General features: G+C 36.6%; 299 protein-coding genes, 4 tRNA genes, 3 pseudogenes and 3 riboswitches. Of the genes and pseudogenes, 160 read left to right on the top strand and 146 right to left on the bottom strand.

Annotated features, from left to right (window positions below; all coding sequences use genetic code 11):
* The 3 genes and pseudogenes from D0817_RS25655 to D0817_RS08555 form a co-directional block, all read left to right on the top strand.
* Positions 1-1,123: pseudogene (locus tag D0817_RS25655) on the top strand (hypothetical protein); the annotation flags it as partial.
* 563 nt (positions 1,124-1,686) lie between these two features.
* Positions 1,687-3,132 (top strand): hypothetical protein, encoded by a 1,446-nt coding sequence (locus tag D0817_RS08560; protein WP_127337974.1) that lies wholly within the window; start codon positions 1,687-1,689, stop codon positions 3,130-3,132.
* A gap of 13 nt (positions 3,133-3,145) precedes the next feature.
* A complete protein-coding gene (locus tag D0817_RS08555) occupies positions 3,146-3,742 on the top strand; it encodes a DUF6705 family protein (protein WP_127337973.1) in 597 nt (198 codons plus the stop codon).
* A 283-nt stretch (positions 3,743-4,025) separates the two neighbouring features.
* Here D0817_RS08555 and D0817_RS08550 read toward each other — a convergent pair.
* A tRNA-Leu gene (locus tag D0817_RS08550) sits at positions 4,026-4,107 on the bottom strand.
* 108 nt (positions 4,108-4,215) lie between these two features.
* Between D0817_RS08550 and D0817_RS08545 the strand changes: the two genes are divergently transcribed.
* The 3 genes from D0817_RS08545 (at position 4,216) to D0817_RS08535 (ending at position 8,000) form a co-directional block, all read left to right on the top strand.
* A complete protein-coding gene (locus tag D0817_RS08545; RefSeq protein WP_127337972.1) occupies positions 4,216-5,604 on the top strand; it encodes a dipeptidase in 1,389 nt (462 codons plus the stop codon).
* Between the two features lie 552 nt (positions 5,605-6,156).
* A complete protein-coding gene (locus tag D0817_RS08540) occupies positions 6,157-6,528 on the top strand; it encodes a BlaI/MecI/CopY family transcriptional regulator (protein ID WP_127337971.1) in 372 nt (123 codons plus the stop codon).
* Positions 6,525-8,000: a M56 family metallopeptidase gene (locus D0817_RS08535; RefSeq protein ID WP_127337970.1), complete on the top strand. Its 1,476-nt coding sequence runs from the start codon at positions 6,525-6,527 to the stop codon at positions 7,998-8,000. The genes D0817_RS08540 and D0817_RS08535 overlap by 4 nt, the downstream gene beginning before the upstream one ends.
* Before the next feature lie 89 nt (positions 8,001-8,089).
* Here the strand turns inward: D0817_RS08535 and D0817_RS08530 are convergent, their stop codons facing one another.
* Entirely contained in the window at positions 8,090-9,454 is a 1,365-nt protein-coding gene (locus tag D0817_RS08530; protein WP_127337969.1) for a saccharopine dehydrogenase family protein, read from the bottom strand.
* A 194-nt stretch (positions 9,455-9,648) separates the two neighbouring features.
* Here D0817_RS08530 and D0817_RS08525 point away from each other — a divergent pair, with 194 nt between their 5' ends.
* Together D0817_RS08525 and pckA are read left to right on the top strand one after the other, a co-directional pair.
* Positions 9,649-10,035: a DUF423 domain-containing protein gene (locus D0817_RS08525; protein WP_127337968.1), complete on the top strand. Its 387-nt coding sequence runs from the start codon at positions 9,649-9,651 to the stop codon at positions 10,033-10,035.
* Positions 10,036-10,238: 203 nt separating this feature from the next.
* Positions 10,239-11,843, top strand: coding sequence for a phosphoenolpyruvate carboxykinase (ATP) (gene pckA / locus D0817_RS08520; protein ID WP_127337967.1), 1,605 nt, complete (start codon positions 10,239-10,241; stop codon positions 11,841-11,843).
* A gap of 264 nt (positions 11,844-12,107) precedes the next feature.
* Here the strand turns inward: pckA and D0817_RS08515 are convergent, their stop codons facing one another.
* Both D0817_RS08515 and D0817_RS08510 read right to left on the bottom strand, forming a co-directional pair.
* The gene (locus D0817_RS08515; RefSeq protein WP_127337966.1) at positions 12,108-13,160 is read right to left on the bottom strand and encodes a phytase; all 1,053 of its coding nucleotides are present in this window, start codon (positions 13,158-13,160) and stop codon (positions 12,108-12,110) included.
* Between the two features lie 74 nt (positions 13,161-13,234).
* Entirely contained in the window at positions 13,235-16,045 is a 2,811-nt protein-coding gene (locus tag D0817_RS08510) for a TonB-dependent receptor (RefSeq protein ID WP_127337965.1), read from the bottom strand.
* A gap of 266 nt (positions 16,046-16,311) precedes the next feature.
* Between D0817_RS08510 and D0817_RS08505 the strand changes: the two genes are divergently transcribed.
* Positions 16,312-17,412, top strand: a complete 1,101-nt coding sequence (locus tag D0817_RS08505; RefSeq protein WP_127337964.1) for a DUF4407 domain-containing protein — start codon at positions 16,312-16,314, stop codon at positions 17,410-17,412.
* 140 nt (positions 17,413-17,552) lie between these two features.
* Here D0817_RS08505 and D0817_RS08500 read toward each other — a convergent pair whose 3' ends face one another.
* The 8 genes from D0817_RS08500 to ruvC all read right to left on the bottom strand — a co-directional run bounded on the left by D0817_RS08500 (position 17,553) and on the right by ruvC (position 23,429).
* On the bottom strand, positions 17,553-18,257 hold the full coding sequence (locus D0817_RS08500; RefSeq protein ID WP_127337963.1) for a PH domain-containing protein: 705 nt from the start codon (positions 18,255-18,257) through the stop codon (positions 17,553-17,555).
* Between the two features lie 84 nt (positions 18,258-18,341).
* The gene (locus D0817_RS08495) at positions 18,342-18,713 is read right to left on the bottom strand and encodes an MmcQ/YjbR family DNA-binding protein (protein ID WP_127337962.1); all 372 of its coding nucleotides are present in this window, start codon (positions 18,711-18,713) and stop codon (positions 18,342-18,344) included.
* Positions 18,710-19,072 carry a DUF4260 domain-containing protein gene (locus D0817_RS08490; RefSeq protein WP_127337961.1) on the bottom strand — a complete coding sequence of 121 codons (363 nt, stop codon included), beginning with the start codon at positions 19,070-19,072 and terminating at the stop codon, positions 18,710-18,712. Before D0817_RS08490 ends, D0817_RS08495 begins: the two co-directional genes overlap by 4 nt.
* The gene (locus D0817_RS08485) at positions 19,069-19,476 is read right to left on the bottom strand and encodes a GNAT family N-acetyltransferase (RefSeq protein WP_127337960.1); all 408 of its coding nucleotides are present in this window, start codon (positions 19,474-19,476) and stop codon (positions 19,069-19,071) included. Before D0817_RS08485 ends, D0817_RS08490 begins: the two co-directional genes overlap by 4 nt.
* Before the next feature lie 51 nt (positions 19,477-19,527).
* Positions 19,528-20,583, bottom strand: coding sequence for a DUF4421 family protein (locus D0817_RS08480; RefSeq protein ID WP_127337959.1), 1,056 nt, complete (start codon positions 20,581-20,583; stop codon positions 19,528-19,530).
* A gap of 60 nt (positions 20,584-20,643) precedes the next feature.
* A complete protein-coding gene (locus tag D0817_RS08475; protein ID WP_127337958.1) occupies positions 20,644-21,429 on the bottom strand; it encodes a cyclase family protein in 786 nt (261 codons plus the stop codon).
* A 95-nt stretch (positions 21,430-21,524) separates the two neighbouring features.
* Entirely contained in the window at positions 21,525-22,682 is a 1,158-nt protein-coding gene (gene hemW, locus D0817_RS08470; RefSeq protein ID WP_127337957.1) for a radical SAM family heme chaperone HemW, read from the bottom strand.
* Positions 22,683-22,874: 192 nt separating this feature from the next.
* On the bottom strand, positions 22,875-23,429 hold the full coding sequence (gene ruvC, locus D0817_RS08465) for a crossover junction endodeoxyribonuclease RuvC (protein WP_029271706.1): 555 nt from the start codon (positions 23,427-23,429) through the stop codon (positions 22,875-22,877).
* Between the two features lie 144 nt (positions 23,430-23,573).
* On the opposite strand from ruvC, the gene D0817_RS08460 reads away from it, so the two are divergent.
* Entirely contained in the window at positions 23,574-24,518 is a 945-nt protein-coding gene (locus D0817_RS08460) for a lysylphosphatidylglycerol synthase domain-containing protein (RefSeq protein WP_127337956.1), read from the top strand.
* Positions 24,515-25,618 carry a glycosyltransferase family 2 protein gene (locus D0817_RS08455; RefSeq protein ID WP_127337955.1) on the top strand — a complete coding sequence of 368 codons (1,104 nt, stop codon included), beginning with the start codon at positions 24,515-24,517 and terminating at the stop codon, positions 25,616-25,618. Before D0817_RS08460 ends, D0817_RS08455 begins: the two co-directional genes overlap by 4 nt.
* Before the next feature lie 87 nt (positions 25,619-25,705).
* On the opposite strand, the gene D0817_RS08450 is transcribed toward D0817_RS08455, so the two are convergent.
* The gene (locus tag D0817_RS08450) at positions 25,706-26,191 is read right to left on the bottom strand and encodes a hypothetical protein (protein ID WP_127337954.1); all 486 of its coding nucleotides are present in this window, start codon (positions 26,189-26,191) and stop codon (positions 25,706-25,708) included.
* A gap of 159 nt (positions 26,192-26,350) precedes the next feature.
* Between D0817_RS08450 and D0817_RS08445 the strand changes: the two genes are divergently transcribed.
* Positions 26,351-26,851 (top strand): DUF456 domain-containing protein, encoded by a 501-nt coding sequence (locus D0817_RS08445; protein ID WP_127337953.1) that lies wholly within the window; start codon positions 26,351-26,353, stop codon positions 26,849-26,851.
* Positions 26,852-27,134: 283 nt separating this feature from the next.
* Positions 27,135-27,734, top strand: a complete 600-nt coding sequence (locus tag D0817_RS08440; protein ID WP_127337952.1) for a DUF937 domain-containing protein — start codon at positions 27,135-27,137, stop codon at positions 27,732-27,734.
* A gap of 81 nt (positions 27,735-27,815) precedes the next feature.
* Here D0817_RS08440 and D0817_RS08435 read toward each other — a convergent pair whose 3' ends face one another.
* The 6 genes from D0817_RS08435 to D0817_RS08410 form a co-directional block, all read right to left on the bottom strand.
* Positions 27,816-28,724, bottom strand: coding sequence for a pseudouridine synthase (locus D0817_RS08435; protein WP_127337951.1), 909 nt, complete (start codon positions 28,722-28,724; stop codon positions 27,816-27,818).
* A 172-nt stretch (positions 28,725-28,896) separates the two neighbouring features.
* A complete protein-coding gene (locus D0817_RS08430; protein WP_127337950.1) occupies positions 28,897-29,853 on the bottom strand; it encodes a geranylgeranylglycerol-phosphate geranylgeranyltransferase in 957 nt (318 codons plus the stop codon).
* 116 nt (positions 29,854-29,969) lie between these two features.
* Positions 29,970-30,908 carry a mevalonate kinase family protein gene (locus tag D0817_RS08425; RefSeq protein WP_127337949.1) on the bottom strand — a complete coding sequence of 313 codons (939 nt, stop codon included), beginning with the start codon at positions 30,906-30,908 and terminating at the stop codon, positions 29,970-29,972.
* Between the two features lie 2 nt (positions 30,909-30,910).
* Entirely contained in the window at positions 30,911-31,216 is a 306-nt protein-coding gene (locus D0817_RS08420; protein WP_127337948.1) for a type II toxin-antitoxin system RelE/ParE family toxin, read from the bottom strand.
* Positions 31,216-31,434 (bottom strand): hypothetical protein, encoded by a 219-nt coding sequence (locus D0817_RS08415; protein ID WP_127337947.1) that lies wholly within the window; start codon positions 31,432-31,434, stop codon positions 31,216-31,218. The genes D0817_RS08420 and D0817_RS08415 overlap by 1 nt, the downstream gene beginning before the upstream one ends.
* A 29-nt stretch (positions 31,435-31,463) precedes the next feature.
* A complete protein-coding gene (locus D0817_RS08410) occupies positions 31,464-32,567 on the bottom strand; it encodes a diphosphomevalonate decarboxylase (protein WP_127337946.1) in 1,104 nt (367 codons plus the stop codon).
* Between the two features lie 244 nt (positions 32,568-32,811).
* On the opposite strand from D0817_RS08410, the gene D0817_RS08405 reads away from it, so the two are divergent.
* Both D0817_RS08405 and D0817_RS08400 read left to right on the top strand, forming a co-directional pair.
* Complete coding sequence (locus D0817_RS08405) at positions 32,812-33,288, top strand: TspO/MBR family protein (protein ID WP_127337945.1); 477 nt, start codon at positions 32,812-32,814, stop codon at positions 33,286-33,288.
* Between the two features lie 55 nt (positions 33,289-33,343).
* Positions 33,344-34,318: a tetratricopeptide repeat protein gene (locus D0817_RS08400; protein WP_127337944.1), complete on the top strand. Its 975-nt coding sequence runs from the start codon at positions 33,344-33,346 to the stop codon at positions 34,316-34,318.
* Here the strand turns inward: D0817_RS08400 and D0817_RS08395 are convergent.
* From D0817_RS08395 to D0817_RS08350, 10 genes are all read right to left on the bottom strand, one after another.
* Complete coding sequence (locus D0817_RS08395) at positions 34,302-35,033, bottom strand: BamP family beta-assembly machinery protein (protein ID WP_127337943.1); 732 nt, start codon at positions 35,031-35,033, stop codon at positions 34,302-34,304. The two genes, D0817_RS08400 and D0817_RS08395, sit on opposite strands and share 17 nt — an antisense overlap.
* A 136-nt stretch (positions 35,034-35,169) precedes the next feature.
* Positions 35,170-36,378 (bottom strand): BaiN/RdsA family NAD(P)/FAD-dependent oxidoreductase, encoded by a 1,209-nt coding sequence (locus D0817_RS08390; RefSeq protein WP_127337942.1) that lies wholly within the window; start codon positions 36,376-36,378, stop codon positions 35,170-35,172.
* Positions 36,379-36,496: 118 nt separating this feature from the next.
* The gene (locus D0817_RS08385) at positions 36,497-37,174 is read right to left on the bottom strand and encodes a glycerophosphodiester phosphodiesterase (RefSeq protein WP_127337941.1); all 678 of its coding nucleotides are present in this window, start codon (positions 37,172-37,174) and stop codon (positions 36,497-36,499) included.
* Between the two features lie 140 nt (positions 37,175-37,314).
* Positions 37,315-38,904 (bottom strand): alpha-amylase family glycosyl hydrolase, encoded by a 1,590-nt coding sequence (locus tag D0817_RS08380; protein ID WP_127337940.1) that lies wholly within the window; start codon positions 38,902-38,904, stop codon positions 37,315-37,317.
* A 177-nt stretch (positions 38,905-39,081) separates the two neighbouring features.
* Complete coding sequence (locus tag D0817_RS08375) at positions 39,082-40,956, bottom strand: glycoside hydrolase family 13 protein (protein ID WP_127337939.1); 1,875 nt, start codon at positions 40,954-40,956, stop codon at positions 39,082-39,084.
* 141 nt (positions 40,957-41,097) lie between these two features.
* Positions 41,098-43,212 (bottom strand): glycoside hydrolase family 97 protein, encoded by a 2,115-nt coding sequence (locus D0817_RS08370; RefSeq protein ID WP_127337938.1) that lies wholly within the window; start codon positions 43,210-43,212, stop codon positions 41,098-41,100.
* A 28-nt stretch (positions 43,213-43,240) separates the two neighbouring features.
* Positions 43,241-45,547 (bottom strand): glycoside hydrolase family 65 protein, encoded by a 2,307-nt coding sequence (locus D0817_RS08365; RefSeq protein ID WP_127337937.1) that lies wholly within the window; start codon positions 45,545-45,547, stop codon positions 43,241-43,243.
* A gap of 228 nt (positions 45,548-45,775) precedes the next feature.
* A complete protein-coding gene (gene pgmB, locus D0817_RS08360; protein WP_127337936.1) occupies positions 45,776-46,429 on the bottom strand; it encodes a beta-phosphoglucomutase in 654 nt (217 codons plus the stop codon).
* Between the two features lie 18 nt (positions 46,430-46,447).
* Positions 46,448-47,803, bottom strand: a complete 1,356-nt coding sequence (locus tag D0817_RS08355; RefSeq protein WP_127337935.1) for an MFS transporter — start codon at positions 47,801-47,803, stop codon at positions 46,448-46,450.
* Positions 47,804-47,983: 180 nt separating this feature from the next.
* Positions 47,984-49,015 (bottom strand): LacI family DNA-binding transcriptional regulator, encoded by a 1,032-nt coding sequence (locus D0817_RS08350; RefSeq protein ID WP_127337934.1) that lies wholly within the window; start codon positions 49,013-49,015, stop codon positions 47,984-47,986.
* A gap of 235 nt (positions 49,016-49,250) precedes the next feature.
* Between D0817_RS08350 and D0817_RS08345 the strand changes: the two genes are divergently transcribed.
* The 4 genes from D0817_RS08345 to D0817_RS08330 all read left to right on the top strand — a co-directional run bounded on the left by D0817_RS08345 (position 49,251) and on the right by D0817_RS08330 (position 57,599).
* Complete coding sequence (locus tag D0817_RS08345; RefSeq protein ID WP_127337933.1) at positions 49,251-52,226, top strand: SusC/RagA family TonB-linked outer membrane protein; 2,976 nt, start codon at positions 49,251-49,253, stop codon at positions 52,224-52,226.
* 37 nt (positions 52,227-52,263) lie between these two features.
* Entirely contained in the window at positions 52,264-53,889 is a 1,626-nt protein-coding gene (locus tag D0817_RS08340) for a RagB/SusD family nutrient uptake outer membrane protein (protein ID WP_127337932.1), read from the top strand.
* Between the two features lie 20 nt (positions 53,890-53,909).
* Complete coding sequence (locus D0817_RS08335; RefSeq protein ID WP_127337931.1) at positions 53,910-54,659, top strand: SusE domain-containing protein; 750 nt, start codon at positions 53,910-53,912, stop codon at positions 54,657-54,659.
* A 72-nt stretch (positions 54,660-54,731) separates the two neighbouring features.
* A complete protein-coding gene (locus D0817_RS08330) occupies positions 54,732-57,599 on the top strand; it encodes an alpha-amylase family glycosyl hydrolase (RefSeq protein WP_127337930.1) in 2,868 nt (955 codons plus the stop codon).
* A 69-nt stretch (positions 57,600-57,668) separates the two neighbouring features.
* Here D0817_RS08330 and D0817_RS08325 read toward each other — a convergent pair whose 3' ends face one another.
* The 3 genes from D0817_RS08325 to D0817_RS08315 form a co-directional block, all read right to left on the bottom strand.
* Complete coding sequence (locus D0817_RS08325) at positions 57,669-57,893, bottom strand: DUF6814 family protein (RefSeq protein ID WP_127337929.1); 225 nt, start codon at positions 57,891-57,893, stop codon at positions 57,669-57,671.
* Between the two features lie 10 nt (positions 57,894-57,903).
* Positions 57,904-59,400 carry an MFS transporter gene (locus tag D0817_RS08320; RefSeq protein WP_127337928.1) on the bottom strand — a complete coding sequence of 499 codons (1,497 nt, stop codon included), beginning with the start codon at positions 59,398-59,400 and terminating at the stop codon, positions 57,904-57,906.
* A gap of 568 nt (positions 59,401-59,968) precedes the next feature.
* Positions 59,969-60,041, bottom strand: a tRNA-Phe gene (locus D0817_RS08315).
* Positions 60,042-60,140: 99 nt separating this feature from the next.
* On the opposite strand from D0817_RS08315, the gene D0817_RS08310 reads away from it, so the two are divergent.
* From D0817_RS08310 to D0817_RS08280, 7 genes are all read left to right on the top strand, one after another.
* Entirely contained in the window at positions 60,141-60,875 is a 735-nt protein-coding gene (locus D0817_RS08310) for a type III pantothenate kinase (protein ID WP_127337927.1), read from the top strand.
* Positions 60,868-62,097 carry a BamG family beta-barrel-assembly machinery protein gene (gene bamG / locus D0817_RS08305; protein ID WP_127337926.1) on the top strand — a complete coding sequence of 410 codons (1,230 nt, stop codon included), beginning with the start codon at positions 60,868-60,870 and terminating at the stop codon, positions 62,095-62,097. Before D0817_RS08310 ends, bamG begins: the two co-directional genes overlap by 8 nt.
* Before the next feature lie 49 nt (positions 62,098-62,146).
* Positions 62,147-62,698, top strand: a complete 552-nt coding sequence (gene lptC, locus D0817_RS08300; RefSeq protein WP_127337925.1) for an LPS export ABC transporter periplasmic protein LptC — start codon at positions 62,147-62,149, stop codon at positions 62,696-62,698.
* 10 nt (positions 62,699-62,708) lie between these two features.
* Entirely contained in the window at positions 62,709-62,903 is a 195-nt protein-coding gene (locus tag D0817_RS08295; RefSeq protein WP_127337924.1) for a hypothetical protein, read from the top strand.
* Positions 62,904-62,906: 3 nt separating this feature from the next.
* Positions 62,907-64,166, top strand: a complete 1,260-nt coding sequence (locus D0817_RS08290; protein WP_127337923.1) for a hemolysin family protein — start codon at positions 62,907-62,909, stop codon at positions 64,164-64,166.
* A 109-nt stretch (positions 64,167-64,275) separates the two neighbouring features.
* Positions 64,276-66,375 carry a peptidylprolyl isomerase gene (locus D0817_RS08285; RefSeq protein WP_127337922.1) on the top strand — a complete coding sequence of 700 codons (2,100 nt, stop codon included), beginning with the start codon at positions 64,276-64,278 and terminating at the stop codon, positions 66,373-66,375.
* A gap of 298 nt (positions 66,376-66,673) precedes the next feature.
* The gene (locus tag D0817_RS08280) at positions 66,674-67,126 is read left to right on the top strand and encodes a hypothetical protein (protein ID WP_238160845.1); all 453 of its coding nucleotides are present in this window, start codon (positions 66,674-66,676) and stop codon (positions 67,124-67,126) included.
* A 33-nt stretch (positions 67,127-67,159) separates the two neighbouring features.
* Here the strand turns inward: D0817_RS08280 and D0817_RS08275 are convergent, their stop codons facing one another.
* Positions 67,160-68,074, bottom strand: coding sequence for a GYDIA family GHMP kinase (locus tag D0817_RS08275; protein WP_127337920.1), 915 nt, complete (start codon positions 68,072-68,074; stop codon positions 67,160-67,162).
* Between the two features lie 114 nt (positions 68,075-68,188).
* Positions 68,189-69,502: a hydroxymethylglutaryl-CoA reductase, degradative gene (locus tag D0817_RS08270; protein WP_127337919.1), complete on the bottom strand. Its 1,314-nt coding sequence runs from the start codon at positions 69,500-69,502 to the stop codon at positions 68,189-68,191.
* Between the two features lie 182 nt (positions 69,503-69,684).
* Between D0817_RS08270 and D0817_RS08265 the strand changes: the two genes are divergently transcribed.
* The 6 genes from D0817_RS08265 to D0817_RS08240 all read left to right on the top strand — a co-directional run bounded on the left by D0817_RS08265 (position 69,685) and on the right by D0817_RS08240 (position 76,969).
* Positions 69,685-71,856 (top strand): S9 family peptidase, encoded by a 2,172-nt coding sequence (locus D0817_RS08265; RefSeq protein WP_127337918.1) that lies wholly within the window; start codon positions 69,685-69,687, stop codon positions 71,854-71,856.
* A gap of 36 nt (positions 71,857-71,892) precedes the next feature.
* Entirely contained in the window at positions 71,893-73,569 is a 1,677-nt protein-coding gene (locus D0817_RS08260; RefSeq protein ID WP_127337917.1) for a peptide MFS transporter, read from the top strand.
* A 1-nt stretch (position 73,570) separates the two neighbouring features.
* The gene (locus D0817_RS08255; protein ID WP_127337987.1) at positions 73,571-75,055 is read left to right on the top strand and encodes a peptide MFS transporter; all 1,485 of its coding nucleotides are present in this window, start codon (positions 73,571-73,573) and stop codon (positions 75,053-75,055) included.
* 53 nt (positions 75,056-75,108) lie between these two features.
* Entirely contained in the window at positions 75,109-75,576 is a 468-nt protein-coding gene (locus D0817_RS08250) for a thioredoxin family protein (RefSeq protein WP_127337916.1), read from the top strand.
* Positions 75,577-75,796: 220 nt separating this feature from the next.
* Positions 75,797-76,249 carry a thioredoxin domain-containing protein gene (locus tag D0817_RS08245; RefSeq protein ID WP_127337915.1) on the top strand — a complete coding sequence of 151 codons (453 nt, stop codon included), beginning with the start codon at positions 75,797-75,799 and terminating at the stop codon, positions 76,247-76,249.
* Between the two features lie 270 nt (positions 76,250-76,519).
* Complete coding sequence (locus tag D0817_RS08240) at positions 76,520-76,969, top strand: thioredoxin domain-containing protein (protein ID WP_127337914.1); 450 nt, start codon at positions 76,520-76,522, stop codon at positions 76,967-76,969.
* A gap of 17 nt (positions 76,970-76,986) precedes the next feature.
* Here the strand turns inward: D0817_RS08240 and D0817_RS08235 are convergent, their stop codons facing one another.
* From D0817_RS08235 to surE, 5 genes are all read right to left on the bottom strand, one after another.
* Positions 76,987-79,020 carry a ComEC/Rec2 family competence protein gene (locus D0817_RS08235; RefSeq protein ID WP_127337913.1) on the bottom strand — a complete coding sequence of 678 codons (2,034 nt, stop codon included), beginning with the start codon at positions 79,018-79,020 and terminating at the stop codon, positions 76,987-76,989.
* Between the two features lie 53 nt (positions 79,021-79,073).
* Positions 79,074-79,559 carry a C40 family peptidase gene (locus D0817_RS08230; protein ID WP_127337912.1) on the bottom strand — a complete coding sequence of 162 codons (486 nt, stop codon included), beginning with the start codon at positions 79,557-79,559 and terminating at the stop codon, positions 79,074-79,076.
* Positions 79,560-79,570: 11 nt separating this feature from the next.
* Positions 79,571-80,689 carry a lipid-A-disaccharide synthase gene (gene lpxB / locus D0817_RS08225; protein WP_127337911.1) on the bottom strand — a complete coding sequence of 373 codons (1,119 nt, stop codon included), beginning with the start codon at positions 80,687-80,689 and terminating at the stop codon, positions 79,571-79,573.
* Between the two features lie 65 nt (positions 80,690-80,754).
* A complete protein-coding gene (locus D0817_RS08220) occupies positions 80,755-81,027 on the bottom strand; it encodes a hypothetical protein (RefSeq protein ID WP_127337910.1) in 273 nt (90 codons plus the stop codon).
* The gene (gene surE / locus D0817_RS08215; RefSeq protein WP_127337909.1) at positions 81,020-81,799 is read right to left on the bottom strand and encodes a 5'/3'-nucleotidase SurE; all 780 of its coding nucleotides are present in this window, start codon (positions 81,797-81,799) and stop codon (positions 81,020-81,022) included. Before surE ends, D0817_RS08220 begins: the two co-directional genes overlap by 8 nt.
* Before the next feature lie 204 nt (positions 81,800-82,003).
* Here surE and D0817_RS08210 point away from each other — a divergent pair, with 204 nt between their 5' ends.
* Positions 82,004-84,187 (top strand): carboxy terminal-processing peptidase, encoded by a 2,184-nt coding sequence (locus D0817_RS08210; protein WP_127337908.1) that lies wholly within the window; start codon positions 82,004-82,006, stop codon positions 84,185-84,187.
* Positions 84,188-84,271: 84 nt separating this feature from the next.
* A complete protein-coding gene (locus D0817_RS08205) occupies positions 84,272-85,051 on the top strand; it encodes a DNA/RNA non-specific endonuclease (protein ID WP_127337907.1) in 780 nt (259 codons plus the stop codon).
* On the opposite strand, the gene rpe is transcribed toward D0817_RS08205, so the two are convergent.
* The 17 genes from rpe to D0817_RS08120 form a co-directional block, all read right to left on the bottom strand.
* Positions 85,028-85,690, bottom strand: a complete 663-nt coding sequence (gene rpe, locus D0817_RS08200) for a ribulose-phosphate 3-epimerase (protein WP_127337906.1) — start codon at positions 85,688-85,690, stop codon at positions 85,028-85,030. The genes D0817_RS08205 and rpe overlap by 24 nt on opposite strands.
* Positions 85,691-86,030: 340 nt before the next feature.
* Positions 86,031-86,894, bottom strand: coding sequence for a sigma-70 family RNA polymerase sigma factor (locus tag D0817_RS08195; RefSeq protein WP_007804760.1), 864 nt, complete (start codon positions 86,892-86,894; stop codon positions 86,031-86,033).
* Between the two features lie 85 nt (positions 86,895-86,979).
* Positions 86,980-87,627, bottom strand: a complete 648-nt coding sequence (locus D0817_RS08190) for a hypothetical protein (RefSeq protein WP_127337905.1) — start codon at positions 87,625-87,627, stop codon at positions 86,980-86,982.
* A 417-nt stretch (positions 87,628-88,044) separates the two neighbouring features.
* Entirely contained in the window at positions 88,045-88,455 is a 411-nt protein-coding gene (locus tag D0817_RS08185; RefSeq protein WP_127337904.1) for a hypothetical protein, read from the bottom strand.
* Complete coding sequence (locus D0817_RS08180; protein ID WP_127337903.1) at positions 88,445-88,996, bottom strand: RNA polymerase sigma factor; 552 nt, start codon at positions 88,994-88,996, stop codon at positions 88,445-88,447. Before D0817_RS08180 ends, D0817_RS08185 begins: the two co-directional genes overlap by 11 nt.
* A gap of 147 nt (positions 88,997-89,143) precedes the next feature.
* Positions 89,144-90,898 (bottom strand): hypothetical protein, encoded by a 1,755-nt coding sequence (locus tag D0817_RS08175; RefSeq protein WP_127337902.1) that lies wholly within the window; start codon positions 90,896-90,898, stop codon positions 89,144-89,146.
* A 20-nt stretch (positions 90,899-90,918) separates the two neighbouring features.
* Positions 90,919-92,145, bottom strand: a complete 1,227-nt coding sequence (locus D0817_RS08170; protein ID WP_127337901.1) for a DUF4249 domain-containing protein — start codon at positions 92,143-92,145, stop codon at positions 90,919-90,921.
* 90 nt (positions 92,146-92,235) lie between these two features.
* A complete protein-coding gene (locus D0817_RS08165) occupies positions 92,236-93,456 on the bottom strand; it encodes a DUF4249 domain-containing protein (protein WP_127337900.1) in 1,221 nt (406 codons plus the stop codon).
* A gap of 10 nt (positions 93,457-93,466) precedes the next feature.
* Positions 93,467-96,262, bottom strand: coding sequence for a TonB-dependent receptor domain-containing protein (locus tag D0817_RS08160; protein WP_238160844.1), 2,796 nt, complete (start codon positions 96,260-96,262; stop codon positions 93,467-93,469).
* Positions 96,249-97,019, bottom strand: a complete 771-nt coding sequence (locus D0817_RS08155) for a hypothetical protein (RefSeq protein ID WP_127337898.1) — start codon at positions 97,017-97,019, stop codon at positions 96,249-96,251. The genes D0817_RS08160 and D0817_RS08155 overlap by 14 nt, the downstream gene beginning before the upstream one ends.
* Positions 97,020-97,214: 195 nt before the next feature.
* The gene (locus D0817_RS08150; protein ID WP_127337897.1) at positions 97,215-98,957 is read right to left on the bottom strand and encodes a hypothetical protein; all 1,743 of its coding nucleotides are present in this window, start codon (positions 98,955-98,957) and stop codon (positions 97,215-97,217) included.
* Complete coding sequence (locus D0817_RS08145; protein WP_127337896.1) at positions 98,945-100,159, bottom strand: DUF4249 domain-containing protein; 1,215 nt, start codon at positions 100,157-100,159, stop codon at positions 98,945-98,947. Before D0817_RS08145 ends, D0817_RS08150 begins: the two co-directional genes overlap by 13 nt.
* Before the next feature lie 2 nt (positions 100,160-100,161).
* The gene (locus D0817_RS08140) at positions 100,162-102,912 is read right to left on the bottom strand and encodes a TonB-dependent receptor (RefSeq protein ID WP_127337895.1); all 2,751 of its coding nucleotides are present in this window, start codon (positions 102,910-102,912) and stop codon (positions 100,162-100,164) included.
* Between the two features lie 11 nt (positions 102,913-102,923).
* Positions 102,924-103,649 (bottom strand): hypothetical protein, encoded by a 726-nt coding sequence (locus D0817_RS08135; RefSeq protein ID WP_127337894.1) that lies wholly within the window; start codon positions 103,647-103,649, stop codon positions 102,924-102,926.
* A 158-nt stretch (positions 103,650-103,807) separates the two neighbouring features.
* Positions 103,808-105,943 (bottom strand): polyribonucleotide nucleotidyltransferase, encoded by a 2,136-nt coding sequence (locus D0817_RS08130; protein ID WP_127337893.1) that lies wholly within the window; start codon positions 105,941-105,943, stop codon positions 103,808-103,810.
* A 180-nt stretch (positions 105,944-106,123) separates the two neighbouring features.
* On the bottom strand, positions 106,124-106,390 hold the full coding sequence (rpsO, locus tag D0817_RS08125) for a 30S ribosomal protein S15 (protein WP_041516556.1): 267 nt from the start codon (positions 106,388-106,390) through the stop codon (positions 106,124-106,126).
* A 163-nt stretch (positions 106,391-106,553) separates the two neighbouring features.
* The gene (locus D0817_RS08120; protein WP_127337892.1) at positions 106,554-107,009 is read right to left on the bottom strand and encodes a GAF domain-containing protein; all 456 of its coding nucleotides are present in this window, start codon (positions 107,007-107,009) and stop codon (positions 106,554-106,556) included.
* A 70-nt stretch (positions 107,010-107,079) separates the two neighbouring features.
* On the opposite strand from D0817_RS08120, the gene xrtF reads away from it, so the two are divergent.
* The 6 genes from xrtF to D0817_RS08090 all read left to right on the top strand — a co-directional run bounded on the left by xrtF (position 107,080) and on the right by D0817_RS08090 (position 111,817).
* A complete protein-coding gene (gene xrtF, locus D0817_RS08115; RefSeq protein WP_127337891.1) occupies positions 107,080-107,616 on the top strand; it encodes an exosortase family protein XrtF in 537 nt (178 codons plus the stop codon).
* Positions 107,606-108,052: an exosortase F system-associated membrane protein gene (locus D0817_RS08110; RefSeq protein ID WP_127337890.1), complete on the top strand. Its 447-nt coding sequence runs from the start codon at positions 107,606-107,608 to the stop codon at positions 108,050-108,052. The genes xrtF and D0817_RS08110 overlap by 11 nt, the downstream gene beginning before the upstream one ends.
* A gap of 46 nt (positions 108,053-108,098) precedes the next feature.
* On the top strand, positions 108,099-108,497 hold the full coding sequence (locus D0817_RS08105) for an HYC_CC_PP family protein (protein ID WP_127337889.1): 399 nt from the start codon (positions 108,099-108,101) through the stop codon (positions 108,495-108,497).
* 102 nt (positions 108,498-108,599) lie between these two features.
* The gene (locus D0817_RS08100) at positions 108,600-110,606 is read left to right on the top strand and encodes a TonB-dependent receptor plug domain-containing protein (RefSeq protein ID WP_127337888.1); all 2,007 of its coding nucleotides are present in this window, start codon (positions 108,600-108,602) and stop codon (positions 110,604-110,606) included.
* Between the two features lie 59 nt (positions 110,607-110,665).
* Positions 110,666-111,007, top strand: coding sequence for a heavy-metal-associated domain-containing protein (locus tag D0817_RS08095; RefSeq protein WP_127337887.1), 342 nt, complete (start codon positions 110,666-110,668; stop codon positions 111,005-111,007).
* 129 nt (positions 111,008-111,136) lie between these two features.
* Positions 111,137-111,817, top strand: a complete 681-nt coding sequence (locus D0817_RS08090; protein ID WP_127337886.1) for a DedA family protein — start codon at positions 111,137-111,139, stop codon at positions 111,815-111,817.
* A 232-nt stretch (positions 111,818-112,049) separates the two neighbouring features.
* On the opposite strand, the gene rodA is transcribed toward D0817_RS08090, so the two are convergent.
* The 6 genes from rodA to purH all read right to left on the bottom strand — a co-directional run bounded on the left by rodA (position 112,050) and on the right by purH (position 119,323).
* The gene (gene rodA, locus D0817_RS08085) at positions 112,050-113,285 is read right to left on the bottom strand and encodes a rod shape-determining protein RodA (RefSeq protein WP_127337885.1); all 1,236 of its coding nucleotides are present in this window, start codon (positions 113,283-113,285) and stop codon (positions 112,050-112,052) included.
* Positions 113,286-113,300: 15 nt separating this feature from the next.
* Positions 113,301-115,283: a penicillin-binding protein 2 gene (gene mrdA / locus D0817_RS08080; protein WP_127337884.1), complete on the bottom strand. Its 1,983-nt coding sequence runs from the start codon at positions 115,281-115,283 to the stop codon at positions 113,301-113,303.
* Entirely contained in the window at positions 115,280-115,786 is a 507-nt protein-coding gene (locus D0817_RS08075) for a rod shape-determining protein MreD (protein ID WP_127337883.1), read from the bottom strand. The genes mrdA and D0817_RS08075 overlap by 4 nt, the downstream gene beginning before the upstream one ends.
* Positions 115,779-116,603 carry a rod shape-determining protein MreC gene (mreC, locus tag D0817_RS08070; RefSeq protein ID WP_127337882.1) on the bottom strand — a complete coding sequence of 275 codons (825 nt, stop codon included), beginning with the start codon at positions 116,601-116,603 and terminating at the stop codon, positions 115,779-115,781. Before mreC ends, D0817_RS08075 begins: the two co-directional genes overlap by 8 nt.
* 110 nt (positions 116,604-116,713) lie before the next feature.
* A complete protein-coding gene (locus tag D0817_RS08065; protein WP_007804822.1) occupies positions 116,714-117,742 on the bottom strand; it encodes a rod shape-determining protein in 1,029 nt (342 codons plus the stop codon).
* Positions 117,743-117,796: 54 nt separating this feature from the next.
* Positions 117,797-119,323 carry a bifunctional phosphoribosylaminoimidazolecarboxamide formyltransferase/IMP cyclohydrolase gene (gene purH / locus D0817_RS08060; protein WP_127337881.1) on the bottom strand — a complete coding sequence of 509 codons (1,527 nt, stop codon included), beginning with the start codon at positions 119,321-119,323 and terminating at the stop codon, positions 117,797-117,799.
* Positions 119,324-119,488: 165 nt separating this feature from the next.
* Between purH and D0817_RS08055 the strand changes: the two genes are divergently transcribed.
* The 3 genes from D0817_RS08055 to D0817_RS08045 all read left to right on the top strand — a co-directional run bounded on the left by D0817_RS08055 (position 119,489) and on the right by D0817_RS08045 (position 123,067).
* The gene (locus D0817_RS08055; RefSeq protein ID WP_127337880.1) at positions 119,489-120,736 is read left to right on the top strand and encodes an ABC transporter permease; all 1,248 of its coding nucleotides are present in this window, start codon (positions 119,489-119,491) and stop codon (positions 120,734-120,736) included.
* A gap of 99 nt (positions 120,737-120,835) precedes the next feature.
* Positions 120,836-121,882, top strand: coding sequence for an NAD(P)-dependent alcohol dehydrogenase (locus tag D0817_RS08050; RefSeq protein ID WP_127337879.1), 1,047 nt, complete (start codon positions 120,836-120,838; stop codon positions 121,880-121,882).
* Positions 121,883-122,182: 300 nt separating this feature from the next.
* On the top strand, positions 122,183-123,067 hold the full coding sequence (locus tag D0817_RS08045; RefSeq protein WP_127337878.1) for a cupin-like domain-containing protein: 885 nt from the start codon (positions 122,183-122,185) through the stop codon (positions 123,065-123,067).
* Positions 123,068-123,168: 101 nt separating this feature from the next.
* Here D0817_RS08045 and D0817_RS08040 read toward each other — a convergent pair whose 3' ends face one another.
* The 5 genes from D0817_RS08040 to tamL form a co-directional block, all read right to left on the bottom strand.
* The gene (locus D0817_RS08040) at positions 123,169-123,588 is read right to left on the bottom strand and encodes a helix-turn-helix domain-containing protein (protein ID WP_127337877.1); all 420 of its coding nucleotides are present in this window, start codon (positions 123,586-123,588) and stop codon (positions 123,169-123,171) included.
* Positions 123,589-123,781: 193 nt separating this feature from the next.
* The gene (locus tag D0817_RS08035; RefSeq protein WP_127337876.1) at positions 123,782-124,399 is read right to left on the bottom strand and encodes a hypothetical protein; all 618 of its coding nucleotides are present in this window, start codon (positions 124,397-124,399) and stop codon (positions 123,782-123,784) included.
* Between the two features lie 339 nt (positions 124,400-124,738).
* Positions 124,739-125,593, bottom strand: coding sequence for an acetyl-CoA carboxylase, carboxyltransferase subunit beta (gene accD / locus D0817_RS08030; protein WP_042566115.1), 855 nt, complete (start codon positions 125,591-125,593; stop codon positions 124,739-124,741).
* A gap of 74 nt (positions 125,594-125,667) precedes the next feature.
* Positions 125,668-126,735, bottom strand: a complete 1,068-nt coding sequence (fbaA, locus tag D0817_RS08025; RefSeq protein WP_127337875.1) for a class II fructose-bisphosphate aldolase — start codon at positions 126,733-126,735, stop codon at positions 125,668-125,670.
* Positions 126,736-126,795: 60 nt separating this feature from the next.
* Positions 126,796-129,351, bottom strand: a complete 2,556-nt coding sequence (tamL, locus tag D0817_RS08020; protein WP_127337874.1) for a translocation and assembly module lipoprotein TamL — start codon at positions 129,349-129,351, stop codon at positions 126,796-126,798.
* 37 nt (positions 129,352-129,388) lie between these two features.
* Here tamL and D0817_RS08015 point away from each other — a divergent pair, with 37 nt between their 5' ends.
* Complete coding sequence (locus D0817_RS08015) at positions 129,389-130,117, top strand: TrmH family RNA methyltransferase (protein ID WP_127337873.1); 729 nt, start codon at positions 129,389-129,391, stop codon at positions 130,115-130,117.
* Between the two features lie 9 nt (positions 130,118-130,126).
* Here the strand turns inward: D0817_RS08015 and porT are convergent, their stop codons facing one another.
* The 4 genes from porT to D0817_RS07995 all read right to left on the bottom strand — a co-directional run bounded on the left by porT (position 130,127) and on the right by D0817_RS07995 (position 133,009).
* Positions 130,127-130,837 carry a type IX secretion/gliding motility protein PorT/SprT gene (porT, locus tag D0817_RS08010; protein WP_127337872.1) on the bottom strand — a complete coding sequence of 237 codons (711 nt, stop codon included), beginning with the start codon at positions 130,835-130,837 and terminating at the stop codon, positions 130,127-130,129.
* Between the two features lies 1 nt (position 130,838).
* A complete protein-coding gene (gene ubiE, locus D0817_RS08005; protein WP_127337871.1) occupies positions 130,839-131,570 on the bottom strand; it encodes a bifunctional demethylmenaquinone methyltransferase/2-methoxy-6-polyprenyl-1,4-benzoquinol methylase UbiE in 732 nt (243 codons plus the stop codon).
* A gap of 570 nt (positions 131,571-132,140) precedes the next feature.
* Positions 132,141-132,623: a dihydrofolate reductase gene (locus D0817_RS08000; RefSeq protein WP_127337870.1), complete on the bottom strand. Its 483-nt coding sequence runs from the start codon at positions 132,621-132,623 to the stop codon at positions 132,141-132,143.
* Between the two features lie 11 nt (positions 132,624-132,634).
* Positions 132,635-133,009, bottom strand: a complete 375-nt coding sequence (locus tag D0817_RS07995; protein ID WP_127337869.1) for a 2TM domain-containing protein — start codon at positions 133,007-133,009, stop codon at positions 132,635-132,637.
* Between the two features lie 242 nt (positions 133,010-133,251).
* Here D0817_RS07995 and D0817_RS07990 point away from each other — a divergent pair, with 242 nt between their 5' ends.
* Complete coding sequence (locus D0817_RS07990) at positions 133,252-133,548, top strand: isoamylase early set domain-containing protein (RefSeq protein WP_127337868.1); 297 nt, start codon at positions 133,252-133,254, stop codon at positions 133,546-133,548.
* Positions 133,549-133,579: 31 nt separating this feature from the next.
* Here D0817_RS07990 and D0817_RS07985 read toward each other — a convergent pair whose 3' ends face one another.
* From D0817_RS07985 to D0817_RS07970, 4 genes are all read right to left on the bottom strand, one after another.
* A complete protein-coding gene (locus tag D0817_RS07985; protein WP_127337867.1) occupies positions 133,580-134,431 on the bottom strand; it encodes a thymidylate synthase in 852 nt (283 codons plus the stop codon).
* 73 nt (positions 134,432-134,504) lie between these two features.
* Positions 134,505-135,128 carry a bifunctional nuclease family protein gene (locus D0817_RS07980; RefSeq protein ID WP_127337866.1) on the bottom strand — a complete coding sequence of 208 codons (624 nt, stop codon included), beginning with the start codon at positions 135,126-135,128 and terminating at the stop codon, positions 134,505-134,507.
* Between the two features lie 165 nt (positions 135,129-135,293).
* Positions 135,294-136,262, bottom strand: a complete 969-nt coding sequence (locus D0817_RS07975; RefSeq protein WP_127337865.1) for an electron transfer flavoprotein subunit alpha/FixB family protein — start codon at positions 136,260-136,262, stop codon at positions 135,294-135,296.
* A 145-nt stretch (positions 136,263-136,407) separates the two neighbouring features.
* Complete coding sequence (locus D0817_RS07970; RefSeq protein ID WP_127337864.1) at positions 136,408-137,154, bottom strand: electron transfer flavoprotein subunit beta/FixA family protein; 747 nt, start codon at positions 137,152-137,154, stop codon at positions 136,408-136,410.
* A gap of 146 nt (positions 137,155-137,300) precedes the next feature.
* Here D0817_RS07970 and D0817_RS07965 point away from each other — a divergent pair, with 146 nt between their 5' ends.
* The 6 genes from D0817_RS07965 to D0817_RS07940 all read left to right on the top strand — a co-directional run bounded on the left by D0817_RS07965 (position 137,301) and on the right by D0817_RS07940 (position 145,979).
* Positions 137,301-137,531, top strand: a complete 231-nt coding sequence (locus D0817_RS07965) for a hypothetical protein (RefSeq protein WP_127337863.1) — start codon at positions 137,301-137,303, stop codon at positions 137,529-137,531.
* Between the two features lie 101 nt (positions 137,532-137,632).
* Positions 137,633-138,610 (top strand): pyruvate dehydrogenase complex E1 component subunit beta, encoded by a 978-nt coding sequence (locus tag D0817_RS07960; protein WP_127337862.1) that lies wholly within the window; start codon positions 137,633-137,635, stop codon positions 138,608-138,610.
* A 67-nt stretch (positions 138,611-138,677) separates the two neighbouring features.
* Positions 138,678-141,179, top strand: a complete 2,502-nt coding sequence (locus D0817_RS07955) for a DUF5686 family protein (RefSeq protein WP_127337861.1) — start codon at positions 138,678-138,680, stop codon at positions 141,177-141,179.
* Positions 141,180-142,076: 897 nt separating this feature from the next.
* Complete coding sequence (locus tag D0817_RS07950) at positions 142,077-142,676, top strand: DNA-3-methyladenine glycosylase family protein (RefSeq protein ID WP_127337860.1); 600 nt, start codon at positions 142,077-142,079, stop codon at positions 142,674-142,676.
* Between the two features lie 110 nt (positions 142,677-142,786).
* Positions 142,787-143,317 carry an inorganic diphosphatase gene (locus D0817_RS07945; RefSeq protein ID WP_127337859.1) on the top strand — a complete coding sequence of 177 codons (531 nt, stop codon included), beginning with the start codon at positions 142,787-142,789 and terminating at the stop codon, positions 143,315-143,317.
* Between the two features lie 112 nt (positions 143,318-143,429).
* Positions 143,430-145,979: a sodium-translocating pyrophosphatase gene (locus D0817_RS07940; protein WP_127337858.1), complete on the top strand. Its 2,550-nt coding sequence runs from the start codon at positions 143,430-143,432 to the stop codon at positions 145,977-145,979.
* Positions 145,980-146,032: 53 nt separating this feature from the next.
* Here D0817_RS07940 and D0817_RS07935 read toward each other — a convergent pair whose 3' ends face one another.
* From D0817_RS07935 to D0817_RS07925, 3 genes are all read right to left on the bottom strand, one after another.
* A complete protein-coding gene (locus D0817_RS07935; protein WP_127337857.1) occupies positions 146,033-146,212 on the bottom strand; it encodes a transcriptional regulator in 180 nt (59 codons plus the stop codon).
* Between the two features lie 169 nt (positions 146,213-146,381).
* Positions 146,382-146,996, bottom strand: a complete 615-nt coding sequence (locus tag D0817_RS07930; RefSeq protein WP_127337856.1) for a deoxynucleoside kinase — start codon at positions 146,994-146,996, stop codon at positions 146,382-146,384.
* On the bottom strand, positions 146,996-147,811 hold the full coding sequence (locus D0817_RS07925; RefSeq protein WP_127337855.1) for a hypothetical protein: 816 nt from the start codon (positions 147,809-147,811) through the stop codon (positions 146,996-146,998). Before D0817_RS07925 ends, D0817_RS07930 begins: the two co-directional genes overlap by 1 nt.
* Positions 147,812-148,032: 221 nt before the next feature.
* Between D0817_RS07925 and D0817_RS07920 the strand changes: the two genes are divergently transcribed.
* The 4 genes from D0817_RS07920 (at position 148,033) to D0817_RS07905 (ending at position 155,621) form a co-directional block, all read left to right on the top strand.
* The gene (locus D0817_RS07920) at positions 148,033-148,941 is read left to right on the top strand and encodes a GLPGLI family protein (RefSeq protein WP_127337854.1); all 909 of its coding nucleotides are present in this window, start codon (positions 148,033-148,035) and stop codon (positions 148,939-148,941) included.
* Positions 148,942-148,983: 42 nt separating this feature from the next.
* Complete coding sequence (locus D0817_RS07915; protein ID WP_127337853.1) at positions 148,984-151,677, top strand: carboxypeptidase-like regulatory domain-containing protein; 2,694 nt, start codon at positions 148,984-148,986, stop codon at positions 151,675-151,677.
* 94 nt (positions 151,678-151,771) lie between these two features.
* Positions 151,772-154,018, top strand: coding sequence for a hypothetical protein (locus D0817_RS07910; protein ID WP_127337852.1), 2,247 nt, complete (start codon positions 151,772-151,774; stop codon positions 154,016-154,018).
* 136 nt (positions 154,019-154,154) lie between these two features.
* Entirely contained in the window at positions 154,155-155,621 is a 1,467-nt protein-coding gene (locus D0817_RS07905) for a M28 family peptidase (protein WP_127337851.1), read from the top strand.
* 213 nt (positions 155,622-155,834) lie between these two features.
* Here the strand turns inward: D0817_RS07905 and D0817_RS07900 are convergent, their stop codons facing one another.
* Together D0817_RS07900 and metK are read right to left on the bottom strand one after the other, a co-directional pair.
* Entirely contained in the window at positions 155,835-158,171 is a 2,337-nt protein-coding gene (locus tag D0817_RS07900; RefSeq protein WP_127337850.1) for a tetratricopeptide repeat protein, read from the bottom strand.
* 293 nt (positions 158,172-158,464) lie between these two features.
* Entirely contained in the window at positions 158,465-159,715 is a 1,251-nt protein-coding gene (gene metK / locus D0817_RS07895) for a methionine adenosyltransferase (RefSeq protein WP_127337849.1), read from the bottom strand.
* A 540-nt stretch (positions 159,716-160,255) separates the two neighbouring features.
* On the opposite strand from metK, the gene D0817_RS07890 reads away from it, so the two are divergent.
* From D0817_RS07890 to D0817_RS07845, 10 genes are all read left to right on the top strand, one after another.
* The gene (locus D0817_RS07890) at positions 160,256-163,102 is read left to right on the top strand and encodes a TonB-dependent receptor plug domain-containing protein (RefSeq protein ID WP_127337848.1); all 2,847 of its coding nucleotides are present in this window, start codon (positions 160,256-160,258) and stop codon (positions 163,100-163,102) included.
* A gap of 617 nt (positions 163,103-163,719) precedes the next feature.
* Positions 163,720-165,021, top strand: coding sequence for an O-acetylhomoserine aminocarboxypropyltransferase/cysteine synthase family protein (locus D0817_RS07885; protein ID WP_127337847.1), 1,302 nt, complete (start codon positions 163,720-163,722; stop codon positions 165,019-165,021).
* A 217-nt stretch (positions 165,022-165,238) separates the two neighbouring features.
* Positions 165,239-166,327, top strand: a complete 1,089-nt coding sequence (locus D0817_RS07880) for a homoserine dehydrogenase family protein (protein WP_127337846.1) — start codon at positions 165,239-165,241, stop codon at positions 166,325-166,327.
* 634 nt (positions 166,328-166,961) lie between these two features.
* Positions 166,962-167,165, top strand: a complete 204-nt coding sequence (locus D0817_RS07875; protein WP_127337845.1) for a hypothetical protein — start codon at positions 166,962-166,964, stop codon at positions 167,163-167,165.
* Positions 167,166-167,352: 187 nt separating this feature from the next.
* Positions 167,353-167,461: riboswitch (SAM riboswitch) on the top strand.
* A gap of 77 nt (positions 167,462-167,538) precedes the next feature.
* Positions 167,539-168,522 carry an alpha/beta fold hydrolase gene (locus tag D0817_RS07870; protein ID WP_238160843.1) on the top strand — a complete coding sequence of 328 codons (984 nt, stop codon included), beginning with the start codon at positions 167,539-167,541 and terminating at the stop codon, positions 168,520-168,522.
* Between the two features lies 1 nt (position 168,523).
* Complete coding sequence (gene thrA / locus D0817_RS07865) at positions 168,524-170,938, top strand: bifunctional aspartate kinase/homoserine dehydrogenase I (RefSeq protein ID WP_127337843.1); 2,415 nt, start codon at positions 168,524-168,526, stop codon at positions 170,936-170,938.
* Positions 170,939-171,007: 69 nt separating this feature from the next.
* Complete coding sequence (locus D0817_RS07860) at positions 171,008-171,439, top strand: OsmC family protein (RefSeq protein ID WP_127337842.1); 432 nt, start codon at positions 171,008-171,010, stop codon at positions 171,437-171,439.
* A gap of 148 nt (positions 171,440-171,587) precedes the next feature.
* Entirely contained in the window at positions 171,588-172,760 is a 1,173-nt protein-coding gene (locus tag D0817_RS07855; protein ID WP_127337841.1) for a trans-sulfuration enzyme family protein, read from the top strand.
* Between the two features lie 261 nt (positions 172,761-173,021).
* Positions 173,022-173,561 (top strand): RDD family protein, encoded by a 540-nt coding sequence (locus D0817_RS07850; RefSeq protein ID WP_127337840.1) that lies wholly within the window; start codon positions 173,022-173,024, stop codon positions 173,559-173,561.
* 136 nt (positions 173,562-173,697) lie between these two features.
* Complete coding sequence (locus D0817_RS07845; protein ID WP_008466594.1) at positions 173,698-174,108, top strand: RrF2 family transcriptional regulator; 411 nt, start codon at positions 173,698-173,700, stop codon at positions 174,106-174,108.
* 35 nt (positions 174,109-174,143) lie between these two features.
* Here the strand turns inward: D0817_RS07845 and D0817_RS07840 are convergent, their stop codons facing one another.
* Positions 174,144-174,926, bottom strand: a complete 783-nt coding sequence (locus tag D0817_RS07840; RefSeq protein WP_127337839.1) for a sulfite exporter TauE/SafE family protein — start codon at positions 174,924-174,926, stop codon at positions 174,144-174,146.
* 280 nt (positions 174,927-175,206) lie between these two features.
* On the opposite strand from D0817_RS07840, the gene D0817_RS07835 reads away from it, so the two are divergent.
* The 18 genes from D0817_RS07835 (at position 175,207) to D0817_RS07750 (ending at position 196,794) form a co-directional block, all read left to right on the top strand.
* Entirely contained in the window at positions 175,207-176,139 is a 933-nt protein-coding gene (locus D0817_RS07835; protein ID WP_238160842.1) for a sulfite exporter TauE/SafE family protein, read from the top strand.
* Between the two features lie 26 nt (positions 176,140-176,165).
* The gene (locus D0817_RS07830; protein WP_127337838.1) at positions 176,166-176,876 is read left to right on the top strand and encodes a phosphoadenylyl-sulfate reductase; all 711 of its coding nucleotides are present in this window, start codon (positions 176,166-176,168) and stop codon (positions 176,874-176,876) included.
* A gap of 208 nt (positions 176,877-177,084) precedes the next feature.
* Positions 177,085-177,984: a sulfate adenylyltransferase subunit CysD gene (cysD, locus tag D0817_RS07825; protein ID WP_127337837.1), complete on the top strand. Its 900-nt coding sequence runs from the start codon at positions 177,085-177,087 to the stop codon at positions 177,982-177,984.
* Positions 177,985-178,140: 156 nt separating this feature from the next.
* On the top strand, positions 178,141-179,385 hold the full coding sequence (locus D0817_RS07820) for a sulfate adenylyltransferase subunit 1 (protein WP_127337836.1): 1,245 nt from the start codon (positions 178,141-178,143) through the stop codon (positions 179,383-179,385).
* A gap of 114 nt (positions 179,386-179,499) precedes the next feature.
* A complete protein-coding gene (locus tag D0817_RS07815; protein ID WP_127337835.1) occupies positions 179,500-181,590 on the top strand; it encodes a ferredoxin-like domain-containing protein in 2,091 nt (696 codons plus the stop codon).
* Complete coding sequence (cobA, locus tag D0817_RS07810; RefSeq protein WP_127337834.1) at positions 181,583-182,359, top strand: uroporphyrinogen-III C-methyltransferase; 777 nt, start codon at positions 181,583-181,585, stop codon at positions 182,357-182,359. Before D0817_RS07815 ends, cobA begins: the two co-directional genes overlap by 8 nt.
* Positions 182,360-182,401: 42 nt before the next feature.
* Positions 182,402-182,983 carry a precorrin-2 dehydrogenase/sirohydrochlorin ferrochelatase family protein gene (locus D0817_RS07805; RefSeq protein ID WP_127337833.1) on the top strand — a complete coding sequence of 194 codons (582 nt, stop codon included), beginning with the start codon at positions 182,402-182,404 and terminating at the stop codon, positions 182,981-182,983.
* A gap of 97 nt (positions 182,984-183,080) precedes the next feature.
* Positions 183,081-184,133, top strand: coding sequence for an NAD(P)/FAD-dependent oxidoreductase (locus D0817_RS07800; protein ID WP_127337832.1), 1,053 nt, complete (start codon positions 183,081-183,083; stop codon positions 184,131-184,133).
* Between the two features lie 604 nt (positions 184,134-184,737).
* Positions 184,738-184,852, top strand: a riboswitch (SAM riboswitch).
* A 227-nt stretch (positions 184,853-185,079) separates the two neighbouring features.
* Positions 185,080-186,084: a homocysteine S-methyltransferase family protein gene (locus D0817_RS07795; protein ID WP_127337831.1), complete on the top strand. Its 1,005-nt coding sequence runs from the start codon at positions 185,080-185,082 to the stop codon at positions 186,082-186,084.
* A 4-nt stretch (positions 186,085-186,088) separates the two neighbouring features.
* Entirely contained in the window at positions 186,089-186,520 is a 432-nt protein-coding gene (locus D0817_RS07790; protein ID WP_127337830.1) for a hypothetical protein, read from the top strand.
* Between the two features lie 45 nt (positions 186,521-186,565).
* Positions 186,566-187,075: a hypothetical protein gene (locus D0817_RS07785; protein ID WP_127337829.1), complete on the top strand. Its 510-nt coding sequence runs from the start codon at positions 186,566-186,568 to the stop codon at positions 187,073-187,075.
* Between the two features lie 257 nt (positions 187,076-187,332).
* Entirely contained in the window at positions 187,333-190,008 is a 2,676-nt protein-coding gene (gene metH / locus D0817_RS07780) for a methionine synthase (RefSeq protein ID WP_127337828.1), read from the top strand.
* A gap of 160 nt (positions 190,009-190,168) precedes the next feature.
* Positions 190,169-191,125 carry a methylenetetrahydrofolate reductase [NAD(P)H] gene (metF, locus tag D0817_RS07775; RefSeq protein ID WP_127337827.1) on the top strand — a complete coding sequence of 319 codons (957 nt, stop codon included), beginning with the start codon at positions 190,169-190,171 and terminating at the stop codon, positions 191,123-191,125.
* A 159-nt stretch (positions 191,126-191,284) separates the two neighbouring features.
* A complete protein-coding gene (locus tag D0817_RS07770; protein ID WP_127337826.1) occupies positions 191,285-191,938 on the top strand; it encodes a class I SAM-dependent methyltransferase in 654 nt (217 codons plus the stop codon).
* A gap of 101 nt (positions 191,939-192,039) precedes the next feature.
* Complete coding sequence (locus D0817_RS07765; protein WP_127337825.1) at positions 192,040-193,263, top strand: dicarboxylate/amino acid:cation symporter; 1,224 nt, start codon at positions 192,040-192,042, stop codon at positions 193,261-193,263.
* A 91-nt stretch (positions 193,264-193,354) separates the two neighbouring features.
* On the top strand, positions 193,355-194,761 hold the full coding sequence (locus D0817_RS07760; protein ID WP_127337824.1) for a pyridoxal phosphate-dependent decarboxylase family protein: 1,407 nt from the start codon (positions 193,355-193,357) through the stop codon (positions 194,759-194,761).
* 59 nt (positions 194,762-194,820) lie between these two features.
* Positions 194,821-195,948, top strand: a complete 1,128-nt coding sequence (locus D0817_RS07755) for a helix-turn-helix domain-containing protein (protein ID WP_127337823.1) — start codon at positions 194,821-194,823, stop codon at positions 195,946-195,948.
* Between the two features lie 81 nt (positions 195,949-196,029).
* Entirely contained in the window at positions 196,030-196,794 is a 765-nt protein-coding gene (locus D0817_RS07750; RefSeq protein ID WP_127337822.1) for a hypothetical protein, read from the top strand.
* A 69-nt stretch (positions 196,795-196,863) separates the two neighbouring features.
* Here D0817_RS07750 and gldA read toward each other — a convergent pair whose 3' ends face one another.
* Positions 196,864-197,760: a gliding motility-associated ABC transporter ATP-binding subunit GldA gene (gldA, locus tag D0817_RS07745; protein ID WP_127337821.1), complete on the bottom strand. Its 897-nt coding sequence runs from the start codon at positions 197,758-197,760 to the stop codon at positions 196,864-196,866.
* Positions 197,761-197,904: 144 nt separating this feature from the next.
* Here gldA and D0817_RS07740 point away from each other — a divergent pair, with 144 nt between their 5' ends.
* Entirely contained in the window at positions 197,905-198,486 is a 582-nt protein-coding gene (locus D0817_RS07740; RefSeq protein WP_127337820.1) for an outer membrane beta-barrel protein, read from the top strand.
* Between the two features lie 125 nt (positions 198,487-198,611).
* Here D0817_RS07740 and D0817_RS07735 read toward each other — a convergent pair whose 3' ends face one another.
* From D0817_RS07735 to metE, 3 genes are all read right to left on the bottom strand, one after another.
* Entirely contained in the window at positions 198,612-198,887 is a 276-nt protein-coding gene (locus tag D0817_RS07735) for a Txe/YoeB family addiction module toxin (RefSeq protein ID WP_127337819.1), read from the bottom strand.
* Positions 198,888-198,897: 10 nt separating this feature from the next.
* Positions 198,898-199,155 (bottom strand): type II toxin-antitoxin system Phd/YefM family antitoxin, encoded by a 258-nt coding sequence (locus D0817_RS07730; RefSeq protein ID WP_127337818.1) that lies wholly within the window; start codon positions 199,153-199,155, stop codon positions 198,898-198,900.
* A 277-nt stretch (positions 199,156-199,432) separates the two neighbouring features.
* Positions 199,433-201,751 (bottom strand): 5-methyltetrahydropteroyltriglutamate--homocysteine S-methyltransferase, encoded by a 2,319-nt coding sequence (gene metE, locus D0817_RS07725; protein WP_127337817.1) that lies wholly within the window; start codon positions 201,749-201,751, stop codon positions 199,433-199,435.
* A gap of 156 nt (positions 201,752-201,907) precedes the next feature.
* Between metE and D0817_RS07720 the strand changes: the two genes are divergently transcribed.
* Together D0817_RS07720 and D0817_RS07715 are read left to right on the top strand one after the other, a co-directional pair.
* Positions 201,908-202,369 carry an Lrp/AsnC family transcriptional regulator gene (locus D0817_RS07720; protein ID WP_127337816.1) on the top strand — a complete coding sequence of 154 codons (462 nt, stop codon included), beginning with the start codon at positions 201,908-201,910 and terminating at the stop codon, positions 202,367-202,369.
* A gap of 258 nt (positions 202,370-202,627) precedes the next feature.
* On the top strand, positions 202,628-203,974 hold the full coding sequence (locus tag D0817_RS07715; RefSeq protein ID WP_127337815.1) for a deoxyguanosinetriphosphate triphosphohydrolase: 1,347 nt from the start codon (positions 202,628-202,630) through the stop codon (positions 203,972-203,974).
* Position 203,975: 1 nt separating this feature from the next.
* Here the strand turns inward: D0817_RS07715 and D0817_RS07710 are convergent, their stop codons facing one another.
* The 4 genes from D0817_RS07710 to D0817_RS07695 form a co-directional block, all read right to left on the bottom strand.
* Positions 203,976-204,980: a DUF3078 domain-containing protein gene (locus D0817_RS07710; RefSeq protein ID WP_127337814.1), complete on the bottom strand. Its 1,005-nt coding sequence runs from the start codon at positions 204,978-204,980 to the stop codon at positions 203,976-203,978.
* 46 nt (positions 204,981-205,026) lie between these two features.
* Positions 205,027-206,808 carry a 1-deoxy-D-xylulose-5-phosphate synthase gene (locus D0817_RS07705; protein WP_127337813.1) on the bottom strand — a complete coding sequence of 594 codons (1,782 nt, stop codon included), beginning with the start codon at positions 206,806-206,808 and terminating at the stop codon, positions 205,027-205,029.
* A gap of 66 nt (positions 206,809-206,874) precedes the next feature.
* On the bottom strand, positions 206,875-207,738 hold the full coding sequence (locus D0817_RS07700; RefSeq protein WP_127337812.1) for a hypothetical protein: 864 nt from the start codon (positions 207,736-207,738) through the stop codon (positions 206,875-206,877).
* Positions 207,739-207,745: 7 nt separating this feature from the next.
* Positions 207,746-208,561, bottom strand: coding sequence for an energy transducer TonB (locus D0817_RS07695; protein WP_127337811.1), 816 nt, complete (start codon positions 208,559-208,561; stop codon positions 207,746-207,748).
* A gap of 277 nt (positions 208,562-208,838) precedes the next feature.
* Here D0817_RS07695 and D0817_RS07690 point away from each other — a divergent pair, with 277 nt between their 5' ends.
* The 4 genes from D0817_RS07690 to pbpC all read left to right on the top strand — a co-directional run bounded on the left by D0817_RS07690 (position 208,839) and on the right by pbpC (position 218,348).
* Positions 208,839-209,282: a nucleoside deaminase gene (locus D0817_RS07690; protein ID WP_127337810.1), complete on the top strand. Its 444-nt coding sequence runs from the start codon at positions 208,839-208,841 to the stop codon at positions 209,280-209,282.
* Between the two features lie 15 nt (positions 209,283-209,297).
* On the top strand, positions 209,298-209,930 hold the full coding sequence (locus tag D0817_RS07685; protein WP_127337809.1) for a hypothetical protein: 633 nt from the start codon (positions 209,298-209,300) through the stop codon (positions 209,928-209,930).
* Positions 209,931-210,164: 234 nt separating this feature from the next.
* Complete coding sequence (locus tag D0817_RS07680) at positions 210,165-215,852, top strand: alpha-2-macroglobulin family protein (RefSeq protein ID WP_127337808.1); 5,688 nt, start codon at positions 210,165-210,167, stop codon at positions 215,850-215,852.
* Between the two features lie 120 nt (positions 215,853-215,972).
* The gene (gene pbpC, locus D0817_RS07675) at positions 215,973-218,348 is read left to right on the top strand and encodes a penicillin-binding protein 1C (RefSeq protein WP_127337807.1); all 2,376 of its coding nucleotides are present in this window, start codon (positions 215,973-215,975) and stop codon (positions 218,346-218,348) included.
* A 218-nt stretch (positions 218,349-218,566) separates the two neighbouring features.
* On the opposite strand, the gene D0817_RS07670 is transcribed toward pbpC, so the two are convergent.
* On the bottom strand, positions 218,567-220,111 hold the full coding sequence (locus D0817_RS07670) for an Rne/Rng family ribonuclease (RefSeq protein ID WP_127337806.1): 1,545 nt from the start codon (positions 220,109-220,111) through the stop codon (positions 218,567-218,569).
* Between the two features lie 392 nt (positions 220,112-220,503).
* Entirely contained in the window at positions 220,504-220,794 is a 291-nt protein-coding gene (locus tag D0817_RS07665; RefSeq protein WP_007805026.1) for an HU family DNA-binding protein, read from the bottom strand.
* Positions 220,795-220,934: 140 nt separating this feature from the next.
* Here D0817_RS07665 and mutY point away from each other — a divergent pair, with 140 nt between their 5' ends.
* From mutY to gldD, 4 genes are read left to right on the top strand one after another with little or no spacing between them, the layout of a single operon-like run.
* Entirely contained in the window at positions 220,935-221,981 is a 1,047-nt protein-coding gene (mutY, locus tag D0817_RS07660; RefSeq protein ID WP_127337805.1) for an A/G-specific adenine glycosylase, read from the top strand.
* Positions 221,982-222,018: 37 nt separating this feature from the next.
* The gene (locus tag D0817_RS07655) at positions 222,019-222,459 is read left to right on the top strand and encodes a single-stranded DNA-binding protein (RefSeq protein WP_127337985.1); all 441 of its coding nucleotides are present in this window, start codon (positions 222,019-222,021) and stop codon (positions 222,457-222,459) included.
* Between the two features lie 23 nt (positions 222,460-222,482).
* Positions 222,483-223,778 (top strand): gliding motility-associated protein GldE, encoded by a 1,296-nt coding sequence (locus D0817_RS07650; RefSeq protein ID WP_127337804.1) that lies wholly within the window; start codon positions 222,483-222,485, stop codon positions 223,776-223,778.
* Between the two features lies 1 nt (position 223,779).
* Positions 223,780-224,340, top strand: a complete 561-nt coding sequence (gene gldD / locus D0817_RS07645) for a gliding motility lipoprotein GldD (protein ID WP_127337803.1) — start codon at positions 223,780-223,782, stop codon at positions 224,338-224,340.
* A 55-nt stretch (positions 224,341-224,395) separates the two neighbouring features.
* Here the strand turns inward: gldD and D0817_RS07640 are convergent, their stop codons facing one another.
* Complete coding sequence (locus D0817_RS07640) at positions 224,396-224,773, bottom strand: heavy-metal-associated domain-containing protein (RefSeq protein WP_127337802.1); 378 nt, start codon at positions 224,771-224,773, stop codon at positions 224,396-224,398.
* 102 nt (positions 224,774-224,875) lie between these two features.
* Between D0817_RS07640 and D0817_RS07635 the strand changes: the two genes are divergently transcribed.
* Complete coding sequence (locus D0817_RS07635; RefSeq protein WP_127337801.1) at positions 224,876-225,742, top strand: DMT family transporter; 867 nt, start codon at positions 224,876-224,878, stop codon at positions 225,740-225,742.
* Positions 225,743-225,876: 134 nt separating this feature from the next.
* Here D0817_RS07635 and D0817_RS07630 read toward each other — a convergent pair whose 3' ends face one another.
* Together D0817_RS07630 and D0817_RS07625 are read right to left on the bottom strand one after the other, a co-directional pair.
* Positions 225,877-227,925, bottom strand: coding sequence for an insulinase family protein (locus D0817_RS07630; protein ID WP_193555356.1), 2,049 nt, complete (start codon positions 227,923-227,925; stop codon positions 225,877-225,879).
* A gap of 12 nt (positions 227,926-227,937) precedes the next feature.
* Positions 227,938-229,260: a M16 family metallopeptidase gene (locus D0817_RS07625; RefSeq protein ID WP_127337800.1), complete on the bottom strand. Its 1,323-nt coding sequence runs from the start codon at positions 229,258-229,260 to the stop codon at positions 227,938-227,940.
* A gap of 264 nt (positions 229,261-229,524) precedes the next feature.
* On the opposite strand from D0817_RS07625, the gene rplU reads away from it, so the two are divergent.
* The 3 genes from rplU (at position 229,525) to D0817_RS07610 (ending at position 231,922) form a co-directional block, all read left to right on the top strand.
* Positions 229,525-229,968 (top strand): 50S ribosomal protein L21, encoded by a 444-nt coding sequence (rplU, locus tag D0817_RS07620; RefSeq protein WP_127337799.1) that lies wholly within the window; start codon positions 229,525-229,527, stop codon positions 229,966-229,968.
* Positions 229,969-229,992: 24 nt separating this feature from the next.
* Positions 229,993-230,253, top strand: coding sequence for a 50S ribosomal protein L27 (rpmA, locus tag D0817_RS07615; protein ID WP_035685981.1), 261 nt, complete (start codon positions 229,993-229,995; stop codon positions 230,251-230,253).
* Positions 230,254-230,638: 385 nt separating this feature from the next.
* Positions 230,639-231,922, top strand: coding sequence for a hypothetical protein (locus D0817_RS07610; protein ID WP_238160841.1), 1,284 nt, complete (start codon positions 230,639-230,641; stop codon positions 231,920-231,922).
* Between the two features lie 357 nt (positions 231,923-232,279).
* On the opposite strand, the gene D0817_RS07605 is transcribed toward D0817_RS07610, so the two are convergent.
* The 3 genes from D0817_RS07605 to D0817_RS07595 all read right to left on the bottom strand — a co-directional run bounded on the left by D0817_RS07605 (position 232,280) and on the right by D0817_RS07595 (position 236,208).
* A complete protein-coding gene (locus D0817_RS07605; RefSeq protein WP_127337798.1) occupies positions 232,280-232,735 on the bottom strand; it encodes a hypothetical protein in 456 nt (151 codons plus the stop codon).
* Positions 232,736-232,816: 81 nt separating this feature from the next.
* Positions 232,817-235,573, bottom strand: a complete 2,757-nt coding sequence (locus D0817_RS07600; RefSeq protein WP_127337797.1) for an AsmA family protein — start codon at positions 235,571-235,573, stop codon at positions 232,817-232,819.
* 53 nt (positions 235,574-235,626) lie between these two features.
* Positions 235,627-236,208, bottom strand: coding sequence for a MiaE family protein (locus tag D0817_RS07595; protein ID WP_127337796.1), 582 nt, complete (start codon positions 236,206-236,208; stop codon positions 235,627-235,629).
* A gap of 114 nt (positions 236,209-236,322) precedes the next feature.
* On the opposite strand from D0817_RS07595, the gene D0817_RS07590 reads away from it, so the two are divergent.
* Positions 236,323-237,567 carry a glycosyltransferase family 4 protein gene (locus D0817_RS07590; RefSeq protein WP_127337795.1) on the top strand — a complete coding sequence of 415 codons (1,245 nt, stop codon included), beginning with the start codon at positions 236,323-236,325 and terminating at the stop codon, positions 237,565-237,567.
* Here D0817_RS07590 and D0817_RS07585 read toward each other — a convergent pair.
* From D0817_RS07585 to porU, 9 genes are all read right to left on the bottom strand, one after another.
* Positions 237,564-238,439: a helix-turn-helix domain-containing protein gene (locus D0817_RS07585; RefSeq protein ID WP_127337794.1), complete on the bottom strand. Its 876-nt coding sequence runs from the start codon at positions 238,437-238,439 to the stop codon at positions 237,564-237,566. The two genes, D0817_RS07590 and D0817_RS07585, sit on opposite strands and share 4 nt — an antisense overlap.
* An 11-nt stretch (positions 238,440-238,450) precedes the next feature.
* Complete coding sequence (locus D0817_RS07580) at positions 238,451-238,864, bottom strand: nuclear transport factor 2 family protein (protein ID WP_127337793.1); 414 nt, start codon at positions 238,862-238,864, stop codon at positions 238,451-238,453.
* A gap of 72 nt (positions 238,865-238,936) precedes the next feature.
* Positions 238,937-239,488 carry a carboxymuconolactone decarboxylase family protein gene (locus D0817_RS07575; protein WP_127337792.1) on the bottom strand — a complete coding sequence of 184 codons (552 nt, stop codon included), beginning with the start codon at positions 239,486-239,488 and terminating at the stop codon, positions 238,937-238,939.
* Positions 239,489-239,740: 252 nt separating this feature from the next.
* Complete coding sequence (locus D0817_RS07570) at positions 239,741-241,603, bottom strand: hydrolase/aminopeptidase (RefSeq protein WP_127337791.1); 1,863 nt, start codon at positions 241,601-241,603, stop codon at positions 239,741-239,743.
* 115 nt (positions 241,604-241,718) lie between these two features.
* Positions 241,719-243,389 (bottom strand): dihydrolipoamide acetyltransferase family protein, encoded by a 1,671-nt coding sequence (locus tag D0817_RS07565; RefSeq protein WP_127337790.1) that lies wholly within the window; start codon positions 243,387-243,389, stop codon positions 241,719-241,721.
* Positions 243,390-243,395: 6 nt separating this feature from the next.
* Positions 243,396-244,394, bottom strand: coding sequence for a pyruvate dehydrogenase (acetyl-transferring) E1 component subunit alpha (gene pdhA, locus D0817_RS07560; protein ID WP_127337789.1), 999 nt, complete (start codon positions 244,392-244,394; stop codon positions 243,396-243,398).
* Positions 244,395-244,551: 157 nt separating this feature from the next.
* On the bottom strand, positions 244,552-245,034 hold the full coding sequence (gene cdd, locus D0817_RS07555) for a cytidine deaminase (RefSeq protein ID WP_127337788.1): 483 nt from the start codon (positions 245,032-245,034) through the stop codon (positions 244,552-244,554).
* 75 nt (positions 245,035-245,109) lie between these two features.
* On the bottom strand, positions 245,110-246,309 hold the full coding sequence (gene porV / locus D0817_RS07550; RefSeq protein ID WP_127337787.1) for a type IX secretion system outer membrane channel protein PorV: 1,200 nt from the start codon (positions 246,307-246,309) through the stop codon (positions 245,110-245,112).
* Between the two features lie 41 nt (positions 246,310-246,350).
* Entirely contained in the window at positions 246,351-250,187 is a 3,837-nt protein-coding gene (gene porU / locus D0817_RS07545; protein ID WP_127337786.1) for a type IX secretion system sortase PorU, read from the bottom strand.
* A 213-nt stretch (positions 250,188-250,400) separates the two neighbouring features.
* Between porU and gldJ the strand changes: the two genes are divergently transcribed.
* Together gldJ and D0817_RS07535 are read left to right on the top strand one after the other, a co-directional pair.
* Positions 250,401-252,086: a gliding motility lipoprotein GldJ gene (gene gldJ, locus D0817_RS07540; RefSeq protein WP_127337982.1), complete on the top strand. Its 1,686-nt coding sequence runs from the start codon at positions 250,401-250,403 to the stop codon at positions 252,084-252,086.
* Positions 252,087-252,203: 117 nt separating this feature from the next.
* A complete protein-coding gene (locus tag D0817_RS07535) occupies positions 252,204-253,487 on the top strand; it encodes a UDP-N-acetylmuramoyl-tripeptide--D-alanyl-D-alanine ligase (RefSeq protein WP_127337785.1) in 1,284 nt (427 codons plus the stop codon).
* Positions 253,488-253,535: 48 nt separating this feature from the next.
* Here the strand turns inward: D0817_RS07535 and D0817_RS07530 are convergent, their stop codons facing one another.
* Positions 253,536-256,412, bottom strand: a complete 2,877-nt coding sequence (locus D0817_RS07530) for a helix-turn-helix and ligand-binding sensor domain-containing protein (RefSeq protein WP_127337784.1) — start codon at positions 256,410-256,412, stop codon at positions 253,536-253,538.
* Between the two features lie 344 nt (positions 256,413-256,756).
* On the opposite strand from D0817_RS07530, the gene D0817_RS07525 reads away from it, so the two are divergent.
* The 11 genes from D0817_RS07525 (at position 256,757) to D0817_RS07475 (ending at position 278,170) form a co-directional block, all read left to right on the top strand.
* Positions 256,757-259,879, top strand: coding sequence for a SusC/RagA family TonB-linked outer membrane protein (locus D0817_RS07525; protein ID WP_127337783.1), 3,123 nt, complete (start codon positions 256,757-256,759; stop codon positions 259,877-259,879).
* A gap of 17 nt (positions 259,880-259,896) precedes the next feature.
* A complete protein-coding gene (locus D0817_RS07520) occupies positions 259,897-261,423 on the top strand; it encodes a RagB/SusD family nutrient uptake outer membrane protein (RefSeq protein ID WP_127337782.1) in 1,527 nt (508 codons plus the stop codon).
* Positions 261,424-261,610: 187 nt separating this feature from the next.
* Positions 261,611-263,071 (top strand): glycoside hydrolase family 30 protein, encoded by a 1,461-nt coding sequence (locus D0817_RS07515; protein WP_127337781.1) that lies wholly within the window; start codon positions 261,611-261,613, stop codon positions 263,069-263,071.
* A gap of 88 nt (positions 263,072-263,159) precedes the next feature.
* Positions 263,160-264,629, top strand: coding sequence for a glycoside hydrolase family 30 protein (locus tag D0817_RS07510; protein ID WP_127337780.1), 1,470 nt, complete (start codon positions 263,160-263,162; stop codon positions 264,627-264,629).
* Positions 264,630-264,663: 34 nt separating this feature from the next.
* Positions 264,664-266,928, top strand: a complete 2,265-nt coding sequence (locus D0817_RS07505; RefSeq protein WP_127337779.1) for a glycoside hydrolase family 3 N-terminal domain-containing protein — start codon at positions 264,664-264,666, stop codon at positions 266,926-266,928.
* 99 nt (positions 266,929-267,027) lie between these two features.
* Positions 267,028-268,770 carry a cellulase family glycosylhydrolase gene (locus tag D0817_RS07500; RefSeq protein WP_127337778.1) on the top strand — a complete coding sequence of 581 codons (1,743 nt, stop codon included), beginning with the start codon at positions 267,028-267,030 and terminating at the stop codon, positions 268,768-268,770.
* Between the two features lie 210 nt (positions 268,771-268,980).
* Complete coding sequence (locus D0817_RS07495; protein ID WP_127337777.1) at positions 268,981-271,974, top strand: SusC/RagA family TonB-linked outer membrane protein; 2,994 nt, start codon at positions 268,981-268,983, stop codon at positions 271,972-271,974.
* 29 nt (positions 271,975-272,003) lie between these two features.
* Positions 272,004-273,455 (top strand): RagB/SusD family nutrient uptake outer membrane protein, encoded by a 1,452-nt coding sequence (locus tag D0817_RS07490; RefSeq protein ID WP_238160840.1) that lies wholly within the window; start codon positions 272,004-272,006, stop codon positions 273,453-273,455.
* Positions 273,456-273,664: 209 nt separating this feature from the next.
* A complete protein-coding gene (locus D0817_RS07485) occupies positions 273,665-274,504 on the top strand; it encodes an endonuclease/exonuclease/phosphatase family protein (RefSeq protein WP_127337776.1) in 840 nt (279 codons plus the stop codon).
* A gap of 1 nt (position 274,505) precedes the next feature.
* Positions 274,506-275,930, top strand: a complete 1,425-nt coding sequence (locus tag D0817_RS07480) for a glycoside hydrolase family 30 protein (protein WP_127337775.1) — start codon at positions 274,506-274,508, stop codon at positions 275,928-275,930.
* Between the two features lie 14 nt (positions 275,931-275,944).
* Entirely contained in the window at positions 275,945-278,170 is a 2,226-nt protein-coding gene (locus D0817_RS07475) for a glycoside hydrolase family 3 N-terminal domain-containing protein (protein WP_127337774.1), read from the top strand.
* A gap of 86 nt (positions 278,171-278,256) precedes the next feature.
* Here D0817_RS07475 and D0817_RS07470 read toward each other — a convergent pair whose 3' ends face one another.
* Positions 278,257-280,278, bottom strand: a complete 2,022-nt coding sequence (locus tag D0817_RS07470) for a DUF3857 domain-containing protein (RefSeq protein ID WP_127337773.1) — start codon at positions 280,276-280,278, stop codon at positions 278,257-278,259.
* A gap of 291 nt (positions 280,279-280,569) precedes the next feature.
* The gene (locus D0817_RS07465; RefSeq protein ID WP_127337772.1) at positions 280,570-280,827 is read right to left on the bottom strand and encodes a hypothetical protein; all 258 of its coding nucleotides are present in this window, start codon (positions 280,825-280,827) and stop codon (positions 280,570-280,572) included.
* Between the two features lie 308 nt (positions 280,828-281,135).
* Here D0817_RS07465 and D0817_RS07460 point away from each other — a divergent pair, with 308 nt between their 5' ends.
* On the top strand, positions 281,136-281,891 hold the full coding sequence (locus D0817_RS07460) for an NUDIX hydrolase (protein ID WP_127337771.1): 756 nt from the start codon (positions 281,136-281,138) through the stop codon (positions 281,889-281,891).
* A gap of 216 nt (positions 281,892-282,107) precedes the next feature.
* Positions 282,108-282,242, top strand: coding sequence for a hypothetical protein (locus D0817_RS26420; protein ID WP_262708217.1), 135 nt, complete (start codon positions 282,108-282,110; stop codon positions 282,240-282,242).
* A gap of 36 nt (positions 282,243-282,278) precedes the next feature.
* Here D0817_RS26420 and D0817_RS07450 read toward each other — a convergent pair whose 3' ends face one another.
* From D0817_RS07450 to ahcY, 8 genes are all read right to left on the bottom strand, one after another.
* Positions 282,279-282,887, bottom strand: a complete 609-nt coding sequence (locus D0817_RS07450) for an alpha-ketoglutarate-dependent dioxygenase AlkB family protein (RefSeq protein ID WP_127337770.1) — start codon at positions 282,885-282,887, stop codon at positions 282,279-282,281.
* Complete coding sequence (locus D0817_RS07445) at positions 282,874-283,119, bottom strand: Ada metal-binding domain-containing protein (protein ID WP_127337769.1); 246 nt, start codon at positions 283,117-283,119, stop codon at positions 282,874-282,876. Before D0817_RS07445 ends, D0817_RS07450 begins: the two co-directional genes overlap by 14 nt.
* 511 nt (positions 283,120-283,630) lie before the next feature.
* Positions 283,631-284,344, bottom strand: a complete 714-nt coding sequence (locus D0817_RS07440; protein WP_127337768.1) for a 2OG-Fe(II) oxygenase — start codon at positions 284,342-284,344, stop codon at positions 283,631-283,633.
* Positions 284,345-284,413: 69 nt separating this feature from the next.
* A complete protein-coding gene (locus D0817_RS07435; RefSeq protein ID WP_127337767.1) occupies positions 284,414-285,265 on the bottom strand; it encodes a methylated-DNA--[protein]-cysteine S-methyltransferase in 852 nt (283 codons plus the stop codon).
* A gap of 98 nt (positions 285,266-285,363) precedes the next feature.
* Positions 285,364-286,452, bottom strand: coding sequence for a WG repeat-containing protein (locus D0817_RS07430; protein ID WP_127337766.1), 1,089 nt, complete (start codon positions 286,450-286,452; stop codon positions 285,364-285,366).
* 10 nt (positions 286,453-286,462) lie between these two features.
* Positions 286,463-286,747, bottom strand: a complete 285-nt coding sequence (locus D0817_RS07425; protein WP_127337765.1) for a hypothetical protein — start codon at positions 286,745-286,747, stop codon at positions 286,463-286,465.
* A 39-nt stretch (positions 286,748-286,786) separates the two neighbouring features.
* Positions 286,787-287,326 (bottom strand): hypothetical protein, encoded by a 540-nt coding sequence (locus D0817_RS07420; RefSeq protein WP_127337764.1) that lies wholly within the window; start codon positions 287,324-287,326, stop codon positions 286,787-286,789.
* A 207-nt stretch (positions 287,327-287,533) separates the two neighbouring features.
* A complete protein-coding gene (gene ahcY / locus D0817_RS07415; protein WP_127337763.1) occupies positions 287,534-288,850 on the bottom strand; it encodes an adenosylhomocysteinase in 1,317 nt (438 codons plus the stop codon).
* Positions 288,851-289,146: 296 nt separating this feature from the next.
* On the opposite strand from ahcY, the gene D0817_RS07410 reads away from it, so the two are divergent.
* Complete coding sequence (locus tag D0817_RS07410; protein WP_127337762.1) at positions 289,147-289,803, top strand: 4'-phosphopantetheinyl transferase family protein; 657 nt, start codon at positions 289,147-289,149, stop codon at positions 289,801-289,803.
* 103 nt (positions 289,804-289,906) lie between these two features.
* Here the strand turns inward: D0817_RS07410 and D0817_RS07405 are convergent, their stop codons facing one another.
* The 3 genes and pseudogenes from D0817_RS07405 to D0817_RS07395 form a co-directional block, all read right to left on the bottom strand.
* On the bottom strand, positions 289,907-290,305 hold the full coding sequence (locus D0817_RS07405; protein ID WP_127337761.1) for a group III truncated hemoglobin: 399 nt from the start codon (positions 290,303-290,305) through the stop codon (positions 289,907-289,909).
* Positions 290,302-290,589 carry a hypothetical protein gene (locus D0817_RS07400; protein ID WP_127337760.1) on the bottom strand — a complete coding sequence of 96 codons (288 nt, stop codon included), beginning with the start codon at positions 290,587-290,589 and terminating at the stop codon, positions 290,302-290,304. The genes D0817_RS07405 and D0817_RS07400 overlap by 4 nt, the downstream gene beginning before the upstream one ends.
* Positions 290,590-290,670: 81 nt before the next feature.
* Positions 290,671-291,266 (bottom strand): annotated as a pseudogene (locus D0817_RS07395) (Crp/Fnr family transcriptional regulator).
* A 94-nt stretch (positions 291,267-291,360) separates the two neighbouring features.
* Between D0817_RS07395 and D0817_RS07390 the strand changes: the two are divergent.
* The 7 genes from D0817_RS07390 (at position 291,361) to D0817_RS07360 (ending at position 298,376) form a co-directional block, all read left to right on the top strand.
* Entirely contained in the window at positions 291,361-292,089 is a 729-nt protein-coding gene (locus D0817_RS07390) for a phosphoglycerol geranylgeranyltransferase (protein ID WP_127337759.1), read from the top strand.
* Positions 292,090-292,119: 30 nt separating this feature from the next.
* The gene (gene pnuC, locus D0817_RS07385; protein WP_127337758.1) at positions 292,120-292,743 is read left to right on the top strand and encodes a nicotinamide riboside transporter PnuC; all 624 of its coding nucleotides are present in this window, start codon (positions 292,120-292,122) and stop codon (positions 292,741-292,743) included.
* Positions 292,704-294,818 (top strand): DUF4301 family protein, encoded by a 2,115-nt coding sequence (locus D0817_RS07380; RefSeq protein ID WP_127337757.1) that lies wholly within the window; start codon positions 292,704-292,706, stop codon positions 294,816-294,818. The genes pnuC and D0817_RS07380 overlap by 40 nt, the downstream gene beginning before the upstream one ends.
* Positions 294,818-295,222 carry an alternative ribosome rescue aminoacyl-tRNA hydrolase ArfB gene (gene arfB, locus D0817_RS07375; RefSeq protein ID WP_127337756.1) on the top strand — a complete coding sequence of 135 codons (405 nt, stop codon included), beginning with the start codon at positions 294,818-294,820 and terminating at the stop codon, positions 295,220-295,222. Before D0817_RS07380 ends, arfB begins: the two co-directional genes overlap by 1 nt.
* 126 nt (positions 295,223-295,348) lie before the next feature.
* Positions 295,349-295,591: a type II toxin-antitoxin system ParD family antitoxin gene (locus D0817_RS07370; RefSeq protein ID WP_127337755.1), complete on the top strand. Its 243-nt coding sequence runs from the start codon at positions 295,349-295,351 to the stop codon at positions 295,589-295,591.
* Positions 295,591-295,884: a type II toxin-antitoxin system RelE/ParE family toxin gene (locus D0817_RS07365; protein ID WP_127337754.1), complete on the top strand. Its 294-nt coding sequence runs from the start codon at positions 295,591-295,593 to the stop codon at positions 295,882-295,884. The genes D0817_RS07370 and D0817_RS07365 overlap by 1 nt, the downstream gene beginning before the upstream one ends.
* Positions 295,885-296,186: 302 nt before the next feature.
* Positions 296,187-298,376 (top strand): TonB-dependent receptor, encoded by a 2,190-nt coding sequence (locus tag D0817_RS07360; protein WP_127337753.1) that lies wholly within the window; start codon positions 296,187-296,189, stop codon positions 298,374-298,376.
* 52 nt (positions 298,377-298,428) lie between these two features.
* On the opposite strand, the gene D0817_RS07355 is transcribed toward D0817_RS07360, so the two are convergent.
* Entirely contained in the window at positions 298,429-298,842 is a 414-nt protein-coding gene (locus D0817_RS07355) for a Rieske (2Fe-2S) protein (protein ID WP_127337752.1), read from the bottom strand.
* 155 nt (positions 298,843-298,997) lie between these two features.
* On the opposite strand from D0817_RS07355, the gene greA reads away from it, so the two are divergent.
* Together greA and D0817_RS07345 are read left to right on the top strand one after the other, a co-directional pair.
* Entirely contained in the window at positions 298,998-299,474 is a 477-nt protein-coding gene (gene greA / locus D0817_RS07350; protein WP_127337751.1) for a transcription elongation factor GreA, read from the top strand.
* Positions 299,475-299,553: 79 nt separating this feature from the next.
* Positions 299,554-299,943 carry an HIT family protein gene (locus tag D0817_RS07345; protein ID WP_127337980.1) on the top strand — a complete coding sequence of 130 codons (390 nt, stop codon included), beginning with the start codon at positions 299,554-299,556 and terminating at the stop codon, positions 299,941-299,943.
* Between the two features lie 64 nt (positions 299,944-300,007).
* Here the strand turns inward: D0817_RS07345 and D0817_RS07340 are convergent, their stop codons facing one another.
* Entirely contained in the window at positions 300,008-301,165 is a 1,158-nt protein-coding gene (locus D0817_RS07340; RefSeq protein ID WP_127337750.1) for a sensor histidine kinase, read from the bottom strand.
* 159 nt (positions 301,166-301,324) lie between these two features.
* Here D0817_RS07340 and D0817_RS07335 point away from each other — a divergent pair, with 159 nt between their 5' ends.
* The 4 genes from D0817_RS07335 (at position 301,325) to D0817_RS07320 (ending at position 304,220) form a co-directional block, all read left to right on the top strand.
* Positions 301,325-302,200, top strand: coding sequence for a flavin reductase family protein (locus tag D0817_RS07335; protein ID WP_127337749.1), 876 nt, complete (start codon positions 301,325-301,327; stop codon positions 302,198-302,200).
* Positions 302,201-302,230: 30 nt separating this feature from the next.
* On the top strand, positions 302,231-302,602 hold the full coding sequence (locus D0817_RS07330; RefSeq protein WP_127337748.1) for a DUF3127 domain-containing protein: 372 nt from the start codon (positions 302,231-302,233) through the stop codon (positions 302,600-302,602).
* Positions 302,603-302,785: 183 nt separating this feature from the next.
* Positions 302,786-303,424 carry a leucyl/phenylalanyl-tRNA--protein transferase gene (aat, locus tag D0817_RS07325; RefSeq protein ID WP_127337747.1) on the top strand — a complete coding sequence of 213 codons (639 nt, stop codon included), beginning with the start codon at positions 302,786-302,788 and terminating at the stop codon, positions 303,422-303,424.
* Position 303,425: 1 nt separating this feature from the next.
* Positions 303,426-304,220 carry an MOSC domain-containing protein gene (locus D0817_RS07320; RefSeq protein ID WP_127337746.1) on the top strand — a complete coding sequence of 265 codons (795 nt, stop codon included), beginning with the start codon at positions 303,426-303,428 and terminating at the stop codon, positions 304,218-304,220.
* On the opposite strand, the gene D0817_RS07315 is transcribed toward D0817_RS07320, so the two are convergent.
* The 11 genes from D0817_RS07315 to D0817_RS07265 all read right to left on the bottom strand — a co-directional run bounded on the left by D0817_RS07315 (position 304,217) and on the right by D0817_RS07265 (position 313,522).
* Complete coding sequence (locus D0817_RS07315; protein ID WP_127337745.1) at positions 304,217-304,927, bottom strand: HesA/MoeB/ThiF family protein; 711 nt, start codon at positions 304,925-304,927, stop codon at positions 304,217-304,219. The two genes, D0817_RS07320 and D0817_RS07315, sit on opposite strands and share 4 nt — an antisense overlap.
* A 75-nt stretch (positions 304,928-305,002) precedes the next feature.
* Entirely contained in the window at positions 305,003-306,115 is a 1,113-nt protein-coding gene (gene thiH / locus D0817_RS07310) for a 2-iminoacetate synthase ThiH (protein ID WP_127337744.1), read from the bottom strand.
* Between the two features lie 139 nt (positions 306,116-306,254).
* Positions 306,255-307,031 carry a thiazole synthase gene (locus D0817_RS07305; RefSeq protein ID WP_127337743.1) on the bottom strand — a complete coding sequence of 259 codons (777 nt, stop codon included), beginning with the start codon at positions 307,029-307,031 and terminating at the stop codon, positions 306,255-306,257.
* The gene (locus D0817_RS07300) at positions 307,012-307,650 is read right to left on the bottom strand and encodes a thiamine phosphate synthase (protein ID WP_127337742.1); all 639 of its coding nucleotides are present in this window, start codon (positions 307,648-307,650) and stop codon (positions 307,012-307,014) included. Before D0817_RS07300 ends, D0817_RS07305 begins: the two co-directional genes overlap by 20 nt.
* Positions 307,640-308,395, bottom strand: a complete 756-nt coding sequence (locus tag D0817_RS07295) for a hydroxymethylpyrimidine/phosphomethylpyrimidine kinase (RefSeq protein ID WP_127337741.1) — start codon at positions 308,393-308,395, stop codon at positions 307,640-307,642. Before D0817_RS07295 ends, D0817_RS07300 begins: the two co-directional genes overlap by 11 nt.
* Complete coding sequence (locus tag D0817_RS07290; protein ID WP_127337740.1) at positions 308,362-308,952, bottom strand: thiamine phosphate synthase; 591 nt, start codon at positions 308,950-308,952, stop codon at positions 308,362-308,364. Before D0817_RS07290 ends, D0817_RS07295 begins: the two co-directional genes overlap by 34 nt.
* Before the next feature lie 96 nt (positions 308,953-309,048).
* Entirely contained in the window at positions 309,049-310,872 is a 1,824-nt protein-coding gene (thiC, locus tag D0817_RS07285) for a phosphomethylpyrimidine synthase ThiC (RefSeq protein WP_127337739.1), read from the bottom strand.
* A 140-nt stretch (positions 310,873-311,012) separates the two neighbouring features.
* Positions 311,013-311,219 (bottom strand): sulfur carrier protein ThiS, encoded by a 207-nt coding sequence (gene thiS / locus D0817_RS07280; protein WP_127337738.1) that lies wholly within the window; start codon positions 311,217-311,219, stop codon positions 311,013-311,015.
* A 65-nt stretch (positions 311,220-311,284) separates the two neighbouring features.
* Positions 311,285-311,382, bottom strand: a riboswitch (TPP riboswitch).
* A 143-nt stretch (positions 311,383-311,525) separates the two neighbouring features.
* Complete coding sequence (locus tag D0817_RS07275) at positions 311,526-312,086, bottom strand: DNA-3-methyladenine glycosylase I (protein ID WP_127337737.1); 561 nt, start codon at positions 312,084-312,086, stop codon at positions 311,526-311,528.
* Positions 312,087-312,163: 77 nt separating this feature from the next.
* Entirely contained in the window at positions 312,164-312,844 is a 681-nt protein-coding gene (locus tag D0817_RS07270) for a hypothetical protein (RefSeq protein ID WP_127337736.1), read from the bottom strand.
* A 15-nt stretch (positions 312,845-312,859) separates the two neighbouring features.
* Positions 312,860-313,522, bottom strand: a complete 663-nt coding sequence (locus D0817_RS07265) for a queuosine precursor transporter (protein WP_127337735.1) — start codon at positions 313,520-313,522, stop codon at positions 312,860-312,862.
* Positions 313,523-313,701: 179 nt separating this feature from the next.
* Between D0817_RS07265 and D0817_RS07260 the strand changes: the two genes are divergently transcribed.
* A complete protein-coding gene (locus D0817_RS07260; protein WP_127337734.1) occupies positions 313,702-315,819 on the top strand; it encodes a M3 family metallopeptidase in 2,118 nt (705 codons plus the stop codon).
* 72 nt (positions 315,820-315,891) lie between these two features.
* On the opposite strand, the gene tsf is transcribed toward D0817_RS07260, so the two are convergent.
* The 6 genes from tsf to D0817_RS07230 all read right to left on the bottom strand — a co-directional run bounded on the left by tsf (position 315,892) and on the right by D0817_RS07230 (position 320,595).
* Positions 315,892-316,854 (bottom strand): translation elongation factor Ts, encoded by a 963-nt coding sequence (tsf, locus tag D0817_RS07255; protein WP_127337733.1) that lies wholly within the window; start codon positions 316,852-316,854, stop codon positions 315,892-315,894.
* A 137-nt stretch (positions 316,855-316,991) separates the two neighbouring features.
* Positions 316,992-317,792, bottom strand: a complete 801-nt coding sequence (gene rpsB, locus D0817_RS07250) for a 30S ribosomal protein S2 (protein ID WP_127337732.1) — start codon at positions 317,790-317,792, stop codon at positions 316,992-316,994.
* Between the two features lie 176 nt (positions 317,793-317,968).
* Complete coding sequence (gene rpsI, locus D0817_RS07245; RefSeq protein ID WP_007808909.1) at positions 317,969-318,355, bottom strand: 30S ribosomal protein S9; 387 nt, start codon at positions 318,353-318,355, stop codon at positions 317,969-317,971.
* The gene (gene rplM / locus D0817_RS07240) at positions 318,355-318,810 is read right to left on the bottom strand and encodes a 50S ribosomal protein L13 (protein ID WP_026983738.1); all 456 of its coding nucleotides are present in this window, start codon (positions 318,808-318,810) and stop codon (positions 318,355-318,357) included. Before rplM ends, rpsI begins: the two co-directional genes overlap by 1 nt.
* Before the next feature lie 197 nt (positions 318,811-319,007).
* Positions 319,008-319,820, bottom strand: a complete 813-nt coding sequence (locus D0817_RS07235; protein WP_127337731.1) for a ferritin-like domain-containing protein — start codon at positions 319,818-319,820, stop codon at positions 319,008-319,010.
* A gap of 28 nt (positions 319,821-319,848) precedes the next feature.
* Entirely contained in the window at positions 319,849-320,595 is a 747-nt protein-coding gene (locus tag D0817_RS07230; RefSeq protein WP_127337730.1) for a ferritin-like domain-containing protein, read from the bottom strand.
* A gap of 228 nt (positions 320,596-320,823) precedes the next feature.
* Here D0817_RS07230 and D0817_RS07225 point away from each other — a divergent pair, with 228 nt between their 5' ends.
* Positions 320,824-321,849, top strand: a complete 1,026-nt coding sequence (locus D0817_RS07225) for a LacI family DNA-binding transcriptional regulator (RefSeq protein WP_127337729.1) — start codon at positions 320,824-320,826, stop codon at positions 321,847-321,849.
* A gap of 204 nt (positions 321,850-322,053) precedes the next feature.
* On the opposite strand, the gene polA is transcribed toward D0817_RS07225, so the two are convergent.
* Positions 322,054-324,891 (bottom strand): DNA polymerase I, encoded by a 2,838-nt coding sequence (polA, locus tag D0817_RS07220; RefSeq protein WP_127337728.1) that lies wholly within the window; start codon positions 324,889-324,891, stop codon positions 322,054-322,056.
* Between the two features lie 313 nt (positions 324,892-325,204).
* Between polA and D0817_RS07215 the strand changes: the two genes are divergently transcribed.
* The 6 genes from D0817_RS07215 (at position 325,205) to D0817_RS07190 (ending at position 329,710) form a co-directional block, all read left to right on the top strand.
* The gene (locus tag D0817_RS07215) at positions 325,205-325,420 is read left to right on the top strand and encodes a hypothetical protein (RefSeq protein WP_127337727.1); all 216 of its coding nucleotides are present in this window, start codon (positions 325,205-325,207) and stop codon (positions 325,418-325,420) included.
* A 176-nt stretch (positions 325,421-325,596) separates the two neighbouring features.
* Positions 325,597-326,271, top strand: a complete 675-nt coding sequence (locus tag D0817_RS07210; protein WP_127337726.1) for a response regulator transcription factor — start codon at positions 325,597-325,599, stop codon at positions 326,269-326,271.
* Positions 326,272-326,281: 10 nt separating this feature from the next.
* Positions 326,282-327,616, top strand: coding sequence for a sensor histidine kinase (locus D0817_RS07205; protein ID WP_238160839.1), 1,335 nt, complete (start codon positions 326,282-326,284; stop codon positions 327,614-327,616).
* Between the two features lie 108 nt (positions 327,617-327,724).
* Positions 327,725-327,913, top strand: a complete 189-nt coding sequence (locus tag D0817_RS07200; protein WP_127337725.1) for a hypothetical protein — start codon at positions 327,725-327,727, stop codon at positions 327,911-327,913.
* Between the two features lie 186 nt (positions 327,914-328,099).
* Complete coding sequence (locus D0817_RS07195; RefSeq protein WP_127337724.1) at positions 328,100-329,335, top strand: metallophosphoesterase; 1,236 nt, start codon at positions 328,100-328,102, stop codon at positions 329,333-329,335.
* A gap of 72 nt (positions 329,336-329,407) precedes the next feature.
* Positions 329,408-329,710 carry a thioredoxin family protein gene (locus tag D0817_RS07190; protein WP_115843618.1) on the top strand — a complete coding sequence of 101 codons (303 nt, stop codon included), beginning with the start codon at positions 329,408-329,410 and terminating at the stop codon, positions 329,708-329,710.
* Positions 329,711-329,734: 24 nt separating this feature from the next.
* Here D0817_RS07190 and D0817_RS07185 read toward each other — a convergent pair whose 3' ends face one another.
* Positions 329,735-330,373 (bottom strand): polysaccharide deacetylase family protein, encoded by a 639-nt coding sequence (locus tag D0817_RS07185; RefSeq protein WP_127337723.1) that lies wholly within the window; start codon positions 330,371-330,373, stop codon positions 329,735-329,737.
* A 94-nt stretch (positions 330,374-330,467) separates the two neighbouring features.
* On the bottom strand, positions 330,468-333,749 hold the full coding sequence (locus tag D0817_RS07180; protein ID WP_127337722.1) for a glycosyltransferase family 117 protein: 3,282 nt from the start codon (positions 333,747-333,749) through the stop codon (positions 330,468-330,470).
* 245 nt (positions 333,750-333,994) lie between these two features.
* On the opposite strand from D0817_RS07180, the gene D0817_RS07175 reads away from it, so the two are divergent.
* Positions 333,995-334,065, top strand: a tRNA-Gln gene (locus D0817_RS07175).
* Positions 334,066-334,161: 96 nt separating this feature from the next.
* Positions 334,162-334,232 (top strand) — tRNA-Gln (locus D0817_RS07170).
* Between the two features lie 170 nt (positions 334,233-334,402).
* Here the strand turns inward: D0817_RS07170 and D0817_RS07165 are convergent.
* The 3 genes and pseudogenes from D0817_RS07165 to D0817_RS07155 all read right to left on the bottom strand — a co-directional run bounded on the left by D0817_RS07165 (position 334,403) and on the right by D0817_RS07155 (position 337,681).
* The gene (locus D0817_RS07165) at positions 334,403-335,215 is read right to left on the bottom strand and encodes a helix-turn-helix domain-containing protein (RefSeq protein ID WP_127337721.1); all 813 of its coding nucleotides are present in this window, start codon (positions 335,213-335,215) and stop codon (positions 334,403-334,405) included.
* Positions 335,216-335,276: 61 nt separating this feature from the next.
* Positions 335,277-336,691, bottom strand: a pseudogene (locus D0817_RS07160) (aldehyde dehydrogenase family protein).
* A 165-nt stretch (positions 336,692-336,856) separates the two neighbouring features.
* Positions 336,857-337,681, bottom strand: coding sequence for a universal stress protein (locus D0817_RS07155; RefSeq protein ID WP_127337720.1), 825 nt, complete (start codon positions 337,679-337,681; stop codon positions 336,857-336,859).
* A 175-nt stretch (positions 337,682-337,856) separates the two neighbouring features.
* On the opposite strand from D0817_RS07155, the gene rimP reads away from it, so the two are divergent.
* The 10 genes from rimP (at position 337,857) to D0817_RS07105 (ending at position 347,694) form a co-directional block, all read left to right on the top strand.
* Positions 337,857-338,321: a ribosome assembly cofactor RimP gene (gene rimP, locus D0817_RS07150; RefSeq protein ID WP_167470930.1), complete on the top strand. Its 465-nt coding sequence runs from the start codon at positions 337,857-337,859 to the stop codon at positions 338,319-338,321.
* Between the two features lie 13 nt (positions 338,322-338,334).
* Positions 338,335-339,588, top strand: coding sequence for a transcription termination factor NusA (gene nusA, locus D0817_RS07145; protein WP_127337718.1), 1,254 nt, complete (start codon positions 338,335-338,337; stop codon positions 339,586-339,588).
* 48 nt (positions 339,589-339,636) lie between these two features.
* Entirely contained in the window at positions 339,637-342,534 is a 2,898-nt protein-coding gene (infB, locus tag D0817_RS07140) for a translation initiation factor IF-2 (RefSeq protein WP_127337717.1), read from the top strand.
* A 148-nt stretch (positions 342,535-342,682) separates the two neighbouring features.
* Positions 342,683-343,192, top strand: coding sequence for a DUF4920 domain-containing protein (locus tag D0817_RS07135; RefSeq protein WP_127337716.1), 510 nt, complete (start codon positions 342,683-342,685; stop codon positions 343,190-343,192).
* A gap of 213 nt (positions 343,193-343,405) precedes the next feature.
* Positions 343,406-344,773, top strand: coding sequence for a hypothetical protein (locus tag D0817_RS07130; protein WP_127337715.1), 1,368 nt, complete (start codon positions 343,406-343,408; stop codon positions 344,771-344,773).
* Positions 344,774-344,785: 12 nt separating this feature from the next.
* Entirely contained in the window at positions 344,786-345,256 is a 471-nt protein-coding gene (locus D0817_RS07125) for a hypothetical protein (RefSeq protein ID WP_127337714.1), read from the top strand.
* A 7-nt stretch (positions 345,257-345,263) separates the two neighbouring features.
* Positions 345,264-345,788 carry a hypothetical protein gene (locus D0817_RS07120; protein ID WP_127337713.1) on the top strand — a complete coding sequence of 175 codons (525 nt, stop codon included), beginning with the start codon at positions 345,264-345,266 and terminating at the stop codon, positions 345,786-345,788.
* 56 nt (positions 345,789-345,844) lie between these two features.
* The gene (locus D0817_RS07115) at positions 345,845-346,318 is read left to right on the top strand and encodes a hypothetical protein (protein WP_127337712.1); all 474 of its coding nucleotides are present in this window, start codon (positions 345,845-345,847) and stop codon (positions 346,316-346,318) included.
* A 113-nt stretch (positions 346,319-346,431) separates the two neighbouring features.
* Entirely contained in the window at positions 346,432-346,566 is a 135-nt protein-coding gene (locus tag D0817_RS07110) for a DUF4920 domain-containing protein (protein ID WP_238160838.1), read from the top strand.
* A 354-nt stretch (positions 346,567-346,920) separates the two neighbouring features.
* The gene (locus D0817_RS07105; protein ID WP_127337711.1) at positions 346,921-347,694 is read left to right on the top strand and encodes an acid phosphatase; all 774 of its coding nucleotides are present in this window, start codon (positions 346,921-346,923) and stop codon (positions 347,692-347,694) included.
* Between the two features lie 118 nt (positions 347,695-347,812).
* Here D0817_RS07105 and D0817_RS07100 read toward each other — a convergent pair whose 3' ends face one another.
* A complete protein-coding gene (locus D0817_RS07100) occupies positions 347,813-348,202 on the bottom strand; it encodes an SPOR domain-containing protein (RefSeq protein ID WP_127337710.1) in 390 nt (129 codons plus the stop codon).
* A gap of 218 nt (positions 348,203-348,420) precedes the next feature.
* Between D0817_RS07100 and D0817_RS07095 the strand changes: the two genes are divergently transcribed.
* The 12 genes from D0817_RS07095 to D0817_RS07040 form a co-directional block, all read left to right on the top strand.
* A complete protein-coding gene (locus D0817_RS07095; protein WP_127337709.1) occupies positions 348,421-349,749 on the top strand; it encodes a c-type cytochrome in 1,329 nt (442 codons plus the stop codon).
* Positions 349,750-349,781: 32 nt separating this feature from the next.
* Positions 349,782-352,835: a TAT-variant-translocated molybdopterin oxidoreductase gene (locus D0817_RS07090; protein WP_127337708.1), complete on the top strand. Its 3,054-nt coding sequence runs from the start codon at positions 349,782-349,784 to the stop codon at positions 352,833-352,835.
* A gap of 34 nt (positions 352,836-352,869) precedes the next feature.
* Positions 352,870-354,270 carry an NrfD/PsrC family molybdoenzyme membrane anchor subunit gene (nrfD, locus tag D0817_RS07085; protein WP_127337707.1) on the top strand — a complete coding sequence of 467 codons (1,401 nt, stop codon included), beginning with the start codon at positions 352,870-352,872 and terminating at the stop codon, positions 354,268-354,270.
* Positions 354,263-354,787 (top strand): DUF3341 domain-containing protein, encoded by a 525-nt coding sequence (locus tag D0817_RS07080; protein ID WP_127337706.1) that lies wholly within the window; start codon positions 354,263-354,265, stop codon positions 354,785-354,787. Before nrfD ends, D0817_RS07080 begins: the two co-directional genes overlap by 8 nt.
* Positions 354,788-354,795: 8 nt before the next feature.
* Positions 354,796-355,341, top strand: a complete 546-nt coding sequence (locus D0817_RS07075) for a c-type cytochrome (protein ID WP_042566281.1) — start codon at positions 354,796-354,798, stop codon at positions 355,339-355,341.
* A gap of 27 nt (positions 355,342-355,368) precedes the next feature.
* Positions 355,369-356,763: a quinol:cytochrome C oxidoreductase gene (locus D0817_RS07070; protein WP_127337705.1), complete on the top strand. Its 1,395-nt coding sequence runs from the start codon at positions 355,369-355,371 to the stop codon at positions 356,761-356,763.
* Positions 356,764-356,782: 19 nt separating this feature from the next.
* The gene (locus tag D0817_RS07065; RefSeq protein ID WP_127337704.1) at positions 356,783-357,970 is read left to right on the top strand and encodes a cytochrome c oxidase subunit II; all 1,188 of its coding nucleotides are present in this window, start codon (positions 356,783-356,785) and stop codon (positions 357,968-357,970) included.
* Positions 357,971-358,001: 31 nt separating this feature from the next.
* On the top strand, positions 358,002-359,804 hold the full coding sequence (locus D0817_RS07060; protein WP_127337703.1) for a cytochrome c oxidase subunit I: 1,803 nt from the start codon (positions 358,002-358,004) through the stop codon (positions 359,802-359,804).
* A 191-nt stretch (positions 359,805-359,995) separates the two neighbouring features.
* A complete protein-coding gene (gene ruvB / locus D0817_RS07055; protein ID WP_055096839.1) occupies positions 359,996-361,018 on the top strand; it encodes a Holliday junction branch migration DNA helicase RuvB in 1,023 nt (340 codons plus the stop codon).
* Positions 361,019-361,029: 11 nt separating this feature from the next.
* Complete coding sequence (locus D0817_RS07050) at positions 361,030-362,379, top strand: cytochrome P450 (RefSeq protein WP_127337702.1); 1,350 nt, start codon at positions 361,030-361,032, stop codon at positions 362,377-362,379.
* Positions 362,376-363,305, top strand: a complete 930-nt coding sequence (gene queG / locus D0817_RS07045) for a tRNA epoxyqueuosine(34) reductase QueG (RefSeq protein WP_127337701.1) — start codon at positions 362,376-362,378, stop codon at positions 363,303-363,305. The genes D0817_RS07050 and queG overlap by 4 nt, the downstream gene beginning before the upstream one ends.
* 603 nt (positions 363,306-363,908) lie before the next feature.
* A partial coding sequence (locus tag D0817_RS07040) for an HYR domain-containing protein (RefSeq protein ID WP_127337700.1) occupies positions 363,909-369,433 on the top strand: 5,525 nt, incomplete at its 3' end.

The following is a 369,433-nucleotide window of genomic DNA, read 5'->3' as shown; positions in this document are numbered from 1 at the left end:
AAAAAATATAGTTTTTAATCAAAACGGAGGTGCTCACTTTGCACCGGAATTAGGTGGTCATTTTGAACTGGAATCAGGTGCTCACTTTAAAACGGAATGGGGTGATCAATATAACCGGAATTTGCATCAAAGCTTCTTTGGGAAACCACAATCCGCAATAAATGTCGAGGGGGGTGTGTCAACTGCAAAGGCTCACATTAGGGAACTGGCTCAATTTTCAAATATAATTTCCCAATTTTCTGAATACAAAAACGGAGATAAGCAATTAGATGGAATGCTTAAAGGTATTTGGGATAGAAACGGATATAAAAGAGGTACTTTAGAAAGCAATTCAAGTACTGAAACAATTCCTATCCTATCATCTTTGATTTTAACAGGAAACCATTCGCCCGATGACAAGGCATTGATTAGTCGTTTGCTTTGGATAGATATGAGTAAAAACGTTTTTACAGACGAGGAAAGAAAAAAATACAACGAACTTCACGATATGACTGAAAAGGGAATTAGTTCTTTTACTAACGAGTTATTGCAGTATCGTAGTTTATTTAAAGATGGTTTTAAAACTAAATTTAGGTTATACAAAACAAGTATAGAGGCTAAAATGCCCCCAAGTTCTCCCAGTCGAATATCCACAAATTTTGGGGTTTTGGGCGCGACTTACGAAATTTTTAAAGATTTTATAATATTCCCTTTTACCTATTCTGATTTGATACTTCATTTTGTAAAAATAAGTGAGGTTCAAATGAATAAATTTAATTCTGCAAGTGTCACAAACAAATGGTGGGATTCCTTTTTAGCGTGTATAAAAAGTAATGGTGATAATAAACTGGAATTTGATAGAGATATAAAAGTGGAGGGCGATAATTTGTATTTTAATTTTTCAAATACTTACACAAAAATACAAAGACAATGGCACAATCAATACAAAGAATCAATACCAAGTAAAATGACAATTCAAGAATCTTTAAAAAAGGAAAGTTTCTTTGTTGAAGTAAAAAGTAGTTACCGATTTAGAACTGGAAAGGACGGTTCTAATACTTCTGCCTATGTTGTGAATTTTAAAAAATTAAGCATTTATGACGAGGTAAACGAGCAAATTGTTTTTACAAATACACTACCATAGAGCAGTAAAAATAAAAAAGCGCTGTTTTTATTCCTTTTTACCTTATTTTTTTTGAAAAATGCTTTTTTGGTTTCCAACAGTTCCAACAGGATTTTTATGTATACATAACTTATTAATATATAATCTTTTATATTAAAAAAAACAATTAAATAAAGTGTTGGAAAAGGTGTTGGAAACTGTTGGAAGGCGTTGGAGTATATTTTGACTTTCCAACACGTTCTAACGTATTTAAAACATAATCGACTGATTTACAGTGGTTGTGGAAGTGTTGGAACGTTGGAAAGCGAAAATCACGATTTAAGTTTTTTTTGATTTTATTTTTACTGTTAAAAATGTAGATTTTTTTCAATCAGATCCGCAGCTGCAGTTTGTCCAGGAATCAAAATAAATCTACATTTAAAAATTATTGTAAAAAAATACTTAGATTATTGGTCAGAACGATCAAAAAGTATACTTTTGATTTTCGAAAGAAAAAACTGTAATAAGTGACGATTTATTACGTAACCAAAATCATTAAGATCAAATGATAGTACCATTATTAGTTTAACTAATTAACCCTAAAAATGAAAAAAAAATTAAAACAGATTACAAAAGTAGTTTTATGCAGTTTCATTCTCGTTGCCTTTGGTTGTGCCAGTGAAAACGAATTTACCCAGCAGGAAGCAAAAATGAATCAGGCCAAGAACTGGTTTGATAAGTATGACGCCAACGGGGCGAATTATGCTTTATTTCAGAAGATGCAATATAACTGGAACGAAGCAAGCGTTACAAGATCAGAGGACGGTACAGAGACCATTATTGTACCGTTAACGGAACTTAAAAAAGATGAGCGCGAATTTTGGGAACAGAAATTGTATATCTATAAATCAGATGAAGGCAGATATTCAGCCCTATTGTTTGAAGCCTATTCCAATAAGTATATTAAACCGGAAAGCCAGTCTGTAGACGGTGGAGATTTTACGGGGTACATGACGGTTTGGGATTTGAAAAAAGGTTTTGTAAGAGGTGCGAAGTTTTTAAATAATCAGGTAGTTGAAGAGGGTGTCGCCGAATTTTCGATTGATAGAAACAAAACAAACAAAGCTCCGGAAACTGGTGATTGTATTTACGCTGATTTTGGTGAGGGATGCCATAATGATGGCGGAACCGGTGATGGTACTAGTGGTAATCCAATTCCATTAAGACCAGTTATTGTAACGGGACCAAGTACAGGCACTCCGGTAGTATATACCCCACGTGGCCCTGTAGTTGGAGGGACAACCCCGGGCGGTTATACTTCACCCGGTGGCGGTGGCGGTGGCAGTACATCTTCGGCGCCTGTTAAGCCTGCTGTAAATCCATGTGATAAAATGAAAGCCCTTACTGATGTTACAAAGGCGGGTAATATGAAACCTAGTATTGATTGGTTAAAAGGTAAGGTTATGGCTCCTAAAAATGTAGTTGAGCATGGAGTAGAAGTAAAAAAAGTGATGAATTATGATGGGACATACAGATACGAATACACTCAAGTATCTTCAATGAACGAATTTTCAGTTCCATTATCAACAGATGGATCAAACATAGGTGGGGCACATTCACATCCGGCACGAGGAGTAGCAATGTTTTCTTTTGCAGATGTAAGATTTTTAAGAAATGCTTATAATGGCGCATTCGAGAGCAAACGAGAGGATGTTTTTGCAATGGTAATTGTCAAAGATAATGCAGGACGTATAAATACTTACGCTATAAGAGTGGATGATATTACCGTATTAGATACTAAAGTAAATGAAATCTGGAATGATCCAAAGTATAATAGAAATAATCCAACCGATGATAAAAAATTTAAATCAATTCACGATGACGAAGCAATTGTCTATGATGCAAGCAACGGAGCATTGGAGGAGACTTTCTTAGCACAATATGCCTCTTTTGGGATAACGCTTTACAAAGCAGATGACACCCTTACCAAATGGGATAAATTAGTGATCGATAAAACAACAAAAAAAGCAATAGCAGTACCATGTACTTAAACAACAAATAACGATGAAAAACTATATTAACTTCGCACTATTTTTTATTCTTTTAAACAGCTGTATGGCGCAAAGTCCGGTGCTTGATATTAAGGATATATCAGTGTCTAATACGATTAAAGGTGCTTATTACAAAGACACAAAAAACGTGTTAACCGGATATGATGGTACCTATTTATTCACCAATGCTACTATTTCATTTAAATTAAAACTACAAAAAAACATTATGACTTCCAGAAATGGGGTCTTTTATGAAGATTTGATTGCGGGCGAATATCAATGGATCGAAAATGGAGTTGAAAAGGTGAATACATTAAACCAATTAACTCCAACAAGTAATGATAATACTATAGTGGGAAAAAGAATTCTAACCGGAACAGTATCAGGTTGTGATGATTGCAGACCTGATGAAAAACGATTAAGGCTTGGTTTTTCTGATCCATTATCTCCAAATTACGGAGAAATCGAAATTAGAAAAACAACTGTGAATGGTAAAGACGCAATTATAGCATACATTTGGTATACAGGTCCCATTGCTGTTAAGGAAGGTGATCCAAAGCCAAAGCCGGGAACTATTAAAGGTGGTGATTATGTTATGATAAAACAATAAATTATTCCAATTTAAAGTGAAAGCAGCATTCTAAGTTTTAGATGCTGCTTTTTCATTTTAAAGGTTATTTTGATTGAAAATCGATTTTAAGACTATTTCTTATCAGGAAAGTACATTTAGGTAGCTTTTATTAGAATTTGTCATAAACAGCAATCCTAATAAGTTTTGATCTACAACACTAGATAATGAAATAAAAGGCTAAATATTTAGGCAAAATTTCGGCAAAATCCAAAACAAAAAACCCTTAAAATGTTGATTTTAAGGGTTTTATAATTTTATAAAGTGCGGATAATAGGACTCGAACCTACACGCCTTGCGGCACCAGATCCTAAGTCTGGCATGTCTACCAATTTCACCATATCCGCTCAATTGTGGGTGCAAAGATAAACATAACTTCTAAATTTCAAAGCATTTTTGCAAAAAAATATTAATTCTATTTTTTGTATTTTTGAATTTCTGTAAAAATTAAATAAATGGAAAATATAAAATCTTACGTTCAACAACATAAAGATCGCTTTATCAATGAGTTGATCGAATTATTAAAAATTCCGTCGGTAAGTGCCGACACCGCATATTCGCAAGATGTTATTGACACGGCCGAAGCTGTAAAGGAAAGTTTATCGAAAGCAGGCTGCGATTTTGTCGAAATTTGCGATACTCCGGGTTATCCAATCATCTACGGAGAGAAAATAATCGACCCTAATCTACCTACCGTTCTCGTATACGGACATTATGATGTACAACCACCAGATCCAATCGAATTATGGACATCGCCACCCTTTGCACCCGTGATCAAAAACACGGAAATTCATCCGGAAGGCGCTATTTTTGCGCGTGGAGCCTGCGACGACAAAGGTCAGATGTACATGCACGTAAAAGCCTTAGAGCTAATGGTGCAAACGAATACGCTGCCTTGTAACGTAAAATTCATGATCGAAGGCGAAGAAGAAGTAGGTTCGGCAAGTTTGGCCTGGTTCGTAGAACGCAATCAGGAAAAACTGAAAAACGACGTAATCCTAATTTCAGATACCGGAATGATTTCAAACCAACAACCGTCGATCACGACAGGTTTACGTGGTTTGAGTTATGTTGAGGTAGAAGTTACAGGCCCGAATCGTGATTTGCATTCCGGTTTATACGGTGGGGCAGTAGCAAACCCGATTAACGTTCTGGCAAAAATGATCGCTTCGCTTCATGACGAAGACAATCATATTACGATTCCGGGTTTCTACGATAACGTTCAGGAATTATCTACTGAAGAAAGAGCTGAAATGGCAAAAGCGCCTTTCAGTTTAGAAAAATATAAAAATGCCTTGGCGCTAAATGATGTTTATGGTGAAAAAGGATATGTAACCAACGAACGCAACTCGATTCGTCCAACTTTAGACGTAAACGGAATCTGGGGCGGATATCAGGGTGAAGGTGCCAAAACGGTTATTGCGAGCAAAGCTTTCGCTAAAATCTCGATGCGTTTGGTTCCAAATCAGGACTGGCATGAAATCACAGAACTTTTCACGAAACATTTTACAAGCATTGCACCGTCGGGAGTTACTGTAAAAGTAACGCCGCACCACGGAGGACAGGGTTATGTAACGCCAATTGACAGTATTGGATATCAGGCGGCAAACAAAGCGTATACCGAAACTTTTGGAGTTCCGGCAATTCCGGTTCGTTCCGGTGGAAGTATTCCGATTGTAGCTTTGTTCGAAAAAGAACTGAAAAGCAAAACGATCCTCATGGGCTTCGGATTGGACAGTGACGCGATTCACTCCCCAAACGAGCATTTCGGAATCTTTAATTACTTGAAAGGAATTGAAACGATTCCGTTGTTTTACAAGTATTTTGTAGAGCTTTCGAAGTAGGTTTTTGGAAAAAGGTTCAAAGGAACATAGGTGCAAAGGCGCAAAGGTTTTAACACCGTATGTGTTTTAGATTATATAGACTCCGGCTTTTAGCCGGAGTTTTTTTTTTGCTTTAATCGAAATTTTTAATCTTCGGGGTTAATTATTTGACTAAAGCCATTTTCTTCTGCACTATTGTAAACCCCCAGCTAAAGCTGGGGGCTATTGAAAAAGCCTTTGTACCTCGCATCTATGCACCTTTGCCTGTCAAAAAAGCCTTTGTTCCTTTGAGCCTCTGCCTCTTTGCACCTGCCTATTGAACCTCAAAAGAAAACCTCAGAGCCTTAGCGACTTAGGTCCTTAGTAACTTTTTTAAAATTTCTCTTGCACATTAAAAATTAATCTCTACATTTGTAGAGCAACAACTATAAGTGTAGAGTAAAAAAATAAAATATACATTAAATCATTGAAATCAATTAATCTGTGGCAAAATAAAAATTCGCGAAAATTCGTGTAATTAGTGCCAAAAAAAACTCAAAAACTTAGTAACTCAGAACCTTAGAACCTCAAAAAATGCAATTATCAAACTCAGAAGAACAATTAATGGAGCATCTGTGGAAGCTTGAAAAGGCTTTTATGAAAGATTTGCTTGAAGCGTATCCCGATCCAAAACCGGCAACAACGACAGTCGCGACTTTGCTGAAACGAATGATCGACAAGAAATTTGTTGCGTATAATGAATTCGGGAATTCGAGGGAATATTATCCTTTGGTCGAAAAGACGGTTTATTTTTCCAAACACGTCAACGGACTGATTAGTAATTTCTTTAATAATTCGGCCTCGCAGTTTGCTTCGTTTTTTACGACTGAAACCAATCTTAGCACTTCTGAATTGGAAGAACTTAGAAAAATAATCGATTCTCAAATTCAAAAAAAGAAAAAATGACAGACTTTCTTATCAAATCGACGATTGCATTGTGTGTGCTTCTGGGTACTTACTATTTGCTTTTAGAAAAGGAAAAATTTCATCAATTCAATAGGTTTTTCCTGCTTGGAAGTCTTGTAATTTCGTTTGTACTTCCCTTTGTTACGATCGAAATTATAAAAGAAGTGGCGGATGTCGCAAATACAAATGTTGTGCTTCCGGGAAAAATTACCGCCAATATAGTAGCGGAGAAAACTTCAATTTATGTTATTCTTGGCTGGTTTTTATACGGAATAGTAACGACAGTTTTATTTTTCAGATTTGTAAACAATTTATATAAACTGATTAAAAAAACAAAATCCGGTGTTACACTAAAGCACCAAAAGGCAACCTTGGTTTTACTGAAGGAACAAACGCTGCCGTATACATTTCTCAATACTATTTTCATAAATGAAGAAGAGTTTCAAAACAATAAAATTGAAACCGAATTATTTACGCATGAGCTCATTCACGTTAATCAGAAGCATTCTCTTGATGTCTTATTAATAGAAATAATTAAAACTGTTTTTTGGTTCCATCCAATTTTTATTTTTTATAAAAAAGCAATACAACTCAATCACGAATTCCTTGCAGATGAAAAAGTTGTAAAATCACATAACAATGTTTCGTTTTACCAGAATTTATTATTGGCAAAAGCGAATCATAATCCGATCTATTACCTGGCCAGTAATTTGAACTATTCTGTAACTAAAAAAAGATTAATTATGATGACAACCACAACCTCTGCGTCAAGGGGATTTTTTAAAAAGACAATTCTTTTACCATTATTAACCGGACTGGTTTATTTCTTATGTACTAAAACGGTAGCGCAGGAAACAAAAATAAAATCAAATGCTACTACTAAAGAAACTGCTAAAAAGGCAAGTATTATGGATGCGTACTACGATAGAACCACTTTTAAAATAAAAGATGACAAAGGAATTGTAGTGACCGAGAAAAAATATAAAGACCTTAGCCCGGCTGAAAAGAAAGTAGTGCCAAATTTATTGGAGGGAGTAAAATTTCCGGCAACGAAAGAAGAAATTGATACCAAACTTGAAAAAGGAGGTCCCGAATCTGTAGAAATTGATTTGTATGACCCGAAAAATCAAAAAGTAAAAAAAGAGGAAGGTAGTATTTATAAAACAACTGATTTAACTGAAAATCCTAGTTATCCGGGGGGAATTGAACTGTTTTATAAGTTCATTGGTCAGAATTATAAAATGCCTGTGACACCGGCAGATGTCAAGTTAAAGGGAAGAGTGTATGTCACTTTTATTGTAGAAAAAGACGGAGCGTTGTCTGATTTCAAATTATTAAGAGATATTGGCTACGGAACAGGTGACGAAGCTATCAGAGTGCTTAAGTTATGTCCGAACTGGCTGCCGGGGAAAGTTAACGGAGAGCCGGTGGCTACGATGTACAGTTTGCCTATCACAATTCAGGCTCAGTAGGAATAATAAAAAAATCCGCTTCTAAAATTTTAGAAGCGGATAAAATTAAAAACTAAAAAAAATTCTCAAAAAAAATAAATAAATCAGGACTAAAACAAGTCCGGATTATAGCCAAAGTAAGGCATGGTCTGTTCGTTGAAAACAACACCATACTCTTCTAATTCTTTTAAAATAGGCAGATACACTTCTTTGTTTATCGGAAGCTGAACGCCAGGGGTTGTGATTTTTCCATTCAAAATCAATAAAGTAGCCATGGCAACCGGTAATCCGACTGTTTTTGCCATCGCGGTATAGGTCTGATCGTCTCCGATGCAAACCATTTTAGAATCGATTTGCTTTTTCTCGTCGTTTATTTCGTATCCGAATTTGTGGTACATGACAATCATATCTTTATCGTCTGGCTCTAATGTCCAGCTGTCGGAAAGTATTTTTTCTAAGATTTGGGCCGGAGTGGCATTTGATAAATTCACTTTTTTATGCGGATTGAACAAATCCAGTTCCAGAAGTTTGTCCCACATAATATCGTCCTGATCAATTTTTAAGATTAATCGGGTCTTGATTTCAACAGAATCAGTTGGATGATACGGTAAAAAAGAATTCACAAACTGGCGATAGCTCATGTTTTCGGAATCTTCCATAATATAACTGTCATCCGTCATTCCAAGCTGCACAAACATATTCCAGGCTTTCGAATAACCCACTCTTCTGATGGTTCCCCTGTACAACGTCAGGATATCGTCTAATCCGTAAATAGAGCGGTATTTTAACGAATCCCGATTAGAGTACGCTTCAAATTTTCCGTAACCTTCCACCTCAAGGAATTCAGTTCTTCGGAATAAATTGCAATACGGAATGTATTTATAAGTACCTTCCTGAACAAACTTTGCGGCACCGCCTTGTCCTGCTAAAACTACGTTTCGGGGTGCCCAGGTAAATTTATAATTCCATAAATTATTGTCGCATTCAGGAGCGACTAGTCCGCCGCAAAAAGATTCAAAAAGCAGCATTTTTCCGCCTTTTGCCCTGATTTCATCAATGACTTTCATGGCGCTCATATGGTCTATTCCGGGGTCAAGACCAATTTCGTTCATGAAGATCAGGTTGTTTTCTTTTGCTTCCTCATTTAATGCCTGCATCGCATCACTTATATAAGAAGCGGTGACAAGGTGTTTCCCGAATTGAATACAGTCTTTGGCAATCTCAATATGCAAATGTGCGGGAAGCATCGATATTACAATAGACGCTTTTTCTATGGCTTCTTTTCTTTCGGTAATATTAAATATGTCTAAAGCTATTGGAGTGGCATTCGGATGTTGCTGCGTTTTTTTTTCTGCGAGGGCTAACGATAAGTCGGCTACAACAAGATGTAGATTTTCACTCTCTGACTTGGAAAGTAAATAACGGATCAGCGAAGAGGCAGAACGACCGGCTCCAATAATTAAAATGCTTCTCATGTTTTATATTTATAACACAAATATATTAAAATGTTATAAATATAACAATCGGATTGTTCAAAAAAAATCATTTATTTTTAATTTTAAGAATAAAACGAACAAATTCCCTTTACTGCAAAAGATTTTCGAAAAGAGAAAAGTTTTTTAAATGGTTTGAAGTATTTTTGTTTGAAATATTGAAAAACATAGAAAACATGAAAAGAAAAATTGTTTTGACAGGTGCATTTATCGGGATGTTGGCGATTATTTTGGGAGCTTTCGGAGCCCATCTTCTTAAAAAATGGCTATCGGTGGAACAATTAAATACTTTTGAAGTTGGCGTTCGTTATCAGATGTACCACGCTTTTTTTCTGTTTTTTCTATCGACCCGAAAAGATATTGCTGAAAAAACCTTAAAGACCATCTATAATCTGGCAGTGGCGGGTGTGGTGCTGTTTAGCGGATCTATCTATTTATTAGTGACAAAAGAGTATACCGTTTTCGACTCAAAAATTATCGTATTCGCAACACCTTTAGGAGGATTTTTATTAATTCTTGCATGGTTGGTGTTATTTGCTACTATTTTGAGGAAAAAATCATAAAATCCCGAATAAAAAATTCTATCTAAAAATTAATCTTTAATTTTGTCTCATAAATAACATATAAGATTGCTTATGTGAGTTTTTATTGGTTTTTATCGGTATTGATAAAAAATATAACAATTCATGTTTTGAGTATAAAAGCTTAGAATCAAAGTAATTATGTTTGTTCACTAAAAAAAGAAACACACACAACAACAAAATTTATGGACACTAACACACTTTTCACGCAATCGATTTCGTTAAAAGAACTGGGAATTGAAAATGCAACAGTTCGCTATCAATTATCAGCAGATGAATTGCATGCGATTACTTTGCAGGCAGGCCAGGGTGTGGAGAACTCTACGGGGGCATTGGCAATTAATACGGGCGAATTTACAGGACGTTCTCCACAGGATCGTTTTATTGTAAAGGACAGCATTACAGAAGATAAAGTTTGGTGGGGAAATGTAAACATCCCGTTTTCACCGGAAGCTTTTGAAAAGTTATACAATAAAGTAACTCAGTTTTTATCTCATAAAGAAGTATTTGTCAGAGACTCTTACGTTTGTTCTGATGCCAATTACAGATTAAATGTTCGTGTAGTAACTGAAACGGCATGGTCTAATTTGTTTTGTTACAATATGTTTTTAAGACCTGAAGACTCAGAATTAGCTAACTTTACTCCGGAATGGACGGTAATTTGTGCACCAAGTTTTATGGCAGATCCTGCTGTAGACGGAACACGTCAGTCTAATTTTGCGATTCTGGATTTTACCAAAAAAATTGCCCTTATCGGTGGAACAGGATATACAGGAGAAATGAAAAAAGGAATTTTTTCTGCCTTGAATTTTATTTTACCGGTTTTCAAAAATACATTACCAATGCACTGCAGCGCCAATGTGGGTGAAGCAGGAGATACTGCCATTTTCTTCGGATTATCAGGTACAGGAAAAACAACTTTATCAGCAGATCCTGCCCGTAAATTAATTGGTGATGATGAACACGGATGGACTGCTGAAAATACCGTTTTCAATTTTGAAGGTGGCTGTTATGCTAAAGTGATTAATTTAACGGAAGAAAACGAGCCGGACATTTTCAGAGCGATCAAAAAAGGAGCACTTTTAGAAAATGTGGTTTTCAAAGCAGGAACAAACGAAGTGGATTACGATGATGTTTCGATCACTCAAAATACACGTGTTAGTTACCCAATCACACATATCGACAATATTCAGCCGGGGTCTATAGGACATAACCCTAAAAATATATTTTTCCTAACGGCAGATTCTTTCGGAATTTTGCCTCCAATCTCAAAACTGACTCCTGGTCAGGCCGCTTACCATTTTATTTCAGGATATACGGCTAAAGTTGCAGGGACTGAAGCAGGAGTTACAGAACCACAACCTAATTTCTCCGCTTGTTTTGGAGCACCATTCATGCCTTTGCACCCAACGCGTTATGCAGAAATGCTGACTAAAAAGATGAAAGATGCAGATGTAAAAGTATGGTTGATTAATACGGGCTGGACTGGTGGTGCTTACGGAACCGGAACACGTATGAAGCTGAAATATACCCGTGCGATGATTACTGCAGCCCTAAACGGTGAACTGGACAATGTAGAATTTAAAAACCACAAGGTTTTTGGAATCGCAAAACCACAAAGTTGCCCGAATGTTCCAAGCGAGATTTTAAACCCTAGAAACACCTGGGAAGACAAAGATTTATACGACAAAAAAGCAATTGAACTGGCTCAGAAATTCAAAGCTAATTTTGCCAAATTTGAAGAGTTTGCCAATGCCGAAATTTTGGCCGGCGCACCGATTACAGAATAAGGAAATTACTAATTCAAACTTGAAAAAGCTGTTCGTTATGAACAGCTTTTTTTTTGTCTCGGTCTCAGTCTAAGTCTTCAGTCGCAGTCGCAGTCTCAGTTTTCGGTTTTCGGTGTCAACGTGAGCGAAGTCGAAGGGCTTTCGTTGCGGGGCTTCGACTTCGCTCAGCCTGACAGATTTTGGGTTTTCAGTCTCAGTTTTCAGTCCCCGGTAAGAAACTGAAAACTGAATACCGCGACTGCGACTGAACTCTGCGACTAAAAACTACTCCTTATCGATACGTGCCTGAATTAAATCCCAGGCGTAATACTGAAAAACCATTCCGTTGCTCATGGCTACGAAAAGGCCGTTTTTATATTTCCCGCCTAAATTAAGGCTGGTAACATCCGCTCCGTCACATTCGATTGTGGATGTTGGGATTTCTGCCAGTAACGGATAATTGTCCGGATTCCCTTTTGCCCCTTCTCTCGGATACACCATAAAAGTATTGGCTTGTTGGTTCGATACTAAAATATAACCTGTAGAATCGGTCTTTTTGTAAATCGCGATTCCTTCATTATCGGCTTTGAAACCTGTTTTTCCAAAAAGTGCCAGTTCTTTATTATCGTTTAAAGCCGGATCAGCTTTGTATTTTCTGATTCCGAATTGTTCGTCACAATATAAAACGGTTCCCAATTCGTTATCAACCGCAATGGCTTCGATTTCTTTTTTTCCGCTATAGGCTCCAAATTTCCGAACCACTTTTGCAGTTGCTGCTTTTCCGGTACCGGAAAGTTCGTATTGCCATAAATAACTTCCTGAAGGCCCTGATTTTCTGCCTACAATAGCAAAAATCTTTTTATCATTTGGTCGTGTATATAGTGCAATTCCCATTGGGTCGCGTAATGCTTCACCTTCAAAAACAGGAATTCCGCCATTGTCAATGGGTTCTAAATCCGGCAGGCTGAAAATTCTGATTTTGTTGCTTTCACGTTCTGTAGTAACGGCAATATCTGTTTTTTTTCCGTCAATTACTAAGCCGTAAGCAATATCAACATTGTTAGGTCTTTTTAACGCAATTGATTTTTTTAGAATTTTCCCGTTCAGGTCAAAAGCGTACAAACCACCATCAGTGTCTTTGTCAGTCCCTATAATTATACTTTTTGAAGGATCTGTCGGGTGAATCCAGATAGAGGGATCATCTGTGTCGTGAGGTAAAACTGCTGTAACGGCTGTTGGTTTTACGGCATTTTTAGCAATTGGAGCTAATTTGTCTTCTTTACAGGAAACGAATAAAACACCTAAAAGTAAAAATGACAGTATTGATTTATTTTTCATTTGGTTCATTATTTTAATGCAATTAGACAGAGCGGTTAAGCCCTGTCTAATGTAAGAATTATATAAATTGATTATTACAAGTCGAATTTCAATCCAAAATTATATCTGGCCTGATAGTATTCTGCTTGTTTGGTATGCGCCTCTACACCCTGATAGTAGCGCAACGGTTGGTTGGTTAAATTATTGGCTTCTGCAAAAAGACGCAATTTCGGTGTGATTTTGAAAGAAGCATTGGCATCAACAAAAAGCTGTTTGTCATAATAGCTGTCTTTGTAAGATTCGGAGCCTAATTCATCTAAATAATCAGAAGTAAAATTGGTTGAAACTCTGGCAGAAAATCTTTTGTTTTCCCATGATAACGATCCGTTGAACATGTGAGGAGTGGTACCCGGAAGGCTGATGTTGTTTCTTTCGTTTCCGTCTTCATCGGCGATTCCTTTCGCTTTAGATTTGGTATAAGTATAGTTCAGGTAGATTCCAAAACCTTTCAGGAATTTTCCCGGAAGGAAATCTAACTGACGCTGAAATGCGACTTCAAAACCATACACGTCAACAGTATCCCCGTTTCTGGATTGTACAAATGACCAGTTTTCTCCCACCGGAATTGGATTGGCCTGATTTGGAAAATCATTGGCAAATTTTGCATCCGTATATTGGTTGTCGCTGTAGTTGTAGATGAAATCGTTTAATTTTTTGTAGAAAACACCTCCTGAAATTAATCCGACAGATTTGAAATAATTTTCTGCCATGAAATCATAGTTATAGGAATAGGTTACATCAAGGTCCGGATTTCCGGCTGTAATTTCTTTATCGGCAGCAATATTGTTAACATAAGGAGCCAAAGCGTAATAGTTTGGTCTTGCCAAAGCGGTTGTAGCAGCCGCTCTTAAAACTAAATCTTTCGTAGCATTATATTGGAACGAGATGCTTGGTAATACATTGGTATACGAATTGGTCGTATTGATTTTACTTTCTAATTCTTCTTCGTCTAAGACACGATTTCCGGTGTAGTCGATATGCGTGTTTTCCACACGGAAACCCAGTACCATTGATAGTTTGTCATTAAAATCCTGATCCCATCTTACATACGCCGCATAAATGTTTTCTTTGGCAGTATAGTTTACCGCCAAATATTCGGCAGCATCAGCTTCTTTATCAAATAAAGTTGCGTTATTCAAATCAAGACTTCCTAAGAAACTGGCAGAAGCAAAGGTTCCCGGAACATATTTGCTGCCCGGATTAAAGTTTTTACCATCAAAATAACTTGTTGGAATTTCTGACAACAATTCCATTCCATCACCTGTTGGTTCATATGAAAAGAAAATATTATCTCTTTTTTTTTCTTTTAAACGAAGTCTAAGCCCTGTTCTAAGCCTTCCTTTCTGAGCCGGAATAATAGTAAACGGAAAACGGATGTTTACTTTGGCTCCAAATTCACTTTCGCTCGTATCATCTGTATTTTCTGTTACGGAATCGAATTCGAAATCCTCGACAGATTCTCCGGTTGTAGTTAATAACGGAAATCTTAAATCAGATAAGTTTTCGTTGATTTCCAAACCTTTCTGACGGTATTCGATATAACGTTCACCCGGACGGTATTCTCTCGCTTTGGCATAATTTGCCGACCAGTCCAGATCTAATTTCGAGTTGATTAAATGCTCTCCGCGAATAGAGTAATTCTGTACACGCTGATCTTCTAATCTTCTGTTTTTGTTTCTGCTGTTGTCAACTCCGCCTTTTGTCTGGCGTTTTACACGACCTTCAAAGCCGGTAATGGTTTCGCCATTGTAAATCGGTTCGATATCATCGTAAGTTGTTCTGAAACGATTTTCCCGGTCATCTCTCCAGTTATAAATAGCATTGGCAAAAATGGTGTTATTTTCGTCAAATTTATAATCTAAAGCAACAGATCCGCTGCGGCGAATACGCTGTACATCGTATTTTCTAACTTCTGAAGCTTGTAAATATTCATTTCCAAATTCATCTTTTACCCATTCGTTTTCGATATTGTCTGAACCGTAATCAACATTATTATAAGATCCGCTGAAAACAGCCCCTAATTTGTTGTCAAAAAAACGGTTTCCATAGACCAAACCTGCGGTGTAGCTTGCATTTTCGCGTATTGGTAAATAACCTCCGGCAAGAGTTGCAGAAATTCTTTCGCCGTTCGGAGTGGCTCTGGTAATTAAATTTACAGAACCCCCGATAGCATCTGCATCCATATCTGAAGTCAGTGTTTTGTTCACCTCAATAGTTGAAATCATATCAGACGGAATTAAATCCATTTGTACATTTCTGTTGTCTCCTTCAGCAGATGGAATTCTGTCGCCATTTAAGGTAACGGAGTTCAGAGAAGGCGCTAAACCTCTTATGATGATATTACGCGCTTCACCCTGATCATTTTGCATCGTGATTCCCGGAACACGTTTTAAGGCGTCTCCCACATTGACATCAGGAAAACGGCCTACCTGATCAGAAGAAATTACGTTTCCGATATTTTTATTGTTTTTTTGCTGGTTTAAGGCTTTAGCCTGACCTTTTAAGATGTCTCCGACAATCACTTCATTCAATTCAGTTCCTGACGCTTTAAGGACAAAGTCAAGTACATTATTTTTTCCTTGTTCAACTGTTATTTCATGTGTTATTGAAGTATAACCAATATATTTTACTAAAACCTTATACGTACCGACATTTATATTAAGCAATTCAAAACGACCATTGTAATCGGAAACCGTGTATTTGTTTTCGCCTACAATCTGAATCATTGCTCCGGGCAAAGGAAGTTTGTCATCAGCATCTAATACCTTTCCTGATATTATCGCTTTTTGAGCATAACCTGCAAAGGCCAAAAGCATGAAGGTTGCTACTAAATAAATTTTTTTCATTGTGTGTTTCGTTTGTTTTTTGCGAAACTAGAACCTTAATGTTACTAAAGTCATTAAAAAAAATTAACATAGTGTTATGATTCCTGGCCAACATTAGAAATAGATTAATGTTATAATAACATTTAATAAAAAATGAATTTTGCGCTCCCAAGTGAAAACAAATCAAGTATTTACCTCAGAATTAAATTTTTGGCGCTAAATTTGCCCTGTCACACAAGTCCGAAGGGCGAACTGACGAAATAATCATCAATCAAAAATCATCAATCATGTTAAAACAATTTTTTATCCTTTGTTCAGGAGTCGACCGAGACCTGCTGGACGGCTGTTCAGAAGGGGAACAAACCAAATATGTAGGTATTGGCGCCACTGTTTTTTTTACTGCGGTTATGGCTTTCTTAGCCAGTGCTTATGCGCTTTTTACTGTTTTTGACTCTATTTATCCGGCATTGATTTTCGGCTTTGTATGGAGTTTATTGATCTTCAATTTAGATCGTTTTATCGTTTCGACGATTAAAAAAAGAGATCGTTTTTTTGATGAATTTCTTCAGGCTACGCCGCGAATTATGCTGGCGGTTATCATTGCCATCGTTATTTCGAAGCCATTAGAGATTAAAATTTTCGAAAAAGAAATCAATACCGTTTTACTAAAAGAAAAAAATGAAATGGAACTGGCCAACAAAAAGCAGGTTGGGAATTATTTCAAATCAGACTTAGACAAGAATAAAGCGGAGATCGCAGCTTTGAAAAGTGATATCCTGAAAAAAGAGAAGGAAGTAAATGCTTTATACTCCACTTACATCACGGAAGCCGAAGGGACTGCAGGAACTAAAAAATTAGGCAAAGGTCCCGTCTATAAAGAAAAACGCGAAAAACACGACGCTTCCCTAAAAGAATTTGCAACGCTAAAGGCGGCTAACGAAGCAAAAATAGCCGAGAAGGAAAAAACAGGAAAACAGCTTCAGGCCGACTTAGATAAAAAAGTATCGCAGACACAGCCCATCATAGAAGGTTTCGATGGTTTAATGGCAAGAATTAATGCGTTGGACAAATTGCCATGGCTGCCATCCTTCTTTATTATGTTATTGTTTCTGGCGATTGAGACTTCTCCGATTATTGCAAAGCTATTAGCTCCAAAAGGCGAATTTGATTTCAAACAGGAAGAAGCCGAAACAGCAGTAAAAGCTACTTTAGCGCAGAATAAATACCAACGTGATTTATTGGTTAAAACCAGCGCCGAAATGCACGACAGGGTTTACGCAGATATCGCAGAAGATAAGAACCTGTATGATTTGCAGCGTAAAAACGCAACAGATTTATTAGAACTACAGTCCAATAGTTTTGTAGAAAAACAGAAGGCTACTTTGTAATTTAACCGCAAGGAGCGCAAAGTTTTACGCAAAGCACACAAAGAAAAAAACATAAAAAAACCATCCTATTATTTAGGATGGTTTTTTTTATAATCTTTTGCGAACACTGCGTAAAACTTTGCGCTCCTTGCGGTTAAAAACTACATATAGCTTAAAATTTCTTTTTTGAATGTATCGTATTCGCCCTGCATAATCAAACCGTTATCCAGTAACTTTTTGTAATTCTGTAATTTATCAAAAAGTTCTTCCTTGGATAATTCACTTAATTTACGGTCTCCGGTTGAAGCCTGAGGCTGAATTGGCTCAAAAGTTTCCGTATAAGACGGAGTAGTAGCCGGCATAATTTCTGCAAAACTGGTTACTTCTTCTGTTTCCACTTCTTCGATTTCGTATTCTGTTTCTACTTCTTCTGTCTGGGCAGCTTCCACAACGGGAGTTGCAACAGTTGGGTTTTTTAAGATATCCAGTTGTTCTTTAGCGTACGTAAAAATTTTACGGGCCTGAATCTTAGGGATATAATCTATAGAAGCCTGAATATCTGTTTTCGTAGAAAAAGAGAACTCTGAACCTAAAATGTTTTCTTTTACAAAAGTACCTACGATTTCATCCCAGGTATAATCGGTAAAATCCATTGAAAGACCTAAATTTTTAGGTTTACAAATAATAATTCTTTTGTTTGTTAATACAATACTATCAGGAAAAACAGTTATTGCCGGTTTTTTCTGAACCGCGATGTATCCAACTTCTTCACCTTTCATCAATAAATCATTGAGTTTTGAAGTGATTTTTTCAATCGCTTTTGGATCTTGTTCTTCGTTTAAAAACTTTTTAAATTGTTCTTTCATGGGGTATAATTTGCTAAGTTACAATCGCGACAGCTATCGGGACTGAGTGGCTAAGTTTTTTTTCTAACGATGCAAATGTAATGCCTAATTTTCTAATTCAATAATTTCATTTTGAATTTTCTTCGTCAAACTTTTGAAAACCAGTTCGTAGGAATGGTCTATTAATTCTTTTACAAATTTCGCCGGCAGATTTCCGTTTAGCGCTATTGTATTCCAGTGCACCTTACTCATATGAAAGCCTGGTTTTATCTCTTCGTATTCGGCTCTTAGTTCCTGTGCGCGTTCCGGATCGCATTTTAAATTTACAGAAGGTTCATTCTTTTCCCATTGCGATAAGGAGGATAAAGCAAACATTTTTCCGCCCACTTTAAAAACCAGCGTGTCTTCATCAAACGGGAAATGTTCGGTCGTTCCTTTTTTCGAAAGACAATATTCGTAAAACGTTTCTAAATTCATACCGTATTGTTTTTACCAATTTTGCCTAAATGTGTATCCTGAAATCCGGTTACTAATTTTAATCCATAACCAAACATACGATCCATGGCAGAGTGTGAAAATAAAATAATTCCGGCCAATTTCAAAATTTCAATTTGAAAATAAATTCCGGACAAATAAACTAAAACAGCAATTCCCCTATGGTGAAAAAAGTTATAGAAAAACGCACCGCTTTTATTTCCAAAGAGATAGCCCAGCATTAACAAATCGGGCGCTAAGATGAGGGTCAAAAACCACCACCATTCGTAATTCAGGAGACTGAATAAATAAATTCCGAGAATAAATAAACCTAATTCTTCCAGTTTGATTATTGTTTTCATAGTGATTTTTTTTCCATCATTTTTTCAGGGTTTTCCAATGCAGTAAAGCCAAATTTCTCGTATAAAAAATGCGCATCTGTGGTGGCTAATCTCCAGATTTTAATGTTTTTTAGAATGGGTTCATTCATCATGTTTTCGATTAAGACAGATGAATATCCTTTACCACGATGTTCCTCAGTGATAAAAACATCCATCACATATCCGAACACCACATAATCGGTAATCACACGCGCAAAGCCAATCTGTTTATCGTTCAGGTAAATTCCAAAACAAACCGAAGCATTAATTGCAGTCTGAACTTCTTCGATCGTTCTTGGCGCTGCCCAGTAAATATCTTTTAAAAATTTTTGTATAAACGGAACATCAAGTTTGTTTTTATCGGTCGAAACGGTAATCTGATTCATGATTTTTTGCATTACAATAGCTAAACAAACTTTAAGGCTTTTTAGTATTTATTACATTTTAATTTTCCCGTCAATTTTTTCAATTGGTTTTCTGACAAAATCGGGCGCATCAAAACGATAGCCAAAATACAATAATCCGTAGACTTTGTCATTAGAAATACGGGTAGATTTATCTTCGTTATACGAACTGCTGCTAAAGTTTAAACTTGCTCCGCAAAGTATACGGTTACTATTATAGCCTATTTTGATGCCACCATCAAGATTTCTGGTGAAGTACGTATTTTTCTCAATAGTTGTAACACCGGCAGTTGTACTCTTGTCCCTGGAGAATTTCACACCAAGCGATGGGGATAAATTGGGTGCAATATAAAATCGATCCCAGATGATGAAGTTATAATAATAGCCCGCAGCCAGTCGAAGGTCAAATTCCTTTTGTTTACCGTCAAGATCATCTGTTTTTGATTTGATGGTATTGTAATTGTAAATTAAGGACGGAACGAAACTTCCCGCACTCTTCTTTTGCCATTCGGTAAGCGAGGTAATACTTTTAAGCGAAAATTTAGGATTAAAAATATAAGATGTTGACATTCCGAACTGTATCGTTTTAAAATCCGGAAACTTTAGATAGGGATCTCTTCCTTCGACCCAGTCAGGAGAAAAATCAGACATATTGGAGATATAATAGCCCCTTGTTTTACTGTACTGAACCGTCTGGAGCCATCTTCCTAAAAAGAAACGGAAGTTGTAATCTGAAAATGAAGATTTCCCTTTTAAATTTTCATCTTTGTTCCCTCCAAAAAACTTCGGGTAAAATCCGTAGCTGAATCCTATAAATTTATAATCAATATTTAAAAATAGTTTGTAACTATTGTTGGTTTCCAAATTAAGATTTGGTCCATTTTTATCGTTTAGCAAATAACTGTCACTTTGTGTGCTTAAGTTGGCACGCACCATTATTTTGTCAGGATAATAAATAAAATTTACAGTATCTTTTTGGAGTTCATTCTGGCTGTAGGATTTTGTGAAATTAAGACAAAAAAATAGCAGGAGAACACTGGTCTTAATGGTCTTTTGGTAAATCTGTTCAAAGTTTTGCCTCTTTTTCATTTTCAAAATATTTTATTGGTAAGTGTAAATAATACAAATTAAATAAAATAATTTATAATGTCAAAAAAATACTACAGAATATAAAATCGGCTTGCTCGGACTTGCATCATTTTCAAACGAAGCAATTTGTAAATTTAAGATATAATTCCCATCCTGAATTTCATCGGGAACATAAATCATTTCGGTAATCGTTGCATTAAAACTTGCATCAGCATTTAGATGTAAGGTGTCTTTTACGTTCCAGAATGCTTTATGGGCTAACAGTTTTCCTTCATCATGCTCTTTGTCAACACTTGGCAGATCGATTAATAAATGCTGAATTCCATTTTCGCGAATGAAAATCGCAGCCTCTTCCGATAAATAAGGCGGATTGGTATTCGAATATTTTCTGGATTTTTTCTCTTTTTGATTCGGAAGTGTGCGGATTATTAAAGCTTCGGTTTTTTCATTAAGCGGAGCTGAGTTTTTTGTCGCATTAAGCGAAGTCGAAATCTGTTCCTTGGTAATCACGAAATCGTCCCCGATTTTTTCAGGTGCAATCGTGATCAGCTGTGCAAAAAAGAAAAACTGTTTCAGGGATTTATTAATGCTGTAAAAATCATTGGTAATATGTCCCAGGCATTCCGTGTGCGTTCCGTGTCCGTGCGGATTGAAAAAGATATTATTAAAGTTCGTCGAAGATTTTCCTTCCGATACTTTTCCGATCCATTCGCCAAAAACGACAGGTTCAATAGCCGGTTTTTCAATATACCAGGCAATCGGATTCTCGTCTGTATTCGTCAGCGGAATTGAGATATCAATTGGTTTTGACAAGTCTATTTCGAAGTTGTTTATTTTTGCTATCATATGGGCACACGGATTTTACGGATATTCTAACACAGATTTTTACGGATTTTTTCAATCAATGCTGTCTGAATGCATTTTATCAGTGTTCTGAAATTTTATTCTTCCAAATTTAGATAAAATAAATCTGAAGCAATTCCATCCGTTAAGAATTTTCCTTTTGCGGTTGGTTTAAGGATGCTATTTTCAATAAAAAGTAAATCATCATCAAGAAATTTCCGGGTTTGTTTATTGAGATACTCCAGATAGTCAGGTCCGAATTCAGTTTCAATTCTTTCGAGAGAAACGCCCCAGATGGTTCGTAGTCCTGTCATGATATATTCGTTATAGCGATCTGATTTTGATAGCGTTTCGGTTTCAATTGGCAATATGTTTTCGTGAATCGATTTTAGATAAAGTGAATTATTGGCGATATTCCAGCCTCTTTTCACGCCATCATAACTATGTGCGGAAGGTCCGATTCCGATATATTTTTTTCCCAGCCAATAAGCGGAATTGTTTTTGGAGAAGTAATTTTCTTTTCCGAAATTCGATAATTCGTAATGAATAAAACCATTTTTCTCAAGCGTTTCCACCAAAATCATAAAATGATTAGAAGCCACTTCATCTTGTGGTTCGGCAATCTTTCCGATATCAATAAGTTTTCTTAAAGCCGTTTTTGGTTCCACCGTTAAGGCATAACTCGAAATATGCGGAATGCCGAAACTCAATGCCGTTTCGATATTCTGTTTCCACATTTCATCGCTCATTCCCGGAATTCCATAAATTAAGTCCAGTGAAATATTGTCGAAATATTTTGTCGCTTCTGTCAGGCAGTTTATCGCTTCTGTGGCATCATGAGCACGATTCATCATCTTTAAATCTTCTTCATAAAAAGACTGAATTCCAATACTTAGACGATTTATGGGACTTTTCGATAATTCAAAAATTCGTTCTGCCGACAAATCATCGGGATTGGCTTCAAGCGTAATCTCCGGATTTTCGGAGACGTTATAATTTTTATAAACTTCTGAAATTAAAAAGTTGATTTCTTCATTGGTCAGTACAGAAGGTGTTCCACCGCCGAAATAAATGGTTTCAATGGTGTTGTCACTTTGGGCGGAGTCGGGAAGCTTAAACTCGCTTTTACGCATCCCGATTTCTTTGGCGAGAGCCAAAACCATTTCCTCTTTCTTCTTCATGGAAGTCGAAAAATGAAAATCGCAATAATGGCAAGCCTGTTTGCAAAAGGGTATGTGGATGTAGATTCCGGACATTTTTTAAATTAGATAATTTATCAATTAGAAAATTAGATAATGATATAGAGGGGCAGTATAAAGAATGCAAAAAAAATAATAATAATCAGATCGTTAGCTAAATAAGAATTAAAAAATTAGAAAATCAAAATATGGGCATTACAGTAATTATCTAATTTTCTAATTGACACATTTCCTAATTTACAGATTTTCTCATTTACGGATTTTGTCTTCATTCTGTTTCACAAAAGCATCCCAGCCCGTGTAACTTTTTCCCGCAACGATTTTTCCGGAGTTAAAGAAATGACAGACTGCTGCTGCCAGACCGTCGGTTGAATCGAGATTCTTCGGTAGCTCCTTTAATCCTAAAAGCTGTTGCAGCATTTTGGCAACCTGTTCTTTGCTGGCATTCCCATTTCCGGTAATGGCCATTTTGATTTTTTTTGGTTCGTATTCGGTAATCGGAATGTCTCTCGAAAGACCGGCCGCCATGGCGACACCTTGCGCACGGCCTAACTTTAGCATTGATTGCACGTTTTTACCAAAGAAAGGGGCTTCGATGGCAATCTCGTCGGGATGATGCGTTTCGATTAATTCTATGGTACGTTCAAAAATAATTTTAAGCTTCTGGTAATGATTGTCATATTTAGAAAGCTGCAATTCGTTCAGCTGCAGGAATTCCATTTTTTTATTGATGACTTTAATCAGTCCGAAACCCATAATTGTTGTTCCGGGGTCAATGCCTAATATGATGCGTTCTTTTGTCATTTTTTATGAGAGGGTTACACAAAGTTTCACCAAATAGTCACAGAGATTCACTAAGTTTGTTTTAATCTTTCTGTGTAACTTTGAGGTTACTTTGTGAATCTTTGTGAAATAGCTTTTTCGCAATAGTTTCCTTTACTTTGCAGCATGATTTCAATTCCCCACAAAGCTAAACAATTCCTTGTTCTTCTGGTCAAACTTTTGATTGTTGGTGGTGCATTTTATTTTATTTACAATCAGCTGGCGCACAACGATAAACTCGACTGGCAGAAATTTATCACTTTATTTCGTAAAAACCAGTCTGTTTCAGGAATTGCCTTTATCCTGCTTTTGAGTGTTTTAAACCGGTATTTTGAAATTTTGAAATGGCAGAATCTGGCCAGGGTAATTCAAGAAATTTCAATAGGAGAAGCTACCAGACAGGTTCTGGCAGCCTTAACCGCCGGAATTTTTACACCAAACGGAGTAGGAGAGTATGCCGGAAAAGCATTGTTTTATCCCAAAGCTGAAGCAAAGAAAGTCGTTTTTCTGAATTTAATCTGTAACGGAATCCAGATGATCCTGACGGTTATTTTTGGTGTTTTCGGATTGTTGTATTTTAATGCAAATTATAATGTAATTACACCCCGGACTGTTGCCATTTTATTTGCGTTTTTCTTTTTATTCTTCGGCATTTTGTTCTCTTTGAAAAAGATTAAAATCAAGGGATATTCGATAGAAAAACTGCTTCATAAAATTAATGAAATCCCAAAGTCCGTTCATCAGAGAAATATAGTTTTGGGCGTTTGCCGTTATGTAGTTTTTTCACATCAATATTACTTTTTGTTTTTGGCTTTTGATGTTGAACTACCATATTTTACGCTGATCGCAACGATTGCAGTAGTATATTTTTTGGCTTCATCACTGCCCACTTTTCAGTTTCTGGATTTTGCAGTTAAAGGAAGTGTTGCGGTTTATTTCTTCGGAATTTTAGGCGTTAATGAATGGATTGTTGTTTTTATTTCGACTTTGATGTGGTTTTTGAATGTCGTTTTACCAGTGGTTTTAGGCAGTTATTATGTGCTGAATTTTAAAGCGAATACTGTAAAATGAATCTGGCCTTATTTCTCATATTAACCGTTTACATCATTACGATTGGCGTACTGATTTATGGTTTTTTCAAAGTAAAAAAATATTCAAATACGAATCTGGAGCCTCAAACAAGTTTTACCATTATTGTTCCTTTTAGAAATGAAGCGGAGAATTTGCCTCACCTTTTAAAAAGCTTTTCAAAACTGAATTATCCGGCTGATTTATTTGAGGTCATTTTGGTGGATGATGAATCTGATGAAAAATTCCAAATTCCAAATTCTAAATTCCAAGTTAGGATTATTGATACTATCAGGGTTTCGAAATCTCCGAAAAAAGATGCCATCTCCACGGCAATGAAACACGTAAAAACAGATTGGGTGATTACCACCGACGCAGATTGTACCGTTCATTCAAATTGGTTGTTAACTTTTGATAATTACATTCAGGAAAACGAAGTTTCTATGCTTGCCGGTGCTGTTACTTATGAGGCCAACAATTCGTTTTTGCATCATTTTCAGCAATTAGATTTAACGAGTCTTCAGGGCGCAACCATTGGGAGCTTTGGAATAAAAAAAGCTTTTATGTGCAATGGGGCAAATTTTGCTTATACCAAATCATTATTTGAAAAAATGAATGGTTTTGAAGGAAACAATGCTATTGCAAGCGGAGATGACGTTTTTTTACTCCAAAAAGTTGCAAATTTAAACCAAAACCTGATGCATTATTTAAAATCAGAAGAAACGATTGTAAAAACAAAACCAACCCAGGACTGGGAATCACTATTTTACCAAAGGGTACGGTGGGCGGCGAAAACAAGTTCCTATCAAAGCATCTTTGGAAAAGTGTTGGGACTGATAGTTTTCTTCGCAAATTTGAGTTTTATAACCGCAACTTTATTTTTGGTTTTTGGAATCTGGTCGTGGCAACTTTTAACTTTGTTTGTTGTTTTAAAGTTTATAACTGACTTTGTACTGTTGTATAGCACCAATCAGTTTTTAACCGGTCAACGAATTGAGAGCTTGGTTTTAAGTAGTTTGTTTTACCCTTTTTTTAGTTCGGCTGTCGCTTTGTACAGTTTGTTTGGTTCTTATAAATGGAAGGGGCGAAATTTTAGAGTATAGTTTTTTAACTAAGAAAAAATGCTTCAAAGGTTGCGTAAAGAAAACCGAATACTCTTAAAAACTTCAAACTTAAAAGGTTTCAGAAATTTACTTCGTACTTTTTTCTTTAATAATTACCGGAAGAATAAACTGGGTTTTTACCGGAACCCCGCGTTTGATAGCAGGATTTACTTTTGGAAAATCAACCAGTCGTGCATGCAGGATGCTGTCTATTTTAATAGTGTCGTAAGCTACAGAATCCTTTGGGAATTGTGGTTCGAATTTCATCGTAGCATTAGGAAAGACGGTTACTTTTACCTCAATAGTATCCAGTTCAGGATAAAGAATGGACAGGGAATCTACATCCAGTTTTTCCTGAATAAGCTGCGCCATTTTTTCAAAAAAGCAGTGCTGACGCAGTTTTTTGTCTGCAATTTTTTCGCAATCTGCAACAGAGGGAAATTCATCTACTTCTTTCCAGTTAATTGATTTCAGTTCTTTTTGTAGTAGTTCTTTTTCAGACGGAACCTGCTTCTCAAAATATTGACAAGAATTTAAAAGTAATACGACTAAAAAAAGAGGGAACTGCTTCAAGATTATGATGTTGGATTGAACGAAATTAATTATGGTATAAAAATACAATTATTTTTTTTGAGAAGCTTTGTATTACAGATATTCTTCGTAGCTTTCTGAAAGACATTACTGTTTTAAACAGCAATTTAGTTTTGTCTTATAAAAAAATATTTTTTTCGTATGGATTCAGTATTGCTGTTACTTGGTTTTGTTTGCATGATTGTTGGTGTATTTGGCAGTTTTATGCCGGTTTTACCGGGATTATCCAGTTGTTGGGTAGGTTTATTACTATTGTATTTAACAAAAGCAGTTGAAAATAATTACTGGATTTTAGGGATAACACTTTTAATAACAGTTATTATTACTGTTCTCGATTACGTGATTCCGGCCAAAGGAACTAAGAAGTTTGGCGGGAGTTCTTACGGAGTCTGGGGCACCAATATTGGTTTGATCGTCGGAATTCTTTCTCCGATTCCTTTTGGTGTAATTATCGGTCCATTTGTCGGGGCTTTTATAGGAGAACTTATCTATGATTCTAAGAATCATCGTCGGGCACTGAAAGCTGCAACAGGATCCTTGCTCGGATTTTTGGCGTCCAGTTTTATTAATTTCCTTTTTTGTATCATTTTTGTCGGTATTTTTATCAGTATTGTGTGGCAAAACCGCAGTGTATTGTTTTAAACTTTTACTTAGGGTTTAAGCTTTTTCTTATTTTTTCGTTTTTTTTGAAAAAAAAATAATTTTCTTTTGATTTTTTTTATTTGTTTTTTGATTACGAAAGGGTTATGTTCATTGAGACTTTTAGAATTTGGTGTTAAATATGTTGTAAAAGACTACGGAAATTTTTAACTTATCTTTTGGAAATGTTAAAATATTTTATATTTTTATCCTGATAAACGATTAAAAGCCCCACTTTGTCGATTATTTTGAATGGATTTAAATAAATTTCTAAAAATTAAATATTATGACTCCAAACCTACAAATTGAACTAAGACGTTTTATATCTTCAAATGTTGTTTCAAAGCTGAATAAATTTTATTTTGAAAATGATGCCCTGTTAATAAAGGGAATTGATGTTTCAATAGGAACAGTTCTTATGGGATTGTATAATAAATCAGAGGAGTCGGGTTTTTATAAAGAGATTATTTCACTTATTGATGATAATTCAAGATTCTATGGCGAAGTCGATTTTGCTTCCGGCAGGATTCTTTCAGTAGATGATTGTTATCGTGTAGAGGGAAATGATTTGCTAAAAGAAATTTTCACCAGCAAAAAAGGAAGAATTTCCGAAATGATTTCAAATGAAGTCGGAATCAAAAGCGAAACAGCAAGGGAAATTTTAAATTTTTCAGCACTATTAGTCGTTTCGTATCTTAAAAATAATATCCAGCTTTTAGACAGTTTAAAACTGCTACTGGAAGAACAAAAGAGAGATATCTTAAATAGTATTCATCCCGGAATTAAAATTATTCTTGGTTTTTCGTGTTACGAATCAGTAGATGATAAAAACCAGGCGAACTTAGGAAGATCAATCTTTACACTTTTCGGACACAACTTCTTTTAGTATTTTTAAAATATTCCTAAAATAAAAAATCCCGTTTTACAGTAGTAAAACAGGATTTGTATGATTGATTTGAGTTGTTTATTAAACGTTTTTCAAATTAATAACTTCTTGGTCCGTCAGAAAACGCCAGTTACCACGTGGTAAATTCTTTTTGGTAAGACCGGCAAAAGAAACACGATCTATACGTAAAACATCATAGTCAAAGTTTTCGAAAATTGCACGAACTACTTTTACATTCGATGAACGTAATTTAAGGCCCACTTCACTTTTCGCTTCTTTCTCAATATAACTGATTTCTTCAACAAAAACGCGGTGTCCGTCAAGAACAAGACCTTTGCTGATTTTTTCCAAATCTTCAAATTTTAGATTTTTATCTAAAGAAACCTGATAGATTTTAGATGATTTCTGATTCGGTAATGTAAATTTACGAATCATATCCGTATCATTGGTAAACAACAGCAAACCAGTTGTATTTTTATCCATTCTGCCAATAGGAGCAATTTTAGCGGTCGTAGAACCACGAACTAATTCCAGCACATTACGGTATTCCTGACCTTCATCGAGGGCAGTTGTAAAGTTTTTAGGTTTGTTCAATAAGATGTATTCTTTCTTTTCAGGAGTCAGAACAACACCGTCAAAGTTTACAACATCATTTAATTTTACTAAATATCCCATTTCAGTAACCGGAACACCATTTACTTTGACGTTACCCGACTGAATGTATATATCGGCATCACGACGCGAGCATACACCAGAATTTGAGATGTATTTGTTCAGACGAATTTCGTCTGCAGCTTTTTGTCTTTTTGGCGCCTGATTTTGTTTCTTAATTTTTTGTGCCGCTTCTTCTTCAGCTGCTTTCACAGCAGGTTTCATTTTTTTCGGCCCTTGAGCACGCTTTTGCATGGCAGGTTTTGGCTTGTTAGAGTTTGATCTGGAGCTATTTGGTCTCGATCCGCCTCTGTTATTATTGCCTTCCTTATTGTTCATATAATTCTGTAATTTGTGCAAAGATAGTTTATTCTTGCTAAATAATCCTAAGTTCATTGTTCTTAGATTAATAGCTATTGTTTTTTGGGTATAGTTACACAGAGATTCATGAAGATATGTAGCGAACCTTTATGCAGTTTTGTGTGAATTTGAAAATCTCTGTCGATACTAATTAAGATCTCAACAGCAGACTCTTCCCGTGCCACAAAACACTCGGATTGATTAAAACAATGCAGAAAACCCCGGAAACGATCAGGAATTTCAATACATTGTGAAGTAGTAAATACTGTTCTTTTGAGTTTGATTTCCAGAGATATAAGAGAAAAAAAAGCATTACGACAAAACAGATATAAAAATAGATATCCATAAAACCGACATCGTAAATATTAATCAGGATATAAACCGGAAAAATCGTCAAAAAGGTTAAAATTGTAATGATTTGTTTTGAAGTTGTTTCATTGTATAATATCGGAATCGTTTTGTAATTGTTTGCAAGGTCGCCTTTCAGGTTTTCAAGATCTTTTATCATTTCGCGAATCAAAAGCAATAAAAACAAGAACATCGCATGTGCCGAAATTACTGCAAAATGGCTCATGTGATCTTCAATTTCTTCAAAGGATATTTTGTTGTAAAAATAGAGTAAGATGGCAAAAAACGGAATTACAGCCAGTAAAGCGGCAGTTAAATTACCAATAATCGGGTATTTTTTTATTTTATGTGAGTAAAACCAAATTAAGAAAATGTAAACGGAAAAGAATAAAAAAGCACGCCAGGAAACAATCAGTGCCATTAATACAGCCATAAAATTCAAAGTGAAGTACACCGATAATTTAGTTTTCTGACTCACCAGCCTGTCCAGCATAGATTTGTTTGGCCTGTTGATCAGGTCTTTCTGACTGTCATAAAAATTGTTGATAATGTAACCTGAAGCAATTGTAATCGCCGAGGCAAAGACAATTAGAAATAAGTTAAAGTCGAGTAAAATATCTAAAGCTCTTTTGTCCGGGGCAAGAATAAAAATAGCCGATAAATACTGCGCTAAAACGATAATAGGAATGTTATAACCTCTCACCACAGAGAATAAACTAATAACTTTCATCGCTAAAATTTTATTCTTTCTGCTTAACATTTTGGGTTAACGGGTTATTTTTTAATAAAAAAAATTAGACAAAGCGACAAATTAAAAGGGAAAATCAGTATTGATACTATGTTACAGTAACGGCTAACTGGAAGAAAAATTACAATTTAAAACTGATAAACGACTTCAAGTTTGTAATCTTTAAGGGAAACTTTAGCGCGTTCCAGGTCTTCTGTAAACCCAAGAATATAACCGCCGCCTCCTGAACCGCAAAGTTTTAAGTAATAGTCATTAGTGTCAATACCATGCTGCCAGATTCCGTGAAATTGTTCCGGAATCATTGGTTTAAAATTGTTTAAAACAACTTTGGAAAGTTTTTTGGTATTGGTAAACAACGACTTCATGTCACCATGTAGAAAGTTTTCTACGCAGGCATCTGTATATTTTACAAATTGATTTTTAAGCATGGTACGGAAACCTTTGTCTTTCAGGTTTTCCATAAAAATGTTTACCATCGGAGCCGTTTCACCAACAATTCCTGAATCTAATAAAAACACAGCACCTTTTCCGTCAAAACTCTGAGTTGGAATTCCTGTTGCTTCAATATTATCTTTAGAGTTGATTAAAATCGGAATACTCAAATAACTGTTTAAAGGATCTAAACCAGAACTTTTTCCGTGGAAAAAACTCTCCATCTGAGAAAATATATTTTTTAACTGCAATAGTTTTTCGCGGGTTAAATTCTCTAAAACCGTAATTTTATTAGCCGCATATTTATCATAAATTGCAGCAACAAGTGCACCGCTGCTTCCAACTCCATATCCTTGTGGGATACTTGAATCGAAATACATGCCTGTTTCAACATCATTTTTCAGTGTAGCCAAATCAAAAGTAACCAGTTCGGGCTGTTCTGTTTGTAACGTTTCAAGATAAATTACAAAACGTTGTAAACTTGCGTTTGATGCGATTGCTTCAGCCGAAGGATTTTCGGTTTTCTTCAATGCACCATTGTAAAAATTATAAGGGATAGAAAGTCCTTTAGAGTCGCGGATAATTCCGTATTCTCCAAAGAGTAATATTTTTGAGTAAAATAAGGGTCCTTTCATGTTTATTGTATGTCTTTCTTTATTTTATTTGGGTGTTGTCGTGTGTCAAAAATGGTATGAATTCTAATTTCATTTGAACCAAAACTATACAAGAGGCTTGATTGTTTTGTTATAACACATTTTCGATATTTTTTATTTACTGATGATTTTGGGAAAATTTCAGGATTCATACTTATTATTGAAATTGCTTTATGAAATTTCACTAAATATATTTCTTTCGATTTTTTCGACCAGTTGGCTTCAATAAAATTTAAAACAGCATCTAAATTCTTTTCAGCTGTTTTTGAAAAATTTACTTTAAGATTCACTATCTGTATTTTTTCATCACATCTTCATAACTGGTAAATTCTCCTCTTTCAAATTCTAATTCACTTTGAGCTATATCTGCTTTTTGTTCATCAGTCAAATCATCCCACCAATCTTTTTTCATCTCAGCCAACATTTTTTTGACTGCTTTAATGATTAAAGGATCATTTGTTTCTTCCAGTATTTTTATCACTTTAAGCTTTTCTAATTGAATGTCCATAACCAAATTTTAACTAAAGATACGTAAAATTATAATGCAATTGCACCGTGTCCAATTTCATCGCAAATGTACTGACCATTCTGGCAAAATACAACTAATTCGTCCTGAATAAATTGAAGTACTTTTTCGCTAACGTTTTCGGGATATAAAACGTGAACATTGGCACCGGCATCCAGCGTAAAGCAAACCGGAATCTGCGTTTCGCTTCTGAATTTCCAAATGGCATTTATAATCTGCAACGTGTTTGGTTTCATTAAAATATAATACGGCATCGAAGTCATCATCATAGCGTGTAAAGTCAAAGATTCGCTTTCGACCACTTTTATGAATTCGTCAATATTGCCACTTTCAAAAATCGAAATTAAACGGTCCAGGTTTTCGTGCGCCTGGGCAAAACGTCTTTCGGCATACGGATGGTTGTGCATCAAATCGTGTCCAACGGTACTGGAAACCTGTTTTTCGCCTTTATCTACCAATAAAATAGTATCCTGGTAATTCCTGAAATTGTCATGAATGGTATACGGAAATTCAACACCAAATAAATCTGAACTTCCTTCAATATTAGCCTGATTTCCCCAAACCACTACATTTCCTTTTACGCTTCTGCAGGCACTTCCCGAGCCCAAACGAGCCAAAAATGACGCTTTTTGGTAAAAATATTCCGCTGTCATTTCAGGGTTCAGGGCTCTTTCCAGACTCATAAAATTCATGGCTAAAGCAGCCATTCCTGATGCCGAAGAAGCAATTCCGGAACTGTGAGGAAACGTATTTTGGGTGTCAATCGTAAAATGATAGTCTTTCAAAAACGGCAAATAAATTTCAATTCGTTCTAAAAACTTCTGAATTTTAGGTTTGAAATCTTCTTTTGGTTTTCCTTCAAAAAGTAAATCAAACGAAAAAACGGCTGTTGTCCCACTCAGCGGAGCCGAAGTGTATCGCTTTGTAAAACCTAATTTCGTAATGGTCTTGCAATTGCTTAAAGTAAAACTCACCGATGGGTTGGCCGGAATCTGGTTGTCTTTTTTCCCCCAGTATTTCACTAAGGCAATATTGCTGGGAGCACTCCATTCAAAGTTTCCGTTTTCGATAGTTGAAGTATATTTTTTTGGAATAAAATCAGTTGCTGTTAACATGAAGTATAAAATTTTGGCAAAGATAGTTTTTAAAATATTTCACCATAGAAGTTATATAAGAAAATGTAAGTCAGACTAAATCTAAATTTGGCTAACTTTTGTCTACCAGTAATTTTTAATAAATAGCGTTTTTGAATTAAAAATAAAAATGCGCGTCAAACTAACACTCAGCGTTAAAATGAACTTACACAACTTATATGGTTTACCCTTTCTTTTGATTATTTTTGACTAAAAATTAAATAAAATGAACAAGATAGCCAAAATCGCAATAGCGCTGGTAATTTGTCTAATGGTGGGATATTCAGCAAGCATAGTGACAAGACCAAGCGTTGAAAGCTGGTACCCAACCATTTTAAAACCATCGTTTAATCCTCCGAACTGGATTTTCATGCCGGTCTGGACGTTGCTGTATGTACTAATGGCAGTTGCTGCAGGATTGGTCTGGGACAAAATAAAAGAACAGAATCAGGAAGTTAAAAAAGCATTAGGCTTCTTTTTGGTTCAGTTGATATTGAATGCCATCTGGTCGTATCTTTTCTTTGGATTAAAAAATCCGATGTTGGCTTTAATCGAAATTGCACTGCTATGGCTTATGATTTACGAAACCTATTTAAAGTTCGTTAAAATCAATAAAACTGCCGGGTATTTACTGATTCCGTATATGGCGTGGGTAAGTTTCGCCGGAATTTTGAATGCCAGTATCTGGTGGCTGAACAGGTAAATTTGTTTGAGGTTTCAGGTTTTTTTATTTTCACATTAATCGATACATTTTTTTTATGAATAAATTCAAGGTTTTTGTTGTTTTGGTTTTAGTTTCATTTAAAACTTTTGCTTGTTTAAATGGTGAAACAAAAGTTCTTGCGAATGGAGTCGAGGCTTATATTGATCATGACGGACTGGTTCCTCAAGGGCATAATTTTTTCAGAGGTGAATATCCTAAATTGATAATACAGCTAGATAGTTTGTATAAAGAGACAAATGATCTGGATTATATATCTGATAAAGGTTATCTGTTAATTGTCTTGGGGAAATATCATGAAGCACTAAAATTATATTTGAATATTGAAAAAATTGAATCTAATCGATATTCTACCGCATCAAATCTTGGAACTCTTTATGAGTTAATGGGCGAAAATCAAAAAGCATATGACTGGATTAAAAAGTCTGTTGCAATAAACCCGGAATCTCATAATAGTTCAGAATGGTTGCATTTGAAAATATTAGAAGCAAAAATCAGGAATTTATCTAATATTTCGGGTCAGTTTTTAACTAATGCCAGTTTCGGAACTACAGGAATTCCAGAAACAAAATTATCCAAAAAAGAGATTGATAAGTTGGCAAAAGCAGTTTATTTTCAGGTAAATGAGCGAATATCATTTATAGAGCCAAAAGATAATATTATTTCGATTTTACTTTTCGAACTGGGAAATCTTGTTGAACTAAAGGGAGAACATGAAAATGCGCTTCAAATTTATAGAAAAGCAAGAGAATATGGTTACGATAATGACTTAATTGTTGCGAGAATGATTAATAGTGCTCAGGGAGAAAGTGAATTTTATCGTGAAAGAGCCTGGAGGTTTGGTATTCAGCTTCAGAATTTGAGAGAAAGCAGAAAAGTCGATTCCGGTTATTTATTCCAAATTGAAATGAGCTTAATTATTTTATCTGTGATTACAATACTTCTATTAATTGTGGGGATTTTTTTCTTCTTAAAATGGAAGAAGTTAAATAAAGCTATTCCAGCTTCTTAAATGTTTCATGTTTAGCATATAAGAAATCCATTGTGGTTAGTATATTATTGTTTTCTAAAAGTTTTGCAGATCTTGGGTCGGCATCACAGAATTCAATAAATAAATCTACTTCTTCGGGTTTCAATTTTAAATCTTTTGTAAAAAAATCATGAGGTATTGACGCGGCTATGAGTTTTTTGAAATTAGTCTGCGAAGTTTTCTTTTTGGGCTCTTCCTTATCTTTTTTTAATAAATTTAAAAGTCCTGTTCCGATTCTGATAAAGTCCATACCATTTGTAATTGTTCCGTCGTAAACTCCGGTATATTTTTGCAAAGATCCGGTAGCTTTGGCGAGTTGTATTTTATCGATGTCTTGTTGGGAACTTTTAACTGGATCAAATTTGATAGTATTGACGACCACCTCTTTTAATTCCTCAGGTTTTATAATCATATTGACAAGAATATTATTGTAATCAATATTTTGCTGAGTTATTTTTAGCCTTGTAAAAAAATAATCTTTGGAGAAAAATAAGATACTGTCCTTTACTTTTACCGGAATTGAAAATTGTCCCAGTTCATTTGTTCTGGTACTTGTTTTGGCCGTTTTATTTATAACCTCTACTTTGTTAAGCGGATTATTATTGGAAAGTACTTTTCCGTGAAGTACTTTTTCGGTTTGGGAAACAGAGAGCTGATAAGAGAATAGGGAAATTGTGGTAAGTAATTTTACTTTCATGTAGTGGTATTTAGCTGAAAGTAAAATTATTAGAATAGTCTTAATGAAAACTTATTGAATCTGTAAAGTCTTGTTAATTTAGTCTCAGTTCCAGTATTCAGTCACAATCTGGACAACTGTAAACTGAGACTGTAACCTAAATACCGTTCGCCAGAATAAACCCGCTTGTCCACGCATTCTGGAAATTAAATCCTCCCGTAATGGCGTCGATATTGACGATTTCGCCTGCGAAATAAAGGTTTTGATGCAGTTTGCTTTCCATGGTTTTAAAGTTGATTTCCTTTAAGTCGATACCGCCGGCAGTGACAAATTCTTCCTTGAAGGTACTTTTTCCGTTGACCTGAAATGTTGCTTTTGTCAATTGTGAAGCTAAATGCTGCAATTGAATTTTAGATAAATCGGCCCATTTTGTTTCTGCTTCAATTTCAGAAGCCAGAACTAAACTTTCCCACAAACGATTCGGAAAGTCAAAAGGGGATTTTTTGGAAACGGCCTTTTTGGCGTGTTCCTGTTTTAGTTCTTTCAGGATTTTTTCCGCATCTTCGGTATCAACATCATTCAGCCAGTTGACAAAGATGATAAATTGGTAATTTTTGTCGTGTAAAATACGTGCTCCCCAAGCTGAAAGTTTTAAAATTGCGGGACCACTCATTCCCCAGTGCGTAATTAACAAAGGTCCGGTTGACTCGAGTTTGGTATCTTTTACGTTTACGGTCACCTGTGCCGCAACGCCCGGTAATTCCTTAATGCGGGAATCTTTGATGTTGAATGTAAACAAGGAAGGAACAGGGCTGACAATCGCATGGCCCTGTGTCTGTAACATTTCCCATATTTTGGGGTTGCTTCCTGTGGCCAGCACTAATTTTTCAGTGGCATAATTTTCATCCTGGGTGTCAATTTTCCAGTGATTTTCGGCTTTAAAAATCGATTGCACGCTTTGTCCGGTCAGGACTTTAATGCCTAGTTTTCCGGTTGCTTCCAGAAAACAGTCAATGATGGTTTGCGAAGAATTAGAAACCGGAAACATTCGTCCATCGTCTTCGATTTTTAATTCCACACCGTGTTTTTCGAACCATTCAATTGTATCTCCCGAACAAAACTGATGAAAAGGCCCGCGAAGTTCTTTTTCGCCACGCGGATAAAATTTAACCAGTTCATTGGGTTCAAAACAAGCATGTGTTACGTTGCACCTTCCGCCGCCGGAAACACGAACTTTAGAAAGTACTTCTTTTCCTCTTTCCAGAATGGCAATTTTGAGTTTCGGATTTTTCTCTGCAATATTAATGGCTGAAAAAAAGCCTGCAGCGCCTCCGCCAACGATGATTATGTCGAAATTTTTGATCATATTTTTTTGGTTGCCACTGATTACACGAATTGGCACTAATTTTTTATTTGCCACAGATTAAAATGATTTCCACAGATTTTAAAATCCCTTTAATCTGTGAAATCGGTGGCTGTTTTTTCTATACTTTATCCGGATAATCAGTTATGATTCCGTCGACGTTGAAATTTTTTATTTTTTGAATGTCTTCCCCGATATTTACTGTCCAGGGCAAAACTAAAAAGCCTTGTTCCTGCATTTTCGTTGTGTTTTCCTGATTCAATAAATGATAATAAGGATGAATCGCTTTTGCTTTTATAAATTCGGCGAAAGCCAGCGCCAGATCAAGATCGGTTTCTGTTAAAACGCCAATCGGAATTTTTGAATCTAAATTATGGACTTCCTGTAAAGCATTCCAGTCAAAACTTGAAACAATAAAGTGTTCATATTTCCATTTTTTCCCGGAAACATATTCATCAATTAAAGCGACAACTTTTGTTAAAGTATCCGCATTTTTCAATTCGATATTGATCAGGCATTTTTTGTTTACCAGATCAAAAACTTCTTTTAAAGTCGGAATTTCATACTGACCCTCAATTAAAAACGATTTCAATTCGGGCAAAGATAGCGTATTTACAAACCCTTTTCCGTTGGTCATTTTGTCGATGGTTTCGTCGTGAATCACGATGACATGTCCGTCGGAGCTTAGGTGAACGTCGAGTTCTATTCCATCAGCATTTAGATCTAACGCTTTTTGAAAGGCTTTTAAGGTGTTCTCGGGTTCGTAGGCTTTGGCACCTCTATGAGCAATCTTGAGCATCTGTTGTGAATTTAACGCAAAGGTCGCAAAGTTTTACGCAAGGTTCGCAAGGATTTTGTAAAAAAGTTTGCCACGAATTTCACGAATTTTCACGAATTAGATTTGTGAAAATTCGTGAAATTCGTGGCAAGACTTTTCGGTTAAGCAAGTTCCAACAATACAAGTCCAAATTCAGAATCGATGATTGCTTTTCCGTTTTGAACTGTTGTTTCTTTTCCTGAAAAAGCATCTTTTAGTGGGGTTCCGTCTTTGAAAATGGAGTCAACATCAAGTTCCTTAGCACCAGTTCCTAAATCTAAACCAATTATAACCTGATCTGTATAGGTTGCATTCGTATAAGTTCTGGAGAAAATATAGGGTTTTGCCGAAATCAGTTGGTGTATTCCTGCGCCCACTGCCGGATGATTTTTGCGGAATTGCCCCAGTTTCTGCCAGTGCCAGAGTATTCTTTGTGTTTCGGAATTATTTTGAATATCATCCCAGTTCATAAAAGACCGCAGGGTTGCATCGCCTTCCGTGCCATCAATTACAAGGGATCGTCCTGATTCATCACCATAGTAGACCTGAGACATTCCGGGAGAAAGCAGTAATTTGGTTCCGGATTCGAAGGTTCTGTTACGATCCGCGTCAAAAGGATCAGGGTCATCGTGCGAGGAAACATAATTAAGGACACTATATCCTTTTAAGTCCTTCTGAAGCTTCTCTGAATATTTTGAAAATATAAATTCATAATCGTTTTGGGCATCCAGTTTAAACTCAAAATTAATCAGGCTGTTAAAACCATGCTCAAAATAATTTACTTTCCGGTCTCCAAAATCATAATCCTGCCCACCACTGATTTCATAACCGTAGACTTCGGCAATGGTATAAAATGGATTTTGGTCTAAAACCTCTAAAGGATGGTGTTTTTTCCAGGTTTCAAAAGCGTATTCGCATTCTTTTTTAAAATCGACCCAGACAATTTCTTCGGTATGTTTTACAGTGTCGGCCCTGTAACCGTCAATTCCGAATTCCAGGATATAATCCGTCAGCCATTTTATGATGTAATATTTTGGTGTTCTCGGATAGCCGGTTCTTTTGAAAAAGGCATTCAATGAATCCATTTCTTTCTCGTAACGGCCTTCGTTTTTCCATTTTTCGATTAAAAAAGAGGGGAGTGCAACTTCCTGATTGCTTTCGGTTCTGACGTCCGGAAGATTATCGACCAACGTACACATGGTGGTATTTTCGAATGATTTGTAGTCGCAGACAATTCCCGTTCTGACCCAGTCTTCCGGCCAGATCGGATCTTCTGGAGTTACGGGGCCGGTATGATTGATCACACCGTCAAGGACAATTCGGATGCCTTTTGCGTGGGCTTTCTTAACCAGATTAGCCAAATCTTCTTTGGTTCCGAAATTCGGATCTAAAGCCGTCCAGTCTCTCGCCCAGTAACCGTGAAATCCGTAACTCAGGCCGGTGCCTTCGTCAACGCCATCGTGAATTTGCTCTACAATCGGCGTAAGCCAGATGGCATTTATTCCTAACAGATCAAAATAACCTTCGTCGATCTTTTTAATGATCCCGACAATATCCCCGCCTTCAAAACCCCGCAATTTTCCGGGAGTTTTGGTTCGGTTGAAATTTAAATCGTTAGCAGGATTTCCGTTACAAAAACGATCGGTAAGTAAAAAGTAAACATTTGCCCCTTCCCATACGAAAGGTATTTTTGAAGTATTTTCTTTATTCATTTAAACTGATTTTGAGGCAGAATATTAAAGATACAGAAAGGAAAGTATAAAATTTAAAAAAATGCCACAGATTACAGGATTAAAATGATTTTTTCAAATCTGTGTTAATCCTGTAATCTGTGGCAGAAAATATTGCGAACCTTGCCATTGCCCTTGCGGACTTTGCGGTTAAGTTTTTTATTCTAATTCTAAAACAACAGCCGATTTGGGTTCTAAAGTGATTTCAGGAGCTAAATCGAATGTTTTTCCGGTAAGGATATCTTTTCCGGATTTAAAGTTTTTGATGTTTTCCTTAAAGCGATTTGTTTTAACGGTTTGCTCTTTTGCATTGTTATTGAAGACGACCATTACGGTTTTAGTATCCGTGTATCTGAAGTAAACATACATATTGTTTTCCGGAATATAATGTGTCATTTTCCCGAAATGAACGGCCTCATTCGTTTTTCTCCAAGTGAATAATTTGGACGTAAAATCGAAAAATTTAGCCTGTTCAGCGGTTCTTCCTGCTGCGGTTAAAGCATTGTTTTTATCGCCTGCCCATCCGCCCGGAAAATCCTGACGTATGTCTGCGTCGCCACTTTTGCCTTTATCGCCGCCCATTCCAATTTCTGAACCGTAATACAATTGCGGAATTCCACGAACAGTAGCCAGTAAAGTCATGACCAGTTTGTATTTTGTAAAATCATATTTATACGTATGATTGATGCGGTCTGTGTCGTGATTTTCGGCAAAAACCAAAATGTTATTGGTATTTGGATACAAATAATCTAAAGCGAAATTATTGTAGAATTTAATCATACCGTTATCCCAGTTTGCATTGTCGTCACTAAAAGCCGAACCAATCTGATCCTGCAGGGTAAAGTCCATTACACTTGGCAAATTCGAATTGTAGTTTTCAATGGCTCCAATTTTACTGTCTTTTTGCCAATACGCTAAATTCGCCTGATTGTGCATCCAGATTTCACCTACGATGTTAAAGTTTGGGTATTCAGTTGTAATTGCTTTAGCCCAATTGGCCATTGCAGTGGCATCCGAATAGTTATAAGTATCTACTCTGAATCCGTCAAGATTGGCAAATTCGATCCACCAAATGGCATTTTGCGTCAGGTATTTTGCCACCAGCGGATTTCTTAGGTTTAAATCCGGCATTGAAGGCACAAACCATCCGTCAACACAAACTTCCTGATCTGATTTTGAGGCGTGAATATCGGTAAGCACTTCACGTCTGTGGTGCGTTTGCGTGTAATTTTCGAATTGATTGATCCAGGATTTTGTTGGCAGATCCTTGATCATCCAATGCGTAATTCCCCAGTGATTGGTAACATAATCCATTACCAGTTTCATGTCTTTTTTATGCATTTCTGCTGACAGGCGGGCATAATCGTCATTGGTTCCGTAACGCGGATCAATTTTGTAAACATCAGATTGTCCGTACGTATGATACGAATGCTGTTTGTCATTATCTTCACACAAAGGGGTGCTCCAGATTGTTGTCGCTCCTAAAGACGAAATATAATCTAAGTTTTTGATAATTCCTTCGATATCGCCTCCGTGACGTCCGCCCGGCTCTGCGCGGTTTGCTTTTTCGGTCAATACAGCATCGCTGTCATTTTTAGGATTTCCATTGGCGAAACGATCCGGCATGATCAGGTAAATCATATCTGAAGCGTCATAGCTTTTTCGGTCTGCAGAATTGGCTCTTCTTTCCTTAAGGGAATATTTTTGTGTGAAAGCGACTTTGTTTTTCAATTTAAAGGAAAAAACCAATTCAGAAGCTTTTAGGTTTTGTGTATCGATGGTAACGAAAAGGTAATTCGGGTTTTCTGTTTTCTCTACGTTTTTTATGGTCACATTGTTCGAAACCGAGGTTTCATATTGTGCGATATTTTTTCCGTAGAACATAATTTGTACTGCCGGATTTTTCATTCCGGCGTACCAAAAGGGTGGGTCGACTTTTTGGATTTGTGCTTTCGTGGAAAAAGAAAGCAATAAAACAAAAAAGATAATTTTGTACAAGAAACGGTTTCGTTGCGTTGTTTTTTGGATATTCATAGTTTTAATGTAATTATTCTAATGGTCAGTTCGAGCGAAGTCGAGAACCTTTGCGGCATTTCGACTCCGCTCGACTGACAAAAAGATAGAGTTAAAAAAAAGACAAGTAATCTTGGGGAGGATTACTTGCCTTTGAAAAAATTACTTAGTTTCGATTACACTGATTGCGTAACCGCCGCCCGGGGCAGATAACTGAGATAATTTTGATTTACTGTTTACAGCAATTTTTTTGATGGTGTAAGCCTGCGGATTCGTTTTGTAATGCGCATCTTTTGCATCAGCGTAAATTGTTGCGGTGTATTTTTTACCTTTTTCAAGGAAGCTGAAATCGATGTTTGAAGTACGTGGAGTTTCTCCGTTTACGTTTCCAACGAACCAGTTGTTGGTTCCTTTAGCTTTACGCGCAACCGTGATAAAATCGCCTGGTTCAGCTTCAATATATTTACTTTCAGACCAGTCTACCGCGACATCTTTAATGAACTGGAAAGCATCGGGAAAACGGTTGTAATTGTCCGGTGTATCAGCTGCCATTTGCAACGGGCTGTACATGGTAACATATAAGGCCAATTGGTTTGCAATGGTACTGTTTACGTGCGATTTGTTGTCAGGATTCATTTTGCTGATATCCATTTCGAAGATTCCCGGCGTATAATCCATTGGACCTCCAATCAAACGGGTAAAAGGTAAAACCGTTACGTGATTTGGTTTAGAACCTCCAAAAGCCTGGTATTCTGTTCCTCTTGCAGCTTCATTTCCAATTAAATTCGGGTATGTTCTGCAGATTCCGGTTGGACGAACTGCTTCGTGAGCGTTCACCATAATTTTATAATCAGCTGCTTTTTCGATGGCATATTGGTAATGATTTACAATCCACTGGTCGTAATGGTTTTCGCCACGAGGTAAAATGTCACCCACGTAACCGCTTTTTACAGCATCATATCCGTTGTCTTTCATGAATTGGTACGCTTTGTCCATATGGCGCTCGTAGTTACGAACAGAACCTGAAGTTTCGTGGTGCATGATAATCTTGATTCCTTTCGATTTTGCGTATTCGTGCAAACCTTTCACATCAAAATCCGGGTAAGGCGTTACGAAATCAAAAACATAATCTTTGGAGTGACCAAACCAGTCTTCCCAGCCTTCGTTCCAGCCTTCTACCAAAACGGCATCGAAACCATTTGCAGCAGCAAAATCAATATATTTTTTTACGTTGGTATTGTTTGCTCCGTGTGTTCCGCTTGGTTTTGCTTTTGAGAAATCAGAAACGCCCAATTGTACGGTTGGAAAATCGTTAGTATACGACCACGAGCTTTTTCCTGTAATCATTTCCCACCATACACCCACATATTTTACGGGTTTAATCCAGGAAGTATCGTCAATTTTAGACGGATCGTTCAGGTTTAAAGTCATTTTTGAAGAAAGGATTTCTGTAGCATTATCGCTTACCATAATCGTTCTCCAGGGGGAGTGGCTTGGTGCTTGCATATAGCCTTTGTCACCTTTTGCATCCGGCGTTAACCAGGATTCGAAAATCATGTTTTTATCATCTAAATTCAGGTGCATACAAGAATAGTTGATCAAAGCGGCTTCGTGCAGGTTGATGTAGATTCCGTCATTGGTTTTGAGCATCAAAGAAGTCTGAACTCCGGTTGGCGAAAAGTTTTTTTGCGAAACATTTGCCGTGTATGCTTTTTCAGATAATCCTCTGATTTCAGATAATTTAGATTTGGTGTAATCGTATTCCTGAGTGTCATAATCTCCCGGAATCCAAAAAGCCGTGTGGTCGCCAGCCATGGCAAATTGAGTTCTTTCTTCTTTGATGACGAAATAAGTCAGGTTCTTTTGTGCCGGAAATTCATATCGAAATCCTAAACCGTCATCAAACAAACGGAAACGGATTACGATTTGTCTGTCGGTTCCTTTTTGGTTTAAAGTAACGGCCAATTCGTTGTAATGATTTCTGATATTGTCCACTTCTCCCCAAACCGGTTTCCAGGTTTCATCAAAAGTCGAAGTTTTAGTATCAACAATTGTAAAATCATTCAGTAAAGATTTTTTGTCGTCTTTAAGCTCAAGACCCAATTTACTTGTTTTTACAACTTCTTTATTTTTGTATTTTAAATTATAAGTGGGAGTTCCGTCATTCTGAAGCGAAAATTCCATTACGAACTTGCCTTCGGGTGATTTTAATTGCTGTGCATTTGCAATCGAGCTAAATGCAAACAAGATTAAACTTGCGAAAAATAAGTTTTTCATGTTTTTTAGTTTTTTAAAGTATTGTAATTTAATTAATCTGAACAAGTTGTTTATGGGCCACTATTGATTTTCCATTTACTACAATTGTTAAATCCTGATCTCCGTCTACTGTAAAAGTCGTTTCATTATGATTGACAGCCACTTTCAGAATTTGATTTCTGAAGTTAATTTTAAAGGAATATCCTTTCCATTCTTTTGGGATTTTCGGAGAAAAATGAAGCTGATCGTTTGCCACACGCATTCCTCCAAAACCTTCCACAATACTCATCCAGGTTCCGGCCATTGACGTGATGTGACAGCCTTCTTCTACTTCTTTGTTATAATCGTCCAAATCCAGACGTGAAGTTCTTAAATAAAACGTATACGCCATATCCATTTTGTCTAAAGCGGCAGCCTGGATCGAGTGCACGCAAGGCGAAAGTGAACTTTCATGAACGGTAAACGATTCGTAAAACTCAAAGTTACGTTTTAATTCTTCTCTAGAGAAATGGCTTTCGAAGAAATAAAAACACTGTAAAACGTCTGCCTGTTTGATATATGGTGAACGTAAAACGCGGTCCCAGGACCATTTCTGATTGATTGGACGTTGTTCTTTATCCAGATCTTTTACAGGAACCAAATCTTTGTCTAAGAAACCGTCCTGCTGCAAATAAATCCCTAATTCCTCAGAAGTTGGGAAATACATATCGTCGGCTACTTTTTTCCACTCCTGGATTTCGGCAGCGGAAAGATTTACTTTTTCTATAATGCGTTTGTGGTCGGACGGATATTCTGAAGCCACTTTTTTAATTTGTTCAGCAGCATAATCAATACACCATTTTGCGATATAATTGGTGTAGAAATTATTGTTGATGTTATTCTCGTATTCGTTTGGCCCTGTCACTCCAAGAATTACATATTGGTTTTTGTCTTTCGAAAAAGAAGCTCTCTGGTGCCAGAAACGGGCAATTCCGATTAAGACTTCTAATCCTTTTTCAGGAATATAGGAGTAATCTCCGGTGTAACGGTAATAATTGAAAATCGCAAAAGCAATCGCACCGTTTCTGTGGATTTCTTCGTGTGTGATTTCCCATTCGTTATGGCATTCTTCCCCATTCATGGTTACCATCGGGTAAAGTGCAGCGCCGTTTTTGAAACCTAAATTATCTTTGGCATTTTCAATAGCCTTATCTAATTGGTTGAAACGGTACGTCAATAAATTACGGGCTACCTGCTGATCTTTGGTTGCCATGTAAAACGGAATGCAATACGCTTCCGTGTCCCAGTAAGTAGATCCTCCGTATTTTTCTCCGGTGAACCCTTTTGGTCCAATGTTCAATCGGCTGTCTTTTCCCAGATAGGTCTGGTTTAACTGGAAGATATTAAAACGGATTCCCTGTTGCGCTTTTACATCGCCCTCGATCGTAATGTCTGACATTTCCCAAATTTTACCCCAGGCTTCAATTTGGTTCTGAAGTAACGTATCGTATCCTAAATGCAAGGCTGCTTTAATGGTTTTTTCGGCAGCGTTTAAAGTGTTTTCATGATTTAAAGAAACCGTATACCCACCAATTTTCTGAATGGATGAGGTTTGTCCTTTGGCAATAATGGTCCCGTAGGTGTACTGAACCCTGTCTGCTATTGAATCGATTGTTGAAGGGGAAATATTTACATTTTCTCCGTTTGCAAAAATCGTATTGTGCATGAAAGTGGTTACTTTGAAATGCGTTTTAAAAGTCTGTGCGGTTACAAAAGCTTCATTGGTTCCTTTTTTTACTTCTAAAGGTTCCCAGAATTTTTCTTCCCAGTTGGCATCTTCATTGGTAACGCCGGCATCCACATACGGTTTGTAAACAATTTTGGCATCTTTATTTAAAGGCGTAATATCATATTTAATAACACCTGCTTCATCTAAATCCAATGAAAGAAAACGACGCACGTTTACGGCGATTTCAGTTCCGTTTTTCAGGACAGCTTCGAAAGAACGATTGTACCATCCTTCTTTCATATTCAGTTCCCTGCGGAAATTTCTAACTTCTTTACACGTATTTAAATCCAGGTTTTCTTCGTTGATTTCAACGTCAATCCCAATCCAGTTCGGAGCGTTTAATACTTTGGCAAAATATTTCGGATAACCGTTTTTCCACCAGCCCACTTTGGTTTTGTCCGGATAATAAATTCCGGCGATGTAACTTCCCTGAAAAGTTTCACCGGAATATGTTTCTTCAAAATTGGCGCGTTGTCCCATAGCACCGTTTCCGATACTAAAAAGACTCTCCGACGATTTTACTCTTTCATGGTCAAATCCTTCTTCGATGATGGACCAGTTGTCTGGTTTTATATAATCCTGATTCATTTTTTCTTTAATTAGATAATTGGGCAATTAGGTAATTAGATAATTTAATTAGAAAATGTGTCAATTAGATAATTTGATAATTACCTCTTTGGCTTTTTTTGATTTATCTGATTAATTGCTCGTTGTTGTAATTTTACTTTTTTATTTTGATGATTTATATTTTCAAACTTCAGTTGATGTTTCAATTAGATATTTCCCGGTTGAAAAATTATCTAATTGACACATTATCTAATTGATAAGTTTCTCGATAAACGCTGTGTTTATTTCGGTAAAATCTTTAAAAATATAATCAGCTTCATGTAAAATTGTTTCCTCACCAATTCCTACACTCACCATTTCTCCTATGTTTGCTGCCTGAATTCCGGCAACTGAATCTTCGAATACTATTGCATTTTTGGGTTCAATGTTTAATAATTGAGCCGCTTTTAAGAAAACTTCCGGATCCGGTTTGGCATTGGTGACGTCATTTCCGTCTACAATAACATCGAAATACGAAAGAATTCCGGTTTTTTCAAGAATTGGCCGGGCATTTTTACTCGCAGAGCCTAACGCAATTCCCTGATTTTTTTCTTTCAATAGTTGCAGAATTTTAAAAACTCCGGGAAGAATCTCGCTTTCGTCCATGTCAACTAAATAAGATAAGTAATCTTCATTTTTCTGAATCAGCCATTTGTCTTTGTCTTCCTGTGAAGCCTGAACATTTCCTAACTCGAGAATTATATCTAACGAACGAACGCGGCTAACGCCTTTTAGCAATTCGTTATTTTCGTGTGTAAAATTTATGTTTAAGGCCTGAGCGATTTTCTGCCAGGCTAAAAAATGATATTTGGCAGTATCAACGATTACGCCGTCAAGATCGAATATGAATGCTTTTTTATTCATTATAAGGGGGATTCTTATTTATGATTTTTGTACAGTATCGTCTACATCTTTTACTTTATAGACTAAAAGAGCGGCAATTAGAAAACTTACGCCACTTGTGATTAAGGCATAGATTGCATCGCCATTATAAAGGTATTTTACAATTGGACCTCCGATAAGTGCATTTACAATTTGTGGAATTACAACGAAGAAGTTGAAGATTCCCATGTAAACGCCCATCTTTTTTGGAGCAATTGATCCTGCAAGAATAGCGTAAGGCATAGCCAGAATACTGGCCCAGGCCACACCAATTAAAATCATTGGAAGTACAACCCAGTCTTCATTCGGCATAAAATAAATGGAAATTAACCCGATTCCTCCAATAATAAGTGATACCGCGTGAGTTGATTTTCGTCCGATTTTTTTAGCGATATACGGTAAGAAAAATAAAGCGATAATAGCTGAAACTAAATTGTAAACTCCAAATAAAATTCCGACCCAGTCACCGGCATCCTGATATTGCTGACTTGAAGTGTCATCTAAAGGTAAGCCGTAAATGTGATGTGCAATAGCGGGAGTCGTAAAAACCCACATTCCGAATAATCCAAACCAGGAGAAAAACTGAACCCAGCTCAACTGACGCATAGTCGTTGGCATTTTTGCAAAATCAGAAAAAATGTCTGTTAATTTTGATTTTTCTTCAGAAGGAATATCAATCTCGCTTTGCGGATCTACAAAATTGGCCAATTCTTCCGGAGTGTATTCTTTGGTTGTAAAGAGTGTTACCAGAATGGAACCAATTAAAACTGCGGCACCAATGATAAATGATAATTTCAGATTTAAAGGAATACTTCCGGGAACGGCATTGTTTGAAATGTCAAACCATTTTGTTAAAACATAAGGCAATGCAGAACCAATTACAGCTCCGAAACCAATTAATGAAGTCTGGATACTAAAACCTGCAGTGCGCTGGTCTGTTCTTAAGCTATCACCAACAAGTGCTCGAAACGGCTCCATAGCAATATTGAAAGAAGCATCCATAATCATTAACATTCCGGCTCCAACCCATAAAGCAGGCAGGACAGAAATGAAGATGTTAGCCTGAGGCATTAAAATTAATCCAACCGAAGCTAAAATTGCACCGACAAGAAAAAAGGGCTTTCGTCTTCCGAAACGTCCCCAGGTTTTATCGCTGTAATGACCGATAACGGGCTGCACTATTAATCCCATAAGAGGAGCAATAATCCAGAACCACGAAAGTTCATGTACGTCGGCACCAAAAATTTGAAGAATTCTGCTGGCATTTGCATTCTGAAGTGCAAATCCCATTTGTATTCCCAGGAATCCGAAACTCATGTTCCAAATTTCCCAGAAACTTAATTTACGCTTTTCCATTATCGTAATTAAGAAATTAATTAGACGATAAGCGCTTTGCTTATCAAAACTTACTTATTTTTTCGAAGTAAAAGTAAAAGCTTTGATCAGGCGTAAAAGTATTAATTATTTTTTAAAACAGCCTAACAAAAAAGCCACAAATATTATTTATGGCTTTAGAAAAGGTTGATTTTAAGATTTTTAGTCAGTAGATTCTCTTTTTATCAAATGGGTTTCGATCACTTCGGTGGTGTAATTTTCGTTTTCTTCTTCGTCGTCATCATGTTCGGCTTCGAGTCTTTCGATCAGCATTTTAGCGGCTTTGTTTCCCATTTTTTCACCGCTCTGGCTTACAGTGGTAATGCTTGGTGTAGAGTATTTAGAGATAATTCCGTCCGTAAAAGCAATTACGGCCAGGTCTTCGGGAACTTTAAGGCCCATTTTACTGGCTGTTTTAATAATAGTAACGGCAAAAAGCTCATTTACAGCAAAAACGGCATCAAATGCTCTGTCGTGTAAAAGCTGGCTGATGGTGATTTCGCAGGTATCGACATCTTCAATTTTTATGATTAAATCTTCGTTAAAAGGCAATCCGTTGTCTAATAAAGCTTTTTCGTAACCGTCAGTACGTAATTTCCCGACACTTACATAATCAACAGTGGTGACAAGAGCGATTTTTTTTCGGCCATTGTCAATGAGACTCTGAACAGCTTCATAGGCCGCAGCTTTATCGTCGATGATCACCTTGTCGCATAAAATATCGTTGGTCACACGATCGAACATGACCACCGGCATTCCCTGATTGATGACTTCGGTAATGTGGTGAAAATCACCTTTATACTGCGTTTCTTTAGAAAGGGACATGATAAAACCATCGATACTTCCGTTGGCCAGCATTTCCATATTTAAGACTTCTTTGTCGAAAGAATCATCCGATAAACAAATCACAACACTATATCCGTTTTCGTTGGCCACCTGCTCGATTCCGTTGATTACAGTCGAGAAAAAATAATGTACAATTTCCGGAATGATAATACCAATACTTTTGGTTTTTCGATTTTTTAAACTAAGGGCGATGTTGTTCGGCTTGTAGTTGTAAAACTTTGCAAAAGCCTGCACTTTTTCGCGCGTTTCTTCGCCGATTTCAAGACTGTTTCTCAATGATTTTGAGACAGTTGAAATCGATACGTCAAGTTCCTTTGCAATCTGTTTTAAAGTTATTTTACGTTTCATATACTAATTTGAAAAAAATCTAATTGTTAATAAAGGTATCCAATATTTTTATAATTGATAATTTTTGACTTAAAAGATTACAAAAAATAGAAAGTTTTCAACACTATCACGTTTTCGTAACCCTATTAAAATTGTAAGTCGTTGAGCATGTTAATAAATTCCTAATTTTGAAATTCGAAGTAAAATTAAAAACTAAACTAACAATCAAAAACTCAAACTAATTTAAACAAAAAGTATGAAAACAATTTACAAAAAGTTGTTATTTTTATTCTTACTGTTACCGTTTACAGTACTGGCTCAAAGTACTTTAAAAGGAACAGTTGCCGATCTGGCAACGGGACAACCAATTCCGGGAGTAAATGTAAATGTACAAGGTGCTCCGGGCGGAACATCAACAGATTTTGACGGTAAATTTCAGTTATCTAATGTAAAAAACGGAGACAAAATTATTGTTTCGTTTATTGGGTATAAAACGTCAACTGTAACATATAATGGCCAGCAAACCTTAAGTGTTTCCTTAGAAGAAGATACCAATCAGCTTAAAGAAGTTGTGGTACAAGTAGGTTATGGTACTGTTAAGAAAAAAGACGCGACAGGATCGGTATCACAAATTTCTGCTAAAGAATTTAATAAAGGAATTAACGTAACTCCGGAAAGTTTGATTAGCGGGCGTATTTCAGGTGTAAACGTTGTTGGAGGAGGTGCTCCGGGAGCCAAAGCGGATATTAGAATTCGTGGAGGATCTTCCTTAAATGCTTCCAATGAGCCTTTAATCGTTTTAGACGGACTTCCTTTAAGCAACGCGGTTCCAAGTGGAGCTACAAGTATTTTGTCTACAATTGATCCGAATGATATTGAATCCTTTACGGTTCTTAAAGATGCTTCTGCTGCTGCCATCTACGGATCAAGAGCTGCAAATGGTGTAATTGTTATTACCACTAAAAAAGGATCAAAAGGTGCTGTAAAAGTAAATTTCAGTTCTCAGATTGGGGTAAATACAGTAGCCAATACAGTTGATGTAATGAGTGCTGACCAATACCGTGAACTGGTAAAGACAAAAGGTACTCCGGCTCAGCAAGCTTTACTGGGTACTGCCAATACAAACTGGCAGGACGAAATTTTCCATACTGCCTTAACAACAAACAACAATATCTCTGTAAGTGGTTCTTTATTCAATAAATTACCGGTACGTTTATCTGTTGGAAATGTTGATAATCCAGGAATCCTGAGAAACACTTCTTTTGAAAGAACTACGACATCGTTATCGTTAAATCCGGTTTTATTTGACAATCACTTAAAAATCGACATTAGCGGAAATTTATCTTTTGGTAAAAATCAATTTCAGGACGAAGGTGCTGTTATCGGAAGTGCTATCGGATTTGATCCAACGCAGTCCGTTTACCAGGCAGGTTCCCGTTACGGAGGTTATTTCGAATGGTTAGAGCCTACAGGAAATTTACCATTATTGCCGGCAAGAAATCCTGTGGCAAGATTAAACCAGGATAACAGAAGAGCAACTTCAACAAGAAAATGGGGTAATGTAAGATTAGATTACAAACTACATTTCTTTGAAGATTTAAGAGCTGTTGTTGAAGCAGGTATTGACAGATTTGACAGTAGCGGATTTACTGAAGTAAGTACTCAAAGTGCTTTAGGATATCAGCCAAAAGCGTTTAGTGATCCTGCTTACGTAAATTTAGGAAACTATTCAAGCTATACGGATGCACTTCAAAACAAAAACTTAAATGCTTATTTTAATTATACTAAAGATTTAGGAAAAATTAAAATTGATGCGACTGCAGGTTATAACTACCAGTTGTTCCAAAAAGAAAAGTATTCTTCTGGTGAGACAAGACAGCCAAATCCAAATGAGGATGTTGCTACGGATCCGGATGTTAACTTACAATCTTTCTTCGGACGTTTGAATTTAGGGTATGACAGCAGATATTTGCTTACTTTAAATTACAGAAGAGACGGAACTTCCCGTTTTTCGGAAGATAACAGATGGGGTAACTTCGCAGGGGGTGCTTTTGCATGGAACCTGTCTGAGGAAGCTTTCTTAAAAGATAATGCTACTTTTTCAACTGTAAAATTAAGAGTTGGTTACGGTACAACAGGTCAGCAGGATATTTCTGCTCAGTACGATTATTTACGAAGAGTAACTTTAGGAACCATAAATTCCCAGTATGTTTTTGGTAATACCGTTTATTCTACGGCAAGACCTGAAGGATATAACGAAAATATCAAATGGGAAGAATTGGCTGAGATGAACGTAGGTATTGATTACGGGCTTTTCAACGACAGAATTACAGGATCTATTAACTATTTCGATAAAAAATCAACCGATTTATTAGCAGATATTGCTGTTCCTGATGGTGCCAACCTAAGAAATCAAGGTTTCTTTAATATTGGTAGCGTAAGAACAAAAGGGGTTGAGTTTAGTATTGCTTCTGATATTGTTAAAACCGATGATCTGACCTGGAATGTCGCATTCAATACAACTTACATTGACCAGAATATTTCTGAATTAGGAATTACAGTTCCGGGTTTTCAGGGGTATTTAACCGGAGATAATATTGCTGGTGGAAATGGAAATAAAATCCTGATTAACTCAGTAGGATATGCGCCAAATTCATTCTTTGTATACGAGCAGTTATATGATGCCAATAAGAGACCAATTGCAGGAGCTTATGTGGATAGAAACGCGGATGGCAAAATTGATGCGGGTGACCGTTACAGAGCTGGTAAAACAGCACCTGATTATACTTTTGGTTTGTTCTCTACTTTAAACTACAAAAAGTTTGATTTTACAATGAACTGGAGAGCAAGTGTAGGAAACAAAATTTTTGATAACGTAAGTTCTAACTTAGGATATTCCGATGCAGGATTAAGAAGACAAACCGATTTATCTAACGTAAGCTCCGATTACTACAATACCGGATTTACTTTTGAAGATAACGGAACATCACGTTACTTGTCTGACTATTTTGTAAAAGACGCTTCTTTTATCAAATTAGATAACGTTACACTTGGCTATACTTTTGATAAAACAATCATCAAAAGTGCTTCATTAAGATTTACAGCAGGTGTTCAGAATGTTTTCATTCTAACGAAATATGACGGTTTAGATCCTGAAAAATTCAACGGAATTGATAATAATGTTTACCCAAGAGCGAGAACTTTCCTTTTTGGAGTAAATGCCAATTTCTAATAGTAGCGTGAAAATCAAAAATTTAAAAACAAACAAAATGAAAATATCATTTAAATATATATCTTATTTTTTCCTATTCGTTTTAGGATTAAGTATGACGCTTACTTCGTGTACGGACGATTTAAACGTGACGCCAAAGGATGATGACGAATTTTTATCTGAGACCTTTTTTCAGGATCCGGCATCTTACAAACAAGTACTGGCAAAATTGTACGCAGGTTTGTATGTAGGGGGTAATGATGGTGATGGTGATGCTTCTCAGCCAGGAAAAAACCCTGATATTGCAGGACTTGGAGGTGATTTTAGCAGTTACTTAAGATTACTTTTCGTAACACAGGAATTTTCTACAGATGAAGCAATTATTGCCTGGGCTGATGGTACTTTGCCAACGCTGAATTCTCAGACATGGGCTCCGGCAAATGAATTTCTGGAAGGAACTTTCTCCAGAGCATTTTATCACATTAGTGTTGCCAATGAGTTTTTAAGACAAACCACTGATGATAAATTAGCAGCAAGAGGCGTTGATGCCAACCTGAAAACGGATATTGCAAAATTTAGAGCTGAAGCACGTTTTTTAAGAGCTTTCTCTTATTATAATTTAATGGATTTGTTCGGAAACGTGCCAATTACTACAGAAAATGATCCTGTTGGATTCTTTTATCCGGTGCAAAAATCAAGAGCGGAAGTTTTTGCTTTTATTGAATCTGAATTGAAAGACCTGGACAATAGTTTAGTAGCTTCAAAACAAAATGAATATGGTAGAGTAGATAAAACGGCAGCTAAATTTTTATTGGCACAGATTTATTTAAATTCTAAAGTGTATACAGGGGTAGAAAGAAATAATGAGGCTGCAACATTATGCAGTGAAGTTATTAATTCAGGATACACTTTTGCAGATGTTCCTTACCGTTTCTTATTCTCTGCGGATAATAACAGAAATGGTGCTCAAAACGAATTTATATTTCCAATTGTTGGAGATGGTAACGCCATCAGAGCAACTGGTGGAGGAATGAGTTTTATCATGCACGCTTCTATCGGAGGTAGCATGGATGCTGCTTCAAGAGGTATGGATGGTGGATGGCAGGGGATCAGAACTCGCAGAGAGTTTGTAAATCTTTTCCCTGACGAAACCGGAACCGGAGATAAGAGAGGTACATTTTATACAGCTGGACAATCAAAAGACATTAATAATGTTGGAACTTTTACAGACGGTTATGCTGTAACAAAGTACATAAACAAAAATTCTGATGGTACTGCTGCCCAAAGAAATGATATCCCGGATATTGATTTCCCAATGTTCAGACTAACAGATGCGTATTTAATGTATGCTGAGGCGACTGTAAGAGGAGCATCAACAGGAAACATTAATACTGCTTTAGGGTATGTAAACCAAATTAGAACAAGAGCTGGTGCACAAACTATTACAATTCCTCAGTTAACCCTTGATTTCCTTTTGGATGAAAGAGGAAGAGAGTTGTTTTGGGAATGTCACAGAAGAACGGATTTGATTCGTTTTGGAAAATTCACAGGCGGATCTAAAATCTGGCAATGGAAAGGTGGTTCTGTAAATGGTAATGCTACTGAGTCTTACAGAGATTTAATGCCAATTCCTGCAAGAAACATTCAGGCAAATCCAACGTTGAAGCAAAATCCGCAATACTAACATCTTATTAAAATATTAAAATGAAAAATAGTTATAAAATTTTAATCGCATTTATTGGTGTATTGCTGGTTTCATGTAATGCTGATGATGTAGAAAACAGACCTGTTGTTGATGCAGGAACAGCTCCTGTATTATTAACACCGTTAACTGGTTTTAGTATCGTGCTCTCAAAAGAAACCGCGAAAGATATTGCTACAACAGTAACCTGGAACAAAGCAACCTACACGGGACAGCAAACCGTTGTAAATTATACTATTCAAATTGCAAAAGCGGGAACTAATTTTGCAAATCCAAGTACCGTAAGTAATACTACAGCGAATTCAAAAGAATTGACTGTTGAAGAATTAAATTCTGCAGTACTTAATGGAGGTTTTACACCATATCAGTCGAATGATGTTGATGTTCGTATTAAATCTGTTGTAGGAGCCACAGGTCTTCCTCAGTATTCTAATGCATTTACAATTAAAGTAACACCTTATGCTGCCTGGGCTAACTGGGGTCTAATTGGTTCTGCAACTCCTAACGGATGGAATGATCCGGACACGGATTTAAATTATGATTTGGCTACTAAAAAATATTCTTATGTGGGACCATTAACAGTAGGAGAAATTAAGTTTAGATTAGATGATGGCTGGGCTGTTAATTACGGAGATGATGGTAATGACAAGAAATTAGATGCCGGAGGTGCTAATATTCCAATCACATCAGCTGGTAATTATACCGTTATCGTTGATATCGCTAATAAAGAATACACTATTCAGAAAAACTAATAATTTTTGAAATAGTAAAAGGGCTGTCTCAGGATAGCCCTTTTTTAATATAACTAACCAATCAACCACATTATGAAAAAAACTATACTCTTATTTTTTCTTTTGCTGTCGACGGCTATTTTTGCACAACAGCAAACAGTGACGTACGCCATAAATCCGTCACCTTTTGAGGATACCACTTCTATTACCATAACAATTAACGGTTCCAGTATTAATGAAAGTACCTGGGGTGTTAGCGGCAATGCCTTATACCTTTGGTCATGGTCCTATAATGTAAGCGATGCCGCTCAAATGGACTCTCCTTCGAACGGTTCCTGGACCGCTTCTAATGAAGCCAGTAAATTCACGTATAATGCCGGAACAGATACATACACAAAAACGTTTGTCCCGTCGGTATATTTTAATCGAAGCGGAATCGGCAGGATGGGATTTCTGGTGAAAGCAAAAGACGGATCGGGAGGAAAACAATCTCAGGATATTCTGGTTGAAGTAGGTTCTTTTCAGGCCACTTTAACTGCTCCGGCCGAAAATAGCGCCAGTATTATTGCTTCAGGTTCCAATTTTACTGTTTCAGCAACCAATACAAATGGTGCTGCAAGTTATACCCTGAAAGCAAACGGAACGACAATCAATACCAATGCAGCTGCTTCCGCTTATTCTTTTTCTCATACGAATATCACGAGCAATCAAAGCTATGAGTTAAGTATCGTTCAGGGAGCAACAACTATTCTTAAAAAGTTCTCTGTAATTGTAAATCCCAATACGGTTTCAGCAGCAATGCCAGCCGGTTTAGTGGATGGAATTAACTATAATGCTGCCGATGCTACCAAAGCGACTTTGGTTCTGGATGCGCCATTAAAAGACTTTGTTTACGTTGCAGGAAGTTTTAACAACTGGCAGCCTTCATCGGCATACGCCATGAAAAAAGATCCCGCTTCAGGAAAATTCTGGCTGGAAATTACAGGTTTGGTTTCCGGAGTAAACAATACCTATCAATACTGGGTGGTTGATGCAACACCGCTTGCTAATTCACCTTCCCTGGTAAAAACGGCTGATCCTTATTCTACTTTGGTGTTGTCACCCTATGATGATGCCGGAATTCCATCGGCTTCTTATCCGAATATGCCGCTTTATCCGACAGGACAAAATTTTGAAGTTACGGTACTTAAAACGGGTCAGACGCCTTACAATTGGCAGGTGACTAATTTTACAAAACCGGAGAAAGATAAATTGGTCGTGTATGAAGTTTTGGTTCGCGATTTCGATGCTGCCAGAAGTTATCAGAGCTTGATTGACAAAATAGATTATTTTAAAAATCTTAAAATAAATGCGATTGAATTAATGCCGGTAATGGAATTTGAAGGCAATGAAAGCTGGGGGTACAATACTTCTTTTCACATGGCGCCGGATAAATTTTACGGAACCTCAGAGAAACTAAAAGAGCTCATCGATTTGTGTCACCAAAACGGAATTGCTGTTATTCTGGATGTTGCCTTAAATCATGCCTTCGGAAGAAACCCGATGGTGAGAATGTGGATGAATGATCCTGACGGGGATGGTTTTGGTTCGCCAACAGCCGAAAATCCATATTTTAATATGGTTGCCAAACACAGTTATAGTGTTGGGGAAGATTTTAACCACCAATCGCTAAAAACACAAAATTATGTAGACCGCGTAATCAAACAATGGATTCAGGAATATAAAATTGACGGATTCCGTTGGGATTTGACCAAAGGATTTACACAAGCCTGTACAGCGGGTGATGAGTCCTGTACCAATAAATATCAGCAGGACAGAATTGATGTTTTAAGAAAGTATGCCGATTATTCCTGGAGTCTGGATCCTACGCATTATACGATTTTCGAACATTTAGGTTCAGATTCGGAAGAGCAGCAGTGGGCCAATTACAGAATTGCCGAAACGCCAAGTAAAGGAATCATGATGTGGGGAAAAATGACAGATCCTTATAATGAATTATCAATGGGATATGTAAGTAATATTTCAAGAATGACCAGCGGCAGTCGTGGTTTTACAGCTAATCGATTAATGGGTTATGCAGAAAGCCATGATGAAGAACGCCTGATGTATAAAAATATACAATACGGAGCTTCAAACGGAACGTATAATGTGAAGACATTAAATACAGCCCTATCCAGAATGTCTGCAATTGGAGCAGTCTCTTTACTGATTCCGGGTCCGAAAATGATCTGGCATTTTGGAGAATTAGGATGGGATGATTCTATTTTTACCTGTAATGACGGTTCGGTAAATGATTCCTCAGGAACAATCTCCGGAGATTGTAAATTAGATACAAAACCACAGCCGCAATGGGTGGAGAACTGGTTAGGAAATTCAGACAGAAATAAAATCTACAACGACTGGGCTAAAATGATTACGCTAAAAAGGACTGAGCCGGTATTTTTAGGAACACCGACAATAGCGAATGCAAGTTCATTAAGTGTCAACATAAAAATCACCAATGCAAATTTAGCTTCAACGCAACTGAAAGATGTACTGATTCTGGCCAACTTTGGACTGACGGCTCAAAATGTCGCAACAGGTTTTCAGTACACCGGAACCTGGTATAATCTAATGGATAATACCACTATTAATGTTACAGATGCCGCAGCTCCAATAAATATTCCGGCGGGAGAATACCGAATTTATGGTAACAAGCAGGCAAGTCTGGCGATAGCTGATTTTGAAAAAGGAAATACGGTAAATCTGTATCCAAATCCGGTTTCAGAGTATTTTACCTTAAATGTAAGTACGGCAAAAGTTCAGATTTACTCCGTTTCGGGTCAGTTGGTAAAAAGTTTTGTAACGTATGGAAACGCAGATTTTCAGTTTTCGGTAACTGACCTCACAACAGGATTGTATCTCGTTAAAGCTGTTGATGAAAACAATAAAACACAAGTGATGAAATTCATCAAGAAATAATGGTTTGTTAGTTAGGTAAAAGGGCTGTCTTTAAAGAGACAGCCTTTTTATTTTGATGTTTTTTCTAATTTATTTCTTTTCGTTATATTCACCAATAACGGCAAAATAACCAAAAGTTCCGAGCCCCAGAACAATCAGGGGAGTGAGAATAAAAAGTATGATAATCCCAAAGACAAGATCGTCCTGTTTGTCTGACAGCAGTTTTGGTAAGCCAAATTCAAAAACGCAAAAATAGGCAGCCGCAATTGCCAGTATCACCCATAAAACACCTAAAGCCTGTTTGATTGTATTCATTTTTATAAATTTAAAGGTGATTAATTTTGTTTTTATTATCGATATAAATCATTCCAATTACAAAACATACCGAAGCAATAATAATAGGGTACCATAATCCGTCCAGATAAAAATCAGCCTTTCCTGCTTCTTTGGCATGGGTTACGAAATAGGTGGATATCGCGGGAAGCAATCCTCCGAAAATTCCGTTTCCAACATGATAAGGCAAAGACATCGACGTATATCTGATTTTGGCTGGAAACATTTCCACCAAAAAAGCAGCAATCGGACCGTATACCATCGTGACAAATAAAACCTGGATGAACACCAGTAATATAAGCGTCCATTCATCATTAGAATTAATAAGGATGGAGACGCTGGTCTGGGGTTCTTTCTTCGTATTAAATGCCGTTCGTTTTTCTACATACGAAGTTCCGTCGGTATAGGTTTTTGAAATTGTGGTGATTACATCATTATTTTTTGTTGTTTCCGTATTTTGACTTCTTCTTTCTACAATTTCAGTTTTGGTGCTTATATCTGTCGTGTTGTACATCATTTTGTAAATAGGCCTGTACAACAAAATGGCGAGCAGCATTCCGCCCATCATAATGTATTTTCGTCCTATTTTGTCGCTTAACCATCCGAAAACAATAAAAAACGGAGTTCCTAATAATAATGCAATTCCCAGTAATCCGTCAACTTGCGAGGAGTCAATATTCATTACCGTTTTCATAAAGCTCATGGCGTAGAATTGTCCGGTGTACCAAACTACGCCCTGTCCCATTGTTGCGCCAAATAAGGCCAGTAAAACAAATTTTAAGTTATATCGGTTGCCGAAGCTTTCCTTTAAGGGATTTGTACTGGTAGTGCCTTCTTTTTTAGCTTTAGCAAAAACAGGAGATTCGTCCATGTTTTTTCGAATTAAATAGGAAACCCCAACCATAACAACAGACACCCAAAACGGTACGCGCCATCCCCAGGAATCAAAGTCTTCTGCTGACAGCACATTTTTTGTAGCTAATATGACCATTAAGGAAATAAACAACCCTACCGTAGCAGTAGTCTGAATCCAGGAAGTCCAATATCCTTTTTGTCCCTGGGGAGCATGTTCAGCAACATAAGTGGCTGCTCCGCCATATTCTCCACCTAAAGCAAGTCCTTGCAGTAAACGCAGGATTAATACCAGTAAAGGCGCTAAAAAACCGATTGTCTCATAGCTGGGAATACAGCCAATTAAGAAGGTTGAACCCCCCATTAATAATAAAGTAGCCATAAAAGTATATTTACGGCCAATGATATCCCCCAGTCTTCCAAAAAATAAAGCACCAAAAGGACGCACTACAAATCCGGCGGCAAAAGTGGCTAAAGTGGATAAAAAAGCTGCAGTTGGATTATCAGTCGGAAAGAATTTGGTTGAGATTACGACAGCCAGACTTCCGAAAATATAGAAGTCATACCATTCGATCATCGTTCCCATTGAGGAGGCTGAAATTACTTTCCAAATGCCTTTTGTAGAATTTTTACTCATAAACTGTCTTGTGGTTTTAATAACAAATGAAATCATAAGGTATCATTTCACGAATATATGAGATATTTTTTTATTTAGTTGATACTTTTTTAACAAAAATACATTAATTTAAAACAAGTGTGTTTTTAACAGTAATAAACCTTGTTAAAATGTATAGACAGGAAGTGAAATATGATTTTAAACGCAAAGACACAAAGAAAAAAACGCAGGGCACGCAAAGTTTATTTAAGTTTTTTTTTTTGCGACTCTGCGCCTTTGCGTGAAAAAATGATGTTCGAAAGAAGGAAGTGAAATTAATTTGAACGCAAAGACACAAGGAAAAAAACGCAGGGCACGCAAAGTTTATTCAAGTTTTTTTTTGCGACTCTGCGCCTTTGCGTGAAAAAATGATGTTCGAAAGAAGGAAGTGAATTTATTTAAACGCAAATACACAAAGAAAAAACGCAAAGGTTCGCAAAGCTTAAACTAAACTTTGCGAATGCGTAAACCTTAGCGCACCTTGCGGTTAAATTCTTAAGGAAAGTATTAAAAACAAAAAACCCGAATATTTCTATTCGGGTTTTAACGGTGGTGCCTCCAGGGATCGAACCAGGGACACATGGATTTTCAGTCCATTGCTCTACCATCTGAGCTAAGGCACCGTGCTGATTGCGGGTGCAAAGATAGAATCATTTTTCGTTTATCCAAAACATTTTTTAAAAAAAATCAATTCGTATCTTTGCATTTATAAAAAAGCAAACATGATTTTAACTGTTGATGTTGGGAATACCAGAATTAAAGCTGCTGTCTTTGAGGGAAGTACTGCTGTTGAAAATTTTGTTTTTGAGAAAAATGAGCTTGAAAAAAAAATTAAAAAAATTTTAAAAAAATTTCAAAATTGCTCCGATTTGGTCGTTGCTTCGGTCGGAAATATCGAAAAACACTCTTTTTTGGCTTTCGAAAAGGAAATCAATATTCATTTTCTAACACATGAGGATGTTTTTCCTTTTACCAATCAATATGCCACCCCAAAAACTTTAGGAATTGACAGAATGGTTTTGGCAGCGGGAGCCACTTTGAAGTTTCCCAAACAAAACAGATTAGTAATCGATGCAGGAACTTGTATTACCTACGATTTTATCGACGAAAACGACAATTATTTGGGCGGCGCCATTTCTCCTGGCTTAAGATTGCGTTATGAGGCTTTACATAACTTCACGGCCAGACTGCCTTTACTAACTCTGGAAGTTCCGGAACACTATATAGGAAATTCTACAAAAGAGGCGATTCACTCTGGTGTTGTGAATGGGTTCGTCTATGAGATTGATGGTTTTATCGATGAATATCGGGCAAACTTTTCAAATTTTATAATAATTTTAACGGGTGGCGATGCAGATTTTTTGGCTAAACGATTAAAAAATACCATATTTGCCAATTCAAATTTCCTTTTGGAAAGTTTGAACCAAACATTTCAATATAAAATCGACAATGATTAAAAAAATTATAATAAGTACCTGTTTACTTATATCGTTCGTTTCATTCGCGCAACAAGGTACTGCTTCCCCATATTCTTTCTACGGAATTGGAGATGTAAAGTTCAAAGGAACTCTTGAATTCAGGTCTATGGCAGGTGTTGCAGTAGAACAGGATAGTATACATTTGAATATTGAAAATCCGGCAAGTTATGCCAGTTTGGGACAAACCACTTTTTCTGTGGGAGGAACTTTTGGTACTTCTAAAATCAAAACAGAAGGAGAAACTTCAAAAGCACAAAGAACAACTTTTGATTATCTGGCAGTAGGGATTCCTATGGGGAAATTTGGTGCAGCATTTGGTCTGGTTCCTTTGTCGGCGGTAGGATACAGAATTGCAAATGATAATACTGATGTTCCCGGAGGTGTAAGCAGTCAGCTGGAAGGAAAAGGCGGCGTTAATAAAGTGTTCTTTGGTTTAGGATATAAAATTACGCCTAAATGGAACATCGGAGCTGATGTACAATATAATTTTGGTAAAATTACGACCAGTAGTATAGAACTTGTAACAGATGTTCAAAACGCAACGAGAGAAGAGAATATTTCTAAAATATCGGGTGCTACTTTTAACATTGGTACCATGTATCAAACCCAGATTTATAAGAAAACGAATTTATATACCAGTTTAAGTTATAACTTTTCAGGTAATTTAAATTCTGATAATACCAGAACCGCTCAGGTGGACGGTGATCCGGATTCCTATGCGTACCCTGTTGTTGCAACCGAGCTGAAATTGCCGGGTAAATTTACAATTGGCGCTGGTATCGGAGAAGCAAGAAAATGGCTGATTGGTACTACGCTGGCTTTTCAGGGAGATGGAAAACTTAACAATCACTACAATACCGTAAGTAACGTGCGTTACGAAAATTATGCAAAATATGCTGTTGGAGGTTATTATATTCCGAACTATACTTCTTTCTCAAGTTACTTTAGCAGAATCACATACAGGGCAGGTCTTAAATATGAGAAAATTGGTTTAGTAATAAATAACGAATCCGTTAATGATGTAGGGATGAGTTTAGGTGCCGGCTTCCCAATTACCGGGTCTTTTTCAAATGTAAATTTTGGAATTGAGTTTGGTAAAAGAGGAACCACTAATTCAGGTTTAGTTCAGGAAAATTATCTGAACTTTAGTGTAGGTTTTTCTTTCAACGACAAATGGTTCGTGAAAAGTAAATACAACTAAGCAGACTTAATGTTTTTTTAAGCTCATTACAATTTACTACATTTGGCAAATGAATTTACCAAAGAAATATATAATAAACATTGTCACAGTGCTAGCTGTGACAATGTTTTTTGGATGCGAAAGTAATTTTAAAGAAGTTCAGAAAATCAACTTTTCAGAGTTTGTTCCCGGAAGTGACGCCGATACTGTTAATATAAAATATACAGATTCAGGACGTATAACCGGAGTGCTGGTCAGTTCAAAAATGCTGGATTATTCCAATCTTGAATTTCCGTTTACAGAATTTCCGAAAGGCATTGATGTTACTTTATACGATAAAAAACAAAAGCGTACTTTTATACGGTCCAATTATGCGGTTTCATACAAACAAACCGGAATTATTGATTTGCAGGGAAAAGTAAAAATTACTTCTGAAACAGGTCAGATGCTTGAAACAGAGCAATTATATTTTGATCAGAAAAACGAATGGTTTTATACCGAAAGAAAATTCAAGCTTACCGATGCAAAGGGAGTTTCTTACGGGCAGGGAATAGATTTTAGTAAAGACTTTAAAGTCATCAATTCACAACGAATAACAGGCGAATTAGAAGCCGAAGAATAAATACAGATTTATGGGCATATTAAAATATACACAATACGTTTACATATTGTTTGCGGTTTTCTTTATTTACGATGGAATTATAAAAGTGAATGAAGGAAATGACACTTCTACATTAAGCTTTATAATCGCCGGCTTAGCGGTTTTTATGTTTTTCTTCAGAAGGAAATATGCTAGGAAATTTGACGATCGTAACAAAAAACAATAAAAAATGGAGATTAGTATTATAATACTATGTTTAATACTATCAGCCTTTTTTTCAGGAATGGAAATAGCTTTTATTTCCTCAAACAAAATTTATCTTGAAATAGAAAAAAAACAAGACAATTTTGTTTCCCAGATCCTGACCAGACTAACCGAAAATCCCTCCAAGTTTATTGCCGCAATGCTTATTGGTAACAACGTGGCACTTGTGGTTTATGGTTTTTATATGGGAGATCTTATTCTGGCTCAAATTGATGTATTTGGGTTTCATTTTTCGAGTCTTACCAGTTTGCTGGTTCAGACCGCCCTTTCTACTTTTATCGTTTTAATAACGGCAGAGTTTTTTCCAAAAGTCTTTTTTCAGATTTATGCCAATTCACTCATTCGGATTTTTGCCATTCCGGCCTATCTGTTTTACCGTTTGTTTTACTATATCTCCACTTTCTTCATCTGGATTTCAGACTTTATTCTGAGAAAATTTTTCAAAACAGAAGGAGATCAGGTGCAGTTGTATTTCAGTAAAATAGAACTGGGTAATTACATCACCGAGCAAATGAGTTCTGTTGAGGATAATGAAGAAGTAGATTCCGAAATCCAGATTTTTCAGAATGCGTTAGAATTTTCGGGTGTAAAAGCGCGTGATATTATGACACCCCGTACGGAAATTGTCGATATAGATTTATTTGACAGCGTTGGGGAACTTAAGGATTTGTTTGTAGAAACCGGCTATTCTAAAATCGTGGTGAGCCAAAACTCAGTCGACGACATTGTGGGTTATGTGCATTCCTTTGACTTGTTTAAAAAACCCAAAACCATTAAATCTGTTTTGATGACCGTTGAGTTTGTCCCGGAAACCATTTCGATAAAAGACGCCCTGAACCTGCTGATCAAAAAAAGAAGAAATGTAGCCGTTGTACTGGATGAACACGGAGGAACTTCAGGTATCATAACCATCGAGGATATCGTAGAAGAGCTTTTTGGAGAAATAGAAGACGAGCACGATTTAGACGAAGAATTGATAGAGCAGGAGTTAGCAGAGGGTAAATATTTATTTTCAACACGACTGGATGTGGAGTACCTGAACGAAGTTTATAAACTGGCTATTCCTGAAGAAGATTCTTACGGGACTTTAGGAGGTTTTATTGTGAATTCGACTAAGGAGATTCCGCAAAAAGGAGAAGAAATCGTTATTGGGCGCTATTATTTTGTGATAGAGGAAGCGTCAAACAAGAAAATTGAATTAGTAAAAATGACTATAAAGGAGTAATTTTTTTAGTAATTAAAAAAAAATGTGCAAAATAAAACACTAGTTGTATTGTTATTAACTAGATAATTGTATTTTCGCAAACTGAATATAAAAATTAACGATAATAAAAATGGCAGTTTTAGCAAAAATTAGACAGCGTTCCGCTTTATTGATAGGAGTTATTGCACTTGCATTATTTGCATTTATAATACAAGATCTGTTCACAAGAGGGACTTTCGGTCAAAGTTCAAAAGATGTGGGAAGCATCGATGGAAAAGATATTTCATTTGAAGACTTTAGAGTTAAAGTTAGTAATGTTGAAAAAAGTGGGCAAGGGATTTCTTCCACTGAAGCTGCAAACAGAGTTTGGGATCAAGAGGTTTCAATCGCTTTATTGTCATCTCAGTTTGATAAATTAGGATTAAGAGTAGGTGAAAAACACCTTTTGGAAGTTTTAAAAGCAGATCCGAATATTGGTAAAAACCCAATGTTCTTAAATGCAGCCGGTATGTTTGATATTGCTAAATTCAAAGAATACTTTAAGGCAAACCCTGAAGCGGCACAATATATTTCTGAGAAAGAAAAAGATGCTACCTTAAATGCAAAATTTCAAATCTACAATACATTAGTAAAATCAGGACTTTACACAACTGCCAGCGAAGGAAAACTGAAATATGAAATGGAAGCCAACAAAGTAAACTTTGCTTATGCTGCCGGATTATATTCTTCTATTAAAGACAGCGAAGTGAAAATTTCAGATTCGGATATTGTTGATTATATGAAGAAAAACGAGAAAAAATTCAAAGCAGATGAAACTCGTGAGATTCAATACGTTCTAATTGAAGATAAAGCTTCAAAAGAAGATGAAGCTGAAATCAAATCTAAAATAACAGCATTATTATCAGGAAGCGTTGTTTACAATGCAAAAACAGCTAAGAATGATACTTTGCCAGGTTTCAGAAACGCAACGAATATTTCTGAATTTGTAAATGCAAACTCTGATATTCCTTACGATTCTACTTATGTGGCTAAAAACAATTTGCCTGCAGTTGATGCTGATAAATTATTCAGTCTTGCTCCGGGTGAAATCTACGGACCTTATGTTTACGGTAAATACTACTGTATTTCTAAATCTCTTGGATTTAAAGCAGGGGTTAATGCAAAAGCAAGTCATATCTTAATAGGTTATACAGGATCTCAGACTCCAAACACAAAAGAGAAAAGAACAAAAGAAGAAGCTAAAGCCAAAGCAGAAGAAATTCTGGCTCAGGTTCAGGCAAATCCGGATAGTTTCATGATGCTGGCTTTTACAAGCTCTGATGACTCGTCTGCACAACAAGGTGGTGATTTAGGATATTTTGGTCCAAACCAAATGGTAAAACCATTTAATGAATTTGTGTTCAGTAACGGAATTGGTAAAGTTGGTTTAGTTGAAACTCCTTTCGGATTTCACATTATCAAAATTACAGACAAACAAGACGGAATTCGTTTAGCTACAATTGCTCAGAAAATTGAACCTTCTGAAGCTACTTCTGATAAAGTATTTACTTTAGCTACCAAATTTGAAATGGAAGCTGCCGATAAAGATTTTAATGCTACAGCAAAGGAATTAGGTTTAAAAGTTGCTCCTCCTGTAACTGCAAAAGCAATGGATGAAGCATTTGGAGCTTTAGGAAACCAACGTAACATTGTAAGATGGGCATTTGACAAAGAAACCAATACAGGTGATGTAAAAAGATTTGAATTAGCTAATATCGGGCACGTAATTGCACAATACAAAAGCGAAAACAAATCAGGTTTAGTATCTGTAAGTTTAGCAAGACCTTATGTTGAGCCAATCTTAAAAAACAAGAAAAAAGCAGAAATGCTTAAAGCTAAAATGACAGGTTCAAGCCTTGAAGCAATTGCTAAAAGTGCTGGTGTTGCTGTTCAGCAGGCTACGAATGTAACTATGGACAACCCGGTTCTTCCCGGAGGAGTTGGACAAGAGCCAAAAGTGGTAGGGAATGCATTCGCTTTAACAGCTAATAAAATTTCTGCTCCAATTGAAGGAAATACGGGTGTTTATGTTGTTAAAAACATTAGTGTAGTAAAAGCTCCGGCTATTACTAACCACGCTGAATATGTAGCAAAAGTAAAAGCACAAAGTGCATCTGATGCAAGCAGAATTTTACCAGCGTTAAAAAATAATGCAAAAATTGAAGATAACAGATTGCAATTTAACTACTAGTTTTTAGTGTAGTATTTAAATAAAAAACAAATAGCCCGAAATGTTCTTTTGAATGTTTCGGGCTTTTTTATTTCAATTTAGAAGACAGGTTTCGTTTGTAATAATTATCCCTCAAAATTTACTTAATTATATAGAAATAGTATAAATACGATCTAAAAAATTTGGGTTATTGAAAATATTAATGTTAATTTGTCTGAGTTTTTGTTTTAGCAAATGAGCTAATCATTAAACAGGTTCACTAAAATAAAAGAGACTATGACAAACAAATGCTTTAAAAATCAAGGGTTTAATGATTTTTATGTTTAAGTTTTTTAGAAAGAAACCCAGAGTGTATTCCAAAATTGAAAATCATATTTTCGGAATAATCACGGAACTTTTAAAAGTGGGTAGTACAGACATTAATTGTGATGAGTTGGGAGGTAAGTATTATTTAAGCAATGAAGAACAACACTTTAAAGTGACTATCTTAGGAAACGATAATGTGATCAGACTGACTAATACTCGTGATTCTGTTGCTGAAAAATACGACAAGATTTTTGTTGAGGATGTTTTAAGAGCTGTTAAAGAAGAAAAACACCGCAGGATGGAAGTCGTCTACGATTCTATTACCAACAGTATAGAAAAGATGGCAGAGCGGTTACATAACACCCTTATCGAGTCCAATTCAACTGTTAATCAACAGGAACAGGAAGACCAGATTGTCCGGCTACTCGAGACGAAACATGTGAAAAATAAAAAAGTAAATTATTAAAAAGGCTTTTTGTTTAAAATACAAATGATTTACCTACAAGATCATTTCATTATACGAAAGAATGGTTTCATAGCCCCTTGAAACGAAATAGTCCCTCGGATTTTCTTTCGAAATTGCCATTACAAAATCGCCTCCCCAGGCTCCAAGACTCTTAACGGCACCATTAAAATCACGAAAAGCAATCTCTTTTATAGTTTGTGTTTCTAAGATGTTACTTAAATGAATTTCATGTTTTTCGAGAGCGGAAGCAAATTCTTTTAAAGTTTTAGCATTGATAACAGCGTTCGTAATTTTATTATTGTAAGCAATATTTTGTGCTAAGTTTTCATTCTTGTTCCTGTAATACGCGCTGATGGCCGTTTTACTGCTTTGTTTTTTATTAAGGTAAACAAAGTAAATGTTTTCCCTAAATTCAGGATTAAAATTAACCACATCTACGACAGGGGAGTTCTGCTCTAAACGGTAGATAATCGGAGTATTGTTTTGCGCGCAGGCAATATCGTAGCCACTGCCGCCAAAACTGTTTTTAAGCAATGTAAAAGCATCAATTTTAGCCCACTGTGCAATGTTATTCAATAAAGTAGAAGAAGTACCGAGACCCCAGTTTTTCGGAAATGTAAGCTGCGTACTTACTTTATAACCTTCCGCAGAATCAATAAAATCAGGGTTAAGAAGATAGGCCTCGTGTAAAATATTGATTAATGTCGTTTTTACATTTTCCATTTTAGATCCGGTGTTGTTTCTGATTTCAGAAAAAGGAATCGTTTCTTCAAACCAGATGCGCTCATCAAAATCAAAGCTTTTCCATTTGATTTCGGGATAAGCATCATTTTCAACGATTAAATTCTGACCAAATTTGGTTGGTAACGCAAGTGCTTCTGCACCATCTAAAACTAAATATTCGCCTGTAATCAGGAGTTTTCCGTTACTATAATAAGTTGTTTTCATGCTTCAATTTTAAGATAAATTGCAATTCCGAAGCCTTAAGATAAATTCCAAATTTCCAACAATTGGGATTTGGAATTTATGCAGAAGCTATGATACTTGGAATTTTTATGTATTTTATTTTCTTAGACTTTCAATAAATTCCACTACGGCACTGTGCGAAATCGTATTTTTCTTAAAATGAGTTTTAATTAAATGACGCTCCTCTTCGCTGGCTTCAAATTGGTTGATGATATTGTTCAGGTGCATTTTCATATGTCCTTCCTGAATTCCGGTGGTGGTGAGTGAACGCAAAGCGGCAAAGTTCTGAGCCAGTCCGGCAACCGCAACAATTTGCATTAATTCTTCCGCTGAAGGTTTTTCAAGGATCTCTAAACATAATTTTACCAAAGGATGTAAGGAAGTTAATCCGCCGACAGTACCTAAAGCCAGTGGAATTTCAAGCCAGAAGGTAAAAATTCCGTTTTCGATTTTAGCATGCGACAAACTTGCATACTGACCATTTTTTGCTGCGTAAGCATGTACGCCGGCCTCTACCGCCCTGAAGTCATTTCCGGTTGCCAGAACGACTGCATCAACGCCATTCATGATACCCTTGTTGTGCGTAACTGCCCTGAAAGGTTCCACTTCGGCAATCTGAACGGCTTGTACAAATCGTTCTGCAAAATCCTGCGGATTTGCAATATGTTTTTCGGTTAGATCTTCAACAGGACAGGAAACTTCAGCCCTAACGATGCAGTTGGGTACATAATTAGACAGAATACTCATAATGACGTTAATGTTTTCATTTTCATCAAACGCATCAGAATTCTGAAATTCCTCTTTTAAGGTTGAAGCAAATTGCTCCAGGCAGGAGTTGATAAAGTTAGCCCCCATGCTATCCTTGGTTTCAAAAGTAGCATGAAGCTGAAAATAATGTTCCAGCAGGTTTCGTTTGTCTTTGAGCTGAATATCGAGAATTCCTCCGCCACGTTGCTGCATGTTTTTAGTGATGCTTTGGGTATTCGAAAAAAACAGCGGTTTTATCTGATCGAAGAAGGATTGTAATTTTTGTACATCACCATTAAAAGTAAAATGAACCTGCCCAATTTTTTGCGTGTCAATAACAGTCGCCTTAAATCCGTCGCGGGTTGCCCAGTATTTTGCCGATTTTGAAGCCGCTGCAACCACGGAACTTTCTTCAATTGCCATTGGAATTGTTTTGTACTTTCCGTTAATTAAAAAATTAGGGGCAACTCCAAGTGGTATATATAAATTGGTAATGGTATTTTCGATGAATTCATCGTGCAGTTGCTGGAGCTTGTCGTCTGAATTCCAGTAATTTCCTATTATTTTAAGCGCCTCATCAGGAGTTGAAAAATAGGTTTCTGCAATCCAGTTTACTTTTTCTTTTTTGGATAATTTCGAAAATCCGGCAACGGCGTTGTTCATTCTCAGTATATTAAATAGTAATGTTGCCGCAAATATACCAATTCTGGGGTTTTGTTTGCAATCTATTTGAAAATTGGAAAGTACGCAATCGTTATTTTTTTTAACATTTAACACTTGAAATGTGTATTATGTTTATTTTTTTTACTAAAATTGGGCTCTTTTTTATATTTAAAATAATTCTAATGAATGCAAGTAAAATTACTGTAATATTTTTGTTATTAGTTGGTACCGTTTTCGGGCAACAAAAAATCACTGTTGAGAATATTTATAGCGGGACTTTCCGGGCCAAGGGAATGGATGAGCTGCAGTCCCTGAAAAATACAGATCAGTATACGGTATTAAATGTTGATCAGGCCAGCCGGAGTATGCAAATTGACTTATACGATTTTGCTACGCTGAAAAAAGTATCCAATTTAATTGATACCAAAAATCATAAAGAACTTGCAGATGGCATTGACAGTTATACCTTCGATGCTTCAGAAAAAAAGATTTTAATTGCCTGTAACTCCAATAAAATTTTCCGCCACTCTTTTACCGCAGATTATTTTTTATACGATATCACTTCGAAGTCACTAACCAGACTGTTTGACTTTCAAATCCAGGAGCCGACTTTTTCTCCTGATGGAACCAAAATTGCTTACGCCAGAGAAAATAACTTATACATTTATGACGTCGCTGCAAAAAAAGCAACCGCTGTTACAACCGATGGTAAGAAAAATGCAGTCATCAATGGTATTACGGACTGGGTTTACGAAGAAGAGTTTGCTTTTGTAAGAGCATTTGACTGGAGTAAAGACAGTAAAAAATTAGCTTATATTCGTTTTGACGAAAGCGCCGTTCCGGAATTCTCCATGTCAAAGTTTCATAAAGATTTATACCCGACCATTGAGACTTTTAAATATCCGAAAGCAGGAGAAAAAAATTCAGTAGTTTCATTGCATATTTATGATGCTGCAGCAAATACGGCTAAAAAAGTGGATTTAGGAAACTACAGTGATTTTTATATTGCCAGATTACAGTGGACAAACGATGCGAATGTTTTATCGGCTCAGGTTCTGAACCGCCACCAGGATAATTTAGATTTGTTGTTTGTCGATGGGACAACGGCTGCTGCAAAAGTAGTTTTGAATGAAAAAGACAAAGCGTATGTAGACGTAACGGATAATTTGACTTTCCTGAAAGATAACAGTTTTATCTGGACAAGCGAAAAAGACGGTTTTAATCATATCTATGTGTATGATAAAACAGGAAAATTAAAAAATCAGGTTACAAAAGGAAACTGGGAAGTGACTTCGTACTATGGTTTCGACGAAAAAACAAAAACTATTTTCTATCAGTCTACTGAAAATGCTTCAATAAACAGAGACATTTATCGTATCGCCTTAGACGGAAAAAACAAAGTTCGTTTAACTTCAAAAGTAGGAACAAGTGCTGCTACTTTTAGTCCAAATTTCCAATATTTCATTACTACCTTTTCCAGTAATTTAGTGCCAACGACTTATACTTTAAATGAGTCAAAAACAGGAAAAGAAATTCAGGTTATCGAAAACAATCAGGCACTTGCTGATAAATTGAAAGGGTATAATCTTCCTGCTAAAGAATTCTTTGTTCTGAAAACGGCTAAAGGAAACGAACTTAATGCATGGATTTTAAAACCAAAAGATTTTGACGCTTCAAAAAAATATCCTGTTTTCATGTACCAGTACTCTGGTCCGGGATCTCAACAGGTAAATAACGACTGGAACAATACAGACGATTACTGGTTTTTATCGCTTACACAACAAGGGTATATCGTAGTTTGTGTGGATGGAAGAGGAACTGGTTTTAAAGGTGCTGATTTCAAAAAAGTGACACAATTACAATTAGGAAAGTACGAAGTGGAAGATCAGATCGATGCTGCCAAAGTACTTGGTACTTATCCGTATGTTGATGCTTCAAGAATTGGAATCTTCGGATGGAGTTACGGTGGTTTTATGGCTTCAAACTGTATTTTTCAGGGGAATGATGTTTTCAAAATGGCGATCGCGGTTGCTCCGGTAACCAACTGGCGTTTTTACGACAGTGTTTACACAGAAAGATACATGCAGACGCCTCAGGAAAATGCAAGCGGTTATGACCAAAATTCTCCAATAAATCATGTTGATAAGTTAAAAGGTAAGTTTTTATTGATTCACGGATCCGGTGATGACAACGTTCATGTGCAAAACTCGATGCAGATGATGGAAGCTTTAATTCAGGCTAATAAACAGTTTGATTCTCAGATATATCCGGATAAAGACCACGGAATTTATGGTGGAAAAACCAGAATTCAGCTTTATAATAAAATGACTAACTTTATCAAAGAAAATTTATAATCTAAATCTTATTAACCTTTAAAAATAATGAATAATATGGGAGAAACTCAAGTAAAAACTGGGCATCCAAAAGGACTTTGGGTATTGTTTGGAACGGAGATGTGGGAGCGATTCAACTTTTATGGAATGCGAGCTTTATTAACTTTATTTCTTGTGAATTCATTATTGATGAAGGAAGAAGAAGCGTCTTTAATTTATGGAGGTTTCCTTGGACTTTGTTACCTGACGCCAATGTTGGGTGGTTTTGTGGCCGATCGTTTTTTAGGGAACAGAAATTGTATCCTTTTAGGCGGACTATTGATGGCAACAGGACAAATGTTATTGTTTACCAGCGGTAGTGTATTCGAAAATAATTTGCCTTTGGCTAAAATTATCATGTACTGTGGTCTGGGGGTTATCGTTTTTGGTAACGGATTCTTTAAGCCGAACATTTCAAGTATGGTGGGAAGTTTGTATCCTAAACAGGAAAAAACAAAACTGGATACTGCCTTTACTATTTTCTACATGGGAATCAATATCGGAGCTTTCTTAGGGCAGTCTATTTGTCCATTATTGGGAGATGTCAAAGATTCAGGCGGAATTAGAGATATTCACGCTTTCAGATGGGGATTTATGGCGGCTTCCGGAGCTATGCTTGTCGGAACAGTTCTTTTCTATTTCCTTAAAAATAAATATGTGGTTTCTCCTGAAGGAAGACCATTAGGAGGTTTGCCTTCTAAAAATGTGGCGGAAGATTTTGAAGAAGGAGAAGCTCAAAAAGCTAATTTCTCTGGTAAAGCACTCACTATTGCCGGAATTGCATTTATAGCATTAGGATTCTTTTTTCATTATGTGGTAGGTCAGAATTTGATTTATACATTGATTTACTCCAGTGGATTGTCATTGGCAGGATTAATTATATCGGATACTTCGTTGACAAAAATCGAAAGAGACAGGATTATTGTAATTTATATTGTTTCGTTCTTTATTATTTTCTTTTGGGCTGCTTTTGAGCAGGCTGGTTCTTCATTGACTTTTATTGCAGATAATCAGACAGACAGACACTTCTTTGGCTGGCAAATGCCTCCGTCCATGGTTCAGATTTTCAATGGATTGTTCGTGGTGGTAATGGCTGTGCCGTTTAGTATTTTATGGGATTCCCTTAGAGCCAATAACAGAGAGCCAATTTCACCGGTTAAGCTGGCGGTTGGTCTGGTTATAATTTCTGTGAGTTTCTTTATGATTGCGACACAGGTATCCTACATCGGAACTTCCGGTTTGTTATTGGTAAAATGGCTTATCTTATTATATTTTCTAAATACATGTGCTGAGTTATGCTTGTCTCCGATTGGTTTATCGTTGGTAGGTAAATTATCTCCAAAGCGTTTCGCGTCATTATTATACGGGGTTTTCTTCCTGTCTAATGCGTCAGGGTATGCCTTAGGAGGAACCTTAGGATCTATTTTGCCTGCAACAGGTGATAAATTTGAAAAAGCAAAAGAATTAGGAATTGACCTTCAGGCAGTTTTAGACAATAAAATAACGCCAACCGCAGAGCAACTCGCGCTGTTGGACCAACATCAGATTAGTGCACACAACCACTTTTTTGCAGGATTTGAAATTCATAACCTATATGAGTTCTTTATGGTATTTGTGGTTCTTACAGGTATTGCTGCAATTGTATTGTTTGCTTTGACTCCGTTTTTGAAAAAAATGATGCATGGAGTCAGATAAAATGGAGAAAACAATTACGTTAGAAGAAATTCAGAATTTTAAGGGCAATTACCCAAAGCAATTATGGTATTTGTTTTTTGTTGAAATGTGGGAACGTTTCTGTTTTTACGGAATGCGCGGAGTGCTTACATTTTTTATGGTAGATCAGCTTTTACTGAAAGATGAACATGCTAATTTACAATATGGCGCTATTCAGGCATTTGTGTATGCTTTTACTTTTATCGGAGGTATTTTTGCCGATAAAGTATTAGGGTTCAAAAAATCATTATTCTTCGGTGGAATCGTCATGATTCTTGGAAATCTTTTGATTGCCTTTTCGCCACAGGTGCTGTTTTACTACGGTATTGCATTTTCTATTATTGGAACTGGTTTTTTTAAGCCGAATGTTTCTTCAATGGTGGGGGAATTATATCACGAAGATGATAACAGACGAGACGCAGGTTACGGAATGTTTTATGCCGGGATCAATGTAGGAGGTCTTTTAGGAGGTGCCTTATGTATTTATTTAGGAAAATATTACTCCTGGCAATTATGTTTTTTGTCTGCAGCAATAGTCATGTTTTTAGGTTTGGTTACGTTTTTGTTTACCAAAAAATATTTAGGTCCGATTGGAGATTCTCCATTATTAAATCTAGAGCCCGGTAAGAGAAGGATTCGAGAAATAGCGGTTTATGCAATATCAATTTTAAGTTTGCCGTTTATTTTTATAATGGTGAAAAATACAGATTATACAGATTATTTCATGTATACAATCGGTATCGTTGCTGTTCTTTATTTTACATATGAACTAATTAAGTTAGGGGATGTAAAACTGCAGAAAAAATTATTTGCAGCCTTTTTATTTGTATTCTTCTATTTGCTGTTTAACGCAATCTATGAGCAGAGTGGTGGTTCATTATCTCTTTTTGCTAAAGATAACTTAAGCAATAAGCTGTTGTTTTTTACCATTGATCCGAATGTTGTAAATAATAGTTCGAACACTTTCTTTGTAGTCGTGTTAAGTCCGCTTATCGGTCTGTTGTGGATCTGGCTTGGAAAGAAAAAAATTGAACCTAATACTTTGATTAAATTCGGAATAGGATTCTTGTTTTTGGGAGCTTCTTTTTACATTTTTTATCTCACGAAGTTCTTCGCAAATTCTGAAGGCATTGCCTCCTTAAATGTATTTACTTTTGCTTATTTGGTAACAACTATTGGGGAACTTTGTTTAGGACCAATCGGAATGTCGATTATTACTAAATTGTCTCCAAAAAGATTATTTGGTATGATGATGGGATTGTGGTTTCTGGCCAGTGCGTTTGGACAACTATTCGCAGGAAAACTAGGGGCAGAAATATCCAGGTCAAACACAGGTGTTACTTTGCTTTCAAAACTCCAGTCTTATACAGAAGGATATTATCAGCTGGCTATTTATTCGGTTGTTGCCGGAGTTATTCTAATTGCAATTTCGCCTATTATTAGAAAATTAATGCAAGAAGTAAAATAGACGACATTTTGCAATTCAAATTTTGTTTAGATTTGTAAAAAATTAAAATGATCATGAAAAAAATATTTTTGGTTGCCTTGTTTATAGTGGGTGCTTTTACTTCACAGGCGCAGGAATTAAAATGGTATACTGACGTTAAAGAAGCCATCACAGTCAGCAATAAAGAAAACAAGCCAATGTTGCTGTTTTTTACAGGAAGCGACTGGTGTGGGTGGTGTATCCGATTGCAAAATGAAGTTTTAAAAACACCTGAATTTACAAAATGGGCCAGTCAGAATGTTGTTTTGGTTGAATTGGATTATCCAAGAAGAACGCCTCAGACTCCGGAGTTGAAAAGTCAGAATAATGAATTGCAGCAAGCTTTTGGAATACAAGGTTTTCCAACAATTTATTTTACCAGTGCTGAAGCCAAAGACGGTAAAGTTAATTTTAAAGGTCTTGGTCAGACAGGATATGTTGCCGGAGGGCCATCTGCATGGTTGGCAGTTGCTGAAGGAATTGTCCATCCAAATAAATCTTAAAGATTAAACACTTATAAATTTTTAAAAAACTCCTTACAGCAATGTAAGGAGTTTTTTTGTTTAGTAAGAAAAAGTATCCACTTGCGTTTTGTGTAATTATTAGTTTAATATTTAATTATAGTAAAAAAAACAAATAGTGTATTTTTTGTATTAATAAAAGTTGGAAAATTAAAATATTATGTTAATTTCGTTACGCTAATCTAACCAAAAACCTAACGATATGACCAAAAAATTACTTACCCTGTTGTTTTTTTTAGGTTCATTTTTAATGCAGTCCCAAAATTTAGTCTGGCGAACTAATATGACCGATGCTATTGCAATAAGTAATGAACAAAGAAAACCAATGCTAATTTTATTCACCGCCGCAGGCGTGCCGGATAATCTTCAAAATGAAATATTTAAAACTCCGGATTTTGCTGTCTGGTCCAGAGATAATGTTGTTCTGGTAAAATTGGATTTGTCAGACATTAATGCTTCTGATAGTGATAAGGAGCAAAACCTAAGATTAAAAAATGCCTTTGGTGTTGTAGATTTGCCGGAGGTATGTTTTGCAAGTGCTTCCATCAGGAAAAATAAAACGACTTTCAGTGCATTAGGAAAAATTGCTTACAAGCCTGGAGGTGCACGATCCTGGATTTCAGAATCAGATGCTATTTTGCATCCAAGCGAATGAATAAAATTTAAATTAAGTTTCTTAGTTTAATTTGTAGAATCCCTTTTTGCTGTACGGTAAAAAGGGATATTTTTTTTACATTTTAAAAATAGTGTCTGAATTATTGCTATTTAAAACCCTTATTTTTTTAATTATATAAAATATTTAACGTTTTAATAATAAATATCATTTTACTTCATGTTTACTTGGTTTTTAGTGATAATATTTATTGTTTTTTAGGCTCATTATGTTAATTTAGTTTTTATTTGTTAACTTAATTGACTGAATTCTATGAATAGAAAATTACTTATCCTACTATTTTTTTTAGTTACTTTTTTGACAAAGGCGCAGAATGTAGTCTGGACCACAAACGTGACTGATGCCATTGCATTGAGCAAAGAACAAAGAAAACCATTGTTGATTTTGTTTACCGGAACAGGTGCATCTGAAAATCTCCAGAGAGAGGTTTTTAATACGATTGAATTTCAGAACTGGTCCCGTAAGAAAGTAATATTAGTGAAGCTGGATTTATCTGCTGAGACTTCAAGCGAGATAAGGGAGCAAAGTATTAAATTAAAAAATGCTTTTAATATTGTCGAATTACCGGAAGTTTGTTTCGCCTTTGCTAACACCAGGAATGGAAAAACAATGTTTCAGGCACTTGGAAAATTATCCTATAAAAATGAGGGCGCAAAAAGCTGGATCTCAGAATCTGAAACGATTTTAAATCCGTCTGAATAGACCGCTATATTAATTTTCTATTTTAATTTGTAGAATCCCATTTCGCCGGTTGAGTGATACGGGATTCTTTTTTTTAGACATGTCAGCTTCCAGTATTTTTGAATAGAATAAGAGTTTGATGCATCAGCAACTATTATTTTTGGTTTTAACTCAAGTAACATGCGATCTAAATTAATCTTTGGCGACTGCGTAAGAATCAAAATGTCAGGACAGCTGTTTTTTTTGTAAATACCGCTACTGTCGATCAACAGGATTTTTTGGTTGTTAAAAAAGAAGGTGTTTTTAATTTTGCTTACTGACTTTATGGAACCGGAATTTCCAATTACAGGATCTATGGAATACTTTTCAGCACCTTTCTTTTCAAAATTTTCAGTGGTGAAAAAAAGGATGTTCGTTCCGGTTCTCTCTGTGATAACAGTTTTTTTATTCGTGTGATACACAATGAATTCGTGTTTTTCTTCAACATCTTTTCGGGTCATAATAAACGAGAGCTGGACAAAAATCACAGAAATAAAGATGGCAATCAATTTAGGGTAACCGGGCTTTTTTAACCAAATGACGGTTGTAATTATAAGTCCATAAAAAGTAAGGAAATAATAAAAATTGAAGCCAATATCCCGAATTACGAAGGATTCCAGTGAAGCTACACCATGTGTAATACGATTTAAAATATAAATACTTTTTTCGAAAATTTTAATTAATAAAACGGGACAACTGAAAAACACGGAAATGAGCATTACTACAATTCCTGTAATCATAATAAAAGATAAAATGGGAAGAATGAGAATGTTAGTCACAAAAAACAGACAGGGAAACTGATGAAAATAATACAAGCAAATGGGGAAAGTTCCAATCTGGGCAGCAAATGAAACAACTAAAGCTTCCCAGATGTAATTGCAAATTTTGTTTTTGGGCTTCCAGATCTCTTTCAGTAAGGGCTGTATCCAGACAATAGAAAATAAGGCAATATAACTCAACTGAAAACCAACATCAAACAAAAAGTAAGGCTCGAATAATAAGATCAACAAAACGGAAACCAGCAAAGTATGGTAAATATTGCTGCCTCTTCTCAGATGATTTCCTATTGCAAGAAAGGAGAACATAATAACCGAACGTAAAACCGGCGGAGAAAGTCCGGAAATAATGCCGAAAAGACTTAAGGAAATCAAAATGGCGACTAATTTGAGAAACGAACCTTTTCTTGTATTGGGTATTGGCTTTAAAATAAATAAAACAAAAAGCATTATAAAACCAACATGAAGCCCCGAAACAGACAAAATATGCGTTGCTCCGGAATATTGATAGTCTTTGATAATGTCGGATGATATTTCCTGGCGCTGCCCTAAAATCAATGCCAGTGCTACATTCATTTCAATTTTGCTGAAATGTGCTTTTTCGAGATTACGGACTATTCGTGAGTTTAGCCTGGCAGCATAAAACCAAATATCTTTTCTGATCTTTTTGCTGACCTTTATTTCGGATCTGGAAACGTAGAGCTGAGCATAAATGTTCTTATTAGAAAGATATTTAGCATAATCAAATTGATTGGGATTCTTAGGTCCGGTGGTATGCTGCAAAATGGCTTTCGTCTGAATGGTATTTCCAATGAGGAGTGTATTGCGGGTGTTTTCTTTTTTAATATTTACAATGATCTTTCCCGTATAAGTACTGCCATTGATATGGTTTAAAGAAGCAACATATCTGTCATTATACCTATTGCTTTTTAATTGTTCCGTTAAAGTAAAAGAAATAGGTTGTTCATCTTCGAAAGCTTTTTTATAGTGGATATAATTGGATGGCTTTAAAGAATCTGTATGCAGTAATAAGGTAATAATGCCAAACCAAAATGAAATAAGGCAGCTGCTTATCCCGAAAAAAAGGTGTAGTGTTTTGTTTTTCCCTGATAAGAAATAGAGAATAGAAAAAAAAAGTCCTGTAATTATCAGAATACAGCCGGTAATATAAATTGTGGGTTGCCAATAATAACAAACCAATATGCCTAATATAAAACTGATGGTAATTTTAGCCAAAGGGAAATCTAATACTTTCATGGCCTAAAAGTATTAAAATTTTGTAAGAAAAATAATATTATATTGAAAAATAATTACTCGATAACCCTGTTGATCTGAACAAAGGAATTTTGATAATACGGTTCTTTGGTTGATGAAATTATTACGCCTTTCGAGGTTGAAGAATGTATAAATTTTATTTCGGCACCTGTCCTTTCCGTAATGAGTCCAACGTGATTGATTTGTTTGCTTTTGTTGGTCCTGAAGAAAATTAAATCTCCTTTTTCAGCATCATCAAAAGATATTATTTTTCCAATTTTTGATTGCTCGTAGGAACTTCTGGGCATTGTAATTTTTTTCGCCTGAAAAGTAGTAAAAACTAAGCCCGAGCAATCATAACCACTTTTAGTGGTACCACCGGCTTTGTATTTTACACCAAGATTAGCTGTAGCAGTATCAATTAAATGTTTCACCGTATTTTTGTTTGCCCGCTTCGGTTCATTTCTGTCTACGGCCGCCGAACCTGATTTGCAGGAAGCGAATATGATAGACAATAAGGCTAAAACGAGTAATTTTTTCAAAACAAAAAAATTTAAAGTTGTTTTAAATCAGCAACAATAAGTTTTGCAGTCTTTTTACTGGCACCGATTCCACCTAATTTCTGCTCTAGAATGTCATAATTTTTGAGCAGTTTTTCGCGATAAGCAGGTTTCAGTAATTTTTGTAATTCTTCTTTAAGACGTTTGGTATTGCACTCACTCTGAATTAATTCCGTTACCACTTCCTGATCCATGATTAAGTTGACAAGAGAAATGTATTTTAAGGTAATAATACGTTTTGCAATCTGATAGGAAATGTTGCTTCCTTTGTAACAAACCACTTCCGGAACTTTAAACAAAGCTGTTTCCAACGTTGCCGTACCTGATGTCACTAGGGCCGCTGTTGAAGAACGGAGTAAATCGTAGGTCTTATTGGAAATAAATTTAATGTTTTTATTCGTGATAAATTGCTGGTAAAATTCAAAATCCTGACTTGGGGCACCTGCAATTACAAATTCATACTCGTGAAAATCATCCACAACACTCAGCATAACACTCAGCATTTTAGTGATTTCCTGCTGGCGGCTTCCGGGTAAAACGGCTATAATTGGTTTTTTGCTGAGATCATTTTCTTTTCTAAAAACAGCTTCATCAAAAGGAGGCTGGTTCTGAATAGCATCAATTAAAGGATGTCCCACAAAGTCAACGGGAAAATGATGTTTATCTTCATAGAAACTTTTCTCAAAAGGTAAGATGACAAACATTTTGTCGACATCTTGTTTAATAGCCTTGATCCTGTTTTCTTTCCAGGCCCATATTTGCGGGGAAATATAATAATGTGTTTTGTAATTAAGCGCTTTGGCCCATTTTGCGATACGCATATTAAAACCCGGATAATCAATAAAAATAAGCACATCGGGCTTAAACGCCGTAATGTCTTTTTTGCAAAAAGTAATGTTCGATAAAATGGTCTTTAAATTGAAAACAACTTCAATAAAACCCATAAAAGCCAATTCCCGATAGTGTTTCACTAAAGTTCCGCCCGCTTTCTGCATTAAATCGCCGCCCCAGAATCTAATTTCAGCCTGAGGATCTTCCTCATAAAGTGCTTTCATTAAATTAGAACCATGTAAGTCTCCGGAGGCTTCGCCGGCTATTATATAGTATTTCATATTCGTATTTTTGAGAATGTCTTCCTTTTTTTAACACATCTACTTTTGCAGGGCAAAGATAAGATTTAAATAAACATTGTAGAAATTGCCAGAACAATGACCGCTAAGATAACGCCGCGAGCCATAAATTCCTTATCTTTTTTTAAAAGAATGGCAAAAACGGCAAGGTCCAAAATAGTTCCCAAAGTGATGATTTTTCCTAAATAACCATGATCTCTAATGGTCTGAATTCCGGTTGAAATGTCAAATTGAGTGAAAAATGTAATAAATAAATAGCTTCCTAAAAGAGAAGTGAAAATTCCAACAATAAAACCGATGAGCATTTCTTTTTTATTCATTTAAATTCCAGGTGTTAAGTTGTTGTATAGCATGGTGAGCGGTTAAGTCAAATTGAACAGGAACTACCGAAATGTATCCGTTTTCCAGAGCCCATTCATCAGTATCTTCGCCTTTGTCTTCGTTTACAAATTTTCCTGTCAGCCAGTAATAGTCTTTGCCGAAAGGTGTTTGTCTTTTATCGAATTTTTGGGCGTAATAGGCTTTTGCCTGACGGCATATTTTTATTCCTTTGATTTCGTTTTCCTTTAATTTCGGAAAATTGACATTTAAAACAATTCCTTTTGGAAGTTTATTCTCAAGAGTTTCCAGGGTGATTCTTTTTATAAAAGATTTTATAGGTTCAAAATCAGCATTCCAGTCATAATCCAGTAAAGAAAATCCAATGGCCGGGATTCCTTCGATTCCCGCTTCAACCGCGGCACTCATTGTTCCGGAATAAATTACATTGATAGAGGAGTTGGAACCGTGATTGACTCCGGAGACACAAAGGTCCGGTTTTCTTTTCAGGATTTCATTAACGGCCAGTTTTACGCAGTCGACTGGCGTTCCGGAACAGCTATATTCTGCAATAGGGTCATTTTCTCCGGAGATTTTATCGAGATAGAGCGTACTGTTAATGGTAATGGCATGCCCCATGGCGCTTTGCGGTTTGTCCGGTGCAACAACAAGTACTTCTCCAATGGTTTCCATAACACTTATCAAAGCTCTGATTCCCGGGGCGAGAATACCATCATCGTTGGTAACTAATATAAGTGGTTTTTCTTGTTTCATATTGCAGGTATTTTGGCAGTTAAAAGGATAAGAAAAGCAAATGTAGTGACAGATTTTCTTAGAATAATAACAAATAAAATAAAATTTGTCAACTAAATAAAAGTTAACTTTGGGAAGCGAAACGTTTTTATATCTTTAACAAAAAATTATAGTGAACTTGGCTTAACTGGCATAGTTTTTACCGTAACTTAGATTAAAAAATTGATGAATGCTATTATTAAATTTATGAAAAGAAATTATAAAATACTTATAGCCGTATTATGCTTGTCGTTAACCTTATTTGCTTTTAAAATAAATGCCGATAAGACAGTTGATCCGGATCCAAACAGAGACAAAACACTGTTAGAATTACTAGCATTTGTTATTGAAAAAGGACATTATAGTCCTGCGGAAATTAACGATGACTTTTCTAAGGGAATTTTTAAAGACTATATAGATGCGCTGGATCCTTCAAAAAGATTCTTCCTGCAGTCTGATATTGATGAATTCAAGCAATATGAGTTAATGCTGGATGATCAGTTTTTGAATAAAGACTTAACTTTTTTCAATCTTACCTACACTAGGTTGATGAAGCGTATGGAAGAAAGCAAAAAACGTTATAAGACTATTTTAGCCCAGCCCTTCAACTACAATGTTGATGAGACTTTTAATGCCGATTACGAGCATTTGCCTTATGCTAAAAATGCTGTTGAAATCAACGAAAGATGGAGAAAGCAAATTAAACTTTCAACGCTTTCTTCTCTTGTGACAAAGCAAAAATTAGAAGAGGATAAAAAGAAAACAGATCCTGCTTATAAAGCAAAATCTTTTGAAACTTTAGAAAAAGAAACGCGTGAAAGTTCTTTAAAATCCCTCGACGATAATTTCAGCCTGATCAAGGATTTGAATAAGGAAGACTGGTTTTCTGTGTACGTAAATTCTATTATGACACGTTTTGATCCGCATACAAGTTATTTTGCACCGGAAGAAAAAGATCGTTTTGATGTGAATATCAGTGGAAAACTGGAAGGTATCGGAGCGAGACTGACAAAGAAAAATGACTTTACACAAATCGATGAATTGATTTCAGGCGGACCTGCCTGGAAAGGAAAACAACTGGAAGCCGGTGATCTAATTTTGAAAGTAGCGCAAGGAAACGAAGAGCCTGTAGATGTTGTAGGCATGCGTCTGGATGATGTTGTGAAGAAAATTAAAGGACATAAAGGTACTGAGGTTAAACTTACCGTTAAAAAAGTAGACGGAAGTATCAAAGTTATTTCAATTATAAGAGACGTAGTCGAAATAGAAGAGACCTACGCTAAATCCAGTATTGTTGAGAGAAACGGATTAAAATACGGCGTGATTTATTTGCCTAAATTCTATATCGATTTTGAAAATAAAGACGGCCGTGATGCCGGAAAAGACATTGCTCTTGAAGTAGAAAGACTTAAAAAAGAAGATATCAACGGAATCGTACTTGACGTTCGTGACGATGGAGGAGGATCTTTATCAACAGTAGTTGACATTGCCGGTTTATTTATCGAAGAAGGACCAATTGTTCAGGTAAAATCTGCCGGTAAAAAGAAAGAAGTCCTTTACGATAAAGATAAAAAAATCGAATGGGACGGACCGTTAGTAATTATGGTAAACAGTTTCTCTGCTTCTGCATCGGAAATTTTAGCTGCCGCAATTCAGGATTACAAACGTGGTGTTATTATCGGAAGTAAACAAACATACGGAAAAGGAACGGTTCAAAATGTACTTGACCTGAACCAGTTTGTTCGTAATGCAAGTTATGGCGATTTAGGAGCTTTGAAAATTACAGGACAAAAGTTTTACAGGATTAATGGAGGTTCAACTCAATTAGAAGGTGTTCATAGTGACGTGGTTATGCCGGATCGTTATGCTTACCTGAAAATGGGAGAACGCGATATAGATAATGCAATGCCGTGGGATAAAATTGATCCGGCTGATTACAGCACCTGGACTTCAAATGAAAAATTCAATCAGGCCATAGCTAAAAGTACCAGCAGAATTGCACAAAATTCTCAATTTAAATTAATCGAAGATAATGCAAAATGGATTGATATTAAAAGCAAAGAGAATACCTATAGCTTAAATATTACAAGTTTTAAGGCAACTCAGGAACAGGTTGAAAATGAAGGTAAAAAATACAAACCAATTTCAGAGTATAAAAATAATTTAGTATTTAAATCTTTGCCTTACGAAGAGCTTGAAATTAAAAACGATGCTACTTTAAAAGAGAAAAGAGAAGCATGGCACCAGGCATTGTCAAAAGATGTTTACGTAGAAGAAGCCCTAAACGTTTTAGATGATTTACAGACTAAATCTTCAGTGGTTAAAAATAATTCTTCAAAATTAAAAAAAGATAAATTGGTAAAATCTTAATTTTACAGAAGATTAATTTGTTATTAAAACGCTCCGAAAGTTTATATTTACGGAGCGTTTTTTTATGGATTTAAGTATAAGAATATGAGAAAATTTCTTGTTTTGGTTTTGATGCATTTTGTGTTTTTTTCCTGTAAAAATGAAGTAGAAATCAAGGAGGGAGTGGTAGAAAATCACCCTCATTTTACTTCAAATCAAAGCAGTTCTGATTCCTTGTACACAGTGGATTATCTGCCAACATCTACAACGAAACAGATTGTGAATCATAAGTATTACACACTTTCTTATAACGAAAAGTTCGAGCAGGCCGAATGGGTGGCTTATGAGTTGAAAAAAGAATACTTGAAAAACAACGATTTTAAAAGACCATATTTTATTGCAGATCCAAAAGTAACAACAGGATCTGCCGATTGGAGAAATTATAAAAAGTCAGGATATGACAAAGGCCATCTTTGTCCGGCAGGCGATATGGAGTTTGATATAAATGCGTATAACGACACTTTTTACACCTCAAACATTTCTCCCCAAAAGCATGATTTTAATAGCGGAATATGGAATAGAATAGAGCAGAAAACGCGTTATTGGGCTGAAAAGTACCATGATGTTTATGTGGTCACAGGAGGTGTTTTGAAAGATTCAGATAAAAAAATAGGAACAGAAAAAGTTTCTGTTCCCAAATATTTTTATAAAATCATTCTGGCTAAATCAGGAAATGAACATAAAGCCATTGCATTTTTAGTCCCAAATGAAGATAGCGATAAGTCACTTTACGATTATGTAGTTCCCATTGAAACTATCGAAAACACAACAGGAATTGATTTTTTCCCGAATTTAAAAAACTTAAAAAGCAGTCATGACTTTTAAGTCTGCAATAGTTGCTGTGGGATTTTCGGCTTTAAAAACAAAGCTTCCGGCAACCAAAACATCAGCTCCGGCTTCTACCAGTTGTTTTGCGTTTTTATTGGTTACACCGCCATCAATTTCAATAATTGTTGAGGCATTTTTGCGTGTGATCAAAGCTTTTAGTTTTTTTACTTTACCGTAGGTATTTTCAATAAAAGACTGCCCGCCAAATCCCGGATTCACGCTCATAATACAAACAACGTCAATATCGTTTATAACGTCTTCTAACAGATCAATATTTGTATGCGGGTTCATTGCTACTCCGGCTTTCATTCCTTCGGCTTTGATAGCCTGTAATGTTCTGTGCAGGTGTGGGCAGGCTTCGTAATGAACTGTTAGTCCATTTGCTCCTAAATCAGCAAAAGTTTTGATGTAACGATCCGGATCGATAATCATTAAATGTACATCAATATATTTTTTGGCATGTTTTGAAATGGCTTCTAAAACAGGCATTCCGAAAGAGATGTTCGGAACAAAAACCCCATCCATAATATCAATATGAAACCAATCAGCCTGGCTGTTGTTGATCATTTCGATATCGCGCTGTAAATTAGCAAAATCTGCTGCAAGAACGGAAGGAGCAATAAATGTATTTTTCATTGTGTAGTGTGTGTTGTTTTTTACAAAGATAAATTTTTTATGATTTGCAGTAAAATTTAACCGCAAAGTCCGCAAAGTATTTATTTAAAAAATATTAAGGATACAAATTCAGCAAAGCTTTGCGAACTTTGCGGTTACAACATTTCACTGAGATAAAATCCTTGCGATCCTGGGGGTTAAAAAACAAAAAATAAAAAACTCCGGTAATCAGCCGGAGTTTCAATCATCAATCAAAAAACGAACAGTCAATCAAACTGTTGTTTGCGTTAAAATTGTTTCAAGTTTAAGGTTTCAAGTTGTTTTGATCAACTTGAAACTTTAAACCTGAAACAAATATATGTTATCCTAAATAAGTTTTAAGGATTTTACTTCTTGAAGTATGTTTTAATCTGCGGATTGCTTTTTCCTTAATCTGACGTACACGTTCACGGGTTAAGTCGAAAGTTTCTCCGATTTCTTCTAATGTCATTGGATGCTGATCGCCAAGACCAAAATACAAACGAACAACATCTGCCTCTCTTGGAGTTAATGTTTCTAAGGAACGCTCGATTTCAGTACGAAGTGATTCGTGAATTAATTCTCTGTCAGGATTTGGAGATTCTCCGGAACGTAAAACGTCATAAAGGTTAGAATCCTCACCTTCAACAAGAGGTGCATCCATAGATAAGTGACGGCCAGAGTTTTTCATGGACTCTTTTACATCATTTACGGTCATGTCAAGTTCTTTTGCAATTTCCTCAGCAGAAGGCGGACGCTCGTTAGATTGCTCTAATAAAGCGTACATTTTGTTGATTTTATTGATAGAACCAATTTTGTTTAATGGTAAACGAACGATACGTGATTGTTCTGCCAAAGCCTGAAGGATCGATTGACGAATCCACCAAACTGCGTAAGAGATAAACTTGAAACCACGTGTTTCATCAAAACGCTGAGCGGCTTTAATTAAACCTAAGTTTCCTTCGTTAATTAAATCAGGAAGCGTTAATCCTTGATTTTGATATTGTTTTGCCACAGACACTACGAAACGTAGGTTGGCTTTTGTTAATTTTTCTAAAGCTCTTTGATCACCGGCCTTTATTCTTTGTGCTAATTCTACCTCTTCATCAGCGGTAATCAGGTCAACTTTTCCGATTTCTTGTAGATATTTATCTAACGATGCAGTTTCACGATTGGTTACCTGCTTGGTGATTTTAAGTTGTCTCATGTTGTTGTCTCCCTATTTTTTTAAAGTGTACAAATAGTTATACGTAGGAAGTGTTGAAAAAGTTACAACAGATTGAAAAATATTTTTAAAATTTATAGGTAAGTCCGGATTGAAGTGAGAAACTATACGGTTTAGCGTCGCCGCTTTCTTTGAAAGTACTTAAGTAATATTTGAAGAGAGGATTGATATCCAGGTTAAATCCGGAATTTAGTTTATAGCTGATTCCTATTCCTAAATTGTATGAAAAATTGATACCTGAAATATTTTTTGCTTCCCCGATATTTTGCATAGCAACTTTTTCAGATTTTAAGGACAGCCGGTTTTGATCTGAAATTAAGAAGCTGCATCCCGTAAAAACTTCCATTCCGATTTTACTTTCATCTTTTTTGAAAGCATATACAAATTCTATTGGAAGTTCATAATAGGATAGCTTTTGTACTAAGTCCACTTCATTTGAACCGGCAAAGGTTTGTTTTATATTGATTTCAGACTTTAATGCGATATTATTATAATTTAAGATTAATTCGTCTTTATCTAATCGGGTGGAATTCTTTAAGCTTATTTTAGAAAATCCGGCCCTAAAACCGATTCTGTCGTACATTGTTTTTACATAGACGCCATAATGCGAAGTGATTGGGTGTTTTTTAGCCAAGTTGTCCATAGACGGATCGATCATCGAGGCACTGTTTAAGGATCCTGAAATGGCCGGACCGTAAAAAATGGATACGCTCACTTCCGTATCTGATTCTTTGCTTTCAGTAGTATAAACGGTTTTTTTATAGGCTCTTTTCGGAGGCGTGTCTTTTTTTACCTTGAGACTGTCAATTTTTGCAATGGTATCGGTTTTTGCTTCAATTATTCGTGGAGTGCTTTCCGTTTCTGTTTGTGTTGCAGCGTCTTTTTCGTTGGCTGTCTTTTCAGGAATTTCGTTGGCTATTGGCTTATAAACAGTTTTGTTGGCTTTTGTATTATGACGTTTGGTCTTTTTTTTAGACTTTGGTTCTGTAGTTTTGTTTTTTTTTACCGGTAGTTTTTTTTCCTGAGCTTTTGGCCGGATCGCTTTTTTTACGGTTCCCGACTTTAATAGTTTTGTGGTTACCTGTTCTTTTTTAAGAATGACTTTGTATTTTTTTACGACTTCGTATTCTTCTTACTCATTTGTAGAAGTTACGAGTTTGCTCGATTCCTTAACTAGTTTTACACTTTTAGTTTTTTTAATTCTGGTAACGACATCCGATCCTGATTTTTGCAGTTTTGGATTTGATCCCTGATTTTGTTTTTGATCCGATACAGCATTTGATTTTGCTGTGGAAGGTTTAGTTTCTTGTTTTGCCTGATTCTCTGTTTTTTGAGTTTTGTCCTGAAAGTCTGAATAAAAATAGAGTAGTGTCGCAATAAGTGCAATAGCAATTGCGCCCGGAAATATCCAGGATAATATTCTTTTGTTCCTTTTTTTGTTAAGATCGGTTTCAATCTTTGACCAGACCAGTTCACTTGGAGTTTTATCCAAATCAGCTAACTTGTCTTTGATTTTCTTTCCTATTTCAGTTCTATTTTCCATTTTTCCGCTTAGAATAATAAAATGTGCTTTTTGATTTGATTTTTTCTTTCAGAATATGTTTTGCTCTGTGTAAGTTTGATTTTGAAGTACTTTCAGATATTGACAACATCGTTGCGATCTCCTGATGGGAGTAATCGTCCAGTTCGTAAAGATTGAAAACCAGACGATATTGGTGGGGCAGTTCCTGAACAAAAGATAAGATAGTTTCCAGAGGCAAATCAATTTCAGTTTCATTGATAGTATGGTCCTCAGGATAATCGTCTTTGATAGCAGTGAGAGTATACGATTGCTTGTACCGGGTGATTGCCTTGTTGATGGTGATTCTTTTAATCCAGCCCTCAAAACTTCCATCTCCCTTATATTTTTTTATATTGGTAAAAATTTCAATAAAAGAGTCGTGAAGATTGTCTTCTGCCTCTGCAGCATTGGGGCAATACTTTAGGCTTAACACAAAAAGAGTCTTCTTATACATGTCGTATAACGCTTCTTGTGCTTTTCGGTTTTGGCGGCTGCAGTCTTTTATGAGTTGGTCTAAATTCAAATTTTATTTTTATTCTAACTTATGTTTTATAATCAATAGTATTAAAATAACAAAAAGGTTGCGTGGTGAAATCGAAATAAATAAAAACCCTTGTTTCCAAATTTAGAAACAAGGGTTTTTATTGGGAGAAAAACATTGCTTTATTTTTTAATTTACTGTTGAATCTTTTACTTCAAAAGTTTCTTTTAAGGAAACAGGAGTTCCTTCATTTGTAAATCCTTCGAGGTTTACTTCGTATTTACCTGAAACATCAGAGGTAAAAAAGGAGATTGTATTTTCTTTGTTTTCTAAAGTTAATTCCGGCTGCCAAAGCAATTGGTATCTGAAATCCGGAATTCTTTCGTATTTGCTTTTATCGGTGTAATCTTCTTTGAAAGCGATGATTTTATTCTGAGGTCTTTGAATTTCAGTTTTTAAGATATAACTGCCATTTGCCGACGTTACGTAATCAGTGTTTTTAGTAGTGAAATTGATTACGCCATTAAAAGCTTTTGGCCCGTAAAAATAGACGCCCGGAACAATGCTGACTTTATAGATGTTTTCTGTTTTGTAAGTAAATAATTCATTTACGTTTTGAATTAAAAGCCCGTCTACCAATACCAGAGCCGGTTCCGAAAAATATTCCAGGTCGTAATTGATATCTCTCAGATTTAAGGAATAATTATTGTCTTTTTCACGATAATACATCTCTTTTACAACTTCTGTAATGGTTTCCTTTAGGGTAGGGAATTTTGTATAGTCAGCCAGTACATATTCTTTTTCCAGCGGATGATAAAACGGAAAAGTACTCTGATTAGCCGCTATACTGTCTTTTTTTAGCGGGTAATACGAATTCTCTATCTGGTTGGCAACGGATCTTTGTTCGATAGCTTCTTTATAATCAGCAGTCAGGGATAGCTCGTCGGTGGTTTTTAAGTCAGACAAATTGTATCCTGTGTTTTTATCGATTTCTATTTTATAGTCGTTCTTATCATTTTCCACTACCTGAACAACAACACTGGAATAGTTTGGATCTTTATCCAGAATAAAGTTAAATCTTCCCACTGAATTGGTCTGAACAATTTTAAAGGCAAATTCTTTACCGGGAATAGACAAGGCTACGTTTTTATGGCTTACTTGCTTAGGGTCTTTGCTATTTGTAATGACGCCTGAAATAATCTCACCTCTAAGCTCAGGAATAAATTGGATTGAATCATTTACTCTGTTTGTTACTTCATTAGTAGAGTTGAATTTTACAAACTCTGAAGCGTTCAATTGTTTTTTAGCAGGCAAATTATCAATTTTCTTTACAGAAAGAGAAAAACTACCTTTTCTGATTGCAGGAGTTAACGATTTTATTTTTAACTGAACCAGTTCTCTTTCCTGAAATATATTTTTATCTAATGCTATTGCGAAATTTTTATCCTTAATGTCATTCTCTGCAGCAGATCCACCCGCTAATACATTTGTTTCTTTGTTCTGGGAACTAGAATTCGTACCGGAGTTAGATTTTTTACCGGCTAAATAGGGATTTATTACTAAAAGATCCGTTTTGGAAGTTTTAAAATCATTTTTATTTAACATCCATTTGGTGTAGGCAATAAGTTTGTAGCTGCCTGTTTCAATTGTGGTCGGTATGAAAAAGTCACCCTGCCCTTTTCCGTTATCCAGATAAATTTTGTTGGTAAAAACAATCTGATTGTCACTATTGATAAGATCAACATATGCAATTTTACTGATTTTACTCAAAGCATTATTGACCGGATTGGTACAATACAATTTGCAATGCAGCGTCTCTCCGGTAATTAATGTTGTGTTGCTTAAGTGAACAAATATATTTTCAGTCGTAGCTGTACTAATAGCTTCATTTTTGTTTAATGAACTATTTTGGGCAATAGCAAAAGTATTTATTGCTATTACCATTATTGTGCTGGTTATTCGTTTTAATCTATCCAAAATAAAGGTTTAATGTTAGATGAAATTTTAGTACAGTCACCACAAGGTGCAGGAGTAAAAACATAGGTGTTGTTATTATTAAGAGCGGCAAAAAACACATACTCTCTTCCGGCCCCTGTAACTATCGAATATATTTGCGGCCCTCTGCAGAACTTGTCCGTAAAGCAGTTGGCTAAGGATAGTGTCTGACTGCAATCTGCAATAAATGGCGGGTAGGGATCGTCTTTAAAGATATCCCTGAAATTAAAAAATATTCTTTTTGATGAAACGGATGAGACTTCAAAATAGCCAATAATTTTCTCGTCTGAATTATCATTTGATTTTAAATTACCATAATTAAATCCGGGCTGAACTTGTGATAAAAGACTGGAGGAAGTAGAAAGGTTTTTTAAGGTTTTGTAATAGGTATAAGAGGCTAAATTCTGCACATATTCCCGCACCATAATACTGTATCGTTCGTAAAGTATCGGACTTTTTATATCTATAAAACGTATGGGCAGATTGATTCGGTCTTCACTAAGGCCCACATTGCTGATTAACAGTAAGTCATCTGATTTTTTAGTGGTAAAACAAACTCTTGATTCGCCGTTGTCTCTGGGCACAGTCAGATATGTAAAATCAGGGCCAGGATTGCTGGGATCTAAGATCAGTTTATTAGGTTTCCAGTCCGGAGATACTATTTTATAAGTTTCGTCGTATTCGAATCTGTAAAATTGTGATTTTGAAGTCGGGTCATAGCTGGTTACTACTATTTGTACCCCTTTTTGCCCCTCGATTGTTTCGATTTTTGGTTCGACCTGAATTTCGGTAACAGGAGTTAACGTTTCTGGTACAGACGAGTATGATTTTCCGTCCGGGGTTGTTATATTCAGCTGATAAGATTTTCCGGGAACCGCCTGAAAAGGAGTGTTTGACACATAGAGACCGGAGAATTCTTCAAATTCAAATTCATAGGTATTATTATCGCTATCGGTGATGAAGACAGTTGCTCCTTTTTCAGGAGTTGGGCCATTTTCCTCCAGACGATAGGATCGCGTAATTTTTACTTCCTGCTTTTTTAATTCATTTGTAAGGATTGCCTGAACAACCGGTATACTTTCAAAGGTGTTGGTTTGAAAAGCATATTGCTCCGTACAACTGCCCATAAAAAGGCAAAAAAGTACTAAAGCAATAGTCTTCCCTAAAAAGTTGATATGTTGAATTATAAATTTCATAATTAGGTAATTTGTATTCTCTTTTTTTCTTAACGACCTGTTTGGTATAATAACTAAAGGTCAGGTGTTACTATTATTGTGTTTGTATTTTTAATCTATCCAGAATAAAGGTCTGATGTTAGATGAAATTTGCGTACAATCACCACAAGGTGCCGGAACAAATATGATTCTTTCCATATAGTTCTGAGATCCGTAAAATATAAACTCTCGTCCTAATCCCGTAACTATGGAATATATTTTTGGGCCGCCGCAACCCACATCCCAGCAATTCAATAATTCAAGTGGTGCACAACTGAAAAAAAATGAAGGATGTTGTTCCGTTATAAAAATATCCCTGAAATTGAAAAATATTCTTTTTGATGAAATTGATGATACCTCAAACAGACCAATTATTTTCTCATTCGGATCATCATTTGATTTTAAATTACCATAATTAAACCCTGGCTGTACCTGTGAAAGCAGACTCGCAGAAGTAGAAAGGTTTTTTAATGTTTTGTAATACGTATAAGAGGCTAAATTCTGAACATATTGGCGGACTATAATGCTGTAACGCTGCATTATAACCGGATCTTTGATATTTATGAAACGGATCGGCAGATTGATACGGTCTTCACTAAGGCCTACATTGCTTATTAACATTAAATCATCTGATTTTTTTGTGGTGTAGCATATTCTTGATTCGCCATTGTTTCTGGGAACAGTCAGGAAAGTGTACTCCGGACCCGGGTTGCTGGGGTCTACAATAAGTTTATTAGGTTTCCAGTCGGGCGCTACTACTTTGTATGTTTCGTCATATTCGAATCTGTAAAATTGTGATTTTGAACTGGGATCAAAACTGGTTACCCTTATTTGTACCCCTTTTTCTCCGTCAACGGTTTCGATTTTTGGCTCTACCTGAATTTCACTAACAGGAGTCAGCGTTTCCATTTCAGACGAATATGATTTTCCATCTTTGGTGGAGAAATTCAATTGATAGGATCTCCCGGGCACTGCCTGAAAAGGATTACTGGAAACGTAAAGACCGGAGAAGTCTTCAAATTCAAATTCGTAGCTGTTTTTTTCACTGTCGGTTACGTAAACGATAGCTCCTTTTTCGGGAGTTGGTAAGTTTTCCTCCAGACGATAGGATCTCGTAATCTTAATTTCCTGTTTTTTTAACTCATTTGTAATGTTAGCCTGTACCACAAGTATGTTTTCAAATGTATTGGTCTGAAAAGCATATTGCTCCGTACAACTGCCCATAGAAAGGCAAAAAATGACTAAAGCAATTGCTTTACACAGAAAACGAATATGTCGCATGATGAACTTCATTTAATGAATATTAAAATTTGACATTATAAGTTATGGTTGGAATAGGCACCGAAAATATAGACGTTTTGTATGCTTTTATCTCACCATTTGTCGTTACAAAAAAGATAGAATACGGATTGTTTCTGCCTAAAACATTATAAATCGATATGTTCCAGAAACTATGCGACAGCTTTTTGATTTTATGATTTCCTTCGATATTAAAACCAACATCTAATCTATAGTAATCAGGGATTCTAAATTTATTCCTATCGCTATATAAGGTATATTCCAAACCATTATAGACATAGCTGCCTATCGGATAGGTAATTGGTCTTCCGGATTGGTATACGAAATTACTGGAAAGACTATATCTTTTTGTGAATTTATAATTTAATACCGCACTTACTTCGTGTGGCTTGTCGAAATTTGTCGGGAAATAATGGCCATTGTTTACCTTTTCTTCCAGAAACTGACTGTCTGACTTGATAAAAGTACGTGCATAAGTGTAGCCTAGCCAGCCATTAAGTTTGCCTGTATTCTTTTTGATCAGGAACTCAATTCCGTAAGCCTTTCCTTCTCCCTGAAGCAATTGTGTTTCAGGATTTTTATTCAATAGCAATTCAGCACCTACCTTATAGTCTAATAAATTGTCTGATTTTTTATAATAGCCTTCTAAACTAAGTTCTAAATTGTCATCGTCCAGGTTTTTATACAGACCCAATGAAAATTGCTGTGCTTTTTGAGGCGCTATGTTTAGATCAGATAACTTCCAGGCATCAGTAGGGGATTGTGTCGTATTGCTGGTCAATAAGTGAATGTACTGATACGTCTTGTCATAACTGGCTTTTACAGAGAAGTCATCCGTAAATAGATAACGGGCTGCAATTCGGGGTTCAAATCCGCCATACGTTTTAATAGCTTCGTTTTTCTTGTAATATTGGGAACCTATTACCGTATCGTCATTAATGGGAGCATTGCTTTGGTAAATTCTTTCCGTGGCTTCCCCCAGTGCTGAATAACTCGAATAGCGTAAACCCAGAGTAATCAGTAATTTTTCGGTAATATTATAATTGTCCGAAAAATAAACCGCTGATTCTAATGCTTTCTCGCCGTCTATATTTACAGGAATTAAAGTAGCATCTTCCGGTTTTTTAGGATGCAGATATCCCGGATCAACATTGTAAAGTTTGCTTGAAACGCCGTAATTAAAAGCATGCTTTTTATTTAAGGTATAATTTCCATTTAGAATACCCTGTGTTTCATTTAGTTTATATCCGTAATCAAACGAATTGATGCCTCCGTTGTCATAGTCAATATTAAATTTGTATTCACTATTCGTAAATATCAGATCAGCTTTACTTTTGGCATTGAAAGAGTGATTCCATTTTAAGGAAACCAATGCGTTACTGTATTTATAAACAGAATCCGAAGAAATACTAAAACGATCTTTACTGTAATATAAAGTGGTCTCAATATTGTTATTGGTGCTTATTTTGTGATTGTATTTTAGGATTCCGTCAAAAAAGGAAGCTTCACTGTTTTTTAACGATTCATCTTTTAATCGTTTTAGGATCCATTCAGAATAGGTTCCTCTGATACCGACTAATAAGCTTGATTTATTTTTGATTATTGGCGTACTTATCGAAAGGTTACTGGTTACAGATCCGATTCCTCCTTCACCTGAGAATTTTTCAGGATTGCCATTTTTTGTGGTAATATCAAAAACAGAAGATAATCTTCCGCCAAACCTTGCCGGTATACTTCCTTTGTAAATGTCTACTTTGCTGGTTGTGTATGGATTAACAGCAGAGAAAAAACCAAGGAAATGCGACGTATTGTATAAAACAGCATTGTCTAAAAGTATCAGGTTCTGATCGTCTTTTCCTCCACGGACGTTAAATCCTGCAGAGCCTTCACCGGTAGTTTTAATTCCGGGTAAGGTGGTGGCAACCCTGAAAATATCACGTTCCCCCAGGACCAGTGGAATGTTTTTTATTCCTTCCACATCTATACTCGAAACCCCGGCTACGGCAGTTTTTACATTTCTATTGGCGTTCTTATTGATCACTACTTCGTCCAGCTCATTGATGCTTTCGTAAAGCGTTACATCGAGTTTGCCATTATCATAGACCATAATAGGCTGAGTGTCTTTTCTATGATTGATAGACTCTATCTCTATATAATTGAGGCCAGAAGGAACATCAATTTTATAATTACCCTGCTCGTCAGTTGTGGTGCTGATGTTTTTATCACGCACTTTAATGGTTACATTAGAAAGAGGTTTTTTAGTTTTTTCATTCTTTATGGTGCCGGATAAGGTGTATGATTTTAATTCTTCTCCTTTTTTTTCTTTCCCAATATAGGTTATGCCGTTAGTGGTAGTATTTTGTTTTTTCGTATCGAGTTGCTGATGAAACAAAGGTTTTGTTTTGTCCTTATTTTCGGCAATTGTCTGCGAAGCGGTTGCTGGTTCAAAATAATTATCAGGCAGTGAACTGTGGATGATAGTATTTTTTGTCAGTATTATTTTTTTATTGGTAATGAAGTAATTGAGGTTTGTTTTTTCGAAAACAGCACTAAGGATTTCGTCAAGGGAAGTATCTGTATAAATTCCGTTTATTAAAACAGTTTCAGATTTGAGCCAGTTTTCATCAAAATAAAATTTGTAGCCAGCCGCTTTTTCGAGACTTTCTATAGCTGTTTTTAAGTCGGCATTTTTAAATTCAATTGATATGTTGTTCTTTTTTTCCTGACTAAACGATAACGTATGAAAAGCTAATAAAAACAGGACTAATATAATTTTTCTCATTTCTTTAATTGACTTCATTAGGGATAAGACTGTTGATTTCTTTTATTAAATTTTCAATAAAAACCTTCTTATCGAATTCTTCTAATTGAGTGTTAGAGTTATAGTATCTTTTTATTTCGCTTTTTTGCTCCGGAAAAATTTCAATAACGTCACTTTTTGAACTTATCTTATAGTACGCATCTTTGTATTTTAAGACATACTCATTTTTTTCTTTGAATTCATCAGAGCTGTTCTGATTGGTTCCATCAGAAATGACCTTGGTGTCAATAACTTTTGTTCTGTTTTTATGATGTTTGATGTAAAGTGTAATGTTTTTTGAAAAAAGGATTTCCTGATAATAACCGGTCATGTAAGCCGGGCTTGCAGGGTTATTGAAATTGATATTGATGAATTTTTTGTTATTAAGCGTAAACCAGGCCGTTTTCTCTTTAATCAGGCTCATGCCCAAATAATCGTATTCTCCATTAACCCTCAATACAATGATGTCATTATTGATATCATATTTTAGATCCAGATTATAGTAATTCTGCCCCTGATAATTAAGATCTCCAATGCTGTAGTTGTTGGAAAAATAATAACTATGACTTTTATCCAGCGTCCTGTAAAGATTAACATGACGCGGGCCATTGTAGAGCTCTAAGTTTTGTTTACCAACACTCTTGTCAAACCATTTGTATAAAGAAGCACTATTGCTTGTCTGGCTATGTATGGCATAAATGTTTAAGAATAATCCAAATAAGATAAGGAAAATAGATTTATTTTGATAATTTTTCAAAATATTGTGTGGTTTTGATGATTTGTTTTGATGATTTCAAAAGTATTAAAAAATGTGATAAAAATCACACAATCATTGTTAAAACATACTATTTATTTATATTTTTTAACGGAATGGTTCATTTTCTTCAAGAAAATGTTTCTAAAAGGCCGATTTACGAATTAGAACAGTTCATTATGCGAATTATTCCAAAGATTAATTAGAATTGGATTTTTTTACTTCGATAATTTCCCTGATATAAACAGGCTTTCCACTTGCTGAAAATCCTTCTAAGAGGACCTCAAATTTCCCCGATATATCGGATGTGTAAAATTTAATACTGGCACCACTTAAATCGGTATTGGGTACCCATAAAAGCTGATGCCTGTAATCTGGGATTCTGGTATTTTTATTGTCTGAATAATCCGGTTGAAAGTATTCTTTTTTACCCTGAGGCCTCAAAAGGTCCGGTCTTATTATAAAATTACCTTTTAGTTTAGTTTTATAATCTCCATTTTTTGTAGTAAACGCTACCACTCCGTTAAATGATTTTGAACCATAATAATAAAGTCCTTTTACAACATTGACTTTATAAATATTCTTAGGGTTGTAGGTGAAAAATTCGTTTAAATCGTCAAGAATAAGCCCGTCAACAACAACTAATGGTTGCGACGAGGACTCGTAATTTTCATCATAATCATATACATGCAAAGAATAGTTTTGATTGTTTTTTCTGAAAACTACTCCGCTTACCACTTCTGTAATGGTTTCTTCCATGGTTGGAAATCTTGTAAAATCATCAAGTTTATATTCTTTAGACAGAGAACCATAAAACGGAGCAAAATTAGCAGGAGAAAGCAAACTGTCTTTTTTGATGTTGTAATAGGCGTTTTCTACCTGACTTGAAACCAGTCTTTCGGTTATATTTTTGTCCGAGTCCGGATTGAATTTCAAATCAGAAAATTTTAGGTTAGAAAGATCCGCTTCCTTCTGTTTGTCCATTTCGATGGTATAACTTTCTTTGTTATATTCCAGTACCTGAATGATAATATTAGGGTTTGGATTTGCTTTTTCTATATTAAAAGTAAATCTCCCCTGCTCGTCTGTTTTGCCAATTTTCGCATCATAATTTTTACCTGCAACCGAAAGGCCAATTTGTTTATTTTTAATTTCTTCCGTTGCAGATGTTATTCTTCCGGAGATTATCTCTCCTCTTACTTCAGGCCATGCAAAATTTGAGTTATTAAGGATATTGCTGTAAGAAGAACTCTGATGTGTTGCCTGATAATCGCTAAAAATTATTTTATTTTGCGCTAAAAAACCATCTGTTTTCCTAACCGAAATCATATAATTTCCTTTTAAAAAATCATCAGAAACGGCATTGACTTTTAGCTCTACCTGCTCGCGATTATTAAATATTTTGTTCTTTAAATCAAACGAAATATTATCAGTAGTTGTACTTGAAAACACGATCTCTTTGGGATCGGTAACAGGATCAGGAGTATCAACTGCTTTTTCCCTATAAGGGTTTACAATATAAATATCAGTATTGAAAAATTCTTCAGCGCCATTATTTGACAACATCCAGTTTGTATATCCAATAATTTTATAAGTTCCGGTTTCTAATGTAGTTGGAATAAAAAAATCGCCATTCCCGCTTCCGTTTTCCAGAAATAGTTTATGGGTGACAACGGGCCTTTTATTATTGTCAATGAGTTCAAAATAAGCGACTTTGGTGTATTTTGTGGGTGCATTTGTGGTTTTGTCAACACAAAATATTTTATAGTACAACGTCTCACCTGTTAAGAAAGAGTTCGTATTAGTGCTGATGAAAACCGACTCGTTTAAATTTTTGTCGATAGTTTTAAGTTCCGCTAAAGCATTATTTTTCTGAGCAAATACAATTTGCTGATAACTTAGTAGTAAAGTTAGGCCCAATAAATATCTTAGTCTATCCAAAATGATGGTTTTATGTTTGAGGAAAAGGAGGTACAATCTCCGCATTGTATAGTATATAATATAATTTTTTGAGAGTCGTCGGTTGGGAAAAACACTCTTGCCCGTGTTTTGATTAATTCTACTATAGTTGGGCCCTGACAAGTTGAATTTGGACTTGTATTGTAGCAATTATTAAAATAAAAATTGGCAGCTTCGCCTTCAGGAATTACTATTGGGCAGTAATATTGGTATTCCGGAGATGGTGTTTTGGGAAAAAGATCATTAAAATTAAAAAATATTCTTTTTTCGGAATAAGACGACACTTCAAAAAAACCAATTACTTTTTCACGCGAATCATCAACAGATTTGATATTTCCACGAAAGAAACCGGGTTGGGTCTGCGACAAAATGCTTCCGTTATCTGATATTTCTTTTAGCGTTTCATAATAGGTATGGGCAGCAAGAGTTTGCACATATTGTTTTACCAGAATACTATATCTGTTTCTAATGATGTGGTCTTTGCTGCTGATGAACTTGACAGGGAAATTACTCACCCGGTCTTCAGATAAGTCGTTGGTGCTTGTTAGTATTATTTCATTCGATTTTTGATCTGAATAGCAAGTTCGTGCTTCTGTGGTTCTTGGACTAGGGGTGACCACATTGCCAGCAGGAACAGCTTCCTGGGAAAACCAAATAGGCGCTACAACTTTATAGGTTTCATCATATTTATACCTGTAATATCTGGATGTACTCGTGGGGTCCGAGCTGTTTACTTCAATTTGTACACCGCGTATTCCATTTTTGGTTGTTACATTTGGCACTACACTTCCAATCTGCGTCTGAGTGGTCAGTTTTTCTGTACCCGAAACATATGTTCTTCCGTTTTTGGTTACAATATGTAATTGGTATTGCCGCTCCGGAACTGCCTGAAATTTATCGACAGATATGTAGGAAGAGCCGGTCTCGGCAAAATCGTATTTATTTCCTAAATCATCGGTTACATTGACAATAGCCTGAGATTCAAATTGCGGAAAGCTTTCTTCCAGAGAATACGTTCTGGAAATTTTTACTTCGTGGTTTTTATATTCGTTTGTTAAGGTAGCTTCTACTATTATAACATCTTCAAAGTCATTGTTTTGATAATTATAGGGCGTAGTGCAGCCGAAAATTGATGCTAAGAGTGCAATTCCGGGAAAGCTATACAGAAAGATCTTTTTCATCATCTTTAAAATTTAAAATTATAAGTAATAGTAGGTATCGGCATTCCAAAAATAGAAGTTTGGTACGCCTTTACCTGGCCTTCTTTCGTTACAAAAAAGATAGAGTAGGGATTGTTTCTTCCCAATACATTGTATACTGAAATGTTCCAAAAACTATGTGCCAGTTTCTTTATCTTATGATTTCCCTCAATATTTAACCCAATATCGAGTCTGTAATAATCAGGAATTCTAAATTTATTTCGGTCACTGTAAAGGGTATATTCTGCTCCTTCATAGGTGTATTTTCCAATAGGATAGGTAACTGGCCTGCCGGTTTGATAAACAAAATTAGAAGAAAAGCTGTAACGATGTGTAAATTTGTAATTCATCACAATACTTACATCATGAGGTTTGTCAAAATTGGCACGGAAATAATTTCCGCCATTCACCTTTTCATCATTAAACTGACTGTCTAGTTTTATAAAAGCTCTAGAGTAGGTATAGCCAATCCATCCGTTAAGTCTTCCGTACGGCTTTTTTAATAAAAATTCTACCCCGTAGGCTTTTCCTTCCCCCTGCAGTAATTCGGTTTCCAGATTTTGATTTAAAAGTATGTTGGCTCCAACTTTGTAGTCTAAAATATTCTTGGAAGTCTTATAATATCCTTCCAGGCTTAGTTCTAAATGTTCGTAATCTAATGTTTTAAAAAGACCTAATGAATATTGTAATCCGCTTTGCGGTTTAACATTCAGATCCGATAATTTCCAGGTATCTGTTGGCGATTGTGTGGTGTTGTTTGATAGTAAATGAATGTATTGAAAATTTTTGTCGAAGCCGGCTTTTATAAAGAAACTGTCGTCAACAATATAGCGTAATCCAATTCTGGGTTCAAAACCTCCGGAGGAATTAATAACCTCATTGGTGCCATATTTTTTTTCCTCTATAACTGTTGATGGTGTTTTTGGGACTCCATCCTGATAAATCTTTTGGGTTGCTGCTCCCAACGCGGCATAAAACGAATATCTTGCGCCAATATCGAGCAATAATTGATCTGTAATTTCAAACTTATCCGAAAAAAATAATGCCGATTCCCAGCCTTTTTCGTCATCAATCCGTATTGGAGCTATCAATGAAGATTCGTCATTTGGGTTTAATTGTCCGGGATTAATTTTATAAATTTTGCTCGAAAGTCCGTAAGTAAATTTATGTTTATCAGTATACAGCGTATTAAATTTTACGTTGAATTGGGTCTCGTCAATTTTATATTTAAATAAAAATGATTCAGGAGTAGGGGATTCGTAATCAATACTGAATTTATATTCGCTGTTGGTTACGTTAAATTCGCTGCTTGTTTTTTCATTAAAAGTATGTTTCCATTTTAGAGAAACCAGCCTGTTACTGTACTTGTATAAAGAGTCAGGCGTTATCGTGTAAGCGTCTTTACTGTAATATACAGTTCCTTCAACAGCGTTGTTTTTGTTTATTTTATGATTGTATTTCGCAATTAAATCATAAAAAGAGGCATGGCTGTTTTTTAGGTTTTCATCGTCAAGCGTTTTTAAAATCCAGTCAGAATAGGTGGCTCTTCCTCCAACCAATAAGCTTGCTTTTCCTTTTACAACAGGAATTGAAGCAGTAAGATTGCTTGTTACGGGACCTATACCTCCTTCACCGGAAAATTTTTCTGTGTTTCCATTTTTAGAAACAATATCAAAAACAGAGGATAATCTGCCGCCATATTCGGAAGGAATTCCTCCTTTATAAATGTCTACTTTGTTAATGGTATAAGGGTTGAGAGAAGAGAAGAACCCGAATAGGTGAGTGGGGTTGTATAGCGTTGCATTGTCTAATAATACAAGATTCTGATCTTCTTTTCCTCCACGAACATTAAAACCGGACGAACCTTCACCTGCCGTTTTTACTCCGGGAATAGTCAGCGCAACTTTAAGAATGTCCCTTTCTCCAAGAACCAAAGGAATCGTTTTTACTCCTTCTGCTTCAATAGTGGTAACGCCTGTTATAGCAGTCCTGACATTCTGATTGCCTTTTCCTTTTACGACCACTTCATCCAGTTGGTTTATCTTTTCAGTGGTCGAAAAGTCAAGATTACCATTGCTGTAAATCATTATTTTTCGGGAGGCAGATCTGTAAAAAACAGATTCAATTTCGATAGTACTTATTCCGGTTGGAAGCTTTAAGCTGTAAAATCCCTCTGCATTCGTAATGGTACTGATAGAGGTGTTTTTGGCTTTAACCGTAATATCTGCCAGAGGTTTGTTGTCTTTTAGGTCCGTAATATGTCCTGAAAGCGTATAGAAATCAATTTCAGAAGCTGCGGCTTCTTTTCCAATTAAGGCAATTGGAGCGGTGGTATCTGTCTTGTTTTTTTTAACCGAATCATATTGTTGGAAAAAGATTGGAGTTTTGGATTTTTCAGTGCCTTTTGCGGTTTTTCCTTTGTATTTGTCGTAAATAATACTGTTTTTCGTTAGTATGATTTTAGTATCATCAATAAAAAAATTAAGCTCTGTATCTTCAAAAACTTTTGCTAATATTTCCTGAATGGTTTCATTGGAATAATTTCCTGATATCAGAACGGTTTTATCAAACCAGTCTTCCTGAAAATAAAATGTAAAATGGGTTGAAGCTTCTATTTTTTTTAAAACCTCGACCCTGTTAACATTACTGTAACTGATGCTGATTTTTGTTTGTTGACCCTGCGCATACATGAATTGATTTAAACCAAAAAATAATAAAATAATAGTAAATATTCTCATTGGGATAATTTCTACAGATTTAAATTGTTAATGTATCTCATTAGATTTTTGATAAATAATGAGGGGTCTTCCTTTTTTAAGTTTCGGTTCTTAAAATAGAAATCATTTATTTTTCTTTTGTCTTCAGGATATAATTTTATGATTTCTTTCTTATCATTTATTAAATGGAAATCGTTGTCCTTAAAAAGAATATAATCATATTTAAGAAGATACCCGATGTAAAAAGCGTTCTCTCCCACGACATTGTTTCTCTCCTTGTAATATTTGATGTAAAGAATGGTGTTGTTAGCAAGAATCACTTCTTCGTAATAGCCTTTTTTGAGATTCGGCGCACTTAGTTCTTTTAGGTTGGTAAATTTTTGATTGCCAATCTTAAAAGAACTGACATAATCCTTAATGATATTTATTTTTGTAGTGTTGGATTCGGCATACGGCCTTAATACTAATTCATCGGCATAGATATCATACTTTAAGTACAAATCGAAATAGTGCTGGCCATTGTACATAATACTGCCGTTTTTAAAATCATCAATATAATAGCGATTCTGATTATTGGCTGTTTTATCAAAGTTTAAATGGGCGGGTCCGTTTTTGAAGTCTAAAGATTCTATTCCAAGATTTTTATCAAACCAGTTATAAGTAGAAACTTCATTGTTGGTTTGGCTGTGAATATTATAAATGTTTAGGAATAATCCAAATAAAATTAAAAAATACAGATTTTTTTGAAGCTTTTTCAAAGGATTTTTGGTTTTTTGTGTTTTTGGTTTGGTATTTCCAAAAGTATCAAAAAAATATTATAAAACCATTTTTATTTGGTCTTTCAAACGAAAAACCCCAATTCAAATAAATGAATTGGGGTTTTCTATGAATAAACCTTTAGTAAACTAAGATCTGATTACTCTTTTTTGTCCTCGCGTGGAGGTCTTTGTAAAAGCGCTTTTCTGGACACTTTTTCTTTTCTTGTTTTAGGATCAAGACCTAAGTATTTCACTTCAAAAACATCTCCCATGTTTACAACATCGGTAACATTTTCAGTACGTTCCCAGGCTAGCTCAGATACGTGAAGCAATACTTCGTTTCCTGGTGCAGCAGTATATTCTACTACAGCTCCAAAGTCAAGCATTTTAATTACTTTTACTTCGTAAGCTTCTCCCATTTGTGGTTTGAAAGTGATTGACTTAATTTTAGCCAATACTGCTTCAATTCCTGCAGGATCTGTCCCTAAGATTTCGATCACACCTTCTTCGTTTACTTCGTTGATCACGATAGTCGTTCCGGTAGCTTTTTGTAATTCCTGAATTACTTTTCCACCAGGTCCGATCAACGCTCCGATAAAACTTCCAGGAATAGTTCTGGTGATGATTTTAGGAGAGTGTGCTTTAACATCTGCATTTGGTTTTGCAAGAGTTTCAAGTAATTTTCCTAAAATATGCAAACGTCCTTCACGGGCCTGAGCCAAAGCCTGCTCCATGATTTCGTATTTCAATCCGTCAATTTTGATGTCCATCTGACAAGCTGTAATACCTTCAGAAGTTCCGGTTACTTTGAAATCCATATCTCCTAAGTGATCTTCATCACCTAAAATATCAGATAAAACTGCAAAACGTTCTCCGTCTGTAATCAATCCCATTGCAATTCCTGAAACCGGACGAATCATTTGAATACCGGCATCCATTAAAGCTAATGTTCCCGCACAAACGGTAGCCATAGAAGAGGAACCATTTGATTCCAGTACTTCAGAAACAACTCTGATCGTATATGGATTTTCAGCAGGAATCATGTTTTTCAACGCTCTTTGTGCCAGGTTTCCGTGTCCGACTTCTCTTCTTGAAGTTCCTCTTAACGGACGGGCTTCTCCAGTAGAAAATGGTGGGAAGTTATAATGTAAATAGAATTTTTCTTCTCCTTGTTCAGATGGGGAATCAATTTGGTTTGCTTCTCTGGATGTTCCTAAAGTTGCTGTTGCCAAAGCCTGGGTTTCTCCACGTGTAAACAATGCAGAACCGTGAACAGATGGTAAGTAATCTACTTCACACCAGATTGGTCTGATTTCTGTAGTTTTTCTTCCGTCAAGACGCGTTCCTAAATCTAAAGTTACATTACGAACCGCTTCTTTATTGGTTTTGTAGAAATATTTAGCAACTAAATCTCCATTTTCCGCCAATTCTTCTTCAGTAAATAAGGCTTTCACTTCTTCTTTTACAGCATCAAATGCAGCAGAACGTTCGTGTTTCGCTGAACCTTTGCTTGCAATAGCGTAAATTTTATCGTAAGCCGCTGCTTTTACTTTTGCGTAAATAGCATCGTCTGTTTTTTCAGTTTCATAAGTACGAACTTCTTTTTTTCCAAAAGCAGCTGCCAGTCTTTCCTGAGCTGCAATTTGTACTTTAATATGCTCGTGCGCAAATTTAATCGCTTCTAACATTTCAGCTTCTGAGATTTCTTTCATTTCTCCTTCTACCATTGCGATAGAATCAGTCGAAGCTCCAATCATCATATCAATATCAGATAATTCTAATTGTGCACGGGATGGATTGATGATAAATTTACCGTCAATTCTTCCCACTCTGGCTTCAGAAATTAAAGTTTCAAAAGGAATATCAGACAAAGCAAGTGCTGCCGAAGCGGCTAATCCTGCTAATGCATCCGGCATAACTTCATCGTCATGAGACATAAGCTGAATCATAACCTGAACTTCTGCGTGATAATCACTTGGGAAAAGCGGACGTAAAACACGGTCAACTAATCTCATTGTTAATACTTCGCTATCACTAGGACGGGCTTCTCTTTTGAAGAAACCTCCAGGAAAACGACCTGCTGCTGCAAATTTTTCACGGTAATCTACCGTTAATGGTAAAAAGTCAATACCGGGACTTGCTTTTCTTGATGATACAACTGTTCCTAAAATAACAGTTTTACCAATTCTTACTACTACAGAACCATCCGCTTGTTTTGCTAAACGGCCTGTCTCGATTGTGATGCTTCTGCCATCACCTAAATCGATACTTTCTACAAATAATTGTGGAATCATAAATTTTTTCCTTATTGGTTATACAATGGGTTTTAGTTGTGTTGTAGTTGTTGTGTGTGTAGTTGTTGTTTATTCTAAAACCCAATGAAAAACCAAACTTTTTTTCTTATAAAATGCTTGTAATAAATATATTCCGTAAAAAACAAAAAGAGGCACTTTCGCACCTCTTTTCTATATTGATTATTTTCTGATATTCAATACTTTGATAATCTCACGATATCTGTTGATCTCTTTCTTTTTCAAGTAATCCAACAAAGATCTTCTTTTACCTACTAACAGTACAAGAGAACGCTCAGTGTTGTAATCGTGACGATTTTTTTTCAAGTGCTCAGTTAAGTGTGAAATTCTGTAAGTGAACAATGCAATTTGAGCTTCTGCTTTTCCAGTGTTTGTTGCTTCACCGTGTTGTGCAAAAATCTCTTCTTTTTTTTCTTTAGTTAAATACATTCCAATATTATTTAATGATTTTTATGTAGTCGTACATCTTTTGTAAGACGGTGCAAAATTACATTTTTTTTTCGAAAAAATAAATTTAAAGACTGAAAAATTTAAAGTTCCAATAATTTAGGCGAAAAAACAGCATTATGATAATACGTTAGGTGCTTCATTTTTAAAATAATTTGGCAACTTGCTGATTTACAAATTCTAAAAACCTTTCGTCTGCTTCTGTAAACGGATCGATAACGTGACTGTCAATATCAATCTGACCGATATTTTGTCCGTTAACAAATAAAGGAACAACGATTTCAGACTTTACCGTAAAACTGCAGGCAATGTAATTGTCCTGTGCAGCGACATCCGGCACCACAAAGTTAGCATTGCTTTCCGCCACCTGGCCACAGATTCCTTTTCCAAAAGGAATTACGGTATGATCGGTTTCAGCCCCTACATAAGGACCTAAATGAAGGGTTTTGTTTTCATGATTCGCAAAATAAAATCCAACCCAATTGTAATATTCAACGTTTTCGTTTAATAATTGGCAGACAGATAATAATTTTTCGTCTCTAACCGTATTTGTATCAGCTATAATAGCGCTTATTTTTGGTTGTAATTCCTGAAATGTCATAATGCAAAATTTTATGCAAAAGTATTTAATACTGAAATTAAAAAATACATAAATTTGTTAAAAATTTCACTTGAAAAAATATTTACAGCAATTTAAACCCTTTCTGATTTTTATAGGCACTTTTTTCGCTGCTTATATCGGATTGACGGTGATTTATAAATTTTACTTAAACAGCTTTGAAGCAAATGATATTGATGGGATAACCACAATGATTGGCCATAATGTAGAGCAGCTGATGCATTTGTTTAATGAAAATACTAAAATTGCCAAAAGTCTTTCAGGTCCTTACTTAGAAGTTCGGTACCATAATAAGTTTACCGTTATTATTGTAGAAGGATGTAATGCCGTCAGCGTTATGATTCTGTTTGTTTCTTTTGTACTGGCATTTTCCGGAAAGTTTAAGACGACTTTACTATTTATTCTGTTTGGTATTGCGCTGATTTATATTTTTAATGTGATCCGGATTGGACTATTGACAGTGTTATTGTTTCATTTTCGACAACAGGAACATCTTCTCCACGGAGTCCTTTTCCCATTAATAATCTACGGATTGGTTTTTGGTTTATGGGTTTTCTGGGTCAACAAATTTTCAAAATATGCTAAGTAAAATAAAGGAGCACAAGGGAAAAATCATCATTGCGGTCCTTATAGTACTATGCTTTGGACTGATAAGAACTTTTGAAGAGGCATTGTTCTATGATCCTTTTTTGGTTTACTTTGATTCCGATTTCAAGGGACTGCCTTTTCCTGAAGTTGATGTTTTTAAGCTTTTTTGCGGGCTTTTACTTCGCTATTTTCTAAACTCCGGTTTATCGCTTCTGCTTATTTATGTGCTGTTTCAGGACGTGGAAATTGTTAAGTTCAGTGCCATTTTGTACGGCTGTTTCCTGGCGATCCTTTTCGCGGCATTTTTTGTAATTCTCCACTATTTTCCTGACGGGAGCTGGTTGCTTTTTTACGTCAGAAGGTTTATTATTCAGCCCATTTTTGTTTTGCTTTTTATTCCTGCCTTTTATTATCAGATGCAGGGTTTGAAAAAATAACATTTTATTAGTTTTTTTCTAAGGTCTTTTGAATATTTTTGCACTTATGAATGTAAAGAAGTGCACAGGATTATTTTTAGCGTTCCTATTGTTGGTATCCAACATGGGGTTTGCTTTTGATGTGCATTATTGCGGAGGTAAAATCGCTTCCGTTTCTTTAAATACTACAGTTTCTGCTGCTCCTGAAAAGAAATGTTGTGGATCTTCTGAGAAAAAATCGTCCTGTTGTAAAGATAAAGTAGTTCATTTCGAGAAAAAATCGGATAACGCAACTTTTAAAATATTCTTTTTTCAGGTTGCTTTTCCTGCTGTAATTCAGGATTTCGTGCCGATTTCTTTTTTAGCTGTACCAAATTTCAAAAACCATCAGATCACTTCTTATTATTCTGATGCGAATGCACCTCCTTTATATCAGTTATACAGACAATATATTTTTTACGCCTGATTTTAATATTTAGAATCAAGTCTTTCACGGCTTGTATTGAACTGTTTTTGTGTTTCCCAAAACTTAAGAAACAGCATTTTCTAAATAATTAAAATCATTTTTATGCAAAAAAATATCATGCTTTTTGTGATGTTTTTGCTTTCCGTTTCTGTGTTTTCGCAAGAAGATCTGGAAGAAGTAAAAATTACAAAAAAGCAAAAAGGGATTAAAAAATCCTATACTGTTACCGCAAACACAACGCTTGTCACAAGCAAAGAATTGCTAAAAGCCGCTTGTTGTAACCTTGCCGAAAGTTTCGAGACAAATCCGTCGATTGATGTCAATTTTTCGGATGCTCTGACTGGAACCAAACAAATTAAAATGCTGGGTTTAACAAGCCCGTATTTAATGATTACGGAAGAAAATATTCCCTCTGTCCGTGGCGCTTCCCAGGCCTATGGCTTATCCCTTACTCCCGGAACCTGGATCGAAAGTGTGCAGATTACGAAAGGAGCCGGAAGTGTTATAAATGGATACGAGAGTATTTCGGGACAAATTAATACCGAGCTTTTAAAACCGTTAAGTGACATTCCGTTTTTTCTCAATGCTTACGGATCCACTGATTCACGTTTTGAACTGAATACGCATTTCAATAAAAAATTATCCGATAAATGGGCAACCAGCCTGTTTCTTCACGGCAATACGCGTGTGGCAAAAAACGACATGAATAATGATGGTTTTCTAGATAATCCGCTGGGAAAACAAATCAATATTCTGAACCGGTATCAGTATTACGATGCCGAAAGCGGTTTGGTGAGTTTTATCAATTTCAGGTATATGAATGATAAAAAACAGACGGGTGAAGTTGATTTCAATAAAGACCGTGATAGGGGAACAACGAACTATTGGGGCTCTGAAATCAACACAGAACGTTTTGAGGTTTCTACAAAAATCGGCTATGTTTTTAAGGATATGCCGTATCAGAGTATTGGTTTTCAGAATGCTTTCAACAGCCACAACCAGGAATCTTATTTTGGTCTAAACCAGTATAACATCAAACAAAACAGTTATTATTCGAATTTGATTTTCAATTCGATTATCAATAATACGATGCACAAATTTGCAACGGGCCTGAATTTTTCGTACGATCAGTATCAGGAGTTTGTAAATGTAAATGATTACAGCAGAATCGATAATTCGGTTGGGGCATTTTTTGAATATACCTATGATAATACCGATAACTTCAGTGTGATTTTAGGCGGAAGAGTCGACAATCATAACCGCTTAGGTGTTTTTGTAACGCCGCGTTTGCACCTGAGATACAATCCGTGGAAAGATGCCGTGCTTCGTTTTTCAGCAGGGAGGGGCAAGCGTTCGGCTAATATCTTTGCCGAAAACCAGCAGCTTTTTGCAAGTTCCAGAACGTTCTCAATTTTAGATAATAATGGAAAAATTTATGGACTGAATCCTGAAATAGCCTGGAATTACGGTGTGAGTTTTTCCCAGAAGTTCAAATTGTTTGGTAAAAATGCAGATGCCGGATTTGATTTGTATCGTACGGATTTTCAGAATCAGGCCGTTATCGATTTAATGCAGAGCCCTCAGGAAGTTTTGTTTTATAATCTTAAGGGGAATTCATTTGCAAACAGCCTGCAGGTGGAATTCAATTATGAGTTGATTCATAATCTTAATCTGAGAACAGCTTATAAATATTACGATATCCAGACCGATTATCTAAGAGGAACTTTTCAAAGACCGTTGCAGGCAAAACACCGTTTTCTGGGAAATCTTGAATATGAAACCAGCCTGAATGACGACAGGCAATGGAAGTTTGACTATACCTTCAACTGGTCGGGAAAACAGCAATTGCCGTATACGGCATCAAATCCTGCTGCCGATCAGTTTCCTGATTTTTCACCTTCTTATGCAGTTATGAATATGCAGGTTACCAGAGTTTTTTCTTCGGTATTTGAAGTTTATATCGGTGGCGAAAACATAGGGAATTACAAACAGGAAAAAGCAATTTTAGGCGCCAGTGATCCTTTTGGACCCAATTTTGATGCTTCGGTAGCGTACGCACCAATTTTTGGGCAAATGTATTACGCAGGATTACGATTTAAAATAAAATAAAAAACAAAAACAAAAATCAATATCAAAAATCAATATTAATAATAATAAATACTACTAAAATGAAACATATAATTTTAATTGCCCTGATTGCTGTTTTTGGATTTTCAGCCCAGGCACAGACTAAAAAGAATAAGAATTTAAAATATGCTACAGAAGTAAACGGTAATTGCGAGCAATGCAAGAAACGTATCGAAAAAGCTGCATTTGGCGTGCCGGGTGTAAAGACAGCCAACTGGGATATTAGTTCGCACCAGCTTACCGTCATTCTGAATGAAGAAAAGTCTTCTCCGGCTGACCTAAATAAAGCAATTGCAAAGGTGGGACATGATACCAGGGAGGTAAAAGCAGAGCAGGCCGATTATGATAATCTGCACAGCTGCTGCAAGTATGAAAGACAATAATTTAAAGAGCCCGGGTTCAAATCCGGGCTTTTTTGAATCGTTAATTAATCTTTAAAATACCGCATTTTATTGTGGTTGAATTAAATTATTGTTACTTTCACGAACTTATAAATATAACCAAACGCATTTATGAATAATTTCGACTGGACCCAATTAATTAACCCTGAATTTTATATTACGTTAAGTGTCGGAGGATTTCAGATTGGATTATATATTGTTTTGTTTATAGTATTTGCTGAGACAGGACTTTTTGCAGGTTTTTTTCTGCCGGGAGACAGCTTACTTTTTCTAGCGGGTATTTACAGTCGCGATTTGATTCAGAATGTGGTATCTATTCCAAGCGATTTTATTAACGTGTTTTTGCTTTCAACGCTGGTAGCGGTGATGGGAGTTTTGGGTAATATGACGGGATATTGGTTTGGAGCCAAAAGCGGATATTACCTCTTTAAAAAAGAAGACTCCTTCTGGTTTAAAAAGAAATACCTGTTGCAGTCAAAAGATTTCTTTGAGAAATATGGAGGTAAGGCTATTATTTATGCCCGTTTTCTTCCCATCTTCAGGACTTTCGCTCCAATCATTGCAGGGATAGTTTCTATGGATAAAAAGAAATTCATGTTTTATAATATTCTGAGTTCATTTCTCTGGTCATTCTTATTGATCTTTTCAGGACATTATTTATATGGCGTTTTTCTAAAAGAAGGAATAGATTTAAAGGAACATATCGAATACATTATTATTATCATTGTAATCATTTCTACATTCCCGGTTTTACTTAAATTATTAAAGAAAAGACCAAGCGAAAAAATATAAACAAAAAAAAATATACATAAAAAAAGTCCGAAGTTTTAAGCTTCGGACTTTTTTATGTGATACAGTCGGTGATAAAAATAAGAATCAGCTATTATATTATTTTGATACTATTTAAGTGCTAATTGGGATTTGGAATTTCAGTATCGGAATTTAACTTTTACATCCAAGTTTCAGTATTGGAATCTGGAATTAATCCCCATGCTGCGGAATTGGAATTTAACTTTTTAAAGGTTTACCATTCATTAACCTTATTGGCATCCATCTTTAAGAAAATAAACAACAAAATAGTGAATCCCCAGAGTCCGGAACCTCCATAGGAGAAGAAAGGAAGCGGCACTCCAATAGTTGGAAAAATCCCTGCAACCATGGCAATATTTACAAAAAAGTGAGTGAATAAAATTCCGGCCACACAATACCCATATACCCGGCTGAATTTTGTCTTTTGTCTTTCAGCCAAATAAATAACTCTCAGTAATAATCCGGCAAAAAGGGAAATAACCACTAGGGATCCCAGAAAGCCCCATTCTTCACCAACAGTTGTAAAGATATAATCGGTATGCTGTTCGGGCACAAAACCACCTTTGGTCTGCGTTCCTTCCAGAAAACCTTTTCCCATCCAGCCACCGGATCCAATGGCGATTTCAGATTGATTGGTGTTGTATCCGATACCTTTCATATCGACACTTTTTCCTAAAAGAATATTAAAACGGTCTCTATGGTGTTGTTTGAAAACATTGTCAAAAACATAATCAACCGAAAGGACGAAACCTGAAATGATAGCCAGTAAAATAGCACTAAAAAGAAGGTTTCGATCGACGACTCTTCCTTTAAAATAGATGATGGTCAATACCGCCAGAGAGATTAAAATTACAACGTAGGGTTCCAGAACAAGTGTTAATACAAATAGTAATATGGCTAAAAAACCAGTCCATACGTACCATGATGGTAATCCTTCCCTAAACAAAACCACGATAAAAATACTATAGATCAGGGCACTTCCCGGGTCGGGCTGTGGTAATATCAGAAGAACGGGTAAAAACACAATGGCTAAAGCCTGAATCTGTCTGTTCGTCTCTTTTAAGTTAATCTGACTGTCACTGAGGTATTTTGCCAATGCCAGTGAAGTTGCAGCTTTTGCAAACTCCGAAGGCTGTATCGTAAAACTTCCGATAGCATACCAACATCTCTGACCGGCAATTGTTTTTCCAAAAAGGAACAGACCGGCCAACGATAATAAGGACACGCCAAAAATAATACTGGCATACTTTTCATAAAATTTACCATCCACAAAAAGAACAATAAAAATTAAGGGAATGGTACAGGCAATAAAAATCAACTGCTTTTCATAAGTACCATCAGTAGATAATAATGAAGAAGAATAGATGTTTAACCACCCCAATATTACAAGTGCAATGTAGATAATAACACTTATCCAGTCAATATTATTTTTTACACTTTGATTTTTCATTTGAAATAATCTTTATTAGTTTTCTTTTGTTGTGTCTACGGTGGTTCTTTTAATTTCTGTTTTCGGGGTTACCGTTTTTGGAGTTCCTGCAGTTTTCGGAACAATAATCTTAGCTTTTAAAACGGAATCTTTCGGTGTAGATTCAATTAAGCTTGCCGGATTTATTCCTCCAACTTTGGCGTATTCGCTAAGTAAACTCTTATTTAAAACCCGGATTTCCAGATCGGTTCTTGAGATTTTTTTTCTCAGATATTTTTCAACCATCAAACTGGCGATTGGCCCTGCAACCGTTGCTCCAAAACCTCCGTTTTCAATCATAATGGCGATTGCAATTTTAGGATTGTCTTTTGGGGCAAAAGCGACGAAAATGGAGTGATCCTTTAGTTTTGTTCTGACACCATCGATTTTTGCGTAGTTTTCGGCGGTTCCTGTTTTTCCGCAAATATCAATGCCTTCGACTCTTAAGGCGTAAGCTGTTCCTTTATTGTAAACATCAAACAGACCACTGATAACCGGAGGAAAATACTTTTTGTCAATTGTAGTTTCGTGTCTGGTTGTAAATTTCGGGTCTATTTTTTTACCCTCAATTTTTTTAATGATATGAGGCGTGTAATAATAGCCCTGATTGGCAACAGTAGCCATCATGTTGGCTAATTGAATAGGTGTCATTAAAACTTCTCCCTGTCCAATTGCGTTTGATACAATAGTAGTACTTCTCCAGCCGCCGTTAGGATATATTTTTTTATATGTTTTTGAAGTTGGAATATTTCCTTTTTTACCCGTTGGTAAATCGTATCCCATAAATTGGCCTAAACCAAAACTTTTTACGTGATTGCTCCAAATGTCTACCGCTTTCGCAGGGTCACCATATTTGTTAATCGTTAACATATAAGACTGTGCAAAATAAGTATTACACGAATTGTAAATACCATTATGCAACTGGTGCGGGCCAAAACCGTGACATTTCATAAAACGACCCCTGCCATAACTGAAACCGTGATGGCACATGAACGTAGTTTGTTCGTTGATTACGCCTTCCTGCAAAGCGACTAAACCAGTTAGTATTTTAAATGGAGAACCCGGAGGATATTCCGCCAGAAGCCCCCTGTCGTACAATGGTTTTGCAATAGAATCATGATACAAAAGCGTGTAGTTTTTAGATCGTTGTCTTCCAACCAAAATGCCGGGATCATAAGATGGGGCAGTAACTAATGCCAGAATTTCGCCCGTTTTAGGTTCAATGGCAACAATTCCGCCTCGTTTATTGATCATTAATTCTTCACCGTATTTTTGAAGTTCAGCATCAATAGTTAAATTAATATCTTCTCCGGCAACGGCAATAGTATCGTATTTTCCTTCTTTATAGGAACCAATTTCCCGGTTATATTTATCTTTCTGAATGTATTTAACCCCTTTTATACCGCGTAAAACTTCTTCATAGCTTTGTTCAACTCCTTGCATTCCTATTAAATCTCCACTGTTATAATAGGGATTTTTTGCAATTAATCGTTCGTTTACCTGAGTGATAAAACCAAAAATATTGGCGCCATAATCTACTTCGTAATCCCGAAGTGATCTTTTTTGGAAATAAAAACCCTCATATTTTCTGATTTTCTCCTGAAAAGCGGCAAATTCAGCCTTGTTTAATTGCGATAGAAAAACCGAAGGCAGCCTCGGGCTGTAGACCCTGGCCTTAGCAATTCTTTTCTGGTATTCTTCTTTTGTGATATTCAGTAAGGTGCAGAATTCATCGACGTTAAGATTTTCTTTGATTTCGCGTGGGATAACCATGATATCATAAGAAGCCTGGTTGGCTAACAATAATTTACCGTTTCGATCATAGATGTATCCTCTTTCCGGATAATCATATGCTTTCTTAATTGCGTTATTTTCTGATTTTAATTTGAAAGAATCATCAATAATCTGCAAATAAAATATCCTGATCACTAGCAAAGATGCTGCAATAATAATTAAAGAGGGCAGCAGAACTTTTCTCATCTTTTATTGGGCTTAATAAGATATATTATTATGATTGAAACGATTATGGTAAAAATGGAACTGAATAAAGTTCGAAGTAAAATGTCCCCGATAAATTTAAACTGGAAAGCTTCAAGCGTGAAAAGTATAATGTGATGCAGGATCACGGATACTAAAATAAAGGAGAATCTTTCGGGTGTCAGTGATTCGTTCAGTTTTATCGTTTGATATTCATAACTCAATCCAAAGGAAAATTTGAAAATATAAGGCCTGTAATACGCTAAAATAACACAGGCTGTCGCATGAATTCCGCCTGAATTACAAAACATGTCCATCGTTAATCCAAGTAAAAAACTGGAGATAATTAAACCGGATCTATTACTGTTTACAGGATAAAGAATAATATACAACAGGTACGGAAAAGGACTTATGTATCCAAGGAAATTCATATTATTGAAAATAACAACCTGAATTGCCAATAACACAATAAATCGAAAAATATTGACTAACAAGGCGCTATTCATCTTTCTCCTTTTTTTCTAAATTAATAAGTTCTTCTCTGTCTTTACTTTTAATAATATAAACATGCCCAAGGTTGGTCATGTCATTAAACAGTTTTACGTTGATCACATAAAAACTCGTTTTGTCCTTAATGTATATTTTGTCAACTGTTCCGATGTTAATTCCTTCAGGGAAAATTACAGACTGGCCACCGGTCACAATCGTATCTCCTTTTCGGATTGAAGCTAATCTTGGAACATCTTCCAGCTGTACAAATCCAGTGCTCTTACCATTCCAGGTTAAAGAACCAAAGTGATTTGATTTCTTGATTTTGGCATTGATCTGCGATTTCATATTCAGGATACTGACTACAGTAGAATAGTTTTTTGATGTATTGTCTACAACTCCAATAATTCCTAAACTATTGATAACTCCCATATCCTGTTTCACTCCTTCTTTTGCACCGGAGTTTAAAGTGATATAGTTTTCGTGTGTATTGTAGGAGTTGTGAATCACCTTTGAAACAATAATATCCGCAGGTTTAACACCTTTAATGCTATCTGCCAAAGGTACTTTTGTGGTGTCTTCCTTATTGAATAAAAGGCTTTTTAATCTTGCGTTTTCAAGTACCAGTTCGTCGTTTTGTGTTCTTAGATTCAAATATTCGTTTACGCGATTAATTCTTTCATAAACACCTCCGCTTAAAAAATTGGCTGAACTGATTACTCTGCTTCTATGGAACGAATGAGATTGAATTGTGAGAGCCAACGAAATTCCTAAAAGCAGCAAAAACAGCAATCGATTACTGTTTCTTATAATGAAATTAAAAATTTGCTGCATTTCTTGTTCGGTTATTTTGTTTCAGGATATGCTATTGGGTTCAAATTTTATCAGCGTCAGATGATTCAATCTGACTCTGATAAAATACATGGATTTTTTATTTTTGAATCTTATTTTATTAAGATGCTTTTGAATTTTGCAATGTTTTTAAGTGCCATTCCGGTTCCGCGAACAACAGCTCTTAACGGGTCTTCGGCAATGTAAACAGGTAAATCTGTTTTTTGTGAAATACGTTTATCAAGGCCTCTTAACATCGATCCGCCACCGGCTAAATAAATACCAGTGTTGTAAATATCGGCGGCTAATTCCGGAGGAGTTTGTGATAAAGTCTCCATTACGGCATCTTCTATACGCTGAATCGATTTGTCTAATGCTTTGGCGATTTCACGGTAAGAAACGTCAACTTGTTTAGGTTTACCGGTAAGTAAATCTCTACCCTGAACTGACATATCTTCCGGTGGGCCGTCTAAATCTTCGATAGCAGCTCCAATCTGGATTTTTATTTTCTCGGCAGTACTTTCCCCAACAAAAAGGTTGTGTTGCGTACGCATGTAATAAACAATATCGTTTGTAAAAACGTCACCTGCAATTTTTACAGATTTGTCACATACAATTCCGCCTAATGCAATAACCGCAATTTCAGTTGTTCCGCCACCAATGTCAACAATCATGTTTCCTTTTGGCTGCATGATATCGATACCGATACCAATTGCTGCTGCCATTGGCTCATGAATCAGATACACTTCTTTTCCGTTTACCCGTTCACAAGATTCTTTTACGGCACGCATTTCAACCTCAGTAATTCCGGAAGGAATACATACTACCATTCTTAAAGCGGGAGTAAACATTCTCTTTTTCAATGCCGGAATACTTTTAATGAACATATTGATCATTTTTTCCGAAGCATCAAAATCGGCAATTACACCGTCCTTCAAAGGCCTTATGGTCTTGATGTTTTCATGCGTTTTACCCTGCATCATGTTGGCTTCCTTACCAACTGCAATGATTTTGCCTGATATTCTGTCACGTGCAACGATTGACGGACTATCAATAACAACTTTATCATTATGTATGATTAAAGTGTTTGCGGTACCAAGGTCTATCGCAATATCCTCGGTCATGAAATCAAAAAATCCCATAAGTTTTTTAGGGGTTTAAAATGTTATAAATTATTTTGAACAAAGTTAAACAAATTAATGTTTAAAATGACGTGTTCCTGTAAATACCATTGCAAGATTATTTTCGTTGCAATAATTTATGCTTAATTCGTCTTTTATTGATCCTCCCGGCTGAATAACAGCGGTTATTCCTGCTTTTTTGGCTAATTCCACACAATCCGGAAAAGGGAAAAATGCATCGCTTGCCATTGAAGCTCCTGTCAGGTCAAAACCGAAAGCTTTAGCCTTATCGATAGCCTGCATTAAAGCATCAACTCTTGAGGTCTGACCCGTTCCTGACGAGATTAATGTTCCGTTTTTGGCAAAAACAATCGTATTCGATTTGGTGTTCTTGCAGATTTTCGAAGCAAATATTAAATCTTCAACTTCCTGAGCGGTCGGCGCTGTAGTAGTAACGGTTTTTAAATGCTCTTTAGTATCCGTAATATTGTTTCTGTCCTGAATTAACAAACCGTTAAGACATGTTCTCACTTGTCTTGAAGGTAATTCCACTTCATTCTGAACTAATATAATTCTGTTTTTCTTTTCCTGTAAAACTGCAATGGCTTCGTCATCATAACTTGGAGCGATTACCACTTCACAAAATAATTTATTGATTTCCTGAGCAGTAGCCAGATCAATTTTAGTGTTTGCAATCAAAACTCCGCCAAAAGCAGAAGTAGGGTCGCAAGCCAAAGCGGCTAAATAAGCCTCGCTGATCGTTTTTCGCGAAGCTAAACCACAAGCATTGTTATGTTTTAAAATAGCGAAAGTAGGCCCGTCAGTTTTAAACTCATTAATTAAGTTTACCGCAGCATCTACATCCAGCAGGTTGTTGTATGATAATTCTTTTCCGTGCACTTTTTTGAACATCGCGTCAAAATCGCCAAAGAAAAATCCTTTTTGGTGCGGGTTTTCTCCGTAACGTAAAATCTGGCCGTTGTCAATGCTTTCTTTATAGATGGTTTCATCTGTATTGAAATAATTAAAAATAGCACCGTCATAATGAGAGGAAACGTGGAACGCTTTTGTAGCAAACAATCTTCTGTTTTCAAGCGTTGTTGCTCCGTTTTGTTCTGTAATCAAATCCAAAAGCAGACTGTATTCATTTACCGAAGCTACAATTACAGTGTCTTTGAAATTTTTGGCACCGGCACGGATTAATGAAATTCCGCCAATATCAATTTTTTCAATAATATCCTGTTCGCTGGCACCTGAAGCAACTGTTTTTTCAAACGGATACAAATCAACAATCACTAAGTCAATCTGAGGAATATCAAATTCCTTCATTTGCTCAACGTCACTTTCGTTATCCTGACGGTTTAAAATCCCGCCAAAAATTTTCGGATGTAACGTTTTTACTCTTCCGCCAAGAATTTCAGGAAAGGAAGTGATGTCCTCAACCGGAACTACAGGAATACCTAAATTTTTGATAAAATCTTCAGTTCCTCCGGTTGAATAAAGTGTTACGTTTTGTTCGTGTAATTTTCTAACGATTGGCTCCAGTCCATCTTTCGAAAAAACAGAAATTAACGCCGATTGTATTGTTTTAGTTGTGCTCATTGTGTAGTTATGATTTTCAGACTGCAAAAGTAGTTTTTTTAAATATTATTTTAAAGAAAATTAATGTAACATTATGGTAAAAAAATCTACTGATGAGTAACTTAACTTTTGTTAGGTTTTTGTTTTTAAATTATTGAATTTTACTTTATTGAAAAATACGAAAATATGATTGTTTATCTAAGGTTATTAAAAGAAAGTTTAAGCTTTGCCATAAATGCTTTACGGAATAATAAATTGCGTACTTTATTGTCATTACTTGGAGTAACAATCGGGATTTTTTCAATTATTGCCGTGCTCGCTGCAGTAGATTCTTTAGATCGTAAAATTTCTAAAGACCTGAGCAGTTTAGATAAAAATACGATTTATTTGATGAAATATTGTTTTGGGCCTTCCGAAATTCCGCAATGGAAAAGAGAACAGTTCCCAAACGTAAAATATGACGAGTACATTGCCTTAAAAAATTCGCTTAACAATACACAACAGGTCGGTTATCAGCTTTTTGTAAATCATGAAAGTTTAAAATACGATTCCAAAACCGTTGCTGATGTCAATATTGTGCCTTCTTCCTTTGAAATGGTTGATATTGACGGACTAAGTTTTGATAAAGGAAGGTTTTACAACGAATCAGAATCAAATTCAGGAACCGCGGTTATTGTTTTGGGATATGAAATTGCACAGGGTCTTTTTGGGACAATGGATCCCATCGGGAAAAACATCAGGCTTTACGGGCAGCGTTTTACCGTAATCGGGGTGATAACCAAACAAGGGGCAGGTTTTTTTGGCGACAGTAATGATACTTCCGTTTATTTACCGGCCAATTTTTTACGCCGAATGTACGGCGACAGCGATTCAATGACACCGGTAATTGTTCTGAAACCCGTAAAAGGGGTTGATATGGATGCCTACAAAGCCGAAGTAGCCCAAAAAATAAGAGGAATCCGTGGGATGAAAGCGGGTGAAATGGATAACTTTTTCGTTAATGTACTTTCAGGTTTTACCGATTTTATTGACGGAATCTTAGGCCAGATGAATGTGGTGGGCTGGATTATCAGTGGCTTTTCGCTCTTGGTTGGCGGTTTCGGTATTGCCAATATCATGTTTGTTTCGGTAAAAGAACGTACCAATCTTATCGGAATCCAGAAGTCGTTAGGGGCTAAAAACAGGTTTATTTTATTCCAGTTTTTGTTCGAAGCCATTATCTTATCGGTCATCGGAGGAATCATCGGATTGCTGATGGTTTGGGGGATTTCGGTGATATTGACCAAAGTATTGGATTTTGAATTTGTCTTAAGTTTCGGAAATATAATTTTAGGAACCAGCCTGGCCGCACTTATCGGATTGATTTCGGGAATTCTGCCGGCCATTTCGGCTGCAAATTTAGATCCGGTGGAGGCCATCAGGACTGGAATGTAAATTCAGACCCTAAAAAAAATCATCTTTTTTTACCACTTCAAATTTTATTTTGATGGAGAATTTATTGTAATTTTAATAGTTTAATTAAAATACGATAACATGATACCAGTAAAAGCTTATGCAGCATACGATGCAGAAAATCCGTTAAAACCTTATACGTTTGAAAGAAAGGAAGTTGGTACGCATCAGGTTCAGATCGAAATCCTGTACAGCGGTGTTTGCCATTCTGATATTCACACCGCAAAAGGAGAATGGGGACCGGTGAATTATCCGTTAGTTCCCGGACACGAAATTGTAGGCCGCATTGTTGCTGTTGGAAGTGAGGTTTCAAAATTTAAAGTGGGAGAACTAGCCGGAATAGGCTGTTTTGTGGATTCGTGCAGAACTTGTCCGAGCTGCCAGGCAGGTGAGGAGCAGTTTTGTGATGAAGGAATGACGCAAACTTATAATAGTGTAGAAAGAGGAACCGATATTCCGACAAGAGGCGGTTATTCGACCAGTATTATCGTTGATGAAAACTACACCCTTCACGTTTCTGAAAAATTAGATTTAAAAGGCGTGGCACCTTTATTATGTGCCGGAATCACTACGTATTCTCCATTGCGCTACTTAAAAGTAGGAAAGGGGCACAAAGTAGGCGTTTTAGGTTTAGGCGGTTTAGGTCATATGGCCGTAAAATTTGCGGTTTCTTTTGGTGCCGAAGTGACCATGTTAAGCCATTCCCCGTCGAAAGAAGCAGATGCCAAAAAATTAGGGGCACATCATTTCGCCCTGACCTCAAATCCGCAAACAATGGAATCATTAGCGAACAGCTTCGATTTTATTTTAAATACCGTTTCGGCCAAACACGATCACAATGCGTATCTGAATTTACTAAAAACAAACGGAACAATGATCGTCGTTGGAGCACCTCCTGCACCGGCAGAAATTCCTGTTTTTACGTTAATCATGAAGCGAAGAAGTATTATCGGAAGTTTGATTGGCGGAATCAAAGAGACGCAGGAAATGCTTGATTACTGCGCCGAACACAATATTACGTCAGATGTAGAAATCATCGATATGTCGTACATTAATGAAGCTTACGAGCGTATGAACAAAAGCGATGTAAAATATCGTTTTGTGATTGATATGGCTTCGCTTAAATAAAAGGTTCTAAGGTGCTGAGTGGCTAAGGTTCTAAGGTTTTTTGCCTCTTTGTGCGATTTAATTTCAGGACTATATCGCAAGAACCGGAGAATATTTCTTCGGTTTTTTTGATTTAAATGGTCTGGTTCTGAAATATAAGGACTGGAAAACTTTATGCTTTTTAAAGTAAGAGTTGACCCTCTTGAAGCTATTTGGCAGGAAGAGCGTCTGTTTTTCTTTTGTGCTATTTTAATGTGAATGTTATGGATAGGAAATAATTAGATAATTTTGAGAAACGGACAATTTAAATTGGGAAAAAAAATGAGCTTTATACTAAAACCTGTCGATGTTGTTGAGTCTATTTCCAGACAAGATTTTAAGAAGAACTATTTAGATAAAAAAAAGCCTTTAATCCTAAAAGGGTTAACAAAAGACTGGCCGGCAAGAGAGAAATGGACAACCGATTATTTTAAGGAAATTGCAGGCGATATTGAGGTAAAACTCGTTGACAACTCCAAAGCAGATCCCAAAAAAGTAATTAATGCTTCCATTGCCACGATGAAATTTGGGGATTATCTTGATTTGATAAAGAGGGAGCCCACACAGCTGCGTATTTTTTTCTTCAATCTTTTCAAACACAAACCCGAATTGGTTCAGGATGTGAAAGTACCAAAAGAATTAATGGGAGGGTTTATAGAAAGTATGCCTGCCATGTTTTTCGGAGGCTCTCAGGCCATCACATTTCTACATTATGATATCGATTTGCCACATCTTTTCCACACCCATTTTGGAGGGAGAAAACAGGTTATATTGTTTGACTATAAATGGAAAAAAAGGCTCTATTGTGTTCCCAATACGACGTATGCTTTAGAGGAATATGATGTTTCCAATCCTGATTTTGAAAAATTCCCAGCCCTGAAAGGCGTCGAAGGTTATGAAGTTTTCCTGGAACACGGAGACACCTTATTCATGCCGACCGGTATGTGGCACTGGATGCGTTATATTGACGGCTCTTTTTCACTGAGTCTTCGGGCATGGGACAGTTCCATAACCCGGAAAATGGCCAGCGTCTGGAGTTTATTCCTGCATGGCGCGCTGGATAGCGCTGTAAAAATAGTTTTCAGGGAACGTTATGCGATATGGCGTGAGAAATTAGCTTTCAAAATAGCCGAAAAAGAATTAAAAAGGGGTAGGCCTAAAAAATAAGTACAGCTTTGCGATATCATTTTTGGACAGGCCAAAGTAAAAAATACCGGGGAAAAATTTCCTCGGGATTTTTTATTAAAATGCATGGGTTTCGAAAAATCTTATTTTCCTTTTAGCAGTTTTTCCAGATATTCGTTCTTTTCTTTTTCTGACTGTATCAAACGTTCGTACAATTTTCTGTTTTCATCTGCCATTTCCATTATTTTATCTAATGCGTTAAATGTGCAGTGACTTGGGTTAGCGATAAAGCTATTGACAGCACTACTGTTGTCATAAAAATTATTGAAATAACTGATCATATTTTCTTCTGTAAAGTTTTTTACCGCCTCAACACTTACACCAAGCGCTTTTGCTACTTCTTTAAGTTTTTCCTCGTCTATAGTTTCGCTGTTCTCGATAATCGAAATGGCCTTTTGGTCGGTTCCTAAAGCTTTTGCAAGGGCTTCCTGTTTAATTTCTTTCCGTTCACGAATACGGCTGATTTTTCGCCCGATATGATTTGGTTTTGTTGCTCTGTTCATAATAATCCAAAGATATTTATATTGCTTTTAAAAAAAAGGCCTTTGGTAAAAAACAGCTTTGCTTTTGTAAGTTACTTTTTTTGGTTCTTTTCGGGTGAAATGACTGCTTACGGTGTATAAAGCAAAAATGTAATTTTTCGCACAATTACTGATTAACGAAAGAAATTTTAAGATATTCCAGAATCTTAAGAATTTAATTTGAAAAACTCACTTTTGGTTTTATGAATGGAAAGGCAATTCTATTCTTGTCCCATTTAATATCCTCCGAATGATAATATTCGTTATTACGCTTATATTTCAAAACAGTATCTTCTTCTTGTGTTGTTCTTCGTATAAATAAACGATCCCGAAATTTCGTGAAAGAATTCAAAGATTTGCGTAAGTCAAAAAAAACTTTAGAATTTACTGTGTCGGAGCTTGAGGCAATAAAAGTTATATTGCGGAAATTATCATTATAATTCAATTTGATAAAATCGTAAATATTTTTATTTGAAAGTAAAATTAAGCCTCTGGGTTGTAGATTAATAAAGTAAGGAATTGTATCCGCTGTTGGAGTTCCGCAGATCATGCCTATTTCATTCCTTTGAAAATAGTATATTTTGGTGTCTGAATCTATAATAAAAGTATCTGTTCCATAAACAAGCCAGCCGGGAATGGGAGGCATAGGTGGAATAGTGTCTTTACCAATGATTTTTTCGCGATTCTCCTGAGAAATTATATAGGGAATATTTTTTTCAACAATCTTTTCTTCTTTTTTAGCACAGTTCAAAAGAGCTAAACAAAATAATAAAGCAACAAATACTCTTTTCATAAACACTAAGATTTAAAAATAAAGATATAAAAAAAGGTCAATTATTCAATTGTGTGCCTACGTTATCAGGAGTTAACCATCTCTACGGCATATCGTAAGTATTTGAGCATTTTAGTTACTACATTGTTGTTGAAAGTTTAATTGTCATTTTAATTTTTCAACAACACTGTTGTAAACTACTTGTTGTATTTTTTTCACAACAGAAATTTTACAACATAAAGTGTTTCAAACTTAATTTTCTTTTTATTTTGACACAATTATATTTTTTGATGTTTTTTATAAAAATAAACCCGACAGTTTTAAGGCTGTCGGGTTTGGTATTTTAGAAGTTTATAGAAACTATCTGATGTTATTATTCTGAATTAAATCAATATATAAGTTGATCTTATCCTTTAAATCTTTTCTTGGCGTAATAAAGTCAAGGAAACCGTGTTCTAAAAGAAATTCGGCGGTTTGAAAACCTTCCGGTAAATCTTTTCCTGTTGTATCACGAACCACACGCGGACCTGCGAAACCAATTAACGCACCCGGCTCAGAAATATTAATATCTCCCAACATGGCGTAAGAGGCAGTAGTTCCTCCGGTGGTAGGATCTGTACATAAAGAAATGTACGGTAAACCTGCTTCTGCAAGCTGTGCCAGTTTTACAGAGGTTTTAGCCAACTGCATTAATGAATAAGCCGCTTCCATCATACGAGCTCCTCCTGATTTTGAAATCATTACAAAAGGCATGTTGTTTTTGATCGCATGATCAATTCCTCTTGCAATTTTTTCCCCTACAACAGCCCCCATAGAGCCGCCAATAAAGGCAAAATCCATACAGCAGATCACAAGTTCTTTTCCTTTTGATTTTCCCACTCCGGTACGCACAGCGTCTTTAAGGTGGGTTTTCTCCATAACATCTTTCAGTCTTTCCGCATATTTTTTTGTATCCACAAAATGCAGGGGATCTTTAGAAGTCATGTTTTTATCTAATTCAACAAATTCATTATTGTCAAATAAAATCTCAAAATAGGTTGCGCTTCCAATTCTAACGTGAAAATCATCTTCAGGGCTCACAAATAGGTTTCTGGCCAATTCGTCAGCATCAATAATTTTTCCCGTTGGAGATTTGTACCACAATCCTTTCGGAACGTCCATCTTATCTTCTGTAGCGGTCGTAATCCCTTTTTCCTGTCTTTTAAACCAAGCCATATTTATTGTTTTTGTTGTTTCAGGTTTAAAGTTTAAAGTTGCGAAACTTGAAACCTGAAACTTTAAACTTTTACTTATAGTGTATTCACATTGTTTAAGTCTGCAAAAGCCTGCTCCAGTCTTGTATTGAATGTTACTTCGCTTTCACGTACCCATCTTCTTGGGTCATAATATTTTTTGTTAGGAGCTTCAGCACCTTCCGGGTTACCGATTTGTGTTTTTAAATAGTCAATGTTTTTAACCATATAATCACGAATTCCTTCAGTATAGGCAAATTGTAAATCGGTATCGATATTCATTTTGATTACTCCGTAGCTAATTCCTTCTCTGATTTCTTCAAGTGTAGAACCTGAACCTCCGTGGAAAACGAAATCTACCGGATTATGACCCGTGTTGAATTTGTTCTGAACGAAATCCTGAGAATTTTTTAAGATTTTCGGAGTTAATTTTACGTTTCCTGGTTTGTAAACACCGTGAACGTTTCCAAAAGCGGCTGCAATAGTAAATTTAGGACTTACTTTAGATAATTCTTCGTAAGCATAAGCTACTTCTTCCGGTTGTGTATATAATTTTGAGCTGTCTACATCAGAGTTGTCAACACCATCTTCTTCACCACCTGTAATTCCAAGCTCGATTTCCAGTGTCATTCCCATTTTGCTCATTCTTGCCAAATATTCTTTACAGATCTCAATGTTTTCTTCGATTGGCTCCTCAGACAAATCGATCATATGAGAACTGAATAATGGTTTTCCTGTTTCTGCAAAATGTTTTTCAGAAGCATCCAATAAACCATCAATCCATGGTAATAATTTTTTTGCACAGTGGTCAGTGTGTAAAATTACAGTTGCACCGTAAGCTTCTGCTAAAGTATGAATGTGTTTTGCTCCTGCGATTCCACCAGCGATAGCTGCTTTTTCTCCTGCATTAGATAACCCTTTACCAGCGTTAAACTGAGCTCCACCGTTTGAAAACTGAATGATAACCGGAGCGTTTAGTTTAGCTGCAGTTTCAAGAACTCCATTGATTGTACTTGAACCCGTAACATTTACTGCCGGAAGTGCAAATCCTTTTTCTTTCGCATAATTAAAAATCTCCTGAACCTGATCTCCTGTAGCTACTCCTGGTTTGATATTGTGTGCCATTGTAATTTTTTTTATAGTTGTTTTTAGTTTTTAGGTTGCAAAAATAAGAATTAATTAGCATTAGAACGGATAATTTATTCCAAAATTTAAAACCGAGTGACCAAAATTGTATTCTTTGAACCAGCGATTTCCTTCGTCATGCGCCGGATTATAGGTCTTGAAGCCTAAATCTAAACGAATAACAAAGAAGCTTAAATCGTAACGTAATCCAAATCCGGAACCTAAAGCAATTTCAGCTAAATCGTTTACGCCAGAGAATTTTGCTTTCTCATCGATGACATTATCGAGCACATTCCAGATATTTCCGGCGTCTGCAAAGATAGCTCCTTTCACGTCTCCAAAAACCTTAAAGCGGAATTCGGCACTAAGGGCAATTTTCATATTTGCCTCATTAAAGTCATTGGAAGCATTTGTAGTTCCCGGTCCTAATGAGTACGGCTGCCAGGCACGATTGTCATTTGATCCTCCGGAATAATAACTTCGGGAGAACGGAATGTAATTTGAATTTCCAAACGGAATCGCGATTCCAAAGAAACTTCTTACGGCCAATACTTTTTCTTTCCCAAAATCCCAGTGCTTGATATAATCAAATTCAGTCTTTACATATTCTGAATATTCCAGGTTGAATATGTCGTAATTGCCACTGGTGTTTTTCGGTAAATTGGCAATGTTTGAAATGGCGGTCAGTAAAGTACCGGCAGATTCCAGTTTTGTTTTAAACTGATAAAAAGTATTGTCTGCCAGATCTTTTTTGGTTGTTTTGGTGAACGTATAGCTGGTGGCCAGAATAAAATCATTCTCCGTCAGACGAACTCTTCGTTCTTCAATGCTTTCGACCTGTTTGTAGTCTGAATTCCCCGGTGTTAAAGCGGTTCTTCCGTTTATGACATCATCGGTAAAACCGGCGGTTCCTTTTGTTATGATCAGATTATTATCGTCATTCAGATTGTCAGGGTTTGTGTTATAGGTGCTGGCAATATTATTCAGTTCATTATACGAGGAAGTATAAACGTTAAAATAATTGCCCGGATTTAAGTTGCGGACAAACTGAACGTTCAGCAATTCCAGTTTTGCAGTATTGTTTCGCTTTGGGGACCAGTTATAAGCAAGTCCTCCCGTGAAATTTTCTTTGTCGAGACCAATGTTCCTTTGTTTGGAAAAACCACTCGAGATACTTGTGGAAGGAATCATTCTCTTCGGAATAATTTTTTCGGTTCCGAAAGGCAATAGAATCCTCGGAAAATTTAATTTCATATCAAGACCATATTCCGAAACATTAAAGAAATTATTATTCGGATTGGCCATGTCTTTTGAAGATCCCACATTTACACGCGCCGAAATTTCTAAGGTTTCCGCCCTGTTAAAAACGTTTCGGATGGTTTCTGAAATACTGGCACCGATTCCAAAATCCTGAATATTGGAATGCGTTAAATCTAAACTGGCCCCGAAACTGTATTTTTTTCTCGGGGTTAAAAACACATTCGCAATCAGCGATTCTCCCAGTGGGTCCCGTTTGTCTACTTCATATTGTATCGAAGGATAATTGAAAATCTTCAGATTGTTTAAATAGCGCGAAGAAAGCGTTGTTCTGGTGTCGGAGAAAGTACTTCCTTTCGAAATAAAAACGGCATCTGTAATAGCACGCGGCTTGTATTTTAATTTTTTATAACTGTACAGATTAAAGTTGTTGTAAGTCGTACTGTCTTTGATCGGAGTTTTTGAATTGGCCGGAGAATAGTCAGTGTAGATATTTACATCGCTTATTTTGTAAAGTTTAAAGGGTTCTGTTCTGCTGGAATCCCTTTCCTGAATAGTGTTGTTGTTGATGATTAAATTGACATCGGCTTTGTTTTTTTTGCCAATGGTGTCAATGTCGTAAGTCACATAAGTAGGCTGGAAGAAATACGCACCGTGATTTCTGAAATACGTGGTGATACGGTTTTTCTCGTCTTCAAAATCGGTGGTTTTGTATTGGTTTCCGGATTTTAATAAGGAAGGTTCTTTATTGGTTTTGTATAAGGAATCCAAGGCCGGAGTCATAATACTCGTTCTTATGGAATCCAGAAGAAAAGCCGGTCCTGTAGTAATATTGTAATTGATTTTGGCTTTTTTATGTCCTGTGCTGTCGATATCATAATCGGTTTTTACATTAAAATAACCATTGTTGAAATAGTAAAATTTCAAACGCAATAAAGATTTCTTTGTTTTTGTGGTATCAATGATAACAGGCGGCTCTCCGGTGTTTTTTAAAAATTCGTGAATTCCTTTGTATAAAAAAGACTGTCCAAGACGATCTACCTGCTTGGCAGATAATATTTTTGCCTGACGCTCATATAAACCCGGATTATTTTTGAATTTTGCCTGATACGTAGAATCCGGATTTAAGTTGGCTAAGTTGTATAAATTCAGACGTAATTTATATCCCAGCAAAGTACCATTTGGTTTTTGGTACATTTGATTGGATGCCGTTTCATCATTTGTAGACTTTCCATTTACAAGAATAGTGTTTTTCGTAAGAAGGCTTTTTCCGTCCGGAACTCTTTTTACAGCATTACATGCGCAAATAAGTATTGCTATTAGAATAAATGCTAGTATTTTTGTGGAATTCTTTTTCAAGTGATATTAAATATTTAATTCAAAAGTACATTATTTTATGGTTAGTAAAAACCAAATAAAGCTTATATCAGGTTTACATCAAAAAAAGCAACGCTTTGCAAATCAATTATTTTTTGCAGAAGGCGTAAAAGTAATTCAGGAACTTTTACAATCCAACTTTGAATTAGAACATTTATACACGACCCAAAATGATTTTGAGGCTGTTCCGTCTTCAAAACGTACGCTTATTAATGAGCAGGAACTTAAAAAAATAAGTGCGTTATCAACTCCGAATTCGTGTTTAGCGGTTTTCAAAATGCCTTCCGAAAATAAAATTACCGATACCGGTTTAATCCTGGCGCTGGACGATATTCGCGATCCCGGAAATTTAGGAACCATCTTACGTCTTTGCGACTGGTTTGGTATTAAGCAGATTATCTGCTCTAAAGAAACCGTTGATATTTACAATCCAAAAGTAGTACAGGCCACGATGGGCTCTATTACCAGGGTAAATGTAAATTATGTCGATCTGAAAACGTTTATGGCACAAACAAAGTTGCCTGTTTTTGGAACGTTTATGGACGGAGAAAACATTTATCAATCTAATCTGCCACAAGACGGAATCATTATAATGGGTAATGAAGCCAATGGTATTTCTGAAGAGATTGAAAAAACGGTGACAAGCCGGCTTACAATTCCAAGGTTCGGCGAACTACAAAAAACCGAAAGTTTAAACGTAGCGACCGCAACAGCAATTATTCTTAGTGAATTTAAACGAAATAGTTAGGCTTTTGTTTTAATGAAAAGTAAAATTTATTAAAATTGCCCTTGATTTCATGGAATCGATGTTATCCGTCCATGGGCTTGGGCCATTAGCCGGATTATCCCTGATTAATTCGTCCGTGATACCAAACATTCCTCTGATAGAAGGGGAGAAAATAAAGTATTCCGAGAAAATATCAATTCCAAAACCAAGTTCATAAGCCGCAGTCCATGGTTTTACCCTGAACTTCTGATCATGATTATCATCTACAGATTTTGAATTACTCGAAAGATTCAGTGTAGTAGACATCCCTCCAACTATGTAAGGCCGGATATTTCCGGTACGCAAAGAAGAAAATTTCAGCAGTAAAGGAAAGTGGATGTAGGTACTGTTTACCTCTCTTAAATAATCAGCCTGCTTTTCAAGAGGATAATATAAGTCACGTTTTGTATAATACAAACCAGGTTCAAAACGCAGGTTGATGTATTCCTGCAATCTTAAATCGGCCACGACCCCTACATTAAAACCGGTAGTTTTTTTTACCTGAATGTCGTTTTCTACCTTGTTTTTGTAATCAAATTTAAAGTCGAAACTATTAAGACCTAAATAATAACCGAAGTACAGGCGTTGTTTTTGCCAGTTTTCGAGATTAATAATAGGGTCTTTGCTAAACATGTTTTTAGCAAATTGCGAATATCCTTTTGTCGTTAAGACTAATAAAATTAAGATTACTGTTTTTTTCATACTATTTTTTAGAAGCAGAATAAATGGTTGCAACTCCAAAAGTTTGAGGCATAGCCACAACATCTATAAACCCAATTTTTCGTAAAATATTGTTCAGGGCTTCTCCATAAGGAAAAGCTGCAGCAGATTCGGACAAATATCCATAAGCCGAATTGTCTTTTGAAAACAGTTTTCCTATTAACGGAAGTATGTTTTTGGTGTAAAAATTATAACCTTGTTTGTAAGGAGTTTTGTCCGGAACAGAAGTTTCAAGAATTACAAATACGCCATCCGGTTTCAAAACTCTTAAAATTTCGGCAAAGCCTTTTTCAAGGGTTTCAAAATTACGAACGCCAAAGCTCACTGTTATGGCATCAAAATAATTGTCCCCGAAAGGCATGTTTTCCGAATCCCCTAAAACTAATTCAATAACATTCGATAATTTTTTTTCTTCAACTTTCTTTTTCCCAACTTCAAGCATCCCTGCCGAAATATCAAGACCTATAATTTTTTCGGCATTCGTCTGTGCCAGCAAAATAGCTAAGTCACCGGTTCCTGTGGCAATATCAAGTATGATTTTCGGTTTTTTGTCAGAAACTATTTTCAATACCTTTTTTCGCCACTTAATATCAATACCAAATGAAATTACGCGGTTTAAATTATCATAGTTTCCGGAGATCGTATCAAACATTTGGGCAACTTGTTCTTTTTTGCCTAATGAAGAGTTTTTATACGGGGTTATTTTTTCAGACATTTTTTTTATTTACGCAAATATAATACAAATCTTCTTTAACTGTAATTCAGTTTTTTAATTTGTAAATCAAATGTTTTGGAAAAAGATATTTTTAACGGAAGTTTTATTTTTTTAGCTATACCGGAAATCCGGTATTTTAAAAAAATCACGGTAAGTGGGTATTGCGGATGTAAGATTTTATGGTCAATTTTGTAATGTAATAATAGTTTAATGATTATAAGATTGCCGGTTATTGAAGGACTTAAACCAAATGAATGCTGCTGCACTGGTTGTAAATTTGTTCTTGAGTAGTTTTTAAATATTGTTGTGGTTAATAATATTTTGTTTTAAAGTGCAAACACGTTCTTAGGATTAAATTTGTTTTTGGAAATTTTAATTTTCTTGTCTTTACGCCTTCGTGGTATTTGGTAGTAAAGGCCTTTTTTGAGATCTGATCTCAAAAGAATTAGTATATTATGTTGTAACAATCACGTCAGTTGATTTTTATTTTTTATCCAATTCTGCTCTTGAAAAGTCCAAACCGGAAATCACTTTAACTAAAAACATCCTCAGCTGAGGATGTTTTTTTATTTATTTCTTAATGTAAGTTTCGTAAGTATAATCATATTGATGTTTTTCATCTTTGAGATTCGTTTCGGCTTCAACCAGTTGCCATTCGTTTTTATTGATTTTTGGAAAAAAAGTATCAGCCTCAAAAGTGTGATGCACTTTCGTTATTTCAATAATATCTGCATACGGCAGGGCCAGGTTATAGATCTCACCTCCGCCAATTATATACGAATCCTCGTTTTCAGGGCATACTGCAAGGGCTCTTTCAATACTATCCACAACGATGCAGCCTTCGGGATTATAGTCTTTTTGGCGTGTTATAATCACATGGGTCCTGTTCGGTAATGGCTTTGGAAAACTTTCAAAAGTCTTTCTTCCCATTACAATATAATGGTTGGTGGTTAATGCTTTGAATCTTTTAAAGTCATTGGGCAGGTGCCAGACCAACTCATTATTTTTCCCAAGGGCATTGTTTTCGGCAACAGCCGCTATCATTATAATCATGGTATGCTGAACTAAATTTTGTTTTCGGTATTCTCTTCTATTCTTGATTCTAATTGGCTTATCCTTTTTTGCTGCAAGGCAACAAGTCGGTCAATTTGCTCTCTTTCCCAGTTTTTATTCATAAATCTGTCTGTAATATAAACTTTTATGAAATGCAGGATAAAAATGAAAAACCATATAGTTATCGCCCAGATACACCAATTTTGAGTAGTACCGGCAGTAGTGGTAGCAGTAGCAGCCGTGTTGGTGCCAAATCCAAAAAACCGATTCGCAATAAATAAAAACAGGCTGCCTAAAAGAAATAAAACAAAATGGAAATAGAGTATTTTCTTTTGCCTCATTCTTCTTCTGGCATATTCATATTGCTCGTGCACTTCTTTTTCCATAAGATTTAAAATAATAAGATTATAAAGTTAGAATTTATTTTTAAAACACAATATTTTGACCGCAGAATATTTGCTTTAAATCGAGCTAAGAATCTGAAATCCAAAATTTAAGCAGGGATAAATTATGAATGCGACTAAAAATACATATCCTTTTTAATATTATCATAAATCTGTTCCATGCGTATCGAATCTTCCTGTTAATTTATGTAATTTAGTTGTATCAATCTAAAAATTAAATAGTTATGGCTTTAAGAAAACAATTTGTAAAAACGAAACCAGTTTGTAAAGTTACATTTTCAATCGACGCTAAAGATGCCAGTGCGGCAGCTGTAGTCGGAGATTTTAACAACTGGAATGCCCAGGAGGGAACTTTAAGTAAATTGAAAAACGGAACTTTTAAAGCAACCTATGATCTGGTTAAAGATGCCATTTACGAGTTCAAATACGTAATCGACGGGACTTACGTTAATGAACCGGAAGCTGATTCTTATAAATGGAATGATTTTGCAGGAAGTGAAAACAGTGTGTTAGTCGTATAAAAAAATCCGCTTAGAAAGCGGATTTTATATTTTATACAGCAACACTTCCTTTTATGCCGGCGTGTGGCTCGTAATCTAAAAGAGTAAAATCATTATAGTCAAAATCAAAAATGTTTTTAATCTCCGGATTTAAAATCATTTTTGGTAATGGTTTCGGTTCACGGGTCAATTGCAATTCTAATTGTTCAAAATGATTGTTATAGATATGGGCGTCTCCAAAAGTGTGAATGAATTCACCATACTCTAAGTCGCAAACTTGTGCAATCATCATGGTTAAAAGTGCATAAGAAGCAATATTGAACGGAACTCCCAAAAATATATCAGCGCTTCGCTGGTACAGCTGGCACGATAATTTTCCTTTTGTTTCTCCTTTTTCAATATCGGGACTCGTCACATAGAACTGAAAAAAAGCATGGCATGGAGGCAATGCGGCTTTGTTGTTGGCTACATTTTCTTCAAATGATTTTTTTGTATCCGGCAGAACCGATGGATTCCATGCAGAAACAAGCATTCTCCTGCTGTTCGGATTTGTTTTTAATTCCGTAATCAATTCCGAAATCTGATCAATTTCTTCACTGTTCCAGTTACGCCACTGATGTCCGTAAACAGGTCCAAGATCTCCGTTTGAATTGGCCCAGGCATCCCAGATTTTTACTCCGTTTTCCTGAAGATATTTAATATTGGTATCGCCTTTTAAAAACCAGAGCAATTCGTAAATGATCGATTTTAAGTGTAATTTTTTGGTCGTAACCATTGGGAAACCTTCACTTAAATCAAAACGCATCTGGTATCCAAAAACACTTTTTGTTCCGGTTCCTGTACGGTCCCCTTTTTGGTTACCGTTTTCTAAAACATGTTTTACTAAATCTAAGTATTGTTTCATAGTTGTATTCGGTTATTCGTTTAATTGTTTAATCGATTTAACGAATAAACGGTTTAACGATTAAGCATTGAATTTATCTTTTCGAGATTTCATCTCTGATTTTAGCTGCTTTTTCATAATCTTCCTGAGAAACAGCCTGATCTAAAAGATCGTTTAGTTCCTGCAGGCTGTGCTTTGCATACACATCACCGGACTGGTTGCTTTCTTCCTCACGTCCAAAGGTCTCCGGGTTTGATAAGACATCATCTATTTCCTGAGCGCCCTGATCTGTCTCTGCAGAATTTGATTTCAGATAAATTCCTGCTTTATCCAGAATGTTTTTATACGTAAAAATAGGAGCATTAAAACGCAATGCCAAAGCTATGGCATCAGATGTTCTGGCATCGATTATTTCTTCGATTTTATCCCTTTCACAGATTAAACTGGAGTAAAACACACCGTCGACAAGTTTATGGATAATGACCTGTTTCACTACAATATCAAATCTTTCAGCGAAGTTTTTGAATAAATCGTGTGTCAGCGGGCGTGGAGGTTTTATTTCTTTTTCTAAGGCAATAGCGATCGACTGTGCTTCAAAAGCGCCAATAACGATCGGAAGTTTTCTTTCGCCATCAACTTCATTCAAAATAAGGGCATAAGCGCCATTTTGAGTTTGACTGTACGAGATTCCTTTTATGGATAGTTTTACTAGACTCATATATGTGGGTAAAAAAGGGCAGTTAATGCCTCATTTTAATACTTTTTTTGATTGAAAAATAAAGGTGCAATTTTAATCAAAAAATATGGAACAAAAAAGCTACCTAAAACAAAGATACGATTATCTTGTTTTTAGGCAGCTATATTTTTATAGAGAATTTTATTTCTAAGAATGTTGTGCTTTAAAGGCTTTTAATTTCTCAATTAATTTTGGCACAATTTCAAAAGCATCCCCCACAACACCATAATCCGCTACTTTAAAGAAAGGAGCCTCCGCATCATTATTGATTACTACTTTTACTTTTGAGGAGTTAATACCGGCAATATGCTGGATTGCTCCGGAGATTCCGATGGCAATGTAAAGATTGGTTGCAACAGGTTTTCCTGTTTGTCCAACGTGTTCGCTGTGAGGTCTCCATCCTAAATCAGAAACGGGTTTAGAACAGGCAGTTGCAGCGCCTAAAACAGCCGCTAAATCTTCTACTAATCCCCAGTTCTCAGGACCTTTTAATCCACGGCCTCCTGAAACTACAACATCAGCATCAGCGATAGAAACTTTTCCGGTTACTTTTTCTACAGATTCTACTTTTACGCCAAAGTCGTTATCGCCGATTGAAGGGCTAAAATCTTCTTCCGTTGCAGCTCCTGCACTTTCGAAAATTCCGTAAGAGTTTTTAGCCAGACCAAGAACTTTTACATCCGTGTCGATTTGTGTAATATTGAAAGCTTTGTTCGAGAACGCATTTCTTTTCACCTGAAATGGTGAAGTGCTTACTGGTAAACCAACTACATTGGAAGCAAAACCAGCTTCTAAAGACACAGCCACAAGTGAAGAAAGATAGATACTGTCTGTTGTAGAAGATAGTAAAACTACTTTTGTTCCTTCTTTCTGAGCCGCTTGTTTGATTACATCAGCGTAAGCTTTAGCCGTAAAACCAGCTAATTTGTCGTTGTTTACTTTTAAAACTTTATCTACTCCGTATTTTGATAATTCGCTTACATCACTAGTGTTTATAGTTAAAGCGGTTACGGTTGTTCCTAAAGATTCAGCTACCTTTTTAGCATAAGAAGCTAATTCAAAAGCAACTTTTTTAAATTTTCCTTCTGCAGATTCTGCATATATTAATATTGACATAATAATTTTAGATTTTAGATTTTAGATTTCAGATTTTAAAAATTGAAATCTAAAATGATTATTGATTTTAGATTTGAAGTGAATCAAATGTTGAGTTTTAGATTTTGCATTGCTATCAGCAATCTAAAATCTATATTCTACAATCTTAAATCACCTTAGCCTCGTTGTGTAATAAATTAACTAACTCATCCAGATTATCAGGAGAAATTAATTTCACTGCTGATTTAGGAGCTGGTTTTTCAAATTTCACTGCTTTTGTATTTACGGGAGCATCAACCGGCTCAAGAATTGTAAGTGCTTTTGTTCTTGCTGTCATAATTCCTCTCATGTTCGGAATACGTAAATCTTTTTCTTCAACAAGACCTTTCTGACCTCCGATAATCAAAGGCAAAGTAGTGCTTACGGTTTCTTTTCCACCATCAATTTCACGAACCGCTTTCACGTTGTTTCCGTCAACAGTTACACTTGTACAGGAGTTTAGGAAGTTAGAGCCTAAAATTCCTGCAATCATTCCCGGAACCATTCCGCCATTATAATCTAAAGATTCTTTTCCTGCGATTACTAAATCGTAACCACCGGTTTTAATTACTTCAGCCAATTGTTTTGCAACAAAAAAACCATCAGTTGGGTTTGCATTTACGCGAATAGCTTCATTTGCACCAATAGCAAGCGCTTTACGTAAAGTTGGCTCAGTATCAGGACCTCCAACATTTACTACAGTTACAGTAGCACCTTGTTGCTCCTGAAACCAGATCGCACGTGTTAAACCAAACTCGTCATTAGGATTAATCACATATTGTACACCATTGGTATCGAATTCTGAGTCACCATTTGAGAAGTTAATTTTTGAAGTAGTATCAGGCACATGGCTGATGCAAACTAATATTTTCATAAGTATATAATTTATATTTATAATATTCTTTTACAAATTTAGAAATTAAAATCGGAATAATATACTATGCATGCATAATATTTTTTAAAAACTATTACGTTTTCGAAGATTCCGGATTTTTGACAGCCTTTCATCGGAAAATGAAAATGAAAATAGATTCATTTGAACTGATTCTTAGGAATTTTGCAAAGCAGAGCAGGTTTGCAGTAGCTGAATTACCGCAATTATTCCTGTTTAATTTAGAAGAATCAATGCGGGTACCATTTAAAAAGAAACAAATACACCAAAGTTTGTGTAAAAAGGACAGCGGAATAAAAAAAGGGGAATTACATCGATTTCGTAAACAGCATAATATATTTTTAAAAGTTAAAAGCTAAAGGGATAGGGAAGTTAGTGTGATTTTAAATTCAATTTATGCTTTTAAGTTATTTAAAATATTTATTTTTGCTCTTCAGAAAATTCAACATACAATATAAATATGAGAACAATACAATTTAGAGAGGCCATTTGTGAAGCGATGAGCGAAGAAATGCGTCACGATGAATCCATATATTTAATGGGCGAAGAAGTTGCAGAATACAACGGAGCTTACAAAGCTTCAAAAGGAATGCTTGCTGAGTTTGGCGAAAAAAGAGTAATCGATACTCCGATTGCAGAGCTTGGTTTTACAGGAATCGCAGTAGGATCAGCAATGAATGGCTGTCGTCCGATCGTAGAATATATGACTTTCAACTTCTGTTTAGTTGGTATTGATCAGATTATAAATAACGCTGCTAAAATGCGTCAGATGACTGGAGGGCAATTTAATGTGCCTATCGTTTTCAGGGGACCAACTGCTTCTGCAGGACAGTTAGGGGCGACTCACTCTCAGGCTTTAGAAAACTGGTTTGCCAATACTCCGGGTCTTAAAGTGGTTGTGCCTTCTACTCCTTATGATGCAAAAGGGCTTTTAAAATCAGCTATTCGCGATAATGATCCTGTGATTTTTATGGAATCTGAGCAAATGTATGGTGACAAAGGTGAAGTGCCGGACGGAGAATACACAATTCCATTGGGAGTTGCTGATGTGAAACGTGAAGGAAAAGATGTTACTATTGTTTCTTTCGGAAAAATCATCAAAGAAGCTTTTATTGCTGCAGATGAATTGGCAAAAGAAGGAATTTCATGTGAGATCATCGATTTAAGAACAGTTCGTCCAATGGATAAAGATGCTATTCTTACTTCTGTTAAAAAGACAAACCGATTGGTAATATTAGAAGAAGCATGGCCTTTTGCCAGTATTTCTTCTGAAATAACTTATATCGTTCAGGAACAGGCTTTCGACTTCCTTGATGCGCCAATTCAGCGTATTACGACAGCGGATACTCCTGCACCTTACTCTCCTGTTTTACTAAAAGACTGGTTGCCAAACGCAGCTGATGTAGTAAAAGCAGTAAAAAAAGTAATGTACAAATAGTTCAATCAACAATACTTATAAAACTTCATCAGTCATATTAATTGATGAAGTTTTTTTTTGCCGGATTATGAAAAGATTAATTTTACTTAGCCTCTTTTTGGTATTTGCATTTGCAAATATGGCTACTGCACAAACTAAAGTGAGTGGAATTGTTTTGGATAAATCCAATCAGCCGATTCCATTTGCTAATGTGATTTTTAAAGGCTCCAATACAGGAATTGTTTCAAATGAGGACGGTCGTTTTTATCTGGAATCGCCTATTACTTATACGGCCTTACTGGTTACCTCTGCAGGATTTTCAGACAAGGAAGTTCCTTTGGAAAAAGCGGTGAATTATGATTTTAAAATTGTTTTGGGTGAAGCCGAGGCACTTAATGAAGTTGTAATTTTTACCGGAAAAACATCAAAGAAAAACAATCCGGCCTTAGATATCCTGAGAAAAATCTGGGAACGAAAGCGTAAAAACGGATTGTACCAGTTCAATCAGTATCAAATGCAGAAGTACGAAAAAGTCGAATTCGATATGAATACGATTGACAGTGCTTTCATGAAAAATAAACTCTTCAAAGGAATGGAGTTTGTGTTTGATCATGTGGATACTTCTGATGTTACCGGAAAAACGTACCTCCCGATTTTCATCAACGAATCGGTATATGATGTTTACGGCGACAATAAACTTAAAAAAACAAAAGAGAATATTACGGGGAGTAAAACATCAGGATTTAATGGAAATCAGCAAATTCTGGCTTTCGTAAAAGACCTTTATTCGGATTATAATATTTACGACAATCACCTTACATTTTTTGATAAGAGTTTTACGAGCCCGCTCTCAAGAACAGGAATTGATGTTTACAATTATGTGTTGAAAGACAGTGCGTTTATTGATAAAAAATGGTGTTACAACATTGTTTTTTATCCGAGACGTAAAAACGAACTGACGTTTAAAGGAGATTTCTGGGTCAACGATACGACTTTTGCCATCAAGAAAATAAATATGGGCGTTACTAAAAGCGCCAATATCAACTGGGTAAAGGATATTTATATCGAGCAGGAATTTGAGGTACAGAATGATTCTGTTTTTCTATTGACACGTGATTATATGATGTCTGATTTTGCCCTGAATAAAAAGGAAAAATCAAAAGGAGTTTACGGTAAGCGAACCACCCTGTTCCGAAATCATAAATTTAATATCCCGAAACCGGAGAAGTTTTATAAAGAAGAGGTCAATTTTATTGATAATGCGGTCTATGACCGGCCTCCTGAATTTTGGGAGGAGAATCGTTTCGAAAAACTGAACAAGGACGAAGCAGGCATTTATAAAATGCTGGATACCCTTCAAACCGTTAAAAGGTTCAAGCAGTTGTATAGTTTGGTTTCTATTTTAGGAAGCGGTTATGTTGAATTTAAAAACTTTGATTACGGACCAATTTTTTCCACATTTGGTTACAATGAAGTTGAAGGTCTGCGTTTACGCGTAGGCGGACGAACCTATTTCGGACCAAATGATCCGTGGCGTGTACAGGCGTATACCGCTTATGGCTTTGATGATCATAAATTTAAATACGGAGCATCCGGAAAATGGATGGTCGATAAGCAAAAACGCGTTATTATTTCCGGAGGAAACAGGCGTGACATCGAACAGATCGGTGCCAGTTTAACGACAACAAATGATATTTTAGGACGAAGTTTTGCTTCTTCTGCCTTGTTTACAACGGGAAGTAACGGAAAACTGACCAATATTAATCTGAGCAATGTTTCTGTGGAAATGGAGCCGATTAAAAACTTTGTAGTTCAGGCCGGTATTTCATACAGGACCTTAGCATCAGCATCGCCAACGTTTAGTTTAGATTATTATACCACACTGCCCACTGCCGCAAATCCTGCAGGAGTTGTTGCAAGCGAAGTAAAACAGTTTGAGGCCAATGTTCAGTTTGAACTTATGCCGAAACGAAAAACAATTGGTTTTGGAGTAGAACGTGATTTGGTAGACAGTCCTTTCAGCCACTTCTTTATTAATTTCAGCTATGGACTTAAAGGGGTGATGCAGAGCGATTTCGCTTACGAAAAAATACAGTTGTTTTATAAACAGCCTATCATTATCGGGCCGTTAGGAAGATCGAATATTATTCTGGAAACAGGAAAAACTTTCGGGACTATTCCGTTGGGGTTAATGAGCGTAATTCCGGGAAATCAGACTTATTTTACGATAGAAAATACCTTTAGTAATTTAAATTTCTACGAATTCATTACAGATCAGTATACAACACTACAATGGAATCATGATTTCGGCGGAAGATTATTCGCCCGAATTCCGTTTATGAGAAAACTAAACTGGAGAGAGTTTGTAGGAGTAAAAGGAGTTTATGGAACCATTTCTAATGCCAACAGAGCCATAAATGCTTCCGACCAGCCTTACGTGGCACCGGAAAATGTATACTGGGAATATAATGCAGGAATCGGAAATATCTTCAAAGTATTCCGTATTGATTTCTCCTGGAGAGGCAGTTATTTAAATAATCCTGATGCGAATAAATTTGCAGTAAAGGGATCTTTCGGGTTCTATTTTTAATATTTAGAGTAAAAAAATCTCATAAAAAAACGCCAGGTTGCCAGGTTTTATTTCTTGCATCCTGGCGTTTTTTGTTTATATCTGATTAACGATAGGAGTTTAGATTATTTTACATGGATTTGGCGGATTACACGGATTAACGCAGGTTATGTATTTTAAGATAGAATCCTTTAAATCTGCATAAAAAAACTTGGCGACTCTGCCTCCTTACGCGATTAATTTATAAAAGCTTAATTTCTCGCAGATTCGGCAGATTGGGCAGATTTTTTTTTATTGATGTTTCTATATTTTTCTTATATCTGTATTTTAAGCATTAAACATTAAAAATCTGCGTCATCTGCCAAATCTGCGTGCAAAAAAAACTTTGCGCCTTTGCGTCTTTGCGTGATTAATTTAAACACAGATTAATTTCTCGCAGATTTTCCTGATTAAGCAGATTTTTTATTACTTTTTTTTATTTGTATTTTAAGCATTAAACAATTAAAAATCTGCGTCATCTGCCAAATCTGCGAGCAAAAAAAAACTTTGCGTCTTTGCGTGATTAATTTAAACACAGATTAATTTCTCGCAGATTTTCCTGATTAAACAGATTTTTTATTACTGTTTTTACTTTTTTTTATTTGTATTTTAAGCATTAAACAATTAAAAATCTGCGTCATCTGCCAAATCTGCGAGCAAAAAAAAACTCTGCGCCCTTGCGTGATTAATTTAAAGTAGCTTAATTTTCCCGCAGATTCGGAAGATTAAGCAGATTTTTTATATTGCTGTTTCTAATTTTCTTATATCTGCATTTTAAGCATTTAAAATCCGCTTAATCTGCCAAATTTGCGAGCAAAAAAACTTTTCCCCTTTTGCAGGATTTTTTATTTAATTTTGGTAGACACCTGAATCTAAGTTATGCAAGAAGCAATCGATCATTTAGCTGCTAAAAGCCCAATTTTTCTTCAAATAATAGAAAAATACGGATTACCACAAATCCCAAAACGTCCACAGGGTTTTGAAACTTTGGTACTGCTAATACTCGAGCAGCAGGTTTCGATTGATTCTGCGAAAGCCACATTCTTAAAAATAAAAGCATACACAACTTGTAATCCCGAAACAATGTCGGTTTTGCCGGACGAAGAATTTAGAAGTCTTGGCGTAAGCCGTCAGAAGACAAAATATATTAAAATTTTAGCAGATGCTGTTTTAAGTAACGAGCTCGATATTGAAAGCTTGGCCACAAAGTCAGCAAAACAGGTCAGGGAAGAACTCATTAAACTAAAAGGAATAGGCAATTGGACGATTGATATCTACCTGATGTTTTGTCTGCAGGAACCCGATTTGATTCCCCTTGGGGATATTGCAGTCATCAATACTATCAAAGAATTGCTGGATATTCATGACAAACAGGAAATGGAAATTCATGCACAGCAATGGAGTCCGTATCGCTCTTATGCAACCTATTTGCTATGGCATTATTACTTAAATAAGCGAAATCGGAAAATTACCTATTAAATGATTGTTTTTTAAAACGTAAAGCAGACATTTAACCGGTTTTTTTATTGTAAAAAAGGATTCTTTAGTTACTTTTGCAACCGAAATTAAAGATATAATAAAAAAGAAAAATGACCGCAGACAAACTAACAACTTTCGATGTATTAATCGAAATACCAAGAGGAAGCAGAAATAAATACGAGTACGATTTTGAAATTAAAAGAATGCGTTTTGACAGAATGTTATTCTCTTCAATGATGTACCCGGCTGATTACGGATTTATTCCTGAAACTTTAGCTCTTGACGGTGATCCTCTTGATGTATTGGTTTTAATAAACGAACCAACTTTTCCAGGATGTGTTATAGAAGTAAAACCAATTGGTGTTTTCCATATGGCAGATGACAAAGGACCAGACGAAAAAATTATCTGTGTACCGGTTTCAGATCCAATCTGGAATTCATTAAATGATCTTTCAGATATAAACGCCCACTTATTGAAAGAAATCGAGCATTTCTTCCAGGTTTACAAAGATCTTGAAAACAAACAAGTAGATGTTGAAGGCTGGGGAGATGTAAACGAAGCATTTGCAATTATTGCCGAGTGTACGAAGCGTTTTAACGATATCGAAAACAAACCAGAGGGATTATTTAGTATTAAATAATTTTAAGCCTCTTATTTTATAAAAAAAGCAATACTCCGTCAGGAGTATTGCTTTTTTGTTTAAATTCGTTTTGTTAGTTTGTTGACTATTAACCAAAAACCATTAATATATTATGAATGCATTTATGATTTATTTGCCAATCGTTATGGCAATTTTAGGATTACTCTTCATGGGAATAAAAAGGAGTTGGGTTTTAAAACAAGATGCCGGCGATGGCAAAATGAAAGAGATTTCAGATCACATTTACGAAGGTGCACTTGCCTTTTTAAAAGCAGAATACCGATTGCTGACTTTTTTCGTAATCGTGGCCAGTTTAGTTTTGGCAGGAATTTCATTTATTGTTCCCACCACACATATATTAATAGTAGTAGCGTTTATTTTTGGCGCTTTTTTTTCGGCTTTAGCAGGAAATATGGGAATGAAAATTGCCACAAAAACAAACGTCAGAACAACACAGGCAGCCCGTACCAGTTTACCGCAGGCCCTAAAAGTTTCTTTTGGAGGCGGTACCGTAATGGGACTTGGCGTTGCTGGTTTAGCAGTTTTAGGACTGACAGGTTTCTTTATTGTTTTCTTTCAGATATTCATGAATGGCGTCTGGACTTCCTCTGAAGATATGACAAAAGTGTTAGAGACATTGGCAGGATTTTCACTTGGCGCTGAATCTATAGCGCTGTTTGCCAGAGTTGGTGGTGGAATTTATACAAAGGCTGCCGATGTAGGTGCCGATTTAGTAGGTAAGGTCGAAGCCGGAATTCCCGAAGACGATCCCCGTAACCCGGCAACAATCGCAGATAACGTAGGAGATAATGTAGGAGATGTCGCAGGTATGGGAGCCGATTTGTTTGGTTCGTATGTCGCAACAGTTTTAGCGGCTATGGTTTTAGGAAACTATGTCATCAAAGATATGGGCGGAAATATCCAGGATGCTTTTGGAGGAATTGGTCCAATTTTATTGCCAATGGCGATTGCCGGTTTCGGAATTTTATTTTCAATTATCGGAACTACATTGGTAAAAATATCAGATGACAATGCCAAAGAAGCACAAGTACAAAAAGCGTTAAATATAGGAAACTGGGTTTCGATTGTCTTAACGGCAATTGCCTGTTTCTTTTTGGTCAGCTATATGTTACCTGAAGTAATGACAATGGAATTCTTCGGAGAAGGAGCACAGCAGATTTCTTCCATGCGTGTTTTCTATGCCACTTTAGTTGGTCTGGTAGTGGGTGGAGCCATTTCATCCGTTACGGAATATTATACAGGTTTGGGTACAAAACCGGTAATGGCTATTGTTCAGAAATCATCAACAGGAGCAGGTACGAATGTTATTGCAGGTTTAGCGACGGGAATGATTTCAACTTTTCCAACCGTATTGTTATTCGCAGCAGCCATCTGGATTTCTTACGCTTTAGCAGGTTTCTATGGCGTGGCTTTGGCAGCTTCGGCCATGATGGCAACTACGGCCATGCAATTGGCAATTGATGCTTTCGGGCCAATTTCAGATAATGCCGGAGGAATCGCAGAAATGAGCGAATTGCCAAAAGAAGTTCGTACCAGAACCGATATTCTGGATTCTGTAGGAAATACAACAGCAGCGACCGGAAAAGGTTTTGCGATTGCTTCTGCAGCCTTAACTTCGCTGGCTTTATTTGCCGCGTATGTAACCTTTACGGGAATTGACGGGATCAATATCTTTAAAGCACCTGTTTTAGCGATGTTATTTGTCGGTGGAATGATTCCTGTAGTGTTCTCTGCTTTGGCTATGAATTCTGTTGGAAAAGCAGCTATGGACATGGTGTACGAAGTTCGTCGTCAGTTTAAGGAAATCCCCGGAATTATGGAAGGAACCGGAAAACCGGAATATGGAAAATGTGTTGAAATTTCGACAAAAGCAGCTTTACGCGAAATGATGCTGCCGGGAATTTTGACTATTGGTTTCCCAATTGCCATTGTGCTGTTAGGAAAATTGGTTTACGCAGACAATAATCAGCTAATCGCTGAAATGTTAGGTGGATATATGGCTGGTGTTACCGTTTCGGGTGTACTTTGGGCTGTTTTCCAAAACAATGCCGGAGGAGCCTGGGACAATGCTAAAAAATCTTTTGAAGCAGGAGTTCTGATCAATGGCGAAATGACCTACAAAGGTTCCGATGCGCATAAAGCAGCTGTAACGGGTGATACGGTTGGAGATCCGTTTAAAGATACTTCGGGTCCGTCTATGAATATCCTGATTAAATTAACTTGTTTGATTGGTTTGGTAATCGCACCTATTTTAGGGGAAGGTCATTCTGCTCTGGCTATGACTGACAAAGCTTCTTGTTGTGCCAAAACTGAAATGCATGCCGGTGGTGTTTCCAAATGTGGAGATTTGTCCGGAATGACCAAAGAAGAATGCATTAAAATGTGCAAAGAAAAAGGCTGTACCGCTGAAGAAACAGCAAAATGCCTGGCGCATTACGATGCAAACGGTAAATATGTACACCAAAAAACAGATTGTTTTGATACAACAAAATATGAAAAAAACCGTCTGGAAGTAAATCTCTCTACCGTTAACGGCGTTACTGTGGGAACTGTGACCAAAACGGAGAACGGTAAAACAACAACGGAGGTTTATGAAGGTACTGAAGCTGAAGTAAAAGCAAAAATTGAAGCAGCGAAATAAAATTGCTGCTAATTATCCATAAAAAAATGCCTCTAAGTTTTTAGAGGCATTTTTTATTGATTTTGATTGGGTTCCGGAATCGGATAATTAATTTCCTCATATTTTTCGATTAGAGTTATTAATTCTTCTAATTCCCTGAATTCATTAGTCTCAGGTTTAGCCTCGAAAAGAGCATTCACTCTTTCTAATGCCAGATCATAATCTTTTTCTGTTTTAATGGCGTTGATCTTCATTTTATCAATTTTTAAAATTAGGAAACTATTTTGCCTGTGTAAAAATAGGAAATTAATTACATTTTAAAAACATTTGTCAAATTAAAACAGGTTAGCAAATGTTCTTAAAATAAAAATGCCTCTAATTATCTTTAGAGGCATTCTTTATATCGTATAAAAATCCGTGTTTCTAAAACAATCCGTTTAGTTCAGCATCAATTCTGTTGATGATGTTCCCTAAGTCTTCCGGATTGTCCACAAAATTGATATTGTCTACGTCAATTATCAATAATTTTCCTTTGGTATACGTCTGAATCCAGGCTTCGTATCTTTCGTTCAGGCGGCTCAGGTACTCGATTGAAATAGAGTTTTCATACTCACGACCGCGTTTGTGAATCTGACCTACAAGATTTGGAATAGAACTTCTTAAGTAAATTAATAAGTCCGGAGCTTTTACCAAAGATTCCATTAATTCGAACAAAGAAGTGTAATTTTCGAAATCACGGCTTGTCATTAATCCCATCGAATATAAGTTGGGCGCAAAAATATGGGCGTCCTCGTAAATGGTTCTGTCCTGAACAATTTTTTTTCCGCTTTCACGAATCTGCAGTACCTGACGGAAACGGCTGTTCAGGAAATAAATCTGTAAATTAAAGGACCAGCGTTCCATCTGATGATAGAAATCATCAAGATAGGGGTTGTCAACCACATCTTCATAATGAGGCTCCCACCTAAAATGCTTGGCTAATAATTTAGTTAAAGTTGTTTTTCCTGCCCCTATATTTCCTGCTATTGCTATGTGCATTACGGTGTTACGATTTTATAATTTGTGATTTCTTTAGCTGTAAAAATAGATAAAATTTGGTCTTTGTAACAGAATTTATCAAAGGTTTTTTCTAAAATTTCTATTTCAGAAATTGTGTTCGAATTTGTATCAGAAATGTCTTTAAAAAACAAAAAACCACCCTTGCTGAAAATGTACTGGTGCGTATTCATAATTTCTATTTTATCAAAATCCGGTACTTTTCCTAACGCAGTTGTTTTTCCAAAAATGTCGCACGAGAACCAGTTGTTTTTCTTGTCGATCCAGTAAAAAGTATTAAAATCGGTTTGGTAATACTTAATGGTTTCCGTTAGGGGAGTGGATACTGTTTTATATTCATTTTTGAGATAATCGAAAAGCCCAATCTGCTGGTTTAGGGAATTGTAAACCCAAAGCTGATTTTGTGTCGACATACCAATAAACGTAACTACGATTGGGATATTGTTTTGGGAAAAATTAATCTCCGTAATTTTATTCAATTGATTGTCGAGTAGGACAACGCTGTTGAAATCCTCATAAAACAATACAATTTTAAGCGGGTTTTGCAAATCGACTTTCGTGATGTTTCCAAGTGAAACACTTTTATATTCAAAAGTTTCATTTCCTTTTACTTTTCGAAAAACATTATTTTTGATGAGGTAGCAATATCCAAAGGAGTCATACCCTGAAAATTCATCTGCATCTGTGTTAAAACGGGAAATAGCATCAGGTTTTGATTTTTGATTTTGTGCCAAAATAACCGGGGAGCAACAGCCAATAAAAAGAATAAATAAAAAATGGCGCAACGTTCTGCTCATGATGGTTGGGTTTGTGAACAGCCAAATTACAAAAACTATCACAGAAACCGGTAAAGCAGACCGTATTTTGACTTTAAACCTTTATGATTTCCAATAGTCTGATTAATAGTTCATTCTGTCGATAGCCTTAAGGTGTTTATATATTTAATTTTCACCTTTTTAAAATTAATGATACATTTGAATGTAACTTTATAAGATTGCCTAACTTTATAAAAAAACCAATGAAAAATATATACTACTGTTTGTTTTTGATGTTCGCTTTTACCCAATTGCACGCACAGAAGGATTTTCAGGGAATGGCTGTTTACGAGTCAAAAACCCAGGCTCCTAAAATTGAAGGAATGAGAGGAGGCAACCGGGATATTACACCTGAGATGCAGAAAAGCATCGAAGAGCGAATGAAAAAAATGCTCGAGAAAACCTTTATCCTGAACTTTGACAAATCGGCTTCTGTTTATAAAGAAGAAGAAAAACTGGAAACTCCGGGACAACAGGGTGGCGGAATGCGTGTCATGTTCAACTCTTTCATGGGTGGCGGCGGAACTTTCTATAAAGATGTAAAAACAAAATCCTATACAGTTGATAAAGAATTTATGGGAAAGGAATTTCTCGTAACAGATTCTTTGCCAAAACTAAACTGGAAACTGGAACCTGAAACCAAACAAATTGGCGGGTATACCTGTTATAGAGCAACGGCTGTAAAAGAAGCCAGCAAAACGGATTTTAGAAATTTCAGGCCTAAAAATAAAGACGACAAAAAACCTGAAGAAAAAAAGGATGATCCGAAAAAGACTTCCGGAGAAACGAAAACCAATTTTGAAGATAATTTCGAAATGCCAAAAGAAATTATAGTGACAGCCTGGTATTCGCCGGAAATCCCGGTAAATCAGGGCCCTGAAAATTATTGGGGATTGCCTGGTTTAATTCTGGAAGTAAACGATGGAAGAACCACCATTTTATGTTCTAAAATTGTTTTGAACGCTAAAGAGAAAGCAACCATAAAAGCATCTACAAAAGGGAAAGTGGTTTCACAAAAGGAATACGATGAAACGGTAATGAAAAAAATGGAGGAATTCAGAGAGATGAACCGCGGAGGCTCGTCCGGACCTGCAATCATGAGAGGAAGATAAAAAATATCTTTCCCGTAAATTACTTATTCTAATTTTATCTTCATGAACAAAATACTTTGTTTCTGCGCCTTTTTATTTAGCTGTATTTCATTTTCTCAAAGCGTCCGTTTTGAAGGTTTTATTCAGGACGAACAGAAAAATCCGTTGGAAATGGCCAATATTATGGCTGTAAATTCCGCCACAAAAGCAATGGATTCCTATGGGATTACCAATGATAAAGGTAAGTTTCAGTTAACCCTGAAACCTAATAGTTCTTATGTCATTAAGGTGAGTTACCTCGGAATGAAATCAAAGGAAATTACAATTGCTACACAAACCGCAAACATAGCGCAGAATATCGTAATGGATGGCTCCGGAATTGAACTGGATGATGTTGAAATTGTACGCGAAATGCCTGTTTCGATAAAAGGCGATACCATTGTGTATAATGCCGATTCGTTTAAATCCGGAACCGAAAAGAAACTCGAAGATATTCTTAAAAAACTGCCCGGTGTTGAGGTAAATGCCGACGGAGAAATAGAAGTAGAGGGCAAAAAAGTCTCGAAATTAATGGTGGAAGGCAAAGATTTTTTTGACGGAGACACCAAATTGGGCGTCAAAAATATTCCGGCAGATGCCATCGACAAAGTTCAGGTTTTGCGAAATTATAACGAAGTCGGCGCTTTGAAAGGGCTCGAAAACGATCAGGATAATGTCGCTATGAACATTAAACTGAAAGAAGGGAAAAAGAACTTCTGGTTTGGAGACATGACAGCCGGAACCGGAGTCGGCGAACTGGACAGCCGGTATATTATAAATCCCAAGTTATTTTATTACAGTCCGAAATACAGCATTAACCTAATCACCAATTTTAATAATATCGGGGAACTGCCACTTACAGCCCAGGATTATTTTAAGTTCAGCGGAGGGTTTAAGAACATGATGAAAAAAGGCGGCAGTAATTTTAATGTATCATCAAACGATTTGGGGATTTCGATTTTACGAAACAATCGCGCGAAGGAAATTGAAACAAAATTTGGTGCAACTAATTTCTCCTATTCGCCAACGAAAGAATGGAATTTAAGCGGTTTCGGAATTCTTTCTACTTCAAAAACAGATTTGGAAACCAAATCACAGACTACGATTTTAGATTCCGGAGATCAGCAGAGACGTGACGAAATTACAAGTCAAAAGAATAATTTAGGTCTTTTTAAATTAAGCTCGACTTATAAACCAAGCGATAAATTTCAGTTTGATTATGATATTTTAACCAAATTGACAAAACAGGAAGAATACTCAGATTTGTTTAGAGAGCAGATTGTGCAGGATGTTGCGACTTCAGAAAATATTTTTACAACAAAAAAACAAAATCCGACCTCTGTCAATCAGAACTTGAGTTTGTATTATACACAAAGCGATAAAAATATTTTTGCTTTTGAAATGCAGCATTTGTATCAGGACGAAAATCCGTTTTATAATGCCAATTTGCAAACCCTTCCTTTTGCTTTGTCAGGGTATGTTACAGATCCAGCACAATCCAGAAATGATTATAACCAAAATCGCTTTGTAAAAACCAATAAACTCGATGCAAAATTGGATTACTATTATATGGTAACACCCAAAAGCAACTTCAATATTACTTTAGGAAATACATATTCGTATCAAAATTTCAATTCTCATATCTTTCAAATGCTGGATGATGGCACCAGAAATGATTTGAATAATCCTGAAAATAATAATGGTGTAGATTACAGTTTTAAAGATGCTTTTATGGGATTCCACTATAAAATTTTGACTGGGAAATTTACTTTAACACCAGGATTTAGTGTACATTCTTATTCGATGAAAAATGTGCAGTCAGGAACAGATTATTCGCAGAATTTCACCAAAATATTACCGGATTTCTTTGCTCTGTATCAAATCAAAAAATCAGAAACACTGACTTATAATTTCTCTTTGAATAATGATTTTACAGATATTAATCAGTTAGCTGCTGGTTACGTTTTGTCAGATTACAGCAGTTTGTTTCGAGGAAATCGTTATTTAGAAAATGCAACCTCACAAGTACATTCGCTTCGCTATTTTAAATACAATATGTTCAATTTTGAGAACATTTTTGCCAACGCAACTTATACAAGAAAGGTAGATGCTATTAAGACAGAGGCTAAGTTTGATGGGATTAACCAGTCTTCAGTTCCATACAATTCTAACTTAGCAGATGAAACTTTTTCAGGTATGGGGGCGTACGGTCGATCATTTTTAAAAAATTATAAGGCATCAGCAAGTGCAAGTCTTAACTGGTCAAAATTTAATAACATTCAAAATGATGAATTAAGAACAACAGAAAGTTTTGTACAAAGTTATACGGTTCAGGCATCAACAAACTATAAAAAACTGCCGAATATTGAATTGGGTTACAATCTTTTGATTAACAAATACAGCGGTGCGACTTTTTATACCGATAAGCCTTTTGCGCGATTGGATTATTACTTTTTAGAAAGTTTTGCATTTGTTTCCGAGTACGAATTTTATCATTACTACAATTCAGGCAAAACAGTGGACAATGAATACGATTTTTTAAGTGCCAGTTTAATTTACCAGAAAAAAGACAGCAAGTGGGAATATAAAATTGCGGCGACAAATCTGCTAAATACAAGGTATCTTAACGATGACAACTTTTCCCAGTTTTCTACAAGAGTGTCACAATACACCGTTCAGCCACGCTACATCATCTTTTCGATGAAATACAACTTATAGTATTTTGATTACTAAAAATTAAATATTTGTTGGTCTATTTGTAATAAGAATAAAATATCTTTGTGTTTAGTATTAACAACCAAAAAAGCTAAGCATGCGCAATTTTATATGGAGTTTCTCCGCGTTTTTTTGTTTACTATCGGTTTCTTTTTCTCAGACAAAAAGTATTGAAAAAGGAACTTATATCTCAACAAACAAAGGGCAAAAAATCAAATTAAATTTACTGGATGACGGGAAATACGAATTGGTATTTTATTCCGGCGATTACAATATTAAAGGAGATTCATTATTGTTTTCTCAAAATAGAAAAACAGATGACACTTTCAGTTTAACTTTCGCAAGTGATAAAAAAGCGAAAAAAATTAAAATTAAATTCTTAGATCCTTCTTATAATCCATTTTACATCGGAACCCAAAAAGGATCTGAAGCAGTTCAGTATCAAAAACTGTCAGATATAAAAACCAAGGAAGATCCCGATTGGAAAAATATAGATGTAGCATTCGAAATTGACAAAGCTGATTACCTGTATTTGGTTTTGGAAGGATATGAAACGGAAAAAACAAAACTGTATAAATACGCTTTGCCAAAAGATGTTTCGGAAATAACTATTAAATACGAGCTGGATGTTTTAGGGGATTTAAAGATTTCAGGCCTATACGATCAGAAAACAAAAAACCTCAAAATTTTTGGTCCCGGAGGAAAAGATCCGATTCTTTTTTTGAACGATAAAGAAACCCAGCCCGAAACGACTCCCGGCGTTATTGCGATTGAAAAGCAAAACATTACAAACTGGACTTATCCGGGGAAAGATGTTGCGGGTACTGACGATTACGACGTAGCGGTGGATAGCACGGTAGTTACTGTTGACAGTGCTTATGCTTCTCCTAAAATTAATTTTAAATTTAAAATTGAAAACAGCTTAAAAGAAGCCATTGCTGCAACTAAAAAGACAAACACAAAATTTCTGGTAGTGTATACAGACAGTAAAAATCCAGCTGCAAAAGCTGATTTTGATGCTTTTGTAAAAGAGCAGGAAGAACAGGTGGGCTACAATATGTATGACGTTTATGATCCGCAGTACGATATCTTTAATTATTATCTGGCGACTGCAGACGATAAAAAATGGCTGAAGGCCAACAAAATTAATGACAACCCGGGTGTCATTATTTTAAATGGGGACGGAGATGTTCTGACGAGTGCGAAATCGACTTTAAATGATCAAAAATCCAAATTCAATTACTATGATGATTTTTGTAAAAAAGTACAGCGTGTCAATGCTTTCAGTGCTTTTAATAAAATAGTAAAAAATAAAAAAACTACAGATACAGAGCTAATTGCCACTTTTAACAGGGCGGCGGTACTCGAATTGCCGTACGATTATGAAGCGGATTATGATGTAGCTGTTGTTGCAGAAAACAATGCAGCCGATTTTAAACTTCCAAAAGTGGCCTTAGATAAAAAAGAGGTGATGCAGACCTGGAAAAAATTAATAGAAGCCCATCAAAAAGATACCAAACCCAATATGCTTTTGGTAGAAACCATTTTGAGAGAAATTAAAAATCAGGGTTTTTCTAAACAGTTTTTCAAAGAAGACCGGGTTTTGAATGATACGGACTTTCTTTCTATAGATTATTTAATCAAACATTACGATGCTATCGAAAAAGCGAAAACAGAAGCTGTTGATCCGGCTGTACCGGCTATGACCGTTACGAACTTAAGCGCTGATATTTCATCTGCTTTACAAATAAACAGTTATGTTTCGCAGGAAGGTGTTGAAGGAACTGCCAATCAGAATAAGATAATTTCGACCTACAAAAAATTAATTGCAATCGGAAAAGGCGGGTTTGAATGTTATAAAAATTATTTTGCCTACCTGAGCCAGGACACTGAGGAAAGTGCCGATAATACGACTTTCTTAAAAGAATTCAGTACATACTTTAATACTTATTTAGCTCCTGAGAAAGGAAATGTAATCGAGACCTTAGATCAGTTGTTTGCGACAATCGATGCCAATTCCGAGTATTCCTATAACGGATGGAGTTCATTTAAAGACTATCATTCTAATCTGGCAAATACGGCAGCCTGGTCTGTGGTAGAGAAACCTGCAAATGCAGCTTTTATTAAATCAGCAATTGTATGGTCGGAATACAGCCTGGCTGTGACGAAAAACAATCCGTATTATTTAGATACGCTGGCGCAGCTGTATTACAAAGACGGACAAAAAGAGAAAGCAATCGAATTACAGAAAAAAGCATTGCAATATTCCGCTACCGTTTATGAACCGGATACATTAAACGACATGAAAGAAGTACTGGAAAAAATGCAAAACGGAACGTACTAAAAACAAAACCGATTAAAAATTAGAAAGCCTTTGAACTATTCAAAGGCTTTTTTTAGGTCCTATATTTTGCGGTTTGTGTATACGGAGTTATTTTTTGGCTTTAAATTAGTAAGTTTGAAAGAGTAAATGAAAACGTATGAAAAACAAAATGATCTTAGGTTTGATGATCTGTGGAGGAATTGCTTTCTCCCAAACCATCAAAAAACCTTTAATTACGGCAATTACTGAAAAAGACCTTAGGACCGATATGTACCAGATGGCTGGTGACCACTTCAATGGCCGTGAAGCCGGAACACTCGATGAATTAAAAGTATCGATGTGGCTGGCCAATAAAGCCAAAGAGGCCGGAATGGCTCCGGCAGGTGATGACGGGACCTATTTTCAGTTTTTTGACATGTACAGGCATCAGGTCACGCCAAACACGAAATTTAAAATTGGGCAAAAAGAATTTAAATTGTGGAAAGAAGTCCTGGTAGCAGAAACCACAAATACCAAAGTTGAGGCACCATTAGTATATTTAGGAGCAGCAACAAAAGAAGATATTGAAAAAGCAGACCTTAAAGGAAAAGCCGTTATTCTGTTAGCTTCGAAAGAAGGAATTGCAGATGATATTTCGCTTTTTGACAGGCGTTATCCGGGCCTTGTACGAACTAAATATTATGATGTATTGGTTAAAAAAGGAGCCGCAGCCGTCGTTTTTGTAGCCGATGAATTAGCAGAACAAAGTTGGTCACAGGTAGAACCGCAAATGACAAGAGGCGTTTACGGAATTGAAGGTTTCCGTGATAAAATTGGCGCTGCCATGCCTGTTTTCTGGGTACATGGCGATCAGCTGGAATACCTGAAAAGTACCAAAGACCTTTTATCAGCAGAAGTAATTTCGGAAACGTATAAATATCCTTCGGTAAATGTTGTAGGGAAAATAGAAGGGACAGATCCTAAACTGAAAAACGAATACGTTCTTTTTAGTGGACATCAGGATCACGACGGGATACGACAAAAATACGGTCAGGATTCCATTTACAACGGAGCCGACGATAATGCCAGTACTTGTGTGGCGATGCTTGCGATTGCAAGAGCGTATAAAAAACAACCGGGAAAAAGAACCGCCTTATTTGTATTTCACGGTTCTGAAGAGCGTGGTTTGTTAGGATCCAGATGGTACGCCGCACATGCAACCGTTCCCGAGAAAGACATTGTTGCGGTATTAAACGGAGATATGATTGGAAGAAACAACGTCAATCAGGCCGCTTTATTAGGATCCAGTTCGCCACATGAAAATTCCTCAGACTTAGTGGCGATTGCCAAAAAAGCCAACGACGAAGGCCCAAAATTTGATCTCGATAAACTTTGGGACAGACCGGAGCATCCGGAATATTTTTACTTCCGTTCCGACCATTTGCCCTATGCGCGCAGGGGAATTCCGTCTGTGTTTTTTACAAGTGTGCTGCACAGCCAGTACCACACCCCAATGGATGAATCGGAGAATATCGATTACGTAAAACTGCATAAAATGACCGAGTGGATGTACCGCACAGGCTGGATTTTATCGAACGATGCTGCTCGTCCTAAAACATTGCCGAATGTGAAACTGGAAAGATAAAGTCGCTTTCAATTCATAAAATAAAAGCCCGATTTCTAAATTTTAGAAATCGGGCTTTTTTATATTTAAGAGTAAAGATTGTAAAAAAATCCAACAATCTAAAAATCTAAGACATTCTAAAAATCTAAGACAGTCTAAGAATCTATGACAGCCTTATTTATTCTGACTTATTAGCCCTTTTACTCCTTTAGAGTTGTTATTTTTAATTTCGCTTTATTCATTTAAATCAGAGTAACTTCGAATAACTTCCTGGACACTTTTAGAAAAGAAATCAATAGTTGGAAAGTTTGCTGAAGGATTGCGTTTCCTTAAGACTTGTGCTGCCATTTCTGCCGAAATAAATTTTCTGGGAATGTATTTCAAATCATAAGGATTATTTTTAAAAACAGCATCTGCAATGGCCTGAGTGTATTTTTTTTCAGGAATATCGTCACCAGAAATTTCGCTAAATTTTTTCGAAAGTTCGTTTAGTATTAATTTTTCATCCCAGAATATTTCCCAACAATCCTCTTTTAATGTTGGGCGATCGAAATGTTCCCTAAAATTCACACCATGTTTATGGGCTAATGGAGCAAATATATCAGGATCAATCTTTTGTTTAGCATGATTAAATACAAGTTCATCAATGTAGTTACCAGGAAGAGTATCGATAGCCATAGGATTAATATCGATAGCTTTGCATATCATTTCGGGACGGTAATATTTAGATGGAATATCATAGTTTCTATCATGAGAGTAGGCCACTGCTGTAAGGTACATTTGTTCGTTACGATAGCAGTCCGGAACATAACGTATAGCATATTGATGAAATTGAACCGCTTTAAGACATAAATCATAATTTAATAAACGTTGTGGTAATTCGTTCAAATTGCCGGTAGCAGAGACCGCCCAATTACACAATTCATGATCCCATAATTTTTCCGGAATGTTTTGAGGGTTGCAAAACGTGCCTTTTGATTTTAATAAAAGTTCTTTGGTGATGCAATTTTTGGGGATATAACGAAGGTTATGAATACCCTGTTCCAACAAAGCTTCGATAAGCTCGGTAGTTGTAAGTAGATCTTTTGGGAAATATTTGGCATTTGCAACATAGTTTTGAGAGGGAGTGCCTTTTATTATCTTAAGACAAATATCCAGAGTTCTAAACTCTTCAGGCACTTCTTTAAGTTGGCCATAACCTCCTTCTTCTAAAAAATGTGCCCAATAGTCGGCATCTTTAATAATCTCTCCTATTTCAATCTCCTCATCCAGCCAGTCTACCTTAATAGCTGTCTGGTAAAAAAAATCGGTGTTACGGTGTGTTTGATAATTTGCTTCTAAAGTTTTGTCTGCTTTTTTAGCCAATTCATGGTATTTGTGTTCATTTTGTGCATCTCCAAAATGATGGTATACCAGGCCCATGAGCCAATTAGAAGAGCCTTCTTGGTCATATTCTAATTTCAATGCAATATCCAGATCAGCTTTTGCTTTATCCCAATCTTCGTTCAGGATATAAGCTTCTGCACGTACACGATAAGATAAGTCCAGCGTAGCATATTCATTTTTGTCTATAGAAAAATCAGCCCATTTTAGGGCTTCGTCTAATTGGCCGAGACGTACTCTTGCAAAAGCACTAAAAACGGGAGCATTATTATCGAAAATTTTAAATTCTTCCGGAAAGAGATTGGCTGCTTTGTCAAAATAAGGGATGGCTTGCTCATAAGCTCCAAGATTATAAAGTAGCATTCCTGCGTTATACCACGCAGTATAGTAGGCTGGCGATAATTTTAATTGTTGTTTGCGTATCGCAAAAGCTTCTTTGTAGCGATCTAAGCGTTCATATTCTTCGGCTTGTTTTTCAAGAAGTAAGGAATTAGGATCAAGGCCCTCTATGAATATGCTTTCGCCTTTTTGCAGGGTTTTATATAGGATCTTAAAATCCCATATAATAGCATCATGGCCTGGGTTATCAATTGTATATAATAATTCAGGTTTTAGGGCAAAAATTTCATCATGCCAGTAAAAGCAAAAGTTTTTTAAAGCCATCTCTTCATAATCGTCTTCGTCACACAAGATAAAAACAATGGCGTCACGATTTAATGTAATATTAGATAAATCATAAAACCACGAAAAGATATAGGGGGTTTCAATTTTTAATTTAGAAGTGCTCCTTAATGCTTCATCATCATCGGATAAAAAAAAAACATAATAACGGGCGATGATTTTTCCTTTCACTCTTAAAGATTCAGCATTAGTCAGGGAGTCGCAATAAAAGTTACCACTCACCCATAAATTATTGCAACCGGTATAAAAATGTCCTTCAAGGGTAAAATTGCCTTTTACTGCAATGTTAAAATGATAGTTCTCTTTTTCTAAGGCTTTAAGCTGACTTTCAGAAAGAGTGATATCCCCTTCAAAATACAGCATATCAGGATATTCTGTATCATCTTCATCTTCTTCATCTTCATCGCCATAAAGATAATATCGGGATTCTGGCGGAAGTTTGCCTATTTTTTTTTCTATCTCACTTGCAGAGAGAATTTGGTGCGGAGGTAACTCTATTTCGCTCATTTTACATCAGTTACTTTGATTATTTCTTCTGCGAATATAATTCTATAGTACAGGAGAATTTGTAACGTTGAAATAAGCGGCACAACGCTGAAATAATTGGTGTAGTGGTGAGATAATTGGTCGTTGGCAGTGAGGCTAAAAGGATATTGTTTATAAGATTCTAACCTTCTTTCTAGGCAAAATAAAAGCCCGATTTCTAAATTTTAGAAATCGGGCTTTTTTATATTTAAGAGTAAAGATTGTCAAAAAATCTAAGTCAGTCTAAGAATCTAAGACAGTCTAAAAATCTAAATTTACAATCCAAATTCAGCTTTTACTTTATCTACGAAATCAAGTTTTTCCCAGGTAAACAACTCAACAGTAACTGTTTTTACATGTCCTCCCGGAGCAGAAAAAGTTTTCGTTACCACTTCCGGCGTACGTCCCATGTGTCCGTAAGCAGCCGTTTCGCTGTAAATAGGGTTTCTTAATTTCAAACGCTGTTCGATGAAGTAAGGACGCATATCAAAGATAGCTTCTACTTTTTTAGCGATTTCACCGTTGGTTAAGTTTACTTTAGAAGTTCCGTAAGTATCAATAAAGATACCCATTGGCTCAGCAACACCAATAGCGTAAGAAACCTGTACTAAGATTTCGTCAGCAACACCGGCAGCTACTAAGTTTTTAGCGATATGACGTGTAGCATAAGCCGCACTTCTGTCTACTTTACTCGGATCTTTTCCGGAGAAAGCACCACCACCGTGAGCACCTTTTCCACCGTAAGTATCCACGATAATTTTTCTTCCTGTCAAACCAGTATCTCCGTGAGGTCCTCCGATTACGAATTTTCCTGTTGGGTTAATGTGATATTGAATTTTATCATTGAATAAATGAGCGTGAGCCGGGTTTTTAGCAATGATTCTTGGAATCAAAATCTCGATAATGTCTTTTTTGATTTTAGCCAGCATAGTAGCTTCTTCCTCGAAATCGTCGTGTTGAGTCGAAATTACGATCGCATCAATACGGGTTGGCTTATTGTCATCACTATATTCTAAAGTAACCTGCGATTTTGCATCAGGACGCAAATACGTGATTTCTTTGTTTTCGCGTCTTAAGATCGCTAATTCCTGTAATAGTTTATGAGATAAATCAAGTGCCAGTGGCATGTAGTTTTCGGTTTCGTTAGTGGCGTAACCAAACATCATTCCCTGATCTCCTGCACCCTGCTCTTCTGGTTTGGCTCTGTCAACACCCTGATTAATATCGGCAGACTGTTCGTGAATAGCCGAAAGAATTCCACAAGAATTCGCTTCAAACATGTATTCACTTTTAGTGTAACCGATTTTACGGATTACCTCACGAGCAATTTGCTGAACATCCAGATAGGTATTTGATTTTACTTCACCGGCCAAAATTACCTGACCCGTTGTAACTAAAGTTTCGCATGCTACTTTTGAGTTAGCATCAAATGCCAGAAAGTTGTCGATTAATGCATCCGAAATTTGATCTGCAACTTTGTCTGGATGCCCTTCACTAACAGATTCTGACGTAAATAAATAAGCCATAATAATTTATTAAATTAAAATTAAGCGAGGTAAAAAAATTGCTAAAAAAGGCTAAAGGAGAATGTCTGCTTTAGCATTTTTTACTACCGAAACAAAAACGTTTCAGTATTCATAACGAACCATTTCATTATGAAGAGGTTGCAATCAGTTCAAATTTTTCCTCTGTATTCGCGTGCAAAGGTATAAAACCATTTTGATTTGCAAATTAAACTGATGTTTTTTTTATTTTAATACAGATAAATTTAACATAACATACTACTTTGATAGGGTAATAGAAATATTTTTAGAATTTTCTTTGGCAGTTCCAAAAAAAGTTCTCAAATTTGCCGGAAGAAAATGTAAGAAAAAATGAAATCAATCTCTAAGAATATGTCTTGTATGATGCCGGAAACTTCCGCAGAGAGACTATTGTAGATTATTTTTAAACTATATATAAAGAACCTCTGCCAAGCTGCAGAGGTTTTTTTTTTGCCCGAAATTGTAAGAAAGAAATAAGTAAAACTAATTATAAACCAGAATAATAACATCCAGTTAAATAAAATGAAAAATAAATTAATAGTGCTTTTTGGCTTAGCGACATTATCCGGATTGTATGCGCAGGACAATAAAACAGAAAAGGATACTTTACAAAACAACGAATTGTCTGAAGTGACCATCGTAGGTTCCAGAAGTAAAAACAGGGTAAAAACAGATGTGCCTGTTCCTGTTGATGTCTTTAATATTTCAGAAATAACCAAAGGCGCTCCGCAAACCAGTGTCACACAAATCTTAAATTATGTAGCACCGTCTTTTACCAGTAATCCGACGTCTACTGCAGACGGGACAGACCACGTAGATCCGGCACAACTAAGAGGTTTGGGACCCGATCAGGTTTTAATTCTGGTCAACGGAAAAAGAAGACACACCAGTGCTCTCGTAAACATAAACGGATCTCCGGGAAGAGGTTCTGTAGGTACCGATTTAAACGCGATCCCGTCTTATGCGATTGAGCGAATTGAAGTTTTAAGAGACGGAGCTGCCGCGCAATATGGTTCTGATGCTATTGCCGGAGTCATTAACATTGTACTGAAAAAGAATGCCAAATATGTTTCAGGCGATATCCAGTACGGAGCGAATTTATCCTCCGGTTCGAATAATTTTGAAGGCGGAAGTGACGGGCAATCGCTGCAGTTAGATTTAAACTACGGCACCTCTTTGGGCAAAGCAGGAAGTTACCTGAATTTTACGGGAAGCGCTGTTACCAGACAGTCCACAAGCCGCGCCGGAATCAGGAATAATGCTATTTTTAATGCCTACAATGCGGTAGAAAACAGGGCGGCTCAAAATGGAGTGCAGGTCAATTCTTTGTTCACCAATATTAACACAACACCCAATTCAGCTCAGATTATAAGCACTTTACAGCAATACGCGCCACAGGTGAGTTACTTTACACCTGCACAGCAGACCGCTATTGCTTCCGCATCTACAATTGCCCAGATTCAGACTGCCTTGAACTTTGATGTTACGAATAACGAACTCAATTACAGAGGTCAGCAGAGAAGCGATTATAATATGAGCGTTGGTCAGTCAGAACTGGCTACGGGACAATTGTATTATAATGCGAAATATCCTTTAACAGCGCTGACATCACTGTATTCTTTTGGGGGCGTTTCATACAGAAACGGAAAATCGTATGCTTTCAACAGGCTTCCAAATGGTTCGGGAACTTTCACGCAAGTGTATTCCAATGGATTTTTACCGGAAATAGAATCAGACATTTTAGATGCTTCCGCCGCAGTAGGAGTGACCACGCAGTTGTTCGGATTTGATACCGATATTAGTTCAAATCTTGGAACCAACTCTTTTAAATATGGTGTCAACAACACGATCAATGCCACTTTGGGAACCGCATCACCCACTAGTTTTGATGCCGGTAAGGTTTCGTTTTTACAGAGTACCACCAACCTGGATTTCACAAAGAAATTAGATGTTTTAGAAGGTCTGAACGTTGCCTTTGGCGGGGAATTCAGATATGAAAATTACCAGATCAAAACCGGAGAACAAGCTTCTTACGGATTGTATGATGTAAACGGGAATTTTGTTCCCGGTACATTACCAACAACTTCACCGTTAATTGTGACCGATTTTTTCGGAAACAAACGTGGAGCGGGAGCGCAGGGATTTTCAGGTTTTCAGCCTGCAGATGCTAAAGAAAAAGACAGAAAAAGCGTCGCAGCTTATGTCGATTTAGAACTCAACCCCACAGAAAACTGGCTTTTAAACGGAGCAGCTCGCTTTGAGAACTATTCGGATTTTGGAAATACGGTGATTTTTAAACTGGCTTCCCTTTTAAAATTAAATGACTTTATCAATTGGAGAGTTTCCGGACAGACCGGATTCAGGGCACCGTCGTTGCAGCAAAAATATTTCGAAGCCAGTTCTACTCAGTTTATTAACGGATCGCCTTATCAGGTCGGGTATTTTACAAATGACTCCGATGCGGCAAAAAGTATTGGCGTAGAAAATTTGAAACCCGAAAAATCTAAAAGTATAAGTACAGGATTTACATTCAAAATTCCGGATGCCAATATTACGATTGCTACAGATGCCTATTTTACAAGAATCGATGACAGGATTGTTTTAACGGGACAATATTCAAGACCGACAGATGCGCAAATTGGCGGGGCAACATCACCGGAACAGGCAGAAGCTTTAACCTTATTCCAGGAAGCATTTGATTTGAAAGGAGTAGAAAGAGCCTCTTTCTGGACCAACGGAATCAACTCGGAGACAAAAGGAGTAGATGTGGTGATTTCCCAGAAATACGATGTGATTCAGGATTTCACCATCAGAAATGATTTTGCCATCAGTTATAATGAAACGAAAAGAGTAGGGAATTTAAATGTGCCGCAATCTATTCTTGAGGCTGGCGGAGAACCGTTTAAATATTCCTTTTTTCCGGAATCGAGCAGGGTTTATTTAGAAGAAGCCATTCCGAAACTGAAAGCTAATTTGACAACGACTTTCAATATCAAAAAACTGGATATTTATTTACGAAACAGTTATTTTGGAAAAGTAACCGATCCCGGAGCAACAGATGTAAACCTAGACGGGTTTTCGTCCGTGTATGAACATCCGAAATACAGTGCCAAAATTGTAACCGATTTATCTTTCGGATATCAGATCAGTGAAAAATTCAGGGTAACGCTTGGGGTTAATAATATAGGTGATGTTTATCCGGACCGAAATAATCCGTCTACTCCGGCCTTTACAAACACCACTCCGACATTGTCACCCGCTCCAAGCACAGATTTAACAAATGCCAATCAGTTTGCGTACTCCAGAGCGGTTTCCCAATTCGGATTAAACGGAAGATTTGGTTTTGCACGTCTGAGTTTTAAATTTTAAGCAAAAAAAAACTCTTTCCCGTCAAAATGGTACAAAGCCTGATCTGAAAGGGGTTTACAAAGGATTTCAGAAGAATTTTCAATGCTGAATTCTTTTTTAAATGTTAAATTATACATTTCTGTTTGGTGGTTAGGAAATAGTTATTATATTTACTCTATCAAATTAATAGAATTAAAAATAACTGTTTTTAAATTAATACCATTTATAAAATGAAAACAATTGCAGACAAAAGAATGATATGTTGTATGATGCGTAAATGCGCCCCGATCTGCTGTTGCCAAAAGTGAAAGATAAATCTTTGTTATAGTTAAAACTATAAACCCTTTTGGTCAGCCAGCCAAAAGGGTTTTTTTATTTCAACATTTAAAAAAAATATATACTCATGAAAACAACCAATAGAAATTCAGCAACAATACAGTGATTATCGGATACCGATTCACAAAATATCAATTCAGTAAAAGATACACAAACAGTAAAAACGCCACGCCGTGAAGAGTCTTTAAGAAACCAGAAGGCAGTACTGTTTCAAATTTATGAACTGGGAGGAAAATCTTCGAATTAAAATAAACCAATCACAAGTCAACATACGATTTAACAATATAAAAAAATACGAAATCATGAGCACACAAAAATTTGCAACAAACGCACTGCACGCAGGACATGATGTTACTAAAAATGGCGGAACCAGAGCAGTTCCTATCTATCAGACATCCTCTTATGTATTTAATAATTCGGACCATGCAGCCAATTTATTTGGTCTAGCCGAAGCCGGATTTATCTACACCCGGTTAAACAATCCGACAAATGATATTTTAGAACAACGACTGGCAGCGCTTGAAGGCGGAATTGCAGCGGTTGTGACTGCTTCCGGAGCCTCAGCAATTGCAACCACTTTCCTGACTTTGCTAAAAGCAGGCGATCATATTGTAGCGTCAAATAGCTTGTATGGCGGAACCTATAACTTATTAAAAGTGACTTTGCCGAGATTGGGAATCACAACAACATTTGTTGATCCGTCCGATGCCAAAAACTTCACCAAAGCGGCAAAAGAAAATACCAGGGCTTTCTTTGTAGAATCCTTAGGGAATCCAAAATTGGATGTATTGGATCTGAAAGCGATTTCGGCAGAAGCCAAAGCCTTCAAAGTGCCCTTTATTGTAGACAATACCGTGGCGACTCCTTATTTGCTGAAACCAATCGAATACGGGGCAAATATCGTCATTCACTCGCTGACCAAATATATTTCAGGAAACGGAACCTCATTAGGCGGTGTTATTATTGATGCCGGAACTTTTGACTGGTCTAACGGAAAATTCCCTGAATTCACAGAGCCTTCTGCGGGATATCACGGGCTGGTGTACCATGAAGCGTTAGGAAATGCGGCTTTCATTGCAAAAGCAAGAATAGAAGGTTTACGTGATTTTGGTTCGGCTTTGAGCCCGTTTAATGCCTTTCAGATCATTCAGGGATTAGAAACATTGCCCATCCGCATTAAGAAACACAGCGAAAACGCCCTGGCTCTGGCCGAATGGCTGGAGCAACAGGACGAAGTGGTCTGGGTAAACTATCCGGGTCTGAAATCCGGTAAATATTTTGATCTGGCCCAGGAATATCTTCCCGAAGGACAAAGCGGAATTATTACATTCGGATTAAAAGGAGGTTTCGATGCTGCTAAAAAAGTAGTGGACGAAACAAAATTATTCTCTCTTTTGGCGAACATCGGTGATACCAAATCACTGATTATTCATCCGGCAAGCACTACACATCAGCAATTGACAGATGCGGAACAATTAGAGACGGGAGTTTCTAAAGATTTGGTTCGTCTTTCTGTCGGAATCGAAGATATCGAGGATTTAATTGCCGATCTGCAAACTGTTTTTGCAAGCGTTACGCAATCGCAATACAGTGTTAAAAATTAGGTTTTTTTGTTTTTTGTTTGAAAAATTGCCTTTAGCAATGTGAGTTTTGCTAGAGGTGATTTTTTATAAAAAACGTTCATCATAAAGGTTTGGAAAATAAAATTTGAACCATAAAAAGTATGATAAGTTCATTTAAAATGGGGCTTGCTTTACTTCACGGAACGTATCATTTGTATGTGGTTACTTAACCTGAAAATGGTTTTTAAAAATTAAAATTATGTCAAAGCTTAGAATAAATATCATCCTCTTCGGAATCGGTAATATCGGAAGCACTTTAATTAATCAGATTATCGAAAGTCAGGAGTTTTTTCTTGAGAACAAAAACATTGATTTTCATTTTCCGATCATCACGAATTCAACCGTTGCTTTTTTCGAGAAAGAAGGCGTGGGATATGCCTGGGAAACCAATTTTGTTCAACTGGCAGTGCCGTTCAGGGTAGAAGATATTGTTGAATTTGCCAAAGAAAATGAATTCGAAAATTTAATTGCAGTTGATGCTACGGCGAGTGATGAACTGATCAGTCATTACAATACCTTAATTCAGAACGGGTTTAATATCGTTGCGGTAAATAAAAAAGCCAATACCTTACCCATTGGACTTTATAAGGAAATAAGGGAGAATCTTAAAAAGTACGATAAGGAGTTTTTATATGAAACTTCGGTCGATACCGGATTTCCGGTTTTACAGACTTTGAGGGATTTGTATAATTCAGGGGAAAAAATCACTAAAATAAGAGGCGTTTTCTCAGATAATCTCAGTTATGTTTTCAATCGCTTTTCATCGGATGAAACTGCGTTTTCTGCGGTCTTGAAAGACGCGAGTCTTTTAGGTTTCATGCGTTCTACTTTCAGGGAAGATCTATCAGGAAATGATACGGCGCGAAAATTACTGATCCTGACAAGGGAAATTGGGAAAGATTTTGAGCTTTCGGACATAAAAATCACTTCATTACTAAAAGAAGAGCACCTGGAGAAAAACGGCACACTCAATAGGGATGCCATTGACAGGTCGTTCAAGATTGCCAAAATCACCCAGGCCGATAATCATGTGCTCCGATATGTAGGTGAATTTGATGTTCAGAAAAACACACTGGAAGTAAAGTTAGTTTCAGAACCTGCAACATCGGCAATTGGACAATTGAAAGGATCGGATACGATTTTTGAAATTTTTACGCAGTCGTACGCAGATGTCCCGATTGTAATCAAAAGTGCGTCAGCTTGTAAGCAGGCAATCTCCCGCGGAATTATCACGGATATTTTGAAAGTAGCCGAGAAAATTAAAAATAAAGAAGCTGTCTGGCTGTAAGATGCTACTGATCAGTAAATAAAGTTGAAAAATGTTCTTTGATAAACTGATTTGAGAAGAAAAATTAGAAAGAGAAAAAGGATTTAATTGTAAGTTTTAACTTGTTTATAGTGAAAATTGTTTTTGTAAGATGATTTTTAACGTTAAAAGAATGTTTTTTAACGATTTTTGTAATTAAATTCTTCATTATTATTTGTGTATTTAAAATAATATTTGCATATTTGTTAAACCCAAAAGCTACTAAATCAAATGAATTTAAATGTCTACAAAATGTTTTGTGCCATTTCGGTTAAAACCGTTGGGATGCTTATTGCTTAAGATTGTAAAAACAATAAAAATATAGCAAAGCCTCCCAAAATTTTTGAGAGGCTTTTTAAATTTATACAAATGCAGAAATTTTTTAAAATAAATAATTCACAGATGAATAAGTCCCTACAGATGAACAAGATGTTTAACGTCGCACGTATTTGTGCATGCGTCTGTTGATACTAAAAGAATATATGAGTTGTAAAAAACTTTTAACCCTTTTGGTATTTTGATCCAAAAGGGTTTTTTTATTCCTTTTGGTCCGGGTAACAATTAAATAAACAAATAATAAAAATAAAATACGATAACTTACTTAAACTTAAATATTATGAGCACATTCAACTTCCTTACAAAGAAATTTTCTGCATTGAAAAGCCTTAGAGCAAAAAGAAACAATCCGCCACCGCCGGTAAATGAATTGGCTCATCCAAGCTTTGGAATTACGGAAACAGATAAAAACGCAGAAAAAAAAGCACCAAATTCATTATTGTTTTTGATGTATTCTAAAGAAAATGAAACACTCTTCATTTAAATCGAAAAGTAGCAGCAGATAGGGGAAATCCCGCTTAATTTTACTGGGCGCAATGTTCGGTGATTTTTCGCGTACAGTAGTTTTGAATTGAATTATATTCAGGAAATTGAAGAATCAATTCAGATAAATTTGCTTGTTTAAGAAAATAGTAGTTAATTTGCACCTTTAAGTTCAGAAACGTATTGAAATGTTATAAAGAAAGGACGAGGGATTAGACCCGATGAATCCTTAGCAACCCTTCGTTAATTCGAAGAAGGTGCTGCATTCTACCACGCCCAACCGTGGAAAGATAACAACAAGAATTTGTCTGGTTCCGTCCGGACTTTCTTTCTAATATTTCCTCATACAAATCAATAATACAACAGATTTGAAATTGGAAAATATACCAAACCCTATAAACATTCAGAATTTCACCACAGAAAATGGTGCGGTTTACCCGTCGTTACCCTTAAGTTTTACGATTGCCGGTCTGCCATTACACACTGCACCTGTCGTTCTGGTCAATCATGCCCTGACAGGAAATGCTGAGGTTACCGGTGAAAACGGATGGTGGAATGACTTAATCGGACCCGATAAAACCATAGATACCACTATTTATACCGTAGTGGCCTTTAACGTTCCGGGTAACGGAACGGATTCTTTCATCATTGAAAACTATCAGGATTTTACCACCAGGGATATTGCCCGAATTTTTATAAAAGGACTTGAACTACTAAAAACAGAACAGGTTCATACGATTATCGGTGGTTCTGTAGGAGGCGGAATTGCCTGGGAGATGCTGGCACTGCAGCCAAATATTACACAAAATTTAATACCGATTGCAACAGACTGGAAATCGACAGACTGGATGATCGCGAACTGCTATTTACAGGAACAAATCCTGAACAATTCATCACGCCCCATAGAAGATGCCCGAATCCATGCGATGTTGTGTTACAGGTCTCCGGAATCATTCAAAGAAAAATTTCAGCGTACAATCAACACTAACCTTTCAATATTTAACATAGAAAGCTGGCTGGCACATCACGGGGAAAAATTACAAAAGAGATATCAGTTAGCATCGTACAAACTGATGAATCAATTGCTTAAAACCATAGATATTACCAGAAATACTGCCGATTTTGAAACATTGCTCTCGGGAACAACTGCTGCGATTCATATTATCGGAATCAATTCAGACTTGTTTTTTACGGCAAAAGAGAATAGGGAAACCTATCAGGAATTAAAAAAAATTAAAGACAATGTGTATTACAGCGAAATAGATTCCGTACACGGACATGACGCTTTTTTAATCGAGTACAAACAATTAGACCATTTACTTGCCGATATTTTTAAGGCAGAAACAATAAAAAGATAAAATGAAAGTATTAAAATTTGGAGGCAGATCGTTATCAAACGGAGAAGGACTTAACAAAGTTGTTTCGATTATCACAGAAAAAATAAATCAGGGCGAGAAAATTGCCGTTGTCGTTTCTGCCCGCGGAAATGCTACTGATGAATTGGAAGATATTTTAAAAATTGCCTCTAAAAACGGAAATTACAAACCCTTATTGGAAAGTTTTAAAACCTATCAGATTTCAGATTATCCACAGGTTGATTTATCGGAAGAGTTTAATATTCTGGACAAGCTTTTTGAAGGTGTCAGCTTAATAGGGGATTACAGCAACAAAATCAAAGATCAGATTTTATCCAAAGGCGAATTGCTATCAGCTAAATTACTGACTGCAATTTTGCTTGAAAAAGGGATTCCTGCCAATTTCGTAGACACCAGGGAATTGCTGAAAACCGATTCCAAATTTGGTGATGCACAGCCTTTAGAACAGCTTTCGAAGAAAAATGTGGTCAATTATTTTAAGGAGCATAACGGGGAAACTGTAAATATTGTTACTGGTTTCATCGGTTCCAACAACAATAACGATACGACCACTTTAGGAAGAAACGGAAGTAATTATACCGCTTCGCTAATTGCCAATTATTTAAATGCAGAAGAACTTCAGAATTTCACGCACGTTGACGGAATTTACACGGCAAATCCGGATTTGGTGGCCGACGCAAAAAAAATCGAATATTTGTCTTTTAACGAAGCGAATGAACTGGCGAATTTCGGAGCGACAATTCTGCATGCAAAAACGATAATTCCGTTACTGGAAAAAAATATCCCGTTGCGTATTCTAAATACGTTTAATCACGAAAACAGAGGGACATTAATTACTTCAGATGCAACAAAAGAAGGAATTAAAACACTTTCTGTACTTGAAAATGTTTCGCTGGTAAATCTGGAAGGCCGCGGATTATTAGGAAAAGCAGGTGTTGATGCCCGAATTTTTAAAGTAATGGGGGATCATAATATCAGTGTAAGTATCATTTCGCAGGGTTCTTCAGAAAGAGGAATCGGGCTGGTGGTGGCCACTGACAAAGCGACCACTGCTATGGTGGAATTAGAAAAAGAGTTCGAAAACGACTTTTATTCCAAAGATGTAAATCAGATTACGGTAACAGACAATGTTTCGGTGATTTCGATTATCGGACAGGATCTAAGTACGTTTCATAAACCTTACACCGCATTAATCAAAAATAAAATTGTTCCGATACTCTTCAATAACACCGTTACCGGTAAAAACGTGAGTTTGGTAGTTAAGAAATCAGAACTTAACAGAGCACTAAGTGTAATTCACGGAGAAATCTTCGGAGTTTCCAAAAAAATAAACATTGCAATTTTTGGTCATGGATTAGTTGGGGGAACTTTAATCAATCAGATATTAGAATCCACTACAGCCATTGAAAAACGTAAAGGAATTAAACTGAATGTTTTTGCTATTGCGAATTCCAAAAAAGTAATTTTAAACAAAAAAGGCGTAACTTCAGATTGGAAAAATGAGATTCAGAATAACGGAATTGCCTATACTATAGACGATGTGATTGCCTACGCGAACGAGCACCACCTTGAAAACTTAATTGCAATTGATAATACGGCAAGTGCCACTTTTGTAGAAAATTATATTTCACTGATTGAAAGTAGTTTTGACCTGATTTCATCCAATAAAGTAGCCAATACCTTAAGCTATGGTTTTTATAAGGAACTGAGAAAATCATTGGCGGAAAACCAGAAGAATTACCTGTACGAAACCAATGTTGGTGCGGGATTGCCTTTAATTGATACCATAAAACTATTACACCTTTCCGGTGAAAATATCACCAAAATAAAAGGCGTTTTCTCCGGTACCCTGAGTTATTTGTTCAATAATTTCTCTGCCAAAGACGTTCCGTTTAGCCAGATTTTACAGGAAGCAATTGATAATGGCTATACAGAACCGGACCCGCGCGAAGATTTATGCGGAAATGACGTAGGAAGAAAATTATTGATTCTGGCAAGGGAGCTGGATTTACAAAATGAGTTTGAAGAAATCTCCATCCAGAACCTGATTCCGGAACATTTAAGAGACGGAAATGTTTCTGATTTCCTGACTAAATTAAAAGAATTTGATCCGATTTACGAGAAAATAAAAGCCGAACAAAAGCCAAATCACGTATTGCGATATATAGGCGAATTGTCCGGAGATCTTCAAAACGACAAAGGGATTCTGGAAGTTAAATTAGTTTCCGTTCCTTCAGACACTGCTTTAGGCGGCTTGAAAGGTTCTGATTCTTTCTTTGAAATTTACACAGAATCGTACGGAGACCGACCAATCGTAATTCAGGGAGCCGGTGCCGGTTCTGCGGTTACGGCAAGAGGCGTTTTCGGGGATATTTTGAGATTGTCAGATAAAGAATAGTAATTTTAGAGGGCAGATTTTAGATTTTAGAATTCAAAAAGCAAACAACACAACAAAAAAAACAAAAAAATGAAAGTAACCTTAAACAGAGTAAATGACGCATTTCATTTTAAATTAAAAAATGAACGGGGTCATGTAGTCGATGTGGACAGCAGGGCTGAATTTGGAGGAAGCGATTTAGGCGCAAGTCCAATGGAGCTTGTTTTAATGGGCGTTGCAGGATGCAGTGCTATCGATATGATTTCGATTTTAAAAAAACAACGCCAGGAAATAACCTCTTTTAATGCTGAGGTGGAGGGACTTCGTGTTCAGATTGACGAAGCAAAACCTTTTAAGGAAATCAATGTGGTTTTCTATTTAGAAGGAGATATCAATCCGGAAAAGGCACATCGTGCTGCACAGCTTTCTTTCGAGAAATATTGTTCAGTAGCCAAAACGGTTGAACCGACAGCTACAATAAAATACAAGGTTGTGCTGAATAATATCGAATTAGAAAATTAGTCAATTAGAGAATTAGTTAATTAGATAATTCTTAGAGTGATTCTTAAATAATGAAAATTTGCATCAAATTCCTTAGTGAATCTTTTGCGAAATTTAAAAAAGTGATGATTTGTGCTACTTGGCGCAATTCGTGTTAAAGAAAAAAAAAATGAACGAACAAGAATTTGGTTTTGAAACACAGGCCATAAGAACACAATTAGAAAGATCTCAGTATTTAGAGCATTCGGTGCCGTTATACTTATCGTCAAGCTTTGTATTTGAAGATGCAGAAGACATGAGAGCTTCTTTTACAGAAGAGAAAGAAAGAAATATTTACAGCCGTTTCAGCAACCCGAATACGACTGAATTCGTAGATAAAATATGCAAAATGGAAGGTGCTGAAGCCGGATATGCATTTGCTACCGGAATGGCAGCCGTTTATTCTACTTTTGCAGCCTTGTTAAATGCAGGTGATCATATCGTATCAGCGAGCAGCGTTTTCGGTTCGACTCATGCGTTGTTTATGACGTATTTTCCAAAATGGAATATTGAAACTTCGTATTTTGAGATTAACAAACCGGAAACCATTGAGAGTTTTATTAAGCCTAATACTAAAATATTATACGCAGAGTCGCCTACAAATCCCGGTGTTGACATAATTGACCTGCAATTGTTGGGAGATCTTGCCAAAAAACACAATCTGATTTTAATTATCGATAACTGTTTTGCAACCCCTTATTTGCAGCAGCCAATTAAGTTTGGGGCGCATCTGGTAGTGCATTCAGCAACCAAATTAATTGACGGTCAGGGGCGCGTTTTAGGCGGAGTGACTGTGGGAAGTGAAGATTTGATCCGACAGATCTATTTATTTTCAAGAAATACAGGCCCGGCTTTATCTCCGTTTAATGCCTGGATTTTATCAAAAAGTTTGGAAACGCTTGCCATTCGCGTAGAAAAACACTGCGAAAATGCATTAAAAGTAGCTGAATTTTTAGAAGCACATCCGAATGTGAACAGCGTAAAATATCCGTTTTTGAAATCGCATCCCCAATACGAAATCGCCAAAAAACAAATGCTTTTAGGTGGAAATATTATTGCGTTTGAAATCAAAGGCGGCATAGAAGCCGGAAGGAAATTTTTAGATAAAATAAAACTCTGCTCGCTTTCTGCTAATATTGGAGATACCCGATCTATTGTTACACATCCTGCTTCAACAACACACAGTAAACTGTCTGAAGAAGATCAGCTGGCAGTGGGTATTACACAAGGTTTGGTTCGTGTATCCGTAGGTTTAGAAACCGTCAAAGATGTAATTGCCGATTTAGAGCAGGCGCTTTCTTAAATTTAGACTTTAAATTTCTGATTTTAGATTGTTAGAAATCTATAGTGCAAATTATAAATAACGATTTTTGACTGTAATTTTATTATGGTTAAAAATCGTTATTCTTTTTTATTGTGCCTTGGCTAAAAAGCATATTTTTGTTTGGACTAAAATTTAAGTGCGGCTAATAAGGAAAAACTTAAACCAAACTAAACATGAGCAGCTCTAATTACATTCTTGATGACAAATTATTAGTTTCAGGGGACAGAATCATAAAGAAAAATGAAAACGATTAGATTAAAAAATAAAGATCAAAACGGTAGTCCTTTTATAGATATTCCTGAAAAGAAACTACTAACTTCTGATCGTGATCGCTTCTTTAACTGTATTATTGATTTTGCCTTTATTCTTATTACTATATTCATTGTTTCGATATTTGTTGTGCTTACGGGAAATATTTTACAATTGGATATCTATAGAATGTGGGAAGAAATTTTGATTGATCTTGGATTTATAGGAACGTATCTTTCTTTTGCGATAATTTACTATTTTATTTTTGAGAGCCTTTCCGGCAGAACTTTAGGGAAGATCATGACAGGTAGCATTATAATTAATGAATATGGATTAAAACCTGGTGTTGGTGTTATTTTCAAAAGAACATTATGTCGTTTTATTCCTTTTGAGGCTTTATCTTTTTTAGGAGAATCAGGAATGATGTGGCATGATTCTCTTTCTAATACCTATGTAGTTGAAAAAAATGTTTTAGAGGATGAAATGAAACTGCAAGAATTGAATTTAATTGGATCTAAAGAAGTAATTTGATAGGTGAAGTAGAATTTAAATTTCATCTTGTTAGTATTCTCATATAAAAAGCATATTTTTGTTATTTAAAAATATATCGGGTGATTGATTTAGATAAAATCTAATATCAAAACTCTAAAATCTAAAATATTCAAAAGTGCTTTCAAAGAAAACAAAATACGGAATCAAAGCTTTAACTTATTTAGCAAGACGCGAGAATAACGAACCTGTGCAAATTGCTGAAATTGCAAAGAGCGAACATATTTCAATTAAATTCCTGGAAAGTATTTTGTTGCTGCTAAGAAACTCCGGTTTCCTTGGTGCTAAAAAAGGAAAAGGTGGCGGGTATTACTTAATTAAAGATCCGAAGGACATCAGTATGGCCAAAGTCTACCGTATTCTGGAAGGCCCGATTGCATTGCTGCCTTGTGCAAGTCATAATTTTTATGAGCGATGCGATGATTGTGATGACGAGTCAACCTGCGCCGCAAGACGTTTAATGACGGAAGTACGGGACAATACACTTAAAATACTGGAAAGTAATTCGTTGGCAGATATTGCATTTTAAACATACAACGATGCTACTTTTGGGCTGATTCTAAATTAAAAAATCAATTTATAGCCTACCATAAACAACATTACGGCAATAGCATTTCTAAGGAATAAATCAGGAACCTTTCCGCTTAGCATGCTTCCAATGTAAATTCCGGGCAGCGATCCCAATAGCAATTGTCCGAGTAAAACTAAATCCAGATTTCCCATTGAAGCATGTCCAATTCCTGCTACAAGAGTTAAGGGTACAGCATGTGCAATTTCAGTCCCGACTAATTTCGGAGTGGGCAGTAACGGATACAGGAAAAATAAAGTCACCGTTCCCAATGCACCCGCACCAATGGAAGTCAGCGTTACCGTAGCGCCCAATAATACACCAATGGCAACAGTCAGTATATTTTGAGTAGTACTCTCTTTGTGAAAGCGGTCGCCGGCATGTTTTTTAGAAAACTTCATAATTTTATTCTTAAACAAAATTGCCACAGAAGTAAAAAGCAATGCCCAGCCCAAACTGTATTTAATTAGCGCATTCAGGGTCGTAATATCGGTTTTGATGCTTTCTAATATCCATAAAGTGATTAAGGCAGCCGGTACACTTCCGAGCGAAAGCCAGCCCGTAACCTTCCAGTTGATATTACTTTTTTTATTATGCACATAGACACCGCCCATTTTGGTAAATGCGGCGTACAGTAAATCGGTGCCGACAGCCGTAGTAGGAGGAATGTTGAACCACAATAAAATCGGAGTCATCAGAGAACCGCCGCCAACTCCGGTCATTCCTACTATAAAACCAACGAATAAACCCGCAATTACTATTCCTATATGAAAATCCATAAATAAAAAATTTCGCCAAAAATAATAACTAATTTACTACAATCCTATCGATTTTATAGACATTATGTTTAGTGCATTGTAATTATTGCTAAGTTATTGTTTTTTAGTTTGTTATTATTGTGAGTAATTCGCTCAGGGATATCGATTTACAAAGAAAACGTAAGTTTTATTTTAAATGTTTGGCGTTCAGTTGTTTTTTCAATTAAAAAATCCGGATATTGTTTTGTTATTTACAAATAAATACTAATTTTGCATAGTAATCTACTAAGCCGATAGGATAATGGATTTAAATAAAGATGGTTTAAAAAATATGGAGAAAGGATTGGAAATAAACGAAGTTGAAGTTAAGACTGAAGTTTCTTTAAAAGAGAGATTATGGATTATCATACCAGTTGTATTGTTAATTGGTTTATTAACAACATTAATTTATAACCATCATTCTGAATTTTCCTGGGATGGATTGATAGGCGGTTTAAATTACGAGCTTTTGATTTTCTTCTTAATTGGAGTTTTCGCCCAGTTGGTAGACGGAACTTTAGGAATGGGTTACGGAGCAACGTCCACTTCATTTTTACTGGCTTACGGAGTTCCGCCGGTAGTGAGCAGCACTGCCGTTCACGTGTCTGAGATGTTTACCACGGGAGCATCGGCACTTTCACATCACCGCTTTGGAAATATCAATAAAAAGCTGGTAAAGCATTTGTTGATTCCGGGAGTTTTAGGTTCCATAACAGGCGCTTATTTATTGTCGGATGTTATTAATGGAGATGTTATTAAGCCCTTTATTGCCGTTTACATGATTGTTTTGGCGGCTATAATTATCAAAAAAGCCCTGAAAAAGAATATTGTAAAAAAGAAAACTAAAAAATTAAGTGTTTTAGCTGTTTTTGGAGGTTTTATGGATTCTGTTGGAGGTGGCGGCTGGGGTCCGATTGTGACTTCAACATTATTAGGAAGAGGTAGAAATCCGAGATATACAATCGGTTCCGTAAATGCAGCTGAGTTTGCGATTTCATTTGCAAGTGGTATCACCTTCATGCTTTTTGGAGGAATACACGGATGGCAGGTGATTATCGGTTTGATTTTAGGAGGCGTAATTTCGGCACCCTTAGCAGCATTTTTAGTAAATAAAATTAAAAGAAAACCAATGATGATTGCGGTTGGAATACTAATCATCTTATTGAGTTTAAAAACATTATCTAAATTATTATAAGATAAATTTAGAAGGAGAAAGAGAATATGAGCGCGACAGTTACAGAATTATTATTAGATAAAACAAAAGACTTTACACTGGTAGAAACCCTGGCTTTTTTGGCTGAGGAATATCCGGGGAAAGTAATTTTTTCAACTTCATTTGGACAGGAAGATCAGGTAATTACTGATTTTATCTTTAAAAATGATTTAGCCATCACAGTGTTTACGTTAGATACCGGAAGATTATTTCAGGAAACGTATGATGTTTTTCACCGAACATTAAAAAAGTATAAAAAACAAATTGAGGTGTATTTTCCGGAAGCAGCAGCGGTAGAAAACTTGCTTCAGACCAAAGGCCCGAACAGCTTTTATGATTCGGTTGAAAACAGAAAAGAATGCTGTTTTATCCGAAAAGTAGTTCCGCTACGAAAAGCTTTATCCGGAAATGCAGTCTGGATTACAGGCTTAAGAGCTGAGCAATCCGAAAACAGGCATGATTTAAACCTGTTTGAATATGACGGGGGCTTTGAAATCATAAAATTCAATCCGCTGTTAAAATGGAGTTTAGAAGAAGTAGAAAATCACCTGAAAGAATTTAATGTTCCGCAGAATGCCCTGCACAAAGAAGGTTTCGTAAGTATTGGCTGTGCGCCTTGTACCAGAGCCATTTTTCCCGGAGAAGATATCAGAGCCGGAAGATGGTGGTGGGAATCGAGTCATAAGGAATGTGGTTTGCATGGGGCTAAGAAGGACTAGGTGGAAGCTAGAAGATAGAGGAAAGAAAATAGAGGAAAGAATATAGAGAATAGAATAAAGATTACAGAATCAGGAATTAAGATTGGAGCAACGGATTTTTAACCTGTTGAACAAAAGAAACAAAAAAACAGAATAACGATAGTTTAAGATTTTAGAGAAGGTAAAACAACCTAAAACTGAAACCAAAAACTTGAAACAAAAAAACACAATGAGTTCAGTATTAAAAACAAACGCTTTAGAGAGTGAAGCCATATACATTTTCAGAGAAGTAATTTCACAGTTTGACAAACCGGTTTTACTTTTTTCGGGAGGAAAAGATTCTATAACATTAGTGCGTCTGGCCCAGAAAGCCTTTTTTCCTGCAAAGATTCCGTTTCCTCTTTTACACGTTGATACGGGACATAATTTTCCTGAAACGATTGCTTTCAGGGATAAACTGGTGGAGGAATTAGGTTTAGAGCTGATCGTTCGTAATGTTCAGGATGCCATTGATGAAGGAAAAGTAGTGGAAGAAACCGGAAAATATTCCAGTAGAAACAGCTTACAGACCATCACGCTTTTAGATGCCATCGAAGAATTTAAGTTTGATGCCTGTATTGGTGGTGCACGTCGTGATGAGGAAAAAGCAAGAGCAAAAGAGCGTATTTTTTCAGTTCGTGATGATTTCGGTCAGTGGGACGAAAAAAATCAACGCCCGGAGTTATTTGATATTTTGAATGGAAAAATAGAAAATGGTCAGAACGTTCGTGTTTTCCCAATTTCAAACTGGACAGAGCTAGATGTCTGGAGTTATATTGAGAAAGAACATATCGAAATTCCGTCGATCTATTTTTCACATAAAAGAAAGGTTTTTTTGAGAGACGGTTTAATCTGGTCACATTCTCCTTTTGTGTATCAGGAAGAAGACGAACAAATCGAAGAACGAATTGTTCGCTTCAGAACCGTTGGCGATATGACTTGTACAGCCGCAGTTGATTCTTATGCTGCAACTATTCAGGAAGTAGTAGGGGAAATCAGGACTTCAACTATTTCTGAAAGAGGTGCCAGAATTGATGACAAACGTTCTGAAGCCGCAATGGAAAAGAGAAAACAACAGGGATACTTTTAATAATTATGAGTTATGAATTGTGAATTATTAATGCAATTCGGAACGTAATTAAAAACGAAATCAGAAAAACAAAAACATACAGTTTTAAATTTTAGTTCAAAGGGAATCAACTTTAAACGTGAAACTAAAATTTTAAACCTGAAACAAAATACAAGAATGGAAGTTTTAAAAATAGCAACAGCAGGAAGTGTAGATGACGGAAAAAGTACTTTGATCGGAAGATTATTGTACGATACAAAATCATTGACGACAGATAAAATCGAAGCAATCGAAAAAAGCAGCAAACAAAAAGGATACGATTATCTTGATTTTTCACTGGCAACTGATGGTTTGGTAGCCGAAAGAGAGCAGGGAATCACGATTGATGTGGCGCATATTTATTTTTCGACTGCAAAGAAAAGTTACATTATTGCTGATACTCCGGGTCACGTAGAATATACCAGAAATATGGTTACAGGAGCTTCGACTTCTCAGGTTTCTATCATTTTGATTGATGCCAGAAAAGGAGTTATTGAGCAAACCTACCGTCACTTTTTTATCAATAATTTATTGCGTGTAAAAGAGGTGATTGTAGCGATCAACAAAATGGATCTGGTCGATTATTCCGAAGAAGTTTATAATAAAATCAAAGCCGATTTTCAGGCATTGAATGCTAAAAGTACTTTCAAAGAACAAAACGTAAGCTACATTCCGTTAAGCGCCATCAACGGCGGAAATGTGGTGGATCAGTCTAAAGATATGCCGTGGTATACAGGTCAGACTGTTCTTGAACATTTAGAAGGATTGCATTCTTCGGATGTTTTTGAAGCCGGAAAAGCGCGTTTTCCTGTTCAGACCGTAATTCGTCCAAAAACAGAAGAATACCACGATTTTAGAGGTTACGCCGGAAAATTATACGGAAACTCAATTAAAGTTGGAGATGCCGTAACGGTTCTTCCTTCATTAACAGAATCAAAAGTATCTAAAATTCACTTTTTCGATAAACAATTTGATGAAGCAGTTGCCGGATCTTCGATTACAATCGAATTAGAAAATGACATCAATGTAACAAGAGGCGATATGATCGTAAAATCATCAGAGCTTCCAAAAATTGAAAAAGAAATCAGTACAACGGTCTGTTGGATGGACAGTAAAAAACTGGTTGCCGGTACCAAATATATTGTACAGCACAATACCAACTCCGTTTTGGCCAAAGTAGAAAGTATCAAAAATACGATCTCAACGGACTATTCCGGAACCAAAGAAGCCACACAATTAGCAATCAACGAAATTGGAGAAGTAACGATCAAATTAAGCAAGCCTTTATATTTTGATGCCTACAACGACAATAAATCAAACGGAGCATTTATCCTGATTGATACAGCGACAAACACAACAGCAGGAGTAGGATTCATTAGATAGTTTCACTGCTGTAAGCAATAAGCTTTAGGCGGTAAGCTTTTAGCAAAAAATGTATAACACGGTACGCAAGAAAGCCTACAGCTTATTGCTTAAAGCCTAAAGCATTAAAAAGAAATGGAAAGTTTTAGAACAGAAATAGAAAATCCGATAGTTCAGAAAGAGATTATCGATCTTGAAAAAAAGATTCACTTATTCCGTGGCGGAAAAATTGATGATGAGCGTTTTCGTAGTCTTCGTTTAGCACGTGGAATCTACGGACAACGTCAGGAAGGCGTACAAATGATTCGTATTAAATTGCCTTACGGTAAAGTAACGAGCGAACAATTAGTGCGAATTACCAAAGTTTCTGATGAATATTCTACAGGGCGTTTGCATATTACAACGCGTCAGGATATTCAGATTCACTACGTAAGTTTAGACAGGACTCCGGAACTTTGGGCGAACCTTGCGAAAGACGATATCACCTTACGTGAAGCCTGTGGTAATACGGTAAGAAATATTACAGGAAGCGAACTCGCCGGTGTAGACGTAAACGAACCATTTGATGTTTCGCCTTACGCACATGGTTTATTTCAATATTTATTAAGAAATCCAATTTGTCAGGAAATGGGACGTAAATTTAAAATTTCGTTCTCATCCTCTGAAGAAGATACCGCTTTGAGTTATTTACACGATTTAGGATTTATCCCTAAAATTGTAAATGGGGAAAAAGGATTTAAAATCATGTTCGGAGGAGGTTTGGGTTCCCAGCCTGCACATGCCGAATTGCTGTCAGAGTTTGTTCCCGTAAACCAGATTATTCCAACAGCAGAAGGAATCATCCGTATTTTCGACCGATACGGCGAGCGTGCCAAAAGAATGAAAGCACGTATGAAGTTCCTGATCAAAGAAATGGGAAGAGATGTTTTCCTTGATCTGGTAGAAAAAGAAAAAAAAGCAATCGCTTTTGAAACTTACGAAATTGATACCACAGCATTTGATGGTCCGATTCCGGAACCATTATTAGAAGTGCCACAAGTTATAATCGAAGATACAGCCGCTTATGAAGCGTGGAAAGAATCGAATGTAATCGCTCAGAAACAAACAGGCTATTACGCTATCGGAATCAAAGTTTTATTAGGCGATTTTTATACCGATAAAGCGAGATTGTTAGCCGATTTAATTAAAAATTACGCTGCCAATGAATTGCGTTTTTCATTGCGTCAAAATATTGTAATCCGTCACGTAAAAGAAGAGAATCTTCCTTTCTTTTATCAGGAATTGGCCAGGCTGGACTTTGTTCATTTAGGCTATAATTCAACGGCGGATATTACAGCTTGTCCGGGTACTGATACTTGTAATTTGGGGATTGCAAGTAGTACCGGTATAGCTGAAGAATTAGAAAAGGTCATCAATGCCGAATACCCGCAGTACCGAAACAACCGTGAAATTGAAATCAAAATCAGTGGCTGTATGAATGCCTGCGGACAGCACAACATGTCGGCAATTGGTTTTCAGGGAATGTCTATCAACTCCGGAAAATTGGTAGCGCCGGCCTTACAGGTTTTACTGGGCGGAGGTAGATTAGGAAACGGAGCAGGACGTTTTGCAGACAAAGTGATTAAAATTCCAAGCAGAAGAGGACCAGATGCATTGCGTACTATCCTGAATGATTTTGATGCTAATGCCAACGGAGAAAAATTCCTGAATTATTACGATCTGAAAGGAGAGAAATATTTCTATGAAATTTTAAAACCATTTGCAGATGTAACCAATCTGACGGAAGCTGATTTCATCGATTGGGGGAATGCAGACAACTACGTAAAAGCAGTTGGAGTAGGAGAATGTGCCGGAGTTGTTATAGATTTGGTTGCGACTTTATTATTAGAAGCCAAAGATAAACTGACTTTCGCCCAGGAATCATTCGACGAAGGAAAATGGTCTGATGCTATTTACCACGCTTACGCAGGATTTGTAAATGGTGCTAAAGCGTTGTTGCTTTCAGAAAACGAAAAAACAAACAATCACGCAGGAATTGTAGATTTGTTTGATACCGTTTTTATAGCAACAGGAAAAATAGGATTGCCAGCAACTTTCAGGGAATTGGGATATCAAATCAATCAAAATGAACCTTCAGAAGCATTTGCAAAACAATATATTCAGGAAGGAATTGCATTTTTTGCAATTATAGAAAAATACAGAGCTCAAGAATTAGCAAATGCTTAAGACCATAAAACCCAAAGTAACTTTAGTCGGTGCAGGTCCCGGCGATCCGGATTTACTTACGCTAAAAGCTGTAAAAGCGTTGGCTGAAGCGAATGTGGTTTTGTACGATGCATTGGCCAATGATGAAATATTAGCACATGCTCCCAAAAATGCGATCCGGATTTTTGTGGGAAAAAAAATAGGAAATCATGCTTATACACAGGATGAGATCAATCAATTGACTGTTGATAATGCTTTAACGTACGGAAATGTAGTGCGTTTAAAAGGCGGAGACCCTTTTATTTTCGGGCGTGGAAGCGAAGAAATAGAATTTGTTGAAAGCTTCGGGATCCCGACGTTTGTAGTGCCCGGAATTTCTTCAGTAGTTGCCGTTCCGGCGAGTCAGGGAATTTCGATTACAAAAAGAGGGGTTTCAGAAAGTTTCTGGGCTATTACAGGCACCACTTCCGACAGAAAATTATCTTCAGATGTAGCCTTGGCAGCACAATCCTCTGCGACAGTAGTAATTCTGATGGGAATGCACAAATTGCCTCAGATTATCAATCTATTTCAAAAAGAAAACAAAGGAAATTTACCTGTAGCCATTATTCAAAACGGAACAACAGCCGAAGAAAAAGTTGGAGTTGGAACTGTAGATTCGATTTTAGATATAGTAAAAGAACAACGATTAAGTTCACCGGCCATTATTGTTTTGGGAGAAGTAGTTCGCGAAAGCAATAAACTGAAAGGGTTTTACGAAGAATTTCTATCAAAAGAAATTGTTCGGTAAAATATAAATCATCTAATTTTGGTAAGATGAAAATAAATTAAAATGGAACAGAACGAATTATATCCCATATTCTTAAAACTTCATAATCTGAATGTGTTAATTGTGGGCGGGGGAAACGTTGGATTAGAAAAACTTTCTTTTTTGCTGAAGTCGAGTCCAAATGCCAATGTTGAGGTTGTAGCGCCTGACTTTCATTTAGAGATTAAAGTCTTAGCCGAAAAGCATCCTTCCATTAAATTGACGGAAGCAAAGTTCAAAAAGAGAATGCTCAAAAAGCGTCACATGGTAATCGCCTGTACAGATGACCTGAAAGTCAATAAAAGAGTATATGATTTGTCCCGAAAGCGTTATTTAATTTGCAATATCGCCGATACGCCTGATTTATGTGATTATTATCTAGGCGGAATAGTCACCAAAGGAAATGTAAAAATTGCTATTTCGACCAACGGAAAATCGCCAACAACTGCCAAAAGACTGCGGGAGTTTTTCGAAGAGGTAATTCCGGAAGATATCAATCAGATGGTTGAAAACCTCAATGAATACAGGAAAACACTCAAAGGCAATTTCGAAGACAAGGTAAAAAAGATGAACGAAATCACCGCTTCATTAAAAAATAAAGAGTAAAAAATTCCGCAAAGAAATCAATGACAAAAATCATTGGCAGAAGAATAAATTATTCGTTTCTTTGCATTATTAAGAATGATTATAAACAACAAGCATAATGATTAAAACAGATATACTTATAATTGGAGCAGGACCAACAGGATTATTTGCCGTTTTTGAGGCAGGATTATTAAAATTAAAATGTCATATTTTGGATGCTTTGCCACAAGCAGGCGGACAACTTTCAGAATTGTATCCAAAAAAGCCTATTTATGATATTCCAGGATTTCCGGAAGTTTTGGCAGGAGATTTAATTGATAACCTGCAAGAGCAAATCAAACAGTTTGAGCCGGGTTATACTTTAGGAGAGCGGGCTGAAACGATCGAAAAACAAGAAGACGGAAGTTTTATCGTAACCTCAAATAAAGGAACTAAATTTCATGCACCGGTTATTGCTATCGCCGGAGGTTTAGGAAGTTTCGAGCCCCGCAAGCCACTTATAGAAGATATCGAGTTTTATGAAGACAAAGGGGTAAAATACTTCATCAAAAATCCGGAGAAATTCAGGGACAAAAGAGTAGTGATTGCCGGAGGAGGAGATTCAGCTTTAGACTGGAGTATTTTCCTTTCTAACGTAGCTTCAGAGGTCACTTTAATTCACAGAAGAAACGAATTTAGAGGGGCTTTAGATTCTGTTGAAAAAGTACAGGAACTAAAAACAGCCGGAAAAATTAAACTAATCACCCCTGCAGAAGTAATCGGAATCAATGGTGCTGAACATGTGGAGTCACTGGATATCGAAGAAAACGGAGCACACCGTAAAATCGAAACGGATTTCTTTATTCCGCTTTTCGGATTAACGCCAAAATTAGGACCAATCGGAGACTGGGGACTGGACATCGAGAAAAACGCGATTAAAGTAAACAATGCCTTAGATTACCAAACCAATATTCCTGGAATCTTCGCGATTGGAGACGTTAACACCTATCCAGGAAAATTAAAACTAATCCTTTGTGGTTTCCACGAAGCCACTTTAATGTGTCAGGCTGCGTACCAGATCATCAATCCGGGTAAAAAATATGTTTTAAAATATACCACAGTTTCCGGTGTAGACGGTTTCGACGGAACTCGTAAAGAAGCGCCGAAAGCGGTTGTGAAAGCGATTGTTTAAGTTGCTAAGACGCTAAGATATTAAGGTTCCAAGATTTTTATATAGAAAGCTCAAACTTATGGTTTGGGCTTTTTCGTTTTTTGGGAAGAGCATAAACACATCGAGTGGTTTCAACCACTGGAGCTTATGGTTTGGGCTTTTCAATTTTTTAAAAAATCGATGCTTTTAGGAAAACGATAAACAGCCAGTGGTTTCAACCACTGGAGCTTATGGTTTGAGCTTTTCGTTTTTTAAAAATCGATGCTTTTAGGAAAAAGCATAAACACAGCCAGTGGTTTTAACCACTTGAGCTTATGGTTTGAGCTTTTGATTTTTTAAAAAATCGATGCTTTTAGAAAAAAGCATAAACATAGCCAGTGTTTTAACCACCGGAGCTTATGGTTTGGGCTTTTTGTTTTTTTAAACATCGATGCATATCAAATGCATTGTCACATTGCATAATCACGATCCGTCTTCCACGGTTGAAACCGTGCGCTCTATTTAAAAAAACATACCCAAATTTAAACCTTAGACGCTTAGTACCCCAGCCCCTGAGAGGCTGAAAAAAAAAACTTGCAAGTAGCAATGCTATTTCATACCTTTGCACTGTTCTTAAAATTATTGAAAGTTATCACGAAAGGCGGAGGGAAAGACCCAATGAAACCTTAGCAACCCTTTATCATAAAGAAGGTGCTACATTCTACTTTATACTAATTCTTAGTATTAAAGATAGATAACACAAATACATAAACGTATTTCCAAAACTCTTCCTGACAACCATACAATATTATTTTACTGAATTCAGTATCATGATCGAATCATTGACACATTTTTGTTGTCAATTATTCCCGCTTTTTTAAACCCGACAGGTTTTAAAAACCTCGGGTTTAAATTCGAAATTATAATTTTTAAAAAAAAACTTGGCTTCTTAGAACCTTAGAGTCTTAGCAGCTAAAAGACAAAAGAAATGGCAATAACAATTCAGGAAGCAATTAAGAAAAATATCCTAATCCTAGACGGGGCAATGGGAACGATGCTGCAGCGCTACAATTTCTCAGAAGAAGATTTTCGTGGAGAACGTTTCAAAGATTTCCCGCATCCGTTAAAAGGAAACAACGATTTACTATCCATAACACAACCACAGGCGATTCGCGATGTTCACGCTGCGTATTTTGACGCCGGCGCAGATATTGTAGAAACCAATACTTTTTCAGGAACCACAATCGGTATGGCCGACTATTTCCTGGAAGATTTGGTTTACGAGTTAAACTACGAATCGGCTAAAATTGCGCGTCAGGTAGCAGATGAATTCACGGCTAAAAATCCGGACAAACCTCGTTTCGTTGCCGGATCCATCGGACCGACCAACAGAACGGCAAGTATGTCGCCAGACGTAAACGATCCGGGTTACAGAGCCGTAACGTTTGATGATTTGCGAATTGCCTACAAACAACAAGTAGAAGCCTTAATGGATGGCGGCTGTGATTTACTTTTGGTAGAAACCATTTTCGATACGTTAAATGCTAAAGCAGCACTTTTCGCAATCGAAGAAGTAAAAGATGAACGTAATCTTGATATTCCAATCATGGTTTCAGGAACGATTACCGATGCTTCAGGAAGAACACTTTCCGGACAAACGGTTGAAGCTTTCCTTATTTCAGTATCACATATTCCGTTATTAAGCGTAGGTTTTAATTGCGCTCTTGGAGCCGATTTATTGAAACCGTATTTAAAAACATTATCACAGCATACACAATTCAACGTTTCAGCACACCCAAATGCAGGTTTACCAAATGCGTTCGGACAATATGATGAAACTCCAGAACAAACTCAGGCTTTAATTAAAGAATATTTAGACGATAATTTAATCAACATTATTGGTGGTTGTTGCGGAACAACTCCGGATCATATTAGATTAATTGCTGAGGTGGCGAAGGATTATAAGCCGAGAGTGGCACCGGTATTAGTTTAGGAAAATGTTTGAAGAAAATAATAAAGAACCTAAGTGGTTAGGAACAGTTGTCATTTGTGTAATAGTGATTTTATTTATCCTTATTGTCCGTTATAATAATAATGAACAAGATGAATATGAAAAAACGTTTAAAGGAGAAACAATAGGATATACAACCAGAATCAAGCACAGTAATAAAACGAGTTCTTTGAGATATTATTTTTATACAGATAAAAAAGTTTTATCTCACGTTTCTAGCAGAGATTACAATCTTGTAGATAAATTTTACAAAGTAAAATACGATTTAAATAACCCAGAGAATAACTATATAGTTTTAGAAGAAGAATTAAAGCCTGATTCCATTTCATTAGTTAAAGCGGGATTTAATAAAATAAAATATTACATATATGATGCAGGTGTAACTTGTAAATATATAGAGAAGTCAAAATGGAAGTAAAAGTTCCGGAGGAACGAAATGTTTGTGCTTATTTAAGTTTTTAGAATGAAAATATTAAAAATAATATCAGTTATATTTTTCTCTTTCTGCTTATTTGGTTTCAATAATAAAAAGAAAACAGTTGGAATTAAGCAAGAGATACCTGTTGATTTTTATTTTGCAATTCGTGATGGAGCAAATGATGTTTATAATTCTCAATATAATAGTTTTTACAGGAATTATATTGAAGAAGAAAAGACGATTAAAGTTGAATTGACAAAAGAGGAAAAAGAAAAAATATACTTATATATTAAAAAAGTCAATTTTTTTGAGATGCCAATGGAGTTTAAGCCTACAGGTATAATTAATATTAATAATGCATGGTTTAAGCAAAAAGTAATAGTTGTTTACGCTAATAATAAGAAAAGTTTTGTTAGTTATAATTATGGTTACACAAATGATGCAAATGATAAAAAAGCAAAGCCGTTTTTGGATTTATACAATATGATTTGGGATATTTTGTATAAGAAGAAAGAAATAAGCGAGTTGCCAAAATCAGATTACAAATATCATTAATCGCGGTAATAAAAAGATGAAACATATTATGAAAATGATATCGCGTGAGGGATAGAAGTGAAAAGCCCGCAGACCAATGCAGTGATAACGAAATTGGTCGAGGACTTGTAACGGATAGCCCGACCCTTGGGGCACGCCCAAAATAATATTATTAAAAAACGAAATATACCTACAAGGTTTCAAAAACCTTGCAGGAAAACAAAGAATAAAAAAACTCAGAACCTAAGAACCTTAGGCCCTTAGTAACTTAAAAAGAAATGGCAGAAAAAAGAAGAGACCTTGTATTAGCAGGATTAGAACCATTGATTATTATGCCCGAAAGTGTTTTTGTAAACATTGGCGAGCGTACGAATGTAACGGGTTCTCGAAAATTCCTTCGCTTAATCAAGGAAGAGAAATATGACGAGGCGCTTGATATTGCAAGACAACAAGTAGAAGGTGGAGCACAGATCATCGATATTAATATGGATGAAGGAATGCTTGATGGTGTTCAGGCAATGACAAAATTCCTGAATTTAATTGCATCAGAACCGGATATTTCGAGAGTACCGATTATGATCGACAGTTCGAAATGGGAAATCATCGAAGCAGGTCTAAAAGTAGTACAGGGAAAAAGCGTTGTCAACTCGATTTCATTGAAAGAAGGTGAAGAAGCCTTTATACACCACGCCAAATTAATCAAACGTTATGGAGCGGCGGCGATCATCATGGCTTTTGATGAAGTGGGCCAGGCCGATAATTTCGAACGAAGAGTTGAGATTTGTCAGCGTTCGTATGATATTCTGGTTAATAAAGTTGGTTTTCCTCCACAGGATATTATTTTCGATTTAAATATTTTCCCCGTTGCAACCGGAATGGAAGAACATCGCTTAAACGCTTTGGACTTTTTCAGAGGTACAAAATGGGTTCGCGAAAACCTGCCACATGCGCATATTAGTGGTGGAGTAAGTAACGTTTCGTTTTCTTTCAGAGGAAATGATACCGTTCGTGAAGCCATGCACTCGGTGTTTCTATACCACGCCATTCAGAACGGAATGACAATGGGAATCGTAAATCCGGAAATGCTTTCGATTTACGATGATATTCCAAAAGACTTACTGGAGCATGTTGAAGACGTAATTCTGAACAGACGCGACGATGCGACGGAAAGACTTCTGGATTTTGCTGAAAACGTAAAAGGTGAAGTAAAATCAGATGAAAAAGCTATTCAGGAATGGCGTTTAGGAACGGTTCAGGAACGTATCACGCATTCCCTGGTAAAAGGAGTTGATGCTTTTATAGAAATTGATGTGGAAGAAGCGCGTTTGGCCGCGACAAAACCAATTGAAGTGATCGAAATCAATTTGATGACGGGAATGAATGTGGTTGGAGATTTATTCGGAAGCGGAAAAATGTTCCTGCCTCAGGTAGTAAAATCGGCGCGTGTAATGAAAAAAGCCGTGGCGTATTTATTGCCGTATATTGAAGCCAGCAAACAAGCCGGCGACAAACAAGGAAACGGAAAAATCCTAATGGCTACCGTAAAAGGAGACGTTCACGATATTGGTAAAAACATCGTTTCGGTGGTTTTGGCCTGTAACAATTACGAGATTGTAGATCTTGGTGTTATGGTGCCTCCGGAAAAAATTATTGCTGCGGCGATTGAACACAATGTAGATATTATTGGCTTAAGCGGACTGATTACGCCTTCGCTTGACGAAATGGTGTATCTGGCCAAAGAACTAGACAAACAAGGAATTAAAATCCCGATTATGATTGGCGGGGCAACCACTTCGCGCGCGCATACTGCCGTGAAAATCGCTCCGCAATACAGAGAAACTGTAATCCACGTCAACGATGCTTCACGTGCCGTTACTGTTGCAGGAAATCTGTTAGATCATAACCGTAAAATATATGCAAGCGATATTCGCGCTGAATACGATGCTTTCAGGGAAACATTTTTAAATCGTTCGAGAGATAAAAATTTCCTGACAATCGAACAGGCACGTAAAAACAAACTCCAACTGGATTGGGATGAGTATACTCCAGTCAAACCAAAAGTAATTGGCAAACAAATTATTGAAGTCGAACTGGATGTTTTGGTTCCGTATATCGACTGGACCCCATTTTTCAGAACCTGGGAATTGTTCGGAAAATATCCGGCGATTTTAACCGATGAGGTGGTAGGAACAGAAGCGACTTCTCTTTTTGCAGATGCTCAGGCCATGTTAAAAGTGATTCTGGCAGAGAAAAAACTATCCGCAAAAGGAATTTACGGTATTTTCCCCGCAAACCAGATTGATGACGATGATATCGAATTGCGTGATGAAAACGGAAAAGTACTGGAGAAATTCCTGACCCTTCGCCAGCAATCACAAAAAACGAAAGGAGCACCAAACATTGCTTTGTCTGATTTTATTCTGCCAAAAGATTCGGGAATTACAGATTATATCGGGGCATTTTGTGTTACGACCGGTTTTGGTGTAGACGAATGGGCAGCCGAATTTGAAAAAGATCTGGACGATTACAATTCGATCATGGTAAAAGCATTAGCCGATCGTTTTGCTGAAGCTTTCGCTGAATATTTACACGAAAAGGTACGTCAGGATTTCTGGGGTTATGATGCTGAAGAATCACTTTCGACAGAAGATCTAATCGAGGAAAATTATAAGGGAATCCGTCCCGCACCAGGATATCCCGCATGTCCCGATCACCTGGAGAAACCAACGATCTGGAAACTTCTGAACGTAGCCGAAGAAATTGGAGTAACCTTAACGGAAAGCATGGCCATGTGGCCGGCCTCATCCGTATCGGGTTATTATTTCGGAAATCCAAAAAGCAAGTACTTCGGACTCGGAAAAATAAAAGAAGATCAGGTAGTCGATTACGCAAAGCGACGCAATGTTCCCACAGATTACGCTATGAAGTGGTTGAACCCTAATATAGCAGATTAAAAATAGTTTCAGGTTTATTTTGTTTCAGGTTTCAGGTTATCCAAAGTAACCTGAAACCTGAAACCTGAAACAAAAAAGATATTTGATTTACGTTTTTTGATTCAGATTTTTTACACAATTCAAACTCAAAACTCATAATTCATAACTCATAACTCTAATAATGAAAGTAACAGAACATATAGAAAACGCCAAAGGAAATACATTATTTTCATTTGAAATTATTCCGCCTCAGAAGGGGAAAAGCATTCAGGAATTATACGATAATATCGATCCGTTAATGGAGTTTAAACCACCGTTTATTGATGTAACCACTTCACGCGAAGAATACATCTACATCGACAAAGGCAATGGACTATTAGATAAAAAACTGACCCGTATGCGACCTGGAACGCTTGGAATCTGCGCTTCTATAAAACATAAATACAACGTAGATACCGTACCTCACGTACTTTGCGGAGGTTTTACCAAAGAAGAAACAGAATATCTTCTGGTGGATTGTAATTACTTAGGAATTGATAACATCATGGCTTTGCGCGGCGATGCTATGAAAGACGAACAATATTTTATACCAAAAGCAGGAGGGAATGATTACGCGATCGATCTGGTAAAACAAATCAGTTTGCTGAATCAGGGAAAATACCTGCATGAAGTAATGGATATCGATAACAAAGCTGACTTTTGTATTGGGGTTGCGGGTTATCCGGAGAAACATTTAGAATCGCCTTCACTTCAGTCAGATTTAAAAAGGCTGAAAGAAAAAGTAGATGCCGGAGCTGATTATGTAGTAACGCAAATGTTTTTCGACAACACTAAATATTTCGAATTTGTAGCAAAAGCCAGAGAAATGGGAATTACGGTACCGATCATTCCGGGAATCAAACCGATCGCTGTGAAAAGACATTTACAAATTTTACCACAGATTTTCCGAATAGATTTACCGGAAGATTTGATTCATGAAGTTGATAAATGCAAAGATAATGCAGAGATAAAACAAGTCGGAATTGAGTGGGCGATTCAGCAGTCGCTAGAATTAAAAGCGGCCGGGGTTCCGGTACTGCATTATTATTCAATGGGGAAATCAGAGAATATCCGCCAGATTGCGAGCCGTATTTTTTAATATCCTTGCCAGAAACGAAGCAATCTCATAAAGCAACTCTATAGTGCCTATTTTAGTGCGGTTGCTTCGTTCTTCGGAATGACTTCAAGATTGGAATTTGAACACGAGCGATAGCGAATTGGCGAAGCAATTTTTTATTTGGAATTTAAAATTAAGTTTATGAAAAAAGAAGAATTACAAGCAATCGCGGCACAACTAAAACATCCAACAGGAGAAAAAGGCATTGAGATGGCGAAAATGATGCATGAAACCAACATCAACATGACGCGCCATTCTATTCAAAATTTAAATATAAAAGCTGGCGATTCTGTTTTAGAATTAGGCCATGGAAATGCCGGACATTTAGAGCTTATATTCGAACAAGCAGAAAAACTGAAATATTACGGACTCGAAATGTCTGAATTAATGTTTCAGGAGGCGAGACAGATCAATAGAAATTTTGTCTCTCAAAAACAGGCTTTCTTTTCGCTTTATGATGGAAATGCAATTCCGTTTCAAGATTCGTTTTTTGATAAAATTTTCACTGTAAACACCATTTATTTCTGGCAGGAACCTGAAAATTTTCTTATGGAAATCTACAGGATTTTAAAGGCAGACGGAAATTTCTGCTTAACATTTGCCGATGAAAGTTTCATGAAGCAGCTACCGTTTACAGCATACGAATTTACACTTTACACCACGGAAAAACTGAAGCAGTTAATCGAAAAAACAGCGTTTAAAATTGTTTACACCGAAACCCTGACCGAAAAAGTAAAAAGCAAAACCGGAGAGTTGGCAGACAGGGCTTTTACAACTATCGTTCTCGAAAAATAACAAAAAATAAGCAGCAAAAATTTTAGTACTCTTTTTTTTGACTAATTTAATTGATTTTTTTATTCAAGTTCATTTGTAAATCCTATCTAATCTATTTAATTATGGAAGTTAAAAAAATCAATTTTCTCAAAAATTACAGTAGTATTCTTTTACTACTTGGAGGAATCATTGTCGGAAGTATTCTCGGATTGATTTTTGGAAAAGATGTTGAGGTGATAAAACCAATTGGAGATATATTTCTGAACTTACTTTTTACGGCTATTATTCCGCTTATTTTTTTCACTATTACATCTTCTGTTGCCAATTTGGAGCAAACTGAAAAGCTGGGAAAACTTTTTATCATCATGCTGGCTGTTTTTTTAGGAACCGTGCTGATATCAGCTTTAGTAATGATTGCTGCTGTATATATTTTTCCAATTCACCAAAGTATTGTTATTTCTAAAATTCCGCTTGAAAGCATTGAATCCGGAAGTATTGGAGATCAGATCGCAAAATTGGTTACGGCAAATGATTTCTTCGAATTATTGTCCAGAAAAAGTATGCTGGCACTTATTATTTTCTCTTTTTTAGTAGGTTTTGCAAGTTTGCAATCCGGGGAAAAAGGAAGTGCTTTTAGGAGTTTCTTAGATTCAGGAAATGAAGTTATGAAACAACTTTTGGGCATTATTATGAAATTAGCGCCAGTAGGATTAGGAGCTTATTTCGCTTATCAGGTTGGGGTTTTCGGTCCACAATTATTTGGAGCTTATGCCAAACCATTAGGCGTTTATTACGGAGCTTGTGTTTTTTACTTCTTTGTGTTTTTTAGTATATATGCTTTTATAGCAGGGGGAAAGCGAGCTTTTGTAAAATTCTGGAGCAACAACATTACGCCTTCGTTAACGGCGGTAGGAACTTGCAGTAGCATCGCCACTATTCCGGCAAATCTGGATGCGGCTGAAAAAATGGGGATTCCAAAACACGTAAGAAACCTGGTTATTCCGCTTGGAGGGCCATTGCATAAAGACGGTTCGAGCATGTCATCGATATTAAAAATAACAGTGCTTTTTGCCATGTTCGGAAAAGACTTTACAGATCCATTAACGATACTGTTAGCATTAGGAATTACCGTAATCGTATCGATTGTAGAAGGTGGAATACCAAATGGAGGCTATATAGGGGAAATTCTAGCCATAACGGTGTACGGTTTGCCAATGGAACAAGCTTTGCCGGTTGCCATGATTTTAGGGACTTTAGTAGATCCGATTGCGACTTTATTAAATGCCAATGGCGATGTAATTTCTTCTATGATGGTGGCGCGGTTTTCTGAAAAAACGAAATGGTAGCAAAAAAATATTCTTATCCAGTTAAATAAAAAATCCGCTTTGTCGGCAAATCTGCATAAAACAAAATAAAAATCCAGCTAACAAAATAAAAATGAATGCCATACTTCAACAGGATCTAAACGACTTCGAAAATATATTAGAAAAAACAAAAGAGCAGGGAATTGGTTTTTTGAATAATTTGGAAAACATTCCGACATCAAATAAAAATACAGTTGATCCAACACGCGATTTAAACGAGTTGGGCCTTGGTTCAATAGAAGCCTTAAGAGAATTTAATGAGCGAATGGCACCCTTAATGGTTGCTTCTTCAGGGCCAAGATACCTGGGATTTGTAACCGGCGGATCAACACCGGCATCAATTGTAGGGGATTGGCTCGCTGCTGTTTATGACCAGAATACGCAGGCGATAAAAGCACAAGGCGGAGTTTCAGCACTGATTGAATTTGAAACGATTCATCTATTGTTGCAATTGTTTGATCTGCCCAAAACATTTTTAGGCGGATTTGTAACAGGAGCCACGATGTCTAATTTCACCTGTCTGGGAATCGCAAGACAATGGTTCGGAGCTCAGTCTGGAAAAGATTTTGCTAAGAACGGAATTTCCGAAACCCTGAATATTTTTACGGCAACGCCGCACTCTTCCTCGATAAAATCATTAGCGATGTTAGGAATCGGAAGCCAGAATTACAGCATCATTAAGACCATCGAAGGAAATCGGGAGGCTATTGACATGGTTGATTTAGAAGAAAAAATAAAAGCCTTAAATGGAAAGCCGTTTATTTTAATTTCAAGTGCAGGAACAGTAAATACAGCCGATTTCGATGATTTTAAAGCGATTTCAACGCTAAAGGAAAAGTATAATTTCTGGTGGCATATTGATGCTGCTTTTGGAGGATTTGCGGCTGTTTCTGATAAATTTAAACATTTGACAGAAGGCTGGGAAAATGCAGACAGTATCACAATTGATTGTCATAAATGGCTGAACGTACCATATGAAAGTGCTTTTTATCTGGTAAAAAAGGATCATGTGAATTTGCAAATCGAAACGTTCCAGAACTCAAATGCACCTTATTTAGGGAATCCGCTGGAGAATTTCAATTATTTAAACGTATTGCCGGAAAATTCAAGACGCCTTAGAGCTTTGCCGGTCTGGTTTTCTTTACTGGCTTATGGGAAAGAAGGTTTTTGTGATATTGTAGAAAACAGTGTTCACATGGCATTGCATTTTGGAAATGCGCTTATTGAAGCAGATCACTTTGAGCTTCTGGCACCAATTCGCCTTAACAACGTTTGCTTTACTCTGAAAGGTGATCACAATCAGGAGAAAGTTGCTACGTTTCTAACGCTGCTAAATGATACCGGAAAAGTATTTATGACGCCAACAGTTTATCAGAACAGAAAAGGGATAAGAGCTTCTTTTGTCAATTGGAGAACTTCAGAGAAAGATATTAAAATTATAATTGAAGAAATGAAACAAGTTATTTTGACTATTAATTAACGCATAAAGGTGAGGTACCTGAGTAGTTTTTTGCAATAATACAATATGATGATTTTTATATGATGAATTTTCCAATTATAATGGGTATCACTTCAGGAGCTGCATTTTTGCTGGGCTTTTTGCTAATTGCTCATTCCGGAAAAGTAAATGTAACCGCAAACAGATATCTTGGCTTATTTGTCATAACCCTTGGATTGGCGATGATTGAAGTGCCATTATTTTATCAAAAAATTCATTTAAAATATCCCGCGCTTTTTGAAATGATAGGCCTGGTACGATTCCTTACTGCTCCGTTTCTGTACATCAGTATTCTGTGTTTTACATCATTCGAAAAAAAAATAAAAAAGAAATATGTATGGCATTTTTTACCGTTTCTGATCTTTTGCGTTTTTAGATTTCCTTTTTTTATAACGGGTAAAAATTTTGAATTTAGTGATGAGACAGCAAAAGTGGTATTTTTTATTCTGAAAATTGCATTGCCGCTTCAGACCATAATTTATTGGTGTTTGTCGTTCACAAGACTGCAGCATCATTTAAAAAATATACATAGATTCACATCTTCAACAGAAGGGATTAATCTATCTTGGCTAAAGTCTTTTTTATTGGTTTTATTGTTTATCCTGATAGCCTGGTTTAATCTTGTGTTTTTCAATTTAGATGACCTAATTCAGTTTACACCTTTCATTGATCTTTTTAGCGTTTTTTTCCTGGCTTATTTTTCATTGCAGCAAAAGGAAGTCTTCGATTTTAGTAAAAGTGAATTAAATGACTTGTCTGGTATCAAAACAGATAAAAAAGAGCCTTCCAAAAGAGTTTCCGAAGAGAGATTGAATGAACTGAACCAAAAGCTGCAACTACTTATAGAGGAAGAAAAATTATATTTAGACAATGATTTAAGTCTGCCAAAACTTGCAGGAAATTTGAATGCCAGTTGTAATGAAACCTCTTTTGTTATTAACGAATTGTATGGCGACAATTTTTATAATTTTATAAATAAATACCGGATTGAGAAAGCTAAAAGTCTGCTGCTTTCTGAAAAATACAATCAGTTAAATATTTTAGGCATTGCTTACGAATCGGGGTTTAACTCGAAAACTACCTTTAATACCACATTTAAAAAAAACACCGGATTTTCTCCAACTGAATTTGTGAAGCTCCATTCCGGAGCAGCAGGAAAAGAACTTTAATACGTTCGTCTGCATACACCGGAACGCTTGCTGTTTAATTAATATTCAAATTTGCTCCATATTAACTTAAACAGAAACACAATGTCAGAACAATCACTTTTAGAGATTTCAAATTCATTTGGAAAAAAAATCATTACGTCTTTAATTTTAGCCCTGGAGTTTTCCGCTTTGTTATTATTACTTGGTAACGGAGGAAATATTCCATGGCTGCCACCGGTCTTAGTTTTTTCAATGATTGGTATTTCCTTAGTAAGCGCTTTGCTTCTTCCGCTTTTATGGCATTTTTCAGAGCGAAAGAAAACATACAGCTCCATAAAAATTTACGGATTTATGTACGCTGCAATTCGGTATTGCATTGCTTTTAGTATTATCGCCTTTGGCTGGAAAAAGTTTTACGGACTTCAGTTTATCGTCCCTGCAGAAATTTCGAATAGGCCAATGAATCAGCAAAGTGGAGAATGGCTGACCTGGTTTTATTTTGGATATTCACACGCGTATGGAATCCTAATAGCCAGTATTCAGATCCTTGGCGGTTGTTTGCTGCTATTCAAAAGAACAGTGTTACCAGGAGCTGTCATTTTATTTTCAGTGCTTTTTAATTTGACTTTAATTAATGTTTTTTATCAAATGAATGCCGGAGCGTTGTTAGAATCGCTATTATTAACAATTGGTGTTTTGTATTTAATTCTGCTGGACTATAAAAAAATAATTATTTTTTTTCTTAAAACAAATTCTGAATTACCTTCAGTAAATCTCAAGAGTGTTGTTGTTAAAAATATAATCAGATTTTCAGTAATGGTCTTGTCGTTATTGTACACGATATATCTTAAAAGTTTGATTAAATAAAAGAAGCCCGTTTAAAAATTTTAAACGGGCTTCTTTTTTATTTGTAAAACGGGACTGAGACTTGTAAACTTATTTAGTAATCTCCCTGAACACCGCTTCCAGGTTTTTATTTTTCTGATTCAGTTGTAGTGTCTTTAATCCGTTGGCGTTCGCAAAATCAAAAATCATCGGTCGCATGTCTTTTTCAGTAACAAAAGTAAGTTCCCAGGTCATGTCATGAATATTTTTATAAGAACTGATGTTTTCCAGTCGGGCAAGCAATTGTTCTTCGATCTGGTAATCGAATTCTACTTCAATAACTTGTTCTTTGTTTTCAGAAATTAACTTATCTAATTTTTTATCGGCCACAATTTGTCCTTTGTCAATAATTATGACACGGTCGCAGATGGCTTCTACTTCCTGCATGATGTGAGTTGACAGGAAAACGGTCTTATCTTTCCCCACATTTTTAATTACATTTCGAATTTCCATTAACTGATTCGGATCCAGACCGGTAGTCGGTTCGTCCAGAATCAAAACGTCTGGATTGTGCAGCAGGGCATTGGCCAGTCCAACACGCTGACGGTATCCTTTAGACAGTTGTCCGATCTTTTTATGACTTTCAGCTGACAGTCCTGTCAGTTGAATTACTTCTTCAATTCTTGATTTTTCAACATGGTAAACATCGGCATTAAATGCCAAATATTCACGAACATACAAATCCAGATATAGCGGATTATGCTCTGGTAAATACCCTATAGAAAGTTGTACCGCTTTAGTGTCTGTCATGACATCATGACCATTTACAAGGGCTGAGCCGCTATCAGCAAGCAAATAAGTAGTCAAAATTTTCATCAAAGTTGATTTTCCGGCACCATTCGGACCCAGAAATCCGACGATTTCACCTTTCTCAATTTTAAATGAAATTTCATTAAGGGCTTTTTGTGCTCCGTAACTTTTTGATATACTGTTTACTTCTATCGACATAACTTTTTATTTACTGCAAAAGTAAACAGAAATAGCTTTGTTTGCTAGAAATTGTCTTTCAAAGAACTCTTAAATAAAATATAAATTCTCCCGTAGCACGGCATTGTTATTGTTAAAGCATTGCTAAAATTAAAATAAAACAAAATGAAAAAAATTTTAGTGATGGCTGCATTGGCTATCTGCAGTTTTGCAAATGCTCAGAAAGGAACAATCTTAGTAGGTGGTAATATCGGATACACTTCTGAGAAAGCAGAGTACCAATTTAACGAAGATAAAACAAGTACTTTTAGTTTTTCTCCAAAAGTAGGTTACCAATTCCATGATAACTGGACTGTTGGGGGTGAATTCACAGTTTCTTCTTCTAATGATGACAACGGTGCAAGAGAAATTAAAGATAATGGTTTCAAAGCAGGTGCATTTGTTCGTTACTCAGTGCCATTAAGCCAGACCTTCTCTATTTTTGCAGATATGGGTGCGGGTTTCCAAAACATTAAAACTAAAGTTTACGGACCTGGAAATGATTTCGCAAAATCGAAAGCAGATGGTATGTATGTTGGTGTAACTCCGGCTCTTTTCATTAACATGAAAAAAGGTTTTGGTTTAAACTTCAGTATTGGTGGTTTAGGATACGAAACATTAAGCTACGATAATAACGGTCCTGATGTTAGCAGTTTTTACTTCAACTTTGGACAAACATTTAACATTGGGGTTTCTAAAAACTTCTAATCTTAAATCAATTGTTATTCAGAATAAAAGCACTCCATTGGGGTGCTTTTTTTGTTTTCGGTTAAGGTGTTTTGAAAATAAGTTGCTGTTTGATTATTTTATGCTCTTTCCTCCTTTGCTGTTTATTAATCATCATAATGAAATCTGCATTGAATAATGATGCATTTTTGATCGGCTCCTTTTGTACCGGACACTTTATAGACCAGTCTGTCTTCACCAGTAATCCTTCTTGACCAATAGCCCTTTAAATCATATCGTAATGGTTCAGGTTTCCCAATTCCTTTAAATGGATCTTGCCTGATCGATTTAAGCAATGCCCGAATTCTAACTGCTATATCCGGATCAGTATCCATCCAGTATTCAAAATCTTCCCAGCCTTCTGTTGTAAAACTAAAATCCATTGTATGAAGGTTACAGTTCGTCCAAATTGAAAGATTTCAACTCTCCTTTTTCCACTTGTCTAATTGATTTGGCCAGCCTGTTCCTGTTTTCTTTAGTAGATAATAAATGTTGCGTTTCAATCATTGAATTGTATTCTTTAATCGAAATTATGACCACTGCATCATCCTCATCATTTCTGGGTACAATAATAGTCTCTGATGAATCTGAAACTTCATCGAAATAATTTTTTATATTTTTTCTTAATGTTGAAATGGTCACTGCCTTCATAATACGTATTAATAAGAGTACGTTTATTTGTACATTCAAAGGTACTTAAAATTTATATGAAAAGACATTTTCGATGAACTTTAACACTTATTATGAAGATTAATTTCCGGCGTGCAAAGTAAAAACACAAAACGTTTAAAAGTGTAACGCTTTTGTGCGGAGAAATTTAAAAAAATAATGCCAACCTCGTGAAGTCGTAACAAATCATAACTACAAGATTTTCGACTCCACTGTTGACACTAAAAAAACAAAAATTATATAAATAATAAGGTATTGATTAAACAGCGCTTTCTACGGCAGCTCTCATTTCCTGAGCAGCAGCTACCATTTCGATAAGCGCTTTTTTCGTTTCATCCCAGTGACGTGTTTTTAAACCACAGTCAGGGTTTACCCAAAGCTGGTCTGCGGGAATAACATCGGCCGCTTTTTCAAGCAATTTTACCATTTCTTCACTTGACGGAACACGCGGAGAGTGAATGTCATAAACTCCCGGTCCGATCTCATTTGGATATTTAAAATCGGCAAAGGCGTCTAAAAGTTCCATTTGCGAACGCGAACATTCGATAGTAATCACGTCGGCATCCATGTCGGCAATATTCTGAATGATATCGTTGAATTCGCTGTAGCACATATGAGTGTGAATCTGCGTGTCATCCTTTACGCCGCTGGCAGAGATTCGGAAAGCTTTTACCGCCCAGTCCAGATAAGCAGCCCATTCTTCTTTTCGTAAAGGCAGGCCTTCGCGAATGGCAGGTTCGTCAATCTGAATAATTTTGATTCCGGCTTTTTCTAAATCTACCACCTCATCACGAATCGCCAGAGCAATCTGCGTACAGGTTTCAGAACGCGGCTGATCGTTACGGACAAAGGACCATTGTAAGATGGTTACAGGTCCGGTAAGCATTCCTTTCACCCATTTTGGCGTCAGGGATTGTGCATATTTAGACCATTTTACCGTCATTGGGTTGGGTCTCGATACATCACCATAAATAACCGGAGGTTTTACGCAACGGCTGCCGTAACTTTGTACCCATCCGTTTTTTGTAAAAGTAAAACCGGCCAGTTGTTCTCCGAAGTATTCCACCATGTCATTGCGTTCAAACTCACCATGAACGAGGACATCAATTCCGGTTTCTTCCTGGAAACGAATGGTTGCTTCGGTTTCTTTTTCGATTAAATCGTTGTATTGTTCCGCTGTTAATTCTCCTTTTTTAAATTTCGCCCTCCAGCTTCGTACTTCTGCAGTCTGTGGAAAAGAACCAATTGTTGTCGTTGGGAACAAAGGAAGGTTTAAAGCCTCAATTTGGCTTTTTCTTCTCGTCTCAAAAGTGCTTTTACGTTTGTCGTCTGAAGCTGAAATACCGGCAACGCGATTTTTTACGTTGTCATTATGAATTAATTTTGAAGTCTTGCGATTTTCATTGGCAATTGTATTTTCTTCAAATGCAGCCGAAGTCTTGGTGTCAGTTTCATTAGAAGCAAATTGTTTCAACAGTACAATTTCCTGAATTTTTTGTTTGGCGAAAGCCAGCCATTGTTTGATTTCGGGAGTCAGGGTTGCATCGTTCGTTTCCAGATCCAAATCACACGGACTGTGGATTAAAGAACAAGACGGCCCGATCAATACTCTTTTTTCACCCAATGCATCCGTTGCTTTTTGGATAAGGCTTAAAGAATTTTTGAAATCATTTTTCCAGATATTTCTTCCGTCCACAACTCCCAGGGAAAGATTTACCTTCGGATCCAGCTGGCCTGATTCTAAAATATCATCTAATTGCGATGGACAGCGTACTAAATCCAAATGGAAAGTATCAACCGGCAGCGCTAAAGCCGTTGCCAGATTTTCTCCGAAACAATCAAAGTAATTTGCCAGGATGATTTTAATTTTTGGAAAACGGATATTAATTTCATGATACACTTCCATGAACGTTTTACGCTCTTTATCCGTTAAATTCAAAGCCAGAAAAGGTTCGTCTAACTGAATGTATTCGACATTTTCGGCTTGTAACTTTTCGAAAATTTCAAAATAAACAGGAAGCAAGGCATCGATCAGATCAATCCGGTGAAAACCTTCCTCTTTTTCTTTTCCTAAAAGCAAATAAGAAACAGGTCCGATTAAAACCGGTTTTGTGGCAATTCCCAAAGCATTGGCTTCTTTGAATTCGGTAATTATTTTTTCTGAAAACAGCGTAAACTTTTGGTTCTTTGTAAATTCAGGAACAATATAATGATAGTTGGTGTCAAACCATTTGGTCATTTCCATCGCTACCACATCCTGTCCGTTTTTTTGTGCACCTCGCGCCATGGCGAAATACAAATCTATAGCCGAATTTGATTTGGCGAAATCAGTATAACGTTCCGGAATTGCTCCCAGGGTCAACGTTAAATCAAGCACCTGATCATAAAAGGAGAAGTCGTTAGACGGAATTAAATCTACGCCCGCTTCAGCTTGTAATTGCCAGTTGGTGCGGCGAATGTCTTTTCCGGTCCGGATCAGTTCGTCAACCGAAATTTTTCCTCCCCAGTACAATTCACTGGCTTTTTTTAATTCTCTGTTACTGCCAATTCTTGGATAACCTAAGTTGTTTGTTTTCATTTTGATTCAGTATTTTTTACTGAACAAATGTACTGTGTTAGATTATAATACTTAAATTTGGGCTTTATTTCAGTAAATTGTATTTTTAAGAAGTAATTTTAAAGATTATATTACTGATAAAATGTTTAAAAGGAACCTTTAGCCGTAAAAATTACTATGGAAAACCTGGACAAAACCGATTTGCAAATCCTGAAGCACCTTCAGGAGAACTCCAATATCAACACAAAAGACCTTGCTGCCAAATTATTCCTGACTGTTACGCCGGTTTATGAACGTATCAAAAGACTGGAACGTGACGGCTATATTACCAAATACGTGGCGCTTTTAGACAAGAAAAAAATGAATCGCGGCATGACCGTTTTTTGTAATGTCCGTTTAAAAGAACATGCGAAAAATGTCGGAAGCAATTTTGTAAAAGATATTGTGGCCCTTCCCGAAATTATTGAATGTTACAATATTGCCGGGGATTATGATTTTATGCTGAAGATTTTAGTGCAGGATATGTCTAGTTATCAGGATTTTGTAATGAATAAATTATCGACCATCGAAAATATTGGAAACACCAACAGTATTTTTGTAATGGGCGAAATCAAACATAGTACGGCATTAGAGTTTTAATATTTTTTGCCACAGATTACGCAGATTATAATGATTTTTTTAATTGGTGTTTCGGTTTTTTCGCTACGAATTTCGCTAATTGCCGCAAGTTATTGTGTTTAAATTAATTCGTGAAATTCGCGGCGAAAAAAGCGTTTAATTTTTTAAATCAAATTAATCGGTGGCCTATTTTTATTCAGCATTGTCCTAAAATAAAACGTATTTTTGGTGTTTAGATCAAAAAATCTAAAATCAATAATCTGAAATCTAAAATTGAAAATGAACTGGGAACAACTTTTATCTCTTAAAAAGCAAGGCGACACCGGCAAAAGATTACGTATAGAACAAGACGATACCCGATTGGGTTTTGAGGTAGATTATGACCGTATTATCTTTTCGTCCGCCTTTAGATCATTACAGGATAAAACGCAGGTCATTCCGCTTTCCAAAACAGATTTTGTACATACAAGACTTACCCACAGTTTAGAAGTTTCGGTGGTCGGGCGTTCCCTGGGACGTCTGGTTGGAAAAAAAATCATCGAAAAATATCCGTACCTCAAAGAAGTTCATGGGTACCACATGAATGATTTTGGAGCCATCGTAGCCGCTGCATCCCTGGCGCATGATATCGGAAACCCGCCTTTCGGACATTCAGGCGAGAAAGCGATCGGAGAATATTTTTCGATAGGAAACGGAAAGCAGTATAAAAAAGAACTGACCGACAAACAGTGGCAGGATTTAATCGATTTTGAAGGAAACGCAAACGGATTCTCAGTCCTTACAGCGAGCCGTCCCGGAATTGAAGGCGGTTTAAGAATTTCCTATGCAACTCTGGGCGCTTTTATGAAATATCCGAAAGAAAGTTTACCTAAAAAGCCCACTCAGAATATTGCCGATAAAAAATATGGTTTCTTCCAGACGGATAAAGCCTTTTTTGAAGAAGTAGCCAAAGATATGGGAATGATCGCCAATAAATCAGGAGATGATATCGGTTTTGAAAGACATCCTTTGGCCTATTTAGTAGAAGCGGCAGACGATATCTGCTACACCATCATAGATTTTGAAGACGGAATCAATCTGGGTCTGGTATCTGAAGATTACGCTTTGGAATATTTAATAAAACTCGTAAAAGACAATATTGGCGTAGCGAAATATAAATTACTGGAAACAAAGGAAGACCGAATCAGCTATTTGCGTGCCTTGGCAATTGGTGCCTTAATCAGTGACGCAGTGGATGTTTTTATCGAAAACGAAGAAGCAATCCTGGCTGGAAAATTTCCTTTCGCTTTGACAGATAAAAGCAAATACAAAGCCCAAATGGATGATATTATCAAATTAAGTGTTGAAAAAATCTACCAGAGCCGTGAAGTGATCGAGAAAGAAATTGTCGGTTATCAGATCATCCAGACTTTACTGGATAAATTCATTGTTGCTTTCAATAACAAATATGAAGGAAAAGCATCCAATTATGATAAATTGCTCCTGAAAATGCTGCCGGAAAAGCACCATTTGGAGAAAACAAATTTATACGAGCGTTTGCTTCATATCTGTCATTATGTTTCCCTTCTGACAGATGGAAATGCGTTGGAATTATTCGAAATGATTAACGGCAGAAAACCGAATTAATTTATTGAAAAGCATACACAAGACCCACACCTAAAACCTGTCTCAGCTGCGCTCTTGGCCCGTCATTTACCTGGCTTGTTGTTCCGGTTGTCGGGTCAACGACATCTTTTTTGGTTTTGATGTCATCGTCGTACACCAAATGAATTCCAATATTTGCTTTGACATACGCATTGACAACAAGATCCAGACGTGTGTCGTAATCCACATCAACGTTTCCAAATCTGTTCAGGTAATCGGTATATAAACTCAGTCTGTTTTCGTAGAAAATGTTTTTGAAAATTTCATTTTTCATATAAGCCGTAAGTAAGATACCAAACTCAGCTTTTACTTTTTGTCCCTGCTCGATTAAAATATTGTTGGCAGGATCAAGAGGATCCGGAGCGTAAACGGCTTTTTTAACACCAAATGCTCCCTGGTCTGCTAAATACTGGTCTAAAACCAAAGTAGTCTTTAAAGTGATTGGAGAGAAATAGAAAGTCCTGTTTTTGGCTTTATTTGAATTCTCAGCTCCGGCTCCTAAAAAGATATATGCCGGTGCAAATGGTCTCGATATGGCAATATCCCTGTTCGGATAATTGTAACCGTCCGTAAACTGCGTGCTGAAATTATATTTGGCAGAATAATACCAGTTGGATGTCGTGTCTTTTCTGAAACCGTAAGTGGAGTTGAAAATAAGGGCGTCGTCTGTTTTTCGAAGCTCGGTTCCGTCTTGCTTATTCAAGCCGTACTTCACAATTAATTCGTTAAACCATTTGTGATTTCCTTTTACATACGTCCTTGCGAATTCTCCTTTAAATAAACCTGAAATAGAACTTGTTCCCCCCGCACTCCAGTTGACAAAAGCAATTTCGGAGATGTCAAAACCAAGCTGATTTTTTTTGGTCCAGTTCGAAGGCGCCTCAGGCTCCTGATTGGGTTCTAAAGTAGTTTTAATAATACCTTGAGCAGAAATAGTGGTGGCAAAAGTAAAAAGGAATAGTAAAAGGGTAAATCGAAATAATTTCATTAGGCTTGAATTTTTATTTTTTTTTGGCTTTGCAAAATAATTCTTTTCAATGGTTTGAAAAAAGTTTTGATAAATTTTTAACGTCAATTTTGCACAATTGTTGTAACTGCAGGACAGTTCCATGCTCAATAAACGTGTCAGGAATACCTAAAATTTTCACCGGATTGCTGAAGTTATTTGAAGCTGCAAATTCTAAAATGGAGCTTCCAAAACCGCCGTTTATCGTTCCGTCTTCGATAGTAAAAATGGTGTCGAACGTGGTAAATATTTCTTTTAATAAATTGATATCCAATGGTTTGATAAACGGAAAATCGTAATGGGCAATGGCATCGGCATTCGAGCATTCATTTAAGGCATCGATCACATTATTTCCAATAGTTCCGGTAGATAAAACAGCTGTTTTTGTTCCTTTTTTCAGGCAATTTGCCTGTCCAATTTTAACATTTTCATAATGTCCGAAATTTTCTACTTCCCACCTTGGAAGCACCCCTCTTCCTCTCGGATATCGGATCGCAATCGGATGATCTAAGCCTGATTGTGCGGTGTAAAGTATATTTTGCAATGCAATTTCATTGATCGGAGCGTAAATAATGAGGTTCGGGATGCATCGCAAATACGCAATGTCATAAACACCGTGATGGGTTGCCCCGTCTTCGCCCACCAGACCAGCGCGGTCGAGGCAGAAAATTACGGGTAAGTTCTGCAATGCCACATCATGAATCACCTGGTCATAGGCACGCTGTAAAAATGTCGAATAAATGTTGCAATAAACGATCATGCCCTGAGTCGCCATTCCGGCCGCAAGCGTAACCGCATGCTGTTCCGCAATTCCAACGTCGAAAGCGCGTTCCGGAATTTCGTCCATCATAAACTTCAGGGAACTTCCTGATGGCATGGCGGGCGTAATTCCGATGATTTTTTTATTTTTTCGGGCCAAATCTAAAATCGTTAAACCAAAAACATCCTGATATTTAGGCGGTAAATTTTCTTCAGATTTCAAATGGATTTCTCCTGTCGAAGCATCAAATTTTCCGGGTGCATGATATTTTACCTGATTTTCTTCAGCCTGTTGCAGTCCCTTTCCTTTTGTGGTGACGATATGGAGAAATTTGGGGCCTTTTATATTTTTTAAACGATTCAGTTCTTTAATTAAAGTTGGAAGATCATGACCGTCAATAGGACCTGAATAATCAAAATTCAAAGATTTGATCATGTTGTTCTTCTTCGGATTCTTTCCTTCTTTTACAGCGGTAAGGTATTTTTTAAGAGCACCTACGCTCGGATCAATACCAATGGCATTGTCGTTAAGGATGACCAGCAAATTGGCATCCGTAACTCCGGCATGATTCAGGCCTTCAAAAGCCATTCCTGATGCGATGGAAGCATCACCGATCACGGCAATATGTTGTTTGTTGGTTTCACCTTTTAGCTGAGAGGCAATCGCCATTCCCAAAGCGGCAGAAATAGAAGTAGAGGAGTGCCCGACACCAAAAGTGTCATAAATGCTTTCGCTTCTTTTAGGGAAACCCGAAATACCGCCCAGTTGCCGGTTTGTATCGAAGTTCTCTCGCCTTTCAGTCAGGATTTTGTGGCCGTAAGCCTGATGGCCAACATCCCAAACCAGTAAATCATCGGGTGTATTAAAAACATAATGCAAAGCAATTGTGAGTTCTACAACGCCTAAACTCGCGCCCAAATGTCCTTCTTTTACCGAAACAATATCAATGATAAAATCACGTAATTCTTTTGCCAATTGTGGTAATTGCGTTTCGTCAAGTAAACGTAAATCGGCCGGATTGCTTATGTTGGAGAGTAAATTGCTTTTCATTTTTTTATAAAAAACAAATTTACGGTTTTAAATTTAATTTTAGTGTTCAGCTATTTATCAGAATGTTTATTGCAGCGTTATTGGCAAAGAATATTGCATTTTTATTTTTTTTCCATTTGATTCTCCCGGCTGCCATTTTGGACATAATTTTAAAACCCGGATCACTTCCTTTTCTATAGTTTGGTCAATAGCGGGTGTGGATTCAAGATAACTTAAAGAACCGTCTTTTTCAACGGCAAAAGAAATCCTGAATTTGTTGTTGGCAGCATTTACGTTTTCGGGATTTTTAAATTCTTTTCCGAAAAAGTTATAAAATTGTTCGATACCTCCAGGGAATTCCGCGTTGGTTTGCATTACCGCACCAGTAACAAATAGAGAATCATCTTCAGTACCTTCATTCGAGGGTTTTACTTTATTTTTAGTCGGTTTTGTACAATTTTTAGTGACCGGTTTTACAAATTTTACCAGATCTGCTTTTGGCGGGGGAGGCGGTGGAACATGGGAATGAACAGTATCGGTTGGATCAATTGGAACTTTTCCAACAAGAGTTACTAATTCAGTTGCTGTATCTTTCACCACTTCCACATTGTCAATTTTTTGTTTCTTTCCGTCTTTATTTTGACAACTAAATAAAGTTGTTCCCATAGTTATAAATAAAGCCAGTATGAACATTTTATTATACTGTGTCTGCATATATAAGGCACGATTCGGAATTTGAATTGTAATTGAATCTAATTGCGATTTTTTAAATCTCCCGCAAATATTTTTATTCTGAATGAAAAAATGCTGAATTTCATCCGGAAGCATTGTAGTGAAATCCACAACGGTTTTTGCGCAGCTTAAACAAAATCTCCCATTGTCTTTTGGAGTCATTTTATCCCAGTTTTCGTTGCAGGGTTCCGGAATAGTTATTTTTGGTTTTCTTTCCATTATTTAATTATATTGGTAAAATGTAAGATGATCGGACAATACGATTGTTTAATTTTCCGGGAATCCATTTTGGAGACGTTTGTAAAACCCTTATGGCTTCTTCTCCGTTTTTTTGCGATGTATTTTTAATGATATTAAAATTGCTTAAGCTGCCATCTTTTTCTATAATAAACAATATTTTCCCTTGCGGTTTTTCAGTTTTGTCTGAAGGAGTATAGTTTTTAGAAAAGAAGGCAAGAAATTTTTTCATTCCAGTTTCCGGAACGGGCAAAACATCCAAATCCTTTGAACTATATATAACATTATACTTAAAAGTTCCTTCCTGAATAGTATTACGAGGAACTACAATACCGAGTGTAAATGCTTCGGGAGTTTTTGTTTTTTTTACTTTTTTAGATTCGATTTCATGTCCATAACAGGAGGAAAACGTTTCTTCATCCTGATTTTGTTCTGTATTGTCAACAATCTCGATTTTATCAATTTTATTTTTGTTCCCCTCTTTATCGGCACAGCTAAACAAAGTCGTTCCCATCGAAATAAATAAAGCAAGCAAAAACATTTTATGATATTGTGTCTGAGTATATAAAAGGCGGCTTGGAATCTGAATCGAGATTGGATCTAATTGTGATTCCTTAAATCTGCCGCAAACGCTGTTGTTTTGATTCTGGATAAAAAAATGCTGAATTTCATTAGGAAGCATTGAAGTAAAATCAACAACGGTTTTTGTGCAGCTTAAACAAAATTTTCCAGTGTCTTTTGGAGTCATTTTGTCCCAGTTTTCATGACAAGGTTCCGGAATGGTGATTGTACGTTTTGTATTCATTATTTGAAATATCAGTGTTTAAATGTAATAAAAAAATATAAAGTAAAAATGAACTTTTCAACTATGATAGATCCTTTCGTAGGTTCATAAATAGCAGTTTGCGTAAAATGAGGCGATTATTTCGGTTAATCGCCTCAAAAAAGCTCAATATTTGAGGCGATTAAATTTAAAAAATGCCTCACGAAGTACAATTGGCAGCTGTGAGTTTAGAAACAATTCGTGTGTTCTCGTATGTATAGCTAATGAAAATTATTTCAAAAACCTTATTTTTGCAACTATGATAAATCCTTTCACCGACGAATACTTTATGAAAAAAGCTTTGCAGGAAGCTGAAATGGCTTTTGATAAAGGTGAAATTCCTGTTGGAGCCATAATCGTTGTTGCCGATAAAGTAATTGCCAGAAGTCACAATCTCACCGAGTTATTAAATGATGTTACGGCTCATGCCGAAATGCAGGCAATTACTGCCGCAGCAAATTTCTTAGGCGGAAAATACCTTAAGGATTGTAAGTTGTATGTCACACTCGAACCTTGCCAGATGTGTGCAGGTGCTTTGTACTGGAGCCAGATTTCGAAAATTGTATTTGGTGCCCGCGATGAACAACGTGGTTTCATGACTATGGGAACCAAATTACATCCTAAAACGACTGTAGTGTCCGGAATTATGGCCAACGAAGCGGCTGATTTGATGAAACGTTTTTTTGTGGAGCGACGTAAATAAATCACATTGAATAGTATGGCAGATTTTTCAATAATAAAAAAACTATTTCATATTACAGAAACTAATGGTTTTAGTAATGATGAAATTCAAACGGTTAAAAACATCTTTGGGAAACTTCCCGGGATATTAGTTGATTACTATGCTGAATTAGGAAAAGTTCAAAATTTAAATCATACGCAAGATTTATTAATTATACCGGAACGTCTTCAATATTATAAGCATACGGATTACTTAATATTCTATTCTGAAAATCAAAAAGCTTGTGTTTGGGGAATCCACAAAGATGATTTGCTAAAAGACAATCCGCCAGTTTACATGAGCTATGATGAAAAACAATGGTATCTGGAAACAGAATCTTTAACTGATTTTTTTACTGCAATGGCTTTTCTTCAGGCAGGTTTCGGATTGGAATTTCCAAAAAATACATTTTATGAATTAGAAAAGCATGAATTAAAATTTATTAGTGAAAACTTCAAAAATAAAGGATATTCCTTTAAGAAGTGGCTTGAAGGAATATGCTTTTATGGTAATTATGACGATGATGTGATTGTATTGCAGGCTACTAATCAATTATTTTATGCAGCAAATACAAAAGAACATTTTGTCGAATTGGATAGCGTATTATCAAGCCTTGGGACAGAATTATAAAAAAATTGTATTTTCTAAAAGCCCCTTTAAGACTAAATTTATTTTTTAGATTAAGAAAATATTCATGAAAATTAAATAATTCTATCCACTGAATTTTCCTCTTAAAATATTTCAAAAAATATTCTACATTTACTACAATATATTAAACATTACGATAGTTATGCTCTGTAACTGCCAAATGTTAAAACGTTCTGTCATTTTCTATAATTTGTAACCTTATAACTCTAAATAAAAGTGAAAGCAAAAGGATTAGTTCTCGTGTTTTGTGTGTTTTTTATTTTTCAATCTTGTGGCAGAAAATCAGCTGCCGATTTCAATTCCGATTTTTCATTATTCAAAGAGTACATAAGTAGTTTTACAGGCGGAATCGTTCCTTCACAGTCAGACATACGCGTAGTTTTGGCTTTCGAAAAAAAAGAATGGAAAATCAATGAGGTTTTAGATGACGATCTGTTTGATATTTCGCCAAGTGTCAATGGAAAAGTAGTGGCACTATCGGGTAATACCCTTGCTTTTATTCCGGAGAAAAAATTAAAAGCGGGAACGGAATATCAGGTGACGCTGCACTTAGACAAACTGATTACGCTTCCGAAAGAAAAAGAAAAGGAACTTTCTGAATTTAATTTTACCGTTAAAACCATAAAACAGGATTTTACTATCAATACGCTCGATATTCAGTCCCACAGCAAAGAATATCAGTACCTGAACTGCGTATTGAAAACAGCAGACGATATTGATTCCGAAACGGCTCAAAAGTTAATTTTAGCCAGCCAAAAAGGAAATAAGCTTAAAATTAAATTTGATAAAAACGTAAAATCAGGAAAAGAATTCAAATTTACCATTGACAGTATCCAGCGTTTTTCCGAGCCAAGTGAACTTGAAATCGCTTATGACGGAACTGATTTTGATATTGACCAAAAAGGAAAAATTGACTTTCCGATTACTTCCATAAATGAATTTAAAGTTATAAGAGTCGATGTTCCCGACGAAAACAATCAGTCGGTTTCAATCAATTTCTCGGAACCTTTAGAGAAAGGCCAGGATTTTAAAGGTCTCGTAGCCATTCAAAATACCAATAATTTAAAATTTTCAACTCAGGGAAATGTACTGAAAGTCTATTTCAGTAATGAAAAACCGGCACCCGAAGTAGTTCACGAAGTTGTAGTCGAAGAACCGGTTGCCACCGTGACGGTAGATTCGGCAAGCGTTGCTGTTGATAGTGCAGCGACGGCGACAACGGAAGAAACCGTAGAAGCGGAACCGGAAGTTGTAGAGGAGGAGGAAGCCGCACCGGAACAAAATATAACCGGCGAATTGCTGCTTGAAGTTTTTCAGGGGATCGAAAGCCAGTATGGCAAGAAAATGATAGCGAGTTATTCTCAGAAAATTTCTTTTGACCAGATAAAACCAAATGTACGATTTGTAAAAAATGGGACGATTCTGCCAAGTTCCAATAACCTGAAACTGAATTTTGAAGCTGCAAATCTGAGTGCCGTAGACGTAAAAGTGTACAAGATATATAAAAATAACATCCTGCAGTTTCTTCAGAATAATGAATTAAAAGGGTCGCAAAACCTAAAACGTGTTTCTCAGCCCGTGGCCAAAACAACCATTAACCTTAAAGAAAATACTTTGGTTAATTTAAGCAAATGGAACACTTTTGCCCTGGATTTATCCAAAATTATTAAGCCGGAACCGGGCGCGATCTACAGGGTAGAGTTCTCGTATAAAAAGAAGTATTCTTTATACAAATGCGAAACATCAGAAGACGATTCCGATCAGAATGAAGAGGAAGAAGAGGTTGATGAAAACGATGTGAATTACAGTGAGAATCCGTATGACGATTACTATTACGACGATTATCAGTGGAGAGAAAGCCAGGATCCGTGTACAGGTTCTTACTATTACAATGCACGAATTGCGACGAATATTTTAGCGTCGGACTTAGGGGTAATTGCGAAAAGAGGAGAAAATAAATCGTATTTGTTTGCTGTCAATAATATCCTTACTACCGAGCCGGTTTCGAATGCGCGTGTTGATTTATACACCTATCAGCAGCAAAAAATTGCTACTGCATCGACCAGCAGCGAAGGTATTGCTACCTTCCAGATCAATAAATTCGCGTATTTTGCCATCGTTACCTTAGGAGATCAGTCAACGTATGTAAAGCTGGATGACGGAAATTCATTATCTGTCAGTAATTTTGATGTAGCCGGAGAAACACTTCAGAAAGGGCTCAAAGGATTTATCTATGGAGAACGTGGCGTCTGGCGTCCGGGAGATAATTTGTATTTGTCTTTTATTCTGAATGACGTTTCGAATAAATTACCAAAAGCACACCCGATAAAATTCAGGCTAACTGATCCAAACGGAAAAGTATCGTATCAGACCGTTCAGAAATCGAATGAATTAAATCATTACGCTTTTACAGTACCGACAGATCCCGATGCACCTACAGGAAGCTGGGAAGCCATGGTGAGCGTTGGAGGAGCCAAATTTTATAAAAACATAAAAATTGAAACGATAAAACCCAATCGTCTGAAAATCAAGAATAGTTTTCAGAGAGCGATTTTGTCTTCTTCCTATCCGAACACCAGCAACCTTGAAGTGACCTGGCTACATGGTGCGATTGCTAAAAACCTGAATGTAGAAATGCAGGCTAAATTCTCCGAACAGAAAACCACTTTCAAAGGATATGACAAATATACTTTTGATGACTTAGTTCGCAGGTTCAGTACCGAGGAAGTAAATGTTTTCTCCGGAAAATTAGACGCAAACGGAAGGGCAGCGGCTAATATTAATCCAAAGTTACAAGGACAGGCGCCCGGAATGCTGAGAGCATCTTTCATTACAAAAGTATACGAAGAAGGCGGGGATTTCAGTATGGATGCCATGGCCACGACCTATTCGCCATACAAAACCTATGTAGGTGTAAAAGCACCGGAAGTCAATAAATACGGCATGCTAGAAACCAGAACCAACAATCGTTTTGATATTGTGACCGTTGATGAAAACGGAAGACCAAAATCGGTAAGGGATCTGGAAGTGAAAGTATATAAAGTAGAATGGCGCTGGTGGTGGGATGCTTCCAGTGATAATTTATCCAATTACAATTCATCTGAAGCCACAACTTCTTATAAAACCTTTAAAGTTAACACCGATTCAAGCGGAAAAGGAAGTATTCAGTTTGCCTTAACCGATGAAGAATGGGGACGTTATATGATTCGCGTTTCAGATGAAACCGGCGGACATGCAACTGCCTTAACCGTAAATATCGACTGGCCGATCTGGTCCGGAAAAACCAGAAATACAGATGCCTCAACCGCGAATATGCTTGTTTTTTCTACGGATAAAAAAGATTATGCAGTAGGCGAGAAAGCACAGATTTCTTTCCCTTCAAGTGAAGGCGGACGCGCTTTGGTTTCTATCGAAAACGGATCAAAAGTAGTGCAGACGCTGTGGGTAGAAACGAAAAAAGGAGAAACAAAAGTCGAAATTCCGATTACGGCTGCAATGGCACCGAATGTCTATTTTAATATCACGCTTTTACAACCGCACGCTTCGACTAAAAATGATTCCCCGATTCGTATGTACGGAATTGTTCCGATTGGAGTCGTAGATAAAAATACAAAACTGGAACCAATGATTACGATGTCGGATGTTTTAAGGCCTGAAAAATCTTTCCCTGTAAAAGTGAGCGAGAAATCAGGTAAAGAAATGACGTACACGATTGCTATAGTTGACGAAGGATTGTTGGATTTAACCCGATTTAAAACACCAAATGCCTGGGATAGTTTCTACGTTCGGGAAGCCCTGGGGGTAAAAACCTGGGATGTATACGACGACGTAATTGGCGCTTACGGCGGAAAAGTAAACCAGATTTTCAGTATTGGTGGAGATCAGGATTTAGGCGGAGGAAAGGCCAAGAAAGCCAATCGTTTTAAACCGGTGGTCATTTATCTGGGACCCTTCAAACTCGAAAAAGGACAAACCAAAACACATCAGGTTACTTTGCCAAAATATATCGGGTCAGTACGAACTATGGTAGTGGCGGGTGATGCGGCGACGAGTGCTTACGGAAGCGTGGAGAAAGCAACTCCGGTACGCAGTCCGTTAATGGTACTGGCTTCCTTGCCAAGAAAAATTTCACCATCCGAAAAAGTGACTATTCCGGTTACTGTTTTCGCAACGGAGAAAAATATTAAAAATGTAAAACTTCAGATAAAAACCAGCAAAGGGCTACAGGTAATCGGAAGTACAACTCAGAATGTAAACTTTACACAGCCGGATGAGAAAATGGCCTATTTTAATCTTGCAGTTGGAAACCAGACCGGAATTGCAAAAGTGCAGATTATTGCCACCTCCGGAAAGGAAAAATCATCCTATGATGTCGAAATTGATATGACCAATCCGAATCCGGTTACGAATACGTATACAGATGTGATTTTATCTCCCGGCAGCACTAAAACCATTTCCTGGAAAACCTTCGGCGTTTCGGGAAGTAATAAAGCGAAGCTGGAGGTTTCTTCCATGCCGACCATTAATCTGAATGGAAGACTGCAATACCTGATTCAGTATCCACATGGTTGTGTAGAGCAGAGCACTTCATCTGTTTTTCCGCAATTGTTTTTAAGTGATTTGGCCGATATTGATGCTACACGCCAACAGCTTATCCAAAAGAATGTGACGGCAGGAATCGCCAGATTAGGAGGCTTCCAGTTGCCCAACGGAGGACTTTCGTACTGGCAGGGGAATACGATTGCAGACGATTGGGGAACTTCTTATGCCGGGCATTTTATAATTGAAGCAGAGAAAAAAGGCTATGTGTTGCCGATTAACTTCAAGTCAAAATGGATTTCCTATCAGCAAAAAGAAGCGAAAAAATGGCGTTTCGAACCACGTTATGGAAATGACATGGCGCAGGCCTACCGTTTGTATACACTGGCTTTGGCAGGTTCTCCCGATTTGTCATCCATGAACAGATTACGCGAAACAACCGGAATTTCAAACGAAACTAAATTACGACTCGCAGCGGCTTATGTGCTGGCAGGACAAAAAAGCGCCGGATTAACGTTGCTATTGCACAGTAAAATCGATGATATTTCAAGTGATTATAATTATTATTACTATGGTTCAGGTGACAGGAACAGAGCCATGGCTTTGGAAACCTTATTATTGTTAAACCAAAAAGAGAATTCATTCCTGATGGCTAAAAAACTCGCCAAAAACATGGCAAGTGATCAATGGATGAGCACGCAGACCACTGCTTATTGTTTGCACGCCATGTCGAAATTCTCACTAAATAACGGTCCGAAAGGAATTGATCTTCAGTTCAGCAAAGACGGAAAAGCACAGACTATAAAAACCGCTAAAACCGTTGCAGACCGAAACCTGGTGGTGAAATCGGGAGCCAATAGTATCACTTTAAAAAACAATAAAAAGAATACGATTTATGTTCGTGTGTTAAATACCGGAATCCTTCCTATTGGTCAGGAAAATGCGGTAGAAAATAATCTTTCGGCCGGAATTGTTTTCCGAAACAGAAAAGGCAGTGTAATTGAGGTGTCGAAAATTGCTCAGGGAACGGAGTTTGTTGCTGAGGTAACCATTAAAAACCTGAAGAACGAATATGTACAAAATGTAGCTTTGTCGCAGATTTTACCATCCGGTTTCGAAATTGTAAACACCCGTTTTACCGATTACGGTGAAGCGACGAATAATACAGCCGATTACATTGATATCCGCGATGACAGGACGAATTTCTATTTTGGACTAAAAGCTGGGGAAACCAAAACATTCAAAATTTTACTGAATGCCTCCTATCTGGGAACTTATTATTTACCGGGACTGCAATGTGAAGCGATGTACGATCATACTTTCCTGGCCAGAACCAAAGGATTTTGGGTTCAGGTGGTGAAATAAAGTTTCACGCAGATTTTGGAGATCTGGCAGATAAAAAAAATCTGCAAAATCTGCGTGAAAAAAACTTTATAAACTTTGCAAATAACCTCGCGTTCCTTGCAGTTAAATTACGATCAAACTTTGAAAAATAAATTAATAGCGTTCTCACAACGCCTTATAAACTGGATAAAAAAGAATAAAATAAAATCAGCAATTGCATTTCTGCTCTTGCTGATTTATTATTTCTCGCTATCCCGAACCTTATTTCAGGAACCCTATTCCACAGTAATTGAAAGTAAAGAAGGGGAATTATTAGGAGCAAAAATTGCCGGGGACGGGCAATGGCGTTTTCCCGCGCAGGACAGCGTTCCGGATAAGTTCAAAAAATGTATTGTTTATTTTGAAGACGAATATTTCTATAAACATCCGGGTTTTAATCCGGTTGCAATGGTCAATGCGATCCGACAAAACAGAAAAGCCGGAAAAGTAGTTCGCGGAGGAAGTACATTGACACAACAAGTTATTCGTTTATCCAGAAAAGGGAAGGGAAGAACTTATTTTGAAAAGATCATAGAACTTATTCTCGCAACAAGATTGGAATTAGGCTATTCTAAAAACGAAATTTTGGAATTATATGCCGCTCACGCTCCTTTCGGAGGAAATGTTGTCGGACTCGAAATGGCTGCCTGGCGGTATTTTGGCGTGCAATCCAATCAGCTGTCATGGGCGGAGAGTGCGACTTTGGCCGTTTTGCCCAATGCACCGAGTTTAATTTATCCGGGAAAAAATCAAATAAGGTTATTACAAAAAAGGAATCGTCTTTTATTAAAACTAAATCACGAAGGGATTATTGACAAACAGACCTATGAACTTTCTATAGACGAGCCATTGCCCCAAAAGCCTTATAATTTACCCCAGATTGCGCCCCATTTATTAGAACGTGTGGCAAAAAATGAAGAAGGAACCCGGGTAAAAACAACATTGGATTTTACACTGCAAAACAGGGTCAATCAGATTGCAAAATATTATTACAATCAATACCGGCAAAATGAAGTCAGCAATCTGGCGATTCTGGTCATAGATGTTCAGAATAGAAATGTCATCAGTTATGTTGGAAATGCTCCGACAGATGGTGATCACCAGAAAGATGTTGACATTATTGACGCGCCAAGAAGTACAGGAAGTATTCTTAAACCGCTGTTGTATGCAGCGATGCTGGATGACGGCGAATTGCTGCCCAACACCTTAGTCGCCGATGTCCCTACGCAGATTGCGGGTTATACCCCCCAGAATTTTAATCTGACTTTTGATGGCGCTGTTCCGGCACATCGGGCCCTGTCACGTTCCTTAAATATTCCGGCCGTTTTGATGCTGCAGGATTTTGGAGTGAATAAGTTTTATGAAGAACTGCAGAAATTTCAGTTGAGTGACATTGACAAATCACCGGACCACTACGGATTATCGCTTATTTTGGGAGGTGCCGAAAGTAATTTATGGGATTTGTGCAGAACGTATTCCAATTTATCTTCTACGGTCAATTATTTTAATAAAAGCCACGGAAAGTACCGGACAAAAGAATTTACAGAACTTAATTATAAGAATGACTTTCAGCCTGATTTTGGATCAGAAAGCGAACAGAAGAACATTTTAGGTGCCGGATCAATCTGGCTTACGTATAACGCAATGGAAGAAGTAAACCGTCCGGAAGGAGATGAAGCCTGGAAATTTTACGACAGTTCGCTTAAAATTGCCTGGAAAACAGGAACCAGTTTCGGGAATCGTGATGCCTGGGCCATTGGAACCAATTCGAGATATGTAGTCGGAATCTGGGTGGGAAATGCAACCGGTGAGGGAAGGCCGACACTGACAGGAGTCACAAGCGCAGCACCGATTTTATTTGACGTGTTTAATTTGTTGCCAAGACAAAGATGGTTCGGGATTCCGTATGAAGATTTAAATGAAGTTGAGGTTTGCAGCCAAAGCGGACATCTGGCAAAAGAAGGCTGCCCCAAAATTAAACAATGGGTGACCAAAAAAGGAAAAACAACAACAGTCTGCCCGTATCATAAAACCGTTCATCTGGATCAGACCGGACAATTTCAGGTAAACAGCAGTTGTGAAAGTGTCGAAAATATAGTAACCAAAAACTGGTTTATATTGCCTCCGGTCATGGCCTGGTACTACAAAAGCAAGCATATCGAATATCTGCCTTTACCTCCTTTTAAAGAAGACTGTATCGGAACGCAGACCGTTGCAATGGACTTTATTTATCCGAAAACGAACAGTAAAATTTATCTAACGAAGGATTTTAATAGTGAAGTGCAGCCGGTAATTTTTAAAATTGCTTATGCACAAAGAGAAAAACAATTGTTCTGGTATGTAGATCATGTGTACAAAGGTGTGACCAAAGTGTTTCATGAAAAGTCAATCATCATGAGTGCAGGCTTTCATTATGTAACTGTTGTGGATGAATCAGGTAATGAAATCAGCAGGAAAGTAGAAATTGTAAGGGAATAATATACTCGTGTCAGGCTGAGCGGAGTCGAAGCCCTTCTTAGGTAGTAAGCCTTCGACTCCGCTCAGGGTGACAATAATGAATAATTACATAAATTAATTCGTGTTCATTCGTGAATTGCTTCGCCTGTTCGCTATCGCTCGGGTTGTGGCAAAAAAACAAAAAAAAATAAAAAAAAGGCAAAAAAAAACCGCTACTCGAAAGAGAAGCGGTTTTTTATTTATTCTGAAATAACATTTCCTTTTTTATCATAGAAATGGTATTCTAAGTACGTGTAAGCGTCACGAGGTATGATTTTCACCCATTTCTTATGTTCAAAAAACCATTTTGAACGTAATGATGGAAAACCTTTACTGAGGTATGCAGCCACAAACGGATGTACATTAAGCACAACACTTTTGTGGATTTTTAAAATTCTTTCCAGATCGGAGTTGATTCTGTCAATGATTAAAATTGGCGCTTCAATTTCGCCATGTTCATTGTTGGGATCTTCTTCTCTGGTTTTTATATTAACTTCTGGTCTCACGCGTTGTCTTGTAATCTGGACTAAACCAAATTTACTCGGCGGTAAGATTTTATGCTTTGCTTTATCGTCGCTCATTTCTTCTCGCAAGAAGTCGAACAGGACTTTCCTGTTTTCAGGATTAGACATATCGATAAAATCAACTACGATTATCCCGCCCATATCACGCAGACGAAGTTGTCTGGCAATTTCAGCGGCAGCAATCATATTCACTTCCATGGCAGTATCTTCCTGATTCGTGGCCTTATTCGAACGGTTTCCGCTGTTTACGTCTATAACGTGTAAAGCTTCGGTATGTTCGATTATAAGATAAGCGCCTTTGCTCATCGAAACTGTTCTTCCAAATGAAGTTTTGATTTGTCTCTCTATATTGTATTTCTCGAAAATCGGAGTATCATTTGATTGATAAAACTTCACAATCGATTGTTTTGAAGGTGCAATTTCCTGCAGGTATTCCTTCGTTTGATGGAACAACTCTTCATCATCTATCTGAATACCGCTAAAGGTATCATTAAATACATCTCTTAGTATTGAAGAAGCTCTGTTAAGCTCTCCTAATACTTTTGACGGATGATGAGCAGTTGGTAATTTTTTACACATTGCAGTCCATCTGCTAAGCAGGTTCTGCAAATCTTTTTCTAATTCGGCTACGTTTTTGCCTTCGGCTACTGTGCGAACAATAACACCAAATCCTTTAGGTTTGATCGATAGAACAAGTTTTTTTAGACGATCCTTTTCCTTTTTGTCTTCTATTTTTTGAGAAATAGAAACGCGGTCAGAAAACGGAACGAGAACAATAAATCTTCCTGCCAGTGAAAGCTCAGCGCTTATCCTTGGACCTTTGGTCGATATAGGTTCTTTTACAACTTGAACTAAAACAGATTGATTGGCACTTAAAATATCAGTAATGATGCCATCTTTGTCAATCTCTTTTTCAAACTGAAAGGTTTTTAGGGAGAAATCTTTTATTTTACCTGCGCTTACAAGTTTTATGAATTTCAGTTGGGAAGCTAAGTTAGGTCCTAAATCGTGATAATGTAAAAAGGCATCTTTTTCGAAGCCTACATTTACAAAAGCAGCATTAAGTCCGGCAACTGGTTTTCTTATTTTGGCGATAAAAATATCACCAACCTGAAAGTTGCTTTTCTCTTCTTCCTTGTGTAATTCAATTAGTTTTCCATCTTTTAATAAGGCAAAATCTACGGCTTCAGAACTAGATCTAATGATTAATTCTTTATTCACACTGTAAATTTTTATCTGTTTTTTCAGAAAATAGAATATAGAAAAAAGAAGATAGATTATAAAAATCTAAAATCTAAAATCCAAAATCTAAAATCTTATCTACAGATGGATTAAACAATATTTTTAACAGGTATTGAACCCGGGGAAAAGAAGACTAATAGAGAATGGAACAAAGAGGATAGAGTTTTACGTCTATATTCTATTTTCTTTACTCTTTCATCCTTTTTCAATTTCAATGAACGTTTAAAAAGAAAAAAGTAGTTTAAAACTACTTTTTCTTTTTGTGACGGTTAGCTCTCGCTCTTTTCTTTCTTTTGTGAGTAGCTACCTTATGTCTCTTTCTTTTTTTACCACTTGGCATATCGTGTCGATTTTATGATTAATTAATAGTATTATTTTGCTTCGTTGTTTGTTTTAACTCCCTCTACAAATACTTTTGCAGGTTTAAAAGCAGGAATGTTGTGTGCTGGAATTTTGATAGTGGTGTTTTTAGAAATGTTTCTACCTGTTTTTTCAGCTCTTGTTTTTACGATGAAACTTCCAAAACCTCTTAGGTAAACATTGTCTCCAGTTTCTAATGAAGTTTTAACTTCTTCCATAAAAGTTTCTACTGTTGCTTGAACATCTCCTTTTTCAAGACCTAGTTTCTCTGAAATTTTCGCTACGATATCTGCTTTCGTCATTTTCTTTCCTATTTAATTTTATAAATGGTGTACTATTTTTTTGAGTTTGCAAATATAGGAATTAAAAAAATAATTAATCAAGCTAATTCGTTAAATTTTAATTACATAAACATTTACTTTTGTATTCTAAGTATTTTGCGATGAATTTTCATAACATATTGATAAATTGGTATTTACAAAACGAACGTGATTTGCCATGGCGAAAAACGACTAATCCTTACCTAATTTGGCTCTCAGAAATTATGCTGCAGCAGACAAGAGTTGCGCAGGGAATGCCTTATTTTTTTTCATTTACCAAGGAATTTCCTACCGTCTTCGATTTGGCAAATGCTGACGAAGAGCAGGTTTTGAAACTTTGGCAGGGATTAGGGTACTATTCGAGGGCCAGAAATTTGCATAAAACGGCTCAATATGTAGCAAATGAGCTGAATGGTGTTTTTCCACCTTCTTATAAGGAGTTATTAAAATTAAAAGGTGTTGGTGAATACACTGCAGCTGCAATTGCTTCTTTCTCCTATAATGAAGCCGTTCCTGTTGTGGATGGAAATGTATTTCGGTTGCTTTCCCGTTATTTTGATATAGAATCGGATATCACATCTCCTGCCGCTAAAAAAGAGTTTACGGAACTTGCCAGGGAGTTAATGCCGAAAGATAACCCGGCAATTTTTAATCAGGCTATAATGGAGTTTGGTGCATTGCAATGTGTGCCTAAAAGTCCCAACTGTACTATTTGTGTTTTTAATGACAGCTGCCTGGCGCTGCAAAAGAAGAAAGTAGATGTACTGCCGGTAAAATCCAAAAAGACAAAAGTCACCAATCGTTTTTTCAATTATTTGATCCTTGAAGATATTTTAGGGAATACCTTAATTCAAAAAAGAACAGCAAAAGGAATCTGGCATAATTTATATGAATTCCCTCTTCTGGAGACTCAGGAGATTGCGGACTTTGATTTTGTTTCTAAAGCGGTTCAAAATGAGGTATTTTCCGCCTATACCATTATAGGTATCGAAGAATGCAGCCATGCGACGATTATTCATAAACTTTCACATCAGCATTTGCATATTCAGTTCTGGAAAATTAAAATTGAAGAAATAATTGAAAAGGGTGTAGATGCTAACAATTTGAAAACGTTTCCTTTTCCAATTGTGATATATAATTTTATTGAAAAGCAGGAAATAAATTGCTAAAAAAATGTATCTTTGGGATAAATACCACAAAAAAACCATGAACGGAACATTAAATAAAGTGATGCTCATTGGCCATTTGGGCGATGATGTTAAGATGCATTATTTTGATGGAGGAAACTGCATCGGACGTTTTCAGCTGGCTACAAATGAGGTTTATATCAATAAAACTACAAACGAAAAGATAACTTCAACAGAATGGCATAACCTTGTTGTACGTAATAAAGCAGCTGAAATTTGCGAAAAATACCTTTCTAAAGGGGATAAGATTTTTATTGAAGGACGTATAAAATCCCGTCAGTGGCAAGCCGAAGACGGAACGACAAAATATACTACAGAAATTCAGGTTACAGAATTTACTTTCCTGACAACCAAAAAAGAAACTACATTACATAAACCAAATACCGATTCAGAATCCGTAAAAAACACTAACTTTGACACGACTAACGAGGACTTGCCTATAAATGACCTGCCTTTTTGATTGTTTAACTAATTTTTTTCAGTTTGGACCCGGAGCCCAGTTTACTTTTTAGTACAAATTTAGACGCCAATTTAATAATTGGTTTTGTCGGAATATTTATTTTGCTGTTTTTATCGGCAATTGTCTCAGGTGCCGAAGTGGCACTTTTCTCTTTATCCCAAAAAGATATTGACGACACTCTTCAGGAAGACCTTTCAAAAGGTAAAATCATTTCCAGTCTTTTAGATAAACCCAAAAAACTTTTAGCAACACTTTTAGTAGCCAATAACTTTCTGAATATCGGAGTCGTTATTTTGTTCTCCTTTATAGGACAGAATATTTTCTCGGGTATAGCTTCGCCTGCTTTTAAATTTATGTTAGAAGTAATTCTGGTGACTTTTTTAATTTTACTGTTCGGAGAAGTTTTGCCGAAAGTATATGCCAGCCGAAACAATATAAAATTTGCGAAGTGGTCGGCCTATCCGGTTGCGGTTCTTGATAAATTACTTTCACCAGTCAGCTTGCCTATGCGAAGCCTTACCTTATATTTGCAAAATAAATTAGGGAAGCAAAAAAACAATTTTTCGATCAATCAGTTATCGCAGGCGCTGGAGCTTACGGATTCTGAAGGCACGTCAAGTGAAGAACAAAAAATACTGGAAGGAATCGTTTCTTTTGGAAATACAGATACCAAGCAGGTGATGAGTCCGAGGATTGATATTTTTGCTTTGGAAATTTCAGAAGTATTTGAAGCGATTTGCCCGAAGATCATTGAAAAAGGATTTTCGAGGATTCCGGTTTACAAAGACAATATCGATCAGATTGAAGGTGTGCTGTTTGTGAAGGATTTATTGCCTCATATCGATAAAAAAGAATTTGACTGGACCTCCTTAATACGAGATGCTTTTTTTGTTCCGGAGAATAAAAAACTAGATAATCTGCTAAAAGATTTTCAGAGCCTCAAAAGCCATTTGGCAATTGTAGTAGATGAGTACGGAGGTACATCCGGACTGGTTTCTTTAGAGGATGTTATTGAAGAAATTGTCGGGGATATCAGTGATGAGTTTGACGATGAAAATTTAAATTTTTCGCAAATTGATGAAAAGAACTTTCTGTTTGAAGGAAAGATTAATATGAAAGATTTTTACAGGATTGTGGAAGTCGATGAAGATGTTTTTGAATCCCAAAAAGGCGAAGCGGAAACCTTAGCAGGCTTTATTTTGGAAATCCTGGGCAACTTCCCTAAAAAAGATCAGAAAGTAACGTTTGAAAACTGTGTCTTTACAATTGAAGCAGTTGACAAAAAACGCGTAAAACAAATAAAAGTAACATTAGATTAAAATGCTTAAAAAAATAATTTCAACACTGGCAATTTTGCTGATTTTTACAATTTTAAGTTGTAAAAATGACGTTTTACCTAAACCATCAGGCTATTTACGTCTGGATTATCCGGAAGCCAGGTATGTAAATTTTGAAAATAATTGCCCGTTTACTTTCGAAATGAATGAAGGTGCTGTAATCAAAGGAGAAAAAAATTGCGGTTTTGCCATTACGTATCCCAAAATGAAAGCGACCATTTACCTGACATATAAACCGGTAAATAACAATATTGAAAAATTATTGAAAGATGCACAGAAGTTAACTTACGAACACGTTATAAAAGCAGATGATATTTTAGAGCAGCCGTATTTAAACCCTGCAAAAAAAGTATACGGCATGTTTTACCAGGTAGATGGAAACGCGGCAACAAACTCACAATTTTATGTGACAGACAGTACAAAGCACTTCATAACCGGATCGGTTTATTTTTATGCCAAACCCAACTTTGATTCCATTATGCCGGCCGCCAGTTATATCAAAAATGACATGCGACAGCTTATGGAAACGCTGAAGTGGAAATAAGATATATAAAAAAAGCGTCCTGATCGGGACGCTTTTTTTATATAAAATATTTTGCTTATGATTTCATATTCGAAACTTTGTAGGTCTTTCCGTCTCCGGTCTCCTGAACAATTTTTGTAAGGTTTTCAGGGTTTTGAATCGTCTTGTCAAAAGTGACAGTGGCTGTTTTTTTGTCGAAATCAACAGCAGCTTTTTCAACTCCTTCCAGGCTGGATAATTCTTCCTCTATAGTTTTTGCACATCCCACTGCACAGGTCATTCCGTCGATAGTGAAACTTGCTGTCTGCACATTTTCAGGCGCGATTACTACGGGTTCTTTCGTTTTTTTTACTTCAGCTGTATGTGGAATTATTTTTTCGCTTTCTGTTTTTTTGCATCCCACTAACACTAAACCTGCAATTGCCGCAGCAGCTATGATTCTTGTAAATTTCATTATATATGATTTTTAAATTACTACTAACCTTTCGTGCAAAATTAATAAAAAACAGAAGGTCAGTTCATAAAAATAGTACAAATTTGCAGTAAAATACAATTTATGGATGCAAAACAGTTAAAGTGGATTTACTTATTTGTGCTTTCGCTAATTTGGGGAAGTTCTTTTATTTTAATCAAAAGAGGATTGGTAGGCTTAACCGCAATTCAGGTGGGTTCCTTCCGGATTATTTTTGCCGCGCTGTTTTTGCTTATTGTTGGATTTAACAGTCTAAAGAAGATTTCGCGCCATCAGTGGAAGTTTATCGCTTTAACTTCTCTTTTCGGAACCTTTATGCCTGCCTATCTTTTTTCTATTGCAGAAACGGAAGTAGATAGTTCCATCGTGGCGATTTTAAATTCGCTTACACCTTTAAATACATTAGTATTGGGAACAATTGCTTTTGGAATCCAATTTCAGAAGAGGCAGATTTGGGGAGTTTTTATTGGATTGATTGGTTGTTTGCTTTTGGTGTTGAGCGGAGCTTCAACACATCCCGGTCAAAACTATTATTATGTAATTTTAGTCGTAATCGCAACGATTTGTTATGCCCTGAATGTCAATTTAATTAAAAGATACTTGTCCGATCTAAATTCATTAAGCATTACAACAGGAAATTTTGCTGTTTTACTTGTACCGGCTTTACTTATTTTAAGCACAACAGATATTACGCACAGCATAAATCTGGAAGTCACGCAAAATTCTATTTTGTTTGTGATGATCCTCGGGGTTTTAGGAACCGGAATCGCAAATGTTATTTTCTTCAGATTAATACAAATGTCATCACCTGTATTTGCAACATCAGTAACCTATCTGATTCCGATAGTAGCTTTCTTCTGGGGATTGTTGGACAATGAAATGCTGACACCCATACAGTTTTTCGGAGCCTTTATTATCTTAATCGGAGTCTATTTGTCAGCAAAAAAATAACGATTTTGTGACAAAAAAAGTATATAAAAAAGCCCTGTAAAAGTTTTAAACTTTTACAGGGCTTTTTTAAAAATCTCAGCACCTTAGAAACTCAGTACCTCAGAACCTTTTCTGAAGAAACTCAGTACCTTTTTCTAAAGAAAATCCGCTTCCGAAACGCCTTCGTTGATTTTGATATCAGACATTTTGATGTCTAATTCAAATCCTGCATTCTGAATGATATTGAAAGGGACTTTTACTCCTTTTACCTCTTTATAATCATTAAAATAAGTCGTTTGCGTGGTCGATTGTCCGCTTTGCTCTTTTACTTTAAGTTTGGCAACTTTCAGACCTGATTTTACATCATAGTAGTAAACGGTTTTGCCGTCTTTTATGGAATAAGCATCATGGCCGTTTATTGGTTCTACGGCGTCAACTTTCAGGTCTGTTCTTTTGCTTAAGCGTAATTCTTCAAAAGGAGTAGCACTTGCTTTCATTTCGGCTAAATCATCACCTTCTAAGTTTTTACGTTGTCCCTGTTGTTCTACATAAGCGCCTTTTTCGTTTACAACCTGTTTCATTAAAGGCATACTTCCCATATTAAGCGAAACCATCATTTTTCCACTAGAATTTAATTTTGAAGTAAAACTCAACGGAGAAGGAGCTTGCGGGATTGTTGTTGTACCAGTCATAGCCAGTGTTTTAACTGCAGAAACTGCTTTTTCGCCACCAATTGCCTTGATATAATTGTCGAAAACAGTTTTTGCTGTAATTCCTGCAGGAGCTTCTTTTTTGGTAACTGGTTTTTCCACCGGATTTCCGTATTTATCAAAATAGAAAATCGGAATCTGAAGTTTTTCTAAACCTGAAATTACTTCAGAACCTTTACCAACAATTACAATACGCATGTTGTCTGCCAGAAAATATTTGTTGGCTACACGGTAGATATCGTCGGCAGTAACACTATTTATCGTCTGGATGTATTTTTCATAAAAATCAGCCGGAAGTTTTTCTGTTTCAATGTTCAAAGCATATCGGGCAACGGTTTGAGGCTTTTCAACCTGCATTACAAATCTTCCGATATAACCTGCTTTTACATTTTTTAAAACATCTTCAGAAACTTTTTCGGTTCTTATTCTTTTTATTTCTTTTACAAACTCAGCTACGGCACTGTCTGTAACGGCATTTCTTACCGCAGACGAAGCTTTAAATTTAGTGGTGTATTTTCCGCTTCCAATGCTTGAGCTTGCTCCGTAGGTCCAGGCGTGTTGCTCACGTAAATTCATGTTCAGGTAACTGTTAAAATCACCTCCAAGAATTTGATTGGCAATTACGGCAGCAAAAAAATCAGGATCGCTCATTTTTAAGTTCACGGTATTCACCAATGAAATCTCTGACTGAACGGCATTCGGAACATCAACAAAATCAATCTGAAGTTTCGAAACGTCTGTCGGATTGGGATACGTAGTTTTTGGGGCAGCTTGTTTTTTCCATCCGCCAAAAAGTTTTTCGACAGCTGCTTTTGTTTCTTTGAATTTAACATCGCCAATTATAACCAGATAAGCATTCTCAGGAACAAAATAAGTAGCGTAATTTGCCTGAACATCGGCAAGGGTTACATTTTTTAAAGTCTCCTCCGAAATATATTCTCCGGCAGGATGATTTTTTCCAAACACTAAAACATCTACCACACGATTTGCGATGGCAGGAACACTTTTTTCATCTGCTTTAAGTCCTTCCGATAATTTTGCTTTCTCCTTCTCAAATTCTGTTTGTGTAAAATTAGGCTGTAAGGCACCCTCGGCCAAAAGTTCTAAAACACGTCCTGAATATTTTGAAAGGGAGCTGGCATAAGCACCACTGGAAGTAAAGTTGATGTTAGCGCCATAAAAATCAATCTCTTCATTGAAGGCTTGTTTGGTGGTTTTTTTAGTGCCATTTCCAATTAAGCTGCTGGTCAGTTCATCAACACCTTTTTTGTTCCCTTCGGTGAAAGGAGCATTGTCCAGGCTAAGGTTGAAACTGACTCTTGGTAACTTATGGTTTTCAACGACCAAAACTTTCATACCGTTGGCCAGAACAAAAGTTTGCGGCTTTTTGATATTGACTACTGGTGAGGTTCCGGGTTTTGGCTGTGGACGATCTTGTGCTTGCATAATTCCAGTCAGGAATAAAAGGATTAAAACGGTATGTATTTTTTTCATGATTCGATTTTCTTAGTTTTGAACTTTTTTTGAAGGAACATAATCTAAAATTAAACGCTGATTCGGGTTTAAATACTTTTTGGCAACTTCTCTGATTTCTTCTCTGGTAATAGAGTGGTAGAGGTCGATTTCGGTATTAATAAGATTTACGTCTCCATAAAGTAAATAAAAGGAAGCTAAATTTTCAGCAATTCCTTCAACGCTGGCATTCGCATTGACAAAATTATTATCGAATTTGTTTTGCAGTTTTTCATAATCTTTTTCAGAAATCAGGTCAGTCTGTATTTTTACGATCTCTTCATCCATTTCTTTTAAGATGTCAGCAGTTGTATGAGTTCCCATTGGTAAACCATACAAAATGTACATTCCGTAATCTTCCTGGCTAAAGCCTACAGCGCCAATCTGCAGTGCCATTTTTTTATCATCAACGATTTTTTTGTACAATTTGGAACTTTTTCCGTCACTTAAATATGAAGAAATTAAGTCTAAGACTCTGGCGTCCCTTGTTTTCATTGAAGGCGTTCTGTAAGCGGCAACCACCATAGGAATCTGGATATTCGGATCTTCGTAAGTTGCTTTTATGGTTTCGGTAATGGGTGCTTCTGTAAAAGTTTGTTTTTTTACTTCTTCTCCTTTTGGAATCGGACCGAAATATTTCTGAATCCATTCTTTGGTTTTGTTTTTGTCAAAATCTCCTGCAACTACCAGAACGGCATTGTTCGGCGTGTAGAATTTTTTATTGAATGCCTGAAACTCTTCAAGGGTTGCGGCATCCAAGTCTTTCATGGATCCTATCGTGGTCCAGCGGTACGGATGGTTTTTAAACATGTTTTTCTTAACCTCCGGAAGAATATTTCCGTAAGGCTGATTGTCGTAACGCATTCTTTTTTCTTCTTTCACAACTTCATTTTGCGTGTCAACACCAATTTTGTTTATGATAGGGTGCATCAATCGTTCTGATTCAAGCCATAACCCTAATTCCAGGCTGTTGGAAGGAAAAACTTCATAATAATAAGTTCTGTCATCAGAAGTATTGGCATTGTTGACTCCGCCATTCGCGGTAACGATTTTCATCCATTCGCCACGTTTTATATTTTCAGTTCCTTCGAATAATAAATGTTCAAAGAAATGCGCAAAACCCGTTCGGTCAGGACGTTCGTCTTTTGATCCTACATGATACATAACAGAAGTGATAACTACCGGAGCAGAAGGGTCATTGTGCAGAATAACGTGCATGCCGTTATCTAAATTGTATTCTTCAAAAGCTACTTTTTGAGCATGAGCTACTCCGCCGAGCATTAGTGCAGCGCTTAACATCATTATGGAATTTTTCATAAAGATTAATAATTTTAGTTACCTAATAAGTAAATAGGTAGCTAAGAGTTAATATTAGTTACATCAAAAATAACTTTTTTTTAATTACTAAATAACAATTGTTTTTAATTTAATACTATTTAACTTATAAAAATATTTCATTGAGTATTAAAATGGCCTGAAAGACAGCCTTTAAATAGATTAAAATATTTTTGAAATAAGAGATTGCACAGTAAATTATTAATTGTATATTTGCAACCTTAAAAATCAATAAATCAATTTGGTATGTATGCAATCGTAGAGATAGCAGGGCAACAATTTAAAGTAAGCAAAGACTTAAAGGTTTATGTTAACCGTTTGGCTAACGAAGAAGGTTCAAGTATTTCATTTGACAAAGTTCTTTTATTAGACGATAGTGGTAATGTAACTTTAGGCGCCCCAGCTATAGAAGGTGCTTCAGTAGAAGCTAAAGTGTTACAACACTTAAAAGGAGATAAAGTAATCGTTTTCAAAAAGAAAAGAAGAAAAGGTTACAAAAAGAGAAATGGTCACAGACAATATCTTACTCAAATTGTAATTGAAGGTATTACTGCAGCAGGAGGAACTAAAAAAGCAGCAGCTAAAAAAGCGGTTGTAGCAGAAGATGCTCCGGCAACTGAAGTTGAAGCAGCTCCAAAAGCAAAAAAAGCAGCAGCTCCAAAAGCAAAAAAAGAAGCTACTAAAGAATAATAACAATATTTAAACTCATACGTCATGGCTCACAAGAAAGGTGTCGGTAGTTCGAAGAATGGTAGAGAATCAGAATCAAAACGTCTAGGCGTTAAGATTTTTGGTGGACAAGCTGCTATTGCTGGGAACATCATCGTTAGACAAAGAGGTTCAAAACATAATCCAGGTGAAAACGTTTACATCAGTAAAGATCACACACTACACGCAAGAGTAGCTGGAGTTGTTAAGTTCCAAAAGAAAAGAGATAACAAATCTTATGTATCTATCCTTCCATTCGAAGCATAATCATTAGACTACTTATTACAAAACCCGTTCGCATTGCGAGCGGGTTTTTTGTTTATAATTAATTCAAGAGTTGTAAATATTAGTTGAATAAACCTGTAATGGTAGATTTAGTATGAATTAATATCAAAAGCCGTTGGAGCGAGAAAAGATATTACCGCAAAGAATGCTCAGATTTTATCTGAAAATGCATTAGAAAGTAAAAAGTTCGCAAAGCTAAGTCAATACACAGCTTTGCGAACTTTGCCTTTAATAAATCAGGAATAAAAAATCTTAGCGTTCTTTGCTGTAAAAATAACTAGTGTCTATGTTTTTTTATCTTTTTCCATAACATGTAGTGTTGATCTTTTATTATCAGTATTTTTGGCTGGATTAATCTATTCCAATTTTGAAAAAAATACTTATCCTTTTATTTCTTTTCTGCTCAGGCGTATTTGCAAAAGAAATCAACCCCACGGAACAAATCGTATCACTAAACGATAGTCAGAAAAAGATTTTATATGAATTTGCCGTTTTACAGAAAGGCGGTGCAAATGCTAACGCGTATTGGCAACAGCATAAAAATCAGTTTTCAGTACTTAATGATACTGTGAGAAATCAACTGGCGAACGAAATCTATACCAATTCGCATGTTGTTTATATTCCTGCAAAAGATTCCGCGGTTCAATTATGGATACAAACGCAATCCCTGACCAAATGGATGTTGTATCTGGCGGCATTTATCGCAATATGTGCCATAATAGGTTTATTGCGTAATTATTGGGGTATGCTTCTAAATATACTTATAAAACAATTCGCACCCTTATTCAGGTTTTTATTTTCAGCAGTAATTTTGACTTATGAATTACTATTAATAGGTATTGCCTGTGTTGTTGGGGGCTGTTTTATAGACGAAATGACATTACGTACTGTTGTAATCCATACAGGTTTCTTTTTATTGTGGAGTCAGTCCACGGCACTTTTTACCCGGAAATATTTAGTGAGTAAGTATCTTTTTGAAATAAAAAATAATTTCTGGGCAACTGATAAGTGGGAAACGGTAAAAACGATTTGTCTTCCTGCCCTAATTGTTACCGGTGCTCTTTTATTTGTATTGTATAAAGTTCCGGCTGATGTTTTGTATAACTATGAGATTGTTGTCTCTGTTATGGTTGCCATCTGTGCTTTGCCGTTTTGGCGTACCCTGGAAAAATACATTTCTCCAATTCTGATCCCTTTTAAGGATGCGTATGTGGAAAGAAGTGTTTACTCACTAGCTGCTTGTGTTCTTATAGCTTTGTTTATTGATGTTTTTCTGATCGGTCAGCAGAATCCGGTTTTTTCCTATGTGATAACTGCCCTGACCATTTTGCTGATTATTTCATTTTTGATTTTGTCGCTTAAACATAATTTAAAATACAATTATAAAAATTACTATTATTTGCAATTGATTACATTTCTTTTTCTTTCGGCTTCTTTGTTTTATAGCTTTTATACGCATTCAACCGAAATGATCTGGGCCTCTTTACTTGGAATGAGCGTCTATATTGTGATTAAATATTGGGAGATCCCCACCTTTTTTATGAGCTGGAAAAGAAGTAAAACAGTGACCTGGGGATTTTTAGGAATGGCGGTCTTGCTGTGGATATTGGCAAAAGGAATTTTGTATGTTTCTGGAATGTTGTATGTGTAGTTTAAGATATTTTCTATTTATGATAAAGTTTTTTTAGTTGTAAACTTATCAGACATAGCCCGTGGTTTCAACCACGGGGTGCAATGTTATCACGCCTCGTATTGTGTTCCCGTGGTTGAAACCACGGGCTAGGTTTTAAGATAGGAATTAAATTAGGTTGCAACGTTGTTATTTATGAAATGACAAAAATCCACATACCAAGCTTAAAATTAGGCTTTCATAAAAGTTCCTTGTGCTCTTGGTTTTAAACTTTGACAAAGGCAGATATCAATAAATTAGAATTTTACTATTCAATATCCTTAGTTTCCTCAAGATCCTCTGTTTTTCTTCCCACTTTTACTTTTGGAGCATTCTGAGTTAATTTTTTGAAATGTGTTTTTGGATGTATTTTTCTAAATCTTTTCCCTCGAAAGCTTTATGGTCAATTTCAAAATATACTTCATTTTCATAACTTTGCTTTAAAGTAATTGTAATGCTATTGCCATTTGCTTCTTCAACATAAATGTCAAGCCATTTTTTAGGTCTGATATTTTCAATATATTTTGCGTTTGCAGAATTTACAATTTTGCAAAAATCATTAATTCCATTTTTGTCAAGTGAAATGGAATATTTTTTATAGAAGTCATATTCGTTTTTATTCCATATCCAGCTTCCATCCCCATTATGTATATTGTTTATCATATTTACATTTAGGTTTGCCCTTTCAGAAGTGTCAAAAGAATCTTTTTTATAGTAGAACAGATTAAAAACTGCCCATATAAAACCTAGGTTTGCAATTACAATTATTAAAATAAGTCTTTTTCTTTTATCCATTTTTTGTTGGTGAGAATGTATTTGTAATCTCACAAGAAAGTTTTTAAATTGGAATTTGGATTTTTTTAAATTGGAATTTTACTATTCAATATCCTTAGTTTCCTCAAGATCCTCTGTTTTTCTTCCCACTTTTACTTTTGGAGCATTGTGAGTTCCCGTAACGGTTAACGGAATTCCGAAGATCCCAAGTGGAGGAAGTCCTAAGCGCATTTTTAAGTTCAGTTTTCCGTCTAAACTTGTTGTGCCTTCAATTCTGGGTCTGAAGCCGGCAAACTTAAATTTAAAGCGTTCTACCTTCATGATATTATTTTTGATGGTCGTTTTAATATCAACTTTCGATACATCCGGATTTTTCATTGCTTCAGAACTGGTCTGTTTGCTTACGGCATTGAACATTTTCAGGCCTCTTACCTTAACGTCTTTTACAGAAAGTGTTCCGCCGCCCACAAGCGAAGGGTAAACAGGTTCCATATTCCCGGTTAATCTTCCTTTAAGCTGATAATCCAACGAAACAATTCCCTGTGCTTTTTCTGCGGCACTGGCCATTTTTCGGAACACTTCAATTTCATTATAGGCTCTCTTAATGTCGAAATCGGTTGCTTTAATTCCGTAGTCGAAGTTGGCTTTTTGAGGAGTTACAGCCTGATAATTGGCATTCATGGTCACCTTACAGCCGATTAAGTTAAAACCGGTATTTTGCATACTCAGTTTCCCTTTTTTCATCTTTAAATGCCCGGTTGCATTTTGAAGATTCAGTTTATCAAAATTTACTTTTTGTGCATTCGCTAATAATTGCAGATCCAGATTAGCCGGAATTATAATAACACCTGTTTCTTTTGCCCCGGTTTTTGGCGCTTCGGTTTTTGTTGGTGCTGCTGTTACGGTTGTATTGCCGCCAGTATTGGACATAAATTCATCCACATTGATATAGCGTGCGGAAACTTTAAAAGAACCTCTTAAAACACCCGTGTTGGTGGTTACGAAGTTAAAAACGTTCTGCATATACCCGTTCATCGTAAAATCAGATTGTCCGTAAGCGGCCAAAAAATTAGTGAACGACATTTTATCCTGGTTGATTTTAAAGATACCTTCTTTGATCACAAACTTTTTAGGCAAATATTCGGAAGCAATCCCGATATTTCTGAGTTCAAGCGTTCCCTTGTTGTATAGTTTGCTGTAATTGCCTTTTTCAGCATCACTTTGTTTGCCTTTCAAAACCAGATCAGCTTTTACAAAACCATCCAGATCAAGTCCTTTCTGCGAAAAGACTTTGTATATTTTATTGACATCCAGTTCTCCGTTTGCTTTGATATCATAATTCAAATCATCAAAATCACTCAGGTCCGCCTGTACAAAAACAGATTTTCCTTCAAAAGTAAACTGTGCAGGTTTTAGATTGACTTTTAAATCCCGGAAAGTTCCTTTTTGATTTTCAATTTTCGATTTTACAACAATATTGGTAATCGGATTTGGGTAATATTTTGTTTTTAAATAACCGTTTGTCAAATCAATTACTCCTTTGGTGACAGGGAAAAGTTTGTTCTTCTGATCAAATTTACCGTTGGCTTTAATGTCGCTCGCTAAAATTCCCTTCAGTTCTAAATCAGGAATTCCCAATGCTTTGTTTAATTTTTCAAGATTAATCCGGGCTTTAAATTCTGCATTGATTTCCGGCGCAGTAATGCCTTTCATGTAGAACTTCGACTTTAGGTAATCTTTATTGATGTTTAGGGAAAAGTTTTTAGCCTCAACAATCAAAAGATCCGGATTTAGGGATGGAACTTTTGTTTTGATGTCTAAATTCAGGTTCGAAACAGGGAAAGCGCTCTTGTTATAATTCACAAATCCGTTGTCTAATTTTAAATCTAAATTCAAATCAGGGGCAATATTTTGTGAAGCAATGTAATTTCCTTTTACCGTTAAAAGTAAATTGGTATTTCCTTTTAATTCCGTTTTGGAAAGCCAGGTGATGTATTTTGGAGGGAAAGCAGTAAAAACATCATACAGTTTACTATTGTCGGATTTCAGGACAAGATCCATATTGTAGCCGTCTTTCAGGAAATCGAATTTTCCCTTAAAATCGACCAGAAGCTGATTGATTTTCAGGTTGTTTTGCTCGAAGACAAACGATAAGGAGTTTACGTTTACTTTGGTAATCAGATCTGCATCGATCTGTTTGTTCATCAGATAAGGCTCGTTGTCATAAACGATATTTAACTTTTCAATCTTTGCTTTCGAATACAAATCAAAAACAGCCTTGTCCAGATTTCCTTTTCCCAAGTAATTAAAGTTTAAAGCATCAAAATGAACTTTGGTCGACTGATCGTCATAAATAATTTTACTGTTCAGAATCTCAATTCGTTCCAGTTTGAGTGCCGTGTCCGTACTGTCTTTTGAGGCAGAAGCCTGTGCTGTGGATTTGTAGATGTTGTAATTCGCTTCCCCGTTCGGATTTACTTTTACATTAATAAACGAATCAGATAAATAAATCTGGTCTATTTTTACCGATTTGCTAAAAATCAGACTTGCTACATCTATTCCGAAAGAAACTTCTTTGGCCGTGATAAATTTTTCGTTTTTGTACGGTGCCGATCCGTTTAGCTTTAAGTCGTTTAAAGTTAAGGTCAGGGAAGGGAAATGGCGAAAAAAGGATACCGAAACATCCGAATAATTCAATTCGGCGCTCAGTCGCTCATTGGCCGTTTTTTTGATCTGTTCTTTGATCTGATCGGCAAAAAGTATTGGGGTTAAAAACAATAATCCTAAAATAACAACAAACGTTATTCCGACGTATTTCAATATTTTGAATACGATCGATCTGGACTTATTTTTTTGCATAACAAAAAATGTTAGGATTAAATTTTATAAAAAGAATAGTAAAAACGAATGAATTATCCGTGAACGGTCTCACTCTTGCCGTAATTGGTAATAATGGAACCTTCGAACTCAATCCATTCTTTCCAGCGCTTGTCAATATCTATATTGTCTTTATATTTTCGTGCGAATCCTAAAAAAGTAGTGTAGTGGCCCGCTTCGGAAATCATCAGGTCACGATAAAAAGTAGCCAGTTCTTCGTCTTTTATGTTTTCAGAAAGAACTTTAAAACGCTCACAGCTTCTGGCTTCGATCATGGCTGAAAACAAGAGGCGGTCACAAAGGGCATCTTTGCGGCTTCCGTCTTTTTTCATGAATTTAAAAAGTTCATTTACATAATGATCTTTTCTTTCGCGCCCCAGCGTCAGTCCTCTTTTTTTGATTAGGTCGTGTACCATTTGCAAATGCTCTAATTCTTCTCTGGCAATAACCAGCATTTCAGTTACTAATTCCTCTAATTCAGAGTTGTACGTAACTAAACTTATGGCATTCGAAGCTGCTTTTTGCTCGCACCAGGCATGATCGGTCAGAATTTCTTCGATATTCGACTCGACTATATTTACCCAGCGTGGGTCTGTGGCTAATTTTAATCCTAACATAATTGTATTGAAAAATTGAATACTGCAAAATTAGTCTTTTTTACAACCGAAAATCAGGAAATATCGTGTTATTGCGCTCAAAAAAGCATTATTTTGCAGGTTCAAAGAATTAAAATGAGTCAGATAAAAAAACTTTTAATTATAGGTTTTGTATGGCCGGAACCCAATTCTTCTGCGGCGGGTGGCAGAATGATGCAGCTGATTTCTATTTTTCAACAAAATGGATTTGAAATTACATTTGCAAGCGCGGCATTGGACAGCGATTTTATGGTGGATCTGGCATCTTTTGGAATTGAAAAAAAATCCATTGCACTCAATAATTCCAGTTTTGATGATTTTGTTATCGAATTAAATCCGGACGTGGTTTTATTTGATCGTTTTATGATTGAAGAACAATTTGGGTGGAGGGTTGCTGAAAATTGCCCGAACGCCATTCGATTACTGGATACTGAAGATTTGCATTGCCTGAGAGCAGCAAGACAAAAGGCTTTTAAGGAAAACAGGACTTTTGAGCTGAATGATCTTTTGTCCGAAGAGGTGGCAAAACGTGAAATTGCCAGTATTCTGAGATGTGATTTATCGTTTATCATTTCTGAATTCGAAATGAAAATTTTGAACGAGGTATTTAAAATTGATCCGAAGGTATTGTTTTATCTTCCTTTTCTGGTGGATGAAATGACTCAAAATGAACTGATGAATCTTCCTCTATTCGAAGATCGGGAGCATTTTGTTTTTATTGGAAATTTTCTCCACGAGCCCAACTGGAATACGGTTCAGTATCTTAAAGAAACGATTTGGCCTCTCCTAAAAAAAGATTTTCCCGAAGCCCTTTTGCACGTGTACGGTGCTTATCCGTCGCAAAAAGTGTTGCAGCTGCATCAGCCTAAAAATGGTTTTTTTATCATGGGAAGGGCTGCAGACGCTAATGAAGTAGTGAAAAAGGCCAGAGTAGTGCTGGCGCCAATTCGTTTTGGAGCTGGTTTAAAAGGAAAGTTACTGGAAGCCATGCAATGCGGAACGCCAAGTGTAACAACAGAAGCAGGAGCAGAGGCCATGCATGCAGATTTGCCTTGGAATGGATTTATTAACAATGATACAGTACTTTTTGCAAAACAGGCAATCGAATTATACAACGATGAAATGCTTTGGAAACAGGCACAGCAAAACGGTGTCACCATTATAAATCAATGCTATCAGAATCATCAGTTTGAGACTGCATTAATTACTGAAATCAATGCCCTGATGACTGATTCAGCAAATCACCGCCTTCATAATTTTATGGGAAGCCTGCTGCAGCATCATACTTTAAAAAGTACCAAATACATGGCCAAGTGGATTGAAGCAAAGAATAAAAACTAAACCATTTTTCCAAATCCTACTGTTTCCCGATACAATTGAGGCGAAACATCGGCATTGGTTTTAAAGAACCTACTGAAATAGTGTTCGTCATCATAGCCTAATTGGTACGCAATCTCCTTTATGGTTTTGTTGGTCATATACAATTCTCTTTTGGCTTCAATGATGATTCTTTCGGCAATAAGATCTGTAAGTGTTTTGTTGAAATAATTTTTGGATAATTTGGCCAAAGCTTTGGGTGAAATGTTAAGCATTTCAGCATAATGCCCGGCTGAATGTTTGGTTTTGAAATGGTCTTCAATTGCATCTTTAAGATTCTGAAGGATAAAAGGTTCCTTTGAATCCGGTGTTGATTTTAATTCTTCCAGTTGTTCTCTTTTCAGGCGTGAAGCGGTAATAAGAAATATTTTCAGATAAGAAATCAGTAATTCGTATTGCGCTAATTCTTCATTTTGAATTTCTGTTTTCATCTGATCAATAACCATTTGGAAAGTTATCTTTGCCTGATCGGTTATACGCGTAAAAGGAGGCTGATACACATTATTAAACAGGACGCCGTTGCAGGAAACTTCTTTTTGATGCATGTGAATGCAATAAAAATCAGGATGAAAATGAATAGCAATTCCCTGAATGTCTTCCTTCGTGCAAATCATAAATGGCTGATAAGGCGAAAAAGCCAGCAGTGAATCTTCTTCAAAATGATGTTCGGCAAAGTCAGCTTTTACTTTGCCGTTACCTTTGGTAATCCAGATTAAAGAAAAATAATTATTGCGCTGTAAATGATCAAAATGACTGTTGTCATCAAACGAAAGCAGCTTGAATGCCAGGTTGCCATTTTGAGGATTTATTAAAGTAAAAACATTCTGATGGATCATGAAATCAATGTTTATAGTGTACGGTCGGATTCTTCTATAGCCAGATCGTTAATACTGGCATATCGTTTTTGCATGTAGCCATTTTGGTCAAACTCCCAAAGTTCATTTCCATAACTTCTAAACCATTGTCCGGAATAATCCTGCCATTCATATTCAAATCGGACAGCCATGCGGTTTTCCTTAAAGCCCCACAGTTCTTTTTTGAGTTTGTAGTTTAATTCCTTTTGCCATTTTTTGGTTAAAAATTCTTTTACTTCCTCACGGCCATTGATGAAGTCGGTTCTGTTTCGCCATTCCGTATCGATTGTATACGCTAAGGCTACTTTTTCAGGATCTTTTGTGTTCCATGCATCTTCTGCAATTTGTACTTTTTGCAGTGCGGTTTCCATCGTAAATGGAGGTAAGGGGTGTCTTGGTGTTTCCATGCTTTTTTTTATACTAAGATAGTCATGAAATGAATCATGACTATCTTTCGGGATTATTATTACTATTTGAAATTAGTTTTGCAATTCTAAACTTTGAACTGCCGGGAAATCAATTTCTGTATTGGCCGTATTGTTGAAATAGTTGGTCAGGATATTCAGAGCTACGTGCCCTACAGTTTCAGCTAATTCAGCATCAGAAACACCTGCATTTTTTACTTTGTTTACATCTTCATCATTTACCAAACCATTTTTGCTGACCAAAGTTTTGGCAAATTGTAAAATCGCTTCCGTTTTTGCATCTGTTGAATTTCCTGTTCTTGCAGCGTGTAAAACGGCCGGATCAGCTTTTACCAATTTTTCTCCTATAAAAGTGTGAGCTGCCAGACAGTAATCACAAGCGTTTTCTTCTGAAATGGCTAAAGCTAAAAGTTCGCCGGTTTTTGCACTTAATTTACCGTGGCTCAAAGCGCCGCTTAAATTTAAATAACCTTCCAGTACTGCCGGAGAATTTCCCATTGTACGCATCATGTTGGGTACAACTCCTAGTTTAGCCTGTACGGCATTGAATAAATCTTTTGTTTTACCTGTTACTTCTTCCGGGTTTAATGCTGTTAATCGTGTCATCTTTATTTTATTTTTAATGTTATTATGAGTTGTTGTCTTTTGACATTACAAAGATGCGACGATTGCAGTTTTCAGAACATGGAGAATGTACGCTATATGATGGACAATTTTCCCCTGAGTTATTTTTTATAAAAAAATCCCCGATTACGAGGTGTAACCGGGGATTTTAGTGTTCAGTCTGAGTCTCAGTATTCAGTGAAACTGCAAACTGAGACCGCGACTGCAAGCTGTGACTGAGACTGCGACTGAAAACTATTTCAACACGCCTTCAACTGCCTGGACAGTGGTGGCGTGATAACCTGATTTTGCTTTTTCGAAAATCTTTTTCGCCCAGTCTTTTCCCGGAGAGGTTTTTACTAATTCTTTATACAATGTCATTAAAGATCCTGTTCGGCTCGTTCTAATCATAAATTGTTCGATTGCAGGATAAGCAACGGTATAATGACTGCGGATGGACGGTACAAACCACTGACGTCTGATGACGAAGTTGCCGCCTTTCGTGAAGTTGAATTCGGCATCAATTTCCGCCATTTCTTTCGGAGTGACATCTTCTGGCAGGTAATCTATAAAATGTTGTTTTTCAGTTGTCGATTTTATTTTCTGGCTTAAACCTTTCACTCCGGTTGTTCTCCAGCTTTTCTGGATAGCGTCGATTGCTGCGAAGTCGTCAGAAACAGATGGGGTAATGTTAGAAGGAACTCCCGGTTTGTAAATCCATTCGTCTGCTTTTATTTTATCAGCAAGAGCTTTGTCGCCTTTGATAAGGTTTTCATTCAGGTACTTGATAAAATCTTCTGTTGTGATGGATTTGAACGCATGTGCATTAAAATAATTTTTAATAAACGGATCAAATTTTTCACGCCCAACGGCAGCTTCTATTACTTTTAAGAAGTTGTAACCTTTCACATAAGGGATCTGGCTGATTCCATCGTCCGGATTTCTGTTGGTAAGGCTGACTTTTAGACGGGTATCCGGATTTGTAGCGCCGTACTCTTCTATGTTGTCATCCAGGTCTTTACGGGTCAGTACATCCTGCATTTTAGCCTCTTTTACGCCAAAAATCTCTTCTCCGATTCGGTGTTCCACATAGGTTGTAAAACCTTCGTTTAGCCAAATATCATCCCAGGTGGCATTAGTCACTAAGTTACCACTCCAGCTGTGTCCTAATTCGTGTGCCAGTAAACTGGTCAGCGAGCGATCGCCTGCAATGACTCCCGGTGTTAAGAATGTCAGGTTTGGATTTTCCATTCCGCCATAAGGAAAACTTGGAGGTAAAACCAGTACATCATAACGTCCCCAGCGATAAGGTCCGTATAGCTTTTCAGCAGCGCCAACCATTTTTCCCAGTTCAGCAAATTCCCATGCCGCTTTCTTCAGTAAAGAAGGTTCTGCATACACTCCGGTTCTGTTGTCAATAGATTGAAATTCGATGTCACCAACTGCAATTGCCATTAAATAAGAAGGAATTACTTTGTCCTGTTTGAACGTGTAAACGCCTGTGTCATTCTTTTTCTGCGGATTCACGGAAGCACTCATGACAGCCAGTAAATCTTTTGGAACCGTAACTTTTGCGTTATACGTAAAACGAACGCCCGGAGAATCCTGACACGGGATCCACGTCCGGGACCATATGCTTTCTCCTTGGGAAAAAAGAAACGGTTTCTTTTTGTCTGCGGTTTGCTGCGGGTTTAGCCATTGTAATGCTACCGCATCTTTGGTAGTGCTATAGTAAATGTTTACTTTGGTCGTATTCGGTTCGATTGTGATATGAAGTGGTTTTCCGTGGAATTCAACTTCAGATCCAAGTTCGAATTTGGTTTCTTTCTCGTCATCACCCAAAGTAACTTTTGTAATGTTAAGTGTATTTTCGTCAAAAATGATTTCATTTCCCTTGCTGATATTGTCAATCTGCCACGAAGCTTTTCCGGAAATGGTCTGCGTGCCAAAATCAACTTTGATGTCAAGATCTAAATGTTTTACAACCGCTAAATCCGGTTTAGAGAAAGTATGTTCGTCTGTAACGATTGCTGTTTCTTTATTTGTTTCTTTGGTAGTTTCTTTTTTCTGACAGGCCAGTGCCGCCATAAATAAAGTGAGGAGAAATATTTTTTTCATAGGTTAAAAGTTGAATGATGAATCTAAATTAAATAAAAAATCCCGTTTTGAAAGTTCAAAACGGGATTTTAATATAAATAACCTTCGGCTTCGCTAAGGCTGACATCGTAAATGATTATGCCAGCATGGTTACCGGGCTTTCGATGTATTGTTTTAGTGTCTGTAAAAATTGAGCTCCGGTTGCGCCGTCAATTGTTCTGTGGTCACAAGCTAATGATAACATCATCGTGTTTCCTACTACAATCTGACCGTTTTTAACCACTGGTTTTTCTACAATTGCACCTACAGAAAGGATAGCAGAATTCGGTTGGTTGATAATTGAATTGAATTCAGTAATACCAAACATTCCAAGGTTAGAAACTGTAAAAGTGCTTCCTTCCATTTCCTGTGGTCCTAATTTTTTGTTTTTAGCTCTTCCGGCCAAATCTCTTACTGAAGCGCCAATCTGAGATAAACTCATAGCGTCTGTAAATTTCAGTACAGGCACTACCAATCCGTCTTCAACAGCAACAGCAACTCCAATATTAAAGTGGTGATTGATGATAATAGCATCTTCTTTCCACTGAGAGTTGATTTTTGGATGTTTTTTCAAGGCTAAAGCACAAGCTTTAATAACCATATCGTTGAAAGATACTTTTGTATCCGGAACCGTATTGATTGTCGCTCTTGCCGCCATTGCGTCATCCATACTTACTTCGATCACTAAGTTGTAGTGAGGTGCCGTAAATAAAGATTCTGCCAGACGTTTTGCGATGATTTTACGCATCTGAGAATTTTTGATCTCTTCGGTGAAAACTTCTCCGGCAGGAACAAAAACTTTTGGAGCAGCAGGAGCAGCAGTTTCAGCTTTTGGTGCAGCAGCAGTTGCGTTTGCAGCAGGTTGTCCCTGAGCAGCAGGAGTGAAGTTTTCGATATCGCTTTTTACGATACGTCCGTTTTCTCCCGAACCTTTCACCTGAGTTAACTGGATTCCTTTATCAGAAGCAATTTTTTTAGCTAATGGTGAAGCTAAAATTCTTCCTCCATTTGATGAAGTATCAGCTACAGCTTCAGTTGCTTTTTCAGCAGCAGGAGCTGCTTTTTCTTCAGCTGCCGGGGCACTTGCAGTTGCAGTTCCTCCCGCAGTATAATTGTCTGCAATTCCTGAAATGTCAGTTCCTGCAGGTCCGATGATCGCTAATAGGCTGTCAACAGGAGCTGTGTTTCCTTCCTGAATTCCGATGTATAATAATGTTCCGGCATTGAAAGACTCAAACTCCATAGTGGCTTTGTCTGTTTCAATTTCAGCCAGGATATCACCTTCAGCTACGGCATCACCTTCTTTTTTCAGCCAGGTTGCTACAGTTCCTTCCGTCATTGTATCACTCAAACGTGGCATAGTTACTACTACAACACCTTTAGGTAATTCCGTTGCCGCTTTTGCAGCCGGAGCAGGAGCTTCAGTTTTAGCTTCTTCTGATTTTGCTTCAGCAGCCGGAGCAGCATCCGTTTTTGGAGCTTCTGCGGCAGGAGCATCACCACCGGCTAAAAGACCAGAAATATCTTCTCCTTCGTTACCAATGATTGCTAATAAGGAATCAACCGGAGCAGTTTCTCCAGCCTGAATTCCAATATGTAAAAGAGTTCCTTCGTTAAAAGATTCGAACTCCATTGTAGCTTTATCTGTTTCAATTTCAGCAAGGATATCACCTTCACTGATTTTGTCGCCTACTTTTTTTAACCAGGTCGCTACCGTTCCTTCCGTCATAGTATCGCTCAAACGAGGCATTGTTACTTTTATCGCCATAATATGTTATAGTTTATGAGGTGTGAATGGATAGTCTTCTTGTGCGTATACTACATCGTATAATTGTTGCAATTCAGGATATGGAGATTCTTCAGCGAATTTCACACATTCTTCAACCAGGTCTTTAACTCTTTGGTCAATAACTTCAATTTCTTCTTCTGTAGCATATTTTTGATCCATAATTACATCTAAAACCTGAGTAATCGGGTCAATTTTTTTGTATTCTTCCACCTCTTCTTTCGAACGGTATAATTGTGCATCAGACATAGAGTGTCCTCTGTAACGGTACGTTTTCATTTCAAGGAAAGTTGGTCCGTCACCACGACGGGCTCTGTCAATAGCTTCAGTCATTGCTTCAGCTACTTTTACAGGGTTCATTCCGTCAACTGGTCCGCAAGGCATTTCGTATCCTAAACCAAGTTTCCAGATGTCAGTGTGATTGGCTGTTCTTTCTACAGAAGTTCCCATCGCATAACCGTTGTTTTCAACGATAAATACAACTGGTAATTTCCATAGCATAGCCATGTTGAAAGCTTCATGTAAAGATCCCTGTCTTGCTGCTCCATCACCAAAATAAGTCATGGTAACACCACCGGTTTCAAAATATTTATCAGCAAAAGCCAAACCGGCTCCTACCGGAATTTGTCCACCTACGATTCCGTGTCCTCCGTAAAAACGGTGTTCTTTAGAGAAAATGTGCATAGAACCTCCCATACCTTTAGAAGTTCCTGTTGCTTTTCCTAAAAGCTCAGCCATTACTCGTTTTGGATCAACTCCCATACCAATTGGCTGAACGTGGTTTCTGTAAGCAGTAATCATTTTATCTTTAGTCAGGTCCATAGCGTGCAAAGCACCCGCTAATACAGCTTCCTGTCCATTATATAAGTGTAGAAAACCTCTAACTTTTTGTTGAATGTATAATGCTGCAAGTTTGTCTTCAAACTTTCTCCAAAGCAGCATGTCTTCGTACCACTTTAAATATACTTCTTTTGTAACTTCTTTCATCTGAATTCTTTCTTTTGCTAAAGTTGTTTGTGTTATCAATTGTTGCCTATAACGCAAAATAGTTTCCTCCCACAAATTTGCGCCCGAAAGGTCGGGATGCAAAAATAAGACATTCCGTTTAAGAACTAAAATTTAAAAGCTACTTTTTGGTCTTTTTTTACAAGAACTTTTTATCGAACATAAAAGGCAGCAGGTTTTTTAGGGACGCAGATTTATAAATGTCACCAATTTCACCCATAAAATAAATTTCTATAGGGGTGTCCTGTTTAATTTCATATTCTGCAATTGACTGCCTGCAAGACCCGCACGGCGGAATTGGCGCTGTGGTCTGGTTGGTATCGGAAGCTGCAGTAATGGCCATTTTTAGAATTTTGGCTTCAGGGTACTTGCTTCCTGCGTAAAAAATAGCTGTTCTTTCTGCGCACAATCCTGACGGGTAAGCGGCATTTTCCTGATTTGAACCTGAAATTATTTCCCCGTTATCTAAAAGTAAAGCTGCTCCAACCTTAAATTGTGAATAGGGAGCATAAGCTTTTTTGCGAATTTCGACTGCTTCATTCATTAAATCCTGAACATCTTTCGGTAGTTCGTTCAGGGAATCGTATGCCGTAAATGATGATGTAACACTAATTTCTTTCATTCTGTTTAAGGGAAAAAAAATCCAAATTCCTAAAAAGTAGAAATTTGGATTGTAATTATTCTTTATTTATTTTGTTTAGTAAACTTCGTATTTGTCGCCAAAGTTAAAGGTTAAAGAAAAACGAAGTGTATTTTCTAGTGGATTTTTAACTTTTGATGATGAAAATAAGTAAGAAACGTCAACTTTTACTACATTGTATTTGAATCCGGCTCCCAGAGAGAAAAACTGACGGGCTCCTTTTTCAGGGCTTTCGTGGAAATAACCTGCTCTTACCGCAAAGGAATCCTGATACATATATTCTGCTCCTAAACTATAGGTAATTTCTTTTAGCTCTTCACTAAAACCGCCCGGTGCGTCTCCAAAAGATTTAAAGATTCCGGAAGCCCAGCCTGTTTCATTGTATTTGTTGTAGCTTATAGAGTTTGATTCTTCCTGAGTAATATCGTCAGGATCCGTAAAGTCGCCGTCGCCATTGGTGTCAACAGGAGTCCCCGGTCCCGGAGGAGTCGGTACTAAAAGTTTTGTAAATTCAAGACTCACTCCGACTTTGTTGTAATCGTCAAGAATAAAATCAAATCCACCACCCACTCTCAAGTTGGCCGGTAAAAAGTTGGCACTTAAATCGTCATTGTCATAACTGATTTTAGGACCGATGTTCTGTATGTTAAAACCGCCTCTCCATCTTCCGTTGAAGCTGTTGTAGGCAATTTCTTCTGACTGGTAAAATCCGGCAACGTCTACGGCAAAAGAACCGGCTGCAGAGGCATCAGTGTCTTCGGAAGCTACTTTTAGATTGGAACGGATGTATCTCGCAGCAACTGCCATCGAGAATTCATCGCTCAGCTTCAAAGAGTATGAACCGTCTAAGGCAAATTCATTTGGGGATACGACATTTGGAATATCGTTCGGATCTCTCCTTAATTCAATATCACCAAAACCAAAATAACGAATGCTACCCGCAAAGGCGCTTCGTTCGTTGATCTTATTGTAATAGGTTACTTGTCCTAGCGAGATATCGTTGGCCAGGTCTGTTAAATAAGGAGTATAACTTACCGAGAAACCTTGCTTATCTACCGAAAAGGCATACTTAGCAGGATTCCATTGTTGGGAGTAGGCATCAGCTGCTGTGGCAACGCCCTGATCAGCTAAACCAGCTGCTCTGGCATCTGCTGCTACTAATAAAAAAGGAACTCCGGTAGTAATTGGTACAATGTCCTGGGCCTTTGCGTATGAAATAACGAGGAAACAAATTAAGAAGAGTGATATTTTTTTCATTTATGGGACTAAATATGTTTATGGTACAAATATATATATTTTTATAAGATGACAAGCTTTTCGTACTTTTCTGCCTTTTTATTAGTTAAATTAGACCTTACCGTAAGTTTATAGATATAAACTCCCTTACCGATACGGTCTCCAAAATCATCTTTTCCGTCCCAGGTTATTTCTCTTGATAAGAATCCTTCTGTTGTAATGACCTGGTTTTTAGTCCATACGACTTTTCCTGTAATGGTCATTACCTGAACCTGGACATCCAGCGGTTCATAGGGCCTGTTGTGCGAAAACCAAAATTGGGTATAGGTTGAAAACGGGTTTGGATAATTAAGAACGTGTGAAAGGGTCAGAGATTCATCTCCTACGACTATAAATTGTATTTCGCTTGTCACAGGGTTGTTGTAAACATCCCAGGCGGTAAAACTTATAGTGTGTATTCCTGCTGTTAAATTTCTTAAAGGGAAACGCAAATTTCCGTTTGTGTAATCGTCTAATTTGGTTTGATAGTAATCATTTAAAACATAAGGATTACTGACATCTCCATCTAAAATCGCTACAATATCATGACCAATTCCACTAGCGGTATTTATACCATTTTCATCTTCTAAAAAAGCCAGTAAGAAGGGGGAACTATTTGTAATTCCTCCCGATACAAATGTTTCGTCGTTCATATATAACTTCACTTTCGGATTTATATTGTCCAGAGGTGCATTTTCATTTATTCCGCCAATTTTAATTGTGGTATTGTAACCGGATTGATTTTCCAGAGGGGTGTCTTTCTTTGCGTAAAAACTAATACGGCCATTATCAAGCGGAATTCGTATGTCTCTTGGTACGATAAAGCTGAACTCGAATTGTCCGTTTTTTACAGAAGCATTTCCTCTAAAAATCGTTTCTCCCAAAGTTTTAAAGGACATCGCAGGGCTAAGGCCATCATTGTTTAATGTGGTAGAAGTAATGGATTTGTCGAAAATAGCGGTGAATAATTCGCCATTATAATTGCTTAATAATGAGTTGTTTTCGTCGGTTATTTCACCCGTTATTTTAATTTTTGACAACGATTTAAAGTCGGAAATTGGTTGTGAAATAACAACATCATTTACTTTTGTTAAATTAATCCGGGGTTTTGGAATGGCTAACATTAAGGCAGGATCTCCGAGATAAAAGATAACATTACTGGATGAACTTGGTTTTTCATTTTTAGAAATCCGAAGCGTTTCAGCAATCGTCGTGTATTGGCTTGAGCCATAGGATAGTAAGTTTTTGCTTAGGCTGTCATTAAAGTTTTCCGCATTATATTGACCGATCGAACGAATTGTGGTCAGCATTGAGATCGCGCCGCCTTTCGGGTTCCAGAACGTATACTCGCCCGCGGTTGGCCTGGTGGGATCGTCAAATCGGGAAAATTCACAGGTAATGGTGATGAACAGGGGATATTTATATTGATTGTTCAGGTTTTGCCCGTCGGTTTTTTCCCAAATGCGTTCACTTGCTAATCCATCTTCTCCTCCGTGGCCTAAATAATTAAATACTAATGCCCCTTTTTCAAAAGCATTAAAAAAATCGGTTCTCGCTTTCGGGTATCGGGAGCCACCGGACGAGGCTTCCTGTGTATAAGAGTCAAGGATAATTTTATCGATATTGAAGAATGGTTTTTCTGTGGCTATCACATCTGCCAAAGTGTTTTGCCTGGACTGTAAAGTGGCATCTGAATCTTTGTCGGAATCATCACTGATCAGAACAAAGTTGTTCCTCCAGTTTCCATAAGACTTCACATTGTGATATTCTAAAACTTTATTGACCATTTCCTGTGCCTGAGTATTGCCTGAAACCAGCATTCTTCCCACGGCTATATCAATTCCCTTAGCGAAAGAAGTTAAGTTTCCTTCGTCGGAATCCATTAGTCCGAAAAAATCATCTGAAGCAAATGATGCTTCTCCAATCGTATTGCTTACTAAGGATTGATATATAGGTACAATGTTGTTGTTGTTTTGGGTTCGGTTTTTATAGTCAAATGAGGCATCGCCAAATAAATTCAGGTATTTTATTTTTTTATCTGTAGCAGAAGCATTGTCGTAAATGTATTTAATGCAGTTTCTAATGGCCGCAACATCCTGCTTTCCGGAAGAGAATTCCTGATAGATGTTTTCTAATGCAAGTACTTTTACATTCAAATTCGAATAGGTACGATGAAAGTTCGCCAGATTTTCAGCCTGGGAAACTAAAAATTTTGGTGTAACGATGACGTAATCAATATCCTTAAATGTATTTTGTGCATTTTTGAAAAGGGTCCCTTTTAAATTCTGGTTGGCAATTTTGGACTGATTTTCTTTTAAAGGGCTGTAGTAATCTGCCGGATCAATTGCGATGTATTTTCGGATTTCTCCTAAAGAAGCTTTGAAGCTGAAGCTGGCCTGGGCGGTATTTTCGATTTTGGATACATTATATAGGTCCGTTATATCCCAGATCTGAGTAATGCCTGCTGCATTGCCAATAGTGTAATTTACGATTCCCGGCGTTGAAGCGGCCAGGTCATATTGAAATTTAAATTGTTTGCCAGTACCTAATAGTTTTCTTTTGGCAATTAAATTGATATAATCCAGATAGCCTTTTGATCCCGGAACACTATTATTATTGTATACCAATTTAATTTTTACATTTTCAGCACCTTGAAATGTGGTATTAGAAGGAAGTTTGTTATCGCTAAATTTAACTTCCGAGTTATTTTCTAAGGGGGCAAAATTAAGAGTACTGATATTCTGTCCGTTTGCAGAGACTGTAAAAGACGTGGTGGTGTAAGCAGCTGAAACTGCGTTTATTTGTATTTTAACAGGTGTTGCAGTATCAAGATTGGGAAAACTAAAATCAAATTCCTGCTCCGTATCAATATCAAAAGCTTCTCCAAACCACTGGCGTCCGGTGTGGGCAATGTTTATTTTGTCGATTTCATGATATTGATAGTCGTCGTAGGTGTTTAGCTCCAGCGTGCTGTTGTTTGTGGGTTGGTTCAGGGCTGCAATCCTTTTTCCGTCTCCTCCTGAGGTGGTTATATAGTAATAGGATTTTGAATCGAAAATGTTAATGTTGGTCTGGCTTTCAGTGTTCCAGTTGTCAACACCTTCACCATAAAAAAGAATGTAATCTTCGTTGTTAAAAACGCCGTCGTTTTCTCCGCTAACCTGAATGGCATTTTCAGTTAAATCATCCGGGTAATAAATATTGTTGGCAAGGGGAAGCATTCTGCCGCCATTTCCGTAAATTTTAATTCTTTTGGGGTCAAGTTTATCGGCATCAAGTCCTAAACTTTGTAAAAAAGACTTTGAAATTTTATAAACACCTGATTTTTCAACATAAAACCGATACCAGTCTCCTGATGATAAAACCGAATTGTGAATTTCTTTTGATTTTTGAAAAGAAGAAGAGCTGCTGCTTTTTGAGGCTGAATTGTTTATGGAATAGGAGAATGATCTTACACGTTTGAATCCGTTTCCATCCCGAATAATTGGATTAAGAGAGATAAAAGCTTGCGTTTTATCTCTTGCTGAAGCGATTTCCAGCGTTTCATCTAATTTGGAGGGTATGTTTTTTAGTGTTAAATCTCCCAGTTCGGCAATTGAAATTGTTTCGTATGTGATGTTGGTAATTTGAAGAGAACTGCCGTTTGAGTAGCCCGATTCGGCGAGATTAAGCAGCAATGTTATGCTTTTTTTAGTAGTATCGAGTCGAAAAGCGTCTCCGGAAAAGTATGGGATAACAATTCTGTTGTCACCGAAACCTGTCCCTTTTTTACTTTGCCAATCTAGCGTAAAGCTCCCGTTTATCTGGGAAAAGGAGGCAAATGAAATAAAAAACAGATATAGAAAAAAGGCTTGTTTCATAGACTTAAAAATCGAAATTATTTTTAAAATATTTTAGTAAGTAAAAATATAGTATTTCATGTTATAGTAAATAATAAAAAGTATATTTTTGCGTTCGTAACTATAGGTTATTTTCTGGTAAAAAACAGCTAAATAAAATTATGAGAACAGATGTTGCTAATTAAATGTTAATTATTATATTGCAGCACCTAAATTTATCACCTAAGAATGAGTATGAAAGTAAACAAAATTGTAGTCCTGCAATTAATGATGTCAATGGTATTGATGTTGGGCACGGCTAGTTGTAGCAAAAAATCGAGTTCCAGTCACGCTTCCAGAGCAACTGGTTGGGATGTAGACAGTCAGAATGGAACTTCTGCCAGAAATGCAGGAAAAAAACAACAGGCTGGTCCTGGTTTGGTTTTTGTTGAAGGAGGTACGTTTACTATGGGTAAAGTACAGGATGATGTTATGCACGATTGGAATAACACACCAACTCAACAACACGTTCAATCATTCTACATGGACGAAACTGAAGTTACTAACGGTATGTATTTAGAATACCTGGAGTGGCTTAAAAAAGTTTTCCCTCCAACAGAAGAAAATTACAAAAATATTTATGAAGGAGCATCTCCTGATACTTTAGTATGGAGAAATCGTTTAGGATACAACGAAACGATGACAAACAACTATTTAAGACACCCTTCTTATGCTAACTACCCTGTGGTTGGTGTGAACTGGATTCAGGCAGTTGAATTTAGTAAATGGAGAACAGACCGTGTAAACGAAGCTGTTTTAGAGAAAAACGGATATCTTAAAAAAGGTGCTAAAACTACAGATGTTAGTGCAGAAAGTTTGTTTAATACTGAAGCTTATGTTGCATCTCCATCTACTACTTATGGTGGTAATGAAGAATTAGTATTAAAGAAAAATCCTAACGGAAGAAGACCAATGGCTGGTAAAGACGGTGTGGTTCCAGATGAGAAAAATGTGTACGCACAACGTTCTTCAGGAGTTATCTTACCGGAGTACAGACTTCCTACTGAAGCAGAATGGGAGTACGCTGCTGCTGCTGATGTCGGACAAAGAGAATACAATATATATAAAGGACAAAAGAAATATCCTTGGTCCGGAGATTATACACGTTCTGCTAAACGTAAAAACAAAGGAGATCAATTGGCTAACTTTAAGCAAGGTAACGGTGATTACGGTGGAATTGCTGGTTGGTCAGATGATGGTGCCGATATTACAAATCAGGTGAAAAGCTATGCTGCAAATGATTTCGGTCTATATGACATGGCAGGTAACGTTGCAGAATGGGTAGCTGACGTTTACAGACCTATTATTGATAATGAAGCGAATGATTTTAACTACTACAGAGGAAATCAATACGCTAAAAACAAAATTGGTAAAGACGGTAAACTTGAAATTATCACTAAAGAAAATATCAAATACGATACTTTGAGTAATGGTAAAGTTGTAGCAAGAAACCTTCCTGGAGAAATTGCTCAGGTTCCGGTTGACGAAAATGAAACTTACTTGAGAACTAACTTTAGTACAAGCGACAATGTCAATTATAGAGATGGTGACAAACAATCATCTAAATATTTTGACTTTGGAGATTCTGAAGCGGGAGCGAAAGCAGATCAAAACATGTACAATTCTCCTAAACATAATATCACTACAGATAGTTTAGGTAAAATGGTAAGAAAATATGACAACTCCAGTAAACGTACTACTTTAATCGATGATAAAGTGAGAGTTTATAAAGGTGGATCATGGAGAGACAGAGCTTACTGGTTAGATCCGGCTCAAAGAAGATATTTCCCTCAGGATATGGCAACAGATTACATCGGATTCAGATGTGCGATGTCAAGAGTGGGTTCAAAAGCTGAAAGAAGAAAATCACCTAGAAACTAGGTTTTAGAAAATTTCAATAATAAAAATTCCAAATTCCAAAAGCTGAATCTTCAGTATGGAATTTGGAATTTTTTTATTCTTTTTTTTCTATTTTTATCCTAATAAAAAATTTTATAGATGAATATTCAGGACATTCATAATTTATTTTTGCAATGTAAATCGGTTTCAACAGATACCAGAAATATTGAAGCAAATTCTATGTTTTTTGCCATCAGAGGAGAAAACTTTGATGCAAACACTTTTGCAAAACAAGCGCTTGATTTAGGTGCTTTATTTGTTGTAATTGACAACGCTTCGTATTTTATTGATGAGCGGACCATACTGGTTCAGGATAGTCTGGAAACATTACAGGAACTGGCAAAATTTCACCGTGCCTATTTAAAACTGCCCGTTATTGCACTAACAGGAAGTAATGGTAAGACTACATCCAAAGAACTTATTAATGTAGTGTTGTCAAAAAAATTTAAGACAAAAGCTACCGTTGGTAATTTAAATAATCATATTGGCGTTCCGTTGACTTTGTTGTCTTTTACCAAAGATACGCAGATTGGAATTGTTGAAATGGGCGCTAATCATAAGAAAGAGATTGAGTTTTTGTGTAAAATAGCCCAGCCGGACTACGGTTATATTACCAACTTTGGTAAGGCGCACTTAGAAGGTTTTGGTGGCGTTGAAGGAGTTATACAAGGTAAAAGCGAAATGTATAAGTACCTTGCTAAAAATAATAAAACCGCTTTTATCAATCTTGAAGACCCGATTCAGGTAGAGAAGGCTAAAGGTATTAACCCTTTTACTTTTGGGTTAAATAAGGCTGAAGCCGATGTCAGAATCAATGCTATAGAAGCGAATCCCTTTGTTGTTATTAATTATGATGCGTTTAGTGTAAGTTCTAATTTAATTGGGCTTTATAATGCAAATAATATAAATGCTGCAGTTGCTATTGGAAGTTATTTTAAAGTTGAAAATAACGATATTAAAGCAGCGATTGAAAGTTATACGCCCGACAATAACAGGTCTCAATTACTAAAAAAGGGAACGAACCAGATTATTTTAGATGCTTATAACGCGAATCCGAGCAGTATGGCTGTTGCAATTGCAAATTTCATACAACTGGACAATCCGAATAAGATAATGATACTGGGTGATATGTTTGAGCTTGGAAGTGAAAGCAGTAAGGAGCATAAAATTATTGTGGACGCCGTAGTCAGTCAGAATCAATCTTTTAGTTATTTGATTGGAAAAGATTTCTACGCACACCGGATTGCTAATGAGAATGTTTCTTTCTTTGAGACTTTCGATGCTTTTGCAGACCATTTAAAAACGATTACATTAACTGATAATACCATTCTGATAAAAGGTTCGCGGGGAATGGCCTTAGAGCGTACATTAGAGTACATTTAAGTGAAACAATAAAGAACGCCATCAATTGATATTGATGGCGTTTTTTATTTATATGCTCATTAAAAAGCCAATCAGGTTTTCCTTTTTATTCAGGCCAAGCTTTTTTCTTAGGCGATATCTGGCTAATTCTACACCTCCTGTTGAAATGTTCATAATTTCAGCAATTTCCTTTGTCGACATATTCATCAGCAGATAAGTAGATAAATCCAGTTCCCGGGGCGAGATGGTTGGATATTTTTCTTTCAGTCTTTTCAGGAACTCAAAGTGCACGTTTTTAATGTGTTTTTCCAGATCTTTCCAGCTTTTATCTGTATTGACTTCTTTTACGATGCTTTTGTGCAGCTTGTTAAATTCGAATTTTGTCGTATCGTCTAAAGTATTGGTGTCAATGTCTTTAATCTTTTGAATAATACCGTTCAGTACTTTGTTTTTCTTTACTACCTGAAGTGAATTACTTACCAGTTCCTTGTCTTTGGCCAGGATTTTTATCTGAAGTTTGTCACTTTTCAGCCTTTCAATTTCTTTTTCCAGCTCATGTTGGTCAGATCTGATTTTGGATTCTTTTTCCAGATAAAGCCTTCTTTGCTCTATAGTTTCGTAATATTTGTTTTTTCTGATTTTGAGCTTTATCCTGTTAGAAGTAATATAAACTCCGGCAATGATTAATAGAAAATAAGCGAGGTACGCTAATAAATGTCGATACCAGGGCGGCGAAATAGTAAAATTAATTTCTGATACTTCAGACTCTACGCCATAGCTGTTTTTTGCCTTGATTTGCATTTGATAATTTCCTTCCCTTAAGTTTGTGTACTCTTTTATGGAAATAGTCGACCAGTTACGCCAATTTTCTTCGAATGGCTCGAGCTTATAGGAATACGTTACGTTTTCCTGATTTTCGTACGTTGGAGACGAAAACGTAAATTTTACGTGGTTCGAGTTGTAAGGAATTGTGAGGTCGGTTAATGGTTTTTCAAGGTTTCCGGCTGTAATAGTATCAGTTGACGACGAAAAGCTTTCAAAAAACACTTTTGGTTTGGTTATGAAATTATTCGAGATTTTGGAATCATAATGCGCCAGTCCATCTGTCAGTCCAATGAAAATATTGTTGGCATCAATTGTATTGACAGAAATATAATTGTTTACCAAATTGCCTGTGAGGTTAGAAAACGGTGCTTCCTGGCGATCATAAGTTCCGTTTTTTGTCTTCATTAAAACGCCAATAGATTCATTATACGAATACCACAAATTATGAGCGCTGTCTTCTATTAGTGTGTTTATCGGGGGTATTTTCTGGAACAAAGCGCTTAATTTTTTGTCTTCAAAAAAGTTTTCCTGTTCATTGCTGTACCTGTAAAAATGGTTTTTAGTTTGAAAGTAGACTTTCTCATTTACATATTGCAGGCTTCCGATTCCTTTGTAGGAAGGTGAAATTTGCACATGTTTTTTTATATAGTCAAATCTTTTAAGATCGCCTGATAATTTCATTTGATATAGGTAAGGGTCTTTTTTTAACCAGAGATAATTGTGGTCCAGCTCGATTTCAAAAGTATTTGTGGTTTCGTCAAAACCATTTACCTGATTGACAAAACTGATTTCATTGGAGGAATTCTTAAAAATTGAAAATCCATTATAACTTTCCCCAATAATATAACCGGGATGGCTGGGAATTGTTTTGAAGCCAAAATATCCCCTGCTGTCTAAAATTTTCGAAACCTTATTTTGATTTATTACCAATGCTCCGCTATTACTGGCGCAAAGGAGCGTGTTGTTTATAACCTGAATGTTCCAGGCTTGTGCAATTGTTCCCTCAACCCGATTAAAAGGCTCATCTTTAAAGGGAATAGTCCAGGAATGGTAAAATAAACCCTGATTGGTGGCTACATATAGATTTTTGTTAAAAATGACAGAAGCATAAACGGTACCGATATTATAGCTATAGTCGAAAAAGGTAAAAGGTGAATTTTGATTAATAAATGTAATTCCGTTATCAAGTCCCAGCCATAAATTGTTTTTGTTGTCAACAAATGAGGTTAGGATGGTATTGTTCTGCAATCCTTTTTGACGGTTTAGGTGCTGGATTATTTTTCCGTTTAAGTCACAAATAATGACGCCATTCAGAACAGAGTTTAGAACAATGAATTTGTTTTTTATAATCGATCCGCCAAGCGAAGTGTTCTTTTTGATAAAGATATTTGCCTCGGTTTCCCAGGGCGTAACGCTATTGTAATCGTAAACGAAAAGTCCTTTTTCTAAGGTTGCAAAAAGTATCTTATTATTAGGGAGTGGAAACATAGCCCATATTTCCTTATCATTTAAAGAAGTAGTGCCTTTGAGGGCAACCAGCTTATGGTCTTTGTATTCTAGAATGCCCAGTACCTTATCCTGAAAATATAAATGTTTATTTATAATGAAAGAAAATTGAAATTTTCTGGGTGCATTTATGACACGCAGCTTTTCATTTTTGTAAAAGAAGACTTTTGTGAAAGACTGAAAAATTACTTCACCTTTATATATATGTATTCTCCAGATCAGGTTGATATTTCTGCTGTCTTTTGGGCTGACTAGTTTAGATAGGGAATGATAGATTAGCTTTCCTTTTTCATCACTTTTAAAAAAGCCAAATTCATTATTTCCGCCAACATAAATTTTGCCTGCATCGATTTTCAGACTTCGAATGGCCGTATTGTTTGGAAGGGAATATTTCTTCCATGTTGAACCGTCATACTGGATCAATCCACTATTGTTTGCAAAATAAACATTACCATTTTTATCCTGATCAATATTCCAGTTTTGTGTACCTCCTTTGTAATCGGAGCGTTTATAGTTCTTAATTCCCGGCAGTCCGATGTTTTTTACCTGTGAACAAACCCCAAAAGGCACGATAAATAAGAGAAAAATTGAAATATGTGTATTTATGAATTTCATAATTTTAAATCAGTATTTTTATTAGTAATGTTTTATAATCTGCTTTTTTTATGATTATTGCAGTTGCTTTATTGTATTTTATTTGAAAATTTTCTCATAATAGCGAAAATAATTCATTTTCATTAAATGTAGTGTTTATTTTATTTAGTTAACAATTCTATAACAATATAAAATTATTATTAATTTGCTAAAAATCAGTTAATTGAAAATATATTGATGTGTTTTTGTAATGTGTAATTTTATCTTTTGATGTGTTTTTGTAATGAGTTTTAATTACAAATAGTAAAAATTTAACTTTATTATTGCATCAAATTACTAATTAATTAACCAAAATTTTTAGAAAAATGAAATTAACAAAATTACTTATTTTTTGTTTTTCATCTCTATTGTTTTCAGTTATCGCGATGGCACAAGATGTTACGGTAAATGGAATTATAAATGATGAAAGTGGATTACCCGTCCCAGGGGCAACAATCTTAATTAAAGGCACAAACAAGGCAACTGCCTCTGATTTTGATGGAAAGTTTCAAATCAATGTTCCGTCAAATGGTACTTTAACAGTAAGTTTTGTAGGTTATAATACAGTACAGGAAGCTGTAAACGGAAGAACAAAAATTGAAATCAGGCTGAAAGCTGAATCTCAAAGTTTAAATGAAGTAGTGGTAGTAGGATACGGTACACAAAAGAAAAGTGTCGTAACGGGTTCTATTTCCAGTGTTAAAGCAAAAGCTTTGGAGAATCTTCCGGTAACCAGAATCGAGCAGTCTTTGCAAGGTAGGGTTTCGGGAGTTTCGATTGCAGCAAATGCAGGACAGCCGGGATCTGCTTCTACGATCCGTATTCGTGGATTTACTACCTTAAACAATAACGATCCTTTATGGGTAGTGGATGGTGTTATCGTTGATAACGGAGGTATAGGATACCTGAACCAGTCTGATATCGAATCTATCGAGGTACTTAAAGATGGTGCTTCAGGTGCTATTTATGGTTCTCGTGCAGCTGCAGGGGTTATCTTAGTAACTACTAAGAAAGGTAAATCTGGTGGAATCTCAGTAAATTATAGCGGTTATGCAGGGACATCTCAGGCATCTAATAAAGTTGATTTACTTAATGCATCTCAGTATGTAACTATCATGAATGAGGCATATACAAATGGAGGTAAACCAGCACCTTATTCAACTGCAACAAATTACGGAAAAGGGACAAACTGGCAAGATGCAATCTTTAATAATAGTGCACAACGTTATTCTCACGAATTAAGTTTTAGTGGAGGAAATGATACTTCTACTTTCTACATGTCATTTGGTTTGTTGGACCAGGAAGGAATTGTAACAACTGAAATTTCTAACTACACCAGAAAAAATATCCGTTTAAACTCGAATCATAAATTAGGGAAGTATATTAAAATTGGTCAGACTTTAGGATATTCTAACGAAAAAACAATTGGTATTGGTAATACTAATGACGAATTTGGAGGTCCTTTGGCATCTGCGATCAATTTAGATCCATTGACTCCGATTATTGAGACCAATCCAAATCAGCCAATTTATCAAAATAATCCAAATGCACTTAGAGATGCTAATGGAAACTATTATGGTATTTCAACTATCGTAACTCAGGAAAATACAAACCCATTGGCTTACACGCAAACCAGATTGGGCAATAATGATTTCTCTGACAATTTTGTGGGTAACATATTTGTTGAAGCAGAAATTTTACCTGGATTGAAATTTAAATCTACGGCTGGTGGTAAATTAGCCTACTACGGATCAGATAATTTTACTCCGGTGTTTTTCCTTAACGGAGCTACAAAAAGAGATAAAAACGAATTATTCAGATCATACAAAAAGTCATTCAGCTGGAACTGGGAGAATACTTTAAACTATAGCAAAAAATTTGGTGATCATAATTTTAGTGTGCTAGTAGGAAAAGGGACTTATGTTGATAACATTACGTCTGGTAATGATGTTACGTATCAGGGAGTTCCTGCAACAACTCATGCGGAAGCTTCTTTTAATGTTGAAGTTCCTATTACAGATAAAATTGCCAATGCATATGATTCTCAGGCATACGAGCACAGAGTAGAGTCTTTATTCGGAAGATTAAACTATGATTACAAAGAAAAATACATTTTTACAGGTATTATTCGTCGTGATGGTTCTACAAGATTTGGACCAAATCATAAATACGGAACTTTCCCTTCAGTATCTTTAGGATGGGTACCATCAAAAGAAGGTTTCTGGAAAGAAAATAACGTTATAAGCAACTTAAAAATCAGAGGAGGTTACGGGGTAACAGGTAATGACTCTTCTCCTGAATTCTTGTTTATCTCAACAGTAGGTATTAAAAGAAATTATACAATTGGAGGAATACCTACACCAGGGCAAAGTCCAAATGCTATTCCTAACCCTGATTTGAAATGGGAAGAAACAAAACAAGCCAACGTTGGTTTTGAAACAACATTATTTCAGGATTTTAATTTAAGTGTAGATTTATTCAACAAAAAGACTGAAGGTATTATCATGGCAGTTCCTAACCCTGGTTATGTGGGAGCAACGGGAGATACGTATGCCAATTTAGCGAGTATGGAGAATAAAGGATTTGATATTGAGTTAGGTTACAGAAAAAAAATAGGTGGATTAAACCTTTCTGTAAATGGTAATTTCTCTTATATCAAAAATGAAATCACTTATATCGCTGAAGGAACCGGATTTATTGCAGGAGATGAGACAGTGCAATCAAGTTCTTATGAAATTAACAGAACTCAGATTGGACAGGCATACAATTCATTTTACGGATTCAGAACAAATGGTATTTTTCAGTCTCAGGCAGAAGTTAATGCTTACACAAGTTCAGGAGGTACTGTAATACAACCTAATGCTAAACCAGGAGATTTCCGTTGGAAAGACTTAAATGATGATGGTGTTATTGATGGAAATGATAGAGATTTCTTAGGAACTTCTTTACCTAAATTCACTTACGGATTTACTTTAAACTTAGACTACAAAGGATTTGACTTATTAGTTTTCGGTCAGGGTGCTGGTGGAAACAAGATCTATCAAGGTCTAAGAAGATTAGATATCATAAATGCAAATTACTCAACAGATGTTTTAGGACGCTGGACAGGACCGGGATCTACAAATACTTATCCTAGAGTTACTACAGACGATACCAACAAAAACTTTAGTAATCCATCTGATTTTAATTTGGAAAAAGGAGATTTCTTCAGATTTAAAACAATTCAACTTGGATATTCATTGCCAAAAGAATGGATACAAAGTATTGCATTGCAAAGAGTTAGATTGTACCTGACAGGAGAAAATCTGTTCACTATCACTAAATATAGTGGTTTTGATCCGGAAATTGGAGGCCCAACTGCGGCTGGTATGGACAATGTACAAGGTGTTGACAGAGGATATTACCCTCAGGCAAAATCGTACATGTTAGGAGTTAATTTGCAATTTTAATTAAAAAATAAAATATTATGAAACTTATAAGTTTTAAACAGTCGTTCATCGCGTTAGGAGTGTTAGTGACACTTGGATCGTGTGATACCGATGAAAAATTAGATGTAAAAGGAAATGGAGTTGTATTTGAACAGGATTTTTACAGAAATGAAACAGAAGCCTATTCAGGTTTAGTTGCTGCTTATGATAAAGTAGGAAAGTTTGCAGGATCCATGGAAACTGCACCATTGTTGTTTTTAAATTCAGCTTCAGATGATTTTTATGCCGGAGGTGGAAATTCAGGTGACCAGCCAGGTCTTCAGGTGGCATCAAATTACACTATAACTCCAAGTAATATTCCGCCTGCAATCTGGGCAAATTATTATCAGGGTGTTTTCAGATGTAATGTTATGATTCAAAAACTTCCTGCAGTTCCTATGGATGCTGCGAAAAAAGCAAGATTTATGAGTGAAGTAAAAGCATTACGTGCTTATTACTATTTTGATCTTGTGAGAATGTTTAAAAATGTTCCTTTAATCCTGACTCCACTTACTAAAGAGGAAGTTCCAAATGTTTTGCAGGCAAAACCTCAGGATGTGTATTTACAAATCGAAAAGGATTTAAACGATGCTATCGCAGATTTACCTGTTACGGTGCCGGCAAATGAGTCAGGACGTTTAACAAAAGGTGCAGCAACTGCACTTTTAGGAAAAGTGTACTTATATGACAACAAAAAAGCTGAAGCCGCTGTTCAATTAGAAAAAGTAAATGGTACTCCCGGAGGGACAAGTAGTTTTGGTTATAAATTGATGCCAACTTTCGCTTCACTATGGGATCACAGTAATAAATTTAACACAGAATCTATTTTTGAAATTGCTTACTCTGACAAATCAAATGCAGACTGGGGTAATTTTGAAACAGGAAATGACGAAGGAAACGTAGCTGCACAGTTAATGGGAATGAGAGATTATTCCAGAACTGATGCCGGAAAAGCGGCAGGGTTGCCTGATTACATTAATGGCTGGGGTTTCATGGTGGTTACAACAGATTTGGCAAATGCATTAAAAACAGATCCTCGTTTTGCCTCTACTATATTTGATGCTAATGCAGAAAAAGCTGCTGGTCGTATCACTTTTACAGATAGTTACAATGAGACAGGATACCATTTTATAAAGTATGCAGCCGTAAACAAAGATATTACAGCAACAAATCCTTTCTTAAATTTTGCGATCAATACTTATGTGATTCGTTTGGCTGATACTTATTTGTTAGAAGCAGAAGCTTTAGGAGGAACCGGACTAAGAGCTCAGGCACTTCTTGATGCTGTCAGAGCAAGAGTTGGATTAGGATCTGTTCCTGTTTCTTTAGATGCTATTTATGCAGAAAGAAGACTGGAACTTGCAGGAGAAGGACACCGTTGGTATGATTTGGTAAGAACAGGTCAGGCAGCTGCCAAACTTGCTTTTAAAGGATTTATACCTAATAAAAATGAAGCTTTCCCAATTCCATATACTGAATTCAACAACACTAAGATGGATCAGAATGATGGATATATTCAAAATTAATACAGAGGTGAAAAACAAAAAACAGCTGTTTCGCGCCGTTTTTTAAAACCATCTCAGAAATAAGTTAAGTTTAAGTTTGGTTGTAAATAGCCCATAATCATTATGAGTATGGGCTATTTTTTAATCAGGACGGCTATAGATTTGACTAAGAAATTCAAAAGCTATTAAATTATTTAAAACATATTCAATGAAAAAAATTGGCTTTATTATTACTTGTTTATGTTTTTCATTATCTGTTTTTCCACAGCAGAAAAACCAAAAACAACAGCAAAAATTTACCACTACCAATAAAAAAATTACTGTTTACACCACAGCAGCTAATACAAAATTAAGGTTAACCCCTACAGATAATTTAGATTTTACCGCATCAAAACAGCCCATCGAGACAGAGATATCTGTTTTTGTTGAACCGTCAAAACGTTTTCAGAGCTTTCTGGGAATTGGAGGTGCCATTACAGATGCAAGTGCCGAGATTTTCGCCAAATTGTCAAAAGAAAAACAAACAGAATTTTTAAACGCCTACTACGATACACAAAAGGGAATCGGATATTCATTGCTAAGAACAACTATTCAAAGTTCTGATTTTAGCAGCGGAAGTTATTCCTATATCGAAGAAGGAGATAAAGACCTAAAAACGTTTTCGATTGATCATGATCGCAAATACCGCATTCCAATGATCAAAGAAGCCATTAAAACGGCCGGTGGGAAATTAGTCACCTATGCCACACCGTGGTCACCAAATGCCTTCATGAAAAGCAATAAAAATGTATTAAAAGGAGGGAAATTGCTACCGGAATATTTTCAGTCGTGGGCTAATTTCTATTCCAAATTTATAAAAGCATATAATAAAGAGGGAATTCCAATTTGGGCCACATCAGTTCAGAATGAACCAATGGCAACCCAAACCTGGGAATCTTGTTTATATACTGCTGATGAAGAGAGAGACTTCCTGAAGAATTTTCTGGGACCAACCTTAAAAAAAGACGGACTTGGGAATGTAAAAATAATTGCCTGGGATCATAACCGTGACTTAATGGTGCAGAGAGCCAATGTTATTTTCTCTGACCCTGAAGCTTCCAAATATGTTTGGGGAATTGGTTTTCACTGGTACGAAACCTGGACAGGTGCCCAGCCTATGTTTGACAACGTGGCAAGGGTACACGAAGCCTACCCGGACAAAAAACTATTATTTACAGAAGGCTGCGTCGAAAAATTTGACGCGGCAAAATACCAGTTCTGGCCAAATGCGGAAAGATACGGGACTTCTATGATTAATGATTTTAATAACGGAACTGTTGGCTGGACAGACTGGAACATACTTTTAGACCAGTTTGGAGGGCCAAACCACGTAGGCAATTTTTGCTTTGCGCCTATACACGCAGACACCACTACGGGCGAGTTAATCTATACTCCATCGTACTATTACATTGGTCACTTTTCGAAATTTATCCGTCCCGATGCAGTTAGGGTGAGTACCTCTGTAAGCCGCAGTTATTTGTCCAGTACGTCTTTTTTAAATAAAGATGGAAAAATGGCAACCGTGATAATGAATAATACAGACAATGACATTACCTACAATTTTATAATTGCCACTGAGCAGGCCATTGTAAAAATTCCTGCACATGCGATACAAACGCTTGTGTATTAGTATTTTTTGAGTTAGTTAGAGGGTTAATATGATCATCCATTTTAACCCTCATTTTTTTAATAAAAATAAATCGTTTTCTGAAAGTATAATGAAACCTATAAACAGAATTTTAATAGCACCAATACTCCTTCTGCAATTAAGCTGTTCTTCATCAAAAAATGTGGACACTTCTGCTGTTTCTGCGTCAAAATCAAACAAAAAGATAGAAGTTTATACGACAGCCGAAAACACCAGTTTAAGATTGTCATCAACGGGTAATTTCATATTAAATCCAACCGCACAACAAACAAAAACATCAGGTTCAATTACAGTTGACAGTAAAAAAACCGATCAGGTTTTTCTCGGAATAGGCGGGGCAATTACAGACGCCAGTGCCGAAGTTTTCGCTAAATTATCACCGAAAAAACAACAGGAATTTCTAACCGCTTACTATGATAAAAATAAAGGAATTGGGTATTCTTTAGCCAGAACCAACATTCATAGTTGCGATTTTAGCAGCGAAAGTTATACGTATATTGAAGAAGGCGACAAAGACCTGAAAACCTTCAATATAGATCACGATAAGAAATACCGGATTCCATTACTGAAAAGAGCAATTAAAACTGCCGGCGGGAACTTAACTTTATTTGTTAGTCCGTGGAGTCCCCCAGCTTTCATGAAAGACAATAATGATATTTTGCACGGCGGCGTTTTATTGCCTGAATTTGCACAATCGTGGGCAAATTATTATTCGAAATTTATAAAAGCCTACGAAAAAGAAGGCATCCCGGTTTGGGGACTGACCATTCAGAATGAACCCATGGCGAGCCAGAGATGGGAATCCTGCATTTATACGCCGGAAGCCGAAAGAGACTTCCTGAAAAACTTTCTCGGACCAACCTTACAAAAGGACGGGCTGAGTTCTAAAAATGTTATTATCTGGGATCACAACCGTGGAGACATGCTGGAAAAAAGAGCCAATCTTGTTTTCTCAGATCCCGAAGTTTCAAAATATGCCTGGGGAATCGGATTTCACTGGTACGAAACATGGAACGGCGGAACTCCGAAATTTGAATCAGTAGGAAAGGTTCACGAAGCTTTTCCAAACAAAAATTTACTTTTTACGGAAGGCTGTATCGAAAAATTTGATGCCTCAAAGTTTCAGTTTTGGGGAAATGCCGAACGTTACGGAATCAATATGATTAATGATTTTAATAACGGAACCACAGGCTGGACAGACTGGAACATTCTTCTGGACCAGAACGGAGGCCCAAATCATGTTGGCAATTTTTGTTTTGCACCCATTCATGCAGACATCACAAAAGACGAACTGATCTACACGCCGATGTATTATTATATGGGTCACTTATCAAAATTTATTCAGCCCGGAGCCAAAAGAGTAAGTAATACTACAAGTGATAAAACTTTATTAAGCACTTCTTTCCTGAATACAAATGGAAAAATTGCAACCATTGTTATGAATCAATCGGACAAGGAAGTAGTATATGAAATCAGCATTGATTCTTCTAAAAATACAATTACAATACCAGCACATGCGATGCAGACCTTAGTGTATTAAGGTTTTTAAGATGATATTAATATAAAAAGATAAAATGAAAAACACAAAATTTCTAGTAATTGCCTTGCTGTTTTGCGGAGCAGCATGGAGCCAGGAAGTCAAAAAGACAAAAGCAGAAATAGACGCAAAAGTTTCGGAGTTATTGGCGAAAATGACACTTGAAGAAAAAGTGGGTCAAATGACTCAGATTACGGTCACTATTTTCGAAGATACTAAAAGACCGGGTTATTTTGATGCCGCTAAATTAAAACAGGGAATTCAGGAGTATCATATTGGTTCTATTCTGAATGTGCCTAATCCGGGAGCACCGACTTTACAAAGATGGCAGGAAACCATGACGGCTATTACCAATGAAGCGAATAAATCAAGACTTAAAATTCCAATCTTGTATGGTATTGATGCCATACATGGCGCAAGTTATACAGCTGGAGCGACATTATTTCCACAGCAAATTGGTTTAGCAGCAACTTTTAATACCGATTTAGTAAAACGCGGCGCCGAAATTTCGGCTTACGAAACCAGAGCGTCCTCCATTCCATGGGTTTTTTCGCCTGATCTGGATTTTCCAAGAAACCCAGCCTGGTCCAGAATGTGGGAATCCTTTGGTGAAGATGCCTATTTATCTTCCAGAATGGCTGTTGCCTTAGTAGATGGTTTTGAAGGAAGCAATGTAGGTTCCAAATATAGCGTAGCTTCCTGTATGAAACACTATATAGGTTACGGAAGCACCACCACCGGAAAAGACAGAACACCCAGCATCATCCCGGAACGCACTTTAAGACAATATGATTTAACCATTTATCAGGCTGCCATAAAAGCAGGAGCCAAAAGTGTAATGGTAAGTTCCGGTGAAATCAACGGAACTCCGGTACACGCCAGTAAACATTTAATTACAGATATTCTTAAAAACGAATTAGGTTTTGAAGGAGTGGTCGTAACAGACTGGAAAGATATTATCTACCTGAATACCCGACATAAAGTTGCCGAAACAAAAAGAGATGCTGTCCGTATCGCTGTTATGGCCGGAATCGACATGAGTATGGTACCGGAAGAATTTACTTTCTATACCGATCTGGTAGATTTGGTTAAAAAAGGAGAAGTTCCAATGTCACGTATTGATGATGCCGTAACCAGAATCCTGAGAATGAAATTCGAGCTGAATTTATTCCAGAATACGGTAGCAAATTTAAAAGATTATCCAAAGTTTGGTTCAGCAGAACATATTCAGGAAGCCTATAAAACAGCTGCCGAATCGATTACTTTACTGAAAAATAAAGAGGCAGTTTTACCTTTAAACAAAAGCGAAAAAATCCTTGTAACGGGAGCAACGGCCAACAGTATGAAAAACCTCAACGGAGGCTGGTCTTATACCTGGCAGGGTGAAAATTCAGACACGTATGCCGCTGAAAAATTAACAATTTTAGAAGCTTTCCAGGCGAAACTGGGCAAAGAAAATGTATTGTATACTCCCGGAGCCGATATTGAAAAAGAAGATGATGCCGAAATACAAAAAGCAGTAGAACTTGCCAAAGGTGCTTCCAAAATTGTACTGTGCCTGGGGGAAAAAAATTATACCGAAACTCCGGGAGACATCAGCAATATTTTTATGAGTAAATCACAGGTGAAATTAGCTTTGGCGCTAGCTCAGCTAAATAAGCCGGTTATTTTGGTTCTAAATGAAGGAAGACCAAGACTGATCAGTGATTTTGAAGATAAAATGAGTGCTGTAGTGCAATGTTATTTGCCGGGTAATGAAGGCGCAAGAGCATTAGTTGATATTTTATACGGGGATGTAAATCCTAGCGGAAGACTGCCTTACAACTACCCAAGATATCCTAATTCATTAGAAAAATACAACAGAAAATACACAGAGAGTCTGGCCGACGAAGAGCAGAATAATGATGCGAAATACGAAAAAAGTTATTCCCCTCAGTTTGAATTCGGAAGCGGATTGTCTTACACGACTTTCAACTATTCCAATTTAAAAATAGACAAAACAGAAATTAACAATTCCGATGAAGTAAATGTTACTGTCGATGTAACTAACGCAGGAAAAAGAGCCGGAAAAGAAGCTGTTTTGTTGTACCTGTCTGATAATTTCGCTTCCATAACACCGGAAGTAAAGGCCTTAAAAAGATTTGATAAAATTAGTTTAGAGCCAAACGAAACCAAAACAGTGAAGTTTACCTTAAATCAAAAAGACCTGCAGTTTGTAAATGAGGACCTAAAGTGGATTTCTGAAAAAGGAACTTTCACCGTTCAGATAGCCAACCTTAAAAAGGATTTTTTACTGAAATAAAAACATAAAAATAGAATCACTACATAAAACATCTTTCTGAAAGGGAAGATGTTTTTATACGAAAATCAAAAACGAAATAAGCTTTCATATTAAGCAATAATGAAAAAAACAATTGTAATAGTACAGCTCTTATGGGCGATGGCAACTTTCGGGCAGGGTTTCCTGCACAGGGAAGGACAGAAAATTGTAGACGGAACCGGAAAGAATATAATCCTGAGAGGTTTAGGAACAGGAGGCTGGATGGTACAGGAAGGCTATATGCTGCAGACACAGCCTTTTGCAAGTCCGCAATACATGATCAGGCAAAAAATCCAGGACGTTATTGGAGAGGAGGGCACAAAAGAATTTTATGCAGCCTACAAGGCAAACGGAATTACGAAAAGAGATGTCGATTCGTTGGCGGCCTGGGGATTTAATTCGATTCGTTTGCCCATGCACTACAATTTATACACGCCTGCCATCGAAGCGGAAAAAAACGGAGAAATAACCTGGATCGAAGAAGGTTTTACCATGACAGATAATTTGCTGAAATGGTGTGCAGAAAACAAAATGTACCTGATTTTAGATTTACACGCAGCTCCCGGCGGACAGGGAAATGATGCTGCCATTTCGGATTTTGATACGACAAAACCATCTCTTTGGGAAAGCGAAGCGAATCAGAAAAAGATGATTGCCCTATGGAAAAAACTGGCTTCGCGTTACAGGGATAATCCATGGATTGGCGCTTATGATATCATCAATGAACCCAACTGGAATTTTACAGGAACCAATAAAAACGGCTGCGATGAAAACTCCAACGGGCCGTTAAGAGATTTAATGGTAGCTGTTACCAAAGCAATTCGGGAAGTCGATACCAATCACTTAATTTTTATTGAAGGAAATTGCTGGGGGAATAATTACAACGGAATTTTTCCTTTATGGGATGAAAACATGGCATTGAGTTTTCATAAATACTGGAATTACAACACGACCGCATCGATTCAGAAAATGCTGGATTACAGGACACAATACAACGTTCCGATCTGGCTCGGAGAAAGCGGGGAAAATTCGAATGTCTGGTTTAAAGATGCTCTTTCACTGGTGGAAAGCAATAATATTGGCTGGGCGTTCTGGCCCATGAAAAAGATCGAAAATATTGCAGGAGTCACTTCGGTTACCAAAATTCCGCAGTACGATATTTTATTGAAATACTGGAAAGACGGCGGAGAAAAACCTTCATCAGATTTTGCCAAAAAAACGCTCCTGAAAATAGCGGACAATTACAAAATAGAAAACGTGACCGTTAAACCCGATGTAATTGATGCAATGTTCAGACAAGTGCAGACGAATGATACCAAACCTTATAAGAAAAACTCAGTTCCCGGAAAAATCGCGGCAACACATTATGATTTAGGTACCAATGAACACGCTTATTCAGACAAAGATTTCGTGAATTACAGAGTAGAAACCGGAAAGTTTGAGGAATGGAACAAAGGCAATACAATGCGAAATGACGGGGTTGATATTTTGCCCTGCAAAGATGCCGGCTCGAATGGCTATCAGGTATCTTTTATCGAAGATGGGGAATGGCTGCAGTATACAGTAGCAGTTGCCAAACAAGACAGATACGATCTGGCGATTCGGTATTCAGCTGAAAAAACAGAGGGAAAGCTTCATTTAGAAATAGCGAACGGAAATAAGTCCAATGCTATTTTGTTCCCGTCAACCGGAGGAAAGGACAACTGGAAAACCATTGTTTTGTCCGGAGTAGAATTAAAAGCGGGAACACAAAAAATTAAGGTTGTGTTTGATAAAGGCGGTTTTAATTTGAACTACCTTGATTTTTCGAAGCGTAAAAAATAATTTTTAGTAAAGAAAACTGTGATCCTGTTGCAGTATGATTTATTGGCTAAAAAGTTGTTTTGTAATGGTTTACAAATAATAGAATTGATTTTTAGTTACATTTAACATTGCATTTATTATAATTTGTAAGATTTTATCTGTAATTATAACTTCTAAATTAGTAATATTGTAGTATTATTACACTAAAATGTTAATTAATAAATTATTAAAATGAAATTTACAAAATCACTTATTTTTTGTATTTCGTCTTTGTTGTTTACTCTTGTAGCTATGGCTCAGGATGTTACCGTAAACGGAATAATAAGAGACGAAAAAGGGATGCCGGTTCCACATGCCACTGTGCTATTAAAAGGCACCGCTAAAGCAGCAGTATCAGACATCGATGGGAATTTTCAATTAAAAACACCTTCAAACGGAGTTCTGATTGTTAGTTATGTAGGATATGTTACCGTTACGGAAATGGTAAACGGACGAACGAAAATAGACGTTCAGCTCGAACCTGAATTGCAATCCTTAAAAGAGGTCGTAATCAATGTAGGATATGGTTCCCAAAAGAAAAGCAAACTTACCACAGCTGTTTCTACAGTGAGGGCAGAAGTGTTTGCAGACCGGCCTATATATTCTGTGGCACAGGCCTTACAGGGAAATGCTGCGGGGATTGCGGTAACTCAGCCTTCGGGTAAACCCGGATCGGGATTAGATGTAAGAATCAGAGGTTTAAATTCTATTAATTCAGGAAATAACCCACTGTATGTTATTGACGGAATACAAACGACAAATATTGACGGAATAAACACCGACGATATTGTAGATATGCAAATACTCAAAGATGCCTCAGCAACGGCCATTTATGGTGTAAACGGAGCTTCGGGTGTAATAATTATTACCACCAAAAGAGGAAAAGCAAATAAAAACATATTTGAGTTTAACTCTTTTGTCGGTATTTCAAATGTAGTCAAGAATATTGACGTATTAAATTTAGGACAATACAAGACAATGTTAGCAGAGATCAATCCATCTTATTTATCCAATGCAAATAATCCCCGATATGAAGGGATCAATACCAATTGGGCAGATAAGGTTCTGGATACCGGAGTAGATCAGAATTATAATTTTTCGTATGCAGGAGGAACAGAGAACCTGAGAGTATATGGAGCTTTGGGATACCAGAATACAAAAGGCGTTATTAGTCCGTCAGAATACAAAAGGCTTTCAGGAAAATTAAATGTAGATGCTAACCTTACTAATTGGCTGAAACTTAATGCCAGTCTTAATGTTATCAATTCCGATTTAAGCAATATTGGAGATAATAATAGCGTAGGTCAGGGCGGAGCCGTAATGGGCCTTTTTGTTACCCCGTGTTTCATGCCGGCTTATGGCTCGGAGTTGAAAGTAAGGGACAAAGACGCCTTAGGGAATTATACAGATGGTTACAAGGAGGGGCAATTTGCTAAAAATCCTTATCAGTCCGCGTGGGAAAATCCCGTTTCACTACTAGCCAGACAAAACATTTCTAATGTCAACAGGGTTTTAAGCAATTTAGGATTCGAAGCTACACTTGTAAAAGATCTGGTATGGAAAACCAATTTATCAACCGACATCAAAGTGCAGGAAGATAAATATTTTGTAGATGCCTATCGCTCTTCAGCAGGTCGTGTAAACGATAACGATCCTACGGTCGACAAAGGATATGGAAACGTAACGAATAGTCAAAACGTTAATATCAATTTTGAAAACACACTTGGATTTAAAATCTCACACGATAAAAACGATATAAACCTGCTTTTCGGAAACTCGTTACAAAAAAATAAAGAAGACTGGGCCAGAATATCAGGAAGGGGATTTGCAACTGATGTAAGAAGTTTTGAAACCCGGGAAGCAAAAATAATAACGGAAAATCAGGTCAGGGAAAAAGAAATAACAAATGCTTCTTTTTTCGGACGTGCGATTTACACTTTTGATAATAAATATATTCTATCCGGGGTTTTTAGGGCCAGCGGGGTTTCGCAATTGAGTAAAGACAACAAATGGGGTTATTTTCCCGGTGTGTCCGGAGCATGGATTATTTCTAACGAAAATTTCCTGAAAGAAAATAAGGTTGTAAATCAGTTAAAAATCCGTGGAGGATGGGGACAGACGGGAAATGTATCCGGAATTCCGGCCTACTCCTCGTACGATTTAAATTATACAGACCCTATTAATGGCGGGACTTCATTAGATCAGATTGGAAACAGCGATTTAAGATGGGAGACAAATACCGATATCAATATTGGACTTGATTTAGCCGTTTTAAATAACCGAATTAAATTTACGACAGACGTCTACAAAAAAAACACCAAAAATTTACTTCAGGTAATTTACTTTCCGGGATTCAGCCAGCCCTATTATTATAATGTTGGTGAAATCGAAAACAAAGGAGTAGAGTTTTCTATTGATACACAAAATCTTAAAGGAGATTTTAAATGGAATACCAATTTTAATATTTCTTTTAACAGCAATGTAATAAACAAATTAGGACTTCAGAAAACACTTGATTTACAAACGCTGACTTCAGTAGGAGAAAAAGTGGTACGCCTTGAGGAAGGGAAATCTCTGGGAACTTTTTACGGTTACAAAGTAGATAAGGTAGATCCTGCTACAGGCTCATTATTATACAAAGATACCAATGGCGACGGTCAGGTAACACCGGACGACCGAACAGAAATAGGCAGTGCAATGCCACAGTATGTTTTCGGCTTTGCCAACAATTTTTCTTATAAAGGAGCTTATTTAGATGTACTAGTTACAGGTTCGCAGGGAAATGATGTTTACAACGCCTCCCGAATGGACTTAACCCTGATGAGTGATTTTAAAAATCAATCCACAGAAGTACTCAACAGATGGACGACTCCGGGACAGGTAACCAATACGCCCAGAGCAAATGATCCCAACGCGCTTCATGTATCCGACAGATTTGTAGAAGATGGCTCCTATGTGCGTATCAAAGCCGTGACGATAGGATATAAATTTACGAAACCAATTTTAGGACTTAATAGTCTTAGTATATATGCGACGGCACAAAACCTGTACACTTTTACAAAATACAAAGGTTTTGATCCCGAAGTAGGTGCTTTCAATGACAACAAAGGAGTTACGCCGGGTATCGATTTAGGAACATATCCCCAGGTAAAAACTTTTGTTTTTGGTATAAAAGCAAGCTTCTAGCCGATTGTTAATTATAAAAAGAAATTAAGATGAAAACTACAATAAAAAATATAATGCTTATGATTAGTGCTTCTACAGTGCTAAGTGTAAGTTCATGCTCTAATTATCTGGATACAGAGCCCATTAAAGAAACAACGGTGGAGAGTACAGGAAAAGTAATTGCTACTGCAGCCGAAGGGGAAAGCAGGATGACCTCTATTTATGCAAGTTTTGGTGGCGAATACTGGCAGCTGGATTATTTTTTCAACGGAGATGCCCAGACCGATAATTCCTATGCGGGATCAGATAACACACAAAATTTTCAACAGGATGAGTATCGTATTTTATCAACAAATACCAATGTCAGCAGAGATTGGGGATATATTTATGACAACATCAATAAGTGTAATTTTATTTTGAATTATATCGATGAAGCAAAAGATTTGCCTGCAGCCAGAAAAGAAGAAATGATCGGAGAAGCGTCATTGGTAAGGGCTCTTAACCTATTTCATGCCGTTCAGTTGTGGGGAGATGTACCAATCGCGACAAAAGCAGTTGTGAATGTAAATCAGGATAATTTTGATGAGGTATATCCACAATTGTATCCTACCCGCAAGCCAAAGGCCGAAGTTTACGCAGCCATCATTGCAGATTGCGAAACAGCCATACAAAAGGCACCTGCTTCAACGTATAAATTCAGGGCAAATAAAGGCGCTGCAAATGCGCTTTTAGCCAAAGTCTATGCAACGAAGGACAATCCGGACTGGGGAAAAGTAAAACAATATTGTGACGCTGTACTAGCAGGAGGATACACGCTTCTGGCGAATTACGATAATCTTTTCGATACAGCACACGAGGGAAATTCTGAATCGATTTGGGAAGCCAACGGAGAAGGCTGGGGATCTCCTATCGGAGCATGGGGAACCTCTATGTTTTATGGAACCGACTGGAAAAAATTTATGACACCATCGAATGATTTAATCCAAACCTTTGCAAATGAAGGAGATGTTGTTAGAGAAAAATCATCAATAATCCGAAAAGAGGTAAGCTGGACCGATAACTATTGGGCCTCTGCAAATTATCCGTTTGCATACAAGATGCGAATTACCGACGGAAAACAAAATTTTTACCTTTTAAGATTAGCAGATATTATGCTTATCAAGGCTGAAGCACTGGCACAAACGGAAGATATCGAAGGAGCAATGGCATTAGTCAATCAGGTGAGAGCAAGGGTTGAATTGCCAAAAATTAGTGCAGCCAATAAAGCAAATGCTTTAGATTTAATTCTTAAAGAAAGAAAAATGGAGCTTGCTTTCGAAGGACATCGCTGGTTTGATTTAAAAAGAACAGGTAAGGCTATTGAAATTCTTTCGAAACAAAAAGACGGGAACGGTGTCATTTTACCTTATGCAGGAAACCTGAATCAGAACCGATTGTTGTGGCCAGTTCCACAAACGAAAAAAGATGCAAATCCTAATCTAACCCAAAATCCGGGCTATTAATAAAGAATAAAAAAACAGCTTACCATCATTTAGAGGGTAAGCTGTTTGTAGGTCTCAGAAAGAATAAGGAAGATTTAAAATAAATAAAAGAAGGGTGACAACCTTTTGAAACAGATGATACAAGAAGAGTTAATTAACATAAATTTTAAACATTGTTTTTTTATTAAGGTTAATGAAATGGTAGTTTTACAGGACTAAAAATTTTTAACATGAAAAAGATAAACAAAGTTTTTGTAGTACTGGTATTGCTTTTGGCAAGTGGTTCATTTTATGGTCAGAACTTAAAAATTATGACCTATAATATTCGTTTGGATGTTGCTTCAGACGGAGAAAATGCATGGCCCAACCGAAAGGATTTTTTTACCTCTCAAATACAATTTTACAGTCCTGATATTTTTGGAGTCCAGGAGGCAATGCCCAATCAGGTAGCGGAGATCGCTTCAGCATTGCCGGATTATAACAAATTTGGTATCGGAAGAGAAAGTGAAGGAAAAGGAGAAGCCTGTGCTATTTATTATAAAAAAGACCGCTTTCAGCTGCAGGAATCGAATACATTCTGGTTGTCAGAAACGCCGGCTGTAGTTTCAAGAGGCTGGGACGCAGCATGCAACAGGGTTTGTACATATGGCCTTTTTAAAGACAAAAACAGCAAAACAACATTTTGGGTTTTTAATGTGCACCTCGATCACATGGGTAATGAAGCAAGGGTCAAAGGCGTACAGCTCATCCTGTCCAAAATGAAAGAAATTAACACCAGGAAATATCCTGTTTTTTTAATGGGAGATTTTAATTCAGAGCCCGATACGCCACAGATTGCTGAAATAAAAAAAGAAATGAATGATACCAGGGAGGTGTCAAAAGAAAAGCCGTTCGGGCCTTCAGGCACGTTCAATGGATTTAAGCACGACCAACCGGTAAAATTATTAATAGATTACATCTTTGTTTCTAAAAACAGTAACCTTAAAATAAAAAAACACGCAGTTTTAAGTGATTCTAAAGATTTAAAATATCCGTCAGATCATTTACCTGTTTTAATAGAAGTAGATTAAAATGAAAAACATCAACAAAAAACTACAGATTTTACTTTTACTGCCGCTTATGGCAATTCAGGTAAAATGTGGAATTTCAAAACCATCAGTTGCCAGTGTAGGTAAAGCCGAATCATGGATTACAGCTCCTGATGAATCCTCTAAATTGCAAAAGCAAAATGATTTGGTTTTTAATTCTGAAAGCAATTCAAACCAAACGATTGAAGTCAATCCTTCTCAAAAATTTCAGACTGTTGAAGGTTTTGGGTTTTCCTTAACTGGCGGAAGCGCGCAGGCCATTTTAAAGCTGGACAAAGCCAAAAAAGAATCCTTGCTTCAGGAATTGTTTTCCGGAAAAAAGGAGGCAATCGGATTGAGTTATTTACGTATTAGTATTGGAGCTTCTGATTTGAATGAAAAAGTTTTTTCGTATGATGATATGCCGGAAGGCCAGACCGATTTAAAACTGGAACATTTTAATCTTGGTCCTGATCTACAAGATGTGGTTCCACTTTTAAAAGAAATTTTAGCCATAAATCCAAAGATAAAAATTATGGGCTCCCCGTGGTCGCCGCCCGTCTGGATGAAAGACAACGGAAGCTCAAAAGGCGGAAGTTTACAGCCACACTATTATCAGGTGTATGCGGAATATTTTGTAAAATACATTCAGGCAATGAAATCGCACGGAATAGTGATTGATGCCATTACGCCTCAAAACGAACCGTTGCATCCCGGAAATAATCCTAGTATGTACATGACGGCTTTGCAGCAGGCAGAATTCATTAAATCGAATTTAGGTCCCGCTTTTGCGAAAGCAAAAATCAAAACCAAAATTGTCGTTTACGATCACAATTGTAACAAACCCGAATATCCTTTAACGATTTTAGGTGACCCGAAAGCACTTCCTTTCGTTGCCGGTTCTGCTTTTCATTTGTATGAAGGCGATATCAGTGCGCTCTCAAAAGTTCATGATGCTTTTCCGGATAAAGACATCTATTTTACAGAACAATATACAGGATCGGGAAGCAGTTTCGAATCGGATTTAAAATGGAGTGTCAAAAATGTGGTAATCGGTTCTATGCGAAACTGGAGTGTCAATGCACTTTCATGGGGACTGGCTAATGACGAATATTATAAACCTTTTACGCCGGGAGGCTGTTCTACCTGTAAAGGGGCTTTAATGATCGATCAAAACCAGAACATTAAAAGAGAAGTCGGCTATTATATTATTGCCCATGCATCCAAATTTGTTCCGGAAGGATCGGTTAGAATCGCGAGTAATAATACCGGTAATTTATATAATGTCGCTTTCAAAACACCATCGGGACAAATCGTTCTGCTGGTAGAGAATGATGGAAATGCAGCTGAAACATTCAATATCAAATATAACCAAAAACAAATTTCCACTACTTTAAACGCTGGGGCAGTCGCCACTTACGTTTGGTAACTAAAATTAAATTCATGAAAAAAAATGCCACACTCCTCTTGCTGATGGTTTCGCTCTTTGCGACAGCCCAACAGGAAACAATAGACCAGAAAGTAAATGTGTTATTGAAAAAAATGACCATTGAGGAAAAAATTGGACAGCTTAATCAGTATACAGGGGATAACTCTGCAACGGGTCCAATTACCATCAATCCCAATAAACAAGCTGAGATAAAAGCTGGTTTGGTGGGTTCAATGCTCAATATCATCGGAACAAAATATACACGGCAATATCAGGAATTGGCCATGCAGTCGCGTCTTAAAATTCCGTTGTTATTTGGTCAGGACGTAATTCACGGATACAAAACCACTTTCCCGATTCCGTTAGCCGAAGCGGCAAGCTGGGATTTGGCGGCAATAGAATTAGCGGCCAGGGTTGCAGCCTCAGAAGCTGCTGCCAGTGGGATTCAGTGGACATTTGCGCCAATGGTTGATATTGGTCGTGATCCGCGTTGGGGAAGAGTGATGGAAGGGGCAGGAGAAGATACCTACTTAGGTTCTAAAATTGCTTATGCAAGGGTAAAAGGTTTTCAGGGAAATAAACTGGGCGATTTAAATTCGGTTATGGCCTGTGTAAAACACTTTGCAGCGTATGGTGCCGCTACCGGAGGAAGGGATTACAATTCTGTTGACATGAGTGAAAGAATGTTGTTTGAAACCTATTTACCTCCTTTTAAAGCGGCTTTAGATGCAGGAGCGGCAACATTTATGAATTCGTTTAATGATGTAAACGGAATTCCGGCAACAGGGAATGCCCATCTGCAACGTGACATTTTAAAAGGAAAATGGAACTTTCAGGGATTTGTAGTATCAGATTGGGGCTCGATCGGAGAAATGGTAGCGCATGGTTATTCAAAAGACCTGAAAGCGGCAGCTCTATCTGCCATCACAGCAGGAAGTGATATGGATATGGAAAGTAATGCCTACCGTTACAATTTAGCTGAACTGGTAAAAGAAGGAAAAGTTTCTGTTGATCTGATTGATGATGCCGTTAAGCGTATTCTTCGTAAAAAATTCGAATTGGGCTTATTTGAAGATCCATATCGATATTCAGATGAAAAGAGAGCTGAAAAAGTGCTGAATAATCCTGAAAACAGAAAAGCAGCCCGAGAAGTAGCGGAAAAAAGTATTGTTTTATTAAAGAATGATAACGAAACATTACCACTTTCTAAAAACCTTAAAACAATTGCATTTATCGGACCGATGGTGAAAGAATACAAAGCCAATATGGGATTTTGGTCTGTTGAATTACCGGATCTGGATTATGAAAAGTGGGTCGTTTCGCAATGGGATGGCTTGCAGAATAAAGTAGGTAAAAACACCAAATTGCTTTACGCCAAAGGCTGTGAGGTTGAAGGAGACAATAAAGAGGGTTTTGCAGAAGCAGTTGCCACAGCAAAACAGGCAGATGTGGTTATCCTGAGTATTGGTGAAAAACGCGATATGAGCGGAGAAGCCAAAAGCAGAAGCGATCTTCATATACCGGGTGTCCAGGAAGATTTAGTAAAAGCAATTCAGGCCACAGGAAAACCGGTTATCGTTCTGGTAAACGCGGGAAGACCACTTATTTTTAACTGGACAGCCGATAATGTACCGGCAATTGTATACACCTGGTGGCTGGGAACAGAAGCGGGGAATGCTATCGCCGATGTTTTATTCGGGGATTACAACCCTTCCGGAAAATTGCCGATGACTTTTCCAAGAGAAGTAGGGCAGATTCCAATTTATTACAATCATTTTAGTACCGGCAGACCACCTGCGGATGAAAATTCTAAAGGCTATGTTTCTTCTTATATTGATTTGAAAAATTCACCTAAATTTCCTTTTGGATATGGGTTGAGTTATACAAAATTCAATTATTCTGATTTGAAATTATCTTCGACTAAAATAAAAAGCAATGAAACAATAAAAGTTTCTTTTCAGTTGTCGAATACCGGAAAAATGGCAGGTGAAGAAGTGGTTCAGTTGTATTTAAAAGATAAATTCGGATCGGTAGTGAGGCCGGTTTTGGAACTGAAAGATTTTCAAAAAGTAAAATTGAACGCAGGAGAATCAAAAACAATTGAATTTACAATTGACAAAGAGAAGCTTTCTTTCTACAACGATAAACTGGAATGGATTGCTGAACCCGGAGATTTTGAGGTGATGATTGGAGCTTCATCTGCAGATATTAAACTTAAATCTGGCTTTGAATTAAATTAAGAAGCGAAAATTTATAAAAGATGATATAATTTAAAAAAGCGGAGTGTTTGCTACTCCGCTTTTTGTATTTTAAAAGGACTTGACCCTTAGTTAAAATGCTTTTTGAAATTGAATTTCAATTTATTTAGAAAACCGTCTTCTATGATATCAACTCCGATTCCAAAATTACTGTCTGCCACTTCGTGATGTGCAGTTCTGAAATCTTCAAAGTCTTTTTCCGGAATTTCTAAATTAACCAACGGTTTATAGTCAACAGAGATGATTCCTCCGTTTTTACTGATTTTTTTACGGCTTACAAAATCAAAATACGGATTTTTGATTGTACTTTCCTGAATTGTAAATTTTTCAGTTACATCTATTTTCTGATCTGTAAAAAGAGATATTTCATATCTTTCATTGTCGAAATTATGCCAGAAAGTAATGTCTTTGTGTATAAAATCCCGGGCAGTGTTTTTCACAATATTACGATCGAAATACATTAAAAAACGGTTGTTTTTAGCATCTGTAAAGTAAGGATTTTCGATTGTTGATTTGTACTCAATCTTAAATTCATTGCTTTTTTTGTCGTCACTAACAATTTCAATTACGGCATCTTTGAATATATTTCTTAGATCTGTTCCGTTACGGTCATTATTGTAGTTCAGTGTGTAAAAGAAAAAATTATTCCAGCTGTCTATGATTTCTCTCTTGTTCGTATTTTTAAAGTACTTGCGCATATTATTGGCCCGGTTTCCTTTGTAGATGGTCGTTAATTTTAATTTACCAATATTATTTTCAACAAAAAGCGCTGATTTTTCATCAACGGCATAATAAGAAAAAAGATGAGGTGGTTTAATCTGTAATTCCAGATTTGGTGTGACCTCCAGATAATGCATAAAATAGATAAAGCCGCGGTTTTCGATCAATCCAAATTCATCGCGCGTCGTTGCATCAATAAAATAACTCTCGCCTTTATAATTGATTTTTACAATTACGTGGTTAAAAGTCAGTAAAGAAGGCAAATAATATTTCATGTAGAAGTCAGTATTAAAATTGACCAGAACAATAGAAGAATCAATGCCAAGATAATCTAAAACAACTTTCAGTAAAACAGATTTTGCTTTACAATCTCCTTGTTTGTTTTCGTAAGTAACTGCTGGTTCCTGCGGTTTGTGACCGTTCATTTCATCTGCATTATAGATGTAATTAATATGGTTTTGCACATATTCTATGGCAAATTGCAGCTGTTCGTCTTTATCGCTGATGGCATCCAGTTTTTCAATCAGTTTGGGAGCAAATTCAGTTAAGGAAGATTTGGTAAAAATGTCCTCATAGATAGGGGAAATATAATTCGAGAATTCTTTCCAGTTGCCTTCTGTGGCAAAATCTATGAATGGGGAAACTTCGCGATTTGAATCAACAAAATTGATATAATTGTTTTCTTCGATTACAAATTGCTCTCCCTTTTTTAAGTAATTAATTTCCGGTTCAAGAACATTCCCGTCCTGATCTCTGAAAAAGGTTTTTTTGTAAGCAATTGTTTTTTCACGATCATTCTTAAAAGTGAATTTATACTTTCCGTAAGCCCAGTAACTATCCGGACCAACCCACACGTATTTAGAGAATTCTTTGCGTAAAAAATCACGCTCCGTAAAAATTTTAATTCTCGAATCTTCCATAATCAAAATGTCATACAAACGAAGATCTTTTATGGTAAGATTGATTTTTTTGTTGCTGCTCAAAACGCCTCCGCCACTTTGATTTTCGCTGTCGAGTATTTTAATTTTGGTATCCGCAATTTTATCTACTAAAACACCGTCCCGCAAAACACTGATTCGGTGTATCACATACGTTTCGTTTTCCTCCAGTACCACATCGACCACAGAAGCTCTTTCTAAATTGGAAGGTTCGTTTAAGGTATAGGCTAAACAGGCGTATTCGCTGTTTTCGTTGTCAGTGGTGTAATAAATTTTATCTAAAAAATAGCAGTAATCACGCCCTTCATCTGCTTGTTTCTGGGAGAATTCAGATTCTTTGATATAATCAATAAGCTGAGCATCATCGATATCACTTGCCCATTGTTCCGGCTTTTGAATTTTGTAAATTTCTGTTTGAATGGCTTGTTCCATATTGTAAGGCTTTTATTAAATACATAAATCTTTCGTGCCTAACAAAAATATAGAATTTTGATAATATCTGACAGAGCTCAATTAATTATTGAGATAAGTTTTATTTTCTTACAATAAATAAGCTGTAATTTGAATTTCAGGAAATTTAAGCCCTGATAATTTAAAAAAAATCAGAAAGAATTGAGAAAATTGCAAAAGGAATACTGCTAAAAACAGGATAGTTAATCGTTAGGCAGCGATTTTGCAGGCAACATGGAATTGTTTTTAGAAACAGTAAATTGAATCTGAAAATTATTTCAGGACAGTATGTACAAAATCCATGACTCCGATTCCTTTATAAGAAGCATAAAGGGCCTTATCAAAAGCTTCACGTTTTGCTTTCTTATCTTTGGCCTCAGTTTCAGTAATCATTTCATTGAAAATTCTTTCCTGCTCTTCGCTATATTTCAGAGAAGCCTCTAAAAGATAGGTTTTTGAAACAAATCCGAATGAGGTCCAGATTTTAGTGATAATTTTTTTATTTAAATTTTTTAGCGCATTGGTAATCATATCTCTTGCATTAACTTTTTATAGGCTTCAATTTTTATAAGAAAATACAAATATAATAACATTTGTAATATTATTCCTTCTTTTAGTGAAAAATAATACAATCTTGGGTATGTGTGTTATTTTGACGCAATGTAATTCTTTTTTCAATTCGATTTTAATTTTAAGTAAAAATTGTGATTTACACACTTTCTGTTTTAAGAAAATAGGTACTGAAAGAGAGTGATTTGTAAAAAAATATTTTCTTTTACAAAAATGACTTAAATTGCAGGTTTGTTTGAAGCATCGAACATTGAATTAATACAAAGTGAATGTTGAAGGGAATAATATTAAATAACGAAAATTATCAGGCAGGGATTTCTATTGACTGTGTTATTTTTGGGTTTCATGACAATCAGCTTAAAGTGCTGTTGATAAAAACTCCATATGAAAACAAATGGTCTCTGCCCGGCGGATTTGTTCCAATCCATGAGGATATTGACACTGCTGCCGTTACTGTTTTGAATGAACGAACAGGAATGCAGGGGATTTTTTTAAGACAATTTGCCACCTTTGGAAGGGTAAAACGAAACGACCGGCATTTTGGGAAAGCAGTATTAGACCACTTTAAAATTCCCGAAGAAGCAGGAAAATGGTTTACACAGCGATTCGTGACCATTGGATATTATGCGTTAGTAGATTTTCTAAAAGCAGTACCGCATAAAGGTAATACACAGGAAATCATAGAGTGGATTGATCATAAGGAAGTACCCGAATTGATCTTAGACCATAAAGAAATTCTCGATAAAGCTTTGCATACCCTTCGTATTGAACTAAACCTGATGCCGGTCGGATATAATTTACTGCCCGAAAAATTTACGATTCCGGAATTGCAGAAATTGTATGAAACCATTTTAGATAAAAAACTCGACAGAAGAAATTTTCTTCGAAAAATCACCAACATCGGAATTCTCAATAAACTGGACGAAAAGAAAAGTAACGTAGCACACAAAGCACCGAATCTGTATACTTTTGATAAAGAAAAGTACGAAGAAGTCCTGAAAAATGGATTGAATCAGGGCTGGTGAGGCTAAAAGTTTTATTTACACGAAGCGATTATGGTAACCATTGAAACATTCAGAACATTAGCTTTATCTCTTCTGTAAGTAACTGAAGAACAGCACTTTGAAAAAACGTCCTTCAGGATAAAGAAAAAAATATTTGCCACAATTGACGGGAAAAACAACAGAGGTGTTTTTAAATTTAACGAAATTGATCAGTCTGTATTTTGTGCATCCGCCGAAATGATTTTTTATCCAGTTCCAAACAAATGGGGAAAGCAAGGCTGGACATTTACAGATTTAGCCAAAGTTCCGGCCGAAATGTTTCACGACGCTATGTTGCTTTCCTACAGTACAGTAGCATTTGGTAAAAAATAGATTCCTGACTATTAGCAATTGAAATTTACTGCATTTTTATACGACAATCGTTCTGAACGTAAGGTTCACTCGTGGTTTTGCAGTTGTTTTTGTAGGAGGTAAACGATGCAGCCAATGCGTTTGTGTGGTGTCTTTCATCACCAGTAAACTGCCGTGTTCGAGAATTAAAGATATGACTTCCTTAGTTTCTTTATGTTTGAAAGCAAATTTACGTTCAGCGCCAAAACTCACTGAAGCGATAGCGCCATTTTTCTTTAAATCCTTTTCGGCATCACTGTGCCATGCCATTCCTTCTTCGCCGGTATGATATAAGTTGAGCAAACACGAATTGAAAGTTTCGCCTGTTTTTTCTTCAATTGCAGCTTTAAGTTCCAGTAATTCCTTCGTCCAGGGCAGGGCTTTTTTAGTAGTTTTAGAATATGTGTATTCAAATTCCTGATCCCCGTACCAGGCTACCTTTCTCTTGGTTAAGATTAATTTTCCAAAGATAATCGCTTCATCATTTTTCCATTCGATTGTATTTAATAAAGAATCCCGATAGGAATTGGCTTTTTCTCGCGCAAACAGTTTTCCATAATAATTTACGGTCCCGTCTTTGGGTAACAAATTGGTATTTTCGTTTATTTCAGGATTAAATAAGTCCATTCTTCCATTTTTGATATTCGATTTTCATGCAATGTCCGCAAGGCCTGAAACCATTATTTTTGGCTTCTTCTTCGGAACAAAAGAAAACCCGGTTTTCGCGTTTCATTCTTTTGCCGGAAGCACATTTCAGTGTTCCGTAAATTTTTAGTTTTTGATTTCCACCAAGACAAATCTCGGCATTTTTGATTTTAATTCGTAATTCAAAATCAATAATTTTAGAATGTTCAATCATTTTTTTAAGGTGTAAAGGTTCTAAGTAACAAAGGTTCAGAGGTTTTGGAATGTTGAAAGTTTTAGACTTGTGAACCTGTGGTGTTATTACATTTTTTATCGTAGAGGCGCACAGCAGTGCGTCTTTTCGCAAAGATTGTCGACAATGGGAAACCTCTTCACCTTTGTAACTCTGCCTCTCTGCACCTCTGTTATAACGTTTTTTATCGTAGAGGCGCACAGCAGTGCGCCTTTCGCAAAGATTGTGGACAATGGGAAACCTCTGCACCTTTGTAACTCTGCCTCTCTGCACCTCTGTTATAACATTTTTTATCGTAGAGGCGCACAGCAGTGCGCTTTTCGCAAAGATTGTCGCCAATAGAAAACCTCTGCACCTTTGTAACTCTGCCTCTCTGCACCTCTGTTATAACATTTTTTATCGTAGAGGCGCATAGCAGTGCGTCTTTTCGCAAAGATTGTCGACAATGGGAAACCTCTGCACCTTTGCACCTCTGCCTCTCTGCACCTTAAAATCAAGACAACGCATCATGAAAAATAATTCCCAACGTATGTCGTTCGCCGCTATGGATTTCGCTCACACCGTGTTTCATATTCACACGATAGTAGCCTTTTGTGCCTTTTACAGGGCGAAAATTGGTTGTAAAAATGAGCATATCGCCTTTTTTAGGTTTCAGAACAATCGCTTTAGATTGTGCCCGAGGCGTTTGCTGTGTCAGGACAAATTCACCACCGGTAAAATCTTTATCGGGTTCATTCAGAAAAAGTACCGTTTGAATAGGAAAATAAATAGCACCGTATAAATCCTGATGCAAAGTGTTAAAGCCACCTGGGCCATATTTTAAAATTAAAACCGTCGCTTTAAGTTGGTTATTATCGTGACATTGTTCTACTAGTTTTTCATGTGTTGGAGGAAAGACCGTGTTTATATTTAACGCTTTCATCCAGGCATTTCCAATGGGAGCCAATTTAGGATAAATCGATGATCGTATATCCTGAATCAAATCAGGCAGCGGGTAATTGAAATATTTGTATTCGCCCAAACCGAAACGATAACGCTCCATGACAACCGTTTTTCGGTATAAATTCGGATTTGAATAATCGTCTTTTAAAGCTTCACATTGTTCGTTATCAAGTACATTCGGAATAATAGCGAACCCATTTTCGTGCATAGATTCGGTGATGCTGTCCCAATTAAGAGAAGCAATTTTAGAGTATATATTTTGCATTGAAATTATTTTAAATAGAGAAGTTTTTGCGCAGAGGCGCACAGTAGTAAGTCTTGTTTATAGGTTTCTTTAATTTCCGGAGTCAGATTGCGCGCCTTCCCAACCAATTATAGCCGTTTTTCGGGTATTTCCCCACATATAACCGCCAAAGGTCCCAGAAGATTGAATAACGCGATGACAGGGGATTAAAAAGGCAACCGGATTGCTGCCAATAGCCGTTCCGACCGCTCTTGAAGCATTCGGTTTTTCAATTTGCTGTGCAATCGCTCCGTAAGTAGAAAGTTGCCCCATTGGAATTTTAAGCAGGGTTTCCCAAACTTTCAACTGAAAATCTGTTCCTTTTAAATGCAGTTTTATTTCAGACAATTTACTCCAGTCATTTTGGAAAATAAATAAGGCATTTTGCTGTGCTAAATCCATTTTTCTGGTAAATGTGGCGTTTGGAAATTTATGTTTTAAATCCTCCAACCCGATTGGCTCATTTTCGGCAAAAGCCATAAAACAAACTCCCTTTTCAGTTGAAGCTACAATGATATTCCCAAACGGACTTTCGGCAAAACTATAACTGATAAAAAGATTTTTGCCGCCGTTTTTATATTCAGCCGGTGTCATTCCTTCGATGTTTACAAATAAATCGTGAAGACGGCTGGTGCCTGACAAACCTGTTTCGTAAGCAGTATCAGACAAAGTGGCCTGACTGTTTTCTTTCAGGATTTTCTTGGCATGTTCGACACTGATGTATTGCAGAAATTTCTTCGGACTTGTTCCTGCCCATTCCGTAAACAAACGCTGAAAGTGAAACGGACTTAAGTGTACTTTTTCGGCAACGGCATCAAGATTAGGCTGTTCCCTGAAATTGGCCTTGATATAATCGATAGCATCTGCAATACGATTATAATTGATATTTTCCTGTATGTTCATTTTCGTTCCATTTTATAATACAAATATCGACTGGTTTTTGCAGGGATAAAATCCGAAACTTGCGGTGTTCTGTTTTAATTTTTTAGTACGATAAAAAATTATCTGAGGTTGTTTTTCGCAGCTGAAACACTGATCAGTTTATACCCATTTTCGGTTCTTAAAAACTCAAAATGATCCTGACCTGAATCTGATTTGTTCTTTGGCGAGATCACGATATTTTTAACCGGGTACCTCCAGTCCTTGGGTTCATTGCAATTGTTGAAATAAGTTTCGAATTCGTTTGTTTCGAAAATAAACCTGTTCAGGCCATCAGTTGAAACAAAGTAATCACAATCTGTGGAGGTAAGTTCCTGAAGTTTAAGTTTTATAAAGGTGTAATTCTGATTGATAAATTTAGTGTTCGATTCCCTGATCCAGCCGTTCGGCTCTTTCCAGTAGGTTATGGTAGCAAAAGAATGTTTTAGTAAATTGTCTTTGGATAAATCAGAAAGCAAATTGTTTTTCAACCACGATTTGAATTCCTTGTCAAAATTGACAAATGAATAATATTCGCCATCAACACCTTGAAAATATTCCCTGATTTCATCTTTATCCGGTTCTTTTGATTTTTGCAGAGAATAAAAGTTCAACTCGTTAGTATATCCGAAATTCTCAATCAGGATTTTATTGTTTGTATCGATGAGGTATCCTTTTCCTCCAGCCCAGCTAAAATGACCGTCCCCGCCTGGCTCTTTTACCTTTTCAGCACCTTTCAGCGCGATAATCATTCCGTTTCGGACTTTTGTCAAATCACTGTATTCTGCCGGAATGATGATCTTTCCTTCACCATTAAACAAACCCATTTTGTCTGTTATAGGATCTTTAAAGCGTATAAAACCTTCGTTTTCACAATCAAAACCATTGTCGTAAACATACATACTGTCGCGCCCGACTATTCTTCCGGTTTTTGTAATATAATAACTTTTCCAGGTATCGTCTACATCCTCAGCTACCGCAATTATAGCATCAAATTTATGAGCCATAGTTAAACTCATAAATCTAGGCGCTATTTTGATGTTGCCGTTTTTGTCTTTAAAACCGATATGTGTGGTGTCTTTATCCCAAAATGAAATCCAGCTGTCTTTATTTTGCGCCAACAGGCCGCAGTTTAAAGAAAGAAATATATAAACCAAAATAGTTTGTTTCATGAAGAATTATTTAAGTTTTATCAGTTCCAAGCTGATTTTCTTTTGCTTCTTCGAAGCAATCAGAACATAATATTTTAAAATCGGCTAAGGTTTCAAAAGCATCATTCCATTCTTCTCCATTCTCTAATAGCCATTTTTCACAATCTCCGCACCATGCAATTTGCGGGAGATCATCTTCTGCCTCTGAAAAGAAAAAGCTAACTTTTTCTTTTTGGTCTAAAGCAATTGCAATATGAATACAGGAGAAAGACATTTCTTTTGTTCCATGTTGCTCACATATAACTTTTTCGATCATATTATTGATATTCAATTATCAAAAAGACAATTTAAGAATTTAGTTTTTCTCTTTCTCTTTTCTTTCTTTTTCTTCTTTTTTAAGTCTTTTCTCCTCTTCGTGTTTTTGGGCTAGTTCTTCTTTTTTTGCTTTAGAAGTTTCGATTTTCTTTTGAAAATTCTGGATTTTTTTTGAACTCGACTCTATTTTGCCATTTGTTTTGCTTAATTTTTCTTCAGACTTTGCAATTTGCTTTTGAGACTTTTCGATGTCTTTTTGAAGATCACTATTATTATCTTTTGAATTGTTTTCAAGATTGGCTAATTCTTGTTTTTTCGATTTTAAATCGGTTTCTATTTCTAGTAACCTGGTTTGTGATTTTTTTAGTTTTCTTTCTTCATTTGCCAGTTTATCTTCAGTAGTTTGAATGTTATTAAGCATGCGGGACATATCGCGCTGTTGTTGTTGCTGTTGCAGAAACATTTGGTTTTGCTGTCTAAACATTGCGTTATTAACCTGCATCTGTCTTTGCATATTAGATTGAGCATTAGCAAAAAATGGCAAGAGCATTAGTAATATTAAAGTCAGGCGTGTTCTCATAATTTGGTTTTATAACTTGGGATTTGTGTTTCAAATGTAAAACTTAAATTCTAACAACTATATAGAATATCTTGTTAAATTCGCGGTTTTTGAAATGAGAGTACTTAAAAAAACAAAACCCGACAGGTTTTAAAAGCTGTCGGGTTTGATATAGGATAATCAAAGAAATCTAAAATCTAAAATCAGAAATCTTCAATCTAAAATGTACTAGTATCTGTAGTACTCTGGTTTGAATGGACCTTCAACCGGAACACCAATGTAAGCAGCCTGATCGTCACGTAACGTTTCCAGTTCAACGCCTAATTTAGCTAAGTGCAAAGCAGCCACTTTTTCATCTAAATGTTTAGGTAACATATAAACGTCATTGTTGTAAGCAGCACTGTTTTTCCATAATTCGATTTGAGCCAAAGTTTGGTTAGTAAAGGAGTTACTCATTACAAAACTTGGGTGACCTGTAGCACAACCAAGGTTTACCAAACGGCCTTCAGCCAAAATGATAATATCTTTTCCGGCGATAGTATATTTGTCAACCTGAGGTTTGATTTCGATTTTAGAGGCACCGTGGTTTTTGTTCAACCAGGCCATATCAATTTCGTTATCAAAGTGTCCAATGTTACAAACAACAGTTTTGTCTTTCATTTGCTCGAAGTGCTCTCCAAGAACGATATCTTTATTTCCTGTAGTGGTAATGATGATATCAGCATTAGCAATTACAGTGTTTAATTTTTTAACTTCATAACCGTCCATTGCAGCCTGTAAAGCACAAATTGGATCGATTTCAGTAACCGTTACAATAGATCCTGCACCTCTGAAAGAAGCAGCAGTTCCTTTTCCAACATCACCGTATCCGCAAACAATTACTCTTTTTCCGGCTAACATTAAGTCAGTAGCACGACGAACAGCATCAACTGCAGATTCTTTACAACCGTATTTGTTATCAAATTTAGATTTAGTAACAGAGTCATTAATGTTGATTGCAGGCATTGGTAAAGTTCCGGCTTTTACTCTTTCGTAAAGTCTGTGAACTCCAGTTGTAGTCTCTTCAGAAAGACCTTTGATTCCAGGAACCAATTCAGGGAAACGGTCAATAACCATGTTAGTTAAATCTCCACCGTCATCCAAAATCATGTTCAGTGGTTTTCTGTCTTCACCAAAGAATAAAGTTTGCTCAATACACCAGTCAAATGATTCTTCGTCAAGACCTTTCCAGGCATACACCTGAATTCCTGCAGCAGCAATAGCAGCAGCAGCCTGATCCTGAGTAGAGAAAATGTTACAGGAAGACCATGTAACTTCAGCACCAAGAGCAATTAAAGTTTCGATCAAAACTGCAGTCTGAATCGTCATGTGCAAACATCCGGCGATACGGGCACCTGCAAGAGGTTGTTCGTCTTTATATTCAGCACGAAGCGCCATTAAACCTGGCATTTCAGCTTCAGCCAGTTCAATTTCTTTTCTTCCCCAAGCCGCTAGAGAAATGTCTTTTACTTTGAAAGCCACAAAAGGCGTAGTTGTAGTACTCATTTATAGTATATTTGTATATTGTAAAATTTTTGCAAATTTACGGAATACCTTTTGAATTTTTACTATTTCTGTAAGATTTGTGAAATGTTTAATTTCTTAATCTTTAGAACATTAGTTTGTAAATTGTTTTTTACCATATAAGTAATATAAGTTCATTTAAAAAAGATTCTTTATAATGTACTTTCTTTACTATTTGCTTAAATTTACTAAACTCATTTTTTAGACCCTAAAATTATATGTACTTGTATGACTTATATGGTTTAGAAAATTAAACCGCATAAAACATAAGAGAACGAATGCCATTATATAAAACAATACAATTCAACGAAACAACTAAAATCTTAATTTGGGAAATAACCGAATCTTTTGACGAGTTATTGGGCAAAGTAGTATTGAAAGAGAAGACGCAGCTGCGATTGAACGGAATGAAATCCCAAATGCACCAGCGTGCTTTTCTGAGCGTTCGGATGCTGATTCAGGAAATGGGTTTTACAGATCATGATTTGCATTATGACGAGTTTGGAAAACCTTATTTTGATTGCCACAATTATATCTCGATAACACATTCGTATCATTTTGCAGCAATTATCGTCAGCCATGAAACGGTTGGAATTGATATGGAATTACAACGTGAAAAAATTATTCGCATTGCCGATAAATTTACCGATTTCGAATGTGATTATTTAAAACCGGACCCTATTGAGGAATATGTAAAAAAACTCACTGTAATCTGGGGAGCCAAGGAAGCTATTTTTAAAATCAGAAACGAAAAAGGCATTAGCTTTAAAGACCATATTAAAGTTGAAGATTTTTCTCTAAACAAAAACCAGGCAGAAGCGAGCCTTCATTTTGATGATCTGGTCAAAGATTTTGAGGTACATTATAATGAAATCAAGTCAGATAATTTTGAAGGACAGTTTACTTTGGTCTATGCTTTTGAGAAACAGGATTGAATGAAATTCCAATTTTGAAATTCTAAATTCAAAATTTTTGGCTTCAGGAATAAGCACAATCTTGTCATTATGGGGAACGCGGAATCTCCGCAAAGGAGAGTGACTAAATTTTAGTTTCTTTCTTACGATGCTCAAACATGCTTACAAACAAGAAAGTTCCCATTTTTCGGGCGCGTCTCTTTAGTGTTTCTGCATTTTCGCCTTCAAAGTGTTCTTCTAAAGTCTGAAACCAATAGTTCAGCCAAATGCCAAATTCGTTTGAAGTAATTTTTCCGTCAAAGCGGGCATCGACTTCATTGTGTACGGCATTAGGATTGCCTTTGTATTTTTTAACCGCAAATAAGTTGGTCTCCCAAAAATCGGTTAGTTTTTCCAGATGTGCATCCCAGTCTTTAATCATCGTAATAAAATAAAAGCCGATTTCCTGATCGGCTCTTATTTTAGCATAGAACTGATGGACTAGAAAAGAAATATCAGTTCTGTTTTCGATTGGTTTTTTCACAGTATAAAATTGTTCAGGATGATCAATGATACGCTTAAAAATGCACTTAGAATCAAAAGATTAAAAACGACTTTGTGTTTCATTTGTGCCAATATTGAAGTGTTTACAAAGATACAGGCTAATACAATAATGGCCAGCTGAATCATTTGAGGAATAGAAGTTCCGTTTGCTAAAACGTACATGGCAGCAGCACCGCCTAAACAGCTTTGACCAATTACCGCCATTGCAGCAGAACCCATGTAACTTTTATTGAAATTTTCGAATGTTGTTTGATATAGTGTCATGATATTGAGATTTTTATACCGCAAAGATACGCTCACAATACCGCTGCGTTTTATGACTTAAATCATAAAACAAGAACTTTTTTATCGGTATACTTTTCTGTTTATGATCTTCAAAACACCTTTTTTTTCCAATGTTTTAATAGTCCGGATAACGGTTTCTACACGCAATCCCGTTAAATCTCCAATCTGCTGTCTTGTAAAATTGATGAGGTAGCCGTTTTCGTCCTTTTTAAAATTAAAATACGCAATTCCATGGTCAATAAGTTTCAAAACACGATGTTCGGGTTCCTGAGTAGACATTTCGGCCGCCATAACCGATTTATAATACAAACGCTGGGCTAAATTTTCGATTATTCGAATGCTTACTGCAGGATTTTCATCCAGTAACTTCATAAAATCAGACTTGGGAAGACAAAGAACGAGGGCTTCTTCCACAGCAACCGCGCTTGCGGGATATTTTTGATTTAAGAATAAGGGCGGTTCTCCAAAGGACTGGTCTTTGTAGAAAATCCCCTGAATAAACTCGCGTCCGTCATCATTGTAATTGTTTATTTTTATTTCACCTGACACAATCTGATAGTAGTGGTGGGGAATTTTCCTTCTTCAAATACAGTTGAGGTTTTTTCGTAAAATTTCTTTGAGGCACCATATTTTTCTAAAAGATCGGCAGCAATCATAATTTGTTTCTTAGGTTGTCAAAAGCGTTACACAAATATAATTCATTCAAAATAGTTCTTGTCCATTAAAAAACTTTTACTTTTACGCCCGATTATGAGACAAAAAATACCCAATATTTACCAGCAAATTATTCAGGCCAAGATAGACGGGCGAAAACTGCTTGCTATTCTTCTGGATCCGGATAAAATTGTCTGGGAAAATTTAGAGGACCTTTTGTTTAAAATAAACCAGTCACCTGCCACTCATATTTTTGTTGGAGGAAGTATTGTTCAGACTACTATTTTAGAAGAACTAATGACGGAGTTAAAACAAAAAACAAACCTGCCCGTTGTTATATTTCCGGGAGATCCGTCACAGATTTCACCGCAGGCCGATGCTATTTTGTTTTTGTCATTATTGTCCGGCCGAAATGCGGACTACTTAATAGAATATCAGGTACAGGCAGCACCAATCCTGAAAAAAACAAATCTGGAAGTCCTTTCGACAGGATACATTTTAATAGAAAGCGGCAACGAAACAGCCGTAGCCAGAGTGAGTAAAACACAACCGCTGGATCGTAAGGATCTTGATCTGGTGCTGGCAACAGCTCAGGCTGGCGAAATGTTGGGGAATAAACTAGTGTACCTGGAAGCCGGAAGCGGAGCCAAGAAAGCTGTTCCGCTGGAAATGATAACGTTAATTGCTCAAAATATTGAAATTCCGATAATTGTTGGAGGAGGAATTGTAGATTTGCAGGGAATTCAGGAAGCCTACAATGCAGGTGCAGATTTAGTAGTGATTGGAACTGCTTTTGAAAATAACAGCCGCTTTTTTGAAGCATAAAATAGAACAACAACCAAACAACCTGCTATAATGATTGATTTTTTTCTCGACAGTTATAAAAATGCTCCTGTTTGGCATATCGCTTTAGAGTTTCTGGTTTTTGTCTGCGGAATTTTAAGTGTCTGGTTTGCGAAGAAAGAAAATATCTGGGTATATCCAACGGGTTTAGTTGCCACGCTGATTTCAGTGTACCTTTTATATATTGCCGGTTATATTGGAGATATGATCATAAATGGATATTTTTCTATTATGAGCATTTACGGATGGTATGTTTGGGCAAAAGGCGGAACGGTAGAGGAAAATCTACCCATTACACGAACGAATTATAATGAAAAAATAATCGGGATTTTACTTTTCATTGTGACTGTTTGTGTGGTCTTTGGTATTTATAAATATTTTGATTACGAAATCAAACAAGACAATTATGTCGATATGATTTCGTCAGGAATATTTTTCGCAGGAATGTGGTACATGGCCAGAAAAAAGATCGAAAACTGGACACTTTGGATTATTGGTGATATAATTGTAGTGCCTCTTTACGCTTATCGTGGCCTGGGGATGCTGTCACTTCAATATTTAATTTTTACAATTTTGGCTATTTCAGCTTATTTAGAATGGAGAAAAATCTTAGACAGCAAAAAACAGCTATCCTGAAAATTGCTTTGTTTGGTCCTGAAAGTACAGGTAAAACCACATTGGCAAAACAACTTGCGGAATATTACGAAACCGAATGGGTTCCGGAATTTGCGCGTGATTATTTGCAGGAAAAATGGGAAGAGAATCAGCATACATGCGTAGCTGATGATATGATGCCGATTGCTTACGGGCAGGTTGCATTAGAAAATCAAAAGCTTTCTTCGGCAAAAAAATATCTGTTCTGCGATACCAATCTCATGGTGACTAAGGTTTTTTCCGAAATGTATTACGGGTCCTGCGATCCGCTCCTGAACGATGCTGCACTTGAGCATGATTACGATTTGTTTTTTCTTACGGATATAGATGTTCCCTGGGAAAAAGATGATATCAGGGATACTCCTGATGGCAGGGAGACCGTTTTTTCTGTTTTTAAACAAACCTTAATCAATACCAAAAAGCCTTTTATTACCCTGTCAGGAAATAAAGAAAATCGTTTGGCAAAAGCTACCGCAATTATCAATGCGCTTACGATTGCCAAAGAAAAAGGTTTCTCTTCCGCTGATTTTGTTGGGATTTATGAACATGGAATTCCTTTTGAAAAAATAATAAAACAACTGGAGATTTTTAAAAACGGAATTGCAAAAAGCAATTTAATAAGTCCGGCAACCATAAATAACGGGATTTTAAGCCTGACAGAAAGTGATTTTGAAGAAAAAGCCGCTTTTTTTGATCTTCAGAACGAGAATTTAAAACTGAAGAAATTTGTTCCCGCCTCCGGAGCCGCAAGCAGGATGTTTAAATTTTTAACTGCTTTTCTCAACGATTTTGATATTCAGACTGAAACTATAAATGCCTATATCAATAGAAAAAAAGACAGCAATCTGTCTATTTTTATTGTGGCAATGGATAAGTTTCCGTTCTTTGATGCCCTAGATAAAAAACTAAGGGAAGTATATCCTGATTTTGAAACCCTGGATAGGGATTATAAAAATTATTATTTTATAAAATTGCTTTTATCACCTGATTATTTTGACTTTGCAAACAAACCAAAAGCAGTTTTGCCTTTTCATCAGTATAAAACGCATATCGCAATTCCGATCGAGGAGCATTTAAATGAATGTGTGCATTACGCTACGGCAAATCAGATTTCCAATTTACATTTTACAGTATCAGAAGCGCATCAGACGCTGTTTGAAAAAGCTGTCGAAATTGTTAAGGGAAAAGTAGAAAAGGATTCAGGAACTCAGATAAATATTGGTTATTCCTACCAAAACAAGAGCACAGACTCCATCACTGTTGATGCTAAAAATAAAATTGTAAGAGATAAAAACGAATCATTGATTTTCAGACCAGGCGGACATGGCGCATTAATTGAAAATTTAAATGAACTGGATGCAGATATTATATTTATCAAAAATATTGACAATGTAATTCAGAACCATATTGATAAAATTACGCTGTATAAAAAAGCTTTAGCCGGGATTTTAATTGAAATTCAGAAAAAAGTTTTTGGTTATCTGAATGCCATTGAAAGGCAGGAAATCCAGGAAGATCATATCGACGAAATTGTTCGTTTTCTGACTAAAAAACTTAATATACAGATGACAAAAGATTTTAATAAATTTACTTTCGAAAATAAAATTATTAAAATTAAAGGCCTTCTTAACAGACCTGTCAGAGTTTGCGGGATGGTTAAAAATGAGGGAGAACCAGGTGGAGGACCATTTTGGGTCATGAATGAGAAGGGGAAAATCTCTCTTCAGATTGTAGAGACATCACAGGTAGATTTAACCAATATAAAGCAACTCGAAATCTTATCGGCAGCCACACATTTTAATCCGGTAGATTTAGTTTGTGGAATAAAGAATTATAAAAATGAAAAATTCGATCTCAATGAATTTGTAGATTCGAAAGCAGGTTTTATCGTAGAAAAAAGTGTTGACGGAAAAACAGTAAAGAGTTACGAATTACCCGGCTTGTGGAATGGTGCAATGGCCAATTGGCTAACGATTTTTGTTGCAGTTCCGCTGATCACCTTTAATCCTGTAAAGACAGTAAACGATTTGCTAAAACCAGCACACCAGCCACAATAATGGATACGGAAAAAATCATATCAGAATTAAGTTTTAAAGCTGTCAGAAGCAGTGGCGCAGGAGGACAAAATGTAAACAAAGTATCTTCAAAAGTTGTCCTGACTTTTGACGTTAATTCTTCCCAGGCCTTATCTGAGGAAGAGAAATTGCTTTTAACAACCAATATCGCGTCACGCTTAACTTCTGAAAATATTTTAATCTTAAATTGCGATGAAGACAGGAGCCAGATTAAAAACAAAGATATTGTTGTAAAACGCTTTTTGGAAATTATCAAAAAAGGATTATTCGTTCCTAAAATCCGCAAGGCCACTAAGATTCCAAAGTCTGTAATTAAGAAGAGAATTAAGGACAAAAAGAATATTTCTGAGATAAAACAATCCCGCAGAAAGCCGAATTTGGATTAATTTTTATATTTTTTAGTATCACAGTAAGAGCAGTCTTTTGCTTATTAAATGTTAAGTTTGATTAAACCGTCGTTAAAAAAATTGCAGAGTTACCAAAAAATGGTAATTTTATGAAAAATCAATTTTATGGGAAAGAATACATCCATATCTCTGGGCAATCATTTCGAAAGTTTTATTGAATCAAGTGTCTCCGAAGGCAGATTCAACAATGCAAGTGAAGTAGTGAGAGCCGGACTCCGGCTCTTAGAAGAAGAGGAAAATCGCGTCATCGCTTTAAGAAATGCAATAAACGAAGGAATTGAAAGCGGACGTGCAGTAAATTTTGATCCAAAAAAACATTTGACAAATTTAAAAGCCAGAAATAAATAATGGCTGAATTTTTTCTAACCAATAAAGCCGTTGAAGATTTAACCGATATCTGGGATTATACTGTAGAAAACTGGTCTGAAAACCAAGCCGAACATTACTATCTTTTACTTATGGATTCCTGCAAAGAGTTAGCTGAAAAACCGGCAAGAGGAAAGTCCTACGATACAGTTGGGAAAAATGTTTTCGGATATAAAACAGGTCAGCATATTATTTTCTACAGAATACTTTCAGAGCATGAGATAGAAATTTCAAGGATTCTTCACGGTATGATGGATTTAAAAAGTAAAATCTGAGAAACCACACGAAACAAAGGGTAACATATGCTGAATAGTTGTTTCAGGCGGCTCATTTGATTTTTGGAATTTGGAATTTGGAATTTTTCATTTTGGGAGTTTAACTTTTTAGCCCTACATTTGCACTGTCTCAAAGGGGTGCTCTAAATAACGAGCTGAGATCATACCCAAAGAACCTGAGCGAGTAATGTCGCTAAGGGAAAAAACGACAAATTTTAGCGTGTAACTTTACTTTGTCGTGAAACAATTTTATTAATTTAACAAAAAGAATAATTCCCCCTTTTATTCGTAATTTTTTACGGATGAAAACTATTATTAAAAGTACTCAGGTACTAAGTTACAAAGGTTCTAAGGTTCAAAATGTAGCCGGAACCCAATCTATTTTCTTTCTTTTATTTTCTATTTTCTCAACACTTTATTCTTTTGCTCAGGAGCAGGATTCAACAAAAGTGAATCAGCTTGACGATGTATTGGTTTCGGCGGTTCGTGTTACTGCGAAAACGCCGGTTTCCTTCAGCAATATGGATAAGAAGGACATCAAATTCAGAAATCTGGGTCAGGATATTCCAATTCTTATGAACTATTTACCATCAGTAGTGACAACTTCTGATGCCGGAAACGGAATGGGATATACCGGAATACGCGTACGTGGAAGCGATGCGACAAGGGTCAATGTTACGATTAACGGAATTCCGTATAACGATGCAGAAAGCCAGGGAACGTTTTGGGTAAATATGCCTGATTTTGCTTCTTCGGTAGAGAGCCTGCAATTACAGCGTGGTGTGGGGACTTCCACTAACGGATCTGGAGCTTTTGGGGCGAGCTTAAATATGCTGACCGATAATTATGCTTCTAAACCTGCGGGTGAAATTTCGAATTCTTTCGGTAGTTTCAATTCCCGTAAACATACGGTGAAGTTTAGTACAGGCTTATTAAACGATCATTTTGAAATTGCCGGACGTTTGTCAGCTTTAAAATCTGATGGATATGTTGACAGAGCGAGTTCTGATTTAAAGTCTTATTTCCTTCAGGCGACCTACGTAGGCAAAACTACTTTGATCAAAGCCCTGGTTTTTGGAGGAACAGAGAAAACCTATCAGTCCTGGAACGGAATTGATGGCGAAACTTTAAACACGAACCGCACCTACAATTCCGCGGGAAAATTTACAGATGAGGCCGGTAATATTCGATTTTATGACAATGAAACGGATAATTACAAACAAGACCATTATCAATTGCACTGGAGCGAGTCGTTTTCGGATAAATGGAGCACCAATTTAGCCCTTCATTATACCAAAGGGCTCGGCTATTACGAAAATTATAAGTTTAATGAACCGGTTGAAGGTTATGGAGGAATCCTGCCGACTAAAATGGTGGAAAACGATAATGGCGATTTAGTTCCGGGAACGGATTTAATTCGCCAGAAATGGCTGGACAATGATTTTTACGGAACGACTTTTTCTGTAAAATATAAAGATGAAAAACTCGATGTTATTTTTGGCGGTGGCTGGAATAAATATGAAGGGGATCATTTCGGAAAAGTAATCTGGGCAAGAAATGCTTCAATAACAGAATTAGGGGATCATTACTATGACGATTTTTCAGCCAAAACCGATGGTAATATTTTTGCAAAGGCCAACTATCAGTTCACCGAAAAATTAAGTTTCTACGGAGATTTACAATACAGAAGGGTAACCTATAAAGCAAATAGTTACGAAACAGGTTTAGTAGATGATGAGTTTAATTTCTTTAATCCAAAAGCAGGATTAAATTATGAAATCAATCCAAAAAACACCTTGTACTTCTCTTATGCACGAGCCAATCGGGAACCAAACAGAACAGATTACGAAGGAGGAAATGTAAAGCCGGAGAAACTAAACGATTTTGAATTAGGCTGGCGATTTAATGCCGAGAAATTTCAATTGAATTCAAACTTCTATTACATGGCGTACAAAGATCAGTTGATCCTAACAGGAAGACTGGACGATGTAGGATCTCCGATTCGTTCTAATAGCGAAAAAAGCTATCGCTTAGGCCTTGAAGTTGATGCTACGATTGTACTTTCGGAGAAATTCATCCTACGCCCTAACTTTACTTTAAGCAATAATAAAAATGTAGATCTGGCTGTTGAGGGACAAAATTACGGAACAAAAGATATTGCGTATTCCCCGTCGGTTATTGCCGGAAATATTATTGTTTACAGCCCGATGGAGAGTTTACACCTTTCCTTATTGCAGAAATTTGTCGGAGAACAATACATGAATAACATCGAATTACCGGAAGCCAAACTGGCTGATTATTTTGTAAATGATCTGAACGTTTCTTATGAAATAAAACCAAAAACAGTTTTCAAATCCATTATGATAACAGGTTTGGTCAATAACTTTTTAGACAAACAATATGTTTCAAACGGAGCGATGTATGACATTTATCCGTACTATTATCCTCAGGCAGGAATCAATTTCCTCCTTGGACTGACGTTGAAATTCTAGTAGACTCAAAGAATAAAAAAAGCCTGAAAATTTAAAACAGGCTTTTTTATTTTTAGTTATAAACGTGAAGTACCATTCCGGCAACGTCTACTTTATATTGTTTTAACGGATATTCCTTTCCTCCAAGCCCTGTAAAAAGACTGTATTCTGTTTTATCACAGGAACAGACAGCATTTACGCCTTTAATCGTCATTGCGACGCAGGAAGACAATTCCTGGTTTGGACATGCTGCATCGAAAGCGGTGTAACCACTTCCGGTATTAAAAATAATAATCCCCTTTGCTCCAAAACCCGATACAATAACACCGTTGCTTGGAAATTGAAGATCCGAATAAGCGGGTAAACTCATATTTACAGATAAATTAACAGAGTAATTTGGGATGTAAGGATTTTTGTTACTGCGTTCATTATCGCTACAAGATAAAAACAGCGACGTTAATACGATGAATAGCCAGATTTTTTTCATTATTTTAATATCAGTTAGTGAAACAAAATTAAATTATTTAGATTTGAATTCTATATGATTAACATATAATTATGTACTATAAAAAATAATAGTATATTTGTAATAAGAAATCCCGTCCTGATGGGATTTTTTGTATTTATATAAACGATGAAGTTATGAGTAAAGTATCTTATTATACAGCAGAAGGATTAAAAAAATTAAAAGATGAATTGGAGCATTTAAAAAGTGTAATGCGTCCAAAGGCATCTCAGGATATAGCGGAAGCAAGAGACAAGGGTGATTTATCTGAAAATGCGGAATACGATGCAGCTAAGGAAGCCCAGGGATTATTAGAAATGAGAATTGCTAAGCTGGAAGAAGTATATTCAAACGCGAGATTAATAGACGAATCACAATTAGATGTTTCTAAAGCATTGGTGCTTTCGAATGTAACAATCAAGAACCAAAGCAACGGAATGGAAATGAAATATACATTGGTTGCAGAGAGCGAAGCAGATCTTAAAACCGGCAAAATCTCGGTAACATCTCCTATCGGGAAAGGCTTACTTGGGAAATCGGTTGGGGAAGTAGCTGAAATCACAGTTCCAAACGGAGTTTTGAAATTCGAAATCCTTGAAATCTCAAGAGACTAAAATATAATGGTTAATTGGTTAATCGTTTATTTGTTTAACCGATTTAACGATGCAACAAATAAACGATTTAACGAATAAAATAATGAGCATATTTACCAAAATAGTCAACGGGGAAATCCCGGCTTATAAAATCGCTGAAGACGACAATTATCTTGCTTTTTTAGATGTAAATCCAAATGCAAAGGGACACACGCTTTGTATTCCGAAACAGGAAATCAATAAGATTTTTGAAATGGAGGACGAACTGTATTTAGGGCTGATGAAGTTTTCTAAGAAAATAGCAATTGCTTTAGAAAAAACAGTTCCCTGCAAAAGAGTCGGAATGGCAGTTGTAGGTTTGGAAGTACCTCATGCACACGTACATTTGATTCCGTTGAACGAAATGGATGAAATGCGTTTTCAAAACAAAGTATCACTTTCCAAAGAAGAATTTGAGGCTCTGGCCAAAAGCATTCAGGCGAATTTGTAAAACATAGAGAGGCTTCGGCTTCGCTCAGCCTGATATTCGGACATAAATAAAAAGTGCAGTAAAATTATTTTTGCTGCACTTTTTTATTGAACTGAATCTGAAAAGTAGTTCCTTTCCCTATTTCAGATTGTAAAACTTTTATCTTTCCGTTATGGTATTCCTCTACAATTCTCTTTGTTAGGGAAAGCCCCAGTCCCCAACCGCGTTTTTTGGTGGTAAAACCAGGCTCAAATATGGTTTTGAACTGATTTTTTGGAATTCCTGTACCGGAATCTTTTACCGTTATTTTTACATGATGAGTATCCTGCTCAATCTTCAGGTCTAAAGTGCCTTTTCCTTTCATGGCATCAATGGCATTTTTAACCAGATTTTCGATTGTCCAGCTATGTAGTATTGGATTGATCAGGACAAAAATGGGTTCTTTCGGAATGTGATGCGAAAAAGCAACCTGCTTAGAAAAACGGGATTGTAAATACTCATAACTATTTAAAGTCTCGGTAACGATATCATGAAGCTCCAGTACCGGAACAGATCCGATTTTTGAAAAACGATCTGTAATCGTCTGGAGGCGGTCCACGTCTTTTTCGATTTCTACCGTAATCGACTGATCTATTTCTTCCGTTTTTAAAATTTCAACCCATCCAATCAGGGAAGACAACGGTGTCCCGATCTGATGGGCCGTTTCCTTTGCCATTCCCGCCCATAGCTTATTTTGAATGGCCATTTTGGTGCTTTTATAAAAATTATAGATCAGGGCACCAAACAAGAAGATAATCAGCAATAAGGCAATCGGATAATATTTGAGTTTATTAAGCAAAGCCGAATTGCCATAATAGAGTTTCTGATATTTTCCGGGAGCATATTCGAAAACGATCGGTTCATTTTCGTTTTTTAAAGTGTTTAAAAAAGACATTGATTTTTTTTCGTCCTGTAAAACTTCGTCAGGGACATTTCTGGTCGTCAGAATCTTGTCGTACATCGTCAGGATGACGGGAATAGAAGTGTTATTGCTGGAAATCTGTAGTGGAAGTTCCAGATCGGTATTCTCATCAGCGTTGATTAATGCAATCTGTGCGTTCGCCAGGAGTTTCATTTTTATCCTTTCCTCATTTTTGAAAATTTGAAAAAAGGTATATGTATTCCAGAGAATCAGGGAAATGATTAAAAAGGAGATACTGATGATAACCCAACGGGTAGTATTTCTTCTGTCCGAAAAAAACATATCTTAAATTTTGAGGTATAAATATAACGAAATAAACACATTTAATATTTTGTGGGCTAGGAAAGATTTTTGTTTTTTAAGTCAAAAACTATTTCTTAGTCAGTAACGATTTCTATACTTTTGTAGTGCCGGAAAGAGATTCGGTTAAAAAGGAAAAATATGATCAGTATTAACCCAAAAGAAATTCCGACTGCAAAATTGCACGGCTATCTGCAGAGCGCCATTGGACCGAGACCTATTGCTTTCGCAAGTACAATTAGTGAAAAAGGAATTCCGAATTTGTCACCGTTCAGTTTCTTTAATGTGTTTAGTGCCAATCCGCCGATCCTGATTTTTTCACCTGCACGACGCGTTCGTGACAATACGGTCAAGCATACCTTAATCAATGCCGAAGCAACCCGTGAAGTAGTGATCAATGTAGTCAATTATGATTTGGTGCAACAAACCTCTTTAGCCAGTACCGAGTATGGAGAAGGCGTAAATGAATTCATCAAGGCAGGTTTAACGCAAATTCCTTCAGATCTGGTAAAACCGTATCGCGTAAAGGAATCTCCGGTGCAATTTGAGTGTAAAATCACGCAGATTATTCCGTTGGGAGCCGAGGGCGGAGCCGGAAACCTGATTCTGTGTGAAGTCGTGAAAATTCATATTCACGAAGCTGTTCTTGATGAAAATGGAACTATCGACCAGCACAAAATTGATTTGGTTTCAAGATTGGGAAGTAATTGGTACTCAAGGTCAAACCAGGGACTTTTTGAAGTACCCAAACCACTTACAACTTTAGGGGTCGGAGTAGACGTGATTCCGAATTTTATCAGGGAAAGCGCGGTTTTTGACGGAAATGACCTTGGAAAATTAGGAAATATTGAAGCCTTGCCTACAAAGGAAGAAGTTAGTATATTTGTGAAAGAAAACTTTTCCGTGAAAGGAGTCCTAAGCTCCGATGATCAGGAAAAAATACATTTAGAGGCCAAAAAATACCTCAATAATGATGATGTCGTGTCGGCCTGGAAAGTGCTTTTAGCAAAAAAATAAGAAAAGAATCAATAATTAATATAAACGAAGATGGAAGTTACAGGAAAAGTAAAAGTGGTTAACCCGGAGCAACAAGTTAGTGCCTCATTCAAAAAAAGAGAATTAGTTGTTACTACTGATGAGCAATATCCACAACATATTTTAATCGAATTTACACAAGATAAATGCGATTTGTTAAGTAGCTATAAGCAAGGAGAGGCAGTAAAAGTTTCTATCAATTTAAGAGGAAGAGAATGGGTTAATCCACAAGGAGAAACCAGATATTTCAATAGTATTCAGGGTTGGAGAATCGAAAGAGCAGGTGCTGAGTCTCCTTCACAAGCTCCGCCAATGCCTGCTGCAGAAGCTTTTGCTCCGGCTACAAATGTAAATAACGACGAACCGGACGATTTGCCGTTCTAAAAGTTTAAGTTATAAAATTATAAATTCCAAATTCCAAAATCATTAACGTGCATTTGGAATTTGGAATTTTGTTTTTGCATATGGCTTGTGTCATTTCGACCGAAGGGAGAAATCACATAAAAGTTTGAATTTGGAATTTCAATATTGGAATTTCCCTTTTAATTTTATTGGAATTTTTTAAAAATGTATTATTTATCCAAAGAGTTGTTTTTCCCTCCAGTTTCAGAAGCCGACGAAGAAGGAATTCTTGCCATTGGCGGTGATCTGGGTACGGAACGTTTGCAATTAGCCTATAAAAGCGGTGTTTTTCCTTGGTTTAACGAAGGGGAGCCCATCCTGTGGTGGTCGCCGGATCCCAGAATGGTTTTGTTTTTAGATGAATTAATAGTGTCTAAAAGCATGCGGAATATTTTGAATAGAAATATATTTAAAGTTACTTTTAATCAAAATTTTAAAGACGTGATTTCAAATTGCCAGAAAATAAAAAGGGACGGTCAAAACGGGACCTGGATTTCTAATGAAATGATTGATGCCTACTGTAATCTTCATGAAATGGGCGTAGCAAAGTCTGTTGAGGTCTGGCAGGACGAAGTTTTAGTTGGAGGTTTGTACGGAATCGATCTTGGACATGTTTTTTGTGGAGAAAGCATGTTCTCAAAAGTATCCAATGCATCAAAAGTTGCTTTTATTGCGTTGGTTGAATATTTAAGAAACAATAATTATAAACTTTTGGACTGTCAGGTTTATAATCCGCATTTAGAAAGTTTAGGCTGTTGCGAAATTGACCGCGCAGCATTTATGTCTATTTTAAAAAATGAGTAAGATGAGTACAATTCATGTAGTAGAAGAAATTTATATCTATCCTGTAAAAAGTCTTGCGGGAATTAGCTGCAGGCAGGCGCTGGCAGAAGAAATGGGTTTCGAAAACGATCGAAGGTGGATGTTAGTTGATGCTGAAAATCAAATGATAACGCAGCGGGAACACCGGATCATGAGTCAGTTTTATCCGCAGATTTCAAAGGGAAAAATCAGTATTACTTTTCAGGATCAGAAGCATGAATTTTCTATTGATGAACATTTGGAAAACCCGCTGGAAGTGAATGTCTGGGAGGATAAAAGCGAAGTTGTTGAAGTAAATAAAGCAACTTCAAAATGGTTCAGTGAACATTTGGGTTTTGAATGTAAACTGGTCAAAATCATCAAAATTGGAAATCGCAAACATGAAAGTTCAAAACTAAAAGAAACATACAACGTAAGTCTTGCGGATGGCTATCCTTATTTATTAGTAGGAACGGAAAGCATGGATTTTTTAAATGAAAAACTAAAAGATAAAATCACTGTTTTAAGATTCCGCCCGAACATTGTCATTAGTTCAAAAAAGGCTCATGAAGAAGATGACTTTGATCATTTCAGCATTGGCGAAGTACAATTTAAAAATGTAAAACCCTGCGGGAGATGCATTATGGTCAATAACGATCCACAGAATGGAACCCTTAAAAAAGAGCCTCTAAAAACTTTAAGTACCTACAGAAAAGCTGACAATTTAGTTTTTTTCGGGACTAATATTGTGAGTTTAAATACTGGAATTATTCGTGTTGGAGATGAAGTGGTCTTCTAAAAGTTAAGTTTTGTAAAATTCCAGTCCAGCGTGTTAAAAAGGACTAATTCATTTCTTAAAGAGGGCAGCCCTAAAATCAATTTGAGGGCTTCATGCGCCATCATAGTGCCTATAATTCCTGGTAAAGTGCCCAGAACGCCGTTTAGATTACAGTTCGGAACATCTTTCGGATCTGGCATTTCAGGAAATAAATCGCGCAAGTTTTTACTTCCGTTATGATTGAAAACTGCAATTTGTCCTTCAAATTTTAAAATGCTTCCGTAAACCAGAGGTTTCTGAAATTGTACACAAGTATCGTTTACCAAATAACGTGTTGAAAAATTATCAGAACCATCAACAATAACATCATATTGCTGAATGATTGCTGCTGCGTTTTCAGCTGTCAACTTCAAATTAATAGATTCAGCTTCAATTAACGGATTTAATTTAGAGACCACTTCTTTCGCAACAACTGCTTTCTCTCTTCCGATTTCATTTTCATTGTATAAAATTTGTCGGTGAAGGTTGTGAATCTCAATCGTATCAAAATCCATAATTCCAATAAAACCGACTCCGGCTGTTGCAATATATTGTAAAACAGGACAGCCTAAACCTCCTGCTCCAATAACCAGAACTTTGGCTTTTTTGAGTTTTTCCTGACCTTCATCACCAATTTCAGGTAAAATGGTTTGTCGGTTATATCGAAGAAATTCTTGTATAATGCTCATTTTAGATTGTAGAAGTTAGAATTTAGATTTTGGAATTTGGAATTTGAAATTTGAAATTTGAGATTTTAAATATTTCTAATGATAACTTTTATCCCAATCTTTCCAGACAGGTTCATAGCCCGAGTTTTTTATGACCTGAGCGATTTCTTTGGCGGAACGCTCATCGCTGATTTCAAATTGTTCCAGGGATTGCGGGTCCACAACATAACCACCCGGATTCGTTTTGGAACCGGCACTCATGCTGGTTGTCCCGATCGGAATAATATTATTTCTGAATTTTTCGTTTTCACGGGTTGAAATGGAAATCTCCAAATCCTCATTCCACAAACGATAAGCACAGATGAGCTGTGTCAGGTCTTTATCATCCATAATAAAATTAGGTTCAATAATGCCTTCGGCAGGACGTAATCTCGGAAACGAAACGGAATACTTGGTTTGCCAGTACTTCTTCTGGAGATAGTCGATATGCAAGGCATTAAAAAAACTATCCGTCCGCCAGTCTTCCAATCCCAGCAAAACACCCAGACCCATTTTGTGAATCCCTGCAGTTCCTATTCTGTCGGGAGTTTCAAGGCGAAAATCGAAGTTTGATTTTTTGCCTTTGGTATGGTATTTTTTATATACTTCCTGATGATACGTTTCCTGATAAACCAGAATCGAATAGACACCAGCCTGATGTAAACGCTCATATTCTTCTGTCGAAAGCGGCTGAACTTCTGCCGAAATAATCGAAAATTGCTCTTTTATCTGCGCAATTGCATTCAGGAAATAATTAATATTTACGGTATAATTGGCCTCACCCGTAACCAGTAAAACATGGTCGAACCCTGCTTCTTTTAACGCTTGGGTTTCCAGTTTAATTTCAGCATCTGAAAGTGTTTTTCGCTTGATTTTATTATCGAGGCTAAAACCGCAATAAGTACAGATATTTTGGCATTCATTGCTTAAATACAAAGGCGCATACATATGAATTGTTTTGCCAAAGCGTTTTTTGGTCAGCTCATGGCATTCCAGGGCCATTTGCTCCAGATAAGGTTGCGCGGCGGGTGAGATTAAGGCTAAAAAATCATCCAGATTTCGTTTGGTTTTTGCCAAAGAACGTTCTACCTCTTTTGAGGAGGTTTGATATATTTTAGATTGAATGGAATCCCAGTCATACTGACCAAAAACCGATTTAAATGTTTTCATTGGATTGTTTTTTTTACCTCAAAGGGCACTAAGATTTACGCGAAGTTCGCTAAGCTTTGTGTTGTTTAGGTCTGATTAAAAGTTCGCTAAGCGTTGCGGACTTTGCGAAATAACCTTGCGAACTTTGCGGTTAAGCAAACTAGTCATATAAAAAAGAGGTCAAAGGACTGGAAGCAACTGCATGGTTTTGTTGAATGGCAATTTTGGCTTCGAACGCTTTTCGGCCGGCAATTACAGCTTCTTTAAAAGCTTCAGCCATTAATCTCGGGTTTCCGGCCACTGCAATTGCAGTATTGACCAAAACAGCATCGGCACCAATTTCCATTGCTTTTGCAGCATCAGACGGAGCGCCGATTCCCGCATCAATAATCACAGGAACATTACTTTGCTCTATGATGATTTCCAGGAAATCAATAGTTTTCAGTCCTTTGTTGCTGCCAATCGGAGACCCTAAAGGCATTACCGCCGCAGTTCCGGCATTCTCTAAATGTTTACACAAAACGGGATCGGCATGAATGTACGGAAGAACAATAAAACCCAGTTTAGCTAATTCTTCTGTTGCTTTTAGAGTTTCAATAGCATCCGGCATAAGGTATTTGGGATCCGGATGTATTTCGAGCTTCAGCCAGTTCGTTTCCAGGGCCTCGCGGACTAACTGTGCAGCAAAAATGGCTTCTTTGGCATTTCTTGCGCCCGATGTATTGGGCAATAAATGAATTCCGGGATGTTTCAAATGCGTTAGAATAGCATCCGTTTCAGTCTCTAAATCAATCCGCTTCAGGGCAACGGTTACCAATTCGCTTTGGGATGCAAGAATAGCTTCTTCCATTTCGAAATTAGAACCAAACTTTCCGGTTCCCAGAAACAGGCGCGAGGTTAAGGTTTTATCGCCAATTTTAAACAAAGATGTTTGCATATAATTTTTCGTTTAATTGTTGAATCAGTTCTTCTTTCTGATTACTATTTGTAATGAGTCCGGAAACGGCAATACCATGAACTCCGGTTTCCATCAGTGTCTCGATATCGTCAGCGATAATTCCGCCAATAGCATAAACCGGAATCTGAAGATTATTTTCTTTTAATTTTCGCATAATTTCATGATACCCTTCAAAACCTAAAATCGGACTAAGTTTTTCCTTTGTTGTTGTAAAACGAAGCGGCCCCAAACCGATATAATCACAGCCATTTTTGATATGATTCTGAATATCGCCGAATGTATTGGCAGTTGCCCCAATGATTTTGGTGTTACCAAGAATGGCGCGGGCTTCTTCAATTTTGGTATCAAGGAGACCTAAATGCACACCGTCTGCGGCAATTTGCTGTGCGAGATATACATGGTCATTTATAATGAAATTGGCCAGATATTCTTCGCATAAAAACTTTACCGCTTCTGCCAAAACAAAACAGTCTTTTGCACTTTGATTCTTGAAACGCAGCTGAACCCAGTCACAGCCGTTATCGAGTGCATTATGAATATTGTACAATTGCTTTTCGATTGTAGTTCCCTGCGAGATGTATTGTAGTTTATGATACATAATGATAGCCTATTAAAGTTGATGTTGAACTCAGGTATTTTTCTATGTAGGTTTTAGCATTTTTACAAGCCTCTTTGTGGGTCTGATTCGATGCGAGATTTGAGGCAATAGCTGCCGATAAGACACAGCCGGAACCGTGTTTTTCGAAACATTTTTTTTCAGAAGGCAGTAGTGTCGTCATTTTATTTTTTAGAAACAAATAATCAGTTCCCGGTTTAGCTGCGTTATGTCCTCCTTTTACTAAAACAGCGGTTGGTATTTCATTTTTTTTCCAAAGTTCACGGGATAAAAAACCGGGAAATAAAAGTTCTGTTTCATTATAATTAGGCGTAATCAGATCAATTTGTGATAAAACATGGTGGAGATCCAAATCAGCTGTGATTTTTAGGAACTCAAATTGTGTTGTTGATTTTAAAACCGGGTCCCATACAATTTTTGTGGCTGGCGAGGCGAGTTTTATAGTCGAGAGAATTCGGTTTAAATAATGCAAATCCGGCGTAATTCCGATTTTTACAGCTTTGATGTCATAGTTTTGAAATAAAGTTTCGACAGACCGAATAACAAAACTTAAATCAGTCCATTGAATGTCATAGAACTGATTTTCGGTCTGCATTGTATTTGCAGTCGAAATGGAAAAACCACGAACCTTATGCTGCTCGAAAGTTTTAATATCCGCTAAAACTCCGGCGCCGCCAGTCGGGTCAAAACCAGCTATAGAAAGTATGTATGGGCGATTTTCTGACATAATTTAAATTGGTTTACAGGATTTTGGTGATTCCATACCGCTCCTAAAAGGGCAATATCATCAAAGCCGTTTTCAAGTGCTTTTTGAATGTTTTCAGAAGCCATTCCGCCCAAGGCAATTAGTTTTGTTTTGAAATTTATCCTCGACTTTAAAGCTTCGAAAAAATCAGTTTCGGATTCATAATTTTCTTTGGAAATACTTTTAAAAACAGGACTTAAGAAAGCATATTCAAAATTCGGGTGCAGGGCATTAAAAGTTTCGATTGAATGCACAGAAGTTGAAATTATTTTGTTCTCTCTTGCAATTTCAAACACTTCCTTTCTTTGTTTCTCTGGAAAATGGATTCTGTTAATTCCAAAATCCTGTGCTAATTCATGATGACTGTGCAAAACCAGATTTGCTCTGAATCTCAGTTTTATCTGATGAATAAACAGCGCCATTTCAAGCTCAGAAAAATCAGGTTTCCGAATGTGGAGCAAAGACAATCCTTCTTCAAATAGAGAATCGATAATGCTGATTTCATTTGCAATAGAAGAAGGATTTGTAATCACAATCATAGCCTGCTTTATTTCTTTACTCTTTATTCTTTACTCTTTATTCTTTACTCTTTATTCTTTACTCTATTTTCTATTCTCCATTCTCTATTCTCTTCCTCAGATATAAATCTCTTTCCCCTGCTCTATAAACTCCTCTGATTTTTCCTGCATGCCTTTTTCAGCCGCCGCAACGTCACGGATTTCCTGAGAGATTTTCATCGAGCAGAATTTCGGACCGCACATCGAGCAGAAGTGTGCAATTTTAGCACCTTCCGCCGGAAGGGTTTCATCGTGAAATTCTCTTGCCGTGTCCGGATCCAGTGATAAGTTGAACTGATCTTCCCAACGGAATTCAAAACGGGCCTTGCTTAAAGCATTGTCACGATACTGAGCACCCGGATGTCCTTTGGCAAGATCCGCAGCATGTGCCGAAATTTTATAAGTGATAACACCGTCTTTTACATCTTTTTTATTGGGCAGGCCTAAATGCTCTTTTGGAGTCACGTAACAAAGCATCGCACAGCCGTACCATCCGATCATAGCAGCTCCAATTGCAGAAGTGATATGATCATAGCCCGGCGCAATATCTGTTGTTAAGGGGCCAAGGGTGTAAAACGGAGCCTCATTGCAATGTTCCAGTTGTTTGTCCATGTTTTCTTTGATCATATGCATGGGTACGTGACCGGGACCTTCAATAAATACCTGCACATCATGTTTCCAGGCAATCTTCGCTAACTCTCCGAGTGTTTCCAGTTCGGCGAATTGTGCGGCATCATTGGCATCGGCAATAGAACCCGGACGCAAGCCGTCACCCAGCGAAAAAGCAACATCATACTGTTTCATGATTTCGCAGATTTCTTCAAAATGGGTGTACAAAAAGTTTTCTTTATGATGAAACAGACACCACTTTGCCATAATCGATCCGCCACGCGAAACAATTCCGGTAACACGGTCAGCAGTCAGGTGAATGTAACGCAATAAAACGCCGGCGTGAATCGTGAAATAAGAGACGCCTTGTTCTGCCTGTTCGATTAGGGTATCGCGGAAAACTTCCCAGGTTAAATCTTCGGCGATGCCTTTTACTTTTTCCAAAGCCTGATAAATCGGCACCGTTCCGATGGGAACAGGGGAGTTGCGAATAATCCATTCTCTCGTTTCGTGAATGTTTTTTCCGGTCGATAAATCCATGATAGTGTCTGCTCCCCAGCGGCAGGCCCAAACGGCTTTTTCAACTTCTTCTTCGATGCTGGAAGTAACGGCGCTGTTACCGATGTTCGCATTTATTTTCACAAGGAAATTCCGGCCCACAATCATAGGCTCGCTTTCAGGGTGGTTGATATTATTCGGAATAATAGCGCGTCCTATAGCCACTTCACTGCGGACAAATTCAGGCGTAATTTTGCTTTTTGGTGTATTTGCTCCAAAACTATGACCGGCATGCTGGCATTGCATGGCCTTGGTTTGTTCATTTAAAAGTTCAATTCGCTGATTTTCACGAATCGCGATATATTCCATTTCAGGAGTTATGATGCCTTGTTTTGCGTAGTACAATTGCGTAACATTTGCACCTTTTTTGGCACGTTTCGGCTGATGCAAATATTCAAAACGAAGATGATTTAAACTTTCGTCTTTTAGGCGGGTTTGTCCGTAATCAGAAGTGATTTCATTTAGGATTTCGACATCATTTCGATTTAAAATCCACTCTTCTCTCAATCGGGGCAGGCCTTTTCGAATGTCGATTGTGATATCCGGATCGGTGTAAGCGCCAGATGTGTCGTAAATGGTTACAGGAGGATTTTTTTCTGTTCCGCCATTTGAAAGCCTGGTATCGCTTAAAATGACTTCGCGCATGGCGACTTTGATCGGATGTATTTCTCCGCTGACGTATATCTTTTTAGAATTGGGAAAGGGTGTTCTGGATATTTTCTCTTCGGTAGTCATATTTTTTTGTTTTTTTGTTTCAGGTTTCAAGTTTCAGGTTGACCGTGATAATAGATTTTACATAGAGGCGCACAGCAGTGCGTCTAAGCGCTGTATGAAATTGGAATTTGGATTTCTTTCTATTGAAATTTTAAAAACAATTATCCACCCTGCGTGGCAGAAATAATTAGAATTTCGTCTGTTTCCAGAATAAGGTGTGAATTCCAGTGTAGTTTTGGAATTATGGTGCTGTTGACAGCCACGGCAATTCCGTTTTGTTTGTTTGGAATTTCGAGATCGAGTAATGACTGAACGCTAAGGGTTTCAGCATTGAATGTTTTGATTTTTTGGTTGATTTTTAGTTCCATTCCTTTTGGGTTTAGTATATAGTAATACTTTAGGAATGGCTGCAATTGCGCACAAAAATGCGCGAAGAAGTCATCTTACTTTTCCCTACGCTAGTATGAACTAGATCAGGTTCAGAGGGTAAAATCTCAGCCTGCGATATTGCAGACACCCCTAAAGTGTGAAGCAAATGTAAGGAAAAAAAGTTTTCAGTGGCAGTTTTTAGTGATAGTTTTCAGATTTGTATAAAACTGAAAGCTGCAAACCCGCAAAAAGACACAAAACTGCGACTGAGACAAAGACTAGCAAAAGAGACTGAAAACTGAAAACTACTTCAATCTTGTCCAGCAATCCTCGACATGATCGTTAACCATCCCGGTAGCCTGCATGTGAGCGTAAATAACGGTTGATCCGACAAATTTGAACCCTCTCTTTTTTAAATCTTTACTAATTTCGTCTGAAAGTGGGGTAGTAGCCGGAACGTCTTTTGATGTCTTCGGATTGTTTATGATGGGTTTTCCATTGGTGAATTTCCAGATGTACTCAGAGAAACTTCCAAATTCTTCCTGGATGTTCAGAAAAGCCTGTGCGTTCGTAACTGCCGAACGAATTTTTAGTTTATTGCGGATGATCCCGGTATCGTCAAGAAGGGATTCGATTTTATCTTCGGAATAATTGGCTATTTTTTTATAATCAAAATGATCGAAAGCATTTCTGAAATTTTCCCGTTTATTTAAAATGGTTATCCAGCTCAAACCTGCCTGAAAAGTTTCCAGCATTAAAAATTCAAATAACGAGGCGTCGTCATACACGGGAACGCCCCATTCTTCATCATGATATTTTTTGTATAAATCGCTGGCGGAACACCATCTGCATCGTATTGGATCCATTTTTATTTCAAATATATAAACTTCAATTTTTTACAGGCCTGACTAAATAACTGTTTATCTGACCAGATTTAGTCTCATCATTTTCCAATTTGCCATTTGTATCCTTTTACGCCCGGAATATAAGCAGAACGGCCAATAATGACCAGCTCATTGTAGATCTTCTTATCGTATTTGATGCCGATAGCAGTTCCTGAAGTGTATAATTTATTGGCTTTAAAGGTAATTTTCATAAGGCCGTCTTTGAATTTAGCATCGGAAATCTTTTCTACAAGCCACGTAGAACGCCATTTTACCGCAATTTCGTCATCGTCAGTTTTGGTAATGCTTTTAACAAGTTTAACCGCTTCTTCCGGGATTTCAAATCTTTCAGTAAGCTGTTCCTGAGTCAGAGTCTGACCAATTTTGCTTCCGTAAAGTATTTTTCGTAAGTTAACAAATGTCAGTAAGGTTTTATTTGCCTCAGGACGCATGTCTAATTTAGGATTGTTCGTTACGGTCTCCTGATTTTGAATTTGAGAGCCTGGTTCATTTCCTTCTTTTACGGAAAAAACATTCTTTTTTTGAGGAATAGATCTTTTTTTGGAATTTAAAATAACGGTAGCCCGCGGCACTGTTTTTCTAAATATTTTTGTCGTGGCGGACTTTAATTTATTAACGGGATAGACTTTCTCCTGTTTTGACGGTTTTTTTGCATCGTTGCCGCAGCCTGTAAAAAAATAGGCTATTGAAAGCAGCAGGATGGCAATTGTCTTTTTCATAACTACAAGGTACGCTTAATCTTTAACAGAAGAATCCTCTTCCAGGTATTTCTTAATTAAATGATGTCCAAGATAAATTAACGGCGTTAATAAAACAGCAACAGAAAGTTTAAAAATATAACCTGTTAAGGCCGAGGATATAAAAGTATCAAAGTTGATTTTTCCGGGCAGCCAAAAAGCAATTCCGAGTACAATAAAGGAATCAAATAATTGTGAAATTATAGTAGATCCCGTTGTTCTCAGCCATATTTTCTTTTCTCCTGTTCGTCTTTTAAAAAACCAGAAAATCCAAACATCTATGAGTTGAGACGCCATAAAAGCGATAAGACTGCCGACGATGATCCACATACTTTGTCCGAAAACGGCGAGAAATTGCTCGTCATTTACCGGGCTGATTCCCTTTGCCGCCGGAATTACGATGGCCATAAATAAGACCAGAAAAGCATAAGCAATTAAACAGGCGGTGATAAAAGAAAGTTTTTTAACTCCCTTTTCCCCAAAATATTCATTGATTAAATCTGTGGTAAGAAAAACGATTGGCCACGGCAGAATTCCGATACTCATTACGAACGGCCCGATTTGAATTAATTTTCCTCCGATTAACTCCGCGACTACGGCATTGGTGATAAAAATTCCTGCAAGAATAACAAAGACAATTTCTTTTTTGGTTTTGAACATATCTTTTTATGATTGAAATCCCAAATTTAAGATATTTCTTTATAAACATAACACACTTTGAATCTAAATTAAATAGGGTTGTAAAGCATACTGAAAGTTAAATTTTCTTTTCAATGGTGTTTTTTTCGCTATTTTTGAAACACTAACAAAATTCATTTATATCAAGTAAATTAATGATAATGAAAAAAATAATAGGAATTTTTCTTATGGGTACAACTTTCTTTGCGTCTAACGCACAAACCAATTCTGAGAATCCTCTCCTTAAAAAATGGACCGGCCCTTATGGTGGTGTACCTGCTTTTAATGAGTACAAAGTATCAGATTTTAAACCGGCTATTCAGTTTGCAATTCAGGAAAAACTTAATGAAGTAGAGGCTATTGCGAATAATCCGAAAGCGCCGACTTTTGACAATACAATAGCTGCTCTGGAACTGTCCGGAAAAACAATTACAAGAATTGCTACAGTGTACGGAATTTACAGATCAAATCTTAGCAGTCCGGAGTTTAATGCCGTCGATACGGAAATGTCTCCGAAATTTTCTGAATTCAGCGATAAGATCAATCAGAATAAAAAGCTTTTCGAAAGGATCGAAACCTTATACAATTCAAAAGAAAGTAAAAAACTAACAAGTGAGCAACAACGCTTAATTTGGCTTTATTATACGGAATTTGTCCGTGAAGGAGCGAAATTAAATAATGCAGATAAAGAAAAGGTAGCTGAAATCAATAAGCAGCTGGCGACACTTTTTACAAAATTCAGTCAAAATTTGCTGGCAGAAGAACACGATCAGTTTGTGGCATTAAAAACGGAAGCAGATTTCGACGGCCTTCCTGGTGAAGTGAAAAATGCAGCTATGGCAGAAGCGAAGGATCGAAAATTGGACGTGATGGGATGTATTGCCAATACACGTTCTTCAATTGAACCCTTTTTAACTTTTTCCAATCGCAGGGATTTACGCGAAAAAGCTTTTAATATTTTCGTGAAACGTGGTGATAACGGGAATGCGAATGATAATAATGCGACTTTAGTTTCTATTTTGCAATTGCGTACAGAGAAAGCTAAAATATTGGGTTTCCCTTCTTTTGCGCATTGGAGTTTGTCTAATAAAATGGCCAAAGATCCACAGAAAACACTTGCACTGATGGAATCTGTATGGGAACCAGCCGTTGAAAAAGTACATCAGGATGTTGCCGAAATGCAAAAAATTGCAGATGCTGAGGGAGGCACATTTAAAATCCAGCCCTGGGATTACCGCTACTATGCTGAAAAAGTAAGGAAAGCAAAATATGACCTGGACCAAAATGAAGTTAAGCCTTATTTGCAATTAGAAAACCTTCGTGAAGGTATGTTTTGGGTTGCAGGTGAATTATTCAACTTAAGTTTTAAACAAATTACAACTGTTCCGGTTTATCATCCGGATGTACGTGTCTGGGAGGTAAGCAGTAAGGTAACCGGTAAAGTGGTCGGATTGTGGTATTTTGATCCTTACGCACGTACAGGAAAGCGTTCAGGAGCCTGGATGAATTCTTATAGAGATCAGCAAAAACTGGAAGGAGATGTGCAGACTATTGTCTCTAATAATTGCAATTTTATTAAGGGTGATACAAATGAGCCTATTTTAATTTCATGGGAGGATGCTTCGACACTATTTCACGAATTCGGACATGCCCTTCATGGTTTGTGTTCTAATGTAACGTATCCAAGTTTGTCGGGTACATCAGTAGCCAGGGATTATGTGGAGTTTCCGTCTCAATTGCTGGAGCACTGGTTGTCTACTCCCGAAGTGTTGAATAAATTTGCCCTGCATTATAAAACCAATCAGCCTTTACCGCACGCATTGGTAGAAAGAATTGAAAAAGCAGCCAACTTTGGAGAAGGATTCGCTACTGTTGAAACGATTTCAAGTTCTTTAATAGATATGAAACTTCATTTAACTACAACAGCTATTAATCCTCATGAATTTGAAAAAGTGACATTAGACGCGCTTCATATGCCTTCTGAAATTGTAATGCGTCACAGGATTCCGCAATTTGGACATATTTTTTCAAGTGACGGCTATGCAGCCGGATATTACAGTTATCTATGGGCTGATGTTATAAATGCAGATGCCTATGAGGCTTTCCTTGAAGGAAAAGGCCCTTATGACAAAGAAGTGGCCAAACGACTTTATGAGACTGTATTTAGTGTAGGAAACACGATTGATCAGGAAAAAGCATACGAGAATTTTAGAGGAAGAGCCCCAAAATCTGACGCCTTAATGAGAGCCAGAAATTTCCCGGTTACCGCTAAAAAGTAATTAAGTAAAATGCTAAAACAAAAAAGCCCGAATAAATTAATATTCGGGCTTTTTATATTGAAAAATAATATATTAACCTAAAGTAACTCTTTTGAAACCTGTGATTACAACATTGAATCCTTTAACATAATCACCAACTTTTTTACTATCATCTTTGATAAAGTTTTGATCTAATAAAGCTTTCTCCTGATCTAAAGTAGTATTGTCAGAGATGAAACGCTGCACTTTTCCAGGAATAATTTTATCCCAGATTTGTTCTGGTTTACCTTCAGCTTTTAATTCAGCTTTAGCGTCTTCTTCAGCTTGTTTTAAAACTTCTTCAGTTAATTGAGAGTAAGAAATATATTTAGGAACATTTTTTAAAGTTTTTCCTAAACGTTTAGCTTCTTCATTATCCTTTTCGATTACAGCAATACGGGCAGCAAGTTCAGATTCAACGAAAGCAGGATCAAAATCTTTGTAAGATAATGTATCAGCTCCCATAGAAGCAACTTGCATAGAGATGTCTTTAGTTAACACTTCACCATTAGCAATTGGTTCAGAAATTGCAGTTAATGCAGCAATTTTGTTAACGTGAACATAAGATCCAACGAAAGCACCTTCTAAAATTTCGAAACCACCGATTTCGATTTTTTCACCGATAACACCAGTTTGCTCAATTAATTTTTCAGCAACAGTAATTCCGTTGAAATCTGAAGCCAGGAATTCTTCTTTAGAAGAGAAGTTAATAGCTCTTTCAACCAATTCTTTAGCTAAAGTTACGAAAGCCTCATTTTTACCTACGAAATCTGTTTCGCAGTTTAAAGTGATGATCGCTCCTTTAGTTTTGTCAGCATTAACAAAAGAAACAGCAGCTCCTTCAGAAGACTCACGGTCAGAACGGTTAGCAGCAACTTTTTGTCCTTTTTCTCTAAGGTTTTGTATCGCTTTATCGAAATCTCCATCAGCTTCAACTAAAGCTTTTTTACAGTCCATCATTCCGGCACCTGTAGTTTGTCTTAATTTATTTACGTCTGCAGCAGTAATTGTTGCCATAATATTTTGAATTTTAATGTTAAAAGTAAAAATTCCATCTTTTAAATCCCAAACTCCAGTTTTAATAAATTATCAACATTATGTTTTTAATTATTCTTGGAATTTGGAATTTAAAATTTGGAATTTAAATTATTTATTTATTCTTCAGTTGCAGGAGCAGCAGCTTCAACAGCCGGTGCAGCCTCTACAGCAGGAGCAGCTTCAACAGCCGGAGCTTCTTCTGTAAAAACGTCAGCTTCTTTGTCAGAACCTCTGTCAGAAAGACCTTCGATTACGGCAGCAGTTACTAAAGATAAAATTTTGTCAATTGATTTAGAAGCATCATCATTTGCAGGAATAACGTAATCAACCTCTCTTGGGTCAGAATTCGTATCAACCATTGCGAAAACTGGAATGTTTAATTTTTGTGCTTCTTTTATTGCGATATGTTCCGCTTTGATATCTACTACGAACAATGCTGCAGGTAGTCTTGACATATCAGCGATTGAACCTAAGTTTTTCTCTAATTTAGCACGTAGACGATCCACTTGCAAACGCTCTTTTTTAGAAAGGGTCATGAAAGTACCATCTTTCTTCATTTTATCAATAGAAGACATTTTTTTAACTGCCTTTCTGATAGTTACGAAGTTAGTTAGCATTCCACCAGGCCATCTTTCAGTGATGTAAGGCATGTTGGCAGCTTTTGCTTTTTCAGCAACGATGTCTTTTGCTTGTTTTTTGGTAGCTACGAATAAAATTTTTCTACCTGATGCAGCGATTTTTTTCAAAGCTTCATTAGCTTCTTCAATTTTAGCTGCAGTTTTATATAGATTGATAATGTGAATACCATTACGCTCCATATAAATGTAAGGGGCCATGTTTGGATCCCATTTTCTAGTCATGTGTCCGAAGTGAACACCTGCTTCTAGTAAGTCTTTTACTTCTATTTTGTTTGCCATTTTTGTACTAGTTTACGTTCTGTTGATTAGCAATGCATAAATGGCGGTTTCCCAGGCTTTATACATTTAGATGCTAAACTATTTCCTGCCTCGACAGGAGAGCAACAACAACTGTGTTTTTTAATTTCAATAAATAATTGATCATGTCTTGTCCCAAATGAACAAGACAGGTAATATTAACGTTTAGAGAATTGGAATCTCTTACGAGCTTTCTTCTGACCGAATTTCTTACGTTCAACCATTCTTGGATCTCTTGTTAATAAACCTTCTGGTTTTAGGATAGCTCTGTTTTCAGCATTTACTTCACACATAACACGTGCTAATGCCATTCTTACAGCTTCTGCCTGACCAGTTGAACCACCTCCGTAAACGTTTACTTTTACATCAAAGTTGTTTACATTTTCTGTCATAGACATTGGTTGTAAAACTTTGTATTGTAAAGTTGCAGTTGGAAAGTAAGTTGCGAATTCTTTTTTGTTTACAGTGATTTTTCCTGTTCCTTCAGAAACATATACACGTGCAACAGCGGTTTTTCTTCTACCGATTTTGTGAATAACTCCCATTACTTAAGATCGTTTAGGTTAACAGTTCTAGGTTTTTGAGCTCCGTGAGTATGCTCAGCACCTACAACAACATTTAGATTTCTAAAAAGTTCAGCACCTAGTTTGTTTTTAGGTAACATTCCTTTTACAGCTTTCTCTACTAGTAATGCAGGGTTTTTAGATTGCAATACTTTAGCAGTTAAAGTTCTTTGTCCTCCTGGGTAACCTGTATGACGCATGTAAATTTTGTCATTCATTTTTGTACCTGTAAGGTTAATTTTTTCTGAGTTGATAACAATTACGTTATCTCCACAGTCAACGTGCGGTGTGTAACTTGGCTTGTACTTACCTCTTAAGATCATTGCAACCTTTGAAGCAAGACGACCTAAGTTATGACCTTCAGCGTCAACAACAATCCACTCTTTCGTTACAGTGGCTTTGCTAGCTGAAATTGTCTTGTAGCTTAATGCGTCCATAATATTATTTTAATTAAACATTCCATCCCCAATAGAGGGGATGCAAAAGTACAATTAATTATTTTAAAACCAAATACCTTAAATGATTATTTTAACTGCTGATTTTCAGGAGTTATTTTTTCTTTGAAAACAACAAAAAAACCATCTTTACAAAATGAAGCAAAGATGGTTTGTAACCAGGCTGAAAAAAAAATTAATTATACTATAAATATATTGGCTATGTCTACAACTTGTTGTGTAGTAAGTGGTTCGTCATAAGCTTCAGATCCGGCCGCGGCCCCGAATAAAGTTGCAGTGTTATATCCTGCCTGCATTGTAACACCTTCACCGTTATAGACAGCCTGAGTTGCTTCCGGCATTCCTGCACCTCTTTCTGCATTTGAAATCCATCCTTTCAAACCGCGAAGTCGTCGTACTTCAGAGGCATGACGTGCTTCAACAGAATGTATTTGTAATGCGGCGGTGAGTAATTCCGGAGTTGAAATCAGGTTTGCGGCCTGGCCTTTGTAAGCTCTTACGCCTGTATCTTCAAATGCCTGGGCCAATGCTAAAAATGTCGGATAATCTCCAAAAGGATCAAAAGCACCGCCAACCGTGAAGTCAAAAGTGGGTTTCGGAACAAAATTAGCACTCGCGCTGCCTCCTAATCCGGCAATCAGGAATTTTACGTGATCTGCTTCATGATCTGCTATTTGCTGAAAAACCTTTAAATCACGTCCCCCGTTTTCAGATGCCGGAATAACGCCTGAATCTAACGCCATGGCATAAAATTCATTTTCCAGATATTCCAGGGTCAATGCAAATTGCAAAGCTCCGATTGGTGTTGCCGGAGTCGCGGTTATATCTTTTGCCATTGCTTTATTGGCTAATGCCGATAGACCGAATGGAATGGATGCAAATGCTAAATTTTTTCCAAGATTTCCAAATTGTGTAAAACTGTCTCTTCTTGAACCTGTGCTGGCCATAATACCTTCATTAGTAAATGACTCTATAAATTTTAATATATTCATAATTTCTAGTTTTTAAAGTGCATTAATATTAAGGTAAAAATTTAGCTGTAAATTGTGTGGTGATAAATCCACCTGCAATGGCCAGTATTTTAGACGGATCTTTGGCATCATCCAGTCCGGTAGTCATATTTACGATATCATCTCCTGCAAAGTCTTTGGAATTAGGATTGATTAAACTTCTGATGGCAGAGGCATGTCGGGCTTCTACCGAAACAATTTTACCGGCTAACAATAAATAATCGGGATTTTTGATCAGTTTACCTGCGCCATTATAGGCCGCTACACCAGTGTCTTCCAAAGCTTTGGCAGTTGCAAGTACATCAGTACGGCTGTTAAAGTTTAAGGCACCATAATTAAAGGCCAGTGTTGGCAGTAACTGAGAACTCGGATCCGGTAGTCCGCCACTCAAAGCAGCTTTGAAAAAATCTCTGTGAACTACTTCGTGATGATATAAGTCTGTAAGAACTTGTTTTTCAATCTCGTTAAAAGTCGCATTGAAATTTGAAGCGTTTACGACTTTAGTATAAAAATCAGCTTCTAATTGCTCTAAAGCATATGCGTATGTTAAAACGCCAAAATCTCCGGCGCCTAAGTCAAATTTGCCGTTTCTGATTCCCGGTAACATATTATCTACAACAGGGTCGTCATTATCATTATCACTACACCCGGCCATAAGTAACCCGGCACTAACAACTGTCAGTCCGCTAAGTTTGAGAAAATTCCTTCTGTTGTTCAGGGACTTGTCAACCTCCTGAATCCTTACTTCGTTTTTCATAATTAATACTTTTAAATGGTTATTAATAGCAATTACATTTTCATGTATTAAGTTAGTTACGGAGTTTTGTAGGAAGCGGTTTTAAAAATTGGCTTTATTTTATATTTATTTTACAATTCCCTTAAGACACAGCACAAAGACGGTAAAATTTTAATGTAGTCTGATGTGTTTTTGTTGTAATTTCACTAATTCTACTATATTTGTACTAATTCCATAAATTATGATAGAATGAAAGCTAAAGCAACTTTAAAACAAATCGCGAAAGAACTTAATGTTTCTGTATCAACAGTTTCTAAAGCGCTTAATGATAGCCCCGAAATTAGTGAGCAAACCAAAATCAAAATTAAAGAGTATGCTAAACTAAAAAATTATAAACCAAACGTTATTGGTCTGAATTTGAAGAATCGTAAAACAAAAACAATTGGAGTTATTATACCGAATATACTGAACTCCTTTTTTGCGAAGGTTTTTAGCGGTATCGAAAAAGTAGCAGACAAAAAAGGATATAACGTAATTACCTGTATTTCGAATGAATCTCTGGAGAAAGAAATTCACACCCTTGAAATGCTCAGCAACGGAACTATCGACGGTTTCATCCTGTCAGTTTCTGAAGAAGCGCAAAAATTACAGGAATACAATCATTTTTCAGCGATTATAAATGACGGAACTCCTATCGTAATGTTTGACAGGATTGCCGATGAAGTAGAATGTGATAAAGTAGTGGTTGATGACTTTGATTCGGCTTTGAATTCTACTCAGCATTTAATTAATTTAGGATGCAAAAATATCGCCCTGATTTCTTCTGTAGATAATTTAAGTGTTGGAAAACTGAGAGCCGATGGCTATCTGAAAGCTTTAAAAGACAACAACATTCCGGTAAACGAAAAAATTATTCTTCGTACCGATTCTGAAGACGATATGAAAGCTAAAATTGATGCCATTTTTGATAATAAAATTGACGCTATTTTTGCTTTGGATGAAAATGACTCAGTAGCTGCTTTACGAGTGAGCCTGAAAAAGGGTTTCAGAGTTCCGGAAGATATCTCCATTATAGGTTTTGCAGATGGAATTCTGGCTTCAAGACGTCTGTCACCAAGTTTAACCACAGTAAGTCAGCACGGAATAGAGATTGGAGAAGTTGCAGCCAAAAGGTTAATCAAGAGACTGGAAGAAACCGAAGAAGAAACTTCAGATTACGAAACAATCGTTATTAAGACAGTACTAAAAGAGCGGGAATCAACTCGTAAAGTCTAGTTCAAAAAAAAAATACATAAAAAAAGACTGTCCCGCAAAGGACAGTCTTTTTTTATTTGTGTCATTTCGACGAAGGAGAAATCACATAAAGTGAAGACATAAAGTGTGTCGCCCTTGGATGTGATTTCTCCTTCGTCAAAATGACAAGATTGTGTTTCTCTCGATCCGAAAATCTAAAATCTACAATCTGCACTCTAAAATAAATTAATGCGCTTCCAGCCAGTCTTTACCCAAACCTAATTCCACTTCTAACGGAACGGCCATGGTAAAAGCATTTTCCATTTCGTGTTTGATCATAGGCTGGATTTTTTCGAGTTCATCGTTGTGAACATCGAACACAAGCTCATCATGTACCTGAAGCAGCATTTTAGATTTCCAGTTTTCTTCTTTTAATTTTTTATGAATGTTGATCATGGCAATTTTAATCACATCGGCAGCACTTCCCTGAATAGGGGCATTTACGGCATTTCGTTCAGCGGCACTTCTCACGACTGCATTAGCCGAATTGATATCTTTCAGATAACGACGACGTCCCAAAATAGTTTGAACATATCCTTTTTCTCGGGCAAACTCAATTTGATCCGAAATATAAGATTTCAGTCTCGGGTAGGTTTTATAATACGCTTCTATCAACGCGGCACTTTCGCTGCGTGATAGTGAAGTCTGGTTGCTCAGTCCAAAAGCAGACACACCGTAGATAATTCCGAAGTTTACTGTTTTGGCATTGCTTCTTTGCTCTCGGGAAACTTCTTCTAACGGAACATCGAATACTTTTGCGGCAGTTGCTTTGTGAATGTCTTCTCCGTTTTGGAAAGCAGCAATCATATTTTCTTCTCCGCTTAAAGCAGCAATAATTCGCAGTTCAATTTGAGAGTAATCGGCAGAAATCAGCGTATGATTTTCATCTCGTGCGACAAACGCCTTACGAATCTGACGGCCTCTTTCGGTACGGATCGGAATATTCTGCAGGTTCGGATTATTAGAACTCAAACGTCCCGTTGCCGCAACGGTCTGCATATAATCCGTATGAACGCGTAATGTCTTTTTGTCGACCTGTTCGGGCAAGGCCATAATATAAGTGCTTTGCAATTTTACCATTTGTCGCCAGTCCAGAATTTCCTTTATAATCGGATTGTCATTGGCTAAATAGGTTAAAACATCTTCACCAGTCGCATATTGGCCCGTTTTGGTTTTCTTTTGTTTTACGCCGCCAATTTTCATTTTGTCAAATAAAATATCACCCAATTGTTTCGGAGAAGCAAGGTTGAATTTCTCACCGGCAGTTTCATATATTTTTTGCTCCAGGGATTTGATTTCAATATCCATTTCTTTAGACATGGCGCTTAAAAAATCCACGTCCAGACGGATTCCTTCGGTTTCCATGGCAGCCAGAACACTTACTAATGGAATTTCGATTTCATCAAATAACTTTTTAGTTTCTGTTTTGTCTAATTCTGTTGTGAAAATTTCTTTTAACTGCAAAGTTACGTCAGCATCTTCAGCAGCGTATTCTTTGATTTCTTCCAACGCAACATCGCGCATGGAAATTTGATTTTTACCTTTTTTGCCAATTAAGGTTTCAATTGATTTTGGTGAATATTTCAAATACGTTTCCGCTAAAATATCCATATTATGACGCATATCCGGGTTAATCAGATAATGTGCAATCATGGTATCAAAAAGTTTTCCTTTTACAGTAACACCGTAGTTAGAAAGTATTTTCAGGTCATATTTTAAATTCTGGCCAATTTTTTCGATGTTTTCGTTTTCAAAAAAGGGTCTGAATTTATCAATCAACACCTGAGCTTCTTCCTGACTTTCCGGAAACGGAACATAATATCCTTTTCCTTTTTCATACGAAAAAGAAATTCCAACCAGCTCCGCATGCAAAGCATCTAAACCAGTAGTTTCGGTGTCGAAACAAACGGAAGGCTGTTTCTGCAGATTTTGTAAAAGCAATTTAATTCCCAAATCGCCTTCGACAGCCTGATAGGAATGCTCTGTATTTTCTAAAGTATTGTAAAATGAAGTTCTTTCTTCTGTTTCATCAATAGTTGCACCACCTCCGAATAAATCAAACTGCTCTTCGTTTTTCGGTTGTGGTTTTTTGTATAATTTGGCTTCGTCGCCTTTATTTGCTAATTCGTTTCCGCCGCCAATTTTAAACAAATTGTCAAATTGTTCTGCCATTCTTCTAAATTCCAGTTCCTGAAAAATAGCGTCGGTTTTTTCGATATCAGGGCGTGAAAGTTCATAATCGTTTTCATTAAAAACAACATCACAATCGCAAATAATAGTCGCCAGTTTTTTAGATAAAATTCCTTTGTCTTTATTCGCTTCGATATTTTCTTTCATTTTACCTTTCAGTAAATGCGTGTTCTCCAGCAGATTTTCCATCGAACCATATTCTTTCAGGAATTTTTTGGCTGTAACTTCACCAACTCCGGGTAATCCCGGAATGTTATCGACAGCATCGCCCATCATTCCAAGAAAATCAATCACCTGTTCGGGTCTTTCAATTTCAAATTTTGCCAAAACTTCAGGCACACCCCAGATTTCAATTCCATTCCCCATACGGGCCGGTTTGTACATAAAGATATTTTCAGAAACCAATTGCGCAAAATCCTTATCGGGCGTAACCATGTAGACTTTGTAGTTTTCTTTTTCAGCTTGCTTGGCAATGGTTCCAATTAAATCATCGGCTTCGCAACCTGCCATTTCTATAATAGGAATGTGCATCGCTCGTAGTAAATCCTGAATATACGGAATCGCAATTTTAATCGCTTCAGGCGTAGCATCACGATTGGCTTTGTAATCAGAATACATTTCTGTTCTTACCTGGCTTCCTTCTTTATCGAAAGCAACGGCCAAATGATCCGGTTTTTCTCTTTTGATGACATCCAGCAGCGAATTCATGAAACCCATAATGGCGGAGGTATCCATTCCTTTGGAGTTAATCCTTGGATTTTTTATGAAGGCATAATAACCACGGAATATGAGTGCATAAGCATCAAGAAGAAAAAGACGTTTTTGAGTTGACATAAAAAAAATATTAGTCTGTAAAAATAATCAATTGGGTCCTCAAAAATAAGCCTGACAGGATTTTTTTTTAACCATGTAAGTTATATAAGTTCATTTAAGTAAATGAGTAATGCAGCGCATCTAAAACATCATCCTATTCATAAGGTTAAATGAACTTATATAACTCATATGGTAGAAAACAGTACCAATAATCCCTGCTAAGTTAATCTGAAGTTAAAATTTCTAAACTGGCCGGTTTCTTCATTTTGTCTTCATTTTACAGAGGTAAATTTGATCTGTAATTAAAAGGTTATTAATTTAAATTGTAGAAATCATGAGAAATTTTTTAATGTTACTCGTAGCAGTTTTAGGAACCACAGCAATGGTACATGCCTTTCCAGCTGTAAAAGTTAGCCCTGTTAAAGAAGTTAAAGCAACTCCGACAAAAGAGGTTAAAGCTACAAAACATCCCAGAAAAAAATCTGATAAAAAAGCGAATTCTGATAAAAAAGAAGCCGCGAAATCAGAAACACCTGCCATGAAAAAATAAGAGTTGTTTTTGTTTTGCTTTTGAAGAATTGTAAGGGGAGCAAAACAGAAATGATAATTATGGAGAAAGCTGATAAAGAAATTTATCGGCTTTTTTTTGATTCGTTAATTTTGTAATAATAAGCAACATGGCTTTTTAGAATTGCTTAATTTTAGTTGCACTTAGAATCTGTAAATATGAATATTTTAATTGTTGAAGATAATAAAGAACTTGCTGCAGAAGTGTTTGATTTTTTGTCGAACACAGGTTATGTGTGCAAGATTGTGCATAATTGCAGTGATGCTTTAGAAGACGTAAACAGTAATGATTACGATGCCATGCTGCTCGATCTTGGATTGCCTGATGGCGATGGTTTTGAGGTTTTGAAAGCCGTTCGGAAAACCAAATCAAAAATGGCTGTCATTGTCATTACGGCCCGTGGCGAATTAGACGACAGGATTAATGGTTTGCATCTTGGTGCCGATGATTATCTGACAAAACCTTTTGCCTTAACGGAACTGAGCGCCCGATTGTTCGCTGTTATTCGGAGAATGCACGGTTTTACCTTAAATGACTTACTGGTTCATGGTTTCTCGTTACAATTGCAGGATTATAAAGTAAGTTACAGCGATATCCCCATTAATCTGACCAAAAAAGAGTTTGATATTTTTCAATATTTAGTATTGAACAAAAATCGGGTCATTACCAGATTGCAATTAACGGAACATATCTGGGGGGATATTCTTGAAGTTAATTCAGATTCAAATTTTATCGATGTTCATGTCCGGAATCTTCGGAAAAAGTTAGACAAACATACTGATATCGGCTGGTTTGAAACCGTCCGAAATGTCGGCTACCGAATTAACGAGTAAATAAGATACTGTGAAGATAAAACACCAATTGGCAATTTTTAATGCACTGACACGATTGTTGGTGATTTTGGTTTTATGGTTAATGTTGCCCATTTTGGTTGAAAATGTAGTGTACAGCCATATCAATAATGGATTGCTGGAAAAAAAGAAAAAATTCATTGACCACTTAAATCAGGAAGAGATTAATGATTTTATCGAAAATTCCGGTGATTCGACGGAAACATATTCGCAATTTTCTACGCTGCACAGTGAATTTCTGGTACTTTCGAAAGTTCCGGTAAAACCCCGTCAGAAAGAAACCACTTTTAGCAATGATTATCGCGTTATTGAAGGAGAAGAGAACGAATACCGAATTCTCCAATATCATTTTACCTATGAAAAAGAAGGATATCAGCTGGAAATTGGCAGTGACCTTAGCGAAGTAAATGACCTTACATTTATCATCCGTTTGTTTATTATTATTGTCCTGGTGATTATTCTTCTCGTTACATTTCTGGCAGATACCGTTTATATTGAATATCTGCTGAAACCTTTTTACAACATTATTGATACCAAAATTCGACGCGTCAATGAACCCGAAACTTTCGATCACACGCCAATAAAGGCAAAATCAAGTGATTTCATGGAGCTGGATCTGGTTTTGAATCAGATGATGGATCGTATCGGAGAACTTTTTAAAAAAGAAAAACAATTTATCTCGAATGTTTCCCACGAACTTCTGACCCCCATTGCCCTGCTCAAAAATAAACTGGAAAATTTATTGCAGAATGATTCTTTAGATGATAATGCGGTGGATAAAATCGCAAGTTCTTTAAAGACATTGGACATGCTGAAAAAAATCATCAATAATCTGCTGTTGATTTCCAGAATCGAAAACAACCAGTATACAACCGAAGAAGAGATTCATTTCTACGAAATCATAACAGACATGCAGGAAGATCTTCAGGACAGAATTGAAGATAAACAAATTGAATTTTTGAATATAATGAAGCATGATTTTAGTTTTAAAGGAAATAAAACACTGATTCATATTCTCATTTACAATCTGATCACAAATGCAATTAAATACAATACCCCAAAAGGAAAAATTACAATTACTGACGGATTCTCAGATAAACACTATTTTATTTCTATTGCCGATTCAGGAATTGGGATGGATCCTTCCCAAATCGGAAAGATATTCAGCAGGTTTACGCGGATCAACTCAGATCAGGACGGACAAGGCCTGGGGCTGACGATTGCAGATAGTATTGCCAATTTTCATCATATAGAAATTAAAGTGACTTCTGTAATTAGCGAAGGAACGACATTCACTCTTTTGTTTCCGGAAACGGCAAAAAACTAATTGTAAGTTATTTTTTTAATACATCAAATCTTCATTTTGTCTTCATTTACTGATGCTATCTTTGGCTTATAAATAATCAAATAATAATAATTTATAAAATTCAAAGTCATGAAAAAATTAGTAATGTTAGCAGTAGCAATTTTAGGAACAACAGCAATGGTAAACGCTCAGACCGCTCCGGCACAAACCACTCCGGTAAAAGAAGCTAAAGCGCCTAAAAAAGAGAAAAGAGCAGAGAAAAAAGCTAAAAAAGCAGAGGTTAAAGCAGAAGCGGCTAAAGCAGAAGCAAAAAAATAAAGCAGAATTTTTATTTGGTTTCATAGCATTTGATTAGGCCTGAATACTAATAAAGATAATTTTAAACAGAGGGAAAGGCTGGTAAAGAAATTTATCAGCCTTTTGATTTATATTTGAGTTAAATTTTTGATAATAAAAAGCAATAAAAAATTCATTCTTTGTTACTTTGCTTAAAACTATACCTAAATGATCATTCGTTTTATAATTCTATGTGCTCTATTTTTATTTATTGAGTTTTATTCTTACCAGGCCTTTCGTACTTTAATCAAACTAAGATGGGTTTTGGTCAGTTATCAAATTATAAGTGTACTGCTTTTAATTTTTATCATCTATTCTTTTTCGCAGGTAGATCGCTCCGTTGGACAAACGAGACAGTTTATGTTTACTACTGGTCTGATGCTGATGGTTTATGTGCCAAAAATTGTCCTTACGCTTATTATGTTCGGCGAAGATATTTTTAGGGTAGGAGCAGGAATAGTAAATTATTTTGTTTACAATTCAAGCGGATCAGCCGCTATTCCGTCAAGGCGAAAATTCATCAGTCAAATTGGTTTAGGATTGGCTGCGGTTCCTTTTTTATCTTTAATCTATGGGATTTTTGAGGGGAAGTATAATTACAAAGTAATTAAACAGACCATATTTTTCCCGGATCTTCCGGATGCTTTCGATGGTTTTAAAATCACTCAGATTTCGGATGTTCACAGCGGAAGTTTTGATAATCCGGAAAAGATCAGTTATGCGATTGACCTGATCAACGAGCAGGAAGCAGACATGATTTTGTTTACGGGAGATATCGTCAATACACATGCAAAAGAAATGCATCCGTGGTTAGAAACTTTCAGCAGGATAAAAGACTATAAATACGGCAAGTTTTCCGTTTTAGGAAACCATGATTACGGTGAATATGTTACATGGCCTTCAGAAGTAGAAAAAACGGAAAATTTTGAAGCCATTAAAAAATTATACGGTCAGATCGGTTTTAAATTGCTGTTAAATGAACACTCTTATATCCAAAAAGGTGATGATAAAATTGCACTGATCGGAGTAGAAAACTGGGGGCAGAATTTCAAGAAAGCCGGTGATTTGAACAAGGCGTCACAAAATGTAACTCAGGATGATTTTAAAGTCTTAATGAGTCACGATCCAAGCCATTGGGAATATGAAATCAAGAACCATCCTAAAAACTTCCATCTGACATTGTCAGGACATACTCACGGAATGCAGTTTGGTATCGAAATACCGGGTTATTTTAAATGGAGTATTGCGCAATATATTTACAAACAGTGGGCGGGATTGTATGAAGAGCTGGGGCGATATGTGTATGTGAACCGCGGTTTTGGTTTTCATGCGTACCCGGGACGAGTGGGTATTATGCCTGAAATAACGGTCATTGAACTAAAAAAAGGCAAGAATGTGGCTTAATTCGTTAAAAATGCTACATTTGTATTAAACTATCTCTTTTTAATAGATTAAAAGAATTAAATTTTTGGTTTTATGTCAAAATTTGGAGAACTTATAAATGCTCAGGTTCCGGTGTTAATTGATTTTTACACGGATTGGAACGAATCATCTGTATCAATGCATCCTGTTATTAAGGATGTGGCTGCTGCACTTGGCGATAAGGCCAAAGTCATTAAAATTGATGTAGATAAAAACCAGGAACTTGCTGAGGCATTACGTATAAAAGGACTTCCTACCTTAATGATTTACAAAGAAGGACAAATGATCTGGAGACAGTCAGGGGAGCTTGATGCCAATACGATAATCGGAATTGTTCAGGATCAGTTCAACGTATAATGCCAAGGATTGCAGGATATTATTTTAATGGATAATATCAAAAGAAAATCCGTTTTCTTTTAGGAAATGCAGTGTTTTAGGTAAGGCAAATTTTAAATTTTGTGAAGCTTTTACACTGTCATGAAAAACAATAACACTTCCTGACTTTACATTTTTTGTAACGTTTTCAAGGCATTTTTCAGGTGTAATGCTCTGGTCGAAGTCAGCGCTTAAAACATCCCACATTACTATTTTATAGCCCAGGTTTCTTAAAATCTTAGATTGCTCTTTTTTTATCTTCCCGTAAGGAGGACGAAATATCAACGGGTTTAGATTTTTTTCTTCTGAAAGAACCTTAGCACAATTTTTTACATTTTCAATATAATCATTCGTTTTACTTTTCCATCCGTTAATATGGTTCATGGTATGATTTCCTATGGAATGACCTTCGGTAATCAGCTTTTCAAATAAGGAGGAATTTGCTTTTATGTTTTTTCCGATACAAAAAAAGGTAGCTTTTGCATCAAATTTTTTCAATTCAGATAAAACCCAGTCCGTAACTTCAGGAGTTGGGCCATCATCAAACGTGAGGTATATTTTCTTTTCATTGTTCGGAATATCCCAACAATATTTAGAAAACACCTTTTTGATGAATGTATTTGTTTTTACCCAATAGAAGCTCATTTTGTAAAATGATTTAGTGATATGTAAAAATAAAAAATGTAGCGCTATTTTTCTAACAGCGCTACATTTTTTTAATTGCTAATATTTCCGTATATTATTCTTTTTCTCTTCCAAAACGTTCGAAAACATTTACATAAGTATTAAAAGTCACTTTGTGTTTTTCGTAGAACGCTTTGTCGTTATTGTCTCTCATTACTTCCAGTAAGCTTCTGTAACGCTCAATTTCGGTAATAATGTCAATTGCCAAGTCAGTTTGGTCGGAAGCGCTTAATGTCGCGTAATAATTAAGTTCTTCTTTGTATTTCTGAACCAGTTTAGTTAGCAGATCCTGTGCTTTTGCTTTTTCTCCAACTTTATAATATCCTCCGGCAAAAGGTTCAACTAACGAATAGTATCCAAATTTGTCCAAAGGCATTTTTGTCATGGCTAAATTGATAACTTTTTTAGCTTTGTCAATTTTTCCCTCTTCAATAAGCTGATTCATTAAACGGGACAGATTGGTACGGTACGTGATACTGTTTCTTCTTGTTTCAGGATCGTGATAAATTGTAGTGCTCTCACTGTTGCCCCAATCCCATTTCATTACAATATCGTACATTTTATCGGCATCAATTTGACCCATATCCATTGGCCCGCCTTCTTTGGAAGGGGTGTTTTTGACAGGAACCAATTTGTAAACCATTCCGTCCAGTTGCAAATAGTCTTTCAGCCACAAATAATCTTCATCATCAAAAGCACCTCCGCTAAAGTAAATTGGTCTTTTCCAGTTGTTGTTGGCTAAAATATCCAGCATCATTAAGCGGTTTTTGTATAATGCGCTTCCTTTGATGTTAATGTCCATATAAGGAACAATAGAGTCATTGTATTTAGGATTGACAATTTTATTTTTAATGATTAAATCTTTGTCAACAGGGACCCTGATTTTATTAGTTGGGTAAAAATGAATCGTTTGTCCGTTTTGTAACCCTACAGTTGATTTTGGGTTTTTAATAAAACTTATAAAGTCATTGATGTTCCAACGTGTTTCTATTTTTTGAATGTAAGCCACATAATCCAGTTTGTCACCCACATATTCATCATGTTTAAATGATATTGGCAGCGGGTTGGATTCATACGATTTGGCTTTCATCTGATCTATGTACCAATCGGTCATGAAAAGACTCGTATTTACGATTTTCACGTCTGTTCGTATACCTTCGATTTCCTGGGCATACCATAACGGGAAAGTATCATTGTCTCCAATGGTAAACAAAATAGCATCTTTATCACAGGAAGTTAAATACGCTTTTGCCATTGCCACAGCCGTATATTTGCCTGATCTGTCATGGTCATCCCAGTTTTGAGAAGCCATTAAAACCGGGGCTGCCAGTAAACTTCCGGCAATAATGATTGGGCCTGCAAGTTTTGGTGCAATGTATTTCTGGATACTTTCGTATAGAGAATAGACTCCAAATCCTATCCAGATGGCAAAGACATAAAAGGATCCTACAAGTGCATAATCTCTTTCACGAGGTTCAAAAGGCCTTTCATTCAGGTAAATTTTCAGGGCAATTCCGGTGAACAGGAATAGAGCCAAAAGCACATAAAAACTTTTAAGGTCTTTATTGGCATGATACATAAGTCCGATCAGTCCTAAAATAAAAGGTAAGAAGAAATAAACGTTTCTTCCTTTATTGTTTAGCACATCAGAAGGTAAATTGTCCTGAGAGCCAAGATGTAAGGAATCCAGTGCTTTAATTCCGCTAATCCAGTTTCCGTCTAAGTTATCGTATTTTCCCTGAATGTCGTTTTGACGACCGACAAAGTTCCACATCAGGTATCTCCAGTACATATATCCGAATTGGTACTCGAACATAAAACTAAAGTTGTCTACAGTTGTCGGTTTTTCGATAATTAAGTAATCTCCGTAACTTTTCAGGAATTTGATATAACCTTCGTTGTCAATTTGTTTTTGAGCATACGCTTTTCTGAATTCAGAAACTGTTTTCTCTACTTCATTGCGCAATTGGGCGGTAGCTTTATTGTATTCCTCTTCGCTTAGCTGACTGGCGTCAATTCCGTATTTTGCCAAATCATCTTCGTAAGGATAATTTGGATTTATTTTGAAACCTGGGGGAGCGGTAAAACTTATATAGTTCTGAATATGTCCTGTTTCAGTACTCCACATTCTTGGCAGAATCGTCTTTTGATTGTCGTCTGTATTCTGTTCCGCGTTTTTATAATTATTGGTAATAATGTATTTACCGGTTTTATAATCTCTTTCGTAGTTTGGATTTTTGTCTAAATAAGGTGTTTCGGCATCCAGACCTGCAAAAACCTCTGTATATTGAGGTCCGTAAAACAATGGGTTTACACCATATTGCTCACGATTGTAATACGCTAAAACTTCTATGGCATCAGATGGTTTGTTTTCGTTAATTACGGTATTGGCGTTAGCACGAACCGGCAGCATCATCCAGGTGGAGAAACCTATTAAGATAAATAATACGCAAAGAATGATAGTGTTATAGAAAACAAGCCCTTTTTGTTTGGTAAACTTTAATCCAAAATAAAAGAAAGCAACAAAAAGCAACGCAACAAAAATGGTCCCTGAGTTAAAAGGCAATCCCATGCTGTTTACCATGAAAATTTCCGTTTTTCCAAAGAAAGCCATTGTTAACGGTAAAAGTAATTTGAAGATAAACAGCAAAATACCGATCACCACAACGTTGGCAATTAGAAAGTTCTTGATCGTAACTTTTTCGTAATGTTTAAAATAATATAAAAATCCTATTGAAGGAATGGTAAGCAACGCCATGAAGTGAACTCCAAACGAAAGACCGATAACAAGCGAAATAACCAATAACCATTTATTCCCTTTTGGTTGATCCATATCCTGTTCCCAGCGAAGTCCGAGCCAGAAAAGCAATGCAATTAATAAAGAAGCCATTGCATACACTTCAGCCTCAACGGCATTAAACCAGAAACTGTCTGAAAAAGTATAAGCCAGAGCGCCCACAAAAGAACTTCCTAAAATAACAATTGAATTATTCTGATTGATTTCGGCAAAACGGGCTATAATTTTTTTCAAAATCATAGAAGAGGACCAAAATAAAAACAGAATAGTAAAGGCACTTGAGAAAACAGACATCATATTTACCATTACGGCCACATGCTGATTGTCTATAGCAAACATGGCAAAGAAAGCGCCCATCATTTGAAATAAAGGAGCTCCGGGTGGGTGCCCCACTTCTAATTTGGCTGCTGTAGCAATATATTCGCCACAATCCCAAAAGCTCATTGTAGGTTCAACAGTTAGTGTATAAGTAATTAAAGCGATTGCAAATGCAAACCAACCAATAATTGTATTCCATTTATTGAAATTGAATTGTGCCATATTTAGGTGTTAAAATTTTGTTTGTTTTCTATCCTACAAAGAAAATGTTTTTTTGCGTAAAGAATAGGGCATTAACAAAAAATTCTACAAAAGTATTTCGTAGGAGTAATATATTGTTTGTGAAATACTTGCATGAATATTGTAGATTTTGAAGGAAGAAAAATGAAAAAAAATGATTTTTTTTCATCAAAAAGTTTGTGCAAACTAAAAAAAGCTTTAAATTTGCACTCGCTTAACAGCATTGCTGGTCTATGGTGTAATGGTAACACAACTGTTTTTGGTGCAGTCTTTCAAGGTTCGAGTCCTTGTAGACCAACATAAAAGCCTCTCATTCGAGAGGCTTTTTTTATGCGTAAAAAATTTGCGCAAACTAAAAAAAAGATTTAAGTTTGCACTCGCTTAACAGCACTGCTGGTCTATGGTGTAATGGTAACACAACTGTTTTTGGTGCAGTCTTTCAAGGTTCGAGTCCTTGTAGACCAACATAAAAGCCTCTCAATCGGGAGGCTTTTTTTATGTATTAAATTTAGCGGTTTTGCAACCGCAAATGGCACAAAGATTTACGCAAGGTTCGCAGAGTTTTGGATATAGCTTTGCGAACCTTGCGTTTTTTTCACTGCGCCCATTGCGGTTGAATCTACACTTACAGAATATTATTTATGAAGCAGAGAAGAAGGAACTTCTCCGAATTTCTTTTTGAATGAAAAGGAGAAATGAGACAAATCTTCAAAACCAACATTCAAATACACATCAGTTGGTGCTTTCCCTTTTTCCTTAATAAGATAATAAGCTTCCTGAAGTCTTTTGTTCAGCAGCCACTTTCCCGGTGTTTCCTGAAAAACTTTCTGAAAATCTCTTTTAAAGGTCGCTAAACTTCTTCCGGTCAGATAAGCAAAGCGGGTAAGGTGTACGTTAAAATGAAAATTCTTATTCATGAAAGCTTCCAGGTCAATTTTGCCGGGTTCGTTAAAGTCAAATAAGATGTCTTTTAGTTCAGGGTTTACTTTGAGTAAAAGATGAACGGCTTCTTTGATTTTTAAATTAAATAAAACTTCATTGTTTTTCTGTTCAACTTCCAGATAAGGCAGGAGTGAAGTCATAAAAGACTGGTAGAGCGGATGGGGATTTAAGGGAATTATTGCGGCTTCGTCAGGTTTCTTCTCAATTTTAAATTGATACTCGTGGTAGATTTCACGCAGGATTTCCTGATCCAAAAACAATGATATTACCTTAAATTCGCCTCCTTCCGGCGGGATTTTTACAAACTTGGCCAGATGATTTCTTTTGCTGATCCGAAAATCGCCCGCTTTGGAATGGTAGGTCTTTTTGCTGTCAGAAGCAATCATTTCGCCTGAAATTTGGTAGCTAAAAACATGCTCGGGTATAAAATGTTCTCCTTCACGACTGCGTGCATAATAACACGAGTACAATATCCTGGGTTTTGTATTTACTTTGATCGGTGACATACTGTAAAGTTACTAAAAAGACACAGAAAATCCGTTTTGTAAAATTTTCTGCGCCTGAAAGTTATTGTTTTCTAATCAATGTTCTCGGTTCCAAATAAGCCTCTAAGCCCAGAATCCCGAATTCTCTCCCGATACCCGATTGTTTGAATCCGCCAAAAGGCGCCATCGGGTCATGTCCGAGTACATTAACCTGAACACGTCCTGCGTTTATTTGGGAGGCAACATTGTAGGCTCTCTCTTCGTTTTCGGAACTTACATAAGCTTGTAATCCGTACGTGGTATCATTGGCGATTTCGATAGCTTCTTCTTCTGTTTTATAAGTGATAATAGATAAAACCGGTCCGAAGATTTCTTCTCTTGCAATCCTCATTTGGTTATTTACGTTTACAAAAACGGTTGGTTTTACAAAGTTTCCGTTTTCCAGTCCTTCCGGTTTTCCTAGACCGCCGATTAGTATTTCAGCGCCTTCATCAATCCCGATCTTGATGTAATTTTGTACACGTTCGTATTGTTTTTGACTCACCATTGGTCCGACTGACGTGGTTTCGTTTTTAGGATCACCAACAATAGTTTTAGATACTACAGCTGTCACCAGATTTTTTACTTCTTCTAATTTGTTTTCCGGTACTAATAAACGTGTTCCGGCAATACAGGCCTGTCCGCTATTCATAAACGCGGCGGCGATTGCCATCGGAATTGCTTTTGACAAATCGGCATCGTCAAGAATAATATTCGGTGATTTTCCGCCCAATTCCAGAGTAACGCGTTTCATGGTATTCACGGCTTCTTTGGCGATCATTTTTCCAACAACAGTGGAGCCGGTAAACGAAATTTTTGCGATATCGGGATTGCGGCTAATTTCCGCGCCAACAACTTCGCCCAGGCCATTCACAATATTAAACACACCTTTTGGTAATCCGGCTTCGTGAAAACATTCCAGTATCAGCTGGGTTTGCTGAGCGCTCATTTCACTTGGTTTGATTACAGCTGTACAGCCCGCAGCGATGGCAGTGGCTAATTTTCCGCAAATAAAACCGAGTTCCACGGAATAATAATTCCCACGACGCCAACAGGTGTCATTTGAACTTCAGATTCACCCATTGTTTTGTTGAAAGTATAAGTGGTTAGAAGTTTGATCGCTGAGGTGAAACTATTTAGCATGTAACTATAGCTGATCGTGGCAAACTGAAAAGTTCCTCCGTATTCTTCAACTGTAATATCAATAAAATCCTGTTTTCTTTTTTCGATGGAGGCCTGCAGATTTTGTAAATACGTAATTCTTTCCGCTATTGTAGTTTTAGAGAAAGTCTTAAAAGCTTTTTTTGCTGCGTCGATTGCGTTAAGAGTGTCTTCAGTATTTCCTAAAACGACTTCCCCTAATTTTTTATTGGTAGTAGGGCTGATAAGGTTAAAACGATCTTTCCCTATAGGGGGTACAAACGCTCCGTTGATGTAAATTTTGTCAATTGTTCTCATGTTTTTTTATTTATGATTTTATTTGACAAAGGTCGGTAGAAATGTAAGGTTCGGCTTTGTTGAAAAGCTCAAAGTGACTTTGTTTAAAAGCTCATTTTTTGATGGGTTGAAAATAAAAAAAAGCCTCTCAGACGAGAAGCTTTATGATTTGCAAACCGAACTTTTTTAAATTTTAAAAGTAACGACTGGTCGTATAGCGTGATTAACTAAGCCTTCGCTGATGCTTCCGTTAAAAAAATGAGCAAATCCCGTTCTTCTGTGTGTGCACATTCCGATAATATCAGCATTTATGGAATTGGAGAAGTTAATAATGCCTTTTTCAATATTGGTGTCATTATAAATATGAGTAGAATAGTTGGTCAGGTTGAATTCAGCGACAAACTCATTCATGGCTTTTTCGATGGTATGTGTTGGTTTAAAACTATTGGGTGTACAAATCGTAACCAGGTGTATTTTTGAATCGAAGAATTGGATGAAGTTTAAAAATTTTTCGAAGGGTTTTTTGCTTTCGTCCGAAAAATCTGATGCGAAAATAATATTTCCCGGATTAAAGTTGGGGATGTCTTTTTTGATCACTAAAACCGGAATTTCTGAATTGCGCACTACTTTCTCAGTGGTCGATCCTATTAATAATTCTTCTACACCCGAATTGCCGTGTGATCCCATTACGATTAAGTCTATTTCGTAATCTTTGCTCACTTGTGCGATGCCGTGGACAGGTTTATCCATTTTTACAATTTCAGTCACAGGAATTCCATCCAGATAAGGCCTTGCGGAAACTTCATCAAGCATTTCGTTGGCTTTTTTCATGAAAAGCATGGTTTCCGGAATGCTTGCACCCCCGGTAATAGCGTCACTCATTTGATGAGGCAGTTCGAGCATGTGTAAAATCACGATTTCAGAACCATTTTTTTTGGCAATTTGAGAAGCAACTTTTAAGGCGTCTTCTGCGTGTTCTGAAAAGTCAGTAGGTAGTAGAATTCGTTTCATAATTTTCGGGATTAATTAGTGTGAATTTCCTTTATTTTAATGCTTACATAAAGATAAGAAATATTTTCTTCGCTATCTATTTATTTTGATTTATAAAAAAAACACTATATTTGCACCGTTATTTATTAAAATCTAAATAATGAGGGGACTAAGTGTCCCCTCTTTTTATAAAATTATGACATTTAAAGAAAAAGTAAACGCATTAATTACAGAAGCTCTTCTGGAAAAGCCATCAGTCTTTCTGATTGATTTATCTATTTCGGATTCTTTTAAAATCAGTGTGGGTTTAGACGGTGATAACGGAGTGGCATTGCAGGATTGTATCGATATTAGTCGTGCAATCGAGAATAATCTGGATCGTGAAGAGCAGGATTTTTCGCTGGAAGTAGCATCAGTTGGAGTAGGATCTCCTTTGAAAATGACAAGGCAATACAAGAAAAATATTGGTAGAACGTTGATTGTTACTACAAATACTGAAAAAATTGAGGCAGAATTAGTGGAAGCTAACGATGTTTTTATAATTTTGTCTTGGGAAGCAAGAGAACCGAAAAAAGTAGGAAAAGGAAAAGAAACAGTTCAAAAAGAGCAACAAATACCTTATACAGAAATTAAAGAGGCAATTGTTACAGTAACATTTTAATTAAAGAATTCGCATGGAAAATTTAGCATTAATCGATTCATTCTCAGAGTTTAAAGATAATAAACTTATTGATCGTGTAACGCTTATGGCAATTTTAGAGGATGTGTTCAGAAATGCATTGAAGAAAAAATACGGTTCTGATGATAACTTCGATATTATCATAAATCCCGACAAAGGAGATATGGAGATCTGGAGAAGAAGAGTAATCGTTGCTGATGAAGATCTGGATTTTGAAAACGAAGAAATTACCCTGACTGAAGCCAGAATGATCGAAGCGGATTTTGAGATTGGTGAAGAAGTTTCCGAAGAAGTTAAATTGATTGATTTAGGAAGAAGAGCTATTTTGGCCTTGCGTCAAAACCTGATTTCTAAAATTCATGAACACGATAATACGAATCTTTATAAGCAATTTAAAGATATTATTGGCGATATTTACACCGCAGAAGTACATCACGTACGTCCAAGAGTTGTAATTCTTGTTGATGATGAAGGAAATGAGATTGTACTTCCAAAGGAAAAACAAATCCCATCCGACTTTTTCCGTAAAGGAGATAACGTTCGCGGAATCATTGAAAGCGTTGAATTAAAAGGAAACAAACCTCAGATTATTATGTCAAGAACTTCTGAGAAGTTTTTGGAGAAATTATTTGAACAGGAAATTCCGGAAGTATTTGATGGTTTGATTACCGTTAAAAATGTAGTTCGTATTCCGGGTGAAAAAGCAAAAGTAGCGGTAGATTCTTATGATGACAGAATTGATCCTGTTGGAGCTTGTGTGGGTATGAAAGGATCCCGTATTCACGGAATTGTTCGTGAGTTAGGAAATGAGAATATCGATGTAATCAACTATACAAGTAATATTCAATTGTTTATTACAAGAGCATTAAGCCCTGCAAAAGTTTCTTCTATCAAAATTGATGAGGAAAATAAAAGAGCCGAAGTGTTCTTAAAACTGGAAGAAGTTTCTAAAGCCATTGGTAGAGGCGGTCATAATATAAAATTAGCGGGTCAGCTGACAGGTTACGAATTAGACGTTATTCGTGAAGGAGACGTTGCGGGTGCAACTGCAGATGAAGACGATGTTGAATTGACAGAGTTTTCAGATGAAATCGAAGACTGGGTAATAGAAGAATTTGCTAAAATAGGATTAGATACTGCAAAAAGTATTTTAAAACAAGAAGTAGAAGATTTAGTAAGAAGAACAGATTTAGAAGAGGAAACTATTCTTGATGTTATGAAAATACTAAAAGAAGAGTTTGATAGCTAGTTATCTGCTCTAACAACACAACGAAAAAGGTAATAATAAAAAGGTTATATGTCTGAAGAGAGAGTAATAAGAATAAACAAGGTTTTAAGGGAATTAAATATTTCGTTAGAAAGAGCTGTTGATTATCTAAAAGATAAGGGAATTGCTATTGACGCAAATCCGAATGCAAAAATTTCTGATAGCGAATTTAATATCCTACAAAGCCAATTTGCGGGCGATAAGGGGAATAAGGAAGCTTCTAAAGAAGTAGGAGAAGAGAAAAGAAAAGAGAAAGAAGCATTACGTGTAGAGCGTGAGAAAGAAATTGAGGACAAACGCAGACAAGACGAAGAGCGCCAGAAACAACAAGAGGTTATAAAAGCCAAAGCTGTTGTGACGGGACCTGTTCAGGTTGGTAAGATAGATTTGAACCCAAAGAAACCAGAGAAGCCTGCGGCTGTTGCTACTCCTGCAGAGGAGCCGGTAAAAGCGGAAGAGCCTAAAGTTGTTGTTGCTGCTCCATCTCAAGAGGAAAAACCTGTTCAAAAAGAAATAGTACAGCCTGAGCCCACAGCTCCTGTAGTTGCTGAGAATAAAGTTGAAAAACCTATTATTACAGAGAAAAAAGAAGTAAAAGTGAATGCCGAAACTCCGACGCCAAAAGTAGCTCAGGAGCCGGTTGTATCAACTGATCCTGCAACTGCAGAGGAGACGATCACTACTCAATATCAAAAGTTATCAGGAACGACACTTACAGGTCAGACAATTGATTTATCTCAATTTAACAAGCCTAAGAAAAAGAAAGAAGATCCTAAGATAACCCCAAATAAACCGGGTGCACCGGGTGCAGGAAATAACGCTAACAAAAATAAGCGTAAAAGAATTGCTCCTAAACCAGGAACACCGGGCGCGCCAAAACCTGCAACAGGTAATGCGCCGGGAACACCAAACCCTAATAAGATTACACCAAATACAGGTGGAGGAGGCTTTAACGCTAACAGAAGTGCAAGACCTGGTTTTGTAAAAGGAAACCGTCCTGCAATTGTTGCTAAAGTTGAGCCTACGGAAGAGGAAGTAAAAAACCAAATTAGAGAGACTCTTGAAAAACTTCAGGGGAAAGGTGGAAAATCAAAAGCAGCCAAATACAGAAGAGATAAAAGAGATACGCACCGTCAGAAATCTGATGAAGAGCAAAGAGCAATTGACGAAGGAAGTAAAACAATTAAAGTTACCGAGTTCGTTACTGTTGGTGAAATTGCAATCATGATGGATGTGCCGATTACTAAAGTAATTGGAACTTGTATGTCACTTGGAATCATGGTTACCATGAACCAGCGTTTAGATGCTGAAACATTAACTATTGTAGCTGACGAGTTTGGTTACGAAGTTGAGTTTATTACAGTTGATATCGAAGACGCCATTGAGGTAATTGAAGATAAAGAAGAAGATTTAGTAGTAAGAGCGCCGATTGTAACTGTAATGGGTCACGTCGATCACGGTAAAACATCTTTACTGGATTATATCCGTAAAGAAAATGTTATCGCTGGTGAGTCAGGAGGTATTACACAACACATTGGAGCGTATGGAGTAACTTTAGATAATGGTCAGAAGATCGCATTCTTAGATACACCGGGTCACGAGGCGTTTACCGCGATGCGTGCACGTGGAGCTCAGGTGACCGATATTGCTATTATCGTAGTAGCGGCGGATGATGATATCATGCCACAAACAAAAGAAGCAATTTCTCACGCACAGGCTGCGGGAGTGCCAATTATATTTGCAATCAATAAAATTGATAAACCAAACGCGAATGTTGAGAAAATCAAAGAGCGTCTGGCCGGTATGAATTTACTTGTTGAAGATTGGGGTGGAAAAATTCAGTCACATGATATTTCTGCAAAAGTTGGAACAGGAGTAAAAGAATTACTGGAAAAAGTTTTATTGGAAGCTGAAATTTTAGATTTAAAATCAAATCCAAATAAAGCAGCACAGGGAACTGTTGTTGAGGCTTTCTTAGATAAAGGAAAAGGATATGTGTCAACAATTTTAGTACAACACGGAACTTTAAAAGTTGGGGATTATATGTTGGCTGGTAAGCATCATGGTAAAATTAAAGCCATGCATGACGAACGTGGACATATCGTTAAAGAAGCAGGCCCGTCGACTCCGGTATCAGTATTAGGTTTAGATGGTGCAGCTACTGCAGGTGATAAATTCAATGTCTTTGAAGACGAAAAAGAAGCAAAACAAATCGCCTCTAAACGTTCTCAATTGATGCGTGAACAATCTGTACGTACACAACGTCATATTACCCTTGATGAAATTGGTCGTCGTATTGCACTTGGTCAGTTTAAAGAATTGAACGTGATTCTTAAAGGAGACGTTGATGGATCTGTTGAAGCATTATCAGATTCGTTCTCTAAACTTTCTACAGAAGAAGTTCAGATTAATATTATCCATAAAGGTGTTGGAGCAATTACCGAAACTGACGTTATGTTGGCTTCTGCTTCTGACGCAATTATCATTGGATTTAACGTTCGTCCTGCCGGAAATGCGAGACAACTTGCAGATAAAGAAGAAATCGATATCCGTTACTACTCTATTATCTACGCAGCTATCGATGACTTGAAAGATGCAATGGAAGGAATGTTAGCTCCTGAGATGAAAGAAGAAATTTTAGGAACTGCTGAAATCCGTGAGATCTTCAAAATTTCTAAAGTAGGTTCTATTGCAGGATGTATGGTAATGGATGGTAAAATTATGAGAACTTCTAAAATTAGAGTGATCAGAGAAGGAGTAGTGGTGCATACAGGTGAGCTTGTGGCATTGAAACGTTTCAAAGATGATGTAAGAGAAGTTTCAAAAGGTTACGATTGTGGTATTCAGATTAAAGGTTACAATGATATCGAAGAAAGAGATGTTATTGAAGCGTACCATGAAGTTGCTATCAAAAAGAAATTGAAATAAAATTCAATAATTATATTTTAAAGTCCCAGCTTTTGTTGGGACTTTTTTTTTGTTCTTCTATTTTTGTGCCGTATCATTATTTTCAAATGCAGGAATATTTTTATTTATTTCAAATTTTAATATTATTTTTGATTAAAATTATTTGACTATGAAACGATTTATATATTCAGGACTTCTTTTTTTAAGTATTTCTACTTTATCTTTTTCACAAGAAGCTGTAGAGAAGAAATCTCCACCGGCAGGAAATGCATTAGTAGGGGATTATTACGGTTCCGATGTTTCTAAAGCATCTGAAAACAAAGCAATATCGGTTGAAAAACTGGAAAGTGGATTGAAGAATTCGAAAAAAGTAGAAAATGTTGCCGTAAAAGGATTAGTAACTGATGTTTGCGAAAAAAGAGGATGCTGGCTGACTATTAAAACAGAAGACGGCTCTCCTTTCTTTGTTAAGATGAAAGATTATGCCTTTTTTGTACCAACCGCTTTGAAAGGAAAGAATGTTGTTTTAGAAGGTACTGCTGAGAAAAAGATCACTTCTGTTGAAGAGCTGAAGCATTACGCGAAAGATGGTAAAAAACCGCAATCAGAAATTGATGCTATTATAACACCAAAAGAAGAAATTCGATTTGTAGCTGATGGAATTAAGGTGGTGAACTAAACACTTCTTTAATTTCAAATGAATAACTACTTATGAAGTCTCAACGAAAGTTGAGGCTTTTTTTATTTAATAGTACCCTAATTTTGTTTTTGGGCTTAAAAATATTTAAATTAATTTTATAAGTTTTTTCTTTTAATTTAAAAATTAACATATGAAAAATCTTATTTTTTGCAAATATATTTATATTTACAAAAAATATAATTTTAGATGAAGATGAAGAAGCCAGTCAGAACATTTTTAAAAATTAGTTTTATCTTAGTGATAACATTTTTAATGCTTAATTGTAGTGATGAATCTCATGACAGTAGCGTTGCAAGAGCCGAATTAGACTTTCAGTCAGCCCAACTGGAAACAGTTCCTCTGGAAAAATCGTTTGATTTTTTTAATGAATTAAATAATGAGCAAATTAACAAAAAAGCTGTAGATGCTAATATTGATCTAAAAATTGATTTATCCTCTTTAGAACAAGTGGCCATCACAGATACAGATGCTAAATTAAATATTGCGACTGCTACGACCGGATTGGAAGGAGTAGAGACGGAAATTTTGCAAATTAAAATAAATGGAGAAGTGCAGACAGTTTTGTTTCATCTTATCCGTGAAAACAGAAAAGCTTCTGTGACTGCCAGAGCGCCCGATGACAATACAGAATTTACGGGCCGTATCTATTCTACTAATCTAAAAGGTGAAGTACTTAGTGGTTTTAAATTCGAAAAGGGAATTGTTACGAATGTGAATATTCCTTCGGCTTATATTAAAGATCCTGTTCCATTAAAAGAAGTTGTTGTTAAAAACACCTACATAGAACCCGTAACAAATGATGCCTATACAAGGATGAATTATCAGTTTGTGCGAACGCAAAACAATGGTTCTGCAATGGGTATCGCTTATGCTGCTTATTACAGCAGGTTAAATATTAAAAATTTTGATGATGGAATTAATGATTCTCAACTAGCACCTTGTTTGCAAAAAATTCTTGATGATTTAAAAAAAACGGGTGCTAGTCCTGGTAACATGATTACTAATTTTACTAATGATCCCTGGAATTCAACCAGATTTAACTGGACGGTGAAAACAGGAAAGTTAGAGTATGGAGTTTCTGGAAATACATCTACTTTGTATAAGATCTCTACACGAGTAACTACAATTTTTGATTCTGAACAATTTCCAAATGCTACTGAATTGTCTTGGGCAAAAACGATTTTACATGAGTCTGTTCATGCTTATCTAGTTACTTATTATAATATTGATAAACCTAATTGGGAGTCCTCCTATCCGGAAATGCTAAAAGATTATGAAGTTACAAAAAGTTTTAATATAGCACATCATGAAGAAATAGCAACAAATTTGGTAAAACAAGTTGGAGCAGTGTTAGAGGTTTATGGTATTAGTAAGGGTTATAAGCTAGACAAACAATTTTATCAGGATATGGCTTGGGGTGGTCTTGAGCAAACGGATGTCTTTAAAAAATTGCCTGTAGCAGATAGAAAAAGAATATCAAATATTCTACAAATTGAATTAAGAGGGGAGGATGATTTAGGTAATGTTAAACCTCAAAAAGGGAAAAAAACTGGTTGCTAATTACTTTTTAATATGAAAAAAAAAATATTTATTTTGTTGTCAATTATTTCAATTTTTATTCTAAATGGTTGTTCTACAAAGAAACAACTTATGTCAACTAATAATGAAGGTGGTTATACAATAAATTTCGGAGTTGGTAAATTAAAAAAAGACGACGAAGATGTTATTATTCGTGGTCATGTTTTTGATTTAAAAACAGGGAAATTACTAAGCAATGCAAAATTGAAAACAGGTTGTTTTGAATTTCGGACAACATCTGATGGAGAATACTCTTTTAGAACTAGAAATCGACAAGAAGATTCTTTTTTTCTAGAAGTAATTGCTTTTTCTTACAGAGCGGTGGAAACGAAGCTTGTTAACATTTATAATCAAAAGGAGGTAATAATTGATTTTTACTTAGCTAAGGATGATAGGCCTTTGATTGAATGTGAAGGAGATGAAATGATTAAAAAAATGCAAAGGGAACTTAATAATTTAAAGTAGATTTTTTATGAACAAGAGAATTTGCATTTTACTTTTGTTTGTTTCCTGGTTGTTTGTTGAAGGCTGTTCTTCTTCTTCTTCTTCTTCTTCTGCAAAAAGCAGACTGATCCCAACAAATAATAAGGGAGGTTGTAGAATGATCGTCATCAAGAAAGATTCTAAATCGAATAATAAAGAGCTCGTAATTAAAGATCGCGTATTTGATGTTAAAACGGATAGTTTGTTGAGTCTTGGAACGCAATTAAATTTTATTTGTACTAAAATTCAAGCTAATCCTCAAGGGGAATATATCTATAAATTTAAAGTAGCAGCTATAGGGGATAAAGTCAAAATCGATAAAGAGGATTATTTTTTTATTGAAGCAATTTCTTTTGGTTATAAAAGGATTCGGACCGATTATCTGGAAATAAATAATGCCAGCGAGATACAAATAGATTTTTATCTCGAACTGGATGATACGCCTCTTGTAGATTGCATGCCTTCTTATTTAGATTCTATAAAGCGTGCACAGAAGGAGAATATATTAAGGTAATTTGTTTAGACAAGATGGTTTACAGTATTGTTGAATTTGATTTAAATCATATAAACATGAAAAAATACAATTGTATTTTATTGATATGCATTTGCTTTTTATTTTTTAATGGTTGCGTGGCTGTTAAGTCAAATTTGAATCCTACAAATAACAAAGGAGGCTATAAAGTAGCAGTGATCAAAAAAAAAATTAAACAGAATCCTAATGAGCTTATGATCAAGGGAAGAGTGTTTGATGTTAAAACGGGTAGTACATTAAATTCTGAAACACGATTAGATATAGCGTGTTCTAAAATTCCGGCCTCCTCGAAAGGGGAATACACTTATAAACTTACAGTAGTAGAAAGAAATAAATTTAAACTTTCTAAAGAAGATTATTTTTTCATAGAAGCAATTTCTTTAGGTTATAAAACCATCCGAACAGATTATTTAGAATTTGATGATGTAAATGAGGTGCAGATTGATTTTTATCTGGAGGAAGAGGATAGGCCACTTATTAATTGTGAAGGAGTATTAGATTCTTATAAATAATTGTAGTTTCTGTCAATTGTATATGTCTGTAGTATAAATGTATGTGATTTATTTGATATGAATAAAAGAAGTTATGATTTATTGGTATTCATTTCCTTTTTGTTTGTTTAGGGATGTTCTTCTTTAAAAAAAGGGGATGCTGGCTAACTATTAAAACAGAAGATGGCTCTCCTTTCTTTGTTAAGATGAAAGATCATGCCTTTTTTGTACCAACGGCTTTAGCTGATGGAATTAAGGTGGTAGAGTAAGGGAGTTGTCAAATTATAGCTCCATGATTATATTTTAGGGTCTCAACGAATGTTGGGACTTTTTTTGTTTTGCTGAGATATGAATGCGGACTTTGAAGGTTTGGACTTTGAGTAAGGAAATTTTACAGGCTCGTACGGTATTTCTGTTTATAAGGGAGGTCTTGTGTTTTATCCATATCGAATGTTCACTGATATTGTAAAAAAATTTATTCGAATTTAATATCGTATTTCAATTCGTAAAAGAAAAGGAAAATTGAGATACGTGGTAGTTTTATTAAATGTATATTGACTCATTTGTAAGATTTTTTGTTTATTTTTGGAATAAATAAAAATCTAATAGATTGAAGATTTTGTATGAGATTAAAGATATTTCATATTATCAGAACACTTGTTGGTGAAAAACTCGGGTCTAAAAGTGCTGTTCAAAAGTTTACAAACGTTGAGGAACTGAGAATAGTAATGCCAGATTTGTTGCATGGTTATCTGTCTGATGAAGAAATGCCAAATAGTTTGGTTTTGTTGGCTCCACCGCCACAACCCGCTTCTGAAACATTCAAATTTGACCTGGAGTACGCTAAGAAAGTTTCGAAATCTAGAGATCAGATCCGTTTTTTGCAAGCTGTTAGCGATGCTAATTTGTCTTTTCCTTATGCGGTGAAGTCCTTTCAGGCGACTTTGGGAATTGAGATTAGTGAAACACTAACACCAAAATTGTATCATCTTATGCGGCGGGTAATGACTGATGCGGGCTTGTCTACTTACACAGCCAAGAATTTTTACAATCGGGAACGTCCGTTCGTGGTTAACAAAGTCAAAACATGCACACCTGAACAAGAAGAAGTATTGCGTAAAGTAGGGTCTTTTCCTTCGGGGCATGCAGCAGTAGGCTGGGCATGGGCATTAGTGTTTGGTGAAATTTTTCCTGATAAAGAAGAGGCAATTCGTAAACGCGGACATGATTTTGGAGAGAGCCGGATTATTTGTAATGCGCACTGGCATAGTGATGTTGAGAAAGGAAGAGAAATGGGTAAGGCTACCGTAGATTGTCTTTGGGTAAATGCGGTTTTTCAGGCTGATCTGGCACTGGTTAAGGAAGAAGTGTTTCAGATTCTCAATTCGTCGAAATAGGAGCGATTAGTGTGATGTACAGAAAAAAGAAAGTCTCAGTCTCGGTTACAGAAATCAGTTTAAAACTGAAAACCGTGACCGAGACTGAGACTTTTTCATGAAATTATTCCGTTGTTGATTACTTGCCAGGCTTCAACAAAAAAACACTTTTATATTTCTTTTTGATTTCAGCTAAGTTTCTCTCCGCTTCGATTCTGGTTTTAAAATTCCCTACAATCACCTTATAGTTTGGCGTATTAAAAATAATTGTTCCGTCAACTGCATAAAACTCTCTTTTAAAATCGTTTAGCGTTTTTTTGGCTTCATCGCTTTTTCCGCTAAAAATTTGAATTCTGTAAGTGTCGTTTGTATTTATTGATGTGTTAATTTTACGTTTATCGTTTAGTAACTGCTCAAATTTTGGGTCCTGATTTAGTGTTAAATTTTGGTCTTGAGCATGAATATTGTAAGCTAAAGTTAGTGTTGTTAATGTTAAGAAAACTCTTGTGGACGGGGTTAAAATTCTCATAATGTGATGGTTTTTATGCAAAAATAGTATTTAAAGTTTATATTGAAAATTTCAATATTATTTAGAATTGATATAAATTGATATTTAAGAGTATTTTAAGGTTTTGAGAATAGTTCATAAGTCGTATTTTTGTGCAAGTTTTAAAAGAAGGTGTTCGGTTTTTGTTGTTTTAATACAGAAAAAACCATACCAAAAATTAGTAGATAATTTTATACTATATGAAAAAGGTGGGTAACCATAATTCGATCTCAAGAAAATTACTTCTTAGCTTATCGCTAACGTTGATTTTCTCCCTAACTTCATTTGCTCAAGATGCTGCTGCTGCTCCCGCGGCGCCTGAAGCTGCTGCTCCGGCTGCAACTACAGGTGGTGATCCAGTAAAAGGGAAGGAACTTTTTAATGCAAATTGCGCTGCATGTCACAAATTAGATGCTAAATCAACTGGTCCTGCTCTTAGAGGAGTGGCTGGTAAACATGACATGGCTTGGATTTACAAGTGGGTGCATAACAGTTCTGACATGATTAAGTCAGGTGATCCTGTTGCAGTTAAGCTTTTTGAAGAAAACAACAAGTCTGTAATGACTTCTTTTCCTCAATTAGCAGAAGCGGATATTGATAATATTATCGCTTATACTTCTGAAGTAAAAGCTGAACCGACTAAGGTTGTTAGTGAATTGCCAACAGGTCCTCAGGCAGGCGGAAGTGGAATTTCTAATAATATCATTTTAGGGGCTCTTGCTCTTGTAATGGCTATTTTAGTGGTGATGTTGTTCATGGTGAACAAAGTACTGACTAAGGTAGCAGCTAATAATGGTATTGTAGTTGCCCCAAGAGAGGCCAGAACGCCAATCTGGAAAGCTTTTGCCAGAAATCAATTTTTAGTATTGGTTACTTCTATATTTCTGCTTTTGGCAAGTGGTTATTTTGTGTATGGATTTTTGATGCAGGTGGGTGTAGATCAAAACTATGAGCCAATTCAGCCTATTCACTATTCTCATAAAATTCACGCTGGTGATAACGAGATCAATTGTAAATATTGTCACTCTGCTGCACGTGTGAGTAAAAATGCAGGTATTCCTTCTTTGAATGTTTGTATGAACTGTCATAAAAATATTTCTGAAGTTGCTGAAACTACTGCTACTGCTGAATACAGTAAAGCATTTTACGACGCTCAAATTCAAAAACTATATGATGCGGTTGGATGGGATAAAGCTAAACAAGCTTACACCGGAAAAACGCAGCCTGTAAAATGGGTTCGTATTCATAATCTTCCTGACTTTGTTTACTTCAATCACTCACAACACGTTTCTGTTGCAGGTGTTGAATGTCAGACTTGTCACGGACCGGTACAGGAATTTGAAATCATGAAGCAATATTCTAAATTAACAATGGGATGGTGTATTGATTGCCATAGAAAAACTGATGTTAAGATGGAAGGAAATGCATATTATGATAAAATTCATGCTGAACTTTCTAAAAAATACGGTGTAGAGAAATTGACTGCAGCGCAAATGGGAGGTTTAGAATGCGGTAAATGCCACTATTAATCGAATTATTAAGATTTTAATATTTATATACAATGTCATCAAACAAAAAATACTGGAAAAGTGTTGAGGAACTAGAAAATAGTTCTATTGTTGAGGCGCTTAGAAATAACGAATTTGTTGAAGAGATTCCTACTGATGAATTTTTAGGAAACGCAGATGCATTAGCTTCATCTGGAACTTCACGTCGTGACTTTTTAAAGTACGTAGGGTTTAGTACTGCAGCCGTAACGCTAGCAGCTTGCGAGGGCCCTGTTCACAAGTCTATACCTTATGTGTTACAACCGGAACAAATCATTCCCGGTGTTGCTGATTACTATGCAACTACTGTTTTTGATGGTTTTGATTTTGCTAACCTATTAGTGAAAACTCGTGAAGGTCGTCCAATTAAAATTGAAAACAATACTATTTCAGGAGCTAAGTTTTCAGCCAATGCAAGAATTCATGCGTCTATTCTGTCGTTATATGACAGTATGCGTCTGAAAGAACCTAAATTGGATGGGAAAAATAGTAGCTGGTCTGCTGTTGATTTGAAAATTAAATCAAGTATTGCTGATGCAAAAGCAAAAGGTGGACAGGTTGTATTGTTGACTAATACTTTAGCAAGTCCTTCTACTGAAAAACTGATTGGTGAATTTATTGCTAAAAACCCGAATGCTAAGCATGTGGTTTATGATGCAGTATCTTCTTCAGAGGCCTTAGATGCATTTCAGACCGTGTATGGTGAGAGAGCTTTAGTTGATTATGATTTTTCAAAAGCTTCTTTAATTGTTTCCGTAGGAGCTGATTTCTTAGGAGACTGGCAAGGTGGAGGATACGATTCAGGATATGCAAAAGGACGTATTCCTCAAAATGGAAAAATGTCCCGTCATTTTCAGTTTGAATCAAACATGACTTTATCCGGAGCTGCTGCTGATAAGCGTATTCCTATGACAGGAGCTGATCAGAAACAAGCTTTGGTTCAAATATATAATATCGTTGCAGGTGCTGCTGTTCCGGTTTCTCTGGAAGCTAAATTTAAAGCAGAAGTGGTTAAAGCTGCTCAGCAATTAAAAGCTGCTGGTTCAAAAGGAGTTTTAGTATCTGGAATTGAAGATAAAAATGCTCAGTTGTTAGTTTTGGCTATCAATCAGGCATTAGCTAGTGAGGCTTTTACTACTGTTGGAACAAGACAGATTAGAAAAGGTTCAAATGCGGTTGTTGCTCAATTATTAAAAGATATGAATGCAGGTAGTGTTCATACTTTAATCATGAGTGGTGTTAACCCTGTTTATACACTGGCAGATTCTGCTTCTTTTGTAGCCGGATTGAAAAAAGTAAAAACATCAGTGGCTTTCTCTTTGAAAGAAGATGAAACTGCATCTGTTACTACAATTGCTGCTCCTGTTGCTCATTATTTAGAAGCTTGGGGTGATGTTGAAATAACAAAAGGAACTTATAGTTTAACACAACCAACTATTCGTCCTATATTTAATACAAAACAATTTCAAGACGTTTTATTGTCATTAAACGGGATTCCTGGAACTTTTTACGATTATATCAAAGCTAATTCTGCTGGTATTACCGTTGGTTCTTCATGGAATAAAGTTTTACATGATGGTGTTTTTGTAGTTGGATCAGCTGCTTTGGCTGGTGGTGCTGTTGATTATGCTGCTGCTGCAAATGCAGTTTCAAAATCAAAACCAGCGGGTGATTTCGAATTGGTGTTATACACTAAAACAGGTTTAGGTGACGGACAACAGGCAAACAACCCTTGGTTGCAGGAGTTCCCGGATCCAATCACAAGAGTTTCATGGGATAACTATGTTACTGTTTCAAATGCAGATGCTAAGAAACTTGGTTTAACAAATGAAATTGTGGCTAACGGTGGTTTAAATGGTAGTTATGCTACTATTACGCTGGCTGATGGCGCTAAGTTAGAAAACGTTCCTGTAATTGTTCAGCCAGGACAAGCTGTTGGTACAGTTGGTTTAGCTGTTGGTTACGGTCGTAAAGCTGCTTTGAAAGAAGAAATGCAGGTAGGTTTAAATGCTTACGCTTTATATAAAAACTTTAATAGTGTTCAGGCTGTTTCTATTGTGAAAGCAAATGGAGTGCACGAGTTTGCTTGTGTTCAGGGTCAGAAAACTTTAATGGGTAGAGGAGATATTATTAAGGAAACTACTCTTGAGGTATTTAACACTAAAGATGCTGAACATTGGAATCAACAACCAATGGTATCTTTGGATCACCAGGAAGTAGAGGCTACAACAGTAGATTTATGGGAATCATTTGATCGTTCTACAGGACATCACTTTAACCTTTCAATCGACTTAAATGCTTGTACAGGATGTGGGGCATGTGTTATTGCCTGTCATGCTGAAAACAATGTACCTGTTGTAGGAAAAGCTGAAGTAAGAAGAAGCCGTGATATGCACTGGTTGCGTATTGACAGATATTATTCTTCTGAAAGCACTTTTGAAGGTGATAATGAAAGAAAAGAGAATATTGCAGGTTTATCCAGCTCATTGTCTACCTTTAGTGAAATGGAAAAAGCAGGAGATAATCCTCAGGTTGCTTTCCAGCCAGTAATGTGTCAGCACTGTAATCACGCACCTTGTGAAACAGTTTGTCCGGTTGCTGCAACTTCTCATGGTCGTGAGGGGCAAAATCATATGGCATACAACAGATGTGTTGGTACTCGTTACTGTGCAAACAACTGTCCGTATAAAGTACGTCGTTTTAACTGGTTCTTGTACAACAAAAACAGTGAGTTCGATTATCACATGAATGATGATTTAGGTCGTATGGTATTAAACCCAGACGTAAATGTTCGTTCTCGTGGAGTTATGGAAAAATGTTCTATGTGTATTCAAATGACACAAGCTACAAAATTGAAAGCGAAAAATGAAGGACGTCCGGTTGTTGATGGTGAATTCCAGACAGCTTGTTCAAGCGCTTGTTCTTCTGGAGCAATGATCTTTGGAGATGTTAATGATAAAGAAAGTAAAGTTGCTAAATTGGCAGCTGATGAAAGATCATACCATTTATTGGAGCATGTTGGAACAAAACCTAATGTGGTTTACCATGTTAAAGTTAGAAATACTTAGAATAAATTATTAATTAAGAAACATATAAAGGATTATGTCGTCTCACTACGAAGCACCCATTAGAAAACCTTTAGTTATAGGTGATAAATCTTATCACGATGTAACTGTAGATGTAGCTGCGCCTGTTGAAGGTCCTGCAAATAAGCATTGGTGGATTGTATTTTCAATCGCATTAACAGCCTTCCTTTGGGGATTAGGTTGTATAATTTACACCGTATCTACCGGTATTGGAACATGGGGATTAAATAAAACAGTTGGTTGGGCCTGGGATATCACAAACTTCGTTTGGTGGGTTGGTATTGGTCACGCCGGAACATTAATTTCTGCGGTATTATTACTTTTCCGTCAGCGTTGGAGAATGGCCATTAACCGTTCTGCAGAAGCGATGACTATCTTTTCAGTAGTTCAGGCAGGTTTGTTTCCAATTATTCACATGGGGCGTCCATGGTTAGCATACTGGGTTTTACCTATTCCGAATCAGTTTGGATCTTTATGGGTAAACTTTAACTCACCATTGCTTTGGGACGTGTTCGCAATTTCAACGTATCTTTCGGTATCATTAGTTTTCTGGTGGACTGGTTTATTGCCTGATTTTGCAATGCTGCGTGACAGAGCGGTTACTCCTTTCACTAAAAGAGTTTATTCTATTCTAAGTTTCGGATGGAGCGGTAGAGCAAAAGACTGGCAGCGTTTTGAAGAAGTATCATTAGTATTGGCTGGTTTGGCTACTCCTCTTGTACTTTCTGTACACACGATTGTATCGATGGACTTTGCTACTTCTGTAATTCCTGGATGGCATACTACAATTTTCCCTCCTTACTTCGTTGCAGGAGCGGTATTCTCAGGATTTGCAATGGTAAATACATTGTTGATTATCATGAGAAAAGTTTCTAACCTTGAAGCTTATATTACACTTCAGCATATCGAATTAATGAACATTGTAATTATGATTACAGGTTCTATCGTGGGTGTTGCTTACATAACTGAGCTATTTGTAGCCTGGTATTCAGGTGTAGAATATGAGCAGTATGCATTCTTAAACAGAGCTACCGGACCTTACTGGTGGGCCTATTGGTCAATGATGACTTGTAACGTTTTCTCTCCGCAATTCATGTGGTTCAAGAAATTAAGAACAAGTATCATGTTCTCATTTATTATTTCGATTGTAGTAAACATCGGAATGTGGTTTGAAAGATTCGTAATTATCGTTACTTCTTTACATAGAGATTATCTTCCGTCTTCATGGACAATGTTTTCACCAACATTTGTTGACATTGGAATTTTCATCGGAACAATTGGTTTCTTTTTCGTATTGTTTTTATTGTACTCAAGAACATTCCCTGTAATTGCTCAGGCGGAGGTTAAAACAATTTTGAAAGGAACAGGAGATAATTACATTAGAGAAAGAGCAAATAAAGATTCACATCATGAGTAATAAAGTAATATACGCCATTTATAATGACGATGATATTTTGATGGATGCAGTAAAGAAAACCAGAGCTGCACATCATCATATTGAAGAAGTTTTTACTCCATTCCCAGTTCACGGATTGGATAAAGCTATGGGACTAGCACCAACAAGATTAGCAATTTGTGCTTTTTTATACGGATGTGTTGGTATCTCTGTTGCAACAACAATGATGAGTTATATTATGATTCATGACTGGCCACAGGATATTGGTGGAAAACCAAGTTTTAGTTTTATTCAGAATATGCCCTCTTTTGTGCCTATTATGTTTGAGATGACTGTATTTTTTGCTGCCCACTTAATGGTAATCACTTTTTATATGAGAAGTAGATTATGGCCATTTAAAGAAGCTGAAAATCCTGATGTAAGAACAACAGATGACCATTTTTTAATGGAAGTTGCTGTAAACGATAACGAAGCAGAACTAGTTTCTTTCTTTGAAGGTACAGGAGCAGTTGAAGTTAAAGTAATTGAAAAGAATTAATTGTAGCTATGAAAAGGATATATAAAATAACACTTTTAGTTGGTATAACTATTTTAGTTTCATCTTGCCACAATAATTCGGCACCAAACTATCAGTATTTCCCTAATATGTATGAGTCTGTAGGTTATGAAACTTATTCAGAAGCAAAAATATTTAAAGGTGGAAAAGAAGGACAGCTTCCTGTAGAAGGAACTATCAACAGAGGTTTTGAACCTTATGAATATGAAAATTCAACTGCTGGTTATGAATTGGCTAAAGCTAATTTAAAATCACCTTTGGATTCTATCGAGAGAAACTCAGGAAAAGGTAAAGAACTTTTCGAAATTTATTGTATCAGCTGCCATGGCGCAACTGGAAACGGTAAAGGTAAATTGGTTGAAAGAGAAAAATTTCTTGGAGTACCTAGCTACAAAGACAGAGTAATCACTGAAGGAAGTATCTTTCACGTTGAAACTTATGGTTTAAATGCAATGGGTTCACATGCAAATCAATTAAGTGCCCACGAACGTTGGTTAGTTGCTGACTATGTTCTAAAACTAAAAAGCCAATTATAATTGTTGAACAAACTGATCGTAATAGATATGTATACATTTTCAAGTAAATTAAAAACTTTTTCTATCATCCTAATGGTTCTTGGCCTATTAGGAATTGGGTATGGTTTTTTAAGTGCGCCTAAAGATATTCAAGAAGTTGAAAAAATACTAGCTGCAGATGCACATGGTTCTCATGGTGCAGCACATGAAGCTACTGCTGAGGCTTCTCACAAAGAAGCAGGTCACCATGAAGCTGCAGAAGCTTCTCATGAATCGCACAAAGGTGGGGAGCATGAAAAAGTAAATGCTGGTGATGAGCATGAAAAACATTTGGAACATGTATTGCACCAATTGCAAAATAAGCCTTGGTCTGCTTTATATGTTGCCTGTATTTTCTTCTTACTGCTTTCTATGGGTACTTTAGCATTTTATGCTATTCAACAAGTTGCCCAGGCAGGATGGTCTCCGGTTTTGTTTAGAGTAATGCAGGGAATCACGGCTTACTTGCCTGTTGGTTCTGTCATTTTCTTTATTATACTAGTACTTTGCGGACTGCATTTCAATCACATATTTGTATGGCTGGATAAAGGAATTACAGATCCTGCAAGCGCAAATTATGATGAAATTATTGCTGGTAAAGCAGGTTATTTAAATTTTTATTTCTGGATTATCAGAGCGGCTATCTTTTTAATAGGATGGAATTTATATCGTTACCAATCAAGAAAAAATTGTTTAGCTCAGGATGATGCTAATGATGATTTGAACTACAAAAAGAACTTTAAATTAACTGCTGGTTTCTTAGTATTCTTTATTGTATCTGAGTCTATAATGTCTTGGGACTGGATTATGTCGATTGATCCGCACTGGTTCAGTACATTATTCGGATGGTATGTATTCGCTTCATTCTTTGTAAGTGGTATTACTACTATTGCATTAGTAACAGTATACTTAAAATCAAAAGGATATTTAGAGTATGTAAATACAAGCCACATACACGATTTAGCTAAATTTATGTTTGGTATCAGTGTTTTCTGGACGTACTTATGGTTCTCTCAGTTCATGTTGATCTGGTATGCTAATATTCCTGAAGAGGTTACTTATTTTATAACAAGAATCGAGTTGTATAACTTACCATTCTTCGGAGCTGTAGTAATGAACTTTGTTTTTCCATTATTAATATTGATCAATACAGACTTCAAACGTCTTAGCTGGGTTATTGTAATGGCTGGTATTGTTATCTTATTAGGTCACTACGTTGATTTCTTTAATATGATTATGCCTGGTACAGTTGGAGATAAATGGTTTATTGGAGTTCCTGAAATTGCATCTATTCTTTTCTTCTTAGGTTTGTTTATTTTTGTGGTATTTACTGCATTGACTAAAGCTCCTCTATTAGCAAAAAGAAATCCTTTCATTGAAGAAAGTAAACATTTTCATTATTAATATTTAAAGAAGTAAACAGATGACAAGTTTGTTGGTAATTATAGTTTTAGTTTTATTAGCAGTTGCATTATGGCAATTGACCAGGATATTTGATCTTACTCAAGTAGGATCCTCTTCGGACGATTCTCAGGTTGCATCCGATAATGATAATAATATTCAGGGATATGTTATGTTTGGCTTTTTAGCTTTCATTTATATATTTACGATTTATGGTTTACTAAAATGGGGTCATTTAGCACTTCATACTCCTGCTTCCGAGCATGGTCTTTTAGTAGATAATTTGATGAATATTACCTGGGTTTTAATTTTTATTGTTCAGTTTATTACGCAAGGTTTATTATACTGGTTTTCATTTAAAAACAGAGGACATAAAGACAGAAAGGCTTTATTCTTTGCCGACAGCAGCAAATTGGAAGCGATTTGGAGTATTATTCCTTCTATTGTTTTAGCTTGCTTAATTCTTTACGGATTATATGCATGGAATAATATTATGTTTGTTGATAAGGATGAAGATGTTATTGAAATTGAATTATATGCGCAACAATTTAAATGGACAGCAAGATATGCCGGAAAAGACAATGTTCTTGGAAAAGCGAATGTTCGTTTAATAGAAGGTGTTAATACATTAGGAGTTGACATGTCAGATCCTAATGCTCAGGATGATATCGTAGTTTCTGAATTGCATATTCCTAAAGGTAAAAAAATACATTTCAAGATGCGTTCTCAAGACGTATTGCACTCCGCATACATGCCTCATTTTAGAGCGCAAATGAACTGTGTTCCGGGTATGGTTACTGAATTTGCATTCATTCCAACTTATACAACTGCTGAATACAGAGAGTTGCCTTTTATGATTGAAAAAGTGGCAAATATCAACAAGCTAAGAGCTGAAAAAAGTGTAGAGTTGCTTGCTAAAGGAGGAACAGCTTTAGATCCTTACACATTTGATTATCTATTATTATGTAATAAAATTTGTGGAGCTTCTCATTACAACATGCAAATGAAAGTAGTTGTTGATTCTCCGGAAGATTATAAAAAATGGTTAAGCGAAAAAACTACATTAACTCAGGACATTAAAGCTGCTGCCGCTGCTGAAAAACCTGCTGAAGCAGTAAAAGCTCCAACTACAGATAGTACAGCTAAAGACACAGTAAAAGCAGTTATTGATACTGTTAAAGCTGTTGTAGCTAAAGTGGCTATGAAATAATATTTATTAAGAAAATTTAAAGTATACATATATGTCAGCAGAAGCACACGATCACGGACACGAACACGATCACGAGCACGAACATCACCATAAAGACACTTTCATTACCAAATATATATTTAGTATTGATCACAAAATGATTGCTAAGCAGTATCTGATTACTGGTATCATCATGGGGATTATCGGTATTGTAATGTCATTACTTTTTAGAATGCAGTTAGCATGGCCGGAAGAGTCTTTTAAAATATTTAATGTTTTATTAGGTGATAAATTTGCACCGGACGGTGTGATGGCTAATGATATTTATCTGGCTTTAGTTACAATTCACGGTACCATAATGGTATTCTTTGTACTGACAGCCGGTTTGAGCGGAACTTTTAGTAACTTACTTATTCCACTTCAGATTGGAGCGCGGGATATGGCTTCCGGATTCATGAATATGATTTCATACTGGTTGTTTTTCTTATCTGCTGTTATAATGTTGTCTTCTTTATTTGTTGAAGCCGGACCGGCATCAGCAGGCTGGACAATTTATCCGCCTTTAAGTGCATTGCCACAAGCAATTCCAGGATCAGGAACAGGTATGACTTTATGGTTAGTTTCAATGGCTATATTTATCGCATCTTCATTAATGGGATCTTTAAATTACATTGTTACTGTAATCAATTTAAGAACTAAAGGAATGTCTATGACAAGACTTCCATTAACAATCTGGACATTTTTCGTAACAGCTATCATTGGTGTTATCTCGTTCCCGGTTTTATTATCAGCTGCATTATTATTGATTTTCGATAGAAGTTTTGGTACTTCCTTCTTCTTGTCTGATATTTATATCGCAGGAGAGGTTTTACATTACCAGGGAGGTTCTCCGGTTTTGTTTGAACACTTATTCTGGTTCTTAGGCCACCCTGAGGTTTATATCGTAATCTTACCGGCGATGGGTCTTGTATCTGAAATTATGGCTACAAACTCTCGTAAACCAATTTTCGGATACAGAGCGATGATTATGTCAGTTCTTGCAATTGCATTTTTATCTACAATTGTTTGGGGTCACCATATGTTTATCTCTGGTATGAATCCATTCTTAGGATCTGTATTTACCTTTACAACTTTATTGATTGCAATTCCGTCTGCCGTAAAAGCATTTAACTGGATTACAACTTTATGGAAAGGTAACCTGCAATTCAACCCTGCAATGTTATTTTCTATCGGAATGGTTTCTACTTTCATCACTGGAGGTTTAACCGGAATCATTTTAGGAGATAGTACTTTAGATATTAACGTTCACGATACATACTTCGTTATTGCTCACTTTCACTTAGTAATGGGTATCTCTGCACTTTACGGAATGTTTGCCGGTATTTACCACTGGTTCCCTAAAATGTACGGAAGAATGTTAAACAAAAACTTAGGTTATATTCACTTTTGGGTAACAGCAGTTTGTGCTTATGGAGTTTTCTTCCCAATGCACTTTATCGGATTAGCTGGTTTGCCAAGACGTTACTATACAAATACAAACTTCCCATTATTTGATGATTTGCAGAATGTGAATGTTTTAATTACAACATTTGCTCTTGTCGGAGGTGCTTTCCAATTAGTATTCCTTTACAATTTCTTTAGTAGTATTTTCTACGGTAAGAAAGCAGTTCAGAATCCATGGAAATCTACAACATTAGAATGGACAACTCCTGTAGAGCATATTCACGGTAACTGGCCAGGTGAAATTCCTCACGTATACCGTTGGCCGTATGACTACAGTAACCCAAATCACGATGTAGATTTTGTACCGCAAAATGTACCGATGAAAGAAGGTGAAGAAGTTTTACACCACTAAATATTAAATAAAAAAGACCATCTTCTAAGATGGTTTTTTTTTATTTAATATAAATTCCAATATTTTAAATCCCAAATTCCAATAAAAGGTTAGACTTGACTGGAATTTGGGATTTAAAATATTGGAATTTCCTTTTTTTTATTTAGAATTTAACTATTTTCCAAACTGATTAGTTTGTCTATCTTTGTAAAATGAATGAGAACTTAGATCCCACTACAAACGGGTACAACCCAGAAGAATTAGATCTTGAAAAAAGATTGCGCCCACTGTCATTTGATGATTTTGCCGGGCAGGATCAGGTTTTAGAGAACTTAAAAGTTTTTGTGGCTGCTGCCAATCAGCGTGGTGAAGCACTGGATCATACACTTTTTCACGGGCCTCCGGGATTGGGAAAAACTACTTTGGCTAATATTTTAGCAAACGAACTTGAAGTGGGTATTAAAATAACTTCAGGACCCGTTTTGGATAAACCCGGGGATTTGGCTGGTCTGCTTACCAATCTGGATGAAAGGGATGTTCTGTTCATTGATGAAATTCATCGTTTGAGTCCTATCGTCGAAGAGTATTTGTACTCGGCGATGGAGGACTTTAAAATTGATATTATGATCGAATCCGGGCCAAATGCCAGAACGGTTCAGATCAATTTAAATCCTTTTACTTTAATCGGGGCGACAACAAGATCCGGATTACTGACTGCGCCAATGCGCGCCCGTTTCGGAATTTCTTCGAGATTACAATATTACACTACTGAACTTTTGACCACTATTGTTGAAAGAAGTTCTTCCATACTTAAAATGCCAATCTCACTGGATGCTGCAATTGAAATAGCGGGCAGAAGTCGTGGAACGCCGCGTATTGCTAATGCATTGTTGCGAAGAGTACGTGATTTTGCACAGATAAAAGGAAATGGAACGATTGATCTTGAAATTGCACGTTATGCCTTAAAAGCGCTTAATGTTGATGCACATGGCCTTGACGAAATGGACAATAAAATCCTCCTTACTATTATAAATAAATTCAAAGGCGGACCTGTTGGATTGTCAACTCTGGCAACTGCTGTATCAGAAAGTAGCGAAACTATCGAAGAAGTATATGAGCCTTTCCTGATTCAGGAAGGTTTTATCATGCGTACTCCAAGAGGACGTGAAGTGACGGACAAGGCTTATAAGCATTTAGGAAAAATAAACACTAATATTCAGGGCGGATTGTTTTAAATCTTTTCAAAATGTCTGAGAATAACAAATATAACTATCCTGCAAAACTTTCGATATCCAGATTCTTTTTAGATTCGGAGGGAGTTCGTAAAAACCCTATTCCATTTCACAGAAGGTATTTTGATAAGTTTGGAGATTCTTTTTCTATTAGAATTGGAAGATCAAAACACATAATTTTATCCCGGGACAATGACGTTGCCCAGTATATATTGCAGAAAAATCAAAAGAATTACCATAAGTCGAAGTTTCAGTCCGTTTATCTTTCCAAATATTTAGGGAGGGGACTTTTAACGGTTGATGGTGATTTCTGGTTGAAACAAAGAAGACTGATTCAGCCTGCTTTTCACAAGCAAAAGATGAATCAGCTCGTTGAAAATATGCAACAAACAATCGTTTCAGAACTCGATGGTTTGGCAGAAGAAAGTGTTGTCGATCTTTTTCCCGTCATGAGTGAATTGGCGTTTAATGTTGTTGCAAAATCGCTATTTCAGTTTTCGATTGCAGAAGAGAAACTGGATCGTATTAAATTTATTATTGAAGAAGTACAAAATTTCTTAATCAAGGAAATCAGGCTTCCACATAAAGCCTGGTGGTTCTCATTAAGTGGTCAGGTAAAAAAACACCTTGAGCTTGCGGACGAAAATAATAGCATAATCCGGGAAATTATCGAAGAAAGAATGACTTCCAAAAATGAAGTTAATGATTTGCTTCATATGCTTCTTGAAACACGATATGAAGATAGTGGGGAAGGAATGTCTGTTGGTCAGTTAATTGATGAGATAAAAATCCTTTTTATTGCAGGACACGAGACGACCGCCAATGCACTAACCTTTACACTGCATCTTTTAGGAAATGATCCCGTTGTTCAGCAAAAGGTATTCGATGAAATTCTCAAAATTAAGTCAGAGACGGATGATGTAGTGGAACAGCTTCAGAAAATGACGTATACAAATGCCGTGTTAAACGAGTCTATGCGTCTGTATCCGCCTGCCTGGATTACAGATCGTCAAAATGTTGAGGATGATCAGCTTGGGCAATTTAATATAAAAAAAGGAACCTTAATCGGAGTTTCTTTTTATGAACTGCACAGAAATCCTAAATATTGGGAAAATCCGGATGAGTTTAATCCCGATCGCTTTCTTGGCGAACAAAAAAAACAGTCTATGCAGTATTTTTATCCGTTTGGTGCAGGACCGAGAATGTGTATTGGAGCCGGATTTGCTATTTACGAGATGTGTCTGGCAATTTCACATATTGTTGAAAAGTACAAAATTGTTTCGACTGAAAACACAGTTCTTTTTAATCCGTTAATCACTTTAAAACCTGTTGGCGTTAAAGTCACTTTTTCAAGGAGACAATGATTAATTCAAAAGAGACATATTCTAAATTTATAAAAGAAGAGGCAAAAAGGCTTGGGTTTTTATCCTGCGGTATATCGAAAGCCGGATTTCTGGAAACAGAAGCCCCAAGACTTGAAAACTGGTTAAAAAATAACCAAAATGGTCAGATGGCTTACATGGAAAACCATTTTGATAAACGATTAGACCCGACATTATTAGTAGATGATGCCAAAAGTGTTGTATCGCTTTTGCTTAATTATTATCCCGCAGAAACTCAAAATCAAGAGAGTTTTAAAATTTCAAAATATGCTTACGGGCAGGATTATCACACTGTTATTAAAGAGAAATTAAAAGAATTTCTTTTCTCCATACAGGAAAACATTGGGGAAGTTTCCGGTCGTGCGTTTGTGGACTCGGCCCCCGTTCTTGATAAAGCCTGGGCCGCAAAAAGCGGTTTGGGATGGATTGGTAAAAATAGTAATCTACTTACCCAAAGAGTAGGTTCGTTTTACTTTATAGCCGAACTTATCCTGGACTTGGATTTAGAATATGATCATGCCACAACAGATCATTGTGGTTCCTGTACCGCTTGTATTGATGCCTGTCCGACGCAGGCAATCGTTGCTCCCTATGTGGTAGACGGAAGCAAATGTATCTCCTATTATACCATTGAACTCAAGGAAAATATCCCCACCGAAATGAAGGGTAAATTTGATGAGTGGGCTTTCGGCTGTGATACTTGCCAGGATGTTTGTCCCTGGAACCGGTTCTCAAAACCTCATGCAGAACCATTATTTAACCCGAATCCTGAATTGCTTTCGTTCTCAAAGAAAGACTGGATTGAAATTACGGAAGAAACCTTTCGGGTGGTTTTTAAGAATTCCCCTATCAAAAGAACAAAGTTTGATGGCCTAAAACGCAATATTAAATTTCTGCAATTGGATTAATTAATCGTTTTGCTCCCCTTGGAAATTTTAAATTTCAATTTTCCAATTTTATAAGAATTTCAATTTTTAATTCTTATTAATTAGCTTGTTTCTTTAAGTAGGTTTTTGTTTACGTTTGAATAATTAAGATACTGGCAGTTAGTTGTTTGTCATTTAGTGTCTATTTTACCCTTTTAGACTTTTTTTTGCGTTTTTGTCTGATAAATATGTAAGAATGGGTAAAATCATCAATATTTTAATAACTTTTTAGCCTTTGGTTATCAAATCATTACTTTTTTGCTAATTAAATGTGAATATCTACTGACAAAAGGTGTATTTCAACGACTTTCTGCGTAGTTTATCGACGAATGTATTTAGTATTGAGGACTTTACATATTTTCGCCGCACCAAAACCACTAATTTAACCCTGGACAGTTTATTAAGTCTTGAACCTATTTATCCTTATGGCCCAAATGCGATGTTATTCAAATAAAAATTCTGAAACGACTTTTGTTGAATTTCTAAAAACCAATCTTTCCCTTTTATCGTATCTGTCCTATATTCTGAAAACCAGATTATGTTATTTGGTTTCTGATATTTCTATTTCAAAAACAATAGTTGTCTATGTGTAACTTTACTTTTAAAAAGATTAATTTATTTAAATTAGTCTCATTTTTTATTTTTTTCCTTCTTATAAATTTTACTGCTTCTGCCCAGTTTTATACAAAACATTATATCGCTCCGGCACCCTGGCAATACTTTAGCAAAGCCAATGAAATTGTAATCGCCACAAATTCTGTTACGGAAGTAAATATAACGGTAAGCAAAAGTGACGGGACTTTTATAACTTCTCTGAAGGCAAAAAAAGGAACACCGGCTGTTTACAGATTCCCGCTTTTAGCAAAAAATCTTCCAATGAACGCCTTAGATACGGTACTTACAGGTGCCGGATTAATTGTGACCAGCGATGGACCGGTAGCGATAAATCTTCGTAACATTGCTTCTGATGATTATTCCAATGGTGATAATGTCGATGCTAATATTAAAGGAAATGCGGCACTTACAAGTTTTGGAGATGCCGGGATTGGAGTGCGTTTTAGAATAGGATATTACAGAGATGGTTCCTTGGGAACTTTTAGCACTTTTGGAGAGCAAAGGCCAATTTACAGTATAATGGCAACTGTTGATAATACAAGTATAACGATCGATAACGTCGTTAAAGCAACATTGAATGCAGGGCAAAGTTATATGTTTAAGGCTCCAATGGGAACTTTAGTGGAATCTTCAAATCCGGCAGTGATGAATACCTCGGCTGCGATAGATGTACCGGGTGGTTGTGGAGATGGCGCTTTTAATCAGATTCCCCCAGAATCCGTTTTGGGAACAGAATATTTTCTGGAACGGGGAACGGGAAATAATACGGCAGAACAGACTACTGTAGTAGCTACAAAAGATAATACAAAGGTAACAATAGAAGGTTATTCGGCTACCGGAGTACTTGTGTCTACAACGACTCAGACTCTGGCACAGGCAGGTAAGTTTTACACTTTTGTAAATGGTTCTCCCGGCACAAGTTTTACGGCATCCCACATCGTTGCAGATAAGAGGGTTGCTGTTTATTCAGGGACTGCACAGAATTGTGAAGTTGATATTTCAACAATTGCACCCGTATCAGAATGTGGAGGATCTAATTTTATCGAAACAACCAAATTTAAAAATTATGCTTCAAATAATTTAGATTATTTTGGTTATATCCTTTTACGAAGTGCCAGCGAAATTGTAACGGTAAATGGGACTAATATTGCAAGTATTGCCGGCGTTTCAGCCCGTTATCAGATAGGTTCAACAGGCTGGTATCTGATAAACTTTAATAGTGTTCAAATTGGAAGCCCGGAAGTACTTTCTATTGCAAGTAATGCTAAACTTACCGTTTCGATAGTACAACAGGCAGGAGGGTTCTCAATGGCAGGATTTTTCTCGAGTTTTGCAGCGCTGCCTGACGATCCGACTATGGCCTATGTTTCAGGGGGAGGATGTACAAATAATACCGCAACGCTAACCACGCCTTCCGATTTTGCTCCTTATCAATGGTATTATAATGGCACAGCAATTTCTGGTGCAAATTCAAATACGTATGTAGCTACGAAAACAGGTTCTTATGCTGTAGCTTCAACTTTAGCGTGTGGTGTTCAGACGCAATCTAAACCGGTTTCAGTTACTTTATGTACAGATTTAGGTGTCACAAAAACAGTTGATAATGCAACACCATGTGTAGGATCTAATGTACTATTTACGGTTATCTTAAGTAATTTAGGGGTTAATAATGCTACAGGAGTTTCTATAAACGATTTGCTTCCTACCGGATATACTTATGTGAGTTCAGTAGCCTCAATTGGGAATTATGATTCAGCAACCGGAGTGTGGAGTATTGGAGATGTTGATGGAGGAGTTAGCCGCACATTAAAAATTACAGCAAAAGTAAATCCTACGGGAGTATACAACAATACGGCAGCATTACCCAATTCTACAGTAGATAGTAATTTAGCCAATAATTCTGCAAGTGTTTCAACAACCCCTAAAGCGTTGCCAGTAGCCCTTTCCTTAACAGGAAGTATCATCTGTGTACCTGCATCAGGAGGGACAATCACATCCACAACCTCAGTCAATAACGTAAATTATCAATTATACAATTCGGCTAATACTGCTGTTCAGGCAGTAAAAGCAGGAACAGGATCTGGCCTTACCTGGTCAGGTCTTTCTGCAGGTACAGGTTATTATGTGACTGCTACTAATGCCGGAATGTGTACAATTACGAGTAATGCTGTTGCTGTTGTAGCTGATACCCAAAAGCCAACGATTACCTGTCCTTCGAATGTTACAAAAACAACGGATGCCAATTCATGTACTGCAACAGGAGTTGTTTTGGGAACCCCAACAACAGCTGACAATTGCGGCGTGGCTTCAGTAACGAATAACGCACCGACTACTTATCCAATCGGAGTCACAACCGTAACATGGACCGTTACCGATAACTCAGGAAATAAAGAAACTTGTACGCAAACCGTAACGATATCAGATACCCAAAAGCCAACAATTACCTGTCCTTCGAATGTTACAAAAACTACGGATGCCAATTCATGTACTGCAACAGGAGTTGTTTTGGGAACCCCAACAACAGCTGACAATTGTGGCGTGGCATCAGTAACGAATAATGCACCGACTACTTATCCAATCGGAGTAACAACCGTAACGTGGACCGTGACTGACAATTCAGGAAATACGCAGACTTGTACGCAAACCGTAACGATAAGCGATACCCAAAAACCAACAATTACCTGTCCTTCGAATGTAACAAAAACAACGGATGCCAATTCATGTACCGCAACAGGAGTTGTTTTGGGAACCTCAACAACAGCAGATAATTGTGGTGTGGCTTCAGTAACGAATAACGCACCGACTACTTATCCAATCGGAGTAACCACCGTAACGTGGACCGTGACGGACAATTCAGGAAATACGCAAACGTGTACGCAAACCGTAACGATAAGCGATACCCAAAAACCAACAATTACCTGTCCTTCGAATGTTACTAAAACTACGGATGCCAATTCATGTACCGCAACAGGAGTTGTTTTGGGAACCCCAACAACAGCTGACAATTGTGGCGTGGCATCAGTAACGAATAATGCACCGACTACTTATCCAATCGGAGTAACCACCGTAACATGGACAGTTACCGATAACTCAGGAAATAAAGAAACGTGTACGCAAACCGTAACGATAAGCGATACCCAAAAACCAACAATTACCTGCCCTTCGAATGTTACAAAAACAACAGATGCCAATTCATGTACCGCAACAGGAGTTGTTTTGGGAACCCCAACAACAGCTGACAATTGTGGCGTTGCTTCGGTTACGAATAACGCACCAACTTTTTATGCAATCGGAGTAACCACCGTAACATGGACCGTGACGGACAATTCAGGAAATACGCAAACGTGTACGCAAACCGTAACGGTAAGCGATACCCAAAAGCCAACGATTACCTGTCCTTCGAATGTTACAAAAACAACGGATGCCAATTCATGTACTGCAACAGGAGTTGTTTTGGGAACTCCAACCACAGCCGATAATTGCGGCGTGGCTTCAGTAACGAATAACGCACCGACTACTTATCCAATCGGAGTAACCACCGTAACGTGGATCGTGACGGATAATTCAGGAAACACACAGACTTGTACGCAAACCGTAACGATAAGCGATAACCAAAAGCCAACGATTACCTGTCCTTCGAACGTTACAAAAACAACGGATGCCAATTCATGTACTGCAACAGGAGTTGTTTTGGGAACTCCAACTACAGAAGATAATTGCGGTGTGGCTTCAGTAACGAATAACGCACCGACTACTTACCCAATCGGAGTCACAACCGTAACGTGGACCGTTACCGATAACTCAGGAAACACACAGACTTGTACGCAAACCGTAACGGTAAGCGATATCCAAAAACCAACAATTACCTGTCCTTCGAATGTTACAAAAACTACGGATGCCAATTCATGTACCGCAACAGGAGTTGTTTTGGGAACCCCAACAACAGCTGATAACTGCGGCGTGGCTTCAGTAACGAATAACGCACCGACTACTTATCCAATCGGAGTAACCACCGTAATATGGACAGTTACTGATAACTCAGGAAATACGCAGACTTGTACGCAAACCGTAACAGTAAGCGATACCCAAAAACCAACCATTACGTGTCCTTCGAATGTTACAAAAACTACGGATGCTAATTCATGTACTGCAACCGGAGTTGTTTTGGGCACTCCAACAACAGCTGACAATTGCGGCGTGGCTTCAGTAACGAATAATGCACCGACTACTTATCCAATCGGAGTCACAACCGTAACATGGACCGTTACCGATAACTCAGGAAATACGCAGACTTGTACGCAAACCGTAACGATAAGCGATACCCAAAAGCCAACGATTACCTGTCCTTCGAATGTTACAAAAACTACGGATGCCAATTCATGTACTTCAACAGGACTTGTTTTGGGAACCCCAACAACAGCAGATAATTGTGGTGTGGCTTCAGTAACGAATAACGCACCGACTTCTTATGCAATCGGAGTAACCACCGTAACGTGGATTGTGACAGACAATTCAGGAAATACAGAAACTTGTACACAGAATGTGAATATCGTAGGTCCAATTCTGGCTAAAGATGATAACGTAGCTTCATTTAATGGTTATTTAGGAGGAACAGCTGTTTCAAATGTTTTGAATAATGATCTTCTGAATTGTAATGCTGTGATTGGAAATGATGTTACTATTACATTAGCAAGTAGCTTACCTTCTGTTTTAAGTTTTAATACAAGTACAGGATCAGTAACAGTTAAGCCAAATACTCCAGCAGGAACGTATACTTTTAATTATACAATCTGTGAAAATTTAAATACTTCAAATTGCAGCACAGCTACAGTTTCGATTTCAGTTGTTGCTCCATCAATCGACGCGGTTGCAGACAATCTTGGTTCGATCAATGGAAATTCAGGAGGTACTACAACAGGTTCGCTAATCGCAGACGACACCGTAAACGCAGCACAAGCCGTAATCGGAACAAATCCGGGTGACGTAAAATTAACGGTAACGACTCCGATACCAACGGGTCTAACGATCAATTCAAATGGAACCGTAACAGTTGCCGCCAATACACCGGCAGGAAGTTATAATTTAGAATATAGCATTTGTGAGATTAATAATCCGGGTAACTGTGATACGGCAACTTCAACAGTTGTAGTTACAGCTCCATCAATCGATGCTGTTGCAGACAACCTAGGATCCATAAACGGAAATATGGGCGGGACCACAACAGTGTCATTAATAGCAGCTGACACGGTAAACACAGTACAAGCCGTAATCGGAACAAACCCTGGAGACGTAAAATTAACGGTAACTACTCCGATACCAACGGGTCTAACGATCAATTCAAATGGAACCGTAACAGTTACCGCCAACACACCGGCAGGAAGTTATAATTTAGAATATAGCATTTGTGAGATTAATAATCCGGGTAACTGTGATACGGCAACTTCAACAGTTGTAGTTACAGCTCCATCAATCGATGCTGTTGCAGACAACCTAGG

This window comes from Flavobacterium cupreum, from assembly GCF_003996965.1.
GTDB lineage: Bacteria > Bacteroidota > Bacteroidia > Flavobacteriales > Flavobacteriaceae > Flavobacterium > Flavobacterium cupreum.
Note: the sequence above shows the minus strand (reverse complement) of the source record. Positions and strands in the feature narration are given on the sequence as shown.

Bases quoted from the DNA above. Each gene is read 5' to 3' on its own strand.
- D0817_RS08040 (WP_127337877.1), bottom strand. From the start codon at position 123,588: ATGAACAGAGCAACAAAACCAAATCATATCGGGCGAAAAATCAGCCGT.
- D0817_RS08530 (WP_127337969.1), bottom strand. From the start codon at position 9,454: ATGAGAAGCATTTTAATTATTGGAGCCGGTCGTTCTGCCTCTTCGCTG.
- D0817_RS08440 (WP_127337952.1), top strand. From the start codon at position 27,135: ATGACTCCAAACCTACAAATTGAACTAAGACGTTTTATATCTTCAAAT.
- D0817_RS07380 (WP_127337757.1), top strand. From the start codon at position 292,704: ATGGAGAAAAATCTTAGACAGCAAAAAACAGCTATCCTGAAAATTGCT.
- D0817_RS07195 (WP_127337724.1), top strand. From the start codon at position 328,100: ATGATCATTCGTTTTATAATTCTATGTGCTCTATTTTTATTTATTGAG.
- D0817_RS07985 (WP_127337867.1), bottom strand. From the start codon at position 134,431: ATGAAACAATACTTAGATTTAGTAAAACATGTTTTAGAAAACGGTAAC.
- D0817_RS07390 (WP_127337759.1), top strand. From the start codon at position 291,361: ATGAGACAAAAAATACCCAATATTTACCAGCAAATTATTCAGGCCAAG.
- tsf (WP_127337733.1), bottom strand. From the start codon at position 316,854: ATGGCAACAATTACTGCTGCAGACGTAAATAAATTAAGACAAACTACA.
- D0817_RS08285 (WP_127337922.1), top strand. From the start codon at position 64,276: ATGGCAGTTTTAGCAAAAATTAGACAGCGTTCCGCTTTATTGATAGGA.
- D0817_RS07485 (WP_127337776.1), top strand. From the start codon at position 273,665: ATGAAAAAGATAAACAAAGTTTTTGTAGTACTGGTATTGCTTTTGGCA.
- pckA (WP_127337967.1), top strand. From the start codon at position 10,239: ATGGACACTAACACACTTTTCACGCAATCGATTTCGTTAAAAGAACTG.
- greA (WP_127337751.1), top strand. From the start codon at position 298,998: ATGAGTAAAGTATCTTATTATACAGCAGAAGGATTAAAAAAATTAAAA.
- D0817_RS08535 (WP_127337970.1), top strand. From the start codon at position 6,525: ATGACAGACTTTCTTATCAAATCGACGATTGCATTGTGTGTGCTTCTG.
- D0817_RS08015 (WP_127337873.1), top strand. From the start codon at position 129,389: ATGGTTAGTAAAAACCAAATAAAGCTTATATCAGGTTTACATCAAAAA.
- D0817_RS08160 (WP_238160844.1), bottom strand. From the start codon at position 96,262: ATGAAGTCAATTAAAGAAATGAGAAAAATTATATTAGTCCTGTTTTTA.
- D0817_RS07235 (WP_127337731.1), bottom strand. From the start codon at position 319,820: ATGAATATATTAAAATTTATAGAGTCATTTACTAATGAAGGTATTATG.
- D0817_RS08380 (WP_127337940.1), bottom strand. From the start codon at position 38,904: ATGAATAAAGAAAATACTTCAAAAATACCTTTCGTATGGGAAGGGGCA.
- D0817_RS07450 (WP_127337770.1), bottom strand. From the start codon at position 282,887: ATGGACTTATTTAATCCTGAAATAAACGAAAATACCAATTTGTTACCC.
- D0817_RS07530 (WP_127337784.1), bottom strand. From the start codon at position 256,412: ATGAAATTCATAAATACACATATTTCAATTTTTCTCTTATTTATCGTG.
- D0817_RS07690 (WP_127337810.1), top strand. From the start codon at position 208,839: ATGATAAATCCTTTCACCGACGAATACTTTATGAAAAAAGCTTTGCAG.
- D0817_RS07750 (WP_127337822.1), top strand. From the start codon at position 196,030: ATGTCAGAACAATCACTTTTAGAGATTTCAAATTCATTTGGAAAAAAA.
- D0817_RS08220 (WP_127337910.1), bottom strand. From the start codon at position 81,027: ATGAATAAAAAAGAAATGCTCATCGGTTTTATTGTTGGAATTTTCACT.
- D0817_RS08065 (WP_007804822.1), bottom strand. From the start codon at position 117,742: ATGGGATTTTTTGATTTCATGACCGAGGATATTGCGATAGACCTTGGT.
- D0817_RS07410 (WP_127337762.1), top strand. From the start codon at position 289,147: ATGCCATTATATAAAACAATACAATTCAACGAAACAACTAAAATCTTA.
- D0817_RS07060 (WP_127337703.1), top strand. From the start codon at position 358,002: ATGTCAGCAGAAGCACACGATCACGGACACGAACACGATCACGAGCAC.
- D0817_RS07130 (WP_127337715.1), top strand. From the start codon at position 343,406: ATGAAGAAGCCAGTCAGAACATTTTTAAAAATTAGTTTTATCTTAGTG.
- D0817_RS07940 (WP_127337858.1), top strand. From the start codon at position 143,430: ATGAATGCATTTATGATTTATTTGCCAATCGTTATGGCAATTTTAGGA.
- D0817_RS08345 (WP_127337933.1), top strand. From the start codon at position 49,251: ATGAAAACAATTTACAAAAAGTTGTTATTTTTATTCTTACTGTTACCG.
- rplM (WP_026983738.1), bottom strand. From the start codon at position 318,810: ATGGACGCATTAAGCTACAAGACAATTTCAGCTAGCAAAGCCACTGTA.
- gldJ (WP_127337982.1), top strand. From the start codon at position 250,401: ATGAAAGTAAACAAAATTGTAGTCCTGCAATTAATGATGTCAATGGTA.
- D0817_RS07790 (WP_127337830.1), top strand. From the start codon at position 186,089: ATGTTTGAAGAAAATAATAAAGAACCTAAGTGGTTAGGAACAGTTGTC.
- D0817_RS08350 (WP_127337934.1), bottom strand. From the start codon at position 49,015: ATGAAACGTAAAATAACTTTAAAACAGATTGCAAAGGAACTTGACGTA.
- nusA (WP_127337718.1), top strand. From the start codon at position 338,335: ATGGAAAATTTAGCATTAATCGATTCATTCTCAGAGTTTAAAGATAAT.
- porT (WP_127337872.1), bottom strand. From the start codon at position 130,837: ATGAAAAAAACAGTAATCTTAATTTTATTAGTCTTAACGACAAAAGGA.
- D0817_RS07290 (WP_127337740.1), bottom strand. From the start codon at position 308,952: ATGATTGTGATTACAAATCCTTCTTCTATTGCAAATGAAATCAGCATT.
- D0817_RS07755 (WP_127337823.1), top strand. From the start codon at position 194,821: ATGATGAATTTTCCAATTATAATGGGTATCACTTCAGGAGCTGCATTT.
- D0817_RS07950 (WP_127337860.1), top strand. From the start codon at position 142,077: ATGCAAGAAGCAATCGATCATTTAGCTGCTAAAAGCCCAATTTTTCTT.
- ruvC (WP_029271706.1), bottom strand. From the start codon at position 23,429: ATGACAAAAGAACGCATCATATTAGGCATTGACCCCGGAACAACAATT.
- D0817_RS07740 (WP_127337820.1), top strand. From the start codon at position 197,905: ATGAAAAAAATTTTAGTGATGGCTGCATTGGCTATCTGCAGTTTTGCA.
- D0817_RS08195 (WP_007804760.1), bottom strand. From the start codon at position 86,894: ATGAGACAACTTAAAATCACCAAGCAGGTAACCAATCGTGAAACTGCA.
- D0817_RS07760 (WP_127337824.1), top strand. From the start codon at position 193,355: ATGAATGCCATACTTCAACAGGATCTAAACGACTTCGAAAATATATTA.
- D0817_RS07420 (WP_127337764.1), bottom strand. From the start codon at position 287,326: ATGAGAACACGCCTGACTTTAATATTACTAATGCTCTTGCCATTTTTT.
- D0817_RS07665 (WP_007805026.1), bottom strand. From the start codon at position 220,794: ATGACGAAAGCAGATATCGTAGCGAAAATTTCAGAGAAACTAGGTCTT.
- D0817_RS08525 (WP_127337968.1), top strand. From the start codon at position 9,649: ATGAAAAGAAAAATTGTTTTGACAGGTGCATTTATCGGGATGTTGGCG.
- D0817_RS07770 (WP_127337826.1), top strand. From the start codon at position 191,285: ATGAAAAAAGAAGAATTACAAGCAATCGCGGCACAACTAAAACATCCA.
- D0817_RS07225 (WP_127337729.1), top strand. From the start codon at position 320,824: ATGAAAGCTAAAGCAACTTTAAAACAAATCGCGAAAGAACTTAATGTT.
- D0817_RS07115 (WP_127337712.1), top strand. From the start codon at position 345,845: ATGAAAAAATACAATTGTATTTTATTGATATGCATTTGCTTTTTATTT.
- rplU (WP_127337799.1), top strand. From the start codon at position 229,525: ATGTATGCAATCGTAGAGATAGCAGGGCAACAATTTAAAGTAAGCAAA.
- mreC (WP_127337882.1), bottom strand. From the start codon at position 116,603: ATGCAGCAAATTTTTAATTTCATTATAAGAAACAGTAATCGATTGCTG.
- D0817_RS07400 (WP_127337760.1), bottom strand. From the start codon at position 290,589: ATGACACTATATCAAACAACATTCGAAAATTTCAATAAAAGTTACATG.
- D0817_RS07720 (WP_127337816.1), top strand. From the start codon at position 201,908: ATGGAAAACCTGGACAAAACCGATTTGCAAATCCTGAAGCACCTTCAG.
- D0817_RS07490 (WP_238160840.1), top strand. From the start codon at position 272,004: ATGAAAACTACAATAAAAAATATAATGCTTATGATTAGTGCTTCTACA.
- D0817_RS07600 (WP_127337797.1), bottom strand. From the start codon at position 235,573: ATGCAAAAAAATAAGTCCAGATCGATCGTATTCAAAATATTGAAATAC.
- infB (WP_127337717.1), top strand. From the start codon at position 339,637: ATGTCTGAAGAGAGAGTAATAAGAATAAACAAGGTTTTAAGGGAATTA.
- D0817_RS08275 (WP_127337920.1), bottom strand. From the start codon at position 68,074: ATGAAAACAACTTATTATAGTAACGGAAAACTCCTGATTACAGGCGAA.
- D0817_RS07075 (WP_042566281.1), top strand. From the start codon at position 354,796: ATGAAAAGGATATATAAAATAACACTTTTAGTTGGTATAACTATTTTA.
- arfB (WP_127337756.1), top strand. From the start codon at position 294,818: ATGGATACGGAAAAAATCATATCAGAATTAAGTTTTAAAGCTGTCAGA.
- pgmB (WP_127337936.1), bottom strand. From the start codon at position 46,429: ATGAATAAAAAAGCATTCATATTCGATCTTGACGGCGTAATCGTTGAT.
- D0817_RS08235 (WP_127337913.1), bottom strand. From the start codon at position 79,020: ATGAAAGTATTAGATTTCCCTTTGGCTAAAATTACCATCAGTTTTATA.
- D0817_RS07370 (WP_127337755.1), top strand. From the start codon at position 295,349: ATGGGAAAGAATACATCCATATCTCTGGGCAATCATTTCGAAAGTTTT.
- D0817_RS07570 (WP_127337791.1), bottom strand. From the start codon at position 241,603: ATGAAAAAAATATTTCTCCTCACTTTATTTATGGCGGCACTGGCCTGT.
- D0817_RS08290 (WP_127337923.1), top strand. From the start codon at position 62,907: ATGGAGATTAGTATTATAATACTATGTTTAATACTATCAGCCTTTTTT.
- lpxB (WP_127337911.1), bottom strand. From the start codon at position 80,689: ATGAAATACTATATAATAGCCGGCGAAGCCTCCGGAGACTTACATGGT.
- D0817_RS08435 (WP_127337951.1), bottom strand. From the start codon at position 28,724: ATGAACAATAAGGAAGGCAATAATAACAGAGGCGGATCGAGACCAAAT.
- D0817_RS07295 (WP_127337741.1), bottom strand. From the start codon at position 308,395: ATGTCAGAAAATCGCCCATACATACTTTCTATAGCTGGTTTTGACCCG.
- D0817_RS07320 (WP_127337746.1), top strand. From the start codon at position 303,426: ATGAGTACAATTCATGTAGTAGAAGAAATTTATATCTATCCTGTAAAA.
- D0817_RS07585 (WP_127337794.1), bottom strand. From the start codon at position 238,439: ATGATCCATCAGAATGTTTTTACTTTAATAAATCCTCAAAATGGCAAC.
- D0817_RS08500 (WP_127337963.1), bottom strand. From the start codon at position 18,257: ATGAAAGAACAATTTAAAAAGTTTTTAAACGAAGAACAAGATCCAAAA.
- D0817_RS07995 (WP_127337869.1), bottom strand. From the start codon at position 133,009: ATGGAAAAAGAAGTGCACGAGCAATATGAATATGCCAGAAGAAGAATG.
- D0817_RS07990 (WP_127337868.1), top strand. From the start codon at position 133,252: ATGGCTTTAAGAAAACAATTTGTAAAAACGAAACCAGTTTGTAAAGTT.
- D0817_RS07565 (WP_127337790.1), bottom strand. From the start codon at position 243,389: ATGGCGATAAAAGTAACAATGCCTCGTTTGAGCGATACTATGACGGAA.
- D0817_RS07875 (WP_127337845.1), top strand. From the start codon at position 166,962: ATGAGCACATTCAACTTCCTTACAAAGAAATTTTCTGCATTGAAAAGC.
- pnuC (WP_127337758.1), top strand. From the start codon at position 292,120: ATGATTGATTTTTTTCTCGACAGTTATAAAAATGCTCCTGTTTGGCAT.
- D0817_RS07505 (WP_127337779.1), top strand. From the start codon at position 264,664: ATGAAAAACACAAAATTTCTAGTAATTGCCTTGCTGTTTTGCGGAGCA.
- D0817_RS08265 (WP_127337918.1), top strand. From the start codon at position 69,685: ATGAATGCAAGTAAAATTACTGTAATATTTTTGTTATTAGTTGGTACC.
- accD (WP_042566115.1), bottom strand. From the start codon at position 125,593: ATGGCTTGGTTTAAAAGACAGGAAAAAGGGATTACGACCGCTACAGAA.
- D0817_RS07945 (WP_127337859.1), top strand. From the start codon at position 142,787: ATGACCGCAGACAAACTAACAACTTTCGATGTATTAATCGAAATACCA.
- D0817_RS07905 (WP_127337851.1), top strand. From the start codon at position 154,155: ATGAAAAACAAAATGATCTTAGGTTTGATGATCTGTGGAGGAATTGCT.
- D0817_RS07090 (WP_127337708.1), top strand. From the start codon at position 349,782: ATGTCATCAAACAAAAAATACTGGAAAAGTGTTGAGGAACTAGAAAAT.
- D0817_RS07460 (WP_127337771.1), top strand. From the start codon at position 281,136: ATGTTGAAGGGAATAATATTAAATAACGAAAATTATCAGGCAGGGATT.
- D0817_RS08330 (WP_127337930.1), top strand. From the start codon at position 54,732: ATGAAAAAAACTATACTCTTATTTTTTCTTTTGCTGTCGACGGCTATT.
- aat (WP_127337747.1), top strand. From the start codon at position 302,786: ATGTATTATTTATCCAAAGAGTTGTTTTTCCCTCCAGTTTCAGAAGCC.
- D0817_RS07440 (WP_127337768.1), bottom strand. From the start codon at position 284,344: ATGCAAAATATATACTCTAAAATTGCTTCTCTTAATTGGGACAGCATC.
- purH (WP_127337881.1), bottom strand. From the start codon at position 119,323: ATGAGCACAACTAAAACAATACAATCGGCGTTAATTTCTGTTTTTTCG.
- D0817_RS07685 (WP_127337809.1), top strand. From the start codon at position 209,298: ATGGCAGATTTTTCAATAATAAAAAAACTATTTCATATTACAGAAACT.
- D0817_RS07920 (WP_127337854.1), top strand. From the start codon at position 148,033: ATGAAAAATATATACTACTGTTTGTTTTTGATGTTCGCTTTTACCCAA.
- D0817_RS07475 (WP_127337774.1), top strand. From the start codon at position 275,945: ATGAAAAAAAATGCCACACTCCTCTTGCTGATGGTTTCGCTCTTTGCG.
- D0817_RS07190 (WP_115843618.1), top strand. From the start codon at position 329,408: ATGTCAAAATTTGGAGAACTTATAAATGCTCAGGTTCCGGTGTTAATT.
- D0817_RS08185 (WP_127337904.1), bottom strand. From the start codon at position 88,455: ATGGAAAATAGAACTGAAATAGGAAAGAAAATCAAAGACAAGTTAGCT.
- D0817_RS07100 (WP_127337710.1), bottom strand. From the start codon at position 348,202: ATGAGAATTTTAACCCCGTCCACAAGAGTTTTCTTAACATTAACAACA.
- D0817_RS07135 (WP_127337716.1), top strand. From the start codon at position 342,683: ATGAAACGATTTATATATTCAGGACTTCTTTTTTTAAGTATTTCTACT.
- D0817_RS08165 (WP_127337900.1), bottom strand. From the start codon at position 93,456: ATGAAGTTCATCATGCGACATATTCGTTTTCTGTGTAAAGCAATTGCT.
- D0817_RS08035 (WP_127337876.1), bottom strand. From the start codon at position 124,399: ATGAAAAGAGTATTTGTTGCTTTATTATTTTGTTTAGCTCTTTTGAAC.
- D0817_RS07105 (WP_127337711.1), top strand. From the start codon at position 346,921: ATGAGATTAAAGATATTTCATATTATCAGAACACTTGTTGGTGAAAAA.
- porV (WP_127337787.1), bottom strand. From the start codon at position 246,309: ATGAAAAAAATATCACTCTTCTTAATTTGTTTCCTCGTTATTTCATAC.
- D0817_RS07335 (WP_127337749.1), top strand. From the start codon at position 301,325: ATGATCAGTATTAACCCAAAAGAAATTCCGACTGCAAAATTGCACGGC.
- D0817_RS07730 (WP_127337818.1), bottom strand. From the start codon at position 199,155: ATGAAGGCAGTGACCATTTCAACATTAAGAAAAAATATAAAAAATTAT.
- gldD (WP_127337803.1), top strand. From the start codon at position 223,780: ATGCTTAAAAAAATAATTTCAACACTGGCAATTTTGCTGATTTTTACA.
- D0817_RS08310 (WP_127337927.1), top strand. From the start codon at position 60,141: ATGATTTTAACTGTTGATGTTGGGAATACCAGAATTAAAGCTGCTGTC.
- D0817_RS07975 (WP_127337865.1), bottom strand. From the start codon at position 136,262: ATGTCAATATTAATATATGCAGAATCTGCAGAAGGAAAATTTAAAAAA.
- D0817_RS07095 (WP_127337709.1), top strand. From the start codon at position 348,421: ATGAAAAAGGTGGGTAACCATAATTCGATCTCAAGAAAATTACTTCTT.
- D0817_RS07065 (WP_127337704.1), top strand. From the start codon at position 356,783: ATGACAAGTTTGTTGGTAATTATAGTTTTAGTTTTATTAGCAGTTGCA.
- D0817_RS07595 (WP_127337796.1), bottom strand. From the start codon at position 236,208: ATGTTAGGATTAAAATTAGCCACAGACCCACGCTGGGTAAATATAGTC.
- polA (WP_127337728.1), bottom strand. From the start codon at position 324,891: ATGTCAACTCAAAAACGTCTTTTTCTTCTTGATGCTTATGCACTCATA.
- D0817_RS08320 (WP_127337928.1), bottom strand. From the start codon at position 59,400: ATGAGTAAAAATTCTACAAAAGGCATTTGGAAAGTAATTTCAGCCTCC.
- D0817_RS08510 (WP_127337965.1), bottom strand. From the start codon at position 16,045: ATGAAAAAAATTTATTTAGTAGCAACCTTCATGCTTTTGGCCTTTGCA.
- D0817_RS07925 (WP_127337855.1), bottom strand. From the start codon at position 147,811: ATGAGCAGAACGTTGCGCCATTTTTTATTTATTCTTTTTATTGGCTGT.
- mutY (WP_127337805.1), top strand. From the start codon at position 220,935: ATGAATTTTCATAACATATTGATAAATTGGTATTTACAAAACGAACGT.
- rpsB (WP_127337732.1), bottom strand. From the start codon at position 317,792: ATGGCAAACAAAATAGAAGTAAAAGACTTACTAGAAGCAGGTGTTCAC.
- thrA (WP_127337843.1), top strand. From the start codon at position 168,524: ATGAAAGTATTAAAATTTGGAGGCAGATCGTTATCAAACGGAGAAGGA.
- D0817_RS08430 (WP_127337950.1), bottom strand. From the start codon at position 29,853: ATGTTAAGCAGAAAGAATAAAATTTTAGCGATGAAAGTTATTAGTTTA.
- D0817_RS07915 (WP_127337853.1), top strand. From the start codon at position 148,984: ATGAACAAAATACTTTGTTTCTGCGCCTTTTTATTTAGCTGTATTTCA.
- thiH (WP_127337744.1), bottom strand. From the start codon at position 306,115: ATGAAAACATTTAAATCGGTTTTTGGTCAGTATGACTGGGATTCCATT.
- D0817_RS08100 (WP_127337888.1), top strand. From the start codon at position 108,600: ATGCAAAAAAATATCATGCTTTTTGTGATGTTTTTGCTTTCCGTTTCT.
- D0817_RS07630 (WP_193555356.1), bottom strand. From the start codon at position 227,925: ATGAAAAAAATACATACCGTTTTAATCCTTTTATTCCTGACTGGAATT.
- D0817_RS08555 (WP_127337973.1), top strand. From the start codon at position 3,146: ATGAAAAACTATATTAACTTCGCACTATTTTTTATTCTTTTAAACAGC.
- D0817_RS08340 (WP_127337932.1), top strand. From the start codon at position 52,264: ATGAAAATATCATTTAAATATATATCTTATTTTTTCCTATTCGTTTTA.
- D0817_RS08515 (WP_127337966.1), bottom strand. From the start codon at position 13,160: ATGAAAAATAAATCAATACTGTCATTTTTACTTTTAGGTGTTTTATTC.
- D0817_RS07520 (WP_127337782.1), top strand. From the start codon at position 259,897: ATGAAACTTATAAGTTTTAAACAGTCGTTCATCGCGTTAGGAGTGTTA.
- D0817_RS07965 (WP_127337863.1), top strand. From the start codon at position 137,301: ATGAAAATAGATTCATTTGAACTGATTCTTAGGAATTTTGCAAAGCAG.
- D0817_RS08390 (WP_127337942.1), bottom strand. From the start codon at position 36,378: ATGATCAAAAATTTCGACATAATCATCGTTGGCGGAGGCGCTGCAGGC.
- D0817_RS07980 (WP_127337866.1), bottom strand. From the start codon at position 135,128: ATGAGTCTAGTAAAACTATCCATAAAAGGAATCTCGTACAGTCAAACT.
- D0817_RS07180 (WP_127337722.1), bottom strand. From the start codon at position 333,749: ATGGCACAATTCAATTTCAATAAATGGAATACAATTATTGGTTGGTTT.
- D0817_RS07765 (WP_127337825.1), top strand. From the start codon at position 192,040: ATGGAAGTTAAAAAAATCAATTTTCTCAAAAATTACAGTAGTATTCTT.
- D0817_RS07165 (WP_127337721.1), bottom strand. From the start codon at position 335,215: ATGTCACCGATCAAAGTAAATACAAAACCCAGGATATTGTACTCGTGT.
- D0817_RS08425 (WP_127337949.1), bottom strand. From the start codon at position 30,908: ATGAAAGGACCCTTATTTTACTCAAAAATATTACTCTTTGGAGAATAC.
- D0817_RS07590 (WP_127337795.1), top strand. From the start codon at position 236,323: ATGAGTCAGATAAAAAAACTTTTAATTATAGGTTTTGTATGGCCGGAA.
- porU (WP_127337786.1), bottom strand. From the start codon at position 250,187: ATGAAACAAGCCTTTTTTCTATATCTGTTTTTTATTTCATTTGCCTCC.
- nrfD (WP_127337707.1), top strand. From the start codon at position 352,870: ATGTCGTCTCACTACGAAGCACCCATTAGAAAACCTTTAGTTATAGGT.
- cysD (WP_127337837.1), top strand. From the start codon at position 177,085: ATGAGTTCAGTATTAAAAACAAACGCTTTAGAGAGTGAAGCCATATAC.
- D0817_RS08130 (WP_127337893.1), bottom strand. From the start codon at position 105,943: ATGATTCCACAATTATTTGTAGAAAGTATCGATTTAGGTGATGGCAGA.
- D0817_RS07340 (WP_127337750.1), bottom strand. From the start codon at position 301,165: ATGTTTTTTTCGGACAGAAGAAATACTACCCGTTGGGTTATCATCAGT.
- D0817_RS08480 (WP_127337959.1), bottom strand. From the start codon at position 20,583: ATGAAAAAGAGGCAAAACTTTGAACAGATTTACCAAAAGACCATTAAG.
- D0817_RS07050 (WP_127337702.1), top strand. From the start codon at position 361,030: ATGTCTGAGAATAACAAATATAACTATCCTGCAAAACTTTCGATATCC.
- D0817_RS07365 (WP_127337754.1), top strand. From the start codon at position 295,591: ATGGCTGAATTTTTTCTAACCAATAAAGCCGTTGAAGATTTAACCGAT.
- metH (WP_127337828.1), top strand. From the start codon at position 187,333: ATGGCAGAAAAAAGAAGAGACCTTGTATTAGCAGGATTAGAACCATTG.
- D0817_RS08475 (WP_127337958.1), bottom strand. From the start codon at position 21,429: ATGATAGCAAAAATAAACAACTTCGAAATAGACTTGTCAAAACCAATT.
- D0817_RS26420 (WP_262708217.1), top strand. From the start codon at position 282,108: ATGATTTTTTATCCAGTTCCAAACAAATGGGGAAAGCAAGGCTGGACA.
- metF (WP_127337827.1), top strand. From the start codon at position 190,169: ATGAAAGTAACAGAACATATAGAAAACGCCAAAGGAAATACATTATTT.
- D0817_RS08045 (WP_127337878.1), top strand. From the start codon at position 122,183: ATGAGCTTTATACTAAAACCTGTCGATGTTGTTGAGTCTATTTCCAGA.
- D0817_RS08270 (WP_127337919.1), bottom strand. From the start codon at position 69,502: ATGAACAACGCCGTTGCCGGATTTTCGAAATTATCCAAAAAAGAAAAA.
- D0817_RS08205 (WP_127337907.1), top strand. From the start codon at position 84,272: ATGAGAAAATTTCTTGTTTTGGTTTTGATGCATTTTGTGTTTTTTTCC.
- D0817_RS08545 (WP_127337972.1), top strand. From the start codon at position 4,216: ATGGAAAATATAAAATCTTACGTTCAACAACATAAAGATCGCTTTATC.
- pdhA (WP_127337789.1), bottom strand. From the start codon at position 244,394: ATGAAAGAAGTTACAAAAGAAGTATATTTAAAGTGGTACGAAGACATG.
- D0817_RS07125 (WP_127337714.1), top strand. From the start codon at position 344,786: ATGAAAAAAAAAATATTTATTTTGTTGTCAATTATTTCAATTTTTATT.
- rpsO (WP_041516556.1), bottom strand. From the start codon at position 106,390: ATGTATTTAACTAAAGAAAAAAAAGAAGAGATTTTTGCACAACACGGT.
- D0817_RS08170 (WP_127337901.1), bottom strand. From the start codon at position 92,145: ATGAAATTTATAATTCAACATATCAACTTTTTAGGGAAGACTATTGCT.
- D0817_RS07210 (WP_127337726.1), top strand. From the start codon at position 325,597: ATGAATATTTTAATTGTTGAAGATAATAAAGAACTTGCTGCAGAAGTG.
- D0817_RS07715 (WP_127337815.1), top strand. From the start codon at position 202,628: ATGAACTGGGAACAACTTTTATCTCTTAAAAAGCAAGGCGACACCGGC.
- D0817_RS07910 (WP_127337852.1), top strand. From the start codon at position 151,772: ATGCGCAATTTTATATGGAGTTTCTCCGCGTTTTTTTGTTTACTATCG.
- D0817_RS08210 (WP_127337908.1), top strand. From the start codon at position 82,004: ATGAATGCTATTATTAAATTTATGAAAAGAAATTATAAAATACTTATA.
- D0817_RS07430 (WP_127337766.1), bottom strand. From the start codon at position 286,452: ATGAAACAAACTATTTTGGTTTATATATTTCTTTCTTTAAACTGCGGC.
- D0817_RS07800 (WP_127337832.1), top strand. From the start codon at position 183,081: ATGATTAAAACAGATATACTTATAATTGGAGCAGGACCAACAGGATTA.
- D0817_RS08560 (WP_127337974.1), top strand. From the start codon at position 1,687: ATGAAAAAAAAATTAAAACAGATTACAAAAGTAGTTTTATGCAGTTTC.
- D0817_RS08405 (WP_127337945.1), top strand. From the start codon at position 32,812: ATGAACAAGATAGCCAAAATCGCAATAGCGCTGGTAATTTGTCTAATG.
- D0817_RS07930 (WP_127337856.1), bottom strand. From the start codon at position 146,996: ATGCACATAGCAATAGCAGGAAATATAGGGGCAGGAAAAACAACTTTA.
- cobA (WP_127337834.1), top strand. From the start codon at position 181,583: ATGCTTAAGACCATAAAACCCAAAGTAACTTTAGTCGGTGCAGGTCCC.
- D0817_RS07700 (WP_127337812.1), bottom strand. From the start codon at position 207,738: ATGGAAAGAAAACCAAAAATAACTATTCCGGAACCCTGCAACGAAAAC.
- cdd (WP_127337788.1), bottom strand. From the start codon at position 245,034: ATGAAAGAAATTAGTGTTACATCATCATTTACGGCATACGATTCCCTG.
- D0817_RS07200 (WP_127337725.1), top strand. From the start codon at position 327,725: ATGAAAAAATTAGTAATGTTAGCAGTAGCAATTTTAGGAACAACAGCA.
- surE (WP_127337909.1), bottom strand. From the start codon at position 81,799: ATGAAACAAGAAAAACCACTTATATTAGTTACCAACGATGATGGTATT.
- D0817_RS07230 (WP_127337730.1), bottom strand. From the start codon at position 320,595: ATGAAAAACGAAGTAAGGATTCAGGAGGTTGACAAGTCCCTGAACAAC.
- D0817_RS08375 (WP_127337939.1), bottom strand. From the start codon at position 40,956: ATGAATATCCAAAAAACAACGCAACGAAACCGTTTCTTGTACAAAATT.
- D0817_RS08445 (WP_127337953.1), top strand. From the start codon at position 26,351: ATGGATTCAGTATTGCTGTTACTTGGTTTTGTTTGCATGATTGTTGGT.
- D0817_RS07785 (WP_127337829.1), top strand. From the start codon at position 186,566: ATGAAAATATTAAAAATAATATCAGTTATATTTTTCTCTTTCTGCTTA.
- D0817_RS07435 (WP_127337767.1), bottom strand. From the start codon at position 285,265: ATGAACATACAGGAAAATATCAATTATAATCGTATTGCAGATGCTATC.
- D0817_RS07215 (WP_127337727.1), top strand. From the start codon at position 325,205: ATGAGAAATTTTTTAATGTTACTCGTAGCAGTTTTAGGAACCACAGCA.
- D0817_RS07855 (WP_127337841.1), top strand. From the start codon at position 171,588: ATGAACGAACAAGAATTTGGTTTTGAAACACAGGCCATAAGAACACAA.
- lptC (WP_127337925.1), top strand. From the start codon at position 62,147: ATGAATTTACCAAAGAAATATATAATAAACATTGTCACAGTGCTAGCT.
- D0817_RS07830 (WP_127337838.1), top strand. From the start codon at position 176,166: ATGAGCGCGACAGTTACAGAATTATTATTAGATAAAACAAAAGACTTT.
- D0817_RS07710 (WP_127337814.1), bottom strand. From the start codon at position 204,980: ATGAAATTATTTCGATTTACCCTTTTACTATTCCTTTTTACTTTTGCC.
- D0817_RS08075 (WP_127337883.1), bottom strand. From the start codon at position 115,786: ATGAATAGCGCCTTGTTAGTCAATATTTTTCGATTTATTGTGTTATTG.
- D0817_RS08240 (WP_127337914.1), top strand. From the start codon at position 76,520: ATGAATAGAAAATTACTTATCCTACTATTTTTTTTAGTTACTTTTTTG.
- ahcY (WP_127337763.1), bottom strand. From the start codon at position 288,850: ATGAGTACTACAACTACGCCTTTTGTGGCTTTCAAAGTAAAAGACATT.
- D0817_RS07445 (WP_127337769.1), bottom strand. From the start codon at position 283,119: ATGATTGAACATTCTAAAATTATTGATTTTGAATTACGAATTAAAATC.
- ruvB (WP_055096839.1), top strand. From the start codon at position 359,996: ATGAATGAGAACTTAGATCCCACTACAAACGGGTACAACCCAGAAGAA.
- D0817_RS08455 (WP_127337955.1), top strand. From the start codon at position 24,515: ATGAATCTGGCCTTATTTCTCATATTAACCGTTTACATCATTACGATT.
- D0817_RS07815 (WP_127337835.1), top strand. From the start codon at position 179,500: ATGGAAAGTTTTAGAACAGAAATAGAAAATCCGATAGTTCAGAAAGAG.
- D0817_RS07500 (WP_127337778.1), top strand. From the start codon at position 267,028: ATGAAAAAAACAATTGTAATAGTACAGCTCTTATGGGCGATGGCAACT.
- D0817_RS08245 (WP_127337915.1), top strand. From the start codon at position 75,797: ATGACCAAAAAATTACTTACCCTGTTGTTTTTTTTAGGTTCATTTTTA.
- D0817_RS07515 (WP_127337781.1), top strand. From the start codon at position 261,611: ATGAAAAAAATTGGCTTTATTATTACTTGTTTATGTTTTTCATTATCT.
- D0817_RS07425 (WP_127337765.1), bottom strand. From the start codon at position 286,747: ATGATCGAAAAAGTTATATGTGAGCAACATGGAACAAAAGAAATGTCT.
- D0817_RS08090 (WP_127337886.1), top strand. From the start codon at position 111,137: ATGAATAATTTCGACTGGACCCAATTAATTAACCCTGAATTTTATATT.
- D0817_RS08395 (WP_127337943.1), bottom strand. From the start codon at position 35,033: ATGAAAGTAAAATTACTTACCACAATTTCCCTATTCTCTTATCAGCTC.
- queG (WP_127337701.1), top strand. From the start codon at position 362,376: ATGATTAATTCAAAAGAGACATATTCTAAATTTATAAAAGAAGAGGCA.
- D0817_RS08260 (WP_127337917.1), top strand. From the start codon at position 71,893: ATGGGAGAAACTCAAGTAAAAACTGGGCATCCAAAAGGACTTTGGGTA.
- D0817_RS08485 (WP_127337960.1), bottom strand. From the start codon at position 19,476: ATGAATCAGATTACCGTTTCGACCGATAAAAACAAACTTGATGTTCCG.
- D0817_RS07935 (WP_127337857.1), bottom strand. From the start codon at position 146,212: ATGAAGATCAACGCCATTAAAACAGAAAAAGATTATGATCTGGCATTA.
- D0817_RS07805 (WP_127337833.1), top strand. From the start codon at position 182,402: ATGGAACAGAACGAATTATATCCCATATTCTTAAAACTTCATAATCTG.
- metE (WP_127337817.1), bottom strand. From the start codon at position 201,751: ATGAAAACAAACAACTTAGGTTATCCAAGAATTGGCAGTAACAGAGAA.
- rpsI (WP_007808909.1), bottom strand. From the start codon at position 318,355: ATGGGAGTTATTCACAAAATCGGTAGAAGAAAAACCGCTGTTGCACGT.
- D0817_RS07625 (WP_127337800.1), bottom strand. From the start codon at position 229,260: ATGAAAAATTCCATAATGATGTTAAGCGCTGCACTAATGCTCGGCGGA.
- rpmA (WP_035685981.1), top strand. From the start codon at position 229,993: ATGGCTCACAAGAAAGGTGTCGGTAGTTCGAAGAATGGTAGAGAATCA.
- D0817_RS08000 (WP_127337870.1), bottom strand. From the start codon at position 132,623: ATGATTATAATGATAGCGGCTGTTGCCGAAAACAATGCCCTTGGGAAA.
- D0817_RS07820 (WP_127337836.1), top strand. From the start codon at position 178,141: ATGGAAGTTTTAAAAATAGCAACAGCAGGAAGTGTAGATGACGGAAAA.
- D0817_RS07580 (WP_127337793.1), bottom strand. From the start codon at position 238,864: ATGGAAACACCAAGACACCCCTTACCTCCATTTACGATGGAAACCGCA.
- D0817_RS08400 (WP_127337944.1), top strand. From the start codon at position 33,344: ATGAATAAATTCAAGGTTTTTGTTGTTTTGGTTTTAGTTTCATTTAAA.
- D0817_RS07270 (WP_127337736.1), bottom strand. From the start codon at position 312,844: ATGAAAAAGACAATTGCCATCCTGCTGCTTTCAATAGCCTATTTTTTT.
- D0817_RS07525 (WP_127337783.1), top strand. From the start codon at position 256,757: ATGAAATTAACAAAATTACTTATTTTTTGTTTTTCATCTCTATTGTTT.
- gldA (WP_127337821.1), bottom strand. From the start codon at position 197,760: ATGTCGATAGAAGTAAACAGTATATCAAAAAGTTACGGAGCACAAAAA.
- D0817_RS07860 (WP_127337842.1), top strand. From the start codon at position 171,008: ATGAAAGTAACCTTAAACAGAGTAAATGACGCATTTCATTTTAAATTA.
- D0817_RS08495 (WP_127337962.1), bottom strand. From the start codon at position 18,713: ATGAATTTAGAAACGTTTTACGAATATTGTCTTTCGAAAAAAGGAACG.
- D0817_RS07265 (WP_127337735.1), bottom strand. From the start codon at position 313,522: ATGTTCAAAACCAAAAAAGAAATTGTCTTTGTTATTCTTGCAGGAATT.
- D0817_RS07795 (WP_127337831.1), top strand. From the start codon at position 185,080: ATGGCAATAACAATTCAGGAAGCAATTAAGAAAAATATCCTAATCCTA.
- D0817_RS07535 (WP_127337785.1), top strand. From the start codon at position 252,204: ATGAATATTCAGGACATTCATAATTTATTTTTGCAATGTAAATCGGTT.
- D0817_RS07305 (WP_127337743.1), bottom strand. From the start codon at position 307,031: ATGCAAACATCTTTGTTTAAAATTGGCGATAAAACCTTAACCTCGCGC.
- D0817_RS08140 (WP_127337895.1), bottom strand. From the start codon at position 102,912: ATGAGAATATTTACTATTATTTTATTATTTTTTGGTTTAAATCAATTC.
- D0817_RS07110 (WP_238160838.1), top strand. From the start codon at position 346,432: ATGTTCTTCTTTAAAAAAAGGGGATGCTGGCTAACTATTAAAACAGAA.
- bamG (WP_127337926.1), top strand. From the start codon at position 60,868: ATGATTAAAAAAATTATAATAAGTACCTGTTTACTTATATCGTTCGTT.
- D0817_RS07315 (WP_127337745.1), bottom strand. From the start codon at position 304,927: ATGAGCATTATACAAGAATTTCTTCGATATAACCGACAAACCATTTTA.
- D0817_RS08120 (WP_127337892.1), bottom strand. From the start codon at position 107,009: ATGACATTTCAGGAATTACAACCAAAAATAAGCGCTATTATAGCTGAT.
- D0817_RS07840 (WP_127337839.1), bottom strand. From the start codon at position 174,926: ATGGATTTTCATATAGGAATAGTAATTGCGGGTTTATTCGTTGGTTTT.
- D0817_RS07835 (WP_238160842.1), top strand. From the start codon at position 175,207: ATGGATTTAAATAAAGATGGTTTAAAAAATATGGAGAAAGGATTGGAA.
- D0817_RS07070 (WP_127337705.1), top strand. From the start codon at position 355,369: ATGTATACATTTTCAAGTAAATTAAAAACTTTTTCTATCATCCTAATG.
- thiC (WP_127337739.1), bottom strand. From the start codon at position 310,872: ATGACTACCGAAGAGAAAATATCCAGAACACCCTTTCCCAATTCTAAA.
- D0817_RS08110 (WP_127337890.1), top strand. From the start codon at position 107,606: ATGCTAAGTAAAATAAAGGAGCACAAGGGAAAAATCATCATTGCGGTC.
- D0817_RS07885 (WP_127337847.1), top strand. From the start codon at position 163,720: ATGAGCACACAAAAATTTGCAACAAACGCACTGCACGCAGGACATGAT.
- D0817_RS08325 (WP_127337929.1), bottom strand. From the start codon at position 57,893: ATGAATACAATCAAACAGGCTTTAGGTGTTTTATGGGTGATACTGGCA.
- D0817_RS07850 (WP_127337840.1), top strand. From the start codon at position 173,022: ATGAAAACGATTAGATTAAAAAATAAAGATCAAAACGGTAGTCCTTTT.
- D0817_RS07080 (WP_127337706.1), top strand. From the start codon at position 354,263: ATGAGTAATAAAGTAATATACGCCATTTATAATGACGATGATATTTTG.
- D0817_RS08490 (WP_127337961.1), bottom strand. From the start codon at position 19,072: ATGAAAACAATAATCAAACTGGAAGAATTAGGTTTATTTATTCTCGGA.
- D0817_RS08540 (WP_127337971.1), top strand. From the start codon at position 6,157: ATGCAATTATCAAACTCAGAAGAACAATTAATGGAGCATCTGTGGAAG.
- D0817_RS07695 (WP_127337811.1), bottom strand. From the start codon at position 208,561: ATGAATACAAAACGTACAATCACCATTCCGGAACCTTGTCATGAAAAC.
- D0817_RS07495 (WP_127337777.1), top strand. From the start codon at position 268,981: ATGAAATTTACAAAATCACTTATTTTTTGTATTTCGTCTTTGTTGTTT.
- D0817_RS08105 (WP_127337889.1), top strand. From the start codon at position 108,099: ATGAATGTAAAGAAGTGCACAGGATTATTTTTAGCGTTCCTATTGTTG.
- D0817_RS08355 (WP_127337935.1), bottom strand. From the start codon at position 47,803: ATGGAAAAGCGTAAATTAAGTTTCTGGGAAATTTGGAACATGAGTTTC.
- D0817_RS07260 (WP_127337734.1), top strand. From the start codon at position 313,702: ATGAAAAAAATAATAGGAATTTTTCTTATGGGTACAACTTTCTTTGCG.
- rpe (WP_127337906.1), bottom strand. From the start codon at position 85,690: ATGAAAAATACATTTATTGCTCCTTCCGTTCTTGCAGCAGATTTTGCT.
- D0817_RS07275 (WP_127337737.1), bottom strand. From the start codon at position 312,086: ATGGATCCAATACGATGCAGATGGTGTTCCGCCAGCGATTTATACAAA.
- D0817_RS08370 (WP_127337938.1), bottom strand. From the start codon at position 43,212: ATGAAAAACTTATTTTTCGCAAGTTTAATCTTGTTTGCATTTAGCTCG.
- D0817_RS08280 (WP_238160845.1), top strand. From the start codon at position 66,674: ATGTTTAAGTTTTTTAGAAAGAAACCCAGAGTGTATTCCAAAATTGAA.
- D0817_RS07330 (WP_127337748.1), top strand. From the start codon at position 302,231: ATGGAAGTTACAGGAAAAGTAAAAGTGGTTAACCCGGAGCAACAAGTT.
- rimP (WP_167470930.1), top strand. From the start codon at position 337,857: ATGACATTTAAAGAAAAAGTAAACGCATTAATTACAGAAGCTCTTCTG.
- D0817_RS07960 (WP_127337862.1), top strand. From the start codon at position 137,633: ATGAGAACAATACAATTTAGAGAGGCCATTTGTGAAGCGATGAGCGAA.
- metK (WP_127337849.1), bottom strand. From the start codon at position 159,715: ATGGCTTATTTATTTACGTCAGAATCTGTTAGTGAAGGGCATCCAGAC.
- D0817_RS07880 (WP_127337846.1), top strand. From the start codon at position 165,239: ATGTCAAAGCTTAGAATAAATATCATCCTCTTCGGAATCGGTAATATC.
- D0817_RS07735 (WP_127337819.1), bottom strand. From the start codon at position 198,887: ATGGATTTTAGTTTTACAACAGAAGGCTGGGAAGATTTTGAATACTGG.
- D0817_RS07120 (WP_127337713.1), top strand. From the start codon at position 345,264: ATGAACAAGAGAATTTGCATTTTACTTTTGTTTGTTTCCTGGTTGTTT.
- mrdA (WP_127337884.1), bottom strand. From the start codon at position 115,283: ATGAGAAAAGTTCTGCTGCCCTCTTTAATTATTATTGCAGCATCTTTG.
- D0817_RS08460 (WP_127337956.1), top strand. From the start codon at position 23,574: ATGATTTCAATTCCCCACAAAGCTAAACAATTCCTTGTTCTTCTGGTC.
- D0817_RS08415 (WP_127337947.1), bottom strand. From the start codon at position 31,434: ATGGACATTCAATTAGAAAAGCTTAAAGTGATAAAAATACTGGAAGAA.
- ubiE (WP_127337871.1), bottom strand. From the start codon at position 131,570: ATGTCTGAAAAAATAACCCCGTATAAAAACTCTTCATTAGGCAAAAAA.
- D0817_RS07355 (WP_127337752.1), bottom strand. From the start codon at position 298,842: ATGAAAAAAATCTGGCTATTCATCGTATTAACGTCGCTGTTTTTATCT.
- D0817_RS07640 (WP_127337802.1), bottom strand. From the start codon at position 224,773: ATGAAATTTACAAGAATCATAGCTGCTGCGGCAATTGCAGGTTTAGTG.
- D0817_RS08250 (WP_127337916.1), top strand. From the start codon at position 75,109: ATGAAAAAAATATTTTTGGTTGCCTTGTTTATAGTGGGTGCTTTTACT.
- D0817_RS08365 (WP_127337937.1), bottom strand. From the start codon at position 45,547: ATGAATCAGGATTATATAAAACCAGACAACTGGTCCATCATCGAAGAA.
- D0817_RS07890 (WP_127337848.1), top strand. From the start codon at position 160,256: ATGAAAAATAAATTAATAGTGCTTTTTGGCTTAGCGACATTATCCGGA.
- D0817_RS07480 (WP_127337775.1), top strand. From the start codon at position 274,506: ATGAAAAACATCAACAAAAAACTACAGATTTTACTTTTACTGCCGCTT.
- D0817_RS08410 (WP_127337946.1), bottom strand. From the start codon at position 32,567: ATGTTAACAGCAACTGATTTTATTCCAAAAAAATATACTTCAACTATC.
- hemW (WP_127337957.1), bottom strand. From the start codon at position 22,682: ATGTCCGGAATCTACATCCACATACCCTTTTGCAAACAGGCTTGCCAT.
- D0817_RS07360 (WP_127337753.1), top strand. From the start codon at position 296,187: ATGAAAACTATTATTAAAAGTACTCAGGTACTAAGTTACAAAGGTTCT.
- D0817_RS08175 (WP_127337902.1), bottom strand. From the start codon at position 90,898: ATGGTAATAGCAATAAATACTTTTGCTATTGCCCAAAATAGTTCATTA.
- D0817_RS08050 (WP_127337879.1), top strand. From the start codon at position 120,836: ATGATACCAGTAAAAGCTTATGCAGCATACGATGCAGAAAATCCGTTA.
- D0817_RS08295 (WP_127337924.1), top strand. From the start codon at position 62,709: ATGGGCATATTAAAATATACACAATACGTTTACATATTGTTTGCGGTT.
- D0817_RS08145 (WP_127337896.1), bottom strand. From the start codon at position 100,159: ATGATGAAAAAGATCTTTCTGTATAGCTTTCCCGGAATTGCACTCTTA.
- D0817_RS07510 (WP_127337780.1), top strand. From the start codon at position 263,160: ATGAAACCTATAAACAGAATTTTAATAGCACCAATACTCCTTCTGCAA.
- D0817_RS07605 (WP_127337798.1), bottom strand. From the start codon at position 232,735: ATGGATAAAAGAAAAAGACTTATTTTAATAATTGTAATTGCAAACCTA.
- D0817_RS07655 (WP_127337985.1), top strand. From the start codon at position 222,019: ATGAACGGAACATTAAATAAAGTGATGCTCATTGGCCATTTGGGCGAT.
- D0817_RS08335 (WP_127337931.1), top strand. From the start codon at position 53,910: ATGAAAAATAGTTATAAAATTTTAATCGCATTTATTGGTGTATTGCTG.
- D0817_RS07465 (WP_127337772.1), bottom strand. From the start codon at position 280,827: ATGATTACCAATGCGCTAAAAAATTTAAATAAAAAAATTATCACTAAA.
- D0817_RS08055 (WP_127337880.1), top strand. From the start codon at position 119,489: ATGATTGTTTATCTAAGGTTATTAAAAGAAAGTTTAAGCTTTGCCATA.
- D0817_RS07575 (WP_127337792.1), bottom strand. From the start codon at position 239,488: ATGACACGATTAACAGCATTAAACCCGGAAGAAGTAACAGGTAAAACA.
- rodA (WP_127337885.1), bottom strand. From the start codon at position 113,285: ATGAAAAATCAAAGTGTAAAAAATAATATTGACTGGATAAGTGTTATT.
- fbaA (WP_127337875.1), bottom strand. From the start codon at position 126,735: ATGGCACACAATATCAAACCAGGAGTAGCTACAGGAGATCAGGTTCAG.
- D0817_RS07470 (WP_127337773.1), bottom strand. From the start codon at position 280,278: ATGGAACAAGCCATTCAAACAGAAATTTACAAAATTCAAAAGCCGGAA.
- D0817_RS07635 (WP_127337801.1), top strand. From the start codon at position 224,876: ATGGATGCAAAACAGTTAAAGTGGATTTACTTATTTGTGCTTTCGCTA.
- D0817_RS07900 (WP_127337850.1), bottom strand. From the start codon at position 158,171: ATGAGCGAAATAGAGTTACCTCCGCACCAAATTCTCTCTGCAAGTGAG.
- D0817_RS07155 (WP_127337720.1), bottom strand. From the start codon at position 337,681: ATGAAACGAATTCTACTACCTACTGACTTTTCAGAACACGCAGAAGAC.
- D0817_RS07300 (WP_127337742.1), bottom strand. From the start codon at position 307,650: ATGTATCATAAACTACAATACATCTCGCAGGGAACTACAATCGAAAAG.
- D0817_RS08505 (WP_127337964.1), top strand. From the start codon at position 16,312: ATGTTAAAACAATTTTTTATCCTTTGTTCAGGAGTCGACCGAGACCTG.
- D0817_RS08255 (WP_127337987.1), top strand. From the start codon at position 73,571: ATGGAGAAAACAATTACGTTAGAAGAAATTCAGAATTTTAAGGGCAAT.
- thiS (WP_127337738.1), bottom strand. From the start codon at position 311,219: ATGGAACTAAAAATCAACCAAAAAATCAAAACATTCAATGCTGAAACC.
- D0817_RS08095 (WP_127337887.1), top strand. From the start codon at position 110,666: ATGAAACATATAATTTTAATTGCCCTGATTGCTGTTTTTGGATTTTCA.
- D0817_RS07955 (WP_127337861.1), top strand. From the start codon at position 138,678: ATGAAAAGATTAATTTTACTTAGCCTCTTTTTGGTATTTGCATTTGCA.
- D0817_RS08385 (WP_127337941.1), bottom strand. From the start codon at position 37,174: ATGCTCAAGATTGCTCATAGAGGTGCCAAAGCCTACGAACCCGAGAAC.
- D0817_RS07705 (WP_127337813.1), bottom strand. From the start codon at position 206,808: ATGAAAAGCAATTTACTCTCCAACATAAGCAATCCGGCCGATTTACGT.
- D0817_RS07970 (WP_127337864.1), bottom strand. From the start codon at position 137,154: ATGAAAATATTAGTTTGCATCAGCCATGTGCCTGATACTACTTCAAAA.
- D0817_RS07185 (WP_127337723.1), bottom strand. From the start codon at position 330,373: ATGAGCTTCTATTGGGTAAAAACAAATACATTCATCAAAAAGGTGTTT.